At 74.0% G+C, this 323,024-nt stretch carries 296 protein-coding genes, 4 pseudogenes and 1 riboswitch; of the genes and pseudogenes, 204 read left to right on the plus strand and 96 right to left on the minus strand.

Going from position 1 to position 323,024, the window contains the following annotated elements:
• Positions 1-126 precede the first annotated feature (126 nt).
• Positions 127-1,362, minus strand: a complete 1,236-nt coding sequence (locus tag ACIBPB_RS19555) for an AAA family ATPase (protein WP_396840980.1) — start codon at positions 1,360-1,362, stop codon at positions 127-129.
• Between the two features lie 328 nt (positions 1,363-1,690).
• Here ACIBPB_RS19555 and ACIBPB_RS19560 point away from each other — a divergent pair, with 328 nt between their 5' ends.
• Positions 1,691-2,791 (plus strand): D-alanine--D-alanine ligase family protein, encoded by a 1,101-nt coding sequence (locus ACIBPB_RS19560; protein ID WP_396840981.1) that lies wholly within the window; start codon positions 1,691-1,693, stop codon positions 2,789-2,791.
• 60 nt (positions 2,792-2,851) lie between these two features.
• Here ACIBPB_RS19560 and ACIBPB_RS19565 read toward each other — a convergent pair whose 3' ends face one another.
• Positions 2,852-3,547 carry a DUF3515 family protein gene (locus ACIBPB_RS19565; protein WP_396840982.1) on the minus strand — a complete coding sequence of 232 codons (696 nt, stop codon included), beginning with the start codon at positions 3,545-3,547 and terminating at the stop codon, positions 2,852-2,854.
• Complete coding sequence (locus tag ACIBPB_RS19570; RefSeq protein WP_013284547.1) at positions 3,548-3,781, minus strand: Lrp/AsnC ligand binding domain-containing protein; 234 nt, start codon at positions 3,779-3,781, stop codon at positions 3,548-3,550.
• Positions 3,782-3,943: 162 nt separating this feature from the next.
• Here ACIBPB_RS19570 and ACIBPB_RS19575 point away from each other — a divergent pair, with 162 nt between their 5' ends.
• Together ACIBPB_RS19575 and ACIBPB_RS19580 are read left to right on the plus strand one after the other, a co-directional pair.
• Positions 3,944-4,891 (plus strand): thiamine-phosphate kinase, encoded by a 948-nt coding sequence (locus ACIBPB_RS19575; RefSeq protein ID WP_396840983.1) that lies wholly within the window; start codon positions 3,944-3,946, stop codon positions 4,889-4,891.
• 63 nt (positions 4,892-4,954) lie between these two features.
• Positions 4,955-5,422, plus strand: a complete 468-nt coding sequence (locus ACIBPB_RS19580) for a GNAT family N-acetyltransferase (protein ID WP_396840984.1) — start codon at positions 4,955-4,957, stop codon at positions 5,420-5,422.
• 115 nt (positions 5,423-5,537) lie between these two features.
• Here the strand turns inward: ACIBPB_RS19580 and rpmB are convergent, their stop codons facing one another.
• The gene (gene rpmB / locus ACIBPB_RS19585) at positions 5,538-5,729 is read right to left on the minus strand and encodes a 50S ribosomal protein L28 (RefSeq protein ID WP_091671657.1); all 192 of its coding nucleotides are present in this window, start codon (positions 5,727-5,729) and stop codon (positions 5,538-5,540) included.
• Between the two features lie 194 nt (positions 5,730-5,923).
• Here rpmB and ACIBPB_RS19590 point away from each other — a divergent pair, with 194 nt between their 5' ends.
• The 3 genes from ACIBPB_RS19590 to ACIBPB_RS19600 all read left to right on the plus strand — a co-directional run bounded on the left by ACIBPB_RS19590 (position 5,924) and on the right by ACIBPB_RS19600 (position 10,851).
• The gene (locus ACIBPB_RS19590; RefSeq protein WP_396840985.1) at positions 5,924-7,546 is read left to right on the plus strand and encodes a DAK2 domain-containing protein; all 1,623 of its coding nucleotides are present in this window, start codon (positions 5,924-5,926) and stop codon (positions 7,544-7,546) included.
• Entirely contained in the window at positions 7,543-9,744 is a 2,202-nt protein-coding gene (gene recG / locus ACIBPB_RS19595) for an ATP-dependent DNA helicase RecG (RefSeq protein ID WP_396840986.1), read from the plus strand. The genes ACIBPB_RS19590 and recG overlap by 4 nt, the downstream gene beginning before the upstream one ends.
• Positions 9,745-9,909: 165 nt before the next feature.
• The gene (locus ACIBPB_RS19600; protein WP_396840987.1) at positions 9,910-10,851 is read left to right on the plus strand and encodes a serine hydrolase domain-containing protein; all 942 of its coding nucleotides are present in this window, start codon (positions 9,910-9,912) and stop codon (positions 10,849-10,851) included.
• A gap of 172 nt (positions 10,852-11,023) precedes the next feature.
• Here the strand turns inward: ACIBPB_RS19600 and ACIBPB_RS19605 are convergent, their stop codons facing one another.
• Positions 11,024-12,169, minus strand: coding sequence for a cell wall anchor protein (locus ACIBPB_RS19605; protein ID WP_396840988.1), 1,146 nt, complete (start codon positions 12,167-12,169; stop codon positions 11,024-11,026).
• A 254-nt stretch (positions 12,170-12,423) separates the two neighbouring features.
• Between ACIBPB_RS19605 and rsmD the strand changes: the two genes are divergently transcribed.
• The 10 genes from rsmD (at position 12,424) to ACIBPB_RS19655 (ending at position 21,959) form a co-directional block, all read left to right on the plus strand.
• On the plus strand, positions 12,424-12,987 hold the full coding sequence (gene rsmD / locus ACIBPB_RS19610; RefSeq protein WP_396840989.1) for a 16S rRNA (guanine(966)-N(2))-methyltransferase RsmD: 564 nt from the start codon (positions 12,424-12,426) through the stop codon (positions 12,985-12,987).
• Entirely contained in the window at positions 12,984-13,460 is a 477-nt protein-coding gene (coaD, locus tag ACIBPB_RS19615) for a pantetheine-phosphate adenylyltransferase (RefSeq protein WP_357326256.1), read from the plus strand. Before rsmD ends, coaD begins: the two co-directional genes overlap by 4 nt.
• A 157-nt stretch (positions 13,461-13,617) precedes the next feature.
• A complete protein-coding gene (locus ACIBPB_RS19620; protein ID WP_018786307.1) occupies positions 13,618-14,115 on the plus strand; it encodes a hypothetical protein in 498 nt (165 codons plus the stop codon).
• A gap of 155 nt (positions 14,116-14,270) precedes the next feature.
• Positions 14,271-14,834 (plus strand): YceD family protein, encoded by a 564-nt coding sequence (locus ACIBPB_RS19625; RefSeq protein WP_396840990.1) that lies wholly within the window; start codon positions 14,271-14,273, stop codon positions 14,832-14,834.
• Between the two features lie 5 nt (positions 14,835-14,839).
• Positions 14,840-15,013, plus strand: a complete 174-nt coding sequence (gene rpmF / locus ACIBPB_RS19630) for a 50S ribosomal protein L32 (protein WP_046569543.1) — start codon at positions 14,840-14,842, stop codon at positions 15,011-15,013.
• Positions 15,014-15,118: 105 nt separating this feature from the next.
• Positions 15,119-16,099 (plus strand): phosphate acyltransferase PlsX, encoded by a 981-nt coding sequence (locus ACIBPB_RS19635; RefSeq protein ID WP_396840991.1) that lies wholly within the window; start codon positions 15,119-15,121, stop codon positions 16,097-16,099.
• Positions 16,096-16,878, plus strand: coding sequence for a ribonuclease III (rnc, locus tag ACIBPB_RS19640; RefSeq protein WP_396840992.1), 783 nt, complete (start codon positions 16,096-16,098; stop codon positions 16,876-16,878). Before ACIBPB_RS19635 ends, rnc begins: the two co-directional genes overlap by 4 nt.
• On the plus strand, positions 16,871-17,728 hold the full coding sequence (gene mutM / locus ACIBPB_RS19645) for a bifunctional DNA-formamidopyrimidine glycosylase/DNA-(apurinic or apyrimidinic site) lyase (RefSeq protein WP_396840993.1): 858 nt from the start codon (positions 16,871-16,873) through the stop codon (positions 17,726-17,728). Before rnc ends, mutM begins: the two co-directional genes overlap by 8 nt.
• A 237-nt stretch (positions 17,729-17,965) precedes the next feature.
• The gene (locus ACIBPB_RS19650) at positions 17,966-20,188 is read left to right on the plus strand and encodes an MMPL family transporter (protein WP_357326272.1); all 2,223 of its coding nucleotides are present in this window, start codon (positions 17,966-17,968) and stop codon (positions 20,186-20,188) included.
• A gap of 262 nt (positions 20,189-20,450) precedes the next feature.
• Positions 20,451-21,959 (plus strand): MFS transporter, encoded by a 1,509-nt coding sequence (locus tag ACIBPB_RS19655; RefSeq protein ID WP_396840994.1) that lies wholly within the window; start codon positions 20,451-20,453, stop codon positions 21,957-21,959.
• 80 nt (positions 21,960-22,039) lie between these two features.
• Here the strand turns inward: ACIBPB_RS19655 and ACIBPB_RS19660 are convergent, their stop codons facing one another.
• Both ACIBPB_RS19660 and ACIBPB_RS19665 read right to left on the minus strand, forming a co-directional pair.
• On the minus strand, positions 22,040-22,900 hold the full coding sequence (locus ACIBPB_RS19660; protein WP_396840995.1) for an endo alpha-1,4 polygalactosaminidase: 861 nt from the start codon (positions 22,898-22,900) through the stop codon (positions 22,040-22,042).
• Between the two features lie 145 nt (positions 22,901-23,045).
• Positions 23,046-24,365: a CAP domain-containing protein gene (locus tag ACIBPB_RS19665; RefSeq protein ID WP_396840996.1), complete on the minus strand. Its 1,320-nt coding sequence runs from the start codon at positions 24,363-24,365 to the stop codon at positions 23,046-23,048.
• A 372-nt stretch (positions 24,366-24,737) separates the two neighbouring features.
• On the opposite strand from ACIBPB_RS19665, the gene ACIBPB_RS19670 reads away from it, so the two are divergent.
• From ACIBPB_RS19670 to ACIBPB_RS19680, 3 genes are all read left to right on the plus strand, one after another.
• Complete coding sequence (locus ACIBPB_RS19670) at positions 24,738-24,932, plus strand: hypothetical protein (protein WP_007456482.1); 195 nt, start codon at positions 24,738-24,740, stop codon at positions 24,930-24,932.
• Between the two features lie 317 nt (positions 24,933-25,249).
• Positions 25,250-28,849: a chromosome segregation protein SMC gene (gene smc / locus ACIBPB_RS19675; protein WP_396840997.1), complete on the plus strand. Its 3,600-nt coding sequence runs from the start codon at positions 25,250-25,252 to the stop codon at positions 28,847-28,849.
• Positions 28,846-29,469: an HAD family hydrolase gene (locus ACIBPB_RS19680; RefSeq protein ID WP_396840998.1), complete on the plus strand. Its 624-nt coding sequence runs from the start codon at positions 28,846-28,848 to the stop codon at positions 29,467-29,469. The genes smc and ACIBPB_RS19680 overlap by 4 nt, the downstream gene beginning before the upstream one ends.
• Positions 29,470-29,552: 83 nt before the next feature.
• Here ACIBPB_RS19680 and ACIBPB_RS19685 read toward each other — a convergent pair whose 3' ends face one another.
• The 5 genes from ACIBPB_RS19685 to ACIBPB_RS19705 all read right to left on the minus strand — a co-directional run bounded on the left by ACIBPB_RS19685 (position 29,553) and on the right by ACIBPB_RS19705 (position 34,574).
• A complete protein-coding gene (locus tag ACIBPB_RS19685; protein ID WP_396840999.1) occupies positions 29,553-30,083 on the minus strand; it encodes a DinB family protein in 531 nt (176 codons plus the stop codon).
• 117 nt (positions 30,084-30,200) lie between these two features.
• On the minus strand, positions 30,201-30,689 hold the full coding sequence (locus tag ACIBPB_RS19690) for a universal stress protein (RefSeq protein ID WP_046569562.1): 489 nt from the start codon (positions 30,687-30,689) through the stop codon (positions 30,201-30,203).
• 4 nt (positions 30,690-30,693) lie between these two features.
• Positions 30,694-32,298, minus strand: coding sequence for an MDR family MFS transporter (locus tag ACIBPB_RS19695; protein ID WP_396841000.1), 1,605 nt, complete (start codon positions 32,296-32,298; stop codon positions 30,694-30,696).
• Positions 32,299-32,412: 114 nt separating this feature from the next.
• Entirely contained in the window at positions 32,413-32,850 is a 438-nt protein-coding gene (locus ACIBPB_RS19700; RefSeq protein ID WP_396841001.1) for a MarR family winged helix-turn-helix transcriptional regulator, read from the minus strand.
• A 14-nt stretch (positions 32,851-32,864) separates the two neighbouring features.
• Positions 32,865-34,574, minus strand: coding sequence for an alkaline phosphatase D family protein (locus ACIBPB_RS19705; protein ID WP_396841002.1), 1,710 nt, complete (start codon positions 34,572-34,574; stop codon positions 32,865-32,867).
• A 147-nt stretch (positions 34,575-34,721) separates the two neighbouring features.
• On the opposite strand from ACIBPB_RS19705, the gene ftsY reads away from it, so the two are divergent.
• The 13 genes and pseudogenes from ftsY to ACIBPB_RS19770 all read left to right on the plus strand — a co-directional run bounded on the left by ftsY (position 34,722) and on the right by ACIBPB_RS19770 (position 48,528).
• Entirely contained in the window at positions 34,722-35,912 is a 1,191-nt protein-coding gene (gene ftsY, locus ACIBPB_RS19710; protein WP_396841003.1) for a signal recognition particle-docking protein FtsY, read from the plus strand.
• Between the two features lie 7 nt (positions 35,913-35,919).
• Entirely contained in the window at positions 35,920-36,783 is an 864-nt protein-coding gene (locus ACIBPB_RS19715) for an aminoglycoside phosphotransferase family protein (protein WP_302767745.1), read from the plus strand.
• A gap of 233 nt (positions 36,784-37,016) precedes the next feature.
• Positions 37,017-38,378: an ammonium transporter gene (locus ACIBPB_RS19720; RefSeq protein WP_357326298.1), complete on the plus strand. Its 1,362-nt coding sequence runs from the start codon at positions 37,017-37,019 to the stop codon at positions 38,376-38,378.
• 25 nt (positions 38,379-38,403) lie between these two features.
• Positions 38,404-38,742, plus strand: coding sequence for a P-II family nitrogen regulator (locus tag ACIBPB_RS19725; protein ID WP_013284578.1), 339 nt, complete (start codon positions 38,404-38,406; stop codon positions 38,740-38,742).
• Positions 38,743-38,759: 17 nt separating this feature from the next.
• The gene (locus ACIBPB_RS19730; RefSeq protein WP_396841004.1) at positions 38,760-41,075 is read left to right on the plus strand and encodes a [protein-PII] uridylyltransferase; all 2,316 of its coding nucleotides are present in this window, start codon (positions 38,760-38,762) and stop codon (positions 41,073-41,075) included.
• Between the two features lie 146 nt (positions 41,076-41,221).
• Positions 41,222-42,124, plus strand: coding sequence for an ABC transporter ATP-binding protein (locus ACIBPB_RS19735; protein ID WP_396841005.1), 903 nt, complete (start codon positions 41,222-41,224; stop codon positions 42,122-42,124).
• Complete coding sequence (locus ACIBPB_RS19740; RefSeq protein ID WP_396841006.1) at positions 42,114-42,935, plus strand: ABC transporter permease; 822 nt, start codon at positions 42,114-42,116, stop codon at positions 42,933-42,935. Before ACIBPB_RS19735 ends, ACIBPB_RS19740 begins: the two co-directional genes overlap by 11 nt.
• 19 nt (positions 42,936-42,954) lie before the next feature.
• Positions 42,955-44,082, plus strand: coding sequence for a sensor histidine kinase (locus tag ACIBPB_RS19745; RefSeq protein ID WP_396841007.1), 1,128 nt, complete (start codon positions 42,955-42,957; stop codon positions 44,080-44,082).
• Positions 44,079-44,735: a response regulator gene (locus ACIBPB_RS19750; protein WP_396841008.1), complete on the plus strand. Its 657-nt coding sequence runs from the start codon at positions 44,079-44,081 to the stop codon at positions 44,733-44,735. Before ACIBPB_RS19745 ends, ACIBPB_RS19750 begins: the two co-directional genes overlap by 4 nt.
• Positions 44,732-45,259 carry an AAA family ATPase gene (locus ACIBPB_RS19755; protein ID WP_396841009.1) on the plus strand — a complete coding sequence of 176 codons (528 nt, stop codon included), beginning with the start codon at positions 44,732-44,734 and terminating at the stop codon, positions 45,257-45,259. The genes ACIBPB_RS19750 and ACIBPB_RS19755 overlap by 4 nt, the downstream gene beginning before the upstream one ends.
• Before the next feature lie 143 nt (positions 45,260-45,402).
• A complete protein-coding gene (gene ffh, locus ACIBPB_RS19760) occupies positions 45,403-46,953 on the plus strand; it encodes a signal recognition particle protein (RefSeq protein ID WP_396841010.1) in 1,551 nt (516 codons plus the stop codon).
• A 21-nt stretch (positions 46,954-46,974) separates the two neighbouring features.
• A pseudogene (locus ACIBPB_RS19765) lies at positions 46,975-47,430 on the plus strand (Uma2 family endonuclease); the annotation flags it as partial.
• An 18-nt stretch (positions 47,431-47,448) separates the two neighbouring features.
• Positions 47,449-48,528 (plus strand): amidohydrolase family protein, encoded by a 1,080-nt coding sequence (locus tag ACIBPB_RS19770; protein ID WP_396841011.1) that lies wholly within the window; start codon positions 47,449-47,451, stop codon positions 48,526-48,528.
• Positions 48,529-48,592: 64 nt separating this feature from the next.
• Here ACIBPB_RS19770 and ACIBPB_RS19775 read toward each other — a convergent pair whose 3' ends face one another.
• Positions 48,593-49,159, minus strand: coding sequence for a hypothetical protein (locus tag ACIBPB_RS19775; protein ID WP_396841012.1), 567 nt, complete (start codon positions 49,157-49,159; stop codon positions 48,593-48,595).
• A 68-nt stretch (positions 49,160-49,227) separates the two neighbouring features.
• Between ACIBPB_RS19775 and proS the strand changes: the two genes are divergently transcribed.
• The 12 genes from proS (at position 49,228) to ACIBPB_RS19835 (ending at position 57,533) form a co-directional block, all read left to right on the plus strand.
• Positions 49,228-50,634 (plus strand): proline--tRNA ligase, encoded by a 1,407-nt coding sequence (proS, locus tag ACIBPB_RS19780; RefSeq protein ID WP_396841013.1) that lies wholly within the window; start codon positions 49,228-49,230, stop codon positions 50,632-50,634.
• Between the two features lie 72 nt (positions 50,635-50,706).
• Positions 50,707-51,354, plus strand: coding sequence for a DUF402 domain-containing protein (locus ACIBPB_RS19785; protein ID WP_396841014.1), 648 nt, complete (start codon positions 50,707-50,709; stop codon positions 51,352-51,354).
• Positions 51,355-51,596: 242 nt separating this feature from the next.
• On the plus strand, positions 51,597-52,073 hold the full coding sequence (gene rpsP, locus ACIBPB_RS19790; RefSeq protein WP_396841015.1) for a 30S ribosomal protein S16: 477 nt from the start codon (positions 51,597-51,599) through the stop codon (positions 52,071-52,073).
• A complete protein-coding gene (locus ACIBPB_RS19795; RefSeq protein WP_187399607.1) occupies positions 52,048-52,308 on the plus strand; it encodes an RNA-binding protein in 261 nt (86 codons plus the stop codon). The genes rpsP and ACIBPB_RS19795 overlap by 26 nt, the downstream gene beginning before the upstream one ends.
• Positions 52,308-52,847 carry a ribosome maturation factor RimM gene (gene rimM, locus ACIBPB_RS19800; RefSeq protein WP_396841016.1) on the plus strand — a complete coding sequence of 180 codons (540 nt, stop codon included), beginning with the start codon at positions 52,308-52,310 and terminating at the stop codon, positions 52,845-52,847. The genes ACIBPB_RS19795 and rimM overlap by 1 nt, the downstream gene beginning before the upstream one ends.
• A gap of 13 nt (positions 52,848-52,860) precedes the next feature.
• A complete protein-coding gene (trmD, locus tag ACIBPB_RS19805) occupies positions 52,861-53,649 on the plus strand; it encodes a tRNA (guanosine(37)-N1)-methyltransferase TrmD (RefSeq protein WP_396841017.1) in 789 nt (262 codons plus the stop codon).
• Between the two features lie 170 nt (positions 53,650-53,819).
• Entirely contained in the window at positions 53,820-54,179 is a 360-nt protein-coding gene (rplS, locus tag ACIBPB_RS19810; RefSeq protein ID WP_396841018.1) for a 50S ribosomal protein L19, read from the plus strand.
• Positions 54,180-54,342: 163 nt separating this feature from the next.
• Positions 54,343-55,224 (plus strand): signal peptidase I, encoded by an 882-nt coding sequence (lepB, locus tag ACIBPB_RS19815; RefSeq protein ID WP_046568746.1) that lies wholly within the window; start codon positions 54,343-54,345, stop codon positions 55,222-55,224.
• Positions 55,221-55,853: a signal peptidase I gene (gene lepB / locus ACIBPB_RS19820; protein WP_357329053.1), complete on the plus strand. Its 633-nt coding sequence runs from the start codon at positions 55,221-55,223 to the stop codon at positions 55,851-55,853. Before lepB (ACIBPB_RS19815) ends, lepB (ACIBPB_RS19820) begins: the two co-directional genes overlap by 4 nt.
• Positions 55,854-55,900: 47 nt before the next feature.
• Positions 55,901-56,392, plus strand: a complete 492-nt coding sequence (locus ACIBPB_RS19825; RefSeq protein WP_396841019.1) for an NUDIX hydrolase — start codon at positions 55,901-55,903, stop codon at positions 56,390-56,392.
• Positions 56,386-57,213 (plus strand): ribonuclease HII, encoded by an 828-nt coding sequence (locus ACIBPB_RS19830; RefSeq protein ID WP_396841020.1) that lies wholly within the window; start codon positions 56,386-56,388, stop codon positions 57,211-57,213. The genes ACIBPB_RS19825 and ACIBPB_RS19830 overlap by 7 nt, the downstream gene beginning before the upstream one ends.
• Positions 57,210-57,533 carry a DUF2469 domain-containing protein gene (locus tag ACIBPB_RS19835; protein WP_007075222.1) on the plus strand — a complete coding sequence of 108 codons (324 nt, stop codon included), beginning with the start codon at positions 57,210-57,212 and terminating at the stop codon, positions 57,531-57,533. Before ACIBPB_RS19830 ends, ACIBPB_RS19835 begins: the two co-directional genes overlap by 4 nt.
• Before the next feature lie 146 nt (positions 57,534-57,679).
• Here ACIBPB_RS19835 and ACIBPB_RS19840 read toward each other — a convergent pair whose 3' ends face one another.
• Positions 57,680-58,309, minus strand: coding sequence for an SAM-dependent methyltransferase (locus ACIBPB_RS19840; RefSeq protein ID WP_396841021.1), 630 nt, complete (start codon positions 58,307-58,309; stop codon positions 57,680-57,682).
• Positions 58,310-58,440: 131 nt separating this feature from the next.
• Between ACIBPB_RS19840 and ACIBPB_RS19845 the strand changes: the two genes are divergently transcribed.
• Positions 58,441-59,085, plus strand: a complete 645-nt coding sequence (locus tag ACIBPB_RS19845; protein WP_396841022.1) for a murein hydrolase activator EnvC family protein — start codon at positions 58,441-58,443, stop codon at positions 59,083-59,085.
• Positions 59,086-59,287: 202 nt separating this feature from the next.
• Here ACIBPB_RS19845 and ACIBPB_RS19850 read toward each other — a convergent pair whose 3' ends face one another.
• Complete coding sequence (locus ACIBPB_RS19850; RefSeq protein WP_396841023.1) at positions 59,288-60,469, minus strand: aminotransferase class V-fold PLP-dependent enzyme; 1,182 nt, start codon at positions 60,467-60,469, stop codon at positions 59,288-59,290.
• Between the two features lie 55 nt (positions 60,470-60,524).
• Positions 60,525-61,556 carry a tyrosine recombinase XerC gene (locus tag ACIBPB_RS19855; RefSeq protein WP_396841024.1) on the minus strand — a complete coding sequence of 344 codons (1,032 nt, stop codon included), beginning with the start codon at positions 61,554-61,556 and terminating at the stop codon, positions 60,525-60,527.
• 622 nt (positions 61,557-62,178) lie between these two features.
• On the opposite strand from ACIBPB_RS19855, the gene ACIBPB_RS19860 reads away from it, so the two are divergent.
• Positions 62,179-62,520, plus strand: a complete 342-nt coding sequence (locus ACIBPB_RS19860; protein WP_396841025.1) for a hypothetical protein — start codon at positions 62,179-62,181, stop codon at positions 62,518-62,520.
• A gap of 183 nt (positions 62,521-62,703) precedes the next feature.
• On the opposite strand, the gene ACIBPB_RS19865 is transcribed toward ACIBPB_RS19860, so the two are convergent.
• Both ACIBPB_RS19865 and ACIBPB_RS19870 read right to left on the minus strand, forming a co-directional pair.
• Positions 62,704-63,888 carry a DNA-processing protein DprA gene (locus ACIBPB_RS19865; RefSeq protein ID WP_396841026.1) on the minus strand — a complete coding sequence of 395 codons (1,185 nt, stop codon included), beginning with the start codon at positions 63,886-63,888 and terminating at the stop codon, positions 62,704-62,706.
• Positions 63,885-64,499: pseudogene (locus ACIBPB_RS19870) on the minus strand (ATP-binding protein); the annotation flags it as partial. The pseudogene ACIBPB_RS19870 and the gene ACIBPB_RS19865, both read right to left, overlap by 4 nt.
• Before the next feature lie 94 nt (positions 64,500-64,593).
• Between ACIBPB_RS19870 and ACIBPB_RS19875 the strand changes: the two are divergent.
• The 15 genes from ACIBPB_RS19875 (at position 64,594) to ACIBPB_RS19945 (ending at position 74,599) form a co-directional block, all read left to right on the plus strand.
• On the plus strand, positions 64,594-65,274 hold the full coding sequence (locus tag ACIBPB_RS19875) for a helix-turn-helix domain-containing protein (RefSeq protein WP_396841027.1): 681 nt from the start codon (positions 64,594-64,596) through the stop codon (positions 65,272-65,274).
• Entirely contained in the window at positions 65,271-65,429 is a 159-nt protein-coding gene (locus ACIBPB_RS19880; protein WP_396841028.1) for a hypothetical protein, read from the plus strand. The genes ACIBPB_RS19875 and ACIBPB_RS19880 overlap by 4 nt, the downstream gene beginning before the upstream one ends.
• Positions 65,426-66,154 carry a DUF2637 domain-containing protein gene (locus ACIBPB_RS19885; protein ID WP_396841029.1) on the plus strand — a complete coding sequence of 243 codons (729 nt, stop codon included), beginning with the start codon at positions 65,426-65,428 and terminating at the stop codon, positions 66,152-66,154. Before ACIBPB_RS19880 ends, ACIBPB_RS19885 begins: the two co-directional genes overlap by 4 nt.
• Entirely contained in the window at positions 66,151-67,896 is a 1,746-nt protein-coding gene (locus ACIBPB_RS19890) for a helicase HerA domain-containing protein (RefSeq protein ID WP_396841030.1), read from the plus strand. The genes ACIBPB_RS19885 and ACIBPB_RS19890 overlap by 4 nt, the downstream gene beginning before the upstream one ends.
• A 724-nt stretch (positions 67,897-68,620) precedes the next feature.
• Positions 68,621-68,812: a helix-turn-helix domain-containing protein gene (locus tag ACIBPB_RS19895; protein WP_396841031.1), complete on the plus strand. Its 192-nt coding sequence runs from the start codon at positions 68,621-68,623 to the stop codon at positions 68,810-68,812.
• Positions 68,813-69,050: 238 nt separating this feature from the next.
• Entirely contained in the window at positions 69,051-69,176 is a 126-nt protein-coding gene (locus ACIBPB_RS19900) for a hypothetical protein (protein ID WP_396841032.1), read from the plus strand.
• Positions 69,173-69,823 (plus strand): hypothetical protein, encoded by a 651-nt coding sequence (locus ACIBPB_RS19905; protein ID WP_396841033.1) that lies wholly within the window; start codon positions 69,173-69,175, stop codon positions 69,821-69,823. The genes ACIBPB_RS19900 and ACIBPB_RS19905 overlap by 4 nt, the downstream gene beginning before the upstream one ends.
• Positions 69,824-70,114: 291 nt before the next feature.
• Entirely contained in the window at positions 70,115-70,351 is a 237-nt protein-coding gene (locus ACIBPB_RS19910) for a hypothetical protein (protein ID WP_396841034.1), read from the plus strand.
• On the plus strand, positions 70,348-70,644 hold the full coding sequence (locus tag ACIBPB_RS19915; RefSeq protein ID WP_396841035.1) for a hypothetical protein: 297 nt from the start codon (positions 70,348-70,350) through the stop codon (positions 70,642-70,644). The genes ACIBPB_RS19910 and ACIBPB_RS19915 overlap by 4 nt, the downstream gene beginning before the upstream one ends.
• Before the next feature lie 20 nt (positions 70,645-70,664).
• Complete coding sequence (locus tag ACIBPB_RS19920; RefSeq protein ID WP_396841036.1) at positions 70,665-70,910, plus strand: hypothetical protein; 246 nt, start codon at positions 70,665-70,667, stop codon at positions 70,908-70,910.
• Positions 70,907-71,365 carry a hypothetical protein gene (locus ACIBPB_RS19925; protein WP_396841037.1) on the plus strand — a complete coding sequence of 153 codons (459 nt, stop codon included), beginning with the start codon at positions 70,907-70,909 and terminating at the stop codon, positions 71,363-71,365. The genes ACIBPB_RS19920 and ACIBPB_RS19925 overlap by 4 nt, the downstream gene beginning before the upstream one ends.
• Positions 71,366-71,466: 101 nt before the next feature.
• Positions 71,467-72,585: a hypothetical protein gene (locus tag ACIBPB_RS19930; protein ID WP_396841038.1), complete on the plus strand. Its 1,119-nt coding sequence runs from the start codon at positions 71,467-71,469 to the stop codon at positions 72,583-72,585.
• Positions 72,586-72,699: 114 nt separating this feature from the next.
• A complete protein-coding gene (locus tag ACIBPB_RS19935) occupies positions 72,700-73,107 on the plus strand; it encodes a hypothetical protein (protein ID WP_396841039.1) in 408 nt (135 codons plus the stop codon).
• Between the two features lie 479 nt (positions 73,108-73,586).
• Positions 73,587-74,282, plus strand: coding sequence for a hypothetical protein (locus ACIBPB_RS19940; protein WP_396841040.1), 696 nt, complete (start codon positions 73,587-73,589; stop codon positions 74,280-74,282).
• Entirely contained in the window at positions 74,282-74,599 is a 318-nt protein-coding gene (locus ACIBPB_RS19945; protein ID WP_396841041.1) for an HNH endonuclease, read from the plus strand. The genes ACIBPB_RS19940 and ACIBPB_RS19945 overlap by 1 nt, the downstream gene beginning before the upstream one ends.
• 583 nt (positions 74,600-75,182) lie before the next feature.
• Here the strand turns inward: ACIBPB_RS19945 and ACIBPB_RS19950 are convergent.
• The 3 genes and pseudogenes from ACIBPB_RS19950 to ACIBPB_RS19960 form a co-directional block, all read right to left on the minus strand.
• Positions 75,183-76,736 carry a recombinase family protein gene (locus ACIBPB_RS19950; protein ID WP_396841042.1) on the minus strand — a complete coding sequence of 518 codons (1,554 nt, stop codon included), beginning with the start codon at positions 76,734-76,736 and terminating at the stop codon, positions 75,183-75,185.
• Between the two features lie 91 nt (positions 76,737-76,827).
• A pseudogene (locus ACIBPB_RS19955) lies at positions 76,828-77,745 on the minus strand (YifB family Mg chelatase-like AAA ATPase); the annotation flags it as partial.
• Between the two features lies 1 nt (position 77,746).
• Positions 77,747-78,106: a YraN family protein gene (locus tag ACIBPB_RS19960; protein ID WP_396841043.1), complete on the minus strand. Its 360-nt coding sequence runs from the start codon at positions 78,104-78,106 to the stop codon at positions 77,747-77,749.
• Between the two features lie 145 nt (positions 78,107-78,251).
• Between ACIBPB_RS19960 and ACIBPB_RS19965 the strand changes: the two genes are divergently transcribed.
• The 9 genes from ACIBPB_RS19965 to ACIBPB_RS20005 all read left to right on the plus strand — a co-directional run bounded on the left by ACIBPB_RS19965 (position 78,252) and on the right by ACIBPB_RS20005 (position 87,928).
• The gene (locus ACIBPB_RS19965; RefSeq protein ID WP_396841044.1) at positions 78,252-78,662 is read left to right on the plus strand and encodes a VOC family protein; all 411 of its coding nucleotides are present in this window, start codon (positions 78,252-78,254) and stop codon (positions 78,660-78,662) included.
• 181 nt (positions 78,663-78,843) lie between these two features.
• A complete protein-coding gene (locus ACIBPB_RS19970) occupies positions 78,844-79,812 on the plus strand; it encodes a hypothetical protein (protein ID WP_396841045.1) in 969 nt (322 codons plus the stop codon).
• Between the two features lie 364 nt (positions 79,813-80,176).
• Positions 80,177-81,043 (plus strand): 30S ribosomal protein S2, encoded by an 867-nt coding sequence (rpsB, locus tag ACIBPB_RS19975; RefSeq protein WP_366646678.1) that lies wholly within the window; start codon positions 80,177-80,179, stop codon positions 81,041-81,043.
• 135 nt (positions 81,044-81,178) lie between these two features.
• Entirely contained in the window at positions 81,179-82,009 is an 831-nt protein-coding gene (gene tsf / locus ACIBPB_RS19980; RefSeq protein WP_396841046.1) for a translation elongation factor Ts, read from the plus strand.
• Between the two features lie 161 nt (positions 82,010-82,170).
• Positions 82,171-82,938, plus strand: coding sequence for a UMP kinase (gene pyrH / locus ACIBPB_RS19985; protein ID WP_302767681.1), 768 nt, complete (start codon positions 82,171-82,173; stop codon positions 82,936-82,938).
• 87 nt (positions 82,939-83,025) lie between these two features.
• Positions 83,026-83,583 carry a ribosome recycling factor gene (gene frr / locus ACIBPB_RS19990; protein WP_396841047.1) on the plus strand — a complete coding sequence of 186 codons (558 nt, stop codon included), beginning with the start codon at positions 83,026-83,028 and terminating at the stop codon, positions 83,581-83,583.
• A gap of 644 nt (positions 83,584-84,227) precedes the next feature.
• Complete coding sequence (locus ACIBPB_RS19995; protein ID WP_396841269.1) at positions 84,228-85,586, plus strand: phosphatidate cytidylyltransferase; 1,359 nt, start codon at positions 84,228-84,230, stop codon at positions 85,584-85,586.
• A 104-nt stretch (positions 85,587-85,690) separates the two neighbouring features.
• Positions 85,691-86,836, plus strand: a complete 1,146-nt coding sequence (gene rlmN / locus ACIBPB_RS20000) for a 23S rRNA (adenine(2503)-C(2))-methyltransferase RlmN (RefSeq protein ID WP_396841048.1) — start codon at positions 85,691-85,693, stop codon at positions 86,834-86,836.
• Between the two features lie 21 nt (positions 86,837-86,857).
• Positions 86,858-87,928 (plus strand): DivIVA domain-containing protein, encoded by a 1,071-nt coding sequence (locus ACIBPB_RS20005; protein WP_396841049.1) that lies wholly within the window; start codon positions 86,858-86,860, stop codon positions 87,926-87,928.
• Positions 87,929-88,004: 76 nt separating this feature from the next.
• Here the strand turns inward: ACIBPB_RS20005 and ACIBPB_RS20010 are convergent, their stop codons facing one another.
• Positions 88,005-88,229: a DUF2631 domain-containing protein gene (locus ACIBPB_RS20010; RefSeq protein ID WP_357328454.1), complete on the minus strand. Its 225-nt coding sequence runs from the start codon at positions 88,227-88,229 to the stop codon at positions 88,005-88,007.
• Positions 88,230-88,467: 238 nt separating this feature from the next.
• Between ACIBPB_RS20010 and ACIBPB_RS20015 the strand changes: the two genes are divergently transcribed.
• Positions 88,468-90,048 carry a Rieske 2Fe-2S domain-containing protein gene (locus ACIBPB_RS20015; protein WP_396841050.1) on the plus strand — a complete coding sequence of 527 codons (1,581 nt, stop codon included), beginning with the start codon at positions 88,468-88,470 and terminating at the stop codon, positions 90,046-90,048.
• Between the two features lie 97 nt (positions 90,049-90,145).
• Here ACIBPB_RS20015 and ACIBPB_RS20020 read toward each other — a convergent pair whose 3' ends face one another.
• Positions 90,146-91,747 carry a phytoene desaturase family protein gene (locus ACIBPB_RS20020; protein ID WP_396841051.1) on the minus strand — a complete coding sequence of 534 codons (1,602 nt, stop codon included), beginning with the start codon at positions 91,745-91,747 and terminating at the stop codon, positions 90,146-90,148.
• A 68-nt stretch (positions 91,748-91,815) separates the two neighbouring features.
• On the opposite strand from ACIBPB_RS20020, the gene ACIBPB_RS20025 reads away from it, so the two are divergent.
• A complete protein-coding gene (locus tag ACIBPB_RS20025) occupies positions 91,816-92,238 on the plus strand; it encodes a 50S ribosomal protein L7/L12 (protein WP_396841052.1) in 423 nt (140 codons plus the stop codon).
• A gap of 88 nt (positions 92,239-92,326) precedes the next feature.
• Here ACIBPB_RS20025 and ACIBPB_RS20030 read toward each other — a convergent pair whose 3' ends face one another.
• Positions 92,327-93,169 carry a YhjD/YihY/BrkB family envelope integrity protein gene (locus tag ACIBPB_RS20030; protein ID WP_396841053.1) on the minus strand — a complete coding sequence of 281 codons (843 nt, stop codon included), beginning with the start codon at positions 93,167-93,169 and terminating at the stop codon, positions 92,327-92,329.
• Positions 93,170-93,220: 51 nt separating this feature from the next.
• On the opposite strand from ACIBPB_RS20030, the gene ACIBPB_RS20035 reads away from it, so the two are divergent.
• The 5 genes from ACIBPB_RS20035 to ispG all read left to right on the plus strand — a co-directional run bounded on the left by ACIBPB_RS20035 (position 93,221) and on the right by ispG (position 97,947).
• Complete coding sequence (locus ACIBPB_RS20035; RefSeq protein ID WP_396841054.1) at positions 93,221-93,766, plus strand: GNAT family N-acetyltransferase; 546 nt, start codon at positions 93,221-93,223, stop codon at positions 93,764-93,766.
• Positions 93,767-94,080: 314 nt separating this feature from the next.
• Positions 94,081-94,263: a hypothetical protein gene (locus ACIBPB_RS20040; RefSeq protein ID WP_396841055.1), complete on the plus strand. Its 183-nt coding sequence runs from the start codon at positions 94,081-94,083 to the stop codon at positions 94,261-94,263.
• 43 nt (positions 94,264-94,306) lie between these two features.
• Complete coding sequence (dxr, locus tag ACIBPB_RS20045; RefSeq protein WP_396841056.1) at positions 94,307-95,518, plus strand: 1-deoxy-D-xylulose-5-phosphate reductoisomerase; 1,212 nt, start codon at positions 94,307-94,309, stop codon at positions 95,516-95,518.
• The gene (locus tag ACIBPB_RS20050; protein WP_396841057.1) at positions 95,518-96,765 is read left to right on the plus strand and encodes a M50 family metallopeptidase; all 1,248 of its coding nucleotides are present in this window, start codon (positions 95,518-95,520) and stop codon (positions 96,763-96,765) included. Before dxr ends, ACIBPB_RS20050 begins: the two co-directional genes overlap by 1 nt.
• Before the next feature lie 9 nt (positions 96,766-96,774).
• Positions 96,775-97,947 (plus strand): flavodoxin-dependent (E)-4-hydroxy-3-methylbut-2-enyl-diphosphate synthase, encoded by a 1,173-nt coding sequence (gene ispG, locus ACIBPB_RS20055; protein ID WP_396841058.1) that lies wholly within the window; start codon positions 96,775-96,777, stop codon positions 97,945-97,947.
• Between the two features lie 126 nt (positions 97,948-98,073).
• Here ispG and ACIBPB_RS20060 read toward each other — a convergent pair whose 3' ends face one another.
• The gene (locus tag ACIBPB_RS20060) at positions 98,074-98,658 is read right to left on the minus strand and encodes a PadR family transcriptional regulator (RefSeq protein ID WP_396841059.1); all 585 of its coding nucleotides are present in this window, start codon (positions 98,656-98,658) and stop codon (positions 98,074-98,076) included.
• A gap of 120 nt (positions 98,659-98,778) precedes the next feature.
• Here ACIBPB_RS20060 and ACIBPB_RS20065 point away from each other — a divergent pair, with 120 nt between their 5' ends.
• From ACIBPB_RS20065 to ACIBPB_RS20090, 6 genes are all read left to right on the plus strand, one after another.
• Positions 98,779-100,002 (plus strand): MFS transporter, encoded by a 1,224-nt coding sequence (locus ACIBPB_RS20065; protein WP_396841060.1) that lies wholly within the window; start codon positions 98,779-98,781, stop codon positions 100,000-100,002.
• 98 nt (positions 100,003-100,100) lie between these two features.
• On the plus strand, positions 100,101-100,940 hold the full coding sequence (locus tag ACIBPB_RS20070) for a GNAT family N-acetyltransferase (protein WP_396841061.1): 840 nt from the start codon (positions 100,101-100,103) through the stop codon (positions 100,938-100,940).
• Between the two features lie 195 nt (positions 100,941-101,135).
• On the plus strand, positions 101,136-101,858 hold the full coding sequence (locus ACIBPB_RS20075) for an ATP-binding cassette domain-containing protein (protein ID WP_396841062.1): 723 nt from the start codon (positions 101,136-101,138) through the stop codon (positions 101,856-101,858).
• Complete coding sequence (locus ACIBPB_RS20080; protein WP_396841063.1) at positions 101,855-104,005, plus strand: YhgE/Pip family protein; 2,151 nt, start codon at positions 101,855-101,857, stop codon at positions 104,003-104,005. Before ACIBPB_RS20075 ends, ACIBPB_RS20080 begins: the two co-directional genes overlap by 4 nt.
• A 10-nt stretch (positions 104,006-104,015) precedes the next feature.
• Positions 104,016-104,609: a TetR/AcrR family transcriptional regulator gene (locus ACIBPB_RS20085; protein WP_396841064.1), complete on the plus strand. Its 594-nt coding sequence runs from the start codon at positions 104,016-104,018 to the stop codon at positions 104,607-104,609.
• An 89-nt stretch (positions 104,610-104,698) separates the two neighbouring features.
• Positions 104,699-108,196, plus strand: coding sequence for an ATP-binding cassette domain-containing protein (locus ACIBPB_RS20090; protein ID WP_396841065.1), 3,498 nt, complete (start codon positions 104,699-104,701; stop codon positions 108,194-108,196).
• 22 nt (positions 108,197-108,218) lie between these two features.
• On the opposite strand, the gene ACIBPB_RS20095 is transcribed toward ACIBPB_RS20090, so the two are convergent.
• From ACIBPB_RS20095 to ACIBPB_RS20110, 4 genes are all read right to left on the minus strand, one after another.
• Positions 108,219-109,112 carry an arginase family protein gene (locus tag ACIBPB_RS20095; RefSeq protein ID WP_396841066.1) on the minus strand — a complete coding sequence of 298 codons (894 nt, stop codon included), beginning with the start codon at positions 109,110-109,112 and terminating at the stop codon, positions 108,219-108,221.
• Positions 109,113-109,279: 167 nt separating this feature from the next.
• Entirely contained in the window at positions 109,280-110,347 is a 1,068-nt protein-coding gene (locus ACIBPB_RS20100; protein ID WP_396841067.1) for an NADH:flavin oxidoreductase/NADH oxidase, read from the minus strand.
• A 62-nt stretch (positions 110,348-110,409) separates the two neighbouring features.
• Positions 110,410-111,702, minus strand: a complete 1,293-nt coding sequence (locus ACIBPB_RS20105; RefSeq protein ID WP_396841270.1) for a dicarboxylate/amino acid:cation symporter — start codon at positions 111,700-111,702, stop codon at positions 110,410-110,412.
• A 296-nt stretch (positions 111,703-111,998) separates the two neighbouring features.
• Positions 111,999-112,964, minus strand: coding sequence for a glutathione S-transferase family protein (locus tag ACIBPB_RS20110; RefSeq protein ID WP_396841068.1), 966 nt, complete (start codon positions 112,962-112,964; stop codon positions 111,999-112,001).
• Between the two features lie 107 nt (positions 112,965-113,071).
• Here ACIBPB_RS20110 and pcaF point away from each other — a divergent pair, with 107 nt between their 5' ends.
• The 5 genes from pcaF (at position 113,072) to ACIBPB_RS20135 (ending at position 119,999) form a co-directional block, all read left to right on the plus strand.
• Positions 113,072-114,277 carry a 3-oxoadipyl-CoA thiolase gene (pcaF, locus tag ACIBPB_RS20115; protein ID WP_396841069.1) on the plus strand — a complete coding sequence of 402 codons (1,206 nt, stop codon included), beginning with the start codon at positions 113,072-113,074 and terminating at the stop codon, positions 114,275-114,277.
• Positions 114,278-114,489: 212 nt separating this feature from the next.
• Positions 114,490-115,308, plus strand: a complete 819-nt coding sequence (locus ACIBPB_RS20120) for an SAM-dependent methyltransferase (protein ID WP_396841070.1) — start codon at positions 114,490-114,492, stop codon at positions 115,306-115,308.
• Positions 115,309-115,314: 6 nt separating this feature from the next.
• Entirely contained in the window at positions 115,315-117,465 is a 2,151-nt protein-coding gene (locus tag ACIBPB_RS20125; RefSeq protein ID WP_396841071.1) for a putative bifunctional diguanylate cyclase/phosphodiesterase, read from the plus strand.
• A gap of 71 nt (positions 117,466-117,536) precedes the next feature.
• Positions 117,537-118,037: a DUF456 domain-containing protein gene (locus ACIBPB_RS20130; protein WP_396841072.1), complete on the plus strand. Its 501-nt coding sequence runs from the start codon at positions 117,537-117,539 to the stop codon at positions 118,035-118,037.
• A 372-nt stretch (positions 118,038-118,409) separates the two neighbouring features.
• Positions 118,410-119,999, plus strand: a complete 1,590-nt coding sequence (locus tag ACIBPB_RS20135; RefSeq protein WP_396841073.1) for an amino acid permease — start codon at positions 118,410-118,412, stop codon at positions 119,997-119,999.
• A 52-nt stretch (positions 120,000-120,051) separates the two neighbouring features.
• Here ACIBPB_RS20135 and ACIBPB_RS20140 read toward each other — a convergent pair whose 3' ends face one another.
• Complete coding sequence (locus ACIBPB_RS20140) at positions 120,052-120,432, minus strand: hypothetical protein (protein ID WP_396841074.1); 381 nt, start codon at positions 120,430-120,432, stop codon at positions 120,052-120,054.
• Positions 120,433-120,639: 207 nt separating this feature from the next.
• Between ACIBPB_RS20140 and ACIBPB_RS20145 the strand changes: the two genes are divergently transcribed.
• The 5 genes from ACIBPB_RS20145 to ACIBPB_RS20165 all read left to right on the plus strand — a co-directional run bounded on the left by ACIBPB_RS20145 (position 120,640) and on the right by ACIBPB_RS20165 (position 128,932).
• The gene (locus tag ACIBPB_RS20145) at positions 120,640-122,004 is read left to right on the plus strand and encodes a glutamine synthetase family protein (protein WP_396841075.1); all 1,365 of its coding nucleotides are present in this window, start codon (positions 120,640-120,642) and stop codon (positions 122,002-122,004) included.
• Between the two features lie 157 nt (positions 122,005-122,161).
• Positions 122,162-123,517 (plus strand): aldehyde dehydrogenase family protein, encoded by a 1,356-nt coding sequence (locus ACIBPB_RS20150; protein WP_396841076.1) that lies wholly within the window; start codon positions 122,162-122,164, stop codon positions 123,515-123,517.
• Between the two features lie 5 nt (positions 123,518-123,522).
• A complete protein-coding gene (locus ACIBPB_RS20155; protein ID WP_396841077.1) occupies positions 123,523-124,290 on the plus strand; it encodes a 3-oxoacyl-ACP reductase in 768 nt (255 codons plus the stop codon).
• Positions 124,287-125,015 carry a gamma-glutamyl-gamma-aminobutyrate hydrolase family protein gene (locus ACIBPB_RS20160; RefSeq protein ID WP_396841078.1) on the plus strand — a complete coding sequence of 243 codons (729 nt, stop codon included), beginning with the start codon at positions 124,287-124,289 and terminating at the stop codon, positions 125,013-125,015. The genes ACIBPB_RS20155 and ACIBPB_RS20160 overlap by 4 nt, the downstream gene beginning before the upstream one ends.
• A gap of 254 nt (positions 125,016-125,269) precedes the next feature.
• Entirely contained in the window at positions 125,270-128,932 is a 3,663-nt protein-coding gene (locus ACIBPB_RS20165) for a SpoIIE family protein phosphatase (RefSeq protein WP_396841079.1), read from the plus strand.
• Between the two features lie 18 nt (positions 128,933-128,950).
• On the opposite strand, the gene ACIBPB_RS20170 is transcribed toward ACIBPB_RS20165, so the two are convergent.
• Complete coding sequence (locus tag ACIBPB_RS20170) at positions 128,951-129,265, minus strand: STAS domain-containing protein (RefSeq protein ID WP_396841080.1); 315 nt, start codon at positions 129,263-129,265, stop codon at positions 128,951-128,953.
• Positions 129,266-129,359: 94 nt separating this feature from the next.
• Between ACIBPB_RS20170 and map the strand changes: the two genes are divergently transcribed.
• A complete protein-coding gene (gene map, locus ACIBPB_RS20175) occupies positions 129,360-130,217 on the plus strand; it encodes a type I methionyl aminopeptidase (protein WP_396841081.1) in 858 nt (285 codons plus the stop codon).
• Positions 130,214-130,930 carry a VIT1/CCC1 transporter family protein gene (locus ACIBPB_RS20180; RefSeq protein WP_396841082.1) on the plus strand — a complete coding sequence of 239 codons (717 nt, stop codon included), beginning with the start codon at positions 130,214-130,216 and terminating at the stop codon, positions 130,928-130,930. The genes map and ACIBPB_RS20180 overlap by 4 nt, the downstream gene beginning before the upstream one ends.
• Before the next feature lie 392 nt (positions 130,931-131,322).
• Here the strand turns inward: ACIBPB_RS20180 and ACIBPB_RS20185 are convergent, their stop codons facing one another.
• From ACIBPB_RS20185 to ACIBPB_RS20215, 7 genes are all read right to left on the minus strand, one after another.
• Entirely contained in the window at positions 131,323-132,060 is a 738-nt protein-coding gene (locus ACIBPB_RS20185) for a nucleotidyltransferase domain-containing protein (RefSeq protein WP_396841083.1), read from the minus strand.
• A gap of 348 nt (positions 132,061-132,408) precedes the next feature.
• Positions 132,409-132,894 (minus strand): nitroreductase family deazaflavin-dependent oxidoreductase, encoded by a 486-nt coding sequence (locus tag ACIBPB_RS20190; RefSeq protein ID WP_396841084.1) that lies wholly within the window; start codon positions 132,892-132,894, stop codon positions 132,409-132,411.
• An 83-nt stretch (positions 132,895-132,977) separates the two neighbouring features.
• On the minus strand, positions 132,978-135,674 hold the full coding sequence (locus ACIBPB_RS20195; protein WP_396841085.1) for an FtsX-like permease family protein: 2,697 nt from the start codon (positions 135,672-135,674) through the stop codon (positions 132,978-132,980).
• Positions 135,671-136,393, minus strand: coding sequence for an ABC transporter ATP-binding protein (locus ACIBPB_RS20200; protein WP_396841086.1), 723 nt, complete (start codon positions 136,391-136,393; stop codon positions 135,671-135,673). Before ACIBPB_RS20200 ends, ACIBPB_RS20195 begins: the two co-directional genes overlap by 4 nt.
• A 31-nt stretch (positions 136,394-136,424) precedes the next feature.
• Entirely contained in the window at positions 136,425-137,006 is a 582-nt protein-coding gene (locus ACIBPB_RS20205; protein WP_357315015.1) for a PadR family transcriptional regulator, read from the minus strand.
• 69 nt (positions 137,007-137,075) lie between these two features.
• Complete coding sequence (locus tag ACIBPB_RS20210) at positions 137,076-137,528, minus strand: ferritin-like domain-containing protein (RefSeq protein WP_396841087.1); 453 nt, start codon at positions 137,526-137,528, stop codon at positions 137,076-137,078.
• Positions 137,525-138,034 (minus strand): hypothetical protein, encoded by a 510-nt coding sequence (locus ACIBPB_RS20215; protein WP_396841088.1) that lies wholly within the window; start codon positions 138,032-138,034, stop codon positions 137,525-137,527. Before ACIBPB_RS20215 ends, ACIBPB_RS20210 begins: the two co-directional genes overlap by 4 nt.
• A 205-nt stretch (positions 138,035-138,239) precedes the next feature.
• Here ACIBPB_RS20215 and rimP point away from each other — a divergent pair, with 205 nt between their 5' ends.
• From rimP to ACIBPB_RS20275, 12 genes are all read left to right on the plus strand, one after another.
• On the plus strand, positions 138,240-138,923 hold the full coding sequence (rimP, locus tag ACIBPB_RS20220; protein WP_396841089.1) for a ribosome maturation factor RimP: 684 nt from the start codon (positions 138,240-138,242) through the stop codon (positions 138,921-138,923).
• Entirely contained in the window at positions 138,920-139,963 is a 1,044-nt protein-coding gene (gene nusA, locus ACIBPB_RS20225; protein ID WP_046568849.1) for a transcription termination factor NusA, read from the plus strand. Before rimP ends, nusA begins: the two co-directional genes overlap by 4 nt.
• A gap of 16 nt (positions 139,964-139,979) precedes the next feature.
• Positions 139,980-140,315 carry a YlxR family protein gene (locus ACIBPB_RS20230; protein ID WP_357315006.1) on the plus strand — a complete coding sequence of 112 codons (336 nt, stop codon included), beginning with the start codon at positions 139,980-139,982 and terminating at the stop codon, positions 140,313-140,315.
• A 93-nt stretch (positions 140,316-140,408) separates the two neighbouring features.
• Positions 140,409-143,420, plus strand: coding sequence for a translation initiation factor IF-2 (gene infB / locus ACIBPB_RS20235; RefSeq protein ID WP_396841090.1), 3,012 nt, complete (start codon positions 140,409-140,411; stop codon positions 143,418-143,420).
• Between the two features lie 78 nt (positions 143,421-143,498).
• A complete protein-coding gene (locus tag ACIBPB_RS20240) occupies positions 143,499-144,566 on the plus strand; it encodes a TRM11 family SAM-dependent methyltransferase (RefSeq protein ID WP_396841091.1) in 1,068 nt (355 codons plus the stop codon).
• Between the two features lie 55 nt (positions 144,567-144,621).
• Positions 144,622-144,915: a DUF503 domain-containing protein gene (locus ACIBPB_RS20245; protein WP_396841092.1), complete on the plus strand. Its 294-nt coding sequence runs from the start codon at positions 144,622-144,624 to the stop codon at positions 144,913-144,915.
• A gap of 269 nt (positions 144,916-145,184) precedes the next feature.
• Entirely contained in the window at positions 145,185-145,685 is a 501-nt protein-coding gene (gene rbfA, locus ACIBPB_RS20250; RefSeq protein ID WP_396841271.1) for a 30S ribosome-binding factor RbfA, read from the plus strand.
• The gene (locus ACIBPB_RS20255) at positions 145,682-146,728 is read left to right on the plus strand and encodes a bifunctional oligoribonuclease/PAP phosphatase NrnA (protein ID WP_396841093.1); all 1,047 of its coding nucleotides are present in this window, start codon (positions 145,682-145,684) and stop codon (positions 146,726-146,728) included. Before rbfA ends, ACIBPB_RS20255 begins: the two co-directional genes overlap by 4 nt.
• 65 nt (positions 146,729-146,793) lie before the next feature.
• Positions 146,794-147,201, plus strand: coding sequence for a hypothetical protein (locus ACIBPB_RS20260; protein ID WP_357314993.1), 408 nt, complete (start codon positions 146,794-146,796; stop codon positions 147,199-147,201).
• Positions 147,201-147,410, plus strand: a complete 210-nt coding sequence (locus tag ACIBPB_RS20265) for a DUF6186 family protein (protein ID WP_357315120.1) — start codon at positions 147,201-147,203, stop codon at positions 147,408-147,410. The genes ACIBPB_RS20260 and ACIBPB_RS20265 overlap by 1 nt, the downstream gene beginning before the upstream one ends.
• Before the next feature lie 545 nt (positions 147,411-147,955).
• The gene (locus ACIBPB_RS20270; protein WP_396841094.1) at positions 147,956-148,468 is read left to right on the plus strand and encodes an adenylate kinase; all 513 of its coding nucleotides are present in this window, start codon (positions 147,956-147,958) and stop codon (positions 148,466-148,468) included.
• Between the two features lie 99 nt (positions 148,469-148,567).
• Complete coding sequence (locus ACIBPB_RS20275) at positions 148,568-149,893, plus strand: MATE family efflux transporter (RefSeq protein ID WP_396841095.1); 1,326 nt, start codon at positions 148,568-148,570, stop codon at positions 149,891-149,893.
• A 46-nt stretch (positions 149,894-149,939) separates the two neighbouring features.
• Here ACIBPB_RS20275 and ACIBPB_RS20280 read toward each other — a convergent pair whose 3' ends face one another.
• Positions 149,940-150,959, minus strand: coding sequence for a hypothetical protein (locus ACIBPB_RS20280; protein WP_396841096.1), 1,020 nt, complete (start codon positions 150,957-150,959; stop codon positions 149,940-149,942).
• 74 nt (positions 150,960-151,033) lie between these two features.
• Positions 151,034-151,333, minus strand: a complete 300-nt coding sequence (locus ACIBPB_RS20285; RefSeq protein ID WP_396841097.1) for a hypothetical protein — start codon at positions 151,331-151,333, stop codon at positions 151,034-151,036.
• 201 nt (positions 151,334-151,534) lie between these two features.
• Here ACIBPB_RS20285 and truB point away from each other — a divergent pair, with 201 nt between their 5' ends.
• The 8 genes from truB (at position 151,535) to ACIBPB_RS20325 (ending at position 160,923) form a co-directional block, all read left to right on the plus strand.
• Complete coding sequence (truB, locus tag ACIBPB_RS20290; RefSeq protein WP_396841272.1) at positions 151,535-152,377, plus strand: tRNA pseudouridine(55) synthase TruB; 843 nt, start codon at positions 151,535-151,537, stop codon at positions 152,375-152,377.
• A 37-nt stretch (positions 152,378-152,414) separates the two neighbouring features.
• A complete protein-coding gene (locus tag ACIBPB_RS20295) occupies positions 152,415-153,341 on the plus strand; it encodes a bifunctional riboflavin kinase/FAD synthetase (RefSeq protein ID WP_396841098.1) in 927 nt (308 codons plus the stop codon).
• A 195-nt stretch (positions 153,342-153,536) separates the two neighbouring features.
• Positions 153,537-153,806 carry a 30S ribosomal protein S15 gene (rpsO, locus tag ACIBPB_RS20300; RefSeq protein ID WP_043962418.1) on the plus strand — a complete coding sequence of 90 codons (270 nt, stop codon included), beginning with the start codon at positions 153,537-153,539 and terminating at the stop codon, positions 153,804-153,806.
• Between the two features lie 221 nt (positions 153,807-154,027).
• Complete coding sequence (locus ACIBPB_RS20305; RefSeq protein WP_396841099.1) at positions 154,028-156,406, plus strand: polyribonucleotide nucleotidyltransferase; 2,379 nt, start codon at positions 154,028-154,030, stop codon at positions 156,404-156,406.
• Between the two features lie 176 nt (positions 156,407-156,582).
• Entirely contained in the window at positions 156,583-157,959 is a 1,377-nt protein-coding gene (locus ACIBPB_RS20310) for a M16 family metallopeptidase (RefSeq protein ID WP_396841100.1), read from the plus strand.
• Between the two features lie 421 nt (positions 157,960-158,380).
• On the plus strand, positions 158,381-159,154 hold the full coding sequence (gene dapB / locus ACIBPB_RS20315) for a 4-hydroxy-tetrahydrodipicolinate reductase (RefSeq protein ID WP_396841101.1): 774 nt from the start codon (positions 158,381-158,383) through the stop codon (positions 159,152-159,154).
• A 317-nt stretch (positions 159,155-159,471) separates the two neighbouring features.
• Complete coding sequence (locus ACIBPB_RS20320) at positions 159,472-160,398, plus strand: helix-turn-helix domain-containing protein (RefSeq protein WP_396841102.1); 927 nt, start codon at positions 159,472-159,474, stop codon at positions 160,396-160,398.
• Between the two features lie 57 nt (positions 160,399-160,455).
• Positions 160,456-160,923 carry a GNAT family N-acetyltransferase gene (locus ACIBPB_RS20325; protein ID WP_396841103.1) on the plus strand — a complete coding sequence of 156 codons (468 nt, stop codon included), beginning with the start codon at positions 160,456-160,458 and terminating at the stop codon, positions 160,921-160,923.
• Between the two features lie 191 nt (positions 160,924-161,114).
• On the opposite strand, the gene ACIBPB_RS20330 is transcribed toward ACIBPB_RS20325, so the two are convergent.
• Together ACIBPB_RS20330 and ACIBPB_RS20335 are read right to left on the minus strand one after the other, a co-directional pair.
• Positions 161,115-162,071 carry a sigma-70 family RNA polymerase sigma factor gene (locus ACIBPB_RS20330; protein WP_396841104.1) on the minus strand — a complete coding sequence of 319 codons (957 nt, stop codon included), beginning with the start codon at positions 162,069-162,071 and terminating at the stop codon, positions 161,115-161,117.
• Positions 162,072-162,123: 52 nt separating this feature from the next.
• Positions 162,124-162,702 (minus strand): GNAT family N-acetyltransferase, encoded by a 579-nt coding sequence (locus ACIBPB_RS20335; protein ID WP_396841105.1) that lies wholly within the window; start codon positions 162,700-162,702, stop codon positions 162,124-162,126.
• 35 nt (positions 162,703-162,737) lie between these two features.
• On the opposite strand from ACIBPB_RS20335, the gene ACIBPB_RS20340 reads away from it, so the two are divergent.
• A complete protein-coding gene (locus ACIBPB_RS20340; RefSeq protein WP_396841106.1) occupies positions 162,738-164,048 on the plus strand; it encodes a glycosyltransferase 87 family protein in 1,311 nt (436 codons plus the stop codon).
• Here the strand turns inward: ACIBPB_RS20340 and ACIBPB_RS20345 are convergent.
• On the minus strand, positions 163,947-164,498 hold the full coding sequence (locus ACIBPB_RS20345; protein ID WP_396841107.1) for a GNAT family N-acetyltransferase: 552 nt from the start codon (positions 164,496-164,498) through the stop codon (positions 163,947-163,949). The two genes, ACIBPB_RS20340 and ACIBPB_RS20345, sit on opposite strands and share 102 nt — an antisense overlap.
• Positions 164,499-164,625: 127 nt before the next feature.
• Here ACIBPB_RS20345 and ACIBPB_RS20350 point away from each other — a divergent pair, with 127 nt between their 5' ends.
• The 6 genes from ACIBPB_RS20350 to ACIBPB_RS20375 all read left to right on the plus strand — a co-directional run bounded on the left by ACIBPB_RS20350 (position 164,626) and on the right by ACIBPB_RS20375 (position 171,798).
• Positions 164,626-165,855, plus strand: coding sequence for a winged helix-turn-helix domain-containing protein (locus ACIBPB_RS20350; protein ID WP_396841108.1), 1,230 nt, complete (start codon positions 164,626-164,628; stop codon positions 165,853-165,855).
• 4 nt (positions 165,856-165,859) lie between these two features.
• Positions 165,860-166,522 (plus strand): DUF2752 domain-containing protein, encoded by a 663-nt coding sequence (locus tag ACIBPB_RS20355; protein ID WP_396841109.1) that lies wholly within the window; start codon positions 165,860-165,862, stop codon positions 166,520-166,522.
• 79 nt (positions 166,523-166,601) lie between these two features.
• Positions 166,602-167,339, plus strand: coding sequence for an FAD-dependent thymidylate synthase (gene thyX / locus ACIBPB_RS20360; RefSeq protein ID WP_396841273.1), 738 nt, complete (start codon positions 166,602-166,604; stop codon positions 167,337-167,339).
• Positions 167,340-167,392: 53 nt separating this feature from the next.
• Positions 167,393-168,319 carry a 4-hydroxy-tetrahydrodipicolinate synthase gene (gene dapA, locus ACIBPB_RS20365; protein WP_396841110.1) on the plus strand — a complete coding sequence of 309 codons (927 nt, stop codon included), beginning with the start codon at positions 167,393-167,395 and terminating at the stop codon, positions 168,317-168,319.
• Positions 168,320-168,367: 48 nt separating this feature from the next.
• On the plus strand, positions 168,368-170,056 hold the full coding sequence (locus tag ACIBPB_RS20370; RefSeq protein WP_396841111.1) for a ribonuclease J: 1,689 nt from the start codon (positions 168,368-168,370) through the stop codon (positions 170,054-170,056).
• Between the two features lie 185 nt (positions 170,057-170,241).
• On the plus strand, positions 170,242-171,798 hold the full coding sequence (locus ACIBPB_RS20375; RefSeq protein WP_396841112.1) for a S1 family peptidase: 1,557 nt from the start codon (positions 170,242-170,244) through the stop codon (positions 171,796-171,798).
• 98 nt (positions 171,799-171,896) lie between these two features.
• Here the strand turns inward: ACIBPB_RS20375 and ACIBPB_RS20380 are convergent, their stop codons facing one another.
• Both ACIBPB_RS20380 and ACIBPB_RS20385 read right to left on the minus strand, forming a co-directional pair.
• On the minus strand, positions 171,897-173,510 hold the full coding sequence (locus ACIBPB_RS20380; protein WP_396841113.1) for a YbjN domain-containing protein: 1,614 nt from the start codon (positions 173,508-173,510) through the stop codon (positions 171,897-171,899).
• Positions 173,507-173,986, minus strand: coding sequence for a YbjN domain-containing protein (locus ACIBPB_RS20385; RefSeq protein ID WP_396841114.1), 480 nt, complete (start codon positions 173,984-173,986; stop codon positions 173,507-173,509). The genes ACIBPB_RS20380 and ACIBPB_RS20385 overlap by 4 nt, the downstream gene beginning before the upstream one ends.
• Positions 173,987-174,099: 113 nt before the next feature.
• Here ACIBPB_RS20385 and ACIBPB_RS20390 point away from each other — a divergent pair, with 113 nt between their 5' ends.
• Positions 174,100-176,544 carry a DNA translocase FtsK gene (locus tag ACIBPB_RS20390; protein ID WP_396841115.1) on the plus strand — a complete coding sequence of 815 codons (2,445 nt, stop codon included), beginning with the start codon at positions 174,100-174,102 and terminating at the stop codon, positions 176,542-176,544.
• Between the two features lie 138 nt (positions 176,545-176,682).
• Here the strand turns inward: ACIBPB_RS20390 and ACIBPB_RS20395 are convergent, their stop codons facing one another.
• A complete protein-coding gene (locus ACIBPB_RS20395; RefSeq protein WP_357314950.1) occupies positions 176,683-176,928 on the minus strand; it encodes a hypothetical protein in 246 nt (81 codons plus the stop codon).
• Positions 176,929-177,012: 84 nt separating this feature from the next.
• On the minus strand, positions 177,013-177,327 hold the full coding sequence (locus ACIBPB_RS20400) for a DMT family transporter (RefSeq protein WP_396841116.1): 315 nt from the start codon (positions 177,325-177,327) through the stop codon (positions 177,013-177,015).
• A gap of 55 nt (positions 177,328-177,382) precedes the next feature.
• Positions 177,383-177,449, minus strand: a riboswitch (guanidine-III (ykkC-III) riboswitch).
• A gap of 91 nt (positions 177,450-177,540) precedes the next feature.
• Here ACIBPB_RS20400 and ACIBPB_RS20405 point away from each other — a divergent pair.
• The 7 genes from ACIBPB_RS20405 (at position 177,541) to ACIBPB_RS20435 (ending at position 183,849) form a co-directional block, all read left to right on the plus strand.
• Positions 177,541-178,464 (plus strand): ornithine cyclodeaminase family protein, encoded by a 924-nt coding sequence (locus ACIBPB_RS20405; protein ID WP_396841274.1) that lies wholly within the window; start codon positions 177,541-177,543, stop codon positions 178,462-178,464.
• Between the two features lie 75 nt (positions 178,465-178,539).
• Entirely contained in the window at positions 178,540-180,075 is a 1,536-nt protein-coding gene (gene rimO, locus ACIBPB_RS20410) for a 30S ribosomal protein S12 methylthiotransferase RimO (RefSeq protein ID WP_396841117.1), read from the plus strand.
• 47 nt (positions 180,076-180,122) lie between these two features.
• A complete protein-coding gene (pgsA, locus tag ACIBPB_RS20415) occupies positions 180,123-180,701 on the plus strand; it encodes a CDP-diacylglycerol--glycerol-3-phosphate 3-phosphatidyltransferase (protein WP_396841118.1) in 579 nt (192 codons plus the stop codon).
• A 111-nt stretch (positions 180,702-180,812) separates the two neighbouring features.
• Positions 180,813-181,370, plus strand: coding sequence for a CinA family protein (locus ACIBPB_RS20420; protein ID WP_396841119.1), 558 nt, complete (start codon positions 180,813-180,815; stop codon positions 181,368-181,370).
• Positions 181,371-181,597: 227 nt separating this feature from the next.
• The gene (locus tag ACIBPB_RS20425) at positions 181,598-182,038 is read left to right on the plus strand and encodes a helix-turn-helix domain-containing protein (RefSeq protein ID WP_396841120.1); all 441 of its coding nucleotides are present in this window, start codon (positions 181,598-181,600) and stop codon (positions 182,036-182,038) included.
• 162 nt (positions 182,039-182,200) lie between these two features.
• Positions 182,201-183,064: a PspA/IM30 family protein gene (locus ACIBPB_RS20430; RefSeq protein ID WP_357314934.1), complete on the plus strand. Its 864-nt coding sequence runs from the start codon at positions 182,201-182,203 to the stop codon at positions 183,062-183,064.
• Between the two features lie 17 nt (positions 183,065-183,081).
• Positions 183,082-183,849, plus strand: a complete 768-nt coding sequence (locus tag ACIBPB_RS20435; protein WP_396841121.1) for a hypothetical protein — start codon at positions 183,082-183,084, stop codon at positions 183,847-183,849.
• 15 nt (positions 183,850-183,864) lie between these two features.
• Here ACIBPB_RS20435 and ACIBPB_RS20440 read toward each other — a convergent pair whose 3' ends face one another.
• The 3 genes from ACIBPB_RS20440 to ACIBPB_RS20450 form a co-directional block, all read right to left on the minus strand.
• Entirely contained in the window at positions 183,865-187,479 is a 3,615-nt protein-coding gene (locus tag ACIBPB_RS20440) for a multicopper oxidase domain-containing protein (RefSeq protein WP_396841275.1), read from the minus strand.
• A gap of 223 nt (positions 187,480-187,702) precedes the next feature.
• A complete protein-coding gene (locus ACIBPB_RS20445; RefSeq protein ID WP_396841122.1) occupies positions 187,703-188,503 on the minus strand; it encodes a DNA-formamidopyrimidine glycosylase family protein in 801 nt (266 codons plus the stop codon).
• A 179-nt stretch (positions 188,504-188,682) separates the two neighbouring features.
• Positions 188,683-189,471, minus strand: a complete 789-nt coding sequence (locus tag ACIBPB_RS20450) for an S-adenosyl-l-methionine hydroxide adenosyltransferase family protein (RefSeq protein ID WP_396841123.1) — start codon at positions 189,469-189,471, stop codon at positions 188,683-188,685.
• A 100-nt stretch (positions 189,472-189,571) separates the two neighbouring features.
• Between ACIBPB_RS20450 and ACIBPB_RS20455 the strand changes: the two genes are divergently transcribed.
• Positions 189,572-190,117: a hypothetical protein gene (locus ACIBPB_RS20455; RefSeq protein WP_396841124.1), complete on the plus strand. Its 546-nt coding sequence runs from the start codon at positions 189,572-189,574 to the stop codon at positions 190,115-190,117.
• On the opposite strand, the gene ACIBPB_RS20460 is transcribed toward ACIBPB_RS20455, so the two are convergent.
• Together ACIBPB_RS20460 and ACIBPB_RS20465 are read right to left on the minus strand one after the other, a co-directional pair.
• Positions 190,087-190,608 (minus strand): GNAT family N-acetyltransferase, encoded by a 522-nt coding sequence (locus ACIBPB_RS20460; RefSeq protein ID WP_396841125.1) that lies wholly within the window; start codon positions 190,606-190,608, stop codon positions 190,087-190,089. The two genes, ACIBPB_RS20455 and ACIBPB_RS20460, sit on opposite strands and share 31 nt — an antisense overlap.
• 20 nt (positions 190,609-190,628) lie before the next feature.
• Complete coding sequence (locus ACIBPB_RS20465) at positions 190,629-195,359, minus strand: DEAD/DEAH box helicase (protein WP_396841126.1); 4,731 nt, start codon at positions 195,357-195,359, stop codon at positions 190,629-190,631.
• A gap of 169 nt (positions 195,360-195,528) precedes the next feature.
• Between ACIBPB_RS20465 and ACIBPB_RS20470 the strand changes: the two genes are divergently transcribed.
• The 10 genes from ACIBPB_RS20470 (at position 195,529) to ACIBPB_RS20515 (ending at position 205,952) form a co-directional block, all read left to right on the plus strand.
• Entirely contained in the window at positions 195,529-195,894 is a 366-nt protein-coding gene (locus tag ACIBPB_RS20470; RefSeq protein ID WP_357314916.1) for a hypothetical protein, read from the plus strand.
• Between the two features lie 117 nt (positions 195,895-196,011).
• Positions 196,012-198,855 (plus strand): Na+/H+ antiporter subunit A, encoded by a 2,844-nt coding sequence (locus ACIBPB_RS20475; RefSeq protein ID WP_396841127.1) that lies wholly within the window; start codon positions 196,012-196,014, stop codon positions 198,853-198,855.
• On the plus strand, positions 198,852-199,334 hold the full coding sequence (locus tag ACIBPB_RS20480; protein WP_396841128.1) for a Na(+)/H(+) antiporter subunit C: 483 nt from the start codon (positions 198,852-198,854) through the stop codon (positions 199,332-199,334). Before ACIBPB_RS20475 ends, ACIBPB_RS20480 begins: the two co-directional genes overlap by 4 nt.
• Before the next feature lie 174 nt (positions 199,335-199,508).
• Positions 199,509-201,017: a Na+/H+ antiporter subunit D gene (locus ACIBPB_RS20485; protein ID WP_396841129.1), complete on the plus strand. Its 1,509-nt coding sequence runs from the start codon at positions 199,509-199,511 to the stop codon at positions 201,015-201,017.
• Positions 201,014-201,637: a Na+/H+ antiporter subunit E gene (locus ACIBPB_RS20490; RefSeq protein WP_396841130.1), complete on the plus strand. Its 624-nt coding sequence runs from the start codon at positions 201,014-201,016 to the stop codon at positions 201,635-201,637. Before ACIBPB_RS20485 ends, ACIBPB_RS20490 begins: the two co-directional genes overlap by 4 nt.
• Positions 201,634-201,897 carry a monovalent cation/H+ antiporter complex subunit F gene (locus ACIBPB_RS20495; protein WP_396841131.1) on the plus strand — a complete coding sequence of 88 codons (264 nt, stop codon included), beginning with the start codon at positions 201,634-201,636 and terminating at the stop codon, positions 201,895-201,897. Before ACIBPB_RS20490 ends, ACIBPB_RS20495 begins: the two co-directional genes overlap by 4 nt.
• Positions 201,894-202,226, plus strand: a complete 333-nt coding sequence (gene mnhG / locus ACIBPB_RS20500; RefSeq protein WP_396841132.1) for a monovalent cation/H(+) antiporter subunit G — start codon at positions 201,894-201,896, stop codon at positions 202,224-202,226. Before ACIBPB_RS20495 ends, mnhG begins: the two co-directional genes overlap by 4 nt.
• Before the next feature lie 161 nt (positions 202,227-202,387).
• The gene (locus tag ACIBPB_RS20505) at positions 202,388-203,743 is read left to right on the plus strand and encodes a hemolysin family protein (RefSeq protein ID WP_396841133.1); all 1,356 of its coding nucleotides are present in this window, start codon (positions 202,388-202,390) and stop codon (positions 203,741-203,743) included.
• Positions 203,740-204,804, plus strand: a complete 1,065-nt coding sequence (locus ACIBPB_RS20510) for a hemolysin family protein (protein ID WP_396841134.1) — start codon at positions 203,740-203,742, stop codon at positions 204,802-204,804. The genes ACIBPB_RS20505 and ACIBPB_RS20510 overlap by 4 nt, the downstream gene beginning before the upstream one ends.
• A gap of 218 nt (positions 204,805-205,022) precedes the next feature.
• Positions 205,023-205,952: a sporulation protein gene (locus ACIBPB_RS20515; RefSeq protein ID WP_396841135.1), complete on the plus strand. Its 930-nt coding sequence runs from the start codon at positions 205,023-205,025 to the stop codon at positions 205,950-205,952.
• Positions 205,953-206,060: 108 nt separating this feature from the next.
• Here ACIBPB_RS20515 and leuE read toward each other — a convergent pair whose 3' ends face one another.
• Positions 206,061-206,729 (minus strand): leucine efflux protein LeuE, encoded by a 669-nt coding sequence (gene leuE, locus ACIBPB_RS20520; RefSeq protein WP_396841136.1) that lies wholly within the window; start codon positions 206,727-206,729, stop codon positions 206,061-206,063.
• Positions 206,726-207,973 (minus strand): bifunctional pyridoxamine 5'-phosphate oxidase family protein/GNAT family N-acetyltransferase, encoded by a 1,248-nt coding sequence (locus tag ACIBPB_RS20525; protein ID WP_396841137.1) that lies wholly within the window; start codon positions 207,971-207,973, stop codon positions 206,726-206,728. Before ACIBPB_RS20525 ends, leuE begins: the two co-directional genes overlap by 4 nt.
• A gap of 38 nt (positions 207,974-208,011) precedes the next feature.
• On the opposite strand from ACIBPB_RS20525, the gene ACIBPB_RS20530 reads away from it, so the two are divergent.
• A complete protein-coding gene (locus tag ACIBPB_RS20530) occupies positions 208,012-209,349 on the plus strand; it encodes an aminotransferase class I/II-fold pyridoxal phosphate-dependent enzyme (RefSeq protein ID WP_396841138.1) in 1,338 nt (445 codons plus the stop codon).
• A 513-nt stretch (positions 209,350-209,862) separates the two neighbouring features.
• Positions 209,863-210,561, plus strand: a complete 699-nt coding sequence (locus ACIBPB_RS20535) for a UdgX family uracil-DNA binding protein (RefSeq protein ID WP_396841139.1) — start codon at positions 209,863-209,865, stop codon at positions 210,559-210,561.
• Positions 210,562-210,689: 128 nt separating this feature from the next.
• Here the strand turns inward: ACIBPB_RS20535 and ACIBPB_RS20540 are convergent, their stop codons facing one another.
• Complete coding sequence (locus ACIBPB_RS20540; RefSeq protein ID WP_396841140.1) at positions 210,690-211,343, minus strand: 4a-hydroxytetrahydrobiopterin dehydratase; 654 nt, start codon at positions 211,341-211,343, stop codon at positions 210,690-210,692.
• Positions 211,344-211,437: 94 nt separating this feature from the next.
• On the opposite strand from ACIBPB_RS20540, the gene ACIBPB_RS20545 reads away from it, so the two are divergent.
• From ACIBPB_RS20545 to rny, 8 genes are all read left to right on the plus strand, one after another.
• Entirely contained in the window at positions 211,438-212,175 is a 738-nt protein-coding gene (locus ACIBPB_RS20545; protein ID WP_396841141.1) for a hypothetical protein, read from the plus strand.
• Between the two features lie 56 nt (positions 212,176-212,231).
• Positions 212,232-213,374 carry an acyl-CoA dehydrogenase family protein gene (locus ACIBPB_RS20550; RefSeq protein ID WP_396841142.1) on the plus strand — a complete coding sequence of 381 codons (1,143 nt, stop codon included), beginning with the start codon at positions 212,232-212,234 and terminating at the stop codon, positions 213,372-213,374.
• Between the two features lie 66 nt (positions 213,375-213,440).
• Entirely contained in the window at positions 213,441-214,757 is a 1,317-nt protein-coding gene (locus tag ACIBPB_RS20555; RefSeq protein ID WP_396841143.1) for an MFS transporter, read from the plus strand.
• Positions 214,758-214,760: 3 nt separating this feature from the next.
• On the plus strand, positions 214,761-214,961 hold the full coding sequence (locus tag ACIBPB_RS20560; RefSeq protein WP_046571409.1) for a DUF3046 domain-containing protein: 201 nt from the start codon (positions 214,761-214,763) through the stop codon (positions 214,959-214,961).
• Positions 214,962-215,146: 185 nt separating this feature from the next.
• A complete protein-coding gene (gene recA, locus ACIBPB_RS20565) occupies positions 215,147-216,196 on the plus strand; it encodes a recombinase RecA (protein WP_396841144.1) in 1,050 nt (349 codons plus the stop codon).
• Between the two features lie 11 nt (positions 216,197-216,207).
• On the plus strand, positions 216,208-216,897 hold the full coding sequence (locus tag ACIBPB_RS20570; protein WP_396841145.1) for a regulatory protein RecX: 690 nt from the start codon (positions 216,208-216,210) through the stop codon (positions 216,895-216,897).
• A gap of 45 nt (positions 216,898-216,942) precedes the next feature.
• Complete coding sequence (locus ACIBPB_RS20575; protein WP_396841146.1) at positions 216,943-217,644, plus strand: 3-keto-5-aminohexanoate cleavage protein; 702 nt, start codon at positions 216,943-216,945, stop codon at positions 217,642-217,644.
• Positions 217,645-218,599: 955 nt separating this feature from the next.
• The gene (gene rny, locus ACIBPB_RS20580) at positions 218,600-220,366 is read left to right on the plus strand and encodes a ribonuclease Y (protein ID WP_396841147.1); all 1,767 of its coding nucleotides are present in this window, start codon (positions 218,600-218,602) and stop codon (positions 220,364-220,366) included.
• 74 nt (positions 220,367-220,440) lie between these two features.
• On the opposite strand, the gene ACIBPB_RS20585 is transcribed toward rny, so the two are convergent.
• From ACIBPB_RS20585 to ACIBPB_RS20600, 4 genes are all read right to left on the minus strand, one after another.
• Entirely contained in the window at positions 220,441-221,331 is an 891-nt protein-coding gene (locus tag ACIBPB_RS20585; RefSeq protein ID WP_396841148.1) for an amino acid ABC transporter permease, read from the minus strand.
• A complete protein-coding gene (locus tag ACIBPB_RS20590) occupies positions 221,331-222,005 on the minus strand; it encodes an amino acid ABC transporter permease (protein ID WP_396841149.1) in 675 nt (224 codons plus the stop codon). The genes ACIBPB_RS20585 and ACIBPB_RS20590 overlap by 1 nt, the downstream gene beginning before the upstream one ends.
• A 79-nt stretch (positions 222,006-222,084) precedes the next feature.
• Entirely contained in the window at positions 222,085-222,951 is an 867-nt protein-coding gene (locus ACIBPB_RS20595) for a glutamate ABC transporter substrate-binding protein (protein WP_396841150.1), read from the minus strand.
• A 60-nt stretch (positions 222,952-223,011) separates the two neighbouring features.
• Positions 223,012-223,767, minus strand: a complete 756-nt coding sequence (locus ACIBPB_RS20600) for an amino acid ABC transporter ATP-binding protein (protein ID WP_396841151.1) — start codon at positions 223,765-223,767, stop codon at positions 223,012-223,014.
• 197 nt (positions 223,768-223,964) lie between these two features.
• Between ACIBPB_RS20600 and selD the strand changes: the two genes are divergently transcribed.
• Both selD and ACIBPB_RS20610 read left to right on the plus strand, forming a co-directional pair.
• Positions 223,965-224,954 (plus strand): selenide, water dikinase SelD, encoded by a 990-nt coding sequence (gene selD / locus ACIBPB_RS20605; protein ID WP_396841152.1) that lies wholly within the window; start codon positions 223,965-223,967, stop codon positions 224,952-224,954.
• A gap of 252 nt (positions 224,955-225,206) precedes the next feature.
• The gene (locus ACIBPB_RS20610) at positions 225,207-225,686 is read left to right on the plus strand and encodes a hypothetical protein (RefSeq protein WP_046565669.1); all 480 of its coding nucleotides are present in this window, start codon (positions 225,207-225,209) and stop codon (positions 225,684-225,686) included.
• Positions 225,687-225,737: 51 nt separating this feature from the next.
• Here the strand turns inward: ACIBPB_RS20610 and ACIBPB_RS20615 are convergent, their stop codons facing one another.
• Positions 225,738-225,965 (minus strand): DUF2277 domain-containing protein, encoded by a 228-nt coding sequence (locus ACIBPB_RS20615; protein ID WP_396841153.1) that lies wholly within the window; start codon positions 225,963-225,965, stop codon positions 225,738-225,740.
• A 52-nt stretch (positions 225,966-226,017) separates the two neighbouring features.
• Here ACIBPB_RS20615 and miaB point away from each other — a divergent pair, with 52 nt between their 5' ends.
• A complete protein-coding gene (gene miaB, locus ACIBPB_RS20620; RefSeq protein ID WP_396841154.1) occupies positions 226,018-227,571 on the plus strand; it encodes a tRNA (N6-isopentenyl adenosine(37)-C2)-methylthiotransferase MiaB in 1,554 nt (517 codons plus the stop codon).
• A gap of 50 nt (positions 227,572-227,621) precedes the next feature.
• Here miaB and ACIBPB_RS20625 read toward each other — a convergent pair whose 3' ends face one another.
• Entirely contained in the window at positions 227,622-229,052 is a 1,431-nt protein-coding gene (locus tag ACIBPB_RS20625) for an RICIN domain-containing protein (RefSeq protein ID WP_396841155.1), read from the minus strand.
• Positions 229,053-229,322: 270 nt separating this feature from the next.
• Entirely contained in the window at positions 229,323-230,939 is a 1,617-nt protein-coding gene (locus ACIBPB_RS20630) for a cellulase family glycosylhydrolase (RefSeq protein WP_396841156.1), read from the minus strand.
• Between the two features lie 401 nt (positions 230,940-231,340).
• Between ACIBPB_RS20630 and ACIBPB_RS20635 the strand changes: the two genes are divergently transcribed.
• A complete protein-coding gene (locus tag ACIBPB_RS20635) occupies positions 231,341-233,347 on the plus strand; it encodes an FG-GAP-like repeat-containing protein (protein WP_396841157.1) in 2,007 nt (668 codons plus the stop codon).
• Between the two features lie 70 nt (positions 233,348-233,417).
• Here the strand turns inward: ACIBPB_RS20635 and ACIBPB_RS20640 are convergent, their stop codons facing one another.
• A complete protein-coding gene (locus ACIBPB_RS20640; RefSeq protein WP_396841158.1) occupies positions 233,418-234,626 on the minus strand; it encodes a DUF349 domain-containing protein in 1,209 nt (402 codons plus the stop codon).
• A gap of 203 nt (positions 234,627-234,829) precedes the next feature.
• Between ACIBPB_RS20640 and ACIBPB_RS20645 the strand changes: the two genes are divergently transcribed.
• The 3 genes from ACIBPB_RS20645 to dapF are packed head-to-tail and all read left to right on the plus strand — an operon-like array spanning position 234,830 to position 237,310.
• Positions 234,830-235,549, plus strand: coding sequence for a hypothetical protein (locus tag ACIBPB_RS20645; protein WP_396841159.1), 720 nt, complete (start codon positions 234,830-234,832; stop codon positions 235,547-235,549).
• The gene (gene miaA / locus ACIBPB_RS20650) at positions 235,546-236,457 is read left to right on the plus strand and encodes a tRNA (adenosine(37)-N6)-dimethylallyltransferase MiaA (RefSeq protein ID WP_396841160.1); all 912 of its coding nucleotides are present in this window, start codon (positions 235,546-235,548) and stop codon (positions 236,455-236,457) included. The genes ACIBPB_RS20645 and miaA overlap by 4 nt, the downstream gene beginning before the upstream one ends.
• 7 nt (positions 236,458-236,464) lie before the next feature.
• A complete protein-coding gene (gene dapF, locus ACIBPB_RS20655; protein ID WP_396841161.1) occupies positions 236,465-237,310 on the plus strand; it encodes a diaminopimelate epimerase in 846 nt (281 codons plus the stop codon).
• A gap of 958 nt (positions 237,311-238,268) precedes the next feature.
• Here dapF and ACIBPB_RS20660 read toward each other — a convergent pair.
• Positions 238,269-239,741 (minus strand): NAD-dependent malic enzyme, encoded by a 1,473-nt coding sequence (locus tag ACIBPB_RS20660; protein ID WP_396841162.1) that lies wholly within the window; start codon positions 239,739-239,741, stop codon positions 238,269-238,271.
• A 196-nt stretch (positions 239,742-239,937) separates the two neighbouring features.
• On the opposite strand from ACIBPB_RS20660, the gene hflX reads away from it, so the two are divergent.
• The gene (gene hflX, locus ACIBPB_RS20665) at positions 239,938-241,401 is read left to right on the plus strand and encodes a GTPase HflX (protein ID WP_396841276.1); all 1,464 of its coding nucleotides are present in this window, start codon (positions 239,938-239,940) and stop codon (positions 241,399-241,401) included.
• Positions 241,402-241,453: 52 nt separating this feature from the next.
• Positions 241,454-243,028 (plus strand): hypothetical protein, encoded by a 1,575-nt coding sequence (locus ACIBPB_RS20670; RefSeq protein WP_396841163.1) that lies wholly within the window; start codon positions 241,454-241,456, stop codon positions 243,026-243,028.
• Between the two features lie 54 nt (positions 243,029-243,082).
• Here the strand turns inward: ACIBPB_RS20670 and lexA are convergent, their stop codons facing one another.
• Complete coding sequence (gene lexA, locus ACIBPB_RS20675; RefSeq protein WP_396841164.1) at positions 243,083-243,865, minus strand: transcriptional repressor LexA; 783 nt, start codon at positions 243,863-243,865, stop codon at positions 243,083-243,085.
• A gap of 544 nt (positions 243,866-244,409) precedes the next feature.
• Here lexA and nrdR point away from each other — a divergent pair.
• Together nrdR and ACIBPB_RS20685 are read left to right on the plus strand one after the other, a co-directional pair.
• Positions 244,410-244,907: a transcriptional regulator NrdR gene (nrdR, locus tag ACIBPB_RS20680; protein WP_357314808.1), complete on the plus strand. Its 498-nt coding sequence runs from the start codon at positions 244,410-244,412 to the stop codon at positions 244,905-244,907.
• Between the two features lie 34 nt (positions 244,908-244,941).
• Positions 244,942-247,833, plus strand: coding sequence for a vitamin B12-dependent ribonucleotide reductase (locus ACIBPB_RS20685; protein ID WP_396841165.1), 2,892 nt, complete (start codon positions 244,942-244,944; stop codon positions 247,831-247,833).
• 373 nt (positions 247,834-248,206) lie between these two features.
• Here the strand turns inward: ACIBPB_RS20685 and ACIBPB_RS20690 are convergent, their stop codons facing one another.
• On the minus strand, positions 248,207-248,431 hold the full coding sequence (locus tag ACIBPB_RS20690; RefSeq protein WP_396841166.1) for a DUF397 domain-containing protein: 225 nt from the start codon (positions 248,429-248,431) through the stop codon (positions 248,207-248,209).
• A gap of 17 nt (positions 248,432-248,448) precedes the next feature.
• A complete protein-coding gene (locus ACIBPB_RS20695) occupies positions 248,449-249,300 on the minus strand; it encodes a DUF5753 domain-containing protein (RefSeq protein ID WP_396841167.1) in 852 nt (283 codons plus the stop codon).
• 123 nt (positions 249,301-249,423) lie between these two features.
• Here ACIBPB_RS20695 and ACIBPB_RS20700 point away from each other — a divergent pair, with 123 nt between their 5' ends.
• The 4 genes from ACIBPB_RS20700 to ACIBPB_RS20715 are packed head-to-tail and all read left to right on the plus strand — an operon-like array spanning position 249,424 to position 250,173.
• Positions 249,424-249,612, plus strand: a complete 189-nt coding sequence (locus ACIBPB_RS20700; RefSeq protein WP_396841168.1) for a hypothetical protein — start codon at positions 249,424-249,426, stop codon at positions 249,610-249,612.
• Positions 249,609-249,788, plus strand: coding sequence for a hypothetical protein (locus ACIBPB_RS20705; protein WP_396841169.1), 180 nt, complete (start codon positions 249,609-249,611; stop codon positions 249,786-249,788). The genes ACIBPB_RS20700 and ACIBPB_RS20705 overlap by 4 nt, the downstream gene beginning before the upstream one ends.
• The gene (locus ACIBPB_RS20710; protein ID WP_357314799.1) at positions 249,785-250,003 is read left to right on the plus strand and encodes a hypothetical protein; all 219 of its coding nucleotides are present in this window, start codon (positions 249,785-249,787) and stop codon (positions 250,001-250,003) included. The genes ACIBPB_RS20705 and ACIBPB_RS20710 overlap by 4 nt, the downstream gene beginning before the upstream one ends.
• Positions 250,000-250,173, plus strand: a complete 174-nt coding sequence (locus ACIBPB_RS20715) for a hypothetical protein (protein ID WP_357314797.1) — start codon at positions 250,000-250,002, stop codon at positions 250,171-250,173. Before ACIBPB_RS20710 ends, ACIBPB_RS20715 begins: the two co-directional genes overlap by 4 nt.
• A 16-nt stretch (positions 250,174-250,189) precedes the next feature.
• On the opposite strand, the gene ACIBPB_RS20720 is transcribed toward ACIBPB_RS20715, so the two are convergent.
• Positions 250,190-251,119 (minus strand): inositol-3-phosphate synthase, encoded by a 930-nt coding sequence (locus ACIBPB_RS20720; protein WP_396841170.1) that lies wholly within the window; start codon positions 251,117-251,119, stop codon positions 250,190-250,192.
• Positions 251,120-251,259: 140 nt separating this feature from the next.
• Here ACIBPB_RS20720 and ACIBPB_RS20725 point away from each other — a divergent pair, with 140 nt between their 5' ends.
• Both ACIBPB_RS20725 and ACIBPB_RS20730 read left to right on the plus strand, forming a co-directional pair.
• Complete coding sequence (locus ACIBPB_RS20725; RefSeq protein ID WP_396841171.1) at positions 251,260-251,991, plus strand: nucleotidyltransferase domain-containing protein; 732 nt, start codon at positions 251,260-251,262, stop codon at positions 251,989-251,991.
• Positions 251,992-252,712: 721 nt separating this feature from the next.
• A complete protein-coding gene (locus tag ACIBPB_RS20730; RefSeq protein ID WP_396841172.1) occupies positions 252,713-253,693 on the plus strand; it encodes a DUF2332 domain-containing protein in 981 nt (326 codons plus the stop codon).
• Here ACIBPB_RS20730 and ACIBPB_RS20735 read toward each other — a convergent pair whose 3' ends face one another.
• The 3 genes from ACIBPB_RS20735 to ACIBPB_RS20745 all read right to left on the minus strand — a co-directional run bounded on the left by ACIBPB_RS20735 (position 253,694) and on the right by ACIBPB_RS20745 (position 256,706).
• Positions 253,694-254,881 carry an RNA polymerase sigma factor gene (locus tag ACIBPB_RS20735; protein ID WP_396841277.1) on the minus strand — a complete coding sequence of 396 codons (1,188 nt, stop codon included), beginning with the start codon at positions 254,879-254,881 and terminating at the stop codon, positions 253,694-253,696. It lies immediately after the preceding gene.
• A 128-nt stretch (positions 254,882-255,009) separates the two neighbouring features.
• A complete protein-coding gene (locus tag ACIBPB_RS20740) occupies positions 255,010-255,351 on the minus strand; it encodes a YciI family protein (protein ID WP_396841173.1) in 342 nt (113 codons plus the stop codon).
• Positions 255,352-255,446: 95 nt separating this feature from the next.
• Positions 255,447-256,706 carry an MFS transporter gene (locus tag ACIBPB_RS20745; protein WP_396841174.1) on the minus strand — a complete coding sequence of 420 codons (1,260 nt, stop codon included), beginning with the start codon at positions 256,704-256,706 and terminating at the stop codon, positions 255,447-255,449.
• A gap of 172 nt (positions 256,707-256,878) precedes the next feature.
• Here ACIBPB_RS20745 and ACIBPB_RS20750 point away from each other — a divergent pair, with 172 nt between their 5' ends.
• The 3 genes from ACIBPB_RS20750 (at position 256,879) to ACIBPB_RS20760 (ending at position 258,844) form a co-directional block, all read left to right on the plus strand.
• Positions 256,879-257,856 carry an asparaginase gene (locus tag ACIBPB_RS20750; RefSeq protein ID WP_396841175.1) on the plus strand — a complete coding sequence of 326 codons (978 nt, stop codon included), beginning with the start codon at positions 256,879-256,881 and terminating at the stop codon, positions 257,854-257,856.
• Between the two features lie 101 nt (positions 257,857-257,957).
• Positions 257,958-258,200 (plus strand): DUF5522 domain-containing protein, encoded by a 243-nt coding sequence (locus ACIBPB_RS20755; RefSeq protein WP_396841176.1) that lies wholly within the window; start codon positions 257,958-257,960, stop codon positions 258,198-258,200.
• Positions 258,201-258,295: 95 nt separating this feature from the next.
• A complete protein-coding gene (locus tag ACIBPB_RS20760) occupies positions 258,296-258,844 on the plus strand; it encodes a hypothetical protein (RefSeq protein ID WP_396841177.1) in 549 nt (182 codons plus the stop codon).
• Positions 258,845-258,894: 50 nt separating this feature from the next.
• Here the strand turns inward: ACIBPB_RS20760 and ACIBPB_RS20765 are convergent, their stop codons facing one another.
• The gene (locus ACIBPB_RS20765; RefSeq protein WP_396841278.1) at positions 258,895-259,584 is read right to left on the minus strand and encodes a metal-dependent transcriptional regulator; all 690 of its coding nucleotides are present in this window, start codon (positions 259,582-259,584) and stop codon (positions 258,895-258,897) included.
• A 96-nt stretch (positions 259,585-259,680) separates the two neighbouring features.
• Here ACIBPB_RS20765 and ACIBPB_RS20770 point away from each other — a divergent pair, with 96 nt between their 5' ends.
• Genes ACIBPB_RS20770 through ACIBPB_RS20780 form a run of 3 tightly spaced genes read left to right on the plus strand, consistent with a single transcriptional unit; the run spans position 259,681 to position 264,317 of the window.
• Entirely contained in the window at positions 259,681-260,538 is an 858-nt protein-coding gene (locus tag ACIBPB_RS20770) for a sulfurtransferase (protein ID WP_396841178.1), read from the plus strand.
• A gap of 38 nt (positions 260,539-260,576) precedes the next feature.
• A complete protein-coding gene (locus ACIBPB_RS20775) occupies positions 260,577-261,758 on the plus strand; it encodes an acetoin utilization protein AcuC (RefSeq protein ID WP_396841179.1) in 1,182 nt (393 codons plus the stop codon).
• Positions 261,759-261,761: 3 nt separating this feature from the next.
• Positions 261,762-264,317: a GNAT family N-acetyltransferase gene (locus ACIBPB_RS20780; RefSeq protein ID WP_396841180.1), complete on the plus strand. Its 2,556-nt coding sequence runs from the start codon at positions 261,762-261,764 to the stop codon at positions 264,315-264,317.
• 33 nt (positions 264,318-264,350) lie between these two features.
• On the opposite strand, the gene sigB is transcribed toward ACIBPB_RS20780, so the two are convergent.
• Positions 264,351-265,367, minus strand: coding sequence for an RNA polymerase sigma factor SigB (sigB, locus tag ACIBPB_RS20785; RefSeq protein WP_396841181.1), 1,017 nt, complete (start codon positions 265,365-265,367; stop codon positions 264,351-264,353).
• A gap of 226 nt (positions 265,368-265,593) precedes the next feature.
• On the opposite strand from sigB, the gene ACIBPB_RS20790 reads away from it, so the two are divergent.
• Positions 265,594-266,382 (plus strand): sporulation protein, encoded by a 789-nt coding sequence (locus ACIBPB_RS20790; RefSeq protein WP_357314768.1) that lies wholly within the window; start codon positions 265,594-265,596, stop codon positions 266,380-266,382.
• A gap of 149 nt (positions 266,383-266,531) precedes the next feature.
• On the opposite strand, the gene ACIBPB_RS20795 is transcribed toward ACIBPB_RS20790, so the two are convergent.
• The 4 genes from ACIBPB_RS20795 to ACIBPB_RS20810 all read right to left on the minus strand — a co-directional run bounded on the left by ACIBPB_RS20795 (position 266,532) and on the right by ACIBPB_RS20810 (position 273,369).
• Entirely contained in the window at positions 266,532-267,518 is a 987-nt protein-coding gene (locus ACIBPB_RS20795; RefSeq protein ID WP_396841182.1) for a transcriptional regulator TrmB, read from the minus strand.
• A gap of 134 nt (positions 267,519-267,652) precedes the next feature.
• A complete protein-coding gene (locus tag ACIBPB_RS20800; protein WP_396841183.1) occupies positions 267,653-271,351 on the minus strand; it encodes a S8 family serine peptidase in 3,699 nt (1,232 codons plus the stop codon).
• 111 nt (positions 271,352-271,462) lie between these two features.
• A complete protein-coding gene (gene dtd, locus ACIBPB_RS20805; protein ID WP_396841184.1) occupies positions 271,463-271,885 on the minus strand; it encodes a D-aminoacyl-tRNA deacylase in 423 nt (140 codons plus the stop codon).
• Complete coding sequence (locus ACIBPB_RS20810) at positions 271,885-273,369, minus strand: methyltransferase (RefSeq protein WP_396841185.1); 1,485 nt, start codon at positions 273,367-273,369, stop codon at positions 271,885-271,887. Before ACIBPB_RS20810 ends, dtd begins: the two co-directional genes overlap by 1 nt.
• A gap of 181 nt (positions 273,370-273,550) precedes the next feature.
• Here ACIBPB_RS20810 and ACIBPB_RS20815 point away from each other — a divergent pair, with 181 nt between their 5' ends.
• From ACIBPB_RS20815 to ACIBPB_RS20825, 3 genes are all read left to right on the plus strand, one after another.
• Positions 273,551-274,771, plus strand: coding sequence for a S8 family peptidase (locus ACIBPB_RS20815; RefSeq protein ID WP_396841186.1), 1,221 nt, complete (start codon positions 273,551-273,553; stop codon positions 274,769-274,771).
• Between the two features lie 101 nt (positions 274,772-274,872).
• Positions 274,873-275,448, plus strand: coding sequence for an HhH-GPD-type base excision DNA repair protein (locus ACIBPB_RS20820; RefSeq protein ID WP_396841187.1), 576 nt, complete (start codon positions 274,873-274,875; stop codon positions 275,446-275,448).
• Between the two features lie 94 nt (positions 275,449-275,542).
• Entirely contained in the window at positions 275,543-276,778 is a 1,236-nt protein-coding gene (locus ACIBPB_RS20825; protein WP_396841188.1) for a low temperature requirement protein A, read from the plus strand.
• A 3-nt stretch (positions 276,779-276,781) separates the two neighbouring features.
• On the opposite strand, the gene ACIBPB_RS20830 is transcribed toward ACIBPB_RS20825, so the two are convergent.
• Positions 276,782-277,093: a hypothetical protein gene (locus ACIBPB_RS20830; RefSeq protein ID WP_357314750.1), complete on the minus strand. Its 312-nt coding sequence runs from the start codon at positions 277,091-277,093 to the stop codon at positions 276,782-276,784.
• Entirely contained in the window at positions 277,083-277,394 is a 312-nt protein-coding gene (locus ACIBPB_RS20835; RefSeq protein WP_231934773.1) for a hypothetical protein, read from the minus strand. Before ACIBPB_RS20835 ends, ACIBPB_RS20830 begins: the two co-directional genes overlap by 11 nt.
• Positions 277,395-277,499: 105 nt before the next feature.
• Here ACIBPB_RS20835 and ACIBPB_RS20840 point away from each other — a divergent pair, with 105 nt between their 5' ends.
• A complete protein-coding gene (locus ACIBPB_RS20840; RefSeq protein WP_396841189.1) occupies positions 277,500-277,856 on the plus strand; it encodes a DUF3099 domain-containing protein in 357 nt (118 codons plus the stop codon).
• 36 nt (positions 277,857-277,892) lie between these two features.
• Here the strand turns inward: ACIBPB_RS20840 and ACIBPB_RS20845 are convergent, their stop codons facing one another.
• Together ACIBPB_RS20845 and ACIBPB_RS20850 are read right to left on the minus strand one after the other, a co-directional pair.
• Positions 277,893-278,786 (minus strand): carbohydrate kinase family protein, encoded by an 894-nt coding sequence (locus ACIBPB_RS20845; protein WP_396841190.1) that lies wholly within the window; start codon positions 278,784-278,786, stop codon positions 277,893-277,895.
• Between the two features lie 70 nt (positions 278,787-278,856).
• Positions 278,857-279,786: a pseudouridine-5'-phosphate glycosidase gene (locus tag ACIBPB_RS20850; RefSeq protein WP_396841191.1), complete on the minus strand. Its 930-nt coding sequence runs from the start codon at positions 279,784-279,786 to the stop codon at positions 278,857-278,859.
• Positions 279,787-279,873: 87 nt separating this feature from the next.
• On the opposite strand from ACIBPB_RS20850, the gene ACIBPB_RS20855 reads away from it, so the two are divergent.
• The 3 genes from ACIBPB_RS20855 (at position 279,874) to ACIBPB_RS20865 (ending at position 282,771) form a co-directional block, all read left to right on the plus strand.
• The gene (locus ACIBPB_RS20855) at positions 279,874-280,092 is read left to right on the plus strand and encodes a DUF3039 domain-containing protein (protein ID WP_357314736.1); all 219 of its coding nucleotides are present in this window, start codon (positions 279,874-279,876) and stop codon (positions 280,090-280,092) included.
• A 40-nt stretch (positions 280,093-280,132) separates the two neighbouring features.
• A complete protein-coding gene (locus ACIBPB_RS20860) occupies positions 280,133-280,783 on the plus strand; it encodes a TRIC cation channel family protein (RefSeq protein WP_357314734.1) in 651 nt (216 codons plus the stop codon).
• 254 nt (positions 280,784-281,037) lie between these two features.
• Positions 281,038-282,771, plus strand: a complete 1,734-nt coding sequence (locus tag ACIBPB_RS20865; RefSeq protein WP_396841192.1) for a DEAD/DEAH box helicase — start codon at positions 281,038-281,040, stop codon at positions 282,769-282,771.
• A gap of 306 nt (positions 282,772-283,077) precedes the next feature.
• On the opposite strand, the gene ACIBPB_RS20870 is transcribed toward ACIBPB_RS20865, so the two are convergent.
• The gene (locus tag ACIBPB_RS20870) at positions 283,078-283,311 is read right to left on the minus strand and encodes a hypothetical protein (RefSeq protein WP_036374862.1); all 234 of its coding nucleotides are present in this window, start codon (positions 283,309-283,311) and stop codon (positions 283,078-283,080) included.
• A gap of 244 nt (positions 283,312-283,555) precedes the next feature.
• Positions 283,556-285,157, minus strand: a complete 1,602-nt coding sequence (locus tag ACIBPB_RS20875) for an RNA polymerase sigma factor (protein WP_396841193.1) — start codon at positions 285,155-285,157, stop codon at positions 283,556-283,558.
• Between the two features lie 285 nt (positions 285,158-285,442).
• Here ACIBPB_RS20875 and ACIBPB_RS20880 point away from each other — a divergent pair, with 285 nt between their 5' ends.
• Positions 285,443-286,264 (plus strand): inositol monophosphatase family protein, encoded by an 822-nt coding sequence (locus ACIBPB_RS20880; protein WP_396841194.1) that lies wholly within the window; start codon positions 285,443-285,445, stop codon positions 286,262-286,264.
• Positions 286,265-286,436: 172 nt separating this feature from the next.
• On the opposite strand, the gene ACIBPB_RS20885 is transcribed toward ACIBPB_RS20880, so the two are convergent.
• The gene (locus tag ACIBPB_RS20885) at positions 286,437-286,952 is read right to left on the minus strand and encodes a LytR C-terminal domain-containing protein (RefSeq protein WP_396841279.1); all 516 of its coding nucleotides are present in this window, start codon (positions 286,950-286,952) and stop codon (positions 286,437-286,439) included.
• A 416-nt stretch (positions 286,953-287,368) separates the two neighbouring features.
• Between ACIBPB_RS20885 and ACIBPB_RS20890 the strand changes: the two genes are divergently transcribed.
• Both ACIBPB_RS20890 and ACIBPB_RS20895 read left to right on the plus strand, forming a co-directional pair.
• Positions 287,369-287,665 (plus strand): DUF4193 domain-containing protein, encoded by a 297-nt coding sequence (locus ACIBPB_RS20890; protein ID WP_046565779.1) that lies wholly within the window; start codon positions 287,369-287,371, stop codon positions 287,663-287,665.
• Positions 287,666-287,878: 213 nt separating this feature from the next.
• Positions 287,879-288,829, plus strand: a complete 951-nt coding sequence (locus ACIBPB_RS20895; RefSeq protein WP_396841195.1) for a hypothetical protein — start codon at positions 287,879-287,881, stop codon at positions 288,827-288,829.
• Positions 288,830-289,043: 214 nt separating this feature from the next.
• Here ACIBPB_RS20895 and ACIBPB_RS20900 read toward each other — a convergent pair whose 3' ends face one another.
• Entirely contained in the window at positions 289,044-289,532 is a 489-nt protein-coding gene (locus tag ACIBPB_RS20900) for a DUF3093 domain-containing protein (RefSeq protein WP_396841196.1), read from the minus strand.
• An 86-nt stretch (positions 289,533-289,618) separates the two neighbouring features.
• Between ACIBPB_RS20900 and dut the strand changes: the two genes are divergently transcribed.
• The 4 genes from dut (at position 289,619) to ACIBPB_RS20920 (ending at position 292,049) form a co-directional block, all read left to right on the plus strand.
• Entirely contained in the window at positions 289,619-290,116 is a 498-nt protein-coding gene (gene dut / locus ACIBPB_RS20905) for a dUTP diphosphatase (RefSeq protein ID WP_396841197.1), read from the plus strand.
• A gap of 25 nt (positions 290,117-290,141) precedes the next feature.
• Entirely contained in the window at positions 290,142-290,795 is a 654-nt protein-coding gene (locus ACIBPB_RS20910) for a DUF3710 domain-containing protein (protein WP_396841198.1), read from the plus strand.
• Between the two features lie 196 nt (positions 290,796-290,991).
• Positions 290,992-291,372, plus strand: a complete 381-nt coding sequence (locus tag ACIBPB_RS20915; RefSeq protein WP_357314705.1) for an OB-fold nucleic acid binding domain-containing protein — start codon at positions 290,992-290,994, stop codon at positions 291,370-291,372.
• Complete coding sequence (locus ACIBPB_RS20920; RefSeq protein WP_396841199.1) at positions 291,369-292,049, plus strand: DUF3159 domain-containing protein; 681 nt, start codon at positions 291,369-291,371, stop codon at positions 292,047-292,049. Before ACIBPB_RS20915 ends, ACIBPB_RS20920 begins: the two co-directional genes overlap by 4 nt.
• Positions 292,050-292,097: 48 nt before the next feature.
• On the opposite strand, the gene ACIBPB_RS20925 is transcribed toward ACIBPB_RS20920, so the two are convergent.
• Both ACIBPB_RS20925 and ACIBPB_RS20930 read right to left on the minus strand, forming a co-directional pair.
• A complete protein-coding gene (locus tag ACIBPB_RS20925; protein ID WP_396841200.1) occupies positions 292,098-292,787 on the minus strand; it encodes a potassium channel family protein in 690 nt (229 codons plus the stop codon).
• Positions 292,788-292,790: 3 nt separating this feature from the next.
• On the minus strand, positions 292,791-293,456 hold the full coding sequence (locus ACIBPB_RS20930; protein WP_357314697.1) for a TrkA family potassium uptake protein: 666 nt from the start codon (positions 293,454-293,456) through the stop codon (positions 292,791-292,793).
• Between the two features lie 155 nt (positions 293,457-293,611).
• Here ACIBPB_RS20930 and ACIBPB_RS20935 point away from each other — a divergent pair, with 155 nt between their 5' ends.
• The 5 genes from ACIBPB_RS20935 to uppS all read left to right on the plus strand — a co-directional run bounded on the left by ACIBPB_RS20935 (position 293,612) and on the right by uppS (position 301,028).
• Positions 293,612-295,681: an APC family permease gene (locus ACIBPB_RS20935; RefSeq protein WP_396841201.1), complete on the plus strand. Its 2,070-nt coding sequence runs from the start codon at positions 293,612-293,614 to the stop codon at positions 295,679-295,681.
• Entirely contained in the window at positions 295,678-296,916 is a 1,239-nt protein-coding gene (locus ACIBPB_RS20940; protein ID WP_396841202.1) for a class I SAM-dependent RNA methyltransferase, read from the plus strand. The genes ACIBPB_RS20935 and ACIBPB_RS20940 overlap by 4 nt, the downstream gene beginning before the upstream one ends.
• Before the next feature lie 13 nt (positions 296,917-296,929).
• Positions 296,930-298,141 carry an anhydro-N-acetylmuramic acid kinase gene (locus ACIBPB_RS20945; protein WP_396841203.1) on the plus strand — a complete coding sequence of 404 codons (1,212 nt, stop codon included), beginning with the start codon at positions 296,930-296,932 and terminating at the stop codon, positions 298,139-298,141.
• Between the two features lie 69 nt (positions 298,142-298,210).
• On the plus strand, positions 298,211-300,160 hold the full coding sequence (gene dxs, locus ACIBPB_RS20950) for a 1-deoxy-D-xylulose-5-phosphate synthase (protein ID WP_396841204.1): 1,950 nt from the start codon (positions 298,211-298,213) through the stop codon (positions 300,158-300,160).
• Between the two features lie 85 nt (positions 300,161-300,245).
• Positions 300,246-301,028 (plus strand): polyprenyl diphosphate synthase, encoded by a 783-nt coding sequence (gene uppS / locus ACIBPB_RS20955; protein ID WP_396841205.1) that lies wholly within the window; start codon positions 300,246-300,248, stop codon positions 301,026-301,028.
• A gap of 118 nt (positions 301,029-301,146) precedes the next feature.
• Here uppS and ACIBPB_RS20960 read toward each other — a convergent pair whose 3' ends face one another.
• Together ACIBPB_RS20960 and ACIBPB_RS20965 are read right to left on the minus strand one after the other, a co-directional pair.
• Entirely contained in the window at positions 301,147-301,347 is a 201-nt protein-coding gene (locus tag ACIBPB_RS20960) for a DUF397 domain-containing protein (protein ID WP_396841206.1), read from the minus strand.
• A complete protein-coding gene (locus tag ACIBPB_RS20965) occupies positions 301,338-302,135 on the minus strand; it encodes a helix-turn-helix transcriptional regulator (RefSeq protein WP_357314681.1) in 798 nt (265 codons plus the stop codon). Before ACIBPB_RS20965 ends, ACIBPB_RS20960 begins: the two co-directional genes overlap by 10 nt.
• A 369-nt stretch (positions 302,136-302,504) precedes the next feature.
• Between ACIBPB_RS20965 and ACIBPB_RS20970 the strand changes: the two genes are divergently transcribed.
• Both ACIBPB_RS20970 and ACIBPB_RS20975 read left to right on the plus strand, forming a co-directional pair.
• Positions 302,505-302,801: a hypothetical protein gene (locus tag ACIBPB_RS20970; RefSeq protein ID WP_357314679.1), complete on the plus strand. Its 297-nt coding sequence runs from the start codon at positions 302,505-302,507 to the stop codon at positions 302,799-302,801.
• Between the two features lie 14 nt (positions 302,802-302,815).
• Positions 302,816-303,010, plus strand: a complete 195-nt coding sequence (locus ACIBPB_RS20975) for a hypothetical protein (protein WP_357315130.1) — start codon at positions 302,816-302,818, stop codon at positions 303,008-303,010.
• A 40-nt stretch (positions 303,011-303,050) separates the two neighbouring features.
• On the opposite strand, the gene ACIBPB_RS20980 is transcribed toward ACIBPB_RS20975, so the two are convergent.
• Positions 303,051-304,244: a hypothetical protein gene (locus ACIBPB_RS20980; RefSeq protein ID WP_396841207.1), complete on the minus strand. Its 1,194-nt coding sequence runs from the start codon at positions 304,242-304,244 to the stop codon at positions 303,051-303,053.
• 160 nt (positions 304,245-304,404) lie between these two features.
• Between ACIBPB_RS20980 and ACIBPB_RS20985 the strand changes: the two genes are divergently transcribed.
• The gene (locus ACIBPB_RS20985; RefSeq protein ID WP_396841208.1) at positions 304,405-306,378 is read left to right on the plus strand and encodes a hypothetical protein; all 1,974 of its coding nucleotides are present in this window, start codon (positions 304,405-304,407) and stop codon (positions 306,376-306,378) included.
• Entirely contained in the window at positions 306,336-308,147 is a 1,812-nt protein-coding gene (locus tag ACIBPB_RS20990) for a hypothetical protein (protein ID WP_396841209.1), read from the plus strand. Before ACIBPB_RS20985 ends, ACIBPB_RS20990 begins: the two co-directional genes overlap by 43 nt.
• Positions 308,148-308,264: 117 nt before the next feature.
• Here ACIBPB_RS20990 and ACIBPB_RS20995 read toward each other — a convergent pair whose 3' ends face one another.
• Complete coding sequence (locus ACIBPB_RS20995; protein WP_396841210.1) at positions 308,265-310,127, minus strand: hypothetical protein; 1,863 nt, start codon at positions 310,125-310,127, stop codon at positions 308,265-308,267.
• Between the two features lie 93 nt (positions 310,128-310,220).
• Between ACIBPB_RS20995 and ACIBPB_RS21000 the strand changes: the two genes are divergently transcribed.
• Complete coding sequence (locus ACIBPB_RS21000) at positions 310,221-311,495, plus strand: PQQ-binding-like beta-propeller repeat protein (RefSeq protein ID WP_396841211.1); 1,275 nt, start codon at positions 310,221-310,223, stop codon at positions 311,493-311,495.
• The gene (locus ACIBPB_RS21005; protein WP_396841212.1) at positions 311,492-312,778 is read left to right on the plus strand and encodes a PQQ-binding-like beta-propeller repeat protein; all 1,287 of its coding nucleotides are present in this window, start codon (positions 311,492-311,494) and stop codon (positions 312,776-312,778) included. Before ACIBPB_RS21000 ends, ACIBPB_RS21005 begins: the two co-directional genes overlap by 4 nt.
• Position 312,779: 1 nt before the next feature.
• Here the strand turns inward: ACIBPB_RS21005 and ACIBPB_RS21010 are convergent, their stop codons facing one another.
• On the minus strand, positions 312,780-314,012 hold the full coding sequence (locus tag ACIBPB_RS21010; protein ID WP_396841213.1) for a peptidase C39 family protein: 1,233 nt from the start codon (positions 314,010-314,012) through the stop codon (positions 312,780-312,782).
• A 159-nt stretch (positions 314,013-314,171) separates the two neighbouring features.
• Between ACIBPB_RS21010 and ACIBPB_RS21015 the strand changes: the two genes are divergently transcribed.
• From ACIBPB_RS21015 to ACIBPB_RS21025, 3 genes are all read left to right on the plus strand, one after another.
• The gene (locus ACIBPB_RS21015) at positions 314,172-314,840 is read left to right on the plus strand and encodes a response regulator transcription factor (RefSeq protein ID WP_357314663.1); all 669 of its coding nucleotides are present in this window, start codon (positions 314,172-314,174) and stop codon (positions 314,838-314,840) included.
• Positions 314,837-315,994 carry a sensor histidine kinase gene (locus ACIBPB_RS21020; protein WP_396841214.1) on the plus strand — a complete coding sequence of 386 codons (1,158 nt, stop codon included), beginning with the start codon at positions 314,837-314,839 and terminating at the stop codon, positions 315,992-315,994. Before ACIBPB_RS21015 ends, ACIBPB_RS21020 begins: the two co-directional genes overlap by 4 nt.
• A gap of 171 nt (positions 315,995-316,165) precedes the next feature.
• Complete coding sequence (locus tag ACIBPB_RS21025; RefSeq protein ID WP_396841215.1) at positions 316,166-316,552, plus strand: VOC family protein; 387 nt, start codon at positions 316,166-316,168, stop codon at positions 316,550-316,552.
• A gap of 58 nt (positions 316,553-316,610) precedes the next feature.
• Here the strand turns inward: ACIBPB_RS21025 and ACIBPB_RS21030 are convergent, their stop codons facing one another.
• From ACIBPB_RS21030 to ACIBPB_RS21045, 4 genes are all read right to left on the minus strand, one after another.
• Positions 316,611-317,384 (minus strand): hypothetical protein, encoded by a 774-nt coding sequence (locus ACIBPB_RS21030; RefSeq protein ID WP_396841216.1) that lies wholly within the window; start codon positions 317,382-317,384, stop codon positions 316,611-316,613.
• A gap of 252 nt (positions 317,385-317,636) precedes the next feature.
• On the minus strand, positions 317,637-319,703 hold the full coding sequence (locus ACIBPB_RS21035; RefSeq protein ID WP_396841217.1) for a 3-hydroxyacyl-CoA dehydrogenase NAD-binding domain-containing protein: 2,067 nt from the start codon (positions 319,701-319,703) through the stop codon (positions 317,637-317,639).
• A 20-nt stretch (positions 319,704-319,723) separates the two neighbouring features.
• A complete protein-coding gene (locus tag ACIBPB_RS21040; RefSeq protein ID WP_396841218.1) occupies positions 319,724-320,917 on the minus strand; it encodes a thiolase family protein in 1,194 nt (397 codons plus the stop codon).
• A gap of 246 nt (positions 320,918-321,163) precedes the next feature.
• The gene (locus ACIBPB_RS21045) at positions 321,164-322,486 is read right to left on the minus strand and encodes a ribonuclease D (RefSeq protein WP_396841219.1); all 1,323 of its coding nucleotides are present in this window, start codon (positions 322,484-322,486) and stop codon (positions 321,164-321,166) included.
• Positions 322,487-322,714: 228 nt separating this feature from the next.
• Here ACIBPB_RS21045 and ACIBPB_RS21050 point away from each other — a divergent pair.
• Positions 322,715-323,024, plus strand: a pseudogene (locus ACIBPB_RS21050) (serine/threonine protein kinase); the annotation flags it as partial.

Here is a 323,024-nt window from a genome sequence, read left to right on the forward strand (position 1 = left end):
TGGGTGGGGGGCGCGCGCCGGCGCCGTGCGGTGCCCTCGGCCCCCCCCCCCCCCCCCCCCCCCCGGGCGGCCCCCCCCGGGGGCCGGGGGGGGGGGGGCCCCCCCCCCCCCCCCCCCCCCCCGGCCCTACAGCAGCTTGCGCCGCTTCAGATAGGCGACCAGGTCGTCGTAGACGCCGCCCTCGTTGGCGAACATGGCCACGTTGCGGGCCGTCGACAGCCAGGGACGGGTCGACGGGCGGACCTCCGACAGCGCCCGCTCCAGGTCCCGCTGCTCGATCATCCGGACCACGCCGGCGCGTACCGAGTCGGCCATCGCGAACTCGGCCGCCGTCTCGCAGAGGTGGGCCAGATCGGCGCCGGAGTAGTCCTCCGTCGCGGCGACCAGCCGGCGCAGGTCGATGTTGGCGATCGGCCGCTCCCGCAGGTGGTACTCCAGGATCGCGGCCCGGGCCTCGGCGTCCGGCGGCAGCACCAGCACCACCCGGTCGAGCCGCCCCGGCCGGCGCAGCGCCGGGTCGACGTCCCAGGGGGTGTTCGTCGCGGCCAGCACGAAGACGCCCTCGTTGTCGCCCTCCATGCCGTCCAGCTCGGCCAGCAACTGGTTGCCCAGGGTCCGCATCGAACTCGACGAGACCTGCGAGCGCTTGTGCCCCAGCGCGTCGATCTCGTCCAGGAAGAGCACGCAGGGCGCGCTGCGCCGGGCCGCCTCGAAGAGCTCGTGCAGGTTCCGCTCCGAGTTGCCGATCCACATGTCCAGCACGTCCACGATCGACAGCGAGACGAACTTCGCCCCCATCTCGCCGGCCACCGCCCGGGCGAGGAAGGTCTTGCCGCAGCCGGGCGGGCCGTAGAGCATCAACCCGCCGCGCAGGCTCTTGCCGTACATCCGGCGCAGCTCCGGGTTGCGCAGCGGGCCCAGGAAGGCCAGCTCCAGGCGTTCCTTCACCGCCGCCATGCCGCCCACGTCGGCCAGCCGGACCGGCGGGGACTCCACGTCGTACACCCGGTCGTCGTCGCCCTGGACCGGCTCCCGCTCGTCGCCGGCCCGGGCGAAGCGCGGCGGCACCACGTCGGCCAGCTCCTGCTCGTACGCCGCCAGCGGGTCGTCGCCCGCCGGGACCGCGCGCTGCGCCAGCGGGGCCACCGGCTCGGCGGCGGGTACGCCGAGCGCCCGCTGCATGACCGCCTGCGCCTGGGCGTTGCCCGGGTCCCGGGCGAGCGCCTGGCCGGCCTGCGCGATCGCCTCCGCGCCCCGGCCGGCGTCGATGAGCAGCCCGGCCAGGTGCAGCCGCAGCGGCAGGTCGTCGGGGCGGGCGTCGAGGGCGGCCAGCAGGCTGTCGATGAGGGGATCGGCGCTCATAGGACGAGCAGCGTAGTGCCCGCCCGGCGCGGCCCGCTCACCCTCCGGCCCCGGATCCGCCGCCGCCTGCCGGCCTGGGCGCGTCCGGGATCCGTCGTCGCTACCCTGGGTGGGCGGACCGGAGCGGTGGTGCGCCCAGCCGGGTCGGGCCGGACCGATCCCCACCGCGTCGTTACTCACCGTATTCGCCCGGTTGACCGATTGCGCGTCGCGCCCGCCCGCTGCCGGGTATCGGCTGCCCTTGCTCGCCACGCACAGTAGGGTCAACCGGGTGAGCGCCACCGGCGAGCACGGCCAGCCGCAGTCGCGAACGATGAGGTGACCTTCAGTGACCACCCCAGGCAAGACCCGCGTGGCGATCGTCTTCGGCGGGCGCAGCCCCGAGCACGGCATCTCCTGCGTCAGCGCGGGCAGCGTGCTGGGTGCCCTCGACCCGGACGAGTTCGAGGTGGTGCCGGTCGGCATCACCCGACAGGGACAGTGGGTGCTGGCCAGCGCCGACCCGACGCAGCTCGCGATAACCGACCGGAAGCTGCCGGAGATCACCGCCGGCTCCGGCGCCGAACTGGTGCTGCGCGCCGACCCGGCGGTCGGTGGGCTGCTGGTGCTCGACCCGGCGCAGGGCCCCCGGGCGCTGGCCGACGTCGACGTCGTCTTCCCGGTGCTGCACGGCGCGTACGGCGAGGACGGCACCATCCAGGGGATGCTCGAGATGGCCGACATCCCGTACGTGGGGGCGAACGTCTTCGCCTCGGCCGCCGCCATGGACAAGGAGTTCACCAAGAAGCTCTGCGCCGCCGAGGGCATCCCGGTCGGCCCGTACGTGGTGCTGCGCAACGGGATGACCCTCACCGAGGAGGACAAGCAGCGGCTCGGCCTGCCCGTCTTCGTCAAGCCCTCCCGCGCCGGCTCCTCCTTCGGCATCACCAAGGTCGACGACTGGTCCCAGCTCGACGCGGCGGTGGCCACCGCCCGCGAGATCGACACCAAGGTGCTCGTCGAGGGCGCGGTCGTCGGCCGCGAGATCGAGTGCGGCGTGCTGGAGGGCGAGGCCGGCGGCGCGCCCGAGGCGTCGGTGCTGGCCGAGGTGCGGATGATCGGCGACCGCGACTGGTACGACTTCGAGGCCAAGTACCTCTTCGCCGACGAGGTCTGCGAGTACGACGTGCCGGCGAACCTGCCGGAGCGGGTCACCCGCCAGGTGCAGGAGTACGCCACCCGGGCCTTCACCGCGCTGGACTGCTCCGGCCTGGCCCGGGTCGACTTCTTCGTCACCCCGGAGCTGGACGTCTACCTCAACGAGATCAACACCATGCCGGGCTTCACCCCGACCTCGATGTTCCCGCGGATGTGGGCGGCGAGCGGGCTGGAGTACCCGAAGCTGGTGAACCGCCTGATCCGTACCGCCCTGCGCCGCGCCGGCCGCTGACCTCCGCCGCGGCCGCCCGCCGGCCGCGGACTCGCGCCGCGGCCGGCGGGCGGGCGGGCGTCAGGCCGTACAGCCGGCGGGCGCGGTCTTCGCGGACGGCACCGTGGCCACGATCACGTCGGAGATGGCCCCCACCCACTGCAAGGCCGGGCCGTACTCCTTCGGGACCCGGACCTGGACCGGGACCTCCCGGTCGACGGTGGTCAGCACGGTCCCGTCGGCCTGCTCGATCGGGTGCCAGCAGACCCGGTTGACCCCCCACACCTCGTCGGTGTTCGGGAAACAACCGGCGGGCAGGGCGCTACCGGCGGTGGGGGACGGGCAGGGCTTGAGCGGCGGGGTGCCGCCGCAGGCCACGGTCAGCGCCGGATCGCCGTACGCGACGTTCTGCTCGGCGCCGGCGGCGACCGGCCGCTGGCTCAGGTCCCGGACCGTCGGCGGAAGCTGGGACACCAGGGCACGGCAGACCGTCGCGGGCCGTTCGGCCAGGTCCGGTGCCGGCAGCTGGACCGGGGTGCTCGACTGCGAGCGGACGGCGCTCGGCGAGGCCGTCGGGGCGGCCGGCTCGTCCGGGGCGAGCTTGGCGAAGGTGAACCCGGCCACCGCCAGGGTGACCGGCACGGCGACCAGCGTGGCCCAGAGGGCGGCACGGCGGGTGGCGCGGTCGCGGCGCGGGGCCTCCTGCGTCGCGTCGCGGCGCGGCTCCTCCGGTGCCGGGGAGTCGTCGCGGGTGGGGGAGTTACCGATCTCGTCCACTTACAGGCGCACCACCGAACACGTGAGGGTGCGGGTGATGCCGGGCACCATCTGCACCTTGCTGACGATGAGTTTGCCGAGCTCGTCGACGGTGTTCGCCTCGGTGAGCACGACCACGTCGTACGGCCCGGTGACGGCGTCGACCCGCACCACGCCGGCAAGGTCCGCGATCAGTCCGGCCACGTCACGCGCCCGGCCGACCTCGGTTTGGATGAGGATGTACGCCTGTACCACGACTCGACCTCCGTCCGTCGCCGCCTGGGGCGGCCCGAAGGGTGAAACTACCGTACGGAACAGGCGTGATCCCTATCGGTCGCCGTCCGGACGCGGTGAGCGAGCACACGCCGAGTGGTGGTGGGGGTACTGCGGATCGTGCGAGCGCGACGAGAGGACGGCATGACAGTCGCGGGTGTCGGAGAGTTCGGGCTGATCGACCGGGTCACCGCCCGGCTGACGTACGGGGAGAGCTGCCTGCTCGGCCCCGGGGACGACGCCGCGGTGGTCGCCACCCCGGACGGGCGGGTGGCGGCCTCCACCGACGTGCTGGTCGAGGGGCGGCACTTCCGGCGGGACTGGTCCGGGGCCCGGGACGTTGGGCATCGGGCGGCCGCCGCCAACCTGGCCGACATCGCGGCCATGGGTGCCACCCCGACCGCGCTGCTGGTGGCGCTCTGCATGCCGGCCGAGCTGGACCCCGCCTGGGCGGAGGAACTGGCCGACGGGCTCGCCGCCGAGGCGGCCCTGGTCGGCGCGAGCGTGGTCGGCGGCGACATGTCCGCCAGCCCCACCCTGACCATCGCGGTGACCGCCCTGGGCGACCTGGGCGGCCGACCACCGGTGGTCCGCTCCGGAGCCCGCCCGGGCGACGTGGTGGCGCTGGCCGGACGGACCGGCTGGGCGGCGGCCGGCTTCACCGTGCTGTCCCGGGGGTTCCGGACGCCCCGGCTGCTCGTCGAGGCGTTCCGTCGCCCCGAGGTGCCCTACCCGGCCGGCCCGGAGGCCGCCCGCGCCGGCGCCACCGCCATGATCGACGTCTCGGACGGGCTGCTGGCCGACCTGGGACACGTCGCCACCGCCAGCGGGGTGGCGATCGACCTGACCCGGGACGCGTTCGAGGTGCCCCGGCAGATGCGGGACGCCGCCCAGGCGCTCGGCGTCGACCCGTACTCCTGGATCCTGGCCGGCGGCGACGACCACGCCCTGGCGGCGACGTTCCCGGCGACGGCGACGCTGCCGGCGGGCTGGCGGCCGATCGGGCGGGTGGCCGAGGGCGCCGGGGTGACCGTGGACGGGGCGGCCCACTCCGGACCGGGCGGCTGGGACCACTTCCGCCGGGCGGAGTGATCTGCGTCCGACCTGGGGCTGGCGGGCCCCGGGCCGGGCCGGACCCGGTCGTACCCTTCAGGCGTGAGTGAGATCGAGATCCGGGTGCGGCGCTTCGACGCCGCCGAGTCGCAGGCGTTGATCCGGGCGGCCCTGGCCGACCTGGGCCAGCGGTACGGCGGCAGCGGCGACGAGACGCCGGTCGACGCGGCGGAGTTCGAGCCCCCGGCGGGCACCTTCCTGGTGGCCTACCTCGACGGGCAGCCGGTGGGGTGCGGCGGCTGGCGCAGCCACGGCGACGACGGCGAGAACGCCGAACTGAAGCGGATGTACACCGCGCCGGCGGCCCGCGGCCGGGGCGTGGCGCGCTCGGTGCTGGCCGCGGTCGAGCGGTCGGCGCGGGAGCAGGGCCGCAAGCGGATCATCCTGGAGTGCGGCGACCGGCAGCCCGAGGCGATCGCCCTGTACACCGCGGCCGGCTACGAGCCGATCCCGAACTTCGGCTTCTACCGCAACGAACCCGGCTGCCTCTCGTTCGGCCGCGTCCTCTGAACCCCCGCGCCATGATCATGGGCTCCGCCCGCACGGCGTGAGATGGGGAGACGGCAGAAGCCGGCGGACCCAATGGGTCCGCCGGCATCCGACGAGTGTGGGTGGTGCTACCGCGTCAGGCGCGGGTGACCTTGCCGGCCTTGATGCACGAGGTGCAGACCTGCAACTTCTTGGTGTTGCCGCCACCAGCCGGGGTACGCACCGACTGGATGTTCGGGTTCCAGCGGCGGTTGGTCTTCTTCTTGGACCAGGGCACGTTGTGGCCGAAGCCCGGCCCCTTGCCACAGACGTCGCACACGCTAGCCACGGGATACTCCTGGGATTGATACGTTCATGAGGTCGCCGCCAGGCGCAGCCCGGGCAACCTCGTCAGGTTACCCGATGACCCGCCGGTCCGCCCAACCGGCCCGACCGGCCCGGCCGGCACGCTGATCCGACCCGGCGGCCGGACACGCCGGGCGACCCCGGCGGGTGTCGGTCCGCGCCAGTAGGCTTCCCGACGTGCTGGACACCCTCGACGCGGCCGCGGTGCGCCGGTGGTGCGCGAGCGGGCTGGCCGCCCTCCAGCGCCACCAGGGCGAGATCGACGATCTGAACGTCTACCCGGTCCCGGACGGCGACACGGGCACCAATCTGGTGCTCACTCTCACCTCCGCCCAGCAGGCCCTCGCCATGGACCTGGGCACCCTCCCCGAGGACGGGCACACCCCGCACGGACACGCGCTGCGGCTGATGGCCCGGGGCGCGCTGCTCGGCGCCCGCGGCAACTCCGGGGTGATTCTGTCGCAGATCCTGCGCGGCCTGGCCGACACGCTGGCCGCCGCGCCCGCGGTCCGCGGCCGTCAGCTCGCCGCCGCGCTGTCCGGCGCGGCGACCGCCGCGTACGCCGCGGTCGCCCAGCCGGTCGAGGGCACCCTGCTCAGCGTGGTGGCCGCCGCGGCGCGCGCCGCCGAACAGGCGGACAGCGACGACCTGCGCGCGGTGTGCCGGGCCGCGTCGGAGGCGGCGGCGACCGCGCTGGCGCGTACCCCTGAGCAGTTGCCGGCGCTGGCCCGCGCCGGCGTGGTGGACGCCGGCGGGCGGGGTCTCTGCCTGCTGCTGGACGCGCTGGTCGAGGTGGTGACCGGGGAGAGCCCCCGGCCGCCGGCCGTGCCGTCGCCGGCGGTCCGCCCGCTGGCCGCCGCCGTGCGCGAGACCGGCTCCCCGGAGTACGCCTACGAGGTGCAGTATCTGCTCGACGCCACGGACGCGGCGGTGGGCCGGCTCCGCGCCGAGCTGGACGCGCTCGGTGACTCCCTGGTGATCGTCGGGGACGGCGGCCCGGGCGGCGGCACCTGGAACGTGCACGTGCACGTCAACGACGTCGGCGCGGCGATCGAGGCGGGGGTGGTGGCCGGCCGGCCGCACCGGATCACCGTGACCCGTTTCGCCGACCAGCCGGCCCCGGCCGCCGCCCAGGCGGCATGGCGGCCCGACGGCCGGGCGGCCGTGGTGGTGGCCACCGGTGCCGGCATCGCCGAGCTCTTCGCCAGGGAGGGGGCCGTCGTGGTGCCGGCCAACCCGTCCACCGGTGAGCTGCTCGACGCGGTACGGGCCACCGGGGCGGCCCGGGTGGTGGTGCTGCCCAACGACCCGAACACCCAGTCGGTGGCGAGCGCGGCCGCGCGGGAGGCGCACGGGCTCGGGGTGAAGGTGAGCGTGGTGCCGACCCGCTCGCCCGTGCAGGCCCTGGCCGCGCTGGCCGTCCGCGACCCGCAGCGGCGCTTCGAGGACGACGTCATCGCCATGGCCGAGGCGGCCGGCGCCTGCCGGTACGCCGAGGTCTGCCACGCCAGCAAGGAGGCCCTCACCGTGGCCGGCCCGTGCCGGCCCGGCGACGTGCTGGCCCTGGTCGAGGGGGAGGTGCACCTGATCGGGCAGGATCTGCTGGACACCTGCACCGCGGTGGTCGACCGGATGCTCGGCGGCGGCGGTGAGCTGGTCACCCTGCTCTGCGGGGCGGACGCCCCGGCAGGGCTGGCCGACCGGGTGCGCGAGCACGTCGAACGCTCCTGGCCGTTCGTCGAGGTGCAGGCGTACGAGGGCGGCCAACCGCACTACCCGCTCCTGCTGGGGGTCGAATGACGAGCGAGCCGAGCACGGTGGACACGCCGCTGAAGAAACTGGTCGGGGAGCGTACCGCCAAGGCCCTGGCCAGCCACCTCGACCTGCACACCGCCGGCGACCTGATCTACCACTTCCCCCGCCGGTACGACGAGCGCGGCGAGCACACCGACATCCGCTCGCTGGACGTGGGGGAGCAGGTGACCGTGCTGGCCCAGGTGCAGCGCACCGCGGTGCGGCCGATGCGCCAGCGCCGGGGCAACCTGCTGGAGGTGACCGTCGGCGACGGCTCGGGCGGGGTGCTCACCCTCACCTTCTTCGGCAACCAGGCCTGGCGGGAGCGGGAGCTGCGCCCCGGCCGGTGGGGGCTGTTCGCCGGCAAGGTCACCGAGTTCCGGGGCAAGCGCCAGCTCAACGGCCCGGAGTACGTGCTGCTCGGCGAGGGCGGCGACGGCGAGGCGGCGGCCAACGAGGAGGTCGAGGAGTTCGCCGGCGCGCTGATCCCGGTCTACCCGGCCGCGGCGGCCGTGCCGACCTGGGTGATCGCCCGCTGTGTGCGGGTGGTGCTGGACACCTTCGCCCCGCCGGAGGATCCGCTGCCGGCGACCGTCCGGGCCACCCGCAACCTGGCCGACATCGGCACCGCGCTGCGCGAGATCCACCGGCCGTCCAGCAAGGAGGCGCTCTACCGGGCCCGGCGGCGGCTCAAGTGGGACGAGGCGTTCGCCGTGCAGCTCACCCTGGTGCAGCGCAAGCACCGGGCGGCGGCCTGGCCGGCGAAGGCCCGGCCGGCGCGGCCCGGTGGCCTGCTGGACGCGTTCGACGCCCGGCTGCCGTACGAGCTGACCTCGGGGCAGCAGGTCGTCGGCCGGGAGATCGCCGCGGACCTGGCCACCGCGCACCCGATGCACCGGCTGCTGCAGGGCGAGGTCGGCTCCGGCAAGACCCTGGTGGCGCTGCGGGCCATGCTCCAGGTGGTCGACGCCGGCGGGCAGGCGGCCCTGCTCGCCCCGACCGAGGTGCTCGCCGCCCAGCACCACCGGGGCATCGTCGAGCTGCTGGGCCCGCTGGCGCAGGCCGGCGAGCTGGGCGCCGCCGACGACGCCACCCGGGTGGAACTGGTCACCGGCTCGCTCGGTGCGGCGGCCCGGCGGCGGGCGCTCGCCGAGGTGGCCGAGGGGCGGGCCGGCATCGTGCTCGGCACCCACGCCCTGCTCTACGAGGGCGTCGACTTCCAGGACCTGGGCCTGGTGGTGGTCGACGAGCAGCACCGGTTCGGCGTCGAGCAGCGCGACGCGCTGCGCGCCAAGGCCGACCAGCCGCCGCACGTGCTGGTGATGACCGCGACGCCGATCCCGCGCACGGTCGCCATGACCGTCTACGGCGACCTGGAGACCTCCACGCTGTCCCAGCTTCCGCAGGGGCGTTCGCCGATCGCCTCGCACGTGGTGCCGGCGGCGGACAAGCCGGCCTTCCTGGACCGGGCCTGGCGCCGGCTGCGCGAGGAGGTCGGCAAGGGCCACCAGGCGTACGTGGTCTGCCCGCGGATCGGGGAAGGGCCGGTCTCCGACGAGGAGCCCCCGCGCGAGGACGACAACGGGCGGCGCCCGCCGCTGGCGGTGACCGAGGTGGCACCGCTGCTCGCCGAGGGGCCGCTGCACGGGCTGCGGATCGGGGTGCTGCACGGGCGGCTGCCGGCCGACGAGAAGGACGCGGTGATGCGCGCCTTCGCCGCCGGGGACCTGGACGTGCTGGTGGCCACCACGGTGGTCGAGGTGGGCGTCAACGTGCCCAACGCCACCATGATGATCGTGTTGGACGCCGACCGGTTCGGCGTATCCCAGCTGCACCAGCTGCGCGGCCGGGTGGGCCGGGGCTCCGCCGCCGGGCTCTGCCTGCTGGTCACCGAGGCGATGGAGGGCTCGTCCGCCCGGGAACGTCTCGACGCGGTGGCGTCCACCACGGACGGTTTCAAGCTGGCCGAGCTGGATCTGGAGCAGCGCCGGGAGGGTGACGTGCTGGGCGCCACCCAGTCGGGGCGCCGCTCCCACCTGCGGCTGCTGTCGCTGCTGCGGGACACCGAGCTGATCCGGGACGCCCGCGCCGAGGCGATCGCCCTGGTCGAGGAGGACCCGGAGTTGGAGCGGCACCCGGCGCTCGCCGCCTCGGTGGCCGCGCTGGTCGACGAGGAACGCGCGGAGTACCTGGAGAAGGGCTGACCGTCCGCCCGCGCCGGTTCGGCGAGGTGGCGGCGCCGGCTGGCGCACCCCGGTCCGGCGAGCCGGCGGTGTGGCCGAGCGGGGACCCCGCCGCGCTCTCGGCCTGGTGCGGCTGACCAACTCGCCGGCCCCCACCGGCGGCGACCAGCGCCTAGGCTCCGGCAGATGTCGACGTTTTCCCTCGATCGTGGCGTACTCCTGCTGGCCCGGGGCGACGAGCTGCTGGTGGACGAGGTCACCGGGGTGGCGGACGAGGCCACCGGTGCGCCCTGCGGCCGGGCCACCCGGTTCCAGATCGCCTCGATCAGCAAGCAGATGGCGGCCGTGGCGGTGCTGCTGCTCGCCGAGCGGGGCGTGCTGCGCCTGACCGATCCGGTGGTGCGGTGGCTGCCCGACCCGCCGCCGGCCTGGTCCGGCATCACGTTGCACCACCTGCTCACCCACAGCTCGGGTCTGGGCCACTGGCCGGAGTACCCGGCGGTGGACCTGGTCGAGCCGGCCGACCCGGACGCCCTGCTCGCCGCGTTCGCCGCCGTGCCGCCACTGTTCCGGCCCGGGGCGGGGTGGCACTACAGCAGCCCCGGCTACGTGCTGCTGGCCCGGGCCGTCGAGCGGGCCGCCGGCCGGTCGTACCCGGAGTTCCTCGCCGAGGAGGTCTTCGCGCCGTTGGGGATGGCGGGCAGCTTCGCCGGCCCGGGCGACGGGCGGCCGGACGTGGCGGTCGGGCACGAGCGTGGCCGGCCGGTGCCGTCGTGGGACCTGGCGACCGTGAGCATGGGCGCCGGTGACGTCTGGTGCACCGGCGCGGACCTGCTCACCTGGCTCGACGTGCCGCGTCGGGGCCGATTGCTCACCCCGGCCTCGGTGGCGGCGATGACCGCGCCGCAGGTGCCCACGGTTCGGGCCGGTGAGGCGTACGGCTACGGGTTCTTCGTCGGCTCGCTGGCCGGTCGACGGGCCGTCCACCACTCCGGGGACAACGGCGGCTACAAGGCGTTCGCCGCCTGGCTGCCCGACTCCGACCAACGGCTGGTGCTGCTGACCAACCAGGCCGAGGTGGACCCGGTCGCGGTCCTGTCGATGCTCGGCACCGACCCGGCCGCGTGATCCAGGCCGGTTCCGCGACAGGGTGATTCGTCGAGCGCGGGACCTGCCGGATGCGGCGCGGTGGCGGGACGGGGGACGCGGATCCCGCCACGTCCGGGTGCTGCAGCGGGTCACGAACGGCGAGGGCGCGCCGACCGGCTGGTCGACGCGCCCTCCGGCGATCCGGGGTGGATCAGGCGGTGAAGCGGACCCGACGACGGCGGGCGATCACGAACAGCACCGCACCGGCAGCGAGGAGCAGGACCGCTCCGCCCGCGATGGCACCGGCCTGCGGACCGGTGACCGGCAGGGTCGGGCCGTCGGTCTGGCCGCCGCCCCCACCCGGGGTGCAGTCCTTCGGCTTCTCCCAGGCGATCGGCTCGGAGTCGTCCAGGCCGTCGGCCGTCGGGGTCACCTTGAGGCCCTCGAAGGCCTTGAACTTCACGGTCTTGGTCTCACCCGGCTGCACGACCAGCTTCTGCGCCTCGCCCTTGTTCGGCGTGAAGGTGATCTCGACGGTCTTGCCGTCCTTCGGGTTCTCGATCTGGAAGACCAGCTCGTCGCAGGTGGACTGGTAGCTGCCGCTCGGCTCACCCGGCTCGACGCAGTCCTTCGCCTCGGCGGGCTTGTCGTTGAAGAGCGGCTGCTCCTGCCCGGCCTCGGTGACCTTGATCTTGCCGGCGTTCTTGGCCGGCACGGTGACCGTGGCGGACTTGCCCGGCGCGACCTCGGCGGTCTCGCGGAAACCGTCGGTGCCGGTGACGGTGAAGGCGGCGTCCTTGGTGGCCTCGGCCGCGTTGTCCAGCTTGACCGTCACCTCACCGGCGCAGTCGGAGGTCACGGTGGCGGTCGGGTTGGCCTGGGCCGGCGGCGGGGTGACCACCTTGTCGCAGCTCTCGCTGAACTTGATCGAGGCGCTCTTGGCGTCCCGCTCCCGGAAGGTGTTGTCCCACTCGGCCTGCACGGTGAGCGACGCCTCCGTGGCGGTGCCGGCGAGGCGGGCGGTGCCGACCAGGGCGTCCGACACCTTGTGCGGGTACTGCGGGTCGGCGCCGTCCGGGGTGGTCGCGATGCCGGCGACGGCGAGCGGTGCGGCTGCCTCGCCGGTCAGGGACGAGGCCTCCGCCTTGATGAGCCGGTAGGAGGACACGCCGGCGGGCGCGTAGGTGCGCACGGTCCACGTGGTGACCCACTCGCCGGCGGCAGTGTCACATTCGGCGGTGACCTTGATCTCGCTGTGGTGGGCGCTGGCCGGGCTGGCGGCGATGGCTACGCCGGCGAGGCCGATCAGCGCGCCGGCGGCGAGGGCCGCGGCGCGCCGGAGGTTCAGACGGTTCACGTCTACTCCTGATGAGGGGGATCGGAGGGTGCGGCAGGCGGATCGGAGACTCGCGCCCCGGCCGACACCGGGCAGACCCTAGCGAGGTTTGTACGTAATGCGTTACGTCGATGGGCGGTCCGACGAGGGTCTGTTATGAATCTGAGATCATTGATGTACCCTCGGTCACCGATCGATGCGTCCTGCGGTACCTACCGTGTCGCGTTCGCCGGTCTTGTCGTGGGTTAGCGTCTGGGCATGCGCAGGAGCACCCGGTGACCCGGATCGTGGCCGGCACGTACGGCGGGCGGCGGATCGCCGCGCCCCCCGGCGCGGGCACCCGGCCCACCTCGGACCGGGTCCGCGAGGCGCTGTTCAGTGCCGTGCAGGCCGAGTTGGACCTCGACGGGGCCCGCTTCGCCGATCTGTACGCCGGCTCCGGGGCGGTCGGGCTGGAGGCGCTGTCCCGGGGCGCTGCGCACGTGCTGCTGGTCGAGTCCGACGCCCGGGCGGCCCGGGTGATCCGGGAGAACATCGCGGCGCTGCGGGCCGCCCAGGCCGCCCGCCTGGTCACCGGCAAGGTGGCCACGGTGCTCGCCGCCGGCCCGGACGGCGACCCGTACGACGTGGTCTTCGCCGACCCGCCCTACGCCGTACCCGACGAGGAGATCAGCGGGCTGCTGGCCGCGCTGGTCGACGGCGGCTGGCTGGCGGCCGACGCGCTGGTGGTGGTGGAGCGGTCCAGCCGGACCGGGCCGGTCGAGTGGGTGCAGGGCGTCACTGGCGAGCGCAGTCGCCGTTACGGCGAAACCACCCTTTGGTACGGTCGCCGATCATGAGACGTGCGGTCTGCCCGGGCTCCTTCGACCCGGTCACCAACGGACACCTCGACATCATCGGTCGGGCCAGCCGGCTGTTCGACGAGGTGATCGTCGGCGTGCTGGTCAACCAGTCGAAGCAGGGGCTGTTCACCGTCGAGGAGCGGATCGACATGCTCCGCGAGGTGACCGGCTCGTACGACAACGTCCGGGTCGAGTCGTTCCGCGGCCTGCTGGTGGACTTCTGCCGGGCCCAGCAGGCGAGCGTCCTGATCAAGGGCCTGCGGGCGGTCAGCGACTTCGACTACGAGCTGCAGATGGCCCAGATGAACATCGGCCTGGCCGGCGTGGAGACGCTCTTCATGCCCACCAACCCGCTCTACTCCTTCCTCTCTTCCAGCCTGGTCAAGGACGTGGCCAAGTGGGGCGGCGACATCTCCGCGCACGTCCCGGACGTGGTCCGCGAGGAGCTGGTCGCCCGCCTGCGCCGCTGACCCGTCCCGGGCCGGAGGGCCGGGCGTGGGGGCGACGCGCCGGTCGGGGGTGCAGCCGGGCGCGGTGGAGCGGGCGCGACATGATGTGTGCAGCGCCGAAACCGGGCGCAGGCCGCATCATGTAGGTCGGCCGACGAATGACGGGAGTGAGGTACCGGTGGACCCGCTCGATCGCATCGACGAACTCATCGCCATGGTGGAGCAGGCCCGCTCCGTGCCGATGTCGCGCAACAACTGCATGGTCGACCGCGGCGAGATGATCGCCGCCCTCGACGAGCTGCGCGCGGAGCTTCCCGCCGACCTGCGCCGGGCCGCCGCGCTGCTCGAGGAGCGCGACAAGATCATGGAGGCCGGCAAGCGCGAGGCCGACCGGATCATCAGCGAGGGCGAGGCGGAACACGCCCGGCTGGTCTCGGTGAACGAGATCACGGTCTCCGCCGAGCACGAGGGCGCCCGGATCATCGCCGAGGCCCGCGCCGAGGCGCAGCGCCTCCGCGAGGAGGTGGACGACTACGTCGACACCGCGCTGGCCAACTTCGAGCAGTTCCTCACCCGGGCGCTCGCCTCGATAGAGCGGGGCCGGGACAAGATGCACGCGCTGCGCGAGATCGGCACCTTCGCCGGCGACGAGGCGGACCGCCCGCTGCCCTTCTGAGCCGGGCCAGCGACCGAGCTACCCTTGCCAGCGCGACGCGGGCCGGTGGCCGACAGCCGGCAGCCGACGGGCCAGGGGGCGACGCCCCGGTTCGACGGTCCGCCGGTCGTCCAGGTAACCTTCTTTGTCGGCCTCTCACCGGCCGGAGTCTGACTATGCCCAAACACTCGCCAAGCCCACTCAACCCCAGGTCGCCGCTGGTCCTCGACACGAGGGAACTGCCGCGCCGGCCTGGTGCGTTGCGTACGCACAAGCGGGTCGTGCCGGCGCCGGCGGACCTCGGCCTGGAGTTGATCAGCGTGCCGGAGGGCGCGGACCTCGACCTCGACCTGAGGATGGAGTCGGTGTCCGAGGGCGTGCTCGTCTCCGGGACCGTGACCGGTCCCGTCAAGGGCGAGTGCGGCCGCTGCCTGCGCGAGATCGACGACTCGGTGGCCGTGACGATCCAGGAGCTGTACGCGTACGAGAACAGCACCACGGACGACACGACCGACGAGGACGAGGTGGGCCGGATGCAGGGCGATCTGATCGACCTGGAGCCGGCGCTGCGGGACGCGGTGGTGCTCGCGCTGCCGACGAACCCGCTCTGCCGGGAGGACTGCCCAGGGTTGTGCCCCGAGTGTGGGGCGCACTGGGACGATCTGCCGGCCGACCACAGCCATCAGCAGATCGACCCGCGTTGGGCGGGCCTGTCGCAACTGACCCGTACAGAGGAGTAAGAACCGTGGCCGTCCCCAAGCGCAAGATGTCGCGCAGCAACACCCGCGCCCGCCGGGCGAACTGGAAGGCCACGGCGGTCGCGACCGTGGCCTGCCCGCAGTGCAAGTCGGCGAAGCTCCCGCACGCCGCCTGCTCGGTCTGCGGCACCTACAACGGCCGTCAGGTCCTCGAGGTCTGACGACGAGTGACGTCCCCGACCACTGGTCGGGTGGCGCGCGCACCATGGCTCTCGCCCGGTGTCCCGGCTCCCTCCACCGCCGGTCGGCCCTCGGCCGGCGTACCGGTGGAGCCGGGCACCGCGCGGATCGCCGTTGACCTCCTCGGCGGGGACGAGGCTCCCGCCGTCGTGGTTGACGGCGCTCTGCGAGCAGTGCGCACCGACCCTGACCTGCATCTGCTGCTCGTCGGACCGACCGAGGTCGCCGACGGGCTGATCGGTGCGCTCGACCCGGAGCAGCGTGCCCGGGTCACCGTCCGCCCGGTGCGGACCGTGGTCGGCATGGCCGACCATCCCACCGCCGCGCGCGCGGAGAGCACCGTCCGCGTGGCGGTCAGCGCCGTCCGCGACGGCGTCGCCGACGCGCTCGTCTCCGCCGGCTCGACCGGCGCCACCGTCACCGCCGCCGCGCTCGGTCTCGGCCGCTGGAGCGGGGTACGCCGGCCGGCCCTGGTCGCCACCCTGCCCGCCGTCGCCGGCCCGGTGGTGCTGCTGGACGTGGGCGGCACCCTGGAACCCGGCCCCGCCACCCTCGCCCGGCACGCCGTGCTCGGCGCCGCGTACGCCGCCGTGGCGCACGCCGTGGCCGCACCCCGGATCGGGCTGCTCTCCGTGGGCACCGAGGCCGGCAAGGGGGACCGGCTGCGCCGTTCCGCCGATCACGCGCTGGCCGCCGTCGCGCTGCCCTGCGGCGCCCGCTACGTCGGCCTCGTCGAGGGCTACGACATCGCCGTCGGCACCCGCGCCGACGTCGTGGTCACCGACGGCTTCACCGGCAACGTGCTGCTCAAGGCCATCGAGGGCGCGTACGCGATGGCCGGCGGGCCCCCGGCGAGCGGTGGCGCCCCGCGCGCGGCCGCCCTGCTCGGGGTCGCCGGCACCGTGGTCGTCTGCCACGGGGCGGCCCGACCCGACGACGTCGCCTCCGGCATCGCCCTCGCCGCCCACCTGTGGCGGCGCGGCGCCGCCGGCACGGTCGCCGGCCTGCTCGACGCGATTCCGCACGATCCCGCACCTGACCGCAACGACACCGAGGTAGCACCATGACCAACGACAAGCGGCGACGCGCACCCGTCGGCCACCTGGAGGCGGCCTTCGGCGTGTCGCTCGACCCGGAGCTGCTGGAGCGGGCGCTGACCCACCGCTCCTACGCGTACGAGAACGGCGGCCTGCCCACCAACGAGCGGTTGGAGTTCCTGGGCGACTCGGTCCTCGGCGTGGTGATCACCACGGCGCTCTTCCACAACCACCCGGACCTGCCCGAGGGGCAGCTCGCCAAGCTGCGCGCCAGCGTGGTCAACATGCGGGCGCTCGCCGACGTGGCCCGCGGCCTCGGCCCGGACGGGCTGGGCGCGTACCTGCTGCTGGGCAAGGGCGAGGAGGCCACCGGCGGCCGGGACAAGGCCAGCATCCTGGCGGACACCCTGGAGGCGCTGCTGGGCGCGATCTACCTCCAGTACGGGCTGGACACCGCGGCCCTGGTGATCCACCGGCTCTTCGACCCGTTGATGGCCGAGTCCGCCGGGCGGGGCGCCGCGCTGGACTGGAAGACCAGCCTCCAGGAGCTGACCGCGGCGCTCGGGTTGGGCGTGCCGGAGTACCGGATCGAGGGCACCGGCCCGGATCACCTGAAGACCTTCACGGCCTGGGTGGTGGTGGCCGGCAACCGGTACGGCGGCGCCGACGGGCGCAGCAAGAAGGAGGCCGAGCAGCGGGCCGCCGAGTCGGCCTGGCGGACGCTGACCGAGCAGGCCGAGGCGGCGGCCGCCGTCGACCCGGTCGCGGCGGCGGGCGACCCCGCCGAGACGGGCGCCGGCCGTGCCTGAGCTGCCCGAGGTCGAGACCATCCGGCAGGGGCTGGTCCAGTGGGTCGTCGGCCGGCGGATCACCGCCGTCGAGGTGCGCCACCCCCGGGCGGTCCGCCGGCACGAGCCGGGCGGTCAGCACTTCGCCGACGTGCTGACCGGCCGGACGGTCACCGACGTCCGGCGCCGGGGCAAGTACCTGTGGCTGCCGCTGGACAGCGGTGACGCCATCATCGGGCACCTGGGCATGTCCGGCCAGCTGCTGCTCCGGCCGGTCGGCGCGGCCGACGAGCTGCACCTGCGGGTCCGGTTCCGGTTCGCCGACGACGGCACGGAGCTCCGCTTCGTCGACCAGCGCACGTTCGGTGGGCTGTCCGTCTCCGAGGGCGGGGCGGAACTGCCGGCCGAGATCGCGCACATCGCCCGGGACCCCAGGGACCCGGAGTTCTCCGACGCCGGTTTCGTGGCGGCGCTGCGCAAGCGGCGGACCGAGGTGAAGCGGGCGCTGCTCGACCAGACGTTGATCTCCGGCGTCGGCAACATCTACGCCGACGAGGCGCTCTGGCGGGCCCGGCTGCACGGCGCCCGGCCGACCGACGCGCTCACCGGCCCGGCGGCCGTCCGGCTGCTCGGGCACATCCGGGACGTGCTCGACGAGGCGGTCAAGCAGGGCGGCACCAGCTTCGACGAGCTGTACGTCAACGTCAACGGCGAGAGCGGCTACTTCGACCGGTCGCTCAACGCGTACGGCCGGGAGGGGGAGCCGTGCCCCCGGTGCGGGACGCCGATCCGCCGCGAGGCGTTCATGAACCGGTCGTCCTACAGTTGCCCGCGCTGCCAGCCCCGACCCCGGGGTGCCCTCCGGGGATGACCCCGAGCCGGCTCGGGGTTGCGCCGGTGTGCTGCGCCCGGCGCCGCCCGGCGGGTTCCCCGGTCGTACCCTGAAAGTCCCGTTCTGTCCGGGTGGCCGGGCCGGTTCCGGCCGACCGGGCGGCGTTGCGCCGGATGGGGGACGAGCCGGGGCCGTTCCCCGATGTCCGGGCGCCGCCCGCTGCCTAGCGTCAGCAGACGTCGGCACTGGGCCGACGTCTGGAGGGGGAACCCGGATATGGGCAGGCGACCGATGACCGTGCGGTTGGCACGGTGGAGCGCGGAGCACCCGTGGCGGGCCATCGCACTGTGGGTGGTCTTCGTGGCGGTGTGCTTCGTCGGCGGCAACGCCGCAGGGCTGAGCGAGGCGACCGACTCTGACCAGGCCATCGGCGAGTTCGGCCGGGCCGAGCTGATCGTGGACAGCGGGGGCTTCCACGAGCCGGCCGTGGAGAACGTCCTCATCACGCCCCGCTCGGGGGCGCTCGACCCGGCCGCGGCGAAGGCGGCCGCTGACGACGCGACCGCGCGGCTGCGGCAGGTCGCGGGGGTCGCCTCGGTCGGCGCGCCGCTGCCGTCCCACGACGGCAGCGCGCTGCTGGTGCCGATCACCATGGCCGGCGACCCGGAGACCGCGTCCGACCGGGTGCAGCCGCTGCGCGACGCCACCGCCGAGGTGCAGGAGGCGCACCCGGCGCTGCGCGTCGAGGAGGTCGGCGGCCCGTCGATCGACAAGGCGCTCGACGACACCCTCGGCAAGGACTTCAAGCGGGCCGAGCTGCTCAGCCTGCCGGTCACCCTGGCCATCCTGATCATCGCGTTCGGCGCGCTGATCGCGGCCGGCGTGCCGGTGCTGCTGGCGCTCTCCTCGGTGGCCGCGGCGATGGGGCTCTCCACGCTCGCCTCGCACCTGGTGCCCGCCACCGACACCACGGCCAGCGTGATCCTGCTGATCGGCATGGCGGTCGGGGTGGACTACTCGCTGTTCTACGTCCGCCGGGAGCGGGAGGAACGGGCCAAGGGCCGGTCCGGCCTGGACGCGGTGGAGATCGCCGCGGAGACCTCCGGGCACGCGGTGGTGGTCTCCGGCACCGCCGTGATCATCTCGATGGGCGGCCTGCTGCTCGCCCAGGACGCCATCTTCTCGTCGCTGGCGGTCGGGTCGATCCTGGTGGTGGCGGTCGCGGTGATCGGTTCGCTGACCGTGCTGCCGGCGCTGCTGGCCAAGCTGGGCCGCTGGGTGGACCGGCCCCGGGTGCCGCTGCTGTGGCGGCTCACCGCCCCGCGTACCGGGCGGCACGGCCAGCCGGCCGGGCCCCGCTTCTGGCCGGCCGTGCTCCGGCCCGCGCTGCGCGCGCCGGTGGCCACCCTGCTGGTCTCGGTCGCCCTGCTGCTCGCGCTGGCCGCGCCGGCGCTCGGCATGAAGCTCAAGTTCCCCGGCGCGGAGGACGTGCCGCGCACCACCGCCGCCATGCAGGCGTACGACCGGCTCACCGCCGCGTACCCCAGCAACGGCACCAGCCACACGGTGGCCGTGCGGGCGCCCGCCGACCAGGCCGACCGGGTGCACGCCGCGCTGACCGGCCTGGCCGGCCGGACCGCCACCGACCCGCTCTTCGCGCCGGCCGAGGGGGACGGCCCGAAGATCAAGGTGTCGGCCGACCGCCGGGTGTCGGTGCTGGACGTGGCCACCCCGTACGGCAGCCGCAGCGAGCAGGCGTCCCGGTCGTTGCACGAACTGCGCCAGGACCTGGTGCCGGCCGCGCTGCGCGGCATCCCGGGCGTCGAGTACGCGGTCGGCGGTGGCGTCGCGGCCAGCGAGGACTACGCGGACCACATCTGGGCGAAGCTGCCCATCGTGGCGGCGTTCGTGCTGGCGCTGACGTTCCTCGTGATGGCCTGGACGTTCCGGTCGGTGGTGGTCGCGGTCACCTCGATCCTGCTGAACCTGCTCTCCGCCGGCGCCGCGTACGGGCTGCTGGTGCTGGTCTTCCAGGGCGACTGGGCGGAGGGCCTGCTCGGTTTCACCTCGATGGACGCGATCGTCACCTGGCTGCCGCTGTTCCTGTTCGTGGTGCTGTTCGGGCTGTCGATGGACTACCACGTCTTCGTGGTCAGCCGGATCCGTGAGGCGGTCGACCGGGGCATGCCCACCCGGGAGGCGGTCGCGTACGGGATCACCTCCTCGGCGGGGGTGGTGACCAGCGCGGCGGTCGTGATGGTCGGGGTCTTCTCGATCTTCGCGACGCTCAGCATGATCGATTTCAAGCAGCTCGGCATCGGCCTGGCGGCGGCGATCCTGCTGGACGCCACGATCATCCGGGCCGTGGTGCTGCCCTCGCTGATGACCCTGCTGGGCGACGCCAACTGGTGGGCCCCGCGCTTCCTGCGCCGGCGCGCGGCGGTCACCCCGCCGGCCGACCCGCCGACTCCGGCGCCGGAACTGGTCGGCGCGCACTGAGCCGCCGGTGGGCCGGGCCGCGAACGCGGCCCGGCCCACCGGGCCTCGGCCCGGTCCGCGGCAGGTCGTGGTGTCCGCAGGACCGGAGGCCACGGTGCTCCGCAACCGGTGTCGATCGGGTCGCCCCGCCGGCCCGGTGACCGGGGCGTCACGGGCAGGATTAACCGGCGCGGCAGCGGGGCATCTGGGCCGCCATGGACGAACAGCTCACGCCGGCGGCTCCTCGTCGCGCCCCGGCCTTCGCCGCCCCCGGGAGCGCGTCATGAGCACCGACGTGCGCACCGGCACCGTACGGACCAACGTCCCGGCCCGCCTGGACCGGCTGCCGTGGTCCCGCTGGCACTGGATGATCGTGATCGGCCTCGGCACGGTGTGGATCCTCGACGGCCTCGAGGTGACCATCGTCGGCAACCTCTCCGGCAAGCTGGCCGAGCCGGGCAGCGGCCTGGACATCACCCAGAGCCAGGTCACCGGCCTGGCCGCCGCGCTCTACGTGGCGGGCGCCTGCACCGGTGCGCTCTTCTTCGGCTGGCTGACCGACCGGTTCGGGCGCAAGAAGCTGTTCCTGCTGACCCTCGGGCTCTACCTGGTCGCCACCGCGCTCACCGCGCTCTCCTTCGACACCTGGTGGTTCTTCCTGTTCCGGTTCCTGACCGGCATGGGCATCGGCGGCGAGTACGCGGCGATCAACTCGGCCATCGACGAGCTGATCCCGGCGCGGCACCGCGGCCGGATCGACATCATCATCAACGGCACCTTCTGGCTCGGCGCGGCGCTCGGCGCGCTGCTGACCGTACCGCTGCTCAACGGCCTGCCGACCAACCTCGGCTGGCGGGTGGCGTTCGGGCTGGGCGCGGTGCTGGGCGTGGTGATCCTGCTGGTCCGGCGGCACGTGCCGGAGAGTCCCCGGTGGTTGTTCATCCACGGGCGCGCCGACGAGGCGAACCATCTCGTCGACTCGGTGGAGGCCGAGGTGAAGCGGGAGACCGGCGCGGAGCTCACCGAGGCGGACAACTGGATCGAGGTCCGCCAGCGCCGGAGCACCAACTTCGTGGAGATCGCCCGGACCCTCTTCGCCCGCTACCCCAAGCGCGCCGCGCTCGGCTTCTCGCTCTTCATCGGGCAGGCGTTCCTCTACAACGCGATCACCTTCGGCTTCGCCCAGATCCTGCAGACCTACTTCGACGTGCCGACCGGCAACACCGGCTACTACTTCGCGGTGATCGCGGTCGGTAACCTGCTCGGCCCGCTGCTGCTGGGCCGGCTCTTCGACTCGGTCGGCCGGGTGCCGATGATCGCCGGCTCGTACCTCGGCTCGGGCGTGCTGCTGCTCGGCACCGCCTGGCTGTTCCACGCCGGGGTGCTCAACGCGGTGACCATGACCGCCTGCTGGTGCGCGGTGCTCTTCTTCGCCTCGGCCGGCGCCAGCGCCGCGTACCTGACGGTGAGCGAGATCTTCCCGATGGAGACCCGGGCCATGGCCATCGCGTTCTTCTACGCGATCGGCACCGCCGCCGGTGGCATCACCGGCCCGCTGCTCTTCGCCAAGCTGGTCGGCAGCGGCCAGGTCGGCGACACGGTGCTCGCGTTCGCCATCGGCGCCTCGGTGATGATCATCGGCGGCCTGGTCGAGCTGGTGCTCGGCGTCCGGGCCGAGGGGAGGTCGCTGGAGGACCTGGCCACCCCGCTCAGCGCCGAACACGCCGGCGTCCCGGCGCAGCGCGGCGGCGGGGCCGGCACCCCGGCCCCGGCCACCGGCACCGCCGGCTGACCGCAGCACCCCGACGCCGCCCCCGTCCACCCGGGCCGGGGCGGCGTCACCTTTTTCCGGGGTACGCGACCCGGGCCGGCTCAGGGGAGGGGGCAGGGGTCGCGCCAGGCGTCGAGGGTGCGGTCCTTGCGGATGGAGGCGAAGCCGTAGCCGACCGTGGTGACGCAGAACGTTGCCGGGTCGCCGGCGTACTCGACGTGGAAGACCGGTTTCCGGGTGTCGGCGAAGGGCAGCAGCTTCGCGCACTCCCGCCGCCGTACGCACTCCTGGTTGACGGCGAAGTCGAAGTCGGGGGCGAGCGCGGCGACCTGCGGCACGTCGTCGACCAGCCCGGGGGAGAGGTCGAGCGAGCGGGCCAGCCGGGCCAGCCGCCGGTTGAACAGCAACTGGTCGTCGAAGGCGAGCGGGAAGCCGGTCCGGTGCAGGTACCCGTCGGCGTCGTCGAAGGCGACCGCGCCGAAGCCCTTGCCCCGGCACAGCCGGAACCGGTCGGCCAGCACCGGGCTCACCGTGTCCCACCGGCGTACGTCCAGCCAGCGGCTGCCCGGCCGGCCCGGCACCGGGGCGCCGCGCACCCCGGCCGGGAGGCGGCTGGCGTCCGGGTCGGTGGCCGCGGCCGAGCCGACCCGCACCTGGCAGACCAGCCGGCGGTCCCGGGCGCGCAGCGCGGCCGTCTCGGTGGAGGTGGTACGGACCGGGTCGAGCAGGAAGACGTCCGCCTCGACGGTGACGTCCAGCGGGCCGGTGAGCTGCCACTGCCACTGCCAGGTGCGGGCCATCGCGGCCGGCCACGGGGTGGGCGCGCCGGGCGGCACCACCGGTTCGCGGCAGCCGGGCAGCGGGCCGAGCAGCAGCAGGGTGAGCGCCACGGTCAGCCCACGGCGTAGCCCGCGGGGGAGGGCGTGGGCGTGCGCCGTGGGCCAGGCCGGCCGGATCCGCATCGACAGCTCCCGGGTCGCGGGCGGCACCCCGCCGCCCCTGCCGGTACGCCGGCCGACCCGGTGGTGCCGGGCCCGGCGGAGCGGTCAGCCGACCCTGGCGTACCTCACCCGGTCAACGAGCGCGGACCCGGTCACGACGCGCGGCTCAGGCCGGGTCGCCGAAGTCCTGCGTCCAGTACGGCCCGTTGCTCCGCGCCACGCCCACGCCGATCTCGGTGTACGCGCAGTTCAGGATGTTCTTCCGGTGGTCGGTGCTGTTCATCCACGCGGTCATCACCTCGGCGGGACTCTGCTGGTTCCACGCCACGTTCTCGGCCGCCTGGCTGAAGGCGTAGCCGACCCGCTTGAGCCGGACGCCCAGCGTGCTGCCGTCGCTGCCGTCGTGCGTCATCGTCTTGTGGTCGGCCTGGTCCTGGCTGTGCCGCTGGGCGGCCAGCATCAGCTTGTCGTCGATGCTCAGCGCCTTGCAGCCGGCCTTGGCCCGCTCCTGGTTGACCAGGTCGACGACCTCCCGCAGTTCGGCGCTGATCCCGGGCGCCACCGCGGCCCGCGGGGCGGTGGTGCGCGGCGTGGGCGTACGCGCCAACTGCCGGGACGCGGCCGTGGTCCGGCTGGGCTTCGGGGTGGCGGTCCGGGTCGGGCTCGGCCGCGCGCTGGTCGGGGCGGCGGTGGGGGAGGCCGCGTCGGTGGGCGCGGCGTCGGTGGCCCCCGGCTCGGCCGGTGCGGTGGCCGGCACGTCCTGGGCGGTCGGGGCGGTCCGCTCGCCGCCGCCGGGCAGCAGCAGGGCGCTCACGCCGAGGCTCACCACGAGGGTGGCCGCGGCGGCGGCCCCACCGATCACCAGGGGGCGGGGCAGGCCGCGGCGCTGCCGGTGCCGGCCGCTCTCCTCCGGCGGCGCGTCCGTCACCGGACGCCAGCCGGCGGTCGGCTCCTGGTCGGCGCGCCAGGCCGGCTCGAACGGCGCCGCGAGGTGGTCGCCCGTCCGCGAACCGTCCGGGTGGTAGCCGGCGGGCTCGGCGGTCGGGTGGTAGCCGGCGGGCTCGGCCGTGCGGTGGTAGCCGGCGGGTTCGGCGGTCGGGTGGTAGCCGGCGGGCTCGGCGGTGCGGTGGTGGCCGGGCTCGGCGGTCGGGTGGTGGGCGGTTGGCTCGGTGGCCGGGTCGAAGCCGCCGCGGGTGACCGGAGAGGTGTAGCCGGTCCGGTCGGGGGTCGGGGCGTAGCCGGTCCACTCCGGCTCGGCGGGCGGTTCGGCCGGATGCCGGTCGGCCCGGGCGGGCCACCCGCCGGCGGGCCAGCCGCCGGTCGGCGCGTCGGACGGGTACGGGCCGGGCTGCTCCGGCTCGTCGCCGAAGAGGTAGGACGACCGCGGCTCGGGCCGGTCCGTGAGCCACGCCGGCCCGTCCTGGGTCGGCGGCTCGGGGCGTCGGGCGACGCCATCCGGTTCGGTCGGGTCGGTCCTGCGGTACACGCCGGTCCCCTCCACGGGTCGGTTGCGGGCCCGGCTGACGCTACGGGCGCGCCATGAGCTGCGGCAACCTGGCTAAGAGAGAGTTAAGGGGATGCGGACCGCGAGGGTGAGGCGTTCACACATTTCCGGGCGTACAGTTAAGTCGTCCGGACAGAGCGTGTCCGCGCCTTCTGGCAGCCCCCCGGGAGTGGACCGGCCGACGTGGAGATGATCTACGGCGTTCGGGAACTTGACGAGAGAGGGGGGTGCGGCCCAATATATAGGTGTCGCCAGTCGCGCCCAGCCATGCCCGGATTTCGCCGGGGTGGCAGCCGCGAACACCATGGGCGCGCGTTGGCCGGCCATTCCGGCAGCGCATATCAAGGAGTCAGCATGGCGAAGGCCCTCTACGGCCACGTAGGTGCAGCGCCCGATCGGCGCCTGCTCGACGAGGTCACCCGACTGCGTGCCAGGGTTCAGGCACTGGAGTTCGAGATCACGCGTCTGCGTGCCGACAACGATCGGCTCGCGGCGGCGGCGGCGGAGGCGGATGACCTCCTCCGACTGGCCGAGCCGGCGCTGACCTGATCTCTGAACGTCGGAAAAACTGAATAGCACCACTGCGAAAACGCGCGCCGACACCCAGTGCCGGCGCGCAGCTTTGTGCCCGGCTTTTTGTTTTGTGAGCCGTCCTCCGCGATCCCACGGATGCCCCGGAATTGCGCCCCGGTAATTATGATCATGCAGTTTCCCGGCGGCCACCCCACCGGCCGGCGGGAATCCGGACACTCCCGGCGCGGGGTGGGTCGCGTAACGAGGTGTCCCCGACCACGGGTTAGTCTGCGGGTTCACCAGGTCCGCGCAGCCGGCGACGGTTCGGCGGCCACCGGACGAGGATCGAGAAGGTGCATCTCAAGAGCCTGACGGTGAAGGGCTTCAAGTCCTTCGCCTCCGCCACGACGTTGAAGCTGGAGCCCGGGATCACCTGCGTGGTGGGCCCGAACGGCTCCGGCAAGTCCAACGTCGTCGACGCGATCGCCTGGGTGCTCGGCGAGCAGGGCGCCAAGGCGCTGCGCGGCGGCAAGATGGAGGACGTCATCTTCGCCGGCACCGCCGGGCGGGCGCCGCTGGGCCGGGCCGAGGTCACCCTCACCATCGACAACACCGACGGCGCGCTGCCGATCGAGTACACCGAGGTCTCCATCACCCGCCGGATGTTCCGCTCCGGCGAGAGCGAGTACGAGATCAACGGCGACTCCTGCCGGCTGCTGGACATCCAGGAGCTGCTCTCGGACTCCGGCATCGGCCGGGAGATGCACATCATCGTCGGGCAGGGCCGCCTCGACGGCATGCTGCACGCCAAGCCGGAGGACCGGCGGGCGTTCATCGAGGAGGCGGCCGGCGTCCTCAAGCACCGCAAGCGCAAGGAGAAGGCGCTGCGGAAGCTCGACGCGATGCAGACCAACCTCAACCGGCTCACCGACCTCACCGCGGAGCTGCGCCGCCAGCTCAAGCCGCTGGGCCGGCAGGCCGAGGTGGCCCGCCGCGCCGCCGCCATCCAGGCCAACCTGCGCGACGCCCGGCTGCGGCTGCTCGCCGACGACCTGCACACCCTGCGTACCACCCTGGACAAGGAGATCGCCGACGAGACGGCGCTGCGCGAGCGGCGCGAGCAGATCGAGGCGGAACACGGCGAGGTGCAGGGCCGCCTCGGCGAGCTGGAGGCCGCCCTCGCCGAGGACGCGCCGCTGCTCGCCGCCGCGCAGGACACCTGGTACAAGCTCTCCGCGCTGCAGGAGCGGTTCCGCTCGATCGAGCAGCTCGCCCGGGAACGGCTGCGCCACCTCAGCGCCAGCGGGGACGACGAGCGCCCCGGCCGCGACCCGGAGCAGCTCGAGGCCGAGTCCCAGCGGGTCCGCGAGCAGGAGGAGGAGCTGCGCGCGGCGCTCACCGAGGACCAGATCCGGCTGGCCGAGGCGGTCGAGTACCGCCAGGAGCTGGAACGGCAGCTCGCCGCCGCCGAACGGGAGCTGGTCGCCGCCGCCAAGGCCATCGCCGACCGGCGGGAGGGGTTGGCCCGGCTGACCGGCCAGGTCAACTCGGCCCGGGCCCGGACCACCAGCGCCGGCGAGGAGATCGAGCGGCTCGCCGCCGCGCACACCGACGCGCTGGCCCGGGCCGAGCGGGCGCAGGCCGACCTGGACGCGGTCGCCGAGCAGTCCACCGAGGCGGACCGGGACAACGCCGACCTGGACGCCCGGCACGCCGAGGCCGTCGCCGTGCACGAGCAGGCGCAGGCCGCCGTCCGCAGCCTCTCCGACGCCGAGCGGACCGCCGAGAAGGACGCGGCCACCTGGAAGGCCCGCGAGGAGGCGCTCGCGCTCGGCCTGCGCCGCAAGGACGGCGCCGGGGCCCTGCTGGCCAAGGCCGACCAGGTCCCCGGCCTGCTGGGCAGTCTCGCCGGGCTGCTCACCGTCGCGCCCGGCCACGAGCCGGCGCTGGCCGCGGCGCTCGGCGGGCTCGCCGACGCGGTCGCGGTCACCGGGGTCGACGAGGCCGTCGAGGCGATGCGGCTGCTCAAGATCTCCGACGCCGGGCGGGCCGGGCTGCTGGTCGGCAGCCCTGCCGGGCCCGGCATGGCGGGTCCGGCCGACGCGCTGCGCCCGAAGCTGCCCGACGGCGCGCAGTGGGCGCCGGACCTGGTGGAGTGCGCCGCGGAGATCCGCCCGGCGGTGCACCGGGCGCTGCGCGACGTGGTGCTGGTGCCCGACCTGGCCGCCGCGGCCGAGCTGGTCGGCGGCAACCCGGAGCTGCGCGCGGTGACCCCGGACGGCGACGTGGTCGGCGCGTACGCGGCGGCCGGCGGGTCGGCCAAGGCACCCAGCTTCATCGAGGTGCAGGCGGCCGTCGAGGAGGCCCGGGCGAACCGGGCCGCCGCCGAGCGGAGCAGCGCGGAGCTGCGCGACCAGCTCATCGAGGCGCGCGCCGAGGTGGCGGTCGCGAAGGAGGCCGTGCAGCACGCCGCCGCCGCCAAACGGGAGGCGGAGAGCCACCGCAACGCCGCCGCCCGCCGGCTCGCCGAGCTGGGCGCGGCCGCCCGGTCGGCCAAGGCGGAGACCGACCGGCTCGGCGAGTCCCGGGCCCGCGCCGAGGCGGCCCGGGAACGCGACCTGCAGGCCCTCGCCGAACTGGAGGAGCGGCTGCGGCTGGCCGAGGCCACCCCGCTCGACGCCGAGCCGTCCACCGAGGAACGCGACCAGCTCGCCGCCATGGTGCCGCAGGCCCGGCAGAACGAGATGGAGGTCCGGCTCGCGGTGCGTACCGCCGAGGAGCGGGTCTCCTCGATCGCCGGTCGGGCCGACTCGCTGGCCCGGCAGGCGAACGCCGAGCGGGCCGCGCGGGAGCGCGCGGCCGCCCGGCGCGCCGCCCGCACCCGGGGCGCGGAGATCGCGAGGGCGGTGGTCGGCGGCGCCCGCGAGGCGCTGGCCCGGCTCACCGTCTCCCTGGCCCGGGCCGAGGAGCACCGGGACGCCGTGGCCCGCGAGCGCGCCGCCCGCGAGGCCGAGCTCTCCGAGGTACGCGGCGCGGCCAAGCGGCTCGGCGCCGAACTGGAGCGGCTGACCAGCCAGGTGCACCGGGACGAGGTGGCCCGCGCCGAGCAGCGGCTGCGCATCGAGCAGTTGGAGGCCAAGGCCGCCGAGGACTTCGGTCTGGACGTGGAGACGCTGGTCGCCGAGTACGGTCCGGACCAGCTCGTCCCGCCCACCCAGGCGGAGCTGGCGCTGGCGGAGAAGGAGGGCGCGCCGGTGCCCGAGCCGGTCCGCTACGAGCGGCCGGTGCAGGAGAAGCGGGCCGCCAAGGCGGAACGGGAGCTGGCCCTGCTGGGCAAGGTCAACCCGCTGGCCCTGGAGGAGTTCGCCGCGCTGGAGGAGCGCTACAAGTTCCTCTCCGAGCAGCTGGAGGACCTCAAGGCCACCCGGCGGGACCTGCTCACCGTGGTCAAGGACGTGGACGACCGGATCCTGGAGGTCTTCGCCAGCGCGTTCGCCGACACCGCCCGCGAGTTCGAGCAGGTCTTCACGGTGCTCTTCCCCGGCGGCGAGGGGCGGCTGGTGCTCACCGACCCGGAGGACCTGCTCACCACCGGCGTCGAGGTCGAGGCCCGGCCGCCGGGCAAGAAGATCAAGCGGCTGTCGCTGCTCTCCGGCGGCGAGCGGTCGCTGACCGCGGTGGCCATGTTGGTGGCGATCTTCCGCGCCCGACCCAGCCCGTTCTACATCATGGACGAGGTGGAGGCGGCCCTCGACGACGTCAACCTGGGGCGCCTGATCACGCTGCTGGCGCAGCTGCGGGAGAAGAGCCAGCTCATCGTGATCACGCACCAGAAGCGGACCATGGAGATCGCCGACGCGCTCTACGGCGTGACCATGCGCAGCGGCGTGACCCAGGTGATCAGCCAGCGGCTCAACCGGGCCGGGAACGACGGGCAGGAGAACGACGAGTGAGTCGCGAACGCGCGACGGCGCTGCTAATCGACTTCGACGGCGTGCTGCGGCGCTGGGACCCGACGGTGGCGGCCGGGGTCGAGCGGGAGTACGGCCTGACCGAGGGGGTCCTCGGTGAGATCGCCATGTCCTGGGGGCTGCTCCAGCCGGTGCTCACCGGCAAGGTCAGCCACGACCAGTGGATGGCCAGCGTGGCCGACGCGCTGACCCCGACGCTCGGCGACCCGGAGCGGGCCCGGGCGGCGGTCCAGCGGTGGCAGCGCTACCGCGGCGAGGTCGACCCGGAGGTGCTGGCGTTCGTCCGCGAGGTGCGGGCGGACGGCGTACGGGTCGGGCTGGGCACCAACGCCACCGACATGCTCGACGCCGACCTGGCCGCGCTGGGTCTCGCCGACGAGCTGGACGTGGTGGTCAACTCCTCGGCCATCGGGGTGCACAAGCCGGCGAAGGAGTACTTCCAGGCGGCCTGCGTGGCGCTGGAGACCCCGCCGGCGCGGGTGCTCTTCGTCGACGACGAGGACCGGGCCGTGGCCGGTGCCCGGGCGGCCGGGCTCTCCGCGCACCGCTGGAGCGGCCCGGGCGACCTGCGCTACCTGCGGGCGGCGCTGGCGTCGGCCTGAGGCCGGGCTCGCCGGTTGCGGCAGAACGGCGTCCCGTCCGAGGATGACCATGATCTGCCGCAACCGGGGTCGATCAGGGGCCTTCAGGAGCCGGTGACGCCGTCGATCCGCTCGCGGATCAGGTCGGCGTGGCCGTTGTGCCGGGCGTACTCCTCGATCATGTGGACGTAGACCCAGCGGAGGCTGATCTCGTTGCTGCTGCCGTCGCGGCGGGGGTGCCGGAAGGTGTGCTCCAGCGGCAGGCCGGCGGCCGCCCGGTCGGCCGCGGCGACCTCGGCCCGGTAGGTGGCGAAGGTCTCCTCGGGGTCGGCGTCCGCGACGGCGTTCAGATCGGCGTCGGGGTCCTCGTCGTCGTCGTACAGGCCGGGGATGTCCTCGCCCGCGGACCGGATCCGGAACCACCACCGCTCGACGTCGGCCATGTGCCGGACCAGGCCGAGCAGGGTCAGCCCGGACGGCGGCACGCTGGCGGTCCGCAGTTGCTCGGCGGTCAGGCCGGCGCACTTGAGCAGCAGGGTGTCGCGGTGGTTGTCGAGCCAGCCTTGCAGCATGGTGCGCTCGTCGGCGACGAACGGCTCGTGGCGGCGGTCGATCTCGGGTGCTCTCCAGGTCATCCCGGGATGGTAGGAGGGGCCCCCGGTGTCGCGCGAGGCGTTAACCGGGGGCCCTCCGTGCGCGCGGCGCGGCACGACGCGCTCAGCGCACGACGCGCTCAGCGCGGCACGACGCGCTCAGGGCACCACGACGACGGGCCAGCGGCCGGTGCGGACCAGCCGGGTGGCCACCGAGCCGACCAGCCGGTGGCCGGCCTGCTCGGACGAGCCGACCACCACGAGGTCGGCCCGGTGCTCGTCGGCGGCCCGGGCCAGCTCCGCGTAGGCGTCGCCGCGCCGGCACAGGAAGGTCACCGGCAGGCCCAGCTCCTCGGCGCCGCGCCGGCACTCCTCGCGCAGCTCCGCGGCCAGCTCGTCCTGGGTCTGCTGGACCGCCCCGGCCACCACCCCGGAGATGATCGCGGTGTACGGCGGGGGCGAGCTGACGAAGACGACCACCAGGGCGGCGCCCTGCCGGCGGGCCAGCCCGGCCGCGTACGCGGCGGCGCGCAGCGAGGTGCGGCTGCCGTCGACGCCGACCAGCACCACCCGGGGCCCGTCCGTGCCGCGCTCGAACGGCAGCAGCCGGGCCTCCGGGCCGTACCTCTCGCGCTCGGGTGCGTTCACCGGGTCAGCCCCGCGCGCCCGTGGGGAGCACCGGGGCGTCGGTGGACGCCCGCTCGACCTCGGTGGCGACCGGGTCGCCGTTGTGCCGGCGCAGCGGCACCTCCTTGATGAACAGCACCGCGATCAGGGCGATCAGCCCGAACGGGGCGGCGGCCAGGAAGATGTCCCCGGCGCCGTGCCCGTACGCGGCCTCGACGACCGCGCGGATCGGGGCGGGCAGGGTGTGCACGTTCGGCAGGGTACCGCCGCTGCCCGAGCTGGACGCCGGGATGCCGAGACCGGCCAGCCCGTCCGCCAGGTAGTCCTTGACCTTGTGGCCGAGGATCGCGCCGAGCGCGCTGACGCCGACCGCGCCGCCGAGGCTGCGGAAGAACGCCACCACCGAGCTGGCCGCGCCGAGCTCGTGCGGGCCGACGGTGTTCTGCACGGCGAGGACCAGGTTCTGCATGGTCATGCCCAGGCCGAGGCCGATCAGCGCCATGAACACGGCGAGCCGCCAGTACGGCGTGTCCGCGCGCATCGTGCCCATCAGCGCGAAGCCGACCGTGAGCAGGGCCGAGCCGGCGACCAGGTAGCGCTTCCAGCGGCCGGTGTTGCTGATGATCCGGCCGACCACGGTCGAGGCGACCAGCAGGCCGCCGATCATCGGCAGGGTCATCAGGCCGGACATGGTGGGGCTCTCGCCGCGGCTGATCTGGAAGTACTGGCCCAGGAAGACCGAGGCGCCGAACATGCCCACGCCGACCGCGATGCTGGCGACCACGGCGAGGGTGATGGTGCGGTTGCGGAACAGGCGCGGCGGGATCATCGGCTCGCTGGCCCGGCTCTCCACCCGGAGGGCGAGCGCGCCGAGCAGCACCGCGCCGACCACCAGGACGCCGCTCTGCCAGGACAGCCAGGCGTACCGGTCGCCGGCCAGGGTGACCCAGATCAGCAGCATCGAGACGGCCGCGGTGATCAGGGTGGCGCCCCACCAGTCGATCTTCACTGCCCGCTTGACCACGGGCAGGTGCAGGGTCTTCTGGAGCACGATCAGGGCGAGGACGGCGAACGGCACGCCCACGTAGAAGCACCAGCGCCAGCCGAGCCAGTCGGTGTCGACGATGACGCCACCGATCAGCGGGCCGCCGATGGTGCCCACGGCCATCACGGCGCCGAGGTAGCCGCTGTACCGGCCGCGCTCGCGCGGGGCGATCATCGTCGCCATGATCACCTGGGCCAGCGCGGTGAGGCCGCCCGCGCCGACGCCCTGCACCACCCGGCAGGCGATCAGCTCGCCGGTGGACTGGGCCTGCCCGGCGAGCACCGAGCCCAGCACGAAGACCACCAGAGCGAGCTGGACCAGGATCTTCTTGCTGGTCAGGTCCGCGAGCTTGCCCCAGATCGGGGTGGTGGCGGTGGTCGCCAGGAGCGTCGAGGTGACCACCCAGGTGTACGCCGACTGGCTGCCGTGCAGGTCGGTGATGATCCGCGGCAGCGCGTTGGAGACGACCGTGGAGGAGAGGATCGCGACGAACATGCCCAGCAGCAGGCCGGAGAGGGCCTCCAGGATCTGCCGGTGGGACATGCCGACGGCGGTCGCCCGGGTGGGCGCTGTCGCCTGCGTCATCGTGGATTGCCTCCGGAGAGAAGACGGCGGAAGGTTGACTCGGGCAACCGTATGGCTTGGTTGCCTCAAGCAACAACCGCGCGTGGCGAACGTCTTATTCCGGCGCTGAGCTGCTCAGAAGGTCTCGTTGAACCGGTGCATCAGCCGGGCGAAGTCCTCGACGTCCCGTTCCGGCCAGGATTCCAGCGAACGGCGGATCTGTCCGAGTCGGGCCGACCGGGCCGCGTCGAACCGCCGGGTGCCCTCCTCGGTGAGGCTGAGCTGGGCCGCCCGCCGGTCGGTCGGGTCCGGGTCGCGACGCACCAGACCCAGCGACTCCAGGCCGTTGATCTGCCGGCTCAGCGTGCCCTTGCCGATGCCCAGCCGGACGGCCAGGTCGGTCAGCCGGATCGAACCCGACCGGCGCAGCCAGAGCAGCAGGCCGTACGCGTTCGGCTCCAGGTTCGGGTGGACCTCCCGGGCGATCTCCCAGGACAGCGCCCGCCCACGGCGCAACAGCGCGGTCAGCTCGTGCTCCACCGCGCGCAGGGTCTCGGGCTGGTGCTCCTCCACGCCGCAGAGCGTACTCAGCCCTCCGCGAGCCGCTGCCGAGCCACCGTGCGCAGGTCCCCTTCGCTGGTGGTGCCCTCGATCAGCACGTCGGCGGTCCGGCCCCGGTGGGTCAGCGTGGCCACCGCGTTGCCGAAGTACGGGCCGGCCAGCTTCTTCCAGCGCACGCTCGGCTTGCGTACCCCGGCCGAGCGGGCCAGGGCCCGGGTGGCGGCGGCCGGACCCGGGTTCCAGCCCAGCCGCATCAGCGGACGCATCGCGGCCGGCACCTGGTTGTGGATCGGCGAGCAGGTGAGCTGGTGCACCGGGGTGCGTACGCCCCGGTCGGCGAAGCGGGCCCGGGCCACGTACGAGTGGTGCACGTCGCCGGAGAGCACGCTGATCGACGCCGGCGCCGGGTACGCCGGGCCGGCGCCCACCCGCGCCCCCGGCCGGGCGGCCCGGCCGCTGCCCAGCCGGGCGAAGAGTTCGCCGAGGGCGTCGAAGGAACGCCGGAACGACGCCCAATGCTCCAGGTCCCAGCCCCGGCGCAGCCGCTCGGAGACCCGCGCCACCCAGGGGCGGCCGGAGTCGGCCAGCTTCTCGTTCCACGCCTCCACGTGGTGGATGCCGGGCGGCAGCAGCCAGGGCAGCGAGGCGCCGACCACGAGGTGGTCGTAGACGCCGTGCGCCCGGTCCAGGAACCAGGACCACTCGCCCGCCGGCAGCATCGCCCGGTTGCCCGTCTCCAGCACCCGGCTGGACCGGTTGTCCAGCATCACCAGCCGGGTCCGGCCCAGGTCGACGGCGTAGCTCCACTGGTACTGCACGGCCCGCCAGCGCTCGGTGTCGTGCGCGACGTCGGCCTCGGTGTCGACCCGCTCGCCGAACTCGTGCAGCACGCCCGTGGCGTCCTCGGCGGCGGTCACCTTGGCGTAGACCGGGTCGGCGGCGACCTCGTCCGGGGACAGGTTGCCCAGGTGCTGGTAGACCCAGTAGGAGGCGAGGCCGCTGCGGATCCGCTCCGCCCACCACGGCTGCCGGCGCATGTCCGCCCGCCACGAGGCCGAGGTGTTCCAGTCGTCGATCACCTCGTGGTCGTCGAAGATCATCACGCTGGGCACGGTGGAGAGCAGCCAGCGGATCTCCGGGTCGCGCCAGGACTCCAGGTAGAGCTTCGTGTACTCGTCGAAGCTGACCACCTGGGTCGCCGGGGCGTCCTTCGGCCGGCGCCGGCGCCGGCGCAGCAGCTTGCGCACGGTCGGCGAGGTGACGTCGGCGTAGACCTGGTCGCCGAGGAGCACCAGCAGGTCGGGCCAGCTGGCCGGGTCCGGGTCGGCCATCATCCGCCGGGCGTACGCGTCGAGCGCGTCCGGCGGCAGCCGGCGGGCGGTCGAGTGCTGGGTGGTCTCCCGGCACGAACCGAACAGCAGCCGGACCGGCTGCTCCCGGTCGTCCGCCGCGCGGGTCCGGATCACGCTGGCCGGGAAGCCGCTCTCCGGCACCGGCCAGGCGAGCTCGTCGTCGATCAGCACCTCATAGCTGGTGCTGCTGTCCGGGGTCAGCCCTTCGACCACCACGAGCGCGTAGTGGTGGTCGTACGCCGTGAAGGTCGGCGCGCTGCCCCGCGCCCCGTCGGCTGTGCGGACCGTCACCACGGCGGGCCCGCTGGTCTCCACCCAGACGGTCGCCCGCGTGCCGACGACCCGGCGCAGGAGCGGGCCGATGAGCAGGCGGGAGCTGGGCACGACGCACCTCCGACAAGATCGTTTGAACCTTTCCCTACCCGGCCGGCGGTTGCGGTACGCCTTCCAGCGGCGAGCGTACCCGCAGCTCCCTCGCGTACGGCGGCGGTGATTGGGACGCCGTCGCCGGCATCTGACAGGATTTCGGGCATGACGGAATACCTCCTCGTCGCCCTCGCCCTGCTCGTGGCGCTGATCGTCGGTGGCCTCAGCCTCGTGGTGCCCCGGCTGCGCCGGCGCCCGGAGCCGCCGCTGCCGAGGACGGAGGTCGACACCCGGGCCGAGGAGGACCTGGCCGGTCCGCCGGTCACGGCCCCGGAGTCGGACCTCACCACCGGAGTGCTGGTCGAGCCGCCGCCGGTGGTCGAGGCGCCGCCACCCACCATCGAGGTCCCCGAGCCCACCGCCGGCCGGCTGGTCCGGCTGCGCTCCCGGCTGTCCCGCTCGCAGAGCGTCTTCGGCAAGGGCCTGCTCGGCCTGCTCAGCCGCGACCACCTGGACGAGGACACCTGGGAGGAGATCGAGGACAGCCTGATCACCGCGGACGTCGGCATCGACTCCACCCGGGAGATCGTCGACCGGCTCCGCGAGCGGACCCGGGTGCTCGGCACCCGGTCCGGCGGCGAGCTGCGCGCCCTGCTCGCCGCCGAGCTGGTCAACGCCCTCGACCCCACCCTGGACCGGTCGCTGCGGACCGCCCCGAAGGAGGGCGTACCGGCGGTCGTGCTGGTCGTCGGGGTCAACGGCGCCGGCAAGACCACCACCTGCGGCAAGATCGCCCGGGTGCTCATCGCCGACGGCCGGACCGTGCTGCTCGGCGCCGCCGACACCTTCCGGGCCGCCGCCGCCGACCAGCTGGAGACCTGGGGTGGCCGGGTCGGCGCGGAGACCGTCCGGGGCCCGGAGGCCGCCGACCCGGCCAGCGTCGCCTTCGACGCGGTCAAGCGCGGCATCGACACCGGGGTCGACACCGTGCTCGTCGACACCGCCGGTCGGCTGCAGAACAAGATCGGCCTGATGGACGAGCTGGGCAAGGTCAAGCGGGTGGTGGAGAAGCACGGCCCGATCGACGAGACCCTGCTCGTGCTCGACGCCACCACCGGCCAGAACGGCCTGGAACAGGCCCGGGTCTTCACCGAGGTGGTCAACGTGACCGGCGTGGTGCTGACCAAGCTCGACGGGACCGCCAAGGGCGGCATCGTGATCGCCGTGCAGCGCAAGCTCGGCATCCCGGTCAAGCTGGTCGGCCTCGGCGAGGGCCCGGACGACCTGGCCCCGTTCGACCCCGCGCAGTTCGTCGACGCGCTGCTCGGCACCGAGCCGCTCGCCCGGGACGCGTAGCCTCGACGTGACGACTGACGATCGCGCCTACGCGGGGTGGCGCGACCCCAGCCACCCGTCGCCGCGCCTCGGGAGACCGTACGTGACTTCGCAGGAGATCCCGCTGCACGGCGGGAACGTGAGCACCGTGGTCCGGGTGGGCGACACGGTCCGGCGCAACGCCGGCCCCTGGACGCCCTCCGTGCACGCCCTGCTGCGCCACCTGGAGTACGTGGGCTTCACCGGCGCCCCCCGCGCGCTCGGCATGGACGAGCGGAACCGGGAGGTCCTGTCGTACCTGGAGGGGGAGTGCGGGGAGTACCCGCTGGCCCCGCACTGGGTCACCGACGAGGCCCTGGTCACCGTGGCGACCATGCTGCGGATGTTCCACGACGCCCAGTACGGCTTCACCCCGCCGCCCGGCGCGGTGTGGCGCTCGTTCGGCCCGCCCCCGCCGGACACCGAGGTGATCTGCCACCACGACGCCGCCCCGCACAACGTGATCTGGCGGCCGGACGGCACGCTCGGCCTGATCGACTTCGACCTGGCCTCGCCCGGCGCCCGGATCTACGACGTGGCGTACGCGGCCTGGACCTGGGTGCCGATCTTCTCCGACCGGGACTCCATCACGCTCGGCTGGAAGCACCCGGACCGGCCGCGCCGGCTGCGGCTGTTCGCCGACGCGTACGGGCTGATCCCGCGCGACCGGCACCGGCTGATCCGGACCATCCGCAAGCGCATCGTCGACCACGTCGAGGGGATCCGGCGGATGGCCGCGGCCGGTGAGCCGGCCTTCGTCCGGATCGTGCACAAGGGCCATCTGCGCCGGCCGATGCGCGACCTGCGACTGCTCGACTACGAGCGCAACGCCCTGGAGTACGCGCTGCGCTGAGCGCCCCCGGGTCACGCCGGTGGCCGCCTCCGGGGCGGAGGCGGCCACCGCGTCCGTCCGCGCCGGGCATGATCGACGTTCTTCACACGCCGGAAACAACCCGTCACGCGTCGGAAATCGAGCGGTGTCGGTGCAGGAAACAGCCGCCGACAAAGCTTCCGCGCAACCGGCTGACGGGCGACGCTGCCAGGACTCAGTCGGAGGGAGGAATTCCGACACCGAGAGGAGGCAGCGTGGAGATCGATACCGGGAACACTGCCTGGCTGCTTGTTTCGACTGCGCTCGTACTGCTCATGACGCCCGGCCTCGCGCTGTTCTACGGCGGACTGAACCGGTCCAAGGGCGCCCTGAACATGATGATGATGAGCTTCTCGTCCATCGGGCTCGTCAGCATCCTGTGGCTTTTCTACGGCTTCACCGTCGCCTTCGGCGAGGGCGGCAAGTTCATCGGTGACCTGGGCCAGTACCTCGGCACCAAGACGTTCGTCGGCGAGAGCGACCTGTGGGGCGAGACCGGTATCCCGCTCTACGTCTTCATCGCCTTCCAGATGATGTTCGCGGTCATCACCGTGGCCCTGATCAGCGGCGCCCTCTCCGACCGGACGAAGTTCGCCGGCTGGCTGCTGTTCGCGTTCGGCTGGGCCACCCTGGTCTACTTCCCGGTCGCGCACATGGTCTGGGGCGGCGGCCTGATCGGCGGCGACATCGGCGCGCTGGACTTCGCCGGTGGCACCGCGGTGCACATCAACGCCGGTGCGGCCGCCCTGGCCCTGGTGCTGGTGCTCGGCAAGCGGGTCGGCTGGCCCCGGGAGAGCGCCAAGCCGCACAACGTCCCGCTGGTCGCGCTCGGCGCCGGGCTGCTCTGGTTCGGCTGGTTCGGCTTCAACGCCGGCTCCGAGCTGACCGCCGACGGGGTCACCGCGCTGGCCTTCGTCAACACCCAGGTCGCCACCGCCGCCGCGCTGCTCGGCTGGATCGTGGTGGAGTGGCTGCGCGACGGCCGGCCGACGCTGGTGGGCGCCTCCTCCGGCGCCGTGGCCGGGCTGGTCGCGATCACCCCGGCCTGCGCGTTCATCACCCCCGCCGCGGCGGTGCTGCTGGGTCTCGTCGCCGGCGCGGTCTGCGCCCTGGCGGTCGGCCTGAAGTACCGGCTCGGCTACGACGACTCGCTGGACGTGGTCGGCGTGCACTTCGTCGGCGGCTGGATCGGCTGCCTCTGGATCGGCCTGTTCGGCACCGCCTCGGTCAGCTCGCTGGTGGCCAGCGACGGCCTGCTGGTCGGCGGCGACGCCACGCTCCTCGGCAAGCAGGCGTTGGGCGCGCTGATCGTGACGGTCTACTCCTTCGTGATCGCGTACGCGCTCGGCTTCGTGATCGACAAGACGATCGGGTTCCGGATCGCCCCCGAGGCGGAGATCGAGGGCATCGACGTGGCCGAGCACGCGGAGAGCGCGTACGACCTGTCGCCCACCACGGGCAGCAGCGCCGGCGGCGCGTTCGCGATGGCCGGGCTGGGCGGCACCAAGCCGGCCGCGCCGGCCAGCACCGAGGCGGACGAGCCCGCCGAGCCGGTCAGCGAGAAGGTCGCCGGTTAACGTTCCTGGGATGGAGGGGTTGGACATGAAGCTGGTGACCGCGGTCATCAAGCCGTACCAGCTGGACGCGGTGAAGGAGGCCCTGCACGCCCTCGGCGTGGCCGGCCTGACCGTCAGCGAGGTCCAGGGCTACGGCCGGCAGAAGGGGCACACCGAGGTCTATCGGGGTGCCGAGTACACGGTCGAGTTCCTGCCCAAGATCCGGGTCGAGGTGCTCACCGACGAGATGGACGTCGACAAGATCGTCGACGCCATCGTGGGCGCCGCCCGGACCGGCAAGATCGGCGACGGCAAGGTCTGGGTGACCGGGGTCGAGGAGGTCGTCCGGGTGCGTACCGGCGAGCGCGGCCTCGACGCCCTCTGAGCGCCGGACCAGCCGACGTGACCTCGTTGACCACGGCCACCGACCCCACCGGGGCCGGCGACCCCGTGGTCAACGAGGTCGCCGGCGTTCCCGGGGGGATCGGCGCCGGCGCCCGGGCCCGGCGGGCCGACGCCCTGGACGCCTGGCTGCGCGCGTTCTTCCCGGACCGGCCCGGGATCGCCCTGGTCGCCGTCGGCGGGCTCGGGCGCCGGCAGTGCGCCCCCTACGGCGACCTCGACCTGGTGCTGCTGCACGCCGGGGTGCCCGGCACCGACGAGCTGGCCGCCTCGCTCTGGTATCCGATCTGGGACGCCGGGCTGCGGCTGGACCACTCGGTGCGGACCGTCGCCGAGGCGCTGTCGGTCGCCCAGGACGACGTCAAGGTGGCCCTCGGCCTCCTCGACGCCCGCCACCTGGCCGGCGACCCGGCCCTGGCCGACCAGCTGATCCACACCGCCGCCGACCACTGGCGGCGCACCGCCGTACGGCAGCTGCCGCGGCTGCGGGAGATCACCGCGGCCCGCTGGGGGAGCCACGGCGAACTGGCCTTCCTCCTGGAGGGCGACCTCAAGGAGGCCGCCGGCGGGCTGCGCGACGTCGGGATCCTGCGGGCCATCGCCACCGCCGGGGTCACTGACGCGCTGCGCCCCGCCGTGCACGCCGCCCACCGGCGGCTGCTGGACACCCGCGACGCGCTGCACCAGCAGGCCGGCCGCCGGGTCGACCGGCTGGTCGCCCAGGAACGCGACGGGGTGGCCGCGCTGCTCGGCCTGCGCGCCTCCGCCGCCAGCGGCGACCTCGGCGACGGCGACGCGCTGCTGCGCCGGGTGGCCGGCGACGCCCGGACCGTCAGCCACGCGCTCGACGACGCCTGGCGGGCCGCCGACCGGCTCCGCTCCGGCCGCCACCGCGGCGCCCCGGGCCGGGCGGTACGCCGCCCGGTCGCCCGGGACGTCGTCGAACACGACGGTGAGCTGGTGCTCGCCCGCACCGCCATCGGCGCGCGCCCGGACCCCAGCCTGTCGCTGCGGGTCGCCGCCGCGGCGGCCAGCACCCGGCTGCCCATCGCCCGGGCCACCTGCGAGTGGCTGGCCGCGTACTGCCCGCCGCTGCCCGCGCCCTGGCCGCCGGCCGCCCGCGCCGCGCTGATCACCCTGCTCGGCGCCGGTGCCGGCCTGGTGCCCGCCTGGGAGACCTGCGACCGGTACGGGCTGATCGACGGCTGGCTGCCCGAGTGGACCCGGCTGCGCAGCCTGCCCCAGCACAACCCGGTGCACCGGTTCACCCTGGACCGGCACCTGGTGCAGACCGCTTACGAGGCGAGCCGGCACACCCGCGAGGTGGACCGGCCGGACCTGCTGCTGCTCGGCGCGTTCCTGCACGACATCGGCAAGGGCGTGCCGGCCGGGGAGGCCGACGGGGCGGCCGCCGACCACAGCACCGTCGGCGCGCCGCTGGCCGAGGCGGTGGCCACCCGGATCGGGCTCCCGGCCGGCGAGGCGGCGCTGATCGCGAAGCTGGTCCGGCTGCACCTGCTGCTGCCGGACGTGGCCACCCGGCGGGACCTGTCCGACCCGAAGACCGTCGCCGGGGTCGCCGAGCGGGTCGGCGACTCCACCACGCTGGACCTGCTGCACGCGCTGACCCGGGCCGACGCCGCCGCCACCGGGCCGGCCGCCTGGTCGGACTGGAAGGGTCGGCTCGTCGCCGAACTGGTGGCCCGGGTGCGTACCGCCCTGGACACCGGGGAGGTGCCCGCGCCGCCGGACCCCGACCCGGCCCTGGTCGCCGGGCCGCTGCCGGTCGTACACCTGGGGGAGGACCGGGTGTCGGTGGCCGCGGCGGACCGGCGCGGCCTGCTCGCGACGGTGGCCGGCTGCCTGGCCCTGCACCGGCTGGAGGTGATCTCCGCGGACGCCGCCACGGTCGGCGGCCGGGCCCTGGTGCAGTGCCGGGTGCAGCCCCGCTACGGCCTGGCGCCCGACCCGATCGCGCTCAGCGCCGACCTGCGCCGGGCGGTCGGCGGGGACGTCTCGGTCATCCAGCGGCTGCGCGGCCGGGCCCTGGCCGGGCGCGGGCAGGGCGCCGCACCCCGGGTGGTCTGGCACCGCGAGGCGGCCACCGACGCCGTCCTGCTGGAGTTGCGCGCCGCCGACGCGGCCGGGCTGCTCTACCGGGTCACCTGCGCCCTCGACGAGGCCGGCGCGCAGGTCCGGGCGGCCCGGATCTCCACCCTCGGCGGCGACGTGGTGGACGCCTTCTACCTGGTCGGCGGCTGGCCGGCCGACGCCGACCGCGCCCGCATCGAGGCGGCCGTGCTGGCCGTGGTGTGAGGAGGACGCCCCGGTCGACGCCTCCGGTCGGGCAGCGACGCCTGCTCGGCGCGGCCCGACCCCGGGCCGGCCTACGCCCGGTGACGTAGCGGCGGAGTCGCCGCCGGGGCGACGTGCCGGCGGCCGCGCGGCGGCACGCTCGGGGTATGAACCTGCCAGTGCAGACCGAAGGGCTCACGAAACGGTACGGCGGCCTGACCGCCGTGCGGGACCTCGACCTCACCGTCCGGGCCGGCGAGGTGTACGGCTTCCTCGGCCCCAACGGCGCCGGTAAGACCACCACCCTGCGGATGCTGCTCGGACTGGTCCGGCCCAGCGCCGGCACGGTCCGGCTGCTCGGCCGGTCGCCCGGCGCCGGCCGGCTCACCGGCGTCGGGGCGCTGATCGAGGGGCCGGCCTTCTACCCGTACCTCTCCGGGCGGGACAACCTGGGCGTGCTGGCCCGGTACGCGGGGGTCGGCGCCGACCGGGTGGCGCTCGTGCTCGACCTGGTCGACCTCACCGACCGCGCCGGCGACCGGTACGCCGGCTACTCGTTGGGCATGAAGCAGCGCCTCGGCGTGGCCGCGGCGCTGCTCAAGGACCCGCGCCTGCTGATCCTCGACGAGCCGACCAACGGTCTCGACCCGGCCGGCATGGCGGACATGCGCCGGCTGCTCCGCCGGCTCGGGGCGAGCGGATGCACCGTGCTCGTCTCCAGCCACCTGCTCGGCGAGGTCGAGCAGGTCTGCGACCGGGTCGGGGTGATCTCCCGGGGCCGGCTGGTCGCCGAGGGCACCGTCGCCGAGCTGCGCGGCGCGGCGGGGCTGCGGGTGCTCGCCGACCCGCTGGACGAGGCGGCCGCCCGGGTCCGCTCGCTGGTCGGGGCCGACCGGGTCCGGGTGGTGGACGGCGGGCTGGAGCTGTCGGTCGAGCCGGACCGGGCGGCCTGGCTCAACACCGAGCTGGTCGGCGCCGGACTGGCGGTACGCGAGCTGCGTCCCCGGGAACGCGATCTGGAGCAGGTCTTCTTCGACCTCATCGAGAAGGGAACGGCCGATGTCGGGTAGCTTCCGCGCCGAGCTGGTCAAGCTGGTCCGCCGGCCGGCCAACTGGCTGCTGCTGGCCATCACGCTGGCGCTGTCGTTGATCTTCACCTACCTGTTCCCGTACGCCAGCATCGCCGGTGGCACCGACGGCCCGAACACGGACCGGAGCCTGCCCGCGCTGCTCCCCGACCAGCTGGTCGGGAACTCGCTCGGCGGGCTGCCCGTCTTCCTCGGCGCGATCCTGCTGATCCTCGGCGTGCTCACCGTCGGCGGCGAGTACGGCTGGGGCACCTGGAAGACCGTGCTGTCCCAGGGCCCCACCCGGTTGGAGGTGTACGCCGGCAAGCTGCTCGCGCTCTCCGCCGCGGCGCTCACCGTGGTGCTCGCCGTGTTCGCGGTCGGGGCCGGGGCCAGCCTCGCCATCGCCTCCGCCGAGGCGCAACCGCTGCACTGGCCCACGGTCGGTGAACTGCTCACCGGACTCGGCGCGGGGTGGCTCATCGCGACCATGTGGGCCATGCTCGGTGCCGTGCTCGCCGTCGCGCTGCGCGCGGTCGCGCTGCCGGTCGGGCTGGGACTGGTGTGGCTGCTCGCGGTGCAGAACCTGCTCTCCGCGATCGCCGCGCCGCTGGTCGACTGGGTGGCGCAGGCGCAGAAAGGGCTGCCCGGGCCGAACGCCGGGGCGCTGGCCGCGGCGCTCGGCGCGCCCGGGGACACCCCCGGCGTCGCGGCGACCGTCGGCGGCGGGCAGGCGGCGCTCGTGGTCGCGGCGTACCTGATCGCGTTCGCGGCGGTCGGCGGGGCGCTGCTGCGCCGCCGGGACATCGGCTGAGGCCGGGAGGAGGGACGGCGTGGACCGGGACCGGTTCGGGTGGCGCGGGGTCGCCTTCGACGCCGCCCTCACCCTGGCACTGCTCGCGATCGGGCTGGCCGGCACCGGGCCGGCCGGCGCCAACGAGGGAGTGGACACCGGCCGGGCGACCTATCCGCTGGTCGTGGTGGCCGCGCTGGCGCTGGGCGTACGCCGGCGCTGGCCGCTGGTCACGTTGGCCGCGGTCACCGCGGCGACCACGGCGTACCTGATCTTCGGCTACCCGTACGGCCCGATCCTGCTCTCGTTCGTCGTGGCGGTCTACACCGTCGTGGCGTACCGGCCGGCCCGGGCGGCGGCGGTGGCCTGCGGCGTCGCCCTGGCCGTGCTGCTGGTGCACGTCTTCGTCGGTGTCCGGCCGCCGGGCCTGCTCGGCCTGATGCCCGCCGTGGCGTGGGTGGCGGTGCCGTTCGCGGTGGGGACGACGGTGCGGCTGATCCGGGAGAGCACGGCCCGCGACCGGGTGGACGAGGCGCGCCGGCTCGCCGACGCCGAGCGGCTGCGGGTCGCCCGGGAGGTGCACGACGTGGTGGGGCACGGCCTGGCCGCGATCCACCTGCAGGCCGAGATCGCGCTGCACCTGCTGGGCCGCAAGCCCGAGCAGGCCGAGGCGGCGTTGACCGCGATCAGCCGCACCAGCAAGGAGGCGCTCGACGAGCTGCGGGTCACCCTGACCGTGGTCCGGCGCGACGAGGCGGCCGACGAGCGGTCCCCGGCGCCGGGCCTGGCCCAGCTGGCACAGCTGCGGGAGCGGCTGGCCGGCGCCGGGGTGCCGGTGAGCGTCGAGGTCGAGGGGGAGCCGCGGCCGCTGCCGGTGGCGGTGGACCTGGCCGCGTACCGGGTGGTGCAGGAGGCGCTGACCAACGTGCTGCGGCACGCCGGCCCGGCCACCGCCGCCGTCCGGCTCCGCTACGCTCCCGCCGAGGTGGCCGTCGAGGTCACCGACACCGGGCGCGGCGCGGCCGCCGGTCCGCCCCGGCCGGGCGGCTACGGCCTGGCCGGCATGCGGGAGCGGGTCACCGCGCTGGGCGGGTCGTTCACCGCCGGGCCGGCGCCGGCCGGGGGTTTCCGGGTGCACGCCACCCTGCCCGTGGAGGAGGTTCGATGATCCGGGTGCTGATCGCCGACGACCAGGACCTGGTCCGGATCGGGCTGCGCGCCCTGCTGGAGAGCGAGGACGACCTCGCCGTGGCGGGAGAGGCGGCCGACGGGCTCGCCGCGGTCGAACTGGCCCGCCGGGAACGGCCCGACGTGGTGCTGATGGACGTCCGGATGCCGGGCGTGGACGGCATCGAGGCGACCCGGCGGATCGTCGCCGACCCGGCCCTGACCGGCACCCGGGTGGTCGTGCTCACCACCTTCGAGCTGGACGAGTACGTCTTCGACGCGCTGCGGCACGGCGCCAGCGGCTTCCTCACCAAGGACACCGCCCCGGCGGACCTGCTCCGGGCGGTCCGGCTGGTCGCCGAGGGGGAGGCGCTGCTCTCCCCGTCGGTGACCCGGCGGGTGGTCCGGGAGTTCGCCAACCGGCCGGCCCGGGTACCCCGGCCGCACCCCCGGCTCGGTGCCCTCACCGACCGGGAACGGGAGGTGGTCGGGCTGGTCGGCGAGGGGCTGAGCAACGTCGAGATCGCCGAGCGGCTGGTGGTCAGCCCGGCCACGGCGCGTACCCACGTCAGCCGGGCCATGGTCAAGCTGGGCGCCCGGGACCGGGCGCAGCTGGTGGTCTTCGCGTACCAGTCGGGGCTGGTCGCCTCGTGATCGTCTGGCTGAACGGCGCGTTCGGCGCCGGCAAGACCACGGTGGCCCGGGAGCTGTGCCGGGCGCTGCCCACCGCCCGCCGCTTCGACCCGGAGTGGCTGGGGTACGCGCTGCGCCGTACCCGTCCGGTGCCCGGCGGGGACTACCAGGACCTGGCCGCCTGGCGGCGGTGGACGGTCCGGCTCGCCGGGCTGGCGGCCCGGGGCGGCCGGCCGGTGGTGGTGCCGATGACGCTGCTGCGGGCCGACTACCGCAGCGAAATTCTCGGCGGCCTGCGCCGGCGGGGCACGCCGGTACGCCAGGTCGTGCTGCGGGTGCCCGAGCCGGTGCTCCGGGCCCGGATCGACGGGGACGATCGGGAGGCCGGCGCGCGCGACTGGCGGCACCGGCACGTGGCCCGCGCGCTGGCCGAGCTGAGCGGTCTCGCCGACCGGGAGTCCGACACCGTCGAGGTCGACAACCACGGTCGGGGCCCGGCGGCGGTGGCCGCCGAGATCGTCGCCTCGCTCAGCCGTCTCCCCTGACCCCGGCGCGGCGGCCGAGCGGCTGAGGGCGGCGGCCGGCCGGCCCGGAGCGCCGGTGCGGGCGGCGGGCTACCCTAACGGTGGCTGGACCTCGTGCCCGGCCGCTCCGTGTGCCCGCCGAAAACGACAAACGGGATGTTCGCGTGTTTGACACCTTGAGTGACCGCCTCTCCGGCATCTTCACCAAGCTCCGTGGCAAGGGCCGGCTGACCGACGCCGACATCGACGCCACCGCGCGCGAGATCCGGATGGCGCTGCTGGAGGCCGACGTCGCCCTGCCGGTGGTCAAGGGCTTCATCGCGAACGTCAAGGAGCGGGCGCGCAGCGCCGAGGTCTCCGAGGCGCTCAACCCGGCCCAGCAGATCGTCAAGATCGTCAACGAGGAACTGATCAACGTCCTCGGCGGCGAGGGGCGGCGGCTCCAGTTCGCCAAGAACCCGCCCACCGTGATCATGCTGGCCGGCCTCCAGGGTTCCGGTAAGACCACCCTGGCCGGCAAGCTGGCCCGCTGGCTCAAGGCCCAGGGCCACCAGCCGCTGCTGGTCGCCGCCGACCTCCAGCGCCCCAACGCCGTCGGGCAGCTCCAGGTCCTCGGTGGCCGGGCCGGCGTCGAGGTGTACGCCCCGGAGCCCGGCAACGGCGTCGGCGACCCGGTGCAGGTCGCCCGCGACTCGATCGAGCACGCCCGGCGGGCCGCCCGGGACATCGTCATCGTCGACACCGCCGGCCGGCTCGGCATCGACGCGGAGATGATGCAGCAGGCCGCGAACATCCGCGACGCGGTCCAGCCCGACGAGGTCATCTTCGTCATCGACGCGATGGTCGGTCAGGACGCGGTCCGCACCGCCGAGGCGTTCCGCGACGGCGTCGGCATCACCGGCGTGGTCCTCTCCAAGCTCGACGGCGACGCCCGCGGTGGTGCCGCGCTGTCGGTCCGCGAGGTCACCGGTCAGCCGATCCTCTTCGCCTCCACCGGCGAGAAGCTGGAGGACTTCGACGTCTTCCACCCCGACCGGATGGCCAGCCGGATCCTCGGCATGGGCGACGTCCTCACGCTGATCGAGCAGGCCGAGGCGGCCTTCGACGCCGATCAGAAGGAGAAGATGACCGCCAAGCTGGTCGGCGGCGAGACCTTCACCCTGGAGGACTTCCTCGACCAGCTCATCGCCGTGCGGCGGATGGGCCCGATCGCCAACGTGCTGGCCATGATGCCGGGCATGGGGCAGATGAAGGACCAGCTCGCCGAGCTGGACGACAAGCACTTCGACCGGGTGACCGCGATCATCCGGTCGATGACCCCGACCGAGCGCACCAACCCGAAGATCATCAACGGCTCCCGCCGGGCCCGCATCGCCAACGGCTCCGGGGTCACCGTGATGGACGTCAACCAGCTGCTCAACCGCTTCGCCGACGCGCAGAAGATGATGAAGCAGATGGGCGGCATGATGGGCCTGCCCGGCGGTGGCCGGCGCAAGGCGACCAAGTCGCCCAAGAACAAGCGCAAGGGCACCAAGGGCGGCGGTCGGCCGCGTACCGGCGCCGGGATGCCGGGCGGCTTCCCGGGTGGCATGCCGCAGCTCCCGCCGGGCCTGGACCCGGGCGACCTGGCCGGCGGCCAGGGCCTCCCGCCGGGCTTCAAGCTCCCGAAGATCGACTTCAACAAGCTGGGCAAGGGCGACAAGGGCCCCCGCTAGCGTGTCGGTGACGGTGGGTGGCACCAGGAACTGTGTGTCGAGCTGCTGCTCGCGCTGCGCACCAACTGCCCGCCGGAGTTCCTGGTGAGCATCGACCTGTCCATGCGGGTCGACCGTCGCAACGAGCCGCGTCCGGACGTGGTGGTGATCCGGCGCAAGCACGCCGGCCGGTCCCCCGTCCCGATCGAGGACGCGCTGCTCGCGGTGGAGGTCGTCTCGCCGACGTCGCACTTCCGCGACCTGTACGACAAGGCGAAGGTCTACGCGCACGCCGGGGTCCGCTCCTACTGGGTGGTGGACCCGCAGCACGAGCGGATCGCGCTCACCGAGTACACGCTCGGCGGCACCGCCCGCGAGTACGAGCAACTGGCCCACACCGAGGACCTGTTCGTCACCGAGCGGCCCTGGAAGGTCTCGGTCGACCTGCCGGCGCTGACGGCTCGCCGCAACGACCTGCTCGCCGGCGAGGAGGAGTGATCGGGTAGGACTGTGCACATGGCTCTGCATGTGCGCGGTGTGCTCCTGCCCGACGACGAGGTCCGGGACATCTGGCTGGTCGGCGACCGGGTCACCTTCGAACCGGTGCCCGGCGCCGAGACGGTGGCCGACGGCGGGTTCGTGCTGCCCGGCCTGACCGACGCCCACTGCCACCTCGGCATCGCCCGCGGCGGCGCCCCGATCACCTCCGTCGACCAGGCCCGCGAGCTGGCCCGCATCGACCGGGACGCCGGGGTGCTGGCCATCCGCGACGCGGGTTCGCCGTACCCGTACCCGGAACTCGACGACGACCCGGAGCTGCCGCGCCTGGCCCGCGCCGGCCGGCACGTCGCCCCGCCCAAGCGCTACCTGCGCGACATCGGCATCGAGGTCGGCGCGGCGGAGGTGGCCGCGACGGTGACCGCGCAGGCCGCCGCCGGCAACGGCTGGGTCAAGCTGGTCGGCGACTGGATCGACCGGGGGGTGGGCGACCTCGCCCCGGCCTGGGACGCGGACACCATGACCGCCGCCGTGGCCGCCGCGCACGCCGCCGGGGCACGCGCCGCGGTGCACACCTTCAGCGAGTCGGCCGTCGAGATCATGGTGCGGGCCGGGGTGGACTCGGTGGAGCACGGCACCGGGCTGAGCCTCGACCTGATCGACCTGATGGCCCGGCAGGGCACCGCGCTGGTGCCCACGATGATCAACATTCAGACCTTCGGCGGCATCGCCGAGCAGGCCCGCGCCAAGTTCCCCGGGTACGCCGACCATATGCTCGCCCTGCGGGACCGCTTCCCCGAGGTGGTCCGGGCCGCCCACGAGGCGGGGGTGCCGATCTACGTGGGCACCGACGCGGGCGGGGGGATCGACCACGGGCTGGCCGCCGAGGAGATGCTGCTGCTGCACGAGCGGGCCGGCATGTCCGCCGAGGACGTGCTCGCCGCCGCCTCCTGGCGGGCCCGGGAGTGGCTGGGCTTCCCGGGCCTGGTCGAGGGCGGCCTGGCCGACCTCGTGGTCTACCCCGAGGACCCGCGCCGGGACCTGCGCGTCGTCCGTACCCCGTCCCGCGTCGTGCTGCGCGGCCGCGTCCTGCGCTGACCCCGCCGGCACCGGACCGGCCGGCGGACCGTGCGGGCCGCGGGGCGACGGCCGCGAGCCGGGGTCAGCCGACCTGCACCTCGTAGTGGGCGTCGACCCGGAAGCCGTGGCCGTCGGTGCCGCCGAAGGCGACCGTGTGCGGCCCCGGGGCCAGCGGCGCCACCGTGGCCCACAGGCCCCAGCAGCTCACCTGCTCCGGTCGGGAGGTGTCCGTCACGCCGTTGCCAGCCACCCCGCGCACCTCGAACGGCGTCGCCGTGCCGATCGTGGCCACCGGCACGGGCACCCCGTCGACCAGCGCGTATCCGCTGGCGCGGGACACCACCGGCAGCTCACCCGGACGCGCCGGCCACTGCCACATGTTGAACGCGGGGAAGAACAGCGGGCGCCCGGCCGGGACAACGCAGCGTCGGCGCACCGTCTCGCCGTAGCTGCCGGCCAGGAACCAGACGTCCGCCGGCTGGTGGTGGCCGGCGTTCGCGCCGGTCGGGTCGCTCACCGGGTTCTGCCGGTCGTCGTGCGCCGCGACCCAGCGGACCCAGCGGGCCACCAGACCCTCCGGCGAGTGCGGCGGCCAGGGCAGCGGGGCGGTCGGGGTGGACCGGCCGAAGAAGGCGGCGAGGCGTGACATGAGCGCAGATGTTATCGACGCGCGCCCGATCGCATGGGCCCCGAGACGGCGGCATAGGATGTGCGGTCATGGCACGCGTGCTCACTCCCCGTGCGGAGGACTTTCCCCGCTGGTACCAGGACCTCATCGCCAAGGCGAAGCTGGCCGACAACGGCCCGGTCCGGGGGACCATGGTCATCCGACCGGCCGGCTACGCCATCTGGGAGCGGATGCAGGCCGAGATGGACACCCGGATCAAGGCGGCCGGCGCGGAGAACGCGTACTTCCCGCTCTTCATCCCGGAGAGCTACCTCAAGCGCGAGGCCGAGCACGTCGAGGGCTTCTCGCCGGAGCTGGCCGTGGTCACCCACGGCGGTGGCAAGCAGCTCGCCGAGCCGGTGGTGGTGCGCCCCACCAGCGAGACGGTGATCGGCGAGTTCATGGCCAAGTGGATCGACTCGTACCGGGACCTGCCGCTGCTGCTCAACCAGTGGGCCAACGTGGTCCGTTGGGAGCTGCGCCCCCGGATCTTCCTGCGCACCAGCGAGTTCCTCTGGCAGGAGGGGCACACCGCGCACGCGACCCGCTCCGACGCCCGGGCCTACGCCCGCCGGATCCTGCACGAGGCGTACGAGGACCTGATGGTCAACGTGCTCGGCATCCCGGTGGTGGTCGGCCTGAAGACCGCCCGCGAGCGCTTCGCCGGCGCCACCGCCACGTACACCTGCGAAGGCATGATGGGCGACGGCAAGGCGCTCCAGCTGGGCACCAGCCACGAGCTGGGCCAGAACTTCGCCAAGGCGTTCGACATCAGCTACTCCTCCGCCGAGGGCGGTCGGGAGCTGGCCTGGACCACCTCCTGGGGCACCTCGACCCGGATGCTCGGCGGTCTGATCATGTGCCACGGCGACGACAACGGCCTGCGGGTGCCGCCGAAGCTGGCGCCGATCCAGGCGTACGTGATGATCGTCAAGGATGGCGAGGGCGTCAGCGAGGCTGCGGCCAAGCTGCGCGACGCGCTGCGCGACGCCGGGGTGCGGGTGGCGCTCGACGACCGGACCGACACCGCGTTCGGCCGTCGCGCGGTCGACGCCGAGCTGCGCGGCTACCCGGTACGCGTCGAGGTCGGTCCCCGTGACCTGGCCGCCGGCAACGCGGTGGTGGTGCGGCGTACCGACGGCTCGAAGGCCCCGACGCCGGTCGCCGACGTGGTCGGCGCGGTGCTGGCCGCGCTGGAGGCCGACCAGCGGACGCTGCACGACCAGGCGCTGGAGTTCCGCCGGTCCCGCACCGTCGAGGTGGCGACGCTGGCCGAGGCGATCGAGGCGGCCGGCACCGGCTGGGCGAAGGTGCCGTGGTCGGCGGTCGGCGTCGCCGGTGAGGCCGAGGCGAACGGCCAGGGCGTCACCGTCCGGTGCCTGCTCCGCGCCGACGGCTCGGTGCCCGACTCGGAGGACGAGCCGGACCTGGTCGCCGTCCTGGCCCGCGCCTACTGAGGTGCAAGGAGGGGCCCCGCCGCGCGCCCGCGAGGGCGGCCGGGGCCCCGGTCGACAGCCCTAGGTGGTGACGTGCGTTTCGAGCCCGGCCGGTTGATCATGCACCGGAACGTGCGACACGGCCGGATCGGCTGGGTCCGGTCGGCCACGGTGGTCTCCGACGACGAGCGCGGGCTGCTGCTCTGGGTGGCGCGGGAAGCGCCGGTGGCGCACGAGGTGAACGTCGCCGGCCTGGGCATGCGGGCCGTGCCGTTCGCCGAGTGGGTGACGTCGTCCTACCGGCTCGCGCAGGGGCGGTGGAACGGCCCGCCGGTGCTGAAGTTCCTGCCGGCCGACGCGGCCCACTCCGTCTGGTGGTTCCGCGACGCGCAGGGCCGCTTCCAGAACTGGTACGTCAACCTGGAGGAGCCCGGCGTCCGGTGGGACGACGGCGAGGTGGCCGGGGTCGACATGGTCGACCAGGACCTCGACGTGGTGGTGTACCCGGACCTGAGCTGGGAGTGGAAGGACGAGGACGAGTTCGCCGAGCGGCTGGCGTTCCCGGAGCACTACTGGGTGACCGACGAGAAGGCGGTCCGCGCCGAGGGTGAGCGGGTGATCCGGATCGCCGAGGCGGGCGAGTTCCCGTTCGACGGCACCTGGTGCGACTTCACCCCGTCCGCCGAATGGGACGTACCGGACGAACTTCCGCCGGGGTGGGACCGCCCGCCGGTGCGCTGATCCGGTGTCCTCCGTCACGGCCCGGTCGGCCCGGGCGTGGTGTTCGGGTCCGGTGTGAGAGTTCCCGGCCGGATCTGGCAGAATGGGTCGCTGGTATCCGGCGCGCGTCCGGCGCCCTCTAACCCGGGCGCGTCGCCAGTTCACCGAGCAGTCTCCGGCCCAAACCCCACTGTGCCGGTCGGCGCTCACCCGCCACACCGCCCGTACCGGGCCGGTGAGATCGCAACAGGAGCGAAACAACTGTGGCCGTAAAGATCCGGCTCCTGCGGATGGGCAAGATCCGCAACCCGCAGTACCGCATCGTCGTCGCCGACTCGCGCACCAAGCGTGACGGTCGCGCGATCGAGTTCGTCGGTGTGTACCAGCCGAAGGAAGACCCTTCGGTGATCGAGGTCAGGTCGGAGCGGGTCCAGTACTGGCTGTCGGTCGGCGCTCAGCCGAGCGAGGCCGTGCAGCGCCTGCTGGAGCTGACCGGTGACTGGCAGAAGTTCAAGGGCCTGCCGGCCCCGCCGCCGCTGAAGGTCGCCCCCGAGCGGGCCGACCGCAAGGCGGCGTACGAGGCCGAGGCGAAGGCCGCCGCCGGTGTGGCGGACACCCCGGCCAAGCCGGCCAAGAAGGCCGCCAAGCCGGAGGCCGCCAAGCCCGAGGCCGCGAAGCCGGAGGCCGAGGCCCCGAAGGCCGAGGAGCAGACCGGTGTCGAGTCCGGCGAGCAGGCCTGACATGGCGCTGCGTCCCGCCCTGGAGCACCTGGTCAAGGGGATCGTCGACCACCCGGATGACGTCCGGGTGCGGATGGTCGATTCCCGTCGGGGCAAGCGGCTCGAGGTCCGCGTGCACCCGGAGGACCTCGGCACGGTGATCGGCCGGTCCGGACGGACAGCCAAGGCGCTGCGCCAGGTGATCGGCTCCATCGGCGGGCGCGGGGTACGCGTCGACATCGTCGACTCGTACTGATGCTTCTCGTCGTCGGCCGGATCGGTAAGCCGCACGGGATCCGCGGTGAGGTCACCGTGGAGGTGCGGACCGATGAGCCCGAAGCACGGTTCGCCCCGGGCATGGTGCTGCGCACCGAGCCCGGGGCGGTCCCGTCCGAGCCGGGCGCCTGGCGGGTGCCCGCGGAGCTGACCGTCGAGGCCGCGCGCTGGCACCAGGGGCGGATGCTGGTCGCCTTCGAGGGCGTGCTGGACCGGGACACCGCCGAGGCGCTGCGCGGCACCCTGCTCAGCGTGGACAGCGCCGACGTGGCTGCCCCGGAGGACGCCGAGGAGTTCCTCGACCACCAGCTGGTCGGCCTGGCCGTGGTCACCCCGGCCGGCGAGCGGCTGGGCGAGGTGACCCGGATCGACCACGCCCCCGCCTCCGACCTGCTGGTGCTGCGCCGCCCGGAGGGTCGGACCGCGCTCATCCCGTTCGTCAAGGCGATCGTGCCCGAGGTCGACGTCGCGGGCGGGCGCGTGGTGGTGGAGCTGCCCGACGGGCTGCTCGACCTCTGACTGGAGCCACCCCATGCGCGTCGACATCGTGTCGATCTTTCCCGAGTACTTCGCCCCGCTGGACCTGTCGCTGATCGGCAAGGCCCGCGCCAACGGCACGCTGCGGCTGGCCGTACACGATCTGCGGACCTGGACCCACGACGTGCACCGCACGGTCGACGACACGCCCTACGGCGGCGGTCCCGGCATGGTGATGCGGCCGGAGCCGTGGGGCGAGGCGCTGGACGCCCTGGCCCCCGACGAGCTGAGCCCGGACGGGCACACCCTGCCCCGGCTGCTCGTCCCGTCCCCGGCCGGCGTCCCGTTCACCCAGGCCATGGCGCACGAGCTGGCCGGCGAGTCGCACCTGCTCTTCGCCTGCGGCCGGTACGAGGGCATCGACCAGCGGGTGCTCGAGCACGCGGCGACCCGGATGCGGGTGACCGAGGTCTCCCTCGGTGACTACGTGCTCTTCGGCGGCGAGGTCGCGGTGCTGGTGATCCTCGAGGCGGTCACCCGGCTGCTGCCCGGGGTGCTGGGCAACGCCGGCTCGCTGGACGAGGAGTCGCACGCCCACGGGCTGTTGGAGGCCCCGATGTACACCAAGCCGTCGAGCTGGCGCGGGCACGAGGTGCCCGAGGTGCTGCGCTCCGGCGACCACGGGCGGATCGCCCGCTGGCGGCGCGACGAGGCGCTGCTGCGCACGGCGGACCGCCGCCCCGACATGATCGCCGCGCTGCCCGGGGAGAGCCTGGACAAACGGGACCGGGCGGCGTTGGAGCGGGGTGGATTTCAGCTGCCGCCGGGGGATGTGGCAAAGTAGAGGGGTTGCCGCATCCGTCCACGCCGTGGGCGGCTGCGAGGACCCTCGACCGGGGGTCGGCTCTGTGGATCCCCGCCGGGGGTCGGCGTCGCCGACCACCACCCGGGGGTCAGAATCACCCATCCGCGCATCGACTGACGATGCGCCGTGAGCCTCACGAGGACGCAGCGATGAACATCCTGGACGCCCTTGACGCCCAGTCGAAGCGCGTTGACCTGCCCGACTTCCGCGCCGGTGACACCGTCAAGGTGCACGCGCGAGTCGTCGAGGGCAACCGGTCCCGGGTCCAGATCTTCCAGGGCGTCGTCATCCGCCGCCAGGGTGACGGTCTGCGCGAGACCTTCTCGGTCCGCAAGGTCAGCTTCGGCGTGGGCGTGGAGCGCACCTACCCGCTGAACAGCCCGGCGATCGACCGGATCGAGGTCGTGACCCGCGGTGACGTGCGGCGGGCCAAGCTCTACTACCTGCGCGAGCTGCGCGGCAAGAAGGCCAAGATCAAGGAGCTGCGCGAGAAGCAGTCGGCCAGCTGAACTCCCGCTCGCCACGCCTGACCTGCGCGGATGTCGTATCGACCAGATCCCATTACCCTGGTCGTACGGGCGCGGGACGGCGTACAGCGGTCCACTGCCGCCCGTGGGGCCTCACGACGAGGCTCCCGGGCGGTAGTGTCGTTTCCGCGGACCGGAGAGTGGCATGGTGCAGATGCTTGACGAGGACGGCGCCGTCGATCCGTGGCGCCGGAGGTCCCGGCGCACCCGGCGGCAGATGCCGCTCTGGCAGGAGTTGCCACTGCTGTTGATCGTGGCCTTCTGCCTCGCGGTGCTGATCCGCACCTTCCTGCTCCAGGCGTTCTTCATCCCCTCCGGGTCGATGGAGAACACCCTGCTCATCGGCGACCGGGTGCTGGTCAACAAGGTCGTCTACGACGTCCGCGATCCGGTCCGTGGCGAGGTGGTGGTCTTCCGGGGCACCGACAACTGGGTCGCCCAGGAGGCCCCCGCGCCGCCGACCAACTTCGTCGGCAAGCTCGGCCGCACGCTGGGCGATCTGGTCGGCGTCAGCCGGCCGGGGGAGAAGGACTTCATCAAGCGGGTCATCGGCGTACCCGGCGACAAGGTCTGGTGCTGCGACGACGGCCGGGTGGTGGTCAACGGCGTGCCGCTGGACGAGCGGTCGTACGTGACCGAGGACTCCCCGGAGAACCTGCCGCCGAACCCGAAGGAGTGCCGCTCCCGCAAGTTCAACGAGGTGGTCGTACCGCCGGGGCAGATCTTCGTGATGGGTGACCACCGGTTGGTCTCGCAGGACGCCCGCTGCCAGGGGCCGGTGCCGATCGACAACGTGGTGGGGCGGGCCTTCATGATCGTCTGGCCGCAGCAGCGGTGGACCACCCTGCCCGTCCCGCGGACCTTCGCCGACCTGCCGCAGCCCGACGCGGCGCCGGCCCGGCCGGTGCCGGTGGATCCGAACCCGGTGGGTGGTGTGGTCCTGCTCCTGCCGACCTCGGCCGCCCTCTCCGTTCTCGCGCGTTCGGGGCGACTGCGTCGCACCCGGGGACGTAGGCTCCTCCCGTGATTGACGAGCAGACCGAAAAGCCGCGCAGCTCCTTCTGGAAGGAGCTGCCCATTCTCCTGGGTGTGGCGATCCTGGTCGCGGTGCTGGTACGTGCCTTCGTGCTGCAGACCTTCTTCATCCCGTCGCCCTCCATGGAGAACACTCTCAAGATCGACGATCGGGTGCTGGTCAACAAGTTGGTCTACGACTTCCGCTCCCCGCACCGGGGCGAGGTGATCGTGTTCAAGGCGCCCACCGAGTGGAGTGGCAACCCCGACGGCGAGGACTTCATCAAGCGGGTGATCGGCGTCGGTGGCGACCACGTCGTCTGCTGCGACCACACCGGCGACCAGGAGCGCCTGATCATCAACGGCAAGCCGATCGACGAGCCGTTCATCTTCCCCGGCAACAAGCCGGCGGACCAGGACTTCGACATCACCGTGCCGGAGGGTCGGCTCTGGGTGATGGGTGACCACCGGGAGGCCTCCGGCGACTCGCTGGAGCACTGGCAGCAGTCGGGCGAGGACATCAACGAGGCCACCATTCCCGAGGACCAGGTCATCGGCCGGGCCTTCACCATCTTCTGGCCGGTCAACCGGGCCACCTGGCTCAGCGTGCCGAAGCAGTTCGACGGGATTCCCAAGCCCTGACCGGGAGGGCGTGGGCCGCTGTCGGAGCCGTCTGGCAGTCTTGGGCGGTGACCACCTACCACCCTCGCCGCGCGGCCCGGGTGCTGCTCGTCGACGCGGGCGGCCGGGTGCTCCTCTTCGAGGGCAGCGATCCGGCCCGGCCCGCCCACCGCTACTGGTTCACCCCCGGTGGTGGCCTGCACCCGGAGGAGACCCCGGCCGAGGGCGCGGCCCGCGAGCTGGCCGAGGAGACCGGCCTGCGGCTGGCCCCGGCCGAGCTGGGCGACCCGGTCCGGGCCGAGACGATCGAGTTCCCGTTCGACGGCGTCTGGTACCGGCAGGAGCAGGAGTTCTTTCTGGTCCGGGTGCCCGGCTGGGCGGTCGACACGGCCGGCTTCGACGAGATCGAGCGGGCCAGCGTGCACGGGCACCGCTGGTGGACGGCCGCGGAGCTGGCCGCCAGCACCGAGCGGTACTACCCGGCCGACCTGCCGGACCTGCTCACCCGGGCGCTCGGCGCCGGTTCGGTGCCCGCCGGCAACGGGAGCCTGCCGTGCTGACCCCGCCGCGCACCGTGGTGCGCCGCGACGGCGGCCTCTACGCCCTGGAACGGGCCCTGCAACGGCGGGGCTTCCGGCACGTGGCGGGCGCCGACGAGGCCGGCCGGGGGGCCTGCGCCGGCCCGCTGGTGGCCGCCGCCGCGGTGCTGCCCGAGGGGCGGCGCGGCGAGATCGACGAGCTGGCCGACTCCAAGCTGCTCACCCCGGCGGCCCGGGAACGGGTCTACGACGAGGTGGTGGCGCGGGCGCTGGCGTACGCGGTGGTGGTCATCCCGGCCGAGGAGGTCGACGGTCGCGGGCTGCACGTGTGCAACCTGGCCGCCATGCGGCGCGCGCTGGCCTCGCTGGCCACCCGCCCGGAGTACGTGCTGACCGACGGCTTCGGCGTCGACGGGTTGGACGTGCCGGGGCTGGCGGTCTGGAAGGGCGACCGGGTGGCCGCCTGCGTGGCGGCGGCGAGCGTGCTCGCCAAGGTCACCCGGGATCGGATCATGGTGGAGTTGGACGGGCGGTACCCGGGCTACGGCTTCGCCGAGCACAAGGGGTACATCACCCCCGAGCACACCGCCGCGCTGCGGGAGCGGGGGCCCTGCCGGGAGCACCGCTTCTCGTACGTGAACGTGGCGGCCGTCTCGGGCCGGGACGGCCGGCCGCCCCGGGCCCGGCGCCCGGTGGTCGGTGGCGGGGTGGCTGAGGGCCCGGACACGCCGATGGAGCGCTCCGGCGCGCCAGGGAGTACCGTCGGCGTGGCGTTGGGCGAGCAGCCGCGACCCCCGGCACCGGTGGGGGAAGATGTGGTCATGGAAGGCGGAGTGCGATGAGCGCGGAAGATCTCGAGAAGTACGAGACCGAGATGGAGCTGCAGCTCTACCGGGAGTACCGCGACATTGTCCGCCAGTTCTCCTACGTGGTGGAGACCGAGCGCCGCTTCTACCTGGCGAACCAGGTCGACCTGCACGTCCGCAACTCGGACGGCGAGGTCTACTTCGAGGTCGAGATGCACGACGCCTGGGTGTGGGACATGTACCGTCCGGCGCGGTTCGTGAAGAATGTCCGGGTGATGACCTTCAAGGACGTCAACGTCGAAGAGCTCGAAAAGCCCGACATTTCGCTTCCCGCAGATTCCGGATTCGGCGGCTGACCCGGCCGTCCCGGCCCGGCGGCCGGACACCCGCCGCCACCATCTCGACCCGCCGCAGCAGGTAGCCGGCGGGCCTTATTCCGCGTCCCGGCCGCCCGGCCGCCCCGCGCCCGGCCGCCCGGCGCCCGGCCGGCTGCGGTCGTCGGCTAGCGCACGAACTCGAACATGGTGGCGCCGGCCGGCAGTGGGCGGGGCGCCCCGGTGAAGCGGTGCGCGCCCACCCCGACCCCGTCCGCGGGGCTGCTCACCGCGACCGGTTCGAAGCCCTCCTCGGCGAACCACGCGCAGATGGTGGGCACCAGGTCCGGCTCGTGGCGGTGCCGGGTCCAGAGGACCGTCCCGCCGGTGGCGCAGAGCGCGGCGCAGTGCCGGACCGTGTTCCGGATGTCCGCGTCGACGATGTTGCCGAAGATGCCGCAGGCCAGCACCAGGTGCGCCGGCGCCAGGTCCGCGTACTGGTCGGTGCCCGCGGCGTCCCCGACCACCACCTCCACCCGGCTCAGGCCGGCCTCGGCGGCGAACCGCCGGGCCACCTCGGCGTTGCGCGGGTCCAGCTCGACCAGGCGCGCGGTCACGTCGTCGCGGCGGGGATGGGTGGCGAGCACCGGCAGCAGGTCGGACCCCTGGCCGGCACAGAGACTGACCGCCCGCAGCGGACCGGCCGGCGCGGTGTCCAGGGCCGCCCGGACCTGGTCGCGCACCTCGGCCAGCCGCCGGGACAGCGCCGAGTCCGGCTGGTCGTAGTCGGCGTGCCAGGCGTACCAGTCCGTCGTCACGCCGCCAGCATAGGCCCGGTCCCGTAGCAGATCTGCCCCGTGCGCGGGGCGCTGTCCACAGCCCGACCACCGTCCACAAAGACGCCCGCCGGCGGTGGCGGGACGGGTCGGTCCGCCGACAGGCTGCCGGCGTGTGGACCTCACCGTCGGGGCGGCTGGCCGCCGCCGGATGCCTGCTGCTCACCCTCCACCTCACCGGGCCGGCCATCCTGCCGGGCGCCCGCGTCGCGGCGGCCGGGCCGGCGCCCGGAGCCGGTGAGTCGGGGGCGGCGTCATCGGCGCCGGGCGTCGGCGGGGCCAGGGGATACCACCACGCCCCGGCCGGCGGACCCTTGTGGACGGCGGCGGCCTGGCCGCTCGCCGGCACGCCCCGGCCGGTACGCCGGTTCGACCCGCCGCCGCAGCCGTGGCTGCCCGGCCACCGGGGAGTGGACCTGGCCGCCGCCCCGGGCACCGAGGTCCGTGCCGCCGTCGCCGGGACGATCCTCTTCGCCGGCCCGGTGGCCGGGCGTCCGGTGGTCACCGTGGGGCACGCCGGTGGGCTGCGCACCACCTACGAGCCGGTCCGACCCGGGCTGCCGGCCGGTGCCCGGGTCGCCGCCGGCACGCCGATCGGCGCGCTGCTCGCCGGCCACTCCGGCTGCCCGGCGCCGGCCTGCCTGCACTGGGGCCTGCGCCGGGGCGAGGACTACCTGGACCCGCTCGCCCTGCTCGGCCTCGGGCCGGTCCGGCTGCTGCCGGTGGACCCGGCGTCGCCCTTCCGGCTGGCCCGATGAGCGACCGCTCAGCGGGCCACGGGTCGGCTGCTGCCGGTGCACCCAGCGTCGCCCTTCCGGCTGGCCCGGTGAGCGACCGCTCAGCGGGCCACGGCCGGTCGATCCGGTGCCGTCCCCCTGGGTGGTCCGGTGAGTGACCGCTCAGCGGGCCACGGCCGGTCGATCCGGTGCTGTCCCCCTGGGTGGTCCGGTGAGTGACCGCTCAGCCCTGGGCGAGCAGCGTGGGTAGGCGGATCGCCAACCGGTCGTACTCCTCCGGCGTGTTGTAGACCTGGCCGCAGAGGCGCAGCCAGCCCTGGCCGTTCCAGCCGGCCACCGAGACCTCGGCGCCGAGGCGCTCCGCGATCCTGGCGCGCAGCTCGTGTGCCGCGTCGACCGTGGTGGCCACGCCGGGCGGCAGCGGGACCAGTCGCATGGCCACCGTCGGTCCGCCCGGGTCCGGCAGGTCGGCCGGCGCCACCCCGAGCGCGTCCCCGACCACCCGCTGCCCGTACGCGGCCAGCGCGGCGTTGTGCGCGCGCACCCGGTCGACGCCGAGGCTGCGCAGGGTGAACAGGCCCGCCGGGGCGGCCAACCAGCCGGTGTAGTCCAGCGTCGCCTGCCATTCGACCCGCGCGGGGTAGCCGCCGTGCTGTTCCCAGGAGACGACCAGCGGCTGGATGCGTTCCCGCCACGGCTCGCTCACCACCAGCGCGGCGGTGCCCCGCGGCGCGTACGCCCACTTGTGCAGGTTGCCGACCCAGAAGTCGGCGCCGATCGAGGCCACGCTGATCGGCAGCATGCCCGGCGCGTGCGCCGCGTCGACCAGCACCGGCACGCCCCGCTCGCGGGCCACCCCGGCGATCGCGGCGGTCGGGAACAGCTTGGCGGTGGGCGAGGTGAGCTGGTCGACGATCAGCAGCCGGGTACGCCCCGGGCGCAGCCCGGCCCGGACGATCTCGACGATCTCCTCGTCACCCGCGTCCAGCGGCACCGGCAGGCAGCGGTGCGTCGCGCCGGTCCGCGCGCACTCCCGCTCCACGGCGAAGGCGACCGCGCCGTACCCGTGGTCGGTGGTCAGCACCTCGTCGCCGGCGCGCAGGCCGAGCGACTGGAGCACCACGGCGGCGCCGGTGGTGGCGTTGCCCACCAGGGCGGTGCCGTCCGGGTCGGCACCCAGGAACGTGGCCAGGTGCCGCCGGGTGTGGGCGATCCGCTCCACCAGGCCCTGGGTGAAGAAGCGCAGCGGGTTCGCCTCCATCTCGTCGCGCAGCCGCTGCTGGGCCCGCTGCACACCGATCGGCACCGCGCCGAACGCGCCATGATTGAGATAGCTGACCGATGGATCGAGGGAGAAGAGCAGCCGAGCCCCGGGAATCGGGTCGGGTGGCCGCGGAACGGTCATCCGCCGATCGTAGCCCTTCGTGGATCATCAACTTGGGGTTCTCCCAGGTCGCCGGTCAGGCGCGCGGATGCGCCTGCCGGTACGCCGCGCGTAGCCGCTCCACCGACACGTGGGTGTAGATCTGCGTGCTGGCCAGCGAGGAATGGCCCAGCAGTTCCTGCACCGCCCGCAGGTCCGCGCCGCCCTCCAGCAGATGGGTCGCGGCCGAGTGGCGCAGTGCGTGCGGGGTGGTCCGGGGCAGGCCGGCGGCCTCGGCGTACCCGGCGACGATCCGTCGGGCCATGGTCGGGTTGAGCCGTCCGCCCCGGGCCCCGAGCAGCAGCGCCCCGCCCGAGCCGGGACCGGCCACGGCCGGCCGGCCACGGGTGAGCCACTCGTCCAGCGCGCGCTGGGCGGGCACCCCGTACGGCACGGTCCGCTCCCGGCCACCCTTGCCGAGCACCCGGATCACCCGCCGGGCGTGGTCCACGTCGGCGACGTTCACGCCGCACGCCTCGCTGATCCGTACGCCGGTGGCGTAGAGGAGTTCGAGCAGCAGCCGGTCCCGCAGCAGCGCCGCCTCCTCGGCCGGCCCGACCGGGCGGTCCGCACCCCGGGGGGAGCCAGCCGACCGGTCCGCGTCGTGCGCAATGCCGGTCGGGTGGTCCGCGTCGTGCCGGTCCGGCATGGCCATCAGGGCGGCGGCCTGGTCGGCGCGGAGCACGCTGGGCAGCTCCCGGTGTGCCTTCGGGCTGGCCAGCGCGGCACCCACATCGCTGCCGAGCAGGCCGGCCCGGTGCGCCCAGGCACTGAACGTGCGGGCGGAGGCGGCCCGGCGGGCCAGTGACGTGCGGGCGATGCCCGTGGTCCGCTGCCGCGCCAGCCAACTGCGCAGCACCGTCAGGTCCAGCTCCGACAGGTCCGCACAGCCCATCCGCGTCCCGTGGTCGAGCAGCGAGACCACGTCGCCGACGTACGCCCGGACGGTGTGCGCGGAGCGGTTGCGGACCCGGGCCAGGTGGTCGGCGAAGTCGTCCACCGCCTCCCGCATGGCCGGCGGCAGCCCCTGATGCAGGTCCCGGGTGCCCGGCCGGCCGCCGCTACTCACCGGTCCCGCCCAGCCGTCGGGATCGGGCTCGCCGCCCCGCCGGGCCGGCCCGCCCCGGTCGCGGTACGCGGGGAACCGGGTGGAGCCTACTGGCGGTGCACACCGATCCAGCCTACGACGCGGCCACCGGGCGGGCGGGTCACCGGGCGGGTAGGCCGCCGAGCGGGCAACTGGGCGGGCGGCCCACCGGGCGGGCGGCCCACCGGGCGAGCGGGTGGGCCACCGGGCGGGCGGACAACCGGGCGGGCGGGCCACCGGGCGGGCGGCCCACCCGGGCGGCAGGCCCGGCTGGATGGGCGCCGCAGTTGGATCACCGAACCGCGCGGCGTCCCGGGGCGGAGGCTGCCCGGCGGCCGGATACCGGGGTGGCTCGTTGCCGGGGCTGGCCGAACGGGGCCTGGACAGGCGAAACTGTTCCTACGAAATGGACGGTGGTCGCGGATCGGGTCGCAGCGAGGGCTGGATCGGGACCGCCGTGGACGTTGGCATCTCCTCAGTCGCGGCGGCTGGAGCGGTGCGTGACGCCGGACCCCTCGGGTGGCGGCGCGGAAGGGTGATTCGCGAGTCGGACGGTACGGGCGTCGAGCCGCAGGGTGGGCGCTGACGGGAGGAGGGACCGGACGTGGGTGTGGATGCCGTCCTCTACCGGCAGGTGCGCGCGGGGCCGCCGCGCGGCCGACCGTCCTACGTCGCGACCGAGACGGTGGCCGATCCGGACGACGTGCTCCTGGACCTGCTCAAGCGGGTGCGCGGCGGGGGACGTACGCCGCTGCTGGACCGCGTCGACCCGCTCGGCGAGCTGGTGGTCGGCGTGGAGTCGGCCCCGCAGCTGCTCGACGAGCTGCGCTGCCTCATGGAGGTGGCCCGGGCGCCGGCGGAGGCCGAGCGGATCCGGCGGCTCGCCCTGCTCGTCCGACGCTGCCTGAACGGCCGGAATGTCGAGATCCGCTTCGAGGGCGACTGATCCCCACCAAGGCGTGCCGGCCACCGGCGGGCGCGCCGCCCGTCGGCGAGCCGGCGGGTTCGGCCCCTGCCCTGGTCCGGGTCGGACCGAGCTGGCCAGCGGGCCCGCCATCGCGATCCGGGCCGGGTCGGAGTCGGCCCAGCTCCAGTGGGCGGGTGCCTGACGTCGCCACCACGAGCCGGCTCACCTCCGGCCGCCGGACGGCGCCGGGGCCAGGGCGTACCCGTCGTCGCGGCGGACCACCAGGGACAACTCCTCCAGCATGGACAGCTTCCGCATGGCGGTACGCAGGTCGACCCCGGCCCGGGCCGCGACGGCCTCCAGCGCGAGTGACCGGCGCCGAGGCAACGCCTCCAGCACCTGGGTGGCCGCGTCGTCGAGGCGGTCGCGGAGGCGTTCCGGTTCCCGGGCCGGCGGCGCCAGGTCGGCACCGATGCGTCCCACCTCCTCCAGCACGTGCGCGACCCCGCACACCAGCCGGGCGGCGGGCTGGTCGCGCAGCACCTCGTGCGCGCCCACGGACATGGCCGAGGTGACCGGTCCCGGCACCACCATCCCGGTGCGCAGCACGCCGATCGCCCGGTTCAGCGTCTGGGTGGCCCCGCTGCGCTTCGCCGCCTCGACCAGCACCGTGCCGCAGGTGGCCGCCGCGATGACCCGATTGCGGATGAGGAAGCGGGGCCGCAGCGGCTCCGCGCCCGGCAGCCACTCGCTGACCAGCAGGCCGGTCTCGGCGATCCGGTCGAACAGCGCCGTGTTGCCCATCGGATAGGGGCGGTCCAGCCCGCAGGCCAGCACGGCCACGGTCAGCCCGCCGGCGGTCAACGCGCCGCGGTGCGCGGCGGAGTCGATGCCGAACGCGCCGCCGGAGACGACCGTCCAGTCCCGCTCGGCGAGGCCGTAGCCCAGTTCGGTGGCCACGTGCGTGCCGTACGGGGTGGCGGCCCGCGCCCCGACGACGGCCACCGACCGCTCGAAGGCCTGCCCCAGCGGCCAGGCGCCGCGTACCCAGAAGCAGAGCGGCGGCGCGGTCTCCCGGTCGACCTTGCGGTCGGCCCCGGCCAGCTGGAGCCGGGTCAGGTCGGCGACCCGGGCCGGCCACTCGTCGTCGTGCGGGATGACCAGGCGGGCGCCGAGCCGCTCGGTGCGGGCCAACGCCCGCTCGGCCACCAGCCGGGCGTCACCGCCGGCCGACCGGGCCGCCACGGCCGACCGCACCGTCGAGTCCGCCACGTCGCCGCGCAGCACCAGGTCCAGCGCGGCGACCGCGCCGACCTCCTCGACCAGGTGGAACACGGCGCGGGTGCCCGGCTCGGTCAGCCAGGTCAGCGCCACCCGGGCCAGCCGGTCGTCATCGGTGCCGGTCATCCGCCCTCACCCAGCCGCAGCTGCACCGCCTCGGCGATGTCGTCGCCGTCCGGCCGGTCCCGTCCGTCCAGGTCGGCAATGGTCCAGGCGAGCCGGAGCACCCGGTCGAACCCCCGGGCGGAGAGCGAACCGGAGTCGAGCCGCCGGCGCAGTTCCCGGATGTCCCGGCCGGGCAGCTGCCAGGGCGGGCGGCGCAGGTAGGGGCCGGGGACGTCCGCGTTCACCCGGTGGCCGGTGCTCGACCACCGGTCGGCGGCGGCCCGGCGCGCCCCGGCCACCCGGTCGGCCACCGTGGCCGAACACTCGGGCGGGGTGCCGGTCGCCAGCAGCTCCGCGGCCCGCACCGGGTGCAGCCGCACCTGCAGGTCGACCCGGTCGAGCAGCGGCCCGGAGAGCCGGCCCAGGTAGCGCCGGCGGGCCAGGGGAGTGCATTCGCAGTCGAGATCGCCGGACGGCTTGGCACAGGGACACGGGTTGGCGGCCAGCACCAGTTGGGTCCGGGCCGGGTATTCGGTGGCGCCGTGCGCCCGGGTCACCCGTACCCGGCCGCTCTCCAGCGGCTGGCGCAGCGCCTCCAGCGCCGCCTTGCTGAACTCGGGCGCCTCGTCGAGCGATCACCATTGACGCCACAACGAGAGCGGCCCCGGCAGACGCGCCAACGTCTGTGATCCGGGGCCTTGACGGACAGTGGAGGTCCGCCCGCCCATGAGTGTAGAGGCCCTGACCTGGGCGCTGAACGACGCGCCCGACCTGCCCCCTTCCTGCCTGGCCGTGCTGATCGGTCTCGCCAACCACGCCCACGCCAACGGCAGAGCCGCGTACCCGTCCCGGGAACGGCTCGCCCACTACGCCCGCAAGTCGGTCCGCGCGGTGGCGAACGACATCAAGGAGTTGGAACGCCTCGGGATCATCCGCCGGGGCGATCAGCGACACGTCCTGCACCTGCCCACCGACCGGCGTCCGGTTGTCTGGGATCTCGCGATGGAGCGTCGGCGGACCGTTCCCGGTTCGCTCGACCCGTTCGCCGAGCCGGCATCCGGCAAGCCGACCGAGGTTCCCGAGCCTGTGGAAAACCGGGGTGAAGCTGACTTCCTCCCGGTTGCCGACCGGGGTGAAGCAGGCTTCCGAGCGGCAGGAAGTGCAGTACCGACCGGGGTGAAGCCTGCTTCACACGAACCGTCCTTGAACCGTCAGAGAACCCTCAACCGCGCAAGCGCGGGAGAGACCTCTCCGAAGATCAACGGCAAGAAGACCTTCACCCCTCGGGCTCTCACTGGTGCTGCCCTGCCCGTTCAGCGGGACGTGGAGCAGTGCCCGAGGCACCGGGGTAGCTCGGCTACCAACTGCGGCCCGTGCCGCTCCGAGGCTCTGGCGGGTGGCCGATGAACGCCACTGCCGCCTACGCCCTGGTCCTGGTCCTGATCGGCGGACCCGCCGTGATGCTCGCCCCGTTCGTGATCGCCCGCCGGACGGCTGAGCGGCACGCAGAGCAGGTCGCCGACGACGTCACCCGCACCGCCCACAAGGAGATCCGCCCGTGAACGCCACGTCTGTTGCCTCTCGGCTGACCACCGGCCTGGTCGCCCTGGTCGCCGGCTACGCCTCGTTCTCCCACATCTACAAGGTCGCCCGGCAGGCCGGCGAGCACGTCTCGGTTGCGTCGGTGCTCCCGCTGTCCATCGATGGGCTGATCCTGGTTGGCACGCTGGCGATGCTCGACGACAAGCGCAGCAACCGGAAGCCTCGCCTGTCCGCCCGGCTCGCCGTGGCGTTCGGCATCGTCGCCACGCTGGCTGCCAACATCGCCTCGGCTCACCCGACGTGGACTGCCCGTGCCGTTGCCGCCGTTCCGCCGGTCGCCTTCCTGCTCGCCGTCGAGGTGCTGTCTCGCCGGGGCAAGCTGATCCAGCCTGAGCCGGTCGACCAGGCCGAGCCGGTCAAGGTGGCCGAGCCGGTCGCCGTCGAGCCTGAGCCGATCCGTGAGCCGGTCGCCGTCGAGCCGGTCAAGGCTCAGCCGGTCAAGCGGACCAGCGAGCCGAGCCGCAAGCCTGTCCCCCGCTCGCTCACCTCGGCTGACCGGATCATGTCGGCTCACCTCGCCGAGCCCGAGGCGACGCACGCTCGGATCGCTGAGCTTGCCGGTGTCTCGCTGGCGACGGTCAAGCGGTACCGGCCTACCCGCTCGGCTGGCTCGCCGTCCCCGGCGCAGCCTGCGGAACCTGCCATCAACGGCAGCGCGCCCGAGCTTGCGGAGATGGCGGCGTGACCGAGCTTGAGCGGGCTATCCGCAAGCTGCGGCGCAAGCACACCGTGTCGCGGGTGGCCTACCGGTACGTCTCCGGTAGGCCGCTCAGCGGCAAGACCGGCTACCCGTACTTGAGCCGTGGCGCTGGTCGGCTCACCGGCTGGCAGCGTCAGGTGATCCGGCTCAGCGTGCCGGCTACGGCTGCGCTGGCTGTGGCTCAGCCCGAGCAGGTCGGCTCACTGGTCGGCTCGGCTGCGCTGGTTGCCGGCTGGCGGGTGCGTCGCCGGTTCACCATGCGCCGGTTCAACCGCGAGTACGTCACCCCGACCCTGGCTGCCCTTGCGCCGGCGATGGGTCTACAGACCGGCGTACGACTGCACGTCGACCCGACGTTGGGCAACCTCACCCCGAGACTGGCCAAGCCGCTCAGCCCGGCTGAGACAGCCGTACGTGCCTGGTACGGCGAGCACGTAGAGCCGATCATCCGGTGGCTTCCTGAGCGTGCTCAGCGGGCAGCCTGGTCGGTGCAGCGCAAGGCACAGCCGGTCACCTCCCGGCTGGCTGTGTTCCGCCGGCCGGTCGACGGCGACCAGGGTCCGCGTATCGAGCTGGTCGCCGACACCCCGTACCTGACCAGGGAACAGCGGCAGTTGGTCTCTTCCATCATCGGCAGCAAGATCCCCGTCTCTGACCTGGTCGAGTCCTGGCACCAGGTCGGTCTGCGGGTAACGGCTACATGGACGGTGCGTAAGCGTCCACCCGCCCGCGTCGGTGTCGACCAGGTCGCCGAGCACCTGCCGGCCGATGACGCTGTCTTCTACCTCGGGCAAGGTGCCGGCAACCAGCCGGTGACGATCAGCCTTGACGACGACTCCCCGCACATCGCCGTGTCTGCCGGTACGGGTGCCGGCAAGAGCGTGCTCGCCGAGCTGGTCGCCGTGCAGGTGCTCCGTCGGGGTGGCCGGGTGGTCATCCTTGACCGGAAGGGCTCGCACCGTTGGGCGCTCGGTCTCGACCAGGTCGACTACTGCACCAAGCCGGGGCAGATGCATGACGCGCTGGTGAAGCTGGCTGCTCTCGCCGATGAGCGGAACACCCTGGCGTTTCACGAGGCAGACGGCTGGGACCCCGGTCCCCGGGTGCTGGTCATCTGCGAGGAGTTGAACGCGACCCTGACGCAGCTCGCGAACTGGTGGGCAGAGAACCGGGAGAAGGGTGACCCCAAGCGGTCGCCGGCTGTCTCGGCTCTCGGCGAACTGCTGTTCATGGGCCGCAGCGCCAAGGTCAACGTGATCGGCATCGCTCAGCTACTCACTGCCCGAGCCATCGGCGGACCGGAGAGCCGGGAGAACTTCGGGGTGCGCTGCCTCGCCCGGTACACCGCCAACGCTTGGAAGATGCTGTGCCCGCAGGCTGCCATGCCTCGCGCATCCCGGGTGCGTGGCCGGTGGCAGGTGGTCATCGGCGACCAGGTGACCGAGTGCCAGGTGGCCTACCTGACCGCCTCAGAGGCTCGCTCGCTGGCGATGTCCCCGGACATGTCCCCTTCCCAGGTCAGCGCGCCTATCAAGCCCTGCGGGGACAACAGGCTGACGCTCAAGGAGGCGTGCGCCACGGGTGTCCTTCCCTGGTCGTACGAGGCGACCAAGAAGAGAGCACAGCGGCGAGTAGGTGACGTGCCCACCCCGCGCAACAGGGTCAACGGCGTGGATGTCTACGACCGGGCCGACCTTGCCCGCTGGGCAGGGGTTCCCACCGAGTAGCCCGACCAGCAGACCGGCTGCCTGTCGCCCTGGTCCTCGGGGTGGCGGGCAGTCTGCTTGCGTGAGCCCGGTCATAGTTGCCGGTAAAACGCCAAGATCAACCCGTCTTAACTGTAGAGGGTTGCCCGCCGACCCCCGCTCGACCGGCTCGCCGTGAGGCCGGTCACGACAGCGCATAAAACGCCGGTCTGCTGGCGATATCTAGGTGTGAGGGTTGCTCGCCGAGCGGGTCGACCAGGTCGACCAGGTGAGCCCGGACACAAGTCCCGCCAGAACGCCGGTCTGCTGGCGATATCTAGGTGTGAGGGTTGCTCGCCGAGCGGGTCGACCAGGTCGACCAGGTGAGCCCGGTCACGACTGCTTGTAGAACGCCGGTCTGCTGGCGACTCCTACATGTGAGGGTTGCTCGCTGGCCCCCCGTCGAGCCGGCTGCCGTGAGCCCGGACACAAGTCCCGCCAGAACGCCGGTCTGCTGGCGACTCTTACTTGTGGGGGTTGCTCGCCGACCCCTGCTCGACCAGGCTGCCGGGTGTGATCCTGTGAGCCCGGTCACGACAGCGCATAAAACGCCGGCCTGCTGGCGACTCTTACTTGTGAGGGTTGCTCGCCGAGCACCCACCAGCACCACCACGCACGCCGTGTCCCACCAGGGATGCGGCGTTTTTTCATGCCCTGCGCCAGGTAGGCGAACCACCACACCACCACGAACAGGAGGCAACCACCCGTGCAGTACACGATCAACGGCGTCGAGTACGTCGACACCAACGAGGCGGCCCGGCGGCTCGGGCTGTCCGCCCGGACCCTGATCAACCAGCGCAGCGAGAACCGCAGCCGCATGCGGTACATCCGCCATGGCGGCAGGGTCTACTACGCCGTCACCGAGGTCGAGCAGTACGCCCGAGAGCAGACCTGGTGACAGACGAGCTGCGGCGCATCGCCGAGCGGATCGCCAGCGAGGCACCACCCCTCACCCCCGAGCAGCGAGCCCGGCTACGTGGCCTGCTCAGCGGCGAGTGAACACACACCCACGACCAGGAGGCGAGCCACCAGTGATCGACACCGTTGCCCCCGCGAACGTGATGCGCCAGCGGGTACGAGAGATGCGCCAACAGGCGAGGCGAGACACGTCCCCCCGAGGTGCCTGGCTGCGTGGCGTGCTGGCAGACAGCCGGGTAGACCTTGAGGTGCAGTACGTGTCGACGTACGCCTACGAGGTTGCCGACCCGTTCGGCCGGTTCAGCGAGTCCGACCTGATCGCAGCGATGGAGGGTCGGCAGTGAACGCCGGTAGCCGAGCCATCCTGTTCGACTGGCTGGATGCGTTCGGCCAGGTGAACCGCACCGGCAAGTACTTCTCTGCGGCCGAGATGGGCATCATCTTCTCGGCGGCAACCTACGCCGACACCAACACTGGCGGCGGGATCTTCCCCGGCTACAAGCTGTTGCAGACCAACACCCGAGCGAACCGCACGACCATCAGCAAGGCGCTCGACAAGGCTCGGGCTGCACGGGTGTTCGTCCGGGTGGCCGAGGGCGACTGGCAGCGGGGCACGTCGGATGAGTACCGGCTCGGGTCGCCGAGCCTGTGGAACCTCTCGGCGTTGGCTGTCCCTGGCGCTCCACCGAGTACCGATATCGAGACTCGGGAGGTGCCGACCGAGGGTGCCCCGAGTACCGATATCGAGACTCAGTCGAGTCCTGATATCGAGACTCAGTCGAGTACCGATATCGAGACCACAACTACCCATGTAACTACCCATGTAACTACCCAGAGGGATCAACCTCTCGGCATCTTCACCAAGCCGAGCCAGGTAGCCGAGCCTGTCCCCTCGGTCTGGGACCTGGTTGAACCGTTCACGCCGGCTGCGCCGGCCGAGCCAGTCAGGGTCGAGCCCAAGCCGACCGAAGACGTCTGGGCGAACCTGTAGCCCTGGGGCGCTGTGCGCTACGCGCGCCGTGCCGCTGCGCTCCCGAGGTGACCAGGCAGCGGCGAGAGCATGAGCGGCCGGAGGCCGCATCAACCGGGAGACCCGCTCGACCAGGTTGGGCCGCGTACGCGGCCACCATCGGGAAGCTCTTTGCCGACGCTCCCTCTGCCCCGAGGTACCCGGGCACTCTGCTCCGCGCTCGCCACTGCACCGCGAGAGCAACCCTCACCGATCACCCTGCCGGCGACAGCCGGCGGATCAACCCTGCCGACGAACAGGAGACATCACCCCGTGATCCTCGCTTCCCTCACCTACACCGACTCCGACCACATCGACGCTCTCACCCTGGCCGAGCAGGTTGTGGCGCTCTGCTTCGACCGTCGCTCCGATGCTGAGGCTCGGTTGGTTCGTGCTCACGCTTCCGGCGACAGCCAGGAGATCGCCGACGCTGCCGACGCGGTAGTGATCGCTCGCCGCATGCTCACCAACGCCCACGCCGCTCTGCGGCACATCCGGGGTGACCAGTGAGCCGCTACGACTTCCCCGAGCGGGTGTGGTCCCTCGCCGAACGTCTCGCCGATCACCGGGTGGACGGCAAGACCATGCGACCCACCAACCTGCCCGACGGCATCGCCGACGGCTACACCCCGGCCGAGGTTGAGCAGGCGATCCGCGCATCCAAGGTCGCCCTTGCGATGAAGCGCAGCCAAGCCCAACTCGCCCGGATCGACAACCCCACTGACACCACCGACGACGACGGCGACCAGGGCGACGACTTCGACCCCGTTGCCGTTGCCCGAGCTGCCCGCCGTTCCCGATGACCGAGGAGGTCTCTCACCCCGTGTCCAGCAAGACCAGCAAGACCACCAAGGCTGAGCGTCGCAAGGCTGCCGACCTTGCGAGCCAGCGATACGCGATGGCGCACGACAGCAAGGCTCGCGCCGCCGAGCTGCTTGCCCGCATCCAAGCCGATCCCGACTCCACTGCCGCCGACATCACCGAGGCGACCGAGGAGCTGAGCAAGGCGACGGCGCTCTACCGTGAGGCTCAGGCTGCCGCCAACCAGGTTCCGGGTGGTCGGTGGTGACCACCCTGACCCCCACCCCCCGAGACCACCGGCTGCCCGCTTCCCGGGTCTGGGACGAGTCGAGCATGATCCTGCCGACGCTTGTCTGCCAGGTACTCGCCAACGCCTGCGGCGACCTGGTCGACGTGCAGCCGTCTGCGGCTCGCGGCAAGACCATGCGACCGGAGATCCGCCCGGCCATCCGGGTACGTCCGAGAGAGGCACCGTGGGTCGACGGCAACCGCATCGTCGGTCGCCTGCTGGTCGTAACGTTCGTTGACAGTGACGACCCGTTGATCATCAAGCCGCTCAACCTGGTCGACCGCTGGACCGGCAACGTGCTTCCCGAGTACCTGGCTGGCCTGCCTGGTGTCTCGATGAAGCTGCGGACGATCGAGCGGACGATCATCGCCAACAAGATCCCTAGCTGCCCGTCCTATGCGGCGCACTACTGGTCCGCCAGCGTCACCCTCTGAGCCACCACAACCGAACAGCACCACCTATCCCCTCGGGCCGGCTAGCTGCCGGCCTTTTTTCATGCCCCGACATGGGGCGCCTATCGAAGGAGACCCACCCCGTGGCTACCGCCCGCAAGAACACCACCCGTACCGCTACCGACATCGCCGCCGAGAAGCTGACCGAGGCGCTTGCCCTGGTCGACCAGCGGCAGGCCGAGCACGAGCAGGCCGAGGAGACTGCCGCCGAGCTGGTCGCCCGGCTGACCCGTGGCGACGACAAGGTGAGCGCGCTCGACCTGGTCACCGCGGAAGCTGAGATCACCCGTCTCGGCTACCTGATCGAGGCTGCCCGCAAGGCGGTCAAGCCGGCTGAGCGTGCTCTCGACTCCGCTCAGGCCATCGACTCGCCGACGCTCGCCCGGTTCGTTGCTGAGCGGATCGAGGCTGACCCGTTCGCGTTCGGCGTGTTCGGTCTGACGGTGGCGATCAACGCCGACGACCGCAGCAAGCCCGGCGTGTACATCGGTCAGGCCAGCGCCACCACCACCAACCCCGCTACCGGCATCATGTCCGGTCAGGTCGGCATCACCGTTGTCTCGCCGAACGGCTCGCCGATCGACGGCGCTGCCATGCTCGCCGGCCTCGCCCGCATCGAGGCGAGCGGCGCTGCCCTGGTGAGCACCAACGCCAGCCCGAGCCCGCAGGGTGTGACGGTCGATGTTCGGCTGTCCAACGTCAAGCCGGACGTCCCGGCCCTGCCGGCCGAGGTCGACAGCAACGCTCTGCGGAACTTCGCCCTGGACCTGATCGACAGCATCACCAACCGGGGCGGCCGGTCCAACCAGCGCACCAGCGACCCGTACGGCGGTGGCCTGTACGGCGGCAACGGTCTCTGGGACCAGGCCGCGAAGGTGAAGAACATCGGCTCGGCGCTCAACACCGTGACCGTCACCAACCGGGGGCGGGACGGCGACCAGGAGCGGCGCACTGTGCGGGTTGTGTTCGACCTGACCTCCCGCGTGGTCGGCACCCGACAGATCGGCGAGTACACCCGCAACAGCGTCGGCAAGCTGGTCGGCGAGGTGGCGGCCGGCATCGGCCGGATCAAGGCTGCCCACGTCGTGAGCGAGCAGCCCACCACCGAGCAGCCGACCCCGGGCAACGAGTTCAGCAACTCGCTCAAGAGCGGTGTGCGAGTGGTGGTCGAGGTCGACGCCGTCGCTCGGGTCGCCGGCTGACCGAGTGACCCCAACCAGGGCGAGGGGTCCGCCGGCTGCGCGGACTCCCGCCCGCTCCACCCCCTCACCCACCCCAAGCAACAACCCCTCTCAACGAACCAAGGAGTTCCAACAGTGTCTATCGCTCAGTTCATCGCCGACACCATCGACGCCAACCGCCTGACCCTCGCCCTGCACGGCTTCCCCGTCGAGGTCGACTCCGCCGAGCCGGCTGCCCCGGCCGTGCACGTCTCGCCCGTCGCCGACCAGGACGGCGTCGAGATCTACGCCGCCAGCGCTGCCGGCAAGGTGTCCGGCCTGGTTCGGGTGGTCATCGCCTACCCGGCCGGTCAGGTGTTCCCGCTGGAGCACTTCCGCGCCGAGGTGCAGCGGATCATCGGCAAGCCGCAGAGCCGCGTCTACCCGGGCGGCGGCTCGAACATGCAGTACCGGCCGGGCGACCCGTACGTGATCTCGCACGTTGCCGACCAGGCCGACGGGCGGACCGAGCTGACCCTGTCGCTCGGCTGCATCGCCGCCTGACAGACGGGTGAACGGGGAGGGGCGGAGGTCCGCCCGCCCTTCCCCCTTCCCTCCTGGACACGACATGACGAACACCAACCACACCACCGACCGACGCTGCCTGGTCGACGGCTGCGAGCAACCCCGCCACGGGTACGGCTACTGCGAGCGGCACCGTCGGCGCATCCGGCGGAACGGCGACCTGGTCCTACGCATCGGCCGGGAGCGAGAGAACCCCGGACTGTGCGAGCAGTGCGGCAAGCCGATCCGGCCGAGTACCCAGCGAGCACCCCGGTTCTGCTCCCATGCCTGCCGGCAGCGCGACGTACGACGCAGGCAGAGGCAGCGCAGAGCAGCCCGCCCAGAGCCACGCTGACGGCTCAGCACACCAACACCAACACCCATGCAGGGGCACAGGATCTCGCGACTCTCAGAGCTTCTGAGCGGGATACGCGAGCCTGTGCCCCTTGCTGTGCAAGACCTACAGGAGACGAACCAGAGTGAACACCACTGACCAGATGACCGAGCGCGCCTGCCAGCACTGCGGCGGCACGATGGAAGGGAAGCGACCGCAGGCCATCCACTGCGGCGAGCGTTGCCGGGACCAGGCTCGCCGGCAGCGTGAGCGGCAAGCCAGGCAGGCCCACCCTCGCCCGCGCAAGCCTCAGCCGACCAGCCGGCCGGCGAGCCGCAAGCACATCCCCGGCAACGCTTACGGCTCGCTGACCCTGGTCGAGCGGATCGAGGGCAGCGGCGAGCCTCGGGCTCTGTTCCGATGCGAGTGCGGGAACGTCAAGGCGTTGCAGATCAACAACGTTGCCCGAGGGATCACCACCAACTGCGCCGACCGAGCCAACCACGTTGACCCCCGACGGCAGGAGCTACTGACCTACGACGGCGCACACGCCCGCGTGAAGAACGAGCGGGGCAGCGCCTCCCTCTACCTCTGCCGTTGCGGCAACCAGGCCGACCAGTGGGCGTACTCCCACGCCGACTACGACGAGCGCGCAGACATCAAGGGTCGCGAGGCCCGCAAGCCGTACAGCACCAACCCTGACAAGTACGTGCCGATGTGCCGCCCCTGCCACACCCGGTTCGACAACGCGCATCGGCGGACGATCGGCGACGGGCTCTCGCTGGTGCACGTCGCCTACTGGGCGGCGACTCACGACCAGGCCGAGCAGGTGGCTGCCTGATGGCATGGGACACGAGCAACCGAGCGAGTCGCCTGCCGGCGAACTGGAAGCAGATCCGCGAGCGAGTGCTACGGCGCGACAACTACGCCTGCCAGTGGGTGAAGGAAGACGGGTCCGGCAAGAAGTGCTACGAGCCGGCCGACGAGGTTGACCACATCGTGCCCGGCGACAACCACGCGATGACCAACCTCCGCGCGCTCTGCCACCACCACCACGCGAAGAAGACCGGCCGTGAAGGTACGGCGGCAAGGGTCGCCAACATGCGCCGCGTCGACTCCCGGTACCGCCGCACCGAGCAGCACCCGGGGATGCTGTGAGCCAGTCGATCCCGACCAGTGAAGAACGTGCCTTGCGTTGGGCGGCGAACCTCTGCGGCTGGTGTGAAGAACCGTTGCCGGGAGGGTCTGCGTACGTGCGGGAGTTCTGCTCCGACCGGTGCCGGCAGCGGAACCACCGGGCGATGAAGCGAGCCGGCCGGCGGTAGACCAGCGATGTCACGTCGACCCCCCGGGGTGCTCCCGTATTTTTCGGCACCTCACACCTCGGGGGTTGGCGTGGCCGGCGATCCTTGCCGGCGAGCGGATGCATAACCATGCAGCACCCCTGCTCCGCCCGTCCTGCCCCGGCTGTCACGGCGACTTCTGAACCGGGGCGCGACCAGGCGTCCTAAGACCACTCGGTGCGGCGTCCCAGGTCAAGGGGGTCTACCCCCCACCCCCTGGCCGACACCCACCCGCGCACCCCTGCATGACCATGCATCGACGCACACCTACCCGCAGCCGGGCAGGCAACCAGGCACACAGCGAGCCGGAGCGACAGGCAGCCGAGGGCAGACAGGACCACCCCGACCAGGTGAGCGGCGCTGTGAGGCGACCTGAGCGGGCGGGCGGGTACGCCTGGTCAGGCTGCCTTGGCTGCGTGCGCCTCCACCCGCGCCATCAGATCCTCGGGGATCACCACGCGCACCCGCTTGAAGTCGTCGGGATCATCCATCCGCGCCAACTCTTCGGCGGACGGCTCGGCGTACGCGATCACCTTCAAGCCTGCTTCCCGCATCTCTCGGTTGCGGTCGGCTGCCGATGTCAGGGACTCCCACCGCTGCCGGTACGTCTGCCCCGTCGGCTCAAGCCTCCACTCATCGGGGCGGGAGGGCAGCGCCTCCAACGCTTCCCGGCGCACCTCCAACGCGCCGTACATCTGGGCAAACTCAGCCTTGCCCCGCTCGCCTCGGAACAGTCCGGCGGCAAGGTGCTCCCGCAGCTCGGTCATCGACTCTTCTACGTCGGCGAGTTCGGCAGCGTGGTCCGATCCGGGGACGAACGCCCGGCGCATCACCTCCAGGTCGCCGGCAACGAGCAGGAAGGTCTCTTCGGTGACGTGCTCCAGGACGTGAGCGGGGATCGAGGACATGCCACGCGGGCAGTTGCGACCAGCACGGGCACGCAGACCGCAGCGGTAGTACATGCCATTCCGTCCCCGGTTGCGGTACAGGGGCTCTCCGCACTCGCAGTACGCCACGCGCAGCAGGGGAGAGCCACCGACCCGGTTGCCTGCCTTCGGGTTGGCGTTGCGCCGCAACGCTTCCTGTAGCTGCTCCCACTGAGTGGCGCTCACGATCGGCTCAGCCCGACGCAGCGGCAACCCGTCCTCGCCACGAACCAGCCGGGTGAACGTCTCCCTGGTGCCGTCCGGCTTGGTCCTGGTCTCGGTCATCTCGGCGTACCCGAGCAGGGTGTGAGAGCGCAGCATCTTGAGCAGGTTTGCCACCCGCCACTCGGTGCCGGTTGTCGCCTTGCCGGCGCGCTTCCGCTGTGCGTCGAGCGGGCTCGGGGTGGCTGTCTCGTTGAGCCAGCGAACCACCGAGTTGGCCGAGTCCCCGGCGATGATGCGGCGCACGATCTCCCGAGCAACCTTGCTGGTTTCGGGGTCAACGTCCAACCGCCATCCGCTGCCGGCGTCAGCCTTGACGGCCCGGTACCCGTACGGCACGAACCCACCACGCCACCTGCCCTGCTTCATCAGGTGGGCGAACGATGACCGGGCACGTTCCCTGATCGCCTCAAGTTCGCCTTCCGCCAGCGCGGCAAGGATGTTGACGAACACCGCGCCCATCGGGCTGTTGATGTCGAACCCTTCCGAGGTCGACACGATCGCTCGCCCGGTCGAGCGGCACCAGTCCATCAGTGCGGCGAGGTGGAGCACCCGACGGGACACCCGGTCGAGCCGCCATGCGCAGAGGATGTCGAACCGGGCAACGTCTGCCCTGCCACCGAGGCTGGTCGGCAGCCACTCGCCGAGCTGCGGACGTTCCCACGGCGGCACGCTGCCGGACACGCCTTCATCCTCAGCCCACCCAACGATCGTGTGCCCGTTCTGCTCAGCCCATGCCGTGATGTAGGCACGCTGCCGTGCGACCGAGGTCGACTCTTCCCGTTCCCGAGAGAGCCGGATCACGCCGAGTACCCTGCCCACTGTTTCCCCCTGTTGCCGGCTGCCTGACCAGGCAGGGTAGGTGAGCAGGGGGGCGGCGTCAAAGAGTTGACTTCGCATCGTCGAGGAAGAGCACCCCGCGATGGGCCAGCGACACCGCCCCGGGGCGGGCCAGGCCGGAGCCCCCGCCGACCAGGGACGGCACCGTGGCGGTGTGGTGCGGCGCCTGGAACGGCGGGCGGCGCAGCAGCCGTCCGCCGGGCGGCAGCAGACCGGCGATGGAGTGCAGCGCGGTGACCTCCAGCGCGGCGTCGTCGTCCAGCGCCGGCAGGATCGACGGAAGCCGCTCGGCCAGCATGGTCTTGCCGGCGCCGGGCGGGCCGAGCAGGGCCAGGTGGTGCCCGCCGGCGGCGGCCACCTCCAGCGCCCGGCGGCCGAACCCCTGACCGGCCACGTCGGCCAGGTCGGGGCCGCCGGGGGCGGTGAGCGGCTCGGCGGCCGGTGGCGGCAGCAGCGGCGTGCCGTCGCGGACGAAGGCCACCAGGCGGTGCAGCGTGTCCACGGCCCGGACCCGTACGCCGGGCAGCACGGCCGCCTCGGCGGCGTTGGCGGCGGGCACGACGACGCGGTCCAGGCCGGCGCGCGCGGCGGCGGCGACCATCGGCAGGACGCCGCGCACCGGGCGGACCGCGCCGTCGAGGCCCAGTTCGCCGAGGATCACCGTCCGGTCCAGCGGCAGCAGCGGCAACTCGCCCGAGCCGCCGAGCACGGCCACCGCGATGGCCAGGTCGAACGCCGAACCGTACTTGGGCAGGGTGGCCGGCAGCAGGTTGAGGGTGATCCGCCGGTTCGGCCACTTCTGGCCCGAGTTCACGATCGCGGCCCGGACCCGGTCCCGGGCCTCGTGCAGGGCGGTGTCGGGCAGGCCGGAGATGACCACGCCCGGCAGCCCGGGGGCGAGGTCGGCCTCCACCTCCACCACGTGTCCGGTCACGCCGACCAGCCCGACGGAGAGCACCTTGGCGTAGCTCATCTCAGAACGCGCCCTTCAGGTGCTCGACCCGGGCCGGCCCGGCGGTGGGGAGCCGGACGGCGAGGACGTCGAAGCGGACCTCGTCGGCGTGGGTGCCGGTCTCGGCCAGCCAGCGCGCGGCCAGGCCGCGCAGCCGCCGTGCCTTCGCCCGGACGACCGCCTCGGCGGGGGTGCCGAAGTCGTCGGTGCGGCGGGTCTTGACCTCGCAGAAGGCGAGCACCTCGCCCTCCCAGGCGATGATGTCGATCTCGCCGTCGGCGCACCGCCAGTTCCGGGCGACCGGGCGCAGTCCCGCCTCGATCAGGTGCCGGACCGCGCACCGCTCGCCGTACGCGCCGACGGCCTGGTTCCGCTTCGTCATGGCGACGACCGTGCCGCCTACCGGGCGGTGGCGTGCTCCGGCGACGCCCGCCTGTGGATGACGGGGTGGGCTGTGGACGACCGGACGATCATGGGTCGGGTGTGCTACGGCTCCGGCTGGTTTGACCGTGTGGCAGCATCGCCGCATGCTGCGACTCACTGATTTCATCATCGACTGCCCGGACCCGATGGAGCTGGCGGCCTTCTACGCAGCGGTGACGGGCCGCCCGGTCAAGGAGGGCAGCGACAGCGACTGGGCCGGTATCCGGTTCGGCGACATCGAGTTGGCCTTCATCCGGGTGGCGGACTACCGCGCCCCGCGGTGGCCCGACGGCGAGCACCCCAAGCAGTTCCATCTCGACTTCGAAGTCGACGACATCGAGGCCGAGCAGGACCGCATTCTGGCCCTCGGCGCGACCCTGCGGCAGGACTCCGTCGGCCCCAACGGCTACGGCTGGCGGGTCTACACCGACCCCGTCGGCCACCCGTTCTGCCTCTGCCGCAACAAGGGCGTCACCTGGACCGACCGGGGTCCGATCTGGCCCACGGGCAAGTAGGGCGGGTAGCACCGGTCCCGCCGCGCCGGGTCCGCCACGACGGCCGACGCGGACGTCGTCACCCGCCGGGGCGACCCGCCGGCCCGGCTCGGCGTGTCGCCCCGGGAGCCGCGTCGGGCGGCATCGACCAGCGGCGATGCCGCCCGGGGCCGAATGGCGGACCGGGTTCCGGTCGCATACCGTGCCGGTCGTGGACGGACGACGGAGCTTTCCCGAGGATGAGCAGGGGTCGCGCTGGGGCGACCGGGGGTACGCCGAGCCGGACTGGCGGGCCGAGCCGCGGCACCGCGACGACGACTACCTCGTCCCCGAGCAGCGTGAGGGCTTCCGGTACGGCGAGGCCGCCCCGTACGGCGGGGCCGATCCGCAGGTCGACGGGGCCGACGGTTACCGCCGGTCGCGCTGGACCGATGATCCGGACACCTCCACCGAGCTGCCGGGCGAGCGGGTCGGCCGGCGGGCCGCCCGGGAGGCCGCCGACCCGCTCGGCGGGGCCGGCCGGGAGGCCGGGCCGCTCGGCGCCGACCCGCTGCGGTCCGGCCCGCTCGGCGGCTACCCGATCGTCGAGCCGACCCGTCCGGCGGAGCCGGCCCCGGCGCCGGGCACCGTCGGGGACCATCCGGCGCACGCCGGCGCCCCCGCGCTGCCGGCCGGCGAGCGTCCCGCCGGGGTGCCGGCCGGCGCGGAGCGCCCCGGGTACCCCGGGGCCACGCCGCTGACCGTCGGGGAGCGGCCCGGCGTCACCGGCGCCGAGGTCGCGCCCGGGCCGGTGCCGCACCCGCTGGAGCTGCCGACCGGCCCGATGCCGTCGGTGGCTCCCCGGCCGGACGCGGCGAAGCCGGGCGACGGGGTCTACCGGACCCGCCGGCCGGTGCTGGCCGTGCTGCTGGCGGCGCTGGTGCTGGTCCTGGAGGCCCCCGCGCTGCGGGTGCTGCTGCACGGTCTGGTCGGCGACCCGGTCTCCACCTCGCACGTCGTGGTGGGCACGTTCCTGGTGGTCGGCCTGCCGATCTTCGGCGCCGGCCTGTACGGGTTGCGCACCGGTGGGCTGGCCCTCGCCGACGGCAGCCGTGGTTGGCTCCGGCCGCCGACCGCCTACCTGACCGTCGGGCTGGTGCTCTTCCTGGCCGCCGCGCTCGCCGCCCGCTGACCCCGCGGACATACCTCCCCGACCCGGAGGTATGTCCGGAACCGGGAACCCGGGGCGCGGTCGCGGCCCCGGCGACCGGGCCGGCCGCCCCGCCAGCGGTTCCCGTACCTCGGCGACCGGGGCTGACGGGTGGCCGCCCTCGGCGGTTCCCGCACCCCGGGACCGGGGCCGCGGGAGAGCGCGTACACTGGTCGACTGGCGACCGCCTCGCGCGGTCGACCTCGCGTGCCCTCTCCACGGACCGCTCCGTGGGGCGACGGCCTCCCTGGTCCCGATCCCGTTCGGGTCCGTCATGGCCGCCGACCGGGCGCCAGGCGTCCGGCCGCCGGCCGGACGGGACAACCAGGGAAACTAGGAGTACCCCATGGCCGTCGTGACCATGCGTCAGCTGCTGGAGAGTGGTGTCCACTTCGGGCACCAGACCCGGCGCTGGAACCCGAAGATGAAGCGCTTCATCTTCACCGAGCGCAACGGTATCTACATCATCGACCTGCGCCAGACCCTCGACTACATCGAGAAGGCGTACGAGTTCGTGCGGACCACCGTCGCCGGGGGCGGCAGCATCCTCTTCGTCGGCACCAAGAAGCAGGCCCAGGAGGCCATCGCCGAGCAGGCGACCCGGGTCGGTCAGCCGTACGTCAATCACCGCTGGCTCGGTGGCATGCTGACCAACTTCCAGACGGTGTACAAGCGGCTCCAGCGGATGAAGGAGCTGGAGGCCCTGGGTGACCTGAGCGGCACCGCCGCCGGTTACACCAAGAAGGAGACGCTGCAGCTCTCCCGCGAGAAGATCAAGCTGACCAAGACCCTCGGTGGTCTGCGCGACATGCAGAAGCTCCCGGCCGCGGTCTGGATCGTCGACACCAAGAAGGAGCACATCGCCGTCGACGAGGCCCGCAAGCTGGGCATCCCGGTGATCGCCGTGCTCGACACCAACTGCGACCCGGACGAGGTCGACTTCCCGATCCCGGGCAACGACGACGCGATCCGCTCGGCCGAGCTGCTGACCAAGGTCGTCGCGGCCGCCGTGGCCGACGGTCTGATCGCCCGCTCCGGCCGGGGCCGGGGCGGCGACGAGAAGCCGGAGCCGGGCCAGGTCGGCGCCGACGAGCCGCTGGCCGAGTGGGAGCGCGAGCTGCTCGAGGAGCCGAAGAAGGCCGACGAGCAGCCGGCGGCCGCCGCCGAGCAGCCCGCGACCGCCGAGCAGCCGGCGACCGCCGCCGCGGAGTGATCGCGCCGTCGCGTCCCCACCGTCCGATTTCCCGGCCGGTGGGGCGCGGCGGGTACGCCGGGCACAACCGGCCCGGATCCGGGTAACCGGCAGCCAGACCATCCCACCGCAGTCTCAAACACCGAAGAGAGAGTCATGTCCAACTTCACCGCCGCGGACGTCAAGAAGCTCCGCGACCTCACCGGCGCCGGCATGATGGACTCCAAGAAGGCGCTGACCGAGGCGGAGGGCGACTTCGACAAGGCCATCGAGATCCTGCGCGTCAAGGGCGCCAAGGACGTCGGCAAGCGGGCCGGCCGCACGGCCGCCAACGGTCTGATCGCGCACTCCGGCACCTCGCTGCTGGAGCTCAACTGCGAGACCGACTTCGTGGCCAAGAACGACGCCTTCATCGCCCTGGCCCAGCAGTTGGTGGAGCACGGCGAGCGCAGCGGCGTGAACAGCGCCGAGGAGCTGCTGGCCAGCACCATCGACGGCAAGCCGGTCGCCGACCTGATCCAGGAGCAGTCCGCCAAGATCGGCGAGAAGCTGGTGCTCAACCGCTTCGCCCGGCTGGAGGGCGGCACCACCGCCGTCTACCTGCACCGCAAGAGCCAGGACCTGCCCCCGGCCGTCGGCGTGCTGGTGCAGTACGCCGGCAAGTCCGACGAGGCCGGCGACGCGGACGCCCGCGGCGTGGCGATGCAGATCGCCGCGATGCGGCCGAAGTACCTGACCCGCGACGAGGTCCCGGCCGACGTGGTCGAGTCGGAGCGGCGCATCGCCGAGCAGACCGCCCGCGAGGAGAACAAGCCCGAGGCGGCGCTGCCGAAGATCGTCGAGGGCCGGGTCAACGCCTTCTTCAAGGACTTCGTCCTGCTGGAGCAGGCGTCGGTCGCCGACAACAAGAAGACGGTGAAGCAGCTGCTGGCCGACGCCGGCATCGAGGTCACCCGCTTCGTGCGGTTCGAGGTCGGCCAGGCCTGATCCGCCCGCCGGACGCGGACGCGACCGGCGGCAGGGAAACGTCGACGAGGAGGCCGCCGGTGTACGTGACAGGCACCGCGGCCTCCTCGTCACATAGGGTCGGCAGCGGCAGTTACGCGGTACGGGCGCACGCGAGGTGCGCGACGGAAGGGGCGCGGCGGATGACGCAGGTTGTGAGTGACCGGAGCCTGGCGGCGGACGATCCGACCGCCCCACCGCCCGGGCGGGCCCGCCGGGTGGTGCTGAAGCTCTCCGGTGAGGTCTTCGGCGGCGGCGCGATCGGCGTCGACCCGGACGTCGTGCAGGGCATCGCCCGGCAGATCGCCACCGTGGTGCGCCGCGGCGTGCAGGTCTCCGTGGTGGTCGGCGGCGGCAACTTCTTCCGCGGCGCCGAGCTGCAGAAGCGGGGCATGGACCGGGCCCGGGCCGACTACATGGGCATGCTCGGCACGGTGATGAACTGCCTGGCCCTCCAGGACTTCCTGGAGAAGGAAGGCATCGAGACCCGGGTGCAGAGCGCCATCACGATGGCCCAGGTCGCCGAGCCGTACATCCCGCTGCGGGCGATCCGGCACCTGGAGAAGGGCCGCGTGGTCATCTTCGGCGCGGGTGCCGGCATGCCGTACTTCTCCACCGACACGGTGGCCGCGCAGCGGGCGCTGGAGATCCACGCCGACGTGGTGCTGATGAGCAAGAACGGCGTGGACGCGGTCTACACCGCCGACCCGCGGATCGACCCGACAGCGAGCAAGCTCGACTCGATCACCTTCTCCGAGGTGCTGCGCCGCAACCTGCGGGTGGCCGACGCCGCGGCGTTCAGTCTCTGCATGGAGAACGGCCTGCCGATGCTGGTCTTCGGCGCGCAGGGCGACGACACGATCGTCCGGGCCGTCGGCGGTGAGAAGATCGGCACGCTGATCACCGCCTGAAACGGCCCGGTCGAGCCGGCAGCGGTCCTCCGACAGCACAGCAGCAGCACAGCCCACCACGAGCTACAGAAGGAGGCGAGGAGACCGGTGATCGACGACACCCTCCTCGAGGCCGAGGAGAAGATGGAGCGTGCCATCGAGCACGCCAAGGAGGAGTTCGGCGGGATCCGTACCGGTCGCGCCAACGCCGCCATGTTCTCCCGGATCGTGATCGACTACTACGGCACCCCGACCCCGCTGCCCCAGATGGCCTCCATCGGGGTTCCGGAGCCGCGCATGGTGATCATCAAGCCGTACGACAACTCGCAGCTCGGCGCCATGGAGAAGGCCATCCGCGACTCGGACCTCGGGGTCAACCCGAACAACGAGGGCAACCAGCTGCGCATCCTGCTCCCGCAGATGACCGAGGAGCGGCGCCGCGAGATGATCAAGGTCGCCCGGCACAAGGGCGAGGAGGCCAAGGTCGCCGTCCGCAACATCCGGCGCAAGGGCAAGGAAGAACTGGACCGCCTGGTCAAGGACGGCGAGGTCGGCGAGGACGAGGGCCGGCGCGCCGAGAAGGACCTGGACGACCTGACCCAGCGCTACGTCGCCACGGTCGACGAGTTGGTCAAGCACAAGGAGAACGAGCTGCTCGAGGTCTGAGCGCTCGTACCCACCGCGGACGGCACCGGTGCCGCCGCCCCGACGACGACTTCGGGCCCGACCTCGGCTCCCTCCGGCTCCGGCCGGACGGGGGGCCGACCGGGCCGCCGGGAGTCGACGCCGTCGGGACGGCGGCGCCGGTGCCGCCGTCGTGGTGGGTGATCGTCCGCCGTGCCGGCTTCCCGGGTGCAGTAGGCTCGGCACGATTCCCGGCCACCACCGGATGAACGGCGGGAATCGGCCGGCCGTCGGGCCGGTCAACCGGAGCAGTCGCGCCTGTAGGGGATGGTTTTGGTCTTGCGTCATGTGGCGGCACTCGCATCGCGTACCGGTGCGTGATGTCCCACCCCGACCCCTACGGCACCACCGAGCCGGGCGGCTGGGACCGCCCCGAGCGACCGGCGGCGCTGCCCTGGCCCGACACCGAGCTTGAGCCGGGCCCCTGGCGCCGGCCCGGCGGGCCGGAGGCGCACACCGGGCCGCGGACCCGTCCCGCCGCCGACCCGTACGCCCGACCCCGCCCGGACGGCGGGTTCGACGCGCCGCGCGGCGGCCGCCCTCACGACGGGGGGCCCGGCTACGGCGGCGGACCCGGCGCCCCGCCCGGCTACGGTGCGGAACCCGGCCACCGGCCCGACCACCCGATGCGCTTCGCCGGCCCGGCCCGCGACGGCGACCCGGCCGACGACCGCCGCTACCGCGACGAGGGTCTCGGCGACCCGGACCCGCGCGGCCGGCTCCAGGACGGCGGGCCGTACGCGACGGCCTACGACCGGCCCGGAGAGCCTGGCTACGACCGGCCCGGAGAGCCTGGCTACGACCTGCCCGGAGAGCCTGGCTACGACCGGCCAGGGGAGCGTGGTTACGACCGGCCCGGGGAGCGTGGTTACGACCGGCCCGGGGAGCGTGGTTACGACCGGCCCGGCGGCACCGGCTACGACGATCCCGTGGACCGGCCCTACGACCGGCCGGTCCGCGACGACGCCCCGCCGGACCGGGACGGACCCGAGCGGTGGCGCCCCGACGGGCCGGGTGGGGACTACCCGACGGCCCAGATCGCGCCGGTGCGCGACGAGCCGATCGCCGCGCGGCCGGCGGCCGGGGACGAGCCGGCGCCGGCGGGCCGCCGGACCCGCGGCCGGCGCCGGGCCTCGGCCGACCGCCCGCCGACCACCCAGCCGGCGACCGGCCGGGCCGGGCGTAACCTGCCCGCCGCGATCGGGGTCGGGCTGGCCCTCGGCGCGGCGATCGTGCTGCCCCTCTTCTTCTACCTGCCGGCGTTCCTGGCGGTGATCGCCGCCGCGGTGGGGATCGGCATCTGGGAGATGGCCCGCGCGGTGCGGCGCGGCGGCGCCCACCCGCCGCTGGTGCCGCTGATCGCCGGCGGTGTGCTCACCATCGCCCTGGCCTGGTTCGCCGGGCCCGACGCGCTCAGCCTCGGCCTGCTGGTCACCGTGCTCGGCACGATGATCTGGCGGCTCGGCGACGGCCCGGGCAACTACCAACGCGACCTCACCGCGGCCACCCTGATCGCGGTCTACGTGCCCTTCCTGGGCGGCTTCGCGGCGATGTTGGCCGCCGCGCCGGACGACGGGCACCTGCGGGTGCTGGTCACCCTGATCGCCGTGGTGCTCTCCGACACCGGCGGGTACGCGGCCGGCGTGGCCTTCGGCAAGCACCCGATGGCCCCGAAGATCAGCCCGAAGAAGTCCTGGGAGGGCTTCGCCGGTTCGGTCACCGCGGCTGCGGCGGGCAGCGCCGTGCTGCTCTGGCTGCTGCTCGACGTGGCCCCCTGGTGGGGTGCCGTGTTCGGGCTGGCGATCTCCGGCGCGGCCGTCCTCGGCGACCTGGCCGAGTCGATGATCAAGCGGGATCTCGGCGTCAAGGACATGAGCAACCTGCTGCCCGGGCACGGCGGGCTGATGGACCGGCTCGACTCGATCCTGTTCGCGGTGCCGACGGCGTACCTGCTGCTGGCGGTCCTCGTGCCGATGGCGGGCTGAGGCGTGAATCACGCGGACGGGAGCGCATCCGCCGGCCGGTCGGGGCCGATTCCGGACCTACGGACGGGTGCGTCCCGCTTCCGGCGTGTCAGACTGGACGCGCCATGACGAGCCTCCCCCTGATTTCCGTGGACCCCGACGCCCGTGGTCGCCGCCCGGCGATGCCGCCCCGTCACCTCGCCGACCTGGACCTGCCGGGCCGGCAGGCCCTCGTCACCGAGCTGGGGGAGCCGGCGTTCCGCGCGAAGCAGATCTCCAACCACTACTTCGGCCGGCTGGTCCGGGACCCGGAGCGGATGACGGACCTGCCGGCCGCGTCCCGGGAGCGGCTGGCCGGCGCAATGCTGCCCGCCCTGCTCACCCCGGTCCGCGAGCTGGCCTGCGACGACGGCGCGACCCGCAAGGCCCTCTGGCGGCTGCACGACGGCTCGCTGGTGGAGAGCGTGCTGATGGGCTACCCGGACCGGGTCACCGTCTGCATCTCCAGTCAGGCCGGCTGCGGCATGGCCTGCCCGTTCTGCGCCACCGGTCAGGCCGGGCTGACCCGCAACCTCTCCACTGCGGAGATCGTCGACCAGGCGGTCTATCTGGCCGGGGTGGCCGCCTCCGGGGCGGTCGCCGGCTCGCCGCCGCGCCTGTCGCACGTGGTCTTCATGGGCATGGGCGAGCCGCTGGCCAACTACTCGCGGGTGGTGGCGGCGATCCGCCGGCTGGTCGCGCCGGCCCCGGAAGGGCTCGGCCTGTCCCAGCGGCACATCACCGTTTCCACGGTCGGCCTGGTGCCGGCCATCCGCCGACTGGCCAGCGAAGACCTCTCAGTGACCCTTGCGTTGTCGCTGCACGCCCCCGATGATGAGCTGCGCGACGAACTCGTCCCGGTCAACCAGCGCTGGAAGGTGTCCGAGGTGCTGGATGCGGCGTGGGACTACGCGGCCACGACGGGGCGTCGCGTGTCGATCGAGTACGCGATGATCAAGGACGTGAACGACCAGCCGTGGAGAGCCGATCTGCTCGGGCGGCTGTTGGCCGGCAAGTTGGCCCACGTGAACCTCATCCCGCTCAACCCGACTCCGGGCAGCCGCTGGGACGCCAGCCCGAAGCCGGTCGAGCGGGAGTTCGTCCGGCGGTTGCGCGACGCCGGGGTGTCGACCACGGTGCGGGACACCCGGGGGCGCGAGATCGACGGCGCGTGTGGCCAGCTCGCCGCCGCCGAGGACAGCGACACCGACCCCCGCACCGCGACGGCGTAGCGGTAGAGACCAGGAGACATAGTGGCGAGTCAGGGTCAGCGTTTCCGGCGTAAGGCGCTCCGCCGGGGATACAAGGTCGACGAGGTCGACGCCTTCCTGGACCGGGTGGAGGCGACGCTCGCCGGTCAGCCGGTCGGCGCGCCCGTGGCCTCCCAGGAGGTCCACGACGTCGTCTTCCGGGTCCGGTTCAACGGCTACGACGAGTGGCAGGTCGACCTGCACCTCGACCGGGTCGAGCGGCAGCTCGCCGAGCTGGAGGAGCGCGGCGCCCCCGGCGGGCGTGGCGGCGACCCGCGGCTCGCCGACCGGATGGGCCCGCCGATGCGCGACGACCGTGGCCTGTCGCCGGTGCCGCAGCCCCCGATGCCGCCCCGGCAGATGCCCGCGCAGCCCGGCCCGCCCGACCGGTACGGCAACCGCTACGACGAGCCCACCGGCGCCTTCGCCGGCGGTTACGACGCCCCGCGCGGCGGCTACGACGCGCCCCGCGGCCCCGGTGGTCCCGGCCCGATGGGCCCGGGCGGTCCCGGCCCGATGGGGCACGGCGGGCCGCCGCCGCGCGGCCTGCCGCCGGGCCCGGCCGGCTACGGCCAGGAGGAGCGGTTCGACGGGTTCGAGGCCGGCCGGCACGGGCGCGCCGACATGACCGCCGAGATCCGGATGCCCGAGCGGGACCCGCGCGATTCCCGCGACCCGCGTGGCCGCGGTCCGGCCGGCCCGCCGCTGCCGCAGCAGGGCTTCGGACCGGATCAGGGCTACGGCCCCGGCCCGGGGATGCCGCCCGGCCCGCCGCCGATGGCCGGTCCGCCGATGGTGGGGCCGCCGATGGCCGGCCCGCCCGGCAGCGACCTCTACCGGGTCGACCAGATCCGGCGCAGTTTCCAGGTGCGCCGCTTCGGCAGCGGGTACGACCCGGACCAGGTGGACCGGTTCTTCGAGGCGCTGCTCGGTGGCATGCAGGGCCGCAATCAGATGCCGGTGAACCCGAAGGACCTGGACACGCTGCGCTTCGGGCTGGTGCCCGGCGGCTACTTCGAGGCCGAGGTCGACGCCGCGCTCAAGGACGTGCAGGACATCCTGCTGGGCCGCTGAGCCCACCGACGACGACGAGGGCCCGTCCCCGGGTGGGGGCGGGCCCTCGCGCGTACCGGTCGAGCGACCGTCGGGGTCAGGAACGCAGGCCGTTGCGGCGCAGCACCGCGTCGCCGATCACGATGGCCAGCAGCAGCGCGGCGATCCCGATCAGCCAGATGTCCTCGACCCTGCCCTCGTGGTTGCCGCAGAACGCCATGATCACCAAAACCACCGCCGACAGCACCGCCCCGATCCGTCCGGACCTGCGGTGTCCGGGCTTGTGCTGATCTGGCGCGGTTACCGGCTCGCTTCCTGCCACTGTCGGTCCTTCCCTCGCGATCGGATCTCCGGTTAGTCTGGCACGCCCCGAAGCGGGCCCGGTGCGGGGTCCGCCCTGATCGGCGTACCCCGGTTGGGTGACCACGGCGACCGGGACCGGGCCGTTGGTCCCGTCGTCGCCCGGGCGGAACGGCACTACCGGCGTCGCGGAACGGTGAGCACACTGCCTCCGGTAGCGTCTTGACGTACGCCTGATTGCCTTTTTGAGGGGGACTACGGTGCGAGTGACCGGTACGGGGCATGCCAGCATGCGGATCGACACGGCCGCGGGCAGCATCCTGTGCGACCCGTGGGTCAACCCCGCCTACTTCGCCTCCTGGTTCCCCTTTCCCGACAACTCGCTGCTGGACTGGGAGACCCTGGGCCAGGTCGACTACCTGTACGTGTCGCACCTGCATCGGGACCACTTCGACGCGAAGCACCTGCGGGACTTCGTCAGCAAGGACGCGACGGTCCTGCTCCCCGAGTTCCCCACCTCGGAGATGGAGGACGAGTTCCGGGCGCTGGGCTTCACGAAGTTCCTCAAGGCGCCGAACGAGCAGGTCGTGGAGCTGCCCGGCGGCCTGAAGGTCATGATCCAGGCGCTGACGAGCCCGACCGACGGCCCGATCGGCGACTCCTCGCTCTGGGTGGAGTATGACGGGGTCCGGCTGCTCAACCAGAACGACGCCCGCCCGACCGACCTGAGCGTCTTCGCCGAGCTGGGCCACGTGCACGCGCACATGCTCCAGTTCTCCGGCGCCATCTGGTACCCGATGGTCTACGAGCTGCCGCAGGCGGCCAAGACCGCGTTCGGCAAGCAGAAGCGGGACCGGCAGTTCGACCGCACCTGGCGCTACATCGACGACCTGAAGGCCGACAGCGTCTTCCCGATCGCCGGCCCGCCGTGCTTCCTCGACGACAGCCTCTGGCAGTTCAACGACATCTTCGGCGACGAGGGGAACATCTTCCCCGACCAGTCGGTCTTCCTGGCCGAGTACGCCAAGGTCGGTGGCACCAACGGCATCGTGCTGCTGCCGGGCAGCGTCGCGGAGGTCACCACCGAGGGCACGACCACCACCCACCCGGTGCCGGTGGAGGAGTTCTTCGCGAACAAGGTGGCCCACCTGGAGGAGATGCGCGAGCGCAAGCGCCCGATCATCGAGGCCGAGAAGGTGTCCTGGCGGCACCCCGAGGTCGACGTGCTGGGCGAGATGAAGCGCCGGATCGAGCCGCTGCTGGACGAGTCGATCTACCTGGCCAAGGGCGTCGGCGGTCCGGTCCGCTTCGACCTGGTCGGCTACGACGGTGAATCGGTCGAGTCGATCGTGGTGGACTTCCCGGGCAAGGAGGTCCGGCCGTACGCGGACGAGAAGGTCCGTTACCGGTTCCGTACCGAGCGGGCGCTGATCGAGCACCTGCTGCACATCGGCGAGGTGGACTGGGTCAACTCGCTCTTCCTGTCCTGCCGGTTCTCGGCGGCCCGGATCGGCCAGTACAACGAGTTCGTCTACGCCTTCTTCAAGTGCCTCTCCGAGGAGCGCCTGCAGTACGCCGAGGGCTGGTACGACGAGCACGAGCGGGCCGTCGACGCCGAGGACATCACCCTGGACGGCTGGGTGGTGCAGCGCCGCTGCCCGCACCTGAAGGCCGACCTGAGCCGGTTCGGCATCGTCGACGGCGACCAGCTCACCTGCCAGCTGCACGGCTGGCGGTTCGACCTGGCCAGCGGGCGCTGCCTGACCAGCGTCGGCCACAAGATCCGCGCGCACCGGGCCGACGCCGAGACGCCGGCGCCGGCCGGGGAGGCGCTGAGCTAGTTCCCCGCGCCCGCCACCCCGGCGACCTGCCCCGCGAACCCGCCGCCCCCGCCGCGTGACCGGCGTCGACCGGGGCCCGGTCAGCCGCCGAGTTTCGTCAGCGGCCGAGGTCGTTGAGGATCCGCTGGGCGGCGTTGTGGCCGGCCGCGCCGATCACGCTGCCGGCCGGGTGGCAGCCCGCGCTGCCGGCGTACACGCCGTCGACCCCGGTCGCGTACGGCATCCGGTCGGTGAACGAGACGGTGTTGTCGACGTGGTGGATGTGTCCGCCGGTGATCCCGAAGTGCGCCTCGATGCCGGGCGGGGGCAGCGGCACCGCGTCGGCGATCAGGTCGCCGGTGCCCGGGGCGTACCGCTCGCAGATCGCCACCAGCCGCTCGACGTAGCCGGGCAGCGCCGCGTCCCAGTCGGTGCCGGCCAGCTCGTACGGCACCGACTGCACGAACAACGCCGACGAGTGGTGCCCGGCGTCGTCGCGCAGCGACGGGTCGACCGTGGTGTGCAGGTACCACTCGATGGTCGGCTCGGCCGGCAGCCGGCCGGCCCGCACGTCCGCCCACATGGCACGCAGCGCGTTCATCGGCGACTCGCCGCCCGCCCCGACCAGCGACGCGGAGCCGGGCAGCAGGTGGATGGTGGAGCCGAACGGGCTCGGCGCGTCCGCCGGCAGGCAGGAGAAGCGGGGCAGCCCGGTGAGCGCCAGGTTGAGCTTGAGCGTGGTGCCGGGGCGGCGGACCGCCGCCATCCGCGCGCCCAGTTCCGCCGGGAGCGCGCCGTCGGGCAGCAGCGCCATCAGCCGGTACGGGTCGCACGCGCCGAGCACCACCTCGGCGGTGACCTGGCGCCCGTCGGCGAGCAGCACCCCGCTGGCCGCGCCGCCGTCCAGGGTGATGGCGGTGACCGGGGTGCCGGCGTGGACGCGGGCGCCGGCCGCGCGGGCCGCCTCGGCGAACGTCCGGGAGACGGTGCCCATGCCGCCCTGCGCGATCATCCAGGTGCCGCCCGAGCCGGGCAGCCGGCACATGTTGTGCACCAGGAAGTTGTGCCCGGTGCCGGGGTCGTCCGGGCCGGCGTTCAGCCCGGACAGGCCGTCGGTGACCGCGTACATGCTGACCAGCAGCTCGGACCGGAAGTCGAACCGGGCCAGGTAGTCGGCGACGGAGCCGCGCACCAGGTCGACGAAGACCTGCCGCAGGGCGGGCCGGACGTACCGCTCGGCGGTCTGCTCCACCGGCAGCGGCTCGGCCAGCCAGGCCGGGGCCAGGTCCGCGCGGAGCTGGGCGAGTTCGGCCTGGAGCGCGTCGTCGGCGGCCGCGTCGGCGGGGGAGAACATCTCCGCGAGCTGCCGCCGGCTGGCCGCGGCGTCGCTGCCGAAGAGCAGGTACGGCGAGCCGAGCCCGCCCGGGGTGGGCAGGAAGTAGTGCGGGTCGCGGCGCAGCACCGGGATCCGCACGTCGAGCGTGGCCAGCAGCTCCGGCGGCATCAGCCCGAGCAGGTACGAGCCGGTGGAGTGCCGCAGCCCGGGCACCTTGGGGAACGGCGTCTCGGTGCGGGTGGCGCCGCCGATCACCTCGGCCGCCTCCAGCACCAGCACGTCCAGCCCGGCGCGGGCCAGCAGGATCGCCGAGACCAGGCCGTTGTGCCCGGCGCCGACCACCACGACGTCGGTGCGGGTCGGCAGCTCACTCGCGTCACTCATGCGACCGGAGCCTAGTGCCGGCCGGTCCCGGGCGGGAGGGTTCGCGGCGGGACGCTACCGTCGGCGGCATGTCCCCGACTGTCCAGGTCGCGCTCGTGGTGGTGCTCGTCGTGGTGGTGCTTGTCCCGCTGCTCCTGCGGCGCGGCCGTCCCCGGGACCTGGTCGCCCCGGACCGTCCGATCGGCGACGGGCAGGCCGAGGTGCTCCGGCTGGCCCGGCAGGGGCGCACGATCGACGCGGTCAAGGTGCTGCGCCAGCAGACCGGACTGTCGCTGCTGGACGCGAAGCGGGTGGTCGACCTGCTGGCGGCGGGCGGGACGTGGACGCCCGGCGCCCCGGCGCCGGGCACCGGCAGCAAGGTGGACGACGCGGTGCGGGCCGAGGCCGCGCGGCTGCTCCAGCGGGGCCGGAAGATCCAGGCGATCAAGGTGGTGCGGGAGCACACGCACCTGTCGCTGGCCGACGCCAAGCGGTACGTCGAAAGCCTCTGACGGCGGGCGGCCGTCCCGCCGCGCCCCCGGTCCGGCCCGGCGTCACTGGCGGCAGCACGGACGGGGCGTCGGCGTTGAGCGACCGCCGTCAGGCGCGGGCCGCCACCCGGGTGGCCCGCCATCGGCTCGCCGCCAGGGTGGCCGAGTAGCCGGACAGCACGATCACGTGGAACAGGTAGAGCCAGAGCAGCACCGCCACCCCGCCGCCGATCTCGTCGAAGCCGCCGAACGGCGCGCCCAGGTCCAGCGGCAGCGAGCAGAACAGCACGAAGCCGTGCAGGAAGCCGGAGAGGTTCGCCGCGGTGAACGAGCCCAGGGCCACGGTGACCAGCCAGTCCGGGGAGGCCGGACCGACCACCCGGAACACCCACACCAGCACCGGCGTGAGCACCAGCCACACCGCCAGGAACGACAGCACCACGCCGAGCGCGCCGGACCAGCCGCCCTGGCGTACCAGCCGGGTGGTCAGCGGCAGCGCCAGCAGGATCGACAGCAGCAGCGCCGGCGCCGGCGCGAGCAGCGGGAGCAGCAGCAGGCGGCCCCGCCAGCCGACCAGCGCGCCGGACTCGGCGCGTGGCTCGGCCACCGAGACGAAGGCGCGGCGCAGCCCTTCGCCGTAGAGCGAGGCCGGCAGCAGCGAGGCCAGCGCCAGCCACGGGGTCAGCCCGAGCCCGGCCTCGACGAGCGCGGCCACCGCCCGGTGCACGCCGATCTCGGTGGGCAGCGTGTCGACCGCGTACCCGGTCAGCCGCCGTACCCGGTCCGCCCCGGCGAGCAGGCCGGTGAGCCAGATCGCCAGCAGCGCCACCGGCACCACGGCGATCCCGCCGTAGAAGGTGATCGCGGCGGCGTGCAGGGACAGGTCCCGGCCGCGGACCGGCCGGAATGCCGCAGCCGTGATCCGCTTCGCCCGATCCCACCCGTCGCCCATCGCGCTCTCGTTCCCCGTCCGGCCGTGCGCCACGCATTACGATCCGGCGGCATGACGATCGCCACGACCGAGCGGCTGGTCCTGCGGGACTGGACCGAGTCGCCCGCGGACCTGGCCCGGATCTACGACATCTACTCCCGCGAGGAGGTGATGCGCTGGCTGGGCGGCGGCGCGGGGCGGATGACCGACCCGGCGCAGGCGCGGGAACGGGTCCACGCCTGGCGGGACCGCTACGGGCCGTACGCCGGCCGCTGGGGGATCTGGGCGATCGAGCCGCGCGGCGCCGACCGGGTGGCCGGGAGCGTCCTGCTCAAGCCGCTGCCCGGGCGCGACGGGGTCACCCCGAGCGACGACATCGAGGTCGGCTGGCACCTGCACCCCGACGCCCAGGGCCACGGCTACGCCACCGAGGCGGCCCGGGCGATGCTGGCGCGCGAGTTCGCCACCGGCACCCCGCAGGTGTACGCGGTGGTGATGGCCGGCAACGAACCGTCGATGGCGGTGGCCCGCCGGCTCGGCATGACCCACCTGGGCATCCGCACCGACTGGTACGGCGGCGCCGAGCTGGAGACGTTCGTCCTCCGCTCCGCCGCCTGATCCTCCGGGTCGGCTGATCCTCGGCCCCGGCCGGCCCGCCGCTCCTGACGCACACCCTGTGCGAGCGGCCCGGACCGGGGCAGCGCCGTTAGGGTGGGCGGTAGCACGATGTTCCGCTGAGGGGGTGAGCCGGATGGCCCAGGCCGCGTTCAGGCCCGATCCGACGCCGCGGCCCGCCGAGCCGTCGTTCGACGCGCTCCGGTGGCACGACGAACCGTGGACCGCGCAGCTCGCTCTCGATCTCCTACCGGAGACCAACGGCCCCAAGGTCGAGGTCCTGAGCGGAAGCGTGATCGTGACACCACATGCGGGGTATGACCACCAGGATGCCGAACTCGATCGCGCTCTTCGAGCTCGCCGACGGTGAGTATCGCCCCCTCGCCGCGGCGGCGGCCGGCACGATGTTCGTCATGAAGCGGCCCTTCGAGTTCACCATCGACCCAGGTGAGCTGCTGGGCGACGAGGCTCCGCCGGAGGAGTCGAGCGTCGGGGAGTGAGGCTCCCGGCGGGCGCTCAGGGGCGCTGGGGAAGAATGGCCGGGTGAGCACTCCCCGCACCCTTGTCCTGCTCGGCTCGACCGGCTCGATCGGCACCCAGGCCATCGACATCGTCCGGCGCAACCCGGACCGGTTCCGGGTGGTCGCCCTCGGCGCCGGCGGCGGCAACGTGGAGCTGCTCGCCGCGCAGGCCCTGGAACTGGGGGTCGAGGCGGTCGGGGTGGCGAAGGCGTCCGCCGCGCAGGACCTCCAGCTGGCCTTCTACGCCGAGGCGAGCCGGCGCGGCTGGGCCACCGGCGACTTCAAGCTGCCCAAGATTGTGGCCGGGCCGGACGCCATGGCCGAGCTGGCGGAGTGGCCGTGCGACGTCGTGCTCAACGGCGTGGTCGGCTCGCTGGGCCTGCCGCCGACGCTGGCCGCGCTGCGCGCCGGGCGTACCCTCGCGCTGGCCAACAAGGAGTCGCTCGTGGCCGGCGGCCCGCTGGTCAAGGCGGCCCTGACGCGGCCGGGGCAGCTCGTCCCGGTCGACAGCGAGCACACCGCGATGGCGCAGTGCCTGCGCTCCGGTGCCCGCTCCGAGGTCCGTCGGCTGATCGTGACCGCCAGCGGCGGCCCGTTCCGGGGCCGCCGGCGCGACGAGTTGACCGAGGTGACCCCGGCACAGGCGCTGGCCCACCCGACCTGGAACATGGGCCCGGTGGTCACGATCAACTCCGCGACCATGGTCAACAAGGCCCTTGAGGTGATCGAGGCGCACGAGCTGTTCGACGTGCCCTACGCCGATATCGAGGTGATGATCCACCCCACCTCCGTGATCCACTCGATGGTCGAGTTCGTCGACGGCTCCACGATCGCCCAGGCCAGCCCGCCGGACATGCGGCTGCCCATCGCGGTCGCGCTGGGCTGGCCGGACCGGGTGCCGGAGGCCGCCGCCGCGGTGGACTGGACGACGGCGCACACCTGGGAGTTCTTCCCGCTCGACGACACCGCGTTCCCGGCCGTCGCGCTGGCCAAGGCGGCCGGCGAGGCCGGGCGGTGCCGGCCGGCGATCTACAACGCGGCCAACGAGGAGTGCGTGGCGGCGTTCGTGGCCGGGCGGCTGCCCTTCCTCGGCATCGTCGACACTCTCGATCGGGTGTTGGAGGACGCTCCGGACTTCGACGAACCAGGTACCGTCGAGGACGTGCTCGCCGCCGAGGCGTGGGCACGGGCGCGCGCCCAGGCGATCATCGCCGGGTCGGTGGAAGGAGCCTGATGGTTTACCTGCTCGGGGTGGTGCTCTTCGCCCTGGCGATCCTCATCTCGGTGAGCCTGCACGAGGCGGGGCACATGGTCACCGCGAAGGCCTTCGGGATGAAGGTCACCCGCTACTTCGTCGGCTTCGGCCCGACGCTCTGGTCGTTCCGGCGGGGCGAGACCGAGTACGGCGTCAAGGGCATCCCGCTCGGCGGCTTCTGCAAGATCGTCGGGATGACCCCGCAGGACGACGACGTCGAGCCGGGGGACGAGAAGCGCGCCATGTGGCGCTACCCGGTGTGGAAGCGGACGATCGTGATGTCCGCCGGTTCCATCACCCACTTCGCCCTGGCCCTCGGCGCGCTCTGGATCATGGCGGTCTCCGTCGGGCTGCCCAACCCGAAGGCCCCGACCACCGCGGAGGGCCTCAAGGCCGAGCCCGCCGTGATCGCCCTGGCCCCGTGCGTGGTGGTGGAGAACGTCAACCGCGGCTGCCAGACCGGCGACCCGGCCAGCCCGGCCGCGAAGGCCCAACTGCGGGACGGCGACCGGATCACCGCCGTGAACGGCAGGCCGGTCTCCACCTGGGGCGACATGCTCGACGTGGTCCGCGCCGTCCCGCCGGGCACGGCCACCATCGCCTACGTCCGCGACGGCCAGCCGGGCACCGCCAGGGTCGACCTGGCCGCGGTGCAGCGCCCGCCGCTGGACGACCCGAAGGGCGCCACCTCCGCCGTCTCCGCGCTCGGCGTCATGGTGCAGCCCACCACGCCGAGCCGGATCGAGTACGGTCCGGTCGCCGCGTTCGGCGCCACCGCCGACTTCACCGGCAACATGGCCGTGCAGACCGCGCACGCCATGCAGCGGATCCCGCAGAAGGTGCCCGCCCTGTGGACCGCGGTCACCGGCGGCGAGCGCGACATGGACACCCCGATCAGCGTGGTCGGCGCCAGCCGGCTCGGCGGCGAGTTCGTGGCGAACGAGGCCTGGTACGCGTTCTTCATGCTCTTCGTCTCGCTGAACTTCTTCATCGGCGTGTTCAACCTGCTGCCGCTGCTGCCGCTGGACGGTGGCCACATCGCCATCGCCTGGTTCGAGCGGGTCCGCTCCTGGCTCTACGCGCGCATCGGCCGCGCCGACCCGGGCCGGGTGGACTACCTCAAGCTCATGCCCCTCACGTACGCGGTGATCCTGATCGGTGGCGCGTTCACGCTGCTGACCGTCACCGCGGACGTCGTCAACCCGATCACGCTCTTCTCAAGGTGAGTGCCTGAAGTGACCGCTGTCAGTCTCGGTATGCCCCCCGTGCCGCCGCCGCCGCTCGCCCCGCGCCGGGCCAGCCGCCAGATCATGGTCGGTTCGGTGCCGGTCGGTGGCGGCGCGCCGGTCTCGGTCCAGTCGATGACCACCACCCTGACCGCCGACGTCAACGCCACCCTCCAGCAGATCGCCGAGTTGACCGCGTCCGGCTGCCAGATCGTCCGGGTGGCGGTGCCCTCCCAGGACGACGTGGAGGCGCTGCCCGCGATCGCGAAGAAGTCGCAGATCCCGGTGATCGCCGACATCCACTTCCAGCCCAAGTACGTCTTCGCCGCGATCGACGCGGGCTGCGCGGCCGTCCGGGTCAACCCGGGCAACATCCGCCAGTTCGACGACAAGGTCAAGGAGATCGCCAAGGCGGCCGGGGACGCGGGGGTGCCGATCCGGATCGGCGTGAACGCGGGCTCGCTGGACAAGCGGCTGCTGAGCAAGTACGGCAAGGCCACCGCCGAGGCGCTGGTCGAGTCGGCGCTCTGGGAGTGCTCGCTGTTCGAGGAGCACGGCTTCCGGGACATCAAGATCTCGGTCAAGCACAACGACCCGGTGGTGATGATCCGGGCGTACCGGCAGCTCGCCGAGCAGTGCGACTACCCGCTGCACCTCGGCGTCACCGAGGCCGGGCCGGCCTTCCAGGGCACCATCAAGTCGGCGGTCGCCTTCGGCGCCCTGCTCGCCGAGGGCATCGGCGACACCATCCGGGTGTCGCTGTCCGCCCCGCCGGTCGAGGAGATCAAGGTCGGCAACCAGATCCTGGAGTCGTTGGGCCTGCGCGAGCGCGGTCTGGAGATCGTCTCCTGCCCGTCCTGCGGGCGGGCCCAGGTCGACGTCTACAAGCTGGCCGAGGAGGTCACTGCCGGCCTGGAGGGGCTGCCGGTGCCGCTGCGGGTGGCCGTCATGGGCTGCGTGGTGAACGGCCCGGGCGAGGCCCGCGAGGCCGACCTCGGCGTCGCCTCCGGCAACGGCAAGGGCCAGATCTTCGTCAAGGGCCAGGTCGTCAAGACCGTGCCGGAGGGCCAGATCGTGGAGACGCTGATCGAGGAGGCGCTGCGGATCGCCGACGAGATGGGCGCCGAACTCCCCGAGGAACTGCGCGGCCTGCTGCCGGGCGCCACGGTCACCGTGCACTGACCGGTTCGCCGACGCACACGTGCGGCCGTCCCCACCGGGGGCGGCCGCACGTGTCGGTTCAGGCCGGCGGCGCCGGTCGGGGTGGCGGTCCCGCGACCACCCCGGCCGGCGCACCGTCGGCGCGGCTCACTCGGACTCGGCGAGGATGGCGTACAGCTTGCGCCGGGTCTCGTCGAGCACCTGGGCGGCGCGCGCCCGCTGGTCGTCGGTGCCGGTCATCATCACCTGTCGCAGGGCGTTCATGGCCTGCGCGCCGGCGTCGCGGATGTCGTGCCAGCTGCTCACGGTCTGCGCCGCGAACTCGCCCCAGGGCGGGGTCTGTGCCGCCTCGGTGGCCTCGGCCTGCCCCTGCTCGGTGAGGGCGAACCGTTTCCGCCCGCCGTCGGAGTCGGCGGCGGCGGCGATGACGCCCTCGTCCTCGAGCAGTTGCAGGGTCGGGTAGATCGATCCGGGGCTGGGCCGCCAGGCCCCGCCGGTCCGGGAGTCGATCTCCTGGATCATCTCGTAGCCGTGCATCGGCCGCTCGGTGAGCAGCGCCAGCACGGCGCCGCGCACGTTGGGCCGGCGTCCCCGGCCGCGTCCGCCCCGACCTCGACCGTGTCCGTGCGGGCCGGGCGGGAACGGCGGCGGACCGGGCGGCACGGGCGGGAAGCCGAAGCCGCGCCGGCGCAGCTCGTCGTGCGCGGCGTACATCCGTCGGTGGAAACCCATCGGGCTCTCCTTCTGTTGCGACTATCGCTGATGCATCAACGATATATCGGCAATGCATCGCTGACAACATCGGTGGGAATTGGATTTCAAACCGTACGTACGTCTTGTTAGGGTGCCGGTGTGCGCCTGCTTCCCGAACCGGGGCCCGCCCGGATCCTCACCCTCTCCACGCTGGTCAACACCGTCGGCCGGGGCACCTGGCTGACCGCCAGCGCACTCTTCCTCACCCGCTCGGTGGGGCTCACGGTGACCCAGGTCGGTCTCGGCCTCACCATCACCGCGCTGGTCAGCCTCGTCGCCAGCACGCCGATGGGCTACCTCGCCGACCGGCTCGGGCCGCGCGGTCTCCAGATCACCGCCCTGCTCGCCTCGGCGGGCTGCACCGCCGCCCTGGTGGCGGTCCGCTCGTTCGCCGGATTCCTGCTGGTCGGCGTGCTGATGGCGGTGGCCGACTCGGCCAGCCGCGGGGCCCGGGGCGCGCTCATCGCCGGCGCGGTCCCCCCGGACCAGCGGGTACGCACCCGGGCCTACCTGCGCGCCGTCACCAACGTCGGCATCTCCGTCGGCGCGGTGCTGGCCGGCGTCGGCCTCGCCGCCGACACCCGGACCGGGTACGTGTCGCTCATCCTGCTGGACTGCGCCACCTACCTGGTGGCCGCCGCGGTGCTGCTCCGGCTGCCGCCCGTGCCCCCGGTCCCCGCGCCCGCACACGGGCCGCGGCTGATCGCCCTGCGGGACCGCCCGTTCCTCGCCTTCACGGTCCTGGACGGGCTGATGTCGATGCACTTCGGGCTGATCAACATCGCGCTGCCGCTCTGGATCGCCGGCCACACCACCGCGCCGCGCTGGCTCGTCTCGGTCTGTCTGCTGGTCAACACCGTGATGGTGGTGCTCTTCCAGGTCCGCGCCTCGCGCGGCACCGAGGACCTCACCGGCGCCGGCCGGGCCGCCCGCCGCGCCGGCGTGGTGATCGCGGCCGCCTGCGCGCTCTTCGCGGCGAGCGGGGGCCTGCCCGTCGCGGTCGCCGTGCCGCTGCTGCTCGGCGGCGCGCTGGTGCACGTGGTGGGCGAGTTGTGGCACGCCGCCGCCGGCTGGGGCATCTCCTTCGGCCTCGCCCCGGCCCACGCCCAAGGCCAGTACCAGGGCGCCTACGGGATGGGCATGCAGCTCGGCTCGATGGTGGCCCCGGTGGTGGTGACCACCCTCGCCATCGGCTGGGGCGTACCGGGCTGGCTGCTGCTCGGCGGCCTGTTCCTGGTGCTCGGGCTGCTGGTGCCGCCGGTGGTCGGCTGGGCCGCGCGGAGCCGCCCCCCGACACCGGCCGAGCCGGTCCCGGTCGGCTGAGCAGGTCCCGGTCGGCTGAGCGGCCACTGAGCCGACGATCGGCCACGGTCCTCAGGTCGGCCCGCGCGGGCCGGGGTCGATCTGGCAGGCTGGTATCCGTGCTCACGGTGCCGGTACGCCAACTCGGGGAGTCGGAGCGCCGCGCGGTCGAGCGGCTGCTGGATCTCGACCCGTACGCCGGCGCGCAGGTCGCCGAGCGGGTGGCCGCCAAAGGGCTGGCCTGGTGGCGGGCCGAGGGGCGGATCCTCGGCTACGGCGGCCGGCGCAACCTGGAGTCGATCTGCTGGCTGGGCGGCAACCTGACCCCGGTGCTCGCCTCGCCGCCGGCGGTGGCCGCGTTCGCCGAGCAGTTGAGCACCGAGGAACGGCTCTGCTCCTCGATCGTGGGGCGCGCCGACGCGGTGCTCGGCCTCTGGGACCGCCTGTCCGGGCAGTGGGGCCCGGCCCGGGACGTACGCCCCAACCAGCCGCTGCTGGCCACGGAGGCCATCCCCCCGGTGCCGCCCGACCCGCAGGTGCGCCGGGTACGCGCCGCGGAGATCGACCAGCTCTTCCCGGCGGCGGTGGCGATGTACACCGAGGAGGTCGGGGTGTCGCCGCTGGCCGAGGACGGCGGGCGCGGCTACCGGCGGCGGGTCGGTGACCTGGTGCGCGCCGGCCGCGCCTACGCCCGGTTCGTGGACGGCCGGGTGGTCTTCAAGGCGGAACTGGCCGTGGTGACCCGGCGGACCGCGCAGGTGCAGGGGGTCTGGGTGGCGCCGGAGTGGCGCGGCCGGGGCATCGCGACGTCGGCCATGGCGGCCGTGGTGCGCGACGCGCTGACCCGGGTGGCGCCGACCGTCAGCCTCTACGTCAACGACTTCAACCTGCCGGCCCGGCGGGTCTACGAGCGCTGCGGGTTCCGCCCCGTCGGCACCCTCGCCACCGTGCTCTTCTGAGCCGTCCCCGAGGCCGGTCCGACTCTTCTGAGTCGACCACGAGGCCCGCCCGGGGCGGGCGCCGGACCCCGCGCGGGAACCGGGCAGCCGGCATGGCCGGGATCACGCCCGCTCGAATTGCGCCGAACCGGACACCCGGCGCTATGCTGAACCTGTTTTTATACTGACTGGTCAGTTTAGAAAGTCGGGCGTGCGATGCTAATCGTCGAGGCCAGCGGGCTGGGTCTGCGGACCCGCCGCGGCTGGGTGTACCGGGACGTCGACCTCAGCGCCGACGCGGGCGAGCTGCACGCCGTCACCGGCCCGCCCGGCAGCGGCCGCACCTCCCTGCTGCTCACCCTGGCCGGCCGCTTCCCGCACACCGAGGGCGAGCTGAACCGGCGCGGCCCCGCCGCCCTCGGGCAGGTCGCCGGCGTGCACGAGCCCGACCCCACGCTGACCGTCGCCGAACACATCCAGGAACGGTTGCTGCTGCTCGGACCGGTGCCACGCCGCCGCCGGCTCGTCCCGGTCGCCGCGGTGCGGGCCCGCCGGGCGTACCGCCGGGACGCCTTCGCCGCCGCGATCGCCGGCGCCGGCCTCACCGACGCCCCGCTCGACCCGCACCGGTACGGCCGCGACCTCACCCCGGTCGAACGGCAGGTGCTCGGCCTCGTGCTGGCCAGCCTCAGCGGCCCCAACCTGATCGTCGCCGACGACGTGGACGCCGGCTCCGACGCCCCCGAACGGGAATGGATCTGGGCCGCCCTGGGCCGCCTCGCCGACCAGGGGTACGCCGTGGTCGCCAGCGCCCGCGCCGTCGAACCGGGCGCCATCGTGGTCGAGCACCGGATCGGCGACCCCACCCTGCCCACCCCCGCCCTGGTCGCGCCCCGCGCCGCCGGCGACCGGGACGACACCCGGGAGACCGCCGCATGAGCGTCCTCCGCCTGGCCCGCTTCGAGCTGCGCCGGATGGCCCGCGGCCGGCTGCCGCGCGCCGCGCTCGCCGTGCTCACCGTCATCCCGCTGCTCTACGGCGCCCTCTACCTCTACGCCTTCTGGGACCCGTACGGGAAGCTCGACCGGATCCCGGTCGCCCTGGTCAACGCCGACCGGCCGGCCACCGCCGGCGACGGCAGCGCGGTGCACGCCGGCCAGGACCTCACCGACGAACTGCTCGACCGCAAGGTCTTCGGCTGGACGGTGACCGACCAGGCCGACGCCACGGCCGGGCTCAACGACGGCCGCTACCACCTGGTCTTCGCCATCCCGGCCGACTTCTCCGCCACCCTGGCCGCCGGCCCCGACCCGGACCAGCCGGCCCGCCGGGGCGAGCTGAAGGTGGTCAACGACGACGCCACCAACTACCTCTCCGGCCTGCTCGCCCGCTCCGCGTTCAGCGAGATCCGGGCCGCCGCCGCGGAGAGCGCCGCCGCGTCGTACTTCGACCGGATGCTGATCGGCTTCACCGACGCCAAGGCCGAGACCGGCCGGGCCGCCGACGGCGCCGACCAGCTCCACGACGGGCTGGGCGCCTCCCAGCAGGGCGCCGGGAAGATCGCCGACGGGCTGGGCGCCGCCGAGGACGGCGCCGGCCAGCTGGCCGGCGGGCTCGGCAGCTCCGTACGGGGCGCGGCGAAGCTGGCCGACGGCCTCGACCAGCTCTACACGGGCGCCGCGCAGATCGCCGACGGCACCAGCCGTGCCGCGACCGAGACCAGGGCCGCCGCCGCGACGGTGGACGCGGCGGCCGACCGGTACGAGCCGCTGCTGCGCCGCAACGCCGACAACATCCGGCGCGCCGCCACGCTCGTCGCCGAGGGCGCGCAGACGCTGGCCGACAGCATCGACGCGCTGCCGGCCAAGGCCGACGACGTAATACGCCGGGCCGCGGAGGTCCGCGACCGTCTCGACGCGCTGGCGAAGGCCCACCCCGAACTGGCCGACGACCCGAACCTGGTGGCCGCCCGGCAGGCCGCCGAGCAGGCGGTCAGCACCGCCCGGGCGATGGTCGCCGCGCTGGACCGCACCGACCTGGCCGCCCTCAGGACGCAGCTGACCGAGGTCGCGCGGACCGCCCGCGACGTGGCCGCCGCCGCACCCCACCTGGCCGACGACATCGCCGCCGCCCGGGCCAAGGTCGACCAGCTGGCCAGCGGGCTGAACACCCTCGCCCAGGGCAGCGCCAAGCTCCGCGACGGCCTCGGCGGCGCGGCCGACGGCGCCGACCAGCTGCGGGGCGGGCTCTACCGGCTGGCCACCGGCGCCCGCCAGCTCGACGGCGGCCTCGCCCAGCTCAGCAGCGGCAGCAACCGCCTCGCCGACGGACTGACCAAGCTGGAGGGCGGCGCCGGCGACCTCGCCGACGGGCTCGCCGCCGGAGAACGGAAACTGCCCGGCTACCACGACGCGGACAGCCGCGCCGACATCCTCGGCGACCCGGTCGGGCTGATCCGCCACTCCGACCACCCGGCCGGCTCCTACGGCATCGGCTTCGCCCCGTACTTCCTGGCCCTGGCCCTCTGGGTCGGCGCGATGATCACCTACCTGGTGCTGCGGCCGGTGAACCGGCGGCACGTGATGTCCGGCGCCCCCGGCTGGCGGGTCGTGCTGGCCGGCTGGCTGCCCGCCGCCGCGATCGGGCTGGCCCAGGTGGCCGTGCTGGTCACCGTGGTCACCCTGGCCCTCGGCCTGCGCCCGGCGCACCCGGTGGCCACCGTCGGGCTGCTCGCCCTCACCTCGCTGGCGTTCACCGCGATCATGCAGCTGCTCGGCGTGGCGCTCGGCCCCGCCGGCCGGCTCGCCGCGCTGGCCCTGCTGATGCTCCAGCTCACCTCCTCCGGCGGCACCTACCCGGTGCAGACCTCGCCCGGGTTCTTCCAGGCCATCCACCCCTGGCTGCCCATGACGTACGTGGTGGACGGCCTGCGGCACACCATCAACGGCGGCCCGGCCGCCCCGGTGCTCACCGGCGCGCTGGTGCTGGTCGCCTTCGGGGTCGGCGCGCTGGCGCTCGGCGTCGGCGCGGCCCGCCGGTCCCGCCGGCTCACCCCGGCCAAGCTGCACCCCGAACTGGCCATGTGAGGATGGGCGGGTGACGGACGGACGGTCGCGACGGCGCGAGGACACCCGCCAGCGCCTCTTCGTGGCGGCGGTGGACCTCATCGCCGAACGGGGCTTCTCCGCCACCACGGTGGACGACATCGCGGCCCGGGCCGGGGTGGCGAAGGGGACCGTCTACTACAACTTCGAGTCCAAGACGGTCCTCTTCGAGGAGCTGCTGCGGCACGGCATCGGCCTGCTCACCGCCGACTTCCGGGCCGCCGTCGACGGGCTGCCGCCCCGGGAGGCGCTGGCCGCGCTGGTCCGCGCCGAACTGGAGTACATCCGCCGCTACCGGGCCTTCGCCCAGCTCCTGCTCTCCGAGATGTGGCGCACCAACCGGGAGTGGCAGCAGACCCTGCGGCTGCTGCGCGGCGAGGCGATCGAGGTGATCGCGGAGACCGTACGGGCCGGGGTGGCCGGCGGGGACCTCCCGGCCGACCTGGACGTCCGGACGGCCAGCTCGGCGCTGTTCGGGGTGGGTCTGGTGGTGGCCGTGGACTGGCTGGTCTTCCAGCCCGACCGGCCGATCGAGGACGTCCAGGAGGCGCTGCTCGGCATCGTCCGCCGGGTCGCCCAGACGTGACCCCTTCGCGGTAATTCGTTTGAGCGCGCCGCCCGGCCGGGCGAGGCTGGGGGTACCGCCCCCACCGACCCGAGTCCGGAGGACCTTCCATGCGCCTGCTCCGAGACCTCTGGGCCACCGCACCCCGTCGGTTGGCGGTCGTCCTGCTGTTCATCGTCCTCGCCGCCGCCGGCCAGGCGGCCGCGTCGGCGCTGGCCGGGCCGGTGCTGGTGCACCGGTCGGTCGGCTGGTTCGCCGTGCTCGCGGCGGCCCTGGTCACCGCCGTGGTCAGCGACCTGGTGATCGGGCTGATCATGGCTCGGCTGACCGCCGACTGGTCGGCCGACGTGCGCCGCCGGCTGTGCCGGGTGGCGCTCGGGCAGGACCTGCCCACCCTGGAGACCACCCCGGTCGGCGAGCTGCTCGACCGGATCGACAACGACGTCTACCAGGTCGGCGCCGAGCTGCGGAACACCGGCGTACGGCTGATCCAGGGGCTCGCCGTCTGCGTGCTGGCCACGGTCAGCGCGCTGATCGTCTGGTGGCCGGCCGGCGTCGGGATGATCGTGCTGACCGCCCTGCTCGGCGTGCTGTTGCGCCGCCCCACCGCCCGGATCGCCCCGGCCCGGATGGCCGAGGAGGAGGCCTGGTCCGACCTGGCCGCCGTGATGGAGGAGGCGGTGCACGGCCAGGACGACGTCCGCACCAGCCTGGCCCGGCCGTACGTGCTGCGGCTCTACGCCCGGCGGGCCGCCCAGGTGATCTCCCGCGGCGGCCGGGTGTTCCGGCTCTCCGCCCGGGTCACCGCGCTGGCCGCCGGCGGGGTCCGGCTCGGCATCGTCGGCGTCGTGCTCGCCGGGGCCTGGGCGCTGGCCACCGGGCGGGTGGACGCCGCCCGGCTCACCGCCATCTGGCTGCTCGTGCTCGCGTTCGGCGCCACCGTCGAGCACATCGCCCGCTGGGTGCCGCACCTGCAACAGGCCTTCGGCGCGTGGGCGCGCGTGCAACTGCTCGCCGGCTCCCGCCAGGAACCGGCCGGCGGCGCCGCCCCGGTGGACGGGGACCTCACCGTCCGCGGGCTCACCTTCCGCTACCCGTCCGGCGAGGACGGGCGCGGCCCGGCGCTGCGCGACGTGCGGCTCACCTTTGCCCGGGGCCGGTCGTACGCCCTGGTCGGGCGGACCGGCTCCGGCAAGTCGACCCTGGCCAAGGTGCTCACCCGGGCCGTCGACGTGCCAGCCCGCACCGTCTTCCTGGGCGACACCGACCTGGTCGACCTGGACGTCGAGGCGCTGCGCCGGTGGATCGCCGTGGTGCCGCAGCGCACCGAGATCCTCGCCGGCACCCTCGCCGAGAACGTCGCCCTCTTCGACCCCGCCCTGCTCGACGACGCCACCCGGGCGCTGGAGGAACTGGGGCTGGCCGGCTGGATCGCCGAGCTCCCCGACGGGGTGCACACCCGGCTGGGGGAGGGCGGGCACGTGCTCTCCGCCGGGCAGGAGCAGTTGGTGGCGTTCGCCCGGATCCTGGTCCGCGACCCCCGCGTGGTGATCCTCGACGAGGCCACCGCCCGGCTCGACCCGGTCACCGAGACGCGGGTACGCCAGGCCACCGAACGCCTGCTCACCGACCGGATCGGCATCGTCATCGCGCACCGGCTCTCCTCCGTCCGCCGGTGCGACGAGGTGGTCGTGATGGCCGACGGGGCGGTGCTGGAGGCCGGCCCGCTGCGCGAGTCGGCCCGCTTCGCCGAGCTGCTCGCCACCAGCCACGCCAGCGCGTACGCCGGCGCCGGCGGCCGCCGCGGCGGGGTGGACCTGCTCGACGGTCCGGACGACGGCTGGGACGACCAGCCCGCGGCACCGGCCGCGCCGGCCACCGCCGAGCGCCAGGTCGCGGTGCCGCGCACCGACCCGCCGCCGCTGCCCGACCCGCCGGCCGCGCGCACGCTGCGGGAGATCCTCCGGCTGGGCACCAACGATCCCCGGTACGGGCTGGTCTCGGTGGGGCTGTTCATCGTGATGACCCTGCTCGGGCTGGACGGCGCGGTGCTGCCCTGGCTCTGGGCCGGGGTGGTCGGCGGGGGAGACCCGTGGCTGCCGGCGCTCGGCATCGGCGCCGCGTTGCTGGTCGTGCTGCCGCTGCCGTACCTGACCAACCTCTGGTTCCCGCAGTGGTGGATCCGGCAGATGCTGCGGATCAGCGCCCGGCTGGTGCACGGGCAGACCGGGCCGCGCCGGGTCAGCGGGCACACCCCGGCCGAGGTGGTGGCCCAGGGCGGCGACACCGACCGGGTGGTGCAGCTCGCCGACAACCTGATGGACCAGTTCATCTCGGTCGCCATCCTGATCACCATGACGGCGGTGACCCGCAGCTACGTACCCGGGCTGTTCTTCGTCGGCACGATGGTGGTCTCCGGGCTGGCGGCGACCCTGTTCGCGCCCCGGTTGGAGCGCAGCGCCCGCGGCACCGTCAAGGCCCGCGCGGCGTTCGCCACCGCGCTGGTCTCCTCGCTCTCCGCCGCCCGTACCGTCAAGCTCGCCGGCGCCACCCGGCCGGTGCTGGACCATCTGGCGGCGCTGGACGTGGTGCGCAGCGACCGGCAGCGGCGGGAGATCGCCATGCAGGTGTGGGCCCGGTCCACTCCGTCGCTGGCCAGCGGCCTGCTGCCGATCGGGGCGTGGGCGCTCTACCTGGCCGGCGGCCTCTCCGCCGGCGCCACCCTGGTGGCGGTCTCCACCCTCGGCGCGGCCCGGTGGTTCGCCTGGACCACCGCGTCGCTGGTCTCCAACTACCCGTCGGCGCGGGTGTGGACCCGGCGGACGGCGGCGATGGCCGGGACCGGCGTCTACTCGGCCCCGGTGCCCGGGGTGGACCTGGCCGCCGGCACCGCGCCGGCGCCCGAGCCGCCGCCCCGGAACCCGCTACGCCGGCTGGAGCTGACCGGGTTCGGCGCGCTGCACTCCGACGGCACGCTCGCCGTCCGGGACGTCGACCTGACCGTGGACCGGGGACAGCTGGTGCTGGTGGTCGGCCCGGTCGGCGCCGGCAAGTCGTCGCTGCTGCGCGCCCTGGCCGGGATCGTCCACCACACCGGCACGCTGCGCTGGAACGGCGAACCGGTCACCGAGCCGGAGCTGTTCCTCCGCCCCAGCCAGGTCGGGTACGTGGGTCAGCTGCCCCGGGTGCTCTCCGGCACGGTCGCGGACAACATCGCGCTCGGGCACCAGGTCGACGCCGCAGACGCGGTGACCACCGCCCAGCTCGACCACGACCTGGCCGCCGCCGGCGGCGGGCTGGGCCTGCTCATCGGGCACAAGGGGACGCGGCTGTCCGGCGGGCAGCTCCAGCGGCTGGCGCTGGCCCGGGCGCTGGCGCCGCGTACCGAACTGCTGGTCGCCGACGACGTGTCGTCCGCGCTGGACGTCACCACCGAGCTGGCCCTCTGGGCGGCGCTGCGCGAGCACGGCGTGACCGTGGTCGGCTCGACCGCCAAGCGGGCGGCGCTGGTCCGGGCCGACCACGTGGTGGTGCTGGTCGACGGGACGGTCGCGGCCCAGGGGCCGTGGCGGGACCTGGAGTCCCACTGGGGCCACCTGGCGGGGTGAGCTGCCGGAGAGGGTCAGGGCTTCATCGGGGCTCGGGTGCTGGCTGTCGTTGACGGCCGGCACCGACGCGCCGGTCGGTGTGGCCTGCCGCGCGCAGCAGGGGCCACAGGGCGTCGATTACGCGGCGTGCCGCGGCGCGCGTCTGCCCGGGACTGGGGTCGGCCTCGAACTCGCCGATCTCCAGCCCGACAACCCGGTGAGCGGCGAGCACCTCCGCGGCGTCGTGCAGATCTTCCAGGGTCAGCCCGCCGGGCACGTGGTAGTCGGTGGGGACGAGGCCCGGTTCCAACACGTCACAGTCGACGTGCACGTACACCGGACGCCCCGCGACGGCAGCGGAGAGCCGCACGGCCAGGTCGGGGCCGGGTGGTACGAGGGTGAGGGCTCCGCTGTCGATGAGCTCCTGCTCGGCCGGGTCGATGTCGCGAGCACCGGCGAGGATCGTGTTGGCTCCGGAGAGACCCGCGCCGAGGCCGGAGTCCCACAGCCCGAGCGGCCCGCTGAGCGCGAGACCGCCGAGGTAGCCGGTGGTCGTGTTGTCGGGCGTGTTGATGTCGGCATGCGCGTCGAACCAGACCACGACCGTGTCCGGGTGGTGTCGGGCCAGCACCGGCAGCGTGGCGAGGGCGACCGCGCAGCGGGAGAGCGCGGTGACCGGCACGAGCCCCTCGTCGAGCAGCCGGTCGTAACGGCGGCTCAGCTCGATCAGGGCAGGGCGGGCCGCGTCCAGCTCCAGCTGCCACCCGGCATTGAGCGCGGGTTCCGGCCTCCCGATCACGACGGGTTCCGCGCCGAGCCGGGACGCCAGTTCGGCCGCGATCGCCGGCGAGCCCGCCATCGCGAGATCGTTGTGATCGCCTGCTCGGGCGGCGAAGTGCGTGACGGCGGCTCTCTGGGCTGGGATCACGGTGCTCATCGTGGGACTCCTGACCGGCTGAGGGAGGCGGATCGAGCCTAGAGGTCGGCGCGGTCCCGTGAGGCGCCGGCCGAGGCTCCCACTCGGCCGACACCGCCTCGTCCCACGACCCGATCACCTCCGGATGGATTCCCCAGGCCTGTTCGGACGGTTCTGGCCGGTGGGGGTCAGGAGGCGCGGGTGTACTGGTTGGGCCAGGCGGGCGCGGCGCCCAGCTTGGCGGCGGCACGGCGGGGCCAGTACGGGTCGCGGAGCAGTTCCCGGCCGAGCAGGACCAGGTCGGCCTCGCCGGCGGCGACGATCTGCTCGGCCTGCTCCGGCTCGACGATCAGGCCAACCGCGCCGGTGGCGATGCCGGCGTCGCGGCGGATCCGCGCCGCCAGCGGCACCTGGTAGCCGGGGCCGACGGGGACGTTCGCGGCAGCCGCGGCGCCGCCCGAGGACGCGTCGATCAGGTCCACCCCGGCCGCGGCCAGCTCGCCGGCGAGCACCACGCTGTCCTCGACCGTCCAGCCGCCGTCCACCCAGTCGGTGGCGGAGATCCGGGTGAGCACCGGCACCGCCTCGCCGACCGCGCCGCGCACGGCCCGGGCCACCTCCAGGGTGAGCCGCATCCGGGCGGCCCGGTCGCCGCCGTAGCCGTCGGTGCGGTGGTTGGTCAGCGGGGAGAGGAACTCGTGCAGCAGGTAGCCGTGCGCGGCGTGGATCTCCACGGCGGCGAAGCCGGCGGCCAGCGCCCGGGTCGCGGCGGTGGCGAACGCCTCGATCACCGCGGCGATGCCGGCCTCGTCGAGCGCGGCCGGGCGCCGGTAGTCGGGCAGGAACGCCTCGTCGCCCGGGCCGACCGGGGTCCAGCCGCCTTCGGTGTCGGGCACGCCGCCGCGGTGCTCGGCCCACGGCCGGTACGTCGACGCCTTGAACCCGGCGTGCGCGAGCTGCACCGCCGGCACCGCACCCTGGGCGGCGACGAACGCGGTGATCGGGCGCCACGCGTCGACGTGCGCGCCGGACCAGAGGCCGGTGTCCTGCGGGCTGATCCGCCCCTCGGGCAGCACGGCGGTGGCCTCGGTGAGGAGCAGCCCGACCCCGCCCACCGCGCGGGAGCCGAGGTGCACCCGGTGCCAGTCGGTGGGCAGACCGTCCGGGCCGGCGCTGTACTGGCACATCGGGGCCATCGCGACCCGGTTGGGCAGGGTGACGCCCCGCAGGGCCAGGGGAGTGAACAGGGCGCTCATGCCGTCATCCTTCAGCAGGCGGCGGGGGAGGGCCGTGGGCCCTCCCCCGACGGGGATGGAGATCAGGCGGGTACCGGCTGGAGCCGGTCCGCCGGGCGGTCGGTCTCGTCCGGCGCCACCAGCTCGCGCCGGCCGGCCGAGTCGTACGCGGTGCGGTCGAGGGTGCCTTCGCGGGCGGCCACGATGGTCGGCACGACGGCCTGGCCGGCCACGTTCGTGGCGGTGCGGATCATGTCGAGGATCGGGTCGATCGCCAGCAGCAGGCCGGCGCCGGCCAGCGGCAGACCCAGCGTGCTCAGGGTCAGGGTGAGCATCACGATCGCGCCGGTCAGACCGGCGGTGGCCGCCGAGCCGACCACCGAGACGAAGGCGATCAGCAGGTAGTCGGTGACGCCCAGGTGCACCCCGAAGACCTGCGCCACGAAGATCGCGGCGAGGGCCGGGTAGATGGCGGCGCAGCCGTCCATCTTCGTGGTGGCGCCGAACGGCACCGCGAAGGAGGCGTACTCGCGGGGCACGCCGAGGCGCTCGACGGAGCGCTGGGTCACCGGCATGGTGCCCACCGAGGAGCGGGAGACGAACGCCAGCTCGATGGCGGGCCAGGCACCGGCGAAGAAGCGCAGCGGGTTGAGCCGGCCGGCGGCCAGCAGCAGCACCGGGTAGACCACGAAGAGCACGATGGCGCAGCCGATGTAGACGGCGCTGGTGAACTTGGCGAGCGGGGCCAGCAGGTCCCAGCCGTACGAGGCGACGGCGTTGCCGATCAGGCCGAGGGTGCCGATCGGGGCGAGCCGGATGACCCACCAGAGTGCCTTCTGCACGATGGCGAGCACGGAGCGGTTGAGCGTCACGAACGGCTCGGCGGCCTCGCCGATGAGCAGCGCGGCGGCGCCGACCACCAGGGCGAGGAAGACGATCTGGAGGACGTTGCCCTCGACGAACGCGCCGACCGGGTTGGTCGGCACGATGCCGGTGAGGAAGTCGGTCCAGGAGCCGGTCTTCTTCGGCGCGGCGGCGCCGGCCACGTCGAGGGTGACGCCCTTACCCGGGTCGGTGAGCAGGCCGAGGCCGATGCCGATGCTCACCGCGACCAGCGCGGTGATGCCGAACCAGAGCAGCGTCTTCAGCGCCAGGCGGGCGGCATTGGCCACGCCACGGAGGCTGACCACGCTGACCACGATGGCGGTGAAGACCAGCGGCGGTACGGCCAGCTTGAGCAGCTGGACGAAGAGGTGTCCGACGGTGTCGAGGGTGCTGGTCAGCCAGGCGAGGTCGTTGGCGCGGGCGAGGAAGCCGAGCGCCACGCCGAGGACGAGGCCGAGCAGGATCTGCAGGGAAAAGGGAAACTTGCGCAGGGCGGAAGCCATGGGATCGTGTCCAAGGTCTGGTGGAGGTGAACGGGGCAGCGTCAGGAGAGTGGCTGCGCCGGACAGATGCCGCTGGCCTGCCGTCGGAGGTCGACGTACAGGCGCACGGTCAGGTGCCAGACGTTGGTCATCGCCCGCCGACGCTACTCCCGGCCGGCCCCCGCTGGAAGGAGCGAATGACGTGACGATCCTTACAGCCCTGTTTCCGACCCGCTGACCCGTTCGTCATGATCGTCGGCCCGGCCTGACCAGGCGCGGGCCGCTCCGAAGGGAAGGGGACGGGATCAACCGCGCCCGTGCGGCGTGGTCCAGCCGGACAGGTCCGGACCGAGCGGCACGATCCGGCTCGGGTTGATCATCTCGTGGGTGGCGTAGTAGCGGCGCTTGATGTGGTCGAAGTCGACCGTGTCGCCGAAGCCCGGGGTCTGGAAGAGGTCGCGGGCGTACGCCCAGAGCACCGGCATCTCGGTGAGCTTCTGCCGGTTGCACTTGAAGTGCCCGTGGTACGCCACGTCGAAGCGGACCAGCGTGGTGAAGAGCCGCACGTCCGCCTCGGTGATCTGCTCGCCCATCAGGTAGCGCCGGCCGGCCAACCGCTCCGACAGCGCGTCCAGCCGGGCGAAGAGCGCCGTGTACGCCTCGTCGTACGCCTCCTGGGTGGTGGCGAAGCCGCAGCGGTAGACGCCGTTGTTCACGTCCCGGTGGATCTCGGCCATCAGCGCGTCCAGTTCCGGGCGCAGCTCGACCGGGTAGAGGTCCGGCGCGTCCGGCTTGTGGAACCGCCGCCACTCGGTGGAGAAGTCCAGGGTCAGCTGCGGGTAGTCGTTGGTGACGACCCGCCCGGTCAGCGTGTCCACCAGTGCCGGCACGGTCACCCGGCCGGTGTAGTCGGCGTCGGTGGCCAGGTACGCGTCGCTGAGGAAGCCGATGCCCAGCACCGGGTCGAAGCCGTCCTGGTCGAGGCTGAACCGCCAGCCCCGCTCGTCCCGGATCGGGTCGACGGTGCCCAGCGAGATCACCTCGTCCAGGCCGAGCAGGCCGCGCACGATCCGGGCCCGGTGCGCCCACGGGCAGGCCCGGCACCAGATCAACCGGTACCGGCCCGCCTCCAGCGGCCAGCGGCCCTGGTCGTCGGGGCCGCCGCCCTCCGGCGAGGTGGAGTGCGGGGTGACCCGACCGGTGAACCGGTTGGGCTGGCGGACGAAGGCGCCGCTGCCGGCGGTCTCTGCGCTGAACTGGGCCCGGGCCATGCCGTCAACCTATCCGTTCCAGGCGCGGATATCCTGGCGCCGGGTGCCCCCGTGACCCGGCGGGCGACCCACCGCCAGCCCCTTCCACCCCCGAAGGACGCCGCACCATGACCGTGGCCTATCTCGTCGCCGGAGTCCGCACCCCGATCGGCCGGTACGCCGGCGCCCTCGCCGGGGTACGCCCCGACGACCTGGCCGCCCACGTGATCCGCGAACTGGTCGCCCGCCACCCGTCGGTGGACTGGGCCCGCACCGACGACGTGATCCTGGGCTGCGCCAACCAGGCCGGCGAGGACAACCGCAACGTCGCCCGGATGGCCGCCCTGCTCGGCGGGCTGCCCGAGGAGGTCCCCGGCAGCACGGTCAACCGGCTCTGCGGCTCCGGCCTGGACGCCCTGGCCACCGCCGCCCGGTCGATCGTGGCCGGCGAGGCCGACCTGGTCGTGGCCGGCGGGGTGGAGAGCATGAGCCGGGCGCCCTTCGTCATGCCGAAGGCCACCACCGCGTTCGCCCGCGCCGCCGAGGTGTACGACACCACCATCGGCTGGCGGCTGGTCAACCCGCTGATGAAGAAGCAGTGGGGCATCGACTCGATGCCGGAGACGGCGGAGAACGTGGCGGCGGACTTCGACGTCGACCGGGCCGCGCAGGACGAGTTCGCCCTCCGCTCCCAGCAGCGGGCCGCGAAGGCGCAGGCCGACGGGCGGCTGGCCGAGGAGATCGTGCCGGTCACCGTGCCGGCCGGCAAGCGGGAGACGAAGCTGGTCGAGGTCGACGAGCACCCGCGGGAGACCTCGCTGGAAAAGCTCGCCGCGCTGCCCACCCCGTTCCGCGACGGTGGCACGGTGACCGCCGGCAACTCCTCCGGCGTCAACGACGGCGCGGTGGCGCTGCTGGTCGCCTCCGCGGCGGCCGTCGACCGGTACGGCCTCACCCCGCTGGCCCGGGTGAGCGGGGCGGCGGCGGCCGGCGTACCGCCGCGGATCATGGGCATCGGGCCGGTGCCGGCCACCCGCAAGCTGCTCGACCGGCGGGGCGTGGCGCTCGCCGATGTCGACGTGATCGAGCTGAACGAGGCGTTCGCCGCCCAGTCCGTGGCGGTGCTGCGCGAGCTGGGGCTGCCGGAGGACGCCGAGCACGTCAACCCGAACGGCGGGGCGATCGCCCTCGGCCACCCGCTGGGCGCCAGCGGCGCCCGGTTGGCCCTCACCGCGGCCCTGGAACTGCGCCGCCGCGGCGGCCGCCGGGCGCTCGCCACCATGTGCATCGGCGTCGGTCAGGGCATCGCGCTGCTCCTCGAGGCCGCCGACTGAGCCGCTCCGCCCTCGAGGTCCCGGACGGTTCGCCGCCGTCGGCGGACGCAACTGTCCGGGATCCGGCTCGGCCGGCGAGCCGATCGTCAAAAGTGGATCTCCCGTAGCTGGGAACGCGCGCATAGAGTGGTGTGGACCACACGATCACACGAGCGCGCGGGTCGGTCCCGGGGGTGGCCGGCGGGCGCGGCGACGACCTGGGGGACCGAGCGATGCAGACGCCGGACGGACTTCCCACCGAGATCGACCTCAGCCGCCCCAGCGCGGCCCGGGTCTACGACTACTTCCTCGGTGGCGCGCACAACTTCGAGATCGACCGGCAGCTCGCCGAGCAGATCGCGGCCATGACCCCGAACCTGGCCGCCACCATGCGCTCCGGCCGGGAGTTCCTGCGCCGGGCCGTACGGGTGCTGCTCGACGCCGGCATCGACCAGTTCCTCGACATCGGCTCGGGCATCCCCACCGTGGGCAATGTGCACGAGGTCGCCCAGGCCGCCAACCCCGCGGCCCGGATCGTCTACGTCGACATCGACCCGGTCGCCGTGGCGCACAGCCGTGAACTGCTCGCCGGCAACGACGGCGCCATCGCCCTGCACGGCGACCTGCGCGAGCCGAAGCTGATTCTGGACCAGGCCCGGGCCAGCGGCCTGATCGACTTCGACCGGCCGCTGGGCATCCTGCTCGCCGGGGTGGTGCACTTCATCCCCGACCAGGACCGGCCCGGCGACGTCCTGGCCACCCTCCGCTCCGTCGCCGCCCCGGGCAGCTTCCTGGTCATCTCCCACTCGACCTTCGAGGACCAGCCGCAGGAGATGCTCGACGCGCAGCGGCTCTCGGCGCGTACCGCCACCGAGATCACGCTCCGCTCCCGCGCCGAGATCACCGGCTTCTTCGGCGACTGGACCGTGCTCGAACCCGGCGTCGTGCACATGCCGCTGTGGCGGCCCGACTCGCCGTCCGACGTGGACGACCACCCCGAGCGGTTCGGGGCGTTCGGCGGCGTCGCCCGGTACGACCGGGCTGCCGGCTGAGCCGACATGCGCGCCCCGGACCCCGAAGGGGGCGGGCTCAGCCGGCCGGGCGCCCAGGCGTACGCCGCCGAATGGGCCCGGGCCGTGCGCCGCATCGCCTTCGTGCCGCTCAGCGCCGCCGAGACCGAGCGGCTGCTACTGGTGCACACGGTACGGCTGGGTCAGGCGCTGACCGCCCCGACGTTCTCCGCCGACGAGGCGGAGGACGTCGGGCGGGCCCTGGTGGAGGCGCACCTCACCGAGCCGGCTGTGCTCGACTGGTCGGTCCGGGCGCTCGCCGACCGCTTCCTGGCCTGGGTGCTGCCGGTCCAGGCGGACCTGCCCGAGGCGCGTGAGCGGATCGCCGCCCTGCAGGGGGCGCTGGCCGCCGGCTTCGCCCGGGCGCTGCGCGACCGGACGTTCAGCCAGCAGGAGCGGATCGCCCGTTCGGCGTGGCAGGCCCGGGACGCGGTGGAGCAGGCGCTGCGGGACAGCGAGGCCCGGTTCCGGGCGGTCTTCACCGGAGCGGCGATCGGGATCGGCATCGCCGGGATCGACGGCACCATCATCGACGTCAACCAGTCGTTCGCCGACATGCTCGGCTACCGCATCGACGAGCTGCGTGAGATCAACGTGGCGGCGCTGTTCCACGCCGACGACGCGGCCGGCCTGTGGGAGCTGTACCAGGAGCTGATCGAGGGCAAGCACGACAGCGTCCGGGTGGAGAAGCGCTATCACCGCAAGGACGGCAGCGTGGTCTGGACCGACCTCGCCGTGTCGCTGATCCGGCACGACGACGGCCGCCCCCGGTTCACCGTCGCGATGATCGAGGACATCACCCAGCGGTACGAGCTCCAGCAGCGGCTGCGTTTCCAGGCCCTGCACGACCCGCTGACCGGGCTGCCGAACCGCACGATGTTCTTCGAGACGCTCGCCGAGGTCTTCGCCGCCGCCGGGCCGGAACAGCGGGTGGGACTCTGCTTCATCGACCTGGACGGCTTCAAGGCGATCAACGACAGCCTCGGACACGACCTCGGCGACCGGCTGCTCAAGGTGATCGCCCGGCGGCTGGCCGACTGCGTGTCCGGCCGGGGCCACCTGGTGGCCCGGATGGGCGGCGACGAGTTCGTCGTGCTGGTCGACTCCGACGGCGGCATCGACGACGCGGTGGAGGTGGCCGAGCTGGCGCTGGCCGCGGTCTCCGCCCCGATCCACGTCGGGGACCAGCAGCTCGCCGTGTCGGCCAGCATCGGCATCGTGGAGTGCCCGGCCGCGGAGACCAGCGCCTCGGAGCTGATGAAGGCCGCCGACACCACCCTCTACTGGGCGAAGGCGGAAGGGCGGGGCCGCTGGGCCGTCTACGACCCGGAACGCAGCGCCGCCGACATCGCCCGCTCGGCCCTGGCGGCGGGGCTGCCGGCCGCGCTGGACCGGGGCGAGTTCGTGGTGCACTACCAGCCCATCGTGTCCCTGCTCGACCGCTCGCTGGTGGCGGTGGAGGCACTGGTCCGCTGGCAGCACCCCGAGCTGGGCCTGATCGGCCCGGACCGGTTCATCGGGCTGGCCGAGGAGACCGGCCTGATCGTCCAGCTCGGCGCGTGGGTGCTCAAGCAGGCCTGCCGGGACGCGGAGAGCTGGCACCGGGCGTACCCGGGAACCCGGGTGATCGTGAGCGTCAACCTGGCCGCCCGGCAGGCCGACGACCCGGCGATCGTGGAGACGGTCGCGGAGGCCCTGCAGCACACCGGCCTCCCCGCCGAGCTGCTGCAACTGGAGCTGACCGAGAGCGCCGTCATGGGCACCGCCGGGGAGCCGTTGCGCTCCCTGCGCCGCCTCGCCGACCTCGGGGTACGGCTGGCCATCGACGACTTCGGCACCGGGTACTCGAACCTGGCGTACCTGCGGCGGCTGCCGATCCACTGCCTGAAGCTGGCCGGCCCGTTCGTCGAGGGGATCCGGGCCGACGGCGCCGACGCCGTCGCCGACCACCGGGACGAGCGGATCGTCGACGCGCTGGTCCGGTTGGCGCACGCCCTGGAGTTGTGGGTCACCGCCGAGGCGGTGGAGACCGAGGCGCAGGCCGAGCGGCTGCGGGCGTTGCGCTGCGACACCGGCCAGGGCCGCTGGTTCGGCGTTCCGGTGCCGGCGGACCACATCCGCGCCCGGCTGGCGGGGTAAGGAAGGGGCCGGCTCAACGCTTCGGTGGCGGGACCGCCCGCCCGACCGGTGGACAGGGGGTGACGAGCACGGTGAGTGTGACCGACTCGCAGGCGGTGGTCTCGGTGGTGGCCGCGCTGGCGATTCTGGCCGGGCTGGCCGGAGTGGTGGTGCCGGGGCTGCCCGCGTTGCCGCTCTGCTGGGGCGGGGTGCTGGTGTGGGCGCTGTTCGGCGACGCCGGCCCGGGACGTTGGGCGGTGCTGGCCGCCGCCACGGTGGTCGCCGCCGGTGGCACCGTGGTCAAGTACCTCTGGCCGGGGCGGAACCTGAAACGCACCGGGGTGCCCACGTCGTCCCTGCTGGCCGGCGGCCTGCTCGGGGTGGTCGGGTTCTTCGTCATCCCGGTGGTCGGCCTGCCGATCGGCTTCGTGGGCGGGATCTGGGGCGCCGAACGGCTGCGCCTGGGCAGCCACCAGCTCGCCTGGCCGGCCACCATGCAGGCGCTCAAGGCGGCCGGGCTGTCCATGCTGGTCGAGTTCTTCGCCGGCCTGGTCATCGCGGCGCTCTGGGTGGTCGGGCTGCTGGTCGCCTGACCGGCCCGGCCCGGCGCGGTCGCTGTGCAGCTACGCCGGGCCGGTCGACGTCGCCGTGCCGGGTCCGGTGTGCGCGGTCGGCGGGTAGGGAGCGACGGCGCGGGCGTCCGGGGGTACGGCGAAACCGCCGTACTGCGGTGAGAGAGAGGTGGACGCGCCGCGCCGCCGCGGACCGGGCGGTGCCGAGCGCCCGGTGGAGGCCCGTCGCGATCGGGCCTGGTCACGGGCTCAAGGATGCGCCGGACCGGGCCGCGCGGCAACGCAATTAGCCCCGGCGGCGGCGGAATTTCCACCGGGACGTATTGACCGGCCTGATCACCCGGCTCACACTGCGAGCACTCGTACCGGGGATCCACCTCGAGGAGGTGTGCAGTGGCCACGACGCCCGCGCCGACCGCCGAGCAACCGATGGACGACGACGCCCGACGGCTCGCCGAACTCGGCTACAAGCAGGAGCTGCACCGCACGTGGAGCGGCTTCTCCAACTTCGCCATCTCGTTCTCGATCATCTCGATCCTGGCCGGCTGCTTCACCACCTTCGGCCAGGCGTGGAACAACGGTGGCCCGGTCGCGGTCTCCTGGGGCTGGCCCCTCATCTCCCTGTTCATCCTGATCATCGGCTTCTGCATGGCCGAGTTGGTGTCCGCCTACCCGACGGCCGGCGGCATCTACTGGTGGGCGGCCACCATGGGCCGGCCCGTACACGGCTGGTTCACCGGCTGGCTCAACCTGATCGGGCTGGTCGCGGTGACCGCCTCGGTCGACTACGGCTGCGCCACCTTCCTCAACCTGACCCTCTCCGCGCTCTTCGACGGCTGGGCCGGCACCGCACACCAGACCTTCGGGCTGTTCGTGGTGATCCTGGCCCTGCACGGCCTGATCAACATCTACGGCCACCGCGTCATCGACGTACTCCAGAACGTCTCGGTCTGGTGGCACGTGGCCGGCGCGGCCGCGGTGGTGCTGATCCTGGTCCTGGTCCCCGACCGCCACCAGAGCTTCCAGTTCGTCTTCACCGAGCGGTTCAACAACTCCGGCTTCGGCGCCGGCGACACCGGCGGGCTGACCTTCTGGTTCTACGTGCTGCCGCTGGGCTTCCTGCTCACCCAGTACACGATCACCGGCTTCGACGCCTGCGCGCACGTCTCCGAGGAGACCCGCGGCGCGTCGAAGGCCGCCGCACAGGGCCTCTGGCGTTCGATCTTCTACTCCGCGGTGGGCGGCTGGATCCTGCTGCTCGCCTTCCTCTTCGCGGCCACCGACGTCGACGCCATCAACGAGGCCGGCGGCTTCTCCGGCGCGATCTTCGAGACCGCGTTGACCCCGTTCTTCTTCAAGGCGGTCATCGTGATCTCCACCATCGGCCAGTTCTTCTGCGGGATGAGCTGCGTGACCTCGATGTCCCGGATGGCGTACGCGTTCAGCCGGGACCGGGCGGTGCCCGGCTGGCGGCTCTGGTCCCGGGTGGACCGCAACGGCACCCCGGTCAACGCGATCATCGCGGCCACCCTCGCCGGGCTGGTGTTGACGCTGCCCGCGCTCTACCAGAAGGCCGGCATCCCGGTCGCCTTCTACGCGGTGGTCTCCGTGGCGGTGATCGGGCTCTACCTCTCCTTCCTCATCCCGATCTTCCTGCGGCTGCGGATGGGGGACCGGTTCGTCGCCGGCCCGTGGACGCTGGGGCGCCGGTACCGGCTGCTCGGCTGGATCGCGGTGATCGAGATCGCGGTGATCAGCGTCTACTTCGTGCTGCCGATCGTGCCGGCGGGCGTGCCGGGCAACGCCGACTTCACCTGGACGGCGGTGAACTACGCGCCGCTCGCCATCGGCGGGGTGCTGCTCGGCGTGGCCGTCTGGTGGTACGCCTCGGCGCGGAAGTGGTTCACCGGTCCCCGCCGTACCGTCGATGTGCCGGGACCGCGACCGGCCGCGGACGCCGCGCCGGCCGACGAACCGGCCTGACCCGCGCCGACCGTGCCGGACCGGGCGAACGGTGGCGCCGCCGTCCGCCCGGTCAGCCGGGAAGCTCCACCCAGCGGGCGGCTGCCTCGAAGGTGTCCGTCGGGGTGGTGTTGAAGGCGATCGCCGCCCCGGGCGCGTGCCGGTGGACCAGGTTGACCACGCGTTCGAACAGGTCCAGTTGATTGCGGACGCCCCCGCCGATCACGACGCAGTCCCAGGGGTGCGCCCGGAGCGCGGCGGTGATGACGGCCGGTATGTCGTCGCTGCCGTCGAGACCGACCAGGCAGAACTCGGCCGGGACGCCGTGTTCCGTGAAGCGGCTCCGTCCGGCTTCGATGCCGTCCGCCACCGGCTTCGGGTCCCAGGGCCCGGGCACCCGGTAGGGGTCCAGTCCGAGCACGAGCACCCGAGGTGTGCGGGCCGGTGTGTCCACTGGCGAATTCTATGCCGCGCGGCCAGGGAAACGAACGACCCGAGCGAACCGGCGTCGCCGGCCGGTAGCGGTGCCCGACCGGCGTCCGGGGGCGTCGGCGACCGGCCCGGCTCCGGCGTCCGGCCGATCGCGTTTGCGACGGTGGCCGCAGGGGGCATTGACGGTGATCCGGTTCTGCCAGTAGACCTTGGTGATGGAGGCGCGCCGATGAAGAGAGCCCCGCTCACGCTGGAACAGTTGCGCGTCGCCGTCGCCGAGGGCGAGATCGACACGGTGGTGCTCGCCCTCACCGACATGCAGGGGCGCCTGCAGGGCAAACGGTTCCACGCCCCCTACTTCCTGGACCAGGTCGTCACGCACGGCAGCGAGGGCTGCAACTACCTGCTCGCGGTCGACGTGGAGATGAACACCGTCGACGGGTACGCGATGTCGAGCTGGGAGCGCGGCTACGGCGACTTCGCCATGAAACCCGACCTGGACACCCTGCGCCGGATGCCGTGGCAGCCGGGCAGCGTGCTGCTTCTGGCGGACCTGGAGTGGCTGGACGGCTCCGGCCCGGTGGTCGCCTCGCCCCGGCAGATCCTGCGCCGTCAGCTCGACCGGCTGGCCGCGCACGGGCTGACCGCGTACGCCGGCACCGAGCTGGAGTTCGTGCTCTGTCGCGACTCGTACGAGGAGGCGTGGCGGCGCGGTTACCGCGACCTGACCCCGGCCAACCAGTACAACGTCGACTACTCGCTGCTCGGCACCGCCCGGGTGGAGCCGCTGCTGCGCCGGATCCGCCGGGAGATGGCCGGCGCGGGGCTGACCCCGGAGAGCGCGAAGGGCGAGTGCAACCTCGGCCAGCACGAGATCGCCTTCCGCTACGACGAGGCGGTGCGGTGCGCCGACCATCACGTGATCTACAAGAACGGGGCGAAGGAGATCGCCGCCCAGGAGGGCATGTCGATCACGTTCATGGCCAAGCCGAACGAGCGGGAGGGCAACTCCTGCCACATCCACTTCTCGCTGCGGGACGCCGCCGGCTCGTCGGCGATGCTGGGCGACGGGCCGGCGCACCTGAGCGTGACCGGGCGGCGGGTGCTGGCCGGGCTGCTCGCCACCATGCGCGAGTTCAGCATCCTGTTCGCGCCGAACATCAACTCCTACAAGCGCTACCAGCCGGGCTCGTTCGCCCCGACGGCGCTGCGCTGGGGCACCGACAACCGCACCTGCGCGCTGCGCCTGGTGGGGCACGGCCAGGGGATGCGGGTGGAGAACCGGGTGCCCGGGGCGGACGTCAACCCGTACCTGGCGATCGCCGCGCTGGTGGCCGGGGCGGTGCACGGCATCGAGCAGGAGTTGGAGCCGGGCGACGAGTGCACCGGCAACGCCTACGACGACGCTGGAGCCGAGCGCGTCCCCGGCACGCTGCGCGACGCCCTCGTCCTCTGGCAGGACTCGGCGGTGGCCCGGGACGCCTTCGGCGAGGAGGTCGTCGCGCACTACGCCAACCACGCCCGGGTCGAACTCGCCGCCTTCGACGCCGCGGTCACCGACTGGGAGCTCACCCGTGGCTTCGAACGCCTCTAACCCCCCACCCCCGCCCCCGCCCCCCGCCAACTCCGTCGATCATGGAGTTGTGGCGCCCGGATCGCACCGTTGGCGGCTTCTGTTCGGTGCCACAACTCCATGATCGACGCATTTGAGCGGGAGAGGGAGAGGGAGAGGGAGAGGGGGAGGGGGCGGCGTGGGTGAGGTTTGGGAGCCGGCCAGTGGGCAGGTGCTGGCGACGGTGGCGGGAGCGTCGGTCGGTGAGACCGATGCCGCGATCGGGCGGGCGGCACGGGCCTTCGAGTCCTGGCGGGCGGTGGCTCCGGGGGACCGGGCCCGGCTGCTGCGGCGGTTCGCCGCGGTGGTGGACGCGCACCGGGAGGAGCTGGCGCTGCTGGAGGTGCGCAACGCCGGGCACACCATCGGCAACGCGCGGTGGGAGGCCGGCAACGTCCGTGACGTGCTCGACTACTACGCGGGCGCGCCGGAGCGGCTGACCGGCCGGCAGATCCCGGTGCCCGGCGGGCTCGACGTCACCTTCCACGAGCCGCTCGGCGTGGTCGGGGTGATCGTGCCGTGGAACTTCCCGATGCCGATCGCCGGCTGGGGGTTCGCCCCGGCCCTCGCGGCCGGCAACACCGTCGTGCTCAAACCGGCCGAGCTGACCCCGCTGACCGCGCTGCGCCTGGCCGAGCTGGCTCTCGAGGCCGGCCTGCCGGAGGGCGTCTTCACCGTCCTGCCCGGGCCCGGCAGCGTGGTGGGCGAGCGGTTCGTCACCCACCCGGCGGTCCGCAAGGTCTGCTTCACCGGCTCCACCGAGGTCGGTACCCGGATCATGGCCGGCTGCGCCGCCCAGGTGAAGCGGGTCACCCTCGAGCTGGGCGGCAAGTCGGCGAACCTGGTCTTCGCCGACGCCGACCTGGGAAAGGCGGCGGCCACCGCGCCGTACGCCGTCTTCGACAACGCCGGCCAGGACTGCTGCGCCCGGTCCCGGATCCTGGTCCAGCGTCCGGTGTACGACCGCTTCCTGGAGCTGCTCGAGCCGGCCGTGCGCGCGTTCCGGGTCGAGGACCCGGCCGCCGAGACCGCCGAGATGGGCCCGCTGATCTCCGCCGGGCACCGGGACCGGGTCGCCGGGTACGTCGACGGGGCGACGGTGGCCTTCACCGGCACCTGCCCGGACGGCCCCGGCTTCTGGTACGCCCCGACCGTGCTGCTCGCCGACTCCCCGGCGGACCGGCACTGGCGGGAGGAGATCTTCGGCCCGGTGGTCTCGGTGCTGCCGTTCGACGACGAGGCCGACGCGATCCGGCTGGCCAACGACACCGAGTACGGCCTCTCCGGCTCGATCTGGACCCGGGACGTGGGCCGGGCGATCCGGGTGGCCCGGGCGGTCGAGTCGGGCAACCTCAGCGTCAACTCGCACTCCTCGGTGCGCTACTGGACCCCGTTCGGCGGGATGAAGCGCTCCGGCCTCGGCCGGGAGCTGGGTCCGGACGCGTTGCACGCCTTCACCGACGTCAAGAACGTGTTCATCAGCACGGAGGAGTGAGCAGAGTGCAGGGTCGACTGACGGACCGGGTAGCGGTGGTGACCGGCGCGGGCAGCGGGATCGGGCTGGCCACCGTCCGCCGCTTCGCGGCCGAGGGTGCGCGGGTGGTCTGCGTGGACATCGACGCCGGGGCGGGCGAGCGGGCCGCCGCGGAGGTGGGCGGGGAGTTCGTCGCGGCCGACGTGTCCGACGAGGCGGCGGTGCGGGACCTCTTCGACGGGGTGGCGCACCGGCACGGCCGGGTGGATGTGGCGTTCAACAACGCCGGCATCTCGCCGCCGGACGACGACTCCATCCTGGAGACCGGGCTGGACGCCTGGGAGCGGGTGCTGCGGGTCAACACCACGAGCGTCTACCTGTGCTGCAAGTACGCCATCCCGCACATGCGCCGGCAGGGCAAGGGCTCGATCATCAACACCGCCTCGTTCGTGGCGCTGATGGGCGCGGCCACCTCGCAGATCGCCTACACCGCCAGCAAGGGCGGGGTGCTGGCGATGACCCGGGAGCTGGGTGTGCAGTTCGCCCGGGAGGGCATCCGGGTCAACGCGCTCTGCCCCGGCCCGGTCGCCACCCCGCTGCTGCTGGAGCTCTTCGCCAAGGACCCGGAACGGGCCGCCCGCCGCCTGGTCCACGTGCCGATGGGCCGGTTCGGCAACCCCGAGGAGATCGCCGCCGCGGTCGCCTTCCTGGCCAGCGACGACGCCTCGTTCATGACCGCCGCGCAGTTCGTGGTGGACGGCGGCATCACCGGCGCGTACGTCACCCCGCTGTGACCGCGAGGACCCGCCCTCCGGCGCGTCGGCCGCTGATCGGGATCACCGCGTACGCCGAGCCCGCCGGCTGGGCGGTGTGGCGCGACGTGCCCGCGGTGCTGGTGCCCCGGGCGTACGTCCAGGCGGTGACCGCGGCGGGCGGGCGGGCCGTGGTGCTGCCGCCCGACGACACCGACGCCGACGTGCTGCGGGTGCTGGACGGGCTGCTGCTGGCCGGTGGCGCCGACGTCGGCCCGGAGCGGTACGGCTCGCCGCCCGACCCGCGCACCGAGAGCCGGCCGGACCGGGACGCCGGGGAGCTGGCCCTGCTGGCCGGCGCGCTCGAGGTCGACCTGCCGGTGCTCGGCGTCTGCCGGGGGATGCAGCTGCTCGCGGTCGCGCACGGCGGCGCGCTGCACCAGCACCTGCCCGACGTGCTGGGCCACGACGGCCACCGCCCCGCCCCCGGGGTGTACGGCTCGCACCCGGTCCGGTTCGCCCCGGGCACCTTGGCCGGGACGGTGATGGCCGGGGTGGACCGGGTCAACTCGTACCACCATCAGGGGGTGGCCGATCCGGGCGGCCTGGTGGTGACCGGGTGGGCCGACGACGGCGTGGTGGAGGCCGTCGAGGATCCGCGCCGGCGCTTCCTGCTCGGGGTGCAGTGGCATCCGGAACACGACCCGGATCCCCGCCCGGTGGCCGCCCTGGTCCGCGCCGCCGCCGGTCGGGACGGTCCGGTGTAGCCGGGATCACACCCCGGGCATCGCGGCGGAGCCGGGCCGCTCGCGGCGCCAAGGGCCCTGGGCGCTGGATCGCGGCTGGTCGTGGCGCCGCGCCCCGCTCGACTCGCACCCCGGCCGGGGTTGAGCCAGGATGAGGCGGGAGTAGCAAGCGACCCCGGGCCGCCATGCGTTACGTTGCTCCTCCGCCGGGGTAGAAGGCGGGGACGACCGGCGCGCCTGCCGGTCGTCGTGAACTGCCCGGATCGGGAGGCTGCATGGGCTCGGCCCAGGGGGGCGGGGACGTTCGTCGTTCGTCCTCGGGGACCGGGGAAGCACAACTGCCGGCACTGCTCGCCGCGGCGTTCGCCGCCGGTGGTGAGATGGGCGAGCGGCTGGGCGGCTTCGACTGGTCCACCAGCGCGCTCGGCACCCCGGACAGTTGGCCCGCGGCGCTCGGCCACGCGGTCAGCACCATGCTCTCGTCCCGGGCCCAGATCGTGCTCTTCTGGGGCGAGGAGCACCTGGCCTTCTACAACGACGCCTACCGGCCCACCATCGGGGACAAGCACCCGGCGGTGCTCGGCCAGCCCGCCCGGCGGTACTGGGCGGAGACCTGGGACGTGCTCGGGCCGCTGCTGGACGGGGTACGCCGCACCGGTGAGCCGTACCGCGGCGAGAACCATCCGTTCCTGCTCAACCGGCACGGCTTCCTGGAGGACGTCTACTTCGACATCTCGTACGACCCGATCCGGGAGGCCGACGGCACCGTCAACGGGGTGTTCTGCTTCGTCAACGAGACCACCGGCCGGGTGCTCGGCGAGCGCCGGCTGCGTGCCCTCGCCGAACTGGGCACCGAGCTGGCCGACGTGCAGGGCGGCGTGGAGCTGGGTCGCACGGTCGCCCGGGTGCTCGACGCGCACCGCGCCGACGTGCCGTTCAGCGCCGTCTGGCTGCACGACGAGACGGGCGTGCCGGCGCTGGCCGGGTGCGCCGGGGTCGAGACCGGCCTGGTCGCCGGGGGACCGCCCCCGACGGGCGACGGGTCGACCCCAGACGCGCCGTACTGGGTGTCGGTGGCCGACCTGCTCGGCCAGGTGCCGCCAGACGCCGCCGACCGGGCCCTGGTGCTGCCGCTGGTCGCCACCAACGAGCCGGCCGGGGTGCTGCTGCTCGGGGTGGCCCGCCGGTTGCCCTTCACCGACGACTACCGCGACTTCATCGACCTGGTCGCCGCCCAGGTCTCCCGCGCCGTCGGCAAGCAGCGGGCGTACGAGCAGGAGCGCGCCCGGGCCGCCGAGCTGGCCGCCCTGGACCAGGCCAAGACCAACTTCTTCGCCAACGTCAGCCACGAGTTCCGGACCCCGCTCACCCTGGTCCTCGGCCCGCTGGAGGACCTGCTCGTCGACCCGGCGCTGCCGCCGGCGTACCTCGAGCGGTTGACCATGACGCACCGCAACGCGCTGCGCCTGCTCAAGCTGGTCAACACCGTGCTGGACTTCTCCCGGCTGGAGTCCGGGCGGCTGGCCGCCCGCTACCAGCCCACCGACCTGGCCGACTTCACGGCCCGGCTGGCCAGCACCTTCCGCTCCGTCACCGAGCGGGCCGGGCTGCGCCTCGTGGTGGACTGCCCGCCGCTGCCCGCGCCCGTCTACGTGGACCGGGACATGTGGGAGAAGATCGTGCTCAACCTGGTCTCCAACGCCGTGAAGTTCACCTTCGACGGGGAGATCGAGGTCGTGGTCCGGGCCCGCGACGGCGCCGCCGTGCTGACGGTGCGCGACACCGGCGTCGGCATCGCGCCGGAGCAGCTGCCGCAGGTCTTCGAGCGCTTCCACCGGGTGCCCGGCTCCCGCGCCCGCACCTACGAGGGCACCGGCATCGGCCTGGCCCTGGTCCGCGAGCTGGTCGAGATGCACGGCGGCACGGTCCGCGCGGACAGCGTCGTCGACGAGGGCACCACCTTCACCGTGACGATTCCCTTCGGCTACGGGCACCTGCCCGCGGACCGGGTGTCGGCGCTCGCCCCGGTGCCGTTGCGCGAGCCGGAACAGGCCCGGCTCTACGTCGCCGAGACCACGCTCTGGACCGACGAGGTGAGCCGGCCGGCCGGCCTGCCGGAGGCGACCGGCACCGTGGCGGGCTCGGGCCGGATCCTGCTCGTCGACGACAACGCCGACCTGCGCGAGCACGTCAGCCGGCTGCTCTCCCCGGCGTACGAGGTGGTCGCCGTGCCGGACGGGGTGGAGGCGCTGCGGCTGGCCGTCGACGCCCCGTTCGACCTGGTGCTGACCGACGTGATGATGCCCCGGCTGGACGGCTTCGGGCTGGTCACCGCGCTGCGCGCCAACCCGGCCACCCGGCACGTGCCGATCGTGCTGCTCAGCGCCCGGGCCGGCGCGGCCGAGGAGGTCGCCGGGCTGGCGGTCGGCGCGGACGACTACCTGACCAAGCCCTTCTCCAGCCAGGAGCTGATCGCCCGGGTCCGGGCCAACGTCGAGCTGGGCCAGCTCCGGGGCCAGATCATCCGCCGGCTGCGGGCGCTCGCCGACGCCGCCGTGGCGGTCAACACCGCCCGGTCCACCGCCGACGTGGTGCAGGTCGCGGCGCGGCACGCGCTCAGCCTGGCCGAGGCCGGCCGGGTGGTGGTCACCGCCACCGGGGCGCGCTTCGAGGCGGACGGCGGCGGGGACGTCTCCACCGAGCCGTCGGTGGTGCTGCCGCTGACCGGCACCACCGACGAGCAGCTCGGCGAGCTGCGGGTCTGGCGGCGGGAGGGCGGCGGCACCGAACAGGCGGTGCTCACCGAGCTGGCCCGGCTGGTCGGCGTACGGCTGGAGAACGCCCAGCTCTACGAGGCCGAGCACCGGATCGCCACCACCCTCCAGCACAGCCTGCTGCCGCGTACGCTGCCGCAGCTGCCCGGCGCCGTGGTGGCCAGCCGCTACCTGCCGGGCAGCGCCGACGTCGAGATCGGCGGCGACTGGTACGACGTGATCCGCGCCCCCGACGACGAGCTGGTGCTGGTGATCGGCGACGTGGTCGGCAAGGGCGTGCGGGCCGCCGCCGCCATGGGCCAGCTCCGCAACGCGTTGCGCGCGTACGTGCTGGAGGGCTTCGACCCGGGCGGGGCGCTGACCCGCCTCAACCACCTGGTCTGCTCCACCGAGGGCGGTTCGTTCGCCACCGTGGTCTGCCTCTGGTTCTCGCCGCGCACCGGCCGGCTGCGCTACGCCAGCGCCGGACACCCGTCGCCGCTGCTGGTAAGGGGAGCGGACGTGACGTTCCTGCACGACCGGGCCCTCGGGCCGCCGATCGGCGCGATCCCCCAGGCCGAGTACCGGACCCTCGATGGCGACCTGGCCCCCGGTGAGCGGCTGCTGCTCTACACCGACGGCCTGATCGAGGACCGGCGCAGCGGCATCGACGCCGGCCTGGACCAGCTCCGGTCGGACGCGACCGCCCGGGCCGGGCACGTGTCCGACCTGGTCGACGCGGTGGTGCGGCGGGTGACCGGGCGGCCCCGGCACGACGACGTGGCGGTGCTGGCGCTGGAGGCGGCCGAGTTGAACCGGTTCAGCCTGCGGCTGCCCGCCGACCCGACCCGGCTCAGCGTGCTGCGCAAGCGGCTGGAGAACTTCCTCGTCGCCCACCAGGTCGGCGAGAACGACCTGTTCGACCTGACCGTGGCGATCTCCGAGGCCGCCGCGAACGCCATCGAGCACCCGGTGTCCCCGGTGGAGCCGGTGATCGAGGTCGACGTCACCATCGCCGACGGCACGGTGACCGCCACCGTCCGGGACAGCGGCCGCTGGCGGGAGTCGAGCGGATCGACCTTCCGGGGCCGGGGGCTGGCGTTGATCCAGGCGCTCGGCGAACTGGCCGTGACCCGTACCGACCGGGGCACCGAGGTGACCCTGCGCCGCCGGCTGTCGGACTGACCGCGGCGGGCCGGCAGGTCAGTTGGGGCGCAGCCATTCCTGCTCGCCGAGCCCGGCGATGTCGAGCACCCGCCGGACCTGACGGGACGGCAGCACGGTCAGCGCGCCGGGGAGCCGCTGCGCCAGCCGGACCACCGCGTGGATGGCGGCCGAATCGAAGAAGGTGACCCCGTGCAGGTCGAGCGTGACGTGCTCGGCCGGCTCACCGAGGACGGTCCGGAGCATGGTGTCGGCGCTGGCCATGTCGACCTCACCCACCACCACGACCCGAAGCCGGTCACCGTCGACCTCCGCGGTGGCGGAGAAGACGGGAGGTGCGGCCCCTTGATCCACGCAGCAACAATGGCACAGCGGTTGCGGGGCGGCAACAATGCCCGCGGGCCGGCCGTGGCCGGGGTCACCCGGCCCGCGGCGATAGGCTGGAGCCATGACCGTCCGTGCGCCGCTGACCCCTGGCACGCTCTCCCCGTGGCGAGCGGTACCCGCCCACATCCCGCGCCCCGAGTACGTGGGCAAGAAGCGTCCGCAGGAGTGGCGCGGCTCGCACGTACAGACGCCGGAGACCATCGAGAAGATGCGGCTCGCGGCCAAACTCGCCGCCCAGGCCACCCAGCTGGCGGGTGAGCACTGCAAGCCGGGGGTGACCACCGACGAGATCGACAAGGTGGTCCACGAGTTCCTCTGCGACAACGGCGCGTACCCGTCGACGTTGGGCTACAAGGGCTTCCCGAAGTCCTGCTGCACCAGCCTCAACGAGGTGATCTGCCACGGCATCCCGGACTCGACCGTGCTCGAGGACGGCGACATCATCAACGTGGACGTCACCGCGTACCTGAACGGCGTGCACGGGGACACCGACGCCACCTTCTGCGTGGGCGAGGTGAGCGAGGAGGCCCGGCTGCTCGTCGAGCGGACCCACGAGGCCATGATGCGCGGCATCAAGGCGGTCGCTCCGGGCCGGCAGATCAACGTGATCGGGCGGGTCATCGAGTCGTACGCCAAGCGGTTCGGCTACGGGGTGGTGCGCGACTTCACCGGCCACGGCATCGGCGAGTCCTTCCACAGCGGCCTGTACGTGCCGCACTACGACAGCCCGCGCCCCACCGACCTGATGGAGCCCGGGATGACGTTCACCATCGAGCCGATGATCACGCTGGGCACCCACCAGTACGACATGTGGGAGGACGGCTGGACGGTGGTCACCAAGGACCGCCGGTGGACGGCGCAGTTCGAGCACACCATCGTCGTGACCGACGACGGCTACGAGATCCTGACCCTGCCGTGACCGAGACCCCGGCGGCGCTGCGCGAGGCGCACCACGCGGACGTGTCCGGCGGCTGGCTGCGGCCCGCCGTGTTCGGCGCGATGGACGGCCTGGTCACCAACATCGCCCTGATCGCCGGCGTCGGCGGCGGCGGGGTCTCGCCGCGCAGCGTCGTGCTCACCGGCACCGCCGGCCTGGTCGCGGGCGCCATCTCGATGGGGCTGGGCGAGTACACCAGCGTCCGGTCCGCCAACGAGCAGGTGGCCGCCGAGGTGGCCAAGGAACGGCGCGAGCTGGAACGCCACCCGGAGGCCGAGGCCCGTGAGCTGGCCGACGCCTGGGTGGCTCGCGGCCTGCCCAGGGATCTCGCCACGCAGGTGGCCGAGGCGGTCCGGCGCAACCCGGAGGAGGCGCTGCGGGTGCACGTCCGGGAGGAGTTGGGCGTCGACCCCGACGAGCAGCCCAGCCCGTGGGCGGCGACGGTCTCGTCGTTCCTCTGCTTCTCCATCGGGGCGCTGGTGCCCCTGCTGAGCTACCTGGTCGGCTTCACCCACCTCTGGCTGGCGCTCGCCGTCGGCGGAGTGGGGCTCTTCGTGGCCGGCGCGATCGTCGCCCGCTTCACCAACCGGCCCTGGTGGTCCGGCGGCCTGCGGCAGCTCCTGCTGGGCGCCCTCGCCGCCGGCGCGACCTACCTCGTGGGCGCCCTGATCGGCATCCAGGGCGGAATCGGCTGACGCCACACCGCCCCGCCGCCCCGCCGCGCAGCCGTGCCGGGTGATCCACTCGGGTTGCGGCGAGACGGCCCATCCATGTCCGGCAGTGGCCGCAATTCGTCGTGTGCTCGACCCGGGTTGCGGCGATTGGGTGCTTCGGCGTCCGGCCGGGGCCGGGACCTGTCGTGTGATCCACTCGATTCGCGGCGAAGTGGCCTCTCGGTGGCCGGCCAAGCCCGCGACCTCTCGCATGATCGACTCGGGTTGCGGCAAATCGGGGCTTCCGCGGCTGGCGAGGCCCCGATTTGCCGCAGTCGGGGTCGGGCGAGGCTGGCGAAGCCGCGACTTGCCGCATCCCGGGCCGGGCAGGGCGGGCTGGGCTGCGCCAGGCCAGGCCAGGGCGGGCTGGGGTGTCAGTTGGTGAGGAGGTCGGTGACGGTGCCGTCAATCGGGTGGCCCCGGGCGGCCAACTCCTCGGCCTGCCGGGCCAGCACCGCGCCCACCTCGGTCATGTCCGCCCCGGCCAGCCCGGTACGCCGGACCGCGTCGCCCGGGTCGCGGAAGTAGGTGCGGCTGAACAGCCCCTGCACGGTGGCCGCGGCCAGCCGCGCCTCGCCGAGCATGAGCAGCGCCTGGTCGGTCTCGTACCACTCGGCGAGTCGGAGCGCGCGGGCGTGCGCCGCGCTGCCCCGGTACCACGCTTGACGGGCGGCGGCGGTGAACTCGGCCGGCCGGGCCCGGGCCAGCCGGGCCAGGTGCTCGTCGCGCAGGGTCCGCAGCCAACCGGTCGGGTCGTGCAACGCACGGGTGGTGACGTACCGGTCGGCGGCCAGCGGCCAGCGTGGGGTGATGGCGCGGGCCTGCCGCAGGTAGTCGTCGGCCGCGGCCACGGTGAGGTCGACCAGCACCCCGTCCACCCGACGGGTGGCCGGCGCCGGCCCGCCGCCCGGACGGTAGGTGACCAGCAGCAGGCCCACCTCGCCGTCTCCGCCGCCGTCGTCGTCGCCGTGGGCCAGCGGGCCGTGCACGGCCACGGCGAGCAGGTCGGCCGCGAACCGGCGCAGCGCCGCCTCGGTGACCCGCTCGGCGACTCGCCACCGGGGGTCATCCAGGTGCCGGTCGGTCTCCAGTTCGGCGTCCCTGGCGTCCACGGCCCACCTCCGATCCGCCGGCCTGCATCGACCGTCCACCACCCTAGCCAGGCTCCGGGCCCCCGGCCCTCCGCCGCGCCCGGCCGTCATCCGGGGACGCCGCGTCACCCGGGGACGCCGCGTCACCCGGGGACGCCGCGTCACCCGGGAACGGGCGCGCCAGCCGGGGACGCCGCGCCAGCCGGGGACGCCCCGCAGCGGGGCGGCGTTGCCGTGGGTCGGTCGGTGTGGGCAGGGCTGCGTCGACGCCCGTCGTCCGTTCGGGGCAGGTCAGGCCGGTGCCCGTCGGCCCGGCCGCGGGTTGCCCGACGCTGGTGCCCGCCGGGATCCGGTCCGGCGGTGGTCCGGTCAGGCCGACGGCGCTGGGCTGTCGGTCGGGATCAGGCGGAACACCCGGATCTCCCGGCCGCCGGCCCGTTCCACGTAGGTGCGGTACGCCGGCCACTCGGCGACCAGCCGGGCGAAGAGCCGTTCCCGTTCCTCGCCGCTGATCTGCTCCGCGCGGACCGGGATCCGGCGGCCCCGGACGTCGATCTCGGCGGCCGGCTGGGCGAGCAGGTTCAGTGACCAGGCGGGCTGGTGCTGCTGGCCCCAGTTCGAGCCGATCACCACGTACGCGTCGCCGTCCGGCACGTACAGCAGGGGGTTGCTGCGCGGCTTGCCGGAGCGGCGGCCGGTGGTGGTCAGGACCAGCGAGGGCACCAGGCCGAACGCGACCACCCGGCCCTTCGTCAACCGGCCGACCAGCCGGTCGGCGGGGACGAGCAGGCGCATGGTGGCGCCGAACCACTTCTGGTGACCGAGGCGGCGGGTGAGGGTTCCCAGGGCGGACACCCGACCAGTGTGCCGGCCGCGCGCCCCGCGCGACAGTCCCCGGCCGGCCGCGCGGCAGTCCTCGCCGGTCCGGGCGGGCCGGCTCAGTCCAGCCGGCGCTCGACCGGCAGCCGGGACCGGGTGAGCAGGCCCGCCCCGAGCATGGCCACCAGCGGCACCACCACCAGCACCGCCAGGGTCAGCCCCGGCACCACCAGCGGGTACGGCTCCGGGGCCGGCCAGAGTCGGGCGTACTGCCGGTTGAGGGAGAGCAGGATGATGGCCACCGAGCCGAGGCCGGCGGCGATGCCGAGCGCCGATCCGAGCACCGCGATGACCCCGGCCTGGCAGAGCGAGAGCAGCCGGCGTACCCGGGGATCGGCGCCGACCGCGGCGAGCGTGGACAGGTCCCGGCGGCCCTCGGCGGCGGCCAGGCCGGTGGCCACGCCGGCCGCGCCCAGGGTGATCACACCGGAGGCGACGGCCAGCAGGATCAGCAGCGGGCGCTGGTTGGACGGCGGCGCCTCGGTGGACACCTGCACCGTGAGCGGGGCCACCTCGGACAGTTCGGCGGCGAGCCGGTCCCGCTCCTGGTCGGTGGGCGGGCGGTCCGGGTCGACCAGGTAGCCGAGCGGGTCCCCGACCAGACCGACCACGGCCGCCGCGGCCGGGGAGAGGACGAGCCGCTCGACGGGGAGCCCGCCGCGCAGCGCGTACCCGGGCAGCGCGCGGCTGACCGTGGGGGCCCCGGAACCGCGGCTGATCTCGATGGTCACCCGACCGTCCACCACCCGCCGGGGGTCGGTGACCACGACCCCGCCGGCCCGCAGCGTCCGGGTGGCGGCGGCCACCTCGTCGGGCGGGGCGCCGGTGAGCGCGGTGAGGGTGGCGCCGTCGTCGACCACGGAGGTCAGGCCGATGTCGCTCGGTTCCCGGTACGGCTGGACGCAGCGGGGATCGTCGAGGGCCCGTTCCCGCCCGGGGCGGTCCTCCTTCCAGAGGTCGTACGGGCAGCTCTGCTCTGGCGGCAGCACGGTGTTGACCGCGCAGTAGTCGTCCGGGCCGGCGGGGTGGGCGCAGCCGGGGGTGGCGAGCGGGACGACCGGGGCGCCCGGCAGCACCGCCTGGACCCGCTGGGCGACCTCGTCGACGGCCGGCAGTGGCCCGGTCTCGGGCAGGTCGTCGCGGATCAGCACCACGTTGCCGGGCGGCAGCCCGGGCTGCCAGGCGGCCTGGCTGCGGGCGTCGTCGCTGGCCACGTAGACGCCGAGGGCGACGCTGCCGGCCACCGCCGCCATCACCGCCGAGATGGCCGGGGCGGCCGAGGACCGGTTGCGGCTGGCGTCGCGCAGCGCGAGCCGGGGCGTCAGCGGCAGCAGCCGGCCCAGCCGGGCCAGCAGCCCGACCAGCGTCGGGGTGCAGCAGACCAGGCCCAGCTCACCGAGGATCAGCCCGGTCAGCACCACGGACGGGGTGCTGCGGCCGCTGCCCAGTGCGGCGACCGCGGCGCCGGCGATGGTGAGCAGCACGCCGAGCACCAGCCAGCGCAGCCGGTGCCGGGGTGGTTCCCGGCGGCCCGCGAGGCCGGCCACCACGTCCTGCCGGGCCGCCGTCCAGGCCGGGGCGAGCGCCGCCAGCACCCCGGCCAGCACCGCCACCGCGGCGATCGCCGCCAGCGCCGCCGGGAAGATCCGGTACCCGCCGAAGCGCTGCTGGACCAGGTACTGCTCGACCAGCGGGCGGCCGGCGAGCGCCGCGCCGACCCCGATCAGCAGTCCGAGCGCCGCCCCGCCGGCGCCGAGCACCACCCCGTCGGCGAGCACGATCCGGCGCAGGTGTGCGGCGTCGCCGCCGGCCACCGCCACCAGGGCGAGGTCCCGGCGGCGCCGGCGTACCGCCACGGCGAAGGCCGGTCCGACCAGCAGGACCACCTCGAGCAGCCCCAGTCCGCTCACCAGGACGGCGGTGCCGGTCTGCTCCGCGTCGGGCAGCCCCGGGCCGGTGTAGACCGGGTCCCGCCCGGGCACCGGGGCCCGGGCGGTGACCACGATGCCGCGGGCGTTCAGCCGGTCGACCAGCGCCCGGTCGACCGGTCCGGGCAGGTCCACCAGCCAGCTCTCGTCGCGGGGCGGGGCGGCGGGCGGCTCCGGCCGGAGCGCCACGACCTCGCGCAGGTTGTCCGGGAACTCCACCACCCCGACCACCGTGTAGCCGGTGCCGTCGGTGGTCCACACCCGGTGGCCGAGCTGCACGCCGAGCCGGTGCAGCAGGCGCGGGCTGACCGCGATCTCGTCCGGGGCGCTCGGCCGCCGGCCGTCGCGCAGCGCCGCCAGCGGGCGGGTGATCGGGTCGGCCAGGTCGACGGACCGGGCGTCGATGCCGACGATCCGGCCGTCGACGCGCACCTCGAACGGGACCCACCGGCGCAGCAGCGAGACTCGGCTGCCGGCGGGCAGGAGCGAGCGGATCTCGTCGGCGGTCACCGGGCGGGTCCGCGGCACCGGCTCGCCCTCGCCCTCGGCCGCGCCGTAGCCCTCGCCCCAGGCGTCCTGACGTACCGGGCTCGCCGCCACCCAGCGCAGCTCCGCGTCGGCCGCGCCGAGCCGCCGGTCCATTTCCTCGGCCCGGGTGAGCTGGGCCATGTCGTAGCTCACCGCGACGAAGCTCAGCGCCAGCACGGGCAGCGCGATCATGGCCAGCACGAGCGCGGTGCGACCCCGGGCCCGGCGGGCCTCCCGCCGGGCGATCCGCAGTGCGGTCCGCCATGAGCCGAGCATCCCGGCCAGCCGCTGCCGGATCACCGTCCGCTGCCGCTGAGCAGGTGCTCGACGCCGACCAGCGGGGCCGTCGAGTCGACCAGCACCCCATCCCGGAGGAAGACCACCCGGTCGGCCCAGCCGGCGTGCCGCGCCTCGTGGGTGACCAGCACGCCCGCCGCGCCGGCGTCGACCCGGCGGCGCAGCAGGTGCAGCACCGCCTCGCCGGCCTCCGAGTCGAGCGCGCCGGTGGGCTCGTCGGCGAGGACCAGGCGCCGCTCGCCGACCAGGGCCCGGGCGATCGCCACCCGCTGCTGCTGGCCGCCGGAGAGCTGGTCCGGGAACCGGTCGCCCAGCCCGTCCAGGCCGACCTCGGCGAGCGCGGCCAGCGCCAGCCGGCGGGCGGCGCGTACGCCGGTGCCGTCGAGTTCCAGCGGCAGCGCCACGTTCTCCGCCGCGGTGAGGCTGCCGATCAGGTTGAGGTCCTGGAAGACGTAGCCGATCCGGCGGCGGCGCAGCCGGGCCAGCTCGCGGGGGCCGAGCCCGCCCAGCGCCTCCCCCTCGACCAGCACGTCGCCGCCGGTCGGGCGGTCCAGCCCGCCGGCCAGGGCCAGCAGGGTGGACTTGCCGGAGCCGGAGGGACCCATCACGGCGACCAGTTCGCCGGCCGAGACGGTCAGGCCGACCCCGCGCAGGGCGTGCACCGCGGTCGCCCCGCCGCCGTGGGTCCGGTGCACGTCCCGCAGTTCCAGCACCGCGCTCATCCGGGTCCCTCCCGCCGCCGGCGCCGCCGGCTCACCGGCGAGCCGCCTCGTCGGTCCGGTCCACCGCCTCGGGATGGCCCGCCGGGCGGCTCGGCGCGGGCCGGAAGCGCACCAGGCTGGTCTCGCAGTGGTCGAGCCAGCGGACCTCCGCCTCGGCCTGGAAGATCATCGCGTCCAACACCAGCCGCCAGGGCAGATCCTCCGGCTTGTCGCTGGCGTACTTCAACCGGGTCAACTCCTGCAACGCGCGGATGGTCGCGCTGCGCTGGGTCTGCACGACCGCGCGCACGTCCACGCCGGGCGTGGTCAACGCGAGGGCCAGCTTGATGGACAGCTCGTCGCGGGGACGGTCGGCGCGGCTGATCGGGGTGGCGAACCAGAGCGCCAGGTCCGCCCGCCCGGCGTCGGTGATCTCGTACGGCCGCTGCCCGGCCTCGCTCTCCGGTAGCGGGCGGACCAGCCCGTCGCGTTCCAGCCGGGCCAGGGTGGTGTAGACCTGTCCGATGTTCAGCGGCCAGGTCGAGCCGGTCGACTCCTCGAAGGCGGCCCGGAGTTGGTAGCCGTACATCTGGCCGCGCTCGAGCAGGGCGAGCAGGCCGTGGCGGATCGACATGGCCAGGAGTATGCATACCTGGTATGCGGACTGCAACCGGAGTCCCGCTCAGGGTGACCGGCGCCGCGCTCAGCCGGGTCGGCCAGGGAAGGCGACGGTGACCGGGGTCATGCCCGCCGCCCGCCGCCACCGGGTGGCCCGCAGGGCGCAGTCGGTGAGCGCGGCGAGCGCCCGGTTGCGGTCCGCGCCGGTGGTGTGCGGCAGCGCCGCCCGCCAGTGCCCCGCGGTCCGCTCCTCGACCTCGACGGCCAGCCGCAACGCGCTCGCCCGGTCCGTCACCGGGTAGGGCAGCGCGTAGCCGGCCCGGTCGGCGGGGAGTTGGCCGCCGGCCTCGCTCAACTGGACGACGAGGGTGTCCCGCCGGGCCCGGTGCGCCGCCTCGGCGGCCCGGGCGGCGGTGCGCTGGGCGCCGGCGAGGTGCACGCCGATCACGCCGTACGCCCAGATGGCCGCGTACTCGGCGGCGAGCGCGTCGGCGAGGGCCTGGGCCGGCCCGGGGGCGGGCGCGGTGCGCGCGGTCACTTCAGCGCCTCCAGGTGGGTCGCCCGGGCGGCGGCGATCGAGCCGAGCAGCGCGGCCCGGTCGGCCGGCGCGGCCGCGCAGGCCCGCGCGGCGTTCTTCCGGCCCTGCTGTTCGGCCCCGCTGAGCGCGCTGAGCAGGGCGGCGGGATCGGTGCCCGCGGTGGCCGGGGCGACCGTGGGGGAGCCGGACGGGGCCGGCCGGCCGATCACCCGGCGCAGCTCGTCGGCGTGCGCCCGGTGGGCGTCGGCGATCGGGGTGAGCCGCCCGGCCAGGTCGGGGGCGGCGGTGATCGCGGCCCGGTACCGGGCCTCGAGCGCGGCGGCCTCCGCCGCGACCGGCTCCAGCGGGTCCGGCGGGGGCGGGCCGTCGTCGCCGCGGTCGAGAAGATCACAGCCGGTCACCGGTACGACGGCGGCGCCGAGCGCCACCAGCGCACCGCCGCGCAGCAGATTTCGCCGGGAATGCCCCGGTAGACCGTCCTGCGGTGTCGTCCTGCCCGTCGCCACCGGACAAGTCAACACCATCGGCGCCGGGTCGTGGGCCGGTGGCGTCGGTGCGCCGCCGGCTCCGGTGACCCGGCCGCGCGTTACGCTCTGCGCAGCCACCGGGCGCGTCCGCCCCGGTGGCGTGCCGGCATGGCGGGCTTTCCGGCCCGCCGGAGAACAGACCTGGCGGGCCCGCGGCCCGTGGAACAGCAGAGAGGTGCGCCAGATGACGCAGCGTGGCCGGGCCACCAGACCGACGGGGCCCGCCGGGCGACCCCGCCGGTCCGACGGCCCCCGGGCCGGGGACCGGGCCGGCGCACCCCGCGGCGACCTGGCCGCCCGGCGGGCCCGGCTGCGCGAGGTGATCGAGCCGGTGGTCAGCGCCGCCGGGTACGACCTGGAGGACCTCTCCGTCTCCCGCGCTGGCCGCCGGCACGTGGTCCGGGTGATCGTGGACGCCGACGGCGGGATCAACCTGGACGCCGTCGCCGACGTGTCCCGGGCCGTCTCCGCCGCGCTGGACGCTGCGGAGGAGTCCGGCGGCGACCTGGTCGCCGGCGAGTACCAGCTCGAGGTCAGCTCGCCCGGCGTGGACCGGCCGCTGACCCTGCCCCGGCACTGGCGGCGCAACGTCGGCCGGCTGGTCAAGGTGACCGTGCGCGGCGCGGCGGTCGGGCCCGAGCGGCGGGCCACCGGCGACCGGCAGCTCACCGGCCGGGTGGCCGAGGCCGACGACGCGCACGTGGTGCTGGAGACGGAGTCCGGCCGGGTGACGCACCCGTACGCCGAGCTCGGGCCCGGCCGGGTGCAGGTGGAGTTCCACCGCCTCGACGAGGCGGCGGACGACGAGTTCGACGAGACTGACGACATCGACGACGACGATGATGATGTGGAGGACGAGGAGAGGTGAACATCGACCTCGCGGCGCTGCGCGCACTGGAGCGCGAGCGGGAGATCCCGTTCGACACGATCCTCGCGGCGATCGAGACCGCGTTGCTGACCGCCTACCGGCACACCGAGGGCGCCGAGCCGCACGCCCGGGTGGAGATCGACCGCAAGACCGGCGCCGCCTCGGTGTACGCCCAGGAGCAGGACGCCGACGGCGCGGTGGTGCGGGAGTGGGACGACACCCCGCACGACTTCGGCCGGATCGCCGCCATGACGGCGAAGCAGGTGATCCTCCAGCGGCTGCGGGAGGCCACCGACGAGGTGCACTTCGGCGAGTACGTGGGCCGCGACGGCGACCTGGTCACCGGCGTGGTGCAGGCGCACGAGGCGCGGGCCGAGAAGGGCATCGTCAGCGTCGACCTGGGCAAGCTGGAGGGCGTGCTGCCGCAGTCCGAGCAGGTCCCCGGCGAGCGGTACGCGCACGGCGAGCGGATCCGCTGCGTCGTGGTGCACGTGGCAAAGGGAATGCGCGGTCCGCAGATCACGTTGTCCCGCTCGCACCCCGCGCTGGTGAAGAAGCTCTTCGCCCTCGAGGTGCCGGAGATCGCCGACGGCACCGTGGAGATCGGTGCGATCGCCCGTGAGGCAGGTCACCGTACGAAGATCGCGGTGCGCTCGACCGCCTCCGGGGTGAACGCCAAGGGCGCGTGCATCGGCCCGATGGGCCAGCGGGTGCGGGCGGTGATGAGCGAGCTGCACGGCGAGAAGATCGACATCATCGACTGGTCGGACGACCCGGCCACCTTCGTCGGCAACGCGCTCTCGCCGGCCAAGGCGCTGCGGGTCGAGGTGGTCGATCTGGCCAGCCGGACCGCGCGGGTGACCGTGCCGGACTTCCAGCTCTCGCTCGCGATCGGGCGGGAGGGGCAGAACGCCCGGCTTGCGGCCCGGTTGACCGGTTGGCGGATCGACATCCGCTCCGATGCGGAGCAGTCCGGCGCGGCCGGCCGGGGCGGAGCTGATCACGTACCCGAGCCGGGCGGCGCGATCTCGAACAGCTAGGGGTAGACTTCCTCCAGTGGCACGACGCGCGCAACCGGAGCGCACCTGTGTGGGCTGCCGGAAGCGAGCGCCGGCCAGCGAGTTGCTGCGGATCGTCGCGATCGGTGACGAGGCTGACCATTACAGCCTCCGGCCCGATCCGGGCCGCAGACTGCCGGGTCGGGGAGCGAACATGCATCCGGATCCGGCCTGCTTCGCGCAGGCGGTGCGGCGCCGCGCCTTCGGGCGGGCACTGCGGGTCACCGGGGTCCTCGACCACGGTGCGCTGGCGGAGCACGTTGACGCGCAAACCCCGACGACCGGTCAACCCGACCGGTCGAGGGTCGCTAGCAGGGTAGGACGACCGACATGAGCACACGATGAAGTCCCTGAAATGACCAGGCTTCAAGTGCACGAGTGAGGTCGCTGCGGGTACTGCCCGCACGACCTCGGAGTGAGGAGTGCAGTGGCAGGAAAGGCCCGCGTACACGAGCTCGCCAAGGAGCTCGGGGTCGAGAGTAAGACCGTTCTCGCCAAGCTCAAGGAGATGGGCGAGTTCGTCAAGTCCGCGTCCAGCACCGTCGAGGCGCCCGTCGCCCGACGGCTGCGTGGCGCTTTCGTCGCGTCCGCCGGTGGCACCTCGGCGCCGGCCGCCCCGTCGGCGGCCGCCCCGAGTCCGGCACCGACCTCGGCGCCGTCCCCGACCCCGGGCGCCCCCCGGGTCTCGGCCAAGCCGATGCCGCCCCGGCGGCCGGCCGCGCCGACCCCTGGACCGAAGCCCAAGGGCCCGGTCCCCGGCCCGCCGCAGCCGGCGACTCCGGTCGCCAAGCCGGCGAGCGCACACGACATCGAGGTGGCGGCCGCCGAGGCGCGTGCCGCCGCGCTGAAGGCTGAGCAGGAGGCCGCGGTCAAGGCCGCGCAGGCCGCCCGCCAGCAGCAGCGGGAGAACGTCCGCCGGGAGCCCCCGGCCGAGGGCGGTCCCCGCCCGGGTCCGCGTCCGGGTCCGAACGCGGCGCCGCCGCGTCCGGGTACTCCGGCCGCCGGTCGTCCGGGTGGCCCGGCCCCGGGTCCGGGTGCCCGTCCGGGCGGTCGTCCGCCGGCGCGCGGCGCCGGCAACAACCCGTTCGGTATCCAGGGCGGCCAGCAGCAGCGGCCGCCGGCCGCCGGTGCGGGTGGTCCCCGGCCCAGCCCGGCGGGCATGCCGCCGCGGCCGAGCCCGGCCTCCATGCCGCCGCGGCCCAGCCCGGCTTCCATGCCGAGCCAGCGTCCCACCACGGGTCGCCCCGGCGGCCCCGGTGGCGGTCGTGGTGGACCCGGCGGTGGCGGCGCGGGCCGTCCCGGTGGCGGCGGCGGTGGTTTCCGCGGCGGTCCCGGTGGCGGTGGCGGCGGCGGTGGTTTCCGCGGTGGTCCCGGTGGCGGTGGCGGCGGCGGCGGTGGTTACCGCGGCGGTCCCGGTGGCGGCGGTGGCGCTCCCGGTGGCGGTTTCCGCCCGGGTGCCCCGGCCGGCGGCGGTGGCCGTCCGGGCGGTGGCGGTCGTGGCCGTGGCGGCGGCGCCGCGGGTGCCTTCGGGCGTCCGGGTGGCCGGCCGACCCGTGGCCGTAAGTCCAAGAAGCAGCGCAGACAGGAGTTCGACAACCTGTCGGCCCCGACCATGTCCTCGGGCGCGCCCCGCGGGCAGGGTCAGGTCGTCCGGCTCTCCCGTGGCGCCTCGCTGTCGGACTTCGCCGACAAGATCAACGCCAACCCGGGTTCGCTGGTCCAGGAGATGTTCAACCTGGGCGAGATGGTGACCGCGACCCAGTCCTGCTCCGACGACACCCTGCTGCTGCTGGGTGAGCACCTCGGCTTCGACGTGCAGATCGTCAGCCCGGAGGACGAGGACCGTGAGCTGCTCGCGCAGTTCAACATCGACCTCGACGCCGAGGTCGCGGCCGACCGCCTGGTCAGTCGTGCGCCGGTGGTGACCGTCATGGGTCACGTCGACCACGGTAAGACCAAGCTGCTCGACGCGATCCGCAAGGCGAACGTGGTGGCCGGCGAGGCGGGTGGCATCACCCAGCACATCGGCGCGTACCAGGTCCACGTCCCGCACGACGGCGAGGACCGCGCGGTGACCTTCATCGACACCCCGGGTCACGAGGCGTTCACCGCCATGCGTGCCCGTGGTGCCCAGGTCACGGACATCGTGATCCTGGTGGTGGCGGCCGACGACGGTGTGATGCCGCAGACCATCGAGGCGCTCAACCACGCCAAGGCGGCGGACGTGCCGATCGTGGTCGCGGTCAACAAGATCGACAAGCCGGAGGCGAACCCCGACAAGGTCCGCCAGCAGCTGACCGAGTACGGCCTGGTCGCCGAGGAGTACGGCGGCGACACCATGTTCGTCAACGTGGCGGCCAAGCCCGGCATCGGCATCGAGGAACTGCTCGAGGCCGTGCTGCTGACCGCCGACGCGTCGCTGGAGCTGACCGCTCCGATCGACGGGCCGGCGCAGGGTGTCGCCATCGAGGCGCACCTGGACAAGGGCCGCGGTGCGGTGGCGACCGTGCTGGTGCAGAAGGGCACCCTCCGGGCCGGCGACTCGATCGTCGCCGGTGGGGCGCACGGCCGGGTCCGGGCCATGCTGGACGAGAACGGCAAGCCGGTCGACACGGCCGGGCCGGCGCGTCCGGTCATGGTGTTGGGTCTGACCACGGTGCCGGGTGCGGGTGACACCTTCCTGGCCGCCGAGGACGACCGGACCGTGCGGCAGATCGCCGAGCAGCGGCAGGCGCGGCGGCGGGCGGCCTCGTTCGCCAACTCCCGCGGCCGGGCCACCCTCGAGACGCTCATGGAGCAGCTCAAGGAGGGCGAGAAGACCTCGCTCAACCTGGTGCTCAAGGGCGACGTCTCCGGTTCCGTGGAGGCCCTCGAGGACGCGCTGTTCAACCTCGACATCCCGGAGGAGGTCCAGCTTCGGATCATCCACCGGGGCGTGGGTGCGATCACCGAGAGCGACGTCATGCTCGCGAGCGCCTCGTCCGAGGCGGTCACGATCATCGGCTTCAACGTGCGGGCCGCCAACAAGGTCCGCGAGATCGCCGACCGCGAGGGCGTGGAGATCCGGTACTACACGGTCATCTACCAGGCCATCGAGGAGATCGACGCCGCGCTCAAGGGGCTGCTCAAGCCGGAGTACGAGGAGGTCGAGCTGGGCACCGCGGAGATCCGCGACGTCTTCCGCTCGTCCAAGATCGGCAACATCTCCGGCTGTATCGTCCGGTCCGGCCTCATCCGCCGCAACGCCAAGGCGCGGCTGCTGCGGGACGGGGCGGTCGTGGCGGACAACCTCACGATCAGCTCCCTCAAGCGGTTCAAGGACGACGCGACCGAGGTCCGCGAGGGCTTCGAGTGTGGTCTGACGCTGGGCGGTTTCAACAACGTCCAGGTCGGCGACATCATCGAGACCTTCGAGATGCGGGAGAAGCCGCGCGCCTGAGCGGTATGAACGACCGGTGACGGCCGGGGCCTTCGGGCCCCGGCCGTCACCGTTTGCGCAGGCTGCGACAATTTCCGCGTGCTCAGGTACGCGCTGCTGCTCGCCCCGTCCGCCAACCGCGTCTACGCCGACGCGGCCGCCCGGCTGACCCGGGCCGAGCTGGAGATCTTCGCCCGCTCGGGGGTGCTCGACGTCGTCCCGGTGGACGGCGCGGTGGAGCGGATCGGCGGGGTGGAGTACCTGACCTTCGCCGCGCCCGGGCCGGGCCTCGGCGCCCGGGACCTGGCCTACCTGGCGAACCTGTCGGCGGCGTACGCGCTGTTCGAGCGGGTGGGCGAGGACCTGCTCCGCCCGGTGCCGCTGCACCCGCTGGCCCGGTATGACGCCGACCTGATCACCATTCCCAAGTACGCCGGCAAGACCAACGAGCAGTTCACCCGGTTGCTGCTCAACGCCACCCTGCTCGCCTCCACCTCGGCGGGAGCCATGCTGGACCGGCAGCTGGTGGTCCTCGACCCGCTCTGCGGTCGGGGCACCACGCTCAACCAGGCGCTGATGTACGGCTACGACGGCATCGGGGTCGAGCACGACGGCAAGGACGTCGACGCGTACGCCGCCTTCCTGCGTACCTGGCTGCGGCGCAAGCGGCTCAAGCACACCGCGGAGACGGTGCCGGTGCGGCGGGACCGGCGGCTGGTCGCCCGGCGGTTCGAGGCGGTCCTCGCGCCCTCCCGGGACGAGCACCGGGCCAGGGCCACCCAGCGGGTCACCGTGCTGCACACCGACACCGTCCGGGCCCGGGACGTGCTGCGCGCGCGCTGCGCCGACGTGCTGGTGACCGACACCCCGTACGGGGTGGCGCACGGCAGCCGCACCGATCAGGGGCTGTCCCGCAGCCCGCTGGAGCTGCTCCGGGCCGCGGTGCCGGTCTGGCGGGACCTGCTCCGCCCGGGCGGCGCGCTGGGACTGTCCTGGAACACCCACGTGGCGCCCCGGGCGGCGGCCGAGGCGGTGCTGACCGACGCCGGCCTGCGGGTGGTGAGCGGGCCCGGCTACCTCGACCTGGCGCACCGGGTGGACCAGGCGATCGAGCGGGACGTCCTGGTGGCGGTCGCGCCCGCGGAGACTCCGGCGCGGCAGGCCTGACGGCCGTACCGAAACCGGGTGACCCCGCGGCCGCGCTGCCGTACCGTTGCTCGCCGTGTACACGGGAACCGCGCAATTCGATCTGTTGCTGCCGGGGGACTCCCGGTCCCTGAAGACCAAGCGGTCGTACGTCCGGCCGATCGTCGCCGCGCTGCGCCGTTTCGAGGTGTCCGCGGCCGAGGTGGGTGCGCTCGACCTGCACGGCCGGGCCGAGATCGGGGTGGCCGTGGTGGCCGCCGAGGCCGCGCACGTCCGCGAGGTGCTCGACTCCTGCGAGCGGCTGGTCGCCGCCCGCCCCGAAACCGAACTGCTGTCGGTGCGCCGCCGCCTGCACGGCGCGGACGACTGAAGCCTCGGCGCCGCGACCGGCCGGTCCGGCACCCGGCGCGGGTGACCGTCGCGGCGGACCTGCCGGCGTTGACGCCGCTGCGCGCGGCCCAGGACCTGGGACGTACCGCGGGTCCACCGGGGCCCGGCGCCGGCCCGGCGGCCCGGCGCGGGGGCCGCGGGCGCGCGGGTAGTGTGCGAGATGTTGGGCGGCTCCAGGTCGCGGCGCGTCGTCAGACGCGCCGAGCTGGAGCCGTCGTAAGGAGCAGGGTGACCCTGGAGGTGGGGGAGATGACGGATCCGGCCAAGGTACGCCGGCACGCGGAGCGCATCCGTGAACTGGTCGCGTCGGTGGTGCGGAGCCAGATCAAGGACCCCCGGCTCGGGATGATCACCATCACCGATGCCCGGATCACCGCCGATCTGCGCGACGCCACCGTGTTCTACACGGTGCTCGGCGACGCGGCGGCCCAGTCCAGCACCGCCGCCGCGCTGGAGAGCGCCAAGGGCCTGCTGCGCAGCACGGTCGGCAAGGCGCTCGGCCTGCGCCACTCGCCGACCCTGACCTTCGTCCTGGACGACGTGCAGGACCAGGTCAAGCACATCGACGACCTGCTGGCGGCGGCGCGTAACGCCGACGCCGAGGTGCAGCGGCTGGCCGCCAGGGCGCAGTACGCGGGCGAGGCGCAGCCGTACCGGCTGGAGGACGAGGACGAGGACGCCGAGGGCGAGACCGACGCGGACGCCGAGACCACGGCCGAGGACGAGGCGCGCGGCGGCGACCGCCCGTGAACGATTCCGCCGAGGGCGGCACGCCGGCCGGCGCCGGCCCGACCGACACCGACTGGGCGGCCGCCCTCGCGGCCGTACGCGGGCTGCCCGCCGACGCGCGGGTGCAGCTGATCTGCCACGTGAACCCGGACGGCGACGCGCTGGGCACCATGCTCGGCTTCGGGCTGGGCCTGCGCCGGCTCGGCGTCCGGCAGCTGCGGGCGACCTTCCCCGGGCCGCCGGTGCTGCCCGAGCCGTTCCGCTGGCTGCCCGGGCTGGAGCTGCTGGTCCCGCAGGACGACGCGTACCCGGAGCCGGACCTGGTGATCTGCTTCGACGTGGCGAGCGAGTACCGGCTGGGTGACCTGGCCGACCGGCTGGACAAGGCCGGGACGGCCCTGGTGCTGGACCACCACGCCTCGAACACCCGGTTCGGCGGCATCCACCTGGTCGACCCGCACGCCGCGGCCACCTCGGTGGTGGCGCAGGAACTGCTGGACCGGCTCGGGGTGCCGCTGGACGCGGAGATCGCGACCTGCTTCTACGTGGCGCTGAGCACGGACACCGGCTCGTTCCGCTTCGAAGCCACCACCCCGGCCGTGCACCGGCTGGCGGCCCGGTTGCTGGCCACCGGCATCCGGCCCGGCGACATCTCCCGGCGGATCTTCGACACCCGCCCGTTCGGCGCGGTCCGGCTCTTCGGCGAGGTGCTGCTGCGGGCCCGCCTGGAGCCGGCGGCCGCCGCCGGGCGCGGGCTCGTCTGGACGTACGCCACCCGCGCGGACCTGGCCCGCCACGACCAGCCGGCGTACGTGCTGGAGGCGCTGATCGACTCGGTCCGGTGCACGGCCGAGGCGGACGTGAGCTGCGTGGTCAAGCAGGTCGACACCGCCGAGTGGGCGGTCTCGCTGCGCAGCAAGGGCGCGGTGGACGTCAGCGCGGTGGCGGTGGCGCTGGGCGGTGGCGGGCACCGGTTCGCGGCTGGCTTCACCGGGCGCGGCACGGTCGACGAGGTGGTGGACCGGATCCGGGGCGAGCTGGCCGGGGCGCTGCTGCCCGGCTGAGATCAGGGGCGGCTCCGGGGCGCGCCGGTCTTCCCGCACTTCGTGACCGTGGGGACAATCGGTAGATGGATCATCCCCGAGAGCTCACCGTCGAGGCGCCCCGAGCCTGGGACCGTCCGGTCGTCTCCGTACCGGTGCTGATCTGCCTGTCCCTGGTCGGTGGCCAGTTGCCCTCCTTCTCGGCCCAGGCCAACCTCTACACGCTGGGCACGGGTGGCGCGCTGATCTGGATCGGCCTGAACAACCGGGTGCCGCGCCGGCCGGCGCCGCGCCGCCTGGGCCGCGGCGCGGTCTGGTGGCTGCTGCCGGCCACCCTCTTCGGGGTCCTCGAGGGAGCCACCTTCGTGCTCTCGGTGGGTGACGAGTTCCCGACCTTCTCCCGGCTGGCCGACCCGCTGCTGGAGGACCATCTGGTCCGGTCGGCGGCCTGGTTCGCCTGGCTCTCCGCGTTCTGGGGACTGGTGCGCCGATGATGCGGCTGCTGGCGATCGGGGGTTTCCTCACCGCGCTGGCGCTCCTCGCGGTGATCGAATGGGCGGCCCGGCGGGAGGGCTCCCGGATCCCGTCGCTCGGCGAGGTCTGCGCGTTCGTGATGCGCTACGAGGTGGGCCCGGTGCCGGTGGGCCGGATCGGACTGTTCGGCTTCTGGTGGTGGCTGGGCTGGCACTTCCTGGCCCGCTGACCGGGTCGCGCGGGGCGTCCGCATTCCGGGAACTGCGGGCAGCATGTGGAAAATGAACGTTAACTTGGGTGCGGGACCGGCGCCTTGCGGCGCTGGTCAGGGGCGGTGGCTCCGCACCAGGTGCCGCCTCCCTCCAGGGTCAGACCGACCCGGGCTCACGCTGCCAGGCGAGCCGCTCCGGTGATCCCGGACCGCTCCCGGGCGCTCCGAACCGCCCGAAGGGCCGCCGCCGTCGGCGGTCCGCACCCTGGAAGGGAAGATCCCGTGGCGACCAAGCGCAAGCCGCAGACCGAGACCACCACCGACGAGGCACGGGAGCAGATGCGCCGCGCCCTGCAGACCTCGATGGACACCCGTCAGTGACGTCGGCCCGCCGGCGGTGACGTCGGGTCAGCCGACGTCACCGCCGCGCCGACCGCACGGTCTGCTCTTCGCCGCGCCCGGGCGCCACCGCCTCGGCCGGGGCGCCGCATCCTGATCGTCGGCGGTGTCGTGCCGACCGGTCGGTCTCCGGTTCGCCGCCTCCGGGGCGCTACCGTCGGCCGGTGCGCCGCATCCTGATCGTCGGCAGCGCGGGCGCCGGCAAGAGCACCCTGGCCCGCGAGGTCGCCCGCCGGCTCGACCTCCCCCTCGTCCACCTGGACCGGCACTACTGGCGGCCGGGCTGGATCGCCGCCCCGGACGCCGAGTTCCGCGCCGAGGTCGGCGCGCTCGCCGCCCGCCCGGCCTGGGTGATGGACGGCAACTACGCCGCCACCCTCGATCTCCGCCTGCCCCGCGCCGACCTGCTGGTGCTCTGCGACACGCCCCGGTTGCGCTGCCTCGCCCGGGTGCTCCGCCGCCGCTGGACCCACCGGGGCACGCCCCGACCGGACCTGCCGCCCGGCTGCCCGGAGCAGATCGACGCGGCGTTCCTCCGCTACGTCTGGCACTACCCGCGCCGCTCCCGCCCCCGGGTCGAGGCCGCCGCCCGTACGCTCGCCCCCGACCTGCCGGTGGTCCACCTCCGCACCTCCGCCCATACCCGCACCTGGCTCGCCACCCTGCCCACCTCCTAGCCCTCCCGCCGCTCAGCGAGGGGCGGGGGAGGAGGGCGGGATGGTAAGTGATGCGGGAGGGTTGCGGGCCTTACGGGAGGCATGCCAGGATCGGCCGTGATGAGCCAGACCCTCACCCCCGCCCCGCCGGTCGTCTCGGCGCGGCGCATCGCCGGGCTCGCCCTGCCCGCCCTCGTGGTGCTCGCCGCCGAGCCGCTCTATGTCCTGGTGGACACCGCCGTCGTGGGGCACCTGGGCCGCGTCCCGCTCGCCGCGCTCGCCGTCGGCGGCACGGTGATGACGCTGGCCGCCTGGCTGGGCACCGTCGTCGCGTACGGCACCACCGGGCGGTCGGCCCGCCGGTTCGGCTCCGGCGACCGGGGTGCCGCGGTGGCCGAGGGAGTCCAGGCGTCCTGGCTCGCGCTGACCGTCGGGGTGCTGGTGGCGCTCGCCGTCCAACTCGGCGGGGGCGTGCTGGCGCGTACCCTGGTCGGCGGCTCAGGAGAGGTGGCCGAGCAGGCCGCGACCTGGCTGCGGATCGCGGCGCTGGGCGCGCCCGGGCTGCTGCTCGCCGCCGCCGGCAACGGCTGGCTGCGCGGCATCCAGGACACCCGGCGCCCGCTGCTGTTCGTGCTCGCCCCCAACCTGCTCTCGGCGCTGCTCTGCCCGTTGCTGGTCTACCCGGCCGGGCTGGGGCTGGCCGGCTCGGCGGTGGCGAACGCCGCGGCCCAGACCCTCTCCGGCGCGCTGTTCGCGGCGGCGCTGGTCCGCGAACGGATCTCCCTGCGGCCCCGGCCCCGGCTGATCCGTCAGCAGCTCGTGCTCAGCCGGGACCTGCTCGTCCGGGGCGTCGCCTTCCAGGCCAGCTTCCTCTCCGCCACCGCGGTCGCGGCCCGGTTCGGCGCCGCCGCGGTCGGCGCGCACCAGATCGCCGTACAGCTGTGGTTCTTCACCGCCCTGGTGCTGGACGCCCTCGCCATCGCGGCGCAGTCGCTGGTCGGCGCCGCGCTCGGTGCCGGCGACGCGGCCGGCGCCCGCGCGCTGGCCCGGCGGATCGCGCTGGTCGGCGGGGCCTGCGGCGTGGCGTTCGCGGTGCTCATCGCCGCCGGCGCCGGCCTGGTCCCGTCCTGGTTCAGCGCCGACCCCCAGGTACGCGAGCAGGCCATGGTCGCCTGGCCCTGGTTCGTGGCGCTGCAACCGATCGGCGGGGTGGTCTTCGCCCTCGACGGGGTGCTGATCGGCGCCGGGGACGTCCGCTACCTGCGCAACCTCACCATCGTGGCGGCGTTCGGCGGTTTCCTGCCGGCGATCTGGCTGGCCTACGGGCTCGACCTGGGCCTCGGCGGGATCTGGGCCGGGCTGCTGCTGTTCGTGGTGCTCCGGCTGGTCGCCCTGCTGCTGCGGCTGCGCTCCGGCGGCTGGGCGGTGGTCGGCGCGGTCCGCTGATCGGCGTGCCGTCGCCGCTGGGCGGGACGAGACGCGGGGGGCCAACTCAGCAGTCGACGGCGTCGTCTGGCCGCCAGCCCGGGTCGTAGATGTCGGCGGTCGACTCCGGACGCGGCCGGGCCCGGTACCGCGCGGTGGGGTCGTACTCCAGCGCGACATAGCCCTTGGTGATCGCGGCGCAGGGAGCACCGGCGACGGCCACCTCGGCGTCGGCGATCCAGAGCCCACGGGACGACGGCCGCACGTCGTCGGGGTGCGGGAACTGCCAGGTCACCTGGTCCCGCACGGTCACCAGCTCGGCTCCCGGCGGGTACTGCTGGGCCTGGAACAGGTCGAACGAGTAGACCCAGACGAACCGGGTGGTGACGGTGAGCACCCGGATCCCGCCCTCGGTGGTGTCGGCGGCGTACTCGATGATGCCCCGGCCGCGGATGCCGTCCTCGGGCACCCAGTCCGGCTCGGCGTCGGTGGAGATCCGGGTGGCGTAGCCGAGATTGCGGCCCCGGGCCAGGTCCTCCCTGACCCCGGCGCGCGCGTCGGGGGCGAGCGTGCCGAGGAACTGGGCCGGGTCGCCGTAGAAGGTGGTGCGGTGCAGCCGGCCCTCGATCAGCGCTTTCCGGACGCTGGCCAGCGCGTTGGCGACCTGCCTCGCGGTGAACGGTCCGGTGGCCCGGGCGGCCGGCAGGACGACGGCGGCCTCGCCCTCGGCGAAGTTCTCGGCCGGGGTGCCGATGAACACCCCCAGGGTGTTGCCGTTGGCGTCGACCGGCCGGGGTGGGGTGGCCGAGCGGCTCGGCAGGGCCACCTCGCCGCGGTGGACCCGGTCCACGAACCGCTGGCCGGCGGTGCCGAACACCGCCAGCAACGCGACCACCAGCAGCCCACTCGCGAGGCCGAGCAGCTTTCCGCTGTGCCGCGCCCAGCCGAGGCGGAGCCGCTCGGCGCGGGTCAGCTCGTGCTCCTGGGCCGGGTTGCGCATCCAGTCGGGGATTTGCACCGGCTCGTTGTCGGTGAAGAGCTGGTCGAGCCGGCGCGCCGGCTCTGCGGTGGGCTGTTCCTGAGTCATCGTTGTTCCTGGTCAGACGCACGAGGGGGCGGGTGATCCGCACGCGGGCGGCCGCCGCCCCGCCGCCCCCGTTTTCAGAGCTGCCGCTGCGTGATCTGGTGGAAGAGGTACATGGTGCCGACCACCAGGCAGGTGGCCACCACCGCGACGAGGACGAAGGACACGATCGCGGAGAGCACCGGGCGCCGCTCGCTGAACCGCGTCCGGTCCCGCCAGGCCCAGAGCCGGCGGCGCGCCGCATGCAGCGCCGGCACCCCGTCGACCAGTTCAGAGAGGCGGCGGCCGGTCGTGCGCCGGGGCGGCTCGGGATTGCGCATCCAGTCGGGCAGATCGACCCGGGGGCGGTGCTGGTGCGACGGAGGTGGGCTGGTCAACCGGACTCCCAGAGGCGCGTGCGGGCGGAGCGCACGGATCGTGGCATCGACCCGGGTCGCCCGCTGCCCCGACCGGCGAAGCGGGACGATCCACCCGCGAACGGTCCGCCCCGGCACCGGCGGGGGCGTGGCCGGCCGGGTCTGGCAGGCTTGGCGGGCGTGAGCACTGACGGACTGATCGTGGTCGACAAGCCCGGCGGCATGACGTCGCACGATGTGGTGGCCCGGATCCGCCGGCTGGCCCGGACCCGGCGGGTGGGGCACGGCGGCACGCTCGACCCGATGGCCACCGGGGTGCTGGTGATCGGCGTGGGCCGGGCCACCCGGCTGCTCACCTACGTGATCGGCGCCGGCAAGAGCTACACCGCCACGATCCGGCTGGGGCAGGCCACCGTCACCGACGACGCCGAGGGCGACGTGATCGCGGCCACCTCGACCGCCGGGGTCACCGACGAGGCGATCCGGGCCGCGCTCGCCGCGCTCACCGGCGAGATCGACCAGGTGCCGAGCGCGGTGAGCGCCATCAAAATCAACGGGCAGCGGGCGTACCAGCGGGTCCGCGACGGGGAGAGCGTCGACCTGCCCGCGCGCCGGGTGACCGTCTCCCGCCTCGAGGTGCTGGCCATCCGCCGGGACGCCCCGGACGTGGTCGACGTCGACGTCGACGTGACCTGCTCGTCCGGGACGTACATCCGGGCCATCGCGCGGGACGCGGGCCTGGCGCTGCGGGTCGGCGGCCACCTGACCGCGCTGCGCCGCACCGCGGTCGGCGGCTTCACGCTGGCCGAGGCGGCCACCCTGGACGCGCTGGAGCAGCGCGCGCCCGAGGTGGTCAACCTGCCGCTCGACGCCGCCGCCGACCGGTTCTTCCCGCGCCGGGACGCCACCGTGGTCGAGGCGAAGGTGCTCTCCCACGGCGGGCCGCTGGACCCGGCCGGCATCGCCGGCCCGTACGCGGTCTTCGGCCCGGAGGGCGGGTTGATCGCTATCGTCAGCGAGCGGGACGGCCGGGCCCGCGCGGAGATCGTGCTGGCCCCGGCCTGACGGCGGCGGGGCACAGTCGAGCAGGGGAGGAGCGGGAATGCAGCGGTGGCGGGGGTACGAGGCGGCACCCGGCGGCTGGGGTCGCTCGGTGGTCACCATCGGCGTCTTCGACGGGGTGCACAAGGGCCACCAGGCCACCATCGGCCACGCCGTGGCCCGGGCCCGGGAACTGGGCGTCAAGTCGGTGGTGGTCACCTTCGACCCGCACCCGGCCGAGGTGGTCCGGCCCGGCTCGCACCCGGCGGTGCTCACCGAACCGGCGCGCAAGGCGGAGCTGATCGAGGCGCTCGGGGCCGACGTGCTCTGCGTGGTGCCGTTCACCGCCGAGTTCTCCCGGCTGCCGGCCGAGGCGTTCGTGCACGACATCCTCGTCGAGCACCTGCACGCCGCGCTGGTGGTGGTCGGGGACAACTTCCGCTTCGGGCACCGGGCCGCCGGCGACGTGGCCCTGCTGGAGCGGCTGGGCCGCACCTTCGGCTTCGGGGTCGAAGGCGCCCCGCTGGTCGCCGAGGCGGGCACCGTCTTCTCCTCCACGTACATCCGCTCCTGCGTCGACGCGGGCGACGTGGCCGCGGCGGCCGCCGCGCTCGGCCGGCCGCACCGGGTGGAGGGCGTGGTGGTCCGTGGCGACCAGCGCGGGCGCGAGCTGGGCTACCCCACCGCCAACCTGCTGGCCCACCGGTACGCGGCGGTCCCCGCCGACGGCGTGTACGCGGCCCGGCTGGTGCGCCGGGGTGGCGAGCCGCTGGCCGCGGCGGTCTCCATCGGCACCAACCCGACCTTCTCCGGCCGGGAGCGGCGGGTGGAGGCGTACGCGCTGGACTTCACCGGCGACCTGTACGGCGAACGGCTCGCCCTGGACTTCGTGGCGCACCTGCGCGAACAACGGACGTACGACGCGATCGAGCCCTTGGTGGCCCAGATCGCCGAGGACGTGGAGCGGACCCGGCGCGCGGCCGGCTGACGCAGACCCGGGCCGCCGCGCCGCCCTTCACCGGGTGGTTCCCGGCCGGGCTGGTAGTCTGGCAGGGACGTCGGCTGACCGACGTGGGGCCTCGCGTGCCTGCACGACGCCGCGGGTGCGAGGAACCGGTCCGTTGCCCGGTCACTCAGACCGATCCGACGGACCCCATCGAACGTTCCACGAAACAGGGAGAACATGGCGCTCGACCAGGAAGCCAAGGCCAAGATCCGTGCGGAGTACGCGACCGCCGAGGGCGACACCGGTTCGCCGGAGGTGCAGGTCGCGGTCCTCACCAAGCGGATCGCCGAGCTCACCGAGCACCTGAAGGTGCACAAGCACGACCACCACAGCCGCCGCGGGCTGCTGCTGCTGGTCGGCCGTCGCCGTCGGCTGCTCAACTACGTCCAGAAGAAGGACATCAACCGCTACCGGTCGCTCATCGAGCGGCTCGGTCTGCGCCGATGACGTGACGGGGGAGTGGCCGCTCGGCCGCTCCCCCGTTCCGGTACCACAGAAGAAACCGGCCGCGCGACAACCCGAGAGGGAACCGGTCAGCGCACCGGTCTCCGGTAGTGGCCCCCGGGAATCCCGGCATCGTGCCGGCCACCCGGGCGCTTCGATCGAAGACCGGCCGTCTGAGCAGTTCCCCGTGTCGTGGCCGACGACGCGAAGGAGCACCACCGAACATGACCGAGACCAACCTCGGCACCGAATCCCGCACCGCCGTGATCGACAACGGGGCCTTCGGCACCCGCGAGATCACCTTCTCCACCGGCCGGCTGGCCCGTCAGGCCGCCGGCTCCGTCATCGCCCAGCTGGGCGAGACGGTCGTCCTCTCCGCCACCACCGCCGGCAAGCAGCCGCGCGAGTCGTTCGACTTCTTCCCGCTGACCGTGGACGTCGAGGAGCGGATGTACGCCGCGGGCCGGATCCCCGGCTCGTTCTTCCGCCGCGAGGGTCGCCCCAGCGAGGACGCCATCCTCACCTGCCGGCTGATCGACCGGCCGCTGCGCCCGTCCTTCGTCAAGGGCCTGCGCAACGAGGTCCAGGTCGTCGAGACCGTGCTGGCGCTCGACCCGCTGCACCCGTACGACGTGGTGGCGATCAACGCCGCCTCGATGTCCACCAAGCTCTCCGGCCTGCCGTTCTCCGGCCCGATCGGGGCGACCCGGGTCGCGCACGTCGACGGCCAGTGGGTTGCCTTCCCGACCCTGGAGGAGCTGGCGCGAGCCACCTTCGACATGGTCGTGGCCGGCCGGGCGCTGGCTGACGGTGACGTCGCGATCATGATGGTCGAGGCCGAGGCGACGCCGCACGCCGTGGCCCTGATCGCGGCCGGCGCCACCGCTCCGACCGAGGAGATCGTGGCCAGCGGCCTGGAGGCCGCCAAGCCGGCGATCCGCGAGCTGTGCCGCGCGCAGAGCGAGCTGGCCGAGGTGGCCGCCAAGCCGGTCACCGAGTTCCCGGTCTTCCTGGACTACCAGGACGACGCGTACGAGGCGGTGGCCGAGCTGGCCCGCGCCGAGGTCGCCGAGGCCCTCAAGATCGCCGGCAAGGCGGACCGCGAGGAGGCCCTCGACCGGGTCAAGGCCAAGGTCGCCGAGGAGCTCGGCCCGCGGTTCGAGGGCCGCGAGAAGGAGCTCTCCGCCGCCTTCCGCTCGCTGACCAAGTCCGAGGTGCGCAACCGGGTGCTGCGCGAGCAGGTCCGCATCGACGGCCGCGGCCCGCGCGACATCCGTCCGCTGACCGCCGAGGTCGGCGTGCTGCCGCGGGTGCACGGCTCGGCGCTGTTCGAGCGGGGCGAGACCCAGATCCTGGGCGTCACCACGCTGAACATGCTGCGCATGGAGCAGATGGTGGACACCCTCTCCCCGGAGAACCGCAAGCGCTACATGCACAACTACAACTTCCCGCCGTACTCGACCGGTGAGACCGGCCGGGTCGGCTCGCCGAAGCGGCGCGAGATCGGCCACGGCGCGCTGGCCGAGCGGGCGCTGATCCCGGTGCTGCCGTCGCGCGAGGAGTTCCCCTACGCCATCCGGCAGGTCTCCGAGGCGCTCGGCTCCAACGGGTCCACCTCGATGGGCTCGGTCTGCGCCTCCACGCTGGGCCTGCTCTCGGCCGGTGTGCCGCTGAAGGCGCCGGTCGCGGGCATCGCCATGGGCCTCATCTCCGACGAGGTGGAGGGCAAGACCCGGTACGTGACGCTGACCGACATCCTCGGCGCCGAGGACGCGTTCGGCGACATGGACTTCAAGGTCGCCGGTACCCGGGACTTCGTCACCGCGCTGCAGCTCGACACCAAGCTCGACGGCATCCCGTCCGACGTGCTGGCCGCCGCGCTGCAGCAGGCGAACGAGGCCCGGCAGACCATCCTCGACGTGATGCAGCGGGCCATCGAGGCCCCGGCCGAGATGTCCGACTACGCGCCGCGGGTCACCACCGTGAAGATCCCGGTCGACAAGATCGGCATGGTGATCGGCCCGAAGGGCCAGACCATCAACGCCATCCAGGACGAGACCGGCGCCGAGATCTCCATCGAGGACGACGGCACCATCTACGTCGGCGCGACCAACGGCCCGTCCGCCCAGGCCGCGGTCGAGCGGATCAACGCGATCGCCAACCCGACCCTGCCGAAGATGGGCGACCGGTTCCTGGGCACCGTGGTGAAGACCGCCGCGTTCGGCGCCTTCATCTCGCTGCTCCCGGGCCGCGACGGCCTGCTGCACATCTCCAAGGTGGGCGACGGCAAGCGGGTCGAGAAGGTCGAGGACTTCCTCAACGTCGGCGACAAGGTCGAGGTCGAGATCGCCGACATCGACGCCCGCGGCAAGATCTACCTGGACAAGGTCCGCCCGGAGGGCGCCGAGGCGCCGGCCGCCGAGGAGGCCGCCGGTGGCGAGCGTCCGGCCGGCCGGGACCGCGGCGACCGTGCTCCGCGGGACCGGGGTGACCGCGGCGACCGGGGTGACCGGGAGCGCGGCGGCCGGAGCCCCGAGCGGGGCGAGGGCGGCGGCGAGGGCGGCGGCGAGTCCCGCCCGCGTCGCCGGACCCGGCACAGCTGATCCACCGTCCGGCCCGGAGGACGCCGACGGCGTCCCCCGGGCCGGTTCACGGCTCCAGCGGCACAGCTTCGAGCCGGCGCGCGGCCATGGCCGAGCTGGAGTTGTCGGCCTCGCGTGGCGCCCCGAGCGGCACCACCGCACCATCCACCCCTCGTTGAAACTGGGAGCAGGTTCTCGTGAGTCGGACCCGGCGTTCGTCTTCCCCGACGGCTCGACCGGGGGTGGCGCCGCCGGGCGGCCGGGTGGCCCGGGCGGTCACCCGTACGCTCAGCGAGGACCCACTCGGCGGCACCGTGCGCCGTACCGTCCTGCCCAGCGGGCTGCGCGTCCTCACCGAGGCCATCCCGGCGATGCGCAGCGTGTCGTTCGGCATCTGGGTCGCCGTCGGTTCCCGTGACGAGACCGGGCCGCAGGCCGGGGCCGCGCACTTCCTGGAGCACCTGCTCTTCAAGGGCACCAGCAAGCGCACCGCGCTGGACATCTCGGCGGAGATCGAGGCGGTCGGCGGCGAGACCAACGCCTTCACCACGAAGGAATACACCTGCTACTACGCCCGCGTGCTGGACGAGGACCTGCCGCTGGCCATCGACGTCATGTGCGACCTGGTCGCCGACTCGGTGCTGGAGCCCACCGACGTGGAGACCGAGCGCGGGGTCATCCTCGAAGAGATCGCCATGCACGACGACGAGCCCGGCGACGAGGTGCACGACCTCTTCGCCCGTGCCGTCTACGGCGATCACCCGCTCGGCCGGCTCATCTCCGGCACCGAGGAGACGGTCACCCCGATGACCCGGGGGCAGATCCAGAGCTTCTACCGCCGCCGCTACACCCCGCCGCAGATCGTGGTGGCCGCCGCCGGCAACCTCGACCACGGCGCCGTGGTCCGGCTGGTCCGCCAGGCGCTGCGCGGCACCCCCCTGGACACCGATCCGGCGGCGCCGGCGCCGCGCCGGCCGGCCGACCCGGCGGTACGCACCAAGCCGGTCACCACGCTGGTCGAGCCGAAGGAGACCGAGCAGGCGCACGTCATCCTCGGCTGCCCCGGCATCGACCGGGCCGACGAGCGGCGGTTCGCCCTCGGTGTACTCAACAACGTCCTCGGTGGCGGCATGTCCAGCCGGCTGTTCCAGGAGATCCGCGAGCAGCGCGGGCTGGCCTACTCGGTCTACTCCTACGCCAGCCAGTACGCCGACAGCGGCCTGTTCGCCGTCTACGCCGGCTGCGCGCCGGGCAAGGTGGACGAGGTGCTCCAGTTGACCCGCGCGGAGCTGGCCAAGGTGGCGGAGCACGGGATCACTGAGGAGGAGCTGGCCCGGGGCAAGGGGATGAGCAAGGGCTCCTTCGTCCTCGGCCTCGAGGACACCGGCTCGCGGATGAGCCGGCTCGCCAAGGGCGAACTGCTCTACGGCGACCTGATGCCGGTGGACGAGCTGCTCGCCCGGGTCGACGCGGTGACCCTGGCGGACGTGAACGTCCTCGCCGCCGAGCTGCTCACCCGGCCGATGTCCCTCGCCGTCGTCGGCCCCTTCGACGAGGCCGCCTTCCTCAGCTGACCCACCCCGCCTTGCGTCGCTCCGCGCGACCGCCCCGTCGGGCTGCCCCGCCCGGCTGCCCCGTCGGGCCGCCCCGTCGGGCTGCCCTGCCGGGCCGTGGCCGTCTGCCCCCGCCGCCCGCCGCCCGCCGCCCGCCGCTTGGCGCTTGGCCTGCCCGTGGCCCGGCCGCCCCGGCCGTCGGCCGGGTAACGGATTGCGGCAAGCTGGGGCTTCCCAGGCCCGGGAAGGCCCGTTTTGCCGCAACCCGAGTCGATCATGATCGGGCGAAGGCCCGTTTTGCCGCAGCCCGACGTCTCGACGGGGAGTGCCGGAGGCGAGGTCCGGCCGGTCGGGGAGGCGGCGTCTCGTGGGGAGTGGTCGGGTGGTGGGACGGTCTCGGTCTGCCAGGGAGGCGACGTCCGATTGGGATAGGTTGTGCCCCGTGACTGACGAGCAGGAGAAGGACCGGGCCGAGCCGATCCGGGTCGGCGTGCTGGGCGCCCGAGGCCGGATGGGCATGGAGGTCTGCAAGGCGGTCGACGGGGCCTCCGACCTGGACCTGGTCGCGACGATCGACCAGGGGGACGACCTGGTCGTCGTGGGCGACGCCGGCGCCGAGGTGGTCGTCGACTTCACCACCCCCGACGTGGTGATGGACAACCTGCGCTGGTGCATCGATCAGGGGATCAGCGCGGTGGTCGGCACCACCGGCTTCACCGAGCAGCGGCTGGACCAGGTACGCGGCTGGCTCGCGGGCAGGCCCGAGGTGGGCGTGGTCATCGCCCCGAACTTCGGCATCGGTGCGGTGCTGATGATGCAGTTCGCCGCGAAGGCGGCCCGGCACTTCGAGTCGGTCGAGATCATCGAGCAGCACCACCCGCGCAAGCTGGACGCGCCGAGCGGCACCGCCACCCACACCGCCCGCCTGATCGCGCGGGCCCGCGCCGAGGCCGGTCTCGGCCCCACCCCCGACGCCACCAAGGACGAGGTGCCCGGCGCCCGCGGCGCCGACATCGACGGGGTACGCGTGCACGCGGTCCGGGCCGCCGGCCTGGTCGCCCACCAGGAGGTGCTCTTCGGCACCACCGGCGAGACGCTGACCATCCGGCACGATTCGCTGGACCGGGCCTCGTTCATGCCCGGGGTGCTGCTGGCCGTGCGTGAGGTGCGCCGCCGGCCGGGCTTGACGGTCGGCCTGGACGCCCTGCTCGACTGACGGCCGGCCGCCCGGCGGACGACGGACGCCGAATGACGCGCAGCCGTTCGCGGCCGCAGGACGGCGGGCACCGGTGACGGTCGGCGTTCCGGGTCCGGCCTGCGGCGGAGGGACGCCGGACGATCGGCGGGACGCCCCATGTGGCGGGTCCGGCTGGCGGCGGACGCGCCGCGCCGGGTGATCGGCCGTCCCGGCGGGGACCGGTGCCGGGCGGAGGAACCCGGGTGATCGGCCGTGCCGGCGGTGGACCGGTGGCGGCCGGCAGGTCCGCAACGGCGATCAAGCGGGGCGCGGGTCGGCCGGTGCAGGCTGTCAGCATGACCTCGCCGGATGGGCTCACCAGAATCCTCGACTCGATCCAGGTCGCGCTCGACGACCCGACCGCCGGGCCGGGCGAGGTCGCGGCCCGGGCCCACCTGTCCCGGTTCCATTTTGACCGGTTGGTCGCCGCCGCCACCGGGGAGCCTCCCGGCGCCCTGCGGCGGCGGCTGCTGCTGGAGCGCGCGGCGCACCGCCTCACCACCAGCGACCGGACCGTCCTCGACATCGCCGTGGAGGCCGGGTACGGCTCGCACGAGGCGTTCACCCGCGCGTTCCAGCGGGCGTACGGGGTGGCACCGACCGCCGTCCGGCGGCGTCCACCGGTCACCTTCCGCGAGCTGGAGCTGTCCTGCCCCAGCGGCGTCCACTTTCAACCGCCCGGTGGCCTGCGGCTGCCGGCTACCCGTCAGGAGACTGCGATGAACGTCCTCCAGCACCTGGTCGACCACCACGTCGACACCCTCACCGCGATCATCGAGCGGGCCGGCACGCTCAACGATGAGGTGCTCGACCGGCCCATCACCGTGTCGGTGGAGACCATCGACGACCGGCCGACGCTGCGTTCCCTGATCAACGCCATGGTCACCCAGGAGGAGCACTGGCTGTCGGCGCTGCGTGGCGGCGACTGGCCGGACGAGAGCGACCAGTCGGTGCGCGGGCTGGCCGCCCGGCACGCGGCCGCCGGCCGGGACTGGCGCGCCTTCGTGGCCCGGACGTTGGCCGAGGGGACCCTGGCCGACACGTTCGTGGACACCACCTGCACGCCGCCGACCACGCACACCCTGGGCGGCACGATCGGGCACGTGATCACCTTCGCCGCCGTCCGGCGTACCCTCGCCGTCGGGGCCCTGGGCAGCGCGGGGATCACCGACCTCGGGGCGGGCGACCCGCGGCCCTTCCTGGACGCCGCGGCAGCGGGCTGAGTCGGCCGCCGGAAACCCGGTCGTCGTACGAGGCGGGCCACACCTAGGCTCACCCGCATGATCGATTCAGGGCTGGCCGACCGCGTCGGCCGTCGGGTGACGCTACGACCCGTCGACGACGAGAACTGGCGGGCCGTGGCGGACGTCGCGCCCCGCGACGAACAGCGTTCCTGGGTGCCCGCGCTGGCCGCCCGCTACCTCCTGCTCACCCTGCGCTCGCCGGTGTGGACCTCGCTCGCCGTGTACGCGGACGACACCGTGGTCGGGCACCTGATGTGGGGCGTGGACGACGACGAGTCCCGCTGGATCGGCGGCATGGTGATCGACGGTGCCGAGCAGGGCCACGGGGTGGGTCGGGCCGCCGTACGCACCCTCGCGGAGTGGCTGGCCGCGCAGGGCCACCCGGTACGCCTCAGCTACCACCCGGAAAACCTCGCGGCCGCCGCCCTCTACCGCTCCCTCGGCTTCCAGCCGACCGGCGCGATGGAGGACGACGAGGTGGTCGCCGAACTCAGCCCGAGCTGACCCGAAGGCCAGCCCCGACGTGAAGGCTGGGCCTGACCGCGAAAGGCCGAGCTGACCGGAAGGCCGCGCTGGCCGGTAGGGCGGCCTGGTCGCACCGGTGCCGCCGATGGTCCTGCCCCGTGCCGGGACCACCGGCGGCGCGGTGGCGTACGAGAGATGGACGAGACAGGCCGGCGAAACTCATCGGTGGCTCACCCGTCCAGCCGCAGCGGCAGGCCGAAGCGGGGGAAGAGGTCGGGCAGGAGGAAGTGGTGGAGCCCGGCGATCCGGCCGCCGGAAAGCTCGAGCACCTGGATCGAGAAGGCCGCGTGGCCGCCGGCCGGATCGACCCGGTACTGGGCGAAGGCCGGCCCACCGTTCGCGGCGATCGGCACCAGCCGCGACCCCCGGCACTCGGCGCCCGGACCGGACAGCCAGCGGCCGATCTCCGTGGCCCCGCGCAGCCACATCGCGTACGGCGGCATGCTCTGCACGGCGTCCGCCCGCAGGAGCGCCACCAGCGCGTCGATGTCGTACCGGGTGAAGGTGTCCACGTACCGGTCGAGCAGGTCGCGGTCGGTCGGGTCGAGCCCCGGGCCGGCGGCCGGCGCGATCCGGGCCCCGGCCAGCGTGGCCCGGGCCCGCTGGAGGGCGCTGTTGACCGCCGGCACGCTCGTGTCGAGCAGCTCGGCCACCTCGTCGGCCCGCCAGCGCAGCACGTCCCGCAGGATCAGCACGGCCCGCTGCCGGGCCGGCAGGTGCTGGAGCGCGGCCACGAACGCCAGCCGCACCGACTCCCGGGCCACCGCCAGCTCGGCCGGGTCGGCCGGCAGCACCGCGCCGTCCGGCACCGGCTCCAGCCAGTCACCGGCCGGCGCGCCGAGCGACTCGACCACCGGTGGCGACGGGGCGCCCAGGTCGACCGGCAGGGCCCGCCGGGCGCGCCCGCGCAGCAGGTCGACGCAGATGTTCGTGGTGATCCGGTAGAGCCAGGTGCGCAGGCTGGACCGGCCGTCGAAACCGTCCCACCCGCGCCAGGCCCGCAGCAGGGTCTCCTGCACCGCGTCCTCGGCGTCGAAGACCGAGCCGAGCATCCGGTACGCGTAGCCGGTCAGCTCGACCCGGAACGCCTCCAGGTCGGTGGGGTTCGCCGTCGCCGTGGTGCTCATCGCCCCACCGTAGGCGCACCGGCTGACAACCGGCGCGCGCGGGGCGGGTACCTCAGGGGGCGTCCGGCGTGGCGGGGACGGCGACGTGCAGGCGGAGCTGGGGGACGAGCATGTCGTCGACGTCCAGCGCGCGGGCCGCGCCGTCGGGCTCCCAGCCGGTGGAGGTGAGGAATTTCCGGGTCGCCGCGTCGGCGTCGAAGACCCAGGCCACCGCGCGGCTGAGGCCGTCGGCGCGCCAGTGGTCGACGGCCGCGGCGAGCAGCCGGCTGCCGTGCCCGCGTCGCCCCCAGCGCGGCTCGACCAGCAGGTCGGTCACGGCGGCCACGCCCTCGCCGAGCGCCTCGGCCGGCTCGCCCGGCGCCAGCGCCTCGGCATCGGCCGGACCGGACGCGGCGAACCCCACCAGATAGGATTGCTCGGCCTGTTCGACGGCGACCAGCACCCGGTGCGCGCCCGAGGGCGGCTCCTGCACCGCCGCGCTCCACCGCCGCGCCAGGTACGCCTCGTCCAGGTTGTCGAGCACGTGCCGGGGCAGGATCCGGCGGTACGCGACCCGCCAGGTCGCGAGCTGGATGCGTGCGATCTCGGCGGCGTCCTCCGGACGCGCGGGGCGGACGTAGCCTGCAGCCATGGCACGTGAGCCTACGCAGGGCGAGGGAGGCGACGGTGGCGCAGGGTGCCAGGCGGACGATCGGGCAGGTCGTCGCCGTGGTGGTGCTCGCCGGCGTGGTGGCCGCCTTCCTCGCGGTCGCCGCCGTCCGGCACGGCTTCTTCGACCTCAAGGTCTACTACGGCGCGTTGCGGTTCTGGGTGCACGACGGCGGCGAGATCTACGACTTCCTCAAGGCCGGCACCCAGTACGGCTTCACCTATCCGCCGTTCGCCGCCCTGGTCATGCTGCCGATGGCGTACCTGCCCTGGCCGGCCGCGATCACTGTGAGCGTGGTCATCACCGTGCTCGCCAGCACCGTGCTCATCTGGTGGCTGGTCGACCCGATCGCCCGCCGCGCGGGCTGGACCGGCTGGTTCAGCCTCGCCGTCGCGCTCCTGCTGGCCGCGGCCTTCGAGCCGATGCGCGAGACGGTGAACTTCGGCCAGGTCAACATGCTGCTGCTCTTCCTGGTGGCGGCGGACCTGCTGCGGCTGCTGCCGGCGGGCAGCCGGTGGGCCGGCGTCGGCATCGGCCTGGCCACCGCGATCAAGCTGACCCCGGGCCTGTTCATCCTGTATCTGCTGGTCACCGGGCGGTGGCGGGCCGCGTTCACGGCGATCGGCACCGCGACCGCGGCCACCCTGCTGGCCGGCGCACTCGTCCCGGACGCCTCGCGGGAGTTCTGGACCACGGCGTTGTGGAACACCGACCGGGTGGGTGAGCTGGCCTTCATCTCCAACCAGTCGCTGCGGGGGATGGTCGCCCGGCTGGACCCGGTGCATCCGAGCACGGCCGCCTGGCTGGCGCTGGCGCTCGCCACCCTGGCCGTCTGGGTGTGGCGCTCCCGGGCCGCCGTCGCCGCCGGCGACGAGGCGACCGGGCTCGCGCTCACCGGCGTCACCGGCTGCCTGATCAGCCCGGTGACCTGGGTGCACCACCTGGTCTGGCTGCTGCCCGCGCTGATCCTGCTGGTCGACAACGGCATGGCGGCGCCCGCCCGGGGCCGCCGGCGCCGCCTGCTGCTGGCCGCCGCGTTCGTCGGGTACGCCTTCCTGATCAGCCGGATCGTCTGGGCGTGGGAGGACGACTTCACCGGCCTCGACGGCTTCCTCGGCAGCAACACGTACGTCTGGATCAGCCTGGTCCTGCTGCTGGTCCTGCCGATCCGGCGCTCGGCCGCGCCGGCCGGCGGCGGCTCCGCCGACCCGGACGGGCCGACCCCGTCAGCCGTCCGCCCGGGCGGTGTAGCGCAGCTCGCGGAGGCGGACCGGCTCGCGCCCACCGGCCAGCGGCACCGGGTAGGTGGACTCCGCACCGTCGGGTGACAGGCCGGCCCGCTCGTAGAAGCGGCGGGCCCGGGCGTTCTCGGCCAGCACCCAGAGCCGGTACTCCGTCCAGCCCTGTTCGGCCAGTCCGGACCGGGCCGCGGCGAACAGCGCCCGTCCGGCCCCGGTGCCCCAGTGCGCCGGCTCCAGGTACATCGCGAGGATCTCGCCGTACCGCGGGTCGAGGTCGGCGCGGTCCTGGTTGTTCCGGTACGGGCCGAACGTGGCGAAGCCGACGACGGCGCCGTCGACCTCGGCGAGCAGGGTGGTGAACGGGTGTTCGGGGTCGGCGGTGCCCAGGTCCCGGCGGCGCTGCGCCCAGGCGACCGGGTTCAGCCGGGCCAGCACCTCCTCCGGCATGATCCCGGCGTACCCGGCCTGCCAGCCGTGCACGTGCGCCCGGGCGACCGCCTCGGCGTCGTCGGGTTCCTCGCGGCGAATGGTGAGCATCCGTCCGTTCTATGCCGGTCGGGGCGGCGGGTCCAGCGTCCGCTCCGCACGGGACACAACTCGCCCGTCCGGGCCGGCCCGCCGGGTGCGGGACGGGCGTCGTACCGGTGGATTAGGGTCGCCGACGATGGCCGCACCGGAATCGCTCTCGCCCGCCCAGGCCCGTCGGGTGGCGCTCGCCGCCCAGGGCTTCGCCGACCCGGCGCCGACCGGCGTGCCCACCCGCCGGCACCTGCGCCGGGTGTTGGACCGGGTCGGGCTGATCCAGATGGACTCGGTCAACGTCCTGCAACGGGCGCACTACCTGCCGCTCTACAGCCGGCTCGGGCCGTACCCGACCGCGCTGCTCGACACCGCCGCCTACCGCCGCCCCCGGGAGCTGTTCGAATACTGGGGGCACGAGGCGTCGCTGGTGCCGGTCGGCCTGCACCCGGCGCTGCGCTGGCGGATGGCCCGGGCCCGGGACGAGGCCTGGGGCGGGATGCGCCGGATCGCCCAGGAGCAGCCCGAGCTGGTCGCCTGGGTCCGCGACGAGGTGGCCGCCAAGGGGCCGCTGACCGCCGCCGAGATCGAGCACGACGCCCCCCGGCAGACCGGCAACTGGGGCTGGAACTGGTCGTCGGTGAAGCAGGCGCTGGAGTTCCTGTTCTGGGCCGGCGAGGTGACCGCCGCCGAGCGGACCACCTCGTTCGCCCGCCGCTACGACCTGCCCGAACGGGTGCTGCCGCCGGCCGTGCTCGACGCGCCCACCCCGAGCGACGCCGACGCCCACCGGGCCCTGGTCGCGATCGCCGCCCGGTCGCTCGGGGTGGCCGCCGAGGCGGAGCTGCGCGACTACTTCCGGCTGCCGGCCGCCGCCGCCCGGCGGGCGGTCGCCGAGCTGGTCGAGGCGGGCGAGCTGACCCCGGTCACGGTGTCCGGCTGGCGACAGCCGGCCTACCTGCACGCGCAGGCCCGGCTGCCCCGCTGGGTGCGCGGCAACACCCTGGTCAGTCCCTTCGACCCGCTGGTCTGGGAGCGGTCCCGCGCCGAACGGCTCTTCGACTTCAGCTACCGGATCGAGATCTACGTGCCGGCGCCGCAGCGGGTGTACGGCTACTACGTGCTGCCCTTCCTGCAGGGGGAGCGGTTCACCGCCCGGGTCGACCTGAAGGCCGACCGGAAGGCCGGGGTGCTGCTGGTCCCCGCCGTGTGGGCCGAGCCCGGGGTGGATCCGGGGGAGACCGCCGTGGCGCTGGCGGCCGAGCTCTACCGGCTCGCCGGCTGGCTCGGTCTCGACGCGGTCGCCCCGCCGGCGGCCGGCGATCTGGCCGCCCCGCTGACCGCCGCGCTGGTGGGCGTGGCCGGTGTACGGTAAGCCCGTGACGACTGTTGACCGGCCCGGTGCCCCGGCCGACCCGCAGGCTGTTCCCGTCGCGCCTCCCGCTCACCCCGCGCCCGCCGGCCAACAGCCGGCGCCCGTCGGCCCGCCCGCCGCGCCCGTCGGCCCGCACGCCGCGCCCGTCGGCCCGCACGCCGGGCCCGGTCCCGACGGTGCGGCGATCTGGCCCGCCGGGGTCACCTACCAGCCGGTCGAGCCGGACCGGTTCACCCGCCTGGTGCTGCGCCTGCACGCCCGCGCCCCGCGCTGGGCGGTGCCCCTCGCGGCGCTCGGCTGCGTCGGCGTCGGCATGACGTACGCCCTGCTCAGCGACCCCACGCACAGCGACCCGGACGCCCGCCCGACCTGCCTGCTCAAGCTCCTCACCGGGCTGGACTGCCCGGGCTGCGGCGGCACCCGCGCGCTCTGGTACGTGTTGCACGCCGACCTGCCGGCGGCCGCCCGGCACCACTTCCTCTTCGTCTTCGCGCTGCCCTTCCTGGCGTACCTCTTCGTCGCCTGGGCCGGCAACCGGGCGTTCGGCTGGCGGCTGCCGGAGCTGTCGCTCAGCCCTCGGGTGATCGGTGGCTTCCTGGCCCTCTGGTTCGCCTTCTCAGTGGCCCGCAACCTGCCCTGGGCCCCGTTCACCGCGCTCTACGTCTGACCGGTGCGCCGATTCACGTCCGGCGTGCCCCCGTTTCGCGAGCGGCCCACCGGCCACTACAGTCCCAGGAATGCCGGAGATGGTGCAGCCCCAGGTCAAGCTGATCGCGTGGACCCAGTTCCAAGCGCCGGACGACGTGCCGTGGTCGACCGACGCCGAGGGCGGCCAGGCCCTCGCCGAGTTCGCCGGCCGGGCCTGCTACCAGAGCTGGAAGAAGCCGAACCCGGCCACCGCCACCAACGCCGGCTACCTGGCGCACATCCTGGACGTCGGCCACCTGAGCGTGCTCGAGCACGGCTCGGTGAGCTTCTACTTCAGCGGGGTCTCCCGCTCCTTCACCCACGAGCTGATCCGGCACCGGCACTTCTCCTACTCCCAGCTCTCCCAGCGGTACGTCCCGGAGCGGGACGCCGCCATGGTCGAGCCCGCGGTGATCGCCGAGGACCCGGAGCTGCACAAGACGTTCGTCGAGGCGAGCGAGGCGGCCGTCCGGGCGTACACCGAGCTGCTGGCGGGGCTGGAGGCCCGGTTCGGCGACGAGCCGAACCCGACGCTGCGCCGCAAGCAGGCCCGGCAGGCGGCCCGCGCGGTGCTGCCCAACGCCACCGAGACCCGGATCGTGGTCACCGGCAACTACCGGGCCTGGCGGCACTTCGTCAAGATGCGCGCCACCGAGCACGCCGACGTGGAGATCCGCGAGCTGGCCGTGGAGTGCCTGCGGCAGCTCCAGGGGGTGGCGCCGAACGTCTTCGCCGACTTCGTGATCTCCACGCTGCCCGACGGCACCGAGGTGGCGGCCAGCCCGCACGCCGAGTGAGTCCTGCGCCCTTCGCCGCCGGGCCCCCGGTGGTCGTCAGCTAGGTTGTGAACATGACGCACGACCACCCTGCCGCTCCCGTCCGGGGCGCGTCGCGCCCGTTCGGGCGGTTGATCACGGCCATGGTGACCCCGTTCACCGCCGACGGCGCCCTCGACCTGGACGGCGCCGTACGGCTCGCCCAGCACCTCGTGGACGAGCAGGGCAACGACGCGCTGGTGCTCAACGGCACCACCGGCGAGGCGCCGACCACCACGGACGCGGAGCAGGAGGCGCTGATCCAGGCCGTCGCGGAGGCGGTCGGCGACCGGGCCCGGATCGTCGCCGGGGTGGGCACCAACGACACCCGGCACACCATCGAGCTGGCCGCGCAGGCCGAGAAGGCCGGCGCGCACGGCCTGCTCGTGGTGACCCCGTACTACAGCAAGCCGCCGCAGGCCGGGTTGCTGCGGCACTTCACCGCGGTCGCCGACGCCACCGGGCTGCCGGTCATGCTGTACGACATCCCGCACCGCGCCGGCACCGCGATCGCCACCGAGACCCTGGTGACGCTGGCCGAGCACGGCCGGATCGTCGCGGTCAAGGACGCCAAGGGCGACCTGACCGCCACCTCCTGGGTGCTGGCCCGCAGCGACCTGGCCTTCTACAGCGGCGAGGACGCGCTGACCCTGCCCGCCCTGGCGGTCGGCGCGGTCGGCGTGGTCGGCACCTCCACGCACTTCACCGGTGCGCAGACCAAGCAGATGATCGAGGCGTACGAGGCGGGCGACACCGCCACCGCGCTGCGCCTGCACCGGCAGCTGCTGCCGCTGTTCACCGGCATCTTCCGCAGCCAGGGCGTGATCCTGGTGAAGGCGGGCCTGGCGGCCAAGGGGCTGCCGGCCGGCCCGGTGCGCGCGCCCCTGGTGGACGCCACCGCCGACGAACTGGCCCAGCTGCGCGCCGACTGCGCGGCGGCGGGCCTGCCCCTGCCCGAATGATCGAACGACACGACGGCGCCGGACGGCGTCGCAGAATGAGGTGAACGCGTGACCGAGGCGCACTTCGAGGGTGAACTGCCCCCGCCGCTGCCGGAGGGCGGCCTGCGGATCATCCCGCTCGGCGGACTCGGCGCCATCGGCCGGAACATGACCGTCTTCGAGTACGACGGCAAGCTGCTGATCGTCGACTGCGGGGTGCTCTTCCCCGACGTCGAGCAGCCGGGCGTGGATCTGATCCTGCCCGACTTCGGGCCGATCCTGGACCGGCTGGCCGACGTGCAGGCGATCGTCCTCACCCACGGCCACGAGGACCACATCGGCGCGGTGCCGTACCTGCTCGCCCACAAGCCGGACATTCCGCTGGTCGGCTCCCAGTTCACCCTCGCGCTCGTCGAGGCGAAGCTGGCCGAGCGGCGGATCCAGCCGTACACACTGACCGTGGCGGAGGGGCGGCGGGAGCGGCTCGGCCCGTTCGAGTGCGAGTTCTTCGCCGTCAACCACTCGATTCCGGACGCCCTCGCGGTGGCCATCCGTACCCCGGCCGGCCTGGTGCTGCACACCGGCGACTTCAAGATGGACCAGCTCCCGCTGGACGGCCGGATCACCGACCTGGCCGGTTTCGCCCGGCTCGGCGCCGAGGGCGTCGACCTGCTGCTGTCCGACTCGACGAACGCCGAGATCCCCGGTTTCGTCACGCCGGAGCGGGAGATCGGGCCGGTGCTCGACTCGATCTTCGCGAAGGCCAAGGGGCGGATCATCGTCGCCTCGTTCGCCTCGCACGTGCACCGGGTGCAGCAGGTCTTCGACTCGGCGGTCGAGCACGGCCGCAAGGTGGCGCTCATCGGCCGGTCGATGGTCCGCAACATGGGCATCGCCCGCGATCTCGGCCTGCTCAACATCCCGCCCGGCCTGGTGGTCGGGCTGGAGGAGGCCACCACGCTGCCGCCCGAGCAGATCGTGCTGATGTCCACCGGGTCGCAGGGCGAGCCGATGAGCGCGCTCGGCCGGATGGCCAGCGGCGACCACCGGCACATCACCATCGCCCCGGGCGACACCGTGGTGCTCGCCTCCTCGCTGGTGCCCGGCAACGAGACCTCGGTCTACCGGGTGATCAACCGGCTGGCCCGGGCCGGCGCCACCGTGATCCACAAGGACGTGGCGAAGGTGCACGTCTCCGGTCACGCCCCCGCCGGTGAGCTGCTCTACCTGCTCAACGTGACCCGCCCCAGCAACCTCATGCCGGTGCACGGCGAGTGGCGGCACCTGCGCGCGCACGCCCGGCTCGGCATCGAGTCCGGCGTGGCGGCCGACCGGGTGGTGCTCTGCGAGGACGGCGACGTCGTCGACCTGGTCGACGGCCGGGCCAGCCTGGTCGGCCACGTCAAGAGCCGGTACGTCTACGTCGACGGCCTCGCCGTCGGCGACGTCAGCGAGTCGCTGCTCACCGAGCGCCGGATCCTCGGCGACGGCGGTTTCATCGCCACCACCGTGGTGGTCGACTCGGTCACCGGCAAGGTGGTCGGTGGCCCGACCCTCTCGGCGAAGGGCTTCTCCGAGGACCCGGAGGCGTTCAGCCCGGTGATCCCGCTGGTCACCGAGGCGCTGAACCGCGCCGCGGCGGACGGCATCACCGACCCGCACCAGCTCCAGCAGATCGTCCGGCGCACCGTCGGGCGCTGGGTCAACGACGCGTACCGCCGCCGGCCGATGATCGTGCCGACCGTGGTCGAGGTCTGACCCCACCGGCTCCGCCCGCCGGTCCACCGTCCGCGGTGGGCCGGCGTCGCCGTCCCAGGGGTACGCCCCGCAGTCGGGCGGCCACGCTGCGCCGAACCTGACCGGCCGACCTCAACCGATCGGCGTCCGTCTCCGTACTCCCGTCCGGCCGGGGTGACCCGCGCCGGCCGGGAGGAGCGTGGCGGATGGACCGCAGACGGATGACAGCCATCGGCGTCGTGGTGGCGGCGGTGGGCGCGACGGCGGCGGTGACGCTGCCCTCGTTCGCCGGGGAGAACGCGCCGGGCCGGCGCGCCGCGCCCCCGGCGGCCGGCGGGGTCGCGCCCGAGGTGCTGGACGCGCTGAGCCGGGACCTCTCGCTCACCCGGGACCAGGCGGCGAGGCGGCTGAGCACCGAGCGGTGGGCCGCCGGCACGGTCACCCGGCTCCGCGCCGACCTGGGCGCCGACTACGGCGGCAGCTGGCTCGGCGCCGACGGGCGGACCCTGCACGTGGCGGTCGCCGACCCGGCGCGCGCCGCCCGGGTACGGGCCGCCGGGGCGGTGCCGGAGCAGGTCGACCGGGGCGTGGCCGAACTGGACGCGGTGAAGACCCGGCTGGACGCGGCCGGCGCCACGGCCACCCCGGACATCACCGGCTGGTACGTGGACGTGGCCGACAACGCGGTGGTGGTGCTCGCCCAGCCCGGCGCGGCGGCGTCCGGCCGCCGCTTCGCCGCGGCCGGCGGTGTGCCCGCCGGCACGGTCCGGGTCCGCACCAGCGACGAGGCGCCCCGGCCGCTGTTCGACGTCCGAGGCGGCGACCCGTTCCTGATCAACAACGCGGCCCGCTGCTCGGTGGGCTTCTCCGTGGTCGGCGGCTTCGTCACCGCCGGGCACTGCGGGCGGCCCGGTGACCGGACCACCGGCGCGAACCGGGTCGCGCAGGGCACCTTCGCCGCGTCCTCGTTCCCGGGTGACGACTGGGGGGTCGTGCGGGTCAACGGCGACTGGACACCGCAGGGCGTGGTGAACGACTTCAACGGCGGCACGGTGCCGGTGAACGGTTCGACGGAGGCCCCGGTGGGCGCCTCGGTCTGCCGTTCCGGCTCGACCACCGGCACCCGCTGCGGAGTCATCCAGGCCCGGAACGCCACGGTGAACTATCCGGAGGGGACGGTCACCGGGCTGACCCGCACCGACGTCTGCGCCGAGCCGGGCGACTCCGGTGGCGCGTGGCTCTCCGGCGACCAGGCGCAGGGGGTCACCTCGGGTGGCTCCGGCGACTGCACCCGGGGCGGGGTGACCTTCTTCCAACCGGTCAACGAGATCCTCCAGCGCAACAACCTGACCCTGGTCACCGCGGCCGACGGCGGGGCGCCGAGCACGCCGCCGGCCGACGGCGGGGCGACCCCGCCGGCCCCCACCGCGCCCGCCCCGCCGACCGAAGGGCCGGACGGGTGCGCCGGCCAGGTCAGCCGGACCGGGCAGGTCGCGGCCGGTCGGGCGCAGGTCCAGCCGGACGGCCGGTTCTTCCGGACCTCCGGCGGCACCCAGCAGGCCTGCCTCGCGGCGCCGGACGGGGCCCGCGTCCGGCTGGAGCTGCAACGCTTCACCGGCAGCGCGTTCCGCACCGTGGCCCGTGCCGAGACCGCGGACGGGCCGGCCCGGCTGAGCGTCGCGACGCCGGCCGGCGCCTACCGCTACCGGGTGGTCGGGCTGGCCGGCGCCGGCGCGTACACCCTGGCGTTCTCGGTCCGCTAGCAGACCGGGCGGGCCTTACCGGACCGCGGCCCCCGGTCACCACCGCCCGGTGGCCGGGGGCCGCGCCGCGTCCCGGCCCGGCCAGCGCCGGGGCGCGGTCAGCCCTCGTCGCCGCCGGGCAGCGCGGCGACCGCCTCGGCGTACGCGACCCCGGTGCTCACCGCGGCGGTCACCAGCACCACCAGCTGCGCCGGGGCCACCCCGTGCGCCAGGTCGGTGGTGACGCCGCCGACCAGCACCAGCGCCCCGTCGCCCGGATCGTGCACGTACGCGGCCGGCAGCAGCCGGTCGTGGTTCCAGGCGTTGCAGAACGCGTACGCCTCGGCACGTCGGTCGGCCGGCACCCGGCGGGTGGCCACCACCCGGGCGTGCAGGATCTCGCCCCGCTCGCCGAGCCGGCGGAACTGGATGACGGCCGCGCCCCAACGCCCCACCACCGCGCCGTCCGGCTCCACGGCGTACCCGTCGCCGCGGGCGTCGAGGGCGCGGGTGAGCAGCGCCAGGCTCAGCGGGACGGGTTCCTCCTCGCCCGGCTCGGCCGGGTCGTCGGGCCGGTCGCCGTCCTCGTCCTCGTCCTCGGCCGGTAGCGGCACCGGCTCGGCGACCGGCCGGTCGGCGAGCCAGGAGGCGATCCGCCCGGACTGGTGCCCGGTGCCGTTGCGGGCGTCGAAGCTGCCGGCCAGCGCGGTGGCGAGGGCCTGCAACTGCCCGCCGAGCGTGGCCACGTCCAGCTCGGCCGCGGGCCGGGCGCCGTGCCCGGGCCGGTGGATCCGTCGCCCGCCCAGACCGGCCTCCACCGCGAGGGCGCAGACCAGCGACCCGGCCGCGGCGAACTCCATCGCGGCGAGGTCGTCCACCGGCTGGTCCAGCCGGGGCAGCTGCTCGGCCAGCACCGCCAGCCCCTGTTCCAGGTGCCCGCCCAGCGCGCAGAAGCGCAGGTGGGTGGCGAGCAGCGGGAACGCCGCCCGTTCCCGGCGGTGCCGGCGGTACGCGCGCACGTGCGCCCGGGCCGCCCGCGTCGCCGCCCCGGTGCGCAGCCAGGGCAGCAGCCCGGCCACCAGGGCACGCTCCGGCTGGTCGGTGCAGTCCACCTCGCCGTCGAGCACCGGGCGCAGCGCTTCCAGGGCCTCGACCGGCTCGCCCCAGCCGGCCAGCAACTCGGCCCGCCGGGCCGGCGCGCAACCGGGACAGCCGGCGACCGCTCCGGCGGTGGCCCCGGCACCGTCCGGTCCGGACGCGGCGGCCTGCCAACGGGCGTACTCGCGGCGGGCGGTCGGCTCGGCACCGAGATGGTCGGCGAGCCGGCAGCGCAGCTCGGCCACCGGCTCGGCCGCCCCGCCCAACCGCTCGGCCAGGTCGTCCAGCAGGGACCGCGCCTGGTCGAGCCCGACCCGGGGGGTGCCCAGCAGCGCCTCCACCGCCTGCCGCTGGTGCCGCAGCAGCCGGGTCACGTCGCCGGGTCGGCCGCCGGCCGGCTCCTGTGCCAGCGCGGACCGGCAGCGGCGTACCGGCTCGACCAGCCGCCATCCCTGACCGAGCTGGAGGTACGTCTCGATCAGCGCGAAGCGGGCCGCCAGCGCGGTACCCGGGTCGCCGGTCGCGTCGGCGTGCGCGGCGATCCGGTCCAGCTCGGCGCAGCGGGCCTCGCCGTCGGGCAGGTCGAGGGCGTCGGCCAGCGCGTCGGCCGGCCCACGGTCCCGGGCGGTGGTCACCGGACCGCCCCGCCGGGCAGCCGCGCCACCTCGGCGGCGAGCTGGCAGCCGGTGCTGATGCCGCAGTCCAGCAACTGGTCGAGCTGGTGCGGGGTGACGCCGCGTTCCAGGTCGGTGATCACCTCGCCGCAGATCTGCGCCAGCCCGTCGTCGGCCACGTGCACGAACGCCTTGGGCCAGAGCCGGTCGTGGTTCCAGGCGTTGCAGAAGGCGTAGAGGGCGGGCACGTGCTCGATGCCGAAGCGGTGCCCGGTGACGGTGCGCACCTGGAGCAGCTCCCCGTCGGCGCCCCGGCGGTGGAACCAGATCAGGCTCTCCGCCCAGCGGCCGACCAGGTCACCGGCGGCGTCCTCGGCCACCGCGTACCCCCGGTTGGTCAGCACGGCGGCGAGCAGGGCGCCGGTCAGCGGCCGCAACGTCTGCGGGTGTCCGGCCAGGGGGCCGTCCGGACCGTCCTCGAGCTCCGGCGACGCCATGAGGGCATCCCTTCTGCGGCGAATAACACAAACGGCGCCCGGCCCGTGCGGCGACGCGCGGACACGACCCGGAAAAGCGGCGATCTGCCGGGTCCCGCCGTTACGGTGACTCTATGGCGGGCCGTACCTCTCAGGCGAGCCGGCGGCGCGGCGCGTCGCCGCGCGGCACCACGAACAGCCGTGCCCGCCAGCCGGCCAAGAAGGCCCGCGCGGCGGCCCGGCGGCGGCCCGCGGCCGGCCCGGGTCCGGCCGTCTACCTGGGACGCGCGGTAGGCGCGGTCTGGATGGGCCTGGCGCACGGCCTGGGCTGGGCGGTCCGGGCCGCCGGCCGGCAGGCCGCCTCGGCCCGGGACCTCGACCCCGAGCACCGCCGTGACGGCGGCGGGCTGCTGTTGTTCGGCCTCGCCCTGCTCACCGCGGTGGCCATCTGGTTCGGCAAGGCCGGCCCGGTCGGGCAGCGGCTGGCGGACAGCGTCCGGCTCTTCCTGGGCGCGATCGCGATCGTGGTGCCGGTGCTGCTGATGATCGGCGCCTGGCGGCTGCTGCGGACCCCGGCCGACCCGGAGCACCGCGGCCGTGGCCTGGTCGGCTGGGGTTCGATGCTGCTCGCCACCGCGGCGATGCTGCACATCGGACAGAACCCCGTGGACGCCGTGCAGCGCGACTACGCGGGCGGGCTGATCGGCGCGGGCATCGGCGACCTGCTGGAGGCGGCGGTGACCGCCTGGGTGGCGGTCCCGCTGCTGATCCTGTTGCTCGTCTTCGGCCTGCTGGTGGTCACCGCGACCCCGATCAACAAGATCCCGGAGCGGCTCGGCCTGCTCGCCGGCACCCTGGTGGGGCCGCCCGCCGCAGCCGAGGAGGAGACCGGGGAGGCGCCGAAGCCGGCCCGTCGGCGGCCGGCCAAGCGGCTGCCGCCGCCGCTGGACCCGGCGGAGCTGGACGACGACCTCGACGGGGTGGACCTGCAGGACACCCTCGTGCTGCCGCGCAAGAAGGTGCCGGCGAGCCGGAAGCCGGTGGAGCCGCCGGAGCACTCGCCGCTGCCCACCCGGGCCGAGCAGCTCGCGCTCACCGGGCTGGCCGGTGACTACACGCTGCCGCCGGCCAACATGCTGGGCACCGGGACCGCGCCGAAGACGCGGAGCAAGGCCAACGACGAGGTGATCGCGGCGCTGACCGGCGTCTTCGAGCAGTTCGACGTGGACGCCGCGGTCACCGGTTTCACCCGCGGCCCGACGGTCACCCGCTACGAGGTGGAGCTCGGCCCGGGCGTCAAGGTCGAGCGGATCACCCAGCTCTCCCGCAACATCGCGTACGCGGTGAAGTCGCCGGACGTGCGGATCCTCAGCCCCATCCCGGGCAAGAGCGCGGTCGGCGTGGAGATCCCCAACACCGACCCGGAGAACGTGGCGCTCGGTGACGTGCTGCGCTCGCGGGCCGCCACCAGCGACCACCACCCGATGGTGGTGGCGCTCGGCAAGGACATCGAGGGCGGCTACGTGGTGGCCAACCTCGCCAAGATGCCGCACATCCTGATCGCGGGCGCGACCGGCGCGGGCAAGTCGTCGTGCCTGAACTCGCTGCTGGTGTCCATCCTGACCCGGGCCACGCCGGACGAGGTGCGGCTGCTGCTGGTCGACCCGAAGCGGGTCGAGATGACCGGCTACGAGGGCATCCCGCACCTGGTCACCCCGATCGTGACCAACCCGAAGAAGGCGGCCGAGTCGCTGGAGTGGGTCGTCCGCGAGATGGACATGCGCTACGACGACCTCGCCGCCAACGGGGTCCGGCACATCGACGACTTCAACCGCAAGGTGCGCAACGGCGAGATCAAGGCCCCGCCGGGCAGCGAGCGGGAGCTGCGGCCGTACCCGTACCTGCTGGTGATCGTGGACGAGTTGGCCGACCTCATGATGGTCGCGCCGCGCGACGTGGAGGACTCCATCGTCCGGATCACCCAGCTGGCCCGGGCCGCCGGCATCCACCTGGTGCTGGCCACCCAGCGGCCCTCGGTCGACGTGGTGACCGGCCTGATCAAGGCGAATGTGCCGTCCCGGCTGGCGTTCGCCACCTCGTCGCTGGCCGACTCGCGGGTCATCCTCGACCAGCCCGGCGCGGAGAAGCTGCTCGGCCGGGGTGACGGGCTCTTCCTGCCGATGGGCGCGTCGAAGCCGGTCCGGATCCAGGGCGCCTGGGTGACCGAGCGCGAGATCCACGACGTGGTGAAGTTCTGCAAGGACCAGCGCGAGCCGGAGTTCCGCCCGGACGTGCTGACCGTTGCGCAGGAGAGCAAGAAGAAGATCGACGAGGACATCGGCGACGACCTGGACCTGCTCGTCCAGGCGGTGGAGCTGGTGGTCACCTCGCAGTTCGGCTCGACCTCGATGCTCCAGCGCAAGCTGCGGGTCGGCTTCGCCAAGGCGGGCCGGCTGATGGACCTCATGGAGACCCGGGGTGTGGTCGGCCCGTCCGAGGGCTCCAAGGCCCGCGACGTGCTGGTCAAGCCGGACGAGCTGGCGGAGGTCCTGGCCGGCCTGCGCGGCGGCGAGGACTGACCCGAGCGGTCACCGCGCGGGTTGTCCGGTGGCCCCCTGCCGGCCCGCGGGGCGTACCGAGCGACGGTGACACTGCCCGCACACGCGCGACGGGCCCGCCGGTGCTCCGGCGGGCCCGTCCGCGACGTACGGCGGCGGTCAGGAGTTCAGGATCGCGTAGCCGATCACCATGCCGAGCACGGCGCCGACCACGCTGGCGGCGGCCGCGTACCAGCCCAGCGGCTTGTCGCCCAGCACCGCGCCGACGATGCCGAGCACCAGCCCGACCAGGCCGAACAGCGGCGGCAGGAAGAAGATCGCGATCACCGCGAAGACGAACGCGATGATGGTGCAGACGCGCGCGGCGCTGCTGCGCGGGCGGGTGGTGGCGTGGATGTCGGCCATGGTCTCCTCCGTGAGGTCGGTCGCACTGTTGAGGTGCCGCATCACTACCCGCCGCGACCCCGCCGGCAAACCGGACACCCGGGCCTAGTGGAACAGTTTCAACCCGACCACGCCGGCGACCACCAGCAGCAGGGCGCCGATCCGGGGGAGGGTGGCCGGCTCGTCCAGCGCCAGCATGCCGACCAGCGCGGTGCCGACCGCGCCGATGCCCACCCAGATCGCGTAGCCGGTGCCGACCGGGATCTCCCGCAGCGCGTACGCCAGGCCGGCCATGCTGGCCACCAGCGAGGCGGCGAACACCAGCGATGGGACGGGGCGGCTGAAGCCGGCGCTGCGGTCCAGGGCGATCGCCCACGCGGTCTCCAGCAGTCCGGAGAGCACCAGCACGATCCAGGCCATGACGGTCACCTCTGACGGGGCGGGCCCGGCCGGGAGGGCCGGGACGGGCGGTCACGCTGGGGCGTCTTGGCCTGACCGGGTACGCCCACCACTCGTCCGGGGCGGCACCGGCCGCCGCCGTCGACGCTAGCACCGCCGCGATCCTCGGGTGGCGCGGTGACGAAGCCCACCATCGCTGGAGTTGACGTCAACTTCAGGTTGCACGATGTGGTCATGACCGTGCTCTTCTCCGACGCGGACGTCGCCGCCGCGGTGGACGCCCCGCTGACCGTCGCGGCGATGCGGGACGCGCTGCTGGCCGCGTACGACGGGCGGCTGATCGCGCCGCCCCGCGCGTCCGCGTCGCTCGGCGGCGGCCGGATGGTGCTCACGGCCGGCCACCTCACCGGCGAGTGGTACGGCTTCCGGTCGTACGACACCTTCGGGCACCCGGAGAGCGGGCAACTGGTGGTGCTGCACGACGCGCGGACCGGCGCGGTGCGGGCCATCGCGGTGGGCGAGGAGCTGGGTTCGCGCCGCACCGGGGGACTGGGCGGGGTGGCCGTGGACGCGCTGGCCCGCCCCGACGCCGCCACCCTCGGCGTGGTCGGCTCCGGCCGTCAGGCGTGGACCCAGGTCTGGGCGGCCGCCGCGGTGCGCCCGCTGCGCGAGGTGACCGTGCACAGCCGCTCGGCGGCCCGGCGGGACGCGTTCGCCGCCCGGGTCCGGGCCGAGCTGGGCCTGCCGGCCCGCGCGGTCGGCTCGGCCGCCGAGGCGGTCCGCGGCCGGGACCTGGTGGTGCTCGCCACCACCAGCACCACCCCGGTGCTCGACGCCGCCGACCTGGCCCCGGGCACCCACGTGAACACCGTCGGCTTCAAGCAGGCCGACCGGCACGAGTTCGGCACCGACCTGCTGGACGCCGCCGACCTGCTGGTCACCGACTCGCCGGCCCAGGCGGCCGCGTACGTCCCGCCGATGCTCACCGCCGTCGAACCGTACGCGGACCGGCTGCGCGACCTGGGCGCGGTGCTGGCCGGGGCGGTCCCCGGCCGGACCGGCGCGGACCAGCTCTCGGTCTTCTGCTCCACCGGCCTGGCCGGCACCGAGGTCTTCCTCCTCGACCGGCTGGCCCGGGTCGGCGCGGCAGTCCGCTGACCCGCGGCTCGGTGTGAGCCGGCCGATGCCCCGGCCGGGCGGCGCGGCGATCCCCGCGCCGCCCGGTACCCTCGGATGGTGTCTGCCACCTCCCCTTACGACAACTCCAGCGCGCCGCGCCGCGACCCGGAGCCGTCGGCCACCGGCCGTCGGGTCGCCCTGCTGACCTTGGGCTGTGCCCGCAACGAGGTCGACTCGGAGGAGTTGGCCGCCCGGCTGCACGCCGACGGCTGGCAGGTGACGACCGACGGCGAGGGCGCCGACGTGGTGGTGGTGAACACCTGCGGCTTCGTCGAGAAGGCCAAGCAGGACTCGATCCAGACGCTGCTGGCGGCCGCCGACACCGGCGCCAAGGTGGTCGCGGCCGGCTGCATGGCCGAGCGGTACGGCCGCGAGCTGGCCGACAGCCTGCCCGAGGCGCAGGCCGTGCTGAGCTTCGACGACTACCCGGACATCGCGGCCCGGCTGGACGCCGTGGTGGCCGGCGAGGCGCTGGCCGCGCACACCCCGCGGGACCGGCGCGAGCTGCTGCCGCTCACCCCCGTCAAGCGCCGCGAGGCGGCGGTGTCGCTGCCCGGCCACGGCACCCCCGCCCGGGTCACCGCCGAGACCGACGAGCACACCCCGGCGCACCTGCGGCAGGTGCTGCGGCACCGGCTCGACACCGGCCCGGTGGCCTCGCTCAAGCTGGCCAGCGGCTGCGACCGGCGCTGCGCGTTCTGCGCCATTCCGGCGTTCCGGGGCGCGTTCGTCTCGCGGACCCCGGACGAGCTGCTCGCCGAGGCGGAGTGGCTGGCCAAGACCGGCGTCCGCGAACTGGTGCTGGTCAGCGAGAACTCCACCTCGTACGGCAAGGACCTGGGCGACCCCCGGGCGCTGGAGAAGCTGCTGCCGCAGCTCGCCGCGATCGACGGGATCGTCCGGGTGCGCGCCAGCTATCTCCAGCCCGCCGAGACCCGGCCCGGCCTGGTCGAGGTGATCGCCACCACGCCGGGCGTGGCGCCCTACTTCGACCTGTCGTTCCAGCACTCCAGCGAGCCGGTGCTGCGCCGGATGCGCCGGTTCGGCTCCACCGACCGGTTCCTGGAGCTGCTCGCCTCCGCCCGGGCCCTCGCCCCGGCGGCGGGCGCCCGGAGCAACTTCATCGTCGGTTTCCCGGGCGAGACCCGGCAGGACGTGGCCGAGCTGGTCCGCTTCCTGACCGAGGCGCGGCTGGACGCGATCGGCGTCTTCGACTACAGCGACGAGGACGGCACCGAGGCCGCCGGCCTGCCCGGCAAGGTCTCCGCCGCCACCGTCAAGCGGCGGTACGACCGGCTGGCCGCGCTCGCCGACGAGCTCTGCTCGCAGCGGGCCGAGGAGCGGCTCGGCTCGACGGTCGAGGTGCTGGTGGACTCGGTCGCCGACGGCGTGGTCGAGGGTCGCGCCGCGCACCAGGCGCCCGAGGTGGACGGCTCGACCACCCTGGTCGCCCCGGTCGGTGGCGGGGTCGATCTGGCCGCGCTGCGCCCCGGCGACCTGGTCCGGGCCACGGTGACCGCGACGGAGGGTGTGGACCTGCTCGCCGTACCGGATGAGATGATCTCGGCGGCGCCCGGCGCGGCACGGTGACGGCGGGCCCGGACGGAGCGGGGAAGCCACGTGGGGCGGTGCCGGAGATGACCGGGGCGGAGTCGGTGGCGGCCCGGGTGCCGTTGCTCAACGCGGCGAACGTGCTGACCGCGCTGCGGTTCGTGCTGGTGCCGGTCTTCGCGGCCACCGTGGTGGTCTCGGCGATGAGCCACGCCGGCTGGCGCACGGCCGCCTGCGTGATCTTCGTGGTGGCCTCGGCGACCGACCTGGTCGACGGCTGGATCGCCCGCCGGTTCGGCCTGGTCACCTCGCTGGGCAAGGTCGCCGACCCGATCGCCGACAAGGCGCTCACCGGCGCGGCGCTGGTGCTGCTCTCCTGGTACGACCGGCTGCCCTGGTGGGTGACCGTGGTGATCCTGGCCCGCGAGCTGGGCATCACGGCGTTGCGCTTCTGGGTGATCCGGCACGGCGTGATCGCCGCCAGCCGGGGCGGGAAGATCAAGACGGCGTTGCAGATCCTCGCGATCACCTGGTACCTGTGGCCGATGCCGGCGGCGCTGGCCCCGGTCGGCCCGTGGATCATGGGGGCCGCCGTGCTGGTCACCGTGGTCACCGGCTTCGACTACGTCGCCCAGGCGCTGCGCCTGCGCCGCCCGGCCCGCTGACGCCCGGCGCACCCGCGGGTCCGTCCTGCACGTGACGGGGGGTTGGTGGCGATAACCTCATGATCGCCCCAGCAGGAGTAGCGGGCGGCCGGGCGGGAAGAGAGGGCTGGCATGGGAACGGATGCGAACCACGAGCGACCGGTCGGCAGCCCGGCGGCCTCCGTCGTGCACAGCCTGCACGAGCGCAAGGAGACCCTGGCCACCGTCGAGTCGCTGACCGGCGGCCTGCTCTCCGCCTCGATCGTGGAGATCGCCGGGGTGAGCAGCGTCTTCCGCGGCGGGCTGGTCACCTACGCCACCGAGCTGAAGTCGGTGCTGGCCGGCGTACCGGAGGACCTGCTGGCCGAGCGCGGGCCGGTCGACCCGGACGTGGCCGCCGCGCTCGCCGAGGGCGGGCGGCGCCGCTGCGGCGCCGACTGGGGGCTGGCCACCACCGGCGTGGCCGGACCGGAGCCGCAGGACGGCAAGCCGGTCGGCCTGGTGTACGTGGCCGCCGCCGGGCCCGGCGGCTGCGAGGTGCGCCGGCTCGACCTCGACGGCGACCGCGAGTACATCCGCGGCGCGGCCGTGATCGAGGCGCTGCGGTTGCTGGCCGAACGGATCCAGACCAGCGGCGGCGTCGAGCAGCCGGCGGACGCCGGCGATCCGGCCGGGGCGGGACGCCGGTGAGCCGGGCCACGACACGCCCGGGTGCGGGCGCGCCGGGCCGGGGCACCCGGGCCCGGCCGGTCGGGCGGAACGCCGGAATTGAAGGGGTGGGGCGGGATGTCGGCGGGCCCGGCAACGGGTACGGTTGCGGGAAGGCTCCGGCGGACGACGCCGGCGCCGGGAGTGGACCGCCACGCCCGGCGCGGCACGCCCGGCCGGAGATGGTGGTCCCGTCTGGGGGAGGTGCGATGGTCCTGCTACGCCGAGTGATCGGTGACGCACTGCGGGCGCGCCGGCAGGGGCAGCACCGCACCCTCCGCGAGGTCTCCTCCGCCGCCAACGTGAGCCTGGGCTACCTCTCCGAGATCGAGCGCGGCCAGAAGGAGCCCTCCAGCGAGCTGCTGGCGGCGATCTGCGACGCCCTCGGCGCCCGCCTCTCCGAGCTGCTGCGCGAGGTCAGCGACACGGTCGCACTGGCCGAGCAGATGCCGGGGGTGCTGGTGCCGGTCGCCGACGAGCCCACGCCGGTCACCGCGCCCGCGGTGCGCGCCACGACCAACCGGGGCGTCCGCCAGGTCACCTCGGACGGCTCGGTGGCGGTCCAGGTGCGGCAGGACGGGCCGCTCAAGGCCACCCTGCGCAGCACCCGGGTGCGCCCCGCCGAGCGGGACGTGGTCTGCGCCGCCTGACCCGACGCGCGCCATGGCCGCCGGTGGCGTTCGCCGCGTACTGTTGATCAGGGTCGTCCGGGTGCCGGGCTGGCGCCCGACTGGGACGATGGAGGCACACCGCGCGGCCCGCCCCTCGACCGGGGCGAGGTGACGCGACGCTACTGAGGGGACTGGGCGGAGATGGCGAACCCGTTCGTCAAGGGTTGGAAATACCTGATGGCGCTCTTCGGCGCGAAGATCGACGAGCACGCCGACCCTAAGGTGCAGATCCAGCAGGCCATCGAGGATGCCCAGCGGCAGCACCAGGCCCTGGTCCAGCAGGCGGCCGCGGTGATCGGCAACCAGCGTCAGCTCGAGATGAAGCTCTCCCGGCAGATGTCCGAGGTCGAGCAGCTCCAGGCGAACGCCCGGCAGGCCCTGGTCCTGGCCGACCAGGCCCGCGCCAAGGGGAACGAGACCGAGGCCGGGCGGTACGAGCAGTCCGCCCAGCTGCTCGCCAGCCAGCTGGTCTCCGCCGAGCAGGCCACCGAGGACCTGAAGACGCTGCACGACCAGGCGCTCGGCGCGGCCGCCCAGGCCCGCAAGGCGGTCGAGAACAACTCGATGATCCTCCAGCAGAAGCTGGCCGAGCGCACCAAGCTGCTCAGCCAGCTGGAGCAGGCCAAGATGCAGGAGACCGTGGCCCGCTCGCTGGAGTCGATGTCCTCGCTCACCGCCCCCGGCAGCACGCCGTCGCTGAACGAGGTCCGTGACCGGATCGAGCGCCGGTACGCCGACGCGATGGGCCGGGCCGAGCTGGCCGGCAACTCCGTCGAGGGCCGGATGCTGGAGATTCAGAAGGCGACCCTGGACACGGCCGGCTCGGCGAGACTGGAGCAGATCCGGGCGAGCATGGCCGGCGAGCAGCTCGCCGGCCGGCAGGACCGGCCCGCCGTCGGGCAGGGGCAGGGCGCCCCCGCCGACCCGGCGGCGGCCGCCCGGCTCGACGAGATCCGGTCCACCATGAGCCGGGAGCGCCCCACCGGCGAGAGCACCACCGGCTGACCCACGGGGAGGGGACGATGGCGGACGAACGGGCCCGACACTTCCGTCGACTGCGCCGGCTGCGGCGCTCCGCGAGGCGGTGGAGCGTGCTGGCCGGTGGCCTCGGTGGTGCCGCCGCCGTGCTCACCCCGTACGCCGGGCTGGGCCTGCCGGACGCGGCCTGGGCCGGCGCCGCGGGCAGCGCCGTCGCGTTCGCCGCCTGGCGCTGGATCGATCTGCGGGCGCTCGCGGCCGCACCGCCACCGCCCGCCCTCGACCCGGCCCAGGCCGCCGCCCGCTCCCGGGCCCGGCTGGTCGCCGCCGTCGAGCGGCTGCCCGTCGGCCCCGGCGTCCTCGCCGAGGTACGCCGGGTCCGGTCCCGGCTGGCGCTGCGCGGCACCGCCGCCGGCGAGGCGTGGGCCCGGCTGGACCGGGCGTCGTTGACCCTGGCCGGGATGGCCGGCCGGCTGAGCGGGCTGGCCGAGCCGGCGGTGCAGGAGGCGACCGAGGCCGACCACTCGCTGCGGGAACTGGCCTGGCGGGTGGCCAGCATCGAACGCGCCCTCCGGCTCGACCGCCAGGGGCCGCTGGCCGAGGTGCACGCCACCCTCACCGCCCAGTTGGAGAGCGGGGTCGACGCGTACGAGCGGCTGGTGGTGGCCGCCGCCGGCTACCTGGCCGAGGACACCCGCCCGGCCACCGAGCACCCGGCCGCCGCCCGGCTCACCGAGGCCACCGACCTGCTGCACGGGGTCGCCGCCGCGCTGGCCGAGCTGCGCCCCACCGCGCCGCTGCGCACCCGCTGAGCGCGTCCCGCCCGGTCAGTCCGGGGTGCGCACGGCGGTCACCGCCGTCCAGCCGGAGGCGCCGACGACGTTGTACGACCGGATCCGGTAGTGGTAGGTGGTGCCCCGGGCCAGCCCGGTGTTGGTGAACCCCCGACCGGTCACCGTGAAGGTCTCCACCCCCTGGCCGAAGGCCGGGTCGACGGACCGCTGCACCACGAACCCGGCGCCGGCGCCGGTGGGCGTCGCCGACCAGCTGAGAATGACCGTGGCGGTGTCCGGGGCGGGCGCGTTGGCCGCGGCGGTCACCCCGGTCGGCGCGGCCGGTCGGGGCGGGGTGGTCACCGTGGCGACCGTCGACCACGGGGACGCGGCGCCCAGATAGGTGGTCCGCACCCGGTAGTAGTAGGTGGTGTCCGGGGCGACGGCCGGGTCCAGGTGGGCGTCGCCGACCATGATGGCGGTGGTGCCCGGCCCGCTGCTGAACGTCGGGTTGGTGGCCCGCTGCACGTCGACGCCGGTGGCGAAGGAACGGTTGGCCCAGCGCAACGCCACCCGCAGCGGCGCGGCCGGCGGCACCGTCGCGGTCAGCTTCCCGGGCGCGGCGAGCTGCACCGACGCCGGGACGCTGTTCGACCAGGACGAGCAGCTCACCGCGTTCTCCGCCCGGATCCGGTAGTGGTAGGTCACCCCGGGCGTCACGGTGGCGTCGGTGTACCGGGTGGCGGTGGCCGCCACGGTGATCTCGGTCAGCCCGGCCGCGAACGCGGCGTCGGTGGCCCGCTGCAGCAGGTGGCTGGTGGCCGGCGGGCGGCTGCCGTTGCCGGTCCAGGTCAGCGCGATGGCCGGCAGCGCGGTGGCCGAGCCCGGCGCGGGGACGGCGGTGAGCCCGGTCGGGGCCCTGGGCGCCACCCGCAGCACCAGCGGCCGGCTCATGCCCTGGTCGCGCAGGCTCGCCGCGCGGGTCCCCCAGCGGTACTCCCAGCCCAGGTTGACCAGCTGGTTCACCACGGTGGCCGGCCGCCCGTCGACCGGGCTGACCGGGCTGGCGTCCAGCCGCGCGCCGACCGGCCGGGTCGGGTCGAGCAGGCGGACGCTGTCGCCGATCTTGAAGGGGAGGCTGGGCGGGACGGGGCGCAGCGCCACGATCACGTCCTCCCGCGGGTTGACCCGGACGGTGTCCTTCCAGCCCAGCTCGCCCGGCTCGGGCGGGCGGATGGTGCCGTCCCAACCGACCCGGTTGACCACCTGCACGTCGCAGCCCTCGACGTGCATCGGATGGGTCCGCGGCGCGTCGCCGACGATGCGCCAGAGCTGGGTGCCGTCGGCCGGGCCGCCCAGCGCCGCCGTCGGGTCGGTGGCGTACAGCACCTCGGTGGCCGGGTCGGTCGGCCCGAGCGGCAGGACGGCCGGGGTGACCGGGCCGGCGAGCGGGTGCCCGACGCCGAGCCGTCCCACCGCCCGGCCGTGCCGGGGCTCGAAGACCTGCCCCACCGACTTGACGGCCAGCGGCAGGGTCACCGGGGCGGCCGCGCCGGGCGGGGTGAACTCGACCGTGGTGGCGCGCGCCGGGACCAGCGTCTCCCGGGGCGTACGGGTGCCGAAGGCCGCGTCGTAGGCCGGCTGCGGCACGATCGGCGGGCGCTGGCTCTCCGCGTACGCGGCGGGCAGCCGGGCGGCGAGCCGGGCCAGGTCGTACGGCTCCGCCGGGGTCCCGGTGACCCGGAACTGGAGCAGGGTGCGGGTGTTCGGGCCGTACCCGGGCCGGGTGGTGGGCGGCCCGCCGGTGGCGGTCCGGTCCGGGGCGTCGGTGTGCTGGTCGTAGCGGGGGTCGAACCGGGGCAGCGGCGCCGGGCAGTCGTTGTACAGGATCAGGGTGCTGCCCGGCGGGACGGTGGCGAAGTCGACCAGCACGTCGGCCCGCTCGCCGGGGGCGAGCAGCAGGGTGTGCCCGTCCACGTTGAGCGCGGTCGGGTCCTGCCGGTCGTACCGGAAGCCGATCGGGCGGTTCACCAGCAGCACCGGGGCGGGCAGCAGGCCCCCCTCGTTGCCGATCTGGATCAGGTCCGGGCCGGCGGCCCGCGGGTCGGGCACCCCGCCCTCGCGCCCGTCGGTGGGCCAGTACGCCGGGCGGCCGGTGGCCCGTACCGCCTCCACCATCGGCACCTCCCCGGCCTCCAGCTCGGCGGGCCGGACGTCGTCGGTCCACATCGGCTCGTCCGAGCAGGCCCGGTAGAGCTGGAGGTTGAGGCTGCGGTCCGGGCAGGCGTTGAGGATCCGGAACCGGTACGCCCGCGGCTGCACCTCCAGGTACGGGTAGGCCACCCCGTTGACCAGCGGGGTGTCGCCGTACGCCTCCGGCACCGCCGACGGGTGGGGCACGCCCGGCGCGAGCGGCGGCTCGTCCGGTTCGGCGACCGGATCGTGGTGCGGGTTGGGCACCGGGGCCACCCACGGGCTGCCGCCGCCGTCCGGGTCGTGCGTCCACGGGCCGTAGTCCCAGCGGCCGGTGGGGTTGCCGCCGGTGCTCCGGTAGGGGTTCTGCCGCGGCTGGTAGACGTGCGGGTGCCAGAGGCTGCCCTTGGCGCCCCAGCGGTCCCGGTCCCAGGTGGGGTCCGCCGCGGCGAGTTGGGCGTCGTCCGGCACGAAGGTCTTGTCCTCGATCACCAGCGGCAGTTGGTCGGCGGGGAGCACACCCTCGTCGACCAGCCGTTCCTCGGCCGGGTCGGTGAGCAGGTAGACGGCGAGCTGCCCGGCGTAGACGGTCAGCCGGGACAGCCCGAGGGTGTTGTCGCGCAGCCACATCAGCCGGCCGCTCTGCTCGTTCGGGAAGTACAGCGTGGTGGCGCCCGCTCCCGGCGGCGGCATGTCCGGCACCGGCGTGACACCCACCCCGGTCGGGTACGGGGTGATCTCGCCGGCCGGGGTCACCCACTGCCACGGGTTGCCGGCGCTGATCCAGCCGGTCTGCGCGCCGTCCAGGTGGGGCACGGCCCGGTTCTGCGGGTACGGCGCCGGCCCGTCCAGCGGACCGGTCCCGGCCCCGTCGAGCGTCTCGTCGACCGGCAGGAAGAGTTCCCCGGCCCGGCCGGTGGGGAGCTGGTTGATGAACTTGATCCGGACCGGCCGGCCGCGCCGCGCCATGATCACCGGACCGAGGTGCCAGGGCCGGTCCGGCGGTCCGACGGTGTTGTGCCCGGCCGGGTCGGTGCCGAGGTTGAGCTGCCGGTAGCCGCGCAGCCGGGTGGCCGGCAGGTCCCGGTGCAGCCGCTGCGCGTACTCCTGCAAACCGATCTCATAGTAGTCGCAGCCGGGCCAGGTGATGGTGTCCGGCACCGCGACCGGCAGCCGGGCGCCCGGCCCGGCGGTGCCCGGCGGGCCGGGCAGCGGCAGCGCGTCGACGAACTTGCGGATGCCGGTGCCGGGCACCGGGCGGCCGGCCGGGTCCAGCGCGGGCCGCGGCGAGCCGGCGAAGTTCGGCACCGGCCCGAAGCAGCGCGGCACCGCGGCCGGATCGAGGCTGGCCGGCGCGGGGGTCGCCGGCTCCTCCTCGGCGCTGCGGGTGGCGGGCACGGTGGGCGCGTGGTCCTCGGCGGTCCGGGCGGCGCGGTCCGCCCAGCCCGGTCGCTGGAGTCTGCGGAACAGGGCCATGGCTCTCCCCGGGATCGGGGCGCGCCCGCCCTCCACCCCGGCGTGCCGGGCGTACGCGCTGCTGACGATCGGTGAGCACTCCACCGCAGCATGCGACGCCGATCGGTGGCGAGGGAAGTACCCAATCGTCCGTTTCTCGGGGGAAACTTGGCGGTTCGTGGAACTTCCACGGGTCGGGCCGCCCGGTCAGTGGGGCGAAGCAGGTCTTCGGCCCGGACCGGCGTCAGGAGCGGTCCGGCTGGCACGCCGGGCACCAGTAGGTGACCCGGTCGCCCAGCTCCTCCTTGCGGATGGCGGTGCCGCAGCGCCGGCAGGGCTGGGCGCGCCGGCCGTACACGTAGCTGGTCTGCCCCCGGTGCAGCGAACCGGTGGTGCTCTGCGCCCAGCGACCCCGGTTCGCGGCCAGCAGCCGCTGCGCCAGGGTGACCGTGCCGGCCAGGTCGGGCACCGCCCGCACCGGCGTCCACGGCGAGAGCCCGCGCAGGAACAGCACCTCGCACTTGTACAGGTTGCCCACCCCGGCCAGGTTGCGCTGGTCCAGCAGGGCCTCGCCGATGGTCTCGTCCGGGTGGGCGGCCAGCCGGCGGACCGCCTCGTCCGGGTCCCAGTCCGGTCCGAGCAGGTCCGGCCCCAGATGGCCGACCAGCGACCCCTCCTCGGCGGTCGGGATCAGCGCCAGCTCGTGCAGGTGGTAGCCGACCGCGACCGCGCCGGGGGAGCGGAGCACCACCCGGATCAGGTGCGCCGGCCGGGCCGCCCACCGCTCGCCCGGTGCGTACGCCCGCCAGGCGCCGTCCATCCGCAGGTGCGAGTGCAGCGTCCAGTCCGCCCCGCCGGCCGCCGGCGCGGCGGTGAGCCGGAGCAGCAGGTGCTTGCCCCGGCTGGCCGACTCCCGGACGGTCCACCCGGCCAGGTCCGTGCTGGCGAGCTGCGGCACCCGGAACTCCGAGCCGGTGAGCCGGGCACCGGCCAGCGCGCGCTGGAGGACCCGCGCGGTGTTCCAGACGGTGTCGCCTTCGGGCACCTCCCCATCCTCCCGCACCGCCCGCCGCCCCGCGCGCCGCCGGTTGACCCGGCCGAACCCGGGCCCCGCGCGCCGCCGGCCCGCCGCCCCGCGCGCCGCCGGGTGGCCGCCCGTGCCGCCGGTTCGCCGCGCGCGCCGTGGGCCGGGTCGTCCGCGCCGGGTGGCCGCGGTGCCGGCGGTCAGCCGCTCGCGCGGACGGTGACCAGGTCGCCGGGGGCGAGGCCGAGCAGGTCGGCGGCCCGGCCCCCGTGCACCGCCACCGCCACCAGGTCGGCGGAGTCGGCGAAGAGCACCAGCGCCCCGGCGGGGGCGTCCCCGAAGGTCCGGCCGCGCACGGCCGGCTGGTCCGCCACCAGCGGCCGGTCCCCGACCTCGTCGAGCAGCCCCGGCTCCGCCGCGAGCTGCACATTGCCGAAGTGGTCGACGGTGAGCACCTCGGCCGTGAACCCGCCGGCCACCCGGCGCAGCACCGGTGGTGGCAGCCGCACCAGCGTGGCCGGATCCACCGGTGGGCCGGCGTCGGCCGGCGGCGCCCCGCCGGCCAGCCGGGCCGCGACCGGGGCGAACACGTCCCGGCCGTGGAAGGTGCGGGACACCCGCGGCGCCAGCCAGCCCGGATCGGTCAACTCGACGGCCGAGGTGACCCCGCCGAGCGCGGTGGCCGCCGGCAGCAGCAGGCCGTTGTCCGGCCCGACGAGCAGACCACCCGGGGTGACCAGGGTGACGCCGCGGCGCGCGGTGCCCACGCCCGGGTCGACCACTCCGATGTGGACGCCGTACGGCAGGTGGGGCACGGTCTGGGCGAGCACGGCGGCGCCCCGCCGGACGTCCCCCGGCGGCACCAGGTGGGTGATGTCGATCACCCGGGCGGCCGGCGCGATCCGGGCGATCACCCCGTGGCAGGCCGCCACGAATCCGTCGGTCAGGCCGTAGTCGGTGGTCAGCGAGATCCAGGCGGTCGGGGTCATGCCGGCAGGCTAGCGGCTGGGCCGGTCGCCCCGGACCGGCATCCGCGACCGACCGACCGGCCGGTGCCGGGCCGGCCGAGGCGTCCGGCACACTGCCGGGGTGACGAAACGCCTTCGCCTGTTGTCGACCGCCGCCACCGTCCTCCTCGCCCTCGGGCTGACCGCCTGCGGCAAGGACTCCGCCGACCGGGACGGCGGAGCCTGGGCCGACGGCCAGTCCAAGGCGCCGGCGACCAGCCCGGCCGCTCCGGACGAGGCGCCGAACGCGGCCGAGGGCCGCCCGAAGGGCAAGCCGACCGAGAGTCCGTCCACCCCGCCCTTCACCATGCCGACGAAGGCCGACGGTGCCCCGTCCGCCCGGCGGGTGGTGGACGCGTTCAAGGCCGCCGGGCTGGCCGTGCCGAACCTGCGGGACCGGACGAAGGACTGCGGGCCGGACGGCAAGGGCATCGGCTGCGCGCAACTGGTCGCCACCGACGCCGTCTCCGTGTACGTCTTCCCCGACGAGGCCTCGGCCACCAACCAGACCGCGATGTGGGGCAGCGACGCCTTCCGCAAGGGGGCGGTGGTGCTGAGCTACCTGGGCACCCGGACCTCCACCACCGAGCGGAAGCGCTACGACGAGGTGCTCACCAAGCTCGCCTGAGCCGGGCTCAGCCGCCGCTCCAGCCGCAGTTCGTCGTGGAGCGGGATGCGGTCGGCGCCGGTCAGCGGGATGCTCGGCTTCAGCGCGCGGGCGCGGTCCACCGCGCCCGCGTCCACCCCCACGAGACGCAGCCCCCGACGCTGGTAGAACCGCAGCGCGGCGAGATTGTCGTTGGTCGTGACCAGCCACAGCCGGTCCGCCCCGGCGGCCAGCGCCACCGCCTCGGCCCCGGCCAGCAGGGCGGTGCCGGCGCCCTGCCCCCGGCCGGTGGCGGCCAGGCTCACCACCTCCAGCCCGTCGGCGTCGACCCGGTAGACCAGCGCGCCGGCCAGCTCGCCCGCCCCGTCCAGGGCCACCAGGGTGGGCAGCTCCCGCAGGTCGTAGCGGGTGTCGTGGACCACCACGTACGGGCCGCCCCATTCGCGCCCGTGCAGCGCCGCCAGCCGCTCGCGGTCGCCTGGCTCGGCGGGTCGTACCCGGATCGGCCGCATCACGCTGTCCTTTCCCGTCGTCAACCGCGCAGGCGCAGGCCGCGTGGGGTGGCGCGGAAACCGGCGGCGGTCAGCGCGTCGCGCAGCGGCGACGAGTGCACCGCCTCGCCGTCGGCGCGCTCGACCGAGATCGCCCCGAGCGCGCCGGAGTGCACCGCGTCGGCGAGCGCCTTGCCGCCCGCGGCGAGCACCTCCGGGTCGTCGGTGAAGGAGAGGATGGTGCGCCCGCCCCGCTCCACATAGAGCACGAGGTCGCCGCCGATCAGCACGACCAGCGCGCCAGCCTTGCGACCGGCCCGGTGCCCGGTCGCCGGCGCGGATCCGTCGCCGGAGTCGACCACCCGTTCCGGCCAGGGCAGCGCCGCGCCGTACGGGTTGGCCGGGTCGGTGGCGGCGAGCACCACGGCCGCCCCGCCCCGGCCCCGGGCCTCGCCGGCCGGGTCGGCCAGGGCCCGGATCCGGTCGACCGCCCCGGGCACCGCGAACTGCGCGGCGCCCAGCCCTTCGACGAAGTAGCCGCGCCGGGCCGCGCCGCGCTCCTCCAGGGCGGCCAGCACCGGGTAGACCGCCGCGAAGCCGCCGGTCACCTGCTCGGCCATGACCGCGCCCCGGGTCACCACACCGTGCCGCTCCAGCAGCAGGTCGGCCAGGGCGGCGGCCCGGCGGGTGGGGTCGAGGTCGCGCTCGGGCAGCCGCGACCAGCGGCCGGCCACGGTGGGCGGCCCACCGCGGCTGGGCAGCGCGACCCGGCCGGGACGCCGGTAGCGGGTCCGGGGCGCGGCCGGCCGGGACCGGTGCGCCCCGCCGCCGCCGAGCACGGCCCGCAGCGGCGCCAGGGTGTCGTTGGTGAGGTGACCGGCCCAGACCAGATCCCAGACCACGCCGGCCAGCGCGGTGTCGTCGGTGGCGCCGACCCGGTCGGCGAGCGAGCGGAAGAAGAGTGCCTGCCCGTCGCCGAGCGCGTCGAGCACCGCCTCGTGCAGCGGGGTGAGCGCCAGCGCCTCCTCCGGCGGCGCGAGCAGCAGCGGTGCGACGTCCGCGTACGCCAGGCTGACCCAGCCGTCCCCGCCGGAGATCGCGCCGGAGCCGGCCCAGACCACCTCCCCACTGGCGCAGAGCTCGTCGAGCTGGGCGGGGCTGTAGTCGGCGACCCGGGCGGGCAGCACCAGCCGTTCCAGCGCCGAGGCGGGCACGGCGGCCCCCTGCAACTGCTCGACGGCGGCGGCCAGTGCCTCCACTCCCCGCGCCGACGAGCCGACCTGCTGCCAGCGGGGCAGGAAGGTGGCCAGCGCCCGGGGCGGCACCGGCTCGATCTCCCGGCGCAGCGCGGCGAGCGAACGGCGGCGCAGCAGCCGCAGCACCTCGGCGTCGCACCACTGGGTGCCGACGCTGTCCGGCGCGAACTCGCCGGAAACCACCCGCCCGGTGGCGGCGAGCCGGCGCAGCGCCTGCTCCACCACGAAGACGCCGAGCCCGAACCGGGCGGCGCAGGTCGCCGCCGCGAACGGGCCGTGGGTGCGGGCGTACCGGGCGACCAGGTCGCCGAGCGGGTCGGCCACCGGCGTCAGGTACGCCTCGGCCACCCCGACGGGCAGCGCCACGCCGAGCGCGTCGCGCAGCCGGGCGGCGTCCTCCACCACCACCCAGCGGTCCTCGCCGGCGATCCGTACCCGCAGCACCCGGCGGGCCGCGGCCAACTCCTCCAGCCAGCCGACCGGCGCACCCCGCTCGGCCAGCTCGGCGTCGCCGAGGTCGCCGACCACCCGGAGCAGCTCGACCACGTCCTCCGCGTCGCGGGGGCGGCGCTGCTCGGTCAGCCAGCGCAGCTGCCGCTCGGTCTCGGCGAGCACCGCCGGGTCGAGCAGCTCCCGCAGGTCGACCCGGCCGAGCAGCTCGCCGAGCAGCCCGGAGTCGAGGGCCAGCGCGGCGGCCCGGCGCTCGGCCAGCGGCGCGTCGCCCTCGTAGAGGAACGCGCCGACGTAGCCGAAGAGCAGCGAGCGGGCGAACGGCGACGGGCGCTCGGACTCCACCTCGACCAGGCGCACCTTGCGGGCGGCCAGATCGCGCATCAGCCCGGCCAGGGCCGGCTGGTCGAAGACGTCCTGGAGACATTCCCGGGCGGCCTCCAGCGTCACCGGGAAGTCGGCGTACTCGCGGGCCACGTCGAGCAGTTGGGCGGCCCGCTGGCGCTGCTGCCAGAGCGGCTGGCGGCGGCGCGGATCGCGGCGGGGCAGCAGCAGGGACCGGGCCGCGCACTCGCGGAACCGGGACGCGAACAGCGCGGAGGTGCCGACGGATTCCTCGACCAGCTGGGTGATCTCGTCGGGCTCGAAGACCACCACGTCGGCGCCGGGCGGGGTCTCGGCGGTGTCCGGCAGCCGGACCACGATGCCGTCGTCGGAGGGCATGACCTGGGCGTCCACCCCGTAGCGCTCGGCCAGCCGGCGGCCGATGGCCAGCGCCCACGGCCCGTTGACCCGGGCGCCGAGCACCGAGTGCACGGCGAGCCGCCAGTCGCCCAGCTCGTCGCGGAACCGCTCGACCACCACCGTGCGGTCGTCGGGCAGCGACCGGGTGGCCGCCTGCTGCTCGCGCAGGTAGGCCAGCAGGTTGCCGGCGGCCCAGTCGTCCAGCCCGCCGGCCCGCAACGCGGTCGCCGCGTCGGCGTCGGACTGGCGCAGCAGCGCCCGGACCCGGGCGCCGATCGCCCGGCCCAGCTCGACCGGGCGGCCGAGCTGGTCGCCCTTCCAGAACGGCATCCGGGCGGCCTGGCCGGGAGCGGGGGAGACCAGCACCCGGTCGGGGGTGATCTCCTCGATCCGCCAGGACGACGAGCCGAGCAGGAAGACGTCGCCGACCCGCGACTCGTAGACCATCTCCTCGTCCAGCTCGCCCACCCGGGCGGCGCGTTCCGCGCCGGCCAGGAAGACGCCGAACAGGCCTCGGTCGGGGATGGTGCCGCCGCTGGTCACGGCCAGGCGCTGCGCGCCGGGCCGGCCGGTGAGCAGGTCGGTGGCCCGGTCCCAGACCAGCCGGGGGCGCAGCTCGGCGAACGCGGTCGACGGGTAGCGCCCGGAGAGCATGTCGAGGACCGCGTGCAGCGCCGAGTCGGGCAGCTCGGCGAAGGGAGCCGCCCGGCGGACCAGCACGGCCAGGTCACCCACCCGCCACGGCTCCAGGGCCACCATGGCCACGATCTGCTGGGCCAGCACGTCGAGGGGGTTGCGCGGGTAGTGCAGCTCCTCGATCGCGCCGGTGCCCATCCGTTCGGCGACCACCGTGCAGGAGAGCAGGTCGCCGCGGTGCTTGGGGAAGACCACGCCCCGGGAGACCGCGCCGACCTGGTGCCCGGCCCGGCCGACCCGTTGCAGGCCGGCGGCGACGCTGGGTGGCGCCTCGATCTGCACCACCAGGTCGACCGCGCCCATGTCGATGCCCAGCTCGAGGCTGGAGGTCGCCACCACGGCCGGGAGCTGGCCGGACTTCAGCGCCTCCTCGATGTGCTTGCGCTCCTCCCGGGAGACGCTGCCGTGGTGCGCCCGGGCGATCACCGGCGGCGCGCCGGCCGCGGCCCCGGACTGGGCCATCACCTCCGCGGGCTGCCGGGGCGCGCGCAGCGGACCGACCGGCCCGCCGAACGCCTCCGCGCCGCGCGGCCGGCCCGGGCCGGGCCCGCCCGCCGGGCCGCCGTCGCCGCCCGGCGGGCCGTCGTCCCCCGACAGCACCTCGGATACGCCTACCGGCTCCCCGCCCCGGGCCACCCGGCCGCCGTCCGGAGCGACCGCCGCCGCCAGTTCCTCGGCGGCCAGTTCGTTGAGCCGGGCGCAGAGCCGCTCGGCGCTGCGTCGGGAGTTGGTGAAGACGATGGTCGACCGGTGCGAGCGGATCAGCGCGAAGACCCGTTCCTCCACGGCGGGCCAGATGGAGGCGCGCCGGGGCCCGAGCCCGCCGAGCTCGTCCTCGGGCGGCTCCTGCTCGTCGAGGCGGGTCATGTCCTCCACCGGGACCTGGACGCTGACCTCGATGGTCTTGCTGCTGGGCGGCTGCACCACGTCGACCGGGCGGGCCCCGCCGAGGAAACGGGCGCAGGCGTCGATCGGCCGGACGGTGGCGGAGAGGCCGATCCGCTGGGCCGGCGCGTCGAGCAGGGCGTCCAGCCGCTCCAGGGAGAGCGCCAGGTGGGCGCCGCGCTTCGTGCCGGCGACCGCGTGCACCTCGTCGACGATGACCGTCCGGACGCCGCGCAGCGAGTCCCGGGCCGCGGAGGTGAGCAGGAGGAAGAGTGACTCCGGCGTGGTGATGAGGATGTCCGGTGGGGTGCGTGCGAAGGCCCGCCGCTCGTCGGCCGGGGTGTCGCCGGTGCGCATGCCGACGGTGATGTCGGGCGGGGCGAGGCCGAGCCGGGTGGCGGCCTGCCGGATCCCGGCGAGCGGGGCGCGCAGGTTGCGCTCCACGTCGACGGCGAGCGCCTTGAGTGGGCTGACGTAGAGCACCCGGCACCGGTGCCGGGCCTCGGCCGGTGGCGGCTCCTTGGCCAGCCGGTCGAGCGACCAGAGGAACGCGGCCAGGGTCTTGCCGGAACCGGTGGGGGCGACGACGAGGGCGTTGCGGCCGGCGGCGACCGAACGCCACGCGCCGGCCTGGGCGGCGGTCGGCGCGGCGAAGGCGGCGTCGAACCACTCCCGGGTGGCCGCGCCGAACTCGGCCAGCACCGCCCTGCTCCGGGTCACCTCGTCCGCCACGTCCTCCATCCTGCCCCGGCGGTCCGACAATCGGTCCCCGGCCTGGTCCGGTTCTTCCGGGCTCGATGGCTTGCGCGCCAAATGAGGTGTTACTAGCGTTAAGTCTTACTTAACTGCTTGCTTGTACGGCACAACATAAAGTAACTTCACCCGCAACGCAGCGGCGGGGGAGGCATGGATGAGCGTCGAGGAGCGGGGCTCGGGAGCCGGCACCGACGTGCTCATCCGGAAGGTCGACGGCCACCTCGCCGCGCTCCGCGCCGGCCTGCACGGCCCCGAGCTGCAGCTCGCCGAGGAGCTGGCCCACTGCCTGCGCGAGTTGGTCGTCGCCACCGCCGGATCCAGCGCCGCCGACCGGGGCCTGGTCCGCGCCGCGGTGCACTACTTCGTCCTGCGGCGGGAGAGCCGGGGCGCCCAACTGCCGGTGCGCTCACTGGCCGCCGCGCAGCGGGTGGTGAACAAGGCCGTGCTCCAGCTCGGCCGCCCCGACCTGCTGGTGGAGACCCGCCGCGACCGCACCGCCGCCGACCCCGCCCTGCGCTGACCCGGGGCGGGCGGGCGGGGCGGGTTTCCGGAAAAACGCCCGGCGGCCGGCGATCTGACGTCTGATCGGTCTGGCCGCAGCGTGCCCGGCGCGCGGTCACCTCGACCTGGAGTACGCGTGCTCGTCCTGCTGATCCTGCACCTGGTGGCGGCCCTGCTGGCGCCGCTGCTGGTGCGCCGCTGGGGCCCGCGCGCGTGCTACCCGCTCGCCGCCGCACCGGCCGCCGCGGTCGGCTGGGCGATCGCGCACACCGGCGCGGTCCGGCACGGCGGCGCGGTGGTCGAGACGTACCCCTGGATCGCCCAGCTCCAGCTCGACGTGGCGCTGCGGGTCACCACCCTGTCCTGGCTGATGATGCTGCTGGTCGGCGGGGTCGGCGCGCTGGTGCTGGTCTACTCCGCCCGCTACTTCCACGCCGGCTCGATCGGGCTGGCCCGGTACGCGTCCATCATGGTCGCCTTCGCCGGCGCCATGATCGGCCTGGTCGTCTCCGACGACCTGCTGCTGCTCTACGTCTTCTGGGAACTGACCACCGTCTTCTCCTACCTGCTCATCGGGCACAGCACCGAGCGCCGGTCCAGCCGCTGGGCGGCCGTCCAGGCGCTCACCGTCACCACGCTGGGCGGGCTGGCCATGCTGGTCGGGTTCCTGCTGCTCGGCCAGCACGCCGGCAGCTACCGCTGGTCCGTGATCACCGCGGTGCCGCCGCCCACCGGCGGGTACCTCGTCCTCGCCGTGCTGCTGGTCCTCGCCGGGGCCCTGGCGAAGTCCGCGGTGTTCCCGTTCAACGCCTGGCTGCCGGTGGCGATGGCCGCGCCCACACCGGTCAGCGCGTACCTGCACGCCGCGGCGATGGTGAAGGCCGGGGTGTTCCTGATCGGGCTGCTCGGCCCGGCGCTGGCCCCGGTCGGCCCGTGGCGGCCGGTCACCGTGGTCGCCGGGCTGATCACCCTGGTTGCCGGCGGCTGGGCGGCGCTGCGGCAGACCGACCTGAAGCTGCTGCTGGCGTACGGCACGGTCAGCCAGCTCGGGCTGCTCACCGTGGTGCTCGGCATCGGCACCCCACAGGCGGCCCTCGCCGGCGTGGCGATGCTGCTGGCGCACGCGCTGTTCAAGGCGGCGCTCTTCCTCGTCGTGGGCCTGCTCGACCACAGCGCGGGCGGCCGTGACCTGCGGGAACTCTCCGGCCTGGGGCGTTCCGCGCCGGCGCTGGCCACGGTCGCCGCGCTGGCCGCCGCGTCGATGGCCGGGCTGCCGCCGCTGCTCGGCTTCGTGGCCAAGGAGGCCCTCCTCGCCGCGTTCACCGACCAGCCGCTGGTGCTCGCGGTCCTGGTCGCGGGGACCGTGCTGACGGTCGCGTACAGCATCCGCTTCGTCTGGGGCGCGTTCGCCTCCCGGCCCGGCGTGCCGGCCACCGACCTGACGCGGCCACCCGCCGCGATGTTCGTACCCCCGGCCCTGCTCGCCGTCGCCGGGCTGGCCGCCGGCCCGGCCGCCGGCTGGGTCGGTGGGCTGCTCGACCCGTACGCCGCCCGGTTCGGCCCGGTCGAGGAGCACCTGGCGCTCTGGCACGGACCGACCGCGGCGCTCGGCCTGTCCGCCGTCGCGGTGACCGGCGGCGTGGTCCTGCACCTGGTCCGGGGCCCGCTGGCGCCCGCGCTGGCCCGGCTCCGCTTCCCGGTCGGCGGCAACCAGGGGTACGAGTGGATCACCCACCGGTTCGACTGGTTGGCCATCGAGGTCACCGGCGCCACCCAGCGCGGCGCCCTGCCGCAGTACCTGGGCACCATCCTGCTCGCCCTGGTGCTGGTGCCCGGCACGGCCATGCTGACCACCCGGCCGTGGCGGGTCGGGCTGGCGGTCTGGGACAGCCCTGTCCAACTGGTGGTGTGCGTGGTGATCGCGGTGGCCGCGCTGATCGCCGTCGTGGCCCGGCGCCGGCTCACCGCGATGCTGCTGGTCGGGGTCACCGGTTACGGCACCGCGATGATGTTCGTGCTCTACGGCGCGCCCGACCTGGCGCTCACCCAGTTCCTGGTGGAGACCGCCACCATCGCGGTGTTCGTGCTGGTGCTGCGCCGGCTGCCGGAACGTTTCTCGGCCCGGCCGCTGCGCCGCAGCCGCTGGGTGCGCCGGACGATCGGGCTCGCGACGGGACTGGTGGTGGCCGGCCTCACGCTGGCCGCCGCGGGCGCCCGCCGGTTCCCGTCGATCTCGCTCGCCTTTCCCGACCTGGCGGTGGCGCAGGGCTACGGCCGCAACGTGGTCAACGTGACCCTGGTGGACATCCGCGCCTGGGACACCATGGGGGAGCTGTCGGTGCTGGTGGTGACCGCGACCGGGGTGGCCAGCCTGATCTTCGAGCGGTCCCGCACCGGGCCCCGGCCGCGCCGTCCCCGACCGGCCGCTGTCCGCCGCGACGGGCCGACGGTGTGGCTGCGCGGCGGCAACACCCTGCACGCCCGGCGCCGCTCGATCGTCTTCGAGGTGGTCACCCGGCTGATCTTCCACACCGTGCTGCTGCTCTCCCTGTTCCTCCTCTTCAGCGGGCACAACGCGCCCGGCGGCGGGTTCACCGGCGGCCTGGTCGCCGGCCTCGCGCTGACCGTCCGCTACCTGGCCGGCGGCCGGTACGAACTGGCCGAGGCCGCGCCCGTCGGGGCCGGAACCGTGCTCGGCGCGGGGCTGGGCGTGGCGGTCGGCGGCGGGGCGCTCGGGCTGCTGCTCACCGGGGACGTGCTGCAGAGCGTCAAGGTGGATTTCTGGCTGCCCCTGATCGGCCACGCCTACGTGGTCACCTCGCTCTTCTTCGACATCGGCGTCTACCTGGTGGTGGTCGGGCTGATGCTGGACATCCTGCGCAGCCTCGGCGCCGAGGTGGACCGGCACGTCGAGGCGGCCGGCGAGCCGGCCCGCGGCCTCGCCGTGCAGCCGGAGGGGGGACCGGAGGTGTCGCCGTGAGTCGGGGCGCCGCGGGGCCCACCCTGGTCCTGGTGATCGCCGTCGGGGTGCTCGTCGCCACCGGCGTCACGCTGGTGCTGGAACGCAGCCTGACCCGGATCCTGCTCGGGGTCATCCTGCTCGGCAACGGGGTGAACCTGCTGATCCTGCTCGCCGGCCGGTCCGGCGCGGCGCCGCTGGCGGGCACCGTGCCGGCCGCCCAGATGAGCGACGCGTTGCCGCAGGCCATGGTGCTCACCGCCGTGGTGATCACGTTCGGGTTGACCGCGTTCCTGCTCGCGGTGGCCTACCGCAGTTGGTACCTGACCGGCGACGACGAGGTGCAGGACGACCTGGAGGACCGGCAGGTCGCCCGGCTCGCCGACCGCAACGAGGTGGCCACCGCGGACCTCGGCGGCGAGGGGCCGGACAACGACCCCGAGCAGGTGGACCCCGAGCCGGCGCTGCGCCGGCTGCGCCGCCGCGGGAAGCACCCGTGAGCGCGAGGAGTGAGCCGGTCCTGCGAGCCCCGCAGTCGCGAACAATGGTGGCCCCGTGAGCGCGAGGAGTGAGCCGGTCCTGCGAGCCCCGCAGTCGCGAACAGAGATGGGCCCCGTGAGCGCGAGGAGTGAGCCGGTCCTGCGAGCCCCGCAGTCGCGAACGAAGGTGACCCCGTGAGTCCCGCCCTGGTGCCGCTGCCGGTGGTGGTGCCGCTGCTCGGCGCGGCGCTCACCCTGATCCTGGCCAACCGGCCCCGGTTGCAGCGGTCGGTCAGCGTGCTCGGGCTGCTCACCACCCTGGTGGTCGCGGTGGCGCTGCTGGTCGAGGCGTACCGGCACGGGCCGCTCGTGGTGCAGGTGGGCGGCTGGCCGGCGCCGGTCGGCATCGTGCTGGTGGCCGACCAGTTGGCGGCGCTGATGCTGGTGGTGTCGGCCGCGGTCACCCTCTGCGTGCTGCTCTACTCGATCGGGCAGGGCCGGGGGGAGACCAGCGAGGCCGCGCCGGTGAACATCTACCACCCGACCTACCTGGTGCTGACCGCCGGGGTGACCAACGCGTTCCTCGCCGGGGACCTGTTCAACCTCTTCGTCGGCTTCGAGATCCTGCTGGCCGCGAGCTTCGTGCTGATCACCCTCGGCGGTACCGAGGTGCGGATCCGGACCGGTTCGACGTACGTGGTGGTCAGCATCATCTCCTCGATGATCTTCCTGACCGCGGTGGGCCTGGTGTACGCGGCCACCGGCACCCTCAACATGGCCCAGCTCGCCGGCCGCCTGGACGCGCTGCCGGACGGCGTACGGCTGATGTTGCAGTTGATGCTGCTGCTCGCCTTCGGCATCAAGGCGGCGGTCTTCCCGGTCTCCGCCTGGCTGCCGGACAGCTACCCGACCGCGCCGGCCCCGGTCACCGCCGTCTTCGCCGGCCTGCTCACCAAGGTCGGCGTCTACGCGATCATCCGCACCGAGACCCTGCTCTTCCCCGGCGGCGACGTCGCCAACCTGCTCATGGTGGTGGCCGGGCTGACCATGCTGGTCGGCATCCTCGGCGCGGTGGCCCAGTCCGACATGAAGCGGCTCTTCTCATTCACGCTGGTCAGCCACATCGGCTACATGATCTTCGGGGTGGCGTTGAGCACCGTCGCCGGCCTCACCGGGGCGATCTTCTACGTGGTGCACCACATCACCATCCAGACCACCCTCTTCCTGGTCGCCGGCCTGGTCGAGGAGCGGGCCGGCAGCACCGACCTGCGCCGGCTCGGCGGGCTGGCCCGGGTCGCCCCGCTGCTCGCGGTGCTCTTCTTCGTGCCGGCCATGAACCTGGCCGGCATCCCGCCGTTCTCCGGCTTCCTCGGCAAGCTCGGGCTGCTCCAGGCCGGCGTGGCGGCCGGCGGGACGCTGCCCGGGGTGCTCGTCGGCGCGGGCACGCTGACCAGCCTGCTCACCCTCTACGCCGCGTCCCGGGTGTGGAACATCGCGTTCTGGCGGGCACCCCGGCTGGCCGTCACCGACCGGCCGGGCCGCCTGCCGAGGCTGATGGTGGGGGCCACCGCCGCCCTGGTGGCGCTCGGCGTGGGGCTCACCCTGGCCGCCGGGCCGCTGTTCCGGGTCACCGCGGACGCCGCCACCGACCTGCGCGAGCGCACCCCGTACGTGCGGGCCGTGCTGCCGCCGGAGGCCCGGTGAGCGCCGACCGGGCGGCGTCCCCGCCGGCCGGTGACGGGGCCGCCCGGCCGCCGACCGGGTGGCGCGGATGGCGTGGGCGGCGGCGCGACCAGGCCGCCGCGCTCGGCTGGCTGGTGGCCATCTGGCTGCTCCTCTGGGGCGACCTCTCCTGGGCCAACCTGCTGGGCGGCGTCGTCATCGGCGCGGCCGTGCTGCTGTTCTTCCCGCTTCCGCCGGTGACCTTCGGCGGCCGGTTGCGCCTCGGCCCGCTGCTGGTCCTGGCGGTCACCTTCGTCGGCGAGCTGATCAGCGCCAGCGTGCACGTGGCGGCCATCGCGGTCCGTCCCGGCTTCCGGCCGCGCGGCGCGATCATCGGGGTCCCGCTGCGGATCCGCACCGACCTCAACCTGGCCCTCACCGCCGAGGTGATCTCCCTGGTCCCGGGCACCCTGATCGTGGACGTGGACCGGGAGAAGGGCGTGCTCTACGTGCACGTGCTCGACGTGCGCGGCCCGAAGGACCTGGCCGGCAGCCGGGAGCGGATCCGCGACGTCGAGCGGCGCATCGTCCGCGCCGTCGGCTCCGCCGAGGAGGTACGCCGGCTGCACACCGGACCCGACGACCGGAGGACCCGACCATGACCACGCTGCTCGCCGTCGCGCTGACCGGACTGTTCTCGGTCACCGCGCTGCTCGCCCTGGCCCGGATCTACCGTGGGCCGTCGCTGCTGGACCGGATCGTCGGTGCCGACCTGCTGCTCTCCACCATGCTCGGCGCGGTCGGCGCGGAGGCGGCGATCAACCGGCACGCCGCCACCCTGCCGGTGCTGGTGGTGCTCTCCCTGCTGGGCTTCGTCGGCTCGGTGGCGCTGGTCCGGTTCGCCGTCCGGGAGGAGGTGTGACGGGCGCGGTGGCCGACTGGCTGGGCGGGGCCTGCCTGCTGGCCGGCGCGCTGCTCAGCCTGGCCGCCGGCATCGGGGTGATGCGCTTCCCGGACGTGCTGAGCCGGATGCACGCCGCCACGAAGCCGCAGGTGCTCGGCGTGCTGCTGCTGATCGCCGGTCTCGCGCTGCGGCTGCGTACCGGCTCGGACCTCGGCATGATCGTGCTGGTCGCGATCTTCCAGCTGGCCACCGCCCCGGTGTCCGCCCAGATGATCGGGCGGGCCGCGTACCGGTCCGGGCGGATCGACCGGGACCTGCTGGAAGCCGACGAACTGGCCGGGCGGTGAACCGGACGGGGAGCGGCTTCCCGGCACCCTCAGCGAACGTCCAGCGGTCACCGATAAAATGGCTGCATGATCGACTCCTCTGCCCAGGAGGGCAGCAGTAGCCGGCCGGGTCATACCCGGCATCCACTCGCCCCGACGGACCCGGGAGCCCTGAACCTCCCGTGCTGATCCTCGTGGGCCTCGCCCTCATCATCGTGCTCACCGCCGCCACCGGATACTTCGTGGCGCAGGAGTTCGGCTATGTCGCCGTGGACCGGGGCAAGCTCAAGCAGCTCGCCGACGGCGGCGACCAGCCGGCCGCCCGGGCCCTGGAGGTCACCGGGCGGCTCTCCTTCATGCTCTCCGGCGCCCAGCTCGGCATCACCGTGACCGCCCTGCTGGTCGGTTACGTGGCCGAGCCGTACCTGGGCGCGGGGTTGGCCGACCTGCTCGGCCTCGCCGGGCTCTCCACCACCGTGGCGCTGCCGCTGTCGGTGGCGCTGGCCCTGGTCATCGCCACCGTGGTGCAGATGGTTCTCGGCGAGCTGGCCCCGAAGAACCTGGCCATCGCCCGGTCCGTGCCGCTGGCCCGGGCGCTGGCCCGCTCCACCCTGATGTACCTGCGGGTGGCCGGCCCGCTGGTCACCCTCTTCGACCGGGCCGCCGTGCGGCTGCTCCGCCGGGTCGGCATCGAGCCGATCGAGGAGCTGCCCAGCGGCGCCACCCCGGAGGACCTGGAACAGATCATCGCCGAGTCCCGGGAGGAGGGGCACCTGGACGCCGCGATGTCCGACCTGCTCGACCGGGGTCTCGACTTCCGGGAGCTGACCGCCGGGGAGGCCATGGTGCCCCGGGTCGACGTGCACACCGTACGGGCCGACGAGCCGGTCAGCCGGGTCGTCGAGCTGCTCGACACGGGCCACTCCCGGTTCCCGGTGCGCGGCGCCGAGGGCGTCGACGACCTGGTCGGCGTGATCGGCATCGCCGACGTGCTCGGGGTGCCCCCGGCGCGGCGGGCCACCACCCGGGTGGGCGCGGTGGCCGTACCCCCGCTGCTGGTGCCCGAGACGCTGCCGCTGCCGACGGTGCTGGACCGGCTGCGGGTCGGCCACCGGCAGCTCGCCTGCGTGGTCGACGAGTACGGCGGCTTCGCCGGCGTGATCACGCTGGAGGACATCGCCGAGGAGCTGGTCGGGCCGATCCGGGACGAGGACGACCCGCCGGAGCGGGCGCCGGCCCGGCAGGACGACGGCTCCTGGGTGGTGCCGGCCCGCTGGCGGATCGACGAGGTCGCCGACAGCACCGGCATCGCGCTGCCCGAGGGGCCCGAGTACGACACCCTCTCCGGCCTGGTCATGCGGGAGCTGGGTCGGGTGCCCGAGGTGGGTGACCGGCTGGAGATCGCGCTGGCCGCCGACGGGGAGGAGCCGGCGCACGAGCCGCGCGCCCTGGTCGAGGTGCTGGCCGTGGACCGGCATGTGGCCGATTCCGTCCTGCTGCGGATGACCGCGGGCGAGCGTCCGGAGGACCTGGCATGAGCCCCGGTTTCGCGCTGTTCTTCTCCGTGGTGCTGCTGGCGCTCAACGCGTTCTTCGTGGCCGCCGAGTTCGCCCTGGTGGCGGCGAAGCGCTACCGGCTGGAGCAGTTGGCCGCCGGTGGCGGCCGGGCGGCCCGCGCCGCGCTGGACGGGGTACGCGAGCTGAGTCTGATGCTGGCCGGCGCGCAGCTCGGCATCACCCTGTGCACGCTGGGCCTCGGCGCGCTGGCTGAGCCGGCCATCGAGCACCTGCTCAGCCCGCTGCTGCACGCCGTCGGGCTGCCGGTGGCGGTCAGCCACGCGGTGGCGCTGGTGTTCGCGCTGGCGCTGGTGACCTTCCTGCACCTGGTGGTCGGCGAGATGGCCCCGAAATCGTGGGCGATCACCGACGCGGAGCGCTCGGCCACCCTGCTGGCGCTCCCGTTCCGCGCCTTCGCCCGGGTGGCCCGCCCGGTGCTGTCCGCGTTGAACGCGCTCGCGAACGCCGTGCTGCGGCTGGTGGGCGTACGCCAGCAGGACCAGCTCGCCCAGGTGCACGGCCCGGACGAGCTGCGCATCCTGCTGGAGCAGTCCCGCGAGCACGGGCTGCTCGGTGCGGAGCAGCACCAGATGCTGACCAGCATGCTGGAGTTGCAGGGCACCACGGTGGCGCAGGTGATGGAGCCGTTCGACCGGATCGTCACGGTCCGCCGGGACGACCCGGCCGAACGGATCGAGCACGTCTCGCGGGACAGCGGCCGGTCCCGGCTGGCCGTGGTGGACGCCGGCGGCGAGGTCTGCGGCCTGGTGCACGTCCGCGAGGCGGTGCGGGCGGTCACCACCGGCCGCCCGGCGATCGCCGACGAGCTGATGACCCCGGCGTTCACCCTGCCGGCCGAGGCCTCGGTCACCGAGGCGGTGGCGGCGATGCGGGGCCGGCAGGCCCAGTTGGCGCTGGTCCGCAACGGCGGCGGCCCGACCCGGCCGATCGGTTTCGTCGCCCTGGAGGACCTCCTCGAGGAGGTCATCGGCGAGTTCGACGACGAGACCGACCCGGTGCCCCGGGGTCGCCGGCTGCGCTGACCGCCTCCCTTCCGTCCGGCCGCCGGGTCACCACGATCCGGCGGCCGGCCCGTCTCCGGCCGCGCCGGCGCGCGGTCCGCCGGGGCGTCCGATCCGTCTCCGGGTGCGTTCGTGGTGGCTGGAGCGACGACAACCACCCCCACACCGAAGCGGCGGGCCGGGCAGGAGTGGCCGCCGGGCCACCGGGAATGCCGGCGGGTCGGGGAGGGGGTACGGGGGTGCGGCTGACCGGGGTGTCGTCGGAGTCGGTGTGGACCGGGCTCTCGGTGAGCACCACGCTCACCAGCCCGAGCACCCGCCCGGGCCTGCGCCTGCCCGGCCGGGTGACCCTGACGGCCGGCGGCACGGACGTCCCGGTCCGGCACGTCCGCCTCGGGCTGGTCGCCCAGGCGGAGCCGGCGGACCCGGAGGCGCCCCGCCGGCTGGTGCAGTACCACCAGGTGCCGATCGCGGGCCGGTTCGTGGTGCCGGCGGGACGGCGGCGGGCGGTCGATTTCGCCCTCCCGCTGCCCTGGGAGACCCCGGTGACCGTGTTCGGTGGGGTGCCGCTGATGAGCCTGCGTACCGGCCTGCGCACCGAGGTGTCGGTCGACCCCGATCTCGATCAGGGGGCGATGGTGCCGGTCTTCGTGCACCCGTTGCCGACCCAGCAGCACATCCTGGCGGCGCTGGACACGCTGGGCTTCGTCATGCGGCAGGCCGGGCTGCAGCACGGCCGGCTGCCCGGGGTGGCCCAGACGCTGCCGGTGTACCAGCGGCTCGGCTACTGGGTGGCCCCGCTCTACGCCGGGCCGATCACCGAGCTGGAGGTGATCTTCGTGACGAACGCGGCCGGGCTGGAGGTGGTGCTCTGGGTGGACCGCCGGCTCGCCCTGGCCGGCGTGACCCACCAGAGCATCAGCCGGTTCCGGATCTGGCACGCCGGTGCCGACCGGCGGGACTGGGTCGCCACCGTGGACGGCTGGCTGCGGCACGCCATCAACCGGCACGCGGCGGCTGCGGCGCACGCCGACTGGTCCGCCACGATCAACGAGTCCGCGCACGTCAGCCGCCCCCCGGACGAGCCGGTGGCCCCGGGTTACGGGCTGGGCGGCACGGCCGGTGGCGCCGGGGTCGGCGGCGGCGGCGGTGGCGGCGACGGCACCTGAGGCCGGCGGCCCACGCCCGCCGCCCGGTGGGCGGTGCCGGCGCCCGGGGCCCGGGCTTCCGTGGCCAGCCAGCGGCGGGCCGGCGCAGGTGGCGAGCGGAGCCCCGGGTCAGCCGGAGGCGGTGGCGAGCTTGAGGCTGAAGCCGAGGAAGAGCACCGCCACGCCGGTGGTGGCGCCGGCGGCGAGCCGGCGGCGGCGCTGGAACTGGGCGGCCAGGAAGGTGCCCGCGAAGATCAGCGCGGACAGGTAGAGCGCGCTGGTCACCTGGGCGATCAGCCCGAGCAGCAGGAACGACAGCGCCGGCCAGGGGTACCCGGGGTCGACGAACTGGATGAAGAACGAGATGAAGAAGAGGATCGCCTTCGGGTTGAGCAGACTGATCACCAGCGCCTTGCGGAACGGGCTGCGCAGCGCGGCCGGTTCCGCCGCGTCGATCAGCCGCGGCGCGGCCGGGTCGTTGCGGTCGCGCCAGCGCCGCCACGCGCCGCGCAGCATGGTCAACCCCACATAGCCGAGGTACGCGGCACCCGCGTACTTGATCACCAGGAAGAGCGGCGGGTACGCCTTGAGCAGCGACGCCACCCCGGCGGCGGAGAGGACCATCAGCACCGAGTCGCCGACGAACACGCCGCCGGCGGCCCGGTAGCCGACGCGCACGCCCCGCCGGGCGGCGGTGGAGAGCACGAAGAGCGAGTTCGGCCCGGGCAGCAGCACGATGGCCACGGTCCCCAGCACGTACGTCCAGATGTCGGTGATGCCCAGCACGCCGGACATCATGCCGCCGGGGTCGCCGCGGGGCGAAGCCTTTCCCGGAGCTTGACCTGTGCGTTCGGCCACTCCTCGGCGAGCATGGAGTAGAGCGCGGACTGCCGCCAGCTGCCGTCGGCGCGGCGCCGGTTGGACCGCAGCGTCCCCTCCCGGGTGGCGCCGAGCCGCTCGATGGCCCGCTGCGAGCGCTCGTTGAGGGTGCTGGTCTGCCAGGTGACCCGGATCGCGTCCAGCTCCTCGAAGGCCCGGGTGAGCAGCAGCAGCTTGGCCTCGGTGTTGATCCCGCTGCGCCACCACGGCTTGCCGAGCTGGGTGTAGCCGATCTCCACGGCCCGCAGCTCGGGGTCCGGTTGGTAGTAGGAGGTGGTACCGACCACCGCCCCGGTGACCGCGCAGCGCTGCACCCACGGGGTCCGGAGGCCACGCCGGTTGTCCGCCAGCGCGGCCCGCACGTAGCCGGCCATCTCCGCCACGCCGGTCGGGCGGGGGCTGCCGACGTACCGCCAGACCTCCTCGTCGTCGAGGGCGGCGTACAGCTCCTCGGCGTGGGACTCGTCCAGCGGTTCCAGCACGACGTGCTCACCGCGCAGCACCACCGGCTCCAGCCAGGGCGAGCGCTCCGGCCGCAGGTACGCCGGCAGCGGCGCGGTGACCCCGGCGGCCGGCTCCGGCGGCCCGGGGGTGAGCCGCAGCGGCACCACCCCGGCCCAGTGCGGCAGGTCGAGGTCGGCCGGGTCGTCGTTGACGCCCCCGGTCCGGGCGCGGACCGACACCTCGCGCAGCGGCAGGGCCAGCACGGCCGTCTCGGCCAGTTCCCTGCGGCTCGGCGGCCGGCTGTCGGTGGACCGGCCGGTCGCGACCTTCTCCACCAGCGCGGTCAGCACGGCGGCCTTCTCCCGCTCGTCGGCGACCAGGCGGGCGGTGCCGTGGGCGACGACCGAGCGGTAGTTGGCGCTGTGGTGGAACTGGGACCGGGCGTAGATCAGGCCGTCGAGCAGGGTGACCGCGACGCAGACCGGCAGCCCGGCGTCGCCGCGCGCGACCAGCAGCGGGCGGCTGCCGGTGGAGCCGTGCAGGTAGAGGGTGTCCCCGAGGCGTACGTGCAGGGTGGGCAGCACGCGCGGCTCGCCGTCCACGGTGAACCCGAGCGCGCAGTGGTAGGCCTCGTCCAGTACGGCGTGGGCGGCGGCCTCGTCGTAGCTCATCCGGTCCCGCGTCCGGGTGGCGGTGGTCCGTTCGGTCCGGGGGTACATGTGACATCCCACCTTTGTTCTAGTACAATCTCCGAACTGTGGCAGCACGTTATCAGATCGCCGGTTCCTCCTCCGCCGAGATTTCGGCCAGCGTGGAAACCGGCATCCGCACCGGCGGCCTCGCCCCCGGCGACGCCCTGCCGGCCGTGCGCGCGCTCGCCGCCGCGCTGGCCGTCAGCCCGGCCACCGTGGCCAAGGCCTACCAGGAGCTGCGGCAGCGCGGCCTGGTCGCCACCGCCGGCCGGCACGGCACCCGGATCCGCCCCCGGCCGCCGCTGGCCACCCGACGCGCGGCGCTCATGCCGCCGCCGCTGCCCGGCGCCCGCGACCTCTCCGCCGGCCAGCCCGACAGCCGGCTGCTGCCGCCGCTCGGCCCGCACCTGGGCCTGCTCGCCGCCGAGATCGGCGCGCCCAGCGGGTACGCGGCCACCCCGGTCCTGCCGGCGCTGGCCGCCGCGGCCCGCGACCGGCTCGCCGCCGACGGCGTGCCGGCCGAGGAGATCACCGTCACCGGGGGCGCGCTCGACGGCATCGAGCGGCTGCTCGCCGCCCACCTGCGCCCGGGCGACGCGGTCGCCGTCGAGGACCCCGGCTGGGCCAACCTGCTCGACCTGATCGCCGCGCTCGGGCTGTGCCCGATCGGCGTGCCGGTGGACGACGAGGGCCCCAGCGAGCCGGGGGTCCGGGCCGCGCTGGCCGCCGGGGCGCGCGCCCTGGTCGTCACCAGCCGGGCCCAGAACCCGACCGGCGCCGCCGTCTCCGCCGAGCGTGCCGGCGCCCTGCGTACGCTCCTCGCTGGCCGGGCCGACCTGCTGCTGATCGAGGACGACCACGCCGCCGAACTGGCCGGCGTACCGCTGCACCCGCTCGCCGGGGCGACCCCGGCGTGGGCCTTCGTCCGGTCGGTGAGCAAGCCCTACGGCCCGGACCTGCGGCTGGCGGTGCTCACCGGCGACGAGGCCACGGTGGCCCGGGTGGCCGGCCGGGCCCGGGTCGGCGCCGGCTGGGTCTCCACCGTGCTGCAACGCCTGGTGCTGGCGCTCTGGCAGGACCCGGCCACCACCGACCTGGTACGGCGGGCCGGGGAGAGCTACGAGCGGCGGCGCGACGGGCTGGTCGCGGCCCTGGCCGCGCTGGGCGTGGCCGCGCACGGGCGGACCGGGATCAACGTCTGGGTCCCGGTGCCGGACGAGACGCTGGCGGTCACCGCGCTGCGCGACGCCGGCTGGTCGGTCGCCCCCGGCGCGTTGCACCGGATCGCCGCCGCCCCCGGCGTACGGATCACGGTCAGCTCCCTCGACGAGTCCGACCTGGCCCCGCTCGCCGCGGCGGTGGCCCGCGTGGTCCGCCCCGCCCCCACCGGCTTCACCGCCTGACCGCGCCTGCCGGCCCGCCGGCCCGCGCCCGCCGGCCCCCGGCCCGCCTGGCCGTGCCCGTCTGGCCGTGCCCGTCTGGCCGTGCCCGGCGGGCGACATGCGGCATGTCGTGGCATCCCGGGTGCCGGAAGGCCCAGGATGCCGCATCTTGCGCCCGACACCGGGTACGGCCAGGCGTCCCGGGCGCCGGAAGGCCCAGGATGCCGCATCTCGCGCCCGGCACCGGTACGGCCAGGCATGGCGGGCGGTGGAGCGGGTAGGCCCGGCGCGGAGGTGGGGCGAATGGCTGCCAACAGGTCCCGGACCGGTATCTGGATCGGCGTGGCCGCCGTGGTGATCATCCTGATCATCATCGCGATCGCGCTGGCCTCGCGCGGCGGCGGTGGCGGCAACGGCTACTGATCGCGTGGCCGGCCTGGAACGAGCGGTCGGCCTGGAACGAGCGGCCGGCCCGGAACGAGCGGCCGGCCGGGTGCCCGGCAGCGCTGGCGAAACCGGTATATAAAAGTCGCCATGGCCGAGACCGAGAGCGCGCCCGGCGCCCAGGAGTTCATTCCGCCCCGGGCGAGAACCATCGACCAGCTCCGGGCCGCGGCGGTCGACTGCCGGGGCTGCGAGCTCTACCGGGACGCCACCCAGACCGTCTTCGGCCGGGGCGACGAGAGCGCCCGGGTGGTCTTCGTGGGGGAACAGCCCGGCGACATGGAGGACAGGCAGGGTCTGCCCTTCGTCGGTCCGGCGGGCCGGGTGCTGCGCCGGGCGGTGGACGACGCCGGGATCCCCGCCGACCGGGTGTACATCACGAACGCCGTGAAGCACTTCCGCTTCGAGTTGCGCGGCAAGCGCCGGATCCACCAGACGCCGGACCGGGTGCACATCACCGCCTGCCGGCCCTGGCTGGTCGCCGAGTTCGCCCGGCTCCGCCCGGACCTGATCGTGGTGCTCGGCGCCACCGCCGCCAAGGCGCTGCTCGGCCCGGCGTTCCGGGTCACCCGGCAGCGCGGCGAGCTGATGTCCTGGCCCGCCGCCGCCCAGCGCCCGGAGGACTTCGCCCAGGTGCCGGTGGACAGCGCCGGGAAGGTGACCGACGCCCCCGAGACCCGGCTGCTCGCCACCATCCACCCGTCGGCGGTGCTGCGCGCCGACAACCAGGACGTCGCGTACGACGGCCTGGTCGCGGACCTCAAGGTCGCCGCCCGCGTGCTGCGCTGAGACGACGAGGCCCGGGGTCAACGCCGACGGTAGCGGAGGCCCTCGCTCGACCCCGGCGGTAGCGGAGGCCCCCGCTCGATGCCGGCGGTAGCGGTTGGGCCACCGCGCGCCGCCCGCCGGGTGGGCGGTCAGTCGCGGCCCTGCCAGGTGCAGAGGCAGACCCGGTTGCCGTCGCCGTCGGCGAGCACCCAGAAGTGCGGTGCCGCCGCGTCGCTGACCAGCGTCCCGCCGGCGGCCAGCGCGGCGTCGATGCGCGGCTGCACCTCCGCCGGGTCCACCCACACGTCGGGGTGCCAGCGCTGCCGGGGCTCCTCCCGGCCGGACTCCTGGAACCACACGGTGGGCAGCGTGCCGGCCGGGTCGCGCAGTTCGTCGCCGAAGCCCGGCCCGGCGAGGTGGTCGGTGGCGAGCACGGCCCGCCAGAACGGCAGCACCGCGGCGTAGTCCGGGCTGTCCAGCGCGAGTTCGAGCCGGGAGACGCCGGCGTGGCCCAGGGTCACCCCGGCCGCCTCGGCGATCGCCGAGATGGCCCGGGCCAGCCGGATGTCGCGCCGGGTCACCCCCCGGGCGTCGTGCGACCAGAGTCGGACGTCGACGTGGGTGTAGCGCAGGTCGAGGTCGGGATGGTGGTCCATCCGCTCCGCCTCCGCCCCGATCGCGTCCACCACCGACAGTCCGGTGGCGAAGTCCGGGGTCCGGATCCGGGTCTGCAGGGCGCCCAGCAGGTACGCCCATCCGGTCAGGTGCTCGTCGGCGATCTGCGCTCCGGTGAGTGTGCTCATCCCGCCATGCTGGCGTACCGGGGGCGGAACGGCCCAGCCGGACGGCGGGGAAATGGACCTGCACCGGGTCGACAACCGGCCTTAGCTTCGGGGCATGACGAGTGATCTTGAGTTGTCGGTCCGCAACGCCGCCGTCATGTGGACGGCGCTCGCCGAGAGCCGGGGGCACCCGCTGCTGCGCCGGCCGGGCTTCCTCGCCGTGCGGGGCGACGCGCCCGCCGGGCTGCGGATCCTGCTGCGCGACCCGGACCCGTCCCCGGCGGACCGGGCCGCGCTGGCCGAACTGGTCCGCGGCCGGACCGGCCCGGTGGTCGTCGAGGACCAGTACGCGCGCCTGGACCTGGCCGGCCTCGGCCTGACCCCGCGCACCCTGCCGGTGATGATCCGCCACCCCGGGCCGGTGCCCGAGCCGCCGTTGCCGGTCACCCCGGTCGGGTACGCCGACCAACTGGCCGCGGCCGAGGAGGTGGTGGTGCACGGCTTCCCGCTGGAGCCGTTCCAGCCGTACCGCCCCGGGCAGGCGTTCCCGCCCGCCCTGCTGGACCGGCCGGAGGTCCGGTTCTTCCTGGTCCACCGGGACGTCGACGGCGGCACCGGGCTGGGCGCGCCGCCGGCCGGGGCCTGCCTGACCGTCCGGGACGAGGGCGTCGGCCTCTACTGGATGACCAGCCTGCCCGCGCACCGGTCCCGGGGCGTGGGCCGGGCCCTGCTGCACGGCGTGCTCGGCCGGTTCGCCGACGTACCCATGACGCTCACCGCCGCCCGGGCCGGCCGCCCGCTCTACGACTCGCTCGGCTTCCGGCCGGTCGCCGACGCCACCTGGTGGGCGTGACGCCGCGCGACCGCGGCCCCTTCCCGCCGGCCGCCCCGGCGGGCAGACTCGTCGGCATGGAGCAGCACCTCTACGAGTCCGTCCACGAAGAGTTCCGGGATCTGTGCCGCGAGTTCCTCGCCCGGGAGGCCGTGCCGCACCACGCGCGCTGGGAGGCGGACGGGATCGTCGACCGGGAGGTGTGGCGCAAGGCGGGCGCGGCCGGGCTGCTCGGCATGGACATCGACCCGGAGTACGGCGGCGGCGGCCAACGCGACTTCCGGTTCAACGCGGTGCTGGACGAGGAGATCGTCGCGTCCGGCTGCTCCGGGCTGGGCTTCGGGCTGCACAACGACGTGGTGGCCCCGTACCTGACCGAGCTGACCACCGACGACCAGCGCAAGCGTTGGCTGCCCGGCTTCTGCTCCGGCGACCTGGTGACCGCCATCGCGATGAGCGAGCCGGGCGCGGGCAGCGACTTGGCCGGCATCCGCACCACCGCGGTCCGCGACGGCGACGCCCTGGTGCTCAACGGGCAGAAGACCTTCATCACCAACGGTGAGCTGGCCGACCTCGTGGTGGTGGTCGCCAAGACCGCGCCGGACCAGGGCGCGCACGGGGTGAGCCTGATCGCGGTGGAGACCGGCACGCCCGGGTTCAGCCGTGGCCGGCGGCTGGCGAAGGTGGGGCTGAAGGCCAACGACACCGCCGAGCTGTTCTTCGACGACTGCCGGGTGCCGGCGGAGAACCTGATCGGCACCGAGAACCACGGCTTCTACCACCTGATGGCCAACCTGCCCCGGGAGCGGCTGAGCATCGCGGTCGCCGCGGTGGCCGCCGCGGAGAAGCTGCTGGCGCTCACCCTCGACTACGCCCGCACCCGGGAGGCGTTCGGCCGGCCGATCGGGAAGTTCCAGCACAACCGCTTCCTCCTGGCCGAGCTGGACACCGAGGTCACCATCGCGCGGACCTTCGTCAACCACTGCGTCGCCGAGTACGACGCCGGCCGGCTCTCGGTGACCGACGCCGCGAAGGCCAAGTGGTGGACCACCGAGCTGCAGAACAAGGTCGCCGACCGTTGCCTGCAACTGCACGGCGGCTACGGCTTCATGCTCGAGTACCCGGTGGCGAAGGCCTGGCTGGACGGGCGGGTGCAGACCATCTACGGCGGCACCACCGAGATCATGAAGGAGATCATCGGCCGGGGCCTCGGCCTCTAGCAGAACCGGGTGGAGCCGGCCGGGTCCGGTGCGCGAGGATGGGTCGCCCCTTACCGAGGAGAAGCCATGGCCACCGACATCACGGCGCCGCCGCTCACCCGGCCCGACGTCGCGCCGATCCAGCGGCGCACGCTGCGCCTGCTCTTCCTGACCCAGATCATCGGTGGCGTCGGGGTCACCATCGGCATCGCCGTGGGCGCGCTGCTCGCCGCCCGGATCGCCGGCACCGCGGTGGCCGGGCTGGCGCAGAGCGCGGCCGTGGTCGGTGGGGCGCTGCTGGCCGTACCGGTGACCCGGATCATGACCGGCCACGGCCGCCGGCCCGGCCTGGCGGTGGCGTACCTCGCGGGGGCCGCCGGCGGCGTGCTGGTGGTGCTCGCCGCGGTCACCCGCTGGGTGCCGCTGCTCTTCCTCGGCATGCTGCTCTTCGGTGGCGGCACCGCGGCCAACCTCCAGGCCCGCTACACCGCCGTCGATCTCGCCGAGCCGGCCCGCCGAGGGCGGCAGCTCTCGCTGATCGTCTGGGCCACCACCATCGGTGCGGTGGCCGCGCCGAACTTCGCCGCGCTCGCCGACGACACCACCAGCGGCTGGGGCCTGCCGCCGCTGGCCGGCCCGTTCGCCTTCAGCGCCGCCGCGTTCGTGCTGGCCGCGGTCGTACTGCTGGTCCTGCTCCGGCCCGACCCGCTGCTCACCGCGCGCCGGCTGGCGGCGGCCGACGCGCCGCCGGCCGCGCCGGTCGAAACGCCGGCGTCGGCCGCCCCGCGCGGCGCGGGGATGGTGCGCGTGGCCTGGCAGGTGGTACGCGGGCGGCCCGCCGCCCGTCTCGGCATCGCGGCCGTGGCGGTGGGTCACGTGGTGATGGTCGCGGTGATGTCGATGACCCCGGTACGGCTCGGCGAGTTCCATCACGACGCCGACGTGCTGCGGGTGGTCGGCATCGTGCTGAGCCTGCACATCGCCGGCATGTACGCGCTCTCGCCGGTGGTGGGCTGGCTGACCGACCGGCTCGGCCGGCGGGCGGTGATCCTCGGCGGGGTCGGCGTGCTGTTGGCCGCGTGTGCCGTCGCCGGCACGGCCGGACACCACACGCCGGCGCTCTCCGTCGGGCTGACGCTGCTCGGGCTGGGCTGGTCGGGCACCATGGTGGCCGGTTCCACGCTGCTGTCGGAGTCAGTGCCGGCCGCCGTACGTCCGGTCGTGCAGGGATTCTCCGACCTGATCATGGGGTTGGCCGGGGCCAGCGCCGCGGCGCTGAGCGGATTTGTCATGCGGATGGCCAATTACCCCACGCTCACCCTGCTCGCGGCGATCGCGACGGTGCCGCTGGTGGCGCTAGCGTTGCGTCCGGTGCCGCCGAGGGCGCCCGGCGAGGAGGATTGACACGTGCGGCTGACCGACTTCTGGGCGCGGCTGGAGGAGGCGTTCGGGCCGGGTTACGCGGCCAGCATCGCCAGCGACCAGGTGTTGCCCCAGCTCGGCGGGCGGACCATCGAGCAGGCGTTCGCCGCGGGTGAGGAGACCCACGTGGTCTGGCGGGCGGTGGTTGCCGCGTATCCCGACCGGGTGCCCGCGCGACTACGCTGAGCAGCCTTTTCGTCTGTTCGGCGTGTCGCTTGTCGAGTCGTACACCTGTTCGGCTATTGTCCACAGCGGGGTGCTCGTCCACAGCTCGCGGCCCGTCGGCTGGTTTTCTGTCGGACCCAGCGCCTAGCGTGTCCCGCGTGACGCGAAGCTCAGGGAAGACGCCGGCTAAGGCAGGGGTGGCAACGATGGCGGCAGGGCCGGACCGGGAGAAGGCGCTCGACCTTGCTCTCGCTCAGATCGACAAGCAGTTTGGCAAGGGTTCGGTGATGCGGCTGGGGGAACGGCCGGTCGTGCAGACCGCCGTCATCCCGACCAGCTCCATCGCGCTCGACGTGGCGCTCGGCGTGGGCGGTCTGCCCCGCGGCCGGGTCGTCGAGATCTACGGTCCGGAGTCCAGCGGTAAGACCACCGTCGCGCTGCACGCGGTGGCCAACGCGCAGCGGGCCGGCGGCATCGCCGCCTTCATCGACGCCGAGCACGCGCTCGACCCGGAGTACGCGAAGGCCCTCGGCGTCGACACCGACGCCCTGCTGGTCTCCCAGCCGGACACCGGCGAGCAGGCGCTGGAGATCGCCGACATGCTGGTCCGCTCCGGCGCGATCGACATCATCGTGATCGACTCGGTCGCGGCCCTGGTGCCGCGCGCCGAGATCGAGGGCGAGATGGGCGACAGCCACGTGGGTCTGCAGGCCCGGCTGATGAGCCAGGCGCTGCGCAAGATCACCGGTGTGCTCAACAACACCGGCACCACGGCGATCTTCATCAACCAGCTCCGCGAGAAGATCGGCGTGATGTTCGGCAGCCCGGAGACCACGACCGGTGGTCGCGCGCTGAAGTTCTACGCCTCGGTCCGGCTCGACGTGCGCCGCATCGAGAGCCTCAAGGACGGCACCGACGTGGTCGGCAACCGCACCCGGGTCAAGGTCGTGAAGAACAAGGTCGCGGCGCCGTTCAAGCAGGCCGAGTTCGACATCATGTACGGCAAGGGCATCTCCCGCGAGGGCTCGCTGATCGACGTCGGCGTGGAGCAGGCGATCATCCGCAAGTCCGGCGCCTGGTACACGTACGACGGCGACCAGCTCGGCCAGGGCAAGGAGAAGGCCCGCGAGTTCCTCCGGGAGAACCCGGACGTGGCCGCCGAGATCGAGAAGAAGATCCTGGAGAAGCTCGGCGTCGGGGCGGGCGCGGCGAACGACGCCGCCGGCGGCCCGGAGCTGCCGCCGGTCGACTTCTGATCCGCTGAGCCGTGGCAGGACGACGTGCCCGTACGGGGCGGGGCTGGGATGCCAGCCCGCCCCGCACGGGTGACGCCAGTACGCCCCGACCCCGCCGGAGCGGCCGTGGCCGCGCCAAGGAACCCGACGCCGAGGCGACCCCGGCCCCGCCCCGCGACGAGGCCGAGGTGGCCCGCGAGATCTGCCTCCGGCAGCTCGCCGTGCGGCCACGCACCCGGGCCGAGCTGGCCGGTGCGCTGGCCAAGCGGGGCATCTCCGAGGAGGTCGCCGCCGAGGTCCTCGACCGCTACGACGAGGTCGGCATCATCGACGACGCCGCCTTCGCCCGCGCCTGGGTGAGCAGCCGGCACGCCGGCCGAGGGCTGGCCCGCCGGGCGCTCGCCAACGAGTTGCGCCAGCGCGGCGTCGACGGCGAGGTGGCCGGCGAGGCCCTCGACGAGTTGGACGAGGAGACCGAGGCGGAGACCGCCCGGGCCCTGGTGGAGCGGAAGCTGCGGACGGCCCGGGGCGAGCCCGACGCGGTGTTCCGTCGCCTGGTCGGCATGCTCGCCCGCAAGGGCTACCCGCCGGGCGTGGCGATCCGGGCGGTCAAGGAGGCCATCGCCGCGCAGAGCGCCGAGGCGGCCGAGTTCGCCGAGCACATCGACGCCGACGCTCTCGCCGACGCCGAGAACGATCTCGACTCCCGCCGGCTCGACTGATCGACCGGCCGCCCTCGTCGTCGCCCCGAGGAGAGGTGCACACCCGTGCTGAAGGCATGTCTCAACGGCACCCGGCGGCGGGACGAGCACGCCGCCGTGCCGCTCACCCCGGCCGAGTTGGCCGCCGACGCCGTACGCTGCGCGACCGCCGGGGTCGCGGCCGTGCACGTGCACCCGCGCGACGACACCGGGGCCGAGTCGCTCGCCCCGGCCGTGATCGCCGCGGCGGTCACCGCCATCCGGGCCGCCCGCCCTGGCCTGCCGGTCGGGGTGAGCACCGGCGCCTGGATCGTTCCCGACCCGGCCGCACGGGTCGCCGCCGTCCGCGCCTGGACGGTGCTGCCCGACTTCGCCTCGGTCAACGCCCACGAACCCGGAGCGGCCGAGGTGGCGGCCGCCCTGCACGAGCGCGGCGTGCTGGTCGAGGCGGGCCTCTGGACGCCGGCCGCGGTCGACGCCTGGCGTCGCTGGCCGACGCCAACCGGGCGGATCCTGGTCGAGTGCATGGCCGAGCAGGTCGACACGGCGCTCGCCGACGCGGCCGCGATCCTCGCCGCGCTGCCCGGCGACCGCCCGCCGGTGCTGCTGCACGGCGAGGGCCCGGCCACCTGGCCGGTGTACGCCGAGGCCGCCCGGCGGGGTCTGCACATGCGGATCGGCCTGGAGGACACGCTGCTGCTGCCCGACGGCACCCCCGCCCCCGACAACGCGGCCCTGGTGACCGCAGCCCTCACCGCCGTCGCCTGACCCGCCCGCCCACACTGTCTCCCTGACGCGCGGCGGTGCGCGCACCTGGCTGAGCGCGACGGGCACCTGCCCACCGTCCTCTCGCGGATGTCCGGCGAGTGCCCCGCATTCGACTTCACCGTCGTCAAGGACGAGGGGCCGTGCTGTCGCGCATCTCAGGCGAGTGCCCGCCGTGCCGCCGCGCATCTCAGGTGAGATGCCTTCATCTCCGGAGCGTGGAGCCGAGCCCGGTCGGTGCGGGCGAGCGAGCGCCGGCGTCCCGGATGGAGAGGGCTTGAGCAGGCCGTGAGCGTCGAGAAGTGGGCACTGGGCGACGGAGTTTGTCCGGGCCTGTCCGGCATCTGATCACCGCTGAGTGACGCGGCAACTTCTCTCCGTCCGGGTGGTTTGATCATGACTCCTTGACCGAACGGCCCCTGGCGACCTAGCCTCGCCATACAGGCTCACTTTGCCCGACCAGCGCAGGCTAAGCGCACAACATAGATCTCGTAACAGAACAGCATCACTTTGGCCAGCTTCACCGGCCCTTGACGGGTGCTCCGGAGCCTTCCGGAGCGTCCGACAACTGCAACCGGCCGTCAGCGGTGCCCCGCCGGGACACCGCCGACGGAAAGCTGCCCAGAGCCAGCCGCTCAGGTCGGGCGTCCAGAGCCGCAGGCGCGTGTTCTTCGCACGCGTCCTGCGGCGCCGACGTTCAGGGGGAGGCGGCCATGGCAGGGCGGCACAGGTTCAGCGGCGGTCTGCCACCCGGCCCCGATCCGTCCTCAGCGGGCGATACGGACCGCTCGGGCAACCAGCCCCGACAGCACGGCGACACCAGGCAGCACGGCGACACCAGGCAGCACGGCGACACCAGGCAGCACGGCGACACCAGGCAGCACGGCGAAACCGGGACCGACCGGGTCCCCGGAGCGCGTCGGGCGGGCGTGTCCGCGTACCGGTGCGGAGCCGCCGGATGAGCGCCTTCGACATCGTCCTCCTCGTGGTCGTGCTGCTGCTCGTCGTGGTGGTGGTCGGCGCCGTGCTGTTCGGCGTGCGTACCCTCAAGCGACTCAGCCTGGCGCCCGCCCCGGAGGATCCGGCGTTCATCGCCGAGAAGGACCGGCAGGAACAGTCCCTGGCCGCCCTGCGCACCGCCGCCGACGAGGCGAACAGCACCATCGACGTGGCGAAGTCGGCGGCCGCGGCGGCGCGGACCGAGGCGGCCGCCGCCAACGCCGAGGCGAAGGCGGCCCGGGCCGAGGCCCGGCGCGTCCTCGACGACGCCCGCGCCGAGGCGGACACCGTGCTGGAGCGCGCGCACAAGCAGGCCGAGGCGGACGCCGAGCAGCTGCGCACCACCGCCCGGCGCAGCGGCGAGCGGGAGGTGGCGGTGCTCGCCGCGACCACCCGCGAGCAGGCCGCCGAGGTGGAACGGCGGGCCGCCCGGATGGACGAGCGGGAGCGGCTGCACACCGAGGAGGTGGAGCGGCTCGCGGAGCGGGAGCGGCAGCTCACCGCCGCCAGCGCCGCCCTCGCCGCCCGGGAGGCCGCGCTGGTCGAGCGGGAGCGGGCCGTCGCCGAGGCGGAGGAGGAGCGCCGCCGGGAGCTGGAGCGGGTGGCCGGGCTGACCGCCGACGCGGCCCGCGCCGAACTGGTCGAGGCGATCGAGGGCCAGGCGAAGCGGGAGGCCGCGCTGCTGGTCCGGGACATCGAGGCCGACGCGCGGGGCACCGCCGAGCAGCGGGCCCGGCACATCGTGGTGGACGCCATCCAGCGGGTCGCCAGCGAGCAGACCGCGGAGAGCGTGGTGAGCGTCCTGCACCTGCCCGGTGACGAGATGAAGGGGCGGATCATCGGCCGGGAAGGGCGCAACATCCGCGCCTTCGAATCGGTCACCGGAGTCAACCTGATCATCGACGACACCCCCGAGGCGGTGCTGCTCTCCTGCTTCGACCCGGTACGCCGCGAGGTCGGCCGGCTCACCCTGGAGAAGCTGGTGCTCGACGGCCGGATCCACCCGCACCGGATCGAGGAGGTCTACGACCTGGCCCGGCAGGAGGTCGAGGAGCTCTGCCACCGGGCCGCCGAGGACGCCCTGGTCGAGGTCGGCATCACCGAGATCCACCCGGAGCTGGTCACCCTGCTCGGCCGGCTGCGCTACCGGACGTCGTACGGGCAGAACGTGCTCAAGCACCTGGTGGAGACCGCGCACATCGCCGGCATCATGGCCGCCGAGCTGCGACTGGACGTGCCGACCATCAAGCGCTGCGCGTTCCTGCACGACATCGGCAAGGCGCTCACCCACGAGGTGGAGGGCAGCCACGCCATCATCGGCGCCGACCTGGCCCGCAAGTACGGCGAGAGCGAGGACGTGGTGCACGCCATCGAGGCGCACCACAACGAGGTGCCGCCGCAGACCATCGAGGCGGTCCTCACCCAGGCCTCCGACGCCTGCTCCGGCGGGCGGCCGGGGGCGCGGCGGGAGAGCCTGGAGGCGTACGTCAAGCGGCTGGAGCGGATCGAGGAGATCGCGGCCGGCAAGCTCGGCGTGGAGAAGGTCTTCGCCATGCAGGCGGGCCGCGAGATCCGGGTGATGGTCAAGCCGGACGACGTCGACGACATCGGCGCGGCGGTGCTGGCCCGGGACGTGGCCAAGCAGATCGAGGAGGAGCTGACCTATCCCGGTCAGATCCGGGTGACCGTGGTCCGCGAGTCCCGGGTCACCGAGATCGCCCGCTGACCGGGGTCGGCGTCACGACGAAGCCCTGCCACCTCCCCGAGGTGGCAGGGCTTCGTGGGTGTACGGGCGGCCGGTCAGCCCTGCGGCTCCGCCACGGTGGCGCCGCCGGCCGGGGTCGAGTCCGGCGCCGCGGTCTGCTTCGGGATCCGGAAGCCACGCCGCTGGGTACGCCGGTCCAGCCAGTTCGCCAGCGTGGTGAGCAGCGAGTTGATCAGGATGTAGATGGCGCCTACCACGAGCGCCGCGGCGACCACGTTGCCCCGGTTGGCGGAGAGGTCGTTGACGCCCCGCTGGAGCAGCTCGGGGAAGGCCACGATGTAGCCGAGCGCGGTGTCCTTGAGCAGCACGACGAGCTGGCTGACGATCACCGGCAGCATGGCCCGGGCGGCCTGCGGCACCAGAATCAGCCGCATCACCTGGTTCTTCCGCATGCCCACGGCGTACGCGGCCTCGGCCTGCCCGCCTGGCAGCGAGCGGATGCCGGCGCGGAACGCCTCGGCCAGCACCGACCCGTTGTAGAGGGTGAGGCCGACGACGACCGACCAGAACGCCGAGACCGGCCCCTGGATCAGGAACGGCACGCCGTAGAAGATGAAGAAGATCATCAAGAGCAGTGGGACGGCCCGGAAGAACTCCACCACCACGCCGGACGGGATCCGGACCCACCGGTGGTCGGAGAGCCGGCCGACCGCGAACAGGATGCCGAAGGCCAGCGACAGCACCATGCCGGTGGCGGCGGCGAAAAGGGTCTGCCGCAGGCCGGGCAGGATGAACTGGGTCCAGGTCGGCGCCTCGGTGAACGGCTGCCAGAGGCTGCCCTCCCACTGGCCGGCCTGGTCGAACTTGGCGTAGACCCACCAGAGCAGCGCGACCAGGCCGACGCCGAAGACGACGCTGAGCACCGCGTTGCGCACGCGGGCCCGCGGCCCCGGGTGGTCGTAGAGAACCGTGGTGGTCGTGCTCATCAGCGCTTCACCGCCAGTCGGTTGGCCAGCCAGCCGAAGAAGTAGCCGGTCGGGACGAGGAGCGCGGCGAAGGTGCCGGCGAAGACCAGGAAGATCGGGATCACCGCGTCGCCGTTGTCGTTGATCAGCTGCTTCATCACGCTGGACGCCTCGATCACGCCGATGGTGCCGACGATCGTGGCGTTCTTGCACAGCGCGATGAGCACGCTGCCGAGCGGGGCCACCACGGCCCGCCCGGCCTGCGGCAGGATCACGATGCGCAGGGTCTGGAAGAAGGTCAGCCCGATCGCGCGGGCCGCCTCCGCCTGACCGGCCGGGACGGTGTTGACGCCGGAGCGGACCGCCTCGCAGACGAACGCGGCGGTGTAGACCGCCAGGCCGACCACGCCGAGCCAGAAGTTGTTCAGGTTCAGGTCGTCGGAGAGGGTCACGCCCAGCGTCGAGTAGAGGCCGAAGTAGCAGAAGAAGATGATCAGCGTCAGCGGCGTGTTGCGGAAGATGTTGACCCACGCCGCGCCGAAGCCCCGCAGCACCGGCACCGGGGAAACCCGGAAGGCGGCGAGGAGCACGCCGAGCACCAGCGCGAGGACCGCCGACGCGCCGGTCAGCTTGAGGATCCAGAGAAAGCCCGACAGGTACGCGTCGAGGTTGGTCGGATCAGCGAATACGTGCATGCGTCGACTCCCGGGGCACGTCGTCCGCGTCGCGACAGGCCGGGGCCGGCACCCGCACGGATGCCGGCCCCGGAACCGGTCAGACGCTGCCGCAGTTGGTCAGCTTGGTGGTGTCCAGCTCGGGCGCGGCCTTGCCGCTCTTGCCCAGGGTGGCGTCCCAGGCGGCCTTGTAGGAGCCGTCCGAGGCGGCGGTCTTGAGGATCTCGTTGACCTTCTCGCAGCCGTCCTTGTCGTCCTTCTTCAGGCCGATGCCGTAGGGCTCGGTGGAGAAGGTCTTGCCGACCACCTTGAACTTGCCGGCGTACTGGGGCTGCGCGGCGTAGCCGGCGAGGATGATGTCGTCGGTCGTGACGGCGTCGACCTTGCCGCCCTCAAGCGCGGTGATGCACTTCGAGTACGCGTCGAACTGCTGGAGGCTGGCCTTCGGGTAGTCGGTCTGGATCCGCTTGGCCGGGGTCGAGCCGGTCACCGAGCAGACCTTCTTGCCGTCCAACCCTTCCGGACCGGCGATCGCGGAGTCGGCCTTGACCAGCAGGTCCTGGCCGGCGATGAAGTACGGGCCGGCGAAGTTGACCTTCTGCTTGCGCTCGTCGTTGATGGTGTAGGTCGCCACCACCAGGTCGACGGTGCCCTGCTGGATGAAGGGCTCGCGGTTGGCCGACACGGTGGTCTTCCACTCGATGTTGTTCGCGTCCACGCCGAGGCCCTTAGCCACGATCTTGGCGATCTCGATGTCGAAGCCCTCGTACTGGCTGCCGGTCTGGATGCCCAGGCCCGGCTGGTCGGCCTTGACGCCGATGACCAGCTTCTTCTGGTTCTGCGCCTTGCCGATGACGCCCTTGCCCCCGCTGCTGCCGGAGCCGCTGTCCCCGTCGCCGCCACAGGCGCTCATGCCGAGCGCCAAGGTTGCCGCCGCGGCGACCGCCGCCACGCGCTTCATACGCATACTCAATCTCCTTCTTCGACGGAGCCGCCGGGGACGACTCCACTGCTCCGGTACGGACGCTCAGTGCGTGAGGATTTTGGAGAGGAAGTCCTTGGCCCGCTCGCTGCGCGGGTTGGCGAAGAACTCGGCCGGCGGCGCGTCCTCGACGAGCTTGCCGTCGGCCATGAAGATCACCCGGTTGGCCGCGTGCCGGGCGAAGCCCATCTCGTGGGTGACTACGACCATGGTCATGCCGTCGCGGGCCAGCGAGGTCATCACGTCCAGCACCTCGCCCACCATCTCCGGGTCGAGCGCGCTGGTCGGCTCGTCGAAGAGCATCGCCTTGGGCTGCATGGCCAGCGCGCGGGCGATCGCCGCCCGCTGCTGCTGGCCGCCGGAGAGCTGCGCCGGGTACTTGTCGGCCTGGTTGGCGATGCCGACCCGCTCCAGCAGGGCCAGGCCGCGCTCGCGGACGGCGGCCGGCTTCTCCTTGCGGACCTTGACGGGGCCGAGGGTGACGTTCTCCAGGATGGTCTTGTGCGCGAAGAGGTTGAACGACTGGAAGACCATGCCGACCTCGCTGCGCAGCTTGGCCAGGGCCTTGCCCTCGGCCGGCAGGGGGGTGCCGTCGAAGGTGATGGTGCCCGAGTTGATCGGCTCCAGCCGGTTGATCGTGCGGCAGAGCGTCGACTTGCCCGAGCCGGACGGGCCGATGACCACGACCACCTCGCCCCGGCCGACGGAGAGCGACACGTCATCCAGCACGTGCAGGGGGCCGAACCACTTGTTGACCCCGTCCAGCACGATGAGCGGTTCGCCCGTCGCCACGTCGTTCACCGTCCCTGTCGTCCGTCTGGATTGCGGGGTCGATCGACCCCCGGTTGGGCAACTGTAGGCGGGGGGATGTGGCGGGACGCAACTCAAATGGTCACGGAGCGGTAACACCGGTCACCGACGTACCCGGGCGTCCGAAATTCGTCACGCCACGGCCGGTACGAGTGGCGCCGCCACCGCCGGACCGAGATCATGGGGGGATGACCGAGCGGCTCCGGCTGACCGATTACGCCCGCGGCGGCGGCTGCGCCTGCAAGATCCCGCCGGGGGAGCTGGAGGCGATGGTCGCCGGGCTCGCGCCGCCCGCCGGCACCGCCGATCTGCTGGTCGGGTTGGAGCACGGCGACGACGCCGCGGTGGTCCGGCTGGACGAGCGGACCGGCCTGGTGAGCACCGCGGACTTCTTCACCCCGGTGGTCGACGACGCGTACGACTGGGGCCGGATCGCCGCGGCCAACGCGCTCTCCGACGTGTACGCCATGGGCGGCACGCCGCTGGTGGCGCTGAACCTGCTCTGCTGGCCGCGCGACGTGCTGCCCCTCGAGCTGGCGCGGGAGGTGCTGCGCGGCGGTCAGGACGTGGCCCGGGAGGCCGGCTGCCACCTGGCCGGCGGGCACAGCGTCGACGACGACGGCCCCAAGTACGGCCTCGCGGTCACCGGCGTGGTCCGGCCCGAGGAGCTGATCACCCTGGACGCCGGCCGGGCCGGGCTGCCGCTGTCGCTGACCAAGCCGCTCGGGGTCGGCGTGCTCAACACCCGGCACAAGCGGACCGGGGAGCGGTTCCCGGAGGCGGTCGCGTCGATGACCCGGCTGAACCGGGACGCCGCCCGGGCCGCGGTCGCCGCCGGCATCCGCTGCGGCACCGACGTCACCGGCTTCGGGCTGCTCGGGCACGCCGTGAAGCTGGCCCGGGCCAGCCGGCTCACGGTGGCGATCGACGCGGCCGCGGTGTCCTACCTGCCCGGCGCCCGGGAGGCGCTGCGCGACGGGTACGTCAGCGGCGGCACCCGCCGCAACCTGGACTGGGTGACCCCGTGGACCGACTTCGGCGCGGTCGACGAGGGGGAGCGACTGCTGCTGGCGGACGCGCAGACCTCCGGCGGGCTGCTGGTGGCCGGCGAGGTGCCGGGCGGCACCGTCATCGGCGAGCTGCGGCCGGCCGGCGAGCACCTGATCCAGCTCCGCTGACGGCCACTGTCGTTCAGGCCCCTGACAGTCATGTCATTCAGGCCCACTGACGGCCATGTCGCTGGTGGGCGAGCGGCACGATACCCGATAAACTGTCATCTTCCCGCTACTCCGGGCAACGCGGCCCGAGGAAATTTTGCCCGGAATGGTCACAGACCGGTAACTTGCCCCCGGCTGAGGTCAAATGCACCCCACCATCGTGAGTAAGGCCCGATCCGGAGGCCGGTGGGACGAGCACAGCGAGGAGGCGGCATGACCGAGCTGTGGAACTGGAGAATCGACGGCGCGGCGCCCGCGGAGGTCTACCCGGCGCTGGCCGAGGCGCTCGGGCGGGTGGTCATGCCGCTCGCCGTCGCCGACCCGGCCCGGCTGCCCGCGTACGCGGTGGTCTGCGACGTCTGGGAGGCGCCGGGGGAGTACGGCACGGTGGTCGACTGCTACGGGGTGCCCGACGCCCTGCCCGAGCGGCCCAGCATCGCGGCGCTGGCCCGGCTGCTGGACCGCAACTGCCTGATGCGCGACGACACCCTGGACGCCGGGCGGCACCTGCTGGTCGCCCCGGACGGCACGATCCGCCCGGTGCACTTCGCCGTGGTCGAGACCGACGACGGCGAGGTGCTCAGCGACCAGCGTCTCTGCACCCTCGCCGACCCCGGCTGCCGCGGCTGGTCCCAGTGCCACCGATCGCGCTGGGCGCCCGACACGATCGCCCCCGCCCTGGCCGCCGCCTGACGAGGCTTCGCCCCGCCGCCCCGGCCCCCGCCGGCCTCGGCCGGGTGGGGGTCAGGCGCGGGCGGTGGGTGCCTGGCCGCGTACCACCAGCTGCTCCAGCAACGTGGCCGTGGCGGCGGCCACCGCGTCCACGGCGGCGTCGAACGCCTCGGCGTTGTGGGCGGCGGGGGTACGGAATCCGGAGATCTTCCGGACGTACTGCAACGCGGCCGCGCGGATGTCCTCCTCGGTGACCACGGGGACGTACGGCTCACGCAGGGTCTTGATGCTCCGGCACACGGCTCCTCCTCGTTCGTTCCGACCAGCTCGGCCCGGATACGCTGTCCGGGTCATGACTACCGCAGCCGCGGGCAGCCCGCGCACCTACCAGGTGCGTACGTACGGCTGCCAGATGAACGTGCACGACTCCGAGCGCATTTCCGGCCTCCTCGAAGCGGCCGGCTACGTGCGCGCCGTCGAGTCCGACGAGCAGCCCGACGTGGTGGTGTTCAACACCTGCGCCGTCCGGGAGAACGCCGACAACCGGCTCTACGGCAACCTGGGTCATCTGCGCCCCGTGAAGGTCAAGCACCCGGGGATGCAGATCGCGGTCGGCGGCTGCCTGGCCCAGAAGGACCGCGGCGAGATCGTCCGCAAGGCCCCCTGGGTGGACGTCGTCTTCGGCACGCACAACATCGGTGCGCTGCCGGTGCTGTTGGAGCGGGCGCGGCACAACGCCGCCGCCGAGGTGGAGATCCTCGAGTCCCTCGACGTGTTCCCCTCGACGCTGCCGACCCGCCGCGAGTCGACGTACGCCGGCTGGGTGTCGATCTCGGTCGGCTGCAACAACACCTGCACGTTCTGCATCGTGCCCTCCCTGCGCGGCAAGGAGAAGGACCGCCGCCCCGGCGACATCCTCTCCGAGGTGCGCGCCCTGGTGGACGAGGGCGTGCTGGAGGTGACCCTGCTCGGGCAGAACGTCAACTCCTACGGCGTCGAGTTCGGCGACCGGTACGCGTTCGGCAAGCTGCTGCGCGCCTGCGGCGACATCGACGGGCTGGAGCGGGTCCGGTTCACCAGCCCGCACCCGAAGGACTTCACCGACGACGTGATCGCCGCGATGGCCGAGACGCCGAACGTCTGCCACTCGCTGCACATGCCGTTGCAGTCCGGCTCCGACGACGTGCTGCGGGCGATGCGCCGCTCGTACCGGTCGGAGAAGTATCTAGGCATCATCGAGAAGGTCCGGGCGGCGATGCCGGACGCGGCGATCACCACGGACATCATCGTCGGCTTCCCCGGCGAGACCGAGGCCGACTTCGAGCGCACCCTCGACGTGGTCCGGGAGGCCCGGTTCGCCTCGGCGTTCACCTTCCAGTACTCCAAGCGTCCGGGCACCCCGGCCGCGACCATGGACGGGCAGCTGCCCAAGGAGGTCGTGCAGGAGCGCTACGAGCGGCTGATCGCCTGCGTCGAGGAGATCACCTGGGCGGAGAACCGCAAGCTGGTCGGGGAGACCGTCGAGGTGCTGGTCGCCGTCGGCGAGGGGCGCAAGGACGAGCGCACCGGCCGGATGTCCGGCCGGGCCCGCGACGGCCGCCTCGTCCACTTCGCGACGAGCGCAGCCGGCCCGACCAGCGCACTCGGCGCGACCGGCCAGTTCGGCGGTGCCGGCTCGCTGGCCGGTCAGATCCGTCCCGGCGACATCGTGCACACCACCGTCACCTACGCCGCCCCGCACCACCTGAACGCCGACGGAGCGCCGCTGGCGCACCGGCGGACCCGGGCCGGTGACGCGGCCGAGGCGGGACGCGCCCCGCGTACCCCCGGGGTGCTGCTCGGGCTGCCGAGCGTCGGCGCGCCGGCCGCGGTGCCCGCGCCCACCGGCGGCTGCGCCGCCCACTGAGACGCGGGGCGGGGTCCGCCGGTCGTGGCGGGCCCCGCCCAGCTGTACCGTCAGACGGTGATCCGGCCGGCGCCCGCGCCGCCGGTCACGATCGACTTGACGCTGCTCGCGCTGTCCAGGGTGTACGAGTACGGGATGCCGGCGACGCTGCCGCCGGTCTGGCCGCTGCCGGAGTTGACGAGGTAGTTGTTGCGGGCGACCAGGCTGCCCGGGCCGGAGTCGCCCTCGCCGAGGTGGTACGGGTCCTTGACGTTCTCGAAGTAGTTGCCCTCGACGAGGACCCCGGCGTTCATGGTGGAGGCCACGCCGTAGCCGCTGTTGTTGTAGTAGTAGTTGTTGTAGACGTGGACCGGGTTGCCGAAGCGGACCCGGGGGTGGCGCTGGGTGCTCGCGTCGAACCAGTTGTGGTGGTAGGTCACCCGCAGGTGGCCGGAGTCCTGGGCGCCGTTGTCGTCGCTGTGTCCGAGCAGCATCGTCTTGTCGTGGTTGTAGACCCGGTTCCAGGACACCGTGACGAAGTCCGAGCCGCGCTTGATGTCGACCGCGCCGTCGTACCCGTGGGTGAAGGTGTTGTGGTCGATCCAGACGTTGGTGGCCGACTCCTGGACGTTGATGGCGTCGTCGTCCCAGTCCCGGAAGGTCAGGTTCCGGATGATCACGTTGCGGTCGCCGCTGATGTTGAGGCCGCAGCCGGCGATGGTGGCGCCCGCGTTGCCGAGGATGGTCTTGTTGGACCGGACCCGCAGCATGCCGGAGCAGCTGATGGTGCCGGAGACGCGGATGACGGCCGCGCTGCTGGAGCCGACGGCGGCGCTGAGCGCGGAGGCGCTGGTGACGGTGGTGGCCGTCGCGTTGCCGCCGCCGCTGGTGCCACCGTTCTGGGTGGCCCAGCCGACCAGTCCGGTGGTGCTCGGCGGCGGGGTGGTGCCGCCGCCCCCACCGTCGACCCGGATCAGCTGCCACTGCTGGTTGTTGCCGTCCAGGTCGGCGTACTGGGAGATGCTGCCGCCGTCCGCGGTGGACCACTGCCACAGGTCCAGCGCCTTGCCGCTGTGCCGGTTGATGAACCGCACGTAGCCGCCGGCGGAGTCCCGGAGCGCGAAGTGCTGCTTGGTGTCGGTGCTCGCCGTCGTCTGGATGACCTGGGCGCCGTCGACGGCGTTGGGCACCGCGACGACCTTGCCCGAGTGCCGGTTGCGCAGCTGGTAGTAGCCGCTGCCCACGTCGACGAACTGGAACTGCTGGTTCCAGCCGTCGGTCCGGGTGTACTGCCGGATCTCGCCGCCGTCCGCGGTGGACCACTGCCACAGGTCCATCGCCTTGCCGCTGTGCCGGTTCACGAACACGTAGTAGGCGCCGGTGTCCACGCTCGCCGCGGCGGCCGGCGCGGCGGCCACGGTGGCGATCGCCGCGGGTATGGCGAGCACGGCCGCGGCGATCACCGCGAGCCGGCGGACCAGGTGACGCTTGACGTTTGTCACGGGTTCTCTCCTTTCTGTGGGTGCGAACCGGGCGGTTGACGTGCTGGTACGTCCGCACCTCGGATGTCGGTGCCGGCCGGGGGTCCGCGACGCCCGCTGGCCGAGGGAAGGGGAGGTCCCCTGTGGTCGGCCTGGCCCCGTGCGCGTGGGAGGACGCCAGGCAAGCGCTTTCCTACCAGAAAAACACAGATGAACGTCGATGTAAACTCCTGGCGCTGCGGGAAGGCCCCTCGCCGACGGACCCGCCGGCGAGGGGCCTTCCACGCCGCATCAGCAGGCGGTGCCGTTGAGCTTCACCGATCCCGGCGCGGAGGCCGTGCCGTTCGCGGTGAAGCCGATGGTCACCGAGGCGCCCGGCGCGAGCGACGAGGCCCAGGTCGGCGCGGCCGCGGTGACCGTGCCGCCGGACTGGGTCACGGTGGCGTTCCAGCCGCTGCCCAGGGTCACCCCGGACGGCCAGGTCCAGGTCACCGACCACGGGTTCACCGCGGCGGTGCCGCTGTTCTTCACGGTCAGCTCGCCCTGGAAGCCGCCCTGCCACGCGTTGGTCTGCTTGTAGGTCGCCGTGCAGCCGCCGGTCGGGGCGGGCGTGGTGGGGGGCGGCGAGGTGTTCGAGGTGCCGGTCGGGGACGGGCTGGTCGTCCCGCCGCCGCCCACCGGCGCGATCAGGTACGGCTGCAGGATGTCCTGCTTGGCCTGGTTGATGGTGGTCCAGTCGTCGTTGGCGATGCCGCCGGTGTCACCCGAGTTCGGGTTCCACGACCAGTAGGTGAAGGACATCCCGTTCACCCCGGTCCCGGTGTACGCCATCAGGTTCTGCAGCCAGACCTTGTCCTTCGGGTCCTGCAACGTGCTGCCGAACTCGCCCATCATGATCGGCGCGATGTTCTGCTTGTAGAGGTAGCCCCAGTACTTGTCCCAGATCGCCGGCAGGTTCGCCGGGTAGCTCGGGTCGTCGAACCAGGTCTGGTGGTAGACCGAGATCGCGTACTCGTGCGGGGAGTAGACCAGCCGGTTGGCCACGTTCAGCCGGACCGGGAACTGGCCGGCCTTGGAGAGGTTGCCGCCCCACCAGCCGCAGTCCTCGTCGTTGCTGGGGTCGTTGTCCCAGACGTTCGACAGGCCACCGCTCGGGCAGCTCACCCCCTCCACGAAGATCAGCCAGTTCGGCTGCACCCCGAGGATCGCGTTGCCGGCCCGCTCGGCGGCCAGTCGCCAGTCCCGCGCGGTGTCGCCGCAGCCCCAGCAGGCGCCGGTGGCCGCCGGGTTGGTGCCCTCGGCGTGCGGCTCGTTGTGCAGGTCCGCGCCGATCACGGTGGTGTTGCCGGCGTACCGCTGGGCGAGCATCTTCCAGTCGTTGATCCAGGTCGCCTCGGAGACGCCCGAGGTGTACCAGAGCGGCGACTGACCGGCCGAGGTCGGCCGGTGCCGGTCCAGGATGACCCGCATCCCCTTGCTGCCCGCGTAGTCGATGACCTTGTCGAGGATCTGCAACGGGGAGAGCCCGATCAGGTCCGGGTTGACGAAGTCGTTGATCCCGGTGGCGGTCGCGCCCGACTTCAACGCGTCGTTCGAGTACGGGATGCGCAGCGTGTTGTAGCCCAGCCGAGCCATGGTGTCGAGCTGGCCGCGCCACGGGTTGCTCGACCACAGACCGTGGAAGGTCTTGTTGTCGGTCTCCATGCCGAACCAGTTGATGCCGGTGAGCCGGACCGTGGCTCCCGTACTGTCGACGATCTTGTTGCCGCTGGTGTGCAGGTAGCCGGTGCCGGTGCCGCCGCTGGCGGCGACGGCCGGGGTGGTGCTGATGGTGGCGGCGACGAGAACGCCGGCCGCGGCGGTGGCGAGCGCCGCGAGGGCGCCGCCGAGGGCGGTAGGTCGGTGCATCTGGGCTCCACTTCGGATGCCCGCGCCGCGCGAGCGCCGCGGGCGGTGAGACCAAGGGAGACGGCCCGCTCGTCATCGAGTACGCGGACAGCGCGCGCCGGGCCGTGTCACGTGGACGGCCACCCGCGGAGGAAGACACCGGCGACCGTCGACGGCGGGATCGGCCGTCGTGCCCTCGTGCCGGTGCTGGAACCTGGCTCCGCCGCCCATTCTGATCAGTGCGGCTCGATGCCGTCAACGTGACGCGTCGCGCCGCTCGAACCGTGGTTCCGCTCCCGGGCGTCGTGCCTGGACCCCCGTTCACCTTTTGCGTCTTCGGTCACGGTTGTCGAGCGGCGGCCTCGATCCCGGCCAACGATGGGGCGGCGGCCGCAGGAGTGCCGGAAACGGGGGAACCAATGATGCGTGCGACAGCCGGCCACCAGGACCACCGGCGAACACTGGCAGCCCTCGTGCTGCTCGCCCTCGTGGCGGTGCTGGCGCCGGCCGCGCCGGCCCGGGCGCTCGGGCTGTCCGCGCCGAAGACCGTCACCGCGACGGCGCTCTCCCAGGACCAGATCCGGCTCACCTGGACGGCGGGCACCGGTGCCGCCGGCTACCGGGTGCTGCGGTCCGGCAGCAGCGGCGGGCCCTACCAACAGGTCGCGTCCACCACCGAGCGGGAGTGGACCGACGAGGGCCTCACCGCCGCCACCCGCTACTGGTACGTGGTGGTGAGCACCAGCGGCGACCTGACCTCCCGCCCGTCCCGCGAGGTGAGCGCGACGACCTGGATCAACCCGCCGCAGGGCGTCCGGGCCACCGGCGCGCCCGACCGGATCACGCTGTCCTGGGAGCCGAGTCCGGGCGCGACCGGCTACACGGTGCTGCGCTGGAACAACGGCAGCTACGAGAGCCGGGGCGACACCACGGGCACGAGCTTCGTCGACACCGCGGTGACCACCGGCCCCGAGTACCTCTACCGGGTCCGGGCCGTCTCGGCATCATCGAGCAACGAGTCCGCCGAGGTCTGGGCCCGGGTCGGCGCGCCGAGCACCATCACCCTGACCGTCTCCCCGGCGCGTACCGAGGCGGGGCAGGCCGCGCTGCTGACCGCGAAGGTCGTCGCCGCCGACCCGGACACCCCGACGTTCCTCGGCGGCGTCTACTTCTACGCGGACGGCCGGGCGCTGCAGGGCGCGTGGCTCGACTCCTCCGGCCGGGCCGAGGTCGTCACGAGCCTGCCGGTCGGCGCGCACACCGTGTACGCCCAGTTCGCCGGCAGCCAGACACCGGCCGTCGGCGCCAGTGCCTCGGCCGCGGTCGCGCACCCCGTCGTTCCCGCGTACGGCCAGGTGAACTACGGCTCCTATCGCACCTACGGGTTCGGCACGGTGACCCCGTCGAGCGTGGCCGTGGCGGACGTGACCGGTGACGGCCGGGCCGACCTGCTGATGGGCACCTACACGTACGCGGAGCTGCCGGAGGACAACTGCAAGCTCCTCGTACTCGCCCAGCGGCCCGACGGCACCCTCGCCCCGCCGCAGGTCCTCGCCACGCACGGCTACCCGAACGGGACCGTCGTCCTCGCCACCGGGGACGTGGACGCGGACGGGGACACCGACGTCGCGGCCATCGCCGACTCCGGGGTGGACGTGTTCGTGCAGCAGGCCGGTGGCCTGGCCGCACCGGTCCTGCTGCCGTTGGCGACCCGTCCCACCGACCTGCGACTGGCCGACCTCAACGCGGACCGCCGGGCCGACCTGGTCGTCGCCGAGCAGGACCGGTTGACCGTGCACGCCAGCATGGACGGTCGGACCTTCGCCCCGCCGGTCCTCGTCGACGACGGCTACGACCGGGGCCTGGTGGACACCGCCGACCTCGACGGCGACGGCCGCCGCGACATCGTTCAGTTGACGAACACCACGGCGACCCTGGAGGTCTTCACCCAGACCGCCGAGGGGGGCTTCGCCCGCGCCGGCGCGTATCCGGTGCCCGACGGGACCGCCCGGGGGATCGGATCGATGGCGGCCGGCGACCTGACCGGTGACGGGCGGGCGGACGTCGCGGTGACGGCGGGCGGCAACAAGCCCGGCTCCCGGCTCCTGGTGTTCCCGCAGACCGGCGCCGGCGCCCTCGGCGCCCCGGTCGCCTACCCGCACTACGACATCCCCCAGCCGCTGGTGCTCGCCGACGTGAACGGGGACGCCCTGCTCGACGCGGTGACCGCGCACGGCGGCTGGCAGGCGGCGGGGGTCTCGTTGCAGCGCCCCGACGGCCAACTCGGCCGCGAACGCCTGTGGGGCCTGCCCTACGCCTCCAGCTACCCCGGCCGGGGTCTCGCCGTCGGTGATCTCACCGGCGACGGCCGGCCGGACCTCGTCCTCGCCGACTACAACAGCGGGCTCGTGGTGCTGCCGCAGGTCTGAACACCCCGGGCGGACACGCGGAAAGCCCCCGGTCCCGTGGCGGGACCGGGGGCTTCCGGGATGGATCAGGTCAGCCGGCCTGCTCGGCCAGCTGGAGGAACTGCCGCTTCGAGGCGAGCGCCTGCTCGGCCTCCTTGATCCGCCGGGCGTCGCCGGCGGCCTGGGCCCGGGCCAGCCGCTCCTCGGCCTCGGCGACCTGGGAGCGCATCTGGGCCAGCAGCGGGTTGTCCTCCTTGGTGGTCCGCCGCCAGGCGGAGTCCATCACCTCGCGGACCTTGTCGTCCACCGCGCGCAGCCGGCGCTCCAGCCCGGCGGCGGCCTCGCGGGGCACCCGGCCGGCCTCGTGCCACTGGGCCTGGATCTCCCGCAGCTTCGCCTGGGCGCCCTTCGGGTCGCCGTCGACGTCCAGCGCCTCGGCCTCGGCGAGCAGGGCCTGCTTGCGCTCCAGGTTGGCCCGCTGCTCGTTGTCCCGCGCGGAGAAGACCTCGCTGCGCCGGGTGAAGAAGGCGTCCTGCGCCGCCCGGAACCGTTCCCAGAGCTTCTGCTCGGCCTCCTTGGATGCCCGCGGGGCGGCCTTCCACTGGGCCATCAGCTCCTTGAGCTGGTTGGCGGTGACGCCCCAGTCGGTGGACTCCTTCAGCTTCTCGGCCTCGGCGACCAGCTCCTCCTTGACCGTCTGCGCCTGCTTGCGCTGCTGGTCGAGGGAGGCGAAGTGGGCGCCCCGGCGGCGGGTGAACGCGTCACGGGCGGCCGCGAACCGCTTCCACAGCTCGCCGTCGGCCTTCTTGTCGACGCCGCGGATGGTCTTCCACTCGTCGAGGATCTCCTTGAGCCGGTCCCCGGCGGTCTTCCAGCCGGTCGACTCGGCGGCCAGCTTCTCCGCCTCCTCGACCAGGGCGGTCTTGCGGGCGAGGGCCTCGCCGCGGGCGGCGTCGCGGGCCGCCTTGGCCTCGCCGGCCTTCTCCTCGGCCACGACGGCCAGCTTGTCCAGGCGGGCGGCGAGCGCGTCGATGTCGCCGACCACGTGGGCCTCGGCCAGCGAGGCGCGGATCCGCCGGATCGTGGTCAGCGAGTGGCCGGCGTCCGCCGCGCCCGAGTTGAGCCGGGCCTCGGTCAGGTCGACCTCCGTCACCAGGTCGGCGAAGCGCCGGGCGAAGTGGGCCAACCCCTCCTCCGGGGCGCCCGCCTGCCAGGATCCGACCACCCGCTCACCCTCGGCGGTCTTGACGTAGACGGTGCCGTCCTCGTCCACCCGTCCGAAGGCAGTCCAGTCGCTCATGTGCCCATCCTCGTTCTCCCGGCGTCGATGGGACCACCCCCTCGATCGCCGCCACGGCGCAGCAAAGTCACTCCCGGCATTGTCACAGGTCCGACCCGGTCCGTGTCGAGCGCCTGTCGTCGACCGTGACCATACGGTGTCGTACCGCCGCGATGACCGGATCGGCGCGGGGACGCTCCGGTGGGTACGGATAGGTTGAACGGGTGCCTCTGGTCGCCGCCGCCGTCTGCCCCCACCCGCCCCTGCTCGTGCCGGAACTGGCCGGCGCCGCCGCCGGTGAGCTGGACGACCTCCGCGCCACCGCCGACGCCGCCGTGGCCCGGCTGCTCGCCGCCGACCCCGAGGTGATCGTGCTGTTCGGCGGCGGGCCGGCGACCGCCCGCTTCAACACCGCCGACTCCGGCTCGCTGCGGGCGTACGGGCTGGACCGGCAGGTGCGGCTCTGGAAGGTCAACTGCGCCGGGGCCGAACGGCTGCCGTTGAGCCTGACCATCGGCGCCTGGCTGGTGAACCGGTCCGGGACCGAGCTGCCCCGGTTCGCCCGGTCGGTCGCCGCCGACGCCCCGCCGGCCGAGTGCGCCGAGCTGGGGGCGGCCCTCGTCGCAGAGGCGGAGCACCGGGTCGCGCTGCTGGTGCTGGGCGACGGCTCGGCCTGCCGGGGCGTCACGGCGCCCGGCTACGACGATCCGCGCGCGCCCGCGTACGACGAGGGGGTTGCCGCGGCCCTGGCCGGCGCGGACGCCGAGGCCCTGCTCGACCTCGACCCCGGGTTGTCGGCGGAGCTGCGGGTGGCCGGGCGGGCGCCGTGGCAGGTGCTGGCCGGCGCGGCGCGCGCCGCGGGCGGCGAGTGGCGCGGCGACCTCAGCTACCAGCAGGCCCCCTACGGCGTTGCCTACTTCGTGGCGAACTGGGCGCGCGCATGACCGGCACCGTCGTCGCCGTGGTCGGGCCGACCGCGGCCGGCAAGTCGGCGCTGAGCATCGCCCTGGCGCACGCTCTTGACGGCGAGGTGGTCAACGCCGACTCGATGCAGCTCTACCGGGGCATGGACATCGGCACCGCGAAGCTGACCCCGGCCGAGCGCGACGGCGTGCCGCACCACCTGCTCGACATCTGGGAGGTGACCGAGCCGGCCAGCGTCGCCGAGTACCAGAAACTGGCCCGCGCGGCGGTCGACGGCATCCTCGCCCGGGGCCGGGTGCCGCTGCTGGTCGGCGGCTCCGGGCTGTACGTGCGGGCGGTGCTGGAGCAGTTCGAGTTCCCCGGCACCGACCCGGCGGTCCGCGAGCGGCTGGAGGCGGAGCTGGCGGAGGTCGGCCCGGCCCCGCTGCACGCCCGCCTCGCCACGGCCGACCCGGCGGCGGCGGCGAGCATCCTGCCGACCAACGGGCGGCGGATCGTCCGAGCCCTGGAGGTGATCGAGCTGACCGGGGCCCCGTTCACCGCGGCGCTGCCCGAGCCCACGCCGTACTACCCGTCGGTACAGCTCGGGGTGGATCTGGACACCGCGCTGCTGGACGAGCGGATCGCGCTGCGGGTCGACCGGATGTGGGCCGACGGCCTGGTCGCCGAGACCCGGGATCTGGTCGGGCGCGGCCTGCCCGAAGGGCGGACGGCCAGCCGGGCGCTCGGCTACCAGCAGGTGCTGCGTTTCCTGGCCGGGGAGATCTCCGAGGTCGACGCGCACGACGAGACGATCCGGGCCACCCGGCGGTTCGTCCGGCGGCAGCGCTCCTGGTTCCGGCGCGACCCGCGCATCCACTGGCTGGACTCGGCGTCGCCCGCGTTTTCCGACACTGCGCTGCGGGTGGTCGCCGAGCATCGGCGATGATGGGGGCGTGGAGTTCACCAAGGGCCACGGCACCGGCAACGACTTCGTCATCCTGCCCGACCCGGACGGCGCCCTCGACCTGACGCCCGGCCTGGTCGCCGCGCTCTGCGACCGGCGGCGCGGCCTCGGCGGCGACGGCGTGCTGCGGGTGGTGCGGGCCGCCAAGCATCCGGACGGCGCGGCGCTGGCCGGCGAGGCCGAGTGGTTCATGGACTACTGGAACTCCGACGGCTCCTTCGCGGAGATGTGCGGCAACGGCGCCCGGGTCTTCGTCCGCTACCTGCTGGCCACCGGGCTGGCCACGCCGTCCGGTGGGGCGCTGCCGCTGGCCACCCGGGCCGGCCTGGTCCGGGCCCGGGTGGAGGGCGAGGCCGTCGCCGTCGAGATGCGCCGCCCCCGGCTGTACGACGCGGCCACCGCCACCATCGGCGGGCTGACCCTGCCCGGCGCGGCGGTCGACGTGGGCAACCCGCACCTGGTCTGCGCCCTGCCCGCCAGCCTGGACCTGCCCGCGCTGGACCTGACCCGGGCCCCCGAGGTGGACCCGTCGCTCTTCCCGGCCGGGGTGAACGTCGAGTTCACCGCCCCCGGGGAGCCGGTCGACGGGACCGACGGGCATGTGCTGATGCGGGTCTACGAGCGGGGTTCGGCCGAGACGCTCTCCTGCGGCACCGGCGCCTGCGCGGTCGCCGCGGTGGCGCTGCGCGACGCCGGCCTCGACACCGGAACGGTGGCGGTGGACGTGCCGGGGGGACGCCTCACCGTCACGGTGACCGACGATTCCTGCTGGCTCTCCGGCCCCGCCGTCCTGGTCGCCACCGGCGAACTCACCGCGTCTGCCCTGCTTCCCTGACGGGGGCCGTCCGGCACCGGCGCCCGCCGGTGTTGCCCGCGTGTGCGTCCTGGTTCTCCGCGCCTGGCGTCGCTGGCGGTGTCCGCGTGTGCGTCCTGGTTCTCCGCGCCCGGCGTCGCTGGCGGTGCCCGCGCGTGCGTCCTCGTTCTCCACGTGCCCGGCGTCGTTGGCGGTGCCCGCGTGGTGCGTCCTGGTTCTCCGCGTGCCCGGCGTCGCTGGCGGTGCCCGCGTGGTGCGTCCTGGTTCTCCGCGTGCCCGGCGTCGCTGGCGGTGCCCGCGCGTGCGTCCTGGTTCTCCGTGCGCCCGGCGTCGCTGGCGCTGCCCGCGTGTGCGACTTCGCCCTCCGCGCGCCCCGCGTCGCTGGCGGTGCCCGCCTGTGCGTCCTGGTTCTCCGCGTGCCCGGCGTCGCTGGCAGTGCCCGCGTGTGCGGCTTCGCCCTCCGCGCGCCCCGCGTCGCTGGCGGTGCCCGCGCGTGCGTCCTGGTTCTCCGCGCCCGGCGTCGCTGGCAGTGCCCGCGCGTGCGGCTTCGCCCTCCGCGCCCTCCCTCGGCGTCGCTGGCGGCACCTGTCGGTGGGCCGCACGCGGCTGGTCGACACAGCATTCTTCAGCGATATGCCTCTGCGGCACATTTATGCCGCAGAGGCATATCGCTCTTAAGGCACGGGCCGGGTGGCCGCGACACGCCGCAGCCGGCTGGGCCCGGCGTGCGTCGGGCGCGTCCGCGCCCCCAGGCGGGGGTGGCCGTGACACGCCGGAGTCGGCTGGGCCCGGCGTGCGTCGGGCGCGTCCGCGCCCTCTGGGCGGGGGTGGCCGTGACACCCCGCAGCCGGCCGGGCCCGGCGTGCGTCGGGGCCGGCCCGCCTCCAGCCAGCCACGCCACGTGCGGGCCGGACCGCGTCACGCCGGCCGCACGGCACGGCGGGCGGGCCGGTACGACGGGCGGACGGGCCCGGCGGCGTCAGGGGGTGGCGCTGGCGTTGGCGGCGATCTCGGGGAGGTCGGCAGGGCCGGGGTCGGCGGCCGGCGGCGGGGTCGCGGCGGGGTTCTGGGCGGCGGCGCGGACGGCGGCGGCGACCGCCGGGGCGACCCGGGCGTCGAAGACGCTCGGCACGATCACCGTCGGGTTGATCTTGTCCTCGCCGACCACGTCCGCGATGGCCCGGGCCGCGGCGATCGCCATCTCCTCGGTGAACTCCTCGGCGTGCGCGTCGAGCATGCCGCGGAAGACGCCCGGGAAGGCGAGCACGTTGTTGATCTGGTTCGGCTGGTCCGAGCGGCCGGTGGCGACCACGGCGGCGTACTTGCGCGCCTCCCGCGGGTCGACCTCCGGGTCCGGGTTGGCCAGCGCGAAGACGATCGCGTCCTTGGCCATGGTGGCGATGTCCTCGCCGGTGAGCAGGTTCGGTGCGCTCACCCCGATGAACACGTCCGCGCCGCGCAGCGCGCCGGCCAGGTCGCCGGCGTAGTTCTCCTTGTTGGTGTTCTCGGCCAGCCACTGCCAGGCCGGGTTGAGGTCGGGCATCCCGCGGTGCAGGGCGCCCCGGCGGTCGGACGCGATGATGTCGCCCACACCCTGGCGGAGCAGCAGCTTCATGATCGCGGTGCCGGCCGCGCCGGCGCCCGAGACCACCACCCGGACGTCGCTGAGCTGCTTGCCCACCACGCGCAGCCCGTTGGTCAGCGCGGCCAGCACGCAGATCGCGGTGCCGTGCTGGTCGTCGTGGAAGACCGGGATGTCCAGCGCCTCGCGCAGCCGGGCCTCGATCTCGAAGCAGCGCGGCGCCGCGATGTCCTCCAGGTTGATCCCGCCGTACGCGGGCGCGATCGCCTTGACGATCGACACGATCTCGTCGGTGTCCTGGGTGTCCAGCACCACCGGCCAGGCGTCCACCCCGCCGAAGCGCTTGAACAGCGCCGCCTTGCCCTCCATCACCGGCAGCGAGGCGGCCGGGCCGAGGTTGCCCAGGCCCAGCACCGCGGAGCCGTCGCTGACCACGGCCACCGTGTTGCGCTTGATGGTGAGCCGGCGGGCGTCGGCCGGGTTCTCGGCGATCGCCTGGCAGACCCGGGCCACCCCGGGGGTGTACGCCCGGGACAGTTCGTCGCGGTTGCGCAGCGCCACCTTCGAGCTGACCTCGATCTTGCCGCCGAGGTGCAGCAGGAAGGTCCGGTCGGAGACCTTGCGGACGTCCACGCCGTCGAGCGCGGTCAGCGCGTCGACCACCTGGTCGGCGTGGGTGGCGTCGGCGGTGTCGCAGGTGAGGTCCACGATCACGGACGCGGGGTCGGAGTCGACCACGTCGAGGGCGGTGACGATCGCGCCGGCCTCACCGGCCGCGGTGGTCAGCCGGCCGATGGAGGAGGCGTCCGCGGGTACCGCGATCCGGATCGTGATCGAGAATCCGGCACTCGGCAGTCGGGTATTGGCCACGTGGAACTCCTCCGTCAGCGCTGAGCGGTTCGCCTGGCATTTCTACTCGCCCGCCCAGGTGGGCCGGTATCCGGGCTCGCTACCGGTTAGTAGCGCCACGGGCATATAGCGGGTGCGCCCGGCGTTGCTACATGTCAGGATGCTCATGCGAACGGGAAATGCCCCGGCAATAGACATAACGGACAGGAGTCGCGATTTGCGAGAGCAGGAGACCTACCGTCCCGACGAGGACGACGAGCTCGATGCCACCACCGGCGAGTTCGAGCTGTCGGAGCGACAGGCACTGCGGCGGGTCCCCGGCCTCTCCACTGAGCTCAGCGACATCACCGAGGTCGAATACCGCCAGCTCCGGCTGGAGCGGGTCGTCCTGGTGGGCGTCTGGACCGAGGGGACCCAGGACGACGCCGACAACAGCCTCACCGAGCTCGCGGCGCTGGCCGAGACGGCCGGCTCGCAGGTGCTCGAGGGGCTGATTCAGCGGCGCAACCGGCCCGACCCGGCCACGTACATCGGTCGGGGCAAGGTCGACGACCTGGGCGCGGTGGTGCTCGCCACCGGCGCCGACACGGTCATCTGCGACGGTGAGCTGTCCCCGTCGCAGCTGCGCAACCTGGAGCAGCGCACCAAGGTCAAGGTGGTCGACCGGACCGCCCTGATCCTCGACATCTTCGCCCAGCACGCCAAGAGCAAGGAGGGCAAGGCGCAGGTCGAGCTGGCCCAGCTCGAATACCTGCTGCCGCGCCTGCGCGGTTGGGGCGAGACGCTGTCCCGGCAGACCGGTGGTAGCGGTCGCGGCGGTGGCGCCGGCGGCGGCGTGGGCCTGCGCGGTCCCGGTGAGACCAAGCTGGAGACCGACCGGCGGCGCATCCGGCACCGCATCGCGCGGCTGCGCCGCGAGATCAAGGGCATGGCGACGGTACGCCAGACCAAGCGCGCCCGGCGCACCCGCAACTCGGTGCCCGCGGTGGCCATCGCCGGCTACACCAACGCCGGCAAGTCCAGCCTGCTCAACCGCCTGACCGGGGCGGGCGTGCTGGTGGAGAACGCGCTGTTCGCCACCCTGGACCCGACCACCCGCCGGGCCACCACGTCCGACGGGCGGCTCTACACGCTCTCCGACACGGTCGGGTTCGTCCGGCACCTGCCGCACCAGATCGTCGAGGCGTTCCGCTCGACGCTGGAGGAGGTCGCCGACGCCGACCTGGTGGTGCACGTGGTCGACGGCACCCACCCGGACCCGGAGGAGCAGGTCCGCGCGGTTCGTGAGGTGCTCGCCGAGGTGGGCGCCGACCGGCTGCCGGAGCTGCTGGTGGTGAACAAGACCGACGCCGCCGACGAGGAGACCCTGCTGCGGCTCAAGCGGCTCTGGCCGGAGGCGGTCTTCGTCTCCGCGTACAGCGGGCGCGGGATCGACGGGCTGCGCGAGGCGGTCGAGCAGCGGCTGCCGCGACCGGCCGTCGAGGTCCGGGCGGTGCTCCCGTACGACCGGGGTGACCTGGTGGCCCGGGTGCACCGGCAGGGCGAGGTGCTCAGCACGGCGCACCTGCCCGAGGGCACCCTGGTGCACGTGCGGGTCGGTCAGGCGCTCGCCGCCGAGCTGGCGCCGTACCGGGCGGGGGACCGGCTCACCACGGACGAGCGGGTGGGCGTCGGGGGCTGAGCCCTCCGGCGCGTCACCCGCCCGAAACGGGGGTCGTGCGACACTGGGCGGCATGCGGCACGCTGTCTCCTCGGTCACGATCGCGCTCAGCCTGGTCGGCGCTGTCGTGGCGCCGGCCGGGCTCGCCTCGGCGGCACCGGCCGCGGCCCCCGCGCGGGCCGCGGTCCCCAAGAAGAAGTGCACCGTCGAGGACAAGCGACTGCGGGAGCTGTCCGGCCTGGTCGCCACCGCCAGCGGCTACGTGGTGATCAACGACGGCACCGAGGACGACAGCCGCGAGCGGATCTTCTTCCTCGACACCAAGTGCGAGATCGCCAAGGACCCGGTCCGATACCCGGATCCCGGGCCCCGCGACACCGAGGACCTGGCCGTCGGACCGGACAAGAAGACGCTCTGGATCGCCGACACCGGTGACAACGTCGAGAGCAAGACCCGGCGGGACCGGGTCGCGGTCTGGACGATGCCGCTGAACGGGTCCAGGAAGCCGGTGCTGCACCGGCTGACCTACCCGGGCAACGAGCCGCACGACGCCGAGGCGCTGCTGGTCGGCAACGACAACCTGCCGCTGGTCATCACCAAGGAGCTGTCCGGCAAATCGGAGATCTTCACCCCGACGGCGAAGCTGAAGACCGGCGGTGATCCCGTGCCGGTCCCGATGAAGAAGGTCGGCGAGGTCACCCTCCCCAAGACCAACACCGACAACAAGCTGGGCTCGCCCGGCCGGCTGCTGATCACCGGCGCGGCCCGTTCGCTCGACGGCAGCAAGGTGGTGCTGCGCACCTACGCCGACGCCTTCGAGTTCGACGTCACCGGCGGCAACATCGTCGCCGCGCTGACCTCCGGCAAGCCCCGGGTCACCCCGCTCGCGGACCCGTTCGGCGAGGCGATCGCCTACACGCCGGACGGCAAGTCCTTCGTCACGGTCTCCGACGGCGGCCAGTTGGACGCCAGCGACCCGATCGACATCCTGAGTTACACGCCGGCCACCACCGGCGTCGAGGCGCTGCCCAACGTGGGCAAGGGCGGCCCGAAGCCGGCCGCCGAGAAGTCCTGGATCGAGGGGCTCAGCCTCGACGAGATCACGTACCTGATCGCGGCCGTCGGCGTGCTCGGCGCGCTGCTGGTCGGCGCGGGCATCGTCGGCATCCTGCGGGCCCGGCGCAAGCCGGCGCCGCCCGCCGAGCCGACCGACCGGCGCGACGACGACTTCCCGGTCAATCCCGGCTTCGCGCCGCCGGTCAACCGGCCCGACGTCCCGCCGCGCGGCGGGGTCTACGGCGGCAGCCAGGGCGGGGTCTACGGCGGTGCGCCGGCCAACGGCGGCCGGCCCGGCAGCGGGGTCTACGGCGGGCAGCCCGGCGGCGCCCGTGGCGGCGGGGTGTACGGCGGTGGCCGCCCACCGGGCGGGCCCCAGCAGGGCGGCGGCTACGGCGGCGGTCGGCCGGGCGGCGGTTACGGCGGCGGCCAGCAGGGTGGTGGCGGCTACGGCGGGGGCCGGAGTGAGCCGCCGCGCCGCGAACCGGACCACCGGGATCCGCGCGGTGGCCGGCGCGACGGTGGCTACGGCGACCGGGGCCAGTACGGCCAGGTCTCCGGCGGCCGGGAGTACCGGGGCGACCGCTACTGAGACAACGAAAAAGGGGGTGACCGCCGGCCCGGCGGTCACCCCCTTTTCGGTTCGTCAGATCCGGCGGAGCACGGCGACCACGCGACCCATGATGGTGGCGTCGTCACCGGGGATCGGGTCGAAGGCCGGGTTCTGCGGCATCAGCCAGACGTGCCCGTCGCGCCGCCGGTAGGTCTTCACGGTCGCCTCGCCGTCGAGCATGGCGGCCACGATGTCGCCGGCCTCGGCGGTCGGCTGCTGGCGGACCACCACCCAGTCGCCGTCGCAGATCGCGGCGTCGAGCATCGAGTCACCCTTGACCTGGAGCATGAAGACCTCGCCCTCGCCCACCAGCTCGCGGGGGAGCGGGAAGATGTCCTCCACGGCCTGCTCGGCGAGGATCGGGCCACCGGCGGCGATCCGGCCGAGCATCGGCACGTACGCCGGGGTGGGCCGCTGGGCGCGGGCCGCCTCGTCGTCGACGTCGCCGGGGGAGCGGACGTCCACCGCGCGCGGCCGGTTCGGGTCGCGGCGCAGGAAGCCCTTCTTCTCCAGCTCCTTGAGCTGGTAGGCGACGCTGGACGGGGAGACCAGCCCGACCGCCTCGCCGATCTCGCGCACGCTCGGCGGGTAGCCGTGGCGCTCCACCCAGGTGCGGATGAACTCCAGGATCCGGCGCTGCCGCGCGGTGAGGTCGACCGACGCCGGGTCGGGGAAGCTGCTGACCACCGGCGTGACCGGTCGCACGCCGGGCTGGGCGGCCCGGCTGCGCGCGGTGCGGGGTCGACGGGTCGCCGGCGGACCCGCCCCGTCGATCGGCTGCGGGTTCTTCTGCCGGCTGGCCCGGTCCTCGGTCACGTCCGTCCTCCCTGGTCGGCGCTGGGTGCCTCGTCGGCTCGTGGTGCGTGCTCAGGTGCGCTGCCGACCGGTCGGACGGAATCCGTCCCGCCCGGTCGTTGTTGACCGTATAGGTGAGATCGGTCATTTTCAAACATCTGTACGACCTGTTGTCGGCGTGTCGCGCCGAAATCCTGGATTTCCGAACGCCTGTTCTGGTAAATGGTACGTCGCTCTCGTACGCATGTTCTATCGTCGGCTCCCGTGACCCCGGCGGCGGCCGGCCGTTGGGCTCCTCGGTGAGGTCGGCGACCCGGTGGCCCGGCGCGTGATTCTGATGACGCGCCGGACACGCCGACCAACTTGACCTCGCTAGTGCGACGGCATACGGTCGACCCCTAGATGTAGTGGTTACACGGGCGTAAGTCGCCTACAGGTTGGGTCCGGTTACCGACCGCACTCCCGTACGCCGATCCGGCGGGGGTCATCGCGAGATGGCACCGCCGCGATCCAGCGTGCCCGGAGCCGGCCGGTGTGGCTCGCGAGCGAAGAAGGAGGTCAGGCGATGCGCTGTCCGTACTGCCGGCACGCCGACTCCCGGGTGGTCGACTCGCGGGAGGCCGACGACGGCCAGCTCATCCGGCGGCGGCGGTCCTGCCCGGAGTGCGGCAAGCGGTTCACCACCGTCGAGGAGGCGGTGCTCGCGGTGGTCAAGCGCAGCGGGGTGACCGAGCCGTTCAGCCGCACGAAGATCATCGGCGGGGTGCGCAAGGCGTGCCAGGGCCGGCCGGTCGACGACGACTCGATCGCGCTGCTGGCGCAGAAGGTCGAGGAGACCGTCCGGGCCAAGGGGGCCGCCGAGATCCCCAGCCACGAGGTCGGGCTGGCCATCCTGGGCCCGCTGCGCGACCTGGACGAGGTGGCCTACCTGCGGTTCGCCAGCGTCTACCGGTCCTTCGACTCGCTCGCCGACTTCGAGCGCGAGATCGAGACGCTGCGGGCCGCCGCGCGGGCCCGGGAGGGCGCCGGGGCGGAGCCGGCCGAGGCCGGCCGGACAAGCTGAGTTTCTGCGGATTTCTGACAGTTGACGATGCGCGGTGGGTGACCGCGCTGACGAGGGGGGCGAGGGCGTGACGACCAGCAAGTCACGGAACAAGGCCGGGGCCGGGCTGAAGATCGAGCGGGTCTGGACGACCGAGGGGGTGCACCCCTACGACGAGGTCGCCTGGGAGCGCCGCGACGTCGTCATGACGAACTGGCGGGACGGCTCGATCAACTTCGAGCAGCGCGGGGTGGAGTTCCCCGAGTCCTGGTCGGTCAACGCGGCCAACATCGTGACCACCAAGTACTTCCGGGGCGCGGTGGGGACCCCGGAGCGGGAGTGGTCGCTCAAGCAGCTCATCGACCGGGTGGTCGACACCTACCGCACCGCCGGCGAGGAGTACGGCTACTTCGCCACCCCGGCCGACGCCGAGGTGTTCGCCCACGAGCTGACCTGGATGCTGCTGCACCAGGTGTTCAGCTTCAACTCGCCGGTCTGGTTCAACGTCGGCACGCCGTCGCCGCAGCAGGTCAGCGCCTGCTTCATCCTGGCCGTCGACGACTCCATGGACTCGATCCTCGACTGGTACAAGGAGGAGGGGCTGATCTTCAAGGGCGGCTCCGGCTCCGGCGTCAACCTGTCCCGGATCCGCTCCTCCCGGGAGCTGCTCTCCTCCGGCGGCAACGCCTCCGGCCCGGTCAGCTTCATGCGCGGCGCGGACGCCTCCGCCGGCACCATCAAGTCCGGTGGGGCCACCCGGCGCGCGGCCAAGATGGTCATCCTCGACGTGGACCACCCGGACATCCAGGAGTTCGTGGTCACCAAGGCGCGCGAGGAGGACAAGATCCGCGCGCTGCGCGACGCCGGGTTCGACATGGACCTGGGCGGCGCCGACATCGTCAGCGTGCAGTACCAGAACGCCAACAACTCGGTCCGCGTCTCCGACGAGTTCATGACCGCGGTGGAGAACGGCGGCGGCTTCGACCTGCGCGGCCGGCTCGACGGCCAGGTCATCGAGACGATCGACGCCAAGAACCTGTTCCGGAGCATCGCCCAGGCCGCCTGGGAGTGCGCCGACCCCGGCCTGCAGTACGACGACACGATCAACGACTGGCACACCTGCCCGGAGACCGGGCGGATCACCGCGTCGAACCCGTGCTCGGAGTACCTGCACCTGGACAACTCCTCGTGCAACCTGGCCTCGCTGAACCTGATGAAGTTCATGCGTGCCGACGGCGGCTTCGAGGTGGAGAAGTTCGTCAAGTCGGTCGAGTTCGTCATCACCGCGATGGACATCTCGATCTGCTTCGCCGACTTCCCCACCGAGAAGATCGGCGAGACCACCCGCGCCTACCGGCAGCTCGGCATCGGGTACGCCAACCTGGGCGCGCTGCTGATGGCCTCCGGCCTGCCGTACGACTCGGCGCAGGGCCGGGAGGTGGCCGCGTCGATCACCTCGCTGATGACCGGCACCGCGTACCGCCGCTCGGCCGAGCTGGCCGGCATCGTCGGCGCGTACGACGGCTACGCCCGCAACGCCGAGGGGCACAAGCGGGTCATGCGCAAGCACGCCGCCGCCAACGACGCGATCAAGCCGACCGGCACGGTGGCCACCGCCATCCAGCGCGAGGCCACCAAGCAGTGGACCCTCGGCAACAAGGTCGGTGACAAGTTCGGCTGGCGGAACTCGCAGGCCAGCGTGCTCGCCCCGACCGGCACCATCGGCCTGATGATGGACTGCGACACTACCGGTGTCGAGCCGGACCTGGCCCTGGTCAAGTTCAAGAAGCTGGTCGGCGGCGGCTCGATGCAGATCGTCAACCAGACCGTGCCGCGCGCCCTGCGCAGCCTCGGCTACCCCGAGGAGCAGGTCGAGGCGATCGTCGAGCACATCGCCGACCACGGCCACGTGGTGGACGCCCCGGGTCTGAAGCCGGAGCACTACCCGGTCTTCGACTGCGCCATGGGCGAGCGCTCGATCGCGCCGATGGGGCACGTGCGGATGATGGCGGCCGTCCAGCCGTTCATCTCCGGCGCCATCTCCAAGACGGTCAACATGCCGGAGCAGGCGACCGTCGAGGACGTCGAGAAGATCTACTTCGAGGGCTGGAAGCTCGGCCTGAAGGCCCTGGCGATCTACCGGGACAACTGCAAGGTCGGCCAGCCGCTGTCGGTGGCCAAGCCGAACAAGGCCACCGCCGAGACGCAGGCGCCGGCCGCCGCGGCCGAGAAGGTCGTGGAGAAGGTCGTCGAGTACCGGCCGGTGCGCAAGCGGCTGCCGAAGAAGCGCCCGTCGGAGACCATCTCCTTCTCGGTCGGCGGCGCCGAGGGCTACCTCACCGCCTCGTCCTACCCGGACGACGGCCTCGGCGAGGTCTTCCTCAAGATGTCGAAGCAGGGCTCGACCCTGGCCGGCGTGATGGACGCCTTCTCGGTGGCCATCTCCATCGGTCTCCAGTACGGCGTCCCGCTGGAGACGTACGTCAGCAAGTTCACCAACATGCGCTTCGAGCCGGCCGGCATGACCGACGACCCGGACGTGCGGATGGCGGCCTCGGTGATGGACTACATCTTCCGTCGCCTGGCCCTGGACTTCCTGCCGTACGAGCGCCGCGCGGAGCTGGGCATCTTCACCGCCAAGGAGCGGGCCGCCCAGCTCGCGGCCGAGGCGGAGGCGGAGGCGAGCGGTGCGGACCTCACCGCGATGGCCGCCTCCGCCCCGGTCGAGGCGCCCGAGCCGAAGGCGGTCGCCCAGCCCAAGCAGGAGGTCGCCGAGGTGGCCGCCGTCAAGCCGGCGCCGTCGGTGGGTTCCAGCACCGAGCTGCTTGAGGCCGTGATCGGCAAGGCCGCGGACGCGCCGCTCTGCTTCACCTGCGGTACGAAGATGCGGCCGGCCGGTAGCTGCTACGTCTGCGAGGGCTGCGGCTCCACCAGCGGCTGCAGCTGACGTAGCCCGGTTTCGCGAGCGCGGCAGGGCTTCCCTGCCGCGCTCGCGGCGTTTCCGCCAGTTCCCGTAGGGTTGCCGCCGAGCAGAAGTCTCTGGTAACGGCCGGGTTCCAGTTGGAGGGCGTGGTGCGAGCGGGTGAGTTCCAGGACGGCTGATGGGTGCGACGGGTACCTGTACAGCCGACTGAGGAGCGACCCGCCGACCCTGTGATCGCCGGACGTCGGAGCGGGGCCTGCCCGAGGTGGTCCGCGCTACCAATTTGATGTCGCAGACGACTCAGCTGCCGGCGACGACGTCGATGAATCGTCTGCGACATCAGGTTTGTAGTGCCCGGGCTGAGGGCTGGCTTCACATCACGTGCGCATCGGCTTCGTCAGGGCGAAGCCACAACATCTGGGGCGGAGGCTCGCTGACCAATGCTCAGGCCGGCGAGAAAGGCGGCCCACGCCGGGCCCTCGACGTGAAGCGTGGGGCCAGAGCGGTCCTTGCTGTCGCGGACCAGGACGCCACTGCCGGTGAAGGCAACCTCGACGCACGCGCCGCCGTTGTTGTCGCTGCGGCTGGACTTGCGCCAGACCAGGTGATCCGAGGTCTCCATGACCACCCCCAGGTCTGTCACCGCTTCATGTCGTCCGCCATCCGCAGGATGAGCTTGCGCGACTCTACCGGCCCGAGAGCGGCTGCCCGAAGTCGGTCCCACAGCCGAGTGTAGGCCCGCACCGCGTCGGGCCGGTCAAGATAATCGGCGTCGGTGAACGTCTCGACGTAGATGACGTCAGACGCAGCGTCGTCGCCGAACCGCAGGATGATGAAGTTGAAGGACGCCGTCTCGTAGGTCTGGGCGTCGAACGGGAAGACCTGGAGGGTTACGTTCGGCTGCTTGCCGATCTCGGTCAGGTGCACGAGTTGGCCGCGCATCGTGGCTGCGTCGCCGATGCTCCGGCGCAGGGCTGATTCGCTGAGGATGAAGCTCAGATCCGGACCGTCGGCCTGTTGCAGGATCGCTTGCCGTTCCAGGCGGACGGCGACCTGTCGGTCCACGTCCTCGGTAGCGAGTCGGGGGTGGGCGGTGGCATTCATCGCGCGGATGTAGGGCTCGATCTGAAGGATGCCAGGGATGACCTCTGGTTGATACCAGCGGATCTCGGAGGCGTCGCCTTCCAGGTCGAGGTACTGACGGAACCAGTCGGGTACCGCGTTGCGGTACGTGCTCCACCGGCCGCGTTGCCGTCCGGCGCGGGCGAGTTCGCGCAGCGGTTCGGCTTCTTCGCCGCTGACGCCGTACAGATCAAGGAGCAGGTTCAGGTCGGTCAGCTTCAGTCCCGACTGCCCCAGCTCAAGACGGCTGATCTTGCTTGCTGCGGCATCGATGACGGCGGCGGCCTCGTCCTGGGTCTTGCCGGCGTTCTCGCGGGCGCGCTTGAGTGCGAGCCCGAGTCGCCGCCGCTGGATCGTCGGGTTGACCATCGGCTGATTATCGCCCGGCCGCACCCGATTGCCGCGACACGCCGCAGCAAGGTTCCCAAAATAGGAGTCCAACTTTTAGCCTGAGTAGGCTTCCAAAATAGGAGTCCAAATTCGGGAGGCCGCATGCGGCGGCGTGTGCCGTACGACGACTACCTGCTTGCGGCCGCGCTGACGCTGGCGCGCCGGCACCGTCCGGTGTGGTCGTGGCGGCTGTGGCGCCGGACCTGCCGGTGCGGCGCGGAGTTGCCCTGCCGCGCCCGGCACCGCATCCCGATCCGACGCGGCCACTGGCCGGGGGAGGAGCAGGCGTGATCGAGCGTCAGGCCCAGCAGATCCTGTCCGTGCACCTGCCCGGCGTCGACGGCCTCTGCGTCGGCTGCCGGTGGTGGTGGGCGCGGCTGGCTCCGTACCCCTGTTATCAGGCCGAATGGGCCTGCCGCTGGCATGCTCGCGTCGCCACCCGGCGCTTCCTGGACGGCATGGCGTGACCACGCACGGCCCGGTCCTGCCGGTGTGGACCTGCGGCGGCTGCGGCGGTCCGTGGCCCTGCGCGACCCGGCGCGACGAACTGCGGGCGGAGTTCGCCGGCACGCCGGTCTCGCTGGCCCTCTACATGGGTTCCTACCTGGTGTGGGCGGCCGAGGATCTGACCTGGGTGCCGGCCGGGCTGCTGCACCGACGGTTCCTGGGGTGGGTGCGGTGAGCATCATCCGGCGCGGCGACGAGCGGTTCCATTACAGCGACGGCTCACACAAGTGGATCCCGCCGGACCCGGACTACGACCAGGAGGTCTGGGACGAGATGGTGCGACTGCACCAGCGTCAGCACCTGGCGGAGATCTCGGCTCGGCGGAAGCCGCGGGAGCGTTCCTAGACTGCCGGCATACGGCTCAGATCGCCGTGCCGGGTGGGGACTTCAGGAGCGACGCGACCTCCGGCGGGTAGCCGCCGCGGCCCGCGCGCAGCGCGCTGGCGGCGATCCGGATCAGGTCGATGTTGACGCCCGCGGCGCCACTCGGGTCGTGCACCTTCAGCCGCAGGTCCAGGCTCACCGCCGTGCCGCCCCACCCCTGCGCCTCGATGTTGATGTGGGCGATCTTCTGCGACCGCAGGTGCGGAAGGTAGCCGAGGGGAGCGACCTGAACCTGATCGGTCCCGAGAGCGTTCAGTTTGGACTGTCCCTTGGTGTTGGGGTTCTCCACCAGGTTGCGGAAGTCCTCCGTACCGCCCAGGTTGACCTGGTAGGAACTGGTCAGGGTGACCCCGCGTTCCTGGAGCAGGCGTAGCAACGCGTGGTGCACCACGGACGTGCCGAACTGGCTGGCCAGGTCGTCGCCGAGCAGCGGCAGGCCGGCATCCGTGAACCGCCCGAGCAGGGACGGGTCCCGGGCGACCGGGTCCGAGGTGGTGTTGACGAAGGCCACCCCCGCGGCCAGCGCCGCCTCCGCGTACGCCCGGGCGGTGTCCGGCCGGCCGCTCGGCGCCGAGTACAGCAGCACCTCCGCCCCGGTCAGGGCCTCCGCCACCCGCTCGACCTCCGTCGAGTCCACGAGGCCGCGCCGCACCAGCACCCCGGACGGCGGCAGGTCGACGTCGAGGCGCGGAAAGTTGTTGGGCGGTACGAAGATCGCCTCGTGCAGGTCCCGGCCCACCTTGCCGTCGGAGCGGGCGAACGCCGCGACGACCTCGACATCGGCCACGCCCAGCCCCGCTATCTCGGGCCGGTGGATGCCCACCAGGCTGCCGGTCGCCCGATAGAAGGCGATTCCCTGTACGAGCGCGGAGGTGTTGTTGCCGACTCCGACGACAGCGACTCTCACCTTTTCGATCATGGGCACGAGGGTAACCGGCTGTCCGCGTCGACAAGCCCCGCCGACGGCTCGCTTCGGGCGGGCCGGCACCGGCGGCCGGCGGCAGCCTCGGGGCGGCGGAACCGCAGGAGCGTTCATAGACTGCCGGCATGGTGACCGCGCCACCCGTCGTGCCGGAGTTCGGCCGGGAGTTGGCCGCGCTCGGCTGGGTCACCGACCTCCTGGTCGCCGGGTCGCTGGCCACCGGCGACCACCGTCCCGGCGTCAGCGATCTCGACCTGGTGGCGCTGACCGACGGCCCGGTCGACGCGCCCCGGCAGGACGTCCTCGCCGCCCTGCACCGCCGCGTCGACGCGGGGGCCGGCGCGGGGCTCAAGCTGGGCTGTGTGTACGTCGACGGCGCGACTGTCGCCGACGTTCAGCTCCGGCATCCGACCTGGACGCACGGCCTGCTCGTGCAGCGCATCCTCTCCGGGATCACCCGGGCGGAACTGGTGCGGCACGGGTACGCCGTCTTCGGCCGCCCGCCCCGCGACGTCCTGCCGCCGATGAGCGACGACGACGTACGGGCCGCCGCGCGCGCCGAGCTGACCGGCTACTGGGCCTGGGCGGCCCGCCGCCCGTGGCTCTGGCTGGACCCGGCGCTGGCCGATCTCGGGCTCACCTCGATGGCGCGGGGCCGGCACGCGCTGCGGCACGGTGACCTGCTCACCAAGTCCCGGGCCGTCGAGCAGGCGCACGCCCCGACCTGGCTGGTCGACCAGTTGCGCGCCCGACGCCGAGGGGAGGACGTCTCGTCGCCCCGCATCCGTACCGCCCTGATCGCCTGGCAGGACGCCCGCCGCACCGTGGCCACCGCCCGCCACCCCAACCGTGCCTGACCCCTCCCATCCGGCTGGCCTCCTACCGTGCCCGGCCTCTCTCATCGGGCTGGCCTCCCACCGCGCCCGACCCTCCCGAACCGGGCCGGACCTCTCCCGCCAGGCGCGCCCACCACTCCACGCAACCCCGGGTCTGACGTCGCCACGCGCCGGGCCCGATGTCCTCGGCGTCGCCACGTGCCGGGCCTGGTGTTCTCGGCGTCGCCATGTACCGGGCCTGGTGTTCTCGGCGTCGCCACGTGCCGGGCCTGGCGTCCTCGGCGTCGCCACGTGCCGGACCTGGCGTCCTCGGCGCCACCAGGTACCGTGCCGGCGTCTCGATGCAGCCCGGAGTGGCGTCTCAAAGGCAACCGGAGCACGCACCTGCCCCGCTCATCTATCTCCCGCAGATTGAGAAGTGCCGTCCACATGGCGGAGCCCGAGTAGATCTTGGTAGCAAATGGCCCCTAGAGGGGCCGTTTCCTACCAAGATCTCCGGGCTCGGGCTCGGGCACGGGCACGGGCGCGGGCTCGGGTGCGGGCTCGGGGCGCGGGTGCGGGCGCGGCGCGGGGCGTGGGCGCGGGGTGTGGGCGCAGGGCGCGGTGCGGACGCGGCGTGGGGCGTGGGCGGCGGGCGGGCGCGGCGGGCGTGGGTGCGGGGGCGGGCGGGGGTGTCGAGGCGCGATGAAGGTCACCACGTCGAGGGCGGTCGATGTCGGTGGCGGGCTGGGATGCTCGGAGCATGTCGACGGTCGAGGCGTACGCCCGGTTCGCCGCCCGGGAGGTTCGCGGCGTGTCACCGACGTACGAGCGGTTGGCGGTGGCGGTCGCCGGTGATGTCGAGGTGCTCGCCCGGCTCGGCACGCTGCCGCCGGCCAAGCGGCAGCCGAACCTGCTCTTCGGGGTGGTCCGGCTGCTCGGCGGCCCGGTCGAGGACCCGGTGGCGTTCCACGACTTCGTGGTCGCCACCTGGCCGGCGATCGAGGCGGAGATGCGGGTCCGGGCGACCCAGACCAACGAGGCCGGGCGGTGTGCCGTACTCCTGCCGGTGCTGGCGTCGCTGCCGCAGCCGCTCGCCCTGCTGGAGGTCGGCGCCTCCGCCGGCCTCTGCCTCTATCCCGACCGGTACGGCTACCGCTACGGCGACCACCTGCTCGACGGCGCTCCGGTGCTCGACTGCGTGCTCGACGGCGCCGCCCCACCGCAGCGCCGGCCCGAGGTGGTGTGGCGGGCCGGGCTCGACCTGAACCCGCTCGACGTCACCGATCCGGCCGACGTCGCCTGGCTGGACGCGCTGATCTGGCCGGAGCACGCGCACCGGCGCGACCGGCTGCGGGCGGCCGCCGCCGTGGCCGCGACCGATGCGCCGCTGCTCGTCCGGGGTGACCTCGTCGACGACCTGCCTGCGCTGGCCGCGCAGGCGCCGCCCGACGCCACCCTGGTGGTGTTCCACACCTCGGTGCTCTACCAGGTGCCGAAGCCACGGCGCGACGAGTTCGTCGAGGTGGTCCGAGGGCTGGCCGGGCACTGGATCGCGAACGAGGCCCCAGACGTGCTGACCCACGACGGCCTGCCGGCCCCGCCCGGCGACGCCCACCACAACGTGCTCGCGCTGGACGGGACGCCGCTGGCCTGGACCCGCGGCCACGGCCAGGCGATCACCTGGTTCGGGCCGCCCCTGCGCCTCGACCCCGACGCGGTCCGGCGAACAACACCGTCATGATCAACCGGCGGCGGTGACCTCGCTGAGGCGGGCGGTGAGGAAGTCGCGTTCGGCGTCGTTGTCCACCAGGTCGAGCGCCGCCCGGTACGCCGTCGCCGCCTCCGCGGGCCGGTCGAGGCGGCGCAGCAGGTCGGCGCGGATCGCCGGCAGGTAGGGGTAGCCGGCCAGCCGGGGGTCCACGGCGAGGGCGTCGACCTCGGCGAGGGCCGCCGCCGGGCCGTCCACCATCGACACCGCCACCGCCCGGTTCAGTGCGACCACCGGCGACGGCCAGCGTTTCCGCAGCTCGTCGTAGAGGCGGACGATCTGTGGCCAGTCGGTCGCGGGGTAGCTGGGGGCGACGGCGTGCAGCGAGGCGATGGCGGCCTGGAGGGCGTACCGGCCGACCCGACCGGTCCGGAACGCGCCCAGCACCAGGTCGTTGCCCTCGGCGATGGCGGCCCGGTCCCAACGCGACCGGTCCTGATCCGCCAGCACCAGCAGCCGCCCGGCCTCGTCGGTGCGGGTGGCCCGGCGGGCGTCGGTGAGCAGCAGCAGCGCCAGCAGCCCGCGTACCTCCGGCTCGTCGGGCATCAGGGCCAGCAGCATCCGGGTCAGGTGCACCGCCCGTTCGACCAGGTCGACGCGGACCAGGTCGGCGCCGGTCGGCGCGGTGTGGCCGGTGGTGTAGAGGAGGTGGATCACGGTGAGCACGGCGTCGAGCCGTTCGGGCAGCTCGGCGGCCTCCGGCACCCGGTACGGGATCCGGGCCGCGGCGATCTTCTTCTTGGCCCGGGTGACCCGGGCGGCCATGGTCGTCTCGGAGACCAGGAACGCCCGGGCGATGTCACCCGTGCTCACCCCGCAGACCAGCCGCAGGGTCAGCGCCACCTGGGCATCCCGGGCCAGCGCCGGGTGGCAGCAGGTGAACACCAGGCGCAGCCGGTCGTCGGGCACCGCGTCCTCGCCGGGCTCGTCCGGCACCTCGACCGTCACCGGCTCGACCAGCAGCGGCATCTTCGACCGGAACACCTTGTCGCGGCGCAGCACGTCGAGGGCCTTGCGCTTGGCCGTGGCGGTCAACCAGGCGGCGGGCTTGTCGGGCACGCCGTCGCGCGCCCACGCCGCGAGGGCGGCCAGGTACGCGTCCTGCACGCACTCCTCGGCGACGTCGAGGTCACCGGCGACGCGCGCCGTCGCGGCGAGCACGAAGGCCCACTCGCGACGGTGCGCGTCCGCCACGGCCCGCTCGGCGGCGACGGCCCGCTCGGCGGTCACGCCGCGTTCGGCGGTCACGTCGGGTTCGGCGGTCACGTCGGGTTCGGCGGCGGGGTCGCTCACTCGGCCGGCGGCTGGAAGAGCGGCCGGACCTCGACCCCGCCGTCGATGGTGGCCGGGTTCGCCTTGGCGATCTTCAGGGCCACGTCCAGGTCCGGCGCCTCCAGGATGAAGAACCCGGCGACGACCTCCTTGGCCTCGATGAACGGGCCGTCGGTGACCACGTCGCCGCGGATCGCCGTGGCGGTGGTGCTGGGCTGGAGCGCGAAGCCGGTGACGATCTGCCCGCCCAGCTCGGCGACCTGGTCCCCGTACCGCTCCAGCAGGGCCACGTAGTCCGGGGTCAGCTGCGTCGGGTCGGCGGGCGCGGGCGAGTAGACGAGGACTGCGTACTGGGCCATCGGATTCTCCTTGCGGTTGTCGTTTCCCTCTTCTGCCTCACCGACGGACGGGTCGGGCCGGATTCGACAGCGGTGCGGAAAAATCTTGCCTGTTCTCAGCCGGCGGCGAAGTCCCGCATCCGGCGCAGCGGCGAACAGACCACGAACAACGCGGCACTCCACATGCCGAGCACGCAGACCAGCAGCGCCGTACGCAGCCCGAGGTGACTGGCGAGCGCGCCGCCGAGCAGGGCACCGAGCGGGATGACCCCGTAGCAGATCCACAGGAAAGCGGCGTTCACCCGGCCGAGCAGCCCGGCCGGGGTGACCCGCTGCCGGTACGAGACGGCCGCCACGTTGAACAGCACCGTGTTCGCGGAGAAGGCCGCGTACCCGGCCGCGAAGAGCAGCACGCCCCACCCCGGGCGGGCCAGCGGGATGAGCAGGTAGAGCGGACCGGGCGCGGCCATCGCCACCCAGATCACCCGGGCGGTGCCCAGCCGGCGGGCGACCCGAGCGGCCAGGGCACCGGCCACCACCCCGCCGACCGCCCCGGCGGAGAAGACCAGCCCGACCACCACCGGCGCGGCGTGCAACTCGCGGCGCAGGAACGGCACCTCGATGGAGCTGGCCGCCATCACGAAGAAGTTCGCCGCGCTGGTGGTGCCCAGGAGCTTCACCAGGATCGGCTCCCGGCGGATGAATCCCAGCCCTTCGCCGAGCGCCGCCCGCAGGGTCACCCGGCCGCCGGCGGCCGGTGCGGACTCCGGGGCGGTCCGGATGAGCAGCAGGGTCACCGCGCTCACCACGAAGGCGAGGCCGGTGGTGACGAACGTCCGGGCCGCGCCGACCAACCCGATCAGCACCCCGCTCACCGTCGGGCCGGCCAGCTCGGCGCCCTGCTGGCTGGTGACCAGCTTGGCGTTGCCGTCGACCAGCCGGTCGGCCGGCACCAGCCGGGGCAGCGTGCTCCGGTACGCCACCGTGAAGGCGACGGTCAGCACCCCGGAGAGCCCGACCACCGCGTACAGGAACGCCAGGTTGAGGTGACCGGCCAGGGCGACCACCGGCACCGAGGTCAGCAGCACCGCCCGGCCCAGGTCGCAGCCGATCATCAGCCGCCGCTGATCGACCCGGTCGGCCAGCACCCCGGCCGGCAGCGAGAAGATCAGGTACGGCAGCCAGGCGAGAACGGTCAGCAGGGAGATCTGGAAAACCGTGGCGTCGAGCACGTCCGCCGCCAGCAACGGCACCGCCACCCCGGAGATCCGGGTGCCGACCTCGCTGACCGTCTGGCCGCTCCACAGCAGCAGGAAGTTCCGGCTCCGCCAGAGCGACGTGCCGGTGGTCCGGTCCTGCGTGAGCTGCTGCGGCACTGCTCTGCCCGTCCCTCGAAGATCATGCGGCGACCCGGCACGGTAACCCGACACCAGATGCCGGGCACCACAATTTGGGCCGGATCGTGCCCGGTCCGGGCCACGCAGGGATTCGGGCGGCGCGGAGGCTAGGGTTCCTGATCGGCTGAGGTCGCCCGGCGGAAGGAACCACGTGAGCATCGCCCTCTACACCCTCGGCGGCACGATCGCCATGGCCGGGACCGGGGCGCAGGGCGTGGTCAGCCGGCTCAGCGGCGCCGACCTCACCGCCGCCGTACCCGGGCTCGCCGAGATCCCGCTCGACGTGCGCGACGTCGAGGCGGTGCCCAGCGCCGCCCTGTCGTACCGGCAGATCCTGGACCTGGTCGACGCGGCGGCCGCGGCGGTGGCCGCCGGAGCGACCGGCACGGTCGTCACCCAGGGCACCGACACGCTGGAGGAGACCGCGTTCCTGGCCGACCTGGTCTGGCCGCACCCGGCGCCACTGGTCCTCACCGGCGCCATGCGCAACCCCACCCTCGCCGGGCCGGACGGCCCGGCCAACCTGCTCGCCGCCGCCCGGGTCGCCGCCGCGCCGGCCGCGCGGCACCTCGGCGTGCTGGTCGCGCTCAACGACGAGATCCACGCCGCCCGGTTCGTCCGCAAGACCCACAGCACCAGTACGGCCACCTTCGCCTCGCCGAACGCCGGCCCACTCGGCCACGTGATCGAGGGAGAGGTACGCCTGCTCACCCGGCCGTCCCGGCACAACCCGCTGCCACCGGTGGACGCCGACCGGCTCGCCGCCACCCGGGTGGCGCTGCACACCGTCACCCTCGACGACGACCCGGCGCTGCTCGACCGGCTCGCCGCCGGCCTCGACGGGCTGGTGGTGGCCGGCTTCGGGGTCGGGCACGTGCCGCCGGCGTTCGCCCCGGTGCTCGGCGCGCTCGCCGAACGGATCCCGGTGGTGCTGGCCTCGCGCACCGGGGCCGGGTCGGTGCTGCGGCACACCTACGGCGCGGTCGGCTCGGAGACCGACCTGGCGCGGCGCGGCCTGATCTGGGGCGGGCTGCTCGACCCGTACAAGGCGAAGGTGCTGCTGCGGATGCTGCTGGCCGGGGGAGCGGACCGGGCGGCGGTCGCCGAGGCGTTCGCCCGGCACGGCTGAGCCGTCGGCGACATCCCCTCGACGTCGTCCGGCCAGCGGGGATGCTGCCTCCGGTCGGCCGGCTCGGCGGCCGGCCGGGCCGGTCTCCGTAGACTCGCCGGGTGACCGGAGAGCGACGACTCCTGGCGGATCGGCCGCTGACCGAGCCGCACCCGTCCCGGCTCTCGCCCGAGCACCCCGACCGGGCGCGGATCCTGGCCGCGCACGCCGCCGCCCTAGCCGCCGGTGAGGCCGGCTACCCGGACCCGGCGACCGGCCTGTTCGTGCTCACCGCCGGATTCCTGGCCCGCCGGGGCACCTGCTGCGGCCGCGGCTGCCGCCACTGCCCGTACGTGACCGACTGACGCCCGGGTCTTCCGCGCCGGCGGGGTTGGCCGTACGGTGTCCGACGGACATCCGGTGGGCGCCCCCCCCGCCGACAACCGCGGAGGTCTCCCACGTGCACGCCAGGACCGGGCTCGCCGCTGTCGCCGTACTGCTGACCGCCGGTTGTGCGGCGGAGGCCCCGCGGGTGGCGGTGCCGGCGGCGGAACCGGCCACGGTCGAGATGGCGGCGGCCTCGTCGGGCGGCGCCTGCCGGCTGCTCGACTTCTCGGTGATCACCAAGCACACCGGCGGGAAGTTCGACGTGGCCGCCGCGGTGGACAAGGGCGACACGCACACCTGCGTGGTACGCGCCGAGCGCGCCCTGCTGCCGGAGTTGACCCTTACCGTCACCGACACCTCGATCGACACCTCGGGCTTCACCATGGACGTGCTGCCCCGGGGCGCGAAGAAGGTCACCAAGCTGGGAAAGATCGCCTACAAGCAGACCCTGCCGAAGGCGGGCCGGGCCGGCCCGGCGGCCGAGGTGGGCTGGCTCGCCGCCGAGGGACGGCTGATCACTCTGCGGTGGACCGGCCCGCGCAGCGGCACGGCGGCGCAGGCGGAGAAGATGGCGGCGCGGCTGGTCGGCCTGGCCCAGGCGCTGGACACCCGCAAGTTCTGACCGCCGGATCAGCGAACGGCCGGACCCGCGAACGGGCGGAAACCGCCGGGTCAGCGGGCGGCGACGAACACCCGGGAGGCCACCTCGCGGGGCAGCCGGACCCGGTCACCGGAGCGGTCGATGGACACCCCGTCGCGCTCCTGGGCCACGGTGACCGTGGCGCCGGGGTCGACGCCGGCCGCGTGCAACTGGCGCAGGACGTCCGCGTCGGTCTGCACGCTCTCGCAGATCCGCCGCACCACGACCTGACCGGAGAGCCCCGGGAAGGCCAGGTTCCGTTCGCCCTCGGCCGGCTCGGTCTCCGGCTGCCCGGCCTCGCCCAGCTCCTCCAGCCCCGGGATCGGGTTGCCGTACGGCGAGCGGGTCGGGCGGTTGAGCAGGTCGTAGACCCGCTTCTCCACCGCGTCGCTCATCACGTGCTCCCACCGGCAGGCCTCCTCGTGGGCCTCCTCGTAGGGCATCCCGATCACGTTGACCAGCAGCAGCTCGGCCAGCCGGTGCTTGCGCATCACCGAGACCGCGGAGCTGCGGCCCAGCCCGGTGAGCGTCAGGTGCCGGTCGCCCTCGACGGTGAGCAGGCCGTCCCGCTCCATCCGGGCGACGGTCTGGCTGACGGTGGGGCCACTCTGCTTGAGCCGCTCCGCGATCCGGGCCCGCAGCGGCGGCACCCCCTCCTCTTCCAGCTCGAGGATGGTGCGCAGGTACATCTCGGTGGTGTCAACAAGGTCGTGCTTCACGATCAGTGGCCTCCCAGCGATCGATGCTACCCCGGACCAGCGACGATCGGCCGCCGCCGAACCGCGAGGTCGCTACCCGGATGGTGTTGACTGGACCGCATGTCCGGAACCGCTGACCTGCTGGTCGAACCCGACCGGCTCGCCGCCGAACTCGACCACGCCGACCCGCCCGTCCTGCTCGACGTGCGCTGGCGGCTGGCCGGGCCGCCCGGCCGGGACGACTACCTCGCCGGGCACCTGCCCGGCGCCGTCTTCGTCGACCTCGACACCGAGCTGTGTGGCCCGCCCGGCACGGCCGGGCGGCACCCGCTGCCCGACCCGGCGGCCCTGCAGGCCGCGCTCCGGTCCGCCGGCGTCCGCGCCGGTCACCCCGTGGTGGTGTACGACGGCGGCGACGGCATGGCCGCCGCCCGCGCCTGGTGGACGCTGCGCTGGGCGGGTCACCGGCCGGTCCGGGTGCTGCACGGCGGCTTCCCGGCCTGGGTCGCCGCCGGCCGGCCCGTCTCCACCGAGGCGCCCAGCCCGACCCCGGGGGACGTCACCGCGGCACCGGGCGCGCTGCCGGTGCTCGACGCCGCCGAGGCCGCCCGGCTGGCCGCCGCCGACCCCGGGGTGCTGCTGGACGTACGGGCGGCCCCGCGCTACCGGGGCGAGACCGAGCCGGTCGACCCGGTCGCCGGCCACGTGCCGGGGGCGGTCAACCTGCCCGCCCCGGAGTACGTCGCCGACGGCCGGTTCCCCGCCGCCGCGGCGCTGCGCGAGCGGTTCGCCGCCGCCGGGGTGGCCCAGGACACACCGGTCGGGGCGTACTGCGGCTCCGGGGTGACCGCCGCGCAGGCCGTGCTGGCCCTGCACCTCGCCGGCCGCCCGGACGCCGCCCTGTACGTCGGGTCGTGGAGCAACTGGGTGGCCGACCCGGACCGGCCGGTGGCCACCGGCGCGACACCGCCGCCCTGACCAGCGCGTGCGGCGCGCGCGCGTGCGACCATGGCCGTATGGCCGACGACACCGTGGTGGTCTGGGACGAGGCCCTGCTCGCCTACGACATGGGTGACCATCCGCTGGACCCGGTCCGGGTCGAGCTGACCATGGCGCTCGCCCGCGACCTCGGGGTGCTCGACCGGCCCGGGGTGCGGCTGGTGAAGCCGGAGCCCGCCGACGACGCGCTGCTGACCCGGGTGCACGACCCCCGCTACCTGGACGCGGTACGCGCCGCGCCCCGGGACCCGCTCTTCGCCGGCTTCGGCCTGGGCACCTCGGACAACCCGGTCTTCGACGGGATGCACGAGGCCAGCGCGCTGATCGCCGGGGCGAGCGTGGCCGCCGCCGAGGCGGTGTGGCGGGGCGAGGCCCGCCGGGCGGTCAACGTGGCCGGCGGGCTGCACCACGCCATGCCGGCCCGGGCCTCCGGGTTCTGCGTCTACAACGACCCGGCGGTGGCCATCGCCCGCCTGCTCGACCTCGGCGCGGAACGGATCGCGTACGTGGACGTCGACGTGCACCACGGCGACGGGGTGCAGGAGATCTTCTACCGGGATCCCCGGGTGCTCACGGTCAGCCTGCACGAGACCCCGCTGGCGCTCTTCCCCGGCACCGGGTTCCCGGACGAGACCGGCGGGCCGGGCGCCGAGGGCAGCGCGGTGAATTTGCCGCTCCCGCCGGGCATCGGCGACGCCGGCTGGCAGCGCGCCTTCCACGCCGTCGTGCCGTCGGTGCTGCGCGCGTTCCGGCCGCAGATCCTGGTCACCCAGTGCGGTGCCGACGGGCACCGGCTCGACCCCCTGGCCGACCTGCACCTCTCCGTCGACGGGCAGCGTGCCACCTACCTGGCCCTGCGGGCGCTCGCCGACGAGCTGTGCGAGGGGCGCTGGGTGGCCACCGGTGGTGGCGGGTACGCCCTGGTCGAGGTGGTGCCCCGGGCGTGGACGCACCTGCTCGCGGTGGCCACCGGCGAGCCGGTCGACCCGGCCACCCTCACCCCGCTGGGCTGGCGGGAACTGGCCGCGAAGCGCCGGCCCGGGCACGAGATCCCGCTGCGGATGACCGACGACGTGGACCCGGCGTACGAGCCGTGGCAACCCAACGGCGAGCCGGACGCGGTGGGGCGGGCCGTGGCGGCCACCCGCCGGGCCGCCTTCCCGCTGCTCGGGCTCGATCCGCACGACCCCCGCGACTGACCGGTGACCACTGTCGAGCAACCGGTGGACGTGCTGCTCAGCGACGGCACGACCGTCCAGCTGCGACCGATCCGCCCGGACGACGCGGCGGCCATCGTGGCGATGCACTCGCGCTTCTCCGAGCGCACCCGCTACCTGCGCTACTTCTCGCCGTACCCGCGCATTCCCGAGCGGGACCTGCACCGCTTCGTCAACGTCGACCACCGGGACCGGGAGGCGTTCGTGGTGCTGGCCGGCGACCTGATCGTCGCCGTGGGCCGCTACGAGCGGCTCGGCCCGGCCTCCCCGGAGGCCGAGGTGGCCTTCGTGGTGGAGGACGCCTACCAGGGCCGGGGGATCGGCTCGGTGCTGCTGGAGCACCTGGCCGACGCGGCCCGCCGGTACGGCATCGTGCACTTCGTCGCCGAGGTGCTCCCGGCCAACGGGACGATGCTGCGGGTCTTCTCCGACTTCGGTTACCAGGTCCAGCGCCAGTTCGCCGACGGCGTGGTGCACCTGACCTTCCCGATCGCCCCCACCGAGGCGACCCTGGAGGTGCAGCGCGGCCGGGAGCACCGCACCGAGGCCCGCTCGATCGCCCGGCTGCTTGCCCCGCGCCGCATCGCCGTGTACGGGGCCAGCACCACCGGTCAGGGCGTCGGCGCGGCCCTGCTCGGGCACCTGCGCGACGGCGGGTTCACCGGCGGGATCGTCCCCGTGCACCCGAGCGCGGCCACCGTGGCGGGGCTGCCCGCGTACCCGTCGGCGGCCGACGCCGGGATCGACGTCGACCTGGCGGTGGTGGCCGTCGCCCCCGAGGCGGCCATGGACGTGGTAACCGACGCCGCGCGGGCCGGCGCGCACGGCCTGGTGGTGATCTCGGCCGGCTTCGCCGAGGCCGGCCCGGCGGGCGCGGCCCACCAGCGGGCCCTGGTCCGCGCCGCGCACCTGGCCGGGATGCGGGTGGTCGGCCCGAACTGCCTCGGCGTGGCCAACACCGACGACAAGGTACGCCTCAACGCCACCCTCGCCCCGGTGCTGCCCGCCCCGGGCCGGGTCGGCGTGTTCAGCCAGTCCGGCGCGTTCGGGGTGGCCCTGCTCGCCGAGGCGTCCCGGCGCGGGCTGGGCCTGTCCAGCTTCGTCTCCGCCGGCAACCGCGCCGACGTCTCCGGCAACGACCTGCTCCAGTACTGGCAGGACGACCCGGGCACCGACGTCATCACGCTCTACCTGGAGACGTTCGGCAACCCGCGCAAGTTCGCCCGGCTGGCCCGGCGGATCGGCCGGGACAAGCCGGTGGTGGCCCTCGCGTCGCTGGCCCGCCCGCCCGGGGTCGGCGACGCCCCGGCGCTGGACGCGGTGGCGGTCAGCGCGCTCTTCGCCCAGTCCGGGGTGATCCGGGTGGACACCGTCGCCGAGCTGCTCGACGTCGGCGTGCTGCTGGCCCACCAGCCGCTGCCGGCCGGCCGGCGGGTGGCGGTGGTCGGCAACTCGTCAGCGCTGACCGGGCTGGCCGCGACCGCCTGCGCCGCCCAGGGCCTCACCGTCGCCGACGGCTACCCGAACGACGTCGGTCCCCGGGCCGGCGCCGCCGCGTACGCGGCCGCGCTCGCCGCCGCTGCTGCCGACGAGCGGGTGGACGCGGTGGTGGCGCTCTTCGCGCCGCCGCTGCCCGGCCAGCTCACCGATCCGGAGGCGGACTTCACCGCCGCGCTGCCCGACGCGACGGCGGTCGGCAAGCCGGTGGTGGCGACCTTCCTCGCCGGCCGGGTGCCCGCCGGGGTGCCGGCCTACCCGAGCGTGGAGGAGGCCGTCCGGGCCCTCGCCCGGGTCAGCCGGTACGCCGACTGGCTCCGCCGGCCGCCCGGCGTGCTGCCCGAGCTGGACCGGGTGGACCGGGCGGCCGGGCAGGCCGCGCTGCGGGCCGACGGCGCCGACCCGGCCGCGCTGCTGCGGGCGTACGGGATCGACGTGGTGGAGTCGGTGCCGGCGGGCTCGGCCGACGAGGCGCTCGCCGCGGCCGGGCGGCTCGGCTGGCCGGTGGCGCTCAAGGCCGCCGCCCCGGGCCTGCGGCACCGGCTCGACCTCGGTGCCGTGCGGCTCGACCTGGCCGACCCGGTCGCGCTGCGCCGCGCGTACGCCGAGATGGCCCCACTCTTCGGCGCGGACGTCCTGGTCCAGCCGATGGTCCCGCCGGGCGTTGCCTGCGTGGTGGAGCTGGTGGAGGACCCCGCGTTCGGGCCGGTGGTCGGCTTCGGCCTCGGCGGTGTGGCGACCGAGCTGCTCGGCGACCGGGCCTGGCGGGCGGTGCCGCTGACCGACCGGGACGCCGCCGAACTGGTCGACGAGCCGAGGGCCGCGCCGCTGCTGCGCGGCCACCGGGGTGCCGCCCCGGTGGACCGGTCCGCCCTGGTGGAGCTGCTGCTGCGGGTCGGCCGGCTCGCCGACGAGCAGCCCCGGGTGCGTTCGCTCACCCTCAACCCGGTGCTGGCCCGGCCGGACGGCTTCGCGGTGCTGCACGCCACCGTCCGCACCGGCGCGGAGGCGCCCCGCCCAGACACCGGCCCCCGCCGGTTGTGAGGCGGGGGCCGGTGTCCGGGCCTGCGGGTGCGCTCAGCAGGCGTACGCCTCCAGGCGGTTCGCCCGCTCCGGGGAGCGCAGCTTCAGCAGGGTGATCTTCTCGATCTGCCGGATCCGCTCCCGGGACAGGCCGAACTCGCGGCCCACCTCGTCGAGGGTGCGCTGCCGGCCGTCGTCCAGGCCGAACCGCAGCCGGATCACCGCCTGCTCCCGCTGGGAGAGGGTGGCCAGCACGATCCGCACCTCGTTGCGCAGCTCGCCGTCGGCGGCGGCGTCGCCCGGCTCCTGACGCGGGTCCACCGCCGCGACGAAGTCACCGAGCGCGCTCTCGCCGTCCTCGCCGACGGCCTGGTCCAGGCTCACCGGTTCCCGGTCGTACGAGATCAGCTCGATCACCTGGTATTCGGGGATCTCCAGCGCCCGGGCCACCTCGGCCACCGTGGGCTCCCGGCCCACCGTGACCGACAGCTCCCGGCGGACCCGGACCATCCGGTTGACCTGCTCGACCATGTGCACCGGGATGCGGATGGTGCGGGCCTGGTCGGCCATGGCGCGGGTGATGGCCTGGCGGATCCACCACGTGGCGTAGGTGGAGAACTTGTAGCCCTTGGTGTAGTCGAACTTCTCGACCGCGCGGATGAGGCCGAGGTTGCCCTCCTGGATCAGGTCGAGGAAGGCCATGCCACGGCCGGTGTAGCGCTTGGCGATGCTGACCACCAGCCGCAGGTTCGCCTCCAGCAGGTGGTCCTTGGCGGCGCGGCCCTCGGCGGCGATCAGCTCCAGGTCGGCGCGCAGGTCGGGGGAGAGCGGGCGGCAGGCGGAGAGCTTCTCCTCGGCGAAGAGGCCGGCCTCGATCCGCTTGCTGAGCTCGACCTCCTGTGCGGCGGTCAGCAGCTTGGTGCGCCCGATGCCGTTGAGGTACGCCCGAACCAGATCGGTGGAGACGCCGCGCTCGTCGGTGGCGTCCAGGTCGGTGAGGGCGTCGGAGCCGAGCTCGGCGTCGATGGTGGCAGCCGGGCGGGTCTGGTGCTCGATCATCTGCAGGGCCATCTCTGTCTCTCCCCGTGTCCTTTGTGCCGCGTACCGGAGTCCGTGCCGCGCACCGGCGCGGTGGGGCCGGTGAGGAACAGCTTGGCGGTCGGGGCGTGAAACGGGAGTGAGGCGATCGGGGACCCGACAGCAATCGCGGCGGAACGCCGGCTGCCGGTTGCCCGATCCGGTTACCGTGCCAGCGGCCGGCCATCCGGACCGGCACGTACAGCGATCGGAGGACGCGGTGGTCTTCAAGCGGCTCATGCAGGCGATGGGTGTGGGCGGTCCGTCGGTGGAGACGGTGCTGGCCAACCCGAACTGCCGGCCCGGTGGCCAGCTCGAGGGCCGGGTCCAGGTGCTCGGCGGGGACCATCCGGTCGACGTGAGCTACGTCGCACTCGGGCTGGTGACCAGGGTCGAGGTGGAGAGCGGCGACTCCGAGTACGACACCACCCAGGAGTTCGGCCGCCGGCAGGTGACCGGGGCGTTCCGGCTGGAGCCGGGGCAGCGCTACGAGGTTCCGTTCCGGTTCGACGTGCCCTGGGAGACCCCGCTGACCGACCTGTACGGCCAGCACCTGCACGGTATGACGATGGGGCTGCGGACCGAGCTGGAGGTGGCCCGGGCGGTCGACAAGGGCGACCTGGACCCGGTGGCGGTGCATCCGCTGCCGGCGCAGGAGCGGCTGCTGGAGGCGCTGCTGCGGCTGGGCTTCCGGTTCGCCCGCGCCGACGTCGAGCGCGGCCACCTCTACGGCGTGCACCAGAGCCTGCCGTTCTACCAGGAGATCGAGTTCTACCCGGCGCCGCAGTACGCGCGGGCGATGAACCAGCTCGAGGTCACCTTCGTGACGAACCCGCAGCAGGTGCAGGTCGTGCTGGAGCTGGACAAGCGGGGCGGCCTGTTCACCGAGGGCCGCGACGCCTTCGGCCGGTTCACCGTCGACCACGCCACGGCCGACCGGACCGACTGGGCGGCCCAGCTCGACGCCTGGCTCCGCCAGTCGGTGCAGCGCCGCGGCCTGTTCTTCTGACCGTGGCCGGTGGGCCACGGGCCACGGCTCGTGGCCTGCCGGTCGCGAGGCGCGTCCCACGGGCTGCGGCCCGTCGGCCGGTGGCGGTGGCCGTCGGCCGGTGGCGGTGGCCCGTCGGCCGGCTGTGGCCCGTCGGCCGGTGGCGGCGGTCAGGCCCAGTGGTGGCGGGCGGCGTGCCAGCCCAGCTGCATCCGGGTCTGCACGCCGGCCAGGTCCATCAGGTGGCGCAGCCGCCGCTGCAGGGTCCGCAGCGAGAGGTCCAGCTGGGCCGCGACGACCTGGTCGGTGAGCCCGGCCAGCAGCAGCGCCAGGACCTTGCGGTCCAGCTCGGTCAGGCCGTCCGCGTCCTCGCTGGCCGGGTGGTCGCCGGCCGCGCCGGTCAGCGCCTCGGCGTCGAGCGGGTGGGCGTGCCGCCAGACGTTCTCGAACAGGGCGTCCATGGCCGTCAGCAGTCCGGTGCGGTGCAGCAGCACGGCGGCGGGCTCGCCGCCCGGCGTGGCGGTCATCGGCACCAGCGCCAGCTCGGCGTCGGCCAGGATCAGCTTGATCGGGAGGGACTCGACGACCCGGACCTGGACGCCGTCGCGCAGGGACTGGAGGGTCTCGGCGATCACCCCGGGTTCGGCGAGGGTCGGCCGGTCGATCACCACCCGGAACCGCACCCCCTGCGCGACCGCCACCGACTCCACCGGGTTCTCGCCGGGCGGCACGGCGATGAAGGGCGAGGTGACGAAGGTCCGGACCTCGGCCCGGGCGGCGTGCTGCACCTGCGCGAACCGGTGCCCGACGGCGTCGCGGCCGGTGACCACCTCGATGAGTTCGTCGATGGCCCGACCCGCGGTCGCCGCGCGGTACTCCTCGGCGAGCGTGACCAGGGCCAGTTCGGCGCTGCGCAGGGCGCTGCGCTGCTCGCTGATCAACGCCCCGAGCGCCACGGCGGGCGGCGCCACCGAGAACTCGTCGTTCGGCCCGTGCTTGACCAGGCCGCCGGCGATCAGGTGGGCCAGTGCGGCGCGGACCGTGGCGACGGGCATCCGCAGGGCGGCGGCGAGCGCGGCGGGGTCCGCCTGGGCCCGCCGGACCAGCAGGCCGTAGACCGCCTCGTCGTCGGGGCCCAGACCCAGCACGCCCAGCATCGGTGGCTGCCTCCCTCCGCGCGCGGCAGGGAGAGTATCGGCCACAACCATGGATCTTGAACAGGGGTTGGCACGGGACGAGGCCCAGGTGGGGCCCCCGGACGGTGCCGGTCCGGGGGCTCCACCGGGGCGGCTCATCGCAGGCCGTACGCCCGGATGAGTTCCTGCCGGATGCCGAAGCCGGCGTCGGTGCGCGCCTGGGCGCGTACCGAGACGAAGCCGCCCGGCCGCTTCGGCAGGGCCAGCGAGCCGGACCACCGGTCGCCGGCGCCCCGGCTCAGCGTCACCGGCTGCCAGCTGGCGCCGTCGTCGTAGGAGACCTCCAGCCCCACCGAGGTGACCGTGCCGGTGCCGCTGCCGCCCGGCTGCGGTCGCGCCGTGACGCTGATCGGCTGCCGGGCGCCCGCCCGCACGTCGCCGCGCAGGTCGGTCTCCAGCGCGTAGTCGAGCTGGAGCAACGCGAACGGGACGAAGGTGTCCGCCTGGTTGGACCCGGAGACGAAGTCCCACTCGGTGTGCGTACGGGTGGACAGCCGCCACTCCTCCGCGGGCCGTGACGCGTCCAGCACCAGGCGGTACGGCAGCGTGCCGGCCGGCACCTCCGCCCACTGCAGGTCGGCGTTGTACCGGTTCTCGTGCAGCAGTGTGTCGCCCTGGTAGAGCTTGAGCGACGTGGGCACCGAACCCCACTCCAGGTTGCCGCCGTGCTCGAGCACGTCGTCCGACGGGCTCCACGCCTGCACGTTCAACGTCAGGTAGTCCTGGTAGCGGCTGTTGCGCACCCCGAACGCCCGGTTGAAGGCGGGCCGGACGGCGGGCGCGAACCAGTCCAGCCCGGTGGTCGTGCCCCGGCGGTAGGTGTTGAGGTAGGCCGTGTCGGTCCAGGTGGCCTGGCTGTGCACCTCGTGCCAGACTACGTCCGGGGTGACCCACTCGGTGCGGGTGCCGGGGTGCCACTCCGACTCCGGGAAGCCGACGGCGGGGCTGAACGTCATGTCGTACCGGTAGCCGGCGCCGGGCGTGTCCCGGACCGCGTGATAGCGGGCGTCGATCCGGGCCAGGTCGTGGCGGCCCGGCCGGTAGCTCAGCGCCCGGTCCGGCACCTGGCCGGGCCAGACCTGGGTGAGGTCGTAGACGTAGCTCGCGTACGGCGTGCGGGTGACGGTCAGCCTCGGCGCGCCGGCCTTCGCCACCTTGATCAGCTCCGCGCCGGCGTCACGGTGCACCGTGGCGACCGGGATCGGGGACTCCCCGACGTACTCGTTGAGGATGCCGGGACCGTCGTTGACGACGAGCAGCAGCTTCGCGCCGGCGGCCGCCGCGGCCGCCGCCCGGTCCGGCGCGGCGACCGCGTCGCTGCGGGTCACCACGGCGATCCCACCCTGGACGGCGAGGCCGGCGTACTCGTCGGGACCGCCGGTGCCGGCGTAGACCGGCCGCAGCGTGTCGGCGCCGGCGGTGAGCGTCGCGCCCGGCTGCACGGTGGCGTCGATCGGCAGCCGGCCGGGGGCCGTCAGGCGGAGCATCGGCTCGCCCTTGCGCCAGCGGGCCGCCATGGTGAACGACCCCTGGGTGACCTTCTCGGTCGGCAGGACGTACAGGTCGTCGTAGCGCACCGGGAGTTGGTACGCCTCCCGGAAGCTGTCGCCGTCGGCGTAGCGGACCTCGAAGTCGAGCCGGCGCTGCCGGTCCTCGGTGGGCTGCGGCGCGGTGGTGTCCAGCAGCCGGGCGCGGCTGGCGTCCAGCACCACCTCGGCGGCGCGGTCGAGCACGGTCTCCGGGTCCACCAGCAGGGCGAAGCCCAGCGCGTCCGGGCGCCGGCCGGGGACGTCCAGCGCGGCCTCCACGGTGTACGTCCCCGGCGGCAGGCGCAGGGTCCGCTCGCCGTTCACCGCGTACTGCCACGGGTACCACTCGCCGGCCTTCTTCACCACGACGGTCGCGTTGGCCGGCGTGCCGTCCCGGCCGCGCAGCTTGATCGTGAGGTCGTACCGCTCGTCCTCCTTGAGCAGGGCGAGGGCGGTGCGGGTGACCGCCTTGCCGGTGGCCCGGTCGGTGCCGACCAGGTAGCCGGTGAGCTGGCCGTAGGCGGTCCCGCGCGGGTCGCCGGTCACCGGGACGGCCACGCTGGCGCCGGCCGGCACGGTCACCGAGGAGGCGCCCGGCGTGAACGGCCCGTCGCCGGTGACGGCCAGGTCGAGGGTGACGGCCGCGGCGCCGGAGTTGGTGAACGTCACCGGCCGGGTGACCGGGGCATCGGTGGGCTCGTGCGGCCACTCGAAGTTGCCGAAGAAGGCCGAGCCGGTGGCGCGTACGGTGTTCCGCACGGCGGCCGCCACGTCCAGCCGGCCGGTGCCCACCTGGTACGGGTTGTAGCTGTCGGTGAGCCGCTTCGCGCTGCTCGTCAGCGCCTCCTTGAGCTGCTGGCCGGACCAGTCGGGGTGCCGCTGGGCGAGGATCGCCGCGGCGCCCGAGACGTGCGGGGTGGCCATCGAGGTGCCGTCCATGCTCTGGTAGCTGCCGGAGCCCGCGCTGCTGCCCGAGCGGGCCGCGGTGATGCCGACGCCCGGCGCGGTGAGGTCGGGCTTCAGGCCCCCGCTGCCCGTCAGCGGGCCGGTGCTGGAGAACCAGGCCAGCTCGTCCTGCTTGTCGACCGCGCCGACGGTCAGCGCGCTGCCGGCGGTGCCGGGCGACCCGATGGACTGCGGCCCGGCGTTGCCGGAGGCGATCACGAACAGCGTCCCGTACCGCGCGGAGAGGCTGTCCACCGCGAGCGCCATCGGGTCGGTGCCGTCGGTCAGGGTCGCGTCGCCGAGGCTCATGCTGATCACGTCGGCGCCGGACTCGGCCGCCCACTGCATGCCGGCGAGGATCCAGGAGTCCTGGCCGTAGCCCTCGTTGTTGAGCACCTTGCCGACGATCAGGTCCGCGCCCGGCGCGACGCCGGTGTAGTCGCCCCCGGAGGCCGCTCCGGTGCCGGCGATGGTGGAGGCGACGTGGGTGCCGTGCCCGTGGACGTCGACGGTGTCCTCGCCGGGCACGAAGCTGACCTTCTCCTCGATCTGGCTGGCCAGGTCGGGGTGGCTGGCGTCGACCCCGGTGTCCAGCACCGCGACCGTCACCCCGGCGCCGTCGTAGCCGGCGGCCCACGCCTCGGGCGCGCCGATCTGCGGCACGCTCTCCTTGAGGTTGACCGTCACCCGGCCGTCCAGCCAGAGCTTGTCCAGCCCGGCGCCGAGGGTGGCGCCCGACCGGGTGGCCGCGGCGGGCGCGACGGTGGACCAGAAGGCGCGGGCCTGCTTCTTGTCGGCGGCCAGCGCGGCGCCGGTGACGCTGGGCAGGTCGCGCACCTGCCGGCTGCCCCGGGGCGGGGCCGGGCGGGCCGTGCGGGACGCCGTCCTCGGGTAGGTGGCGATCAGCGGCAGCGCGGCGCTGCGGTCGTCGTCGTAGCCCATCTCGATCAGGTCGGTGACGTTGAACAGCCGCCGGTCCAGCCGGTTGCTGCCCAGCAGCGGCAGCGCCTCGTCGGGCAGCACGTACAGGTCGCCGCCGCTCTCCTGGACCCGGACGCCGCCGGTGGCCTGGGCGGGCCGGTCGACGTCGGCCGTGGACCGGCCGTCGGCGAGGGTGGTCACGGTGACCACGTCACCGGTGATCAGCGTGACGGTGTGCCGGTCCCGGGCGGGGGTCTGCGGGGCGGCCGGCGGACCGGCCGCCCCGGCGGGGCTCGGTACCGCGGTGAATCCGCCGGCGATCAGGCCGGCGGCCGCGGCGGCGGCGAGCAGGCGCCGCCGGGTGCGGTGGGACGGGGTGCGGGGTGCGGACGGTGACATGCGACGGTTCTACCGCCGCGGCCGGGCCCGCTGAACGGCTCGCGTCGGCGGAGTACCGCCGTGGCGGGACTCCGCCACGGCGGTGGCCGGGCCGGTCGCCGCCGCCGGTGGTCAGAGCTCGAGCAGCACGGTACGCGGCCCGACGTTCACGCTCTCCACCAGCATGTGCGCCCGGAAGCGGCCGGTCTCCACCCGGGCGCCCCGGTCCCGCAGCGCCTCGACCAGCGCGTTGACCAGCGGCTCGGCCACCTCGGCCGGGGCGGCGGCGGTCCAGCTCGGGCGGCGGCCCTTGCGGGCGTCGCCGTAGAGGGTGAACTGGCTGACCACCAGGATGGCGGCGCCGGTGTCGGCGGCGCTGCGCTCGTCGTCCAGGATGCGCAGCTCGTGGATCTTGCGGGCCATGGTGGACGCGAGCTGCGGGGTGTCGGAGTGGGTCACGCCGAGCAGCACCAGCAGGCCGTCGGTGATCTCGCCGACCACCTCGCCGTCGACGGTCACCGCGGCCCGGCTGACGGTCTGCACCACCGCCCGCATCAGTCCGCCACCGGCTCGACGATGCCCCGCTCGACCAGGTGCGCCACGATCGGCCCGGCCGCCTCGGCCAGCTCGTCGGGGGTGACGTCGTGCGCGGCGGCGAGCAGCGCGAGCTGGTCGCGCAGCGGCAGCCGGCCGTCCGCCCCGCCGACCAGGGCGAGCACCAGCGGGTCGATCTCCTCGGACCAGCGCAGGCCGCGCGGCATGGCGAGGACCTGCCGGTCCACCGCCCAGCCCTCGTCGCCCATGGTGGCATCCTGCCGCAGCTGGAGCCCGTCGGCGGCGCGGTAGCGGGCGGCCAGCAGCCCCTCGGTGCCCTGGTCGCGTAGCCAGTCCTGCCGGTCGAACCACTCGGTGACCCGGTCGCCCAGCGGCGGCTGCACCCGCTGGCGCAGATCCTCCACCCGGAGCACCGGCTGGTCGTGGCCGGAGCGGCGCAGCGAGACGATGCCGAAGCCGATCGCCTCGACCTTGTGCGCGTCGAACCAGTCCAGCCAGGCGGCCATCCGCTGCGGATCGGCGGACTCGCCGACGTCGGTGAGCCAGAGGTTGACGTACGCCATCGGGTCGGCCACCTCTCGCTGGATCACCCAGGCGTCCAGCCCGGTGCCGGCGAACCAGCCGGTGACCCGCTCGGCCCAGTCCTCGCCGGTGACGTGCACCCAGTTGGCCAGGTACTGCATGGTCCCGCCCTCGGTGAGCAGGTGCGGCGCGGCGGCGGCGAGTTCGGCGCCGATCGCGTCGCCGACCCGGCCGGAGTCCCGGTAGACGTGGGTGGTGGTGCCGGGTCCGACCACGAAGGGCGGGTTGCTGACCACCAGGTCGAAGCGGCGGCCGGCCACCGGGGCGACCATGTCCCCGCGCAGCAGTTCCCAGTCCTGCCCGTTGAGCGCGGCGGTGGTGGCGGCGAAGCGCAGCGCCCGTTCCGAGACGTCGGTGGCGGTCACCCGGTCGGCGTGGGTGGACAGGTGCAGGGCCTGCACGCCGGAGCCGGTGCCGAGGTCGAGGGCGGTGCGTACCGGCCGGCGGACGGCCGCGCCGATCAGCGTCTGGGTGGCCCCGCCGATGCCGAGCACGTGTTCGGCGTGCAGCGGCCGGCCCGGGCGGGCGCTGGCCGGCACGTCGGCGAGCACCCACCATTCGTCGCCGTACGGCTCCAGGTCCACGCCGGCGCGCAGCCCGTCGCCGTGCCGCTCGACGATGCCCCCGGCCAGCGCCTCGTCGACGGTCAACGGGGCGAGCGCGGCGGCCACCGCCGCCGTCGGCTCGGTCTGGTCGCAGATGAAGACCCGGATCAGCGTGGCCAGCCGGTCCCGATCCTCGGTGGCGCGCAGCGCGGCCCGGAAGTCGTTGCGGGCCACCCCGCCGGTGGCCTGCGGGCCTAGGCGGTCGGCGATGCCGTTGGCGGTGAAGCGGGCCAGCGTCAGCGCGGTGCGCAGCGCGTCGACCCCGGCGGGGGAGAGCAGCATGTCGTGACGGTCCACGTGCTCATCCTGCCTCGGCTGCCGGCCGCGGTTGGCGGCACCCGCCGATCCATAACGCGGACGGTATCTATCGGCAACTATCTCTTTCATGTCCATCGATCCCTGGCTAGCATCTCTGCCAACATCCGTCGATGGGCGATCCGCCGGCCACAAACCGGCCCGCCCGGTAGGGAGCCAGACGATGCCCGACGTGTCCCTTCCCCGGCGGCGCGCGCTGCGTGCGCTCGCCGTCACGGCCGCCGCCGCGGCCCTCGCCGCCGCCGCCTCCACGCCCGCTCTCGCCGCGCCGACCGGTGAGATCCGGTACGCCGGCGCCGCCGACGCCGTCAGCGGCAGCTACGTGGTCGTGCTCAAGGGCGACGCGGTCGGCACCGCGAACAGCCTCGCCGCCCGCACCGCCGTGCCGGACCGGGCCGCCGGCCTGGCCAAGCGCTACGGCGGCAGCGTCGGCACGGTGTGGAGCGCGGCCCTCACCGGCTACAGCGCGAAGATGAGCGCCGCCCAGGCGCGCCGGCTCGCCGCCGACCCGGCCGTCGCGTACGTCGAGCAGGACCGGGTGGTCACCACCCAGGGCACCCAGACCGGCGCCACCTGGGGCCTGGACCGGATCGACCAGCGCAACCTGCCGCTGAACAGCACCTACACCTACCCGAACACGGCCAGCAACGTGCGGGCGTACATCATCGACACCGGCATCCGGACCACCCACAGCCAGTTCGGCGGCCGGGCCACCTGGGGCACGAACACCGTGGACACCAACAACACCGACTGCAACGGCCACGGCACCCACGTCGCGGGCACCGTCGGTGGCAGCACGTACGGGGTGGCCAAGGGCGTGCGACTGATCGCGGTGAAGGTGCTCAACTGCTCCGGCAGCGGCAGCACCTCCGGCGTGATCAGCGGCGTCAACTGGGTCACCTCGAACGCGGTGAAGCCGGCCGTGGCCAACATGAGCCTCGGCGGCGGTGCCAGCAGCACGCTCGACAGCGCGGTGGCCAACTCGATCAGCTCCGGCGTCACGTACGGCATCGCCGCCGGCAACTCCAGCGCCAACGCCTGCAACTCGTCGCCGGCCCGGGTCGCCTCGGCCATCACCGTCGGCGCCACCACCAGCACCGACGCCCGGGCCTCGTACTCGAACTACGGCTCCTGCGTGGACATCTTCGCGCCCGGCTCGTCGATCACCTCCGCCTGGCGTACCAGCGACACCGCGACCAACACGATCAGCGGCACCTCGATGGCCACCCCGCACGTGGTCGGCGCGGCGGCGCTCGTCCTCGGCGCCAACCCGTCCTACACCCCGGCGCAGGTGGCCAGCTACCTGACCACCAACGCGACCACCGGCAAGGTGACCAACCCCGGCTCCGGCTCGCCGAACCGGCTGCTCTTCGTCGTCAACTGACCCACCCGCCGGCACCCGGCCCGGTGGACCGACCCGGTCCACCGGGCCGCGCCGCGGGGAGTCGGCGGCGCGGACCGCGGCCCGCCCGGCAGGATGGGGGCATGACGCTCTCGCTGCCCATCGACCCGCAGGCCAACGAGCTGCTGGCGCGCAGCCCGCTGGCGCTGCTCCTCGGCATGGTGCTCGACCAGCAGGTGCCGATGGAGAAGGCGTTCTCCTCGCCGTACGTCCTGGCCCAGCGGCTGGGCCACGAGCCGGACGCCCGGGAGCTGGCCGGGTACGACCCGGAGGCCCTGGTCGCGCTCTTCGCCGAGCCGCCGGCGCTGCACCGGTTCCCCAAGGCCATGGCGGCCCGGGTGCAGGAGGTGTGCCGGGTGCTGGTCGAGCGGTACGACGGCGACCCGGCCCGGCTCTGGTCGGAGGCCGCCGACGGCCGGGACCTGCTGCGCCGGGTCGGCGAGCTGCCCGGCTTCGGCCGGCAGAAGGCACAGATCTTCGTCGCGCTGCTCGGCAAGCGGTTCGGCGTCACCCCGGAGGGTTGGCGGGAGGCGGCCGGCGGCTACGGCGACGCGGACGCGTACCGGTCGGTGGCGGACGTGACCGATCCCGACTCGCTGCGCCGGGTCCGCGAGTTCAAGCAGCAGATGAAGGCGGCCGCGAAGGCCGGGAAGGGCTGACCCGCCGCCGGCCGCGCCGACCGGCCGCCCGTGGGTCGCAACCGACCGGGCGGCCGTCTCGTTGGAGGCGGGGACGGCGTACCGGGGAGCGCGGATGGCGGAGCAGCGCGGCACGGCCCTGCTGCGTACCCGGGCGACGTCCGGCCGGGCCACCTTCCTGGAGCTCTTCTTCGACCTGGTCTTCGTCTTCGCGCTGACCCGGGTGTCCCAGCGGCTCTTCACCGACCTGCCGGCCACCGGCTGGGCGCTGGCCGCCGGCGTCGGCCGGACCCTGCTGCTCTTCCTGGTGCTCTGGCTGATCTGGACGATCACCGTCTGGGTGACCAGCCGGTACGAGCCGGAACGGACCATCATCCAGGCCGTCGTGGTGGGCACGATGTTCGCGAGCCTGGTGATGGGGGTGACGCTGCCCCGCGCGCTGGAGGAGCGGGCGCTGCCGTTCGCCCTCGCGTACCTGGCGGTGATGCTGGGCCGGCCCCTGGTCGTCGCGACCGCGCTGCACGGTCACCCGCGGCGGCTGGTCCCGCTGCGGCTGGCCACCTGGGCGGCGGCGACCGCGCCGCTGTGGTTGGCCGGTGCGCTGGGCCCGGACGACCTGCGCCTGCCGCTCTGGGCCCTCGCGCTGACCGTCGACTACACCGGGCTCTTCACCGGCTGGCCGCTGCCCCGGCTCGGCTCCGCGCCGACGGCCAGCTGGCGGATCGCGGGCGAGCACCTGGCCGAGCGGTACCAGCAGATCTTCCTCATCGCGCTCGGCGAGTCGATCCTGGTCATCGGGGTGACCTACAGCGGGGAGAGCTTCTCCGGTGACGCGGTCGGCCCCTTCGTGGCGGCCTTCGTCACCACGGCGCTGCTCTGGCGGATCTACTTCTACCGGGCCGGGCACCTGCTGGTCGAGGCGCTGCGGCTGGCGCGCGTGCCGGGCCGGCTCGGCACCTCGGCCACGGTCACCCACCTGGTCCTGGTGCTCGGCGTGCTCACCGTGGCGGTCGGCTACGAGGTGGTGATCGCCGAGCCGTTCCACCGCTCCGATGCGGGCCTGCTGCTCTTCGTGGTGGGGGGCCCGCTGCTCTTCCTGGCCGCCCGGGCCCGCTTCGAGTACGAGATCTTCGGCCGGATCTCGCTGCCCCGGGTGCTCGGCCCGGGCGTGCTGATCCTGCTCGTCCCGCTGCTGGCACACGGCCCCGGCGTGCTGTCCCTGTCCCTGGTGGCCGCCGTGCTGGCCGCGGTGGCGCTGGCGGACGCGCTGCGCAGCCGGGGGCGTCCGGCCGAGATGTCGGCCTCCCCGATCGGGCGGAAGGGACCGGAGAGCAGCGGCCCGGAGGCGTGAGCCTCAGGCGGCGGTCGGCCGGGAGAGCGCGGCCAGGGCGCGGCGCACGTCGGCCAGGGAGACCGTGGCGGAGTCGTCCAGGTCGGCCAGGCCGGCCTCGATCCACTGGCGCATCAGCGTGGTCACGCCGATGCCGCGTGCGTCGGCGGCCGCCCGGACCCGTTCGTACGTCTCCAGCGGCAGCCGTACCGAGCGGCTGACCATCGGCACGTCGGTGTCGGGGGCGGGCAGCTCCGCCGCGGGACTCTCGTCGATGAGGTCGGCGAGGGCGTCGCCGCCGTCGTGGAACCGCTTGGTCGCGTCGTTACGGTGCATCGTGACCGCCTCCTCGTCGGCGTGATCTCCGTACCGCCTCGTCGTAGCGCTTGGCCTCGACGTCGCTCAGCTCGCGGGCGGAGAGGATGTCCCAGTCGTTGTCGGTGCCGTCGGCCTCGGCCAGCAGCACGGCGAGGCGCCGCCCACGGTGGTCGGTCGCGTAGACCACCATGACGTCGTCGCCGAGGTGCCGGATGACCCGCCGGGTGCTGTGCAGGGCCTCCCAGACTTCCCCGGGCGTGACGTCGTAGACCCGCAGGTTGGCCAACGCCTCGTCGGTGAAGCTGAACCGGTTGCCCACGGGGCGAGCGTACCACGCACGTAACACGTACCGCCCTTGTCACGATTTTGGCCGATCAGCCGTCGAGGGTGACAGGATGAGGCGTAATCCCCTCGAGGAGGTCCGGTGAAGCGTCCGGAGTACCAGCCGATCCTGATCACCGACGCCGCGCGCAGCCAGGACGACCAGCTCACCAGCCGCCAGAAACGCTACGTGCTGATGATGGGCATCCGGGTCGCCTGCCTGGTGGCCGGCGCCATCCTGGTCGGCGTGCAGGCGCCCCTGCTCTGGCTCTGGCTCCCGCTGTGCGGCCTCGGAATGGTGCTCATCCCGTGGCTGGCGGTGCTGCTGGCCAACGACCGGCCGCCGAAGGAGCAGCACCGCCTCGCCAACAAGCTGCACCCGCGGCACCGCGACGACACCCCGCCCATGGCGCTCGCCGCCGAGGAGCGCCCGCACAAGGTCATCGACGCCGAGCCCTGACCGGTCCGGGCCGGCGCCGGCCCGGACCGCACCGGATCAGGGCGCCGGCCGGGCCCCCACCGACGAGACGGCCAGCGCGCCGAGATCCCCGGCCCGGGACAACGCCGCGCGCGGCTCCGCCCCGGCCAGCCACGCGGTGATCAGGCCGGCGGCGAAGGCGTCGCCGGCGCCGGTGACGTCCACCACCGGCACCCCGCGCGCCGGAGCCGCCTCGACCACCCCGGTCCGGTCCACCCAGACCGCGCCGGCCGCGCCCCGCTTCACCACCACCCGCCGGGCCACCGCCGCGAGCGCCCGGCCCTGCGCCGCCGGGTCCAGCCCACCGGCCAGCACCGTCGCCTCGTCGGCGTTGACCAGCAGCAGGTCGACATCGCGTACCCAGGCCAGGAACGCCGCCGCGCCGGCCCGCCGCAGCGGCGCCGCGGAGGCCGCGTCGACGCTGGTGGTCAGCCCGCGCTCGCGGGCGACGGCCAGCGCGCGCAGGCCCGCGCCGCGCGACCCGGCGTCCAGCAGGGTGTACGCGGACAGGTGCAGGTGCCCGGCGTCGGGCGCCCCGGCCAGGGCCGCCTCGACGTGGTCGGCGCTCAGCCGCAGGTTCGCCCCGCGCTGGCTGACCATGGTCCGTTCCCCGTCGTGGACGAGCACGACCACCGTGCCGGTCGGGTAGCCCTCCTGCCGCTGCACCGCGCACACCACGCCGACCCGGTCCAGCTCGGCGACCCGCTCGCGGCCCGGCTCGTCCGCACCGACCGCGGCGACCAGGGTGACCGGCGCCCCCTGCGCGGCGAGCCAGGCCGCCGTGTTCGCCGCCTGACCGCCACCGCTGAACCGGATCGTGGCCGCGGTGTCCGAGCCGGTCGCCAGCGGGCCGGCGAGCATCGCCACCACGTCGGTGATCACGTCGCCGACCACGACGATCCGGGCGCTCATGCCGCCACCTCGCCGCGCCGGGCGGGCGGCGGCACCGCGCGGCGCCGCCACCCCGGCCGCTGCCGCCGGCTCATGCGTCCGTGCCCCGGGCGGCCGCGGCGACCGCGATCCGCGCCGCCAGGTCGGCGTTGCGCAGGATGATCCGCACGTTCACCGCCAGGCTGGCGCCCTCGGTGGCCGAGTGGAAGTGGGCCAGCAGGAACGGGGTCACCGCCTTGCCGGTCACCCCCTCGCGGGCCAGCATGGCCAGCCCCTCGGCCAGGGTCCGGTCGTGCAGCGCCGGGTCGAGCTGCTCGTCGACCGGCAGCGGGTTGGCCACCACCAGCCCCCCGTGGTGCACGCCCTGCCGGTCCCGGGCCCGCAGCACGTCGGCGACCTGCTCCGGCGACTCCACCGACCAGTCCAGGTCGAAACCGGCGTCGGTGAGATAGAAGCCGGGGAAGCGGCGGGTGCGGTAGCCGATCACGCCCACCCCGAGGGTCTCCAGCCGCTCCAGGGTGGCGCCCACGTCGAGGATCGACTTCACCCCGGCGCAGACCACCGCGATCGGCGTCCGGGCCAGCGTGATCAGGTCGGCCGACTCGTCGAAGGTCTGCGCCGCCTCCCGGTGCACCCCGCCCAGCCCGCCGGTGGCGAAGACACCGATGCCGGCCGCCGCGGCCACCGCGCTGGTCGCCGCCACCGTGGTGGCGCCGTCCGCGCCGGTCGCCGCCGCCACCGCGAGGTCGCGTACGGAGAGTTTGCTCACTCCGTCGACGGTGGCCAGCCGGGTCAGCTGGGCGTCGTCCAGCCCCACGATCAGCTCGCCGGCGACCATGCCGATGGTGGCCGGCACCGCGCCGGCGTCCCGGACGGCCTGTTCGATCTGCCGCGCGACCCGCAGATTGTCCGGCCGGGGCAGGCCGTGCGAGACAATGGTGCTCTCCAGGGCGACGATCGGGCGCCCGTCGCGCAGGGCGTCGGCCACCTCGGTGCCGAAACTGATGTGAAAGTTGGTCACTTCCGCTACGGTACGGGCCGCCGTCGGGCCGGCCTGCGGTGGACCGGCCCCGGCGGACCTGCAAAACTGGAGATTTGGAGGTGGGAAGTGAGTACAGAGGTTCTCGACCGGCCGGAGCTGAAGGACGCCGACACCGGGCCGGAGATGTTCCACTACGTACGCAAGGACAAGATCGCCGAGAGCGCGGTCATGGGCACCTTCGTCATCGCGCTCTGCGGGGAGACCTTCCCGGTGACCAAGGCGGCCAAGCCGGGTTCGCCGGTCTGCCCGAAGTGCAAGGAGATCTACGACTCCTGGCGCGAGTGATCGCGGGCGGCTCCGCCGCCCGCCCACGTACCCTCCGCCGGTGACCACCTCCACCGCCCTGCTGTTCGCCGACCTCACCGGGGTCGCGGTCTTCGCCGCCTCCGGCGCCTCCGCGGCGGTGGCCAAGCGGCTGGACCTGTTCGGAGTGATCTTCGTGGGCGTCGTCGCGGCCCTCGGCGGCGGCATCTTCCGCGACCTGGTGATCGACGAGGTCCCCCCGCTGGCCTTCGCCGACTGGCGGTACGCGGCCACCGCGGCGATCACCGCCGCCGCCGTCTTCCGGCTGCACCCGCAACTCGTCCGGCTGCGCACCACCGTGCTGGTGCTGGACGCGGCCGGCCTCGCCCTGTTCACCGTCACCGGCACGCTCAAGGCCCTCGACGCGCACGTGCCGACCGTCGGCGCCTGCATGATCGGCATGCTCACCGCGATCGGCGGCGGGCTCGGCCGGGACCTGCTCACCGGGGAGATCCCGGTGGTGCTGCGCCGGGAGATCTACGCCCTGGCCGCGCTCGCCGGCTCGATCGTGGTGGCCCTGCTGGTCCAGTACGGGCGGGCCACCTCAGTGCCGCTGAGCGCCGCCGCCGCCTTCGTCTTCCTGCTGCGCCTGGTGTCGCTGCGCCGCCGCTGGTCGGCCCCGGTGGCCACGCTGCGCCCGCCGCGTACCGGCACCCGGGGCCCACAGGGCTGACCGGGGCTCCCCGCCCTCGACCGGGCCCCCCGGCGGCGGGTCACCGGGCGTCCCGACCACGCCGTGCCGCCCGCCGCGGGACGCCCCGCCACCCGGATGTGACCCGCGTGGTGTCGAGTGGGGAGAAGTGCCGCCGCTGGTTATGCTGAGTCGGCCTTCGCGGCACCCGATGCGCGAGGGCCTTTTCATGGGCGGCGGTACCCGTGGCCCTCGGCCCGGGGCGACCGCCGCTCGCCAGCGGAGAGGAGCTACCCGTGGCACCGCGGTTGCCGGCGCTCGAGACGTTCCCGCCCCTGCGTGCCTGGCAACGCAAGGCGATGGTGGAGTACCTGCGCCGCCGCACCGAGGACTTCACCGCGGTCGCCACGCCCGGCGCCGGTAAGACCACCTTCGCCCTGCGGATCGCCGCCGAACTGCTGCACGACGGCACCGTCGAAGCGGTCACCGTGGTCGCCCCGACCGAGCACCTGAAGACCCAGTGGGCGCAGGCCGCGGCCCGGGTCGGCATCCAGCTCGACGCCGCGTTCCGCAACGCCGACCTGCACTCCGCCGCCGACTTCCACGGCGCCGTGGTCACCTACGCGCAGGTGGGCATGGCGCCCCAGGTGCACCGGCGGCGCACCATGACCCGGCGCACCCTGGTCATCCTCGACGAGATCCACCACGCCGGCGACTCGCGTACCTGGGGCGACGGCGTCAAGGCCGCGTTCGAACCCGCGGTACGCCGGCTGATGCTCACCGGCACGCCGTTCCGCTCCGACGACAACCCCATCCCGTTCGTCGGCTACGAGCGGGGCGGGGACGGGCTGCTCCGCTCCCGCGCCGACTCCGTCTACGGCTACGCCGACGCGCTGCGCGAGGGCGTGGTCCGGCCGGTGCTCTTCCTGGCGTACTCGGGGGAGACCCGGTGGCGCACCAACGCCGGCGAGGAACTGGCGGCGCGGCTCGGCGAGCCGATGACCCAGGACCTCGTCGCGCAGGCCTGGCGGACCGCGCTCGACCCGGCCGGTGACTGGATGCCGCAGGTGCTGCGCGCTGCCGACGCCCGGCTCACCGTGCTGCGCGCCAACGGCATGCCCGACGCCGGTGGCCTGGTGATCGCCAGCGACCAGCAGGTCGCCCGCTCGTACGCCAAGCTGCTCGAGCAGGTGACCGGCGAGAGGGCGGCCGTGGTGCTCTCCGACGACCAGGGCGCGTCCGCGCGGATCGCGACCTTCGCGGCGTCCGAGCAGCGCTGGCTGGTCGCGGTCCGGATGGTCTCCGAGGGGGTCGACATCCCCCGGCTGGCCGTCGGCGTGTACGCGACCAGCGCCAGCACCCCGCTCTACTTCGCCCAGGCGATCGGCCGGTTCGTCCGGGCCCGGCGGCCCGGCGAGACCGCCTCGGTCTTCCTGCCCAGCGTGCCGCACCTGCTCGGCCTGGCCAGCGAGATGGAGGCCGAACGCGACCACGTGCTGGGCAAGCCGAAGGACGCCGACGGCCTCGACGACGACCTGCTGGAGCGTGCCCAGCGGGACGACCAGGCCAGCGGCGAGCTGGAGAAGAGGTTCGCGGCGCTCTCCGCCACCGCGGAGCTGGACCAGGTGATCTTCGACGGGGCCTCGTTCGGCACCGCCGCCCAGGCCGGCACCCCCGAGGAGGAGGAATACCTCGGCCTGCCCGGGCTGCTCACCGCCGACCAGGTCGCCCTGCTGCTCACCAAGCGGCAGGCCGACCAGCTCGCCGCCCAGCGGCGCCGGGCGGCCCAGCGGACCGCTGAGCCGGCCGCTGACGCCCCGGCGGCGCCGCCGGCACCGATGAGTGCCGCCCAGCGCCGGGTGGCCCTGCGCCGCCAGCTGAACGCCCTGGTGGCCGCCCGGCACCACCGGACCGGCGTACCGCACGGCAAGATCCACGCCGAGCTGCGCCGGCTCTGCGGCGGCCCGCCCAGCGCCCAGGCCACCATCGAGCAGCTCGAAGAACGCATCGCCACCGTGCAGACCCTCTGACGGCGGCCGCTCTCCCCGAACGCCCGAGACCGCCCGACATGCCGCAATTCGGCGCCGTTCTGGCGGCGTGAGGCCCCGGCATGCCGCAGTCGGTGGGCGTTCTGGCGGGGTGAGGCGCCGACATGCCGCGTTCAGTGCGTCACGGGTGCGGGTCAGGCCCCGACGTGCCGCAGTCGGGCGGTTCGGGCTGGACGCCGTGTGGGGAGTCGAGCACCCGTGGGGCCCGACGGGGGGTATGGAAAAACCGACCGGAGGCTACCCCTTCGGGTGCCTCCGGTCGGTTATGTCGACTTGCGGATTACTGACTCAGTTCGCCATCAGATCGGCGCCACGCCAGCTGAACTCCGGGTCCGTCGCGTACCGCACGGTGATCTTCACGAGATCCTCCGCGTACTTGTTCGCGTGGTGCCCACAGAACACCAGCTCGCTCCCACCCGCCAGAGTGATCCGGAGCTTGCCGGCAGCATTGCAGCGGTCGCACCGTTCATCGGCGGCCGGGGGGGCCACCGTCTCGGGCGGCGGCGTGAGGGTCGGGGTCATCGCCTTCCTCCTCTGGTCGTCACCGATGAACACTCTCTTCGGTTGCTCACCTATCGTGCAACACCCTTCTCAGGCCCTGCCTTCCCTGTGTGCCCGGCCGGGACCGAGGTCACACCTGGCGTGGAGGACAGTGTGCCGTGCACCAAGGGTGCCACGTCAACGATCACAAACGCGCAACCGACAGGTCACCGAAGAGTGTTCTACGGCTGGTGATCAAACCGACACGGTTGGTTGACGCGTGCGGTCAGTCCAGGTAGTCGCGGAGCACCTGGGAACGCGAGGGGTGCCGCAACTTGGACATGGTCTTGGATTCGATCTGCCGGATGCGCTCCCGGGTCACGCCGTACACCTGGCCGATCTCGTCCAGGGTGCGCGGCTGGCCGTCGGTGAGGCCGAAGCGCAGTCGCACCACGCCCGCCTCACGCTCGGACAGGGTCTGCAGCACCTGCTGGAGCTGGTCCTGCAGCAACGAGAACGACACCGCGTCAACGGCGACCACGGCCTCGGAGTCCTCGATGAAGTCGCCGAGCTGGCTGTCGCCCTCGTCACCGATGGTCTGGTCGAGCGAGATGGGCTCCCGGGCGTACTGCTGGATCTCCAGCACCTTCTCCGGGGTGATGTCCATCTCCTTGGCCAGCTCCTCCGGGGTGGGCTCGCGGCCCAGGTCCTGGAGCAGCTCGCGCTGGATCCGGCCGAGCTTGTTGATCACCTCGACCATGTGCACCGGGATGCGGATGGTGCGGGCCTGGTCGGCCATGGCGCGGGTGATGGCCTGGCGGATCCACCAGGTGGCGTAGGTGGAGAACTTGTAGCCCTTGGTGTAGTCGAACTTCTCGACCGCGCGGATGAGGCCGAGGTTGCCCTCCTGGATCAGGTCGAGGAAGGCCATGCCACGACCGGTGTAGCGCTTGGCCAGCGAGACCACCAGCCGCAGGTTGGCCTCCAGCAGGTGGTTCTTGGCCCGCTCGCCGTCCCGGGAGATCCACAGCAGGTCGCGCTGCATGTCCCGGGTGAGCTTCTCCTCGCCGTCGTCGGCGGCGCGCAGCCGCTCGGCGGCGTACAGGCCGGCCTCGATCCGCTTGGCGAGCTCGACCTCCTGCTCGGCGTTGAGCAGCGGCACCTTGCCGATCTGCTTCAGGTACGCCCGCACGGAGTCGGCGGAGGCGGTCAGCTCGGCGTCGCGACGCGCCTGCTTGAGCGCCTCGGACTCCTCGTCGTCCCACTCGAAGTCGTTCTCGGTGGCGGAGCTGGCCGCGTCGGCCTCGGCGGCCTGGGTCAGCTCGGCCGGCTCCTCGACGACCACGTCCTCGATCTCGGCGGCCAGTTCCTCCGGATCGATGTCGCCCTCGGGGCCCTCACCCTTCGAGGCGGTCTTCGCCGCGGCCGTCTTGGCGGCCACCGTCGCCTTGGTGGCCCGGGTCGCCTTGGTCGCCTTCGCCGGAGCGGCGGCCTTGGCGGCCACCTCGGCGGTGGTGCCGGCGGCCTTGCGGGCGGTCGCCTTCCGCGGGGCGGGGGCCGGGGCCTCCTCGGCGGCCGGCGCCTGCTTCGGAGCCGGCGCGGCGGCCTTCTTGGTGGTCTTGGCGGTGGTGGCCCGCGAGGCGGGTGTGGCCGAGCGGGCGGCGGCCACCCGGCGGCGGGTGGTGGCGGAGCCGTCCACGACCACCGTCACGCCGGCCTCGGAGAGTGCGCGGAGGATCTTCTTGGCCTGGGCCGGGGTCACCTCAGCGGACTCGACGGTGCGCGCGAGCTGGGCCGACGTGAGCTGGCCACCGGCGCTCTGCGCGTGGGCGATCAGGGTGTCGGTGAGCGAGCGAACGTCGGCGCCGGTCTGGCGGGGTTCTGTCACGAATGACCTTCCGGAGGCGAAGAGCGAGCACGGCCGGGTCGTCCGGCGCAGCACGGAACGCCGTGCCGGGCGAGTCGTTGAGGGACCCCCGTGTCCCGGGCCGACCGGTCGCTGGCGGTCCGTGGCGCGTGGGCAGGGTGAATTGTAACGCCGTCTGCGGCGATCATCCCGCGCCGCACGGCGACCGACGGTCTGGACCGCCGATTCGGCGCAGATGTGGACTTTGTAAGGATGATACCCACGCGCGGTCCGGGCGGCCCCGGTCGTGCGGGAAGGGGATGAAACATGATCCGCTCGGCGCCGACGCCGCGGGACCTGTTGGAGATCGCCGTCACCGTGGCCCGGGACGCCGCGGCCACCGCGCACCGGATGCGCGCCGAGGGGGTGTCGGTCGCCGCGACCAAGAGCACCGTCACCGACGTGGTCACCGCCGCCGACCGGGCGGTGGAGCGGCAGGTGGTCGACGCGTTGCGGGCGCTGCGCCCCGACGACGCCGTGCTCGGCGAGGAGTACGGCGCCGGGTCGACCGGCCCCGCCGTCGATGGCGGGGTGCGCTGGGTGATCGACCCGATCGACGGCACCGTCAACTACCTCTACGGGCTGCCCTACTGCGCGGTCTCGCTGGCCGCCGAGGTCGACGGGGAGGTGGTGGCCGGGGTGGTGCGCAACGTCGCCACCGGCGAGGAGTGGACCGCCACCGCCGGTGGCGGCGCCTGGCGGGAGGGCACCCGGGTGCGCTGCTCCACCGAGACCGACCTCGGGCAGGCGCTGGTCGCCACCGGGTTCGGCTACGACGCCGGCCGGCGCGCGCACCAGGCCCGGGTGGTCGCCGAACTGATCCCGCACGTGCGGGACATCCGCCGGATGGGTGCCGCGGCCCTGGACCTCTGCCTGACCGCGGAGGGCCGGGTCGACGCCTACTACGAGAAGGGGCTGGCCGCCTGGGACCTGGCCGCGGGCGGGCTGGTCGCCCGGGAGGCGGGGCTCCGGGTGACCGGGCTGTCCGGCCGGCCGGCCGGACCCGATCTGGTGATCGCGGCGCCGCCGGCGCTCTTCGACCCGCTGCACACCCGGCTGGCTGCCCTGGACGCCTCGGGTGGCCCCTGACCGGCCGCGCTGGCGGGGAGGGCGGCGGTCCGACAGGACCGGTCGCGCCCGGGCGCCCGGACCCGCCGGGCGCGGGCGGGTGACGGGTCCGCCGGGCCGGCCGGGCGCGGGCGAGTGGCAGGTCCGGCCGGCCGGGCGCGGGCGGGTGGCGGGGCCCGGCGGACCGGTCGGGTTACTTCTTGACCGGCGCCGGGCAGGTGCCGGTCGGGGCCTCGGGGGAGCCGAGGTCGCCGAGGGACTGGTTGACCTCGGTGGTGGTGGCGAGTTGCTGGAAATTGTTGCCCAGCACCACGTCGACCGTGTCGTCCTTGCGGTTCACGTCGAAGACCGGCTTGGCCTCGTTGAGGAAATAGGCCTTCAGCAGATGCGCCGAGCCGACCCCCTTCGGGCCGAACCGCAGCAGCGCGACGTCGTCCACCTTCTTCTTGTCGCTGGCGACCTTCTTGACCTGGAACTTGCGATTGCGGAAGTCGTCCGCCACGCTCCCGGCCAGGCCCGCCTCGTCGGTGCCGTTCAATACGTTGATCTTGACGTCCTTGGGCTCGCGCAGGGCCACGTCGGCCAGCGGCCAACCCTTGGGGCAACCCTCGGCGGTGCCGGCCTTGCTCTGCGTGTCCCGGACCAGCGCCACCACGACGAAGACCAGGGCGACGACCGCCAGCAGACCGACGACAACGAGTGCCCGCACTCGCGCAAAACTCATCAGGGCGCTCCCCGGACCGTGATTGGGTGGCGGCCGCCGCCGGCCGTCGAGTACGCCGCTGAGGTTAACGGTTGTCCGGCGGTCGCGTGGAAACAGTCCGACATGCCGGCGCGCCACCCGGGGAACGGGTAGTACTACCCCTATCTTCGTGTCGCCTGAGTCACATTGGGAACAACTTCGGGCGTAGGGGCGTACATCTCTGCCACGAGGGCGGTATACATGCCTCGCCCAAAGGGGGGGTAAGGTTCCGCGCTCGCTGGGGAAGTTCCTCTCCGGCGAACTTGGCCCACGGATCGTGGGTCGGGTGACCGACACATGTGGTGGCCGGCCAGTGGAACCGAAACAGCGTCCTCCGGCGTTACAACCGGAAGCGACCACATCGATATGGGAGAGTGAAACCGATGGCCACCGACTACGACGCCCCGCGTCGCGACGAGGTCGACCTCGGCGAGGACAGCCTGGAAGAGCTCAAGGCCCGACGCGTCGACTCACAGTCGGGCGCCGTGGACGTCGACGAGGCCGAGGTGGCCGAGAGCTTCGAGCTGCCCGGCGCCGACCTGGCCGACGAGGAGCTCACGGTCAAGGTGCTACCGATGCAGCAGGACGAGTTCCGGTGCGGCCGCTGCTTCCTGGTCCACCACCGCAGCCAGCTGGCGGTCGAGCGCAACGGCGAGCTGATCTGCCGCGAGTGCGTCTGATCCCGACGCGGCTCACCGGCGGCGGCCTCCTCGACGGGGCCGCCGCTGTTCGAGCCGCCGTGCGCCGCTGGCCGGAAGCTGCTTGACTCGTAACGGCGGCTGCCACGCCGCGCGGAGCAGGGAGGGCGGACGGGTGAGCGAGCGCAGCGAGCGAACCATTCGGCTCGGCGACGGGGTGCCGCGCGGCGCCGGGGAGTGGATCGGGGCAGCGGCATGAGCGGCCGCGGCGACGGGCCGGACGCCGGGCGGGCCGACGGCAGTGGCGGGGCCGAAGGGCTGGACGCCAGGCGGGCCGAAGGGCCGCGCGCCGGCGGGGCCGAAGGGCCGGACGCCGGCGGGGCCGAAGGGCCGGACACCGGGCGGGCCGGCGACAGCGGCGGGGCCGGGAAGCCCGCGCCGGGCGTACCGGTCGAGGAGGGCGACGAGCTCGGCGCGACCGTGGCCGCGCTGACCGCCGACGACATCGCGCCGGCCCGACGCCGGCAACTGCTGACCCGACTGGTCGGCCAGGCACGCGCCCGTGGCGTCACCGACCTGTTCAAGCCGAAGGCGGCCGTCCGCTGGATGGCGGATACCGTCGCCGACGTCGCCCCGCACGTGCCGATCCGGGACCTGGCCACGCTCCGGCGGCACTTTCCCGACCTCGACGACGACGCGCTGGCCGAGCGGCTGATCCGCAACGCCGCCCGGGCCACCGCCGGGGTCGGCGCGGCCGGTGGCGGGGTCGCCGCGGTCGAGTGGGCGATCACCCCGACGTTGCTCTCCGCGCCGGTGCTGCTGGCCGCCGAGACGGTCGCCGTGGTGGCGATCGAGCTGAAGCTGATCGGCGAGCTGCACGAGGTCCACCACGTGCCGCTGCCCACCGGTGGCACCCAGCGGGCGGTCGCCCTGATCCAGTCCTGGGTCACCCAGCGCGGGGTCAACCCGATGATGCCCGGGGTCGGGGTGAGCGCGGTGCTCGGCACCGCGGCCCGCCGGGAACTGCGGGACAGCCTGCTGCGCCGGTTCGGCCGGAACCTGACCACCCTCGGCCCGTTCCTCACCGGCGCGGCGGTCGCCGGCTACCTCAACCGCCGGGCCACCCGCAGCCTCGCCGACCAGCTTCGCCGGGACCTGCGGCAGCAGGGCCGCGAACTGCCCGGCGGCCGCCCCGCACTGCCCTGACCGGGCGCACCTCGGCGCGCCGCGGTGAGTCCGTGCCGCGACCGGTCCAGCGCCGTGGTGAGTCCGCGCGGCGATCGGTCCGCGCGGCGATCGGTCCGCGCGGCGATCGGTCCGCGCGGCGATCGGTCCGCGCCGCGATCGGTCCGCGCCGCGATCGGTCACCGCCGTGCAGAGTCCGTGCCGCGATCAGGCCGTGCCGGGGTGGGCCCGCCGGTCAGCCGGCGTCGCGGGCGGCGAGGATCGCCGTGGCCAGCGCCACCGGGCGCCGGGTGCTCACCACCCAGAACGGGGTCGGGTCGGCCGGGTCGGCCAGCACCACCTGCACCGCGCCGCCGACCCAGGGCCGCTGGACCACGAAGGCCAGCGGGTCGGCCCCGACGCCGAGCACCTCGCGCCGTCCGGCCGTGTCCAGCGGGACCACGTCGGCCACGTACCGCACCGGGAGGTGGGCGTCGTCCACCCACAGCTCGCCGTCGCGCACCGCGACCCGGATCCGGCCCAGCCAGGCCAGCCCGGCCACCGCCGCGGGGATCAGCAGCACGAAGGGCAGCCAGGCCCGGACGCCGCTCGCGCCCAGCCACAGCTCCGCCGCGAGCAGCCCGGCCACGGCCAGCCCGGCCGGCCACGCCCACCAGGGCAGGGTGAGCCGCTCCGCGTACCGCGGGGCGGCCACCGGGGCGGGCGAGGAGGTCGACTGGCGCACAGTCCGAGGGTACGGCGCACGACGCCGCGGGCAACCGGCAGGATGGCAGGGTCACCCCCGCTCGGACCGGACGGAAGAGGAAGACCGTGACAGACGTCGTACCCGTGCCCGTACGACAGCTCGACCCGGAGCTGCCGCTGCCGGCGTACGCCCATCCCGGCGACGCCGGCGCGGACCTGGTGGCCGCCGCGGACGTGGAGCTGCCCCCGGGCGGCCGGGCCCTGGTCCCGACCGGCGTGGCCATCGCGCTCCCGGAGGGGTACGTCGGGCTGGTCCACCCCCGATCGGGGCTGGCGGCCAGGCTCGGCGTGACCGTGCTCAACGCGCCCGGTACGGTCGACGCCGGCTACCGGGGTGAGATCCTGGTCAACCTGATCAATCATGATCGGGACGTCCCGGCGAAGATCAGCCGGGGCGACCGGATCGCGCAACTCGTCGTCCAGCGGGTCGCGCGGGCCAATTTCCAGCCGGTGGCGGAGCTGCCCACGTCCCGGCGCGGCACCGGCGGGCACGGGTCCACCGGCGGGCACGCCGGGCTGGTCCCGGCGCCGGCGGGCGGGCAGCCGGAAGAGGTGGCAGGGTGAGTGCGAACAGCGGAGGGTGGGCGCAGTGATCTTCTCCCGAAAGCGGGCCGAGGGCGCGCGGCACGCGCATGACGAGCGGAGCGACGAGCTCCTCGACTCCACCGGGGCCGAGGAGAGTCCGCAGACGTCGTCCCGGGGCCCGTACGACGTCTCCGAGGCGCCCGACGCGCCCCGGCTGGACCTGGGCAGCCTCCAGATCCCGGCGGTGCCGGACGTCGAGGTGCGGGTGCAGGCCGACCCGCAGGGCGTGATCCAGCAGGTGGTGCTGGTGCACGGACCGAACGCGCTCCAGCTCGGCGTCTTCGCGGCGCCCCGCTCCGAGGGCATCTGGGACGAGGTGCGCGAGGAGATCCGGCAGTCGCTGTTCAACGACGGCGCCGCCGCCCAGGAGGTCGAGGGGGAGTACGGCACCGAGCTGCGCGCCCGGGTGCGTACCCCGGAGGGCGTGACCGACCTGCGGTTCGTCGGCATCGACGGGCCGCGGTGGATGGTCCGCGGCGTCTACCAGGGCGACGCGGCCACCGATCCGGCCGCGGCCGGCCCGCTCGCGGCCTGCCTCGACGGGCTGGTGGTGGACCGGGGCCAGGAGGCCAAGCCGGTCCGCGAGCCGCTGCCGCTGCGGCTGCCCCGCGAGGTCGCCGAGCAGCAGGCCGGGGCGCAGGAGCGGCACGAAGCATGATCGTCGGGCCCGGTCCCGTCGGCCCCCCGGCCGGCGGGCGCCGGGCCCGTCGCGTGCCACCCCCGGTTCGGTACGTCCGGCCGACGCCGCTCCCGCGGGTGGGCCGGATCGGCGTACGCTGGCGGGACGGTTCCGGCATCGGAGCCGGCCAGTGCCGGCGTCGACCGGCCGGGGTGGAGAGGGTGACGCGGAGGTCATGACGACCGACGAGAGTCGGGTGTCGCTGCGGCGGCTCCTGCATCGGCTCACCGCGAGCGAGTCCGAGATCGAGGCGCAGGAGCTGCGCCGGGAGAGCGCCGAGAGCGGCGGCATGCCCACCCACCAGTGCAGCCGGGGCCAGGTCGTCTCGGTCGCCGGGCGGCTGCGCACCGTGGTCTACACGCCCCGGACCAACCTGCCCACCCTGGAGGCGGACCTGTACGACGGCAACGACGTGGTCACCCTGGTCTGGCTGGGCCGCCGGCACATCGCCGGCATCGAGCCGGGCCGGCACCTCACGGCCCGGGGCCGGGTGGCCGTCCGGGACGACCGCAAGGTGATCTACAACCCGTACTACGAGCTGGAGTCGCCGAAGTGACGACCGGACAGCAGGGCACCACCGACCCGGCCCTCGGGCCCGAGGACGCGCCGCTGCCCAGCCTCGCCGAGCAGATGGCCGACCAGCTCGGCGGCTGGCGCGGCCTGGTCGAGTCGAGCATCCCGGTGGTGGTCTTCGTGATCGCCAACGTGATCGGCGAGCTGCGCCCCGCGGTGATCGCGTCGGTGGCCGTGGCGCTGCTCATCGCCGGGCTGCGGCTGGCCCAGCGCCGGCCGGTCCGGCACGCGGTCAACGGCCTGGTCGGCATCGCGATCGGCGCGGCCATCGCCTGGCGTACCGGTGACGAGCGGGACTTCTACCTCCCCGGCATCCTCTACGGCATCGGCTACGGGCTGGCCCTGCTGGTCTCGGCGGCGGTCCGGCAGCCGCTGGTCGGCTGGATCTGGTCGGTGCTGGTGGGCAAGGGGCGCTCCGAGTGGCGGGACGACCCGCGACTGGTCCGCACCTTCACCCAGCTCACCGTGCTCTGGGGCGTGGTCTGGCTGGCCAAGGTGGGCGTGCAGGCCGGGCTCTACCTGGCCCACCAGGACACCGCCCTGGGCGTGGCCCGGCTCGCGCTGGGCTACCCGCCGTACGCGCTGCTGCTGCTGATCACCGTCTGGGTGGTGCGCCGGGTGACCCGGGAGACCGCGCCGACGCCGCTGCCCGGCGCCTGAGCGCCGCCGGCCGCGGGCGGACCCCGGGCCGGCGGGCGCGGCGGCCGCTCAGGTGCGGTCGCGGTTGCGTTCGGTGCTGCCCGGCCCGAGGATGACGGCCCGGACCTCGTCCTCCACCGCGGCGGTGCACACGAAGATCAGCTCGTCGCCCACCTCGATCGGGTCGTCCGGGCTGGGCACCAGCACCCGCTTGCCGCGCAGGATCGCCACCAGGGCGGCGTCCCGGGGGATCGGCACGGCGTGGATGGGCTGCCCGACGTAGGGCGCGCTGGGCGGCAGGGTGATCTCGACGAGGTTCGCCTCGCCCTGCCGGAAGGTCATCAGCCGGACCAGGTCGCCGACCGTGACCGCCTCCTCGACCAGGGCGGCCATCACCCGCGGCTTGCTCACCGCGACGTCGACCCCCCACTGCTCGGTGAAGAGCCACTCGTTCTCCGCCCGGTTGACCCGGGCCACCACCCGCGGCACCGCGAACTCGGTCTTGGCCAGCAGCGACACCACCAGGTTGACCTTGTCGTCGCCGGTGGCGGCCACGACCACGTCGCAGCCGGCCACGTTGGCCTCCTCCAGGCTGGTCAGCTCGCACGCGTCGGCGAGCACCCAGTCGGCGGCCGGCACCCGGTCGGGGCGGAGCATCTTGGGCTGCCGCTCGATCAGCATCACCTGGTGCCCGTTGTCGATCAGCTCCTGGGCGATCGACCGGCCCACGTTGCCGGCGCCCGCGATGGCGATGCGCATCGCTCAGTGCCCTCCTTCCGGCGGCGCCGCCGCCCCCGAGGTGACCGAGTTGACGATGTCGTCGGTCACCAGCATGAAGACCTGGTCGCCCTCCTGCACCACGGTGGAGGCGGTGGGCAGCGTGCCGATCCCGAACCGGATGAGGTACGCCACCCGGGCGCCCGCCGACTCCTCGAGCTGCCGCAGCGGCCGCCCGACCCAGTCCTTGTGCACCGGCACCTCGATGATCGAGACGGTGCTGGTCGGGTCCCGGAAGATCTCGACGTTGCCCTCGGGAACCAGGTGGCGCAGCATCCGGTCGGCGGTCCACCGGACGGTGGCCACGGTGGGGATGCCGAGGCGCTCGTAGACCTGGGCGCGGCGCTGGTCGTAGATCCGCGCGGCGACCCGGGAGACGCCGAAGGTCTCCCGGGCCAGCCGGGCCGAGATGATGTTGGAGTTGTCGCCGCTGGAGACCGCCGCGAAGGCGTCGGCCCGCTCGATGCCGGCCTGGCGCAGCACCTCGCCGTCGAAGCCGGCGCCGGTGACCGTGATGCCGGCGAAGTCGGGCCCGAGACGGCGGAACGCGTCCGCGTCCTGGTCGATCACCGCCACCGAGTGCCCCCGGGACTCCAGGCTGTGCGCCAGGGTCGACCCGACCCGGCCGCAGCCCATGATCACGACATGCACGGTCCGCTCCTCCCACGGTGCCGCCCGCTGGCCCGTCGTCTGCGAGCCTGCCACGTCCCCGCCGCCGGCGGGTGACCGACCGTACCGCGCCCGCGCGGACGGGGGTGATCAGGCACCCCACCGCCCGGCCGCGGGTGGCCGTACCCTTGGCGGTTGTGGCCCGACCCACCTCGCTGCTGAAGCGACTCCTCCTCGGTCGACCGTTCCGGTCCGACCGCCTCCAGCACACCCTCCTGCCCAAGCGGATCGCGCTGCCCGTCTTCGCCTCCGACGCGCTCTCCAGCGTCGCGTACGCGCCGGACGAGATCCTCTTGACGCTCTCCATCGCCGGGGCGTCGGCGTTCTTCTTCTCCCCCTGGATCGCGCTCGCGGTCGTCGTGGTCATGCTGACCGTGGTGGCGAGCTACCGGCAGAACGTGCACGCCTACCCGTCGGGCGGCGGCGACTACGAGGTGGCCACGGTCAACCTGGGGCCGCGTGCCGGTCTCGCGGTGGCCAGCGCCCTGCTCGTCGACTACGTGCTGACCGTGGCCGTGTCGGTCTCCTCCGGCGTGGCGAACCTCGGCTCGGTGGTGCCGTTCGTGGCCACCCACAAGGTGCTGATCGCGGTCAGCGCGGTGGTGCTGCTCACCGCCATGAACCTGCGCGGCCTGCGGGAGTCCGGTACCGCGTTCGCCGTACCGACCTACGGCTTCGTGATCGTCATCGGCGGCATGCTGCTCACCGGGCTCTTCCGGATCTTCATCCTCGGTGACGACCTGCGCGCGCCCAGCGCCGGCCTGGAGATCCACGCCGAGCACAGCGTGACCGGCTTCGCCCTGGTCTTCCTGCTGTTGCGTACCTTCTCCTCCGGCTGCGCCGCGCTCACCGGCGTGGAGGCGATCTCCAACGGGGTGCCCGCGTTCAAGGCCCCGAAGTCGAAGAACGCGGCGACCACCCTGCTGCTGCTCGGCGCCATCGCGGTGAGCATGCTGGTCGGCATCATCTGGCTGTCCCGGCTGACCGGGCTCCAGTTCGTGGAGAACACCTCGCAGATCGTGTCCGGCCCCGACGGGTACGTGCAGAAGACCGTCACCACCCAGCTCGGCCAGACCGTCTTCGGCGACGGCTCGGTGCTGCTCTACGTGGTCGCCGGGATGACGGCGCTGATCCTGTTCCTGGCCGCCAACACCGCCTTCAACGGCTTCCCGGTGCTCGGCTCGATCCTGGCCCAGGACCGCTACCTGCCCCGCCAGCTGCACACCCGGGGCGACCGGTTGGCCTTCTCCAACGGCATCGTCTTCCTCGCCGTCTTCGCGGTGGTGCTGATCATCGGCTTCCAGGCCGAGGTGACCCGGCTGATCCAGCTCTACATCGTCGGGGTGTTCGTCTCGTTCACCCTCTCCCAGGCCGGCATGATCCGGCACTGGAACCGGCACCTGCGCACCGAGCGGGACCCGGAGGCGCGGCGGCGGATGGTCCGCTCCCGGGCGATCAACACCTTCGGCATGGCCCTGACCGGCGTCGTGCTGATCATCGTGCTGGTCACCAAGTTCCTGCTCGGCGCGTGGATCGCGATCGTCGCCATGGCGCTGATGTACGTGGTCATGCTGGCCATCCGCCGGCACTACGACCGGGTCGCCGCCGAGCTGGAGCCGACCGAGCAGCGAGCCGTGCTGCCCGCCCGCAACCACGCCATCGTGCTGGTCAGCAAGCTGCACCAGCCGACCCTGCGGGCCGTCGCGTACGCCCGGGCGACCCGGCCGGACACGCTCACCGCGGTGACCGTGAACGTGGACGAGAAGGACACCCGCGATCTCCAGGCCGACTGGGAGCGGCGGGAGCTGCCGGTGCCGCTGACCGTGATCGACTCCCCGTACCGGGAGATCACCCGCCCGATCCTCAACTTCGTCGCCTCGGTGCGCCGGGAGTCGCCGCGCGACGTGGTCACCGTCTTCATCCCCGAGTACGTGGTGGGCCGCTGGTGGGAGAACCTGCTGCACAACCAGAGCGCGCTGCGGCTCAAGGGGCGGCTGCTCTTCGAGCCGGGCGTGATGGTGACCAGCGTGCCGTGGCAGCTCGCCTCGACCGCCACCAAGAACCTGGACCGGCTCGACGCCACGCTGAGCCGGGGGCCGGCCCGCGGGCCCCGGGTGGCCCCGCGCAGCACCCTCCCGCCGACCGTCCCGCCGGCGGTCTCCGCGCCGCCCGGGGAGAACGCCCCGAGCGCGGGGGAGAGCCGGTGAGCGCGCCCGCCCGGTCCGGGCTGGAGGAGGCCGAACGGGTCGAGCTGACCGTCGACGCGGTCGCCCCGGGCGGGCACTGCGTGGCCCGGGTCGACGGGCAGGTGGTCTTCGTCCGGCACGCGCTGCCCGGCGAGCGGGTGGTCGCCGAGATCACCGAGCTGCACCGCGGCTTCGCCCGGGCCGACGCGGTGCAGATCCTGGCCGCCGCCCCGGACCGCGTCGTGCCGCCCTGCCCGTACGCCCGGCCGGGCGCGTGCGGCGGCTGTGACCTGCAGCACGTCGCCCCGGCCGCCCAGCTCGACTGGAAGGCCACGGTGGTGCGCGAGCAGCTCACCCGGCTGGGCGGGCTCACCGACGGCGAGGTCGACGCGCTCGGCGTACGGGTCGAGGCGCTGCCCGGGGGCGTGCTGGGCTGGCGGTCCCGGGTCCGCTACGCGGTGGACGGGGCCGGCCGGGCCGGGCTGCTCAAACACCGCTCGCACGAGGTGGTGCCGATCGACCGGTGCCGGATCGCCCACCCGGCGATCCAGGAGTTGCCGGTGCTCGCCCCGAGCGGCGCCCGCTGGCCGGACGCCGACGCGGTCGAGACGGTCGCCTCGACCGGCGGGGACGTCAGCGTCGTGGCGTACGCCGACGGGGCGCCCAGCCCGGTCAGCGGGCCGCAGCAGGTCCGCGAGGTGGCCGCCGGCCGGGACTGGACGCTGCCCACGTCCGGCTTCTGGCAGGTGCACCCGGCCGCGGCGGACACCCTGGTCGGCGCGGTCCTCGACCTGCTCGACCCGGCCCCCGGGGAGACCGCCTGGGACCTGTACGGCGGCGCCGGCCTGTTCGCCGCGGCGCTCGCCGGCCGGGTCGGCGACGCCCGGGTCACCGTGGTCGAGTCGAGTCCCGACGGGGTGGCGGCGGCCCGGACCAACCTGGCCGACCTGCCCCGGGTCGAGGTGGTCGCCGCCCGGGTGGAGACCGCGCTGGCCCGCCGCCGGATCACCGGCCCGGTCGACCTGGTGGTGCTCGACCCGCCCCGCTCCGGCGCGGGCGCCCCGGTGGTGCGGGACATCGTGGCCGCCGGCCCGCGCGCGGTCGGGTACGTGGCCTGCGACCCGGCCGCCTTCGCCCGGGACGTGCGCACCTTCACCGGGGCCGGCTGGCGGCTGGCCGCGCTGCGCGGGTTCGACCTGTTCCCGATGACCCAGCACGTCGAGCTGGTCGGGCTGTTCCTGCCGCCCGGCAGCTGACTAGCCTGGCCCGATGAAGATCGTCGGGCTGATGTCGGGCACCTCGTACGACGGGGTGGACGTGGTGGCGGCCGAGTTCACCGGGGACGGGGAGACGCTGCGGCTGCGGCCGCTCGGGCATCGGAGCCTGGACTACCCCGACGACCTGCGCGCCGAGATCGGCGCGTTGCTGCCTCCGGCGGCCACCACGATCGAGGCGGTCTGCCGGCTGGACAACCGGCTCGGCGAGGTCTTCGCCGAGGCGGCGGCGGCCGGCGTCGAACTGGCCGGCGGCCGGGTGGACGCGGTCGTCTCGCCCGGGCAGACCGTCTTCCACTGGGTCGAGGCGGGCCGGGTCCGGGGCACCCTCCAGCTCGGCGCGCCGGCCCGGGTGGCCGCGCGGGTGGGCGTACCGGTGCTGCACGACCTGCGCTCGGCGGACGTGGCGGCCGGCGGCCAGGGCGCTCCGCTGGTCCCGGCCTTCGACGCGCTGCTGCTCGACCCGGGCCCCACCGCGCCGGGCCCGGACGGCGCCGCCGGGCCGGGCTCGGCGGGCCGAGTCGGCCCGCGCGCGGCGCTCAACCTGGGCGGGATCGCCAACCTCACCGTCGTCGCGCCCGGCGCGCCCGTCCTCGGCTACGACGTGGGCCCGGCCAACGCCCTGCTGGACGCCGCGGCCCGGCGCTTCCTGGACCGACCCTGCGACACCGACGGGGCGCGCGCCGCGGCCGGGCGGGTGCACGACGGGCTGCTGGCCCTGCTGCTGGCCGAGCCGTACTACGCCGCGCCGCCACCCAAGTCGACCGGCAAGGAGCTGTTCCACGCCGGCTACCTGGACGCCAGGCTGGCCGCGCTGGGCGAGCCGGTGGCCGTCGACGACGTGCTGGCCACGCTGACCGAGCTGACCGCCCGGACCGTCGCCGACGCCTGCGACCGGCACCGGGTCACCGAGGTCGTCGCCGCGGGCGGGGGAGTGCGCAACCCCACCCTCCGGGCCCGGCTGGCCGCGCTCGGCCAGGGGCGGTGGCGGCTGCGGACCACCGACGAGCTGGGGGTGCCGGCCCAGGCGAAGGAGGCGTACGCGTTCGCGCTGCTCGGCTGGCTCTCCTGGCACGGGCTGCCCGGGGCGATCCCGTCGGTCACCGGGGCGACCCGGGCCGCCGTGCTGGGCTCCTGGACCCCGGCCGGCCCGCCCGCCGCGGCCTCCCCGCCGGCGCCGCCCCGCCGGCTGGTCGTCACCCCGTGAACCGGGCCCCAGCTGGAAAGATCTACGGCCGAGCTGCGGGCTGTCGGGTGGCCGATAGACTCTTCGGTCATGAGTGTTGAAGAGGGCACGGCCAACCACGGCCGGCTGCTGGGCAGCGTCCGGGGTCCGCAGGACGTGAAGCGGATGACGGCCGAGCAGCTGGACATCCTCGCCGCCGAGATCCGTGACTTCCTGATCGCCAAGGTCTCCCGCACCGGTGGGCACGTCGGCCCGAACCTGGGTGTGGTCGAGCTGACCCTGGCCATGCACCGGGTCTTCGACTCGCCGCGCGACCGGCTCCTGTTCGACACCGGCCACCAGGCCTACGTACACAAGATCATCACCGGTCGGCAGGAGGGCTTCGACAAGCTCCGCCAGCGCGGTGGCCTCTCCGGCTACCCGAACCAGGCCGAGAGCGAGCACGACCTGGTGGAGAACTCGCACGCCTCCACCGCGCTCTCCTACGCCGACGGCCTGGCCAAGGCGTACGCGCTGCGCGGCGAGAAGCGGGCGGTGGTCGCCGTGGTCGGTGACGGCGCGCTCACCGGCGGCATGTGCTGGGAGGCGCTGAACAACATCGCCACCGCCGGCAACCCCCTGGTGATCGTGGTCAACGACAACGGCCGGTCCTACTCGCCGACCATCGGCGGCCTCGCCGACCACCTGTCGTCGCTGCGGCTCAACCCCGGCTACGAGAAGGTGCTCGACACCGTCAAGGACGCGCTGGGCAACACCCCGTTCGTCGGCAAGCCGATGTACGAGGTGCTGCACGCGGTCAAGAAGGGCATCAAGGACGCGGTCGCCCCGCAGGCGATGTTCGAGGACCTCGGCATCAAGTACGTCGGCCCGGTCGACGGCCACGACGTCCCCGCCGTCGAGACGGCGCTGCGCGCCGCGAAGAACTTCGGCGGCCCGGTGATCGTGCACGCGGTCACCCGCAAGGGCTACGGCTACCGCGCCGCCGAGGAGGACGAGGCGGACCGCCTGCACGGCCCGGGCGGCGCGTTCGACATCGAGACCGGCAAGCTGCTCGCCGCGCCGTCGGTGAAGTGGACCCACGTCTTCGCCGACGAGCTGGTCACCATCGCCGACGAGCGGCCCGACGTGGTCGGCATCACCGCCGCCATGGCCGAGCCCACCGGCATCGCCACCCTGGCCCGCAAGTACCCCGAGCGGGTCTACGACGTGGGCATCGCCGAGCAGCACGCGGCCACCTCGGCGGCCGGCCTGGCCATGGGCGGGCTGCACCCGGTGGTCGCCGTCTACGCCACCTTCCTCAACCGCGCCTTCGACCAGGTCCTGCTGGACGTGGCGATGCACCGGCTGCCGGTGACGTTCGTGCTGGACCGGGCCGGCATCACCGGCCCGGACGGGCCCAGCCACTACGGCATCTGGGACATGTCCGTCTTCGGCGTGGTGCCCGGGCTGCGGATCGCCGCGCCCCGCGACTCCGCCACCCTGCGCGAGGAGCTGCGCGAGGCGGTCGCCGTCGACGACGGGCCGACCATCCTGCGCTTCCCGACCGGCACCGTCGCCGCCGACCTGCCGGCCCTGCGCCGGGTCGGGCCGGTCGACGTGCTCGCCGAGTCGGCGCGTACCGACGTGCTGCTGGTCGCGGTCGGCTCCTTCGCCGGCCTCGGCATGGAGGTCGCCACCCGGGTCGCCGAGCAGGGCTACGGGGTCACCGTGGTCGACCCGCGCTGGGTCCGCCCGGTGCCGGCCGAGCTGGTCGAGTTGGCCGCCGGGCACCGCCTGGTGGTCACCGTCGAGGACGGGGTCCGGGTCGGCGGCGTGGGTTCCGCGCTGGCCCAGGCGATGCGGGACGCGGACGTCCGGGTGCCGGTGAAGGACCTGGGCGTACCGGCCGGCTGGCACCCGCACGGGACCCGGGCGCAGATCCTCGCCGACCTCGGCCTGACCGCCCAGGACGTGGCCCGCGACGTGACCGGCTGGATCTCCGGCCTGGACGCGCAGCCGGTCGAGCCGCACCAGGCCGACCAGGCCGCCGCCAAGAACTGATCCCGACCACGCCGAACGGGCGGCCCCGGCCTCGCGCCAGGGCCGCCCGTTCCGTTTTGGCCGCCGGATGTGGTGGGATCTGACCATGATCGAGTCCATTCGTCGCGTGGCCTACCAGCTGTACGACCGCCGCCTGCGCGCCCAACTGGCCGACGTTCCACGGCCGCGGCACGTCGCCATGGCGATGGACGGAAACCGCCGGTGGGCCCGCCAGATGGGCTTCGACGACCCCAGCCTGGGCCACCGGTACGGGGCGGAGCACATCCACGAGGTGCTGAGCTGGTGCGCCGAACTCGGTATCCCGCACGTGACGCTCTACGTCGCCTCCGTCGACAACGTGCGCAAGCGGGCGTCCGACGAGGTGGAACACCTGATGCACATGATCGAACAGGTCGTCGCGGAGCCGCTCCTGCACCCGGGCAACCCGTGGCGGCTGCACCTGGCCGGCCGGCTGGACGTCCTGCCCGACTCCACCCGCCACGCCCTGAAGCTGGCGGCGGACGCCACCGGTGAGCGGGGTGGCGACTTCCACCTCACCGTGGCGGTCGGCTACGACGGCCGCGAGGAGATCGTCAACGCCGTTCGTGCACTGCTGGAGGAGGCGGCGCGAGCCGGTGCGACCCCCGAGGACGTGGCGCGCGAGCTGACCGTCGAGGACATCGCGGCGCACCTGTACACCGGCGGCCGACCCGACCCGGATCTGATCATCCGTACCAGTGGAGAACGGCGGATGTCGGGCTTCCTGCTGTGGCAGGCCGCCTACTCGGAGTTGTACTTCTGCGACGTGTACTGGCCCGGCTTCCGGAAGATCGACTTCCTGCGCGCCCTGCGTTCCTACGCGGCGCGTAGCCGGCGCTTCGGGGCATGACGGCCGTACCCGGGGCCCACCGCACCGCCCCAACCCTGGTGATCATGAGGTTGGCCGCGCCTGCCGCGACGCGGAAGCCCTCCAGCGCGACCACTGGAGGGCTTCCGTCACGGGTACGTCAGCCGAGGGGGCCGATCCGCTTGGCCAGGTCCAGGAAGGACCGCCACGATGCGGGGCTGAGGCGCAGGGTGCCGCCGTCGCGGTCCTTGGTGTCGCGGACCAGCACGACACCCGGCAGGTTGTCGGCGACCTCCACGCAGGAGCCGCCGTTGCCGCCGGACCGGGTCGACTTCCGCCACTGAGGGGTGGTCACGTCCATGACTTCGCCACTTCCTTGATCCGTTCGATTGACTGGCGGCGGGGAAGTGCCTCGTTCCGCACGACCTCCCACGTCTTCGCCAGCCTAGCAACGTCGGCCGGCGCATCGACGATCTGCGCGGTGAGCTGGTTGTCCGCATGGGCCACGCGGGTGCCGTCGGACAGTTCCGCGATGATGAACTGACCGGCCAGCCCCAGGTACATGCCGGCGTCGACGGGCACCACGTGCAGCTGGACGTGTTCGAGCGCGGTCAGCTCCACCAGGTGGTCGAACTGTTCGGCCATCAGGCCCGGCGCGTCGAGCACCGGCCGGCGGAGCACCGACTCGTCCACGACCGCGATGAGCTGCGGCGGGCGCTGCCGGCTCAGGATGGCCTGCCGCTCCAGTCGGCTCGCCACGATGCGGTCGCACTCCTCAGCGGTGAACCGGCCGCCGGCCAGTGTCGCCCGGGCGTATCGCTCGGTCTGGAGCAGCCCCGGGAGGTAGGCCAGCTCGAACCAGCGCAGCGTGGTCGCCTCCCGCTCGAACTCGATCCACTCGCGCAGCCAGATCGGATGGGTGTCCAGCGGCGCCAGCTCGCGGAGCATCCGCTCGAACCGGCCCCCGGTGGCGAACTGGTCGTCGATTGCCTTCGTGTATTCCCTGGTCGGGGCGCGTCCGCCGGTCTCGACCGAGCTGACATGTGACCCGGAATAGCCGATCTTCCGGCCGAACTCCTCCTGACTCAACTTGACCGACACCCGGAACAGGCGCAGCTCGCCGAGCACGTAGTTCGTTGCGGTCCCCATCGCTTCCCCAACCTCTGCCCAGTCTTGACGGCGGATTGCCCACGGCTGCCCAACTACCCATCTGACCTGCACGGATGGGGCGAGCATCTGTCGACAGTAGTCGGGTCCTCAGCAGACTGTCACCGGTGCGGATCCCGTCCGCGCAGTCCCCTTCGAGGAGGTTCCGGTGCGTATCCGATGGTTCCGGCGGCAGAGCCCCGCGCGCGTGGCACGGGCGTCCTGCCGACCCGCATGGGTCTGGCAGCCCACCGCGTCGCTGCCCCGCATCGAGTCCGGGCGCGCCGGCAACCTGACCCCGGCGCAGCAGTGGCGCGCGAACGGGGGCCGCCCGTGATCACGACGAGGCTGCCGACGCCCGGACCGGGGCCAGTGCCCGATCACCCCCGCAGCTACGGGCCCGGCACGCCGCACACGCCGCTGCGCCCCTCGTGGGCCTGCCGGGCCGACGGTGAACCCTGGCCCTGCGCGCGCGCCCGGCTCGCCCTCAAGGCCGAGTACGACCGCAACCTTCCGGCCCTGACCATCTACCTCGCCGGCCTGATGTACGAATCGATGCGCGACCTGTACCACCTGAACCCGCACGACGGTCCCGGTCCGCAGCAGATGTACCGGCGTTTCCTCGGGTGGAGCCCGTTCCGGCGGCCGATCGTCGAGCTGCCGGAATGAGTCGAGTTGCCGGAATGAGCAGCGAATGGCGGGTTCTGGCGGTGCATCTGGCGGGCGTGGACGGCATGTGCACCGGCTGCCGGGCCTGGTGGTCCCGGCTCACCCCGTACCCGTGCTGGCAGGTGGACTGGGCGACCAGCCGGCAGGCGCGCCACTTGACCGCACAGGTGCTCGGCCACCGGATCGGGGACGTAGCGGGGTCCTGGTGAGGTGGACACCGCCACTTCGCCGAGTTGGCCACCAAGCGGGTCAGCGGCCGCCCACCGACCGGTACCAGGTCTTGTCGGTGCCGGCCAGGCTGAACGTCTGCTTGCGCTCCGGCTGCGGCACCACCACCAGCCCGGGGCGCTCCACCAGGCGCTGCGTCCCCGGCGGGGCGGCGAACGAGGCGTCCCGGTTGGTGCGCCAGCTCAGCACCGCCAGCGGCTGCCCCGGCACCGGCAGGTGGTAGGCCTGCAGGGTGGTGGACCGGTCGGCCGGGGAGAACACCGGCGGGCCGCCGTCGGCCGGCCGGTAGACCACCGCGGTCATCGTGTCGGAGGCGCTCTCCCAGGTCAGCTGCTCCAGGTCACCCGGCGCGCCGCCACCCAGCGCCACCTCGCCCAGCGACCGCACCGCGATCTTCGCCATCGGCCAGGAGTCCGGCGCCGAGCGGGGCGCGCTCCGGTCGCCGATCCGGCGCGGGATGCTGCCGAACGGGCCCTTCTCGCCGGCCAGCGCGCAGGTGTCCAGCCCGGCCAGGGCGCGCCTGCCGGAGCCCGTCTCGTCGCGGACCAGCGGGTAGCGCGGGTCCTCGATGCCCGTACCCAGGTCGAGGACGCGGTCGGCGGCCCGGCCGCGCGGCAGGGACCGGGTGGCCCGCAGCGTCGCGGTCAGCTGCACCGCCCGGCAGGCCGGCACGGCGACCGGCTCGGTGAGGCCGTCGGTGCGGGGCAGTTCCCGGCCGTCCGGGCCGAGCAGCCGCTGCACCCGGGCCGAGAGCAGGTAGCGGCGGCCGTCGCCGGCCCGGACCGGCAGCACGTCGGAGTAGACCAGGTAGCCGGGGTCGGTGTACTCGGTGGCGTGGTCGACCCGCCAGCGGTCCCCGTCACGGCCCAGTTGCAGCAGCCAGGAGGCGCTCTCGCCGGGCACGTCGGCGGCGACCAGGGCCAGCGGCGCGCCGCCGGCCAGACCCGACCAGAGGATGCCGGACGACGGCAGGTGCGCCCGGTCGTCGACCGGGGAGCGCCAGTCCCGCACCGCCCGGCTGATCCCGGCGGTGGCGGCGCCGTCCCTGGCCAGGCCGCCGCGGGGCGGCCAGACGGCGACCGGCCCGTCGAGGCTGTCGTAGCCGACCCGCAGGTGCGCCGGCTGCCGTTCGGCGACCGGCCCGCAGCCGGCCGTGGCCAGCAGCAGGGTCAGCAGTGCGGTGGCCGTCGTGCCGCGTCGGCGGACTGAAGCCACCTGTGCGCCCCCCGATCGCGTCGCCGGTCGTGTTCGAAAGCCACATGGTACGAGACGGCCAGCCGTCCGGCCGCGACCGGCTCACCTCTTCGGCGGGTCCCACAAGGGACGGCCGTGGCGATTCGTGGTCAATTGCCGACTCCGGTAGACTCCGCCGACTGTGACGCCTCCCGAGCCCCGTGGCGAGTCGCCGCCGGACGCCGACGCCCCGACGGGCTCCGCCTCCGTCACCCTCGCCGACCCGCCGGAGACCCTCGCGGACCCGGCGGAACCCCGTGTCGACCCGGCGGAGGCCCTTGCCGACCCGCCGGAGGCCCTCGCGGCGCCCGCCGCCAACCCGCCGGCCACCCGGCGGCTCCGGCTCCGGCTGCGGGCCGCGCAGCCGCAGCGGTGGCGGTGGACGCCCCGCCGGCAGGACCTCGCGGTGTACGCCGTGTTCCTGCTCGCCGCGCTCTGGGTGACCAGCCGGATCTGGGCCGACCCCGCCGGCCGGGTGGCCGCCCTCTACAGCAGCGACCCGGCGCAGGTGCAGTTCTTCCTGGCCCACTCGGTACGCGTGGTGCTGCACGGGGAGTTCCCGTTCTACACCGACCAGTTCAACTATCCGGACGGGGTCAACCTGATGGCGAACACCGCCATCCTGGCCCTGGGCATCCCGATGGTGCCGGTCACCCTCCTGTTCGGACCGGCCGTCTCCTTCGTGGCGTTGGTCACCCTCGGCCTCGCCGGCACCGCCGCGGCCTGGTACCGGGTGCTCTCCCGGCACGTCGTGCGGACCCGGTTGGCGGCCGCCGTCGGCGCCTGGTTCTGCGGGTTCTCGCCGGCGATGCTCTCGCACGCCAACTGGCACCCCAACATCATCTCCCAGTTCCTGCTGCCGTTCATCGTCTGGCGGGTGCTGGTGCTGACCCGCTCCACCCGCCCGGTCCGCGACGGCGCGCTGCTCGCCGTGCTGGTCACCGCGCAGGCGTTCATCAACGAGGAGATCCTGCTCTTCACCGCGCTGGCCTGCGGCGTCTTCCTGCTCGCCGTGGTCGTCCAGCGGCCCGAGCAGTGGGCCGCCGCCTGGCGCCCGCTCGGCGCCGGCCTGGCGGTCTGCGCGCTGCTCGCCGGGGTGCTGCTGGCGTACCCGCTCTACGTGCAGTTCGCCGGGCCGATGGCGTACCACGGGCTGAGCGACACGGTGCGTGACTACGGCAACGACATCGCCTCGTTCTTCACCCCCGGCTCGCCGACCCTCGGCGGCAACGAGCGGGCCAACGTCGACCTCGCCCCGAACTACTCCGAGGAGAACGCCTTCTTCGGCTGGAGCCTCGCCCTGCTGACCGTCGGCATCGTGCTCTGGCTGCGGCGGGAGGTGCTGGTCCGGGCGCTCGCGGTGACCGGGGCGCTGTTCGCCGTGCTCTCCCTCGGCGAGCGGGTGTCCTGGTGGGACCGGGACCTGTTCACCGGGCCGTGGGAGCTGCTGGTCCGGCTGCCGCTGCTCGACGCGGTGGTGCCGACCCGGTTCGGCCTGATCACCACCGTGGTGGTCGGGGTGCTGCTGGCGTTCGCCGTGGACCGGGCCGCCGCGCTGCGGATCCCGGACCGGCGGACGGTCCGGACGTTGACCGTCGCCGGCCTGGTGCTGGCGCTGCTGCCCATCGCGCCGATGCCGTTGCAGGTCACCAGCCGCCCGCCGGTGCCGAAGTTCATCACCGCCGACCGCTGGCGGCAGTACGTCGGCCCGGACCAGACCCTGGTCTCGGTGCCCGTGCCGAGCATGGGCAACACCGACCCGATGCGCTGGGCGGCCAGCACCGACCTGGCCTTCAAGATCCCCGGCGGTTACTTCCTCGCCCCGCGCAACGGGGTCACCGGCGACCCGGGGCGGTTCGGTGGCCGGCCCAGCGGCATCGGTGACCTGCTCAAGGAGGTCGCCGCCACCGGGCGTACGCCGAAGCTGGACGACCGGCAGCGGCGGCGCTTCCTCGACGAGCTGCGGCACTGGCGGGCCGCCATCGTGGTGCTGCCGCTGGACGAGCCGAACGCCGAGCCGCTGCGGCGGACCGTCGAGCAGCTCGTCGGCCCGGCCCGGCAGGAGCTGGACGTGTGGTTGTGGGACGTCCGGACACTGACCAACCCGTCGCTCTGAGCGCGCGCGCCGACGCGCGGGACGGGGCGGCCGGCGCCGCCCCGGCGCCGCGCGCCCGCCGCCGACGACCCCGGCCGGTCGACGCGTTCGTGGTGACCGGCTACCTGCTCCTGGCCGTGCTGCTCACCAGCGACCAGTGGCGCCGCCCGGAGCGGCTGTTCCACCAGGCCGGCGACCAGATCCTGTTCGAGTGGATGCTGGCCCGCGCCGCCCGGGCGGTGGCCGGCGGCGAGAACCCGCTGCACAGCACCGCGCTGAACACCCCGGACGGGGTGAACCTGATGGCCAACACCTCGGTGCTCGGGCTGGGTGTGCCGCTCACCCCGGTCACCCTGCTCCTCGGCTCCCAGGCCGCCTTCCTGGTCGCCGTCGTGGCCTGCCTGGCCGGCACCGCCACCGCCTGGTACGCGCTGCTGGCCCGCCGCCTGGTCCGGTCCCGCGCCGCCGCCGCGGTCGGCGGGCTCTGCTGCGGCTTCGCCCCCGGCATGGTGGCGCAGGCCGGGGCGCACCTGCACATGGCCGCCCAGTTCCTGGTCCCGGTGATCCTCGCCCTGGTGTTCAACCCGGACGCCCGGCGGGTCCGCCGGGACGGGGTGCTGCTCGGGCTGGCCGTCGCGTACCAGGTCTTCCTCGGCGAGGAGCTGCTGGCCTTCCTCGCCCTGGCCGCCGGGGTGTTCGCCGGGGCGTACGCGCTGGCCGACCCGGCGGCGGCCCGCCGGCTGGCGCCCGCGGTGGCCCGCCGGCTGGGCGTCGGCGCCCTGGTCGCCGGGGCGCTGCTGGCGTACCCGCTGTGGTTCCAGTTCGCCGGCCCGGGCCACTACCGCGGGATGCCGTTCTTCGCCCGCGGATTCCGGCTCGACCTGGCCTCGTTCACCGCCACGGCCCGGCAGAGCGTCGCCGGCAACGCGCACCGCGCCGGGCTGCTGTCGCCGAACCCGACCGAGCAGAACTCGTTCTTCGGGCCGTTCCTGCCGCTGCTCGCCGTGCTCGTGGTGGTCCGGCTGTGGCGGCGGCCCCTGGTCCGCGCCCTGGCGGCCTGCGCGGCGCTGTTCGCCCTGCTCTCGCTCGGCGCGACGATCGTGGTGAACCGGCACGACACCGGGCTGCCCGGACCGTACCGGCTGCTGGCCGGGGTGCCGCTGCTGGAACTGGCGGTGCCGGCCCGGTTCGCGCTGGTCTGCGTACCGGTGCTCGGGGTGCTGCTGGCCCTGGCCCTGGACCGGGTCCGGCACCGGCCGGCCCGGACCTGGGCGCCGTGGGCGGGCGCGGTCGCCGCCGCGCTGCTGCCGCTGGTCCCGACGCCGATCCGGACCGTGCCGGCGCCGCCGGTGCCGGCGTTCGTCGCCGCCGGCGACTGGCGGGGGTACGTGCCGGCCGGCCGGACCGTGGTGCCGGTGCCGCCGGTGACCGGGGCGGCGGTGAGCCCGGGAATGCTCTGGTCGGCGCGCACCGGGCTGGTCTTCGACGCGCCCGGCGGCTACTTCATCGGACCGGCCGGCCCGGGCGACCCCACGGCCCGCTGGGGCGCGCCGGACCGGCCCACCTCGCGGCTGCTGCGCCGGGCCGCCGAGCTCGGCCAGGTGCCGCCGGTCGGCGACGCGGAACGCCGGCAGGCGGTCGAGGACCTGCGGCACTGGCGGGCCGCGGTGCTGGTGCAGACGCCGTCGGCCCCCGGCGACCCGGTCCGCGCCACCATCGACGCGCTGGTCGGGCCGGGCCGGGACGCGGCCGGCGCGCACATCTGGGACGTCCGCCTTCTGGTCGGCTGAGCCCTCTCCCCGGCCGGCGAGGGCGCCCTGCCCGGCCGGCCAGCGGCCGTCGCGCCGCGCCGGAGGGGTTGCGCGGGGGCCCCTCCACCACCGGAGGCGTTACGCGGGGCGCCTTCCTCACACCCGGTCGCGGACGTCCCAGAGCCAGACGTCGTCGACGCGCTGCGGCGGGCCCAGCAGCTGGGTCATCAGCTCGCGCAGCACCGCCTCGCGCGGGTGGGCGCCGAGCACCACCACCGACGCCTTCCAGAAGCGCAGGTCCTCGACGGCCTGGCGGCGGTTCTCGTCGGTCACCGCCGGCACCCGGTCGGCGTCCATGGTGGCGTAGATGAGCGTGCTGGTCGGCCGGTTCGGCGCGCCGAAGACCCCCTCGCCCTTCTCGTTCGGGCCGATGAAGTAGCCGCCGGGGACCGGGAACTCCTGTCGGCTCAGCGCGCTCCAGCGCAGCGTGGGCAGGCCGTGCACGTTGCTCGGGATGGGCACCGGCACCAGGGTCCGGCCGTCCGGCACGTACGGCCGCCAGGTGCCCGCGGTGATGAAGTGCGGGGGCGGATCGATCTGCTGGGCCGGCAGCGGCCGGGGCAGCAGCGGCAGCAGCGCGGCCACGATCGCCGCGTACCCGAGGCCGCGCAGCCAGCCGCGGCGACGCCCGGCGGCCGGCGCCGGCTCGTCGGCCGGGCGGCGCGGGGCGGGCACCGGTGGGCGGCCGCCCCCGGCCAGGGCGTTCCAGGCCAGCGCGAGCAGCACGCCGACCGCGCCCGCCACCACCAGGCTCAGCCGGGTCGGCATCATCATCTCGACCAGGGGCAGGTCGTCCGGGACGTACGCCCAGGGACCGTTCACCGTGGTCTCCACGCCGTCGAAGCGCACCTTCGGGCCGATCGCGGCGATGGTGAAGAGCACCACCAGCACCGCGACGATCCGGGCCGGCAGGGAACGGCGGACCAGTAGCACCAGGGCGATCAACGCGACCAGCACCAGCGGCCAACCGAACCAGGTGTTCTGCTCGGTCAGCCCGATGGTCTGCTCGACCGCCTCGTCACCGGCGACGGTGTCCCGGGCGAAGGTGACGAAGGCCATCAGGTCCTCGCCCCAGCTGTGGAAGACGCCGCCCTGCAACCCCCGGTAGGACTGTGGACCGTTGAACTGGAACCAGATCGGGTACGCGGTCAGCAGCAGCGTCACCGCGCCGCCCACCCCGACCGCGGCCAGGAAGGTGCCGGCCCGCTCCCAGGCGGCCCGGGGCCGCTGCGCCACGTACGCGGCCACGACGACTAGGCAGGCCAGCGCGGTGAGCAGCAGCATCTCCTCGTTGATGAAGATCTGGTACGCCACCAGCAGGCCGAGCACCACGCCGTTGCGCCGCCAGCGGCCGGGCTCGCCCAGCCGCAGCACCCGCACCACGATGAGCGGGAGCAGGAAGTTGGAGACGAAGTTGGGCTGCCCGTTGGCGTGGTGCACGATGCCCGGGGCGAAGCCCAGGAACGCGCCGCCGACGAAGGCCGCCGCGCGGGAGCGCACCAGGTGCCGGGAGAGCATCCAGTACGAGGTGGCCGCCGTGGCCGACAGCGCCGCGCCCAGGTAGAGCGCGTACATCACCTGCGGACCGAGCAGCATGGTCAGCGGCGCCAGCGGCAGCGTCACGCCCAGCAGCGACGTGTTCGCCATCATGTTCACCCCGTCCGGGGCGTTCTGGCGGCTGGTGAACAGCGGGTTCTCCAGGTGCCGGACCGAGTAGGCGCCGTGCTCGAAGAGCCACTCGAACCAGCTGTGGTCGGTCGGCAGGTGCGAGGAGACCCGGTGCTGCACGTCCCCCCAGTAGTTGAGGCAGACGAGAACGCCGAGGAGCGCATAGGCTGCGATCGCCAACACGTCGGCGCGGCTCGGTCCGCGCCGGGGCCGGCGCGGTGTTTCGGCCGCGACGGGCTCGACCGCGACGGACGACGAGTTGAGCGAGGGGTCTACCACCGGCACAGCCACGACGGGCCATCGTACAGGCGGCGCGGCGTCCGCCCGGCCGCCCCGGTGGACCCGGTGCGGTCCACCGGGGCGGCGGGGTGGGGAGGGATGCGGGTGACCGTCATCGATCTGGGCGACCTCCGGGAAGCGCCCACGCCCGACCGTCCGGCCCGCCGGCCACGTGCCGGTGGCCGCGTCCAGTGGGCGCTGCTGGTGCTGGTGGTGTCGTTGCTCACGCTGGCCGGCGCCGTACCCGTGGCCGGGCGTGTCGCGATCACGTTGCCCGGCGGTCCGGCCGCGGCCGGCTTCCTCGCCGGCGGCCGGGTGTACCTGGTGCAGCCGCCCGACCCGGCGCGGGGCGTGGGCCGCGAGCTCGTCGCGTACCGGCTGGACCGCGCCCGCCGGGCGCGGGTGCTGTGGCGTACCCCGCTCCCGGTGGGCGGCCTCGCCGACGCCGTCTGGCGACGCGACGGTGTCGTGCTGCTCATCGAGCGGACCCGCAACGACACCAACTGGGACACGGTGGCCTTCGACGTCGGCACCGGGCGGCTCGCCTGGCGGCAGTCCGGGGTGGCCTATCCGATCGGCGACGGCGTGCTGCTCTACGGGACAGGACCGGCCGGGAACGGTGCGACCCGCCGGGTGGACCCGGCCACCGGCCGGACCCTGTGGACCGTCCCGAGCGCCGGCCTGCTCCAGCTCGGGTTCGGGCCGGCCGGCATCGACCGGCTGGTCCGCACCGTCGCCCCCGACCGGATGGAGGTCTACGACCCGGTGAGTGGGGCCCGGTTGGTGGCTCGTGCGCTGGGCTTCGGTGCGATGCCCTCCGGGCGGCTCACCGCGTTGGCCGCCGGACTGCTGCTGGTGGGCGACGTGGGCGGCGGCACCCTCACCGGCTACGACCTGGCCACCCTCGAGCCCCGCTGGACCGTTCCGTTCCCGCCGATGGGCCACGCGGAGACCTGCGGTCGCCTGCTCTGTGTGCTGGGCGAGACCGGCGGGATGCGGGCGCTCGACCCGGCCACCGGCGCGACCCGGTGGACCGACGACCGGTGGAGCGGCGCGCTGACCGCCGCCGGCGGGCGGCTGCTGGTCACCGAGGAGACCGCCGCCGGCACCGAGCTCGCCGTCGTCGAGGAGGCCACCGGCCGGCTGGTCGCCGGCCTCGGCACCTGGACCCTGATCCCCCAGGACGAGAGCGACGGCCGGATCACCGGCATGCGGCCGGCGGTCGACGGTCGGCTGCTCGTAGCGGAACTGGACCCGGCGGCGGGTGCCGCGCGGATCCGCGAGGCGTTGCCGCACACGAGCATGGACTGCAAGGTCGGCGGGGAGTTGCTGCTCTGCCGCCGGGTCCAGGGCGGCTTCGGGGTGTGGCGGACCGGGTGAGCCGGGTGATCGAGCTGGGGGAGCTGCCGCACGGCGGGGAGGCCCGGCCGGTCGCCGAGCCGCCCCGCCCACCGGCCCGCGCGGTCCGGATGACGGTGCTCGGTTGCCTGGCGCTGTTCACCCTGGCCGGCGCGGCCCCACTCGCCCACCGGCCGGCCGGCGTCCCGGTGCCCGCCCCGCAGAGCGCCAGCTTCGTCGTGGTCGCCGGCCGGCTGGTGGTGGCCGACGGGCCGGGCACCGTGGGCCGGGGCGGCCGGGCGGTCACCGGGCACCGGTTGCCCGGCGGCGAGACCAGCTGGCGGTTCCTCCTCCCCGCCGGGGACCATGTCCTCGGGCTGAGCCGGGTGGCCGGCCTGCTGCTGGTCACCAGCAGCCCGACCGGGGCGGGCGACACCCGCTCCACCGCCCTCGACCCGGCCTCCGGGGCGGTGCGCTGGCAGCACACCGGCTACCCGGTGCCGACCCAGGAGGGCGGGGTGCTCTTCGAGACGCCGCGCGCCGACGGCAGCGGCACCATCCGCGCGGTCGACCCGGCGTCCGGCGCGGCCCGCTGGTCGCTGCCGCTGCCCGGCAACGGGGTCGCGTACCGCAGCGGGGACCGGGGGGTACGCGAGATCGTGCTGGTCACCGCCGACGGCCGGGTCGAGGTGCACGACGCCGACTCCGGCGCGCTGCGGCACACCGGCCGGGTGCCGCCGGCCGCCGACGGGGTGTCGTACCGGTTCACCCAGGTGGTGGCCGACCTGCTGCTGGTCGACGCCGAGCCGGGCCGGGTCGCCGCGTACGACCTGGCAGGGCTGCGGCGCCGCTGGAGCGTGCCGGTGCCGGCGCGCGGCGCCGGCTGGTTCGTCGACTGCGCGGGGGTGATCTGCCTGCACCGGCAGGCCGCCGGGGTACGCGTCTTCGACCCGGCCACCGGGCGTCACCTCTGGACCGACGAGCGCTGGCTGCGGGTGAACGCGATCGGCACCCGGCTGCTCGCCGCCGCCCCCGCGCTCGGGCCGGAGGAGGACCTGGTCACCCTCGACCCGACCACCGGCCGGGTGCTGGCCCGGTTCGGCCGCTGGCGGCTCAGCGGCCTCGACCGGCTGGCGGCCCGGCAGCTCGGGTTCCGCCGGCTCCCCGACGACCGCACGCTGGTCGCCGAGCTGGACGTGCCGGCCGGCCGGGTCCGGTTCCGCGCGGTGCTCGTCGGCACCTGGGACGACTGCGCCGACGCCGGCCGGGCGCTGGTCTGCCTGCGGCCCTCCGGCGGGCTGGTGATCTGGCCGGTGGACCCCTGAGTCACCAGTTGGCCTGCCGGGGCGGCGGGGGCAGCGGCACCGACTCGGGCCGGATCACGTACGCGATGCCGCCGCTGCCGCCCTGCCAGGCCGTCTCGAACGGCGCCCGGGGCACCGTGCGGCGCACCCCGTCGTCGTCCGGGGCGTACGGGTCGTTGAGCACCGGGTCGCCCTCGGCGGTGAACCCGACCAGCACCATCAGGTGCCCCCGGGTGTCGTAGTCCAGCCCTGGCACCTGCTCCCGGGTGAAGGCCGCCGACACGATCAGCGGGATGCCGGCGGCGATGAACCGTTCCGCCTCGGCCAGGCCGCGCAGCCGGGTGACGAAGGCGTCCACCCCGTGCCGCCCCGCGTAGGCGGTGTTGAACGCCCAGTTGCCGGCCCCCGCGTACGCGTGGTCGTAGCAGTGCCGGGCGGCGTGCACCACGACCGGGCGGTGGCCCGGCGGGTCCACCCAGGCGTACCGGTCGGGGGTCGGGCCGGCGCCCCAGAAGTCCAGCACCATCGAGACGCTGGTGGGGCTGCACCAGGAGTCCCCGCCGCCGCCCCACCGGGTCTCCCCGCCGGCGTGCAGCCGCTGGGCGTACCGGGGCACGTCGAGCACCCGCCCCCGGGCCGCCGCCGCGGCCGACCCGGCCCCGGCCGCCGGATCCGCCGGGTTGGGTCCGACACCGGTCGTCGGCGGCGTCGCGGCGGCGGCGGAGGCGGAGGCGACCGCGCCGACCGTGCGCAGCACCGGCCCGTCCGCCGCGCCCGCGGGCCGGAACAGGGTCACCCGCAGCTGCCAGCCGGTCACCGCCGTGCCCGCCACGACCAGCGTGTCGACCGCGACCCGGGCGTCCGGGTCGGCCTGCCCCGGCACCGAGCTGCGGTGCAGGCTCGACTCGTCGGCGGCCCAGTGGCCCAGGTCGTACCAGGCGGTGCCGGGCTGCTTGCCGACCCAGCCGCGCAACTCCACCCGGAGCCAGCCGCCCGCCGGGGTGTCCCCGGTCCAGGACGGGACGATCTCCTCGACCGGAAAGCCCACCGGCACCGCCGGCGAGGTCCAGCTGGCCGTCTCGTACCCGCTGGTGACGCCGCTGTGCGGGTCGGTGTGGTCCCGCCGGCCGGTGGTGGCGCCGATGGTCAGCCCGTCGGCCCCGGCGACCACCCCGTCGGCGGTACCGAGGCCCAGGTCCGCGGGGAACCGGAATCTCCGGTACGCGATGTCCCGGGCGGGGTCGGCAGCGGGCATGACGGCTCCCGTCGGCTCGGGCCCGGGACGGTGGCCGGGCGGTTGTCGCTGGCTGCCGGCGAGCATCGCGTACCCGAAGATTTTTTGCAACGACGGCGCCGGAGGCCGGGTTGGCGACCGGCACTAGGTTGTCGGGAGGTCACGACGCGGGAGGCCGGGATGCGGGTACTGGTGGTGGAGGACGAGCGGAACCTCGCCGACGCGATCGCGCGCGGGCTGCGCAAACGCGGCATGGCCGTGGACGTCGCCTACGACGGGAACGCCGGGCACGAGGCGGCCTTCGTCACCCGCTACGACGTGGTGATCCTCGACCGGGACCTGCCCGGGGTGCCCGGCGACCGGATCTGCGCCGACCTGGCCGCCTCCGGTGCCCTGACCCGGGTGCTGATGCTCACCGCCAGCGGCACGGTCGCCGACCGGGTGGAGGGACTGCGCCTCGGCGCCGACGACTACCTGCCCAAACCGTTCGCCTTCGACGAGCTGGTGGCCCGGGTGCAGGCGCTCGGCCGGCGGGCCACCCCGGCCGCCCCGCCGGTCTTCGAGGTCGCCGACCTGGTGCTCGACCCGGCCCGCCGGGTGGTCACCCGGGGCGGCGCGCCGGTCGACCTGACCAACAAGGAGTTCGGCGTGCTGGCCGAGCTGCTCAAGGCGCGTGGCGCGGTGGTCTCCAGCGAGGAGCTGCTGGAGCGGGTCTGGGACGCCAACACCGACCCGTTCACCACCATCGTCCGGGTCACCGTGATGACGCTGCGCAAGAAGCTCGGCGATCCGCCGCTGATCGAGACCGTGGTCGGCGCCGGCTACCGGATGACCGAGGTCGCCGCGTGAGCCGGTTGCGGCCGCGGCCCACCCTGCGACTGCGGCTCACCCTGCTCAACGGGGTGCTGCTGGTCGGTGCCGGCGCGATCCTGGTGCTGCTGGCCTGGCTGCTGGTCCGGGACGCGCTGCGCCCCACCGACGAGCTGCTGCCCGGCACCACCGTGGTGCTCGCCGACGGCCGGTCCCTGGACGCCGGGCAGTGGCAGCGGCAACTGGTCGACGCCGCCTCGCGGGAGCTGCTGCTCAAGGGCCTGGTGGCGTTGCTGGCGATCAGCGTGGTCGGGGTCGCCGGCGCGTACGTGGTGGCCGGCCGGGCGCTGCGCCCGCTGCACCAGGTCACCGCCACCGCCCGCCGGCTCGGCGAGGCCACCCTCGACCAGCGGATCCGCTGGTCCGGGGTGGACGACGAGGTGGCCGAGCTGGCCGAGACCTTCGACGCCATGCTGGACCGGATCGCCGCCGCGTTCGAGGCGCAGAAGCGCTTCGTCGCCAACGCCTCGCACGAGCTGCGCACGCCGCTCGCCGTGATGCGGACCGAGATCGACGTGACGCTCAGCGACGACGAGGCGGACCTGGCCGAGTACCGCCGGATGGCCGACGTGGTGCGCGACGCCTCGGAGCGGGCCAACGCGCTGGTGGACGCCCTGCTGGTGCTGGCCCGCAGCGAGGCGCAGGCCGGCCGGCGGCTGGCCCGGCGGGCCGAGTGCGACCTCGCCGTCGGCACCGCGAACGCCCTCGCGGCGATGTCCCGCGAGGTGGAGCGGATCGGTCTGAAGGTGCAGACCGAGCTGCGGCCGGCGCCCGTGGTCGGCGATCCGGGCCTGCTCGACCGGCTCGCCGGCAACCTGGTCGAGAACGCGGTCCGCTACAACCACCTGCACGGCCGGCTCTGGGTGCGCAGCGGCACCGACGGGCGGCGGTCCTGGCTGGTGGTCGGGAACACCGGCTTCGAGGTGGCCCAGGCCGACGTGCCGGGGCTGTTCGAGCCGTTCCGGCGCGGCGGCCAGGAACGCACCGGGGCCCGCGGCTCCGGCCTGGGGCTCTCCATCGTCCGGGCGGTCTGCGACGCGCACGGCGGCACGGTCGCCGTGCTGGCCCGCCCCGGCGGCGGCCTGGAGGTGACGGTCACGTTGCCCTCGGCGGACGCCCCGGCCGCCACCTGAGCCGCCCACTTGCCCGGCCGCCCGACCGGCTGAGAAGATCGTCCGGTCAGCCCGTGCCGCGGAAAGGGGGTGTGGTCGATGTCCACCGTGAATGATCCCGCGCCCCGCCCCGGTCACCGCTGACGCCATCGAATGCCGCGGGGCGCACTCCGAACCATGAGGAGAAGCACCGTGAGTGCACAGATCCACTGCGTCACCGTCGAGACCGACGACCCGTACGCCCTGGCGAGCTGGTGGGCGGCGGTCCTCGACCGGAAGCTGGCCGACGACGACCACCCGGGCGACCCGGAGGCGGTCCTCGCGGCCCCCGACGGCCAGGGCACCGACCTGCTCTTCGTGAGCGTGGGGGAGCGGCACGGCAAGGGCGCGTTCCACCTCGACGTGCACGCCGCCGAGGGGACCCGCGACGCCGAGGTCGAGCGGCTGCGCGGGCTCGGCGCGAGCCTGGTCGCCGACCGGCGCCGGCCGGACGGCACCGGCTGGGTGGTGCTGGCCGACCCGGAGGGCAACGAGTTCTGCGTCTGCCGCAGCGCGGCCGAGAAGGCCGCGTCGGCCTGACGACGAGCGGAACGGGCCCGCGCCAAACGGCGCGGGCCCGTTCCTCGGTCGCGGACGGTCAGTTCTTCTGCTCGATCTGGCCGCGCATGGCGGCGAACTCCTTCTGCAGGTCCGCGCCGGACTTGTAGTAGAGGACGAGCACGCCGAGGCTGCCGCGGTCGGCCCAGACGCAGACGCCGACCGGGACGGTCTGCGCCTTGCCGTCGCCGCACTGCGCGTCGCCGCCGAGCGGTCCGGCGTCGACCGGCTTGAAGTTGGTCACCGCGAGCTCCGAGCCGAGGCCCTTGGTGGCGTCGGTCAGCTCCTTCTTCGGGTCGGCGATCAGGCCGGACACGCCGCCGATCATGACCAGGTCCTGCTTCTGCGGGTCACCGTAGAAGGCGCCGACCGTGCTGGTCGCGTCGGGCACGTCCTTCTTCATCTCGGCGACCATGTCGGTGGCGGCCTTCTGCAACTGCGGGTCGGTCACCTTCGGCCGGCCGGCGAGGGTCTCCGGGGTGGTCATCCGGGTCTTGGTGGCGTCCACCACCTCGTCCACCTTGTCCTTGGTGGCGAAGTAGAGCGCCGTGCCACCGCCGACGCAGAGCACGACCACGACGGCCAGGACGATGAGCAGGATCTTGCCGACGCTGGACTTCTTCGGCGGCGGGCCGACGGGCGCGCCGTAGCCGGGCTGGCCGGCCTCCGCGCCGTAGGGCGGGCCGGGCTGGGCCGGCGGCGGGTAACCGCCGGGCTGCTGCGGGGACGGATAGCCACCGGGCTGCTGCTGCGGCGGGTAACCGCCGGGCTGCTGGTGCGGCGGCGGGTAGGAACCAGGCTGGGGCTGGGACATGTGTGGGCAGCTCCTGTGAGAAATCTGGACGCGTGATCGTAGCCAGCCCGACCGACAGCGCGTCGCCCGGCCGGCCCCGACGTCCCGAAACCGGAACCGGGTCGTGACCCAGGCGGCCCGGAACGCGGCCCGGAACGCGGCCCTGAGCGCGGCCCTGGTCGACCGGAGTGCGGGCCGAAAACGACGATCGCGGTGGCCGGACCATCCACTCGGGACGGCCGGCCACCGCGATCGCGGGGGAGCGGCGGCGGATCAGCGCAGGCTGGCCACCCCACGCGGCAGGAACCGCTGGCCGGTGACCCGCTCGGCGGTGCCGGTCCGGTCCAGGTACGGCGTGACGCCGCCGAGGTGGAACGGCCAGCCGGCGCCGAGGATCATGCACAGGTCGATGTCCTGCGCCTCGGCGACGACGCCCTCGTCGAGCATCAGCCGGATCTCCTCGGCCAGCGCGTCGAGCGCGTTCTGCCGGACCTGCTCGGCGGTGAGCGGCTGGTCGCCGACCACGAGCAGCTTCGCCACCTCGTCGTTGATCTGGTCGTCGACCACGATCGGCTGGCCCGAGTCGGCGATCCGCTTGAGGTTCTCGCTGACCTTGAACCGGTCCGGGAACGCCTCGTGCAGCGTGCCGCCCACGTGGTACGCCACGGCCGGCCCGACCAGCTGGAGCAGCGCCAGCGGGCGCATCGGCAGGCCCAGCGGGTCCAGCGCGCTGTTCGCCACGTCCAGCGGGGTGCCGGCGTCGACGGCGGCGAACACGGTGCCGAGGAAGCGGGTGAGCAGCCGGTTGACCACGAACGCCGGGGCGTCCTTGACCAGCACGCTCGACTTCTTCAGCTGCTTGCCGACCGCGAACGCGGTGGCCAGGGTCGCGTCGTCGGTCCGCTCACCGCGGACGATCTCCAGCAGCGGCAGCACGGCGACCGGGTTGAAGAAGTGGAAGCCGACGACCCGCTCGGGGTGCTCCAGGTCGGCGGCCATCTCGGTGATCGACAGCGAGCTGGTGTTGGTGGCGAGCACCGCCTCCGGCTTGACGATCTTCTCCAGCTCGGCCCAGACCTGCTTCTTGACGCCCAGGTCCTCGAAGACCGCCTCGATCACGAAGTCGGCGTCCGCGAACCCGCTCTTGTCGACGGTGCCGCTGACCAGGCCGTACAGCTTGGCTGCGGTGCCCTTGTCCATCCGGCCCTTGGTGACCGCCTTCTCGATCTGGGTGTGCACGTAGCCCACGCCCTTGTCCACCCGGGACTGGTCCAGGTCGGTCATCACCACCGGCACCTGGAGGCGGCGGGCGAACAGCAGCGCGAGCTGGCTGGCCATCAGGCCGGCGCCCACGATGCCGACCTTGGTGACCGGGCGGGCCAGGCCCTTGTCCGGCGCGCCGGCCGGCCGCTTGGCCCGCCGCTGCACCAGGTCGAAGGCGTACAGGCCGCTGCGCAGCTCCTCGGAGAAGATCAGGTCGGCGAGGGCCTCGTCCTCGGCGGCGGTGCCGGCGGCGAAGTCGCCGTCCTTCGCCGTCTCCAGCAGGTCCAGCGCCTTGTACGCGGCCGGGACCGCGCCGTGCAGCCGCTGGTCCAGGGTCTGCCGGGCGAAGTACAGCACGCCCGCCCACATGTCCTTGTCGACCTCGGGACGGGTCACGGTGACCTCGCCCCGGACCACGCCGGCCGCCCACTCCAGCGACCGCTCCAGGAAGTCGGCCGGCTCCAGCAGCACGTCCGCGATGCCCATCTCGGCGGCCTGCTTCGGCTTGAGCATCTTGTTCTGCATGAGCGGGTTCTGCAGGATCACCTGGGTGGCGGCCGGGATGCCGATCAGGTTGGGCAGCAGTTGGGTGCCGCCCCAGCCGGGGACGAGGCCGAGCGAGACCTCGGGCAGGGCGAGGGCCGCCACGCCCGCCGACAGCGTCCGGTAGTGGCAGTGCAGGGCCAGCTCCAGGCCGCCGCCCATCGCCGCGCCGTTGACGAAGGCGAAGGTGGGGACGGTGCTCTCCTTGAGCCGGGCGAAGACCCGGTGGCCGAGCCGGCCGATCTCCAGCGCCTGCTCCCGGTTCTCCAGCGCGGGCAGGCTGGTGATGTCCGCGCCCACGCAGAAGATGTACGGCTTGCCGGTGACCGCGATGAACGCCGGGTCGGCGGCGAGCGCGGCGCTGATCGCCTCGTCCAGGCTGGTCAGGCCGCCCGGGCCGAAGCTGTTCGGCTTGGTGTGGTCGAAGCCGTTGTCCAGGGTGATCAGGGCGGCGGGCCGGTCCAGCCCCGGTACGTTCACCTGGCGCAGCAGCGCCCTGGTGACAACCTCGTTCGGTGCGGCGAGCGCGCTCACCGTGGCTCCTTCGTTCGCGCTCACTTGTTGCCCTCCCAGTGCGGGTTCTCCCAGATCACGGTGCCGCCCATGCCGATGCCGATGCACATGGCGGTGAGGCCGTAGCGGACCTCGGGGTGCTCGGCGAACTGCCGGGCGAGCTGGGTCATCAGGCGTACGCCCGAGGAGGCCAGCGGGTGTCCGATGGCGATCGCGCCGCCCCACGCGTTGACCCGCGGGTCGTCGTCGGCGATGCCGAAATGGTCGAGGAAGGCGAGCACCTGCACGGCGAACGCCTCGTTCAGTTCGAACAGGCCGATGTCGTCGATGCTCAGGCCGGCGATGCGCAGCGCCTTCTCCGTCGAGGGGATCGGGCCGACGCCCATCACCTCGGGCTCCACGCCGACGAAACCGAACGACACCAGTCGCATGCCGACGGGCAGGCCCAGCTCGCGGGCGGTCTCCTCGGCCACCAGCAGGGCCGCGGTGGCGCCGTCGTTCAGGCCGGCCGCGTTGCCCGCGGTGACCTTGCCGTGCGGGCGGAACGGCGTCTTGAGGGTGCCGAGCTTCTCCAGCGAGGTCTCCCGGGGAGCCTCGTCGGTGGTGGCCAGGCCCCAGCCGGCCTCCGGGTCCCGGATCGCCACCGGCACCAGGTCGCCCTGGAGCTTGCCGTTGGCGTACGCCTTGGCGGTCTTCTGCTGGGAGGCGAGCGCGAACGCGTCGGTGCGCTCCTTGGTGATCTGCGGGACCCGGTCGTGCAGGTTCTCCGCGGTGGCACCCATCACCAGGGCGGACGGGTCGACCAGCTTCTCCGCGATGATCCGCGGGTTGGGGTCGACGCCCTCGCCCATCGGGTGCCGGCCCATGTGCTCGACGCCGCCGGCGATGGCCACGTCGTACGCGCCCATCGCGATGCCGCTGGCAACGGTGGTGACGGCGGTCATCGCGCCGGCGCACATCCGGTCGATGGCGAAGCCCGGCACCGTCTTGGGCAGGCCGGCCAGCAGGGCGGCGGTGCGGCCGATGGTCAGGCCCTGGTCGCCGATCTGGGTGGTGGCCGCGATGGCGACCTCCTCGACCCGCTCCGGCGGCAGCTGCGGGTTGCGCCGCATCAGCTCTCGGATGCAACGGATCACCAGGTCGTCGGCGCGGGTGTTGGCGTACATGCCACCCGCCTTGCCGAACGGGGTACGGACGCCGTCGACGAAGACGACATCACGAACTTCACGGGGCACTTGGAGCCTCCTCTTCGACCCTGCTTCGGCCGCCGTGGCCGCACGGGGCGCCACGGACCGGATGAAGGTCGGCCGGCACTGGCATTTCCCCCGGATGCTACTCGCCAGTAACCAACGCCGTCACCACCCCCCGTGTGGCCCGCCCCACACTCCCGCCGCCGCTGGCGACGCCTGTCGATCATGACGGTGCGGTCACCGCCCGCCGGGAGGTGGCCACACCGTCACGATCAACCACGGTGCGCGGGGTCAGGCCTCCGGCGGTCGCAGGGCCCGGGTCAGCGCGGGGAGCAGGAGGCCGATCTGCCACTCCCGGGCCCCGTAGCCGCGCAGCACCTCCGCGACCGTGTCGTCGGTGATCTCCTCGGGCGGCTGCCAGGCCAGCCGGCGGACATGGTCCGGCGCGATCAGGTTCTCCGGCGGGAGGGTGTGCGCGCCGGCCGTACCGACCACCACCTCCCGGCAGCGGGCCAGCCGGCCGGCCGCCACCGGGTCGCGCTCCGCCCACCGGTGCGGCGGGGGCGGCCCCTCCACCACCGGGGTCGCCGGCAGCGCGTCGTCCGGCAACTGGCGGGCGTCATCCAGGGCCGCCAGCCAGGTACGCGCCAGCCGACGCACCGAACGACCACCGAAACCGGGGAGGGTGAGCAGGGTCTTCTCGTCCTTCGGGTCCAGCTCGGCGGCGGCCACGATGGCCGAGTCGGGCAGCACCCGACCGGGAGCGGCGTCCCGCCGGGCGGCGATCTGGTCCCGGGCGTACCAGAGGGAACGGACCCGGGCCTGGGCCCGCGCCCCGCGCACCCGGTGGATGCCCGAGGTACGCCGCCACGGCTCGGCACGCACCCGGGCCGGCCGGGCGCCGGTGCGGACCAGCGCGGCGAACTCCTCCGCCGCCCACGGCGACTTGCCCTGCCGGTCCAGCTCCTCGTCGAGGGCGTCGCGCAGGTCGACCAGCATCTCCACGTCCAGCGCCGCGTAGGTCAGCCAGGACTCCGGCAGCGGCCGGCTGGACCAGTCCGCCGCCGAGTGGTGCTTCTCCAGGGTGTAGCCGAGGAGCTGCTCGGTCAGCGCGGCCAGGCCGACCCGCTCGAAGCCGGCCAGCCGGGCGGCCAGCTCGGTGTCGAACAGCCGGCGCGGACGCAACCCCACCTCGGCGAGGCAGGCCAGGTCCTGGCTGGCGGCGTGCAGCACCCACTCGGCGTCGGCGATCACCGCGTCGAGGGCGGAGAGGTCCGGCAGCGGCAGCGGGTCGATCAGCGCCGTGCCCGCGCCGGCCCGGCGCAGCTGCACCAGGTACGCCCGCTGGCTGTACCGGTAGCCGGACGCGCGCTCGGCGTCCAGGGCCACCGGGCCGCTGCCCTTCTCGAAACGGGCCACGACCTCGTCGAGCGCGCTCGGTGTGGCCACGGGCGCGGGGGTGCCCTCGCGCGGGGCGGTCAACGGGACGGGCCCGCCGGTGGTCGGTTCGGTCCCCGCGTCCACCGGCTCCGGTACGGCCGGCGACGGGTCTGGTGAGGCCCCTCCCGTACGGCTTTCGGCGGCCCGACGGCGCAGGGGTGGTTCGTCGGTCACCTGACAACCCTAGTGCGCCGGGGGATCCGGTGTGCGCAGCCGGTCGGGCGCGTGTCGGCCCGATGGCCGGCAGATGTCGCGCCGCTGTCGTCTTGCGCCCGTGTGCCAGGGTCGGACAACGGGGAAGACAAACCCCGTTCGCGCAGGTACGGTCCTTCGGGCCGCGCCCGGGTCCCGTGGGGGCCCGCGGGCGTCGCGGCGGGGCGGGCACAGGAGGATCGAGCGATCATGACGGCGGGGTACGGGACCGGCGGCGGCACGCCGGGACAGCACGGCGACGACGCGGCCGGCCAGCGGCACGACGAGCCCTCGGCGACCGACCGACCCGGGCCGCTGCCGCCCCGCCTCGCCCCACCGGCCGGCCACGCCCCGATCCCCGGCCAGCCCGGCGCCGGCACCGCCCCGGGCACCGGCTACCCGGGCTCCGCCACGCCGCCCGGCGCCGGCTACCCGGGCTCCGCCACGCCGCCCGGCGCCGGCTACCCGGGCTCCGCCACGCCGCCCGGCGCCGGCTACCCGGGCTCCGCCACGCCGCCCG

Source organism: Micromonospora sp. NPDC049836 (assembly GCF_044465125.1).
In the GTDB taxonomy this organism is placed as follows: domain Bacteria; phylum Actinomycetota; class Actinomycetes; order Mycobacteriales; family Micromonosporaceae; genus Micromonospora.

What these genes read in the sequence shown, in the direction of transcription:
- sigB (WP_396841181.1), bottom strand. Translation starts at nt 265,367, where the DNA reads ATGGCCCTGCAGATGATCGAGCACCAGACCCGCCCGGCTGCCACCATC.
- ACIBPB_RS20335 (WP_396841105.1), bottom strand. Translation starts at nt 162,702, where the DNA reads ATGGCTGCAGGCTACGTCCGCCCCGCGCGTCCGGAGGACGCCGCCGAG.
- ACIBPB_RS20770 (WP_396841178.1), top strand. Translation starts at nt 259,681, where the DNA reads ATGTCCGGAACCGCTGACCTGCTGGTCGAACCCGACCGGCTCGCCGCC.
- ACIBPB_RS20945 (WP_396841203.1), top strand. Translation starts at nt 296,930, where the DNA reads ATGAAGATCGTCGGGCTGATGTCGGGCACCTCGTACGACGGGGTGGAC.
- ACIBPB_RS20080 (WP_396841063.1), top strand. Translation starts at nt 101,855, where the DNA reads ATGAGCGTCCTCCGCCTGGCCCGCTTCGAGCTGCGCCGGATGGCCCGC.
- ACIBPB_RS19655 (WP_396840994.1), top strand. Translation starts at nt 20,451, where the DNA reads ATGAGCACCGACGTGCGCACCGGCACCGTACGGACCAACGTCCCGGCC.
- map (WP_396841081.1), top strand. Translation starts at nt 129,360, where the DNA reads ATGACCGTCCGTGCGCCGCTGACCCCTGGCACGCTCTCCCCGTGGCGA.
- ACIBPB_RS20205 (WP_357315015.1), bottom strand. Translation starts at nt 137,006, where the DNA reads ATGTCGATCCGCCACGGCCTGCTCGCCCTGCTCGAGCGCGGCCAGATG.
- ACIBPB_RS19850 (WP_396841023.1), bottom strand. Translation starts at nt 60,469, where the DNA reads ATGACCGTTCCGCGGCCACCCGACCCGATTCCCGGGGCTCGGCTGCTC.
- ACIBPB_RS19835 (WP_007075222.1), top strand. Translation starts at nt 57,210, where the DNA reads ATGAGCGCGGAAGATCTCGAGAAGTACGAGACCGAGATGGAGCTGCAG.
- ACIBPB_RS20700 (WP_396841168.1), top strand. Translation starts at nt 249,424, where the DNA reads ATGCGGCGGCGTGTGCCGTACGACGACTACCTGCTTGCGGCCGCGCTG.
- ACIBPB_RS20075 (WP_396841062.1), top strand. Translation starts at nt 101,136, where the DNA reads ATGCTAATCGTCGAGGCCAGCGGGCTGGGTCTGCGGACCCGCCGCGGC.
- ACIBPB_RS20420 (WP_396841119.1), top strand. Translation starts at nt 180,813, where the DNA reads ATGGGAACGGATGCGAACCACGAGCGACCGGTCGGCAGCCCGGCGGCC.
- ACIBPB_RS20430 (WP_357314934.1), top strand. Translation starts at nt 182,201, where the DNA reads ATGGCGAACCCGTTCGTCAAGGGTTGGAAATACCTGATGGCGCTCTTC.
- ACIBPB_RS20325 (WP_396841103.1), top strand. Translation starts at nt 160,456, where the DNA reads ATGATCGATTCAGGGCTGGCCGACCGCGTCGGCCGTCGGGTGACGCTA.
- miaA (WP_396841160.1), top strand. Translation starts at nt 235,546, where the DNA reads ATGACCGGCACCGTCGTCGCCGTGGTCGGGCCGACCGCGGCCGGCAAG.
- ACIBPB_RS20350 (WP_396841108.1), top strand. Translation starts at nt 164,626, where the DNA reads ATGGCCGCACCGGAATCGCTCTCGCCCGCCCAGGCCCGTCGGGTGGCG.
- ACIBPB_RS20595 (WP_396841150.1), bottom strand. Translation starts at nt 222,951, where the DNA reads ATGCGTATGAAGCGCGTGGCGGCGGTCGCCGCGGCGGCAACCTTGGCG.
- ACIBPB_RS19575 (WP_396840983.1), top strand. Translation starts at nt 3,944, where the DNA reads ATGACAGTCGCGGGTGTCGGAGAGTTCGGGCTGATCGACCGGGTCACC.
- ACIBPB_RS20895 (WP_396841195.1), top strand. Translation starts at nt 287,879, where the DNA reads ATGAGCGGCCGCGGCGACGGGCCGGACGCCGGGCGGGCCGACGGCAGT.
- dapA (WP_396841110.1), top strand. Translation starts at nt 167,393, where the DNA reads ATGACGCACGACCACCCTGCCGCTCCCGTCCGGGGCGCGTCGCGCCCG.
- miaB (WP_396841154.1), top strand. Translation starts at nt 226,018, where the DNA reads ATGACTACCGCAGCCGCGGGCAGCCCGCGCACCTACCAGGTGCGTACG.
- ACIBPB_RS20535 (WP_396841139.1), top strand. Translation starts at nt 209,863, where the DNA reads ATGGCCGAGACCGAGAGCGCGCCCGGCGCCCAGGAGTTCATTCCGCCC.
- recA (WP_396841144.1), top strand. Translation starts at nt 215,147, where the DNA reads ATGGCGGCAGGGCCGGACCGGGAGAAGGCGCTCGACCTTGCTCTCGCT.
- ACIBPB_RS20795 (WP_396841182.1), bottom strand. Translation starts at nt 267,518, where the DNA reads ATGCTGGGCGTGCTGGGTCTGGGCCCCGACGACGAGGCGGTCTACGGC.
- ACIBPB_RS21030 (WP_396841216.1), bottom strand. Translation starts at nt 317,384, where the DNA reads ATGTCCCAGCCCCAGCCTGGTTCCTACCCGCCGCCGCACCAGCAGCCC.
- ACIBPB_RS19750 (WP_396841008.1), top strand. Translation starts at nt 44,079, where the DNA reads ATGATCCGGGTGCTGATCGCCGACGACCAGGACCTGGTCCGGATCGGG.
- pyrH (WP_302767681.1), top strand. Translation starts at nt 82,171, where the DNA reads ATGACGCAGGTTGTGAGTGACCGGAGCCTGGCGGCGGACGATCCGACC.
- ACIBPB_RS20050 (WP_396841057.1), top strand. Translation starts at nt 95,518, where the DNA reads ATGGTTTACCTGCTCGGGGTGGTGCTCTTCGCCCTGGCGATCCTCATC.
- ACIBPB_RS20465 (WP_396841126.1), bottom strand. Translation starts at nt 195,359, where the DNA reads ATGGAGGACGTGGCGGACGAGGTGACCCGGAGCAGGGCGGTGCTGGCC.
- ACIBPB_RS20200 (WP_396841086.1), bottom strand. Translation starts at nt 136,393, where the DNA reads ATGAGCGCGGTGCTGGAACTGCGGGACGTGCACCGGACCCACGGCGGC.
- ACIBPB_RS20585 (WP_396841148.1), bottom strand. Translation starts at nt 221,331, where the DNA reads ATGAGCACGACCACCACGGTTCTCTACGACCACCCGGGGCCGCGGGCC.
- rbfA (WP_396841271.1), top strand. Translation starts at nt 145,185, where the DNA reads ATGACGGATCCGGCCAAGGTACGCCGGCACGCGGAGCGCATCCGTGAA.
- ACIBPB_RS20375 (WP_396841112.1), top strand. Translation starts at nt 170,242, where the DNA reads ATGGACCGCAGACGGATGACAGCCATCGGCGTCGTGGTGGCGGCGGTG.
- ACIBPB_RS19670 (WP_007456482.1), top strand. Translation starts at nt 24,738, where the DNA reads ATGGCGAAGGCCCTCTACGGCCACGTAGGTGCAGCGCCCGATCGGCGC.
- ACIBPB_RS20035 (WP_396841054.1), top strand. Translation starts at nt 93,221, where the DNA reads ATGACGATCGCCACGACCGAGCGGCTGGTCCTGCGGGACTGGACCGAG.
- ACIBPB_RS19775 (WP_396841012.1), bottom strand. Translation starts at nt 49,159, where the DNA reads ATGTCACGCCTCGCCGCCTTCTTCGGCCGGTCCACCCCGACCGCCCCG.
- pcaF (WP_396841069.1), top strand. Translation starts at nt 113,072, where the DNA reads ATGACCGTGGCCTATCTCGTCGCCGGAGTCCGCACCCCGATCGGCCGG.
- uppS (WP_396841205.1), top strand. Translation starts at nt 300,246, where the DNA reads ATGATCGAGTCCATTCGTCGCGTGGCCTACCAGCTGTACGACCGCCGC.
- ACIBPB_RS20295 (WP_396841098.1), top strand. Translation starts at nt 152,415, where the DNA reads ATGCAGCGGTGGCGGGGGTACGAGGCGGCACCCGGCGGCTGGGGTCGC.
- ACIBPB_RS20275 (WP_396841095.1), top strand. Translation starts at nt 148,568, where the DNA reads ATGAGCCAGACCCTCACCCCCGCCCCGCCGGTCGTCTCGGCGCGGCGC.
- ACIBPB_RS20540 (WP_396841140.1), bottom strand. Translation starts at nt 211,343, where the DNA reads ATGAGCACACTCACCGGAGCGCAGATCGCCGACGAGCACCTGACCGGA.
- selD (WP_396841152.1), top strand. Translation starts at nt 223,965, where the DNA reads ATGACCGAGCGGCTCCGGCTGACCGATTACGCCCGCGGCGGCGGCTGC.
- ACIBPB_RS20915 (WP_357314705.1), top strand. Translation starts at nt 290,992, where the DNA reads ATGACGACCGACGAGAGTCGGGTGTCGCTGCGGCGGCTCCTGCATCGG.
- ACIBPB_RS19735 (WP_396841005.1), top strand. Translation starts at nt 41,222, where the DNA reads ATGAACCTGCCAGTGCAGACCGAAGGGCTCACGAAACGGTACGGCGGC.
- ACIBPB_RS19695 (WP_396841000.1), bottom strand. Translation starts at nt 32,298, where the DNA reads ATGACGCAGGCGACAGCGCCCACCCGGGCGACCGCCGTCGGCATGTCC.
- ftsY (WP_396841003.1), top strand. Translation starts at nt 34,722, where the DNA reads ATGACGGAATACCTCCTCGTCGCCCTCGCCCTGCTCGTGGCGCTGATC.
- nrdR (WP_357314808.1), top strand. Translation starts at nt 244,410, where the DNA reads ATGCGCTGTCCGTACTGCCGGCACGCCGACTCCCGGGTGGTCGACTCG.
- rpsB (WP_366646678.1), top strand. Translation starts at nt 80,177, where the DNA reads ATGGCCGTCGTGACCATGCGTCAGCTGCTGGAGAGTGGTGTCCACTTC.
- rlmN (WP_396841048.1), top strand. Translation starts at nt 85,691, where the DNA reads ATGACGAGCCTCCCCCTGATTTCCGTGGACCCCGACGCCCGTGGTCGC.
- ACIBPB_RS20120 (WP_396841070.1), top strand. Translation starts at nt 114,490, where the DNA reads ATGCAGACGCCGGACGGACTTCCCACCGAGATCGACCTCAGCCGCCCC.
- ACIBPB_RS19740 (WP_396841006.1), top strand. Translation starts at nt 42,114, where the DNA reads ATGTCGGGTAGCTTCCGCGCCGAGCTGGTCAAGCTGGTCCGCCGGCCG.
- ACIBPB_RS20670 (WP_396841163.1), top strand. Translation starts at nt 241,454, where the DNA reads ATGCGGCACGCTGTCTCCTCGGTCACGATCGCGCTCAGCCTGGTCGGC.
- ACIBPB_RS20330 (WP_396841104.1), bottom strand. Translation starts at nt 162,071, where the DNA reads ATGAGCACCACGGCGACGGCGAACCCCACCGACCTGGAGGCGTTCCGG.
- ACIBPB_RS20020 (WP_396841051.1), bottom strand. Translation starts at nt 91,747, where the DNA reads ATGAGTGACGCGAGTGAGCTGCCGACCCGCACCGACGTCGTGGTGGTC.
- ACIBPB_RS19685 (WP_396840999.1), bottom strand. Translation starts at nt 30,083, where the DNA reads ATGACCTGGAGAGCACCCGAGATCGACCGCCGCCACGAGCCGTTCGTC.
- leuE (WP_396841136.1), bottom strand. Translation starts at nt 206,729, where the DNA reads ATGATGTCCGGCGTGCTGGGCATCACCGACATCTGGACGTACGTGCTG.
- rimP (WP_396841089.1), top strand. Translation starts at nt 138,240, where the DNA reads ATGACGCAGCGTGGCCGGGCCACCAGACCGACGGGGCCCGCCGGGCGA.
- ACIBPB_RS20390 (WP_396841115.1), top strand. Translation starts at nt 174,100, where the DNA reads ATGGCGGGCCGTACCTCTCAGGCGAGCCGGCGGCGCGGCGCGTCGCCG.
- ACIBPB_RS20435 (WP_396841121.1), top strand. Translation starts at nt 183,082, where the DNA reads ATGGCGGACGAACGGGCCCGACACTTCCGTCGACTGCGCCGGCTGCGG.
- trmD (WP_396841017.1), top strand. Translation starts at nt 52,861, where the DNA reads ATGCGCGTCGACATCGTGTCGATCTTTCCCGAGTACTTCGCCCCGCTG.
- ACIBPB_RS20400 (WP_396841116.1), bottom strand. Translation starts at nt 177,327, where the DNA reads ATGGCCTGGATCGTGCTGGTGCTCTCCGGACTGCTGGAGACCGCGTGG.
- ACIBPB_RS20880 (WP_396841194.1), top strand. Translation starts at nt 285,443, where the DNA reads ATGATCCGCTCGGCGCCGACGCCGCGGGACCTGTTGGAGATCGCCGTC.
- ACIBPB_RS20960 (WP_396841206.1), bottom strand. Translation starts at nt 301,347, where the DNA reads ATGGACGTGACCACCCCTCAGTGGCGGAAGTCGACCCGGTCCGGCGGC.
- ACIBPB_RS20640 (WP_396841158.1), bottom strand. Translation starts at nt 234,626, where the DNA reads ATGAGCGACTGGACTGCCTTCGGACGGGTGGACGAGGACGGCACCGTC.
- recG (WP_396840986.1), top strand. Translation starts at nt 7,543, where the DNA reads ATGACGAGCGAGCCGAGCACGGTGGACACGCCGCTGAAGAAACTGGTC.
- ACIBPB_RS20525 (WP_396841137.1), bottom strand. Translation starts at nt 207,973, where the DNA reads ATGTACCCCCGGACCGAACGGACCACCGCCACCCGGACGCGGGACCGG.
- ACIBPB_RS20510 (WP_396841134.1), top strand. Translation starts at nt 203,740, where the DNA reads ATGAGCCCCGGTTTCGCGCTGTTCTTCTCCGTGGTGCTGCTGGCGCTC.
- ACIBPB_RS20845 (WP_396841190.1), bottom strand. Translation starts at nt 278,786, where the DNA reads ATGAGCGCCCGGATCGTCGTGGTCGGCGACGTGATCACCGACGTGGTG.
- ACIBPB_RS21010 (WP_396841213.1), bottom strand. Translation starts at nt 314,012, where the DNA reads ATGCCCGCTGCCGACCCCGCCCGGGACATCGCGTACCGGAGATTCCGG.
- ACIBPB_RS20095 (WP_396841066.1), bottom strand. Translation starts at nt 109,112, where the DNA reads ATGAGCACCGTGATCCCAGCCCAGAGAGCCGCCGTCACGCACTTCGCC.
- ACIBPB_RS20345 (WP_396841107.1), bottom strand. Translation starts at nt 164,498, where the DNA reads ATGCTCACCATTCGCCGCGAGGAACCCGACGACGCCGAGGCGGTCGCC.
- ACIBPB_RS20385 (WP_396841114.1), bottom strand. Translation starts at nt 173,986, where the DNA reads ATGGCGTCGCCGGAGCTCGAGGACGGTCCGGACGGCCCCCTGGCCGGA.
- ACIBPB_RS20460 (WP_396841125.1), bottom strand. Translation starts at nt 190,608, where the DNA reads ATGCGGCCGATCCGGGTACGACCCGCCGAGCCAGGCGACCGCGAGCGG.
- ACIBPB_RS20890 (WP_046565779.1), top strand. Translation starts at nt 287,369, where the DNA reads ATGGCCACCGACTACGACGCCCCGCGTCGCGACGAGGTCGACCTCGGC.
- lepB (WP_046568746.1), top strand. Translation starts at nt 54,343, where the DNA reads ATGGTGCAGATGCTTGACGAGGACGGCGCCGTCGATCCGTGGCGCCGG.
- rimM (WP_396841016.1), top strand. Translation starts at nt 52,308, where the DNA reads ATGCTTCTCGTCGTCGGCCGGATCGGTAAGCCGCACGGGATCCGCGGT.
- ACIBPB_RS20815 (WP_396841186.1), top strand. Translation starts at nt 273,551, where the DNA reads ATGCCCGACGTGTCCCTTCCCCGGCGGCGCGCGCTGCGTGCGCTCGCC.
- rplS (WP_396841018.1), top strand. Translation starts at nt 53,820, where the DNA reads ATGAACATCCTGGACGCCCTTGACGCCCAGTCGAAGCGCGTTGACCTG.
- thyX (WP_396841273.1), top strand. Translation starts at nt 166,602, where the DNA reads ATGGTGCAGCCCCAGGTCAAGCTGATCGCGTGGACCCAGTTCCAAGCG.
- ACIBPB_RS20630 (WP_396841156.1), bottom strand. Translation starts at nt 230,939, where the DNA reads ATGCACCGACCTACCGCCCTCGGCGGCGCCCTCGCGGCGCTCGCCACC.
- ACIBPB_RS20030 (WP_396841053.1), bottom strand. Translation starts at nt 93,169, where the DNA reads ATGGGCGACGGGTGGGATCGGGCGAAGCGGATCACGGCTGCGGCATTC.
- ACIBPB_RS20060 (WP_396841059.1), bottom strand. Translation starts at nt 98,658, where the DNA reads ATGGGTTTCCACCGACGGATGTACGCCGCGCACGACGAGCTGCGCCGG.
- ACIBPB_RS20695 (WP_396841167.1), bottom strand. Translation starts at nt 249,300, where the DNA reads ATGGTCAACCCGACGATCCAGCGGCGGCGACTCGGGCTCGCACTCAAG.
- tsf (WP_396841046.1), top strand. Translation starts at nt 81,179, where the DNA reads ATGTCCAACTTCACCGCCGCGGACGTCAAGAAGCTCCGCGACCTCACC.
- ACIBPB_RS20965 (WP_357314681.1), bottom strand. Translation starts at nt 302,135, where the DNA reads ATGGGGACCGCAACGAACTACGTGCTCGGCGAGCTGCGCCTGTTCCGG.
- ACIBPB_RS19625 (WP_396840990.1), top strand. Translation starts at nt 14,271, where the DNA reads ATGCCCAAACACTCGCCAAGCCCACTCAACCCCAGGTCGCCGCTGGTC.
- ACIBPB_RS19600 (WP_396840987.1), top strand. Translation starts at nt 9,910, where the DNA reads ATGTCGACGTTTTCCCTCGATCGTGGCGTACTCCTGCTGGCCCGGGGC.
- ACIBPB_RS20145 (WP_396841075.1), top strand. Translation starts at nt 120,640, where the DNA reads ATGAAGAGAGCCCCGCTCACGCTGGAACAGTTGCGCGTCGCCGTCGCC.
- ACIBPB_RS20550 (WP_396841142.1), top strand. Translation starts at nt 212,232, where the DNA reads ATGGAGCAGCACCTCTACGAGTCCGTCCACGAAGAGTTCCGGGATCTG.
- ACIBPB_RS20635 (WP_396841157.1), top strand. Translation starts at nt 231,341, where the DNA reads ATGCGTGCGACAGCCGGCCACCAGGACCACCGGCGAACACTGGCAGCC.
- ACIBPB_RS20825 (WP_396841188.1), top strand. Translation starts at nt 275,543, where the DNA reads ATGGCGGAGCAGCGCGGCACGGCCCTGCTGCGTACCCGGGCGACGTCC.
- rpsO (WP_043962418.1), top strand. Translation starts at nt 153,537, where the DNA reads ATGGCGCTCGACCAGGAAGCCAAGGCCAAGATCCGTGCGGAGTACGCG.
- ACIBPB_RS21015 (WP_357314663.1), top strand. Translation starts at nt 314,172, where the DNA reads ATGCGGGTACTGGTGGTGGAGGACGAGCGGAACCTCGCCGACGCGATC.
- ACIBPB_RS20090 (WP_396841065.1), top strand. Translation starts at nt 104,699, where the DNA reads ATGCGCCTGCTCCGAGACCTCTGGGCCACCGCACCCCGTCGGTTGGCG.
- rny (WP_396841147.1), top strand. Translation starts at nt 218,600, where the DNA reads ATGAGCGCCTTCGACATCGTCCTCCTCGTGGTCGTGCTGCTGCTCGTC.
- ACIBPB_RS20040 (WP_396841055.1), top strand. Translation starts at nt 94,081, where the DNA reads ATGACCACCAGGATGCCGAACTCGATCGCGCTCTTCGAGCTCGCCGAC.
- ACIBPB_RS19965 (WP_396841044.1), top strand. Translation starts at nt 78,252, where the DNA reads ATGCTGCGACTCACTGATTTCATCATCGACTGCCCGGACCCGATGGAG.
- ACIBPB_RS19725 (WP_013284578.1), top strand. Translation starts at nt 38,404, where the DNA reads ATGAAGCTGGTGACCGCGGTCATCAAGCCGTACCAGCTGGACGCGGTG.
- ACIBPB_RS20830 (WP_357314750.1), bottom strand. Translation starts at nt 277,093, where the DNA reads ATGCACCGTAACGACGCGACCAAGCGGTTCCACGACGGCGGCGACGCC.
- ACIBPB_RS20320 (WP_396841102.1), top strand. Translation starts at nt 159,472, where the DNA reads ATGACCTCGCCGGATGGGCTCACCAGAATCCTCGACTCGATCCAGGTC.
- ACIBPB_RS20545 (WP_396841141.1), top strand. Translation starts at nt 211,438, where the DNA reads ATGACGAGTGATCTTGAGTTGTCGGTCCGCAACGCCGCCGTCATGTGG.
- ACIBPB_RS20820 (WP_396841187.1), top strand. Translation starts at nt 274,873, where the DNA reads ATGACGCTCTCGCTGCCCATCGACCCGCAGGCCAACGAGCTGCTGGCG.
- ACIBPB_RS20110 (WP_396841068.1), bottom strand. Translation starts at nt 112,964, where the DNA reads ATGGCCCGGGCCCAGTTCAGCGCAGAGACCGCCGGCAGCGGCGCCTTC.
- truB (WP_396841272.1), top strand. Translation starts at nt 151,535, where the DNA reads ATGACGTCGCACGATGTGGTGGCCCGGATCCGCCGGCTGGCCCGGACC.
- ACIBPB_RS20725 (WP_396841171.1), top strand. Translation starts at nt 251,260, where the DNA reads ATGGTGACCGCGCCACCCGTCGTGCCGGAGTTCGGCCGGGAGTTGGCC.
- ACIBPB_RS20025 (WP_396841052.1), top strand. Translation starts at nt 91,816, where the DNA reads ATGTCCCCGACTGTCCAGGTCGCGCTCGTGGTGGTGCTCGTCGTGGTG.
- ACIBPB_RS20100 (WP_396841067.1), bottom strand. Translation starts at nt 110,347, where the DNA reads ATGAGCGCCCTGTTCACTCCCCTGGCCCTGCGGGGCGTCACCCTGCCC.
- ACIBPB_RS20440 (WP_396841275.1), bottom strand. Translation starts at nt 187,479, where the DNA reads ATGGCCCTGTTCCGCAGACTCCAGCGACCGGGCTGGGCGGACCGCGCC.
- ACIBPB_RS20610 (WP_046565669.1), top strand. Translation starts at nt 225,207, where the DNA reads ATGACCGAGCTGTGGAACTGGAGAATCGACGGCGCGGCGCCCGCGGAG.
- pgsA (WP_396841118.1), top strand. Translation starts at nt 180,123, where the DNA reads ATGACCGGGGCGGAGTCGGTGGCGGCCCGGGTGCCGTTGCTCAACGCG.
- ACIBPB_RS20125 (WP_396841071.1), top strand. Translation starts at nt 115,315, where the DNA reads ATGCGCGCCCCGGACCCCGAAGGGGGCGGGCTCAGCCGGCCGGGCGCC.
- ACIBPB_RS20395 (WP_357314950.1), bottom strand. Translation starts at nt 176,928, where the DNA reads ATGGCCGACATCCACGCCACCACCCGCCCGCGCAGCAGCGCCGCGCGC.
- ACIBPB_RS20975 (WP_357315130.1), top strand. Translation starts at nt 302,816, where the DNA reads ATGAGCAGCGAATGGCGGGTTCTGGCGGTGCATCTGGCGGGCGTGGAC.
- ACIBPB_RS19660 (WP_396840995.1), bottom strand. Translation starts at nt 22,900, where the DNA reads ATGCGGATCCGGCCGGCCTGGCCCACGGCGCACGCCCACGCCCTCCCC.
- ACIBPB_RS19770 (WP_396841011.1), top strand. Translation starts at nt 47,449, where the DNA reads ATGGCTCTGCATGTGCGCGGTGTGCTCCTGCCCGACGACGAGGTCCGG.
- ACIBPB_RS20450 (WP_396841123.1), bottom strand. Translation starts at nt 189,471, where the DNA reads ATGACCCCGACCGCCTGGATCTCGCTGACCACCGACTACGGCCTGACC.
- ACIBPB_RS19650 (WP_357326272.1), top strand. Translation starts at nt 17,966, where the DNA reads ATGGGCAGGCGACCGATGACCGTGCGGTTGGCACGGTGGAGCGCGGAG.
- dtd (WP_396841184.1), bottom strand. Translation starts at nt 271,885, where the DNA reads ATGCGGGCGGTGGTGCAGACCGTCAGCCGGGCCGCGGTGACCGTCGAC.
- ACIBPB_RS19960 (WP_396841043.1), bottom strand. Translation starts at nt 78,106, where the DNA reads ATGACGAAGCGGAACCAGGCCGTCGGCGCGTACGGCGAGCGGTGCGCG.
- ACIBPB_RS20690 (WP_396841166.1), bottom strand. Translation starts at nt 248,431, where the DNA reads ATGGAGACCTCGGATCACCTGGTCTGGCGCAAGTCCAGCCGCAGCGAC.
- coaD (WP_357326256.1), top strand. Translation starts at nt 12,984, where the DNA reads ATGAGACGTGCGGTCTGCCCGGGCTCCTTCGACCCGGTCACCAACGGA.
- ACIBPB_RS19995 (WP_396841269.1), top strand. Translation starts at nt 84,228, where the DNA reads ATGCGCTTCGCCGGCCCGGCCCGCGACGGCGACCCGGCCGACGACCGC.
- ACIBPB_RS20800 (WP_396841183.1), bottom strand. Translation starts at nt 271,351, where the DNA reads ATGTCACCGTCCGCACCCCGCACCCCGTCCCACCGCACCCGGCGGCGC.
- ACIBPB_RS20425 (WP_396841120.1), top strand. Translation starts at nt 181,598, where the DNA reads ATGGTCCTGCTACGCCGAGTGATCGGTGACGCACTGCGGGCGCGCCGG.
- ACIBPB_RS20925 (WP_396841200.1), bottom strand. Translation starts at nt 292,787, where the DNA reads ATGCGCATCGCCATCGCGGGCGCCGGCAACGTGGGCCGGTCGATCGCC.
- ACIBPB_RS20555 (WP_396841143.1), top strand. Translation starts at nt 213,441, where the DNA reads ATGGCCACCGACATCACGGCGCCGCCGCTCACCCGGCCCGACGTCGCG.
- ACIBPB_RS19945 (WP_396841041.1), top strand. Translation starts at nt 74,282, where the DNA reads ATGGCATGGGACACGAGCAACCGAGCGAGTCGCCTGCCGGCGAACTGG.
- ACIBPB_RS20280 (WP_396841096.1), bottom strand. Translation starts at nt 150,959, where the DNA reads ATGACTCAGGAACAGCCCACCGCAGAGCCGGCGCGCCGGCTCGACCAG.
- ACIBPB_RS19875 (WP_396841027.1), top strand. Translation starts at nt 64,594, where the DNA reads ATGAGTGTAGAGGCCCTGACCTGGGCGCTGAACGACGCGCCCGACCTG.
- ACIBPB_RS20870 (WP_036374862.1), bottom strand. Translation starts at nt 283,311, where the DNA reads ATGACCCCGACCCTCACGCCGCCGCCCGAGACGGTGGCCCCCCCGGCC.
- ACIBPB_RS20260 (WP_357314993.1), top strand. Translation starts at nt 146,794, where the DNA reads ATGGATCATCCCCGAGAGCTCACCGTCGAGGCGCCCCGAGCCTGGGAC.
- ACIBPB_RS20305 (WP_396841099.1), top strand. Translation starts at nt 154,028, where the DNA reads ATGACCGAGACCAACCTCGGCACCGAATCCCGCACCGCCGTGATCGAC.
- ACIBPB_RS19865 (WP_396841026.1), bottom strand. Translation starts at nt 63,888, where the DNA reads ATGACCGGCACCGATGACGACCGGCTGGCCCGGGTGGCGCTGACCTGG.
- ACIBPB_RS20265 (WP_357315120.1), top strand. Translation starts at nt 147,201, where the DNA reads ATGCGGCTGCTGGCGATCGGGGGTTTCCTCACCGCGCTGGCGCTCCTC.
- ACIBPB_RS20495 (WP_396841131.1), top strand. Translation starts at nt 201,634, where the DNA reads ATGACCACGCTGCTCGCCGTCGCGCTGACCGGACTGTTCTCGGTCACC.
- ACIBPB_RS20590 (WP_396841149.1), bottom strand. Translation starts at nt 222,005, where the DNA reads ATGCACGTATTCGCTGATCCGACCAACCTCGACGCGTACCTGTCGGGC.
- ACIBPB_RS20730 (WP_396841172.1), top strand. Translation starts at nt 252,713, where the DNA reads ATGTCGACGGTCGAGGCGTACGCCCGGTTCGCCGCCCGGGAGGTTCGC.
- ACIBPB_RS20740 (WP_396841173.1), bottom strand. Translation starts at nt 255,351, where the DNA reads ATGGCCCAGTACGCAGTCCTCGTCTACTCGCCCGCGCCCGCCGACCCG.
- dxs (WP_396841204.1), top strand. Translation starts at nt 298,211, where the DNA reads ATGAGTGTTGAAGAGGGCACGGCCAACCACGGCCGGCTGCTGGGCAGC.
- ACIBPB_RS20775 (WP_396841179.1), top strand. Translation starts at nt 260,577, where the DNA reads ATGGCCGACGACACCGTGGTGGTCTGGGACGAGGCCCTGCTCGCCTAC.
- proS (WP_396841013.1), top strand. Translation starts at nt 49,228, where the DNA reads ATGGCACGCGTGCTCACTCCCCGTGCGGAGGACTTTCCCCGCTGGTAC.
- ACIBPB_RS20470 (WP_357314916.1), top strand. Translation starts at nt 195,529, where the DNA reads ATGAGCGTCGAGGAGCGGGGCTCGGGAGCCGGCACCGACGTGCTCATC.
- ACIBPB_RS20165 (WP_396841079.1), top strand. Translation starts at nt 125,270, where the DNA reads ATGGGCTCGGCCCAGGGGGGCGGGGACGTTCGTCGTTCGTCCTCGGGG.
- ACIBPB_RS19880 (WP_396841028.1), top strand. Translation starts at nt 65,271, where the DNA reads ATGAACGCCACTGCCGCCTACGCCCTGGTCCTGGTCCTGATCGGCGGA.
- rimO (WP_396841117.1), top strand. Translation starts at nt 178,540, where the DNA reads ATGGTGTCTGCCACCTCCCCTTACGACAACTCCAGCGCGCCGCGCCGC.
- ACIBPB_RS20405 (WP_396841274.1), top strand. Translation starts at nt 177,541, where the DNA reads ATGACCGTGCTCTTCTCCGACGCGGACGTCGCCGCCGCGGTGGACGCC.
- rnc (WP_396840992.1), top strand. Translation starts at nt 16,096, where the DNA reads ATGACCAACGACAAGCGGCGACGCGCACCCGTCGGCCACCTGGAGGCG.
- ACIBPB_RS19555 (WP_396840980.1), bottom strand. Translation starts at nt 1,362, where the DNA reads ATGAGCGCCGATCCCCTCATCGACAGCCTGCTGGCCGCCCTCGACGCC.